At 67.1% G+C, this 461373-nt stretch carries 327 protein-coding genes, 2 tRNA genes, 3 rRNA genes and 9 pseudogenes (2 of these 341 only partly in view); 195 read left to right on the forward strand and 146 right to left on the reverse strand.

What is annotated here, in order from left to right; all coding sequences use genetic code 11:
- From GO999_RS17195 to GO999_RS17215, 6 genes and pseudogenes are all read left to right on the forward strand, one after another.
- On the forward strand, positions 1-377 hold the 3' portion of the coding sequence (locus GO999_RS17195; protein ID WP_205963262.1) for an SEL1-like repeat protein. 931 nt of this gene lie to the left of the window's left edge; only the last 377 of its 1308 coding nucleotides appear in the window; its start codon lies beyond the left edge, outside the window; its stop codon occupies positions 375-377.
- 14 nt (positions 378-391) lie between these two features.
- Positions 392-682, forward strand: coding sequence for a PAAR domain-containing protein (locus GO999_RS17200; protein WP_064478391.1), 291 nt, complete (start codon positions 392-394; stop codon positions 680-682).
- Positions 683-779: 97 nt separating this feature from the next.
- Positions 780-1430: a hypothetical protein gene (locus tag GO999_RS17205; protein WP_019719314.1), complete on the forward strand. Its 651-nt coding sequence runs from the start codon at positions 780-782 to the stop codon at positions 1428-1430.
- 510 nt (positions 1431-1940) lie between these two features.
- Entirely contained in the window at positions 1941-2939 is a 999-nt protein-coding gene (gene waaC, locus GO999_RS17210) for a lipopolysaccharide heptosyltransferase I (protein ID WP_011003932.1), read from the forward strand.
- 178 nt (positions 2940-3117) lie between these two features.
- A pseudogene (locus tag GO999_RS24815) lies at positions 3118-3219 on the forward strand (IS5/IS1182 family transposase); the annotation flags it as partial.
- 554 nt (positions 3220-3773) lie between these two features.
- The gene (locus tag GO999_RS17215; protein WP_211907017.1) at positions 3774-5009 is read left to right on the forward strand and encodes a glycosyltransferase family 4 protein; all 1236 of its coding nucleotides are present in this window, start codon (positions 3774-3776) and stop codon (positions 5007-5009) included.
- 1914 nt (positions 5010-6923) lie between these two features.
- Here the strand turns inward: GO999_RS17215 and GO999_RS17220 are convergent.
- Positions 6924-7782: pseudogene (locus tag GO999_RS17220) on the reverse strand (IS5 family transposase).
- Between the two features lie 177 nt (positions 7783-7959).
- Between GO999_RS17220 and GO999_RS17225 the strand changes: the two are divergent.
- The gene (locus GO999_RS17225) at positions 7960-12033 is read left to right on the forward strand and encodes a calcium-binding protein (RefSeq protein ID WP_211907018.1); all 4074 of its coding nucleotides are present in this window, start codon (positions 7960-7962) and stop codon (positions 12031-12033) included.
- A 216-nt stretch (positions 12034-12249) separates the two neighbouring features.
- Here the strand turns inward: GO999_RS17225 and GO999_RS17230 are convergent, their stop codons facing one another.
- The 6 genes from GO999_RS17230 to GO999_RS17255 all read right to left on the reverse strand — a co-directional run bounded on the left by GO999_RS17230 (position 12250) and on the right by GO999_RS17255 (position 19447).
- Positions 12250-13428, reverse strand: coding sequence for an acyltransferase family protein (locus GO999_RS17230; RefSeq protein WP_118872609.1), 1179 nt, complete (start codon positions 13426-13428; stop codon positions 12250-12252).
- A gap of 94 nt (positions 13429-13522) precedes the next feature.
- The gene (locus tag GO999_RS17235) at positions 13523-14797 is read right to left on the reverse strand and encodes an RNA polymerase sigma factor (protein ID WP_211907019.1); all 1275 of its coding nucleotides are present in this window, start codon (positions 14795-14797) and stop codon (positions 13523-13525) included.
- Positions 14798-14827: 30 nt separating this feature from the next.
- Positions 14828-15259, reverse strand: a complete 432-nt coding sequence (locus GO999_RS17240; RefSeq protein WP_011003935.1) for a YciI family protein — start codon at positions 15257-15259, stop codon at positions 14828-14830.
- Between the two features lie 363 nt (positions 15260-15622).
- Complete coding sequence (locus GO999_RS17245) at positions 15623-17290, reverse strand: cyclic peptide export ABC transporter (RefSeq protein WP_211907020.1); 1668 nt, start codon at positions 17288-17290, stop codon at positions 15623-15625.
- 109 nt (positions 17291-17399) lie between these two features.
- Positions 17400-19013, reverse strand: coding sequence for an MBL fold metallo-hydrolase (locus GO999_RS17250; protein ID WP_211907021.1), 1614 nt, complete (start codon positions 19011-19013; stop codon positions 17400-17402).
- Positions 19014-19240: 227 nt separating this feature from the next.
- Positions 19241-19447, reverse strand: a complete 207-nt coding sequence (locus GO999_RS17255) for an MbtH family protein (protein WP_011003938.1) — start codon at positions 19445-19447, stop codon at positions 19241-19243.
- A gap of 829 nt (positions 19448-20276) precedes the next feature.
- Here GO999_RS17255 and GO999_RS17260 point away from each other — a divergent pair.
- The 4 genes from GO999_RS17260 (at position 20277) to GO999_RS17275 (ending at position 65903) form a co-directional block, all read left to right on the forward strand.
- Positions 20277-47264 carry a non-ribosomal peptide synthase/polyketide synthase gene (locus tag GO999_RS17260; protein WP_211907022.1) on the forward strand — a complete coding sequence of 8996 codons (26988 nt, stop codon included), beginning with the start codon at positions 20277-20279 and terminating at the stop codon, positions 47262-47264.
- Positions 47265-47269: 5 nt separating this feature from the next.
- A complete protein-coding gene (locus GO999_RS17265) occupies positions 47270-65125 on the forward strand; it encodes a non-ribosomal peptide synthetase (RefSeq protein WP_249215104.1) in 17856 nt (5951 codons plus the stop codon).
- A 111-nt stretch (positions 65126-65236) separates the two neighbouring features.
- The gene (locus GO999_RS17270) at positions 65237-65710 is read left to right on the forward strand and encodes a DUF6566 family protein (RefSeq protein WP_248173421.1); all 474 of its coding nucleotides are present in this window, start codon (positions 65237-65239) and stop codon (positions 65708-65710) included.
- A gap of 34 nt (positions 65711-65744) precedes the next feature.
- Positions 65745-65903: a hypothetical protein gene (locus GO999_RS17275; protein WP_011003942.1), complete on the forward strand. Its 159-nt coding sequence runs from the start codon at positions 65745-65747 to the stop codon at positions 65901-65903.
- Between the two features lie 20 nt (positions 65904-65923).
- On the opposite strand, the gene GO999_RS17280 is transcribed toward GO999_RS17275, so the two are convergent.
- On the reverse strand, positions 65924-66448 hold the full coding sequence (locus GO999_RS17280) for an Lrp/AsnC family transcriptional regulator (protein ID WP_211907024.1): 525 nt from the start codon (positions 66446-66448) through the stop codon (positions 65924-65926).
- Positions 66449-66592: 144 nt separating this feature from the next.
- Between GO999_RS17280 and GO999_RS17285 the strand changes: the two genes are divergently transcribed.
- Positions 66593-67609: a 1-aminocyclopropane-1-carboxylate deaminase gene (locus tag GO999_RS17285; RefSeq protein WP_028854205.1), complete on the forward strand. Its 1017-nt coding sequence runs from the start codon at positions 66593-66595 to the stop codon at positions 67607-67609.
- Between the two features lie 91 nt (positions 67610-67700).
- Here the strand turns inward: GO999_RS17285 and GO999_RS17290 are convergent, their stop codons facing one another.
- The 7 genes from GO999_RS17290 to GO999_RS17320 form a co-directional block, all read right to left on the reverse strand.
- Positions 67701-68873, reverse strand: a complete 1173-nt coding sequence (locus tag GO999_RS17290; protein ID WP_211907025.1) for an enoyl-CoA hydratase/isomerase family protein — start codon at positions 68871-68873, stop codon at positions 67701-67703.
- Positions 68870-69670, reverse strand: a complete 801-nt coding sequence (locus GO999_RS17295; protein WP_211907026.1) for an enoyl-CoA hydratase — start codon at positions 69668-69670, stop codon at positions 68870-68872. Before GO999_RS17295 ends, GO999_RS17290 begins: the two co-directional genes overlap by 4 nt.
- Positions 69667-70563 (reverse strand): 3-hydroxyisobutyrate dehydrogenase, encoded by an 897-nt coding sequence (mmsB, locus tag GO999_RS17300; RefSeq protein WP_069079399.1) that lies wholly within the window; start codon positions 70561-70563, stop codon positions 69667-69669. Before mmsB ends, GO999_RS17295 begins: the two co-directional genes overlap by 4 nt.
- Before the next feature lie 21 nt (positions 70564-70584).
- On the reverse strand, positions 70585-72132 hold the full coding sequence (locus GO999_RS17305; RefSeq protein WP_211907027.1) for a CoA-acylating methylmalonate-semialdehyde dehydrogenase: 1548 nt from the start codon (positions 72130-72132) through the stop codon (positions 70585-70587).
- A gap of 119 nt (positions 72133-72251) precedes the next feature.
- Positions 72252-73955, reverse strand: coding sequence for an AMP-binding protein (locus tag GO999_RS17310; RefSeq protein WP_211907028.1), 1704 nt, complete (start codon positions 73953-73955; stop codon positions 72252-72254).
- A 61-nt stretch (positions 73956-74016) separates the two neighbouring features.
- The gene (locus GO999_RS17315) at positions 74017-75150 is read right to left on the reverse strand and encodes an acyl-CoA dehydrogenase (protein WP_211907029.1); all 1134 of its coding nucleotides are present in this window, start codon (positions 75148-75150) and stop codon (positions 74017-74019) included.
- A 48-nt stretch (positions 75151-75198) separates the two neighbouring features.
- Positions 75199-75447, reverse strand: a complete 249-nt coding sequence (locus GO999_RS17320) for a hypothetical protein (protein ID WP_020830247.1) — start codon at positions 75445-75447, stop codon at positions 75199-75201.
- On the opposite strand from GO999_RS17320, the gene GO999_RS17325 reads away from it, so the two are divergent.
- Positions 75416-76432, forward strand: coding sequence for an AraC family transcriptional regulator (locus tag GO999_RS17325; RefSeq protein ID WP_211907030.1), 1017 nt, complete (start codon positions 75416-75418; stop codon positions 76430-76432). The two genes, GO999_RS17320 and GO999_RS17325, sit on opposite strands and share 32 nt — an antisense overlap.
- A gap of 57 nt (positions 76433-76489) precedes the next feature.
- Here the strand turns inward: GO999_RS17325 and GO999_RS17330 are convergent, their stop codons facing one another.
- Together GO999_RS17330 and GO999_RS17335 are read right to left on the reverse strand one after the other, a co-directional pair.
- Positions 76490-77890 carry a heavy metal sensor histidine kinase gene (locus tag GO999_RS17330; RefSeq protein WP_011003952.1) on the reverse strand — a complete coding sequence of 467 codons (1401 nt, stop codon included), beginning with the start codon at positions 77888-77890 and terminating at the stop codon, positions 76490-76492.
- Positions 77887-78573: a heavy metal response regulator transcription factor gene (locus GO999_RS17335; RefSeq protein WP_016725227.1), complete on the reverse strand. Its 687-nt coding sequence runs from the start codon at positions 78571-78573 to the stop codon at positions 77887-77889. The genes GO999_RS17330 and GO999_RS17335 overlap by 4 nt, the downstream gene beginning before the upstream one ends.
- 196 nt (positions 78574-78769) lie before the next feature.
- Between GO999_RS17335 and GO999_RS17340 the strand changes: the two genes are divergently transcribed.
- Genes GO999_RS17340 through copD form a run of 4 tightly spaced genes read left to right on the forward strand, consistent with a single transcriptional unit; the run spans position 78770 to position 82991 of the window.
- Positions 78770-80596, forward strand: coding sequence for a copper resistance system multicopper oxidase (locus GO999_RS17340; protein ID WP_165591987.1), 1827 nt, complete (start codon positions 78770-78772; stop codon positions 80594-80596).
- 38 nt (positions 80597-80634) lie between these two features.
- Positions 80635-81633, forward strand: coding sequence for a copper resistance protein B (locus GO999_RS17345; protein ID WP_225891723.1), 999 nt, complete (start codon positions 80635-80637; stop codon positions 81631-81633).
- 37 nt (positions 81634-81670) lie between these two features.
- Positions 81671-82057, forward strand: coding sequence for a copper homeostasis periplasmic binding protein CopC (gene copC, locus GO999_RS17350; RefSeq protein WP_011003956.1), 387 nt, complete (start codon positions 81671-81673; stop codon positions 82055-82057).
- A 4-nt stretch (positions 82058-82061) separates the two neighbouring features.
- Positions 82062-82991, forward strand: a complete 930-nt coding sequence (copD, locus tag GO999_RS17355) for a copper homeostasis membrane protein CopD (protein ID WP_118872620.1) — start codon at positions 82062-82064, stop codon at positions 82989-82991.
- Positions 82992-83173: 182 nt separating this feature from the next.
- On the opposite strand, the gene GO999_RS17360 is transcribed toward copD, so the two are convergent.
- Together GO999_RS17360 and GO999_RS17365 are read right to left on the reverse strand one after the other, a co-directional pair.
- Positions 83174-84238, reverse strand: a complete 1065-nt coding sequence (locus GO999_RS17360) for a porin (RefSeq protein WP_211907032.1) — start codon at positions 84236-84238, stop codon at positions 83174-83176.
- Between the two features lie 380 nt (positions 84239-84618).
- A pseudogene (locus tag GO999_RS17365) lies at positions 84619-84998 on the reverse strand (transposase); the annotation flags it as partial.
- Positions 84999-85079: 81 nt separating this feature from the next.
- Between GO999_RS17365 and GO999_RS17370 the strand changes: the two are divergent.
- The 3 genes and pseudogenes from GO999_RS17370 to GO999_RS17380 all read left to right on the forward strand — a co-directional run bounded on the left by GO999_RS17370 (position 85080) and on the right by GO999_RS17380 (position 87219).
- Positions 85080-85535, forward strand: a complete 456-nt coding sequence (locus GO999_RS17370) for a MarR family winged helix-turn-helix transcriptional regulator (RefSeq protein ID WP_019719381.1) — start codon at positions 85080-85082, stop codon at positions 85533-85535.
- A 250-nt stretch (positions 85536-85785) separates the two neighbouring features.
- Positions 85786-86289: pseudogene (locus GO999_RS17375) on the forward strand (MFS transporter); the annotation flags it as partial.
- 105 nt (positions 86290-86394) lie between these two features.
- The gene (locus tag GO999_RS17380; protein WP_211907179.1) at positions 86395-87219 is read left to right on the forward strand and encodes an IS5 family transposase; all 825 of its coding nucleotides are present in this window, start codon (positions 86395-86397) and stop codon (positions 87217-87219) included.
- Positions 87220-87261: 42 nt separating this feature from the next.
- On the opposite strand, the gene GO999_RS17385 is transcribed toward GO999_RS17380, so the two are convergent.
- A complete protein-coding gene (locus GO999_RS17385) occupies positions 87262-87900 on the reverse strand; it encodes a hydrolase (RefSeq protein WP_019719384.1) in 639 nt (212 codons plus the stop codon).
- A 179-nt stretch (positions 87901-88079) separates the two neighbouring features.
- Here GO999_RS17385 and GO999_RS17390 point away from each other — a divergent pair, with 179 nt between their 5' ends.
- From GO999_RS17390 to GO999_RS17410, 5 genes are all read left to right on the forward strand, one after another.
- Positions 88080-88973 (forward strand): LysR substrate-binding domain-containing protein, encoded by an 894-nt coding sequence (locus GO999_RS17390; protein WP_071012073.1) that lies wholly within the window; start codon positions 88080-88082, stop codon positions 88971-88973.
- A 495-nt stretch (positions 88974-89468) separates the two neighbouring features.
- Entirely contained in the window at positions 89469-91061 is a 1593-nt protein-coding gene (locus GO999_RS17395; RefSeq protein WP_019719387.1) for an MFS transporter, read from the forward strand.
- A 171-nt stretch (positions 91062-91232) separates the two neighbouring features.
- The gene (locus tag GO999_RS17400; protein ID WP_011003962.1) at positions 91233-91709 is read left to right on the forward strand and encodes a MarR family winged helix-turn-helix transcriptional regulator; all 477 of its coding nucleotides are present in this window, start codon (positions 91233-91235) and stop codon (positions 91707-91709) included.
- 19 nt (positions 91710-91728) lie between these two features.
- Positions 91729-92700, forward strand: coding sequence for a magnesium and cobalt transport protein CorA (locus tag GO999_RS17405; RefSeq protein WP_058908012.1), 972 nt, complete (start codon positions 91729-91731; stop codon positions 92698-92700).
- Positions 92701-92709: 9 nt separating this feature from the next.
- Positions 92710-93282, forward strand: coding sequence for a DNA-3-methyladenine glycosylase I (locus tag GO999_RS17410; protein ID WP_019719390.1), 573 nt, complete (start codon positions 92710-92712; stop codon positions 93280-93282).
- A gap of 9 nt (positions 93283-93291) precedes the next feature.
- Here the strand turns inward: GO999_RS17410 and GO999_RS17415 are convergent, their stop codons facing one another.
- Both GO999_RS17415 and GO999_RS17420 read right to left on the reverse strand, forming a co-directional pair.
- Entirely contained in the window at positions 93292-94515 is a 1224-nt protein-coding gene (locus GO999_RS17415; RefSeq protein WP_211907033.1) for a CynX/NimT family MFS transporter, read from the reverse strand.
- A gap of 89 nt (positions 94516-94604) precedes the next feature.
- Positions 94605-95489: a Rossmann-like and DUF2520 domain-containing protein gene (locus tag GO999_RS17420; protein WP_118888181.1), complete on the reverse strand. Its 885-nt coding sequence runs from the start codon at positions 95487-95489 to the stop codon at positions 94605-94607.
- 516 nt (positions 95490-96005) lie between these two features.
- Here GO999_RS17420 and GO999_RS17425 point away from each other — a divergent pair.
- The 4 genes from GO999_RS17425 to GO999_RS17440 are packed head-to-tail and all read left to right on the forward strand — an operon-like array spanning position 96006 to position 102601.
- Positions 96006-97574 (forward strand): efflux transporter outer membrane subunit, encoded by a 1569-nt coding sequence (locus GO999_RS17425; RefSeq protein WP_211907034.1) that lies wholly within the window; start codon positions 96006-96008, stop codon positions 97572-97574.
- Positions 97571-98701 (forward strand): efflux RND transporter periplasmic adaptor subunit, encoded by a 1131-nt coding sequence (locus tag GO999_RS17430; protein ID WP_029240505.1) that lies wholly within the window; start codon positions 97571-97573, stop codon positions 98699-98701. Before GO999_RS17425 ends, GO999_RS17430 begins: the two co-directional genes overlap by 4 nt.
- Positions 98698-101787, forward strand: a complete 3090-nt coding sequence (locus tag GO999_RS17435) for an efflux RND transporter permease subunit (RefSeq protein ID WP_211907035.1) — start codon at positions 98698-98700, stop codon at positions 101785-101787. Before GO999_RS17430 ends, GO999_RS17435 begins: the two co-directional genes overlap by 4 nt.
- A 34-nt stretch (positions 101788-101821) precedes the next feature.
- A complete protein-coding gene (locus GO999_RS17440; RefSeq protein ID WP_211907036.1) occupies positions 101822-102601 on the forward strand; it encodes a crotonase/enoyl-CoA hydratase family protein in 780 nt (259 codons plus the stop codon).
- An 86-nt stretch (positions 102602-102687) separates the two neighbouring features.
- Here the strand turns inward: GO999_RS17440 and GO999_RS17445 are convergent, their stop codons facing one another.
- Entirely contained in the window at positions 102688-105795 is a 3108-nt protein-coding gene (locus GO999_RS17445; protein WP_211907037.1) for a leucine-rich repeat domain-containing protein, read from the reverse strand.
- Positions 105796-106530: 735 nt separating this feature from the next.
- Between GO999_RS17445 and GO999_RS17450 the strand changes: the two genes are divergently transcribed.
- Genes GO999_RS17450 through GO999_RS17460 form a run of 3 tightly spaced genes read left to right on the forward strand, consistent with a single transcriptional unit; the run spans position 106531 to position 108251 of the window.
- Complete coding sequence (locus GO999_RS17450) at positions 106531-107160, forward strand: CsgG/HfaB family protein (RefSeq protein ID WP_016723817.1); 630 nt, start codon at positions 106531-106533, stop codon at positions 107158-107160.
- Between the two features lie 51 nt (positions 107161-107211).
- Entirely contained in the window at positions 107212-107580 is a 369-nt protein-coding gene (locus tag GO999_RS17455; RefSeq protein WP_211907180.1) for a DUF4810 domain-containing protein, read from the forward strand.
- Positions 107580-108251 (forward strand): DUF799 domain-containing protein, encoded by a 672-nt coding sequence (locus tag GO999_RS17460; protein WP_011003973.1) that lies wholly within the window; start codon positions 107580-107582, stop codon positions 108249-108251. The genes GO999_RS17455 and GO999_RS17460 overlap by 1 nt, the downstream gene beginning before the upstream one ends.
- A 77-nt stretch (positions 108252-108328) precedes the next feature.
- Here GO999_RS17460 and metE read toward each other — a convergent pair whose 3' ends face one another.
- A complete protein-coding gene (metE, locus tag GO999_RS17465; RefSeq protein ID WP_211907038.1) occupies positions 108329-110659 on the reverse strand; it encodes a 5-methyltetrahydropteroyltriglutamate--homocysteine S-methyltransferase in 2331 nt (776 codons plus the stop codon).
- 115 nt (positions 110660-110774) lie between these two features.
- On the opposite strand from metE, the gene GO999_RS17470 reads away from it, so the two are divergent.
- Positions 110775-111689: a LysR family transcriptional regulator gene (locus GO999_RS17470; protein ID WP_011003975.1), complete on the forward strand. Its 915-nt coding sequence runs from the start codon at positions 110775-110777 to the stop codon at positions 111687-111689.
- A 94-nt stretch (positions 111690-111783) separates the two neighbouring features.
- Here GO999_RS17470 and pdxH read toward each other — a convergent pair whose 3' ends face one another.
- The 8 genes from pdxH to GO999_RS17510 form a co-directional block, all read right to left on the reverse strand.
- Positions 111784-112425 carry a pyridoxamine 5'-phosphate oxidase gene (pdxH, locus tag GO999_RS17475; RefSeq protein ID WP_019719396.1) on the reverse strand — a complete coding sequence of 214 codons (642 nt, stop codon included), beginning with the start codon at positions 112423-112425 and terminating at the stop codon, positions 111784-111786.
- Between the two features lie 21 nt (positions 112426-112446).
- Positions 112447-113733 carry a diaminopimelate decarboxylase family protein gene (locus GO999_RS17480; RefSeq protein ID WP_165591915.1) on the reverse strand — a complete coding sequence of 429 codons (1287 nt, stop codon included), beginning with the start codon at positions 113731-113733 and terminating at the stop codon, positions 112447-112449.
- Between the two features lie 153 nt (positions 113734-113886).
- Entirely contained in the window at positions 113887-114693 is an 807-nt protein-coding gene (gene trpC / locus GO999_RS17485; protein WP_211907039.1) for an indole-3-glycerol phosphate synthase TrpC, read from the reverse strand.
- A gap of 46 nt (positions 114694-114739) precedes the next feature.
- Positions 114740-115774, reverse strand: a complete 1035-nt coding sequence (gene trpD / locus GO999_RS17490) for an anthranilate phosphoribosyltransferase (RefSeq protein WP_019719398.1) — start codon at positions 115772-115774, stop codon at positions 114740-114742.
- On the reverse strand, positions 115767-117947 hold the full coding sequence (locus tag GO999_RS17495; RefSeq protein WP_162916072.1) for an oxidoreductase: 2181 nt from the start codon (positions 117945-117947) through the stop codon (positions 115767-115769). The genes trpD and GO999_RS17495 overlap by 8 nt, the downstream gene beginning before the upstream one ends.
- Before the next feature lie 14 nt (positions 117948-117961).
- Positions 117962-118642, reverse strand: a complete 681-nt coding sequence (locus GO999_RS17500; RefSeq protein WP_011003981.1) for a YggS family pyridoxal phosphate-dependent enzyme — start codon at positions 118640-118642, stop codon at positions 117962-117964.
- Between the two features lie 90 nt (positions 118643-118732).
- Positions 118733-119449 carry a B3/B4 domain-containing protein gene (locus GO999_RS17505; protein ID WP_249215105.1) on the reverse strand — a complete coding sequence of 239 codons (717 nt, stop codon included), beginning with the start codon at positions 119447-119449 and terminating at the stop codon, positions 118733-118735.
- Positions 119450-119495: 46 nt separating this feature from the next.
- Positions 119496-120398 carry a DMT family transporter gene (locus tag GO999_RS17510; RefSeq protein WP_011003983.1) on the reverse strand — a complete coding sequence of 301 codons (903 nt, stop codon included), beginning with the start codon at positions 120396-120398 and terminating at the stop codon, positions 119496-119498.
- Between the two features lie 237 nt (positions 120399-120635).
- Between GO999_RS17510 and GO999_RS17515 the strand changes: the two genes are divergently transcribed.
- The 4 genes from GO999_RS17515 to GO999_RS17530 all read left to right on the forward strand — a co-directional run bounded on the left by GO999_RS17515 (position 120636) and on the right by GO999_RS17530 (position 124144).
- Complete coding sequence (locus GO999_RS17515) at positions 120636-121460, forward strand: AraC family transcriptional regulator (protein WP_016724877.1); 825 nt, start codon at positions 120636-120638, stop codon at positions 121458-121460.
- A 181-nt stretch (positions 121461-121641) separates the two neighbouring features.
- Entirely contained in the window at positions 121642-122799 is a 1158-nt protein-coding gene (locus GO999_RS17520; RefSeq protein WP_019719401.1) for an acyl-CoA dehydrogenase family protein, read from the forward strand.
- A gap of 75 nt (positions 122800-122874) precedes the next feature.
- A complete protein-coding gene (locus GO999_RS17525; protein ID WP_058908022.1) occupies positions 122875-123372 on the forward strand; it encodes a DUF2165 family protein in 498 nt (165 codons plus the stop codon).
- 133 nt (positions 123373-123505) lie between these two features.
- Positions 123506-124144: an FMN-binding negative transcriptional regulator gene (locus GO999_RS17530; RefSeq protein WP_016724874.1), complete on the forward strand. Its 639-nt coding sequence runs from the start codon at positions 123506-123508 to the stop codon at positions 124142-124144.
- A gap of 37 nt (positions 124145-124181) precedes the next feature.
- Here the strand turns inward: GO999_RS17530 and fahA are convergent, their stop codons facing one another.
- A complete protein-coding gene (fahA, locus tag GO999_RS17535; RefSeq protein WP_211907040.1) occupies positions 124182-125453 on the reverse strand; it encodes a fumarylacetoacetase in 1272 nt (423 codons plus the stop codon).
- 46 nt (positions 125454-125499) lie between these two features.
- Positions 125500-126846 carry a homogentisate 1,2-dioxygenase gene (gene hmgA, locus GO999_RS17540; protein WP_011003989.1) on the reverse strand — a complete coding sequence of 449 codons (1347 nt, stop codon included), beginning with the start codon at positions 126844-126846 and terminating at the stop codon, positions 125500-125502.
- Between the two features lie 240 nt (positions 126847-127086).
- On the opposite strand from hmgA, the gene GO999_RS17545 reads away from it, so the two are divergent.
- The 7 genes from GO999_RS17545 to GO999_RS17575 all read left to right on the forward strand — a co-directional run bounded on the left by GO999_RS17545 (position 127087) and on the right by GO999_RS17575 (position 135004).
- Positions 127087-128016, forward strand: coding sequence for a LysR family transcriptional regulator (locus GO999_RS17545; protein ID WP_019719405.1), 930 nt, complete (start codon positions 127087-127089; stop codon positions 128014-128016).
- A gap of 536 nt (positions 128017-128552) precedes the next feature.
- Positions 128553-129095, forward strand: a complete 543-nt coding sequence (locus tag GO999_RS17550; RefSeq protein WP_058908025.1) for a VOC family protein — start codon at positions 128553-128555, stop codon at positions 129093-129095.
- Positions 129096-129114: 19 nt separating this feature from the next.
- Positions 129115-130224, forward strand: coding sequence for a tryptophan 2,3-dioxygenase family protein (locus GO999_RS17555; RefSeq protein WP_011003992.1), 1110 nt, complete (start codon positions 129115-129117; stop codon positions 130222-130224).
- A gap of 91 nt (positions 130225-130315) precedes the next feature.
- Positions 130316-131806, forward strand: a complete 1491-nt coding sequence (locus GO999_RS17560; RefSeq protein ID WP_211907041.1) for an FAD-dependent oxidoreductase — start codon at positions 130316-130318, stop codon at positions 131804-131806.
- Between the two features lie 13 nt (positions 131807-131819).
- On the forward strand, positions 131820-133079 hold the full coding sequence (locus GO999_RS17565) for an aminotransferase class V-fold PLP-dependent enzyme (RefSeq protein WP_081369079.1): 1260 nt from the start codon (positions 131820-131822) through the stop codon (positions 133077-133079).
- Positions 133076-133867, forward strand: coding sequence for an SDR family oxidoreductase (locus GO999_RS17570; RefSeq protein ID WP_016724869.1), 792 nt, complete (start codon positions 133076-133078; stop codon positions 133865-133867). The genes GO999_RS17565 and GO999_RS17570 overlap by 4 nt, the downstream gene beginning before the upstream one ends.
- A gap of 12 nt (positions 133868-133879) precedes the next feature.
- Entirely contained in the window at positions 133880-135004 is a 1125-nt protein-coding gene (locus GO999_RS17575) for an aminotransferase class I/II-fold pyridoxal phosphate-dependent enzyme (protein WP_011003996.1), read from the forward strand.
- Positions 135005-135060: 56 nt separating this feature from the next.
- Here GO999_RS17575 and prfH read toward each other — a convergent pair whose 3' ends face one another.
- From prfH to GO999_RS17600, 5 genes are all read right to left on the reverse strand, one after another.
- A complete protein-coding gene (prfH, locus tag GO999_RS17580; RefSeq protein ID WP_019719408.1) occupies positions 135061-135684 on the reverse strand; it encodes a peptide chain release factor H in 624 nt (207 codons plus the stop codon).
- Complete coding sequence (locus tag GO999_RS17585; RefSeq protein WP_016724866.1) at positions 135681-136820, reverse strand: RNA ligase RtcB family protein; 1140 nt, start codon at positions 136818-136820, stop codon at positions 135681-135683. The genes prfH and GO999_RS17585 overlap by 4 nt, the downstream gene beginning before the upstream one ends.
- A gap of 291 nt (positions 136821-137111) precedes the next feature.
- Positions 137112-137318 (reverse strand): DUF2783 domain-containing protein, encoded by a 207-nt coding sequence (locus GO999_RS17590; RefSeq protein WP_020830216.1) that lies wholly within the window; start codon positions 137316-137318, stop codon positions 137112-137114.
- Between the two features lie 11 nt (positions 137319-137329).
- Positions 137330-139021 carry an FAD-dependent oxidoreductase gene (locus tag GO999_RS17595; RefSeq protein ID WP_211907042.1) on the reverse strand — a complete coding sequence of 564 codons (1692 nt, stop codon included), beginning with the start codon at positions 139019-139021 and terminating at the stop codon, positions 137330-137332.
- Positions 139022-139071: 50 nt separating this feature from the next.
- Entirely contained in the window at positions 139072-140031 is a 960-nt protein-coding gene (locus GO999_RS17600; protein WP_011004001.1) for an MBL fold metallo-hydrolase, read from the reverse strand.
- Positions 140032-140312: 281 nt separating this feature from the next.
- Here GO999_RS17600 and GO999_RS17605 point away from each other — a divergent pair, with 281 nt between their 5' ends.
- The 4 genes from GO999_RS17605 (at position 140313) to GO999_RS17620 (ending at position 144989) form a co-directional block, all read left to right on the forward strand.
- Positions 140313-141188 (forward strand): IclR family transcriptional regulator, encoded by an 876-nt coding sequence (locus GO999_RS17605; protein WP_023470192.1) that lies wholly within the window; start codon positions 140313-140315, stop codon positions 141186-141188.
- A 162-nt stretch (positions 141189-141350) separates the two neighbouring features.
- On the forward strand, positions 141351-142403 hold the full coding sequence (locus tag GO999_RS17610) for a branched-chain amino acid ABC transporter permease (protein ID WP_019719411.1): 1053 nt from the start codon (positions 141351-141353) through the stop codon (positions 142401-142403).
- Positions 142404-142407: 4 nt separating this feature from the next.
- On the forward strand, positions 142408-144234 hold the full coding sequence (locus tag GO999_RS17615) for a branched-chain amino acid ABC transporter ATP-binding protein/permease (RefSeq protein WP_071012026.1): 1827 nt from the start codon (positions 142408-142410) through the stop codon (positions 144232-144234).
- 11 nt (positions 144235-144245) lie between these two features.
- Positions 144246-144989, forward strand: a complete 744-nt coding sequence (locus GO999_RS17620) for an ABC transporter ATP-binding protein (RefSeq protein WP_020830211.1) — start codon at positions 144246-144248, stop codon at positions 144987-144989.
- A 94-nt stretch (positions 144990-145083) separates the two neighbouring features.
- Here the strand turns inward: GO999_RS17620 and GO999_RS17625 are convergent, their stop codons facing one another.
- The gene (locus GO999_RS17625) at positions 145084-145404 is read right to left on the reverse strand and encodes a hypothetical protein (RefSeq protein WP_011004006.1); all 321 of its coding nucleotides are present in this window, start codon (positions 145402-145404) and stop codon (positions 145084-145086) included.
- Between the two features lie 443 nt (positions 145405-145847).
- Between GO999_RS17625 and GO999_RS17630 the strand changes: the two genes are divergently transcribed.
- Positions 145848-147044, forward strand: a complete 1197-nt coding sequence (locus GO999_RS17630) for a cytochrome P450 (RefSeq protein ID WP_071012021.1) — start codon at positions 145848-145850, stop codon at positions 147042-147044.
- 44 nt (positions 147045-147088) lie between these two features.
- Here the strand turns inward: GO999_RS17630 and GO999_RS17635 are convergent, their stop codons facing one another.
- The 4 genes from GO999_RS17635 to GO999_RS17650 form a co-directional block, all read right to left on the reverse strand.
- Positions 147089-148000, reverse strand: coding sequence for a DMT family transporter (locus GO999_RS17635; RefSeq protein ID WP_211907043.1), 912 nt, complete (start codon positions 147998-148000; stop codon positions 147089-147091).
- Positions 148001-148007: 7 nt separating this feature from the next.
- Positions 148008-148820 carry a DUF2182 domain-containing protein gene (locus GO999_RS17640; protein ID WP_211907044.1) on the reverse strand — a complete coding sequence of 271 codons (813 nt, stop codon included), beginning with the start codon at positions 148818-148820 and terminating at the stop codon, positions 148008-148010.
- Positions 148821-148873: 53 nt separating this feature from the next.
- On the reverse strand, positions 148874-149476 hold the full coding sequence (locus tag GO999_RS17645) for a DUF1326 domain-containing protein (protein ID WP_011004010.1): 603 nt from the start codon (positions 149474-149476) through the stop codon (positions 148874-148876).
- A 331-nt stretch (positions 149477-149807) separates the two neighbouring features.
- Positions 149808-150332, reverse strand: coding sequence for a GNAT family N-acetyltransferase (locus GO999_RS17650; RefSeq protein WP_211907045.1), 525 nt, complete (start codon positions 150330-150332; stop codon positions 149808-149810).
- Between the two features lie 162 nt (positions 150333-150494).
- On the opposite strand from GO999_RS17650, the gene GO999_RS17655 reads away from it, so the two are divergent.
- Both GO999_RS17655 and GO999_RS17660 read left to right on the forward strand, forming a co-directional pair.
- On the forward strand, positions 150495-151367 hold the full coding sequence (locus GO999_RS17655; protein ID WP_028854250.1) for a D-amino-acid transaminase: 873 nt from the start codon (positions 150495-150497) through the stop codon (positions 151365-151367).
- A gap of 63 nt (positions 151368-151430) precedes the next feature.
- Positions 151431-151958 carry a surface-adhesin E family protein gene (locus GO999_RS17660; RefSeq protein ID WP_211907046.1) on the forward strand — a complete coding sequence of 176 codons (528 nt, stop codon included), beginning with the start codon at positions 151431-151433 and terminating at the stop codon, positions 151956-151958.
- Positions 151959-151974: 16 nt separating this feature from the next.
- Here the strand turns inward: GO999_RS17660 and GO999_RS17665 are convergent, their stop codons facing one another.
- Positions 151975-152175 (reverse strand): hypothetical protein, encoded by a 201-nt coding sequence (locus GO999_RS17665; protein WP_011004014.1) that lies wholly within the window; start codon positions 152173-152175, stop codon positions 151975-151977.
- Positions 152176-152925: 750 nt separating this feature from the next.
- On the opposite strand from GO999_RS17665, the gene GO999_RS17670 reads away from it, so the two are divergent.
- The 6 genes from GO999_RS17670 (at position 152926) to GO999_RS17695 (ending at position 160159) form a co-directional block, all read left to right on the forward strand.
- On the forward strand, positions 152926-154293 hold the full coding sequence (locus tag GO999_RS17670) for a cytochrome-c peroxidase (RefSeq protein ID WP_172833530.1): 1368 nt from the start codon (positions 152926-152928) through the stop codon (positions 154291-154293).
- A gap of 25 nt (positions 154294-154318) precedes the next feature.
- Positions 154319-155686 (forward strand): putative porin, encoded by a 1368-nt coding sequence (locus GO999_RS17675; RefSeq protein ID WP_016726984.1) that lies wholly within the window; start codon positions 154319-154321, stop codon positions 155684-155686.
- A gap of 31 nt (positions 155687-155717) precedes the next feature.
- Positions 155718-156278, forward strand: coding sequence for an FMN-binding protein (locus GO999_RS17680; protein ID WP_016724853.1), 561 nt, complete (start codon positions 155718-155720; stop codon positions 156276-156278).
- Positions 156279-156495: 217 nt separating this feature from the next.
- Entirely contained in the window at positions 156496-157845 is a 1350-nt protein-coding gene (gene xopAP / locus GO999_RS17685; RefSeq protein WP_023470062.1) for a XopAP family type III secretion system effector, read from the forward strand.
- A gap of 112 nt (positions 157846-157957) precedes the next feature.
- Positions 157958-158437, forward strand: coding sequence for a hypothetical protein (locus GO999_RS17690; protein ID WP_016724851.1), 480 nt, complete (start codon positions 157958-157960; stop codon positions 158435-158437).
- Positions 158438-159352: 915 nt separating this feature from the next.
- Positions 159353-160159, forward strand: coding sequence for an aspartate dehydrogenase (locus GO999_RS17695; protein WP_058908042.1), 807 nt, complete (start codon positions 159353-159355; stop codon positions 160157-160159).
- Positions 160160-160689: 530 nt separating this feature from the next.
- On the opposite strand, the gene GO999_RS17700 is transcribed toward GO999_RS17695, so the two are convergent.
- The 3 genes from GO999_RS17700 to GO999_RS17710 all read right to left on the reverse strand — a co-directional run bounded on the left by GO999_RS17700 (position 160690) and on the right by GO999_RS17710 (position 162955).
- The gene (locus GO999_RS17700) at positions 160690-161208 is read right to left on the reverse strand and encodes a cupin domain-containing protein (protein WP_016724847.1); all 519 of its coding nucleotides are present in this window, start codon (positions 161206-161208) and stop codon (positions 160690-160692) included.
- Between the two features lie 7 nt (positions 161209-161215).
- Positions 161216-162448, reverse strand: coding sequence for a sterol desaturase family protein (locus GO999_RS17705; protein ID WP_023470060.1), 1233 nt, complete (start codon positions 162446-162448; stop codon positions 161216-161218).
- 246 nt (positions 162449-162694) lie between these two features.
- Positions 162695-162955 carry a hypothetical protein gene (locus tag GO999_RS17710; protein WP_139274267.1) on the reverse strand — a complete coding sequence of 87 codons (261 nt, stop codon included), beginning with the start codon at positions 162953-162955 and terminating at the stop codon, positions 162695-162697.
- A gap of 80 nt (positions 162956-163035) precedes the next feature.
- On the opposite strand from GO999_RS17710, the gene otsA reads away from it, so the two are divergent.
- Together otsA and GO999_RS17720 are read left to right on the forward strand one after the other, a co-directional pair.
- The gene (gene otsA / locus GO999_RS17715) at positions 163036-164709 is read left to right on the forward strand and encodes an alpha,alpha-trehalose-phosphate synthase (UDP-forming) (RefSeq protein WP_019719423.1); all 1674 of its coding nucleotides are present in this window, start codon (positions 163036-163038) and stop codon (positions 164707-164709) included.
- Positions 164710-165150: 441 nt separating this feature from the next.
- Complete coding sequence (locus GO999_RS17720; protein WP_071615267.1) at positions 165151-167643, forward strand: hypothetical protein; 2493 nt, start codon at positions 165151-165153, stop codon at positions 167641-167643.
- Positions 167644-167793: 150 nt separating this feature from the next.
- On the opposite strand, the gene GO999_RS17725 is transcribed toward GO999_RS17720, so the two are convergent.
- The 8 genes from GO999_RS17725 to tssJ form a co-directional block, all read right to left on the reverse strand.
- Positions 167794-168738: a hypothetical protein gene (locus GO999_RS17725; RefSeq protein WP_118872638.1), complete on the reverse strand. Its 945-nt coding sequence runs from the start codon at positions 168736-168738 to the stop codon at positions 167794-167796.
- Positions 168739-168756: 18 nt separating this feature from the next.
- Positions 168757-169644 (reverse strand): hypothetical protein, encoded by an 888-nt coding sequence (locus GO999_RS17730; protein ID WP_205570663.1) that lies wholly within the window; start codon positions 169642-169644, stop codon positions 168757-168759.
- A 73-nt stretch (positions 169645-169717) separates the two neighbouring features.
- Positions 169718-170776, reverse strand: a complete 1059-nt coding sequence (locus tag GO999_RS17735) for a hypothetical protein (RefSeq protein ID WP_211907047.1) — start codon at positions 170774-170776, stop codon at positions 169718-169720.
- Positions 170773-172347, reverse strand: a complete 1575-nt coding sequence (locus GO999_RS17740; protein ID WP_211907048.1) for a hypothetical protein — start codon at positions 172345-172347, stop codon at positions 170773-170775. The genes GO999_RS17735 and GO999_RS17740 overlap by 4 nt, the downstream gene beginning before the upstream one ends.
- Positions 172344-175136 carry a type VI secretion system Vgr family protein gene (tssI, locus tag GO999_RS17745; protein WP_211907049.1) on the reverse strand — a complete coding sequence of 931 codons (2793 nt, stop codon included), beginning with the start codon at positions 175134-175136 and terminating at the stop codon, positions 172344-172346. The genes GO999_RS17740 and tssI (GO999_RS17745) overlap by 4 nt, the downstream gene beginning before the upstream one ends.
- A gap of 58 nt (positions 175137-175194) precedes the next feature.
- Positions 175195-175986 carry a type IVB secretion system protein IcmH/DotU gene (icmH, locus tag GO999_RS17750; RefSeq protein ID WP_211907050.1) on the reverse strand — a complete coding sequence of 264 codons (792 nt, stop codon included), beginning with the start codon at positions 175984-175986 and terminating at the stop codon, positions 175195-175197.
- Positions 175983-177329, reverse strand: a complete 1347-nt coding sequence (gene tssK, locus GO999_RS17755; protein WP_019719429.1) for a type VI secretion system baseplate subunit TssK — start codon at positions 177327-177329, stop codon at positions 175983-175985. Before tssK ends, icmH begins: the two co-directional genes overlap by 4 nt.
- 43 nt (positions 177330-177372) lie before the next feature.
- Positions 177373-178047, reverse strand: coding sequence for a type VI secretion system lipoprotein TssJ (tssJ, locus tag GO999_RS17760; protein ID WP_071011993.1), 675 nt, complete (start codon positions 178045-178047; stop codon positions 177373-177375).
- Positions 178048-178321: 274 nt separating this feature from the next.
- On the opposite strand from tssJ, the gene GO999_RS17765 reads away from it, so the two are divergent.
- The 18 genes from GO999_RS17765 to tssA all read left to right on the forward strand — a co-directional run bounded on the left by GO999_RS17765 (position 178322) and on the right by tssA (position 204113).
- Positions 178322-178969, forward strand: coding sequence for an outer membrane protein assembly factor BamD (locus GO999_RS17765; protein WP_211907051.1), 648 nt, complete (start codon positions 178322-178324; stop codon positions 178967-178969).
- Between the two features lie 36 nt (positions 178970-179005).
- A complete protein-coding gene (tssB, locus tag GO999_RS17770) occupies positions 179006-179518 on the forward strand; it encodes a type VI secretion system contractile sheath small subunit (protein ID WP_011004041.1) in 513 nt (170 codons plus the stop codon).
- Entirely contained in the window at positions 179511-181001 is a 1491-nt protein-coding gene (gene tssC / locus GO999_RS17775; protein ID WP_011004042.1) for a type VI secretion system contractile sheath large subunit, read from the forward strand. The genes tssB and tssC overlap by 8 nt, the downstream gene beginning before the upstream one ends.
- 88 nt (positions 181002-181089) lie before the next feature.
- A complete protein-coding gene (gene tssD / locus GO999_RS17780; protein ID WP_011004043.1) occupies positions 181090-181593 on the forward strand; it encodes an Hcp family type VI secretion system effector in 504 nt (167 codons plus the stop codon).
- A gap of 60 nt (positions 181594-181653) precedes the next feature.
- Complete coding sequence (gene tssE / locus GO999_RS17785) at positions 181654-182127, forward strand: type VI secretion system baseplate subunit TssE (RefSeq protein ID WP_019719431.1); 474 nt, start codon at positions 181654-181656, stop codon at positions 182125-182127.
- A gap of 62 nt (positions 182128-182189) precedes the next feature.
- Complete coding sequence (gene tssF / locus GO999_RS17790; RefSeq protein ID WP_211907052.1) at positions 182190-184040, forward strand: type VI secretion system baseplate subunit TssF; 1851 nt, start codon at positions 182190-182192, stop codon at positions 184038-184040.
- Positions 184004-185095, forward strand: a complete 1092-nt coding sequence (tssG, locus tag GO999_RS17795; protein WP_211907053.1) for a type VI secretion system baseplate subunit TssG — start codon at positions 184004-184006, stop codon at positions 185093-185095. Before tssF ends, tssG begins: the two co-directional genes overlap by 37 nt.
- A gap of 32 nt (positions 185096-185127) precedes the next feature.
- Positions 185128-187845 (forward strand): type VI secretion system ATPase TssH, encoded by a 2718-nt coding sequence (gene tssH / locus GO999_RS17800; protein ID WP_071092689.1) that lies wholly within the window; start codon positions 185128-185130, stop codon positions 187843-187845.
- Positions 187846-187865: 20 nt separating this feature from the next.
- Positions 187866-190622, forward strand: a complete 2757-nt coding sequence (tssI, locus tag GO999_RS17805; protein WP_211907054.1) for a type VI secretion system Vgr family protein — start codon at positions 187866-187868, stop codon at positions 190620-190622.
- Positions 190623-190639: 17 nt separating this feature from the next.
- Complete coding sequence (locus GO999_RS17810; RefSeq protein WP_043898209.1) at positions 190640-191773, forward strand: DUF4123 domain-containing protein; 1134 nt, start codon at positions 190640-190642, stop codon at positions 191771-191773.
- On the forward strand, positions 191751-194528 hold the full coding sequence (locus GO999_RS17815; protein WP_211907055.1) for a T6SS effector BTH_I2691 family protein: 2778 nt from the start codon (positions 191751-191753) through the stop codon (positions 194526-194528). Before GO999_RS17810 ends, GO999_RS17815 begins: the two co-directional genes overlap by 23 nt.
- Positions 194529-194540: 12 nt before the next feature.
- On the forward strand, positions 194541-195647 hold the full coding sequence (locus tag GO999_RS17820) for an MFS transporter (RefSeq protein ID WP_211907056.1): 1107 nt from the start codon (positions 194541-194543) through the stop codon (positions 195645-195647).
- Between the two features lie 246 nt (positions 195648-195893).
- Positions 195894-196493 carry a DUF4123 domain-containing protein gene (locus GO999_RS17825; RefSeq protein ID WP_249215127.1) on the forward strand — a complete coding sequence of 200 codons (600 nt, stop codon included), beginning with the start codon at positions 195894-195896 and terminating at the stop codon, positions 196491-196493.
- Positions 196494-196523: 30 nt separating this feature from the next.
- The gene (locus tag GO999_RS17830; RefSeq protein ID WP_211907058.1) at positions 196524-199847 is read left to right on the forward strand and encodes a T6SS effector BTH_I2691 family protein; all 3324 of its coding nucleotides are present in this window, start codon (positions 196524-196526) and stop codon (positions 199845-199847) included.
- 2 nt (positions 199848-199849) lie between these two features.
- Positions 199850-200797 (forward strand): DUF6708 domain-containing protein, encoded by a 948-nt coding sequence (locus GO999_RS24820; RefSeq protein WP_249215106.1) that lies wholly within the window; start codon positions 199850-199852, stop codon positions 200795-200797.
- Between the two features lie 4 nt (positions 200798-200801).
- Positions 200802-201560 carry a T6SS effector BTH_I2691 family protein gene (locus tag GO999_RS17840; protein WP_211907059.1) on the forward strand — a complete coding sequence of 253 codons (759 nt, stop codon included), beginning with the start codon at positions 200802-200804 and terminating at the stop codon, positions 201558-201560.
- Positions 201557-202900, forward strand: coding sequence for a glycoside hydrolase family 10-like protein (locus GO999_RS17845; protein ID WP_019719444.1), 1344 nt, complete (start codon positions 201557-201559; stop codon positions 202898-202900). Before GO999_RS17840 ends, GO999_RS17845 begins: the two co-directional genes overlap by 4 nt.
- A 133-nt stretch (positions 202901-203033) precedes the next feature.
- On the forward strand, positions 203034-204113 hold the full coding sequence (tssA, locus tag GO999_RS17850) for a type VI secretion system protein TssA (protein WP_211907060.1): 1080 nt from the start codon (positions 203034-203036) through the stop codon (positions 204111-204113).
- Between the two features lie 72 nt (positions 204114-204185).
- Here tssA and GO999_RS17855 read toward each other — a convergent pair whose 3' ends face one another.
- The 7 genes from GO999_RS17855 to GO999_RS17885 form a co-directional block, all read right to left on the reverse strand.
- Positions 204186-205061 (reverse strand): hypothetical protein, encoded by an 876-nt coding sequence (locus GO999_RS17855; protein WP_249215107.1) that lies wholly within the window; start codon positions 205059-205061, stop codon positions 204186-204188.
- 190 nt (positions 205062-205251) lie between these two features.
- On the reverse strand, positions 205252-206085 hold the full coding sequence (locus GO999_RS17860) for an OmpA family protein (protein WP_211907061.1): 834 nt from the start codon (positions 206083-206085) through the stop codon (positions 205252-205254).
- A 2-nt stretch (positions 206086-206087) separates the two neighbouring features.
- A complete protein-coding gene (tagF, locus tag GO999_RS17865; protein WP_019719447.1) occupies positions 206088-207074 on the reverse strand; it encodes a type VI secretion system-associated protein TagF in 987 nt (328 codons plus the stop codon).
- Complete coding sequence (gene tssM, locus GO999_RS17870; protein WP_211907062.1) at positions 207071-211018, reverse strand: type VI secretion system membrane subunit TssM; 3948 nt, start codon at positions 211016-211018, stop codon at positions 207071-207073. Before tssM ends, tagF begins: the two co-directional genes overlap by 4 nt.
- Positions 211019-211055: 37 nt before the next feature.
- Entirely contained in the window at positions 211056-212543 is a 1488-nt protein-coding gene (locus GO999_RS17875) for a hypothetical protein (RefSeq protein WP_211907063.1), read from the reverse strand.
- A 10-nt stretch (positions 212544-212553) separates the two neighbouring features.
- The gene (locus GO999_RS17880; RefSeq protein WP_011004063.1) at positions 212554-212823 is read right to left on the reverse strand and encodes a PAAR domain-containing protein; all 270 of its coding nucleotides are present in this window, start codon (positions 212821-212823) and stop codon (positions 212554-212556) included.
- Between the two features lie 39 nt (positions 212824-212862).
- The gene (locus tag GO999_RS17885) at positions 212863-213711 is read right to left on the reverse strand and encodes a M15 family metallopeptidase (protein WP_021155949.1); all 849 of its coding nucleotides are present in this window, start codon (positions 213709-213711) and stop codon (positions 212863-212865) included.
- Positions 213712-213996: 285 nt separating this feature from the next.
- Here GO999_RS17885 and GO999_RS17890 point away from each other — a divergent pair, with 285 nt between their 5' ends.
- The 22 genes from GO999_RS17890 to GO999_RS17995 all read left to right on the forward strand — a co-directional run bounded on the left by GO999_RS17890 (position 213997) and on the right by GO999_RS17995 (position 242922).
- Positions 213997-214743, forward strand: coding sequence for a hypothetical protein (locus GO999_RS17890; protein WP_011004065.1), 747 nt, complete (start codon positions 213997-213999; stop codon positions 214741-214743).
- A gap of 137 nt (positions 214744-214880) precedes the next feature.
- Complete coding sequence (locus GO999_RS17895; protein WP_211907064.1) at positions 214881-217901, forward strand: type VI secretion system Vgr family protein; 3021 nt, start codon at positions 214881-214883, stop codon at positions 217899-217901.
- 15 nt (positions 217902-217916) lie between these two features.
- Positions 217917-219587 (forward strand): Tle4 family T6SS lipase effector, encoded by a 1671-nt coding sequence (locus GO999_RS17900; protein ID WP_211907065.1) that lies wholly within the window; start codon positions 217917-217919, stop codon positions 219585-219587.
- The gene (locus tag GO999_RS17905; protein WP_011004068.1) at positions 219584-220600 is read left to right on the forward strand and encodes a T6SS immunity protein Tli4 family protein; all 1017 of its coding nucleotides are present in this window, start codon (positions 219584-219586) and stop codon (positions 220598-220600) included. Before GO999_RS17900 ends, GO999_RS17905 begins: the two co-directional genes overlap by 4 nt.
- Positions 220601-220810: 210 nt before the next feature.
- Positions 220811-221755, forward strand: a complete 945-nt coding sequence (locus tag GO999_RS17910) for a T6SS immunity protein Tli4 family protein (protein WP_249215108.1) — start codon at positions 220811-220813, stop codon at positions 221753-221755.
- Between the two features lie 117 nt (positions 221756-221872).
- Positions 221873-222154, forward strand: a complete 282-nt coding sequence (locus GO999_RS17915; RefSeq protein WP_016723220.1) for a hypothetical protein — start codon at positions 221873-221875, stop codon at positions 222152-222154.
- A gap of 1765 nt (positions 222155-223919) precedes the next feature.
- Entirely contained in the window at positions 223920-224636 is a 717-nt protein-coding gene (gene rasR, locus GO999_RS17920; RefSeq protein WP_016723217.1) for a transcriptional activator protein RasR, read from the forward strand.
- Positions 224637-224847: 211 nt separating this feature from the next.
- Entirely contained in the window at positions 224848-225402 is a 555-nt protein-coding gene (rasI, locus tag GO999_RS17925) for an acyl-homoserine-lactone synthase RasI (protein WP_019719459.1), read from the forward strand.
- A gap of 159 nt (positions 225403-225561) precedes the next feature.
- Complete coding sequence (locus tag GO999_RS17930) at positions 225562-227553, forward strand: alpha/beta fold hydrolase (protein WP_021155956.1); 1992 nt, start codon at positions 225562-225564, stop codon at positions 227551-227553.
- 224 nt (positions 227554-227777) lie between these two features.
- Positions 227778-229319 carry a PLP-dependent transferase gene (locus tag GO999_RS17935; protein WP_211907067.1) on the forward strand — a complete coding sequence of 514 codons (1542 nt, stop codon included), beginning with the start codon at positions 227778-227780 and terminating at the stop codon, positions 229317-229319.
- Entirely contained in the window at positions 229306-231258 is a 1953-nt protein-coding gene (locus tag GO999_RS17940; RefSeq protein WP_211907068.1) for a class I tRNA ligase family protein, read from the forward strand. Before GO999_RS17935 ends, GO999_RS17940 begins: the two co-directional genes overlap by 14 nt.
- Positions 231255-231524 (forward strand): acyl carrier protein, encoded by a 270-nt coding sequence (locus tag GO999_RS17945; RefSeq protein WP_011004081.1) that lies wholly within the window; start codon positions 231255-231257, stop codon positions 231522-231524. The genes GO999_RS17940 and GO999_RS17945 overlap by 4 nt, the downstream gene beginning before the upstream one ends.
- Positions 231508-232485 (forward strand): fatty acid desaturase family protein, encoded by a 978-nt coding sequence (locus tag GO999_RS17950; RefSeq protein ID WP_019719463.1) that lies wholly within the window; start codon positions 231508-231510, stop codon positions 232483-232485. Before GO999_RS17945 ends, GO999_RS17950 begins: the two co-directional genes overlap by 17 nt.
- Positions 232482-233693 carry a hypothetical protein gene (locus GO999_RS17955; RefSeq protein ID WP_211907069.1) on the forward strand — a complete coding sequence of 404 codons (1212 nt, stop codon included), beginning with the start codon at positions 232482-232484 and terminating at the stop codon, positions 233691-233693. The genes GO999_RS17950 and GO999_RS17955 overlap by 4 nt, the downstream gene beginning before the upstream one ends.
- Before the next feature lie 30 nt (positions 233694-233723).
- Positions 233724-234650 carry a beta-ketoacyl-[acyl-carrier-protein] synthase family protein gene (locus tag GO999_RS17960; protein ID WP_029240516.1) on the forward strand — a complete coding sequence of 309 codons (927 nt, stop codon included), beginning with the start codon at positions 233724-233726 and terminating at the stop codon, positions 234648-234650.
- A gap of 81 nt (positions 234651-234731) precedes the next feature.
- Entirely contained in the window at positions 234732-236411 is a 1680-nt protein-coding gene (locus tag GO999_RS17965; RefSeq protein ID WP_211907070.1) for a fatty acyl-AMP ligase, read from the forward strand.
- A gap of 80 nt (positions 236412-236491) precedes the next feature.
- Complete coding sequence (locus GO999_RS17970) at positions 236492-238237, forward strand: carbamoyltransferase family protein (RefSeq protein WP_020830156.1); 1746 nt, start codon at positions 236492-236494, stop codon at positions 238235-238237.
- A gap of 21 nt (positions 238238-238258) precedes the next feature.
- A complete protein-coding gene (locus tag GO999_RS17975; RefSeq protein WP_211907071.1) occupies positions 238259-240355 on the forward strand; it encodes an iron-containing redox enzyme family protein in 2097 nt (698 codons plus the stop codon).
- A gap of 14 nt (positions 240356-240369) precedes the next feature.
- On the forward strand, positions 240370-241287 hold the full coding sequence (locus tag GO999_RS17980) for an alpha/beta fold hydrolase (RefSeq protein WP_019719469.1): 918 nt from the start codon (positions 240370-240372) through the stop codon (positions 241285-241287).
- Entirely contained in the window at positions 241284-241595 is a 312-nt protein-coding gene (locus GO999_RS17985) for an acyl carrier protein (RefSeq protein ID WP_011004089.1), read from the forward strand. Before GO999_RS17980 ends, GO999_RS17985 begins: the two co-directional genes overlap by 4 nt.
- Positions 241592-242497 carry an acyl-CoA desaturase gene (locus GO999_RS17990; protein ID WP_019719470.1) on the forward strand — a complete coding sequence of 302 codons (906 nt, stop codon included), beginning with the start codon at positions 241592-241594 and terminating at the stop codon, positions 242495-242497. Before GO999_RS17985 ends, GO999_RS17990 begins: the two co-directional genes overlap by 4 nt.
- Before the next feature lie 203 nt (positions 242498-242700).
- A complete protein-coding gene (locus GO999_RS17995; RefSeq protein ID WP_011004091.1) occupies positions 242701-242922 on the forward strand; it encodes a DUF7661 family protein in 222 nt (73 codons plus the stop codon).
- Positions 242923-243027: 105 nt separating this feature from the next.
- On the opposite strand, the gene GO999_RS18000 is transcribed toward GO999_RS17995, so the two are convergent.
- On the reverse strand, positions 243028-244215 hold the full coding sequence (locus GO999_RS18000; RefSeq protein WP_071507252.1) for a pyridoxal phosphate-dependent aminotransferase: 1188 nt from the start codon (positions 244213-244215) through the stop codon (positions 243028-243030).
- Between the two features lie 329 nt (positions 244216-244544).
- Positions 244545-245417 carry an alpha/beta hydrolase family protein gene (locus tag GO999_RS18005; RefSeq protein WP_019719472.1) on the reverse strand — a complete coding sequence of 291 codons (873 nt, stop codon included), beginning with the start codon at positions 245415-245417 and terminating at the stop codon, positions 244545-244547.
- Between the two features lie 77 nt (positions 245418-245494).
- Here GO999_RS18005 and GO999_RS18010 point away from each other — a divergent pair, with 77 nt between their 5' ends.
- The 7 genes from GO999_RS18010 to GO999_RS18040 all read left to right on the forward strand — a co-directional run bounded on the left by GO999_RS18010 (position 245495) and on the right by GO999_RS18040 (position 255776).
- Positions 245495-246070 (forward strand): TetR/AcrR family transcriptional regulator, encoded by a 576-nt coding sequence (locus tag GO999_RS18010; RefSeq protein ID WP_028861660.1) that lies wholly within the window; start codon positions 245495-245497, stop codon positions 246068-246070.
- A 209-nt stretch (positions 246071-246279) separates the two neighbouring features.
- Positions 246280-247536, forward strand: coding sequence for an MFS transporter (locus tag GO999_RS18015; protein ID WP_211907072.1), 1257 nt, complete (start codon positions 246280-246282; stop codon positions 247534-247536).
- Positions 247537-247698: 162 nt separating this feature from the next.
- Positions 247699-248634 (forward strand): translesion DNA synthesis-associated protein ImuA, encoded by a 936-nt coding sequence (gene imuA, locus GO999_RS18020; RefSeq protein ID WP_211907073.1) that lies wholly within the window; start codon positions 247699-247701, stop codon positions 248632-248634.
- Complete coding sequence (locus tag GO999_RS18025; protein ID WP_118872665.1) at positions 248567-250138, forward strand: Y-family DNA polymerase; 1572 nt, start codon at positions 248567-248569, stop codon at positions 250136-250138. The genes imuA and GO999_RS18025 overlap by 68 nt, the downstream gene beginning before the upstream one ends.
- Before the next feature lie 15 nt (positions 250139-250153).
- On the forward strand, positions 250154-253381 hold the full coding sequence (locus tag GO999_RS18030) for an error-prone DNA polymerase (protein ID WP_118872666.1): 3228 nt from the start codon (positions 250154-250156) through the stop codon (positions 253379-253381).
- Positions 253382-253906: 525 nt separating this feature from the next.
- On the forward strand, positions 253907-254449 hold the full coding sequence (relB, locus tag GO999_RS18035) for a type II toxin-antitoxin system RelB family anti-toxin (RefSeq protein WP_011004099.1): 543 nt from the start codon (positions 253907-253909) through the stop codon (positions 254447-254449).
- Between the two features lie 100 nt (positions 254450-254549).
- Positions 254550-255776 carry an anion transporter gene (locus tag GO999_RS18040; RefSeq protein ID WP_019719478.1) on the forward strand — a complete coding sequence of 409 codons (1227 nt, stop codon included), beginning with the start codon at positions 254550-254552 and terminating at the stop codon, positions 255774-255776.
- A gap of 233 nt (positions 255777-256009) precedes the next feature.
- On the opposite strand, the gene GO999_RS18045 is transcribed toward GO999_RS18040, so the two are convergent.
- From GO999_RS18045 to GO999_RS18055, 3 genes are all read right to left on the reverse strand, one after another.
- Positions 256010-258271, reverse strand: coding sequence for a beta strand repeat-containing protein (locus tag GO999_RS18045; protein ID WP_211907074.1), 2262 nt, complete (start codon positions 258269-258271; stop codon positions 256010-256012).
- A gap of 722 nt (positions 258272-258993) precedes the next feature.
- The gene (fusA, locus tag GO999_RS18050) at positions 258994-261096 is read right to left on the reverse strand and encodes an elongation factor G (protein WP_016723194.1); all 2103 of its coding nucleotides are present in this window, start codon (positions 261094-261096) and stop codon (positions 258994-258996) included.
- A gap of 123 nt (positions 261097-261219) precedes the next feature.
- Complete coding sequence (locus GO999_RS18055) at positions 261220-261939, reverse strand: Crp/Fnr family transcriptional regulator (protein WP_020830142.1); 720 nt, start codon at positions 261937-261939, stop codon at positions 261220-261222.
- Between the two features lie 169 nt (positions 261940-262108).
- On the opposite strand from GO999_RS18055, the gene GO999_RS18060 reads away from it, so the two are divergent.
- The gene (locus GO999_RS18060; protein ID WP_043876950.1) at positions 262109-262645 is read left to right on the forward strand and encodes an Mpo1 family 2-hydroxy fatty acid dioxygenase; all 537 of its coding nucleotides are present in this window, start codon (positions 262109-262111) and stop codon (positions 262643-262645) included.
- Between the two features lie 7 nt (positions 262646-262652).
- On the opposite strand, the gene fdxA is transcribed toward GO999_RS18060, so the two are convergent.
- Together fdxA and GO999_RS18070 are read right to left on the reverse strand one after the other, a co-directional pair.
- Positions 262653-262991: a ferredoxin FdxA gene (gene fdxA, locus GO999_RS18065; RefSeq protein ID WP_011004105.1), complete on the reverse strand. Its 339-nt coding sequence runs from the start codon at positions 262989-262991 to the stop codon at positions 262653-262655.
- A gap of 154 nt (positions 262992-263145) precedes the next feature.
- Complete coding sequence (locus tag GO999_RS18070; RefSeq protein WP_197368990.1) at positions 263146-264888, reverse strand: M30 family zinc metallopeptidase; 1743 nt, start codon at positions 264886-264888, stop codon at positions 263146-263148.
- 510 nt (positions 264889-265398) lie between these two features.
- Here GO999_RS18070 and GO999_RS18075 point away from each other — a divergent pair.
- From GO999_RS18075 to mqo, 6 genes are all read left to right on the forward strand, one after another.
- Positions 265399-265689 (forward strand): hypothetical protein, encoded by a 291-nt coding sequence (locus tag GO999_RS18075; protein WP_071011732.1) that lies wholly within the window; start codon positions 265399-265401, stop codon positions 265687-265689.
- 151 nt (positions 265690-265840) lie between these two features.
- Positions 265841-266260, forward strand: coding sequence for a F0F1 ATP synthase subunit epsilon (locus GO999_RS18080; protein WP_011004108.1), 420 nt, complete (start codon positions 265841-265843; stop codon positions 266258-266260).
- A gap of 319 nt (positions 266261-266579) precedes the next feature.
- On the forward strand, positions 266580-268538 hold the full coding sequence (locus GO999_RS18085; protein ID WP_016727811.1) for a TonB-dependent receptor plug domain-containing protein: 1959 nt from the start codon (positions 266580-266582) through the stop codon (positions 268536-268538).
- Positions 268535-269110 carry a YfiR family protein gene (locus GO999_RS18090; RefSeq protein WP_028854297.1) on the forward strand — a complete coding sequence of 192 codons (576 nt, stop codon included), beginning with the start codon at positions 268535-268537 and terminating at the stop codon, positions 269108-269110. The genes GO999_RS18085 and GO999_RS18090 overlap by 4 nt, the downstream gene beginning before the upstream one ends.
- Positions 269107-271098 (forward strand): putative bifunctional diguanylate cyclase/phosphodiesterase, encoded by a 1992-nt coding sequence (locus tag GO999_RS18095; RefSeq protein WP_071093439.1) that lies wholly within the window; start codon positions 269107-269109, stop codon positions 271096-271098. The genes GO999_RS18090 and GO999_RS18095 overlap by 4 nt, the downstream gene beginning before the upstream one ends.
- Positions 271099-271603: 505 nt before the next feature.
- Complete coding sequence (gene mqo / locus GO999_RS18100; RefSeq protein ID WP_011004112.1) at positions 271604-273265, forward strand: malate dehydrogenase (quinone); 1662 nt, start codon at positions 271604-271606, stop codon at positions 273263-273265.
- A gap of 235 nt (positions 273266-273500) precedes the next feature.
- On the opposite strand, the gene GO999_RS18105 is transcribed toward mqo, so the two are convergent.
- The 5 genes from GO999_RS18105 to GO999_RS18125 all read right to left on the reverse strand — a co-directional run bounded on the left by GO999_RS18105 (position 273501) and on the right by GO999_RS18125 (position 280860).
- Positions 273501-274124: a TetR/AcrR family transcriptional regulator gene (locus GO999_RS18105; protein ID WP_028854300.1), complete on the reverse strand. Its 624-nt coding sequence runs from the start codon at positions 274122-274124 to the stop codon at positions 273501-273503.
- 167 nt (positions 274125-274291) lie between these two features.
- Positions 274292-274951, reverse strand: coding sequence for a TetR family transcriptional regulator (locus GO999_RS18110; RefSeq protein ID WP_211907075.1), 660 nt, complete (start codon positions 274949-274951; stop codon positions 274292-274294).
- A 21-nt stretch (positions 274952-274972) separates the two neighbouring features.
- Positions 274973-276448, reverse strand: a complete 1476-nt coding sequence (gene adeC / locus GO999_RS18115; protein ID WP_071011727.1) for an AdeC/AdeK/OprM family multidrug efflux complex outer membrane factor — start codon at positions 276446-276448, stop codon at positions 274973-274975.
- Between the two features lie 11 nt (positions 276449-276459).
- Positions 276460-279615, reverse strand: coding sequence for an efflux RND transporter permease subunit (locus tag GO999_RS18120; protein ID WP_165591959.1), 3156 nt, complete (start codon positions 279613-279615; stop codon positions 276460-276462).
- 15 nt (positions 279616-279630) lie between these two features.
- Positions 279631-280860 (reverse strand): efflux RND transporter periplasmic adaptor subunit, encoded by a 1230-nt coding sequence (locus tag GO999_RS18125; RefSeq protein WP_071011720.1) that lies wholly within the window; start codon positions 280858-280860, stop codon positions 279631-279633.
- A 506-nt stretch (positions 280861-281366) separates the two neighbouring features.
- On the opposite strand from GO999_RS18125, the gene GO999_RS18130 reads away from it, so the two are divergent.
- Positions 281367-282707 (forward strand): lactonase family protein, encoded by a 1341-nt coding sequence (locus GO999_RS18130; RefSeq protein ID WP_211907076.1) that lies wholly within the window; start codon positions 281367-281369, stop codon positions 282705-282707.
- A 132-nt stretch (positions 282708-282839) separates the two neighbouring features.
- On the opposite strand, the gene GO999_RS18135 is transcribed toward GO999_RS18130, so the two are convergent.
- Positions 282840-283718: an EamA family transporter gene (locus GO999_RS18135; protein ID WP_011004119.1), complete on the reverse strand. Its 879-nt coding sequence runs from the start codon at positions 283716-283718 to the stop codon at positions 282840-282842.
- A gap of 322 nt (positions 283719-284040) precedes the next feature.
- Here GO999_RS18135 and ripAF1 point away from each other — a divergent pair, with 322 nt between their 5' ends.
- Positions 284041-285081 (forward strand): type III secretion system effector RipAF1, encoded by a 1041-nt coding sequence (ripAF1, locus tag GO999_RS18140; RefSeq protein WP_524539300.1) that lies wholly within the window; start codon positions 284041-284043, stop codon positions 285079-285081.
- A 31-nt stretch (positions 285082-285112) separates the two neighbouring features.
- On the opposite strand, the gene GO999_RS18145 is transcribed toward ripAF1, so the two are convergent.
- A complete protein-coding gene (locus tag GO999_RS18145; RefSeq protein WP_028854307.1) occupies positions 285113-286009 on the reverse strand; it encodes a LysR family transcriptional regulator in 897 nt (298 codons plus the stop codon).
- A gap of 109 nt (positions 286010-286118) precedes the next feature.
- Between GO999_RS18145 and GO999_RS18150 the strand changes: the two genes are divergently transcribed.
- Positions 286119-287180, forward strand: coding sequence for an SMP-30/gluconolactonase/LRE family protein (locus GO999_RS18150; RefSeq protein ID WP_021155569.1), 1062 nt, complete (start codon positions 286119-286121; stop codon positions 287178-287180).
- Between the two features lie 65 nt (positions 287181-287245).
- Here GO999_RS18150 and GO999_RS18155 read toward each other — a convergent pair whose 3' ends face one another.
- Entirely contained in the window at positions 287246-288106 is an 861-nt protein-coding gene (locus GO999_RS18155; protein WP_064478456.1) for a spermine/spermidine synthase domain-containing protein, read from the reverse strand.
- A 304-nt stretch (positions 288107-288410) separates the two neighbouring features.
- Between GO999_RS18155 and kdgD the strand changes: the two genes are divergently transcribed.
- The 12 genes from kdgD to GO999_RS18215 all read left to right on the forward strand — a co-directional run bounded on the left by kdgD (position 288411) and on the right by GO999_RS18215 (position 304011).
- Positions 288411-289346, forward strand: coding sequence for a 5-dehydro-4-deoxyglucarate dehydratase (gene kdgD / locus GO999_RS18160; protein WP_211907078.1), 936 nt, complete (start codon positions 288411-288413; stop codon positions 289344-289346).
- Positions 289347-289377: 31 nt separating this feature from the next.
- Entirely contained in the window at positions 289378-290964 is a 1587-nt protein-coding gene (locus GO999_RS18165) for an aldehyde dehydrogenase (NADP(+)) (protein WP_019719496.1), read from the forward strand.
- A gap of 91 nt (positions 290965-291055) precedes the next feature.
- Positions 291056-292408 (forward strand): MFS transporter, encoded by a 1353-nt coding sequence (locus GO999_RS18170; RefSeq protein ID WP_020830122.1) that lies wholly within the window; start codon positions 291056-291058, stop codon positions 292406-292408.
- An 18-nt stretch (positions 292409-292426) separates the two neighbouring features.
- Positions 292427-293836 (forward strand): enolase C-terminal domain-like protein, encoded by a 1410-nt coding sequence (locus tag GO999_RS18175; protein WP_211907079.1) that lies wholly within the window; start codon positions 292427-292429, stop codon positions 293834-293836.
- 77 nt (positions 293837-293913) lie between these two features.
- Entirely contained in the window at positions 293914-295515 is a 1602-nt protein-coding gene (gene garD, locus GO999_RS18180; protein WP_028854312.1) for a galactarate dehydratase, read from the forward strand.
- Between the two features lie 3 nt (positions 295516-295518).
- A complete protein-coding gene (locus tag GO999_RS18185; protein ID WP_019719500.1) occupies positions 295519-296367 on the forward strand; it encodes an NAD-dependent epimerase/dehydratase family protein in 849 nt (282 codons plus the stop codon).
- Positions 296368-296370: 3 nt separating this feature from the next.
- On the forward strand, positions 296371-297261 hold the full coding sequence (locus GO999_RS18190) for an SMP-30/gluconolactonase/LRE family protein (protein WP_165591962.1): 891 nt from the start codon (positions 296371-296373) through the stop codon (positions 297259-297261).
- Positions 297262-297280: 19 nt separating this feature from the next.
- Complete coding sequence (locus GO999_RS18195; protein ID WP_165591963.1) at positions 297281-299323, forward strand: glycoside hydrolase family 28 protein; 2043 nt, start codon at positions 297281-297283, stop codon at positions 299321-299323.
- A 66-nt stretch (positions 299324-299389) separates the two neighbouring features.
- On the forward strand, positions 299390-300697 hold the full coding sequence (locus tag GO999_RS18200) for an MFS transporter (RefSeq protein WP_211907080.1): 1308 nt from the start codon (positions 299390-299392) through the stop codon (positions 300695-300697).
- A 113-nt stretch (positions 300698-300810) separates the two neighbouring features.
- A complete protein-coding gene (locus tag GO999_RS18205) occupies positions 300811-301848 on the forward strand; it encodes a bifunctional nicotinamide-nucleotide adenylyltransferase/Nudix hydroxylase (protein WP_087452796.1) in 1038 nt (345 codons plus the stop codon).
- Positions 301849-301910: 62 nt separating this feature from the next.
- On the forward strand, positions 301911-303362 hold the full coding sequence (locus tag GO999_RS18210) for a nicotinate phosphoribosyltransferase (RefSeq protein WP_197343261.1): 1452 nt from the start codon (positions 301911-301913) through the stop codon (positions 303360-303362).
- Positions 303363-303462: 100 nt separating this feature from the next.
- Positions 303463-304011, forward strand: a complete 549-nt coding sequence (locus GO999_RS18215; RefSeq protein WP_019719505.1) for a hypothetical protein — start codon at positions 303463-303465, stop codon at positions 304009-304011.
- Between the two features lie 135 nt (positions 304012-304146).
- Here GO999_RS18215 and GO999_RS18220 read toward each other — a convergent pair whose 3' ends face one another.
- From GO999_RS18220 to GO999_RS18235, 4 genes are all read right to left on the reverse strand, one after another.
- Complete coding sequence (locus GO999_RS18220) at positions 304147-304926, reverse strand: hypothetical protein (RefSeq protein ID WP_249215110.1); 780 nt, start codon at positions 304924-304926, stop codon at positions 304147-304149.
- A 281-nt stretch (positions 304927-305207) separates the two neighbouring features.
- Positions 305208-305921, reverse strand: coding sequence for a hypothetical protein (locus GO999_RS24825; RefSeq protein ID WP_247579630.1), 714 nt, complete (start codon positions 305919-305921; stop codon positions 305208-305210).
- Positions 305922-306036: 115 nt separating this feature from the next.
- Positions 306037-307593, reverse strand: coding sequence for a methyl-accepting chemotaxis protein (locus GO999_RS18230; protein ID WP_211907081.1), 1557 nt, complete (start codon positions 307591-307593; stop codon positions 306037-306039).
- 92 nt (positions 307594-307685) lie between these two features.
- Positions 307686-308384 (reverse strand): lytic transglycosylase domain-containing protein, encoded by a 699-nt coding sequence (locus GO999_RS18235; RefSeq protein ID WP_011004139.1) that lies wholly within the window; start codon positions 308382-308384, stop codon positions 307686-307688.
- A 439-nt stretch (positions 308385-308823) separates the two neighbouring features.
- On the opposite strand from GO999_RS18235, the gene GO999_RS18240 reads away from it, so the two are divergent.
- Positions 308824-310770 carry a leucine-rich repeat domain-containing protein gene (locus tag GO999_RS18240; protein WP_028854321.1) on the forward strand — a complete coding sequence of 649 codons (1947 nt, stop codon included), beginning with the start codon at positions 308824-308826 and terminating at the stop codon, positions 310768-310770.
- Positions 310771-310920: 150 nt separating this feature from the next.
- Here the strand turns inward: GO999_RS18240 and GO999_RS18245 are convergent, their stop codons facing one another.
- Positions 310921-311334 carry a winged helix-turn-helix transcriptional regulator gene (locus GO999_RS18245; protein ID WP_020830107.1) on the reverse strand — a complete coding sequence of 138 codons (414 nt, stop codon included), beginning with the start codon at positions 311332-311334 and terminating at the stop codon, positions 310921-310923.
- Between the two features lie 130 nt (positions 311335-311464).
- Between GO999_RS18245 and GO999_RS18250 the strand changes: the two genes are divergently transcribed.
- On the forward strand, positions 311465-312331 hold the full coding sequence (locus tag GO999_RS18250; protein ID WP_020830106.1) for an SDR family oxidoreductase: 867 nt from the start codon (positions 311465-311467) through the stop codon (positions 312329-312331).
- Between the two features lie 64 nt (positions 312332-312395).
- On the opposite strand, the gene GO999_RS18255 is transcribed toward GO999_RS18250, so the two are convergent.
- The 4 genes from GO999_RS18255 to GO999_RS18270 all read right to left on the reverse strand — a co-directional run bounded on the left by GO999_RS18255 (position 312396) and on the right by GO999_RS18270 (position 325293).
- Positions 312396-316523: a type III effector protein gene (locus tag GO999_RS18255; protein WP_408004894.1), complete on the reverse strand. Its 4128-nt coding sequence runs from the start codon at positions 316521-316523 to the stop codon at positions 312396-312398.
- A 342-nt stretch (positions 316524-316865) separates the two neighbouring features.
- On the reverse strand, positions 316866-320435 hold the full coding sequence (locus GO999_RS18260) for a hypothetical protein (RefSeq protein ID WP_211907082.1): 3570 nt from the start codon (positions 320433-320435) through the stop codon (positions 316866-316868).
- Between the two features lie 319 nt (positions 320436-320754).
- Positions 320755-324753 carry a hypothetical protein gene (locus tag GO999_RS18265; protein ID WP_211907083.1) on the reverse strand — a complete coding sequence of 1333 codons (3999 nt, stop codon included), beginning with the start codon at positions 324751-324753 and terminating at the stop codon, positions 320755-320757.
- Positions 324754-324915: 162 nt separating this feature from the next.
- The gene (locus GO999_RS18270; protein ID WP_011004146.1) at positions 324916-325293 is read right to left on the reverse strand and encodes a type III secretion system chaperone family protein; all 378 of its coding nucleotides are present in this window, start codon (positions 325291-325293) and stop codon (positions 324916-324918) included.
- A gap of 320 nt (positions 325294-325613) precedes the next feature.
- Between GO999_RS18270 and GO999_RS18275 the strand changes: the two genes are divergently transcribed.
- From GO999_RS18275 to GO999_RS18285, 3 genes are all read left to right on the forward strand, one after another.
- Positions 325614-326123, forward strand: coding sequence for a sigma-70 family RNA polymerase sigma factor (locus GO999_RS18275; RefSeq protein WP_011004147.1), 510 nt, complete (start codon positions 325614-325616; stop codon positions 326121-326123).
- Positions 326120-327070, forward strand: a complete 951-nt coding sequence (locus tag GO999_RS18280) for a DUF4880 domain-containing protein (RefSeq protein WP_019719513.1) — start codon at positions 326120-326122, stop codon at positions 327068-327070. Before GO999_RS18275 ends, GO999_RS18280 begins: the two co-directional genes overlap by 4 nt.
- Positions 327071-327256: 186 nt before the next feature.
- Positions 327257-327781, forward strand: coding sequence for a response regulator transcription factor (locus GO999_RS18285; RefSeq protein ID WP_011004149.1), 525 nt, complete (start codon positions 327257-327259; stop codon positions 327779-327781).
- A gap of 125 nt (positions 327782-327906) precedes the next feature.
- Here the strand turns inward: GO999_RS18285 and GO999_RS18290 are convergent, their stop codons facing one another.
- The 13 genes from GO999_RS18290 to sctU all read right to left on the reverse strand — a co-directional run bounded on the left by GO999_RS18290 (position 327907) and on the right by sctU (position 338152).
- Positions 327907-328647 (reverse strand): response regulator transcription factor, encoded by a 741-nt coding sequence (locus GO999_RS18290; protein ID WP_019719514.1) that lies wholly within the window; start codon positions 328645-328647, stop codon positions 327907-327909.
- Between the two features lie 202 nt (positions 328648-328849).
- Positions 328850-329305: a CesT family type III secretion system chaperone gene (locus GO999_RS18295; RefSeq protein ID WP_011004151.1), complete on the reverse strand. Its 456-nt coding sequence runs from the start codon at positions 329303-329305 to the stop codon at positions 328850-328852.
- A gap of 40 nt (positions 329306-329345) precedes the next feature.
- Positions 329346-329573, reverse strand: a complete 228-nt coding sequence (locus GO999_RS18300; RefSeq protein WP_028854328.1) for a hypothetical protein — start codon at positions 329571-329573, stop codon at positions 329346-329348.
- A gap of 189 nt (positions 329574-329762) precedes the next feature.
- Positions 329763-330011 (reverse strand): hypothetical protein, encoded by a 249-nt coding sequence (locus GO999_RS18305; RefSeq protein ID WP_011004153.1) that lies wholly within the window; start codon positions 330009-330011, stop codon positions 329763-329765.
- Between the two features lie 124 nt (positions 330012-330135).
- A complete protein-coding gene (locus tag GO999_RS18310) occupies positions 330136-330381 on the reverse strand; it encodes a hypothetical protein (RefSeq protein WP_028854329.1) in 246 nt (81 codons plus the stop codon).
- 33 nt (positions 330382-330414) lie between these two features.
- A complete protein-coding gene (hrpD5, locus tag GO999_RS18315; protein WP_023470397.1) occupies positions 330415-331386 on the reverse strand; it encodes an HrpD5 family protein in 972 nt (323 codons plus the stop codon).
- A gap of 5 nt (positions 331387-331391) precedes the next feature.
- Positions 331392-332384 carry a hypothetical protein gene (locus GO999_RS18320; protein WP_019719516.1) on the reverse strand — a complete coding sequence of 331 codons (993 nt, stop codon included), beginning with the start codon at positions 332382-332384 and terminating at the stop codon, positions 331392-331394.
- A 9-nt stretch (positions 332385-332393) separates the two neighbouring features.
- Positions 332394-332654: a type III secretion system export apparatus subunit SctS gene (gene sctS, locus GO999_RS18325; RefSeq protein WP_003263753.1), complete on the reverse strand. Its 261-nt coding sequence runs from the start codon at positions 332652-332654 to the stop codon at positions 332394-332396.
- A 7-nt stretch (positions 332655-332661) separates the two neighbouring features.
- Positions 332662-333315: a type III secretion system export apparatus subunit SctR gene (sctR, locus tag GO999_RS18330; RefSeq protein WP_011004157.1), complete on the reverse strand. Its 654-nt coding sequence runs from the start codon at positions 333313-333315 to the stop codon at positions 332662-332664.
- Positions 333302-334366 carry a type III secretion system cytoplasmic ring protein SctQ gene (sctQ, locus tag GO999_RS18335; protein WP_173941763.1) on the reverse strand — a complete coding sequence of 355 codons (1065 nt, stop codon included), beginning with the start codon at positions 334364-334366 and terminating at the stop codon, positions 333302-333304. Before sctQ ends, sctR begins: the two co-directional genes overlap by 14 nt.
- Positions 334367-334383: 17 nt before the next feature.
- Entirely contained in the window at positions 334384-334977 is a 594-nt protein-coding gene (gene sctP / locus GO999_RS18340; protein WP_069079352.1) for a type III secretion system protein SctP, read from the reverse strand.
- A gap of 10 nt (positions 334978-334987) precedes the next feature.
- A complete protein-coding gene (sctV, locus tag GO999_RS18345) occupies positions 334988-337060 on the reverse strand; it encodes a type III secretion system export apparatus subunit SctV (RefSeq protein ID WP_011004160.1) in 2073 nt (690 codons plus the stop codon).
- An 18-nt stretch (positions 337061-337078) separates the two neighbouring features.
- Complete coding sequence (gene sctU, locus GO999_RS18350; RefSeq protein ID WP_016723146.1) at positions 337079-338152, reverse strand: type III secretion system export apparatus subunit SctU; 1074 nt, start codon at positions 338150-338152, stop codon at positions 337079-337081.
- A gap of 281 nt (positions 338153-338433) precedes the next feature.
- On the opposite strand from sctU, the gene GO999_RS18355 reads away from it, so the two are divergent.
- The 10 genes from GO999_RS18355 (at position 338434) to sctC (ending at position 347725) form a co-directional block, all read left to right on the forward strand.
- The gene (locus GO999_RS18355) at positions 338434-338910 is read left to right on the forward strand and encodes an HrpB1 family type III secretion system apparatus protein (RefSeq protein WP_211907084.1); all 477 of its coding nucleotides are present in this window, start codon (positions 338434-338436) and stop codon (positions 338908-338910) included.
- Between the two features lie 20 nt (positions 338911-338930).
- Complete coding sequence (locus GO999_RS18360; protein WP_011004163.1) at positions 338931-339317, forward strand: type III secretion protein HrpB2; 387 nt, start codon at positions 338931-338933, stop codon at positions 339315-339317.
- Between the two features lie 20 nt (positions 339318-339337).
- The gene (sctJ, locus tag GO999_RS18365; RefSeq protein ID WP_376783956.1) at positions 339338-340123 is read left to right on the forward strand and encodes a type III secretion system inner membrane ring lipoprotein SctJ; all 786 of its coding nucleotides are present in this window, start codon (positions 339338-339340) and stop codon (positions 340121-340123) included.
- Complete coding sequence (locus tag GO999_RS18370; RefSeq protein WP_028861692.1) at positions 340120-340749, forward strand: type III secretion protein HrpB4; 630 nt, start codon at positions 340120-340122, stop codon at positions 340747-340749. The genes sctJ and GO999_RS18370 overlap by 4 nt, the downstream gene beginning before the upstream one ends.
- Positions 340734-341633 carry a type III secretion system stator protein SctL gene (gene sctL, locus GO999_RS18375; RefSeq protein ID WP_211907085.1) on the forward strand — a complete coding sequence of 300 codons (900 nt, stop codon included), beginning with the start codon at positions 340734-340736 and terminating at the stop codon, positions 341631-341633. Before GO999_RS18370 ends, sctL begins: the two co-directional genes overlap by 16 nt.
- On the forward strand, positions 341630-342949 hold the full coding sequence (gene sctN / locus GO999_RS18380; protein WP_011004167.1) for a type III secretion system ATPase SctN: 1320 nt from the start codon (positions 341630-341632) through the stop codon (positions 342947-342949). Before sctL ends, sctN begins: the two co-directional genes overlap by 4 nt.
- Complete coding sequence (locus GO999_RS18385; protein WP_011004168.1) at positions 342946-343446, forward strand: type III secretion protein HrpB7; 501 nt, start codon at positions 342946-342948, stop codon at positions 343444-343446. The genes sctN and GO999_RS18385 overlap by 4 nt, the downstream gene beginning before the upstream one ends.
- 11 nt (positions 343447-343457) lie before the next feature.
- Positions 343458-344306: a type III secretion system export apparatus subunit SctT gene (sctT, locus tag GO999_RS18390; RefSeq protein ID WP_011004169.1), complete on the forward strand. Its 849-nt coding sequence runs from the start codon at positions 343458-343460 to the stop codon at positions 344304-344306.
- Positions 344307-344438: 132 nt separating this feature from the next.
- Positions 344439-345872, forward strand: coding sequence for a transcriptional regulator HrpB (gene hrpB, locus GO999_RS18395; protein ID WP_011004170.1), 1434 nt, complete (start codon positions 344439-344441; stop codon positions 345870-345872).
- A gap of 80 nt (positions 345873-345952) precedes the next feature.
- The gene (gene sctC, locus GO999_RS18400; RefSeq protein ID WP_223259702.1) at positions 345953-347725 is read left to right on the forward strand and encodes a type III secretion system outer membrane ring subunit SctC; all 1773 of its coding nucleotides are present in this window, start codon (positions 345953-345955) and stop codon (positions 347723-347725) included.
- Positions 347726-347835: 110 nt separating this feature from the next.
- On the opposite strand, the gene GO999_RS18405 is transcribed toward sctC, so the two are convergent.
- The 4 genes and pseudogenes from GO999_RS18405 to GO999_RS18420 form a co-directional block, all read right to left on the reverse strand.
- On the reverse strand, positions 347836-350094 hold the full coding sequence (locus tag GO999_RS18405; RefSeq protein ID WP_249215112.1) for a leucine-rich repeat domain-containing protein: 2259 nt from the start codon (positions 350092-350094) through the stop codon (positions 347836-347838).
- 518 nt (positions 350095-350612) lie between these two features.
- On the reverse strand, positions 350613-351137 hold the full coding sequence (locus tag GO999_RS18410; RefSeq protein ID WP_011004173.1) for a protein PopB: 525 nt from the start codon (positions 351135-351137) through the stop codon (positions 350613-350615).
- Between the two features lie 72 nt (positions 351138-351209).
- Positions 351210-352204 (reverse strand): annotated as a pseudogene (popA, locus tag GO999_RS18415) (hypersensitive response elicitor PopA1).
- Positions 352205-352625: 421 nt separating this feature from the next.
- Positions 352626-354881 (reverse strand): TonB-dependent siderophore receptor, encoded by a 2256-nt coding sequence (locus GO999_RS18420; RefSeq protein WP_249215113.1) that lies wholly within the window; start codon positions 354879-354881, stop codon positions 352626-352628.
- 375 nt (positions 354882-355256) lie between these two features.
- On the opposite strand from GO999_RS18420, the gene GO999_RS18425 reads away from it, so the two are divergent.
- Entirely contained in the window at positions 355257-356714 is a 1458-nt protein-coding gene (locus GO999_RS18425) for a type III effector protein (RefSeq protein WP_211907087.1), read from the forward strand.
- Between the two features lie 22 nt (positions 356715-356736).
- Here the strand turns inward: GO999_RS18425 and GO999_RS18430 are convergent, their stop codons facing one another.
- Together GO999_RS18430 and GO999_RS18435 are read right to left on the reverse strand one after the other, a co-directional pair.
- Positions 356737-358332 (reverse strand): glycoside hydrolase family 28 protein, encoded by a 1596-nt coding sequence (locus tag GO999_RS18430; protein WP_016723132.1) that lies wholly within the window; start codon positions 358330-358332, stop codon positions 356737-356739.
- 226 nt (positions 358333-358558) lie between these two features.
- Positions 358559-360862 (reverse strand): LamG-like jellyroll fold domain-containing protein, encoded by a 2304-nt coding sequence (locus GO999_RS18435; RefSeq protein ID WP_211907088.1) that lies wholly within the window; start codon positions 360860-360862, stop codon positions 358559-358561.
- A 293-nt stretch (positions 360863-361155) separates the two neighbouring features.
- Here GO999_RS18435 and GO999_RS18440 point away from each other — a divergent pair, with 293 nt between their 5' ends.
- The gene (locus GO999_RS18440) at positions 361156-362055 is read left to right on the forward strand and encodes an SET domain-containing protein (RefSeq protein ID WP_211907089.1); all 900 of its coding nucleotides are present in this window, start codon (positions 361156-361158) and stop codon (positions 362053-362055) included.
- 4 nt (positions 362056-362059) lie between these two features.
- On the opposite strand, the gene GO999_RS18445 is transcribed toward GO999_RS18440, so the two are convergent.
- Positions 362060-362359, reverse strand: a complete 300-nt coding sequence (locus tag GO999_RS18445) for a hypothetical protein (protein ID WP_011004180.1) — start codon at positions 362357-362359, stop codon at positions 362060-362062.
- Positions 362360-362730: 371 nt separating this feature from the next.
- Between GO999_RS18445 and GO999_RS18450 the strand changes: the two genes are divergently transcribed.
- Together GO999_RS18450 and GO999_RS18455 are read left to right on the forward strand one after the other, a co-directional pair.
- Positions 362731-365652 carry an FtsK/SpoIIIE family DNA translocase gene (locus GO999_RS18450; RefSeq protein ID WP_211907090.1) on the forward strand — a complete coding sequence of 974 codons (2922 nt, stop codon included), beginning with the start codon at positions 362731-362733 and terminating at the stop codon, positions 365650-365652.
- Positions 365653-365826: 174 nt separating this feature from the next.
- Positions 365827-367806: a type III effector protein gene (locus GO999_RS18455; RefSeq protein WP_249215114.1), complete on the forward strand. Its 1980-nt coding sequence runs from the start codon at positions 365827-365829 to the stop codon at positions 367804-367806.
- A 21-nt stretch (positions 367807-367827) separates the two neighbouring features.
- Here GO999_RS18455 and glnA read toward each other — a convergent pair whose 3' ends face one another.
- Both glnA and GO999_RS18465 read right to left on the reverse strand, forming a co-directional pair.
- Entirely contained in the window at positions 367828-369303 is a 1476-nt protein-coding gene (gene glnA, locus GO999_RS18460; RefSeq protein WP_016723128.1) for a type I glutamate--ammonia ligase, read from the reverse strand.
- A gap of 272 nt (positions 369304-369575) precedes the next feature.
- A complete protein-coding gene (locus tag GO999_RS18465) occupies positions 369576-370502 on the reverse strand; it encodes a LysR family transcriptional regulator (protein ID WP_211907092.1) in 927 nt (308 codons plus the stop codon).
- 90 nt (positions 370503-370592) lie between these two features.
- Here GO999_RS18465 and GO999_RS18470 point away from each other — a divergent pair, with 90 nt between their 5' ends.
- From GO999_RS18470 to GO999_RS18520, 11 genes are all read left to right on the forward strand, one after another.
- Positions 370593-371459, forward strand: a complete 867-nt coding sequence (locus GO999_RS18470) for a VOC family protein (protein ID WP_011004185.1) — start codon at positions 370593-370595, stop codon at positions 371457-371459.
- Entirely contained in the window at positions 371456-372124 is a 669-nt protein-coding gene (locus GO999_RS18475; RefSeq protein WP_011004186.1) for a class II aldolase/adducin family protein, read from the forward strand. Before GO999_RS18470 ends, GO999_RS18475 begins: the two co-directional genes overlap by 4 nt.
- A gap of 15 nt (positions 372125-372139) precedes the next feature.
- Complete coding sequence (locus tag GO999_RS18480) at positions 372140-373606, forward strand: 2-hydroxymuconic semialdehyde dehydrogenase (protein ID WP_011004187.1); 1467 nt, start codon at positions 372140-372142, stop codon at positions 373604-373606.
- Positions 373603-374400 (forward strand): 2-keto-4-pentenoate hydratase, encoded by a 798-nt coding sequence (locus GO999_RS18485; RefSeq protein ID WP_211907093.1) that lies wholly within the window; start codon positions 373603-373605, stop codon positions 374398-374400. The genes GO999_RS18480 and GO999_RS18485 overlap by 4 nt, the downstream gene beginning before the upstream one ends.
- Positions 374397-375188, forward strand: a complete 792-nt coding sequence (locus GO999_RS18490; RefSeq protein ID WP_011004189.1) for a 2-keto-4-pentenoate hydratase — start codon at positions 374397-374399, stop codon at positions 375186-375188. Before GO999_RS18485 ends, GO999_RS18490 begins: the two co-directional genes overlap by 4 nt.
- Positions 375179-375391 (forward strand): 4-oxalocrotonate tautomerase, encoded by a 213-nt coding sequence (locus GO999_RS18495; protein WP_011004190.1) that lies wholly within the window; start codon positions 375179-375181, stop codon positions 375389-375391. Before GO999_RS18490 ends, GO999_RS18495 begins: the two co-directional genes overlap by 10 nt.
- Positions 375392-375431: 40 nt before the next feature.
- The gene (locus tag GO999_RS18500) at positions 375432-376295 is read left to right on the forward strand and encodes an acetaldehyde dehydrogenase (acetylating) (protein WP_016723119.1); all 864 of its coding nucleotides are present in this window, start codon (positions 375432-375434) and stop codon (positions 376293-376295) included.
- Between the two features lie 10 nt (positions 376296-376305).
- The gene (dmpG, locus tag GO999_RS18505) at positions 376306-377322 is read left to right on the forward strand and encodes a 4-hydroxy-2-oxovalerate aldolase (protein WP_211907094.1); all 1017 of its coding nucleotides are present in this window, start codon (positions 376306-376308) and stop codon (positions 377320-377322) included.
- Between the two features lie 46 nt (positions 377323-377368).
- Positions 377369-378745 (forward strand): MFS transporter, encoded by a 1377-nt coding sequence (locus tag GO999_RS18510; protein ID WP_211907095.1) that lies wholly within the window; start codon positions 377369-377371, stop codon positions 378743-378745.
- A 229-nt stretch (positions 378746-378974) separates the two neighbouring features.
- The gene (locus GO999_RS18515; RefSeq protein WP_029240533.1) at positions 378975-379163 is read left to right on the forward strand and encodes a hypothetical protein; all 189 of its coding nucleotides are present in this window, start codon (positions 378975-378977) and stop codon (positions 379161-379163) included.
- Positions 379164-379327: 164 nt separating this feature from the next.
- Complete coding sequence (locus tag GO999_RS18520; protein WP_011004195.1) at positions 379328-380005, forward strand: thiol:disulfide interchange protein DsbA/DsbL; 678 nt, start codon at positions 379328-379330, stop codon at positions 380003-380005.
- Between the two features lie 93 nt (positions 380006-380098).
- Here the strand turns inward: GO999_RS18520 and GO999_RS18525 are convergent, their stop codons facing one another.
- A complete protein-coding gene (locus tag GO999_RS18525) occupies positions 380099-380953 on the reverse strand; it encodes a 2-keto-4-pentenoate hydratase (protein WP_211907096.1) in 855 nt (284 codons plus the stop codon).
- Between the two features lie 263 nt (positions 380954-381216).
- Between GO999_RS18525 and GO999_RS18530 the strand changes: the two genes are divergently transcribed.
- Positions 381217-383427 (forward strand): HrpF/NolX family T3SS translocon protein, encoded by a 2211-nt coding sequence (locus GO999_RS18530; RefSeq protein ID WP_211907097.1) that lies wholly within the window; start codon positions 381217-381219, stop codon positions 383425-383427.
- Positions 383428-383656: 229 nt separating this feature from the next.
- Here the strand turns inward: GO999_RS18530 and GO999_RS24990 are convergent, their stop codons facing one another.
- Positions 383657-383779, reverse strand: coding sequence for a hypothetical protein (locus GO999_RS24990; RefSeq protein WP_260505238.1), 123 nt, complete (start codon positions 383777-383779; stop codon positions 383657-383659).
- Positions 383780-383840: 61 nt separating this feature from the next.
- On the opposite strand from GO999_RS24990, the gene GO999_RS18540 reads away from it, so the two are divergent.
- A complete protein-coding gene (locus GO999_RS18540) occupies positions 383841-385541 on the forward strand; it encodes a site-specific integrase (RefSeq protein ID WP_211907099.1) in 1701 nt (566 codons plus the stop codon).
- 36 nt (positions 385542-385577) lie between these two features.
- Here GO999_RS18540 and GO999_RS18545 read toward each other — a convergent pair whose 3' ends face one another.
- The 4 genes from GO999_RS18545 to GO999_RS18560 all read right to left on the reverse strand — a co-directional run bounded on the left by GO999_RS18545 (position 385578) and on the right by GO999_RS18560 (position 388136).
- A complete protein-coding gene (locus GO999_RS18545) occupies positions 385578-386015 on the reverse strand; it encodes a hypothetical protein (RefSeq protein WP_211907100.1) in 438 nt (145 codons plus the stop codon).
- A complete protein-coding gene (locus GO999_RS18550; protein ID WP_011004204.1) occupies positions 385990-386373 on the reverse strand; it encodes a cupin domain-containing protein in 384 nt (127 codons plus the stop codon). The genes GO999_RS18545 and GO999_RS18550 overlap by 26 nt, the downstream gene beginning before the upstream one ends.
- Positions 386374-386476: 103 nt before the next feature.
- Positions 386477-387436, reverse strand: coding sequence for an LLM class oxidoreductase (locus GO999_RS18555; RefSeq protein WP_011004205.1), 960 nt, complete (start codon positions 387434-387436; stop codon positions 386477-386479).
- Positions 387437-387467: 31 nt separating this feature from the next.
- Positions 387468-388136, reverse strand: a complete 669-nt coding sequence (locus GO999_RS18560) for a DsbA family oxidoreductase (protein ID WP_011004206.1) — start codon at positions 388134-388136, stop codon at positions 387468-387470.
- A 102-nt stretch (positions 388137-388238) separates the two neighbouring features.
- On the opposite strand from GO999_RS18560, the gene GO999_RS18565 reads away from it, so the two are divergent.
- Together GO999_RS18565 and GO999_RS18570 are read left to right on the forward strand one after the other, a co-directional pair.
- Positions 388239-389168, forward strand: a complete 930-nt coding sequence (locus GO999_RS18565; RefSeq protein WP_016723109.1) for a LysR family transcriptional regulator — start codon at positions 388239-388241, stop codon at positions 389166-389168.
- A gap of 139 nt (positions 389169-389307) precedes the next feature.
- Positions 389308-390501, forward strand: a complete 1194-nt coding sequence (locus GO999_RS18570; RefSeq protein ID WP_011004208.1) for an FAD binding domain-containing protein — start codon at positions 389308-389310, stop codon at positions 390499-390501.
- An 81-nt stretch (positions 390502-390582) separates the two neighbouring features.
- Here GO999_RS18570 and gcvA read toward each other — a convergent pair.
- Positions 390583-391523, reverse strand: a pseudogene (gene gcvA, locus GO999_RS18575) (transcriptional regulator GcvA).
- A 297-nt stretch (positions 391524-391820) separates the two neighbouring features.
- Between gcvA and GO999_RS18580 the strand changes: the two are divergent.
- From GO999_RS18580 to GO999_RS18605, 7 genes and pseudogenes are all read left to right on the forward strand, one after another.
- On the forward strand, positions 391821-392927 hold the full coding sequence (locus tag GO999_RS18580) for a Gfo/Idh/MocA family protein (RefSeq protein ID WP_028854351.1): 1107 nt from the start codon (positions 391821-391823) through the stop codon (positions 392925-392927).
- Between the two features lie 53 nt (positions 392928-392980).
- The gene (locus tag GO999_RS18585; protein WP_249215115.1) at positions 392981-395125 is read left to right on the forward strand and encodes an F-box protein; all 2145 of its coding nucleotides are present in this window, start codon (positions 392981-392983) and stop codon (positions 395123-395125) included.
- Between the two features lie 56 nt (positions 395126-395181).
- Positions 395182-395438: pseudogene (locus GO999_RS24830) on the forward strand (recombinase family protein); the annotation flags it as partial.
- A gap of 80 nt (positions 395439-395518) precedes the next feature.
- Positions 395519-396088: a TetR/AcrR family transcriptional regulator gene (locus GO999_RS18590; protein ID WP_071015067.1), complete on the forward strand. Its 570-nt coding sequence runs from the start codon at positions 395519-395521 to the stop codon at positions 396086-396088.
- Positions 396089-396139: 51 nt separating this feature from the next.
- Entirely contained in the window at positions 396140-396802 is a 663-nt protein-coding gene (locus GO999_RS18595; protein WP_016723104.1) for a Rossmann-fold NAD(P)-binding domain-containing protein, read from the forward strand.
- A 41-nt stretch (positions 396803-396843) separates the two neighbouring features.
- On the forward strand, positions 396844-397713 hold the full coding sequence (locus GO999_RS18600; RefSeq protein WP_104072374.1) for an SDR family oxidoreductase: 870 nt from the start codon (positions 396844-396846) through the stop codon (positions 397711-397713).
- Between the two features lie 460 nt (positions 397714-398173).
- A complete protein-coding gene (locus GO999_RS18605) occupies positions 398174-398953 on the forward strand; it encodes a response regulator (RefSeq protein WP_249215128.1) in 780 nt (259 codons plus the stop codon).
- A 253-nt stretch (positions 398954-399206) separates the two neighbouring features.
- On the opposite strand, the gene GO999_RS18610 is transcribed toward GO999_RS18605, so the two are convergent.
- Positions 399207-400682 carry an ISNCY family transposase gene (locus GO999_RS18610; protein WP_023470149.1) on the reverse strand — a complete coding sequence of 492 codons (1476 nt, stop codon included), beginning with the start codon at positions 400680-400682 and terminating at the stop codon, positions 399207-399209.
- A 311-nt stretch (positions 400683-400993) separates the two neighbouring features.
- Between GO999_RS18610 and GO999_RS25110 the strand changes: the two genes are divergently transcribed.
- Both GO999_RS25110 and GO999_RS18615 read left to right on the forward strand, forming a co-directional pair.
- A complete protein-coding gene (locus tag GO999_RS25110; RefSeq protein ID WP_408004895.1) occupies positions 400994-401353 on the forward strand; it encodes a hypothetical protein in 360 nt (119 codons plus the stop codon).
- A 71-nt stretch (positions 401354-401424) separates the two neighbouring features.
- Positions 401425-402276, forward strand: coding sequence for a glycoside hydrolase family 18 protein (locus tag GO999_RS18615; RefSeq protein ID WP_064478493.1), 852 nt, complete (start codon positions 401425-401427; stop codon positions 402274-402276).
- 58 nt (positions 402277-402334) lie between these two features.
- Here GO999_RS18615 and GO999_RS18620 read toward each other — a convergent pair.
- Positions 402335-402427, reverse strand: a pseudogene (locus GO999_RS18620) (transposase); the annotation flags it as partial.
- Positions 402425-402620, reverse strand: a pseudogene (locus GO999_RS18625) (transposase); the annotation flags it as partial. The pseudogenes GO999_RS18625 and GO999_RS18620, both read right to left, overlap by 3 nt.
- Before the next feature lie 76 nt (positions 402621-402696).
- Here GO999_RS18625 and GO999_RS18630 point away from each other — a divergent pair.
- The 5 genes from GO999_RS18630 (at position 402697) to GO999_RS18650 (ending at position 409523) form a co-directional block, all read left to right on the forward strand.
- On the forward strand, positions 402697-403116 hold the full coding sequence (locus GO999_RS18630; RefSeq protein ID WP_028854356.1) for a hypothetical protein: 420 nt from the start codon (positions 402697-402699) through the stop codon (positions 403114-403116).
- 71 nt (positions 403117-403187) lie between these two features.
- Positions 403188-404492, forward strand: coding sequence for a TolC family protein (locus GO999_RS18635; protein WP_211907101.1), 1305 nt, complete (start codon positions 403188-403190; stop codon positions 404490-404492).
- On the forward strand, positions 404489-406030 hold the full coding sequence (locus GO999_RS18640) for an efflux RND transporter periplasmic adaptor subunit (protein WP_211907102.1): 1542 nt from the start codon (positions 404489-404491) through the stop codon (positions 406028-406030). Before GO999_RS18635 ends, GO999_RS18640 begins: the two co-directional genes overlap by 4 nt.
- On the forward strand, positions 406027-409170 hold the full coding sequence (locus GO999_RS18645) for an efflux RND transporter permease subunit (RefSeq protein ID WP_211907103.1): 3144 nt from the start codon (positions 406027-406029) through the stop codon (positions 409168-409170). The genes GO999_RS18640 and GO999_RS18645 overlap by 4 nt, the downstream gene beginning before the upstream one ends.
- 8 nt (positions 409171-409178) lie before the next feature.
- Entirely contained in the window at positions 409179-409523 is a 345-nt protein-coding gene (locus GO999_RS18650) for a copper-binding protein (protein WP_019719576.1), read from the forward strand.
- A 21-nt stretch (positions 409524-409544) separates the two neighbouring features.
- On the opposite strand, the gene xopAD is transcribed toward GO999_RS18650, so the two are convergent.
- From xopAD to nac, 13 genes are all read right to left on the reverse strand, one after another.
- The gene (gene xopAD / locus GO999_RS18655; protein WP_211907185.1) at positions 409545-416171 is read right to left on the reverse strand and encodes a XopAD/skwp family type III secretion system effector; all 6627 of its coding nucleotides are present in this window, start codon (positions 416169-416171) and stop codon (positions 409545-409547) included.
- Positions 416172-416816: 645 nt separating this feature from the next.
- On the reverse strand, positions 416817-417659 hold the full coding sequence (locus GO999_RS18660) for an ABC transporter substrate-binding protein (RefSeq protein ID WP_211907104.1): 843 nt from the start codon (positions 417657-417659) through the stop codon (positions 416817-416819).
- Positions 417660-417720: 61 nt separating this feature from the next.
- Positions 417721-418455: an amino acid ABC transporter ATP-binding protein gene (locus GO999_RS18665; RefSeq protein ID WP_011004225.1), complete on the reverse strand. Its 735-nt coding sequence runs from the start codon at positions 418453-418455 to the stop codon at positions 417721-417723.
- A 21-nt stretch (positions 418456-418476) separates the two neighbouring features.
- A complete protein-coding gene (locus tag GO999_RS18670) occupies positions 418477-419223 on the reverse strand; it encodes an amino acid ABC transporter permease (RefSeq protein WP_016723036.1) in 747 nt (248 codons plus the stop codon).
- A gap of 3 nt (positions 419224-419226) precedes the next feature.
- Positions 419227-419928, reverse strand: coding sequence for an amino acid ABC transporter permease (locus GO999_RS18675; RefSeq protein WP_019719574.1), 702 nt, complete (start codon positions 419926-419928; stop codon positions 419227-419229).
- A gap of 12 nt (positions 419929-419940) precedes the next feature.
- A complete protein-coding gene (locus GO999_RS18680; protein ID WP_021155922.1) occupies positions 419941-420693 on the reverse strand; it encodes an SDR family oxidoreductase in 753 nt (250 codons plus the stop codon).
- A 117-nt stretch (positions 420694-420810) separates the two neighbouring features.
- Entirely contained in the window at positions 420811-421593 is a 783-nt protein-coding gene (locus GO999_RS18685) for a LamB/YcsF family protein (protein ID WP_011004229.1), read from the reverse strand.
- A 12-nt stretch (positions 421594-421605) separates the two neighbouring features.
- Positions 421606-422037: a biotin/lipoyl attachment domain-containing protein gene (locus GO999_RS18690; RefSeq protein ID WP_071014616.1), complete on the reverse strand. Its 432-nt coding sequence runs from the start codon at positions 422035-422037 to the stop codon at positions 421606-421608.
- Position 422038: 1 nt separating this feature from the next.
- Positions 422039-423031, reverse strand: a complete 993-nt coding sequence (locus GO999_RS18695) for a 5-oxoprolinase subunit C family protein (RefSeq protein ID WP_016723031.1) — start codon at positions 423029-423031, stop codon at positions 422039-422041.
- Positions 423028-423687: a 5-oxoprolinase subunit PxpB gene (pxpB, locus tag GO999_RS18700; RefSeq protein WP_016723030.1), complete on the reverse strand. Its 660-nt coding sequence runs from the start codon at positions 423685-423687 to the stop codon at positions 423028-423030. Before pxpB ends, GO999_RS18695 begins: the two co-directional genes overlap by 4 nt.
- Positions 423688-423712: 25 nt before the next feature.
- Positions 423713-425080: an acetyl-CoA carboxylase biotin carboxylase subunit gene (gene accC, locus GO999_RS18705; RefSeq protein ID WP_211907105.1), complete on the reverse strand. Its 1368-nt coding sequence runs from the start codon at positions 425078-425080 to the stop codon at positions 423713-423715.
- Positions 425081-425096: 16 nt separating this feature from the next.
- The gene (locus GO999_RS18710) at positions 425097-425555 is read right to left on the reverse strand and encodes an acetyl-CoA carboxylase biotin carboxyl carrier protein (RefSeq protein WP_211907106.1); all 459 of its coding nucleotides are present in this window, start codon (positions 425553-425555) and stop codon (positions 425097-425099) included.
- Between the two features lie 88 nt (positions 425556-425643).
- Entirely contained in the window at positions 425644-426585 is a 942-nt protein-coding gene (nac, locus tag GO999_RS18715; RefSeq protein WP_011004235.1) for a nitrogen assimilation transcriptional regulator NAC, read from the reverse strand.
- A 180-nt stretch (positions 426586-426765) separates the two neighbouring features.
- Between nac and GO999_RS18720 the strand changes: the two genes are divergently transcribed.
- The 10 genes from GO999_RS18720 to GO999_RS18765 all read left to right on the forward strand — a co-directional run bounded on the left by GO999_RS18720 (position 426766) and on the right by GO999_RS18765 (position 436493).
- A complete protein-coding gene (locus GO999_RS18720; RefSeq protein ID WP_016723026.1) occupies positions 426766-427974 on the forward strand; it encodes an aspartate transaminase in 1209 nt (402 codons plus the stop codon).
- A 24-nt stretch (positions 427975-427998) separates the two neighbouring features.
- Positions 427999-428673, forward strand: coding sequence for an RraA family protein (locus GO999_RS18725; RefSeq protein WP_211907107.1), 675 nt, complete (start codon positions 427999-428001; stop codon positions 428671-428673).
- Between the two features lie 51 nt (positions 428674-428724).
- On the forward strand, positions 428725-429720 hold the full coding sequence (locus GO999_RS18730; protein WP_211907108.1) for a 2-hydroxyacid dehydrogenase: 996 nt from the start codon (positions 428725-428727) through the stop codon (positions 429718-429720).
- An 8-nt stretch (positions 429721-429728) separates the two neighbouring features.
- The gene (locus tag GO999_RS18735; RefSeq protein ID WP_011004239.1) at positions 429729-430199 is read left to right on the forward strand and encodes a gluconokinase; all 471 of its coding nucleotides are present in this window, start codon (positions 429729-429731) and stop codon (positions 430197-430199) included.
- A complete protein-coding gene (locus GO999_RS18740) occupies positions 430171-430947 on the forward strand; it encodes a glucose 1-dehydrogenase (protein ID WP_028861722.1) in 777 nt (258 codons plus the stop codon). The genes GO999_RS18735 and GO999_RS18740 overlap by 29 nt, the downstream gene beginning before the upstream one ends.
- 17 nt (positions 430948-430964) lie before the next feature.
- Entirely contained in the window at positions 430965-431999 is a 1035-nt protein-coding gene (locus tag GO999_RS18745) for an L-idonate 5-dehydrogenase (protein WP_011004241.1), read from the forward strand.
- 59 nt (positions 432000-432058) lie between these two features.
- Positions 432059-433189, forward strand: coding sequence for an NAD(P) transhydrogenase subunit alpha (locus GO999_RS18750; protein WP_058908640.1), 1131 nt, complete (start codon positions 432059-432061; stop codon positions 433187-433189).
- Positions 433190-433200: 11 nt separating this feature from the next.
- On the forward strand, positions 433201-433524 hold the full coding sequence (locus GO999_RS18755; RefSeq protein ID WP_019719566.1) for an NAD(P) transhydrogenase subunit alpha part 2: 324 nt from the start codon (positions 433201-433203) through the stop codon (positions 433522-433524).
- 11 nt (positions 433525-433535) lie between these two features.
- The gene (locus tag GO999_RS18760; protein ID WP_211907186.1) at positions 433536-434960 is read left to right on the forward strand and encodes an NAD(P)(+) transhydrogenase (Re/Si-specific) subunit beta; all 1425 of its coding nucleotides are present in this window, start codon (positions 433536-433538) and stop codon (positions 434958-434960) included.
- A gap of 426 nt (positions 434961-435386) precedes the next feature.
- Positions 435387-436493, forward strand: coding sequence for a porin (locus tag GO999_RS18765; RefSeq protein ID WP_011004247.1), 1107 nt, complete (start codon positions 435387-435389; stop codon positions 436491-436493).
- A gap of 450 nt (positions 436494-436943) precedes the next feature.
- On the opposite strand, the gene rrf is transcribed toward GO999_RS18765, so the two are convergent.
- The 6 genes from rrf to GO999_RS18795 all read right to left on the reverse strand — a co-directional run bounded on the left by rrf (position 436944) and on the right by GO999_RS18795 (position 444218).
- A 5S ribosomal RNA gene (gene rrf, locus GO999_RS18770) occupies positions 436944-437056 on the reverse strand.
- Positions 437057-437175: 119 nt separating this feature from the next.
- Positions 437176-440054, reverse strand: a 23S ribosomal RNA gene (locus GO999_RS18775).
- Between the two features lie 254 nt (positions 440055-440308).
- A tRNA-Ala gene (locus GO999_RS18780) sits at positions 440309-440384 on the reverse strand.
- A 36-nt stretch (positions 440385-440420) separates the two neighbouring features.
- Positions 440421-440497, reverse strand: a tRNA-Ile gene (locus tag GO999_RS18785).
- Positions 440498-440556: 59 nt separating this feature from the next.
- Positions 440557-442092: ribosomal RNA gene (locus GO999_RS18790) — 16S ribosomal RNA — on the reverse strand.
- Together the 16S, 23S and 5S rRNA genes with 2 tRNA genes alongside form the textbook arrangement of a ribosomal RNA operon.
- Positions 442093-443858: 1766 nt before the next feature.
- Positions 443859-444218 (reverse strand): hypothetical protein, encoded by a 360-nt coding sequence (locus GO999_RS18795; RefSeq protein ID WP_016723019.1) that lies wholly within the window; start codon positions 444216-444218, stop codon positions 443859-443861.
- A 441-nt stretch (positions 444219-444659) separates the two neighbouring features.
- On the opposite strand from GO999_RS18795, the gene GO999_RS18800 reads away from it, so the two are divergent.
- On the forward strand, positions 444660-445088 hold the full coding sequence (locus tag GO999_RS18800; protein ID WP_016723018.1) for a YfiM family protein: 429 nt from the start codon (positions 444660-444662) through the stop codon (positions 445086-445088).
- A gap of 155 nt (positions 445089-445243) precedes the next feature.
- Here the strand turns inward: GO999_RS18800 and ytfE are convergent, their stop codons facing one another.
- The gene (gene ytfE / locus GO999_RS18805; RefSeq protein WP_011004250.1) at positions 445244-445915 is read right to left on the reverse strand and encodes an iron-sulfur cluster repair protein YtfE; all 672 of its coding nucleotides are present in this window, start codon (positions 445913-445915) and stop codon (positions 445244-445246) included.
- A 165-nt stretch (positions 445916-446080) separates the two neighbouring features.
- On the opposite strand from ytfE, the gene norR reads away from it, so the two are divergent.
- Entirely contained in the window at positions 446081-447613 is a 1533-nt protein-coding gene (norR, locus tag GO999_RS18810; protein ID WP_019719651.1) for a nitric oxide reductase transcriptional regulator NorR, read from the forward strand.
- Between the two features lie 99 nt (positions 447614-447712).
- Here norR and GO999_RS18815 read toward each other — a convergent pair whose 3' ends face one another.
- Together GO999_RS18815 and kbl are read right to left on the reverse strand one after the other, a co-directional pair.
- On the reverse strand, positions 447713-448669 hold the full coding sequence (locus GO999_RS18815; protein WP_011004252.1) for an L-threonine 3-dehydrogenase, SDR-type: 957 nt from the start codon (positions 448667-448669) through the stop codon (positions 447713-447715).
- Positions 448669-449868: a glycine C-acetyltransferase gene (gene kbl, locus GO999_RS18820; protein ID WP_016723017.1), complete on the reverse strand. Its 1200-nt coding sequence runs from the start codon at positions 449866-449868 to the stop codon at positions 448669-448671. The genes GO999_RS18815 and kbl overlap by 1 nt, the downstream gene beginning before the upstream one ends.
- A 114-nt stretch (positions 449869-449982) precedes the next feature.
- Between kbl and relB (GO999_RS18825) the strand changes: the two genes are divergently transcribed.
- From relB (GO999_RS18825) to GO999_RS18845, 5 genes are all read left to right on the forward strand, one after another.
- Positions 449983-450588: a type II toxin-antitoxin system RelB family anti-toxin gene (gene relB / locus GO999_RS18825; RefSeq protein WP_038962251.1), complete on the forward strand. Its 606-nt coding sequence runs from the start codon at positions 449983-449985 to the stop codon at positions 450586-450588.
- A 390-nt stretch (positions 450589-450978) separates the two neighbouring features.
- Complete coding sequence (locus GO999_RS18830; protein WP_211907109.1) at positions 450979-453030, forward strand: ribonucleoside triphosphate reductase; 2052 nt, start codon at positions 450979-450981, stop codon at positions 453028-453030.
- On the forward strand, positions 453027-453203 hold the full coding sequence (gene nrdD / locus GO999_RS18835; RefSeq protein WP_011004256.1) for an anaerobic ribonucleoside-triphosphate reductase: 177 nt from the start codon (positions 453027-453029) through the stop codon (positions 453201-453203). Before GO999_RS18830 ends, nrdD begins: the two co-directional genes overlap by 4 nt.
- Positions 453166-453906, forward strand: a complete 741-nt coding sequence (locus GO999_RS18840) for an anaerobic ribonucleoside-triphosphate reductase activating protein (RefSeq protein WP_011004257.1) — start codon at positions 453166-453168, stop codon at positions 453904-453906. The genes nrdD and GO999_RS18840 overlap by 38 nt, the downstream gene beginning before the upstream one ends.
- Positions 453907-453910: 4 nt before the next feature.
- A complete protein-coding gene (locus tag GO999_RS18845; RefSeq protein WP_011004258.1) occupies positions 453911-454588 on the forward strand; it encodes a Crp/Fnr family transcriptional regulator in 678 nt (225 codons plus the stop codon).
- Positions 454589-454621: 33 nt separating this feature from the next.
- Here GO999_RS18845 and GO999_RS18850 read toward each other — a convergent pair whose 3' ends face one another.
- The 5 genes from GO999_RS18850 to GO999_RS18870 are packed head-to-tail and all read right to left on the reverse strand — an operon-like array spanning position 454622 to position 458726.
- Entirely contained in the window at positions 454622-455041 is a 420-nt protein-coding gene (locus GO999_RS18850) for a putative zinc-binding protein (protein ID WP_058908454.1), read from the reverse strand.
- Between the two features lie 14 nt (positions 455042-455055).
- Positions 455056-455487 (reverse strand): ubiquinone anaerobic biosynthesis accessory factor UbiT, encoded by a 432-nt coding sequence (gene ubiT, locus GO999_RS18855; RefSeq protein ID WP_011004260.1) that lies wholly within the window; start codon positions 455485-455487, stop codon positions 455056-455058.
- Entirely contained in the window at positions 455484-456368 is an 885-nt protein-coding gene (locus tag GO999_RS18860) for a U32 family peptidase (RefSeq protein WP_211907110.1), read from the reverse strand. The genes ubiT and GO999_RS18860 overlap by 4 nt, the downstream gene beginning before the upstream one ends.
- A gap of 19 nt (positions 456369-456387) precedes the next feature.
- Entirely contained in the window at positions 456388-457407 is a 1020-nt protein-coding gene (gene ubiU / locus GO999_RS18865; RefSeq protein WP_011004262.1) for a ubiquinone anaerobic biosynthesis protein UbiU, read from the reverse strand.
- A gap of 44 nt (positions 457408-457451) precedes the next feature.
- On the reverse strand, positions 457452-458726 hold the full coding sequence (locus GO999_RS18870) for a phosphatidylglycerol lysyltransferase domain-containing protein (protein ID WP_029240556.1): 1275 nt from the start codon (positions 458724-458726) through the stop codon (positions 457452-457454).
- Positions 458727-458980: 254 nt separating this feature from the next.
- Between GO999_RS18870 and GO999_RS18875 the strand changes: the two genes are divergently transcribed.
- Together GO999_RS18875 and GO999_RS18880 are read left to right on the forward strand one after the other, a co-directional pair.
- Entirely contained in the window at positions 458981-460294 is a 1314-nt protein-coding gene (locus tag GO999_RS18875) for an MFS transporter (protein ID WP_011004264.1), read from the forward strand.
- Between the two features lie 52 nt (positions 460295-460346).
- On the forward strand, positions 460347-461373 hold the 5' portion of the coding sequence (locus GO999_RS18880) for a NarK family nitrate/nitrite MFS transporter (protein ID WP_064478574.1). Its footprint extends 359 nt past the window's final position; the window shows 1027 of its 1386 coding nt (coding positions 1-1027); its start codon is at positions 460347-460349; the stop codon falls past the right edge of the window.

Here is a 461373-nt window from a genome sequence, read left to right on the forward strand (position 1 = left end):
TTCCTCAGAAACCATCCGACGAACTGATCGACCGCCTGAGCAAAGCCAAGCATCTCGACCCGGCCACCGGCCTGCCGCTCGCCAAGCCCGAGCAGGTCGCGCAGATGGAAACGGAAGCCGCGCCGCCGCCCGCGCGTCTGCCGCTGGGCACCATCGCCCGGACTGGCGATTCCTGCCCGCAGGATGGGGTGTGGTGCGTGAGCCTAGCAAAAGGCATGGTGGCCGATGCGGAGCAGAGCTTCCTCAAGGGGATGGAATTGCCCTCGCTCACGATCTACCAGCCGCGCCGGTTCGCGTGGATGGACAACTGGATGGGCGTGCGCCAGCAGACGGTGCCGGTGGCTTGGAAGCTGGTCGGCTACATCCATGAGGCGTAGGCGAGGACGAACCGATGAAACGCTATGTGATCCTGTCAGGCGACAAGACAACCGTCGGCGGTACGGTACAGGCGACGGTGACGACGCTGCAATTGAACAGCGTCCATGTCGCGCACGAAGACGACGCCGTTGCATGCCCGGCTTGCCACTCGACCGGAAAAATCCAATGCAGCGGCGGGCCACGCTTGCCGATGAATGGGCCGGACGGGCGCCGGATCGCATTGCACGACGACCTGTGCATCTGCGAATGCCAGCCACCGCCGCGGCTCGTGGCTTCCCAAACCGTCATGGGCACGGGCAAATAGATGATTGCCGGTGATCTGCCGAACGGCGACGCGCGCTGATCGCACAACAAGGCCGCTCGGCTCGCGGCCGCTTTTCGATTGAGAAAGGACCTATCCGGTGTTTGACGATCTTCCCCGTATTGACGTACAGCAGGGATTCCTGACGTCTCCGCTGACGTTCATTCATGGACGATTTGACCCGCACGAGCAATTCCTGCCGATCACGGAGGCGGATGGCGTAGTGCGGTGCCATCTTTCGCTGATCGACGCATTGATCGAAACCGTGCAGATACTGCGGATCGGCACGCCCTGTTACGTGGCGCCGACGGCGTTGCTGGCGTCCTCCCATTTCAAGCATGCGCATGGCACGGGATACCGTGCGGACATGCATCTCGGCTGGCCCGCCTGCAATGGCAAGCTGCTGCTCCGGTCCACGGGGCGCCTGGCGACCTATTCCCGGACGCTGGTGAGCAACCCGGCCGAGGAAGCGCCGCAGCCGTCAGCGTTGCAGGTCGATGCGGGCAGCCTTGCGGTCTTTGCGCGCCTGCGCGAATTCGCGGGGCTGTTCGCCTGGTCCGAAACGATCGCCCAACAACTCCGATGGCCCTCCAGGAAACAGATCGAAGCCGCCGAGCATGCGCTCGACTCGGTTGAACTCAGGCATGGGGAGGCGTCGGACGTCAACCAGATCGCCATGTTCGATCCGGAGTTCGGACAGTGGCACTTCGTGGCAATGCATCTGGCGGAATCGACCGATTCATGCCGATAGCGCTGCGTCGCGCGATGCCTCACGTCTGTCAGCCACGCTGACGAGGACGATCGGCTAGACCCCGAAGGGGCCCACGGCCACAGCGGCGAGGCGGAACCAACGGGAATGGATGGACATGTCGTGCTTACGGCAGGTGTCCGAGGCCGCCGCTGTCGAAGACGCCCGACTTGCGCGGAACGAATCAAAACCGGAAACGTCATGCGCCGCCGAAACGTCGAGCGGTTCCGATTGCGTGCAGGCCGGGGTGGGCGGGCTCAGCGCTTCTTAAGCATCCATAGCATGCCGGCCGAGGTCCGCGGCGCCCGGTTTGTTGCCGGATCGCGCAGATACTAGGGTGTTGAGGGTATGCCGGCCGATCGCACACGGGATTGGCGGTGCGGCGTTTTGCCACTGCGGCATGGGGGGCGTGCCATGCACTTTCGCCAACGGCCGGAAGTCGAAGACGTGGAAAGACGTAGACGCACTGGACGGCCTGGCAGCCGATGCCGCGTCCCTCAAGTCAGACCCTGCATGAAACGAATCCTGATTGTAAAAATGACATCGCTCGGCGACGTGATCCAGACGCTCCCCGTCGTCACGGACATCCGCCGGGCATTCCCGGGTGTGGAAGTGGACTGGGCCGTCGATGAATCCTGCGCGGATGTCGTGCGCATGAGCCCGGGCGTCAGCCGCGTGCTGTCCGCGCCGCTGCGCCGCTTCAAGAAAACGCGCAGCCTGGCCGACCTCAAGGCGATCCTGGCGCTGGCCGCCGCGTTGCGCCGGTATCGCTATGACGCCGTGCTCGATCTGCACGGCGTCTACAAGAGCGCCATCGTTTCGTTCGTCGCCCGCGCGCGCCGGCGTTTCGGCTACCGCGATCCGGACCTGGGCGAACGCGGCGCGATGTTCGCGTACAACCGGCGCTTCGGTCCGCGCCCCGCGTGCAACGCCTGGCACGGCATGCGCATCAGCGCAGGTGAAGCGCTGGGCTACATGCCGCAGGGCTTCGCGGATTACGGCATCGTGACCGGGCGGGGCGGCGAACGGGCACAGCCGGGCCACGCCGTCGGCGCGCCCTACGCCCTGTTTTTCCATGCGACCTCGAAAGACGACAAGAAATGGCCCCCTGGGCATTGGGCCGCGCTGGCCCGCGAGATGCTCGCGGGCGGGCTGCGCGTGCTGTTGCCCTGGCACGCCACCGCCGAGCTGCGCGAGGCGCTGCGGATCGCCGCCCTGGCGCCCGGCGCCGCGGTGATGCCGCGCATGTCGCTCGCGGAGCTCACGCACAAGATCGAGGGCGCCGCGGCGGTGGTCGGTGTCGACACGGGGCTCGTCCACATGGCACACGCGATGAAGAAGCCGACCGTGATGATCTTCCTCGCCACCTCGCGCGACCACTGCGGGATCGCGGCGCCGCGTTCGCTGTCGATCGGCGAGCAGGGCTGGGTGCCGGGCGTCGACGATGTGCTGAGCGGGCTGGCGCGCGTCTTTCCGGAGTTCGGCCCGTCGAAATCCTCGATCGCTGCGTGATGGGGCTTCGGGTCGGGGGGCGCACTGTCGGTGGTGCGGTGCCCGGCGGTGTTTCAGGGTTTCTGCGGCCCCGGGTTTGTCATCAATCGTCCGTCCGAGATTTGAAGAAGGGCCAGTCGTCTATAAATGCGAGCGCATGAAAAGCAGATAAGCGTACAGGGACGGCCGATGGGAACGGATCAAAGACCTGCCGCCAGGTCGAGCCGGGCATGTTGGGGTGACATCTCGGGACAGCCGGCTGTTCGTGGATGCTGTGTTGTACCGCTATCAGGGCGGGATCGCTAGCGACGGCAGTAAACTTTTTGCGCAGCGCGTGCTTCAATCAATCACCTTGAGCTGGTCAACTCGCGCATCCTCAGCGATTGAGTCAGCGGTTTGTGATGGGGGCAGGCAGCCTACCCGCAATGAATGTGCCGCAAGACGTGGCGAGGTAGGGCGTACCTGAAGCCAAGCGGGTTTGCGCTTCCGAGCCGCAGTCAGTTGCAGCTTTAGGGTTGCTGCTGCTGTCCGGAGGAGAGCGCCCCTCCACGATTACCCAAGTCCTCGCTGGGTGGGGCTGCTTCAGCATTTGCGAATACGCTGTCTGGATCTGTCACTCGTTTGGGGGGTGAAATTTTCATAATGTTTCTATAAGATTTCGACCCAGTTGGGGCGGCCGGTCACGAGATTTCTTATTAGGCCTGCTAGGCGTGTTATGGCGCGGCACGTCAACGTCTCCTAGGAAGCGGAATATTAATATAATTAAAAATAATTAATACGATTGATTTTAGGAATTGAGTTGAATTTTTCCAATCTTGGAGAGGTTGGGATAAAAATAAAAAAGGGGAAGCGGGCGTGCGGTTGCTTTTCATTCATCAAAATCTTCCCGGTCAATTTCGACACCTGCTTTCTTACTATATGAAGCGGAAGGATGTCGAAATATTTGGCATTGGGGAGCGGCGTTGGGTTAAAGAAAATCTTCCGAATATCCCAGCAGGTTGCAGGGTTCTTGTCTACGACCTCCCTGAGGTAAAACGCGAGAAGCCGAACCCGTATATGCTGTCCACCAGTTCCGCGGTGGAGCGGGGGCAAGCGGTGGTTCGGCTATTGCAAATGCTGAAAGCTCAGGGCTTTATACCGGATGTTGTCTATGCTCATCCGGGATGGGGAGAGTCGCTTTTTGTTAAAGACGTGTTTCCAGCATGCCGCCTTGTTCATTATTGCGAGTTTTTTTACCGCGCGATCGGCCAAGATGTTGGATTCGACCCTGAATATCCAAGTTCATTCGATGAAATATTAGGGCTGCGAGTGCGTAACGCAGCGCATCTATTGAGCTTGGACGCCATGGATGTTGGAATCACTCCGACGCATTGGCAATTGCGGTGCTTCCCTGAGCCTTATCAAAAGAAAATACATGTCATACATGACGGCATCGACACGAAGAAGGTGCGTCCTGACTCTTCGGCTGAAATTCAATTGCCGAATGGCAAGGTTTTGATGGGGGCAAACGAGGTTGTTACGTTCGTGAATCGCAACTTGGAGCCTAGCCGAGGGTTTCACACCTTCATGAGATCACTGCCAGAATTGCTGGCTGCCCGACCCAACGCGCAGGTTGTCATAATCGGAGGAGACGGCGTGTCTTATGGGAAACCATCCAGCTTTGGTTCCTACCGATTGCAAATGCTGAATGAACTCGGCAAGAGGTTGCCGTTGGATAGAATTCATTTCCTAGGCCGGATTCCGTACGATAAATATCTGAAGGTATTGCAGATATCCTCCGTACACGTCTACTTGACATACCCATTTGTTTTGTCGTGGTCTCTGCTGGAGGCAATGGCGGCTGGGTGCTTGGTGATTGGGTCAGATACATCCCCGGTTCGCGAAATTATCGAGGACGGAAAAAATGGCTTACTGGTAGATTTCTTTTCGCCGGATAAGATGACGGGATTAATTGGTGCGGCTTTGATGGGGGCGGGTGAATTGAAGAAACTTCGGCTGTCCGCGCGGGGAACGGTGGTTGAAAAATATGACTTAATGGAAAAGTGCTTGCCTCGCCAAATGGAGATCTTGGATTGTGGGTGGTCGTCTTAAATTGAATGTGCCATGCTGGTTGGAGATTTTTGTCTATTTTGTCGATTGTAAGGTGAATGAGCTTGTGGTGGCTTTGGGGAGGTAGTTCCCAAAAAATTCCTGTGCTTGAGGGGTATCCAAGTGCTTAGGTTCATCTTACAATCGTCTTATCAACTGGGGATTACGCTCAGCCATCGTTGCAGTCCAAGAAATTGGATGCCTCCAGGCAATGCGTTACTAGGATTCGGCAAGGGATGGGGAGCCCATGCGAGCGGAGTTCAGCCAGTAGAATGTATTTCCGCAGATGAGTTTGGGGGGGAGGCAGTAGCGAGAAGTTTGACTTGAGGCGCAACGCGTTGGCAGGAGCATTAAGCGCGAGTGTCCTGTTCATCCATCAGAATTTTCCTGGGCAGTTTCGACGCGTCGCAGCTGATCTGGCTCGGTCTCCCGGTTGGCGTGTGGTTGCCATCTGCCGGACATCGTCGTCGTGCACCCAGGGTGGAGTGAGTCGCTACACACCGCGATCTTCCTTATCTCGCCTAGGTTAAAGTTAAGCCGGATGTTTGCGGGGCTCGCGAAAATGAATAAAAGTATGGAGTAAAAAATAAAAAAAGGAAATGAGTGTGTGGCTGCTTTTAATTAATAAAAATCTTCCCGGTCAATCTCGATGCGCGATTTTTATTATATGAGGCTAAGGGGTGTCTAGGTATTTTGCACTTGGGGGCGACATTGGGTAAAAAGGAATCTTGCGAATATTCCTACGGGATTCATAATTTTTGTCTATGGCCTGAAAAAATAAAGCGCGAGAACGCGCACCCATATCTTCTATCCACCAATTCCGCTGTGGAGAGAGGGCAAGCAGCAATCCTATCAACTTAATCCCCTATCAACCCGGAGTCCCGTGTTTATAAGGCCTTCCGGGTGGGTGGGGGATTAAGTGGATAGGATTAGGTGATGAAGATCGAAGATCTTGAGTCTGTTAAATCATGAAGATGGAGCGTCCGTGAAACGAATTGCGGTATGGTTGCTTGCTGGAGCGATAGGTTTGGCGTTACTCGTCGACTGGGCAATACCATCGAACGATGACCGTGCGTTCGACGGTGCCTTCGTCAAGATGGTTGGCGCCATCCCCTTTGACTCACCCGCCGCTATGAAGCAGGTTTTTCCCGAGTGCGGGAAGCTTGACATTCCAGCGGCGTGGGATTTTCCGGGCCGCTTTCCCAGATACGAATGCGTTCTGCAGTCCGAAGTCGTACACACGATTTTTATCTCGCGCGATAGGAAGCTAGGTCAATCGAGTATGAGTTTATCTCCATCGCCCGAGAAGTGTGTTGGTGTGCGTTCTTTTAAGAATAGTGTGTCGAAACGTTGGCACGTTGAGTCGCCAGATATCAGGAGCTCCACACCGGGTCAATCGCAAGAAACTCAGCGCTGGTACATATGGGGCAACGAGGATGGCTCCTACGGTTATTCCGCGATCTTTCTTCCTGATGGAGTAAGACCGGTTCTGCTAGTAGTTGAGGCCTATCGCGGATGCATCATTCAGGCGACCCTTAGTCTCCGCTGAAATTTCCAAAAGCCGTACGCACCCCATTGATAAGCAAGACACTGTGGGGGTGATTCGCTCCTGCATTGATCTATATATTCATCGCCCTTTTGATTAAGGGCGGTTTGGCTCCGTGGCCGGGAGGGGCATGATGGCGAGTTCGTGACCGAGTTGACTATTCCCGCAAAGTCCGAGTTTGCAATTTATATCTTGTTGTGCCGTGAGCCCCGTTGACTACCCTTCAGGTATTAGTCGAATGTCCGCGTAGTGAGTATTTCTGATCTTAGTACTTGCGAATGATATTTTCGTTTTGTGCATCGCGGGAAGGAAGTGCCAATGGAGTACGAATTTCCCCCGTTTTAGGGTCTTTCCTGACGCGCTTTGCGCGCTCAGGGCGCAATGCTTCCAGGGCTGGTCAGCAACCGCTCGCTTGGCGAGCACCAGATTGGCTAGGCCAAACAAGCTGAACAATTGCGCCGTGTTCTTGGCCAAGCCCTTGTAACGAACCTTGCGATGACCAAACAGATTCTTGATGACATGGAACGGATGTTCGATCCGCGCCCGGATCTGAGCCTTGCGCCTCTCCACTGTGATCAGCAAGTCCTTGATAACACCTTCGCGCATCGCTGTCATCTTGCCGCGCTTGGCAGCGACATGTCAGTGCGTGCCCAAGCCCAGCATCTCATCGCGCTTCTCAACGCCGGTGTAGCCCGCGTCGCCAAACGTATCGGTCTCGTGACCATGCAGCAACGCGTGGGCCTGCGAGACATCGGACTCGTTCGCTGCCGTGCCAACCACGCTGTGCACCAAGCCCGACGAGGCATCCACCCCGATGTGTGCCCTCATGCCAAAGTGCCACGCATTGCCTGTCTTGATCTGGTGCATCTCCGGATCGCGGCTCTTCTCGGCGTTCATGATCGATGGCGGTGCCTCGATAATGGTGGCATCCACGATCGTGCCCTCCTTCATCATCAGCCCACGCTCGCGCAGCATGATGCCGATCTCGTCGAGCAGCTTGCGAGTCGGGTCATGCTCGATCGGCAGGCACCGAAACTTCTACAGCGTGGTCGCATCCGGCCCGTTCGGCGGCCGCCCTCGTTCTCCTTTCGGGTAGTGCGGCTCGACTGCTGCAACCAGCCGCGATCATGGAACGACCTTCTTTATATCAGTCAGGAAACGTTCGCGCTTGGTTATACGTCTCTTGGCCGCGTACTCCGCTTCCGAGAAGCTGGTTTGCCCCTTCAACATCGTGGATCCAGTCCGTGAACTTTCTTCTACAACGTTCTCGGCTACGTCAGCGACTACCGCCAAGCTTGATAGATCAGCATTTCCTTGGTGTTGGGCAGAATTTCGTTTGTGAGTTTGATTAAAGGTTTCCGCTTCCGGAAACCGAGTGTGAAAATTTAGATAACGGGGAGAGTTAAGATGGGTGAAAATATTTGCTTTCAGGTGCCGATTTATGGATTCAATGGGGGGTATAACCCAAAGAGCCCGCAAGACAATGTTGTGGGATATGTGTCGGCTACATATTTGACGAATCAATACGGGGATTGGGTTATGGACCCGAATGGAAATCCTTATATTGTTCCTGTCGGCTATGATCCCGAGAATACTATTTCTCGCGCTCAAGCCTCTGGTTTTAGTCTCGATATGTTCTCTAACTATCACACCGGAGGACCTTACGATTTGCAGCGAGGCTTTGATGGACAAAGTTTCGGCGGATTTGTTCCGGCTTTTACCCCGTTGGCGTCATACGATTTCGGTCTTGCCGTTACGGCGAGTGGTGGGAATTTTATAATTGGGGCGGAGATTGCGGGCGGGCTGCAAAATGCGTGGAATAGTCTTTTCAATGAAAAGGTTGATGCGAGCGGGGATTTTCTAAATAACCCGAAAAATGTGGCGAATGAAATTCGAGGGTTCCAAGACTACACCAATGGATCCTATGCGAATGGGGACTATTTGGGTAATTACGACAAAGAGATTCCTTATGCCAGTGTGGGTCAGGTACTTAACGCGCTCGAGCGCCTCGGGTACGAGGTGCATTTCGGGAAATTTGGTATAACTCGAGCGATTCTTAAGGGGCCTCGTGGAATTTCGGATTTGGTTAATCGAATATTTCGTGCTGTTCTATTTAATAGTGGGTCGGACCCGCTTGCCATTGATTTAACTGGAAATGGAATAAAAACTATTGGCGCCAGCCAATCAGGAGTGATGTTTGATACAACAGGATCGGGTAATTCCGTTTCTACCGGGTGGATTGCCGAAGGCACTGGATGGCTTGCCTATAACCCATCGGGGGCTACAACGCTCACAAGTGAGACTCAGCTGTTTGGTGCCGCCTCCCTCCTGCCAAATGGGAAGTACGCGACAGATGGATTTCAAGCGCTTTCACTTTTGGATAGTAACGGTGATGGCGTAATCGATACCCAAGATCCTGAATTTGCCAATTTGCGCGTGTGGGTCGGTGCTCCCTCAAGTGGAAGCTCCGATCCAAATATGCCTGCTGGCCAAATGCTTACCCTGCAGCAGTTGGGTATCGTAAGCATTTCTTTGAATGAGCAGCCCTCCTGGATCAATACTGGTGGTACCGGGGTCGAAGTCAACACCGAATCGTCGTATGCGACTGTAACATGGTCGGATGGTCGTCAGACCACGATTGGTGCGGTTAACCTAACCGGAAACCCTTTCTATCAAAACCTGGCAACCCCAGCCCAACTTCAAACCTCTGGCGACGACGCTGCAAATGCAATACCACTTATGCAAGGAAGCGGCGCTATGTACGACACCAGAACTGCCGCGCAGCTTTCGCCCTCTTTCAGTGGTTTGCTGCAGAAATACAGCACTTTGACCTCCCGTGCCGATCAAATTGCTATGCTGCCACAACTCTTGGCTGTGTGGGGGGGGACAAGTAACTTTCAGGCGCTGATGGAAAGAAATAGGTGGGGTTACTCAGATCCCTGCTATGTCTATAAATTTGACGGAATTCAGCAGTATGCGAACACTAATGTCCAATTAAATCCTGGTGATCAATCTAATTGGACGGATGCCTACCGTAATATGGTAGGCATAGTTGATATTCTGGAAAAATTCAACGGGCAGCTACTTTACGATCCGGCGAGTACTGGGGCGTTGTGGGGGCACAACCGTGCTTTTCTTTCATATAACCCGGGTGGCGAGGCGGGTGATGGAAAATCAGCGAGTATATTCGTTAGCCCAACGTATTCGATTGACGTTAGCGCGAGTCAAGTAAGCGCTTTGGTGCAGGGTTATCAGGCTCTGGAGCGAAGTGTTTATCAAGGGCTGGTCTTGCAAACTAGGCTGATGCCCTATTTGAATGCTATTGGGCTGAATGTCGATTCGAAGGGGGCGACAGGAATTAGAGTTGACTTCAGTAAGTTTAATAATTTGTTGGATGGGAAATTTTCTACTGATCCAGTTAACGCGATGGTTGACTTGGCGGAGTTGACGGCGTCGGGAAGTAGTCTTCTCAGTGCAGTCGGCTATGATCCAACGGCCCGACTTAAGCAATGGGCAATGCAGCTGCAGAGCAGTGGTCAATGGCAGAATTTCCTGGGTCAGTTCAGTGATGGCATAGAGGCTGACTATAGTAACGGTGTATTTAATATGCTCAGTTCTGCTGGAAACGGCATATTCCTGACCAGTGCTGACAGTTCGACTGTGCAGGACAACAATGGAAGCAGCATCCTTATTGCCACCACGGGTAACGATACTTTAATTAGCGGAAAGGGTAACGACACACTGGTTGCTGGTATTGGGTATACCTACATGGCCGGCCGGTCTGGCGCGGATACCTACGTTTTCGAGCGTGGCGACGGGATCGCCGAGATGGAGACCAGCGGCGGGCAGAACAACGTGCTGCAACTGACCAACTACAACCGCAGCGATCTGGTGCTGAGGCAGGACGGCAACACGATGGTGCTGGACTTCGGCAACGGTGACGTGGTGCGGTTGCACGACTACTTCCTGCGCCAGCAGGTGTGGGGCGGCGACGTGGGCATGCGGTCGGTGCAGTTTGCCGACGGCACGCAGATGTCGATCGCGGAGTTGGCGGCCAGCGCGAACACGATTCGCGGCAACGGCGATGGCACGTTCAGCGGCGGCTGGGGCAACAACATCCTGATCGGTGGCGCGGGCAACGAGACGCTGGTCGGCGGGAACGGTAACAGCACCCTGGTCGCCGGTGTCGGCAACGACCTGCTGCAGGCTGGCAGCGGGAACAACACCTATGTCTACGCTCAAGGTGACGGCGCGACCGCGGTCGATAGCAGCCGCGTGCAGAGCAGTTCGCAGAACGTGCTGCAGTTGACCGGCTACAACCAGAGCAACCTGCAGGCGCTGCGCCAGGATGGCAACAACCTGATCCTTGACTTCGGTGGCGGAGATACCGTCAAGCTGAGCGACTTCTTCCTGCACGCGCAGAACAACGCCGGCAGGTCCGACCTGAGCGCCGTCCTGTTTGCCGATGGCACCCAGGCCACGATGGCGAGCCTGATGAGTACCCTGGGCCTGCATCTGGCCAATGGCAACCAGACTTTCAGGCTGCCGCTCTCGACACCGGTCAAGATCTATGGCGGGACCGGCAATGAAACGATCCAGGGCGGCACCAACAACAGCGCCGATACCATCGTGGCCGGCGTCGGGTACAGCTATATCACCGGCTTTGCCGGAGCTGCCACCTACGTTTTCGGGCGTGGCGACGGGATCGCCGAGATGGAGACCAGCGGCGGGCAGAACAACGTGCTGCAGCTGACCAACTACAACCGCAGCGATCTGGTGCTGAGGCAGGACGGCAACACGATGGTGCTGGACTTCGGCAACGGAGACGTGGTGCGGTTGCACGACTACTTCCTGCGCCAGCAGGTGTGGGGCGGCGACGTGGGCATGCGGTCGGTGCAGTTTGCCGACGGCACGCAGATGTCGATCGCGGAGTTGGCCGCCAGCGCAAACACGGTCCACGGCAACGGCGATGGCACGTTCAGCGGCGGCTGGGGCAACAACATCCTGATCGGTGGCGCGGGCAACGAAACACTGGTCGGAGGGAACGGCAACAGCACGTTGGTGGCGGGGGGCGGCAATGACACGATGGTTGGTAGTACCAGCGGCAGCAATCTCTATGAGATCCAGGCTAGCGCAGCAAGTGACACCGTTGTGAACCGTACCGGCGGCACTGCGAACTCCAGTACGCTGCAGTTCGACGGCGCCAACAGCGATCAGCTGTGGTTCCAGCATGTCGGCAACGATCTGTTGGTGAGTGTGATCGGCACGTCCACCCAAGTATCCATCTCGGGCTGGTACACCGCGACGAGCAACCACGTACAACAGATCACTGCCGCAGATGGCAAAACCCTGGCAGATGGCCAGGTGGATGCTCTGGTGCAAGCAATGGCTTCGTTCCACCCGCCATCGGCGGGAACCATGACCCTGCCGCCTGATTACGAGGCGCAACTACAGCCCACGCTATCCGCGAACTGGCGTTAAACCAACAGCGGAATGCCTTGTTAGCACTTCGCTTCTGAGGATCCCCCCTTGAATTCCCCATTCAGGGGGGCTTAAGAAATCTCATGCTGACTGGCTACCCCGACGGGTAGCCGTTTTTTTTCCATTCCGCATAGAGGCTGATTTTTGCGATACGCGTTTACATTGCGTTCGTCTTCACACGCCTGTGACTTAAACCGTAAGTTTCCCATCTAGCTTTCATGCGTTCGCGTCGATAGACGACTGGCCGTCTCCCCCAGTCTTGGATGGACGACTGGTGACAGCCCCCAGCCGCGCACGCCACGCATGCCCCCAGCCCCGCAACCACGCGACGCTCCTGTGCCCGAGCGCAATGGACGGCAGCTCGACATAGCGGTGCAGCAGCGTCGCCGCCAGCAGTGTCAGCGTCAGGTTCGCGCCGAAGTGCAGCAGTTGCGCGCCGATCCACTCCGGCGCCAGTACGCCCACCAGCCGGTGCATGCCCTCGATCACGGACGGATGGACGAGGTATAGCGCATACGACAGCTCGCCGAGCCACACGGCCACGCGCGGCACGCGCAGCGCGCCGCAGTGCTCCATCGCCACCAGCCCCGCCAGCAGGGCGCCGGCCGGCAGCCCGCGCAGCAGCAGGTCGAACTTGGGCACGGGCCCGATCACCGAGACGACGAAGGCGGCCACGCCGGCCAGCAGCAGCAGGCGCGCGCGTGCGGGCGTGAGCCGATGCCGGTGCGCCGCATACAGCCAGGCGAGCCCCGCGCCGAGCAGGAATTCCAGCACCAGCGGGTTGGCTGCCATGGCCTGCAGCGGCGTGGCCCAGGCATAGAGGGCCTCCGGATCGCCGAGCACCACGCTGCCATGCCAGAACGGCACGATGACCGTGGTGGCGAACAGCCCCAGCGTCACCAGCCACAAGGCCCGGCGGCCGAACAACGCCAGCCCGAGCGCGCACAGCAGGTAGAAGAACGCCTCGTAGTTGAGCGACCAGCCCACGTAGAGCGCGGGATATCCGAAGTAGGGCGCATCCGCGTTGGCCTGCGGCAGGAAGGCCAGCGAGGTCAGCAGCACACCGCTAGACACCGGATTGAGCCAGGCCGAATGCAGGATCGACATCAGCCAGTACGGCGGCCCCAGGCGGAAGGCGCGCTTGATGAGGAACGCGCCGGGCGGCTCGGGGCCTTTCGGTCCGAGGATCGCCACCCAGGCAATGATGAAGCCGCTGATGACGAAGAAGACGTCCACGCCGACGTGCCCGCGCTTGACCACGTGCTCGGTCAGCCAGGCGAGCGCGGGCAGGTCGGCATGGGCCAGCGCCAGGCCGGAATGGAAGATCACCACGTACAGCGCGGCGAAGCCCCGCAGTGCCTGGATGCTCTGGAGAGAGGCGGAAGGACGGTTCACGCAGGATGAGCGGCCGGATGGAGCGGGAGCGCCATCGGCATGCAATGCAATCGGCAACCTGACCTAGCACAGCACGCAATCGGCGTGCCACGCGCTAGTCGTCGGGCCGGCACCGCGCTGCGCGTTCGAGCAGCAGCGTGCGTTCCTGCCGGTTGCGGGCCAGCGCTGCGGCGCGTTCGTATTCGGCGTGGGCCTCGTCCATGCGGTTGAGCCGGGCCAGGAGGTCCGCGCGCACGCTGGGCAACAGGTGATAGCCGCGCAGCGCAGGCTCGGCGAGCAGCCGGTCGGCGATCGCCAGGCCGGCCGCCGGGCCATACGCCATGGCCACGGCAACGGCGCGGTTCAGCTCCACCACCGGCGAGGGCGCGATCTGCGCCAGCGCGTCGTAGAGCGCGGCGATGCGCGGCCAGTCGGTCTGCGCCGCCGTGCGGGCGCCAGCGTGGCAGGCGGCAATGGCCGCTTGCAGCCCGTAGGGGCCGAGGCCGTGCCCGCAGGCTTCGGCGCGCGCGAGCGCCGCAAAGCCGCGCTGGATCAGCAGGCGATCCCAGCGCTGGCGATCCTGGTCGAGCAGCAGGATGGGCCGTCCGCCCGGCCCCACGCGCGCGCGCAGCCTCGAGGCCTGCAGCTCCATCAGCGCCACCAGGCCGTGCACTTCGGCTTCGCCCGGCATCAGTCCCGCCAGGATGCGGCCCAGGCGCAGCGCTTCGTCGCACAGCGCGGGGCGGGTCCAGTCCTCGCCGGAGGTGGCGGCATAGCCTTCGTTGAAGATTAGGTAGATCACCTGCAGCACGGCGCCGAGCCGCTCGGTGAGCTGCCCCGGCGCCGGCAGCTCGAACGGCACGCGCGCCGCCGACAGCGTCCGCTTGGCGCGCACGATGCGCTGCGCGATGGTCGGCTCGGGCACCAGGAAGGCGCGGGCGATCTCATCGGTGGTCAGGCCGCCCAGCAGGCGCAGCGTGAGCGCCACGCGCCCTTCGTGCGGCAGCACCGGATGGCAGGCGATGAAGACCAGGCGCAGCAGATCGTCGCCGATGGCCTCGTCGCGCGCGGCTTCGGCCTCGGCATGGGCCAGTTCCTGCTCGATCTCCTGCTCGATGCCGAGCTGCGCATGCTTGCGCTGCGCCAGCGCGTGGTGGCGCAGCCGGTCGATGGCGCGGTGCCTGGCGGTGGCCGTCAGCCACGCGGCGGGGTTGTCGGGGATGCCATCGGCGGGCCATTGCTCCAGCGCCGCGACCAGCGCATCCTGCGCGAGCTCTTCGGCCAGGCCCACGTCGCGCAGCCGCCGCGCCAGGCCAGCGATGATCCGGGCCGATTCGATGCGCCACACCGCTTCGATAGTGCGGTGGATGGCAAGGGGCGGATCGGCCATGGCGCGACGCGGCGTCGGGCGGGGCCGGCCTTACTGCTGGCGGGCGGCCAGTTCGGCGCGCAGGCGCGCTTCGCGCTCGCGCTCCTCGGGCGTGAAGGCTTCGCCGAAGTCTTCGGCCTCGAAGATGCGGCGGATCTCCAGCCGCACATTGCCGCCCCCATCCATCGCCGGCCAGCGCTTGCACCACTCGAGCGCTTCTTCCAGCGATTTCACCTGCAGGATGGTGTAGCCGGCGATCAGCTCCTTGGCTTCGGTGAACGGGCCGTCGATCACGCCCGGCTTGCCGCCGCGGAACTCAACGCGCGCGCCGGCCGCGCTCGGGTGCAGCCCCTCGCCGCCCAGCAGCACGCCGGCGTTCGCCAGGGACTCCATGTATTTGCCCATCTCGGCAAGCAGCGCTTCGGAGGGCATCACGCCCGCTTCGGTGTCCGGGTCGGCCAGTCGCAGAACCATGAATCGCATGGTCAATCTCCTTGAGTGAGTGGGAGCCGCAAGAGGTTCGCGTCTCTACGGATACGTCGAATGACGCCCTGGCCGGATCGACATCCCAGTCCGCCTAAGATGTAACAAGGTGTAACCGCACGGTGCCCGGGGCTGCCGGGATTCTGCGCCGCCGCACCGCAGCAAAGCAAGGCGGGCGGGGCTGTCGAGGGCGGTGGTGGGGCGCGAAGACGTCGCGCTGCGTTGGCATGGCGGCCGGTGTGCTGCGCTCCGGATGGCACGCAGGCCACGCGCCCCTTGCGTGCCGCGCTGTGTGGGGTGCCTGTCCGGTGCTGTCTTCGGCGGGTGCGCGCGCCGATTGCCCGGCGCCCTCGCAAGGCGACCCTACGTCGCCGCCAGCGTGACCGGCGCGGATGCTGCCGGCAGGACCGACGCCGGCGCGCGCTCGACGCAGCGCCCTTCCTCGAAGTGCAGCCAGCGGTCGGCGCAGCCGAAGTACGGCTCGTCATGGGTGACCGCGATCACGGTCTTGCCGAGCGCCTTCAGGCGTGGCAGCTCCGTGTGATAGAACCAGCGCCGGAACGCCGGGTCCTGGTCGGCCGCCCATTCGTCGAAGACGTAGATGGGCCGGTCTTCCAGCAGGGCCACCAGGTGCGCGAGGCGCTTGCGCTGGCCGGTGGAGAGCTTGAGCGGTGAGAACGAGCGTCCGTTCAGCGCGGTCAGGGCCTGCAGGGCCAGGCGCTGCAGATGCGCGTCGATCGCGCCCGGGGTCGGCGCGTCCAGGCCCCAGAGCGTCGGGAACAGGTGGTAGTCCGAGAAGATCGCGGAGAACAGGCCGCGATAGCGCTCGAGGCTGTCAGGATCGACGGGATTGCCGTTCCAGCGGATGCGGCCGGCATCGGGCGCCTGCAAGCCGGTCAGCAGTTTCAGAAAGGTCGACTTGCCCGAACCGTTGCTGCCGGTGATGAAGACGATCTCGCCGCGCCGGATCGACAGGTTGACGGGGCCCACCTCGAAGCCCTGGCCGTTGACGGGCAGATAGGCGTAGCGGACGGCTTCCAGTTCGATGCCGGCCAGTACCGGTGCGGGCTGCGGCTGTGCGGTCTGGCCGTCGGCGGCCGGCTCGTCCGTGAGCTGGTGCTCCAGCGCCTCGATATGCCGGGCGGCCGCATCGGCCTGCGTGTACATCGGCAGGATGCCGGCGAACTGGTTGAGCGCGCCGGCCAGGAACAGGATCACGGCCACGATTTTCACCAGCAGCAGCGGCTGCGTCGTGTCCAGCAGCGGCAGGATGAAGACCACCGAGCCGATCAGGCTGTACAGGATGATCTGGATCAGGATCAGGTGATCGCTGACGGTCACGTAGGCCGCGCGGTTGCGCTCGGCGCTGTGCCCGGAAGCGGCGGCCAGCTCGGCGTGGAGCTCGCGCTGCCGGCGGGCATGCAGCTTGAGTTCCTTGAAGCCGCCCACCAGGTGCCCGGTCAGGCCGAGCAGATCGGTCTCGGCATGGGTCGCGGCTTCCATCCTGGCGTGGATCACCCGCATCCGGATGGCATGCAGCAGCAGGCTCAGCACGACCACGACCATGCAGATGCCGAACGCCATGGGCGACAGATACGCCAGATAGGTGATGGAACAGAGGAACAGCATGCCGGCCTGGCTGGCGGCCAGGATGGCGGAGGAGGTGGCGGACACCACCTTCAGGTCTTTCTCGAGGCGGGTCAGCAGGTGGCCCTCGCTGATGCGCTCGAAGGTCTGCAGGGTCGCCGAGGCGAGCTTGCCCATGATGCGCAGGCGCACCGCATGAATCGCCTGTTCCACGCACGCGGTGGTGAGCCGCGACGTGATGCCCTGGGCCAGGACGAACAGCGTCAGCGCCGCCGCGGCCCACGGCAGGTAGCGCCACATCAGCGACCTGTCCGCTTCGCCGGCGGCATGGGTCAGGATCGCCAGCAGGCCGGCGCCGCCCAGGCCGGCCGCAGCCTGCGAGGCGGCCACCATGAGCATGGTGGACCCGTTGGAACGGCCAAGCAGCAGTTTCGTGATCCGCATATCGATTCCATTCGTCCAATCGTCCAATGCCGGTACGGCGACGCCATGGCCGGCTGCCGCAGCGGCCCGGGCGAGGCACCGCTCAGGGTTCCCGAGCCGGCCGGCGCCGTTACGCTTCGACCGGGGCCGCGTCTGCGTGGAAGGTTTCCTTCATGCAGTACAGGCGCTCGGCGACGATGCCCCGCTCGCGGCAATAGTCGAGCAAGCGGTTGGATTCCACGATGGGCAGCGACGTCTCGGTGTACTTCACCGCCATGATGTGGTTGAGCCAGGGCTCCTGGCCCATGGCGTAGACGTAGACCTGGCTGGGCCCGAACATCTCCACCAGTTCGCGGGCCCGCGCGAAATTGCTGCCCGACAGGGTGCGCGAGCGATCCTGCTCCCAGGTCAGCGGCTCGCTCAGCAGCGGGCCGTAGAGCCACGACAGCGGCGCGCCGTCGCACTCCATGCCCAGGTACAGCACATCGATGTCGCCGACGATCTCATGCGCATGCCGGTAGACCTGCGGGTCGATGATGCAGGCGTCGGCGGCAAACAGGGTCGACCATCCGCCGATCGCGACGTGATAGCAAAGCTTGGTGCGGATGCCCAGATCGGCGTGCTCGCCGAGAAACGGCAGGCCGGTCAGCTTGCCGCCCGGCAGCTCCAGGCTCTCCAGCTCGTCGAGCTCGACGACCCGCTTGAAGCCGAGGGCCTGCAGCGCCAGCTTGAGGCTCGGATCCTGCAGCTCGCCGTTGCCGCCGCGGGGCACGATGACCGTGCCGATCATGTGGCGCAGCTGCAGCAGGGTTTCCAGCAGGACATGGTCCTGGTGGTTGTGCGTGATCAGCACGTAGTCGATGAACGGCGGCAGATCTTCGTAGGTGTAGCGGGAGTTGGCGCCCCGGTAGGGAAAGCTCACGACCGGATCGGTGATGAGCGAGAACGCGCGGGTCTCGAGCAGCAGGCAGGCATGGCCGAAGAAGCGGATGCGCGCCTGCTCGCCCTGATAGCGCTGGCGCGCCGCGGGCGGCTCGCTGGTGAAGAAGGAACGGAACAGCGCCCGGCTTTCCTGCGCGATGCCCAGTTCTTCGGCCAGCCGGCTCACCGGGGTGGGCTCGTAGCGCGCCCGGAAGAACCGGTCGAGCACCGGGGATTCGAATGGCAGCTGGACGCAGACCGAAGTCGCATCCGGCAACCGAGGCGTGCTGAGCACGAACGGCCGATGATCGTTCTGGGTGACGTGCAGCTGCAGGCTTTGCGCGGTGCGGTCGTAGTACGCGCTGCGGTACAGCAGCGACTCGTAGAGGCGGAACGTGGGCTGGTGCCGCGCATCGTAGAACAGCTCGACATAGCCGCGCAGGCAATCCGGCACCTGGGTGTACAGATCGTCCAGGCCAGCGCCGGTGGCGGCACGTTTGAGCAACGCGTTCAACTGGTGGACGCCTTCCGCGAAGGCGATCAGCCGGGCCTGTTCGCTGCGCGTCTGCTCGATCAGGCCTTGTACCTCGGCCACCCGGGATTCCGCATAATCGATGAAGGGGCCGCCCAGCATCTTGGGATTCTTGACCGCGGCGACGTGTACCTTGGGCGCGTGCACGAACGACGCCATGATCTTGAGATGGCGCCCCACGACATTCATGGCCAGCGTGGCCGGCGAGATCAGGTGGGTCCAGGCATACCAGCCGGATACCAGGGGTTCGGCGACGATGTCACCGCGTAGATAAAGTTCATCAGCCGACATCAAGGTTCTCCTGAGAGGAATGGGCCGTCGGGTGGCGCGAGGCGACGGGCTCGCACCCGGCATCGCTCACCGGGTTCACGCAGCCCGGCCGCCCGGCGGGCGGTGCGGAGGCCGCCGGTGGCGGCCGTCAGGCCGGGCGGGTTGTCTTTCCCGGCTGCCGGCCATGTTCGGCGGGGCATTTCGATTGCCCGGTCCAGGCGCAGGGGCTCCGAAATGCGCCCAACCGTTCACTGGCGCTGACGGAGACTGGCCGGGCGCATGTCGGTCCAGACCTGGTCGACATAGTCGATGCACGCCTGCCGGTTTCCGGCCATGCCTGTTTCACGCCACCCGCCGGGGATCGGCAGATCCGAACGCCATAACGAATACTGGCCCTCGTCGTTAACAACAACGCAAAAATCCGATGGCGCTTCGCCTGTGCTGGTGCGGTTCATGTTTGCATTTATAAAGATTTGGAAACATTTCCGGGAATTACGAATGCGCGAATGCCGGTGAGTTTCTACGAAAAAATACTGCCCACCGTTTGGTGGCAGGATGGTGAAGTGGCGGTATCAATGTGCCGATCTCGAGCCGCGATCCGATATTGCCCTTCGGGAGGGTATTGCATCGGTTGACCTCTTGTCGTCCGAAAATCGATGGTTATGAAGGCTGGCACAGGCTAGGGCGGGTATGTCACATGTCTCATGCCAGGAATATGGCGCGGACACGCCCTGCTTGGTCAAAAAAATCCTTTCAGATCAGTCGGTTGGCCGGATTTCCATGATGCGGGCCAAGGGCTGCCTGGGCGCCGTGTCTTGCGTGGGGAAGGCGGCTGCGGCTTGCGGATGTTCAGCGTCGAGGGCGCTCCTGTCCACGCGGCCGCCCAATGCGGGCAGTATGTCTGTGGAGACTCGCATTATCGAATCGGGCGGAATTGGGCGCGTTTTACTTTTTGCGCAAAGTCCCGCTTGTCATCAGCGGTTTGCTAGGCGCGAGCGGCATGTTAATCTGCGCGGCATTCTTCATCAAGTCCCGGTGTCGCGGCTTCGTATAACCAAACTGACACCTGGACACGCGAAACTGATCCATTAAATGCGCACGCGAGCGTGAGTTTTCATGCGAGCGCGGTGCGCCGAAAGCACGCGTTTCCCCGATGAGAAGCACCTCCTGCGTTTTCGTTATCTGCCGGAAAAAGACCCGCTGGCGGACCGGGTGTCCGCTGCCGGTCGCCCGCGGCGACGGATCGCTCGAGCGCACGGAATCCCACTAAAACCAAGGCCGTCTATGTCCAAGAACGATCAAACCCTCCCCCGGGATCCGGACACGCTGGTAGCCCTGCTGGAATCGCTCGCGGCTACCCGGCCTGACGATACGGCCTACGTTTTCCTGCAGGATGGCGACGAAGGCGAGTCGCGGATGACCTACGCCGAACTGCGCGACGCGGCCAGGCGGGTGGCCGTCCATCTGCTGGGAAACGGGTGCGGCCAGGATGATCCGGTGCTGCTGATCTTCAATCCGGGGCTCGATTACATCTGCGCGTTTTTCGGCTGCCTGTATGCCGGCGCCATTCCTGTGCCGGCCTATCCGCCCGCGCATGCCCGCCGGCTGGAGCGATTGCAGGCGGTGGCCGTTGACGCGGGCGCGCGGTTCGCGCTGACCGTCAGCGAGGAGCTGTCGAGGATCGCGTCATTTGAAACGCAGCAGGGCAAACGATTGCCGGTCGAGCGCTGGCTGGCGATCGACCGGGCGGACAGCGATGCGGGCGACTGGACCGACCCCGGGCTGGACGGCTCGCGCATCGCGTTCCTGCAATACACGTCCGGTTCCACCGGCGCCCCGAAGGGCGTCATGGTGACCCACCGCAACCTGTTCGCCAATGTCGCGGCGATGACCGCCGAGGGGAAGATGGGGCGCGACGAGGTCATGGTCTACTGGCTGCCGCCGTATCACGACTTCGGCCTGATCGGCGGCATCCTGCAGCCGCTGGTGCTGGGCTGCACGGTGGTGCTGATGCGCCCGGCGGCGTTCCTGCTGAACCCCTATCGCTGGCTCAAGGCGATCACCGACTATCGCGCCACGGTGGCCGGCGCGCCCAACTTTGCCTTCGACCTGTGCGTGCGCTCGGTCACGCCGGCACAGCGGGCAACGCTGGACTTGAGCAGCCTGCGTGTGCTCGCCAGCGGCGCCGAGCCGGTGCGCCCGGGCACGCTGGAGAAATTCACCGCGGCCTTCGCGCCGCACGGCTTCAATCCGGCGGCCTGGTTCGCGGCCTACGGCATGGCCGAGGCCACCCTGCTGATTGCGTTCGGCTGGGCCATCCGGTTCCAGGGGCAGCCGAGGTGCCTGCCGTTTTCGCGCTCGGCCCTGCAGAAGGGCATGGCGGTCGCGGCCGATGACGAAGAGGACCGGATCGCCCTGGCCAGCCATGGCAGCGCCCTGACCGGGCACCGGCTCGCCATCGTCGATCCCGAGACGCTGCGGCGCTGCGAGCCCGGCCGCGTCGGCGAGATCTGGGTGAGCGGCCCCAGCGTTGCGCAGGGCTATTGGCGGCGCGACGAAGACAGCCGGCGGAGCTTTGCCGGCGAGATGGCGGAACCGGCCGACGGCGAGCGCTACCTGCGCACCGGCGATCTCGGTTTCCTGCACGCGGGCGAGCTGTACATCTGCGGTCGCCTGAAGGACCTGATCATCCTGAACGGCCTCAACATCTATCCGCAGGATGTGGAGCTGGCCGCGTTCGAGAGCCACGCCAGGCTGCGCGAGAACGGCACCATCGCCTTCGCCGTGGACCGGGACGACACGGAGCAGCTCGTTATCGTGCAGGAGCTGGCGTTTCGCCAGCCGGTGGAGCCCGGCATGTTCGAGTGCATGGCCTCGGCCGTGTCGATGAACGTCGGCGTGACGCCCGACGTCATCGTGCTGGTGAAGGCGGGGGCCATTCCGCGCACGTCCAGCGGCAAGATCCGCCGGCAGCAGTGCCGGGCGGATTTCCTGGCGGACCGCTTGCCGGCGATGGCCCGCTGGGATCGCCCGGTGCTGGCGGCCTCGCCGGTGCCGGTTACGCAGGGGGCGCCGGTTCCGGCGGCGGCCGCGCGCGAGCCCGTCGCGGTGTCGGCCGCGGTGGTCGAAGCCCGGCTGCGCGCCGAGCTGGCCGCGCGGCTGGGGCTGGATGCCGAGGCGATCGATCGTGAACAGCCGTTCGCGTTCTACGGTCTTGACTCGATGTCGGCGGTGCAGCTGGCCGAGGCGCTTTCGGTCTGGATGCGGGTGACGGTCGCGCCGGTGGTGTTCTGGGAGCATCCGAATATTGCGCGGCTGGCGGGCTTTCTGGCCGAGCTGTCCGCTGCCGGACAGGGCGATCGCCATCCGGCCGATGCGGCGCCGGACGCGCCGGTGCAGGCGGCCGACGCGCCGATCGCCATCATCGGCCTGGGCTGCCGCTTTCCCGGCGCGGACGACGCCGACGCATTCTGGGACGTGCTGGCCGGGCAGGTGGATGCGATCGGCGCGGTGCCGCAGGCGCGCCGTGCGGCGGGCACCTTCGATGAGCCGCGCGCCGAGGTTCCGTCGCAGGTGCGTCTGGGGGGCTTTCTCGATCGGGTCGATGCGTTCGACGCGGCCTTTTTCAGCATTTCGCCGCTCGAAGCCGCGCGCATGGATCCGCAGCAGCGGTTGGCGCTGGAAGTGGCCTGGCAGGCCCTGGAGGACGCGGGCATCGCGGCGTCCGGGCTGGCCGGCTCGACCACCGGCGTCTTCATCGGTATCTCCACCCACGACTACGAAAGCCTGCAGGACCGCGCGGGCAGCGAGCTGAGCGTGTATTCGGCCACGGGCAACGCGGGCAGCATCGTGGCCAACCGCTTGTCGTATTGCCTTGACCTGCGCGGGCCCAGCCTGGCCATCGACACGGCATGCTCGTCGTCGCTGGTGGCGGTGCATGCGGCTTGCCAGAGCCTGCGCGACGGCGAGTCGACGCTGGCGCTGGCCGGGGGCGTGAACCTGGTGCTGTCGACGCTGTCGAGTGAGCCGTTTGCCCGCGCCGGGATGCTCTCGCCGGATGGGCGCTGCAAGGCGTTCGACGCCAGCGCCAACGGCTATGTGCGCGGCGAGGGCTGCGGCGTCGTGGTGCTGAAGCGGCTGAGCGACGCGCTGCGTGACGGCGATCCGGTGCGCGCGGTCATCCTGGGCTCGGCGGTGATGCAGGATGGGCGCGGCAACGGCCTGATCGCCCCCAACGGCAGCGCGCAGGCCGCGGTGGTGCGCCAGGCGCTGGCCCGCGCGCGCCTGCGGCCGGAGCAGATCGGCTACATCGAGGCCCACGGCACCGGCACCGCGCTCGGCGACCCGATCGAGCTCAACGCGCTCAAGAGCGTGTTTGCGCATGCGCCCGAGGCGGGCCGCTGCGCGGTCGGCTCGGTCAAGACCAACATCGGCCACCTGGAGGCGGCGGCCGGCGTGGCCAGCCTGATCAAGGTGGTGCTGGCCCTCGAGCACGAGACCCTCCCCGCCAATCTGCATTACCGCGAGCCCAATCCGCATTGCGCGCTGGATGGCAGCGCGCTGTCCATCGTGTCCCGTTCGCAGCCCTGGCCGGGCAACGCGGGCCGCCGGCATGCCGGCATCAGCTCGTTCGGCTTCGGCGGCACCTTGGCCCACATGATCGTGGCGCAGGCGCCGCCCGCCGCCACCGCGCACGGGGCACAGTGGCCCTGGCATCTGCTGAGCTTGTCCGCCAAGACGGCCCCCGCGTTGGAGGCGATGACCGAGGCCGTGGCCGGGCAACTGCGGGACCTGCCGGACGCCGCCCTGGCCGATGCGGCCTATAGCCACCAGGCCGGCCGCAGCGCCTTTGCCTGGCGGCGCATGCTGGTGGCCCGCGATCGCGAAGACGCGGCCGAGGCGCTGCGCGCGCGCGATCCTCGGCGCGTGTTCACGGCGCAGGTGCGGCCGGCCGTGCCGGCACCGGTGGTGTTCATGTTTCCCGGGCAGGGCGCGCAGCAGGTCGGCATGGCGCGCGAGCTGTACCAGGAGATCGCCGCGTTCCGCGCTGTGGTGGATCGGTGCGCGCAGGTGCTGCGCGAGCGAGCGGGATTCGATCTGATCCAGTCGCTCTACGGCGACGGCGACCCCGAGGCGAGCCAGTTGGCGTTGACCCGGACCGAGGCGGCGCAGCCCGCGCTGTTCGTCATCGAGTACGCGCTCGCCCGGCTGTGGATGGACTGGGGCATGAAGCCGGCCGCGCTGATCGGCCACAGTGTGGGCGAATACGTGGCGGCCTGCCTGGCCGGCGTCTTTTCCCTCGACGACGCCCTGGTGCTGGTTGCCGAGCGTGGCCGCCTGATGCAGAGCCTGCCCGCCGGCGCGATGCTGAGCGTGGCGCTGGACGAAGCCAGCCTGCGCGCGCAGCTGGATGGGACGCTGGCCCTGGCCGCGGTCAACGGCCGCCAGCGCTGCGTGGTGGCCGGCGAGACAACGGCGGTCGCGGCGCTGGAGCGCCGGCTGGATGCCCAGGGCATCTCGCATCGGCGCCTGGCGACTTCGCACGCGTTCCATTCGCCCATGACGGAGCCGATCCTGCCGGCCTTTGCCGACAGCGTGGCCCGGCTCACCCTGCGGGCGCCGGCGATTCCCTTCGTGTCCAACCTGACCGGTGCCTGGATCGAGCCGGCCCAGGCCACCGACCCGGGCTACTGGGCGGCGCATCTGCGCGGCACGGTGCGCTTTGCCGATGGCCTGCAGACGCTGATGCAGGGCGGGCCGCACGCCTGGATCGAGGTGGGCCCGGGCCAGACGCTGAGCGCGCTGGCGCGCCTGTGCGCGGGCGACGCCCTCGTGCTGCCCTCGCTGGGCGGCGGCGAGGGCCCCAAGTCTGATCTCGCGGTGCTGCTGGGCAGTGCCGGGCAGCTCTGGCTGACGGGGCAGGCGCTCGACTGGCGCGCGCTCTATGCCGGCCAGCAGCGCCGCACGCTGCGCCTGGCTCCCTATCCTTTTCAACGCGAACGCCATTGGCTCGATGCGCCTGCCGCTCCCCAGCAGGATGCGCAGGCGTCTGTCGAGCCCTCCCGTGCCGTCACTTCCATGCCTGTTGCCGCCGCCATGTCCTCGTCCGTTTCCAATTCCGCCAGCCGTGCGCAAGCGATTCAGGGTGCCCTGCGAGGCATGGTCGCCAAGATGCTGCATGCCGACGTTGCGCGGGTCGATCCCGACTTGCCGCTGCTGGAGCTGGGCGCGGACTCGCTGATGATGGTGCAGGCCATCGGCAGCATCGAACAGACCTACGGTGTGACGGTCACCGTGCGCCAACTGTTCGAGGAACTGACGACCATCGCCGCCATCGCCGACTACGTGGATCGGCAGATGCCCCGCGAGGCACGCGTTGAGGCGGCAGCGCAGGCGCCGGCCACGGTGCCGGCGGCTGCCGTGATGCCGATGGCGACACCGATGCCCGCACCGGCACCCGCCGCGCCGGTGGCCGCGATCGCGGTCGATGCGCGGCCGGACGTCGTGCCACCGCTTGCCGCGATTCCCGCGCTCCCGCAGTCGTCGCTGGAGCGGCTGCTGAGCCAGCAGCTCGACGCGCTGTCGCAGCTGACGGCCCGGCAACTGGCCTTGCTCCAGGGCGGCCCGGTTGCTGCCACGGCCGGTGTGCCGGCAGCGGTGGACGGCGGGACATCGCCTGTTGTGCCCGCTACCGTGCCGGTTGTTGCACCGGCACCGGCGTCCACCGCCGCACCGGGCGGCGCGCACAAGCCTTACGTGCCCTACCAGCCCGTCAGGGTCACCGCCAAGGCCGATCCGTTCGCCGGCTTGAGCGCGAGGCAGCGCGCCTATCTGGACGGCTTCGTCGCGCGCTACACCGAGCGCACCCGCGGCTCCAAGGCGCTGGTGCAGCGCTACCGGCCGGTGCTGGCCGACAACCGGGTCTCGGCCGGCTTCCGGTTCTCCACCAAGGAGATGCTCTATCCGGTCGTCAGCGAGCGCTCCGAAGGCGCCTATCTCTGGGACCCGGACGGCAACGCCTACATTGACCTGACCATGGGCTTCGGCGTGAACCTGTTCGGCCATCGCCCGGCCTTTGTGCAGGAAGCGCTCGATGCCCAACTGAAGACCGGCCTGGAGCTGGGGCCCCAGACCCGCCTGGCCGGCGAGGTGGCGGAGCTGGTCACCCGGCTGACCGGCCTGGAGCGCGTGGCGTTCTGCAACTCCGGCACCGAGGCGATCATGCTGGCCCTGCGCCTGGCCAGGACGGTGACCCGGCGCGACAAGATCGTCGTGTTCGCCGGCTCGTATCACGGCTGGAGCGACGACACGCTGATGGTCGCCGACGGCGCCGGCACCGTGGCGATGGCGCCCGGCCTGCAGCCCGGCGCATCCGCCCACACCATCGTGCTCGACTACGGCGCGCCCGAATCGCTGGCACGCATCCGCGAGCACGCGCACGAGCTGGCCGCGGTGCTGGTGGAGCCGGTGCAGAGCCGTCGCCCCCACTGGCAGCCGCGCGAGTTCCTGCACGCGCTGCGCGAGCTGACGCGCGAGCACGACATCGCGCTGATCTTCGACGAAATCATCATGGGCTTCCGCCTGCATCCGGGCGGCGCGCAGGCCTGGTACGGCATCGAGGCCGATATGGCGACCTACGGCAAGGTCATCGGCGGAGGCATGCCGGCGGGGATGGTGGCCGGGTCGGCCGCCTATCTCGATGCGGTGGATGGCGGCCAGTGGCGCTACGGCGACGCCTCGTACCCGCAGGCGGACACGACCTTCTACGCGGGCACCTTCTGCAAGCATCCGCTGATGCTGGTGGCGGCCCGCGCGGTGCTGCAGCGGTTGGCGCAGGAGGGCCCCGCGCTGCAGGAGACCCTCAACGCGCGCACGGCCGAGCTGGTCCGCCGCCTCAACGGGGTCTTCGCCGATGCGCGGGTGCCGGTGCGCGCGGTGCACTGCGGCTCGTCGTTCCGCCTCCTGGAGGCTTCGCCGAGCATCGATCTGCTTTATTACCACCTGCTCGCCGGCGGCCTGTACATCTGGGAGGGGCGCGGCATGTTCCTGTCCACGGCGCACAGCGATGCGGATGTGGACCGGGTGGTCGAGATTTTCGCGGACAGCGTGCGGGCCATGCTCGACGGCGGTTTCTTCGAGGACGGTGCGCCGACGCCTCCGTCCGGCGGCGGGGGCCGTTCGCCGTTCGCGGCGGCGCGCGTCGGTGGGCCGGCGTCAACCGAGACACCTGTGGCGCCTGCGGTGGCCGAGGCCGCCGTTGCCCGGCTGTCGGCCGCGCCGGTGCCGCCCGCAACCGGGGGCGGCATCCGCTTCGGCATCTCGTTCTTCGGCCACTATGCGTCCGGCTACGATGCGCAGAAGTATCGGCTGCTCTTCGAGGCGGCCCGCTATGCCGACGCCGGCGGCTTTTCTTCGCTGTGGCTGCCGGAGCGGCATTTCCATGCGTTCGGCGGGCTCTCGCCCAATCCTTCGGTGCTGAGCGCCGCGCTGGCGCGCGAAACATCCCACATCCAGCTGCGCGCGGGCAGCGTCGTGCTGCCGCTGCACCATCCGGTGCGGGTCGCTGAAGAGTGGTCGATGGTGGACAATCTCTCGCAGGGCCGGGTGGGCATCGCCTGCGCGTCCGGCTGGCATCCGAACGACTTCGTGTTCGCGCCGGAGGCGTTCGGCAGCCATCGCGAGCTGATGTTCCAGCGCATCGAGCAGATCCAGGGGCTCTGGCGGGGCGAGCCCCTGCGGGTGCGGGACGGTTCGTCCAGGGAGATCGAGGTCAAGCTGTTCCCGATGCCCAGGCAGCCGGAGCTGCCGATCTGGATCACCATCGTGGGGAATCCGGATACCTACCGCCGTGCCGGCGAGATCGGCGCGGGCATCCTCACCAACCTGATGGGACAGACCGTCGAGGCGCTCGAGCGCAACCTCGCGCTGTACCGCCAGGCCTTGGTCGAGCACGGCCACGGCGTGGAGCGCAGCCGCGTCAGCGTGCTGCTGCACACCTTTGTCTGCGAGGATGCCGCCGAGGCGCGCGCCGTTGCCCGCGCGCCGTTCATCCACTACCTGCGGTCGTCGGTGGGCCTGTTCCAGAACATGGTCGACAGCCTGGGCCTGCAGGCGGACGTGAGCACGCTCAGCGAGGACGACCGCGACTACCTGCTGTCGGTGGCGTACGAGCGCTACGTGGAGCACAGCGCGCTGATCGGCAGCCCGGCCACGTGCCGGGCCCTCGTGGAGCGGCTGCAGGCGATCGGCGTGGATGAGATCGGCTGCTTTATCGATTTCGGCGTCGACCCCGACACGGTCCTGGGCCGGCTCGACCAGCTGGCGCTTCTGAAGCAATCCTTCGAGACGGCGGCGGCGGACGATGGTGCCGCCGAGCGCTATCCGCTGGTGCCGGCCCAGAAAGGCATCTGGTTTGAGTGCCAGATCAGCCACGAGGCGGCCCTCAGCTACAACACCACCACCGTGCTGGGTTTGCGCGGCGCGCTGGATCATGCGGCGCTGGCCCGCGCGCTGCAGCAGGTCGTCGACCGGCATGCCGCGCTGCGCAGCGTGGTCGAGGCCGACGGCGAGCATCAACGCGTGCTGCCGGCCGTGGAGGTCGGGCTGCCCCTGGTCGATTTCTCGCGGGAGGCCGACCGCGACGTGGCGATCGGGCAATGGTTCGTCGACAACAACCATCGGCCGATGGACCCCGGGCACGGCCCGCTGGTCCGCGCCTGCCTGCTGCGCAAGGGCGAGGCCGAGCACCTGCTGGCGATCACCTTCCACCACGTCATCATCGATGGCTATTCGCAGGAGATCGTGCTGCAGGAGCTGGCCGCATGCTACCGGGCGGCCTGCCGCGGCGGCGCGCCCGGGCTGCCTGCCGCGAGCCCTTTCCGCGAGCAGGTGGAGCGGCATCAAGCCTACCTGCGCAGCGATCGGTATCAGCAGGATCGCGCCTATTGGCGCGGGCAATTCGGCAGCCTGCCGCCGTCGCTGGAGCTGTCGGGCCGGCATGCCCGGCCGTCCGCGCCGAGCCATCGGGCCCGGCGCCACCATCTGACCATCGACGGCGAACGCTACGCGCGGCTGCAGCAGCTCAGCCGCAAGCTGGGCGGCACGTTGTTCATGACCATGCTGGCGGGCGTGGCCGTGCTGTTGCAGCGGCTGTCGGGGCAGGCGCAGATGGTGATCGGCGTGCCGATGGTGGTCGGCCGTGCCGAGGGCAGCGAGGCCAGCCTGGTCGGCTGCACGCTGAACCTGGTCCCGGTGCGCTGCGACGGCTCGGGCGACCCTTCGTTTGCCGAGTTCCTGGGGCGGATCAAGCGCTCGGTGCTGGAAGCCCATGCCCATGCCGACTATCCGTTCGGCCACCTGCTGCGCGATCTCGACCTGCGCGCCAGCCAGCGGCGTCCGCTGGCGCCGGTGCTGTTCAACCTCAATCGCTCGCTGGCGCTGCCGCAGTTCGACGCGCTGCAGGCATGGCTGGAGCAGAGCCCCATCAGCTTCAGCCCGGATGACCTGACGATCGACGTCATGCAGTTGCCTGACCGGTTGCAGGTCATGTTCCAGTATCAGGAGGTGCTGTTCGAGCACGAGGCGATCGAGCGGATGGCCGCGCAGTTCGTGCAATTGCTCGATGGAATCGTCGCCGATCCGGCCTGTTCGATCGGCAGGCTGGCGTTGCTGAGCGCGGAAGAGCGGCGGCAGATCGTCGACGTTTGGAACGCCGGAGAGCCTGTTCCGGAGCCATCCGAAACCTTGCATGCCGTGTTCGAGGCCCGGGTTCGCCGCACGCCGGAAGCGATTGCGGTGGAGCACGAAGGCTGGCGGGTGAGCTACGCGGAATTGAACGCACGGGCTAACCGTGTGGCGCACGTGCTGATCGGTTTGGGTGTGGGCCCGGATGCGCGAGTGGGGCTGTGCGCGGAGCGAAGTGTGGAGCTGGTGGTCGGGCTGCTGGGGATATTGAAGGCAGGCGGAGGATATGTCCCGCTGGACCCGTCGTATCCGCAGGGTCGTCTGGCCTACATGCTGGAGGACAGCGCTCCGGTGGCAGTGCTGGCGCAGTCGAACACACGCGAGCAGTTGGGGGCACTGTCGGTGCCGGTGTTGGATCTGGAGAACCCGCTGGAAGGCGAGGCCGAGCACGATCCGCAGGTGACGGGCCTGGAGCCGAACCACCTGGCCTACGTGATCTACACCTCCGGCTCGACGGGCCAGCCCAAGGGCGTGCTGGTCGAGCACCGCCAGGTCGCCCGGCTGTTCACGTCCACCCAGCCGTGGTTCGGGTTCGGTGCGGAGGACGTATGGACGCTGTTCCATTCGTTCGCCTTCGACTTCTCGGTGTGGGAGCTGTTCGGCGCGCTGTTGCATGGCGGCCGGCTGGTGGTGGTGCCGAAGCTGACGGCGCGCTCGCCGCAGGCGTTCTACGCGCTGCTATGCGAGGCCGGGGTGACGGTGCTGAACCAGACGCCGAGCGCGTTCCGTCAACTGATGGCGGCGCAGCAGGAGGCGCCGGCGGCGCGGCACCGGTTGCGCCAGGTGATCCTGGGCGGGGAAGCGCTGGATGTGGGCGCACTGCGTCCGTGGTACGAGTGCGCCGAGAACGCCGGGACGCAACTGGTGAACATGTACGGCATCACGGAGACCACGGTCCACGTGAGCTACCGGGCGCTGGATGTGGCCGATGCGCAGGGCACGGGCAGCCCGATCGGTCGGCGTATCCCGGACCTGCGGGTGTACGTGCTGGATGCGCACGGCGAGCCGGTGCCGGTGGGGGTGACAGGGGAGATGTACATCGGCGGCGCCGGTGTGGCACGCGGTTATCTGAACCGTCCGGAGCTGACGGCAGAGCGCTTCGTGGTGAACCCGTTCCACGGCGAAGGCCGTGAGCGGATGTACAGGACAGGGGACCTGGCACGCTGGTTGCCGGACGGTAGCCTGGAGTACCAGGGTCGGGCGGATGCCCAGGTCAAGCTGCGCGGCTTCCGGATCGAGCTGGGCGAGATCGAGGCAAGGCTGTCGCAGTGTACGGGCGTGCGGGAAGCCGTGGTGACGGTGCGCGAGGACGTGCCGGGCGAGCAGCGGCTGGTGGCGTACTACGTGAGTGGTGAGGCAATTGAAGCCCAGGCGCTGCGCGAGCAACTGCAGGGCAGCTTGCCGGCGTATATGGTGCCGGCTGCTTACGTGAGGCTGGCGCACTTGCCGCTGACGTCGAACGGCAAGTTGGACCGCAAGGGCTTGCCGGCCCCGGAAGGCCACGCGTATGCGAGCACGGCCTACGAAGCGCCGCAAGGCGAGGTGGAGCAGACGCTGGCGGGCATCTGGCAAACGCTGCTGGGCGTGGAGCGCGTAGGCCGTCACGACGATTTCTTCGCACTGGGTGGTCACTCGCTGCAGGCCGTACGGCTGGTGACGCAGGTACGCGTGCAACTGGGCGCGGAGCTTGGTCTGACGGCGCTGTTCGCACAGCCAAGTCTGAGCGCGGTGGCACAAGCGATCGTACGAGGACAGGGCAGCGCACTGCAGGCGATCACGGCGGCCGACCGCAGCGAGGCGCTGCCGCTGTCGTTCGCGCAGCAACGGCTGTGGCTGCTGGCGCAGATGGAAGGCGGCAGCGAGGCGTACCACATCCCGGTAGGCCTTCGGCTGAAGGGCGAACTGGACGAGGATGCACTAGGTCGCGCGCTGGACCGGATCGTGGCGCGGCATGAGGCGTTGCGCACGCGTTTCGAGGTGCGGGAAGGGCAAGCGATACAGCGCGTGGCATCGGCGGACGTCGGCTTTGCACTGGACCGGGTGGACCTGCAAGGACAGGCCGACAGGGAGCAGACATTGGCGGCGCTGTCGGAGCGGGAAGCCAATACCCCGTTCGACCTGGAGCAAGGCCCGCTGATCCGGGGCTGCCTGGTGACGCTGGGCGAGCAGGAACACGTGCTGCTGATCACGATGCACCACATCGTGTCGGACGGCTGGTCGCAGGGCGTGCTGGCAAGGGAGCTGGGCGCGCTGTACGAGGCCTATCGGTCGGGCGGCGAGGACCCGCTGCCGGCTTTGCCGATCCAGTACGCGGACTACGCAGTCTGGCAGCGCCGATGGCTGGAGGGCGGGGAGCTGCAAAGGCAGGGCGCGTATTGGGAACAAGCTTTGGCCGGTGCCCCGACGCTGCTGAGCCTGCCGACGGACCGGGCACGGCCGGCGCAGCAGGACTACGCGGGCGGCTCGGTGGAAGTGGTATTCGACGAGACGCTCAGCGCCGACCTGAAGCGGCTGAGCCAGCGACACGGAACAACGCTGTTCATGACGGTGCTGGCAGGTTGGTCAGCGCTGCTGAGCCGCCTGTCGGGTCAGGAGGAAGTGGTGGTGGGCTCGCCGGTGGCGAACCGCACACGCAGCGAGGTCGAGGGCCTGATCGGCTTCTTCGTGAACACGCTGGCACTGAGGGTGGACGTCGGCAGCGCGACGGTATCGGAGCTGCTGGACCGGGTGAAGGCAAAGGTGCTGGAGGCCCAGGCACATCAGGACCTGCCGTTCGAGCAGGTGGTGGAGCGGGTGAAGCCAGTGCGCAGCCTGTCGCACAGCCCGATCTTCCAGGCCGTGTTTTCCTGGCACAACACCGAGGCGGTCGACCTGTCGCTGCGCGCGCTGTCATTGGAGAGCCTCGCCCGCGAGAACGCTACGGCGAAGCTCGATATCCAGCTGGAGCTGGCGGAAGCGGACGGGCGGATCGTGGGCACGCTCAACTACGCCACCGCATTGTTCGAGCGGTCCACCGCGCAGCGCTATGCGGACTACCTGCGGCGCATGCTCCAAGCCATGGTGGCCGACGACGGCCAGCAGGTGGGGCGGATCGCGCTGCTCGGCGAGGCGGAGCGCGCGCAGGTGCTGCAGGCCTGGAACGCAACGGAGCGTGCGTGGCCCGCGGCGACGCTGCCGGCCTTGTTCGAGGCCCAGGTCATGCGCACCCCCGACGCCGTGGCGCTCAAGCACGCAGACCAGCAGGTGAGCTACCGTGAGCTGGATGCCCGGGCCAACCGCCTGGCCCATCATCTACGGGAGCTGGGCGTGGCGGCCGATGTGCTGGTGGGACTGTGCGTCGACCGTTCGATCGAGATGATCGTGGGGCTGCTGGGCATCCTCAAGGCCGGCGGCGCGTATGTGCCGCTGGACCCGGACTATCCGCAGGCGCGCCTGGCCTACATCTTCCAGGACGCGATGCTGTCCGTGCTGGTCAGCAAGCGGGCGCTGGCACAGCGGCTGCCGATCGCCTGGACGCAGGTCGTCGAGCTCGATGACGCGGAGCCGGCCTGGGCCGACTATCCCCCGACGCCGCCGCAGGTCCGGGGCGAGCCGGGGCAGTTGGCCTATGTGATCTACACATCCGGCTCGACCGGCCAGCCCAAGGGCGTCGCGGTCACCCATCAGGGCTTGGCGAGCCTGGTGTATTCGCAGTGCGAGCGCTTTGGCGTGAGCAGTCAGTCCAGGGTGCTGCAATTTGCCTCGATTAGTTTCGATGCGGCGGTCTCCGAGATCGGCATGGGGCTGCTCTGCGGCGCGTGCCTGGTGCTGGCGCCGGCGCAGGCGTTGATGCCCGGGGCCGCGTTGACGCACCTGCTTGATCGCGAGCGCATCACCCACGTCACCCTGCCCCCGGCGGTGCTGGCGCTGATGCCCGAACAGGCCCTGCCGGCGGACTGCCATCTGATCGTCGCGGGCGAGGCGTGCCCGGCGTCGCTGGTGCGCCGCTGGTCAGAGGGACGCACCATGATCAACGCTTACGGTCCGACCGAGGCAACGGTCTGCGCGACCATGAGCCGAGCGCTGACCGCTCAGGACGCACCGTCGATTGGCGGGCCGATCGGCAACGTTCGCGTCTATGTCCTGGATGCCTATCTACAGCCGGTGCCGGTGGGGGTGACCGGCGAGCTCTATATCGCGGGTTCGGGCCTGGCGCGCGGCTATTGGCAGCGCGCCGGCCTGACCGCCGAGCGGTTCATGGCCAATCCGTTTGCCTCGGGCGAGCGGATGTACAAGACGGGGGACCTTGGGCGCTGGTTGCCGGACGGCAGCCTGGAGTACCAGGGCCGGGCGGATGCCCAGGTCAAGCTGCGCGGCTTCCGGATCGAGCTGGGCGAGATCGAGGCGAGGCTGTCGCAGTGCACAGGGGTAAGCGAGGCCGTGGTGACGATGCGCGAGGACGTGCCGGGCGAGCAGCGGCTGGTGGCGTACTACGTAAGCGGCGAGGCAATCGAAGCGCAGACGCTGCGCGAGCAGCTACAGGCCAGCCTGCCGGAATACATGGTGCCGGCTGCCTATGTGAAGCTGGAGCACCTGCCGCTGACGCCGAACGGCAAGCTGGACCGCAAGGGGCTGCCGGCTCCAGAAGGCCAAGCGTATGCGAGCACGGCCTACGAAGCGCCGCAGGGCGAGGTGGAGCAGACGCTCGCGGGCATCTGGCAAACGCTGCTGGGCGTGGAGCGCGTGGGTCGCCACGACGACTTCTTCGCGCTGGGCGGTCACTCGCTGCAAGCCGTGCGGCTGGTGGCCCAGGTGCGCACGCAGCTGGGCGCGGAGCTTGGTCTGACGGAGTTGTTCGCGCAGCCAAGCCTGAGCGCGGTGGCGCAGGCGATCGTGCGAGGTCAAGGCAGCGCGCTGCCGGCGATCACGGTGGTGGATCGCGGCGAGGCGCTGCCGCTATCGTTCGCGCAGCAGCGGCTGTGGTTCCTGGCGCAGATGGAAGGGGGCAGCGAGGCGTACCACATCCCGGTAGGCCTTAGGCTGAAGGGTGAGCTGGATGAGGATGCATTGCGTCGCTCGCTAGACCGGATCGTGGCGCGGCACGAAGCGCTGCGCACGCGCTTCGTAACGGAGGAAGGGCAAGCGGTACAGCGCGTGGCATCGGCGGACGTTGGCTTTGCACTGGACCGTGTCGATCTGCAAGGACAGGCCGACAGGGAGCAGGCATTGGCGACGCTATCGGAGCGGGAGGCCAATACGCCATTCGACCTGGCGCACGGTCCACTGATCCGAGGCTGCCTGGTGAAACTGGGCGAGCAGGAGCACGTGCTGTTGATCACGATGCACCACATCGTGTCGGACGGCTGGTCACAGGGCGTGCTGGCGCGGGAGCTGGGCGCACTGTACGAAGCCTATCGATCGGGCGGTGAGGACCCGCTGCCGGCCTTGCCGATCCAATATGCGGACTACGCAGTCTGGCAGCGTCGATGGCTGGAGGGTGCGGAACTGCAAAGGCAGGGCGCGTATTGGGAACAAGCCTTGGCCGGTGCCCCGGCGCTGCTGAGCCTGCCGACTGATCGGGCACGGCCGGCGCAGCAGGACTACGCGGGCGGCTCGGTCGAAGTGATATTCGACGAGACACTCAGCGCAGGACTGAGGAAGCTGAGCCAGCGGCATGGAACAACGCTGTTCATGACGGTGCTGGCCGGTTGGTCGGCCCTGCTGAGCCGGCTATCGGGCCAGGAAGAGGTGGTGGTGGGCTCGCCGGTAGCCAACCGCACGCGCAGCGAAGTGGAGGGCCTGATCGGCTTCTTCGTGAACACGCTGGCACTGAGGGTGGAGGTCGGCGGCACGACGGTATCGGAACTGCTGGGCCGCGTGAAGGCAAAGGTGCTGGAAGCCCAGGCCCACCAGGACCTGCCATTCGAGCAGGTGGTGGAACGAGTCAGGCCGGTGCGCAGCCTGTCGCACAGCCCGGTGTTCCAGGCCGCACTGTCGTGGCTGAACACCGAAGCGGTAGGACTGAGCCTGGAACTGGCGGGTCTGACGATCGAGGGCGTGGACGCCGGTCAGGCCGCAGCCAAGTTCGACCTGACGCTGGAACTGAGGGAAACATCGGAAGGCCTCACCGGCTCGCTGGACTATGCGACGGCGCTGTTCGATCGGGAAACGGTCGAGCGTTACCTGGGCTACCTGCAGCGGTTGCTGGCGGCGATGGTGGAGAACGACAGCCAGCAGGTGAGCCGGATCGCGCTGCTGGACGAGGACGAGCGCGTACGGCTGCTGGAGTCGTGGAACGAGACGGCGGCGCCGTACCCGGAGGCCTCGACGATCCACGGCCTGTTCGAGGCCCAGGTTCGCCGCACGCCAGAGGCGATCGCGGTGGAGCACGAAGGCCAACAGGTGAGCTACGCGGAACTGAACGCACGGGCAAACCGGGTGGCGCACGCGCTGATCGGTTTGGGCGTAGGTCCGGATGCGCGGGTGGGTCTGTGCGCGGAGCGAAGCGTGGAACTGGTGGTCGGGCTGCTGGGGATATTGAAGGCAGGCGGAGGATACGTGCCGCTGGACCCGTCATATCCGCAGGATCGTCTGACCTACATGCTGGAGGACAGCGCCCCGGTGGCCGTGCTGGCGCAGTCGAACACACGCGAGCAGTTAGGGGCACTGTCGGTGCCAGTGCTGGACCTGGATGGACCGTTGGAGGAAGCCGAACACGATCCGCAGGTGACGGGCCTGGAACCACACCACCTGGCCTACGTGATCTACACCTCGGGCTCCACCGGCCGCCCCAAGGGCGTGATGAACGAGCACCGTGGCGTCGTCAACCGGTTGTGGTGGGCGCAGCAGACCTACCGTCTGGATGCCAGCGACCGGGTATTGCAGAAGACCCCTTTCGGCTTCGATGTGTCGGTCTGGGAACTGTTCTGGCCTCTGCTGGCAGGCGCCCGTCTGGTGATGGCTCGGCCGGAAGGCCATAAAGACCCGGCCTATCTGGCCGCGACGATCGAGCAGGCGGGGATCACCACGTTGCACTTCGTGCCATCGATGCTGCAACTGTTCCTGGACCAGGTGGAGGCCGGGCGCTGCCAGGGCCTGCACCGCATGCTGTGCAGCGGCGAGGCCTTGCCGCATGCCTTGCAGCAGCGCAGCCTGGCGCGCTTCCCGCACTCGGAACTGCATAACCTGTACGGCCCGACCGAGGCGGCCATCGATGTCACCGCCTGGCGATGCAACGCAGAGAGCCATCCGGGCGTCGTACCGATCGGCCGTCCGATCGCGAACACGCAGATTTACGTACTGGACGCGTATCGGCAACCGGTGCCGTTGGGCGTAACCGGTGAGATCTATATCGGCGGCGCCGGCGTCGCGCGCGGCTATCTGAACCGTCCGGAGCTGACGGCGGAGCGCTTTGTTGTGAACCCATTCCACGGCGAAGGCCGCGAACGGATGTACCGGACGGGAGACCTTGGGCGCTGGTTGCCGGACGGCAGCCTGGAGTATCAGGGCCGAGCGGACGCCCAGGTGAAGCTGCGCGGCTTCCGGATCGAACTGGGCGAGATCGAGGCGAGGCTGTTGCAGTGCGCCGGGGTAAGCGAGGCGGTGGTGGCGGTGCGCGAGGACGTGCCGGGCGAGCAGCGGCTGGTGGCGTACTACGTAAGCGGCGAGGCAATCGAAGCCCAGACGCTGCGCGAGCAACTACAGGCCAGCTTGCCGGAATACATGGTGCCGGCCGCCTACGTGAGGCTGGAGCGCTTGCCGCTGACGCCGAACGGCAAGCTGGATCGCAAGGGCTTGCCGGCCCCAGACGGCCAAGCGTATGCGAGCACGGCCTACGAAGCGCCGCAGGGTGAGGTGGAGCAGACGCTCGCAGGCATCTGGCAAACGCTGCTGGGCGTGGAGCGTGTGGGCCGTCACGACGACTTCTTCGCGCTGGGCGGCCACTCGCTGCAAGCCGTGCGGCTGGTGGCCCAGGTGCGCACGCAGCTGGGCGCGGAGCTGGGGCTGACGGAACTGTTCGCGCAACCAAGCCTGAGCGCGGTGGCGCAGGCGATCGTGCGAGGTCAAGGCAGCGCGCTGCCGGCGATCACGGTGGCGGATCGCGGCGAGCCGCTGCCGCTATCGTTCGCGCAGCAGCGGTTGTGGTTCCTGGCGCAGATGGAAGGGGGCAGCGAGGCGTATCACATCCCAGTGGGGCTGAGGCTGAAGGGCGAGCTGGACGAGGATGCATTGCGCCGCTCGCTAGACCGGATCGTGGCGCGGCACGAAGCGCTGCGCACGTGCTTCGAGGTGCAGGAAGGGCAAGCGGTACAGCGCGTGGCATCGGCAGACATGGGGTTGACGCTGGACTGGGCCGACCTGAGCGCGGAGGCAGCATCAGAGCACCAGCTCGGCTTGCTGGCCGAGGCGGAGGCGCGAGCTGCGTTCGATTTGGAGCAAGGCCCACTGATCCGAGGCCGCCTGGTAAAGCTGGGCGAGCAGGAACACGTGCTGCTGATCACGATGCACCACATCGTGTCGGACGGTTGGTCGCAGGGTGTGCTGGCGCGCGAATTGGGCATGCTGTACGAGGCCTATCGATCGGGCGGTGAGGACCCGCTGCCGGCCTTGCCGATCCAATACGCGGACTACGCGGTCTGGCAGCGCCGATGGCTGGAGGGCGGGGAACTGCAAAGGCAGGGCGCGTATTGGGAACAAGCCTTGGCCGGTGCCCCGACGCTGCTGAGCGTGCCGACCGACCGGGCGCGGCCACCACAGCAGGACTATGCCGGCGGCTCGGTCGAAGTGATATTCGACGAGGCGCTTAGCGCAGGGCTGAGGAAGCTGAGTCAGCGACACGGAACGACGCTGTTCATGACGGTACTGGCCGGTTGGTCGGCATTGCTGAGCCGCCTGTCTGGCCAGGAAGGGGTGGTGGTGGGCTCGCCGGTGGCGAATCGCACGCGCAGTGAGGTGGAGGGCCTGATCGGCTTCTTCGTGAACACGCTGGCACTGAGAGTGGAAGTCGGCAGCGCGACGGTATCGGAGTTGCTGGGCCGAGTGAAGTCACGGGTGCTGGAAGCCCAGGCCCATCAGGATCTGCCATTCGAGCAGGTCGTGGAGCGAGTCAGGCCAGTGCGCAGCCTGTCGCACAGCCCGGTGTTCCAGGCAGCGCTGTCGTGGCTGAACACGGAGGCAATGGTGCTGAAACTCGATGGGCTGACCATCGAACACCTGGCCGACGAGAGCTACACCGCAAAGTTCGATCTCTCCCTGGCCTTGCGCGAACATGACGGACGGATCGCGGGCTCGCTGGACTACGCGACGGCACTGTTCGACCGGGAAACGATCGAACGCTACCTGGGCTACCTGCAGCGGTTGCTCAAGGCGATGGCCGCCGACGATAGCCAGGAGGTGAACAGGATCGCGCTGCTGGACGAGGACGAGCGCGCGCAGCTGCTGGATTCGTGGAACGAGACGGCGGCGCCGTACCCGCAGGCCTCGACGATCCACGGCCTGTTCGAGGCCCAGGTTCGCCGCACGCCAGAGGCGATCGCGGTGGTGCACGAAGGCCAACAGGTGAGCTACGCGGAACTGAACGCACGGGCAAACCGTGTGGCACACGCGCTGATCGGCTTGGGTGTCGGCCCGGATGCGCGGGTGGGCCTGTGCGCGGAGCGAAGCGTGGAGCTGGTGGTCGGGCTGCTGGGAATCCTGAAGGCAGGCGGAGGCTACGTGCCGCTGGACCCGTCGTATCCGCAGGATCGTCTGACCTACATGCTGGAGGACAGCGCCCCGGTGGCCGTGCTGGCGCAGTCGAACACACGCGAGCAGTTGGGGGCACTGTCGGTGCCGGTGTTGGACCTGGAGAGCCCACTGGAAGGCGAGGCCGAACACGATCCACAGGTGACGGGCCTGGAACCACACCACCTGGCCTACGTGATCTACACCTCGGGCTCCACCGGCCGCCCCAAGGGCGTGATGGTCGAACACCGTGGCTTGAGCAACCTGCTGGACTGGTACCTGGAGGACTTGGGGCTGCGCAGCGACGACACCGTGCTGCTGGTCTCCTCATACAGCTTCGATCTCACCCAGAAGAACATCCTGGGGCCGCTGCTGGCGGGCGGGCGCCTGCACCTGGCCGGGCCGTTCGTGCCCGACGCGCTGGTCGCGCAGATCCGTCGCGAGGGCATCACCCATATCAACCTGTCGCCCAGTGCCTTCCATGCCTTGATCGACGCCGCCGGCGCCGAGGGGCTGGGCGGGTTGCGACGGGTGGTGCTGGGCGGGGAGCCGATCCAGCCGGCCAGGTTGCAGGGCTTGCCGGAGCCCAGGCCGCGCTTCATCAACAGCTATGGCCCCACCGAGTGCAGCGACGTGGTGGCGTGGCACGCGCTCGATGCCGAACTCGATCGCTACCGCGCCGCGAGCGTTCCGCTGGGCCGTTCCGTGCGCAACGTGAGGCTGTACGTGCTGGACGCGCATCGTCAGCCGGTCCCCACCGGCGTGGCCGGAGAAATCTACGTCGGCGGCGCGGGCGTGGGGCGCGGCTATCGAAACCTGCCGGAGCTGACCGGGGCCTGCTTCCTGGCCGATCCGTTCCACGGCGAAGGCCAGGCGCGGATGTACAAGACCGGCGATCTGGGCCGCTGGCTCGCGAACGGCAGCCTGGAGTACCTGGGCCGCAGCGACGACCAAGTGAAGCTGCGCGGCTTCCGCGTCGAGCTGGGTGAAATCGGCGCCAGCCTGGCGCGCTGCGACGGCGTGCGCGAAGCGGCCGTGCTGGCCCGGGAGGATGCTCCCGGCGAACCGCGCCTGGTCGCGTACTACGTCGCCGAGCCCGGTGCCGAGGTGGAGGCTTCGGCATTGCGCCGGCACATGCAGGCGCAGTTGCCGGAGCACATGGTGCCGGCTGCCTACGTGAGGCTGGAGCACCTGCCGCTTACGCCCAACGGCAAGCTGGACCGCAAGGGGCTGCCGGCTCCAGACGGCCAAGCGTATGCGAGCACGGCCTACGAAGCGCCGCAGGGCGAGGTGGAGCAGACGCTCGCAGGCATCTGGCAAACGCTGCTGGGCGTGGAGCGCGTGGGTCGTCACGACGACTTCTTTGCGCTAGGCGGTCACTCGCTACAGGCCGTGCGGCTGGTGGCGCAGGTGCGTACCCAACTGGGTGCGGAGCTCGGGCTGACGGAGCTGTTCGCCCACCCAAGCCTGAGCGCAGTGGCCCAAGCGATCGTGCGAGGACAGGGCAGCGCGCTGCCGGCAATCACGGTGGCGGATCGCAGTGGACCGCTGCCGCTGTCGTTCGCGCAGCAACGGTTGTGGTTCCTGGCGCAGATGGAAGGGGGCCGCGAGGCATACCACATCCCGGTGGGGCTGAGGCTGAAGGGCGAGCTGGACGAGGATGCATTGCGCCGCTCGCTGGACCGGATCGTGGTGCGGCACGAGGCGCTGCGCACGCGCTTCGAGGTGCAGGAGGGCGCGGCAGTGCAGCGCATGGCCCCGGCAGATGTTGGACTGACGCTGGACTGGGTCGACCTGAGCGCCGAGGCAGTGCCGGAGCACCAGCTCGGCTTGCAGGCTGAGGCGGAGGCGCGAGCCCCGTTCGACCTGGAGCAAGGCCCGTTGATCCGAGGCCGCCTGGTAAAGCTGGGCGAGCAGGAACACGTGCTGCTGATCACGATGCACCACATCGTGTCGGACGGCTGGTCGCAGGGCGTGCTGGCGCGGGAGTTGGGCTCGCTGTATGAGGCCTATCGATCGGGCGGCGAGGACCCGCTGCCGGCCTTGCCGATCCAATACGCGGACTACGCGGTCTGGCAGCGTCGGTGGCTGGATGGTGCGGAACTGCAAAGGCAGGGCGCATATTGGGAACAAGCCTTGGCCGGTGCCCCGACGCTGCTGAGCCTGCCGACGGACCGGGCACGGCCGGCGCAGCAGGACTACGCGGGCGGCTCGGTGGAAGTGGTATTCGACGAGACGCTCAGCGCCGACCTGAAGCGGCTGAGCCAGCGACACGGAACGACACTGTTCATGACGGTGCTGGCAGGTTGGTCGGCGCTGCTGAGCCGCCTGTCTGGCCAGGAAGAGGTGGTGGTGGGCTCGCCGGTAGCGAACCGCACGCGCAGCGAAGTGGAGGGCCTGATCGGGGTCTTCGTGAACACGCTGGCACTCAGGGTGGAGGTCGGGGGCGCGACGGTCTCGGAACTGCTGGGGAGCGTGAAGGCAAAGGTGCTGGAAGCCCAGACCCACCAGGATCTGCCATTCGAGCAGGTAGTGGAGCGGGTCAGACCGGTGCGCAGCCTGTCGCACAGCCCGGTGTTCCAGGCCGCACTGCTGTGGCAGAACACGGAAGCGCTGGTGCTGGAACTCGATGGGCTGACCATCGAACACCTGGCCGACGAGAGCTACACCGCAAAGTTCGATCTCTCCCTGGCCTTGCACGAGCACGGCGGCCGGATCGCAGGCTCGCTGGACTACGCGACGGCGCTGTTCGATCGGGCGACGGTCGAGCGCTACCTCGGCTATCTGCAGCACCTGTTGCAGGCGATGGCGGCGGACGATGCCGCCGAGATCGGAAAGGTCTCCCTGCTGCCCGAAGCGGAACGCCATCAGCAGATCGATGGATGGAACCGGACGCAGGCGGCGTACGCGAGCGCATCGACGCTGCCCGGCCTGGTGGAGGCCCAGGCGGCCCGCACGCCGGACGCGATCGCGGTGGAGCACGGCGCATCGACGCTGAGCTACCGGGAGCTGGACCGCCAGGCAAACCGCCTGGCACATCGGCTGATCGCGCAGGGCGTGGTCCCGGATGCGCGGGTGGGGCTGTGCGTGGAGCGCGGGCTGCCGATGGTGATCGGCGTGCTGGGGATCCTGAAGGCGGGCGGGAGCTACGTGCCGCTGGACCCGTCGTATCCGCGGGATCGTCTGGCGTACATGCTGGAGGACAGCGCACCGGTGGCGGTAGTGGCGCAGTCGGGCACGCGGGATCGTCTGGGCGATCGGCCGGTGGCGGTGGTCGACCTGGACGAGGCGAGCTGGCAGACCGAACCATCGCATCGGCCGGAGGTGGCGGGGCTGTCGTCGCATCACGCGGCGTACGTGATCTACACCTCGGGCTCGACGGGGCGGCCGAAGGGTGTGACGGTGGAACACCGGCAGGTGGTGAACCTGCTGGAGTCGATGCGAGGCCTGCTGGCGATGAGGGAGGCGGACCGCTGGCTGGCGGTGACGACGCTGGGCTTCGACATCGCGGGGCTGGAGCTGTATCTGCCACTGATCAGCGGCGCGGTGGTGATCGTGCTGGACCGGGAGGTGAGCCGGAACGCGCAGTCGCTGTCGGCGGCGCTGGAGGGCAGCGGCGCGACGGTGATGCAGGCGACGCCGTCGACGTGGCGGTTGCTGCTGGAGTCGGGCTGGTCAGGGCGGCCTGGGCTGAAGGCGCTGTGCGGAGGGGAGGCGCTGCCGGGTGAGTTGGCGGGCAGGCTGAGGGCGCGAGTGGGCCGGCTGTGGAACGTGTACGGACCGACGGAGACGACGATCTGGTCGTCGGCGAGGGAGGTGGATGCAACGGATGCAGGGCAGGGCGTCGTACCGATCGGCCGGCCGATCGCGAACACGCAGATGTACGTTCTGGATGGGCATCAGCAGCCGGTGCCGTTGGGGGTGACCGGTGAGATCTATATCGGCGGCGTCGGCGTCGCGCGAGGCTATCTGAACCGTCCGGAGCTGACGGCAGAGCGCTTCATGGAGAACCCATTCCACGGCGAAGGCCGCGAGAGGATGTACAGGACGGGAGACCTTGGGCGCTGGTTGCCGGACGGCAGTCTGGCGTACCAGGGCCGAGCGGATGCCCAGGTGAAGTTGCGAGGCTTCCGGATCGAGCTGGGCGAGATCGAGGCGAGGCTGTCGCAGTGCGCCGGGGTAAGCGAGGCGGTGGTGGCGGTGCGCGAGGACGTGCCGGGCGAGCAGTGGCTGGTGGCGTACTACGTAAGCGGCGAGGCAATCGAAGCGCAGGCGCTGCGTGAGCAGCTACAGGTCAGCTTGCCGGAATACATGGTGCCGGCCGCCTACGTGAGGCTGGAGCGCTTGCCGCTGACGCCGAACGGCAAGCTGGACCGCAAGGGCTTGCCGGCCCCGGAGGGCCAAGCCTACGCGAGCACGGCCTACGAAGCGCCGCAAGGCGAGGTGGAGCAGACGCTCGCAGGCATCTGGCAAACGCTGCTGGGCGTGGAGCGTGTGGGTCGTCACGACGACTTCTTTGCGCTGGGCGGCCACTCACTACAAGCCGTGCGGCTGGTGGCGCAGGTGCGCACGCAACTGGGCGCGGAGCTTGGGCTGACGGAACTGTTCGCCCAGCCAAGCCTGAGCGCGGTGGCACAAGCGATCGTGCGAGGACGGGGCCGCGCACTGCCGGCGATCACGGTGGCGGATCGCAGTGGACCGCTGCCGCTATCGTTCGCGCAGCAGCGGTTGTGGTTCCTGGCGCAGATGGAAGGGGGCAGCGAGGCGTACCACATCCCGGCAGGCCTTCGACTGAAGGGTGAGCTGGATGAGGATGCATTGCGCCGCTCGTTGGACCGGATCGTGGCGCGACATGAAGCGTTGCGCACGCGCTTCGTCGCTGAGGACGGACAGGCCGTGCAGCTCATCGTACCGGCAGACGTCGGGCTGACGCTGGAGTGGGTCGACCTGAGCACCGAGGCAGTGCCGGAGCACCAGCTCGGCTTGCTGGCCGAGGCGGAGGCGCGAGCCCCGTTCGACCTGGAGCAAGGCCCACTGATCCGAGGCCGCCTGGTGAAGCTGGGCGAGCAGGAACACGTGCTGCTGATCACGATGCACCACATCGTGTCGGATGGCTGGTCGCAGGGCGTGTTGGCAAGGGAGTTGGGCACGTTGTACGAGGCCTATCGATCGGGCGGTGAGGACCCGCTGCCGGCCTTGCCGATCCAATATGCGGACTACGCAGTCTGGCAGCGCCGCTGGCTGGAGGGCGGGGAACTGCAAAGGCAGGGCACGTACTGGGAACAAGCGCTGGCCGGCGCCCCAACGCTGCTGAGCCTGCCGACCGATCGGGCGCGGCCACCACAGCAGGACTATGCCGGCGGTTCGGTCGAAGTGGTATTCGATGCGGAACTGAGCACCGGGCTTAGGACGCTGAGCCAGCGGCATGGAACAACGCTGTTCATGACGGTGTTGGCAGGTTGGTCGGCCCTGCTGAGCCGCCTGTCGGGCCAGGGAGAGGTGGTGGTGGGCTCGCCGGTGGCGAATCGCACGCGCAGTGAGGTGGAGGGCCTGATCGGCTTCTTCGTGAACACGCTGGCACTGAGGGTGGAGGTCGGCGGCGCGACGGTATCGGAGCTGCTGGAGAGGGTGAAGGCAAAGGTGCTGGAAGCCCAGGCCCACCAGGACCTGCCATTCGAGCAGGTCGTGGAGCGGATCAGGCCAGTGCGCAGCCTGTCGCACAGCCCTGTGTTCCAGGCCGCGCTGTCGTGGCTGAACACGGAAGCGGTAGGACTGAGCCTGGAGCTTGAGGGACTGACGATCGAAGGTGTGGGCGCCGGTCAGGCCGCGGCGAAGTTCGACCTGACGCTGGAACTGAGGGAAACATCGGAAGGCCTCACCGGCTCGCTGGACTACGCGACGGCGCTGTTCGACCGGGCCACCATCGAACGCTACCTGGGCTACCTGCAGCGGTTGCTCAAGGCGATGGCCGCCGACGATAGCCAGGAGGTGAACCGGATCGCGCTGCTGGACGAGGGGGAGCGCACGCAACTGCTGGAGTCGTGGAACGAGACGGCGGCGGCGTACCCGCAGGCCTCGACGATCCACGGCCTGTTCGAGGCCCAGGTTCGCCGCACGCCAGAGGCGATCGCGGTGGTGCACGAAGGCCAACAGGTGAGCTACGCGGAACTGAACGCACGGGCAAACCGTGTGGCACATGCGCTGAGGCGTCTGGGCGTAGGCCCGGATGCCCGAGTGGGTCTGTGCGCGGAGCGAAGCGTGGAGCTGGTGATCGGGCTGCTGGGAATCCTGAAGGCAGGCGGAGGCTACGTGCCGCTGGACCCGTCATATCCGCAGGATCGTCTGGCCTACATGCTGGAGGACAGCGCCCCGGTGGCCGTGCTGGCGCAGTCGAACACACGCGAGCAGTTGGGGGCACTGTCGGTGCCAGTGCTGGACCTGGATGGACCGTTGGAGGAAGCCGAACACGATCCGCAGGTGACGGGCCTGGAACCACACCACCTGGCCTACGTGATCTACACCTCGGGCTCCACCGGCCGCCCCAAGGGCGTGATGGTCGAACACCGTGGCTTGAGCAACCTGCTGGACTGGTACCTGGAGGACTTGGGGCTGTGCAGCGACGACACCGTGCTGCTGGTCTCCTCATACAGCTTCGATCTCACCCAGAAGAACATCCTGGGGCCGCTGCTGGCGGGCGGGCGCCTGCACCTGGCCGGGCCGTTCGTGCCCGACGCGCTGGTCGCGCAGATCCGTCGCGAGGGCATCACCCATATCAACCTGTCGCCCAGTGCCTTCCATGCCTTGATCGACGCTGCCGGCGCCGAGGGGCTGGGCGGGTTGCGACGGGTGGTGCTGGGCGGGGAGCCGATCCAGCCGGCCAGGTTGCAGGCCTTGCCGGAGCCCAGGCCGCGCTTCATCAACAGCTATGGCCCCACCGAGTGCAGCGACGTGGTGGCGTGGCACGCGCTCGATGCCGAACTCGATCGCTACCGCGCCGCGAGCGTTCCGCTGGGCCGTTCCGTGCGCAACGTGAGGCTGTACGTGCTGGACGCGCATCGTCAGCCGGTCCCCACCGGCGTGGCCGGAGAAATCTACGTCGGCGGCGCGGGCGTGGGGCGCGGCTATCGAAACCTGCCGGAGCTGACCGCGGCCTGCTTCCTGGCCGATCCGTTCCACGGCGAAGGCCAGGCGCGGATGTACAAGACCGGCGATCTGGGCCGCTGGCTCGCGAACGGCAGCCTGGAGTACCTGGGCCGCAGCGACGACCAGGTGAAGCTGCGCGGCTTCCGCGTCGAGTTGGGTGAAATCGGCGCCAGCCTGGCGCGCTGCGATGGCGTGCGCGAAGCGGCCGTGCTGGCCCGGGAGGATGCTCCCGGTGAACCGCGCCTGGTCGCGTACTACATCGCCGAGCCCGGTGCCGAGGTGGAGGCGTCGGCATTGCGCCGGCACATGCAGGCGCAGTTGCCGGAGCACATGGTGCCGGCTGCCTACGTGAGGCTGGCGCACCTGCCGCTCACGCCCAACGGCAAGCTCGATCGCCGTGCCTTGCCCGCACCCGCCGCCGATGCCTACGCGCGCCGCCGCTACGTGGCGCCGCAAGGCGACGTGGAGACGATGCTGGCCGAACTCTGGCAAGACCTGCTCGGCGTGGAGCGCGTGGGCCGCCACGACGACTTTTTCGAACTGGGTGGCCATTCGCTGCTGGCGATGAGCCTGATGGCGCGGATGGACGAGCTTGGCCTATCCGCCGACGTGCGCGTGCTGTTTACCCAGCCGACCTTGGCGGGCCTGGCTGCGGAAGTGGAACCGATGGAGATTGTGCTGTGATGCCAATGGAACTGTTTGCTAGGCTGAAAAAAGAGGGTGTGCAGTTCTCGGTCAAGGACGGCAGCCTGGTCGTGCGCGGCAACCGGCAGTCGCTCAGCGATCCCGCCGTGGCGGCGTCGCTGCGCGAGCACAAGACGGCGCTGATCGAGCTGATCCAGAGCGGCGCCGGCATTGGCACGCAGGCGGACGAAGCGCTTGCGCCGCCGGGCATCGAGGCGGGCTGCGAACGGATCACGCCCGCCATGCTGCCGTTGGCGACGCTGAGCCAGGAAGCGATCGACCGCATCGTGTCGCAGGTGCCGGGCGGCGCCGCCAATATCGAGGACATCTATCCGCTGGCGCCGCTGCAGGAGGGGATTCTCTATCACCACCTGGCCGCGCAGCAGGGGGATCCCTATGTCCTGCACGCGATGTTCGGCATGGCGGACCGCGAGCGCGTCAACGCCTTCGCGCAGGCCCTGCAGGCGGTGATCGATCGGCACCCGATCCTGCGCACGGCCGTGGTGTGGCAGGGCTTGGACGAGCCGATGCAGGTGGTTTGGCGGCACGCCGGGCTGGTCGTGGAGGAGGTCGCGCTGGAGCCCGGTGCCGATCCGGCCGGACAGCTTCGGTCGATGTTCGACCCCCGCCGCCGCCCGCTGCTGGCGATCGGCCAGGCGCCGCTGGTGAAACTGGTCTATGCCGCGGACGCGGCGACGGGCCGCTGCGTGGCGATGCTGCTGTTCCACCACCTGGTGTTGGACCACCTGGCATTGGAGCGGGTGCGACAGGAAATGCAGGCCCACCTGTCGGGGCAGGCCGCGTGGCTGCCTGCCGTGGTGCCCTACCGCGACTACGTGGCCCAGGCGAAGCAGCGCGTCAGCCAGGCCGCGCACGAGGCCTTTTTCCGCGAGATGCTGGGCGATGTGGACGCGCCCACCTTGCCCTTCGGGCTGCAGGATGTGCAGGGCGACGGTGGCGCCATCGAGGAAGCCACCTTGCGTCTGGACGCCGCGCTGAGCGCGCGTCTGCGGCATCAGGCACGGCAAGCGGGCGTCAGCGCGGCGAGCCTGCACCACCTGGCCTGGGCCCGGGTCGTGGCGGTGCTGAGCGGCCGGGACGACGTGGTGTTCGGCACGGTGCTGCTGGGCCGGCTGCAGGGCGGGCGCAGTGCCGAACGCGCCCTGGGCCTGTTCATCAATACGCTGCCGCTGCGGGTGGCGGTGCACGGGCAAGACGTACTGGCCGGCACCAGGGCCGTGCACGCGCGACTGAGCGCGCTGCTGGGCCACGAACACGCGCCGCTGGCGCTGGCACAGCGCTGCAGTGGCGTGGCGGCGCCGCAGCCCCTGTTCAGCGCGTTGTTGAACTATCGCCATAGCGCGGCGCCCGCTGCGTCGGCAGCGACCGCGCCTACCTGGTCCGGCATCGACGTGCTGGAAATGAAGGAGCGCACCAACTATCCGCTGACGGTCTCGGTGGACGACCTGGGCGACGGCTTCGAGTTGAACGTGCAGAGCGCGGCGGGCATCGATCCGGAACGGATCGCCGGGTATCTGGAGATGGCATTGGTCAGCCTGACCGAAGCGCTGGAACGCGGCGGCCGGGAGCCGTTGCACAGCCTGACCGTCTTGCCGGTAGCCGAGCGTCAGCTGCTCCTGGCGCGATGGAACGAGACGGCGGCCGACTCTGCCCGGCAGGCATCGTTGTCGGGCCTGTTTGAGGCGCAGGTTGTCCGCGCGCCCGAGGCCATCGCCATCGAACAGGGCGAGCGGCAACTGAGCTACCGCGCATTGAATGCGCTCGCCAACCGGCTGGCCTGGCGCCTGCGCGAAGCGGGCGTGAAGCCCGGTGACCGGGTGGCGATCCTGCTCGAGCGCTCCATCGAACTGGTCGCGAGTGAACTGGCCATCCTCAAATGTGGTGCCGTCTATGTGCCGCTGGACTGCAATGCGCCTCAGGCGCGTCTGCGCTTCCTGCTGGAGGACGTCGAGGCCGCTCTGCTGCTGACCGCAAGCGGGCTGGATGTCCCCGTGCTGGCTGGCCTGCGTCGGCTCGATGTCGATGGCGCCGCAGGCAACAGTGCCGTCGATGCCGATCTGCCGCCGGTGCCGGGCGGCGAGGCGGCGGCCTACGTGCTGTATACCTCGGGCTCCACCGGTCTTCCCAAGGGTGTCGTGGTACCGCACAGGGCGATCAGCCGGCTGGTGCTGAACAACGGTTACGCGGCGTTCTGCGCGGACGATCGCATGGCGTTCGCCTCGAATCCTGCCTTCGACGCCAGCACGCTGGACGTATGGGTACCGCTGCTCAACGGCGGGCGCGTCGTGATCATCGATCAGCCGACGGTGCTGGCGCCCGAGCGCTTCGCCCAGGCGCTGCGTCGCGGTCAAGTCAGCGTCCTGTGGATGACCGCCGGTCAGTTCCACCAGTACGCACCGTCGCTGATCGGGGTGTTCCCGCAGTTGCGGTATCTGATGGTGGGCGGCGACGTGCTGGATCCCGCGACCATCGCGATGGTGCTTCGCGAAGGGGCACCGCAGCATCTGCTCAACGGCTACGGCCCCACGGAAACGACCACGTTTGCGACGACGCACCTGATCCAGTCCGTCGCCGCCGGCCGGGGCATCCCGATCGGCCGTCCGATTGCGAACACGCAGATCTATGTTCTGGACGCGTATCAACAGCCGGTGCCGCTGGGGGTCACCGGTGAGATTTATGTCGGCGGTGCCGGTGTGGGACTCGGCTATCTGAACCGTCCGGAGCTGACGGCGGAGCGCTTCGTGGTGAACCCGTTCCATGGCGAAGGCCGTGAGCGGATGTACAAGACGGGGGACCTTGGGCGCTGGTTGCCGGACGGCAGCCTGGAGTACCAGGGCCGGGCGGATGCCCAGGTCAAGCTGCGCGGCTTCCGGATCGAGCTGGGCGAGATCGAGGCGAGTCTGTCGCAGTGTGCGGGGGTCAGCGAGGCCGTGGTGATAGTGCGCGAGGACACGCCGGGCGAGCGGCGGCTGGTAGCGTACTACGTGAGCGGCGAGGCAAATGTAAGTGGCGAGGCAATCGAAGCGCAAGCGCTGCGCGAGCAGCTACAGGCCAGCCTGCCGGAATACATGGTGCCGGCCGCCTATGTGAAGCTGGAGCGCCTGCCGCTGACACCGAACGGCAAGCTGGACCGCAGGGGCTTGCCGGCCCCGGAGGGCCAAGCGTATGCGAGCAAGGCCTACGAGGCCCCGCAAGGCGAGGTGGAACAGACGCTCGTGGGGATCTGGCAAACGCTGCTGGGTGTGGAGCGCGTGGGTCGCCACGACGACTTCTTCGCGCTGGGCGGTCACTCGCTACAGGCCGTGCGGCTGGTGGCGCAGGTGCGCACGCAGCTGGGCGCGGAGCTGGGGCTGACGGAACTGTTCGCCCAGCCAAGCCTGAGCGCGGTGGCACAAGCGATCGTGCGAGGACGGGGCCGCGCACTGCCGGCGATCACGGTGGCCGATCGCAGTGGACCGCTGCCGCTGTCGTTCGCGCAGCAGCGATTGTGGTTCCTGGCGCAGATGGAGGGGGGCAGCGAGGCGTATCACATCCCGGTGGGGCTGAGGCTGAAGGGCGAGCTGGACGAGGAAGCATTGCGCCGCTCGTTGGACCGGATCGTGGCACGGCACGAAGCGTTGCGCACGCGCTTCGAAGTGCAGGAAGGACAGGCCGTGCAGCGCATCGTACCGGCAGACGTCGGGCTGACGCTGGAGTGGGTCGACCTGAGCACCGAGGAAGCATCAGAGCACCAGCTTGGCTTGCAGGCCGAGGCGGAGGCGCGAACTCCGTTCGATTTGGAGCAAGGCCCACTGATCCGAGGCCGCCTGGTAAAGCTGGGCGAGCAGGAACACGTGCTGCTGATCACGATGCACCACATCGTGTCGGATGGCTGGTCGCAGGGCGTGTTGGCAAGGGAGTTGGGCACGTTGTACGAGGCCTATCGATCGGGCGGTGAGGACCCGCTGCCGGCCTTGCCGATCCAGTACGCGGACTACGCAGTCTGGCAGCGCCGCTGGCTGGAGGGCGGGGAACTGCGAAGGCAGGGCACGTACTGGGAACAAGCACTGGCCGGCGCCCCAACGCTGCTGAGCCTGCCGACCGATCGGGCACGGCCGGCACAGCAGGACTACGCAGGCGGCTCGGTCGAAGTGATATTCGACGAGACACTCAGCGCAGGACTGAGAAAGCTGAGTCAGCGACACGGAACAACGCTGTTCATGACGGTACTGGCCGGTTGGTCGGCCCTGCTGAGCCGGCTATCGGGCCAGGAAGAGGTGGTGGTGGGCTCGCCGGTAGCCAACCGCACGCGCAGCGAAGTGGAGGGCCTGATCGGCTTCTTCGTGAACACGCTGGCACTGAGGGTGGAGGTCGGCGGCACGACGGTATCGGAACTGCTGGGCCGCGTGAAGGCAAAGGTGCTGGAAGCCCAGGCCCACCAAGACCTGCCATTCGAGCAGGTGGTGGAGCGAGTCAGGCCAGTACGTAGCCTGTCGCACAGCCCGGTGTTCCAGGCCGCACTGTCGTGGCTGAACACGGAAGCGGTCGGGCTGAGCCTGGAGCTTGAGGGACTGACGATCGAGGGCGTGGATGCCGGTCAGGCCGCAGCCAAGTTCGACCTGACGCTGGAACTGAGGGAAACATCGGAAGGCCTCGCGGGCTCGCTGGATTACGCGACGGCGCTGTTCGATCGGGAAACGATCGAACGCTACCTGGGCTACCTGCAGCGGTTGCTGGCGGCGATGGTGGAGAACGACAGCCAGCAGGTGAGCCGGATCGGTCTGCTGGACGAGGACGAGCGCGTACGGCTGCTCGAGTCGTGGAACGAGACGGCGGCGCCGTACCCGCAGGCCTCGACGATCCACGGCCTGTTCGAGGCCCAGGTTCGCCGCACGCCAGAGGCGATCGCGGTGGAGCACGAAGGCCAACAGGTGAGCTACGCGGAGTTGAACGCGCGGGCAAACCGCGTGGCACACGCGCTGATCGGCTTGGGCGTAGGCCAGGATGCGCGGGTGGGCCTGTGCGTGGAGCGAAGCGTAGAGCTGGTGGTCGGGCTGCTGGGGATCCTGAAGGCGGGCGGAGGATATGTCCCGCTGGACCCGTCATATCCGCAGGATCGTCTGACCTACATGCTGGAGGACAGCGCCCCGGTGGCAGTGCTGACGCAGGGGCTGGTGCGGGAGCAATTGGGCATGCTGTCGGTGCCAGTGCTGGACCTGGATGGACCGCAGGAGGAAGCCGAGCACGATCCGCAGGTCGAGGCATTGAAGCCACACCACCTGGCCTACGTGATCTACACCTCGGGCTCCACCGGCCGCCCCAAGGGCGTGATGAACGAGCACCGTGGCGTCGTCAACCGGTTGTGGTGGGCGCAGCAGACCTACCGTCTGGATGCCAGCGACCGGGTATTGCAGAAGACCCCTTTCGGCTTCGATGTGTCGGTCTGGGAACTGTTCTGGCCTCTGCTGGCAGGCGCCCGTCTGGTGATGGCTCGGCCGGAAGGCCATAAAGACCCGGCCTATCTGGCCGCGACGATCGAGCAGGCGGGGATCACCACGTTGCACTTCGTGCCATCGATGCTGCAACTGTTCCTGGACCAGGTGGAGGCCGGGCGCTGCCAAGGCTTGCGCCGCATGCTGTGCAGCGGCGAGGCCTTGCCGCATGCGTTGCAGCAGCGCAGCCTGGCGCGCTTCCCGCACTCGGAACTGCATAACCTGTACGGCCCGACCGAGGCGGCCATCGATGTCACCGCCTGGCGATGCAACGCAGAGATCCATCCGGGCATCGTACCGATCGGCCGGCCGATTGCGAACACGCGGATGTACGTTCTGGATGGGCATCAGCAGCCGGTGCCGTTGGGGGTGACCGGTGAGATCTATATCGGCGGCGCTGGTGTGGCACGCGGCTATCTGAACCGTCCGGAACTGACGGCGGAGCGCTTCGTGGTGAACCCGTTCCATGGCGAAGGCCGCGAGCGGATGTACAGGACGGGAGACCTTGGGCGCTGGTTGCCGGACGGCAGTCTGGAGTACCAGGGCCGAGCGGATGCACAGGTCAAGCTGCGCGGCTTCCGGATCGAGCTGGGCGAGATCGAGGCGAGGCTGTTGCAGTGTGCGGGGGTAAGCGAGGCGGTGGTGACGGTGCGCGAGGATGCACCGGGCGAGCAGCGGCTGGTGGCGTACTACGTAAGCGGCGAGGCAATCGAAGCCCAGACGCTGCGCGAGCAGCTACAGGCCAGCTTGCCGGAATACATGGTGCCGGCTGCCTACGTGAGGCTGGAGCACCTGCCGCTGACGCCGAACGGCAAGCTGGATCGCAAGGGCTTGCCGGCCCCAGACGGCCAAGCGTATGCGAGCACGGCCTACGAAGCGCCGCAGGGCGAGGTGGAGCAGATGCTCGCAGGCATCTGGCAAACGCTGCTGGGCGTGGAGCGTGTGGGGCGTCACGACGACTTCTTCGCGCTGGGCGGCCACTCGCTACAAGCCGTGCGCCTCATGTCCCTGGTCGAACAAGCCGGATGGCGCGCGGACGTCAGCCGTCTGTTTTTGCAGCCGACCTTGGCCGGCTTTTCCGCATCGATCACCGTCGCCGACGCAGTCGACATTCCTGCGAACCGCATCGCATCGGGCTGCGCCCGGATTACGCCGTCGATGCTGCCGCTGGCATCGCTGAGCCAGGCGGCGATCGACCGCATGGCGGCCCAGGTGCCCGGCGGCGCAGCCAACATCGAGGATATCTATCCGTTGGCACCGTTGCAGGAAGGCATCCTCTACCACCATCTGATGGCAAAGCAGCGCGATCCTTACCTGCTTTTCGCCATGTTCCGCATGGACAGCCGCGCGCGCCTGGAGGCGTTCGCGCAAGGTCTGCAAAGCCTGATCGTGAGGCACACCATCCTGCGAACGGCCGTGATCTGGGACGGCCTGGACGAGCCGATGCAAGTGGTCTGGCGACAAGCCGCGCTGGAACGCCAGCAGATGCGGCTCGATGCTGCCGACGGCGACATCGCAACGCAGCTGAAGCAGCGCTTCGACCAGGGACTCCACGGCCTCGACCTTCGGCAGGCGCCGCTGATGCGGCTGGTCTTCGCGGAAGACGCGGCCAGGGGGGGCTGGGTCGCCATGCTGGTGTTCCACCACATGATCGACGATGCCACCTCGATGAAATGGCTGCACACCGAGCTCGAAGCCTGTCTGGCGAACGAGGCTCGGCACTTGCCCCGCGCAATCCCCTTCCGAAACTACGTGGCGCGCACCCGGCAGGCCATCGCCGGCAACGCGCACGAAGCGTTTTTCCGCGAGATGCTGGCCGATGTGGTGGAGCCGACCCTCCCGTTCGGCCTGCAGGATGCTCGCGGAGATGACCTCGCCATCGGGCAGGCGACACGCCGGTTGAGCGGCCCCCTCAGCCGCCGGCTGCGGCAGCAGGCACGGCTGCTGAAGGTGAGTGCGGCCAGCCTGCATCACCTGGCCTGGGCCCGGGTCGTGAGCGCGACGAGCGGCCGCGACGACGTGGTGTTCGGTACGGTGCTGATGGGCCGTTCGCAAGGCGGTCGCGGTGCCGAGCACACGGTGGGCATGTTCATCAATACGCTGCCGCTGCGCGTGCTGCTGGACGACCGGATGGTGTCCGCCGGCGCCAGGGACACGCACGTCCGGCTGGCCGCGCTGATGGGCCACGAGTATGCGCCGCTGGCCGAGGCCCAGCGCTGTAGCGGCGTGGCGGCGCCGCAGCCCTTGTTCGGCGCGCTGCTGAACTATCGCCAGAACATGCCGCAGCCCGAACCCGCCGGCCAGGTGTCCGCGGCATGGACGGGCATCGATGTCCTGGGCATGGACGAGCGCACCAACTATCCGCTGACAGCCGTCGTGGACGATCTCGGAGAAGACTTCGGGCTCATCGTGCAAAGCGTGCCGGGCATGGATGCCGAGCGGATCGTCGGGTATCTGGAGACTGCGCTCGCCAGTCTGGTCGCGGCCCTTGAGCGCGGCGGGCGCGAATCGCTGCGCAGCTTGACTGTGCTGCCCGAAGCGGAACGCCATCAGCAGATCGATGGATGGAACCGGACGCAGGCGGCGTACGCGAGCGCATCGACGCTGCCCGGCCTGGTGGAGGCCCAGGCGGCCCGCACGCCGGACGCGATCGCGGTGGAGCACGGCGCATCGAAGCTGAGCTACCGGGAGCTGGACCGCCAGGCAAACCGCCTGGCGCATCGGCTGATCGCGCGGGGTGTGGTCCCGGATGCGCGGGTGGGGCTGTGCGTGGAGCGCGGGCTGCCGATGGTGATCGGCGTGCTGGGGATCCTGAAGGCGGGCGGGAGCTACGTGCCGCTGGACCCGTCGTATCCGCGGGATCGGCTGGCGTACATGCTGGAGGACAGCGCGCCGGTGGCGGTAGTGGCGCAGTCGGGCACGCGGGATCGTCTGGGCGATCGGCCGGTGGCGGTGGTCGACCTGGACGATGGAGGCTGGCAGGCCGAGTCATCGCATCGGCCGGAGGTGGCGGGGCTGTCGTCGCATCACGCGGCGTACGTGATCTACACCTCGGGCTCGACGGGGCGGCCGAAGGGTGTGACGGTGGAACACCGGCAGGTGGTGAACCTGCTGGAGTCGATGCGAGGCCTGCTGGCGATGACGGAGGCGGACCGCTGGCTGGCGGTGACGACGCTGGGCTTCGACATCGCGGGGCTGGAGCTGTATCTGCCACTGATCAGCGGCGCGGTGGTGGTCGTGCTGGACCGGGAGGCGAGCCGCAACGCGCAGTCGCTGTCGGCGGCGCTGGAGGGCAGCGGCGCGACGGTGATGCAGGCGACGCCGTCGACGTGGCGGTTGCTGCTGGAGTCGGGCTGGTCAGGCCGGCCTGGGCTGAAGGCGCTGTGCGGAGGCGAAGCGCTGCCGGGTGAGTTGGCGGGCCGGCTGAGGGCGCGAGTGGGCCGGCTGTGGAACGTGTACGGACCGACGGAGACGACGATCTGGTCGTCGGCGAGGGAGGTGGATGCAACGGATGCAGGGCAGGGCGTCGTACCGATCGGCCGGCCGATCGCGAACACGCAGATCTACGTTCTGGATGGGCATCAGCAGCCGGTGCCGTTGGGGGTGACCGGTGAGATCTATATCGGCGGCGTCGGCGTCGCACGCGGCTATCTGAACCGTCCGGAGCTGACGGCAGAGCGCTTCGTGGAGAACCCGTTCCACAGCGAAGGCCGCGAGCGGATGTACAGGACGGGGGACCTGGGCCGCTGGTTGCCGGACGGCAGCCTGGAGTACCAGGGCCGAGCGGATGCCCAGGTCAAGCTGCGCGGCTTCCGGATCGAGCTGGGCGAGATCGAGGCGAGGCTGTCGCAGTGTGCGGGGGTCAGCGAGGCGGTGGTGACGGTGCGCGAGGATGCACCGGGTGAGCAGCGGCTGGTGGCGTACTACGTAAGCGGCGAGGCAATCGAAGCGCAGACGCTGCGCGAGCAACTGCAGAGCCGCTTGCCGGAGTACATGGTGCCGGCCGCCTACGTGAGGCTGGAGCACCTGCCACTCACGCCCAACGGCAAGCTGGATCGCAAGGGGCTGCCGGCCCCGGAGGGCCAGGCCTACGCGAGCACAGCCTACGAGGCCCCGCAGGGCGAGGTGGAGCAGACGCTCGCGGGCATCTGGCAAACGCTGCTGGCCGTGGAGCGTGTGGGTCGCCACGACGACTTCTTCGCGCTGGGCGGCCACTCACTACAAGCCGTGCGGCTGGTGGCGCAGGTGCGCACGCAACTGGGCGCGGAGCTGGGGCTGACGGAGCTGTTCGCCCAGCCAAGCCTGAGCGCGGTGGCACAAGCGATCGTGCGAGGACGGGGCCGCGCACTGCCGGCGATCACGGTGGCGGATCGCGGCGAAGCGCTGCCGCTATCGTTCGCGCAGCAGCGGTTGTGGTTCCTGGCGCAGATGGAAGGGGGCAGCGAGGCGTATCACATCCCGGTAGGCCTTAGGCTGAAGGGTGAGCTGGATGAGGATGCATTGCGCCGCTCGTTGGACCGGATCGTGGCGCGACATGAAGCGTTGCGCACGCGCTTTGAAGTGCAGGAAGGACAGGCCGTGCAGTTCATCGTACCGGCAGACGCCGGACTGACGCTGGAGTGGGTCGACCTGAGCGCCGAGGAAGCCTCAGAGCACCAGCTCGGCTTGCTGGTCGAGGCGGAGGCGCGAGCCCCGTTCGACCTGGAGCAAGGCCCACTGATCCGAGGCCGCCTGGTGAAGCTGGGCGAGCAGGAACACGTGCTGCTGATCACGATGCACCACATCGTGTCGGACGGGTGGTCGCAGGGCGTGCTGGCAAGGGAGTTGGGCACGCTGTACGAGGCCTACCGTGCAGGCAACGCTGATCCGCTGCCGGCTTTGCCGATCCAATACGCGGACTACGCAGTCTGGCAGCGCCGATGGCTGGAGGGCGGGGAACTGCAAAGGCAGGGCACGTACTGGGAACAAGCACTGGCCGGCGCCCCGACGCTACTGAGCCTGCCGACCGACCGGGCGCGGCCAGCGCAGCAGGACTATGCCGGCGGCTCGGTCGAAGTGATATTCGACGACACACTCAGCGCAGGGCTGAGGAAGCTGAGTCAGAGGCACGGAACGACATTGTTCATGACGGTGCTGGCCGGGTGGTCGGCCCTGCTGAGCCGGCTATCGGGTCAGGAGGAGGTGGTAGTAGGCTCGCCGGTAGCGAACCGCACGCGCAGCGAGGTCGAGGGGCTGATCGGCTTCTTCGTGAACACGCTGGCACTGAGGGTGGAGGTCAGCGGCGCGACGGTATCGGAACTACTGGGCCGAGTGAAGGCGAAGGTGCTGGAAGCCCAGGCCCACCAGGACCTGCCATTCGAGCAGGTAGTGGAGCGGGTGAGGCCGGTGCGCAGCCTGTCGCACAGCCCGGTGTTCCAGGCCGCGCTGTCGTGGCTGAACACGGAAGCGGTCGGGCTGAGTCTGGAACTGGAGGGTCTGACGATCGAGGGCGTGGACGCCGGTCAGGCCGCAGCCAAGTTCGACCTGACGCTGGAACTGCGGGAAACATCGGAAGGCCTCACCGGCTCGCTGGACTATGCGACGGCGCTGTTCGATCGGGAAACGATCGAACGCTACCTGGGCTACCTGCAGCGGTTGCTCAAGGCGATGGCCGCCGACGATAGCCAGGAGGTGAGCCGGATCGCGCTGCTGGACGAGGACGAGCGCGTACGGCTGCTCGAGTCGTTGAACGAGACGGCGGCGCCGTACCCGCAGGCCTCGACGATCCACGGCCTGTTCGAGGCCCAGGTTCGCCGCACGCCAGAGGCGATCGCGGTGGTGCACGAAGGCCAACAGGTGAGCTACGCGGAACTGAACGCACGGGCAAACCGTGTGGCACATGCGCTGAGGCGTCTGGGCGTAGGCCCGGATGCCCGAGTGGGTCTGTGCGCGGAGCGAAGCGTAGAGCTGGTGATCGGGCTGCTGGGAATCTTGAAGGCAGGCGGAGGATACGTGCCGCTGGACCCGTCATATCCGCAGGATCGTCTGGCCTACATGCTGGAGGACAGCGCCCCGGTGGCCGTGCTGGCGCAGTCGAACACACGCGAGCAGTTGGGGGCACTGTCGGTGCCAGTGCTGGACCTGGATGGACCGTTGGAGGAAGCCGAACACGATCCGCAGGTGACGGGCCTGGAGCCACACCACCTGGCCTACGTGATCTACACCTCGGGCTCCACCGGCCGCCCCAAGGGTGTGGTGGTCGAGCACCGGAATACGGTGAATTTCCTGGCCTGGGCTGCACGTGCCTTCCCGCCTGCAAGTCTGGCCAGGACCTTGTTCTCGACTTCGTTGAACTTCGATCTCTCGGTGTTCGAATGCTTCGCGCCGCTGACCACGGGCGGACGCATCGACATCGTGGTCAATGTGCTGGCCTTGGGCGATGGAACGCATGACGTCAGACTGATCAATACGGTGCCTTCGGCGCTGAGCGCCCTGCTCGAGTCGAGCGGTCTGGACCCCGCCGTCGAAGTCGTGAACGTGGCCGGCGAAGCCTTGAAGCGCGAACTGGTGGAGCGGTTGTTTGCGCAGACACAGGCGCGGCGGCTGTACAACCTGTACGGTCCTTCGGAAACCACTACGTATTCGAGCTGGGTGTGCATGGATCGGCAGACAGGCTTCCAAGCCCATATCGGCCGGCCGATCGCAAACACGCAGATCTACGTTCTGGACGCGTATCGGCAGCCGGTGCCGTTGGGCGTAACCGGTGAGATCTATATCGGTGGCGCCGGCGTTGCGCGAGGCTATCTGAACCGTCCGGAACTGACGGCGGAGCGCTTCGTGGTGAACCCGTTCCATGGCGAAGGCCGCGAGCGGATGTACAGGACGGGAGACCTTGGGCGCTGGTTGCCGGACGGCAGTCTGGAGTACCAGGGCCGAGCGGATGCACAGGTCAAGCTGCGCGGCTTCCGGATCGAGCTGGGCGAGATCGAGGCGAGGCTGTCGCAGTGCGCAGGGGTAAGCGAGGCCGTGGTGACGATGCGCGAGGACGTGCCGGGCGAGCAGCGGCTGGTGGCGTACTACGTAAGCGGCGAGGCAATCGAAGCCCAGACGCTGCGCGAGCAGCTACAGGCCAGCTTGCCGGAGTACATGGTGCCGGCTGCCTACGTGAGGCTGGAGCGCTTGCCGCTGACACCGAACGGCAAGCTGGACCGCAAGGCGCTGCCGGCTCCAGAAGGCCAGGCGTATGCGAGCACAGCCTATGAAGCGCCGCAGGGGGAAGTGGAAGTCGCCCTGGCAGGCATCTGGCAAACGCTGTTGGGCGTGGAGCGCGTGGGTCGCCACGACGACTTCTTCGCGCTGGGCGGTCACTCGCTGCAAGCCGTGCGGCTGGTGGCCCAGGTGCGCACGCAACTGGGCGCGGAGCTCGGGCTGACGGAGCTGTTCGCCCAGCCAAGCCTGAGCGCGGTGGCACAAGCGATCGTGCGAGGACAGGGCACCGCACTGCCGGCGATCACGGTGGCGGATCGCGGCGAGCCGCTGCCGCTATCGTTCGCGCAGCAGCGGTTGTGGTTCCTGGCGCAGATGGAAGGGGGCAGCGAGGCGTATCACATCCCGGTAGGCCTTCGGCTGAAGGGCGAGCTGGACGAGGAAGCATTGCGCCGCGCACTGGACCGGATCGTGGCACGGCACGAAGCGTTGCGCACGCGCTTTGAAGTGCAGGAAGGACAGGCCGTGCAGTTCATCGTACCGGCAGACGCCGGACTGACGCTGGAGTGGGTCGACCTGAGCACCGAGGAAGCATCAGAGCACCAGCTCGGCTTGCTGGCCGAGGCGGAGGCGCGAGCTGCGTTCGATTTGGAGCAAGGCCCACTGATCCGAGGCCGCCTGGTAAAGCTGGGCGAGCAGGAACACGTGCTGCTGATCACGATGCACCACATCGTGTCGGACGGCTGGTCGCAGGGCGTGCTGGCGCGGGAGCTGGGCGCACTGTACGAAGCCTATCGATCGGGCGGTGAGGACCCGCTGCCGGCGTTGCCGATCCAATATGCGGACTACGCAGTCTGGCAGCGACGCTGGCTGGAGGGTGCGGAACTGCAAAGGCAGGGCACGTACTGGGAACAAGCACTGGCCGGCGCACCGACCCTGCTGAGCCTTCCAACCGATCGGGCACGGCCGGCGCAGCAGGACTACGCGGGCGGCTCGGTCGAAGTGATATTCGACGAGACACTCAGCGCAGGACTGAGAAAGCTGAGTCAGCGACACGGAACAACGCTGTTCATGACGGTACTGGCCGGTTGGTCGGCACTGCTGAGTCGCCTGTCTGGCCAGGAAGAGGTGGTGGTGGGCTCGCCGGTAGCGAACCGCACGCGCAGCGAAGTGGAGAACCTGATCGGCTTCTTCGTGAACACGCTGGCACTGAGAGTGGAAGTCGGCGGCGCGACGGTATCGGAGCTGCTGGGCCGAGTGAAGGCGAAGGTGCTGGAAGCCCAGGCCCACCAAGACCTGCCATTCGAGCAGGTGGTGGAGCGGGTGAGGCCAGTGCGCAGCCTGTCGCACAGCCCGGTGTTCCAGGCAGCGCTGTCGTGGCTGAACACGGAGGCGGTGGGGCTGAGCCTGGAGCTTGAGGGACTGACGATCGAGGGCGTGGACGCCGGTCAGGCAGCGGCGAAGTTCGACCTGACGCTGGAACTGAGGGAAACATCGGAAGGCCTCGCGGGCTCGCTGGATTACGCGACGGCGCTGTTCGATCGGGCCACCATCGAACGCTACCTGGGCTACCTGCAGCGGTTGCTGGCGGCGATGGTGGAGAACGACAGCCAGCAGGTGAGCCGGATTGGTCTGCTGGACAAGGACGAGCGCGCGCAGCTGCTGGATTCGTGGAACGAGACGGCGGCGCCGTACCCGCAGGCCTCGACGATCCAAGGCCTGTTCGAGGCCCAGGTTCGCCGCACGCCGGAAGCGATCGCGGTGGAGCACGAAGGCCGGCAGGTGAGCTACGCGGAACTGAACGCACGGGCAAACCGGGTGGCGCACGCGCTGATCGGCTTGGGCGTCGGCCCGGATGCGCGGGTGGGTCTGTGCGCGGAGCGAAGCGTGGAACTGGTGGTCGGGCTGCTGGGGATCCTGAAGGCAGGCGGAGGATATGTCCCGCTGGACCCGTCATATCCGCAGGATCGTCTGGCCTACATGCTGGAGGACAGCGCCCCGGTGGCCGTGCTAGCGCAGTCAAACACACGCGAGCAGTTAGGGGCACTGTCGGTGCCGGTGCTGGACCTGGCGAGTCCACTGGAAGGCGAGGCCGAACACGATCCGCAGGTCGAGGCATTGAAGCCACACCACCTGGCCTACGTGATCTACACCTCGGGCTCCACCGGCCAGCCCAAGGGCGTCGAGGCGACGATCGCCGGCCTGGCCAACCGCCTGCAGTGGTTCCTCCGCGACGTGCTGACGGAGGCGCCGGTCACCGCGCTCAAGACCAGCATCGGCTTTGTGGATGCCGTCACCGAGACCTTGGGCACGCTGCTCGCGGGCGGCTCCCTGGTTGTCTTCGACAACGCGGCCGTGAAGGATCTGTCCGTGTTCGCACGGCGGTTGCGCCAGACGGGCGTGTCCCATCTGGTGGTGGTGCCGTCGCTGCTGAAATACCTGCTGCAAAGCGGTGAACCCCGCCTCGATGGACTGCGCACGCTGGTCTGCAGCGGCGAGCGCCTGGCTCCCGAGCTGGCCCGGCAATGCCTCGCCGCGTATCCGCAGGTTCGGTTGCTGAATTTCTACGGCTCGTCGGAGGTCAACGGTGATGCCACGTTCTACCGCTATGCCGGGCCCGAGCATGTGCCGGCGCACTCCGTGATCGGCCGTCCGATCGCCAATACGCAGATCTACATTCTCGACGCGTACGGCGCGCCCGTGCCCATCGGCGTGCCGGGCGAAATTCATGTGGGAGGCGCCTGCGTGGCCCGCGGCTACCTGCATCGCCCCGGGCTGACCGCCGAGCGTTTCGTGGCCGATCCGTTTCATGGCGACGGCCGCGCGCGGATGTACAGGACCGGCGACCTGGGCTGCTGGCAGGCGGACGGCAACATCGTCTACCTGGGCCGCAACGATCATCAGGTGAAGCTGCGCGGCTTCCGCATCGAGCCCGGCGAGATCGAGGCACGGCTGGCCGGCTGCGAGGGCGTGCGCGAAGCGGTGGTGCTGATCCGCGACGACGGGGTCGGAGAGCCGCGGCTGGTCGCCTACTACAGCGGTCCGGCCGCGTTGCCTGCCCAGGCGCTGCGCGCCCAGCTGCAGGCGGCCTTGCCCGCCTACATGGTGCCCGCGGCCTATGTGTACCTGGAGCGGATGCCGTTGACTTCCAGCGGCAAGCTGAACCGCCATGCGCTGCCGCAGCCCACGGCCGGCGCCTATGCGCAGCACAGCTACGAAGCGCCGCGCAGCGGCATCGAAACCCGCCTGGCCTCGATCTGGCAGGCACTGCTCGGCGTCGAGACGATCGGCCGGCACGACGACTTCTTCGCGCTGGGCGGCAACTCGCTGCAGGCGGTTCGCCTGATCGGCCTGCTGGCGAAGGCGGATTGCCGGGTCACGCTCACTCAGCTGCTCCAGCATCCCAATATCGCATCGCTGGCGGCGGTGGCCGAGCGCGACGGCATGCGGACGCGGGACCAGGCGGTTCCGGTGCGGACCACGGGCAGCCAGCGGCCGCTGTTCCTGGTGCATGAAATCACCGGCCTGGACGGCTACTTCACGCAACTGGGTGCCTGGATCGACGCGGATATCCCGGTCTACGGCCTGCCCGCGGTGGGCTGGGGCGAGCCGCAGCTGCGCACCATCGAGGGGCTGGCCAAGCGCCTCAAAGCCGCCATGCGTGCCGTGCAGCCGCACGGGCCGTACCGGCTGGCGGGCTGGTCGTTCGGCGGCGTACTGGCCTACGAGATCGCCATCCAGCTGATCGGCGAAGATGAGGAGGTCGAATTCCTGGGCCTGCTCGACACCCGGCACCCGGCCCTGGTCAGCGGCGGCAAGCCGAAGTGGGCCGCGGAGAACCGGCCGCATCACGCGCAGTTGCTGGAGCTGTGCCTTGCGTATTGGCAGCAGCGCAGTCCGGGCGGCCCCGAATCGGCCAAGCTGGCCGGTTTGGCCGGCGTGGAGGATTTCAGCGCACTGCTGGAACGCTGTCGCGCGCAAGCATTGCTCGCCCCCGACCTGGCCGACGTCACGGAACCGGACCTCTGGCACGTCCTCGACCGCATCGTCGCGCACGGCGATGCCCAGGCCAACTACACCGTGTTTCCGATGCCGCTCAAGCTGCACCTCTTCGTGGCGGCGCACGAGCAGCGCGACGACGAACCGCCACCGCACAAGCGCTGGCTGGGCTGGAATGCGATCCTGCCGGACACCCAACTGCAGCGTATCGTCGTGCCCGGCACCCATCAGTCCATGGTGCTCGAACATGCCCAGGCACTGGGCGAGGCCCTGAGCGCAGCGCTGCACGCCGCAGCCGGGCAACCGCAGCCGGCCTTGCAGGAAGCGCACTATACGCCGCTGCTGACGATCGACGCCGGCTCGCACCGTCGGGAAAGCATCGTGTGCATACCGGGCGCCGGCGACGGCGTGGTCCGCTTCATGCACTTGGCGGAAGCCCTCGGCGGGGCCCGGCCGCTGTACGGCATGCAGCCGCGCGGCGTCGACGGGTGGCGGGTGCCGCATGGCACCGTGGAGGCCGCCGCGGCCGCCTACGTGCGCGCGCTCGATGCCGGGCAGGTGGCGCGCGGCATTCACCTGATCGGACACTCCTTCGGCGGCTGGGTCGCGCTGGAAATGGCCTTGCAGCTGCAGGCGGCGGGCCGCGCCGTGGCCTCGCTGACCCTGCTCGACTGCGAGGCGCCCGGCAGCGAGGCGGGCTGGCTGGGCCGGACCTATACAGCGACGCAGGTGCTGGCGAAATTTGTCGAGGCGGTCGAGCTGGCGTTGGGCAGATCACTGGGCATCGATCCCGCGCGGCTGCACGCGGCCGACGAAGCCGAGCAATGGCGGCTGATCCATGCCGGCATGGTCGGGGCGGGCCTGATCCCACGGCGCTCCCAGCCCGGCATGCTGCGCGGCCCCATCCGCACCTTTGGCGCTGCGCTGCGCACGCAGTATCGGCCCGGCCGCCTCTACACGGGGCCCGTGCGCCTGGTGCTTGCCGACGATCCCGCGCTGAGCCGCGAGGCCAATGAGCGCGAGCAGTGCCGGACCGTCTCCGAGCTGCGCGGCTGGGCGCCGGACCTGGTCGCCTGGCGTGGCCCGGGCAACCATTTTTCTCTCCTCACGCCGCCGTATGTGCAGCAGGTGGCGGCCTGGTGGGAAGGCCTGCGCGCCGAGGAGGTGGTCCAGCCGGTGACCTGACGTGGAGCGGCAGACGCATGGCGGCACGCGCATCGCGACGCCATGCGAGTGCGCGTGGGGCGGCTTGCATGGCGGATGGCGTGGCCGGGGTGCGGGTGGCGTGCGGAAAAGTTGACCATCGAAGTCGCGTCGCTATACTGTATGGATATACAGTATTCGATGGGTGGGAAACGCCCGGGGGCCGGCGCTGTCCGGTTCTCGTGCAGACCGGCCCGAACGTTGCGTTGGGAATACCGGGTCCGTGCACGTTTCCTCCGTCCGGGCCATATCGCCATGAAAACATCACCTTCTCCCAATCCTGCCGCTGCCGGCCCTGCCTCCGATCCCGAGGCGGCCGGCGATGGGCAGGTCGCTTTCGAGCAGCTGCACGAATACAGGAACCACACGATCACCATTCGGCCCCGGCGGATCGGCGGCGGGCTGTGGAGGGCGGCATTCGCCGTCAGCCTCGACTGTCGCGCGTTGGTCGACGTCGGCACGGAGGTCGGCCAGGCGTTCCGGACGCCGATCGGCGCGGCGCGGGACGCCGTCGATGCCGCCCGGAATTTCATCGATGCCCGGCTGAAGGCGTGCCGGCCCGCCTGAACACACATTTCATCGCAAGCCAGGGAGGAGTCTCATGGAACGCCAGCAACTGTTCGCCATTGCCATCGTGATCGCGGCCGTGAGCGCCGCCTATTCGCTCGCGCGCGACCTGAACGACGACGAGCGCGATTTCCCGCCGGGCCAGGCCGCGCTGGTTCACGGCCATGCCACCGCATCGGCCGCCGGGCGATGAAGGGCCGGCGCGGGGCGGCGTCAGGCGATCGGCAACTGCGTGGTCGACAGCACCTGCTTGAGCGTCATGAACGTCCGGATCTGGCGCACCCCCGGCAGGTACAGCAACTGCTCGGCATGCAGGCGGTTGTAGCTGTCGTTGTCCCGGGTGCGCACCAGCATGAAGTAGTCGAACTCGCCGGTCACCACATGGCACTCCAGGCAGCCGGGCACCTTCTGCACGGCTTTCTCGAAGTCGGCGAAGGACTCCGGCGTCGAGCGGTCCAGCACCACGCCGATCATCACCAGCGTGCCCAGGTCGAGCGCCTTCGGCTCGAGCAGCGCCACGACGCCCCGGATGCATCCCAGTTCCTTGAGCCGCTCGACGCGCCGCAGGCACGCGGGCGGGCTCAGGCTCACCTTGTCCGCCAGCGCCACGTTGGAGATCGAGGCATCGCGCTGCAGCCACTTCAGGATGGCGCGGTCCGTCCGGTCCAGTGCCGATAGCGCGGCGCCCTGGGGCGCCGCCGCGGCTGGGCTGCGAAATTTTGTTGCGACTTTCTTCATATCCACGAAATCAGGAAAAGTGGAGATCCGTTTCATGTGGTCCATATTCCGATTCGGCCGTGATATTCGCAAGCACATTTCGCGGGCGGATTCCTATGATGGAGCCCTCATCCCTTCTTCTTCCGACGCTCCGGAGCCGCCCGCATGAACCTGAACAAGCATCCCCGCCATCCGCTGACCTTCGGCCCCACGCCCATCCAGCCGCTCAAGCGGCTGTCGGCCCACCTCGGCGGCAAGGTCGAGCTTTACGCCAAGCGTGAGGACTGCAACAGCGGCCTGGCCTTCGGCGGCAACAAGACGCGCAAGCTCGAATACCTGGTGCCGGAGGTGCTGGCCGGGGGCTACGACACGCTGGTCTCGATCGGCGGCATCCAGTCGAACCAGACGCGCCAGGTCGCGGCGGTGGCCGCGCACCTGGGGCTGAAGTGCGTGCTGGTGCAGGAGAACTGGGTCAACTATGCCGATGCGGTCTACGACCGGGTGGGCAACATCGAGCTGTCGCGCATCCTGGGCGCGGACGTGCGGCTGGACGCGGCCGGGTTCGACATCGGCATCCGCCCGAGCTGGGAGCAGGCCATGGAGGACGTGCGCCGCGCGGGCGGCAAGCCGTTTCCGATCCCGGCCGGCTGCTCGGAGCATCCGCTCGGTGGCCTGGGCTTCGTCGGCTTTGCCGAGGAGGTGCGCCAGCAGGAGGCCGAGCTCGGTTTCCGCTTCGACTACATCGTGGTGTGCTCCGTCACGGGCAGCACACAGGCTGGCATGGTGGTGGGCTTCGCGGCGGACGGGCGCGCCGACCGGGTGATCGGCATCGACGCATCGGCCAAGCCGGAGCAGACGCGCGAGCAGATCCTGCGGATCGCCCGCGATACCGCCAAGCTGGTCGAACTCGGCCGCGACATCACGGAAGACGACGTGGTGCTCGACACGCGCTACGGCGGCCCCGAATACGGCTTGCCGAACGAAGGCACGCTGGAGGCGATCCGGCTGTGCGCGCGCCAGGAGGGCATGCTGACCGACCCGGTGTACGAGGGCAAGTCGATGCACGGCATGATCGACCGGGTGCGCGGCGGCGAGTTTCCCGAGGGCGCGCGCGTGCTGTACGCCCACCTGGGCGGCGTGCCGGCGCTCAATGCGTACAGCTTCCTCTTCCGCAACGGTTGAGCTTGCGGCGGATGCCGCGCGGCTCGGCGTGGCGCGATGTGGCGCGATGTGGCAGGCGGCACGCTGACCGGGCCCGGCCTGCCGCGGCGGATCATGCGGCCTGCGGCTGCGCCCCGAGACGCGCAAGCGGGTGCGCCGCGCCGCGCCACGGCGACGACAGGAAATGCCGCACCCGCTCCGGCCGCACCCCGGCCAGCGTGGCCGGTGCCCAGCCGGGGCGATGGTCCTTGTCGACCAGGTGCGCGCGCACGCCCTCGCAGAAGTCGCCTTCCTCGATCGCGCGCGCCACGATGCCGAGCTCCATGCGGAAGCACTCGGCCAGCGTCAGCTGGCGCCCGCGCAGCAGCGCCTCGCGCGTGACATGCAGCATCGTCGGCGAGTGCGTGGCCATGGCGTCGAGCGTGGCCTGCAGCCATTGCCTGGCCTCGCGCGCGGGATCGCGCTCCAGGCTCTCGCGCAGCGTGGCGACGATGCGGTCGATGGTGGAGCGGCGATCGAAATAGCGCACGATCCACGGTGTCGTCCGCGCGATGGCGGCATGCGGCACGATGTTGCACGGCGGCTCGAATACGCGGCGCAGCGCCTGCATCAGGTCGCCCGGGGCGCCCGCGTGGGACAGGCGCAGCAGCCGGTCTTCGAACGAGGCGAGCCACTCGGCGGGTACGCACACGTCGGCCAGCCCGCAATGCAGGGCGTCGGCGCCCGACAGCGTCGTGCCCGTCAGCCCGATGTACAGCGCCATCTCGGGCGGCATCGCGCCCAGGAAGTGCGTCGCGCCCACGTCGGGCAGAAAGCCGATGCGGGTTTCCGGCATGGCGATCCGGCTGCGCTCGGTGACGACCCGCAGGCGTGCCCCTTGCCCGAGCCCCATGCCGCCGCCCATCGCAATGCCGTCGAGCAGCGCGACCACGGGCTTGGGGAACCGGTGCAGCGCGTAGTCCAGCCGGTACTCGTCGACGAAGAATTGCAGCCAGCCGTCGGGGCCGTGCGCCTGGCCTTGCTGCGCCAGCCGGTAGGGCGCGCGCACGTCGCCGCCGGCGCAGAAGCCTTTCTCTCCCGCGCCGCGCAGCACGACCGCGGCAATGCGGGCATCGTCGCGGCACTGCGCCAGCAGCGCCGACAGCTGCCGCACCATGCCGTGCGACAGGGCGTTCAGGGCCGACGGACGGTTCAGCGTGAGGATCGCGACGCGGTTCACCACGTGGAACAGCACCTCGGGCTCCGCGGCGGCGGCCGGCTCGGCCGGCTTCGGCAAGGCGCTCATGGCAGGGCCTCCTCTGGCCTGGCGGCGGTGTGCCAGCGCGGCGGGCGTTTTTCCAGGAAGGCGTTGACGCCTTCGCGCTGGTCGGGATGGCCGAACAGGTCCACGAACCGTTCGCGCTCGACGGCGAGCGCAGCCGTGCGCGGCACGCCGTGGCGCGCCTGGTGGATCAGGGCCTTGCTGAAGGTGACCGCCCGCGGGCTCAGCGTCGTCACGCGCCGCGCCATCGCCAGCGCCGCCTCGCGCGCCGCGCCGGTGTCGACCACCTCCTCGACCAGGCCGATGCGCAGCGCGGTCTGCGCGTCGATGCGCTCGCCGGTGAGGATCATGCGCTTGGCCCAGCCTTCGCCGACCAGCCAGGGCAGGGTCTGCGTGCCGCAGCCGCAGCACAGCAGCCCGACCGCGGTTTCCGGCACGGCCAGCTGCGCGTGCCGCTCGGCGATGCGGATGTCGCAGGCGAGGGCGCATTCGAGCCCGCCGCCCATCGCGTAGCCGTTGATGGCGGCGATCACGACCGGACGCGCGTTCTGCAGCGCCTCGAACGCTGCGCCGAAGCGGGCGGCGGCCTCGCGCGCCACGTCGCGGTCGCCGCTGGCGAAGGTGTTCAGGTCCGCGCCCGCGCTGAAAAACTTCGGGCCGTCGCCGGTGATGACCAGCGCGCGCACGCGCGGATCGGCATCGAGCGTTTCGACGGTGGCCTGCAACTGCCGCAGCCCTTCCGGCGTGAATGCATTGGCGCTCGGGCGGCTGAGCGTCAGCAGGGCGACGGTGCCGTCGTGCAGCCAGTCGAGTGCGATCATCGTGCGGCTCCTTCCGGCCGGTACAGCCGGATCACCGCCGAGAAATCGAGCTTGGCGGCGCCCTGGCTGCTGCTGGCCTGGTAGAGCTGCTGCGCGAGCGCGCCCAGGTAGACGGGCTGGCGCACCGATTTGGCGGCATCGCCGGCCAGGCCGAGGTCCTTGAGCATCAGGTCGGTGCCGAACCCGCCGGTGTAGCCGCGCGACGACGGCGCCGTCTCGATCACGCCGGGGAAGGGATTGTAGGTGTCCGAGCTCCAGCAGCGGCCGGTGGAGGTGTTGATGATGCCGCCCAGCACCTTGGGGTCGATGCCCAGCGCCTCGCCCAGCGACATGGCCTCGGCCACGCCGGCCATGGTGATGCCGAGCACCAGGTTGTTGCAGATCTTCGCGCCCTGGCCGGCGCCCGCCTCGCCGCAGTGCACGAGGTTCTTGCCCATGGCCGACAGCACCGGGCGCACCTGCTCGAACACGGCCGCGCCGCCGCCCACCATGAAGGTCAGCGTGCCGGCCGCCGCGCCGCCGGTGCCGCCGGAGACCGGCGCGTCGACGAACGGGTTGCCGTGCGCGGTGGCCAGCGCGGCGAGGGCCTTGGCGCTGTCCGGGTCGATCGTGCTCGAATCGATGATCGGCACGCCTTTGGCGATGCCCGCCAGGATGCCGTCGTCCGCCGTCAGCACGCTGTGCACGTGCGCGGCGGCCGGCAGCATGGTGATCGCGCAGTCGGCGCCGGTCGCCGCGGCCTTGGGCGAGGGGGCGGCGCTGGCGCCCGCGTCCACCAGCGACTGCACGGCCCGCGCATCGAGGTCGAACACGCTGAGCGCGTGGCCCGCCTTCAGCAGGTTGCGCGCCATCGGGGCGCCCATGTTGCCAAGCCCGATAAAAGCGATCTTCATGAGAGGTCTCCGCATGGTGGCTCAGCGCAGGCTGATGGTGGTGTTGACGCCGCCGGCCTCGACCGCGTCGTCGAACCAGCGCGCGGTGACCGTCTTCGTCTGCGTGTAGAACTGCACGACCTGCTTGCCGTACGGCCCCAGATCGCCCAGCTTCGAGCCGCGCGAGCCGGTGAAGCTGAAGTAGGGCACCGGCACCGGGATCGGGATGTTGATGCCGACCTGGCCCACGTCGATCTCGCTCTGGAACCTGCGCGCCGCCGCGCCGCTCTGCGTGAACAGGCCCACGCCGTTGCCGAACGGATTGCGGTTGACCAGCGCGATGGCTTCGTCCAGCGTGGGCGCGGTCAGCACCAGCAGCACCGGCCCGAAGATCTCGTTGCGGTAGATGTCCATGTCGGTCTTCACGCCGGTGAAGACGGTCGGGCCGATGAAGTTGCCGTCTTCATAGCCCGCGACGCGAACGCCGCGGCCGTCGAGCGCAAGCGTTGCGCCTTGCCGCACGCCGGATTCGATCAGGTCAAGGATGCGCTGGCGGGCCGCGCGCGAGACCACCGGGCCGACATCGGTGCCGGGCTCGACGCCCGCGTTCACCTTCAGCGCCCGGGCCTTCTCCACCAGTTCGGGCACCCATTGCTGCGCCGCGCCCACCAGCACCGCCACCGAGGTCGCCATGCAGCGCTGGCCGGCCGCGCCGAACGCCGCACCCACCAGCGCGTTGAGCGTCTGCTCGCGGTTGGCGTCGGGCAGCACCACCGCGTGGTTCTTGGCGCCCATCATCGACTGCACGCGCTTGCCGTGCTCGCCGGCGAGCCGGTACACATGCGTGCCGACCGCCGTCGAGCCGACGAACGACACCGCTTTCACTAGTTCATGCGTGCACAGCGCATCCACCACTTCCTTGCCGCCATGCACGACGTTGAGCACCCCCGGCGGCACGCCCGCTTCGAGCGCCAGCTCGACCAGCAGCATGGTCGACAGCGGGTCCTGCTCCGACGGCTTGAGCACGAAGGTGTTGCCGCAGACGATCGCCATCGGGAACATCCACAGCGGGATCATCGCCGGGAAGTTGAACGGCGTGATGCCGGCGCAGACGCCCAGCGGCTGGCGCAGCGTGTAGGTGTCGACCGCGCCGGCCACGTTCTCCAGGAATTCGCCCTGCTGCAGCGAACCGACCGAGCACGCGTGCTCGACCACCTCGAGCCCGCGGAAGATGTCGCCCTCGGCGTCGGGCAGCGTCTTGCCCTGCTCGGCCGTCAGCGTGCGGGCGATGCGCGGCAGGTGCTCGCGGATCAGCGCCTGGTACTTGAGCATGATGCGCATGCGGGCGCCCACCGGGGTGTGCTTCCAGGTGGCGAACGCGGCGTGCGCCGAGCGGACGGCCGCATCCACCTCATCCCGCGTGGCGAACGGCACGCGCGCCAGCACCTCCTGCGTGGCCGGGTTCACCACCTCGCGCCACTCGGCCGAGCGGGATTCGACGAACTCGCCCCCGATCAGCAGCTTGACGGTCGGCTGCGTGCGGGGATGCCCGGCGGTTGAGACCGGGGAGAGGGATGCGACGGCGCTCATGGTATGTCTCCTGTGCAAGTCGGTGGCCGTGCGTGACAGTTGCCGTGCGGCGGCCCGTGATGTCGATTGGGTGGCGATGAGGGCGATGAGGGCGATGAGGGCGATGAGGGCGATGGGGTTCAGCGCGGATCGGCGAAGTCGTCTTCCCAGTACTCGCCCGGCAGGCGGGCGGGCTCGGGCAGGCGTTCCTGCTCGCGGCGGCGCAGCTCGACGCGCCGGATCTTTCCCGAGATGGTCTTGGGCAGCTCGCTGAACTGCAGGCGGCGGATGCGCTTGTAGGGCGCGAGCTTCTCGCGCGAGAAGCGGAACACGGCGCGCGCCAGTTCGGGCCCCGCCTCGTAGCCCTGGCGCAGCGTCACGAATGCCTTCGGCACCGACAGCCGCAGCGGGTCCGCGCTGGGCACCACGGCCGCCTCGGCGATGGCCTCGTGCTCGATCAGCACGCTTTCCAGCTCGAAGGGGCTGAGCCGGTAGTCCGACGACTTGAACACATCGTCGGTGCGGCCGACGTAGACGAAGTAGCCGTCGTCGCGCCGCATGGCGACGTCGGAGGTATGGTAGTAGCCGTTGCGCATGGCCTCGGCGGTGGCCTTGGCGTGGTTGGCGTAGCCCTGCATCAGGCCCAGCGGGCGGTGCGACAGCGGCAGCGCGATCTCGCCCTCGGCGGCGGGGCGGTCATCGGCGTCCAGCAGTTCGACCCGGTAGCCCGGCAGCGGGCGGCCCACCGAGCCCGGCACCACCGGTTGCCCGGGCGTGTTGCCGATCTGGCAGGTGGTCTCGGTCTGGCCGAAGCCGTCGCGCAGGGTCACGCCCCACGCCCGGCGCACGCGCTCGATGATCTCGGGGTTCAGCGGCTCGCCGGCGCCGACGATCTCGCGCAGCTTCACCGGGTACGACGCCAGCGGCTCCTGCACCAGCATCCGCCACACGGTGGGCGGCGCGCACAGCGTGGTCACGTTGCAGCGTACCAGCACCTCCAGCGTGTCCCGGGGCACGAAGCGCGCGTAGTTGTAGACGAACACGCACGCCTGCGCGTTCCACGGCGCGAAGACGCAGCTCCACGCATGCTTGGCCCAGCCGGGCGAGCTGATGTTCCAGTGCACGTCGCCGGGCTGCAGGCCGATCCAGTACAGGGTGGACAGGTGGCCCACCGGGTAGCTCTGGTGCGTGTGCTCGACCAGCTTGGGCTTGGACGTGGTGCCCGAGGTGAAATACAGCAGCAGCGGATCGGTCGCGCGCGTCGGTCCGTCCGGGACGAACGCGGCCGGGGCGCGGTACGCCTCGGCAAGGTCGATCCAACCGTCGCGCCGCGCACCCACGGCGATGCGCCTGACGCCGGCATCGACGGCCTCGAACTTGGCCAGCTCCGCCGCATCGGCCACCACGCAGGTCGCGCCGCCCAGCTGCACGCGGTCCAGCACGTCGTCGGCCGAGAGCTGCGTGGTGGCGGGCAGCACCACCGCGCCGAGCTTCATTGCCGCCAGCATCACGTCCCACAGCTCGACGCGGTTCGGCAGCATCAGCAGCAGCCGGTCGCCGCGCACGATGCCCAGGCCGCGCAGGAAGTTCGCCACCCGCGCCGAGCGCTCCGACATCTGCGCGTACGACAGCCGCAGCCCCTCGCCCCGCGGGTCGTCGACGATCCACAGCGCCGGCTGGTCGTTGCCGCGCGCGATCACGTCGAAGTAGTCCAGCGCCCAGTTGAAGGTGTCCAGCTCGGGCCAGCGGAACTCGCGATACGCGCGGTCGTAGTCGGTGCGATACCGCAACAGCAGATCGCGCGCCGCGAGAAAGTCCCGGGCTGCGGGTGTCACATCGTTCATCGTCGTCTCCTCATCGGCGCGGTGGGTGCGCTCTGTGTTTGCGGTGGCGCGTGCGGCGGCGCTAGACGTGCCGCGCGATCACCATCCGCTGGACTTCGCTGGTGCCTTCGTAGATCTGCGTGATGCGCGCGTCGCGGTAATGGCGCTCGACGGCGTAGTCGGCCAGATAGCCGTAGCCGCCGTGGATCTGGATCGCCTTCGAGCAGATCTCCTCGGCCAGTTCGGACGCGTAGAGCTTGGCCTGCGACGCCTCGGACAGGCAGGGCTTGTCCGCGCTGCGCAGCCGCGCCGCGTGGTGCACCAGCAGCCGCGCGGCGTTCAGGCGCGTGGCCATGTCGGCCAGCATGTTGGCGATGGTCTGGTGCTCGCGCAGCGCCTTGCCGAACTGGACGCGCTCGTTGGCGTAGCGGCGCGCCGCATCGAACGCGGCACGCGCAATGCCGACCGCCTGCGCGGCGATGCCGATGCGCCCGCCTTCCAGGTTGGACAGCGCGATCTTCAGGCCCTCGCCCGGTTCGCCCAGCAGGTTCGCTTGCGGCACGGCGCAGTCGTCGAGCGTGATGGGGCAGGTGTCCGAGGCGCGGATGCCGAGCTTGTGCTCCGGTCGCCCGACGTGGAAACCCGGCGTCTGCGTCGGGACGATGAAGGCGGAGATGCCGCGCTTGCCGGCGTCCGGATCGGTCACGGCGAACACGATGGCGAGCTGCGCGCGCGCGCCGTTGGTCACGAACTGCTTGCTGCCGTTGAGCACCCAGTGGCCGTCGCGCGGCACGGCGCGGGTGCGCAGGTTGTTGGCCTCGGACCCGGCGTGCGGCTCGGTCAGGCAGAACGCGCCGATCGCGCGGCCTGTAGCCAGGTCGGGCAGGTAGCGCGCCTTCTGCGCGTCGGTGCCGAATTTCAGGATCGGCCCGCAGCCCACCGAGTTGTGCACGCTCATCATCGTCGCGCAGGCGGCGCAGCCGGCGGCGATCTCTTCCAGCGCGAGCGCGTAGGCGACGTAGTCGGTGTACGAGCCGCCCCATTCGGGCGGCACCATCATGCCGAGCAGCCCCAGCTCGCCCATCTGCGCGACCACGTCGTCGGGCAGGCGGCTGTCGCGGTCCCACTGCGCCGCGTGGGGCGCGAGGCGCTCGGTGGCGAAGTCGCGGGCGGCGTCGAGGATCATCCGCTGTTCGTCGGTGTAGAAATCGTCCATCGCTTGGTCTCTGTTGCCCGGCCGCGTGGCGTCGCGCGTGCGTGCGCTTTACACTGTCGTGCCCTGCGCCGGGGTGGCGCGGTCATTCGATGGGGAGTCAGTGTAGGCAGGCGCCGGCACGGCTTCGATGCCCGTCACGATCAATCTGCGTGAGCGGATTTGCCATGCGGGGCCGGCCCCGGCGGTGCGAGGGGAGACCGCATCCGGCCCGCGGTCCATCTGCTTTCCGCCTTTTTCCTTTTGCTTTTTGCCTTCCGCGACGACGATGAAGCACCACGAAAAGGGCACCATTTCCATGAGCCTCGTCGCCGAGACCCTGGCGCTGGCCCGCTCGCGCGGGCTCGACGTGCAGCCGCTGGTTGCCGCGGCCGGGATCGCGCCGCAGATGCTGGCCTCGCCGCGCGGCCGTGTTTCGTCGGCGCAGTACGGCGCGCTGTGGAGCACCATCGCGCGCTCGCTCGACGACGAGTTCTTCGGCCAGGACTCGCACCCCATGCGCAGCGGCAGCTTCGTCGCCATGACACAGGCCGCGCTGACCGCGCGCACCGGCCGGCAGGCGCTGCAGCGCGCCACGGGGTTCATGCGGCTGGTGCTCGATGACCTCGCCGTGCGGGTCGATGCCGATGCGCAGCGCGTGCGCCTGACCTTCGCGCATCGGCCGGGCACGCCGGAGCCGGCCATGTTCGCGTATGCGACGTGGTTCATCATGGTGTACGGCCTGGTCTGCTGGCTGGTCGGCCGGCGCATCCCGCTGATCGCGGCGCGCTTCCGCTGCCCCGCGCCGCCCGCCGGGCAGGAATACCGATTGATGTTCTGCGACGACCTGGCGTTCGGCCAGCCGGTGTCCTGCGTCGACCTGTCGCCGGCCTTCCTGGACCTGCCCGTGATCCAGACCGCCGCGTCGATCAAGGCCTTCCTGCGCGACGCGCCGGGCAGCTTCGTCGTCAAGTACCGCAACCCGGATGCGTTCGCCGCGCGGGTGCGCAAGACGCTGCGCACGCTGCCGGCGGCGGCATGGCCGGCGTCCGGTGCGATGGCGCTCAGGCTCAACGTGGCCGAGGCCACCATGCGCCGCCGCCTCAAGCTGGAGGGCCACACCTACCAGTCGATCAAGGACGACCTGCGGCGCGACATCGCGATCAATGCGCTGCAGGACGCGCGCCGCACCATCGCCGACATCGCGGCCATGGTCGGCTTTGCCGAGCCGAGCGCCTTCCACCGCGCGTTCCGCAAGTGGACCGGCATGCGGCCGACGGATTACCGCAGCGCCGGCAAGGCTTGACGGACGACGGGCGGGCAGGCGCGTCGCGGGCCGCGCAGGCCCGTGCCGATCGGCCCGTCAGTGCGGGGCGGCGCCCGCCTCCGGCCGCCGCGCGAAATGGAGCGCGAACCGTGTGCGCCCGCCCACCCGCGAGACGGCGATGCTGCCCCCATGCGCCACGACAATCGCCTTGGTGATGGCCAGCCCCAGGCCGGTGCTGTCCGATTCGGGCCGCGCGCGCGATTTGTCTGCCCGGTAGAAGCGCTCGAAGATCCGCGACAGGACCTGCGGCGGAATCTCGTCGCCGTCGTTGTCCACCGAGACCGTCACGCCGTGGCCGGTGTCGGCGATCGAGACCAGCACGGCGCCGCGCGGCGGCGCATGGCGGATCGCGTTGGACAGCAGGTTGCTCAGCGCCCGCCGCAGCATCAGCCGGTCGCCGCTCACCCGGCCGTCGCCGCGCAGTTCCAGCCGCACCGCCTTGTCCTCGGCCAGCGCGTCGTAGAACTCGAAGAGGGCGCGCAGCTCGTCGGCGAGGTGGATGTCTTCGGCGCTGGGCAGCGTCAGGCTGTGCTCCATCTTGGCCAGGTAGAGCATGTCCGAGACCATGCGTGCCAGGCGCTGCAGCTCCTCGGCGTTGGAGGTCAGGACGTCGCGGTACTTGGCGCCCTCGCGCGGCTGCGACAGCACGACCTCGGTCTGCGTCAGCAGGTTGGTGATGGGCGTGCGGATCTCGTGCGCGATGTCGGTCGAGAAATCGGACAGCCGGCGGAAGTCGTGCTGCAGGCGCTCGAGCATGGCGTTCAGCGTGACGGCGAGGTCGGCGACCTCGGCCGGCACCGTGTCCACCGGCATGCGCTCGTCGAGCTTGTCGGCGGTCACCGTGCGGGCCCGCGAGGCCAGCGTGCGCAGCGGCGCCAGGCCGCGCCGCGCCGCCCACCAGCCGAAGACCCCGCTGGCCAGCGCCGCCAGGGCGATATAGAAGGCCAGGGTGCCGCGGAACGTATGCAGGAAGTGGGCGTGGATGTCGGTGTTCATCGCCACCAACATGTCGAGGCGGCCGGCCGTGCCGTCGCGCAGCGCGACGGTGGTGTGCATGGCGCGGTACTGCTGGCCGCCCTGCGCCCAGACCAGCCGGTCGCTGCCGGGCCGCGCGCGGGCCAGGGCCTCGTCCGCGGCCCGGAAGTCGAAGCCGTCGCTCGCGTACAGCGCGCGCCGGTCCGGGCCCAGGATCCGCGCGACGAAGCCGGTGCGGTGCTGCAGGGCATCGCGGATGCGCGCCTCGGCCTGCGGCGCTGGGCCGGACTCGACGATCTTCCCGATCACGCTGACGTGCTCGCCCAGCGCGGTGAAATCCTCCACCGCGAAGTGCTGCTCCATCGCCAGCGCGATGACCACGCCGAGCCCCAGCAGCACCGCCGCCGAGCACAGCGAGAAGAGGGCGGTCAGCCGCGCGGTGAGCGAGAGCCGCCGCCTCATGCCGCGTCCTCCGGGTCTTCGAGCACGTAGCCCATGCCGCGCACCGTCTGGATCAGCTTCGGCGTGAAGTCGTCGTCGATCTTGGCGCGCAGCCGGCGGATGGCGACGTCGATCACGTTGGTGTCGCTGTCGAAGTTCATGTCCCACACCTGGGAGGCGATCAGCGAGCGCGGCAGCACTTCGCCGCGGCGGCGGGCCAGCAGTTCGAGCAGGGCGAACTCCTTGCTGGTCAGCGCGATCCGCTGCCCCGAGCGCGAGGCCCGGCGGCGGGCCAGGTCGAGCACGAGGTCGGCGATCTGGATGCGGTCGAGCGCGACCGGCGTGCTGCCCCGGCGCAGCAGGGTGCGGACCCGCGCCAGCAGCTCCGCGAAGGCGAACGGCTTGACCAGGTAATCGTCGGCGCCCAGCTCGAGCCCCTTGACCCGGTCGCCCACGCTGTCGCGCGCGGTCAGGAACAGCACCGGCACCGCGCACGCGGCCGCGCGCAGCGATTGCACGACCTGCCAGCCGTCCAGGTCGGGCAGCATCACGTCGAGCACCAGCAGGTCGTAGTCGCCCGTCGTGGCGAGGTGCAGGCCGTCCACGCCGTTGCGGGCGAGGTCCACCACGAACCCGGCCTCGGTCAGGCCCTGCTGGAGGTATTCGCCGGTCTTGGTTTCGTCTTCGACGACTAGCAGCTTCATGTTCTCGTTGGATGTCGGGTCGGGATCACTGGAGGGGGCGGGATCGGCGGCGCGCGCGGGCCGTAGCGTACCCTGTGCGCGGCGAGATGACGCAGAGATGACCAAACTGTAATGTTCCAGTCAGGCGAGGGTAGCCTGCCGCTCATTAGCCTGCTTGCATTTTTCCACTCTGGGCACGACGCAAGGACATCCGATCATGCGCATGAATCATGCACCCGGCCTGCTGCTGCCGAACCTGCCCCGGCGGCGGTTCGTGCAAGGGCTGGCCGCCGGCGGGGTGATCGCCGGGCTGGGGCTGGGCGGCATCGCCCCATCGGCCGCCGCGGCCGGCGCCACCGCGCTCGGCACGGCCCCGGTGCTGCGGGGGACCGAATTCGACCTCGTGATCGACGAGACCCCGGTCAACTTCACCGGCAAGCCGGCCATGGCCACCACCGTCAACGGCATGCTGCCCGGGCCCACGCTGCGCTGGCGCGAGGGCGACACGGTCACCCTGCGCGTCACCAACCGCCTGCGCGAGCCCACCTCGATCCACTGGCACGGCATCCTGCTGCCGTTCCAGATGGACGGCGTGCCGGGCCTCAGCTTCCACGGCATCGCCCCCGGCGAGACCTTCACCTACCGCTTCCAGGTCCGGCAGAGCGGCAGCTACTGGTATCACTCGCACTCCGGCTTCCAGGAGATGACCGGCGTGTACGGCGGCCTCATCATCGACCCGGCCGGCAGCGACCCGATCCGCGCCGACCGCGACTACACCGTGCTGCTCGCCGACTGGACCGACGAGGACCCGATGCGGATCCTCGCCAAGCTCAAGACCCAGAGCGACTACTACAACTACCACCAGCCCACGGTGGCGGATTTCTTCCGCGATGTCGCCAGCGACGGCTGGCAGGCCGCGCTCGCCAAGCGCCGCATGTGGAACCAGATGCGGATGAGCCCGACCGACCTGGCCGACCTGTCCGGCGCCACGCTGACCCACCTCGCCAACGGCATCACGCCGGCGGGCAACTGGACCGGCCTGTTCGCGCCGGGGGAGACCGTGCGGCTGCGCTTCATCAACGGCGCCGGCAGCACGTTCTATGACGTCCGCATCCCCGGGCTCAAGCTCAAGGTGGTGCAGGTCGACGGGCAGGACATCGAGCCGGTCACGGTCGATGAGTTCCGCTTCGGCCCGGGCGAGACCTGCGACGTGCTGGTCTCGCCCAAGGACGACGCCCATACGATCTTCTGCCAGTCGATGGATCGCACCGGCTACGCGCGCGGCACGCTGGCCGTGCGCCCCGGCATGCAGGCCCCGGTGCCGGCCCTGGACACGCCCCAGTGGCTCACCATGACCGACATGATGGGAGACATGGGCGGTATGGGGGGTATGGCCGGCATGGACCACGGCGGCATGACCATGATGGACGCGGGCGACATCACGCCGATGGCGCCGGCGGACACCGACGGCATGGCCATGATGGACGGATCCGGCGGCCCGGACGACCTGCGGGTGCCGAGCCGGAAGGTCCGCCATGCCCGCACCGAATACGGCCCCGGCACCGACATGCGCGTCGACACGCCGCGCACCAATCTGGACGATCCCGGCATCGGTCTGCGCGGCAACGGGCGGCGCGTGCTGGTGCTGGCGGACCAGCACACCCTCGGCGGGCCGCTCGACCGGCGCGGGCCGCAGCGCGAGATCGAGATGCACCTGACCGGCAACATGGAGCGCTACACCTGGTCGATCGACGGCGTGGAGTACGGCCGCTCGGCGCCGATCCACTTCCGCCACGGCGAACGGCTGCGCGTGATCCTGCACAACGACACGATGATGACGCACCCGATGCACCTGCACGGCATGTGGAGCGAGCTCGAAGCGCCGGACGGGCGCTTCCAGGTGCGCCGGCACACCGTGCCGGTCCAGCCCGCGCAGCGCATCAGTTTCCTGGTCACGGCGGACGCCCTGGGCCGCTGGGCATGGCATTGCCACCTGATGCTGCACATGGACGCGGGCATGTTCCGCGAGGCGGTGGTCGCATGATGCCGGCCCCCGACACCCGTTCGCGTTCGCGTTCGATCATGATCCGACACGCAAGGACCGCACTGGCGGCAGCGCTGGCCGCCGCCGGTATCGGGATGGCTTGGGCGCAGGAGCGCCCGGGCCCGGACGCAGGGCAGCCCACCGCCGCGCAGGCCGCGCCGCAGGGCGGGCACGATGCGATGCCCGGCATGGACCACAGCGCCCACAGCGCCATGCCGGGGATGGACCACGGCGCCATGCCCATGGACCACGGCGCGATGCCGGGCATGGACCACGGCAGCATGAACATGCAGGGCGGCTCGGCGCCGCCCGACGCCCGGGACCCCGATGCGTACTCCAACGGCTACCGCCTCGGCGCCGGCCCCTACGCGCTGGGCGACACGCGCCACCTGATGATGGCCGACGAGCACCGGTTCGCTTCGGTACTGGTGGAGCGCCTGGAATGGGCGCACGGCAACGGCACGAACGCGACCGCGTACGACGCCCAGGCCTGGTTCGGCACGAGCTACGACAAGCTGGTCATCAAGGCAGAGGGCGACATTCACAAAGGCCGTGTCGAAGAGGCCCGCACCGAGCTGCTGTGGGGCCACGCGATCGCGCCGTTCTGGGACACCCAGCTCGGCCTGCGCAACGATGCGGGCACCGGCCGCCCGGGCCGCAGCTGGGCCGCGTTCGGGGTGCAGGGACTGGCGCCGTACTGGTTCCACCTCGAGGCGACGGCCTATGTCGGCGACAGCGGTCGCACCGCGCTGCGGCTCTCCAGCGAGTACGAACTGCTGCTGACACAGCGGCTCATCCTGCAGCCCCGGCTGGAGGCCAGCTTCTACGGCAAGCGCGACCCGGCCCTGGAGATCGGCAGCGGGCTCTCCAGCGGCACGCTCGGACTGCGCCTGCGCTACGAATTCAGCCGCCAGTTCGCGCCCTATGTCGGCGTCGAGCGCAGCCAGGCGTTCGGCGGCACCGCCAACCTGATCGAGGCGGCGGGCGGACGCCGCGGCGAGACACGGGTTGTCGCGGGCGTACGCTTCTGGTTCTAGACTTTCCATTTTTATAACCCACTTCATGAGCGCCCCTATGTTCACAATCTCCCGAGCCGCAAAGGCCACCGTCGCGGCCTGCGCCGCCCTGGCCGTTTCGTCGGCCTTCGCCCACCCCAAGCTCGTCTCGTCGACGCCCGCCGACAAGTCGGGGGGCGCCGCGCCCGCCAGGATCGAGCTGCACTTCTCCGAAGCCCTCGTCGCGCAGTTCTCCGGCGCCAATCTCGTCATGACCGCCATGCCCGGGATGGCGGACCACGGGGCCATGAAGGTCACCGCTAAAGTCTCGGGCGCCGATGAGGGCAAGACCATGGTCATCACCCCCGCGCAGCCGCTGGTGCCGGGCTCCTATCGCGTGGACTGGCGGGCCGTCGCCTCGGACACGCACGTGGTGAGCGGCAATGTCGCGTTCGACGTGAAGTAGCCCGATGGCGGACGATGGGCTGAATGTCGCGCTGCGCTTTGCGCTGTACCTTGACCTGATGCTTGTCTTCGGCGTGGCGCTGTTCGGCCTCGGGGCGCTGCGTCCGGAGGAGCGGGCGTCGGCGATCGCGCGGCGGTATGTGCGGGTCGTCGCGGTGTCGGTCGCCGTGGGGATCGTGCTGTCGCTGTGGAGCGCCGTGGTGATGGCCAAGGCCATGACGGGCGCGGCCGAGTATGCGGAACTGACCGGCCATGTGTTCGGCATGATCCTGGGCGCCACGGCGTTCGGGCTGGCGTGGGCGGTGCGCATGGCGGCCCTGGTGGCCTGCCTGCCCGCTGCCCTGGCGCTGCGTCGCTGTCCGACCGCGCGCTTCGCCGTGCTGGCGGCACTTGGCGCAACGGCCCTGGCCACCCTGACGTGGGCCGGCCATGGCGCGATGGACCAAGGCGCGCGGGGCATGCTGCATGCGGCGACGGACATCGCGCACCTGCTGGCGGCCGGTGCCTGGGTCGGCGCGCTGGCGGCCTTTGTCTTGCTGGCGTCTGCCGGGCAGATGCGCGCGCCGGGCGCGGCGGCCAGGCTCAGCCGTGTCTCCAGCGGCTTCGCCGGCCTCGGCACGCTGATCGTGGCCACGCTGGCGGTGACCGGCGCCGCGAACTATCTCTTGATCGTCGGCCCGACGGTGGAGGGGGTGTTCACGACGGCGTACGGTGGCTTGCTGCTGGCCAAGCTGGCGGTCTTTGCGCTGATGCTCGCGCTGGCTGCGGCCAACCGGTTCCGGCTGAGCCCGCGGCTAGAGGCGGCGGTGCGTTCGGGGGACCCGGCAGGGGCGGTGAGCGCCCTGCGCGCAAGCCTGATCGCCGAGGCCTGCCTGGGTGGGCTCATTCTCGGGCTGGTGGCGTGGCTCGGCGTGCTTTCCCCGCCCGGGGCGTGAGGCCGGCACGCGCGACTTGTCGGGGGAGGTGCTCACCACACCCACGTAACCCGTGACGTGCAAAAAAAACGGCCGGCGATTTCGCCGGCCGAACGTCCTTGGTCGCAGCAGGGCAAGTCAAGGTCGATATGAACTGTACGCAGCGGGTCTCTCGACGTGCCGGCGCCTTTTGAGGGCGAACATCAGAAGCGATGACGCATGCCAATCATGGCGCCGGTCTGGTTCTGGCCCGGCAATGTGTTGGCCGTGCCGGTGACACCGAACGTCGCGTTGCCCTTGTTGGTCACGTAGCCGACAAGGACGTAGGCGTCGGTCCGCTTGGACAAAGCATAGTTGCCGTTCAGCACAAACATCCACGAGCTGTTGCTGTCCGTACGCGCATTCGTGTAATACGCTGCGCCGTTCAGCGTGAAGGCCGGCGTGAGCTTGTACTGTGCGCCAAGCCAGTACAGATTGTCATGACGTGCGGTGCTGGTCGAGACTTCATCGCGTAGCCAGCGATAGCCGGCGAAGACCTTCGCCTCACCCAGCGTATACGACGCACCAATCGCGGCACGCTTGGCGGAAAGGCCCGAAGCTGCAAGGGTGCTTCCCTGGTACTGGTCGTAGGCGGCGCCCACCGAAAGCGGGCCATTCGCGTAAGCCAAGCCCCCGCCGAAGTTGGTGCCGACCTTGAAGCTGCCCGGCACCTCGCCGCCCAGCCCCACATTGGCATCGCGGCCGAAGCTATAGAAGCCGGTCGCGGTCAGGCCGCCGAACTTGCCCGTGTACTTCAGTGCGTTGTCTGCCCGCCCGTTGAACTGGTTGTCGACCGCGTTGAGCGAGTAGACGCCCGCAACGGACATCGGGTCGTAGGCACCAAACAGGTCAAACAATGCATTTTGCTGGCGTCCCATCGTGATGGCGCCGAAATCGCCCTGCAGGCCGACGTAGGCCTGGCGACCAAACAGGCGATTGCCTTGGGCGGACTTGCCGGTGTCGATATCGAAGCCGCTCTCCAGCACAAAGATACCTTTCAGGTTACCCCCGAGGTCTTCCACCCCACGGATGCCCCAGCGCGAGCCGGAAAGGCCTCCCGAGCTGAGCGCGGCGATCGATCCTTGGCGATTGGTGCCGCCGTTGACGTGGCTTTGATAGCTGACGCCTGCGTCTGCGACGCCATAGAGCGTCACGGTGGACGACTGGGCAAACGCCGCGCTGGACAAGGTGCATGCCGTGGCGGCTGCCGCGAAGAGAGTCTTCTTCATTTCAAGTTTGAGGATGCGGGTGGAATGAGTGGGTCTCCTGGTGGGGCAGAACCGGTCTCAGCGACCCTTCAATAACCACGCCCAGGCCTGACTGCCACCTTGCTCGTCGTTATCGCTGCGGCTGGGAGCATCACTCCTGAGGCCTGCCATCAAAGCGTCCTCACCCCATGTAGTTGAAAAATCAACTAACTGGGCGGAGTTTATAGTTGAAATTTCAAATAAACAAGCGGCAGGTGCCGCGTCTGCGCAACAGGCTCGGCGTTGACATGCGGAAGACACGGCAATGATGGTCTTTGTGCTCGGATTTGCCGACCGATGCCGGCTGTGAGGCGTCAAGAGGGGGCTGCCCGACACGGGAAGTCAGGGCATGGACGCCCGGCCGCCGGCGCCCCCTTGCTGTGAGCAACGTCCGCCGGTGTCAGGTTCATCATCGGCCGCCGTCCATCCGTGTCCGCCGCGAGATGCCGTTTGCGCTTGACGATCCTTTTGGCCAGTCGTGCCGTGTGCGGAACAGGAGTCGGCGCATGGGCTTGCGAAACCATCAATACACGGTTTGCCACGGCGGAACGTCGCGGGGCCGCATGCGTCAGCCGCAGCCCGGCTGCACCGGATAGCGCAGGGCGTTGACCGCCTCCCGCGAATCGCACGCCCGGCGCCGGCCCCGCTCGGCGGCGTGTGGCTGCAGCGGCTGCACAACGGCCCGTTCAACGTCCGTCATGCCGAGAGGTCGCGGCTTTCGGCATCCGGCGCCAACGCTTATGCATACCCATTTATATGAAAAATCAAATAATAGGCGTCAATATATAATTGCAATATCAAACGACAGAGACTGAGAGCCCGGATGGATACGAAATCGATTGAGGTCCGTCACGACCTGGATACAGCGGTGCCGTATCTCGTGGCGCGAGCAGGTGCTCGCATGGGGCAAGCCTTCGCCAAAGCGCTCAAGCCTTTTGATCTCAGTCTGAGTGAATGGCGCGTCTGCGCGTCGTTGGGAAACAAACCGTACCAGAGCCTTTCGGAACTGGTCACACACGCCGCGGTCGACACGTCGACGCTGTCCCGTATCGTTGATCGGCTCGTACAGCAAGGCCTTGTTTCTCGGCAGAGAAGCGATCTCGATGGCAGGGCAGTCCGCCTTTGCCTGACGCCAGAGGGCGCAACCCTGACGCGGAAGATTGCGCCTTTGGCCAAACGCTATGAGAAAGTGGCCCTGACCGGTTTCACCCCCCAAGAGGTCCAGATGCTCCGCGCATTGCTTGTCCGCCTGTACGACAACGCCGAGCCGCTGGCCTGAAGGCGCACCCGCCACCCACGTCCGGTGCAGGGTCGACATCGCTGTGGCCCCCCTCCAGAACATACTGCGCGGTGGCGGTATCAATGCCCTGATGGTCCATCAAAGTTCAAGATGGATGCATCAGAAAAAGGTATTTCATATCAACGACTTCCGGCATATACGATGGCTCGCAAGGGCCATCGCATGACATGCACGAGCGCGCCGTTCACGTCATCACATCGGTCCTGAGATAACAAACCAGGAGACAGTGATGTTGCGTGAAGACATCGGCGTGGTAGCCGATGGCGTGCCTGCTCGCCCAGCCGCCGCCCAAAGATCCCAGCGCGTTAAAGGAATCATCGGCGCATGCTCCGGCAATCTGGTGGAATGGTTCGACTTCTTCGTCTATGCCTACACCGCGATCTATTTCGCATCCGCGTTCTTTCCCAGTGGTGATCAACTCAGCCAGTTGCTTTCTACGGCAGGTGTATTTGCTGTCGGCTTCTTCATGCGGCCGCTGGGTGGATGGTTGTTCGGCCGGATCGCCGACACGCGTGGTCGCAAGGTGTCGATGATCATCTCCGTCTTCATGATGTGCGGCGGGTCTTTGATGATTGCGTTGCTGCCAACGTATCAGGCCATCGGTGTGTTCGCGCCGATCTTGCTGCTCGTAGCGCGCTTGCTGCAGGGCTTGTCAGTGGGGGCGGAGTACGGTACCGGCGCAACCTACCTGAGTGAGGCATCGGTGCGTGGCCGTCGAGGGTTCTTTGGCGCCTTCCAGTATTTCACGATCATCGCGGGTCAACTGCTGGCATTGCTGATTGTCGTCACGCTTCAGAGCCCGTTTGAAAATTCCCCGCCGTTGTGGTGTAAAGGCGGGATGTGGAAAAAAGAACATCGAGAATGTGAGGCGAAGCTGGGTCGCAAGACCAAGCGGTACCCAAGCGACCTGACGGATATCGAATGGGCCGCTGTGCAGCCGCTGCTGCCACGCGAGGCCGTGCGAGGCCGGCGCCGGGAGTGCGACCTGCGGGAGGTGGTCAACGCCCTGCGCTATCTGGTGCGGGCGGGTTGCGGCTGGCGCATGCTGCCCCACGACTTCCCGCCGTGGCAGACCGTGTATTGGTGGTTTCGTCGGCTCATGCGCCGCTTCCTGTTCCGCACGCTGCACGACGTGGCGCTGATGTTGGACCGGGAGTTGGCTGGGCGGCAGCCGTGCCCAAGTGCGGGCGTCATCGACAGCCAGACAGTCAAAGCGCCCTCGGCCGACAAGCGTGGCTACGATGCGGCCAAGAAAATCGTCGGGCGCAAGCGGCATATCGCGGTGGACACGGATGGACGGCTGCTGATGGTGAACCTGACGTCGGCGGATATTGCCGATAGCACGGGGGCGCTGGCGGTGCTGGAAGCGGTGAAGAAACGCTGGCCGGGTGTGAAACACCTGTTCGCAGACGGCGCCTACGACCGCACGGCGCTGATGGACAGGGCCGCGACCCTCGACTTCGTGGTTGAGGTGGTGCGCCGGCACGAGCAGCAAACGGGCTTTGCCGTTCTGCCGCGCCGCTGGGTGGTCGAGCGCACCTTTGGGTGGATGGTTCGCTGGCGCCGACTCGTACGCGACTACGAGCAGCGCGCGGACGTCTCGGAAGCCATGATTCATATCGCGATGAGCGGCTTGCTACTGCGCAGAATCGCTCATCCTTGAATTTCCAAGTAGTGCGGGCCGGCGTACCGGCCCGGCTGTAGATCAACTGCGATCGTACGAGAACTGGATACCTGCGGTGCCGCCGGTCTCGATGAAGAGGTCGATGAAAGCCGGGACGGTTTCGCTGCGGGACCAGTCACGCTGCAACTCACAGAACAGCTGTGCCACGCTGATCATCTTGCCGCCAGCCTGCTCGATGCGACGCAGCGCAGCCTCGTGCGCTGCCACGGAGGTGCCGCCTACGGCGTCGACCACGACGTAGACTTCATAGCCTTCCTTGAGGGCGTCTAGCGCTGGGAACGTCAGACATGCTTCCGTCCACAGGGCGGTCATGATCAGTTTCTTGCGCCCCGTTGCCTTGACTGCCTCGCGGAACTCCACGTCTTCCCACGAGTTGATGGAGGTGCGGTCGTAGGTGGGGAAGTCGCCCAACACCTTCCGCAGTTGCGGGATTGGCGGTTTGTTCAGACCCGTCTTCACATTGACTGTGGAGTGCACGATCGGAAGCTTGTATGCAACCGCGGCACGCGACGTGCCTACGATGTTATTGACCAGCAACTGACGATCCATGGAGGCGATGGAATTCACCTGGACCGGTTGGTAGTCGATGATCACGAAGGCCGCGTTTTGCGGAGTCAACAAGTGGTCGTTTGCGGGATCGCGAATGGGTTCGCTAGCCATGGTCATCTCCAGAGCAAGGGGTGGATTTCTGCTGCTCAGCGCTTCAGGACCGACGGCGCACCGTATATGCCGAGGAAGGATGTCCCGATCGCCGCCGAAGCTTGGAGGCATCATAGGTCCGAAAAAACGCCCCCAGTAGTGCCGTAACATGCCGTCTGTGTTCTACGGAAGGAACAATCGTGGACGACCTGAATGACCTCTATTACTTCGTCAAAGTGGTGGAGCACGGAGGGTTTACGCGAGCAGGCCTCGCGCTTGGCATGCCGAAGTCCAAACTCAGCCGGCGCATTGCGGCACTGGAAGCGCAGTACGGGGTGCGGCTGCTGCAGCGCTCAACGAGGCACTTCTCGGTCACCGAAATCGGGCGCGAATTCTACGAGCGCTGCCTGGGGGTTCTGGTGGAAGCGGATGCGGCGCGCGAGATCATGGAACGCGAGCGCTCCGAGCCGCAAGGCACCGTGCGCATGAGTTGCCCGACGGCATTGCTGGAGTACCGCATCGCCGGATTGGTGGCGCAGTTCATGGTCGAGTACCCGAGGGTCCAGGTGCATCTCGAAGCGACGAATCGCCGTGTCGACGTCATGGGAGAACGCCTGGACCTCGCGCTACGCGTGCGTTTCCCTCCCTTGGAAGACAGCGATTTGGTGATGCGGGTGCTTTCTGACAGCCTGCAGAGGCTGGTCGCCTGCCCCGCGTTCCTGGAGGGCCGCGCGTTGCCGAAGCATCCAGCGGATCTCGCCGGTATGCCGACCCTGGACTGGGGGCCGCCTCGTGACCACGTTTGGTACCTGGTCGGGCCGCAGGGGATGGAAGCGCAAGTGCGGCATCAACCACGGTACGTCACGGATGACATGACCGCGTTGCGGCGTGCGGCGCAGCAGGGCGTGGGTATCGTTCAATTGCCATGCATGGTCGTCGAAGCGGATCTGCGCAACGGAACGCTCGTCGACATCCTGCCCGGCTGGGCCCCGAAAGGGGGCATCATTCATGCGGTCTTTCCGTCTCGCAGAGGCTTGGTGCCGAAGGTGCGTCTGCTGATCGACTATCTCGCCACGCACATTCAGAAGGAGTAGTCCGCGTGTCATACGGAGAAAGCGCGCCGCCTCGTCCCCATCAGGCTCGCATGATTTGACCGTCCGTCTCAAGCTCGGCGAAGGCGGGGAACGCCATCCATCGACCGCGCATCTCGGGGAACTGCCGAAGGCTTCGCCCAATGGTTCACGCGTCACGCGATCTCGCTCGAGATGAGCGTTCGATGCTTGTGGCCTGTCCTGATCACTACGTGCTTCGCGGAATCCAGCCTAGTGAGCAGGAAGCGGTTGAAGTGACGGGCGGCGCCATCGAAGCAAGCCACTTTGTCATCGACTATCGCCACTTTTCAGGCGAAGCAGAGCGCTTCCGGTATCGGTCCGTTCCACGAAGGTGCTGATTGCTACACCTCGACAGACTTTACTTTTATCCGACACACTTTTTTTTTTTAACCGATCGCAGCTGCCAGCAAACCCAACGCACTTCCGCTACACTATCGATTGACTCATCAATGATTGATGAGTCTCCAATCGATCGCCATGGCCCTCCACACCGCGCTCCCGCATTCCCACACCCAGGTCCTGCCGTTCAAGGAATCGCTGCTGGCGATGCTCGGCATCTGCTTCGTCGTCGTGCTGGTGGCGCTGGACCAGACCGTGGTCGGCACCGCGCTGCCCACGGTGGTGGCGGAGCTCAAGGGGTTCGACCTGTACGCGTGGGTGGCGACGTCCTACCTGCTGACCTCGGTGGTGACGGTGCCGGTCTTCGGCCGGCTGGGAGATTTCTACGGCCGCAAGCCGTTCGTGGTCGCGTCCATCGTCGTCTTCACGCTGGCTTCGGTGATGTGCGGCATGGCGGGCAGCATGGCCTTCCTGGTGTGGGCGCGGGCGCTGCAGGGCATCGGCGGCGGCATGCTGGTCGGCACGGCCTATGCCTGCATTGCCGACCTGTTCCCCGATGCGCGGGTGCGCCTGCGCTGGCAGGTCTTGCTGAGCGCCTCGTTCGGGATCGCCAACGCCATCGGCCCGACGCTGGGCGGCTGGATGACGCAGGCGCTGGGCTGGCGCTCGGTGTTCTACGTGAACGTGCCGTTTGGCGTGCTGGGGCTATGGTTTGCGTGGCGCTTCCTGCCGCATCTGCGCCAGAGCCTGCATGCCGGCCGCATCCGGCCGGACTGGCAGGGGGCGCTGCTGATCACGGCGGCGCTGGGCGCGCTGCAGCTCAGCGTCGAATGGCTGCCGCGCCATGGCCTGTCGCTGCCGGTGCTGGGGTGGCTGGTGCTGTCGGCGGCGGCGTTTGCCGGCCTGTGGTGGTGGGAGCAGCGCGCCGAGCAGCCGCTGCTGCCGTTCGAGATGGTGCGCGACCCCGCGCTGGCGACGCTGTTCGTGCTGGCGGCGCTGTCCGGGTTCTCGATGTTCGCGCTGCTGTTCTATGCGCCGCTGCTGTTCCAGGGCGGGTTCGGCATGTCGCCGCAGCAGGCAGGGCTGGTCATCACGCCGCTGGTGGTGTGCATCACGCTGGGCAGCATCATCAACGGGCGCCTCGTCACCCGCATCCCGCGGCCCACTGTGATGCTCTATGCCGGATTCGCGCTGCTGGCGTTGGCGCTGGCGGGCATGGCGGCATCGTCGCGCGCCACGCCGCAGCTGGCGCTGACGCTGCTGATGCTGCTGGCGGGCCTGGGGCTCGGCTTCGTGCTGCCCAACCTGACGGTGTTCGCCCAGCAGTCGGCGGGGCGGGCGCACCTGGGCATCGCCACCGCCCTGCTGCAATCGTTGCGGATGGTCGGCGGCATGATCGGCACGGCGCTGGTCGGCACGCTGGTCAGCGAGCGCTACGCGGCCGGCGTGGGCGACGCGCTGCGGGCGGACGGCGCCACGCAATGGCTGCGCCGGCTTGCCGATCCCGAGATTCTCATCGATCATGAAGCGCAGACCGCGCTGCTCGCGCAGATGCAGTCCGCCGGCCACGACGGCGCCGCGCTGCTCGGGGCGGCGCGCCATGTGCTGGTGAGTGCCATCCACCTGGGGCTGATCGTGGCGGCGGTGGTGGCGGTGGTCGGCCTGTGGCGCGTGCGGCGGGTGCCGCCGGTCGCGCTGTATCACGTGGAGCCGGTGCAGACCGCGGAGTAAGCGGCGTTGCCGCCGCCTCCGATCGATCCGGCGGCCGGGGATCGGCAGCGGATGGGTATGCAACGGGTTGAGGCTGTCTGTGGAATGACTTTCTCAGAGATTCTCAACATGGCGCCAATGCCGCCAATCGCGGTTAGCATGCACGGTTTTTTGCTCTTCCAAGCCTGACCAATGACCTCTGAACGTGAACGCTTTGCCGTCATGCACCAGTTCGGCCGCACCTATCGTGCGTTCATGGCTGCCTTCGAGTCGTACGTCGGCCAGCCGATGCCGCGCTGGCGCATCATGCTCGCGCTGCACGACCACACCGGCGGCGGCCTCGCGCAGAAGCAGCTGGCCGAGCGCCTGCAGATGGATCCGGGGGCGCTTACGCGCCAGCTCAAGGTGCTCGAACAGTTGGGCTGGATCGAGCGCACCACCGACGCCCGCGACAACCGGCTGACCAACGTCTCCCTGTCCGACGCCGGACTGAGCGTGGTGCTCGAATGCATGCCGCGCCGCGTTGCCTTCCTCCATGCCACGCTCGATGGCCTGCCCGACGATCAGGTGCAGGCCCTGTCCGAGGCGCTGGCCGTGATCGAAACCCGCATCGCCGAGGCGCCGGTCCAGCTGGGCATGCTCATCGCCGAGCCGGCCGAAGCGCGCTGACACCTCCGGAGACGCTCGCATGCCCATGGTGATCAACAGCGCGTTGTATCGCAACGGCCGGCGCGAGCGCGACCTGTCGGTCGAGGCCATCAGCGATGTGCTGCACGCGCCGGGCAGCTTCGTCTGGCTGGGCCTGCACGAGCCGGACGACGCCATGCTCGCCCGCGTGCAGGAGGAATTCCACCTGCACGACCTCGCCATCGAAGACGCCCGCAAGGCTCACCAGCGCCCCAAGCTGGAGACCTACGGCGACACGCTCTTCATCGTGCTGAACACGGCGCAGATGGAGCAGGGCGAGGTGGTCTTCGGCGAAACGCACCTGTTCGTCGGGCGCGACTTCCTGGTCTCGGTGCGGCACGGGCCGTCGACGTCGTACTCGCCGGTGCGCGAGCGCTGCGAGCACGTGCCGCACCTGCTGGCCAAGGGCGCGCCGTTCGCGCTGTACGCGGTGATGGATTTCGTGGTCGACAATTACCAGCCGGTGCTCGAATCCATGGAGGCGGCGTTCGACGCGATCGAGGGCCAGCTCTTCGGCGATGCGTTCGACCGTGCCGCCATCGAGCGGCTGTACACGCTCAAGCGCCAGCTGCTGCGCCTGCGCAACGCCGCGCTGCCGGTGGAGGACATCGCCGGCCAGCTGGTGCGCCTGCACGAAGATGTCGTGCCCAAGGAGCTGCGCGCGTACTTCCGCGACGTGGCCGACCACGCCCACCGGCTGGTCGGCGCGCTGGACGTGATCCGCGAAATGCTGACCACGGCGATCTCGGTGAACGTGGCGCTGGTGTCGGTCACGCAGAACGACATCGTCAAGCGGCTGGCCGGGTGGGGCGCGATCCTGGCGATTCCGACCGTGGTGTTCAGCAACTACGGCATGAACTTCAAGGGCATGCCCGAGCTGGAGCATCCGGCGGGGTATCCCATCGTGCTGGCCTGCACCGCGGCGGCGTGCGTGTGGCTGTATCGCAAGCTGCGCAGGTCGGGCTGGATCTAGGAGCGCGCCATGTCCCGCTGCTGCTGGGTCGGCGAAGACCCGCTGATGATCGCGTACCACGACACCGAGTGGGGCACGCCCTCGCACGACGACCGCCACCTGTACGAGATGCTGGTGCTGGAGGGCGCGCAGGCCGGGCTGTCATGGCAGACCATCCTGCGCAAGCGGGCCCGCTACCAGGAAGTGTTCGACGGTTTCGACCCGGCCCGCGTGGCGCGCTTCACGCCGGCGCGCATCGAGACGCTGCTGGCCGATCCGGGCATCGTGCGCAATCGCGCCAAGGTGGAGGCGGCCGTCGTCAACGCGCGCAAGGTGCTGGAGGTGCAGGACGCGGTCGGCTCGCTGGACGGCTTCCTGTGGGCCTTCGTCGGCGGCCGGCCGGTCGTCAACCGCTGGAACAGCTACCGCGACGCGCCGGCCTCGACCGAGGCTTCCACGGCGATGAGCAAGGCGCTGGCCGCGCGCGGCTTCAAGTTCGTCGGCCCGACCATCTGCTACGCCTTCATGCAGGCCACGGGCATGGTGGACGATCATGAGGCCGGCTGCTTCCGGGCCGGCAAGGCCAAGGCCGGGACGAAGTAGGGGCGGCGCTCAGGCGCCGGCGTGCAGTGTCCGGTTGCGTCCTGCCAGCATGCCCAGGACGAGCGCGCCCAGTGCGATCGCGCTGAACAGCCAGCCCATCGCGGCCCAGCCGCCGGTCAGGTCGTGCAGCACGCCCATCAGGTACGGCCCGGCCGCCGCCAGGGTGTAGCCGCCGCCCTGCGTCATCGCCGACAGGCTGGCCGCCACCCGCGCATCCGCCGAGCGCAGCACGATCAGCGACAGCGCCACGCTGAAGTTGCCGCCCTGGCCCAGCCCCATCAGCACGGCCCACCACCACAGCGTGGAGACCGGCGCATACAGGCAGCCCATCAGCCCGGCCCACGTCATCAGCATCATGAGCAGCACGGTGGGCCGCTGGTCGCGGCTGAGCCGGGCGATGAACGGGCCGCCCAGCGCCGTGATCAGCTGGACCAGGACCGACACGGCCACCACCATCCCCGAGTGCACCGCAGAGAGGCCGCGATCCTGCAGGATCACCGGCATCCAGCCGAACACGCAATACGCCAGCGACGATTGCAGCCCCATGTACAGCATGACCTGCCACGCGATCGGCTGCCGACACAGGGCGACGCGCTCGATGCGCGCGGCCGCGCCGCCGGCATGCGGATGGCGCATGTGCGGCCACCAGCCGGCGAAGGCGAGCAGGGCGGGCAGCGCCCAGAACGCCAGCGCGGGCTGCCAGCCGCCCAGCAGCGCCGCCAGCGGCGCGCTGGCGCCGGCCGCCACGGCCGCCCCCAGGCACAGCGCCATGGTGTAGGCGCCGGTCATCAGGTCGGCCTGGCGGCCGAAGTCGCGCTTGATGATGCCCGGCAGCAGGATGCCCGTCACGCCGATGCAGGCACCGGCCGCCAGCGTGCCGGCAAACAGCGCCACGATGCCGCCCGCGCTGCGCAATGCGATGCCGAGCGCCAGCGCGATCAGCAACCCGCCCACCGTGCGCTCGGCGCCAAAGCGCCGGGCCAGCACGGCGGCGGCCGGCGCGAACACGCCCAGGCACACCACGGGCAGCGTGGTCAGCAGGCCGGCCGTCGCGCCGGACAGGCCCGTGCCCGCCGCCACCTGCTTGAGCACCTGCGACAGGCTGGAGAGCGCCGGCCGCAGGTTCACCCCCACCAGCACCAGCCCCGCCACCAGCATGGCCAGCGCGCCGGCAGAGCGCCGGCCGGCGGTATCGTGGAGCGGGGTGGCGGCGGGCTGCGGCGGGCGATGCATGGCGGTGGCAGACGTGGCGGAGCCGCCGATGTTAGCGCGGGCGCCGTTACGGCGCATGCGCCCGCGCAATCACAATGTCGACGGTATTGTTATTGCGCCCCGGGCAGGCGTGCGGCCAGGGCATCGAGGACGTCGGCGGGCGGATGGCCGCGCTCGGCCGCCAGGGCCAGCGCCCGGCGCGTCAGGGCCGCATACAGCGCGACATGATCGGCGCCCAGCGTGTCGAGCGCCTGCAGATGGCGCTCGATGACGCCGCCGTCGCCGCGCGAGACCGGCCCCGACAGCGCGCCGGCCAGCCCCCTGGACCTGGCCGCGGCGAGCGTGCCGTCGACCAGCGGCCACATGGCGGCCACCGCCTCCACGCGGTCGATGCCGGCCGCCTGCCACAGCGTGGCCGCCTCGTGCAGCGCGCACAGCAGGAAGCTGGCGGCGTAGTTGGCACCGGCGTGATACAGCGCGCGCTGGCCTGGCCGCACCTTCAGCGCAGGGCAGCCGAGCCGCCGCGCCAGGTCGGCGAGGGCCGCGTCGTGCGGTGCGTCGGCCTCGATGGCGATGGCGGCGCCGGCCAGCCGCTGCGCATCGTCAGGCAGGCCCGCGAACAGGAAGAGGGGATGGAAGCTGGCGGTGGCCGCGCCTGCCTGCCGCGCCGGGTCGAGCAGATCGCGCTCGCCGGCGCCGCTGCAATGGATGACCAGCTGGCCGGGCCGCCACCGCACGGCGGCGGCCACCTCGGCGATGGCGTCGTCCGGCACGGTGACGAAGACCCAATCGGCCCGGTCCGCCACGCCCTGGGCGTCGAGCGGCGGCGCGGTCAGCGCCTCGGCGAGCGATGCGGCATGCGCCGGCGTGCGGCTCGCGACGCCGGCGCAGCGCATGCCCGCATGCGACGCGCGCACCGCCAGCGCCCGCGCGAGGCGTCCCGCGCCAATCCATCCCACCGATACCGACGACACCTCCGCAGACACAGACACCATGGCAGTCACCTGAAAAGAAACGCCCGCATCATAGGCCGCTGTCGGTCTTGGATATGCAATTAACCGCCAAGCAATCCTCTTCGCCAACAAGCTTGGCTGTCAGCGAGTGGGGAGCGACGATGCGTGCCGGGTGGCGGATCGGTTGGCCACGCGGAGCGGGGCAGTGCGTAGAGCTACCGGGCATCGCTTCGCCGAGGCGGCACTGTTCCGACTGTCGTACGGCTGTCGCCGAGGCGCGGGGTGTGCCGCTGTCGATGCTTCATCGTCGAGTCGGGGCGATGGGTTGGTCGTCGCTCGCGGTTGCTCCGCACGGCAGGCCGCACGCAATGCGGCTGACAATCCTCTGAGGCTTACACCGATCGGGCGATCCCGAGGCGCGCGCAAGGTCGGGCGGCTGATGCATCATCGGGGCCGATGAAAACGGCTGCTCCACACCCCCTTCCAAATGCGCTCCGCGCAGGCGCGACTGGGCATAATCCCGGCTGCGCCGCGAGGCGCTTCTCCGAGGATGAGCCCATGACTCCAAGTCGACCCGCCGGCACCCCGTGGCCTGCCGGTCTTGCGTGCCGCGCGGTGCCGACGCTGCTGGCGCTTGCGCTGGCGGCCTGCGCGGTCGGTCCGGACTACCGCGCCCCCAGGCTCGCCGGCGTGGAAGCGCCCGCCGGCTGGCATGCCACGCTGCCGCACCACGGCAGCCGCATGATGCTGGCCCGCTGGTGGGAGCAGTTCCACGATCCGGCCCTCACGCAGCTGATCGAACAGGCCGATGCCGACAGCCCCACGCTGGCGCAGGCCGTGGGCCGCGTGCGCGAGGCCCGCGCGTCGGTGTCGAGCAGCCGGGCGGCGCTGTTCCCGCAACTGAAGGGCAGCGGCTCGGCCGTGCGGCAGGGCGGGTTCGGCGGCAGCCAGGTCCTCGGCGGGGCCGCAGGCACGGGCGTGTCGGCCACCGGCGTCAGCCCGACGCTGGGGCTCGGCACCTTCACCACGCTGGCGGCCACGTCCGATGTATCGTGGGAGCTCGACCTGTTCGGCGGCAAGCGGCGCAGCCTGGAGGGCGCCGATGCGCGCCTCGACGCCAGCCTTGCCGATTGGCACGATGCCCGCGTGACGCTGTCGGCCGAGGTTGCCGGCACGTATCTGCAGCAGCGCGAATGCGAGGCGCTGGTCGCCATCGGCGAGACCACGCTGGCCTCGCGCCAGGAGACCCTGCAGCTGACCGAGCGCAAGTTCGGCGCCGGGTTTGTCGCGCCCGCCGATCTGGCGCAGGCGCAAGCCACCGTGGCCGATGCGACCAACGCGCTGGAGAGCCAGCGGGCCCAGTGCGCCCAGGGCCTCGACCGGCTGGTGACGCTCATCGGCCTGGACCACGCGGCGCTCGCGGCCCTGCTGGCGTCCGGCACGGGGCGGATGCCCGCGCCGCCCGATGCCGCTGTGCCCGATGTGCCCGCGCAGGTCCTGTCGCAGCGGCCCGACGTGTCGTCGGCCGAGCGCGCGGTGGCGCTCGCCAGCGCGGACATCGGCGTGGCGGTGGCGAGCCGTCTGCCGTCGCTGACGCTGGCGGGGTCGATCGGCATCAATACGTTCCGCATCAGCGGGCAGTCGCTGACCAGCAAGTCGTGGTCGTTCGGGCCGTCGGTGTCGTTGCCCATCTTCGATGGCGGGAGCGGCGCCGCGCGGGTGGAGACCGCCCGCGCCCGCTACGACCAGGCGCTGGCCGGCTACCGCGCCAAGGTGCGCCAGGCCGCGCAGGAGGTCGAGGACGCGCTGGTCCGCCTCGATGCCGCCGGCCGCCGCCTCGATGCCGCCGCCGTCGCCGATGCGCAGTACGCCACGGTGCTGCAGGCGGCCAGCGCCCGCTACCGTCTCGGCGCCGGCAGCCTGCTGCAGCTCGAAGATGTGCGGCGGACCACGCTGTCGGCGTCGCAATCGCTGGCGGCGGTGCGGCTCGAGCGCGCGCAGGCGTGGGTCGCGCTGTACAAGGCCGTCGGCGGCGGATGGCGCGAAGACGCCGCGCCCGCCGATGCCGCTTCTTCTGTTCCCGCGCCGGCCGCAGAGCGCCGGGCGCCCATCGGAAACGCTTCATGATCGGACTTCGTGTGTGGATGGCCGGGCTCGTCCCGGTGATGGCCTGTGTGCTGGCCGCGTGCGGCCGGCATCCCGCCGACGCGCAGGCAGCCAATGCCAAGCCGGCGCTGACGGTCGACGTCGTGCGGCTGAGCCAGCGGGTGTGGCCGCGCGCGGTCACGGCCAGCGGCGCGGTGCAGGCCTGGCAGGAAGCCAGCATCGGCGCGGAGGTGAGCGGCCTGAAGCTGGCCGATGTGCTGGTCAACGTGGGCGACGTGGTCAGGCAGGGGCAACTGCTGGCGCGCCTGTCGGACGAAACCGTGCGCACCGACCTGGCCGCGCAGCGCGCCGCGCTGGCCGAAGCCGAGGCCGCCGCCGCGCAGGCCGCAGGCGAAGCGCACCGCGCGCACGAACTCGACAAGAGCGGCGCGATCAGCCAGCAGGAACTGATCCAGTACGACACCCAGGCCAAGACCGCGGCGGCCAAGCTGGCCTCGGCGCGCGCGCAGTTCGACAGCCAGCAGATCCGCCTGCGCTACACGCGCGTGCTGGCGCCGGACGACGGCGTGATCAGCGCGCGCTCGGCGACGGTGGGCGCGGTGGTCTCGGCCGGCACCGAGCTGTTCAAGCTGATCCGCAAGAACCGCCTCGAATGGCGCGCCGAAGTGCACGGCGACCTGCTGCCGGGCATCCGCCCCGGGCAGGCGGCGCGGCTGCGCCGCATGGACGGCGGCACCGTGGCCGGGCGCGTGCGCCAGATCGCGCCCACGGTGGACGCCAGCACGCGCAACGGCCTGGTCTACATCGATCTGCCGGCCGAGGCGGGCGGCCCGGGCGGGGTCAAGGCCGGCATGTACCTGTCCGGCGAGATTCTGCTGGGCGACGCGCCCGCCGCGACCTTGCCGGAGACGGCCGTCTTCTCGCGCGACGGCTATGACTACGCCATGGTGCTCGGCGCGCACGACCACGTGCGCCAGGTCAAGGTCGCGGTGGGCCGGCGCCAGGACGGCCAGGTCGAGGTGACGCAGGGCATCGGCCCGGCCGACGCCGTGGTCGCCATCGGCGCGGCCTTCCTGAACGACGGCGATGCGGTGCGCCTGGCGGGCCCCGGCGAGGCGGCGTCCGCGCCGGCGGGGGCGGCGCGATGAACTTCTCCGCCTGGGCCATCCGCAAGCCCATTCCGTCGATCCTGCTGTTCATCCTGATCACGGTGGCGGGGCTGGTGTCGTTCCGGATGCTGTCGATCCAGAATTTTCCGGACATCGATTTTCCGGCGGTGTCCGTCACCGCCACGCTGCCGGGCGCGACGCCGTCGCAGATGGAGACCGAGGTCACGCGCAAGATCGAGGACAGCATCGCCAGCATCGGTGCGATCAAGCACATCAGCTCCACCATCAACGACGGCAGTTCGACCACGATGGTCGAGTTCCAGCTGGAGAAGGACGTGCAGGAGGCCGTCAACGATGTGCGCGACGCGGTGAGCCGCATCCGCGCGCAGCTGCCGTCCGACGTGCAGGAGCCGGTGATCTCGCGCGTGACGTTCGCTTCCATGCCCGTGCTGACCTACGCGGTGCAAGCCACCGGCATGGACGCCGAAGACCTGTCCTGGTACGTCGACAACACCGTCAACAAGCGGCTGCTGTCGGTGCGCGGCGTGGCCAAGGTGACCCGCCAGGGCGGCGCGGACCGCGAGGTGCGCGTGCAGCTCGATCCGGTCCGGCTGCAGGCGCTGAACGTCACGGCGGCGGAGATCAGCGTGCAGCTGCGCGGCATGCAGCAGGAGGCGCCGGGCGGGCGCGGCAACATCGGTGGGCAGGAGCAGGCGGTACGCACGCTCGGCACCGTCAAGAGCGCGGCCGAGCTGGCGCGGATGGACATCCCGCTGTCCGACGGGCGGCGCATCCGCCTGTCGGACGTGGCCGACGTGCGCGACACCGCCGCCGAGCCGCGCCAGATGGCGCTGCTGGAAGGCAAGCCGGTGGTCAGCTTCCAGGTGTTCCGCTCGCGCGGCGCGAGCGAGATCTCGGTGGCGCAGGACGTGCGCGCTGCCATCGCCGGGCTGCAGGCCGAACGCCCCAACGTGCGCGTGACCGAGGTCTACAACCTGGTCAAGCCGGTCTCGGACGCCTATCGCGCATCGATGCACGCGCTGTACGAGGGCGCCATCCTCGCCGTGCTGGTGGTGTGGCTGTTCCTGCGCGACTGGCGCGCGACGTTCGTCTCGGCCGTGGCGCTGCCGCTGTCGATCATCCCCACCTTCGCGGCCATGCAGATGCTGGGCTTCACGCTCAACGGCGTCACGCTGCTGGCGCTCACGCTGGTGGTCGGCATCCTGGTCGACGATGCCATCGTGGAGGTCGAGAACATCGTGCGCCACCTGCGCAACGGCAAGCCGCCGTTCGAGGCGGCGATGGAGGCCGCCCAGGAGATCGGGCTGGCGGTGATCGCCACGTCGCTGACGCTGGTGGCGGTGTTCTTGCCCACGGCCTTCATGGGCGGCATCTCGGGCAAGTTCTTCCGGCAGTTCGGGTGGACGGCCTCGATTGCGGTGCTGGCCTCGCTGCTGGTGGCGCGCCTGCTGACGCCGATGATGGCGGCGTACCTGCTCAAGCCCCAGCGCGAGGGCAACCGCGACGGCTGGATCATGACGCGCTATCTGCGGGCCGCGCGCTGGTGCCTGGCGCATCCGTGGCGGACCAGCGGCATGGCGGCGGCATTCCTCGCGGCGTCGGTGGCCATCATCGGGCTGATCCCGGCGACCTTCCTGCCGCCGGAAGACTGGGCACAGCTGCAGATGACGGTGGAGATGCCGCCCGGCAGCACCATCGCCCAGACGCGCGAAGCGACCGAGCGCGTGCGCCAGGTGGTCCGGACGCACAAGGACGTGCGCCAGGTCTACACCGCCATCGGCTCAGGCGTCATGGTCGGCGTGCCGGGCTCCAGCGGCGGCGAGGTGCGCACCGGCACCCTGACGATCTCGCTCACCGGCCGGCACGAGCGGCACATCAGCCAGCAGCAGGTGCAGCGCGAACTGCGCGAGCGGCTGGAGAGCGTGCCCGGCGTGCGGATCGCCTTCGGCGCCGTGGGCTCGGGCGAGCAGCTGCAGATCGTGCTGACCGGCGATGATCCGGCCACGCTGCAGGCGGCCGCGCGCGACGTGATGCGCGACCTGCGCACCGTGCCCGGCCTGGGCGCGATCACCTCGTCGGCGAGCCTGCTGCGGCCCGAGGTCGTGATCCGCCCGGATTTTGCCCGCGCGGCGCAGCAGGGCGTGACGGCGGCGGCGATCGGGCAGGCCGTGCGCGTGGCCACGGCGGGCGACTACGACGTCAACCTGCCCAAGCTGAACCTGCCGGAGCGCCAGGTCTACATCCGCGTGGAGCTGGACCCGGCGGCGCGCCACCAGATCGACACGATCCGCCAGCTGCGCGTGCCCGGCCGCAACGGCGCGGTGCCGCTGGAGAACATCGCGGACATCGCCCTGTCCAGCGGCCCGGCGCAGATCGACCGCTTCGACCGCAGCCGCAACGTCACCATCAGCGTGGGGCTGGAGGGCGGCGCGCTGGGCGACGTCAACCAGGCGGTGGAGGCGCTGCCCTCCGTCCGGAAGCTGCCGCCCGGCGTGCACCGCATCGCCTCCGGCGACGTGGAGGGCATGCAGGAGCTGTTCGGCGGCTTCCTGCTGGCGATGTTCGCGGGCGTGCTGTGCGTCTATGCCGTGCTGGTGCTGCTGTTCCACGACTTCACGCAGCCGGTGACGATCCTGGCGGCGCTGCCGCTGTCGGTGGGCGGCGCATTCGGCCTGCTGGCGCTGTTCGGCTTCAGCCTGTCGCTGCCGGCGCTGATCGGCCTGCTGATGCTGATGGGTATCGTCACCAAGAACTCGATCCTGCTGGTGGAGTACGCCATCGTGGCGCGGCGCGACTTCGGCATGTCGCGCACCGAGGCCCTCATCGACGCGTGCCACAAGCGCGCCCGCCCGATCGTGATGACCACGGTGGCCATGACCGCCGGCATGGTGCCGATGGCGCTCGGCCTGGAAGGCGACGCGGGCTTCCGCGCGCCGATGGCGGTGGCGGTGATCGGCGGGCTGCTGACCTCGACGCTGCTGAGCCTGCTGGTGGTGCCGGTGGTGTTCGAGAAGGTCGACGACCTCAAGGTCTGGGTGCTGCGCAAGCTGCCTGGCGCGCACCATCGCCAGGCCGGGACGCAGGCTTCGCCGCCGCAGGTGTAGCATCGGGCGGATCACCGCGGCGAGGAGACCGCCCATGCCCAACGCATCTGTGCTGTTCCAGACCGATGGCCCGGTCTGCACGATCCTGCTCAACCGCCCGGCGTGCCGCAACGCCGTCGACGGGCCGACCGCCGCCGCGCTGCTCGATGCCTTCGAGCGCTTTGCCGCCGATGATGCGCTGCGCGTGGCGGTGCTGGGCGGCGCGGGCGGCCATTTCTGCGCCGGCGCCGATCTGGCCGCCATCGGCGATCCCGCGCGCCGCAACACGCTCATGCCCGACGGCAGCGCACCCGGCCCGATGGGGCCGACCCGGATGGCCCTGCCCAAACCGCTGATTGCCGCGGTCAGCGGATACGCCGTCGCCGGGGGCCTCGAACTGGCCCTGCTGGCCGACCTACGGGTGGTGGAGCACGATGCCGTGTTCGGCGTGTTCTGCCGCCGCTGGGGCGTGCCGCTGATCGACGGCGGCACCGTGCGCCTGCCGCGCATCGTCGGCATGGGGCGGGCGCTGGACATGATCCTCACCGGCCGCGCGGTCCACGCCGACGAGGCCCTGGCAATGGGGCTGGCCAGCCGCGTGGTCGGGCCCGGCGAGGCGCTGCCCGCCGCGCAGCAGCTCGCGCGCGAGATCGCCGCGCTGCCGCAGCGGTGCATGCTCGCGGACCGGGCATCGGTCTACGCGCAGTGGGCACTTCCGCTGGACGCCGCGCTGCGGCAGGAGGGGGCGCACGGCACGCCCATGGTCTTCGCCGAAGGCATGGCGGGCGCGGCGCGCTTTGCGGACGGCGCGGGGCGCCATGGGGCGCCGGGCTAGGCGCGGCGCATGGGGGCGTCCCGGTGTCAGCAGCCGAACCGAAAACGCTCGCTCCAGCGTCGCCGTTGCAGAACGGTCCCGCAGCGTTACTCCGGAACGTCTTGCGCCAGGAAGTGCGGATTCTGCGGCGTGCCCCGCATCCTGGTGTTGGCCTCCAGCAGCCGCGCGCCCGCCTCGCCGATGCGGTTCGCGCGCGCGTCGAGAAAGGTCAGCGAGGCGCTGTCGGCCAGTGCCTGCGCGCCTTCGGGGCCGATGTCGTTATGGCTGATATCGAGCGAAGCCAGCACGGGATTGTCCGCCAATGCCCGGGCTGCCCGGTGCGATAGCCGGTTCCAGCTGACGTCGAGCGAGGTCAGCGTGCGGCTTTCCGCCAGCGCGCACGCGACTGCGTCGTCGAGCCTGCAATCGCTCACGTTGAGCGAAGCCAGGGGCTCGGCGTTCGCCAGCGCCCTGGCGGCGGCGACGTCGATGGTGTTGCCGCGCAGGTCCAGTGAGACGAGCGTGCGGTTTGCCGCCAGCCTCCGCGCGCCTTCGCTGCTGATACGGTTGAACCCCAGTTTGAGCGAGGTCAGCGCGCGGTTTCCCGACAGCAGGAGCGCGCCCCGATCGCCGCACCCGATGCGGCTCACATCGAGCGACTTGAGCGTGCGGCTCAGCGCCAAGGGGTACAAGCCTTGCGGGGTGATCGGATTGCGGCTCAGGTTGAGCGATCGGAGCGAAGCGTTGCGCGCGATCGTCAGCACCCCCGCATCGCCAATTGAATTCGAGCCCACTTCGAGCGTGCGCAGGGAGCGGATGCGCGCGAGCTGCTGCGCCATGTCATTGGTCAGGCCGCAGCCGTTCGCCTTGAGCGAGGTTAGCGTTCGGTTTGCGGCAAGCGCAGCAGCAGATTGGTCGCTGAGGTCGTTGCCGCTGATGTCGAGCGATCTCAGCACGGTATTGGCGGCCAGCGCTTCGATGCCGCCATCCTCAATCCCGGTGTCGCGCAGTTCGAGCGAAGTCAGCGACCGGCTGCTCGCCAATGCCTGCGCGCCTGCATTGCGGATCGGATTGGCGCTGATGTCGAGCGCGGTCAGCACGGTATTGCGCCCCAGCGCCTCGGCACCCGCAGTGCCGATCCCGTTGCCGCTCAGATTCAGCGAGGTGAGCGACGCGCTGGCGGCCAGCGCTTGCGCGCCCCGATTGCCGATGCCGGTATCGCTCAGATCGAGCGATGCGAGCGGCAGCCGGGCAAGATAGGCCAGGCCCGCCTCCGAGACCGCGGAGCCGGTGCATCCGCTCAGGTCCAGGTGCCGCACCGACGGCGGTAGCGCGCGCAGGTCCGCGAGGCTGAGCGGGCCGTGAAAGCTCAGGCTTTCCAGCGCCGGGTAGTTTCGCAGGCGGCTGAATGCCGCCTTGTCCCAGACGGTCAGGTGCTTCGTGGCGGCCAGTGCGGCAGCCCGCAGCGGCTTGCTGACCGTCGACAGGGTCCGGCGCACGCGCGGGTCTGCCTGGGCGGCAATGGTCTGCCACACGTCAGCCGGCAGCGTCGGCTGTGTTGCCTCCGGCGCCGCGCTGTCGGGCTGCGCGGCTGGCGCCCGAACCGGCAGCCCATACACCTCCGCCATCCGGTCGAAATACGAGTCGATGAGCCCGAGGCCCTCCCGGATCGACGCCGCCATCCGGCTGCTTGCCAGGCCCTCGGCTGAAACGCCGTGCGCGCCGGCATTGCCGTGGTTCGCTTCCGAGGCGGATGGTCGGAGCCGCGTCCACGGCATCTCCTGCGGCGCCTGAATGTTCAGCCCAGACTCCCGCGCCACCCGGTTGAAGAACGGGTCGATCAGTGCGAAGCCCTCCAGGGTCGAAGCCGTCATCGCGCTGTTTGCCGGGGCCTCGGCTGAATCGTGGCGCGCCTGCGCGGCGGACGACCAGATCGCGCCGCCGGGCGCGGTTCGCGATGCCTGGCCGGGATCGCCCGCCAGCCCCGATAGCGGAGGCTCGCCAAGCGGCGCCCGAACCGGGTTGGCGTGGTCATGCCAGACGCTGATCCGCGCATTGGCCGCCAGCGCCAGGGCCCCGCGCGCGCTCATGCCGGTGTCGCGTGCGTCGAGCGAGGTGAGCGATCGGCTCCTGGCCAGTTCCATCGCCCCTGCGTCGTCCAGGCCGTAGTTCCAGCGCACGCTGAGCGAGGTGAGCACCGGGTTGTCGGCCAACGCCTTCGCACTCGCCGAGGTCATGTTGGTAAAGGCCACGTTCAGCGAAGTCAGCGTGCGGTTTCTTGCCAGCGCCCGGACGCCGTCGTCTCCGCACAAGTCGTTGCCCTGTACGCTGAGCGACTTCAGCGAACGGTTTTGCGCCAGGGCCCAGGCCCCTTGCGCGGTGATGTTGTTGGCGGTCTTGTCGTAACCGTCTTGCTCCACCTGGTTTCCCGTTTCGGTGACGAGGTTGCCCAGGTCGAGCGAGACCAGCGCAGGGTTGAGCGCCAGCGCCCGTGTGCCGAGGTCCGTCACGAGGCCATTGCGCACGGCGAGATGCCGCAGCGACCGGCTGCCCGCCAGCGCCTGCGCGCCCGCGTCGCCGATCGCGTTCTGGGTCAGGTCGAGCGACTCGAGTGTCGGGCTTTCGGCCAGCATCCGGGCACCGCTGGCACTGATCCCGCCGCTCGCCGCGTTGAGCGACTTGAGCGACGGGTTGGCCGCCAGCAATCGCGCGCCGCCGTCGCCAATCTCGGCGCCCGCCACATTGAGCGACTCCAGCGGCAAGCCGGCGAGATACGCGATCGCCCGGAACGATTTGGCGCTGCCGGTGCACTCGCTCAAGTCCAGGTGCCGCAGCGTCGTGGGAAGCGCCTTCAAGTCCGCCAGCGTGAAGTCGCCCTTGAGATGGACACTTTCCAGGTGGGGATGGTCGCGCAGTCCGCTGAGCGCCCTTCGGTCGTGAATTTGCAGGTGCGTTGCGCGCGGCAGGGCGGCGGCTCGCGGGTCATCGTGCGCGGCGGGCGGCAGGATGCGCGGCCCGGAAGACGGGCTCGTCGCGGCGGGCCCCAGCCGCAAGGAAGCCAGCCCGCCCAGGGGTGATGACGCGACCCCGGCCGACGAGCGTGTTGGCGTGTAGGCCAGTTCGCCCGACGGGTTCGGCCCGCGCGGGGTTCCAGTGTCGGCTGTTGCCGGGTTGGACGGCAAAGGCGCGTTGCGTGTGGAAACCGGGGCGGCCATCACTGATTCCGTTGACGGGCAAAGCGCAAGACTGCCGCAAACGCCGCTGCCATGCCGCCCGCCTTACGAAATCAGCTCACCGCCGGCGAACCGGGGATGCCCGCTCACGCGATGGGCCCGGCATCTGCCGCTGCGACGTGCCGCCCGTCCGAGGCGGGGGCCGCCAACCTGTTCATGGGGTGTGTGCCCGACTTCGACCGGGTCGAACCGGACGCGCTGCCGGCGAATGCGGACGGGCTTTGCCGGCGGCGGATTCCAGCAGATTGGCCGGCTGGCACGCACGCTTTTCAAAGTCAACCCGAAAACCGGGTGAGGCACTTCGGAGTCACTTTTGATTACCTGAAAGTCAGAGCTTAACGATACAATTCGCGGGTTCGCTTTTTGGCGAATTGGATGGCGTGAAAAATAAAACAGGTAGTCAGGGGTGAATCAAAGGGTGTGGCACGCGCCGCCGCCGGTGTCGTCCGGTGCGTGGCATGCCTCGCTGCGATGCCGGCGCGGGTCGGCACGCAATCCATTCGCCGTTCGTTGCGGGACGGCGCTCGCAGGTCCTTCCGATTTTCGTTTGTCTGCCATGCCCGGCCAGGACTGTGCCGATGGCAACGGGCGAGCCACGCCAATGCCTGAATCTCATATTTTGATGAGTTTTATTTGGGTTGCTTTGATAACGGGAGAAGTCGAGTGAAAACATTCTCGAAAGTGGCAGTTGCCGGTGCGGCCGTAGCGGCACTGGGCATGCTCGGCGGTTGCGCGACCGAAACGTCGCAGGCGTTGCCGGTGCAGAAAGTGGAAAGCGCGAGCCGCCCCTACGCGGGCGTGCGCACGCCGATCGCGGTGGGCAAGTTCGACAACCGCTCGGCCTACATGCGCGGCGTGTTCTCGGATGGCGTCGATCGTCTCGGCGGTCAGGCCAAGACCATCCTGATCACGCACCTGCAGCAGACCAATCGCTTCAACGTGCTCGATCGCGACAACATGGTCGAGATCAAGCGTGAAGCCACCCTCAAGAACACCGCGCAGAAGCTCAAGGGCGCCGACTACGTGATCACCGGCGACGTGACCGAGTTCGGCCGCAAGGAAGTCGGCGACCAGCAACTGTTCGGCATCCTCGGCCGCGGCAGGGAGCAGATCGCTTACGCCAAGGTCAGCCTGAACGTGGTCAACATCGCCACCTCGGAAGTGGTGTACTCGGCCGGCGGCGCGGGCGAATACAAGCTGTCGAACCGCGAGGTCGTCGGCTTCGGCGGCACCGCTAGCTATGACTCGACGCTCAACGGCAAGGTGCTGGATCTGGCCATGCGCGAGGCGGTGACCACCCTGGTCAACGCGATCGAAAGCGGCGCCTGGAAGCCGGACGCGCAATAAGGCAGCCAACAACCAATAACAACGGGAAATCAACGAGGGGTCATGATTGTCATGAGCAAGCTGTTTGCGCTGTCGCGCGTGGCGGCCGGTATGGCCGTGGGAAGTGCGCTGCTGGCCGGGTGTGCCGCCGGTCAGAAGTCGCTGTACCAGTGGGAAGGCTATCAGCCGCAGGTGTACGAGTACTTCAAGGGCGAGTCGAAGGAAGCGCAGGTCGCGGAACTCGAGCGCGGCCTGGAAAAGATCAAGTCGGCCAACGGCGCCGTGCCGCCGGGCTATCACGCCCAACTGGGCCTGCTGTATTCGAACCTGGGCAAGGATGACCAGATGGTCCAGGAATTCCAGACCGAGAAAGCCTTGTTTCCGGAGTCGGGCGCGTACATCGACTTCCTGATGAAGAACGTGAAGAAGGGGACCCACTGATGGCCAAGCGCTTCCTGAAACTGTTTGCCGCCATCGGCGTGGTTGCCCTGATGGCAGGCTGCGCGGCGCCGGCCAAGCACGTCGACTACGCAGCCTTCAAGGCCAGCAAGCCGCGCTCGATCGTGGTGCTGCCGCCGCTCAATCAGTCGCCGGACGTGAAGGCGACCTACGGCATGCTGTCGCAGGTGACCAAGCCGCTGGCCGAAGCGGGCTACTACGTGCTGCCGGTCGCGCTGGTCGACGAGACCTTCCGCCAGAACGGCCTGACCACCGCCGGCGACATCCACGGCGTGCCGGTGGCCAAGCTCAAGGACATCTTCGGTGCCGATGCCGCGCTGTACGTCACCATTACGCAGTACGGCACCAAGTACATGCTGATCGACAGCGTCACCGTGGTGGCGGCCGACGCCAAGCTGGTGGACCTCAAGAGCGGCGAGACGCTGTGGACGGGCCATGCCAGCGCGTCGAGCAAGGAAACCGGCAACAGCGTCGACGTCAACGCCGGCGGCATCATCGGCGTGCTGGTGTCGGCGGCGGTCAAGCAGATCGTCAACACCGCGATCGACTCGGGCTACTCGGTGGCGGGCGCGACCAGCGCGCGGCTGCTGTCGGCGGGCCCGCATGGTGGCCTGCTGTACGGTCCGCGTTCGCCGAAGTACGGCACGGACTGATCGGCGGATCGTTCATCGCTCAAAAAAAAACGCCAGCCGGAGCGATCCGGTTGGCGTTTTTTTATTGGCCGGGAAGGTCAGGCGAGCGCGCTTTCCGCGTGTTCCGCCCGCGTGGCCGGGGTGCCGGCATGCACCGCGCCGGCATGCCTGGCGCGCAGGCGCCGCGTCGCTTCCACCATGCCCCGCAGCGCGGCCTCGACTTCCGGCCAGCCGCGCGTCTTCAGGCCGCAGTCGGGGTTGACCCACAGGCGCTGCACCGGCACCACCTGCGCGGCCTTGTCCAGCAGGGCTTCCATTTCTTCCACGCGCGGCACGCGCGGCGAGTGGATGTCGTAGACCCCCGGGCCGATCTCGTTCGGGTAGGCGAATTCGCCAAAGGCGTCCAGCAGCTCCATGTTCGAGCGCGAGGTCTCGATGGTGATCACGTCGGCATCCATCGACGCGATGGCCGGCAGGATGTCGTTGAACTCCGAATAGCACATGTGCGTGTGGATCTGCGTGTCGTTGCGCACGCCCGAGGCCGACACGCGGAAGACGCGCGCGGCCCACTCCAGGTAGACGGCGACATCGCCCGCGCGCAGCGGCAGGCCCTCGCGGAAGGCCGGCTCATCGATCTGGATGGCGGCGATGCCGGCGGCTTCCAGGTCGCGCACTTCGTCGCGCAGCGCCAGGGCGATCTGCAGCGCGGTCTGCTCGCGCGGCTGGTCGTCGCGCACGAAGGACCATTGCAGCATCGTCACCGGGCCGGTCAGCATGCCTTTCATCGGCTTGGACGTCAGGCTTTGCGCGTACCTGGACCACTCCACCGTCATCGGCTCGGGGCGGTACACGTCGCCGTAGATGACCGGCGGCTTCACGCAGCGCGAACCGTAGCTCTGCACCCAGCCGTTGGCGGTGAAGGCGTAGCCCCACAGCAGCTCGCCGAAGTATTCGACCATGTCGTTGCGCTCGGCTTCGCCGTGCACGAGCATGTCCAGGCCCAGGGCTTCCTGGCGCTGCACCACGTCGGCGATCTCGGCGCGCATGCGTTCCAGGTAGGCCAGCGCCTGCAGCTCGCCGCGCTTGTATTGCGCGCGCGCCTGGCGGATTTCCGCCGTCTGCGGGAACGAGCCGATGGTGGTGGTCGGCAGCAACGGCAGGTTCAGGCGGGCCTGCTGCGCCGCGGCGCGCACCGGGTAGGGCGCGGCGCGCTCGGCGTCCTGCGCGCGGATGGCGACGGCGCGCTTCTTGACGCCGTCGTTGTGCACGCGGCGCGAGGCGGCGCGGGAGGCGATGGCGGCGGTGCTGCCGGCCAGGGCGGCGTGCGCAGCGTCGCGGCCATCGACCACGGCACGCTTGAGGACGGCGAGCTCGTCCAGCTTCTGGCGTGCGAAGGCCAGCCAGCCCTTGAGCTCATCGTCCAGCCGGGTCTCGGCGGCCAGGTCCACCGGAACGTGCAGCAGCGAGCAGCTCGGCGCCAGCCACAGGCGCTCGCCCAGGGTTTGCGCCAGCGGCGCCACGCGCGCCAGCGCTTGCTCCAGGTCTGTGCGCCAGATGTTGCGGCCGTCGACCACGCCGGCGGACAGGACCTTGTCGGCCGGCCACGGCGCGAACGCTTCGAGCTGCTGCGGCGCGCGCACCAGATCCAGGTGCACGCCGGCTACCGGCAGCGATCGGATCAGCGCCGCGTGGTGCGAGGCGGCTTCGAAATACGTGGCGAGCAGCAGCCTGGGGCCGCCGGCCGCCGCCAGCGTCGCGTAGGCCGGGCCGTACGCATCCGACCAGGCTTGCGGCAGATCCAGCACCAGTGCGGGCTCGTCGATCTGCACCCATTCGACGCCTTCGGCCGCCAGGCGCTTGAGCACCGCGGCGTAGGCCGGCAGCAGTTGCGGCAGCAGCGACAGCTTGTCGGCCAGCCCGCCGCGCGCCTTGGCCAGATGCAGGAACGTGACGGGGCCGAGCAGCGCCACCTTCACGCGGTGCCCGGCGGCCTGCGCTTCGCGCACCTCGTCGAACAGCCAGCCGGTGCCGGGGCCGAAGCGCAGGTCCGGCGTCAGTTCGGGCACGAGGTAGTGGTAGTTGGTGTCGAACCACTTGGTCATTTCCATGGCCGCGTGGTCGGCGTTGCCGCGGGCCAGCACGAAGGATTGCGCCAGCGTCAGCTGCGCCGGGTCGAAGCCGTAGCGCGTGGGCAGGGCGCCCAGCAGCGCGGCGGTCTGCAGCACCTGGTCGTACCAGGCGAAGTCGCCGACGGTGACGAAGTCGAGCCCGGCGTCGCGCTGGGCGTTCCAGTGGCGCTCGCGCAGCGCGCGGCCGGTGTCGCGCAGGTCGGCCTCGGTCGAGGCGCCTTTCCAGAAGGATTCCAGGGCGAATTTGAGTTCACGCTGCGCGCCGATGCGCGGATAGCCGAGGGTATGGATGGTCGTCATGATGCCGGTCGGTTTAGAGAGTGCTGCGATGATGGGCGACGGCCGGCCATGAATCAAATGATATTATTTGGAGAAATGTTGAATTGAATTCATATTCTGCCGGTCGCACCCTCCCATGCTCGAAATCCGCCATCTCCGGACCCTGATCGCCCTGGCCGAAAGCGGCTCCGTCTCGCGCGCGGCCGAGCGGCTGCACCTGACCCAGTCGGCGCTGTCGCACCAGCTGCGTGCGCTGGAGTCGCACTACGGGCTGGCCGTCGTGCGCCGCAAGGGCCAGACCGTGGCGCTGAGCGAGGCAGGCGAGCGCCTGCTGGAACTGGCGCACAAGGTGGTCGCCGACATCCAGACCGCCGAGCGCGACCTCGAACGCATCAAGGGCCGCGCCGCCGGCACGCTGCGCATCGCGCTGGAATGCCATACCTGCTTCGACTGGCTGATGCCCGTGATGGACGCCTTCCGCCAGCGCTGGCCCGAGGTCGAGCTGGATCTTGTCTCCGGCTTCCACGCCGATCCGCTCGCGCTGCTCAAGGAGGGCCGCGCCGACGTGGTGATCGGCTCCGAGCGCAAGCCGCGCCAGGGCGTGGTGTTCGCGCCGTTGTTCCGCTTCGAGATCCTCGCGGTGCTGCCGGTCGACCACCCGCTGCGCAGCCGCAAGTGGCTGGAGGCGAAGGACTTTGCCGACCAGACCCTCATCACCTACCCGGTGCCGGAAGAGCGCATCGACCTGATCCGCCAGGTGCTGGCGCCGGCCGGCATCGCGTTCACGCGCCGCACCACCGAGCTGACCATTGCCGTGCTCCAACTGGTGGCCAGCCGGCGCGGTCTGGCCGCACTGCCGAGCTGGGGCCTGCGCAGCTACGTCGATTACGAATACGTGGTTACCAAGCGCGTCGGCCGCGAGGGCGTCTGGAGCGATCTCTACGCCGCCATGGCGCGCGACTATGCGCAGGCGCCGTTCGCGCAGGATTTCATCGAGACCGCCAAGTCGATCTGCTTTGCGCGGCTGCCGGGACTGATGGCGCTGGAGTAGGGGAGGGGCGTCTCATCCGCCGGCAAAGGCGACTTTGCCGGCGCCGCTGACGGACCGTACCGCCGCGGCTGCGCGACGGCCGGTACGTCCGGTCTTACGGGTAGAGTTTCAGCGCTGACCAGGGCTCCCCGGAATGGGAGCGCTTGAATACCAGACGGTCATGCAGGCGGAACGGCTTGTCCATCCAGAACTCGATGCAGTTCGGTACGATTCGGAACCCCGTCCAGAACGCGGGGCGCGGTATGTCGCTGATCCCGAATCGCGCCGCTTCGGTCGCGACAGACTTGGCCAGGGCCTTGCGGTTTTCGAGCGGGCGTGATTGTTTGCTGGCCCAGGCGCCGATCCGGCTGGCCCTGGCGCGGGAGACAAAATACGCATCCGCCTCTTCCGCCGAGACGCGGTTGACCGTCCCCCGAAAGCGAACCTGGCGGCGCAGCGATTTCCAATGCAAGACCGCTGCCGCCTGCATGTTCTCCGCCAGTTCGACGCCCTTCTGGGATTCGGTATTGGTGTAAAAGACGAACCCCTCGCGGTCGAACCCCTTCAGCAGCACCATGCGCACATTGGGCAAGCCGTCCGGATCGGCGGTGGCCAGCGCCATGGCATTGGCGTCATTGATCTCCTTGCGGTGCGCCAATTCAAGCCATTCGCCGAACATCGCGAAGGGGTCTTCACCGGCGATGGTTTCGTGATCGTTGCGGAACGCCGCTTCCGTATCCATATCGGTCGCATTCATGGTCACACTCCGTTGCATGCTTCATGCCCCCGCGAGCCGTTGACGCTCGGGCAGGAGGTTGCGCCATTTGTCGAGATCATTGCCCGGCTTGGTCACCATGTAGATCGCTCCATCGGCTTCAACCAGAACCTCGCCTGCGGGCGGCACGTTGAGAAATTCCATGTGCTGGGTCGCGCAATAGGCACCGACGTCCAGTATCAGCATGTATTCGCCCGCCTTGACGGTTTCCGGCGCCACGACGTCGCCCGGCAGGATGTAGTCGTTGCGCAGGATGCTGCGCCCCCGGACCTTGGCAACGCAGCGCCTGGAATAGTCGACGACCTCGTTGAACGCCGCGTCCAGGAATACCGTGTGGTGGGCCCGGTTGCGCAACTGCGCCGAAGGCATCAGCATGCGCGACCCGTCCGTGACCACGATATTGCCCAGGGAATGCTGCACGATGTCCCGCTTGATCCCGGTGAGCAGGACACCGGCATCGGCCAGCACGTCTCTTCCCGGCTCGAACAGGAACCTGACCGTCTCGGGAATCTTCATTTCCGTCGCAAGATCGCGGATGGCCTGGAAATACGTTGTCCAGTCGAAGTGCTTCTCGGCCTCCGACCACTTCTCATAATCGAACCCATGGCCTCCCGCGAAGTTGATCGATCGCGCGGTCGGAAAATGGTCCAGGTACATCCGAAAAATCTGCCGCGCAATATCGATCATGCCCTGCAGGGAATTCCCGCTGCCGCAGTAGACTTCAAAGCATTCGAGCGTCCGGCCGTTTGCCGACAGCAGCTTCGCCAGGTCGCCCAGCTGATCGACCTTGATGCCGGGCTTGTCGGAGCCAAGACTGTCGATGCGCACGCTGATCGTGGGCGCATGTTCGCGAATGGCGTAGGCGATCTCGTCCAGGCTGGCAAGAAAGACCGGATAGTCCTTCTTGCTCCAGAAGGCGATCTCCTCATTGGAGACATGGCCGGGCGAGACGATGAAATCGGAGAACCCGTACTGGGTGATGAGCTTGTACTCGTTCGGCATCTGCAGCAGGATGCCGGCCCCTTCGTCGCGCAACGGTTTCAGGATGTGCGGATTCGCGTTGGGAAAGAACGGAACAAAGATCGACACGCGGCCATCGAGGCCCGCCGCGGAGATCGCCGATTTCACTCGCCGGATGTTCCTGACCAGTTGTGCTTCGCTGTAAATGAAGACCGGCGTGCCGGTCTGCGAGCAGATGCTCGGCAAATCCGCCCGGGCGATCCAGTGTTCCGCCAGGCGTGGTTGATCGTGAAGTCCGGCTGGGACCGTGATGGGCGTGTGCGACGGCATGGTGATGCTCCTTTGGGTGGTTGATTTCTGCCTGCGCTACTGGTCATGACATTACGTCAGAGGCAGCAGCGGGTGGCTTGACTCACATCAGGAAATTCAGCGTTGCATCGATCGTGGCGCCCGGTGCATGGTCCGGGGCGCCGGTCCCGGGCGCTACGGTGAGGCGTGGAGGCGGGCTTGCGCGATCTCGCGCGTCGCGCTTTCGATATGACGCGCCCGCAGGAGCTGCTCGCCGATGAGAAAGCCGTTGATGCCGGCTTCCATCAGGCGGATCACATCGCGGTGCCCGCCGATACCGCTTTCGCTGATGACGATGCGGTTGCGGTCCACCTTGGAGGCGAGTCTCTCGGATGTCGTCAGATCCGCGGCGAACGTGGCCAGGTCGCGATTGTTGATGCCGATCAGTCGCGACTGCATTGCCATCGCGCGCTCCAGCTCCGGCTCGTCATGGATTTCGATCAGCACGCCCATGCCCATGGCCTGGGCAGCAGCCTCCAGTTCGATCGCCTGGCCATGGTCGAGCATGGCCAGGATCAGGAGAATGGCGTCGGCCCCCATGGCGCGCGCTTCATGGACCTGGTAGGGATCGATCATGAAGTCCTTGCGCAAGACCGGCAGGCCCGATACCGCCTTGGCCAGCTCCAGGTCGGCCGGTTTGCCCTGGAAGAAGGTCTGGTCGGTCAAGACCGACAGGCACGCCGCGCCACCGTCCCGGTAGGCCTCGGCAATTGCGGCAACCTGGAAGTCGCTGCGAATGAGACCCTTGGATGGGCTGGCCTTTTTGATCTCCGCAATCAGCGCCACGGTTCCATTGCCTGCGCGCTCGGCGACCGCCCCCACGAATTCGCGGGGCGGCGGCCGTTGCTTGATTGCCTGTTCCAATCCGGACAGTTTCCGAACGGTTTTGGCATGCGCGACTTCTTTTTCTTTGCCAAGCTTGATGGCATCCAGAATGCCCATATCCCACCTTTCTCCGCAGCGCAAATCCGTTGACAGGGGAACGCGATCAGTACGGCTGGACGTGGCCTTCCGGTTGGGACGCCTCGACCAGCCGATTCAGTGTCGCCAGCGCCGCGCCGTCGTCGACCGACGCACGCGCGAGCGCCATGGCATCCGGCCAGTCCTCGACCACGCCGGCGGCAATCAAACCGCCTGCCGCGTTGAACAGCGCGATATCGCGATACGCGCCAGGCTGACCTTCCAGCACGCGCCGCAGCGCTACCGCATTCCATTTGCCGTCGGCGCCTTTGAGTTCCGCCGGGTTGGCGCGCACCAGGCCAACCATTTCCGGGGTGATCTCGAAACTGCGCACGCGTCCGCGCGCCAGTATCGAGACAAAGGTGGGACCGACCGTGGTGATCTCGTCCAGACCATCCGACCCATGGACGACAAGGGCCCGCTCCGAGCCCAGATCGCCCAGCGCATGGGCCAGCGGTTCGACCCAAGCGCGGGAATAGACGCCGATCAGGTGATGCCTGACGCCGGCCGGATTGAGCAGCGGCCCGAGAAGATTGAAGATCGTCCGCGTCGCGAGGTCGACGCGCACCGGCATCAACTGTTTCAGCGCGGGATGATGCGTCGGCGCGAACATGAAGCCGATGCCGGCTTCGGCGATGCACCGTTCGATATCCGCGGGGGTCTGATCCAGGTTGACCCCCAGCGCGGACAGCACATCGGCCGCACCGGATTTTGAGGACAGCGCCCGGTTTCCATGCTTCGCCACGGGCACGCCCGCACCCGCGACGATGAACGCCGCGCACGTCGAGATGTTGTATGTGCCCGCGTTGTCGCCGCCCGTGCCCACGATATCCACGGCGTCGGCGGGGGCCTTGACCGGCACCATCCGGGCACGCATGGCCAGGGCAGCGCCGACGATTTCCTCGACGGTTTCCCCCCGGACGCGCAGCGCCATCAGCAGGGCACCGAGCTGTGCGTGGCTGGCATGCCCGAACGCCATCTGCTCGAACAGCATCCAGGCGTCCTGGCGGCCGAGGGTCTGTCCTTGCGCAAGACGTCCGATGGTGGCCTTGAGATCAAACATCTTCCTTCACCACGGATGAGCATTGCGCGATGGTGTCGGGCACCCGGCTGGCATGCCTGGGGCCGGCGTGAGCGTGCGGGGTCCGGGGCGGCGGCGTGTCCAGTGCCTGGTTCCAGTCCATGGCAACGCTTTCGCGGCGGAATGGCGGCGCGTCGTAAAGGACGTTGTCGAGCGTTCTGGCCAGCAGGTGACCGGCGAAGACCGCGGCGGCAATGGTGCCCGGCGCGTGGCAGTCTCCGATCCGCAAGACACGCGGCACCGCATCGCGCGCGTCCCGGTTTCCGATGCGCTCGAGGATGTCGTGGTACAGGCGGTCGTGCGGCACCTGGGATGTCACCAGCACAATCGCATCGGCGGGGATGAAGTGCTCGCGTCCTGAAAAGACGCATGAGATGACCGCGCCATCGCCCGCGACATGGGTGAGTTTGTGCGACACATGCACGTTGCTGGCGCACTCGATCAGGCGCTTCTGGATGCGGGGCTGCTCAGCGGTATTGACCGTGAACGCGGAGACCAGGCTTTCCGGCGTCACGAATTCCACGGCGCAGCCGTGCGCGGCGAGCTTTTCGCTGATGACCCCACCCATGTAATAGTGATCGTCGTCGAAGAGCAGGACGCGGCCGGCGGGAATCCTGCCGGCCATGATGTCGTCCGGGGAGTACACCGGGAGCGCGTCCAGGCCCGGAATGGGCAAGGCATGCGTGCGACCCACGCCATCCCTGCGCCATTCGGCACCGGTCGCGACCACGATCAGGCTGCAGTCGGATTCCAGCGCGATCTCGGCTGTCACGTCGTTCTCGGGGAGCATCAGGACATGCCGGTCCTTGCGCAACTGGCCCAGGCGCCAATCTGCCACCCGGCGCCAGGCGTGCAGTCCAGGCAAATGGGATTCGGCCACTGCGCGACCGCCGAAGTGGCGCGCGCGGTCGGCCAGAATCGTCTCGTATCCGCGCCGCCCAAGCCAGACGGCCGCCTCGAGCCCGGCGGGCCCGGCACCGATCACCAGCACCCGATCGTCCGTATCCCTGGGCGGAATGACCTCCGGGTGCCAGTCACGGCGCCATTCTTCGCCCATGGTCGGATTCTGCGTGCAGCGCAGCGGAACGCTCAGCTTGTCCGACGCCACGCAGAGATTGCAGCCGATGCACTCGCGGATATCGTCGAACGCGCCGTTCCTGATCTTCTCCGGCAGGAACGGGTCGGCGATCGAAGGCCTGGCGGCGCCGATGAGGTCCAACGCGCCGGACGTGACCAGGGCGAGCATGTGGTCGGGCGATGTGAAGCGTCCCACGCCGACAACCGGTTTGCCGGTCACGCGCTTGACAAAGCGAATGTAGCGATCCTGAAACCCCTCGTCGCTGAAGCGCGAGGTCTGTCCGTCATTGCCGAACGGACTGAGGTTGACGTCCCATAGATCCGGCAAGTCCGCGAGCATTTCGACCACGTCACGCCCTTCGCCCTCCGAGGACAGGCCGCCCGAACCCATCAGCTCATCCACGCCGAAGCGCAAGGCGACGGCACAGCGGTCGCCCACGGCTTCCTTCGTATCCATGACAAGTTCGCGCAGCAGCCGCACGCGGTTTTCGAGGCTGCCCCCGTATTCGTCGGTGCGCCGGTTGTGGCGTCGCGATAGAAAGTGGGCGGGCAGCGTCATATCGTGGCTGGCATAGACATACACGATATCGAAGCCGGCCCGCTTGGCATTCAGCGCCGCGGTGCGATGCCAGCGGCGCACGTCCTGAATGTCCCGCTTGTCCATCTCGCGGGCGGTGACGGGCGCGATGCCGCGTGTCGGTGCCAGGGAGGGGGCGATCGGAATGGCGCGGGTTTCCAGATTGCTTACATGAAAGCCGTTATGCGCCAGTTCGATCCCGGCCAGTGCGCCATGGCGATGGATTTCCTCGCAGGCTTTGGCCAGGATCGGGATGTCCTGCGCATCCCAGAGCCTGAGTTCGCGCGGGTGGCAGCCGGAGTAGTGGATGTCGCATTGCTCGGTGCAGATGGCGCCCCATCCGCCTTCGGCCTTGATCCCGCGCATGCGCGCCATGGAGCTGGGGTGGACACGGTTCATGCCGTTGCAATGCGGCACCTGATAGAAGCGGTTCTTCGCGACCACCGGGCCCAGCTGCACCGGCTCAAACAGCGGATCGAACCGCGCCGGCCCGGATGCCATTCCATCCGGCGCCCTCATGGCTGAAGCGGCGCGCGTGCGCCGAACAGGGCGCTGCCGACCCGCACATGCGTGGCGCCTTGCGCGATCGCCTGGGGGTAGTCCGCGCTCATCCCCATCGACAGGACGTGGAGCCCGTGATCCGCTGCGATCGATCGCAGGCCGGCGAAATGACCGGAGGGATCGAGGCCGGCGGGCGGAATGCACATCAACCCTTGGACGTTCAGTTGATAGACATCACGGCATTCGCCGATCAAGGCCGAGGCCTCGGCGGGTAGAACGCCACCTTTCTGCGGCTCCTTGCCGACGTTCACCTGAATGTAGATGGCCGGAGCATGTCCTTGCCTTTCGGCTTCCTCCGCGATGGCCCTGGCCAGCCTGGACCGGTCCACCGATTCAATCACGTCAAAGAGGTCAACGGCCTGGCGGACTTTGTTCGACTGCAGCGGGCCAATCAGATGCAGCTCGATGCCGGGGTTGCGGCTGCGCAGTTCCGGCCACTTGCTCACGGCTTCCTGGACCCGGTTCTCGCCAAACACGGTCAGCCCCAAATCGATTGCCTTCTGAATGCGATGGGATTCGACCGTCTTTGATGCGGCAACGAGCGTCACCGCATCGGCGCGACGGCCGTTGTCGATGGCCGCATGCTGGATGGCTTTCCTGATCCGTCCGATGTTGTCTTCCAGATTGCAGCCCATACGTTTGCGCATTCCTGTAACGATCTGCCGGTCGGCGGCGTGGTGTCGAAAGGGGGGCTCACCCGGCTGAGGGTGGGGAGGCCCTTGTGCTCAGATGCCATGGGCGAACGTGAAGCGTTTGTGCGAACGCGTCAGCATTGCGTCGTCGGTGATGGCAATGCCCAAGGCGTTCATGCGCTGGCGAATCGATTCGCGCAGCGCCGACAGGTCTTCCGCGGCCCGGTCGTGCAGCGCTTCGGCAACGATCAGCACGGTGTCGGACGCCTTCGATACGATCGAGGTGGCACCCTGTCGAAACACCCACCTGCGCGAGTGCGCTTCGTCGGCTGCGTCCGCGAAGACGATTTCGTCCTCCGCCGGATGTTCGGTCTCGCCCTGGAAGGTGCGGTAGCGTTCGGTGCCGGTCGCGGGGCGGACCGTGATGCCGTCGACGATGTGGGCGCAGTCGAACGCGGCGATCGGTATCGCGGCGTGCATCGACTCCGCGTTGAGCGTGTCGATCAGCGGATGAAAGCGCGGCAGCTCGCGATCCTTGCGGAACCGGCGCAGCAGCGCTTCCGCCGCGCAGCGATACTGGGTCGGCTTCAACCCCATCGTCGAGTACGCCTGGCGCCAGGCCTGGATGGACGGCAGCTCGCCTTCGGCAGTCCGGTCCAGTTGGGCGGCAACCTGATCCAGCGTTGTATCGATATCCACTGCCGCGTCACTGGTGGCGCGAACGCCGCGCAGAACCATCGTCAGGGCCGAGAGCGTCGGAAATCGGTCCCACACGGCGTCGGAATGGTAGAAGTACATGTTCGGGTTCATAGGCCTTGGTCGGGCTGGGTAACGTGCTGACAGGTCCGATGGCGAGTCATCGCAGGTCGCTGTCAACGGGGCGGGAAAGGGGGCGGGGACGCACGGAAAGCGTGAGCGTCAGGATCGCGAGGATCACGGCAACCACCCCGAATGCCTGCGTGGCGCCGATCCGTTCGTTGAGGAACAGCGCCGCAAGCGCGACGGCGGTCAGCGGCGCCACCGCGGTGAAGGTGGCCGCTTCGCTGCCGCTGACGCGGGCGGCGCCTGCGTACCAGAGGAGGAATCCACCGACCGTGGGGACGAGCGCATACCAGACCACGGCCGCGATCGCCGCGGTCGAGGGTACTGTAGCGGGGAACTCGAGCACAGCGAACGGTAAGGACACCAGCAGCCCCAGGGCGGTCATCGCCGTGGCCTGAAGCAGGGGGGGCAACGGTACGGGCATCCGCTTGTTGAGCAAAATGAAGGCGCTTTCGCAAACGACCGCGCCGAGGATGAACAGCACGCCCGTGAGCGGCGCGGAGCCCGAGCCCGTCCAGGCGACCGCCATCACGCCGATCGTTGCCAGCAGCACGCTGACCATCAGCCGCAGTTTCGGCCGCTCGCCGAGGACGATGACCGAGAAGAGCGCCGATACCGCCGGCAGGGTCCCGATGACGACGCCGGCGTCGGCCGCGGGCAAATGGGCCAGACCCGAAATGAGCAGCGTCGTATAGCCGACGCTACCGGCGCCGGCTTGCAGAACCAGGAGCCCCCATGCCCTGCCGCTCAGGCGCGGCCAGCGCTGGCCGCGAAGCAGCACCAGAGCGAACAGAAAGGGCAGCGCGACGGCGAAACGGAGCGCGGTTGCCGGGAAGGGCGGCAGGTTGCCTGCGATGAGCTTTGAGGCGATCACGGTGGAGCCGACGGTCATCATGGCGAGTGAAAGGAGCAGATATCCGATCGTGCGATTCGACATGTGTCACCCTGTTTTGGAGAGGTTGCCGGTCGCATGAAACATCGACCGCGCATTGGCACCTAGTTTCATAACTTGACAGTCCTGATGTCTTGAACAAAATTGCTTTTTTGGGCGGCTTCCTGTCGTCCATTGCTGAGCAACTGATTTCACCCTGGGCCAGTCATCAGCGTTGACCGCTTCCCTCATGCCTTTTGGCCGAAGGCTGTTCGCCATGCTTTTCCAGTCGAGGAGAGTCGAGTGACCAAGCGCGCGAGTGCTGACAGATTCACGGCCGGTGTCTGCCGGCTGCCGGGTGTGCTGGCGGTGGAGGCGGCGTCTGCCCGGTCGTTCAGTCGGCACACGCACGATCAGTTCGGGATCGGCGTCGTGCTGCGCGGGGCGCAGGATTCCTCGAGCGGGCGAGGACAAGTCCGTGCGGTCTCGGGCGATCTCATCACGGTCAACCCCAACGAGGTGCATGACGGCAGGCCCGTCGGCGGGGAGTCTCGCGCGTGGCGCATGCTGTACTTCGATCCCGCACTGATTGCGCGGTTTTCCGCGGAGATGGGCCGCAGCCCCGGCGGCGAATTCGCCCATCCGGTGCTTGACCACAGACCCGCGACGCAAGTGTTCATGCGGCTGTACGCGGCGTTGACGGGGCCCGCGCAAGCGCCCTGGCAAGAGATCGCCGAGCAGGAGCTCTTCCAGATCCTGGTGCCTTTCTGGGGCGATACGCCGCCGGCCCCGGAGGGTTCGGGCTCGAGCGGGATTGCGCGCGCCAAGGCGCGTATCGACGCGTCGCCGGAAATTCCCGTCACGCTGGCGGAACTGGCGCTTGATGCGGGGCTCAGTCGATATCATTTCTTGCGCGCGTTCAAGGCCGCGACGGACCTGCCGCCCCACGCCTATCGCCTGCAGCGCCAGCTCCAGATGGCGCGCAGACTGATTTTTTCGGGGCACTCGCTCACGCAGGCCACCACGATGGCGGGTTTCGCCGATCAGAGCCACCTCACGCGCCATTTTGTCCGGACCTACGGGCTGACGCCGGGCTCGCTTGCCGCAGCCATCCGAGGGGCTGCCTGAGCGCATTGCGCGACGCCGAATGCCGGCGTCGATGATGCCGCGGACAGCTTGCGCGCGGCGAGGTCCATGCAGGCCGCCGGACAGGTGAGTCGAATGTGACGTTCTGCCGGTCCGTGCCGGGATGGCCCAAGCCGAAGCGTCCGCTAAGATGGGCCCGGACCATCCAACGGGAGCGCGCGACATGGCATTGGACGACGAATCCTTCGGCCTGCTGCAGCCAGCGGTGCAGCGATTCATCCGGGAGCGGCTGGTCCCGGCCGAGAACATCCTCGAAGAGGAAGACGAGGTGCCCGCCGGCATCGTCGCGGCCATGAAAGACATGGGGCTGTTCGGCCTGTCGATCCCCGAGGCGTACGGCGGCATCGGCCTGTCGATGGCGCAGGAGTGCGAGGTGGTGTACGACCTCGGCCATACGTCGTTCGCGTTCCGCTCGGTGTTCGGCACCAACGTCGGCATCGGGTCGCAGGGCATCCTGATGGACGGCACCGAGGCGCAGAAGGCCGCGTACCTGCCGCGCATCGCCAGCGGCGAGCTCATCATTTCGTTCGCGCTGACCGAGCCGAACGCGGGGTCGGACGCGGCCGCGCTGCAGACGCGCGCCACGCCCGACGGCGACCACTACGTCATCAACGGCACCAAGCGCTTCATCACCAACGCGCCGCGCGCGGGCGCCTTCACGCTGATGGCGCGCACCGGCGCGGAGGGCGCGGGCGGCATCTCGGCCTTCATCGTGCCGGCCGATACGCCCGGCATCACGCTCGGCAAGCCGGACAAGAAGATGGGCCAGCGCGGCACCAAGACCTGCGACGTGATGCTGGACAACGTGCGCGTGCCGGCCGCCAACATCATCGGCGGCGTGGCGGGGCAGGGCTTCAAGACGGCGATGAAGGTGCTGGACCGGGGGCGCCTGCATCTTTCGGCGCTGGCCTGCGGCATGGCGCACCGGCTGATCACCGATGCGGTGGCCTATGCCCGGGAGCGCCGGCAGTTCGGCCAGCCGATCGCCGATTTCCAGCTGATCCAGGCCATGCTGGCCGACAGCCAGACCGAGCTGTACGCGGGCCTGTCCATGGTGCGCGACTGCGCGCGCCGCTACGACGCCAAGCCGGCCGGCAAGCCGGATCACGAGGTCGGCATGCTGGCCTCCTGCGCCAAGCTGTTCTGCACCGAGATGGTCGGCCGCGTGGCGGACCGTGCCGTGCAGATCCACGGCGGCGCGGGCTATGTCGCCGAGTACAAGGTGGAGCGCTTCTACCGTGACGTGCGCCTGCTGCGGCTGTACGAGGGGACGACGCAGATCCAGCAGCTGATCATCGCGAAGCACCTGCTGCGGGATTGAGCCGGCGCCGCGGGCGTTTGAACTCCCATTGGCGGTGGCTTAGGCTGGAAGGGTTTTCCAATCGACGCCCTTCCCATGATCGATGCCCGTATCGCCAAGGCAGGCATGGTGCTGGCCTTGGCGGCCTTTGCGCTGATCGTTGCCTACAACAACGTGGTGGATTTCCGCACCAACTACGTCTTCGTCCAGCACGTGCTCAGCATGGACACGGTGTTCCCGGACAGTACGCTCAAGGGCCGGGCCATCGTCTCCGAGCCGGTGTGGCTGGCGGCCTATTGGCTGATCATCGTGTGCGAGGCGGTGATCGGGGCGCTGTTCCTGCTGGGGGGCGTTGCGATGTGGCGTGCGCGGCGTCTGCCGGCCGAGGCGTTCCGGCGCGCCAAGGCGCTGGTCTACGCGGGGGCCACGCTGAGCTTCCTGCTGTGGTTCTTCGGCTTCATGGTGGTGGGCGGCGAATGGTTCCTGATGTGGCAGTCGCGCACATGGAACGGCCTCCAGTCGGCGTTCCGCATTGACCTGTCGATCCTGGGCGTGCTGATCTTCGTCAATCAGCCGGATCCGGATGCGCCCTGAGACGCCGGCTGGCCCCAAGCCGTGGGCGTGGCGTGGCGCTACCGGTCCGGCCGGCGCCGGTACACAATGGGGTGCCTGTCCGCCGTCGAGGCGGGTGTGAGCAAGCCTGTCCCTTGTTGCTGCTGGAGTTGCGATGTACGTCCCTACCGACTTCGAAGAACCGCATACCGAGGTTCTCCATGCGCTGATGGCGCAGTACCCACTCGGTACCCTGGTCACCCACGGCAAGAGCGGGCTCGACGCCAACCACATCCCGTTCCTGCTGAACGCCGACGAAGGCCGGCTTGGGGTGCTCCATGCCCACGTCGCGCGCGCCAATCCGGTCTGGCAGGACGTGGCCGATGGCGACGAGGTGCTGGTCATCTTCCAGGCGGGCGATGCCTATATCTCGCCGAACTGGTATCCGAGCAAGGCTGAGCATCACCAGCATGTGCCGACGTGGAACTACCGCGTGGTGCATGCGCACGGGCGCATCGCTATCCGCGACGACGAGCGCTTCGTGCGCGGTGTGCTTGGCCGCCTGACGCGCGCGCATGAAGCATCCCAGCCCGTGCCCTGGAAGATGGCGGATGCGCCGGCGGATTACGTCAGCGCGTTGCTCAAGGAGATCGTGGGTATCGAGATCGAAATCACGCGCCTGGTCGGCAAGGCCAAGCTCGGCCAGAACCGGGAGGCCCGCGATGCCCGGGGTGCCGCAACGGCACTGAAGGCGTCGGGCAAGGACGTCATCGGCGACGCGATGCTGGCGTGCCTGGCCGAGAAGAGGGAATGAGGCGGCTGGCGGCATGGCCGCCACCGGCCACGCATGGTTACCTGGCGCTGCGGGCCGGGAGGATTTCGCCGCGCACCTCGCCGAAGCCGACGCGGTAGCCATCGCCCTGGCACCAGCCCGTCATGACGACCTCATCGCCGTCTTCGAGGAAGGCGCGCGCGGCGCCGTTGCCGAGCGGCAGCGGCTGCTTGCCGTTATGGGTCAGCTCCAGCAGGCTGCCGTACGAATCGGGCGTGGTGCCGCTGATGGTGCCGGAGCCCATCAGGTCGCCCACGCGCACGTTGCAGCCGGACACGGTGTGGTGGGCCAACTGCTGCGCCATGGTCCAGTACATGGCGCGGAAGTTGGTGCGCGCGATGGTGGTGCGCGCGCCGCCGTGCGGGCGCAGCGCGGTCTCCAGGGCGATGTCGTAGGCGTTGGGACGCGACTGGCGCAGGTAGTCCAGCGGCTCGGGCGATTGCGCCGGGTTGGCCACGCGGAACGGCTGCAGCGCTTCCATCGTCACGATCCACGGCGAGATCGAGGTGCCGAAGGTCTTGGCGTTGAAGGGCCCGAGCGGCACGTATTCCCATTGCTGGATGTCGCGCGCGCTCCAGTCGTTGAGCAGCACCATGCCGAACAGGTGGTCCGGTGCCGCATCGACGGAAATCGCTTCGCCCAGCGCGCTGGGCTTGCCGACGATGAACGCCATCTCCAGCTCGTAATCCAGCTTGCGGCATGCGCCGAAGACGGGGCGGGGCTGGTCCGGCAGCTTGATCTGGCCCAGCGGCCGGTGCAGCGGCGTGCCGCTGACCACCACCGAGCTGGCGCGGCCGTTGTAGCCGATGGGAATCTCCAGCCAGTTGGGCAGCAGCGCGTTGTCGGGGTCGCGGAACATGCGGCCGACATTGGTGGCGTGCTCCTTGGACGAATAGAAATCCGTGTAGCCGGGAATGTCGATGGGCAGGTGCATCACGGCCTGCGCCATCGGCACCAGCGCGCGGCTGCGCAGGGCGGCGTTGTTCTGCACGTGCGTGTCCGCGGCGCCGAACAGCGCCTGCAGGCGTGCGCGCGTCTCGTGCCACACCGGCCGGCCCAGCGCGATGAACGTATTGAGCGTGCCGGTGCGGAAGGCGCCGCGCGCGGAGGCCGGCAGCAGGCCGGCATCGTCCAGCGCCCCCAGGTCGATCACCTGATCGCCCAGCGCCACGCCCGCGCGCGGCGAAGGGTTGGGCTGCGTGGAGAAGATGCCGTAGGGCAGGTTCTCCAGCGGGAAATGCGTCTCGGGCGTGTTGGCGGCGGCGAGCCAGCTCGGTTGTCGTGCGGTCATGTCGGGTCGGGGGCGTGGGGTGGTTCGGATCGTCCTTGGGGGCGGCTCAGCGCTTGGCCGGGTCGAAATGCTTCTTCAGGCCCTGCCAGCACTCGAAGTACCTGGCCTGCAGCTGCGCCGATTCGGCCGCGAAACGTGTCGGGCGGATCACGCCGCGGGTCTCGAACATGAAGGCCATCGTCGCCTCCACCTTGTGCGGCTGGGTCGTGTCGGCATGACTGGCTTTCTCGAAGGTCTCGGCATCGGGGCCGTGGCCCGTCATGCAGTTGTGCAGGCTCGCGCCGCCCGGCACGAAGCCCTCGGCCTTGGCGTCGTACACGCCCTGGATCAGGCCCATGAACTCGCTGGCGATGTTGCGGTGGAACCAGGGCGGGCGGAACGAGTGCTCCATCGCCAGCCAGCGCGGCGGGAAGATGACGAAATCGATGGCGTCCACGCCCGGCGTGTCGGACACGCTCTGCAGCACCAGGAAGATCGACGGGTCCGGGTGGTCGTAGCTGATCGAGCCGATGGTGTTGAACAGGCGCAGGTCGTACTTGTACGGCGCGTAGTTGCCGTGCCAGGCCACCACGTCCAGCGGCGAGTGCCCGATCCGCGCGCGCCACAGGTTGCCGTGGAACTTGGCGACGAGCTCGAAATCGCCCTCGCGGTCTTCGTACCAGGCGTGCGGCGTGAGGAAGTCGCGCGGGTTGGCCAGGCCGTTCGAGCCGATCACGCCCAGGTCGGGCAGGCGGAAGATCGCGCCGAAGTTCTCGCAGAGGTAGCCGCGCGCCTCGCCGTCCGGCAGTTCCACGCGAAAGCGCACGCCGCGCGGGATCACGGCGATTTCCAGCGGTTCGACGTCGAGCACGCCCAGCTCGGTCAGCAGGCGCAGGCGGCCTTGCTGCGGCACGATCAGCAGTTCGCCGTCGGCGTTGTAGAAGAAGCGGCCGGTCATCGACGCGTTGGCGGCATAGAGATGGATGCCGCAGCCGGTCTGCGCATCCGGCCCGCCGTTGCCGGCAAAGGTGACGATGCCGTCGATGAAGTCCGTGCCGGCGGCCGGCGCGGGCAGCGGGTCCCAGCGCAGTTGGTTGGGCGACGCAGGCACGGCGTGGAAGTCGCTGTGGAAGCGGTCTTGCGCGATGGGCTCGAATGGCAGATGCACGGCGGCCGGGCGGATGCGGTACAGCCACGCGCGGCGATTGTGCGCGCGCGGCGCGGTGAACGCCGTGCCGGACAGTTGCTCGGCATACAGGCCATACGGCGCCTGCTGTGGCGAATTCTGGCCGTGCGGCAGTGCGCCCGGCAGCGCCTCGGTGGCGAACTCGTTGCCGAAGCCGCTCTGGTAGGCGGGCCGGTCCGGCGACGCGGGGGTGAAGGCGTTCTTGGCCGCGGGAGCAAGCATGTTCATGGTCAGGTCCTTGGAGGAACGGGCGTGGGAAGCCGATGGAGGGGACCTTGCCGCCGACAGCGGGCGCCGGGCGAGCAAAGCCGGCAGAGGTGGCGCGTGGCGCGCATGGTGGTCTCCTGTGGCGGTGCCGGCCGCCATGTGTATCGGGTCTTGTTGCGCCGTATTGTCCGCATTCTCAAATAAATTTGAAATATCAATGCGAGAATGAATGACATTGATATTGTGAATGTGGAGACGGGCATGCTGAACCTGCGCGATGTCGACCTGAACCTGCTGGTGGTCTTCCAGGAAATCCTGCGCGAGAAGCGCATCGCCGCCGTGGCGCAGCGGCTGGGCCTGTCGCAGCCGGCCGTGAGCAACGCGCTGGCCCGCCTGCGCCAGACCTTCGATGACGAACTGTTCGTGCGCACCCCGCGCGGCATGATGCCGACCGCACGCGCCGAGCAACTGGCCGAACCCGTGGCGATGGCGCTCGACATGCTGCAGCGCGCTTTCGGCCAACGCACGCATTTCGAGGCCGCCACCTCCACGCGCACCTTCACCATTGCCATGAGCGATGTCGGCGAGGTGTACTTCATGCCGGTGCTGGCACAGCTGTGTACCGAACAGGCGCCCGGCGTGCGCATCGACACCCTGCGCGCCGGGGCGTTCGACATGAAGGTCGGGATGGAGTCGGGGGCCATCGACCTCGCCATCGGCGCGTTCGACGATCTCTCGGGCGAGAGCGTGTTCCAGCGCCGCCTGTTCCAGCAGGACTACGTGACGATGTTCCGGCGCGGCCATCCGCTCGAGCCGGCCGCGCAGGCGGGCAGGCTGACGCTGGAGCGCTTCCGTGCCGCGTCGCACCTGGTGGTGGCGAGCTCGGCCAGCCCCTACAACGCCATCGGCCCGTTGCTGGACAAGGCCGGCATCTCGCAATCGGCGCGCTTCTCGGTGCCGCACTTCGTGGCCGTGCCCTACATCGTCAGCACCACCGACCTGGTGGTGACCGTGCCCCGCAAGCTGGCCGAGCGCGCGGCGCCGCCGTTCGGGCTGCAGTTCGTGCCGCCGCCGCTGAAGCTGCCGGCGCTGCAGACCAACGTGTTCTGGCACCGGCGCTTTCACCAGGACGCGGGCAACCAGTGGCTGCGCAATCTGGTGGCGCGGCACTTCGCGGAGGTGGCGGGGTAGCGGTCCGCCTTCGTTTGCGGATGCAGCGTTTCGAGTACTGCGACATGTTGTCAGGGCAGGCCCCAATACAGTGCGGGTATCCGACGCAGTTGTTGCGTCGGCAACCTTCGTGAGGAGCGTTCATGGCCGGTCTCGTCAATGTGAGCACACTGCCCGCGGTCAGTGGTGTGCCGGCTCCGTTCAAGGGGCAGTTGACGCCGTTTTCCACTCCGTCATCCCCATCGTCGCCGCTGGGTGCGCCGCGGTCCGGCTCCCCGGACGCCGCGCCGGGCTTGGGCGATGCAGCCGTCCTCGCCGGTCCCCGGCTCCCCGGGCGCAGACATCGGCCGACGCCGCCCGGAACCATCGGCTAGCCGTTTCCAGCCGGCCCGCACCGCGGGTTTCACAAGGCTAAGCGGCAAAACACTCAGAGCATCGCTTCATCGTCGGACCGGGGGTCACCCCCCGCCCGCATCGGGCAGGTATTGCCCAAACCTTTTGACCCATGGCGCGCGCAGCCGTTGTTGCCGGCCGTCCAATCGCTGAGGAGAACCAGCATGCTGAAGAAGCTCCACCACGTCGCGTACCGGTGTCGGGACGCCGCCGAGACCGTGGATTTCTACACCCGGGGTATCGGCCTGAAGTTCGCGGCCACGATGATCAACCACGTGCCGTCGACCGGCCTCAAGGCCGTCAACAACAACGTCTTCTTCGAGATGGAGGACGGCAGCTACATCTGCTTTTTCGAAATCCTCGGCAGCAAGGAGCCGGTGGTGCCCGTGGAGAACGACTGGGCACAGCACCTGGCGCTCGAGGTGCGTGACGAGGCGCGGGCGGAGGAGATCAGCGCGCGGTTGCGCGCCCTCGGCGTGGATGTGGCCGGCCCCGTGGTCCATGGGGAGCTGGCGCGCTCCTGGTATTTCAACGATCCGAGCGGCCACCGGATGGAGCTGATCGTGAAGCCCGAGGTGCCCGCGACCGCCATCTGGGACAACTTCAGCGCGTCGGCCTACGACGATCTCGCCAAGTGGGTGGAAATGAAGAAGGGCGCCGGCGCCCATGCGGATTGCCAGCCGGGTCCGATGTCGCAACAGCAATGAAACCGATGGAGGTCAAGCCATGAAGCCGATGAGCTATTGGGATTACATCAAAGTCGAGGAACTGCTCGCCCTGCAAGGCGGCGCCAACGGGGACGAGACGCAGGTCGGCAACGATGAGGCGCTCTTCATCGTCGTGCATCAGGTCTACGAACTGTGGTTCAAGCTCATCCTGCGCGAGCTAACGTTTGCGCGCGACCTGCTGCGCCAGGACACCGTTCCCGGCCACCAGATCGCCCTCGGGGTGCGGTCGCTGCGCCGGGCCATCGCGGTCTTCGAGCAGGCGAATCAGCATTTCCGCGTCATGGAAACGATGACGGCGCGCGACTTCCTGGATTTTCGCGAACGGCTGATGCCCGCGAGCGGCTTCCAGTCGGCGCAGCTGCGCGAGATCGAGATCCTGCTCGGCCTCGAGGACAACGAGCGGATCGCGGTCTGCCAGGGCGGCTCCTTCAAGGATGCGCTCAAACTCCCGAACGGGGCATTGTCCTCGGCCGCGTACCGCGTCGAGGCGCGCGAGGCGCACGGCCAGAGCCTCAAGCACTGCCTCTATGCATGGCTGTCGCGGATCCCCATCGACGGCTCGAATGAGCCGGCCGCGGTGAAGCGCTTCCTGCGCGACTACATCGGCTCGGTGCGCGCGGAGAGCCAGCGTCGCCTCCAGACCGCGATCGACAGGCAGCTCGCGCCCGCGGAGGTCGAGCGGCTGCGCGCGCGGTACCAGGCCGATGACGTCGGCGCCGAGACCTTCCTCCTCGCCGAGGAGGATCCGCAGGCCGATGCCATGACCCGCGAGAAGCGCCGCGCCGTCCGGGCCGCGATGCTCTTCGTCGAGAGCTACCGCGAGCTGCCCCAGCTCGCTTGGCCGCGCGAGCTGCTCGAAAGCATCCTGGAGCTGGAGCAGTCGATGCTGATCTGGCGGCAGCGGCATGCGCGCATGGTGGAGCGGATCATCGGACGGCGTGTCGGCACGGGTGGCTCCTCCGGCGTCGACTACCTGGATCAGACGGCGCTGCGCTACCGCGTGTTCACCGACCTGTGGACGGTTCGCTCGCTGCTGCTGCGCAAGTCGAGCGTCCCCCCGATCCGGCAGGGCGCCAGCTATGCGTTCGCGGAAGAGGCACTGGTGTGATGCCGCGCGCCGCATGCGATGAATCGCGCCTGTGCTCGGCGCTCCGGACGCCCGGTCCACGGCGATCCTTTTCCGCCGGGAGGGCGCATCGATGAACGGTGCACGCATTGCCGTCGTGGGCGGCAGCATGGCCGGCTTGATGAGCGCGCTCGCGTTCGCGCGCAGCGGTGCCGAAGTCGTGCTCCTGGATCGCGACCACATGGCCGCGCGCGCGCCGCTTGACGGCGGGATGGAGGCCCCGATCGACGTCGGGTGGCGCAAGGGCGTGCCGCAGGCAAGGCATACGCACGCCCTTGCGGCGCTCGGTCGCGAGGTGTTTCGAGCGCGCATGCCCGATGTCTGGGCGGCGCTTCTCGAGGCCGGCGCGATCGAGATGCCGTTCGGCGGCCGCCTCGATGAAACCGCCGTCGTGCCGCGATGCGGCGACGCCGATCTGTTCGGCCTGTCGGCGCGCCGCTCGCTGGTCGAGGATGTGCTCCGGCGCATCGTGCTCGCGGAGCGAAACATCACCGTCCGGGAGCACGTCGTCGCCACCGGCCTTCTCGCGGGCCCGGGCGCAGTCCCCGTCATCGAGGGCGTGCGCACCTCGCAGGGGGAGGTGCGGGCCGACCTGACGATCGACGCGCTCGGTCGGGCGTCCCCCGTCGGCAAGTGGCTCGGTGGACTCGGCGCGCGCACGCCGGAAGAAACGGTCGAGCCCTGCGGGCTGATCTACCTGACGCGGTGGTACCGCATCCGCCGCCGGCCGGCCGTGCCGCTCAACGCGGGCTTCTCCGCGGGCGGCTATGGGGCGTCGAGCGGGTGCATTGCCTGCCCCGCGGACAACGGCTACGTGTCGATCACGATGATGACGCCGCAGGGCGACACGGCGCTGTATCCGCTGGCCGAAGCGCCCGCGTTCACCGAGGCCGCGCGGCTTCATCCGGGCATGTCGGCCTGGCTCGCGCCCGGCGTCTGCGAGCCGGTGTCGGCCGTGCTGCGCTGGCCGGGTTGCGAGAACCGGTTCCGACGCTTCGTCGTGGCGGGCGAGCCCATCGCCCTCGGGCTGATCGGGGTCGGCGATTCGCTGTGCGCCACCAACCCGACGTACACGCGCGGGATATCGCTCGCGGCCCGGCATGCGTTTGGCGTCGCGGACATCGTCCGCGCCGAGGGCACCGGCGATCTGCGTCGGCTTGCCATCCGCGCGGACGACCTCGCCCAGCGCGCGCTCCGTCCGTGGTTCGAAGACAGCGCCGCACAGGATTGCGTGCGCAATGCCCTGTGGACCGGCGCGCCTCGCCCGCACACGCCGCACGGCGACATCACGCTGCAGCAGATCGCGCTCGCCTCGCGGCACGACGACGTGGTCTGGCACGCGCTGGCGCGGCGCGCGGGGATGCTGGAGGTACCCGATGCGATCTTCGCGCGCACGGACGTGCTCGACCGCGTCCGGAGCGTGCTCGCGCGGCATCCCGCGCCGCCGCCGTCGGGGCCGTCGCGGGACGACCTCCTGCAAGTCATTGAGGCGCGGCAGGGTTTGCAAGCGCAGGCCCGATCGCTGTCCGATTCGCTGTCCGATCTGCATTCCGATCCGTGTTGAGATGGAGTCCGCTATGCATTCCAAGTGGGAATTCAAAGACAGTCCCAAGACGTTCCGAAGCCGCTTCCTGCTCGATCCGAGCGTGACGTGCCTCAACCACGGCATGCTGGGCGCCTGTCCGGCCGAGGTGCTCGAACAGCAGAACGCGCTGCGCGCGCGCATCGAGCGCCAGCCCGCCGCGTTCATCCTGCGCGAGCTCACGGGCCTGCTCGACGAGGCGCGGCAGGCGCTGGCCGGGCTGATTGCGGCCGATCCGGCGGATCTGGCCCTGCTGCCCAACGTCACGACGGCGCTGAGCGCGGTGCTGCGTTCGCGTGCGTTCGCGCCGGGCGATGAAATCCTCACGACCAGCCACGCCTACCTTTCGTGCACGAACCTGCTCGATTTCGTGGCGCGCGAGACCGGCGCGCGGGTGGTGACGGCGATCGTGCCGACGCCCGTGACGCACGCAGACGCGGTCGTCGATGCCGTGCTCGAACGCGTCACGCCGCGCACGCGCCTGGCCGTGCTCGACCACGTCACCAGCCCCACCGGGATGGTCTTCCCGATCGCGGCGCTGGTCGAACGGCTCGCGGCCAGGGGCGTCGACACGCTCGTCGATGGGGCGCACGCGCCGGGGATGCTGCCGCTCGACGTGCAAGCCATCGGCGCCGCGTACTACGCGGGCAACTGCCACAAGTGGCTCTGCAGCCCGCGGGGCGCCGGCTTCCTCCATGTGCGGCGCGACCGCCACGACGGCCTGCACCCGACGGTCATCAGCCGCGGCTACGGCGCCACGGGCACGGGCCGGCCCCGCCTGCATCTCGAGTTCGACTGGCTCGGCACGGCCGATCCGACGCCGCTGCTCTGCATTGCGCATGCGATCCGCTTCCTGGACGGGCTGCTGCCCGGCGGCCTGCCGGAGCTCATGGCGCGCAACCATGCCCTCGCGATCGAAGGCGCGCAGCGCATGGCGGAGGGCTTGCCGCTCAAGCGGCTGGCGCCCGATTCGATGGTGGGCAGCATGGTGGCCTTCCAGCTTCCCGAGACACCGGAGCCGGCGTCGGGCGATGCCGCAGCATCGCTGCAGCGGTGGCTGTACGACGCGCATCGGATCGACGTCGCCGCCGCCGCGTGGCCGGCCGCGCACAGCCGCGTGCTCCGGGTATCGGCGCAGATCTACAACGCGATCGACGATTTCATTCGACTTGGCGACGTGCTTCGGCGCGCGCCCGAACACCTGCAAGACACGAACGCGGTGACGCGTTCCACCGCCTGGAGCAACGCAACATGAAAACGAGCCACACAGACCACAAACACATCCTGATCACCGGAGGCAGCGGCGGCATCGGCATCGAGCTGATCCGCGTCTTTGCGCAAGCGTCCGATCACGTGACCTTCACCTACCGGCCCGGCGAAGACAGCCGCCGGCGCGCGCTCGATCTCGTCGAGCGGTTCCGCGACTACCGCGTGGAGGCGCTTCCCCTGGACGTCGGCGATCCGCAGAGCCATGCGCAGCTCATGCAATCGCTGACCGAGCCGGTGGACGTCATGATCCACAACGCCGGCGTCGGCACGAAAACCGTGGAGCGCGCGGCCTCGACCTACAAGGGCCAGGATGAGGCGTTCTTCCGGGTCAACGCCATCGGCCCGCTCTGGCTGAGCGAGGATCTCCTGCCGCGCATGCAGGAAAAAGGGCGGGGCAAGATTCTCTTCGTCAGCTCCGTCGATGGCGGCATCACCCATTTCCCGCGTTTCCGCGCCGCGGACGGCATGAGCAAGGCCGCGGTCGCGTTTCTCGGCCGGCAGCTCGCGGCCACGCTCGCGTACACGGGGATCGACGTCTTCACCGTGTGCCCCGGCGCCACCGATACGCCGATGTTCCAGGCCAGCACGCTGCAGGGGCTGTCGCCGGAGCAGCGGCAGTCGCTCGAGACCTCGCTGCCCGGAGGCCGCCTGATCGAGCCGCGCGAAATCGCCGATCTCTGCTTTTATCTCTGTCGCGATGAAGCCCGCATTTTGCGGGGCGCCGTCATCGACGCTTCTCTCGGGCTGGGCGTTTGTCCGGCCGTCATGTCCTAAGGAGTCTTCCGCATGCCCGTACCATCCAACAGCTTCTGGGAGCAATGGCTCACCGCGCATCGTGCCAAGCCCGAGGCGTGCGTCACGTTCTCCCTCTCGCCGTCGCCGTTGCTGCAGGAATTCATCGCCGAGCTCGACCCCGCCATCCCGCTCGACTGGTCGAGCGAGGACTACCAGGGCGCGCTGGGGCTGCGTGAACTGGTTCTCGACCGCTACGGCTATCGCGGCGCGTGCGGCGTGGACGACGTGCTGATCACCGCCGGCGCGCAGGAGGCGAACTACCTGGCGCTCACCCAGCTCCTGGGCCCCGGCGATGAGTTCCTCATCGATGCCCCCGGGTGGCAGCAGCCGCTGGTCCTGGCCCGGCAGATCGGCGCGACCGCGAAGCTCGTGCCGCGCTCGGAGGCCTCGGGCTGGGCGCTCGACGTGGATCAGCTCGAAGCGCTCGTCACGCCCCGGACGAAGGCCATCTTCATCTGCAACCCGAACAATCCCACGGGGCGCGTGGAGGATGAGGCGACGCTGCGCCGGATCATCGCCGCCGCCGACCGCGTGGGGGCGTACGTTTTGTCCGACGAGGTCTATCGCGGACTCGAATGGACCGACGTGGAAACGCCGCGCGTCGCCACGATGTACGAGCGGGGCGTGAGCACGGGCAGCGTCTCGAAACTCCTGGGCCTGCAAGGGCTGCGCACCGGCTGGATGGTGACGCGCGATCGCAGGCTCATCGCCGATGCGATGGTCCTGCGGGAGAATACGAGCGAGATCATGAACGTGATGGGCGAGCGCATCTCGGAAGTCGCCCTCCAGCCCGCGCGATTCGCCGCCGCGGTCGAGCGCTCGCGCGCTACCGGCAGGGCACGCATCGATCGGCTCGACCGGTTCGTCGCCGGCCAGCCGGCCCTGCGCTGGCATCGGCCGGCCGCCGGCCTGCTCGGGCTTGCCCACCTCGATCTGCCGATGAGCGCCGACCGCTTCGCCGAGAAGCTCCTCGCGCCGCCGTACAACACGTTCGTGATGTCCGGCACCGCGTACGACTGCCCGCAGCACCTGCGCCTCGGCGCGGGCGGCGTGTCGCACACAGAGCTGGAGCTTGGGCTTGAGCGGATGGCGCAGCTGCTCGCGGCGTGTTCGTGAGCGGCGGGCGGCAAGCGGCGTGCCATGGCTGAGCCGCTGCCGCCCAAGGTCATCGGCTAATCGCCCCCGGCCGGCTCGAACCGCTCGCCCTTGAACACGCGCCGCGGGTTGCCCCGCGCCACCTGATGGTGGAGCGTGCGCCGGTGGGCGCGCTGCGCGGCGCTGGCCGCTGCGTCATGGCTCGCCAACTTGTGCGCCAGCAGCAGGACAGCCAGGCGCTTGTTGGCGTGCTGGCTGCGCTCGGTCTGCACCTTGACGCTGATGCCGGTGGCCACGTGGATGGCTCGTACTGCCGATTCTGTCTTGTTGACGTGCTGCCCGCCCGGGCCGGACGCGCGGGCCGTCTCGAACCGGATTTCGCTCGGCAGGGTGGCCGCGGGCGCGGCGCAGCGTGCCACGCCGAAGAACCAGTTCTTGCGTGCGTGGCGCGGGCGATAGGGGCTGGGGCAGGTCCACTGGATCGTGCCCTCCCACCGTTGCGCCACGGCCGCCTCGGCATCGCCCTCCAGGCTGACCAGGGCGGAGCGCAGCGTGCCGGGGTGTTCGCCGTCCTCCTGTTCGAGCACTTCGACCCGCATGCCGGCCAGCGCCGATTCGCGTTGCAGGCAAGCCAGCCCCTTGAGCACAGCCAGTTCGCATTCGGCCGGCCCTTGCGCGGAAGAGAATTGCAGCAGGATCATCGGCAGCACTCCCCGCGGGTCTTGTAGGTGAGCACCGGGCGCAGGCGCGCAAGCACCTTGACCAGGCCCGCCTGTTCCAGCGGCGCGATGACGCTATCGACCGGCTTGTAGGCCTCGGGGGCTTCTTCGTAGATCAGTTGCTTGTCTTCGCAGATCACATGGCTGCCCAGCCGGGTCCGGTTGAGCTGCGCCGGACTGAAGCGCCGCGCCAGGCGGTCCTTGCACTCGCTGCGCATCCATTTGCGGCCGGCGCCGTGCGCAAGCGAAAAGAGACTGTGCTCGCTCGGCTGCGGCACGACCACGTAGCTGAAGTCGCCGCGCGAGCCTGGGATGACCACCGGCCCGGCATCCGATGGCGTGGCGCCCTTGCGGTGCAGCCAGCCGGGTTCGCCTTCGATGGTCGCCGGCATCACCAGGTTGTGGTGCACGTCCAGCAGTGGCCGGCCCTGCGTGTGCAGGCGGTCCAGCATGCGTCGCGCGATCAGTTCGCGGTTGGCCTTGGCGAACCGCAGCGCCGTATCGTGCCGCGCCAGGTAGGCCGCGCATTCGGGGCTGCCTTGCGGCAGCCCGTCGTGTCCGTGCGTGCCCAGCTGTTCGTCCAGGATGGCCTGGCCAAGCCCGCGCGAGCCGCTGTGCACCAGCAGCAGGAGCTGCCGCGCGCGCAGCCCGAGCGCATCCGCCGCTGCATCGTCATAGACCGTGTCGATCTGCTGCAGCTCAGCGAAATGGTTGCCGCCGCCGATGGTGCCGAGCGCGGCATCGAAGCCCGTGCCGGCCGGTGCCAGCGCCGTGGCCAGTTCGCCCCAGGCATCGTCGAGCGGTCCGTCGAGATTGCCGAGCCGCTTTTCGAGCTTGTCGAGGCGGGCCTTGTTCGCATCGAGATCGGTGGCCCAGAGCGCCATGCCGCAGCCGATGTCGTTGCCGATCAGCGCGGGGTAAAGCCGGCCGACCGAGAAGAACGCGGCACCCACCGGATAGCCGCGTCCGGGGTGCAGGTCGGGCATGCCGGCCACATGGCGCATGCCGGGGAGTGTTGCCGTGGTTTGAAGTTGCTGGATCGCGTTGCCTTCGATCCAGGTGTTGTCCGAGGCGATCAGGGTGACGCCGTCGGCCAGGTGCAGGATGCAATTGCCCATGGAATGTCCATATCAGGTTCAGGAAAAACGTCTGATGTGGCAGGCCGAAGCCGGGGCAATGCGAAGGCGTTGTGTGCTACAGCGCCGGTGATTCGATCAACCCAGGCGAGGCCCGCAGAGGGGGGGAACGGTGTAACGCATGATGTCTGTCCTCCTATGCAAGTGCGGTTGATCGGTAAGCGGGGCGGATACTAGCATCGGCCGCCGTGCTGCTGCAATGATGAGGCGGTGGCGGGTGTTGGTTTGTTGAAACGCGGGGCGGGTGGTGCCGCGGTTTTGAGGGCGAGGGTGTCAGGCTGTGGCACCCGGCAACCCCACCCGCGCCGCAGCCAACGCCTCCTTCAACACCCCCATCTCGCCGATATGGTTGGCCAGCAGCAAAATCAGCTGCGCATTGAGCATGGCGCTCTGCTCGTCGGACAGGCCGCGGTGCGCATCGATCAGCGCCTCGTAGAAATCGTCGGGGCGCGGCAGGTTGGGTTGCGTGTTCAACGGCATGGCGGTCGGGGTCAGGCGGTGAGGGGCGCGCGAGTCGGCGGCGTGGCGGCAATGCGGCCGGTGGCGCGTTGCAGGGCGGCGGCCAGCTTGTCGGCATCGGCGCGGCGCCAGCGTGCGCAAACGTGCTGGTCGGGGCGGATCAGGTAGGTGGTGCCGGGGCGGGCGTCGTAGCGCTGCGCGGCCAGTCCATCGACGTCTTCCAGGGCGGTGACGCCCGGCGCGACCGGCCCGATGCCGCCGGACGGGAAGACCGCCAGCATCGGTAACGGCAATGGCAACGGCAGCGCGTCGACATGCTCGCCGGCGGCGCAGAAGCGCAGCACGACGAAGCGGTCACCCAGGCGGGACAGCAGCCAGCCGTCGCGACCTTCGCGGTCGTGCGCCGGCGCGTCGGGCGCGACCGCGCCGGGCACCAGCGGGCCGGCAAAGGGCGCGTCATCCGGCGTCAGCAGCGGGGAGCCCTCCAGCACGGTGGGCGTCGACAGCCGTCCGCTGTTGACCAGCGTGCGCGCAAAGGCGTAATGCTTGGCCAGCCGCAGCACCGCATCGCGGAAGAGGCGGCTGGCCGGGCTCTTGGGCGTGATGAAGTCGGTCGAGTGGGTGGAGTGGCGGATGTTCTCGTCGGCGGCCAGCTCGCGTTCGCTGGCGTAGGTGTCGAGCAGGGCGTCGGGCGCCTCGCCGTCGAGCACCATGCGCAGCTTCCAGGCCAGGTTCTCCGCGTCCTGCAGGCCGCTGTTGGCGCCGCGCGCGCCGAACGGCGAGACCCGGTGCGCCGCATCGCCCGCGAACAGCACGCGGCCATGACGGAAGCGGTCCATCCGCTCGCACGAGAAGGTATAGATACTGACCCATTCCAGCTCGAAGTCCACGTCGTCGCCGAGCAGCGCGCGCACGCGGGGCAGGACGCGCTCCGGCTGCTTCTCGGCCACCGGGTCGGCATCCCAGCCGAGCTGGAAGTCGATGCGCCAGACGTTGTCCGGCTGATGGTGCAACAGCACCGACTGGTTGGGATGGAAAGGCGGGTCGAACCAGAACCACCGCTCGTTGGGGAAGTCCGCCTTCATGCGCACATCGGCGATCAGGAAGCGGTCCTTGAAGGTCTGGCCGTGGGTTTCCAGGCCCATCATCCGGCGCACCGAGCTGCGCGAACCGTCGGCCGCGACCACGTAGCGGGCGCGCAGGGCATAGGCGCCGTCGGGCGTGTCGATGGTGAGCGTCACGCCATCGGCATCCTGCGCGAGTCCGGTCACCTGGTGCTTCCAGCGCAGTTCGAGGTTGGGCAGCGCCTGCGCGCGCTCGACCAGGAACCCTTCCACGTAATACTGCTGCAGGTTGATGAAGGCCGGGCGCCGATGGCCGGTTTCGGGCAGCAGGTCGAAGCGGTACAGCAGCGCGTCCTTCAGGAAGACCTTGCCGACGTTCCAGCTGACGCCCTTGCCGACCATGCGGTCGCCGCAGCCGAGGCGGTCGAAGATCTCGAGCGCGCGCTTGGAGAAGCAGATCGCGCGCGAGCCGGTGGACAGCGTGCAGTCGTCATCGACGAGGACGACCGGCACGCCCTGCTGCGCCAGATCGATGGCCGTCGCCAGGCCGACCGGCCCGGCACCGACCACCACGACCGGGCGGACGTCGGTGGCCGCGCCCGGCTGCTGCTCGGCGCACGGCGTGTAGGGAAAGACGCGGGTCTGGTAATCGGGGTTCATGTCTGGCTCGCACCGGTGCGGGGCGGGGAGGGCGGGCGCGTGGTGCCGGTTCAGCCTTGCAGCGCGGCCCACATGTCCTGGTCGCGCTGCGCGGTCCAGATGCGCGGGTGCTTGATGCCGCTGGCTTCGTCGTAGGCGCGCGTCACGTCGAAGGGCAGGCAGTGCTCGTAGATGAAGACGTGGCCGAACTTCGGGTCCATCGCCGCGCGGGTGTGGGCCATGGCGGCCTTCAGGTCCATTTTCTGCGCGACGGCTTCCTTGCCGCGCGCCAGCAGCGTCGAGACGAAGTCGCGCGTGTAGGCCAGGCCCTGGTCGACTTCCCGCGGATTGCGCAGCGCCGGGCCGCGGCCGGGCACGAGCTGCTCGGGGCCGAGCGCGCGCAGGGCATCCAGCGTGGCGGGCCATTCCTCGAGCTGGGCGTCGCCGCAATAGCAGGCGGCGTCGTACTCGACCAGATCGCCCGAGAACAGCACCTTCTGCGACGGAATCCACACCACCGTGTCGCCCTTGGTGTGCCCCGGGCCCAGGTGCAGGATCTTCACTTCCAGCTTGCCGAGGAACAGCGTCAGTTCGCGCTCGAACACCAGCGTTGGCCAGGTCAGGCCGGGCACGGTCTCGACGCCGGCGAACAGGCGCGGGAAGCGCTCGATCTCCGACTTCATGTCGGCCTCGCCGCGCTCGACGATCATCTCGTACGTGCCGCGGCTGGCGATGATGTTCTGCGCGCCCTCGGCAAAGTAGGCCGACGCGCCCAGCACCCGCACCGCGTGGTAGTGCGACAGCACGACGTGCTTGATCGGCTTGTCGGTGATGGCGCGGATGCGGGCGATCAGGTCCTGCGCCATCGCCGGCGTGGCGGTGGTGTCGACGATCAGCACCGAATCGTCGCCGATGATGACGCCCGAGTTCGGGTCGCCCTCGGCGGTGTAGGCATAGGCGTTGGGGGCGAGCTGGGTGAACGTGACTTGTTTGGCCTCGAGGTCGGCCTGCGAGGCGAAGGCTTTGGCCATGTCGTCAATCCTTGTGTAGTGGATTACGTTTGGGGGAATTTTCGGGTGGTCGTCAGGCTCGGGGAACGCGCGGTCGGGCAGACGCCATACCGGGCATCGGTGGACGCCGTCATCATAGTTCCGGTAAACCCCGGCTGCGCCTAGGGTATACGAGAGTTATGAATGGATTCATTGTTTATACAATGCGGAAAAACGAGAGGGATCAGTGGGCCGGGCCGGGCGTGCTACGCTCCCCGCACCTGCCGGCTCCCGCCATCCGCCAACCCGCGCCCCACGAGGTCATGGAGACATCCGAAGTCGAACACGACGCGCCGCCCCAGGGCGATGCCGAAGACGCCCCCGCCGGCCGCGATCGCGCCGGCATCCAGTCCATCGAGGTGGGCGCGCAGTTGCTGGTCGCGCTCACGCGGGCCTCGCACGCGATGGCGCTGGGTGACCTGGCGCGCGCGGCGGGCATGCATCCATCCAAGGCGCACCGCTATCTGGTCAGCCTGCAGCGTGTCGGCGCGGTCTCGCAAGACCCGCTGACGAGCCGCTACGAACTGGGCCCCTTCGCTCTGCGCCTGGGGCTGGCCGGCCTCAACCGCGTCGAGGCCGTCAGCCGCACCCGCCCGCTGCTCGCCAGCCTGCGCGACCGCACCGGCCACACCATCGGCCTCGCGGTCTGGAGCGAGCGCGGCCCGACCGTGGTCCATTGGGAAAAGGCCGGCGGCACGCCCGGCGTGAACCTGCGCATCGGCGATGTGGCGCCGATGCTCAATTCCGCCACGGGCCGCCTGTTCGGCGCCTATCTGCCGATCGAGCAGACGCTGCCGCTGGTGGAGCGCGAACTGCACGCGCGCACCAACGATGACTTGCCGGGCCTGCCGCGCTCCCTGACCGATTACTACCGGCTGTGCGAAGCGATTCGCGCCGAGGGCGCATCGTGGGTGTCGGGCAGCCTGCTGCCCGGCGTGAGCGCGCTGTCGCTGCCGGTGTTCGGCGCGCGCGGCGAGCTGGCGCTGGTGCTGATCGCGCTGAACCTGCAGCCGCTGTTCGATGCCGGGCGCGGCGGCGAGCTGGAGACGACGCTGCGCGCGTTCGTCGATCAGTTGTCCGCGATGCTGCGCTCGCCGGTGCCGGCAGCGGCCAGGGCCGGCGGCCGGCGCAGCCGCTGAGGGGCGTTCCCCGATGGCATCCGGCGCGCACGGGTGCCATGCGGGAACGGCCCCCCGGGGTTGCCACCCGGCCCACTCTGTCGTAAAAAGCTGACCCTCCCGTCATTCGCGGTGCCCGCTTGCGCATCCGGCGCAGCCCCCGCGACGAGGAAAAGGAGACCCATGGATTTGTCGATTGCCGCCATCCTGGCCCAGGACGGCGTGACGTCGGGCGCGATCTACGCGCTGCTGGCGCTGGCGCTCGTGCTGGTGTTTTCCGTCACGCGCGTGATCTTCATCCCGCAGGGCGAGTTCGTGGCCTACGGCGCGCTCACGCTGGCGGCCATCCAGACCAACCGGGCACCGCTGTCGGCCAGCCTGCTGCTGGCGCTGGGCGTGCTGACCTTCGTGGCGGAGCTGGGCCGCACGCTGCTGCAGCCCGAGCTGCGCCGGCATGCGCTACGCACCGGTGCCATCTACGCGGCCAAATACCTGCTGTTTCCGCTGGCGGTGTTTGCCGCAACCAGCGCGCTGGCCCCGATGACGCTGCCGCAGCCGGTGCAGGTGGCGCTGGCGCTGCTGATCGTCATCCCGATGGGGCCGATGATCTACCGCCTCGCCTACGAGCCGCTGGCCGAAGCGAGCACGCTGGTGCTGCTGATCGTCTCCGTCGGCGTGCACTTCGCCATGGTGGGGCTGGGCCTGGTGATGTTCGGCGCGGAGGGCTCGCGCACCGAAGCGTTTTCCGATGCGCGCTTCGACGTGGGCGCGCTCACGGTGTCAGGGCAGAGCCTGTGGGTGGTGATGGTGTCGGCGCTGATGATCGTCGCGCTGTATTTCTATTTTGGCCGCACGATCTCGGGCAAGGCGCTGCGCGCGACGGCGGTCAACCGGCTGGGCGCGCGGCTGGTCGGTATCGGCACCACGCAGGCGGGGCGGCTGGCCTTCACGCTGGCGGCGGCGCTGGGCGCGCTGTGCGGCGTCCTGATCGCGCCGCTCACCACGGTCTACTACGAGTCGGGCTTCCTGATCGGCCTGAAGGGGTTCGTCGGGGCCATCGTCGGCGGGCTGGTGAGCTACCCGGTGGCGGCGGCCGGCGCGCTGCTGGTGGGGCTGCTGGAGTCGTATGCCTCGTTCTGGGCATCGGCGTTCAAGGAGGTGATCGTGTTCACGCTGATCCTTCCGGTGCTGCTGTGGCGATCGCTCACCACCCGGCACGTCGAAGAGGAGGAATAAGCCGATGACCACGCTGACCAACGCCTCCGGGAACGCCGCACCGCGCGGCTGGCTGTCGCGCAACCGCCTGCTGACGGCGGCTTTCGTGATCGGGCTGGCGCTGCTGCCGGTGCTGCCCACGCCCGAGTTCTGGATCACGCTGCTCAACTACATCGGGCTGTATAGCCTGGTGGCGCTCGGCCTGGTGCTGCTGACCGGCGTGGGCGGGCTCACATCGTTCGGGCAGGCGGCGTTCGTCGGGCTGGGCGCCTACAGCACGGCGTACCTGAGCACGCAATACGGCCTGTCCCCGTGGATCGGCCTGCTGGCGGGGCTGGCGATCACGGCGGCGTCCGCCTACGTGATCGGCCTGATCACGATGCGCATGTCGGGCCACTACCTGCCGCTGGCGACGATCGCCTGGGGGCTGTCGCTGTTCTTCCTGTTCGGCAACCTGGCGTTCCTGGGCAAGTACGACGGGCTGAACGGCATCCCGGTGCTGAACCTGCTGGGCAAGCCGCTGCAGACCGGGCGCGAGATGTTCTACCTGATCTGGGCCGTGGTGGTGGTGGCCGTGCTGGCGGTGCAGAACCTGCTGAATTCGCGTCCGGGCCGCGCCATCCGCGCGCTCAAGGGCGGCGGCACCATGGCCGAGGCGATGGGCGTGAACACGGCGTGGATGAAGGTGGTGATCTTCGTGGCGGCCGCCATTCTGGCGTGCATTTCAGGCTTCCTGTACGCGCACCTGCAGCGCGCGGTGAACCCGACGCCGTTCGGCCTGAACTACGGCATCGAATACCTGTTCATGGCCGTGGTGGGCGGGGTGGGGCACGTGTGGGGCGCGGTGCTCGGCGCCGGCCTGCTGACCATCCTGAAGGATAGCCTGCAGAACCTGCTGCCCAAGCTGCTCGGCTCCACCGGCAACTTCGAGATCATCGTGTTCGGCGTGCTGCTGGTGCTGCTGCTGCAGTACGCGCGCGACGGCGTGTGGCCGTTTCTCCGCCGGCTGTTTCCGTCCGCGCCGGCCGCCCGCGCGCCGGCCGACGCGCCCGCGCTCAGGCAACGCGAGAAGCCGCGGGCCGGCGAACTCGTCCTCGACGTGCGCGCCGTGCGCAAGGAATTCGGCGGGCTGGTGGCCGTCAACGACGTCAGCTTCCAGGTCAGGGCCGGCGAGATCATCGGCCTGATCGGCCCCAACGGCGCGGGCAAGTCGACCACGTTCAACCTGGTCACCGGCGTGCTGCCGGTCACGCGCGGCGAGGTGCTGTATCGCGGCGAGCGCATCAGCGGCAAGCCTTCGCGCGAGATCGTCCGGCGCGGCATCGGCCGGACCTTCCAGCACGTGCAGCTGCTGCCGGGCATGACCGTGCTGGAGAACGTCGCGCTGGGCGCGCACCTGCGCGGCGATTTCGCGGCGCAGGGCGGCGTGCTGGCCAGCGTGGCGCGCATGAACCGGCACGAAGAGCAGAAGCTGCTGTTCGAGGCGCGCTGCCAGCTCGAGCGCGTGGGCCTGGCCGATTGCATGTACCAGGAGGCGGGCAGCCTGGCGCTGGGCCAGCAGCGCATCCTGGAGATCGCGCGCGCGCTGTGCTGCGATCCTGCGCTGCTGCTGCTCGACGAGCCCGCCGCCGGCCTGCGCTACAAGGAGAAGCAGGCGCTGGCCGCGCTGCTGGCCAGGCTCAGGGCCGAGGGCATGAGCGTGCTGCTGGTCGAGCACGACATGGATTTCGTCATGAACCTCACCGACCGGCTGGTGGTGATGGAGTTCGGCACCAGGATCGCCGAGGGCGTGCCGCAGGACGTGCAGCGGGATCCGGCGGTGCTGGAAGCGTACCTGGGCGGCGTGGAATAAGGAGAGTGGGCATGTCGATCATCCTCGAAGTCACGGACCTGCACGTCCGCTATGGCAAGGTGGAGGCGCTGCACGGCGCCAGCCTGAAGGTGGGCGCCGGCCAGATCGTCACCGTGATCGGGCCGAACGGCGCGGGCAAGTCGACCATGCTGGGCGCCATCATGGGCGCGCTGCCGATCTCGGGGTCGGCCAACGGCGTGGTGTCCTACCTCGGCCACAACCTGGCCGGCCTGCCGGTGGAAAAGCGCGTGGCGCGCGGCATGTGCCTGGTGCCCGAGAAGCGCGAACTGTTTGCCACCATGAGCGTGGAAGACAACCTCGTGCTCGGCGCCTACCGCCGCAAGCGCGCCGGCGAGCGCAACTACCTGGACCAGATGGACGTGGTCTACCCGCTCTTTCCGCGCCTGAAGGAACGGCGCCGGCAGGAGGCCGGCACGCTCTCCGGCGGCGAGCGCCAGATGCTGGCGGTGGGCCGCGCGCTGATGGCCAAGCCGCAGCTGCTGATGCTCGACGAGCCCAGCCTCGGCCTCGCGCCGCTGATCGTCAAGGAGATCTTCCACATCATCAGCAACCTGCGCAGCACCGGCGTGGCGACGCTGCTGATCGAGCAGAACGCGCGCGCGGCGCTGCAGGTGGCGGACTACGGCTACGTGCTGGAGACCGGCGACATGACGCTCGAAGGGCCGGCGCGCGAGCTGGCCGTCAACCCGCGCGTGATCGAGACTTACCTGGGGCTGGCAAAGAAGGCGGCGTAGGGCGGCCGCTCAGCGGCATCGCGCAGCCGCCGGCCGGGGATGGCTCGCCGGTGCCGTCGGCACGCGAGCCGGGACGACACGGCCGCGCGGCGGCTCACTCGTCATCGTCGTCGTCATCGTGGCGGCCGTGGCGGTGGTGCTTCCACCACTCGCGCTCGCGCCAGCGCTGTTCGCGCCATTGCTGCTCTCGCCAGGCGCGGGCCTGCCAGTCGTCGTAGTAATAGCCGGGGGCCGGCGCGACGATGACCGGCTGCGGCTCGACGATCACGGGCGGCGGCGCATACACAGGGGCGGGGGCCACATAGACCGGCCCCGGAAGACCGATGCCGATCCCCACGTCAACGCGGGCCAGGGCGGATTGAGACGGCAGCACGGCGGCGGCGGCCAGCGCGCACAGCGCAAATAGCTTCTGCATGATGAGACTCCTCGACTGCGATTGCACTCTAGCGGAGTGGTGCTGGCGCGGTCTTACAGAAGGTATACGGGCGTAACGAGATGTAACGGCGGGGCGTCGGTATCCGGCCGTTCCGTGGGCAGCATCGGCTTCATCGCGGTCCGTGTCTTGCGCTTGGATGACGCGCCGCGCCGCAGATGAGGTTTTTTGTACTCCGGGAGCGGGGGCATCGCCTATGCTCGTTGCCGGCTCCGGACCGAGGCGGAGCGGGCGCGTGATTGCCGTTCCGGCCCGGTTCGCCGGGCATCGGCTGCCGTTGCCGCCGCCGGTGGCCGCACCGCCGGCGCCGATTGCGAAGCAGGCTGATGGTTCCCGCATCTTGCTGAGTGCAGCATGGTAGCGATCGGATTCCGATTGCCTAGACTGCAAACCTCCGTTCACCCGTCCCCCCCAATCCTGGCTTTATGAAACTCGCCGATCTGTCCACCCCGTCGTTCCTCGAGAATCCCTATCCCCTGTACGAGACGCTTCGCTCGCAGGGCCCCTTCGTGCGCATCGGGCCGAATGCGCTGATGACGGGGCACTACAGCATCGTCGACGCCCTGCTGCACAACCGGCAGATGGGCAAGAGCTACATGGAGAGCATCCGCCTGCGATACGGCGACGAAGGCCCCAACATGCCGCTGTTCCAGGGGTTCAGCCGGATGTTCCTGATGCTCAATCCGCCCATGCACACGCGCCTGCGCGGCCTGATGATGCAGGTGTTCAACGCGCGGCAGATCGAATCGATGCGCGAGGTCGCCACGGCCACCGCGCATCAGTTGATCGACGACTTCGAGCAGAAGCCGTCGGCCGATCTCGTCGCGGAATTCGCCTTCCCCCTTCCCGTGCGGATCATCTGCCAGATGATGGACCTCGATATCGACGATGCCATGGCGCTGGGCGTGGGGGTGAGCAAGCTCGCCAAGGTGTTCGATCCGGCGCCGATGAGCGCCGATGCGCTGGTGGAGACGAGCGCCGCCTACGAAGACCTCGCGCAATACTTCACGAAGGTGATCGAGGCCCGCCGCGCGCAGCCCGGCACCGACCTGATTTCGATGCTGATGCGCGCCGAGGAAAACGGCGAGACGCTGACGCACGATGAAATCGTGTCCAACGTGATCCTGCTGTTCATCGCCGGCCACGAGACCACGTCCAACATGATCGGCAATGCGCTGATCGCGTTGCATCGCAATCCGCAGCAGCTCGACCTGCTCAAGCGCGAGCCGTCGCGGATGCCGAACGCGGTGCTGGAATGCCTGCGTTACGACGGGTCGGTGCAGGTCACGATCCGCGCGGCGATGGAGGACGTCGAAGTCGAAGGCGAGGTGCTGCCGCGCGGTACGACGGTGTTCCTGATGCTCGGTGCCGCCAATCGCGATCCGGCCCAGTTCACCGATCCGGACCAGCTCGATATCGGCCGGCAGCAGGGGCGTCTGCAGACGTTCGGCGCGGGCATCCATCATTGCCTCGGGTATCGGCTCGCGCTGATCGAGCTCGAATCCGCGCTGGGCGCGCTGTTCGAGCGCCTGCCGAATCTGCGCCTCACCAATCTCGACCAGCTGAGCTGGAACCAGCGGGGCAACCTGCGGGGCGTCAACGCGCTGATGGCGGCCTGGTAACGCCAGGGCTGCCGCTTTGCGGCGAGGCGATCCGGCCTTGGCGCCTAGGGCTTGGTCGTCTGGCCCGGATCGAGCGGTGCGGCTGCGCGCCGGCGCTGCGTGCGGCTTGCCAGCACCAGTGCGATGCCGCCCAGGATGGCGGCGGACGCGGTGGCCAGGCGCGGCGTCAGCAGCTCGCCCAGGAACAGCACCGCACCGAACGCGGCGACCGGCGGCACCGACAGCTGCACGGCCGCCGCACGGATCGCCGATAGCCCCTTGAGGGCCGCATACCAGATCACGTAGCCGATGCCCGAGGTGACCGCGCCCGAGGCGAGCGCCAGCGCGATGCCGGCCGGGCTGGCGTGGGCGCGGCTGTGCAGCAGCGCGCTCAAGGCCAGCGCCATGGGCGCCGCGCGCAGGAAATTGCCGGCAGTGGCTGCCAGCGGATTGGCCTGTCCGCGGCCGCGCAGCGAATACACGCCCCAGGCCACGCCGGCGACGGCCATCAGCGCCGCGCCCAGCGGCGTCGGCGCCGTGACGCCGGGCGAGACCAGATACACCAGCCCACCCAGCGCCAGCACAAAGCCCAGCCAGCCGAGCGGCTCGAACCGTTCGCCCGCGCGCAGGCCCGCGCCCAGCATGGTGAGCTGCACCGCGCCGAACAGGATCAGCGCACCCGTGCCCGCGCTGAGGGTGAGATACGCGAACGAGAAGAACGCGACATAGACGAACAGCATGGCCGCGGCGGGCCAGTCCGCCCGCGCCGGCGGCGTGCCGCCCGAGCCGGCCCGCGCGATAACGGCAAGCGTGACGGCGCCCGAGACCAGCCGGATGCTGGAAAAGCTCGCCGCATCGATGCTCGCGTGCTGCAGCGCCAGCCGGCACAGCAGCGAGTTGGAGGCGAACGCCACCATGGTGATGCTGGTGAGCAGCACCGTGCGCAGGGCGAGCCGTCCGTCGCTGGCCGAATCCATGCCGGCCTCACGCGATGGGGCCCACGCCCCAGACATGCGCCGCGGCCAGCAGCACCGCCCCGGCCAGCAGCGCCACGCCAAGCGGCGCGGACAGCCGCCGTCCCCATGACACGTTTTTCTCGATGGCCATCAGGGCGGCGAGCGCCAGCATCCAGCCGAGGCTGCCGGCGCCCACGACGAACATCAGCAGCATCAGGGCCCAGCAGCACCCGACGCAGAACAGCCCGTGGCGCAGGCCCAGCGCGAACGCCTGCCGCTCCCGGGCGCGGCCGCGCCAGTGGCTGATGACGAAGCTCAGCGGCGTGCGGCACTGGTCGAGGCAGCGATGCTTCAGCGTGCTGAACTGGAACGCGCCGGCCCCGGCGAGCGTGGCGGCCCCGATCAGCCAGCCGTGCCAGCTGAGCATCGGCACCCGCGCGACCCAGGCTAGAAGCAGCGCGTGCAGGCCGTGCGCGAGCAGGCCGAAGGCGCTCCATGCGGCCACGTAGCCGGCGCCCAGCAGGAGCAGCAGGCGCACGCGATCCGCTCGCCCCGCGACCACGCGGTCGAAGGCCTGGAACAGCGGCAGCGTGGTCGGCAGCATCATCGCCAGGGTCATCAGCGTCCATGCCAGCGCATAGAGCGCCGCCGGCACGACCAGCGAACCGCCCGGGACCGCACTGCACAGCCAGGCCGCCGGTCCCGATGCCGTCCAGTCGCCATGGTCGAGATAGCGTCCGTAGGGGCTGCGCGTCCACAGCCACAGCGTGGCCCAGGCGAGCGTCACCAGCCCGCCCAGCACGGGCAGGAAGACGCGCTGATGACGTGAGGCGGCGGGCATGATCGTCGCGGCGCCGGGCACGCTGGCGGCCGGGGCCGCGCGCGCTGTGGCGGTCAGGCTTCGAACCGGAAGGTGCTCTGCAGGGCGTTGTGGTTCTTGAGGTTGACGTCGATGCCGATCGTCGCGTTCTTCGAGCGGTAGACCGGCGCCTTGCCGACGAACACCGGCGCGCCGGGCACCGTCGAGAACACGGTGTCGGACAGCGTGGTCTGCGCGCCGCTCGGGCCGACGTAGGGTTCGAGTTCCGCGTGGTAGTCGGTGCCGATCTTGAGCGTGCCCTTCGCGCCGACGATGTCGAACGTGATCGGCGCGCGCTCGACCGACACGACCTTGCCGATCAGCTTCACCAGATCGGCGATCGGTCCGCCGGCCTCGCCGGTGTAGACCTTGAGCAGCGCTTTTTCCTGCGCGTCGGAGGCGGTGTCGTTGATGTAGATCGCGGCGGTCCAGTTGCCTTCCAGGATGTTGCCGGGGACGTGCGCGACGGCGGCGATCGTGGTGCCGGCCACATCGACATCGTCGATCGTGCCCTGGTCCATGTGCCAGGCGACGATCGTGTCGCAGGTGCCGAAATCGGGGTCTTCGCCGATCCAGCACGGACACAGGACACGGCAGTTGCAGACCTCGAGCAGCCGGCCTTCAAGTTGATAGCTCATTGTTTCCTCCACGGGCGCAGTTGACGAACGACGGGCGTTGCGCGCCATGCGGAGAGATGCCGGCCTGGAGCAAAGCAGTGGCCAGCATCGGGGCTTCGCCCGGATGGAGGTACGGAAGGAGCGGACAGCCGGCCGTATCGACGACAAGCGGACGTAGCAGCCCCGCAACCTGACAGCGGCGCGCCATGTCCCCATTCTAGGAAGCGGCTCCTGGTAAGCAAGGACACCGCGCCGGGCGCCGCATCCCTGTCGAGGCGGGCTTGGGCGGCATTGTTTCACGGGTGTTACGGCATCGTTGCGTGCGGTGTTCAATGCCGCGTTCAGGCGTGCATCAACTTCGCGCGAATGCTGTCCGCTCCATCAGTTGGGCATCGTCGCCATAGACGGCGTGCAACGCTTGCTGTTGCGCAGCATCGGCGCTTGCGGGCCGATAGCCGAGCCGGCGCCAGAATGCATCCGCGCCCTGCACCGCCACTAGGCGCGAGCGGCGCAGGCCCTGCGCCCGCGCCGCCGCGCCGGCCGCGGCATGGAGCCGCTCGCCGAGCCGCTGCCCGCGTCCGGCCGGCGCGATCGCCATGTCGTGCACGAACCAGACGCGGTCGGCGTGCGTGGCTTCGGCCGGCGGCAGCGGCACGTGCAGCTTCGGCGGCGCCCATGCGTGCCATGCATGTGAGAGCAGGTAACCGACCACCTGAGTGCCATGCAGGGCGACGAGGCACAGTGCCGGGCTGCGCGCCCAGCGGCTGGCGAGCGCTTCGGTCGGTTCCAGCAGCGCGTTGCCGTAGCAGGCCTGCTGCACGGCCAGCACACCGGGCAGGTCGGCATCGGTGACGGGGCGGATCGTGACGTCGGACATGGGGCGGGGGCGTCGGGAATGCCGCCGAGTCTACCCGAGGCACGCAGGCATCATGCCGTTTGCGCATAACGTGGGCGGGCCTGGCCACCGGCAACGGTACGCAAGTATCCTGTCGGCTCGTTGGCGGGGCGGTCCCGCCGAGTCCCGAATCCTTCTTCCAGCATGTCCCGAATCGTCTTCCTGAACGGCCAATACGTGCCGGCCGCCGAGGCCACCGTCTCCATCATGGACCGCGGCTTCACCTTTGCCGATGGCATCTACGAAGTGACCGCCGTGGCACGCGGCAAGCTGGTCGACAACGACGCCCACCTCGCGCGCCTGACGCGCTCGCTGTCCGAGATCGGCATCGACAACCCGTACACCGATGCCGAATGGACGCGCGTGTGCGAGGAGCTGATCGCGCGCAACGGCCTGGAAGAGGGCGTGGTGTACATGCAGGTCACGCGCGGCGCGGCCGAGCGCGACTTCGGCATCCCCGCGCAGATCGCGCCCACGGCGGTGGCGTTCACGCAGGTCAAGTCCATCGTCGACAGCCCGCTGGCGCGCAAGGGCGCGGCGGTGGTGACGGTGCCCGATCTGCGCTGGAAGCGCTGCGACATCAAGAGCGTCGGGCTGTTGCCGCAGGTCATGGCCAAGCAGGTGGCCGCCCGCGCCGGCGCCAGCGAAGCCTGGATGACCGACGGCGACCGCGTGACCGAGGGCGCCTCGTCCACCGCCTTCATCATCACCACCGACAAGCGCCTGATCACGCGTCCGCTGTCGAATGCGGTGCTGCCCGGCATCACGCGTGTCTCGGTGATGGCGCTGGCACGCGAGCACGGCCTGGTGCTGGAGGAGCGCACCTTCACCGTGCAGGAAGCGCAGCAGGCGGCCGAGGCGTTCTTCACCAGCGCTTCCACCTTCGTGATGCCCGTCATCTCCATCGATGGCGTACCGGTGGGCGACGGCCAGCCGGGCCCGCTCACGCGCGCACTGCGCACGCTGTACCTGCGCTTTGCCGGCGTGGAGACCGCCGAGCCCGCAGAGCAGCTCTGACGCCACGGCGTGCGTTCAGCCGGTAGAATCGCCGGGCTGATGGGTACAAGGCGAGTCCGTTCCATGAAGACAGGAGGCTGGCGCCGGCAAGGCGCCATCGCGGCGGCCGTGCTGGCGGCCGCGCAGTGGGTATCGGTGCCGGCGTTCGCCCAGGCGTCGTCGACACGTGAGGGGATGCAGGCGGCGGCGAGCGCACCCGCGCCCGAGCCGGGCGGCACGGATGTCCGCTGGCGCCGCTTCGTCGGTGTGAACGGCGTGGAGTCGTATCTCGATCGCCAGTCGGTCAAGCCGCCGGCCGGGGCGGACGCCGAGGCCCCCACCGTGTCGTTCCGGCTGCTGCGCAATGTGCTGCCGGATTTCACCATCAAGACCGCCGATGGCCAGCCGATCCGCTCGTCGGTCAAGCAGGTGGTGCTGGATTGCGCGCACCGCTCCTACACGGTGATCGCGCAGACGCTTTACCGTGCCCGCAACGCCACCGGCAAGCCCCTCTACCAGATCCATTACGGCAACGATGCGCAAAGCCGCGTCCTGCGCGAGGGCAGCGTGTTCGACTGGATCGCCGGCCGCTTCTGCGCGCCGCCCCGCTGACGGCGCCATGGCGCTGTCACGCCGGCGCTTCCGCCTCTTCGCGGCCGCGGGCGTAGGGCTGCCGCTCCTGTTCGAGATCGGGGTACTGGCGCGAGGCGAAGTCGGCCGCCGCCTCGTAAGACCCGAACTGACGCGATTCCGCGGCGACGCCGTTGTCGACCAGGATCGCATACCACTTGCCGTACAGCGGTCCGTAGACCACGATCTTGCTTTTCATCGTGCTGTCCCTGTGCGTTCTTTTTTTGGTTTGTGAGGACCGGGGCAGCGCGCGTGACGCCATCCGGCCCGATGCGTCCGGCCTGGGCCAGGTCATGGTGGCCGGCGGGTGATGATTGCAGCGGACCGCATGCACGTCAACGTTTGCGTAGGGTGCGGATTTCCTGCTTGGGCATTGGGGTTTCCGGCTGGATCGGCGGTTCGATGTAATCCTCGAGTCATATGGGAGCCGCCCGCCCGAGCGCGTCAGGCCGCGGTCCCGCGCAATACCGCAGGTCCAGGCGAAACCGGGGCATGACAGCCGGCCCGTCGCCGGACGCCACGGCATCGGCAAAACGGTGGATGCAGTTCGTTGCCCGCCTGGGCCGGTGCGGCGGTAGCCGGTGGCCGCCATCCCTTCGTGCCGCCATCCGCGCGGCGCTCACACATGCACTGTCCGCACAACGGCGAGGCTCGTGCGGCGCTCGCGCATCGGCGCGCCCACCAGCGGGCTGACCGGCCGCCGATTCGATGGCGGCGTCGGATGCGCCATGGTCTCCTGCCGTGGGTGCCGGCCTGCAACGGCCGGGTCGGGGTATACACGGCTCCTTCACAAATCCAAGGATTTTTCCTGACAGTTCCCTTAGAATGCGAACGAGAATTGTTCCTATTCCCATTAATTTGAGCGCTTACATGCGCTTCAGCCAGGGTTCGCTTCAGGGAAATGCCAGAAAAAGAACGAGGAGGAGACGGCGCCACCGCGCGCCGTGCGATGCGGGTCGCATGGCGCATCGCGGGAGGGCTCGCTTGCGCGGCCATGGTCAGCGCATGCGGCGGGGGCGGGGACAGCGGTGGTTCCGGCAGCACCGCGGCGGCGGCGGCGGCCCTGTCGCCGATGGCGCAGGTCGGCAAGGCGATCTTCTTCGACCCGGCGCTGTCGGCCTCGGGCAAGCAATCGTGCGCGTCGTGCCATGATCCGGCGCGCGCCTTCACCGACCCGAACAACCTGGCCGTGTCGATCGGCGGGCCGAATGCCGACCTGCCCGGGCTGCGCAACGCGCCGTCGCTGAACTACGCTTCGTTCACCCCGAACTTCCAGGTCGACGGCACCGGCACGGCCTCCGGCGGCTTCTTCCGCGACGGCCGCTCGCCGTCGTTGATGGACCAGGCGCAGCAGCCGTTCACCAACGCATTCGAGATGGCCAATGGCTCGGCGGACGACGTCCTCAAGTCGCTGCTGACGCGGCCGTACCTCGATCAGCTCACGGCCGTGTTCACCAAGGCGGGCATCCAGGACAGCGCAACGGCGATGCAGAGCATCGGTCGCGCACTGGCCGCCTACCAGGCCGAAGACCCGGGCTTCCACACCTTCGACAGCAAGTACGACACGTACCTGGCCGGCAAGGCCACGCTTACGGATTCGGAGATGCGCGGCCTGCTGCTGTTCAACAACCCGACCAAGGGCAACTGCAACGCGTGCCATGTCTCGTCGCGCACCGGCGGCACGCCCGCGCTGTTTACCGACTTCACGTACGACAACGTCGGCATTCCGCGCAACTGGAGCCTCGCCGCCAACCAAGAAGGCACCACGCTGCCCTACGTGCCGAAGAACGGCCTGGCGCTCGGCGCCCCCAACTACAGCTACTACGACCTCGGCCTCTGCGGCCCGCTGCGCACCGACTTCCGCGTGGGCGGCGCGACGTGCGGCCAGTTCAAGGTGCCGACGCTGCGCAACATCGCGCGCACGCCGCCGTATTTCCACAACGGCGTGTTCCAGACGCTGGACCAGGTGGTGGCCTGGTACGTCACGCGCGATACCGACCCGGGGCGCTGGTACGTCAAGGCCGACGGCACACCCGACGTGCCGTACAACGACCTGCCGGTCGCCTTCGACGCCAACGTGAACGTGCTGGAAGTGCCGTACAACCCGGCCGCCGCCCCGTCGATGACGAGCCAGGAGATCAGCGACGTGGTGCATTTCCTGTGCGCGCTGACCGACGGGTTCGACCCGGCCAATCCGTCCGCCTACAACGTGCCGGCGCAGTGCCAGTCGTCGACGGCCGACAGCGTGGCGGCCGCGCGCATCCAATCCGTCCCGGCGGCCGGAGCCACGGCCGCCAAGGCGAGCCCATCCAGATAATCCGATCACACCAGGGAGCCACACAATGAAGCGAACCGCCTTGTCGGCCGCGGCCGTCATCGCCCTCATGGGGGCCGGCGCGGCCGAGGCCGCCACCACCCAGCAGCTCGAGCAGAAGCTCGACGCGATGGCCGCGCAGATCGAAGCGCTCAGGGCCGAACTGAAGGACGTGCGCGCGCAGAACGCCGCCCTGGCCTCGCAGCAGCAGACGCAGGCCAAGACCCAGGCGCAGCAGGGCGCCGACCTGCAGAACGTGCAGCAGACCGCGCAGCTGGCGCAGGCCAGGCCCTCGCCGCTGGACAACCTCACGCTGTGGGGCTACGGCGAGGCCAACTACAGCCGCCCGACCCGTAACACCGACGACACCAAGATGGACCTGGCGCGCGCCGTGTTCGGCATCGGCTACCGATTCAACGACAAGACCCGCTTCAACTCCGAGTTCGAGATCGAGCATGCGATCGCCTCGTCGTCCGATGCGGGCGAGTTCGAGGTCGAGCAGTTCTACATCGAGCACAAGCTGACCGACAAGGTGGGCCTGAACGCGGGTCTGTTCCTGATTCCGGCGGGCTTCATCAACCGCAACCACGAGCCGACCAACTACTACGGCGTGCATCGCAACTTTGTCGAGACGCTGATCATTCCGAGCACCTGGCGCGAAGGCGGCCTGTCGCTGTACGGCGATACCGATTTCGGCCTGAACTGGAACGTGGGCCTGACCACCGGCCTGGATCTGGCCAAGTGGAACTTCAACCCGGAGAACCCGCTGTTCAGCTCTGCACTGGAAATGCAGAACAACGGCAGCGCCCCGATGCAGACGTCGCACCAGGAGCTGGGGCTGGCCAACGCCAGGAACCTGTCGCAGTACGTGGCGCTCAACTACACGGGCATCCCCGGCGTGACGCTGGGCGGCTCGGTCTTCACCGGCAAGAGCAGCCGCGCGAGCACCGAGGCGCCGCTGCCCGATCAGCGCGCCACCCTGTACGAAGCGCACGCCCGCTGGACGCCGGGCAAGTGGGATCTGTCCGCCCTGTATGCGTACGGCACGTTCAGCAATACCGCTACGGTCAACCTGCAGAACCCGGGCGCGGCCAACCCGATGCCGGCGGCGTTCTACGGCTGGTTCCTGCAGGCCGCCTACAACGTGTGGCAGAAGGGCGATTACCGCCTGGCGCCGTTCGTCCGCTATGAGCGCTACAACATGGGCTCGAAGTACGAGGGCCTGGCGCCGGGCTTCACGTCGCCCGCCGGCTGGCCGTCGCTGTCCGACACGGTCTACACCATCGGCGCAAACTTCTACCTGAATCCGAACGTGGTGTTCAAGATCGACTACCAGCGCTTCACGCAGAACCGCGATTTCTCGCGCGTCGATCTGGGCCTGGGTGTGTCGTTCTAATTCTCAGCCGAGTCGAGTGGAGGGAGGTGCCATGCGTTACCAGCCGGTTCCCGTCGTCCTGGTCTGCGCCGCTGCCGTCGGCGCGCCGGGCGTGGTCGTGACCCGGGCGTATGCGGCGGACTACATGACCGTTGCCGATGCCCAGAAGACGATCTTTCCTGATGCCGCAGCGTTCGAGCCGGTGGCGCTCGCGCTGTCCGCCGATCAGCTCAAGCAGCTGGCCGACCGCGCCGGCGGCCCGCCGCGTGCCGGCGCGTGGCGTGTCTGGCGGGCAGTGCAGGGCGGCAAGCCGCTGGGCTATGTCGTGACCGATGCGGTGATCGGCAAGTTCGAGCTGATCAACTACGCGGTCGGCCTGAGCCCGGCCGGCGAGATCGTCGACGTGGAAATCCTCGCGTACCGCGAGAGCCACGGCTACGAGGTGCGCAACAAGCCGTGGCGCGCGCAGTTCACCGGCAAATCGGCCCGGTCGGCGCTGCGTGTCGGCGAGGACATCAACAACATCAGCGGTGCCACGCTGTCGTGCACGCACTTGACGGATGGCATCCGGCGCATCGCCGTGCTGGCGCAGCTGGCGCTGGTGAAGGGCTAGTCCCCAGGGCGACCTGCCGCCGGGCCGCTCGCCGATTGGGCCGGCGCGGCGTCGGGCTGCCCGGTCATGCGGGTCTTCGCAGCCGTGGATGGCGCTTCGTCCTCGCGTGCCGGCGAGGCTGCGGGATGCACGTAGATTGCGTGCATCGTTCGCCTGCCGGTTCCGAAGAGCGCACCCGCGGGCCATGCCATGTTCCCGATGCTGCTTTGACCGCCCCATGCTTCGCTCCTTCTCCACCGGCACATTGTTTCGGCTGCCGGATGACGTCTCGCCTGCCCATCCTGTCGCGACCGCGCAGGTGCCGGCATCGGCATTTGACTCGCCGACACGGACGCCACCTCGGCGCGCCGCCTCATTGGATGATCTGCGCAGTTACGCCACGGCCAGGCCGGCATCGCGGCGTGCCGTGGTCATCCGCGCCAGTTCCGAGTGCATGGCCGCCGACCGGGTGAGGACGATTGATCCGGTGCGCGTCGATCTGGCCAGCGCGCTGCGCCAGGTGGACCTGACGCCGGGCCTGGCCCGTCCGCGCCCGGGCACCGGCAACCTGGATGCCAGGCGCCGCGAGGTGCTCGAATGCATGCGCGCATGCGCCGGCGAAGCCTACACGGCGGATCTCGGGAAGGTCTCCGATGTCGGCCAGTTGCGGTTTGCCGCGGAGATGTCCTCGCCCACCCTCAAATGCTGGGAGAGCGCGTCGCGTCATGACGTGCAGGCGGTCGTGGTGGCGTTCTCGGGAACCCGCATGGAAGAGGCGGACGATCTGCTGTGCGATCTCAAGAGCCAGATGGCGCACCCGCACATCAATCCGCTCGACCGCCGGCTGCCCCAACTGGGCCACGTGGGTGCGGGCTGGCAGGAGCGCTGGCAGGCCGAGGCGCTTGCGCGGCGCGGCGACGGCCAGCACATGGCGGAGATCCTGGCCGGCTACGCGGCCGCGGCACGGGAACGGCGGCAACCGCTGTCGGTGTCCGTGGTGGGCCACAGCCTGGGCGCGGTCGTGGCGACGCTGGCGAGCTTCGATATTGCCAATTTCCTCGGTACGAGCGGCGCGCACGGCAAGGTCAGCACCTACGCCTTCAACCCGCCGCGCCTGGGGCTCAAAGGTGTCGAAGACACCTACCGCCGCGCCCTGGCAAGCCTGGCCGGGCCCCAGGAAGGCGCACTGCGCTTCACGCTGCGCCAGTTCACGCGCAACATGGACCCGATCCAGTCTGTGCCGCTCTTCATGCAGCACCCGGACTGGGCCGACGGCACGCATCGCGGCCGGGGCGGCACCTATGCTGCCGAAGCGCGTGGCGGCGTCCGCATCGTTACGTACAACGACGAGGCGGCCAGCCGGGTCAATCTCTCGCTCAATCACGAGCTGTCGCTGTGGAAGACGGCCATTGCGTCCGGCATGAGCGATGCGGCGCTGCACAGCCTGTTCGACGGCCGCCCGAAACCCGGGCCGGGTGCCGAGGCGCTGCGCATGTCCCGTCGACGCTTCTTCCTGTCGCTGGTTGACGGTGCGCCGGGGCAGTGCGCGTCCGGGGCAGGCGGGCCGCCGAGGCGTTCCGGCGCGTGAGTCGCAGGTGGCAGGCCAACGGGTGCGATCCGGTTGCTTGGAGCTCCGGCCCGCGCAGAGCGACCGCGTATACTCGCCGGTTCAACCGCCCGACCCCTCTCCGCACCCCGCCATGTCCGCACCGTCCCGCTTCGCCCATCATCTGCGCGACAGCGCTTTTCGCCTGACGCGGCGGCGCCGCTGGACGGTCTACGGCGTGTTCGGCGTGCTGCTGCTGACGGGGCTGGCCTGGCTGGTCCAGCATTTCTTTACCGATGACGGCGGCGAGGGCGGGGCGGTGCTGGCCTGGAGCATGAAGCTGCATGGTGCCGCGGCCATGGCCAGCCTCTACCTGTTCGGGATGCTGTGGGGCCCGCATATCCGCAACGCCTGGGTGCGGCGGCGCAACCGCGCGGCGGGCGCGGTGTTCGGCGGGCTGACGGTGCTGCTGGTGGTGACGGGCTACGCGCTGTACTACGTCAATGGCGAGTTGCCGCGCCAGTGTGCGGAGGTGCTGCACTGGGTGGCGGGGCTGGCGGTGTGCATCGCCCTGTGGGTGCATATCGCGATCGGCCGCAGACGGCGCAAGGCTGCGTCGGCGTTCCAGATGTAGTGGCGGCGCGGTCGTCCTCAATCCCCAATCCGCCTCGCGCAGCAGCAAGTGGTGCGCGCGCGGCGAACGCGGCAGCGTTCGGCATCGTGCTGGCGGTGGGGTGGGGCCGGAGCGCTTCAGCCCGCGGCCGGTGACCGGCTGACGGCACGACCGGGCGGCGGACCAAGAAAAAAGCCCGCCAGGAGGCGGGCCGGAAGGGTTGACAGCAGGAAAGACCGATCGATTGAACTGCTGGGCCGGCAGTACGTGGTCCGGATTCCCCAATCGGACCACCCCGGCCCCCGGCTACGATCACGGCCGGAAGGCTTGCCTGGCACCCGACCATCCCCGTCTGTGTCGATGACTGCCGTGCACATGCGGAAAATAACAACGCCAAGCAATGGATGCACTGTATGGTCTGCATGCTTTCGTCTAACTTTCGAGCGGCAATGGCATGCATAGGTAATTACCCGCCCCCGGGTCACACCTGGGGCACCCCGCCGATGTAGGCGGTGCCTGCCACGACAGCGAGCGATCGCGCATGGGCAGGACGGCGCGTTCCCATGACCGTAGTCCAACGGGTGTCACGCACCCGGTCGCGTCCCGATTCGCTGCGCGCAGCCGAGGGGAACCCGTGCCGGGACGGCTGCAACGTCTTCTATGGCCGCGCGGGCGACACGGCGCTCCCGGACGTGTCACGCAGGTGACCTTGCAGCGCTGCCTCGACTCCCGCGAGCCCCCGCACGCGCCGGTGGCCGGGTGCGACGGTGAACGGTCCGGCATCGCGCATTTCCCCCTTCCATCGCAGCGCCGCCGGGCCTGGGCCGATCCCATCATCGTGCCGAGACCTGACAAAGGGTACGGTGTCATCAAGAATAGCCAGCAGGGGCTCGAGGCTTGAGCCGGACAACGGTGGTACAGCAAAAGGAGCTGAAGATGCTGCATGTATCGATGGTCGGTTGCGGGGCGATCGGGCAGGGCGTGCTGGAGCTGCTCAAGAGCGACCCCGATCTCTGCTTCGACACCGTGATCGTGCCCGAGCACGGCATGGACAGGGCGCGGGCCGCCATTGCGCCGTTCGCGCCGCGGACGCGGGTGATGACCCGCTTGCCTGCCCAGGCGGATCGCCCCGATCTGCTGGTCGAGTGCGCCGGCCATGACGCGCTGCGGGAGCATGTCGTGCCGGCCCTTGAGCAGGGCATCGACTGCCTGGTCGTGTCGGTGGGCGCGCTGTCCGAGCCCGGCCTGGCCGAACGGCTGGAGGCGGCGGCGCGTCGCGGCCATGCGCAGATGCAGCTGCTGTCGGGCGCCATCGGCGCCATCGATGCGCTGGCGGCGGCGCGCGTGGGCGGTCTGGATGCCGTGGTCTACACGGGCCGCAAGCCGCCCCGGGCATGGAAGGGCACGCCGGCCGAGCGGCAGTTCGAGCTCGATGCGCTGGACCGGACGACCGTGATCTTCGAGGGCAAGGCCAGCGATGCGGCGCTGCTGTTCCCCAAGAACGCCAACGTGGCGGCCACGCTGGCGCTGGCCGGACTCGGCATGGAGCGCACCCACGTCAGGCTGCTGGCCGACCCGACCATCGACGAGAACATCCACCACGTGGAAGCGCGCGGCGCGTTCGGCGGCTTCGAGCTGATCATGCGCGGCAAGCCGCTGGCGGCCAATCCCAAGACATCGGCGCTGACGGTGTTCAGCGTGGTGCGCGCGCTGGGCAACCGCGCGCATGCCGTTTCCATCTGAGCCGGGCGGCGTGCCATGCGTCTTGCGGATGGCGGCATCGCGGGTGCGTGAGGCTGGCGCCCGTGGTGTCCACTTCGGCCCGCTTCGTCAGTAGTCGTAGGCATGCTCCACGGTCCAGCCCTGCCGTGGAGCGGTCCGCAGCAAGGCCGACAGCCGCGCCGCCGGCATCAGCATCGCGACGCGCTGCTGGCCCGGTGGGGCGGTCATGGTCGGCGCCTGAGCGGCTTCCAGTCTCCCCGATCGCGCGGGAAGTGACGCCCAGAATTCCTCCAGGCATCAGCTCCGGGAATAGGGCCGGAGAACCATCACTGCTCGGGCAATGGTTTTGCGCCGCCTCTTCATAGACTGCAGATGTGCCGGTCAGACACGCATCGGCGCCACGGTAGAGCGGGAGGAAATCATGTCAGCCACAGCCACCTGGATCGTCATTCTGACCTGCGCCTATATGGAATACAGCACATGGCACGGGCGCCAAATCTATCGCCGCACGGTCGGCTACGAGAACGTCGTGTGGTGCTGAGCGCGGCCGGTCAGCGCCTGGACGATTCCGCTGCCAATCTCAGGATCAAATCGCCATGTGCAGAATGACTCTCCAGCAGTGCGCGGCTTTCCGCCAGCGCAAATTCGCTGAATTCGAACCCAGGCGCGACGGTGCAGCCCACGAGCGTGTAGCCGTGCGCACCGGCGACGCGTTCCGCCGCAAACCAGCGGCCCGCCGGCACCATCGCCTGGTACGTCGACCGCTCGTCCTCGACCGCGTGTCCAAGGCGGTGTGTCGTGACAGCCCCGCCGTCCTCGAGCACGTACACGTTGAGCGGGTCCCCAGCATGGAAATGCCACAGCTCATCCGACCGGATGCGGTGCCAGGCGGAATACGCATCCTCGGCGAGCAGGTAGTAGATGGCGGTGCAGGCCGTGCGCTCGACGGCCGGGACGCCCCGATGGATGCGTTCCTCGCTGCGATAGGTCTCGCGATAGAAGCCGCCTTCCGGGTGCGGCTCCAGGCCGAGGCGGTCGATCAGGCGCTGCGCGGCGGGCACGATGGGCATGGCGGGCTCAGGTCGGAGTGGCCGGATGGGTCGGAGTGCGACGGAACGGAAAACGCTGCTGATTGACGAAGCCGTCAGGCATGTAGTCGCCCACCACGCCGTACTTTTCAGGGAAAGCCTTTTTCGATTTCACCGCCGTGCCGAACAGGTAATCGATGAAGGCGAAATGCGCCGCGTAGTTCTTGTCGATGGCCTCGTCTTCCGACGAGTGATGCCAGTGGTGGAAGTCCGGCGTCACGAAGATGTACTTCAGCGGCCCCCACGGCAGGTGCACGTTGGCGTGATTGAACACCGCCTGGAAGCCCACGATGATGATGTAGGTGTCCACCACCGACTTGTCGAATCCCAGCACGAACAGCGGCCCCAGCACCGCCACCCGCGTCACGATCAGCTCCAGGATGTGCTGGCGCGAGCCGGCCAGCCAGTCCATCGTCTTGACGCTGTGGTGCACGGCATGGAAGCGCCACAGGAACGGCACCTCGTGATACGCGCGGTGCGTGACGTATTCCATCAGGTCCGCCACCAGCATGCACAGCAGCAGCTGCGGCACGAACCAGATCTGTTGCACCATCTGCTGGAACCCGGCGTTGACCATCCACCCGAACACGCGGTGGATCAGGAAGTTCACCACCAGCAGCACCAGCCCCACGATGAAGTGGTTGACCGCGAAGTGCACCATGTCGGTCTGCCATTCGGGGCGGAACACCGGCTGCTTCTTGTAGAGCGGGAACAGCTTCTCCAGCAGCACGAAGATCACGGTCGAGCCGAGCAGGTCGAGGATGAACCAGTCGAGCCCGATGTACGGCGTGTGATCCGGAAAATTGCCCACCTGCACGCGCGAGCCGCCCAGCGCCACGGCCGCCAGCACGAACGCGAAGGCCAGGGCGTTCAGCCGCCGGCGGTTGTCCAGCACGATATTGGCCAGCGCCAGGCCGCCTGACACCAGCAGCGAGAAGAACAGGATCTGCCGCATCACGTCCACCGAGTACGCATGGCGCAGCTCCGGCGTTGTCAGGTACTGCGGAAAGTGGAACGCCATCACCCCCAGCAGGCACAGGAAGCCCAGCACCAGCGCCAGGATGGTGGCGATCAGGCCGTTGCCGAACACCAGGTTGCCGCTGCTGTTGAGCAGCTGGTTGGCGTCGCGCACGGTGGCGTCGGCCACGCGGAGGAGGGCGGGTTGGTGCTCCTGTCCGGTCGGTTCAGGCGGTGTCGTGGAGGGTTGAGGTTGTTGAGTCATGGGGCGGCCCCGTTCCTGTTGTTTTTGATTTTGAAGATGGCCTGCTGCGCGGCCCGGGCGAGCCGGACGCCCGGCGCCTGCAGTCGCGGCTTCGTTGCATGGTCGCGAAAGGCAGCATGTTAGCCCCATCGCCGCCCTTCTTTGTGAACGGATGGAAATCTTTCCGGGGGCGCCGGCGTTTTTCTGGTGATCCTGCGCCAGCCGACCTCGCGGCGGGCCGGCCGCGACAGCCGGCCGCCCTGCCGTTCAACCGCCCGCTTCGCAAGGAAAAGCAATCTTTCGCACCGGATTTGAGGATTCGTTGAGGTTGGATATATCGTCTTCGCCGCTTTGTTGTTGATTATGTTGTTGATTATGTTTTGGGCGGGACTTTGATTTTATTGTGGGCGGGAAAATTATATTTTGTTTATCTGATAATGATTTTGAAATGAAAGCCCCCATGACGGTGTCCGTCCGATTCATCAAAAGAAAGGCAGGTGCTGACGCTGCAAGGATTCGAACATCCATCGGCAGCGCGTTGCCAGCCCGCACCCGGCCAGCCCCTGGGCCGGAATACCAACCACAACCAAAGGCAATACGAACACGCAATGCGCCCGATTATTTCCACGCCAGCCGGCACGTCTTCCCTGGCGATCCCCGACACGCCCGGTGCCGGCGAAGCCCAACGCGCCGATCCTTTCCAACCGGCCAGCCGGCCGCGCTCGCGCCACCCGCAATTCGAGCGATTGCCGTCGCCGCCCGTTCGCACGCGCTCACAGGAGTTGCGCGCCGCGCGCTTGCGGCGCTGCGCCTCCGACGTTTCGGCCACGCCCGAGGCGCGGCCGCGGCTGGTCGTGGTGTCCAACCGCCTGATCGATCCGCAGAGGCCCGCCGCCGGCGGGCTCGCCGTCGCGCTGGGCGACATGATGCGCGACACCGACGGACTATGGTTCGGCTGGAGCGGCAAGACGGTCGACGAACCCGACACGGCCTGCGTGCGGACCGAGCCGTTCGGGCGCACGACGCTGGCCCAGGTCGATCTCGGCCGGACCGATTACGAGGGCTACTACGCGGGGTTCTCGAATTCGGTGCTCTGGCCCATCTTCCACGAGCGGGTGAAATGGGCGGATTTGAATCCGGCGTACTTCAAGGCGTACGAGGCCGTGAACCGGATACTTGCGTCCCATCTGCGGCCCATGCTCAGGGACAGCGACATCCTGTGGGTCCACGACTACCATCTCATCCCGTTCGCGCAGGCGCTGCGCGCGCTCGGCTGCACGCAGCGCATGGGTTTCTTCAACCATATTCCGCTGCCTTCGCCCGACGTCATCCGGCGCATTCCGCAGCATCGGCAACTGATGCGGGCCCTGGCGTCGTACGACCTGGTCGGCATGCAGAGCCCCCGGGATGTGCTCAACCTCCAGCGGTACTGGGACGCGGAGAACATCGCCGCGCAGTCCGAGCGCCGCCATGACCGCGTCCACGCCTTCCCGATCGGCATCGATGTCGAAAGCCTGCGCGCGCTGGTGCCGAGCCCCGCGTCCCAGGCCGTCATCGATGAAGTCCGCGGTGCGGCCGGCAGGTGCGTGCTGATGATCGGCGTCGATCGGCTGGATTACAGCAAGGGCATCCCGACGCGCCTGAAAGCGTTTCGCCAATTGCTGCAGACGCATGCCCGCATGCGCAGCAAGGTCACGCTGGTCCAGATCGCCGCGCCGACGCGGCAAAGCATTCCCGCCTACGCCAGGCTGCGCGACAAGACCGAGCAGCTGGTGCGGGAGATCAACCGCCGGTTCGGCACCGGCGACTGGACGCCGGTGATGTATTTCAGCGAGTCGGTGGACCGCACCGCCTTGCCGCAGCTGTACCGGATGAGCCGGGTCGGCGTGGTCACGCCCGTTGCGGACGGCATGAACCTCGTCGCCAAGGAATACGTCGCCGCGCAGGCCGCCAGGGACCCCGGCGTCCTGGTGCTGTCCAGGGGCGCGGGCGCCGCTTCGCAACTGCGCGACGCGCTGCTGGTTCCCTCGAAAAACCGGGCCGCCACCGCCGATGCCTACGCGCAGGCCCTGTCCATGCCGCTCGAAGAGCGCAAGGCGCGGCATGCCGGCCTGATGCGCAATATCGAGACCGAAGACCTGCGGTGGTGGCGCGACAACTACCTGAAGGCGCTGGCCTGCGCGCCGTGGCCCGCTGGCCCCGAGGGCGCCGAAGACACTCGCCCGGACGCCGGGGGCGCATCCGTGTCCGGCGCGTCCGATGGGGGTCTCACGCAGGCGTAGCCGGCCGTGCCCGCGCGTCGCATCCGGCCGCGCGGCTGGCCGTGCCGGATCGTGATCGGAGGCTTGGCAAGCCATGGATTGACACGCCGTCTTTCCAACGAAACCGCCTGAATCCGCACGAAAGGTACGAATCTCTCCTGGAGACCGAAGAGGAACGTCTACGACCTCACATCAGCCGGCCGCGTAATACCCCAATGGGCACAGCAAAACCACGGCGCAACCCAAAACCGCTATCGATATGAGAAAACCGCATATCACAAATTTCCACTGCGCCGGCGGATGACGTTCGTTTATGCGAGCACATTTTCGGTACGGGCAGGAATCGTTGCATGCTGCAACCGCACACTACGTCCACCAACGAATGCAAAGCGCATGGCGCGAAGGCGAAGGCCTTCATTGTTTTCGCATCGGCAGTTCCGAATCCAGGACGTAGCGACCACCATGATCCCGAAAACACTCCCCACCCATACGGCCCCGATCTCCGCGCCGGATGGATCGCCGCCCGAGGCCGGCGAGCAGGCTTCGCCCCGCCGCAGCAGCGATGTGCAGGCGCCACGGACCGCCAGCCCCGACCTGCGGATCCTGGCCGATAAAGGCCACGGCGGCCGCGTCGGTCGCTCGCTGTCCGACATCGGTGCGCAAAGCATGCTCCGCCGCCATGCCACGTTGCCGCGCAGCGCTTCGCAGGGAGGCATGGCGCCCATGTCGGTGCCGGATGTACCGGATGTACCGGACGTGGCTGCGTCCGGCGTGTCCTTGTCCGGCGGCGTGGGCAGCGCGGACAGTACGGGCCGCGTGGCGCAGGGCCCGGCGCCCACCGGTAGCGCCCGGCGGTCGGAACTGCTGGGCGATTATCAGGCGGCCATCCACCGGCCGCTGGACCTTCAGCGCGCGCTCACGGCCATCCAGCTGCGTAGCGCGGCCGAGATCTATTGCGAGAAAAAAAACAACCTGGCGCGGTTCACGCCAAGGTTGCCGCGCCTGCCGGCCAGCGAGCGGCACTTTCAGGCTCTGCTCGACAAGCCGGTCGACGATCTGATCGTCGACGTGCAAGCGCACCCGCACCGCTACAGCCGCACTCAGTTGACCGACCTCGCGCAGCACCACTTGCTTGCCGCGCTGAATATCGACGTCAAGCAATACCGCGAGGGTATCCACAAGGCGGCCCTGTACGAGGGCCTGCACAGCGTGGCCGGCCGCGTCGTGAGCGCAGTCGCCAGCGGCATCAGCATCGGGGTGTCGGAGCTCCCCGGCGTGAAGCACGCGACGTCGGCCGTGGTGAAGGGGATCAAGAAGGGGGTCAAGATCCTGTCGCACGAACTGCCGCCGAACGTCATCAACCCCGCCCTGACCGGCAGCCTGCGCTCGATCACCGACGTCAAGGAGGCGTTCAAGCGCGTCGGCGGGCTGCCCGTGGTCGCGCCGCAGATCGACAGGAGCGACGACATGGGCCGCATCGTGCAATCGGCGAAGGAAAAGCGCGGGCAGCTCGATGAGGCCATCCGCCATTTCAGGCTCGCCCACCGCACCGACCCGCAGGCGCTGGGGCGCCTGGTGGACGCCTTCCTGGCGCTGCACAACGTCGCCGATCGCCAGTATCGCCGCCGCATCGGCCTGAACCGCACGCAGACCTACAGCAAGGGCTGGGGCATGGCGGTCAACGGCGTGGCGGCCACGGGCGCGGTCGTCACGGCAACGGTTCCGGTGGTCGGGCAGATCGCCGGGCCGGCGATCATCGGTGCCACCATCCCGCTGCAATGGGGGGCGGGCTACCTCGACGAGCGGCGCTCCAAGCACCGGTACAACCTGCGCGCCAACACCAAGTGGGGGGATTTCCTCAAGGAGGACGCGGCGCGCATCCATTTCATAGACCTGAAGCCGAAACATGTGTCCGAGCCCGCGCTGCGGCGTTCGTTCATGACGCAGCCCGAGGTACAGATCGCGGCCATCCGGGAGGTCTATGAGGATGGGCTCGGCGAACTGATGCGCCAGCACGCCGAGCTTGGGAACAAGATCGCTGAGCAGGAGAACAAGATCGACGCGCAGCGGCGTACGGGCAGGCCCGCGCGCGCACTCGTGCCGCAGCGCGAGCAACTGCGGGAGCTGGAGCAACGGCGGGGGGATCTGGAGCATCGGATCAACGAGGCGAAGCAGCATGCCGGCCATTTCGAGTCGTTCGACATCGAGCGCTGGCACAGCATCCCCGCAGACAGCCTGATCGGGCGGTGCCTGGACGACCTGAACCAGCTCGAAAAGGCCAACCGCCATGCACGCCTTCGCAAACCGGGCGAGGGCGCGCAGATCGTGCAGCGCTACGTCCAGGCATTCCACGGCGGCCTATCGACCGGGACGGCCTTGCCGATCGTCGACGCGATCACCTCCATCGATGCGTTCTACACGCACGATGCGCAGGGCAACACCGGCGCGTTGCAGCCGGCACCGGAGGTGGCCGCGGTAGGCGCCGGCGTGGTGGGCGGCACGGTCTTCACCGCGGCCACGGGCGAGGTCCGCATGAGCAAGGCCTACAACAAGAAGCTGATGTCGGAACTGCGGGTCAGCAGCGAAACCTATGCGGCGCACGAGGACCAATGGGTCTTCCGCGCCGACAACCGCAGCGTCGACCTGCGCACCACGGCTGGCTATCGCCAGCACGTCCATTCCAAGCGGGACGAACTGGCACTGGTCGGCCAGGCCCTGAAGCACGGCCTGACCAGTGGGCCGGTTGGCTTGAAGAACCTGCTCCTTGCCAAGGGGGAGCTGCGCCACGCCAGGGCGAGCCTGCGCTCCGCGCTCAATGCCCTGGTCGAGGCGCGCCTGCCGCGCACGGAGACGGCAGGCAAGCGTGCGCCCACGATCTCGGCTATGAAAGATGCGCTCTACGATTACCCGGCGGTGCGGCAGCATTTGGGCGTTGATGCTGAGGCGGTGGGGTGAGCGGTGTTCATGCTGTGCACTGGCGCGGGGAATAAGTGCTGCGCCCATGTGCCTGGGCATTTCATGGTTCAGTGCGCCGCGTTATCCGTGTCGGGCCAGTCGCTGATTTGTACATTCCGCTCGGAATCCGACCAGCGCGATAGGGCACGGCTACAGCTTCGGCTCGCCCTGATCGGCATCCCATTGCCAGATGGTGCTGCCGTAGTCGGAGGTGACGATTGGCATCACGTCGCCTTGCTGGAAGTGCCGGCGTGAATTGGCGGCAGCAGGCGTGAACCACCAGCCGCTGCGCGGGCAGGCATCGCCGCCAGGCGCGCGTCCGGACGGGCGATGGCGGCTTTGGGGAAGAAGGTCGGCGAGGCCATCGGCGACGGTGGCGCCCTCCACGCGGCGCACGCGGGTCCAGAGTGCGGGAGCCTTCGAGATGTACTGTTGGCCGTTGAAGCCAACTTTGGCCATTGGAGCTTCCAGGCCCGCAATCAGGAACTGGGCGGCGGAGTCGTCAAGGTTGGGGAGATAGATGCCAGATTCGGTGACCACTTCATCGGTGTGGATCTGAAGTTGCGGGTCGAGTTCGTAGCATGGCCAGGCGGCCGGCGCATCCAGTGGGCCTCGAGCGTCAGCGTTGTAGCCAGTGGACAAGCGCTTCGTCAACCACCCAGCCTCGGCGGTATTGTCGATATTGAACGCATACTGATTGGCTCGGTACAGCAACTCCTCATAGCGAAATGCAGCATCCGACTGCACTTCGTCGAGCCAGTCTGAGGAGAAATCTCTCTGACCTCTCACGCCGCCAGTCACGCCGACGGCCAGCAGTGCGCTGTAGTCGTGATGCGTCAACCGGATGAAGCAGTCGTCAAGGTGCAGGGCCGTCTGGCGGAAATTCGGCAGTACGCGCTGCCCCCAAGCTATGTCCGGCTGTAGGGGCAAGGGACGGCTGCGATAGTCGGCGGGCAGCTTTGCCATGAAGCGGGCCAAGCAGTCCTCCACGTGATCGACCATGGCTTGCCAAGCATCGCGCATCGCGCCGAAGTACTCGACAGAGGTGTAGCGTTCGAGCAGGTAGATTTCCTGCGGATAAAGCGGCGCGCTCATTGGGTGCCTCTCATCGCGTCATTGGGCGGCAGATTTTTTGGATTCACGTTGTTCGTCAGCTTGGGCAGCCGGCTGTGCTCCGGGTTTCTCCACAAAGAGCCAAGTGGTATCGACGGCCTCTGTGACTGGCGAGCCGGTGGCGATGGCCTCATATTCGGCGGCCATTTCTTCGTCGAACCCGGCGAAGGGATTGTTTAGCTCAAGGCCCTTGATCCGATACGCTGGCTGCATGGGCTGCCCTTCGACGCAAAATGCAAGGCTGAAGTCGTTCGCGCCGTCCAGCCATTGCTTGGGAACCCATACGCCAGTGCGTGGACAAGGGGCGCCAGGGTTCACCTTTTCCTCTGCATCAATAGGATGCAGCGGAAAGGGTACCGGCGGAGACATGATTCCGTACTCTTTCGCATATTGGATCGCCTCGGCAGAGTTACCTGCATGGCTGTCATCCCGATCGAGGTAGATGCGTTGCTCTCCATTCGATGGGCGATCCAGCCATAGTCTTCCTTTGGTCTGATTGTTGCGTAACGTAGTACTCCCCGTGCCACACGCGTAGCTCAGCCGCCGAAATGTTTGGTCCCACTGCTCGCGCTGTTCCTCGCTCATCCAACCCAACGGCTGCTCGACGAGGCCACGGAAATCCGTCGCTGGAGCGTTCAGGTAGTCGATCATCGGCATGTAATCGCCGCCGTTCTTGATGAGCCCGATGCCCCGGCGAATGTTTTCAGCGTGCGTCAGATAGCGGGATACCCAATAGTCGAGCCGTGCGGCGCAGTGCAGTGCGTGGCCGGTAATGAGTTGGTTGTACAACTCGGCGAACTCTTCGCAAAGGCGGGCGCACAGTTCGTAGTAGGGGATCGAGGTGGTCTGGTACCGGAACCACGCATCTTGATCCAGATTGCGTGGCACATCGTAGGGCTTCAGGTTGGGCTCCTGCGAGGCTTGTTGTTCGATACGGCATCGGGTTTGTTGTCCAATGCCTTCAAAGCTTTGGATCGGATTGATCGCTATCCCATTGCCATATTGTCGAGCCGTAGTCCGAGATAACCTCCGGCATTGGTGTTCCCTGTTGGAAGTAACGGCGGGAGCCTGATTTGGCAGGCGTTATCCAGTAGCCGCTCTTTGGGCACGCTTGCCCTGCTTCACAGCGCAGAGGTAAATGATCCGCAGGCGCCGCGTGAGCAGCAGGCTGTAATACGAAATACCACGTTGTATCTACAGCCGTTGTTTCGAGCGGAGTGATCAACCGCTCTTCCGCATCGTCATCGTCGGGCATCGGGAAGTCTGCCCAAATATCGTATGGCTTACCCCAATGCATTTGATATGCAGGTTGCATCGGCTGTCCTTGGACACAGAATGCAAGGCTGAAGTCATTCGCACCATCCAGCCATTGCTTGGGCACCCATACGCCAGTGCGTGGACAGACGGAACCGGGATGCGCTTTTTGCGCAGCATCAATAGGATGTTTCGGAAAGGTGATTGGTGGGGACAGCAGTCCATGTTCTTTCGCATGGCGGATTGCATCGGCAGTGTCCCCCGGATCGCTATCGTCTCGTTCGAGATAGACTCGATCTCCACCAATGGATGCCCGATTTAGCCAATGCCTGCCTTTCGTCAGGTTGTTGCGCAATACGGGGGTCCCTGTGCCACACGCATAGCTCAGTCGCTGGAAGGAGTGGTCCCACTGTTCGCGCTGTTCCTCGCTCATCCAACCCAACGGCTGCTCGACGAGGCCACGGAAATCCGTCGCTGGAGCGTTCAGGTAGTCGATCATCGGCATGTAGTCGCCGCCATGCTTGATGAACCCGATGCCGCGCCGGATGTTCTCAGCATGCGTCAGGTAGCGGGAGACCCAATAGTCGAGCCGTGCGGCGCCGTGCAGTCCATGGCCGGTAATGAATCGGTTGTACAACTCCGCGAACTCTTCGCACAGGCGGGCGCACAGTTCGTAGTAGGGAATCGAAGTGGTCTGGTACAGGAACCACGCATCTTGATCCAGATTGCGTGGCACATCGTAGGGCTTCAGGTTGGCCGTGCTCATTGAATGTCGTCGGGTAAAGAGAGGAGGATGTTCTTGGCTTCCTGTTGGTCCCAATCCGCAAAGCCCCAGCCGGTCTCGAATGGGCCTTTGACATGAGAATCCGCTGCTTTGTCACGCAGCACAGTTTGCACCTTACGGCCGGTTACATCCTCCCACTCGACACGAGTGTCGGGCTGCCCATTCCGCCCAGGTAGAGGTTGTCCAGTCTCAGCATTGATGCGGGGTTTAGTGGGGGCAAGCTTGTCTTGGGCGGGAAAAAATACAATCTGATCGGTGCCGCCCGTCAGGTGATAAGGCGTACCGTCCAGTGCTTGCGACGCCGCCGGACCTTTCCACGCAGCCAGAGTCTCACCAGCCGGGACCTCATAAACGACGTATTGCCCGTTCTGATTCCATTCGGGTTTGACAGCTAGTTTCTCTCGCCACTCCGCACGATTTTTCAGGCTGTGAAAGGTTTTCTCGTCAACCCAAAAAATGCCTCCAGCTGCGTTTGTGGGGTCCACTATTCGGTAAAGCTTGGTAGGGCCTTTGATTAACGCAGGTCCAAGTTTGTCACGCTCAAATGTTTGAATCACATCTAGGGAGAGCGAGGGCGGGGCTGGCTGGTTTGCATTACGCAATTTCGTGATTTTCACGTTGAGCTCCGCCTGGATAACCTCGGCCTGCCTTGGGGTTGGCGCTGGGTGGGGGAATTCCTTGCCCAACCGCACCCACTTGGGCGGATGCTTGTTCATCAACTGAGCAGCCCCTTGCTGACTCATCGGCGCAATCCACCCCTTATTGTGCGTCTGCGTGAACGCAATCCACGCGTGGTCGTCCAGCCGTTTGGCTGTCACGCGGAGAATCGTGCGGATCGGCGCCGTGAATTGTTCCAGCTTGGAGGCAATGGACTGTTTGTTCTTGCCGAGGAAGTCCAGGAAGTCATTGAGCTTCTCCCGCGTTGATGCGGGGACGATATGTTTCAGGCGTCCAAGAAGCGTTTCGATCTTGTCGGCAGCCTCCAGGAACTGAGCTTTCAGTCTTGAGCCGTTCACCGTGTCGGCAAGCTCGTTTAACTTCTTGGAGCAGAACTTGAAGATGTCGGGCACGCCTTCCTTTGTTGCCCACTTGACGACTTTCGAGTTGCTGAGGAACTCGGCAATCTTGGGCAGTGCGGCGTCGAGGGCCCGGTTTGTGGCCTGCCCGAGTTTGGTCGCATCCAGTAGATCTTCGGTGCGTTTGAGGTACTTCCGGATATAGACGAAAGCGATCTTGACCACGCCCTTGACCACGGAGCCGATTTCCGGGAAGAAGCCGACAACGGTCAGCGCGATGAAGAACAGCACCAGCTTGTTGTTCGGATCCTTGCGGTACGCACGGATGTTGGCGCACAGGTCGCGGATATCGCAGATCGTGTCAACGATCGGAATCAATGAAATCACCATGTCCGCAGCGATTTGCCCGGCGGATCGATCGTCATTGAAGTCACCCTGAATGGCTTCCCAGAGCCACAGCCCTACACCTTTGTCTTCCGGCTTGGCTTGGCCGTGAACGATGGCCCATGCTTCTTCGGTCTGCTGTTGGCTGCTCATACGGTGGTGATGTTCGTCTTGTCCGAACTCGGTTTTGCTTCTTCTTCGCGGATGAGGGGCTCGGTGGCGGCAAGGAGGTCATCCAGCGTAGGGCGAGCCACGTCCTTGGCTGCAGGATTGTTCTTGTATGTCAGCGTAGCCTCGCCCCATGGCACGGCTTCTTCGCGTTGTTCCGCTGAGCCGTTCAGCCGTCCTGTCCGCTTGGTTCCGTCGGCGAATGCAAGCTCGTATTGGATATTGCGCATTGGCTGCCCCTCGTAACCAAGCAGGCTCATGGCGATCCAATTCGGTTGATTGGCAGAGGAGGGCAACCCAGGCAACTCCGCCGGTTGTCCTCCCGGCCCGATGAGCGGATGCCCCGCCCCCTTCACACTCAGCTTGATCGTCTCGAACGTAATCGCGCTGCCCTCCATCCGGATCACCGAATCCCCGCCACGCAGCACGATGTTGCGCTGCGCCAGGATCTCGATCGACTCGGTGGAGGAAATCACGGTGACGGCCTGGTCCGCCAGCACCGCCAGCGCATCGGTATGCGCCTGGATCGAGACCGGCCCGCCCTCGGCGATGGCGCGCAGGCCGTTGCGTTGCGCGAACAGGCTCACGCCCCGGGCCGCGGCGGCTGCCACCACGTTGCCGGCGGCCAGGTGCCAGTCGCCCTGCGCCGTGCCGTGCAGGTGCCTACCCGCGTAGACCGTGGTGGTGGCCTGCGAGGCCAGGGCGATGCTGGCGGGCGATTCGGTCACCAGCAGCGGCTGGGCGAACTTGTCGACCGGTGCCCGGTTCGGCTGGACCGCGTCCTGGCCGTTGACGCTGCTCGGGTAGTGCCCGTCCTGGGCGGGGTCGATGGCCTGCGTGAGCGGGTCGAAGGCCGCGTTGGCCGACAGCGGCAGCGCCTGCTGGCTGGCCGCCGCGTCGGACAGGCGCTGAGCCGTGCGCTGTGCCGCCGTGAGTTGGCCGCGCGCCTCGTGCATATCGAGCAGCGTGCCGCCGGCCTGCGCTCGCGCGGTGGTCGAGAGCAGCAGGCCGCCGCCAGCGCGCACCACTGCCCACGCATCGGTGCGCAGTTCGGCGCCGGTGCCGCGCCAGTCGCCGCGCTCGCCGCCGGTCGGGCCGTGCGAGACCACGTAGCCGAGGTTGAGCTGGCTGCCGGCGGTGGAGCTGGCCAGCCGCATGCGCAGCTGCGCGGGGTGATCGTCGACCACCCACTGGTTGTAGCCGTCGCCGCCCAGGCTCGGCGAGTGCCAGCCCGACAGCGCCTGCCCGAGCGGCGCGTCGGCGGCGGGCCAGGGCAGCGCGTCCTGCTCGTTGTGCAGCTGCATGGTGACCAGCGGCCGGTCGATGTCGCCGTCGACGAAGGTCAGCAGCGCCTGGGTGCCGGCGCGCGGCAGGTGGTGCGCGCCCCAGTTCGGGCCGGCCGAGGCGGTGGCCACGCGCACCCAGGCGGTGACCTGCGAGCGGTCGCTGCCGGCCGGTTCGGCGAAGGCGTTGAGCGCCGGCGCGCGCAGCCACGGGAAGCGGATGCGCACGCGGTGGTCACGGTCGGTGGTGAGCGGGGCGCCGTCGTCGGCGATCACCGTGGCGGCCTGGCCTTCGGGGGCGGTGGGGCGGTGGCGGTACGGGGGCACGATCGGCGCCTCGGCCGGCACGGCGACGAAGCGGTTGCGGTAGCGGCCCGATTCGATGTCGGTGGTGCCGAGCAGCCGGGCGAGGTCGGCGCCGAGGTTGTTGGCCGCCTCGTGCTCGACCGACAGGGTGACGAATGGGCTGTGGCGGGTGTCGAAGTGTTGGGTGAGCGTGAAGCGCTGGCCGGGGCCGAGCTGGCGTACGCTGCCCTGGCCGAGGTAGCGCAGGTAGGCGCCCTCGTGGGCTTGCATGCGCAGGCGCGCGGCGCGGCCGGCGCCCTGGGCATCGGCAAAGCGATAGGGGCCGGCGGCCTCGAACGCTTCGAGCGCGGGCAGTTCGCCGCCGGGGTCGCTGGCGCTGGCCTGGGCGGCGGTGGCGGCCAGGGCCTTGTAGTTCCACGAGGAGACGGTCACGGCGTTGGTGCCGACCGTGCGCATCTGCGAGAAGCGCTCGATGGCGTCCTCGCGCTCGGTGGCGTCGACGCGGTGGAAGCGGATGTCGGGCTGCGCGCAGGCGGGGCGTTCGGCGTCGTTGTCGAAGATGACGACGCAGTGGCGCGATTGCGCGTTGCCGTCGCGCCGCGCGTCGCCCTGCTCGTGCTCGATGCGCAGCGACAGGCCTTCCTCGGCCAGCAGGCGCATCACGAAGTCGTAGTCGGTCTCGCGGTACTGGCAGCAGATCGAGCGCTTGGCGCACGGCTGGCTGACGGCAAGCTTGTAGTGGGCGACGGGGTAATCGGCGAAGAGGTCTTCGATGATCTCCAGCGCTGTCTTGTCCTGGTAGACGAAGCAGTCGCGGCGGGTGTGCAGGCGGTCGAGCCAGGGCCCGATGCGCAGGCGGTAGCGCGCCAGCCCGCCGTTGCCGCCGAGGGCCGCGCAGTCGGTCACGTAGCCGTGCCAGGCGCGGCGGCTGCCGTCGGCGAGCATCAGGCGCAGCGTGGCCTCCTGCGAAGCCAACTGGGCGGTATCCAGGTTGGCCAGGGGGCTCAGGCAATCGACCTGCAGCACGCACGATGCCGACACCGCCTCGCGCGCCGTGAAGCGTTCCACCACCAGGTTGTCGGAGGTCAGCGCCGTCTCCAGCGTGATCTGGCGGGTCTGCTGCCCGAGCAGCGCGCCCAGGACGGCTTGCGGCACGGCGGCCGGCAGGGGGAACGGTGACTTCATCGGAACGGCGTCGCGCAATCTTTGGGCGGTTCAGCGGGTGGTGCGATGGCCAGCGGCGTCAGGGCAGCGAGATGGTCAGGTGCGAGAAGCGCGGCCCGAGCTTGATGACCTGCGAATAGCCTTCCAGCGTTTCGTTCGTCTTCGCGCGCAGCGTGGACGACAGGCCGATGTACCCCAGCAGCGCGATCAGCGCGAAGACCGCGCCGAAGATCCACAGCGGCGTTTCGCGCTTGAGCCGGTGCGACACCTTGTCCGGCAGCAGCCAGTGCGGCGCGAAGGCCGCGCGCTTGCCCTTGATGGCGGAGATCTCGTCGCCCAGGCGGGCGGTCAGGTAGGCCAGCTTCTCCGGCCCTTCGAGGATGTACTTGCCGCGGAAGCCCAGCAGCAGGCACATGTGGAAGACCTCCAGGGCCTGCAGGCGCGGCGCGCCGTGGGCACGCAGCTCTTCCAGCTTGATGAAGAACGTTTCACCGGCGAGCTGCTCGCCGAACAGCTCCAGCTGCAGCGGACGGCGCTCCCAGGCGGTGCGGATGGAGAAGTTGGACGACAGGATGGTCTCGTCCACGGCGGCGCAGAACGCGTACTTGGCGTCGAACACGTCTTCGGCCGACACGTTCAGCCGCTTGGCGCCGCGGTCGAAATCTTCCAGGAAGGCGCGCACGCGGGTGAGGAAGTCTTCCGCGCTGGTCGGCTGCTGGCCGTTGCGCAGCTGGAAGAGCATGAAGAAGCCATCGTAGAGCAGGTCCAGCAGCGTGCGCACGTGCGTGTTGGATTCGCGCGCATCGGCCGCGGCATTGCCGGCGGGGGCGGCCGAGCCGCCGAACAGCGAAGGCGTGGTGGTAGCGTTCATGAAGTCACCGCGATGAGTTCAAGTTTGAGTTCCCGGATGCCGGCCGGGGCATAGATGGTGATGGTCTGGGCCTGCAGCATGCGTTCGTACAGCATGCCGCGCGCTTCGACCGCGAAGTAGCACGCGCCCGGCCGCACCGGAATGGCGGGCGGCACCTGCGGCGTGTAGGTGAGCGGCACGCCCGGCATGGACGACAGCACCAGCTTGTCCACGTCGTCCGGCGCGCCGACCTTGAAGCGCGCGGGAATCGCCTCCACCAGTTCCGCCGCCGGCATGTCGGCCGACACCGAGAGGTAGAAGCTGGTCTTGTCGTCGATCTTGCCGGAGTCGATCCGGCCGAGATGGAACGAGGGCCGCGTCTCCTCCAGCGCGATCGCGAAGTAGCGCGTGGAGATCACGGTATCGAGCAGCTCGCGCACGATGGTGTCCAGCCGCGAGAACACCGGGCCGGGTTTGTCGTGGTCGTAGGCGGGCAGGTCGGCCAGGGTGTAGCTCTTGGTGAACGTCATCAGTGCGCCGGCCAGGCGCAGCATCTCCTGGAACAGCCGCTCCGGATGCAGGTCCGGGTGGTGATAGAGGTGCGACAGCGCCGCAAAGGCGGCATTGGCGGTGTGCAGCAGCCAGAACGATGCAATATCGCCCGAGCGGAATTCGATGATGTTCTTGGTCGGCTCGCGGTGGAAGCCGTACAGCGCGTTGACCTTGGCCTGCAGCGCATCCAGCAGCCGGCGCAGGCGCACGTACAGCACGGCGGACGCATTGATCGACAGGCTCGGCGCGACGAAGCTGTCGTCCAGCTCGAAGCCGCCGGTGCCCGTCCGGCGCACCCGCACGATGGGCAGCGCGATGAACTGGTCGCGCGGCTCGGTGTCCGCCACCAGCTTCACCGACTTCTTGAGGTAGGTGATGGCCGCGGACTCGGCCTCGGTGAATAGGTCCGCCGTTTCTGCTTCGGTGGAGACGAAGCGCGACACGGTGGTGCCCTCGGGCTGCTCGCGGTAGTTGCCGCCGCTGTCCTGCAGCGGATAGAGCGCGAGGTGGAAGGTCAGCTCCGACACACCGGCCGGGATGGCGTCGAGCACGAGCGGCGGCGGCAGGGTATCGGCCTGCGGCGCGAAGTACAGCTCGCCGTCCGGAAAGAACAGCGACAGCTCGGTCGCGCGCAGCACGCCGCTGGCGAGGGCATCGGTGTCGAACTGCGCATGGCGGATGCCCCATCCGTACGGCTGGATCATCTGCGCGGTCGCATGCAGGCGGGACTCGTGGTACGCGTCCTGGCGCTGGAAGTGCTGGGGCCGCAGGAACAGCCCTTCGCCCCAGAGGATTTTGGCGGAATAGCTCACGTTGGCTCTTGTTGTGCTGGTGCAGGTGCTTGGGCTTGCCGGATCAGCCGCCGCAGCTTGCCGGCGAAAGCAGGTTCAGGTCGGACAGCGGCGCGCTGCCGGCGGGGGTGGTCGGCGAGCCCGTGGTCAGGGTCATCGCGCAAGCGTGCAATCCGATCATGATGCCGCTTTTCTCATTCTTTTCCGCATTAAAAGCGAATTTCCATCGTTGGGCGGCCGGACTGCGGAATAGTGCAACAACGCCCAGTGTACTGGCTTCACGCGAGACTTTTTCCGAGAATTCGTAGCGCTGGCCGGGAATCAGCGTCATTTCCCGGACCTGGACCAGATCGGCGCCGAGCGTTTGTTTTTCACGCGCCGGATCAATAAACGTGTCATACGGCGCCTGCAGGAAACTGGTCGGATCCTTGAGTGCGTATAACCGGACCACCAGCGCGACCGGGCGGCGGTCCGTCGCCGCGTTCAGGTTGGCGCCGGCGGTCAGCTTGAGCGGAACCTCGCGGGGCGGTTTCTGCGCGTCCGGCACGCTCGATGCCTTCAGCCCCACGGCCTCCAGCGCGCCACTGGCGGCGCCCGCCAGCACGCTGGCGCCGGTCGAGCAGGCGGTCAGGGCGATCACGGCCATCCCCGCGACTGCCCGCTGGAGCCCGGTCGCGATGCGGCGCGGGCTGCCGCAGCCCGGCAGCCTTGTCGTAGCCTTGAATTCAATATTCTTCATGCCAGATTTTTTGAATGTCTAATTCTCTTGGGTTGGCTTGAAGATGCGGTGCCAAGCCAAAAGATCGATTGAAATGTTTCGATTTCTTAATAATTGCCGCTGCCAACATAATCGGCAAAATGTTTCGATTTCTTAATAATTGATTAATGGTTGTCAATCGCAGCGAGCGGAGTGTACTATTTCGCGCCAGTCAAGACCAACATATAACGCGCCAATTCTCGCGCATTTTGATTGGCGTTCGATACACCGCTTTGAACTTCTGACGAGTCTCGCCGTGGCCAACTTCCTGCTTACTTCCCGCGTTATCCGTTCCCTGGCCGTGCTGGCCAGTTCCGCCGCCCTGATCACCGGCTGCGCGACCACCTCCGGGCCGCAGAGCGACGAGGCATTCGGCAAGAGCATGTCGGAGGCCGACGCTGCGGCCAAGGGCGGCCAGCAGGACAAGGCCATCGACCTCTACCAGCAGATCGCCAAGGCCAACCCGACGCGCGACGAGCCGTGGGTGCGCATCGCCCAGATCCAGTTCGGCTCGGAAAAGTATCCGCAGGCCATCCTGGCGGCGGAAGAGGCGCTGCAGCGCGACAACGGCGATCGCCAGGCCAAGAGCATCCTGGCCGTGAGCGGCCTGCGCGTTGCCCGCCGCTCGCTGCAGGAGCTGCGTGCCGACAGCGCGCTGGCCGGCGACGTCCGGACCGATGCCCAGGTGCTGGCCAAGATGCTGCGCGACACGCTCGGCGAACAGGCCCTGTTCCCGGCCGAGCAGGCCGCCAAGGCACAGCCGCGCCGCGCCCGCGTGGTCAAGCGCAGCGCGCCGGCAACGACTGAAGCCGCCAACCACGGTGGGGCTGCCCCGGCTGTGCCCGCCACGCCCGCTGCCGGCAACGGCGGCGGCGGCGCCGATCCGTTTGGCGCGCTGCGTTGATCGGTTTCCCCGGTTCCACATGAGCGGAGGAACGTGATGGCTAAGAAAGAAAGTGTGCAGAAGCGTCTGCAGAAGGTGCGCCCCCCGCGCGTGCAGCTGACGTACGACGTTGAAAAGGGCGATGCGATCGAGCAGAAGGAACTGCCGTTCGTGGTCGGCGTGGTGGCGGACCTGTCGGGCCAGTCGGAAGTGGCGCAGCCCAAGCTGCGCGACCGCAAGTTCGTCAACATCGACCGCGACAACTTCGACGACGTGATGTCGGCGGCCGAGCCGCGCGCTGCCTTTCAGGTGCAGAACACGCTGACGGAAGAGGGCGGCCGCTTCGGCGTCGACCTCAAGTTCCGCTCGCTGGAGGATTTCTCGCCGGAAGCCGTGGTGAACCAGATCGAGCCGCTGCGCCAGCTGCTGGAGGCACGCTCCAAGCTGGCCGACCTGCGCAACAAGCTGGCCGGCAACGACAAGCTGGAAGACCTGCTGTCCGAGGTGCTGAACAACACCGAGGCCCTGCAGAAGCTGGGTGTCAAGACGGATGGGGGTGAGGATGCTTGACAACCAATCCGCCGCGCTCGCGCAGAGCGCACCGGCAGCCGAGTCCGTCAACCTGCTCGACGAGATCGTCGAGCAGAGCCGCGTCGCCAAGTCGGACGCCGAGCACGCGCGCGCCAAGGACATCATCGGCGAGCTGGTCAACCAGGTGCTGCAGGGCACGGTGGTGGTGTCCGACAACCTGTCGGCCACGCTGGATGCCCGCGTGGCCGAGCTGGACCGCCTGATCTCGTCGCAGCTGAGCGCCGTCATGCACACGCCCGAGTTCCAGAAGCTGGAGGGCACGTGGCGCGGCCTGTCGTACCTGGTCAAGGAAACGCAGACCAGCACGATGCTCAAGATCAAGGTGCTCAACGCCACCAAGCGCGATCTCGTGCGCGACTTCAAGACGGCCATCGATTTCGACCAGAGCGCGCTGTTCAAGAAGGTGTACGAAGAAGAGTTCGGCACCTTCGGCGGCGCGCCGTTCGGCACGCTGATCGGCGATTTCGAAGTCACGCGCCAGCCGGAAGACGTGTACTTCATCGAGCAGATGTCGCACGTGGCGGCGGCCGCGCATGCGCCGTTCATCGCCTCGTCGTCGCCGGAGCTGTTCGGCCTGGAGTCGTTTGCCGACCTGGGCAAGCCGCGTGACCTGGCCAAGGTGTTCGATACGGTCGAATACGCCAAGTGGAAGTCGTTCCGCGAGTCGGAGGATTCGCGCTACGTGGGCCTGACGATGCCGCGCTTCCTGGGCCGGCTGCCGTACAACCCCAAGGACGGCACCACCGTCGAGGGCTTCAACTTCGTCGAAGACGTGGACGGCACCGACCACAGCAAATACCTGTGGTGCAACGCGGCCTGGGCGTTCGGCGCGCGGCTGACCGCCGCATTCGAAGACTTCGGCTGGTGCGCGGCGATCCGCGGCGTGGAAGGCGGCGGGCTGGTCGAAGACCTGCCGACGCATACCTTCAAGACCGACGACGGCGAAATCGCGCTCAAGTGCCCGACGGAAATCGCCATCACCGATCGCCGCGAGAAGGAGCTGAGCGACCTGGGCTTCATCCCGCTCGTGCACTGCAAGAACTCGGACTACGCCGCGTTCTTCGCCGCGCAGTCGGTGCAGCGGCCCAAGAAGTACGACACCGACAGCGCGAATGCCAACGCGGTGCTGTCGGCGCAGCTGCAGTACATCTTCTCGGTATCGCGCGTGGCGCACTACCTGAAGGCAATGATGCGCGACAAGATCGGCAGCTTTGCGTCGGCCAAGAATGTCGAGACCTTCCTCAACCGGTGGATTTCGCAGTATGTCCTGCTGGACGACAACGCGACCCAGGAGCAGAAGGCGCAGTTCCCGCTGCGCGAGGCTTCGATCCAGGTGTCCGAAGTGCCCGGCAAGCCCGGTACGTACCGCTCGGTGGCGTTCCTGCGGCCGCACTTCCAGCTCGATGAACTGTCGATCTCGCTGCGGCTGGTGGCGGACCTGCCGAAGCCAACCAATTCCTGACCGGACTCTCCCCGGGGGGGAATGTTCGGGCTTAACCGCTCGTCATGTATTGCAGTACCAACAACCTATCAGATAAGAGGGTCTCAGTATGAAGGATATCTACGTCAAGTTCGACAGCCCGGCCATCAAGGGGGAGTCCCAGGACAAGGATCACAAGGAGTGGATCGAAGTCAACAGCTGGTCCCAGTCGATCATCCAGCCGCGTTCGGCCACGGCCTCGACCGCGGGCGGCCATACCGCCGAGCGTTGCGAGCACCGCGACATGGTGTTCTCCAAGGACCTGGACGTGGTCAGCCCGCTGCTGTACCAGCACGCTTCGGGCGGCACGACCTTCGGTGAAGTGACGATCGAGTTCTTCCGCGCCGACGGTGAAGGCAACCGCGTGAAGTACCTCGAGGTCAAGCTGAAGAACGCGATCCTGAGCGAAGTGGATTCGCAGGTGGCTGCCGAGGGCATCCCGACCGATACGTTCAGCCTGCGCTACGCGGCCGTGCAGTGGAAGTACACCCAGCAGAAGAGCGCCGGTGGCCAGGGCGGCAACTCGCAGGGCGCCTGGAGCCTGACCAAGAACGACAAGACCTACTCGGTTTAACGTTTGCTGCCGTGACAAGACCAGCCGCAGCACCGCGCTGCGGCGTCTTGTTTTTTACGCATGAAAGGTTTCGAACCCAGCCTGCTCGACAAGCTCTTCGACGACGAGCCGCATGCGCCCATGCCGACGGCTCTGCGCCAGCTTTCGCTGGAAGAGCTCAAGAGCACGGTGGCGCGCGATATCGAGTCCTTGCTCAATACGCGCATCGTCTTTGAAGAGGACGACCTGCAGAGCCTGCCCGAATGCAAGCGGTCGCTGCTGACCTACGGGCTGAACGATTTCGCGGGCCTGAGCCTCGCCAGCTTCTACGACCGCAATTACATCTGCCAGTCGCTCACCAAGGCGATCGAGCGGCACGAGCCGCGGCTGCAGCACGTCAGTGTCTCGCTTGAAATCAACGAGCGGGCGACCAACGCGCTGTGCTTCGGCATCACTGCGGTCTTGCTGGTCGGGCCGGCGCGCGAGCCCGTGAGCTTTGATGCGATGCTGCAGCCGTCCACGCTGCGGTATTCCGTCTCGCGCGGGCGCGGCTGAGGCCGCCGCCGGCCTGGGCGTATCGGGTTGCCATCGGGACGGACACAGGACCGCCAGTCAACATGGAAGAGCTGCTGCCCTATTACGAACGAGAACTGGCCTTCCTGCGCCGGTACTCGCGCGATTTCGCCGAGCGTTATCCGAAGATCGCTGGCCGGCTCGCCATGTCGGGCGACGGCTGCGACGATCCGCACGTCGAGCGGATGATCGAGTCGTTCGCGCTGCTGAGCGCCCGCGTCAGCAAGAAGCTGGACGACGACTACCCCGAATTCACCGAGGCGCTGCTGGAGGTCCTGTACCCCCATTACCTGCGTCCGTTCCCATCGTGCTCCGTGGTGCATTTCGATGTGCGCGGCGCGGCGGCCCAACTCAGCGCGCCGGTGCAGATTCCGCGTGGCACCTTCCTGACCTCGCGCGTGGTGCGCAAGGTCGAGTGCAGTTTCCGCACCGCTTACGACGTCATCTTCGCGCCGGTGCGGATTGCCGCGGCCACTTACGCGCGCGCCGTGTCCGCGCCGTCGGCGGTCAGTCTGCCCAAGGGGGCGACCGGTGCGATCGCGCTGACCCTGGAATACGTTGGCGAGCGCGGCGGCTTCGAGTCCCTGCCGCTCGACCGGCTGCGCGTCTACATGGACGGCGAGCCGTCGTTCGTGGCCGCGCTGGGGGATGCGCTGTTCCTGCATACCGCGGGAGCCTACGTGGAGGGCGAGCGACCGGGCGTGTGGACCCGCTTGTCCGGTGTGCCCCTGCATGAGGTCGGCTTCGCGGAAGACGAGGCGCTGATCGACTGCCCGGCGCGCTCGCATCCGGCCTATCGGTTGCTGACCGAGCACTTCAGTTTTGCCGAGAAATTCAATTTCTTCGACATCGACCTGGCAGCCGTGCGGCGCGGGCTGACGCCCGGCGTGCCGGTTCGCCGCCTGGTGCTGCACCTGGTCCTGAAGGACGTGCGCAGCGACTCGCACGCTGCCCGCCTGCTCGAAGGCCTGCAGGCCGAACACCTGCGCCTGCATTGCACGCCGGTGGTCAACCTGTTCCAGCAGAATGCCGATCCGATTCGCATCGAGCACACCGCCAGCGCCTACCCGGTCGTGGCCGACAGCCGACGTGCGCACGGCTTCGACATCTACTCGATCGACAAGGTGCACCTGGTGCGCGAGACCGCCGCGCACGAAGAGGTGACCGAGTTCCGCCCGTTCTACTCGCTGCACCACGGCGAGGAGCCCGGGCAAGCGGGCCACTACTGGATCGCCCGGCGCAACGAGCTCGTGGCGCAGCGCAGCCCCGGCTTCGAGACCGAGATCTCCATCGTCGATACCCGGTTCGATCCGGCCAGCCCGCAGACCGACACGCTGAGCCTGACCGTCACCTGCACCAACCGCGATCTGCCGTCCACGCTGGCGTTTGGCCAGCCGGACGGCGACCTGTCGATGGAAGGCAATTCCGTCGCTCGCGCCATCACGTTGCTGCGCAAGCCGACGCCGTCGATGCGCCTGGGCGGCGGCCGCGCGGCGCAGTGGCGGCTGATTTCGATGCTCTCGCTCAACCACCTGTCGCTCGTGCAGAACGGGCTGCCGACGCTCAAGGAGATGCTGCGCCTGCATGATCTGCCGCATAGCGCCATTTCGGCGCGGCAGATCGAGGGCGTGGTCGGCCTCGACTACGCGCCGGCCACGCACTGGCTGGCCGGCAAGCCGTTCGCCACGTTTGTGCGGGGGCTGGAGATCCGGCTCACGCTGGACGAAGACGCTTTCGTCGGCACGGGCCTGCATCGCTTCATCCGCGTGCTGGACCACTTCTTCGGCCTGTACGTCCATATCAACAGCTTTGTGCAGCTGATTGCGGTATCGCGCCGCAGCGGCAAGGAACTGGTCAGATGCGCACCCCGCAGCGGCGAATCGATCCTGGTGTGATCCGCAGGCTGCTGCGGCAGCCGTACCGGTACGAGTTCTTCCAGGCCGTGCGGCTGCTGGAGCAGCTGTTCGCGCGCCGGGGCAACGCCGTGTCCGAGCATGCGCTGGCCACGCGCGTGAGTTTCCGCAACACGCTGTCGCTGTCGTTTCCGCCCAGCGAGCTGCAGGCCATCGAGGCCGCTCGCGTGACGCCCGACATGCTGGAAAGCGATGCGGCCTTCATCGCGGCGCTCGAGGACGGCGTGCTCGATACCGTGGCCATCACGCCGACCTTCTTCGGCATGCTGGGCGTTCAGGGGGCGCTGCCGCTGCGCTACACCGAGATCGTCGCCGAGCGTGAGGCCGTGTGGCGCGACCGTGCCGCGCGGGCCTTCTTCGACATCTTCTCGAACCGCGCGACGGCGCTGTTCTACCTGGCCTGGAAGAAGTACCGCCTGCCGTTCCAGTACGAGGTCGACGCCAACCGGCATTACCTGCCGCTGCTGCTGTCGCTGGCCGGCGCCGCAGACGGGACGCTGCGCCGCGATCTGTCCGACACGCCGGGGCCGGTCCATGACGAGGCGCTGGCCGGCTATGCCACGGCGATCCGGCATCGGCCCGTGTCGGCGGCGTACCTGCGGCGCGTGCTGGCGGACTACTTCCGGGCGCCGATGCGCGTCGAACAGTTCGTCGGCAACTGGTATCGCGTGCCGCCGTCGCAGTATTCGCGGTTGGGCGGCACCAACAACGTGCTGGGCGCCACCGCGCTGGCCGGTGCCCGCGTCTGGCAGCGCGACCTGCGGGTGCGCGTGTGGGTCGGCCCGCTGGCGCGCGCGCAGTACCGCAACTTCCTGCCGGGCGCGCCCGGCGCGCTGGCACTGCGCAAGATGCTGACGATCCTGTGCGGCGCCACGCTCGAATTCGAAATCAAGCTGATCCTGCGGCGTCAGGACGTGGCCGGCTGCACGCTGGGCGCGCAGGACAGCGGCCGGATCGGTTGGGACACCTTCCTGTGCTCGCATCCGGCGCAGCACGACCGCAGCGACGCGCAATACACCCTCGCACCGCTGCATTGACCCTTCACTGACTGATTGGAGCCCTTGCCGCCATGGCCACCCCACTCAAGACCTTGATCGCCAAGCTGAACGCGACCAGCCGGCAGGCCGCCGAGCGCGCGGCGTCGCTGTGCATGGCGCGCGGCAACTATGAAGTCGACCTGGAGCACTTGTTCCTGGCGCTGCTCGAAAACCGCCGCAGCGATTTCGCCGTCGCGGCGCGCGCCAGCGGCATCGATCCGGCCGCGCTGCAGCGCGACCTGGAGGCCGAGGTGGGGCGCTTCCAGACCGGTAACACGCGCACGCCGGCGTTCTCGCCGTATCTGCCCAAGCTGTTCGAGCATGCGTGGCTGATCGCCTCGCTGGATTCGCAGATCACGCGCATCCGCTCGGGCCACCTGCTGCTCGCGCTGCTGACCGAGCCCAGCCTGGCCGCGCTGGCCGAACGCGGCTCGCGGCTGTTCGGCCGCTTCGAGGTGGAGCGGCTCAAGCACGATTTCGAGCGCATGACCACCGGCTCCGACGAGCAGGAGCAGGCCGTCGATTTCGCCGACGGCACGGCCGTGCAGACGGACGACGGCCGCACCGCGCCCGCCGCCGCGCTGGGCGCGACACCGGCCCTCGACCAGTTCACCGTGGACCTGACGCAGGCCGCCCGCGAAGGCCGCATCGACCCGGTGATCGGGCGCGACGCCGAGATCCGCCAGGTGGTCGACATCCTGATGCGCCGGCGCCAGAACAACCCCATCCTGACCGGCGAGGCCGGTGTCGGCAAGACGGCGGTGGTGGAGGGGCTTGCGCTGCGCGTGGCCGCCAACGACGTGCCGCCGCCGCTGCGGGGCGTGACGCTGCGCACGCTCGACATGGGCCTGCTGCAGGCCGGCGCGAGCGTGAAGGGCGAGTTCGAGAACCGCCTGAAGAACGTGATCGACGAGGTCAAGAAGAGCCCGAAGCCGATCATTCTGTTCATCGACGAGGCGCACACCATCATCGGCGCGGGCGGGCAGGCCGGGCAGAACGATGCGGCCAATCTGCTCAAGCCGGCACTGGCGCGCGGTGAGCTGCGCACCATCGCCGCGACCACCTGGAGCGAGTACAAGAAGTATTTCGAAAAGGACGCCGCTCTCGCGCGCCGCTTCCAGGTCGTCAAGGTCGACGAGCCGAGCGAGCCGCTGGCCGCGGCCATGCTGCGCGGCATGGCGCCGCTGATGGAGCGCCACTTCGGCGTGCGCGTGCTGGACGAGGCTATCACCGAGGCCGTGCGCCTGTCGCATCGCTACATCAGCGGGCGGCAGCTGCCGGACAAGGCGGTCAGCGTGCTGGACACGGCGTGCGCCAAGGTGGCACTGGGCCAGAGCGCCACGCCGGGCGCCATCGAAGACGACCAGAAATTGCTGGAGCGTCTGCTGGGCGAGATCGCCGCGCTGCAGCGCGAGCAGAGCGCCGGCGCGGCGCACGATGCCCGCCTCGAAGCGCTGCAGGCCAAGCGCGCCGAGCTGGAGCAGCGCATCGCGCAGAATACCGAGCGCCTGGCCCGGGAGCGTGCGCTGGTCGCCCGCATCCAGGCGCTGCGCGAGGCGCGCGAAAGCGACGCGGCGCAGGCCGGCGCGCAGGACGCGGAGCCGGTGGCGGCCAACAGCGATGTGGTGGCGCTGTCGCCCAAGCGCGCCCGCGCTACCGACGCGCCGGACGAACTCGCCACGCTGCTGGCCGAGCTGCGCGCGCTGCAGGGCGAGGCGCCCATGGTGCCGCTGCAGGTGGACGGCCATGTCGTGTCGGAGATCGTCTCGGCCTGGACGGGCATTCCGCTGGGCCGCATGGTCAAGGACGAACTGCGCACCGTGCTGAACCTGAAGCCGCTGCTGGCCGCGCGCGTGATCGGCCAGGACCACGCGCTGGACGCCATCGCCCAGCGCGTGCGCACCGCCTCGGCCAACCTGGAAGACCCGAACAAGCCGCGCGGCGTGTTCCTGTTCGCGGGCCCGTCGGGCGTGGGCAAGACCGAGACGGCGCTGGCGCTGGCCGACATCCTCTACGGCGGCGAGCGCAAGCTCATCACCATCAACATGAGCGAGTACCAGGAGGCGCACAGCGTCTCGGGCCTGAAGGGCTCGCCGCCGGGTTACGTGGGCTACGGCGAGGGCGGTGTGCTGACCGAGGCGGTGCGCCGCAACCCGTACAGCGTGGTGCTGCTGGACGAAGTCGAGAAAGCCCACCCCGACGTGCTGGAGATGTTCTTCCAGGTGTTCGACAAGGGCGAGATGGACGACGCCGAGGGCCGCCCCATCGACTTCCGCAACACCATCATCATCCTGACCTCGAACGTGGGCTCGTCGGCCATCATGCAGGCCTGCCTGAACCAGCCCGCCGAGGCACTGCCCGACGCCGACACCCTGGCCGAGACGCTGCGGCCGGTGCTGTACAAGGCCTTCAAGCCGGCCTTCCTGGGTCGGACCAAGGTGGTGCCCTACTACCCGATCGCCGACGACGTGCTGGCCGAGATCATCACGCTCAAGCTCGGCCGCATCCGCGATCGCGTGGCCGCCAACCACAAGGCGACGTTCCAGTGGGACAACGCGCTGGTGGAATCCGTGCTGGCCCGCTGCACCGAAGTGGATGCGGGCGCGCGCGCGGTCGACCACATCCTCAATGGCACGCTGCTGCCCGAGATCGCCGAAGCGGTGCTCACGCGCATGGCCGAAGGCGGCAGCGTCGAGAAGATCAAGGTCAGTGTCGGCAAGACCGGCGAGTTCAAATACCGCATCAACTGAGCGTTGCGCTGGAGCACACCATGGTCTTACCGACCGAGCTGGCCAACCTGCTGCGGGCGGCCTTCACGCAGGCCAATCGGCTGCTGCGCCTGGACACGCCGCTCGGGCCGAACGCGCTGCTGCCCGAGCGGTTGGACGCCGCCGAGCATCTCGACGATGGCGGCTTCCGGCTGGAGCTGACCGCGCTGTCGGATGACGCCGATCTCGATCCGGCGCGCCTGCTGGGGCAGCCCGTCCGGCTCGACCTGCTGACCCAGCAGAGCCGCGGCGCGCTGCGGCCGTTCCATGGCCACGTCACGCGGTTCGAGCAGTTGGGCGCCAACGGCGGCCTGGTGCGCTACCGGCTGGTGATCGAACCCTGGCTGGCCTTCCTGCGCCACCGGCGCGACAGCTTCCTGTTCCAGGACCAGTCGGTGATCGAAGTGATCGACAGCCTGTTCGGCGACTACAACGGCCAGGGCCGCCTGGCGCCGGCGTGGCGCTGGTCGCTGCGCGATGCCTCGGTGTACACGCGCCGCAGCGTCATCACGCAATACGAAGAAAGCGATTTCGACTTCGTCACCCGCCTGCTGGCCGAGGAGGGGCTGTTCTACTTCTTCGAGCACGAGGCGGTCGAGGGCGATGCGCTGGGCGTGCACCGCATGGTGATTGCAGATGCCAACGATGTCTTCACCGACAACGCGCAGGCCGCGATCCGCTTCGGCCGCGCCGATGCCACCGCCAATGACGACGTGATCGACCGCTGGCAGGGCGTGCGGCGCTGGCAGACCAACGCCGTGTCGATCGCCAGTTGGGACTATCGCGCCAACACCCAGCGCAGCGCCCAGCTCGGCGCGCAGCAGCGGCGCGACGGCATCCCGCAACTGACGCTGCAGGACACCGACTACCCCGGCCAGTACTGGTTCGAAGACAGCGCCCAGGCCCAGCGCAGCGCGCGCCTGGTGATGGAAGCGCTGGAGCTGCGCGACAAGCAGTTCGACGGCGAAGGCAGCGTGCGCACGCTGGCGCTGGGCACGCGCTTCCAACTGGTTGATCATTATGAGCACGGCGACGACGGCGAGGCGCGCTTCGCCGTGCTGTCCGTCCTGCACCGGGCACGCAACAACTTCAACGAGCGCTTTGGCCAGGTGCTGACGCAGGCGCTGGGCGCGCTGTCCGGCGCCGACGCGCAAGACGCAGCGGGCAACGCGGGCACCGACGCCACGTTTTACCGTAACCACTTCACGGTCGTGCACGATACCGTGCCGTACCGCCCGCAGCAGCGCGATGCGCAGGGCCGTGCGCTGCATCCGCGTCCGACGGTCGAGGGCAGCCAGACCGCACTGGTGGTGGGCACCGGTGGCCCGGTGCATACGGACCGCGATCATCGCATCAAGGTCCAGTTCCATTGGCAGCGCGGCGCGCGCTCGGCCAGCCGGCAGCCGCATCCGGCCGGCGATGACAACGCCCGCGCGGAGGCCGGCCTGGGCTGCTGGGTGCGCGTGGCGGCGCCGGTGGCCGGGCCCAACTGGGGTGGCGTGGCGTTGCCGCGCGTGGGCCAGGAAGTGCTGGTGGAATTCGTGCAGGGCGATATCGACCGGCCGGTGGTGGTGGGCGCGGCCTATAACGGCAGCGGCCAGCGCGACGCGCAGTACAACCAGAACCAGGCCGGCGCGGCGGGCGCGACCGGCAACGCGCCGGCCTGGTTTGCCGGCGACAGCAAGAGCCAGGGGGCGTACGCGCACAACGCGGTGCTCTCCGGCATCAAGACGCAGGCGCTGGCCGGCAGCCAGACGGGCGCCTCGGGCTACAGCCAGCTCGTGTTCGACGATACCGAGGGCCAGGGCCGCACGCAGCTGAGCACCACCCAGGCCGCCACCGCGCTCACGCTGGGGCACCAGAAGGAACAGATCGACAGCGCCCGCCAGGCCGACCTTGGACACGGCGCGGCGCTGGCCACCAACGACAGCGGCAGCGTGCGCGCCGGCGCGGGCCTGCTGCTCACCGCGCACGCCGCCGACACCGGCGCCGCGCTGCTCGACAGCGAAGGCGCCGCCAGCCAGATCGAAGCCCTCAGCGAACTGGCCGAATCGCTGGCCGACGTGGCCCGGAAGCAGCAGGCCGGCCTGCCGGAAGAGCCTGCCGCGCAAGACCTGCCCGCGCTCAAGCAACTGCGGCACACCACCGAAGTGCTGCGCCACGCCGAAAGCGCAGGCAAAGGCGCCTCGGCCATCGCCTACAGCGAGCCGCATCTGCAAGTCAGCGCGCCGAAGGGGATTGCCGCGACCACGCCGGCCGACGCCGTGCTGGTGGCCGGCACCCAGATCGCATTGGCGGCCAAGCAGGACGCCAACCTCGCGGCGGGCGGCAACCTGGCAATGGCCGTGGCCGACGGCCTGACCCTGTTCGTGCACGGCAAGGCGGTGGGCCAGTCATCCGACGCGGCCCGGGGCATCGCGATGCATGCGGCGAGCGGCAAGGTGAGCTTGAGCGCCCTGAAGGGCGAGAGCCGGCTGGTGGCGGAGAAGGCCGTCACGGTGGCATCCACGCAGGGCAATGTCACGGCGGAGGGCAAGGCGCGCGTGCTGGTGAATGCGGCAGGCGCGCAGATCCGGGTGACCAACGGGACGATCGAGCTGCATGCGCCGGGAAAGACGATCTTCAAGGGGGCGGGGCATGTGTTTGTGGGGCCGGGTGGGGCAGCGGCGGATAACACGTTGGCTCAGGGCAACCTGAAGGGGTGCGGTATCCAGGAAGGCAACGCCGCTACCAGTGGAGCCGGGTCGGTTTCGCGTTGAACAACCAGAACAACGGCATGACGAATCGCATTTTGTCGGGCTTGGAGGAAGCATTGCTGAGCCCGGCCACCGAGGATGTTCCGGCACCGCATCCCGACTACATGACGCGCTGTCGGGAACTGGCCGCCGGCTATCACGCGCTGAAGCGGCGACAGGAACCTGATGAGCGCCCATTGCGCGCTTACCTGCTGCTTGATCCGTGGGATGGCAATCCTCTTGCAGCCGACCTGTCCGAGGCATGGCCCGAAGCCGCTGCGGTGCGCGCGGCCGTACCCGATGACTTCTACGCGGGCCGCGAAGGCGAGGCCCCTTGCGTGGTGCAGCTTCCCGACGACGTGCTGCCCGATGGCGATCCCGACAATTTGGCAGAGGTGCGCGCACAGGAAACCCTGGCCCGCTGGATGGAAGACGCAAGTCGGCAAGCTAGTCAACGGCTGGTGCGACAGCATTTCTGCGCTGTTCTCTTCAGCACCGACTCGGCAGCGTGGGTCGCCCGATATCTCGCCTCGCTGGGTTTCCAGTATCCGCCGGGAAGCAGCAGCGCGCGGCTGTTCCGCTACCAGGACCCGCGCGTGATGCAGCGGGTGTGGCCGGTGTTGTCTGCGGCGAAGCAGGGCATGTGGCTGGGTGCGGTAGAGGCATGGTGGTCACTGATGCAGCCGTGGGGCCCTTGGGCGATGCAGGACTTGGTTGCGTCGGAGGATGCTGCAGTGCTGGCGCCTGCGTGGTTCAAGGCAGAGCGGCCCATGGTGCCGGACGGTCAGGCCGAGACGTTGATGCTCAGCCGGTTGATGAACGCCGAGCAGTGGGGGCGAGCGCATTCGGCGCCGGTGGGCAATCGGGTGTGGATGCGTTTTGCAGAGAACGGCTGCGGCGCCGATGAGCAACCCGACGCAGATTTGATGCAGCAGCTGCTGGCAACTGGCGTGTCGTATGGGCTGGATGAGCGGAGCCTCGAAGATTTCATTTGGTGCAGCGTCCGCTACCGCGAAGCGCCGCCCGCGATCGACTGGCGAGTCCCCCATTGGTCACGCGCGTTGGAGCATACGCTGCAAGTGCTGCGCGCCGATTCCGACGCGCGTTTTATCAGCACCTTTGATGCCTACCTGAATTCCGGAGAAGACGCGCATGGCTTGCACCACCCCATGTGAGCAATGCAACCGCAAGGGGTTGCCGATCCTGTTCACGCGCTATTCCGCTGGCTATAGCTCACGGCCGGAAGGGTTGTCCATCCTCGAAAAATTCAGGCCGGCCGGGCGCTTGCAGGCGCAGCCGGGCGGCGTGCCGATCAAGACCGCGCGCTACGGTGTGCGGATGCTGCGCGCTGGCTATCTGTATCTGCGCATCGAGCGACGTGGCTTGCTGGAGTGGGAGGGGTATGCCGTGCATCCGCATGGCTATCTTCAGCAGTTTCCGGTGATGCTGCCGGCAAACGGCGAGGCACGGATCGCTTGCGAGCGCGATGCACGGCAGGCCAACAACAGCCTGATCTGGATCAAGGACGCTAAGAACGTCAAATCGCTGTGGTACGCGTTCCACCCCGACCCCATCGACCCGCAGCACCTCAAGCGCGAGATCGAGCCGAACCCGGCCAAGTACATGCAGCGTTTCGACGTGGCGGGCTGGCAGGCCGGCAGCACGAGCCAGGCCGATAGCCTGGAACCGGCGCAGCTGGACAAGCAGGTGCTCGAATTCGCGGCGCTGAGCGATGAACAGGTGCAGATGGTCGGCAACGAGCAGGGCTTTGGCCTGATGGGCATGACGCCGCAGGAGCGGGCCTGGGGGAACTATGAGACCGAGGAGAACGAGCAGCAATTCATCGCGGTGCCGGATGCGCCCCCCGTGGTCATCGACGATGTGCGCACCGTTCTCATTACGCAGCCGACGTATCAGAAGAAGCACGGCCAGCGCCTGGAGGGCATGCGCAAGTTTCTGCAGGACAACAAGGGCGCGGTGGTGGTTTGCGAGGACGCGCTCGGGATTGCCCAGGAATTGAGCCTGCATCACTTGACCGCAGCGATTCCATATGTGGCGTGGCTCAAGGAAACGGACAAGCAGGGCTACAGCAATGCCTGGAAGGACAGTGCCAGCCGTGGCATCCAGATCATTAAGGAGGCGATGGAAAAGAAGGCCATCACCGACTACGACGACGGGACTTCCCGCATGCGAGAAGTCCGGGAAAACATGGGCAGTTACTACCCGGGTTCGGATAGCGGACAACCGGTCAGGATTCGCCGGACGGACGGCAGCTACGAGACGATCAGCATCCAGGAGCTGAACCGGCGTCGGCAAGCTGATCTGCAGAAGCAAATCGATGAACGGACTGCCAAGCATGCGGACGCGGTCAAGGACCTCGGCGATGAGGCCAAGGAGAGCGTTGACGCGCACTGCAACGTGGATGCGATCAGCAAGTTCAACCAACAGCATCAGGCTCGCTTGAACGAGCGCGATGCCAAGATGAACCTGATTGCCGAAGACCTCGTTCACTGGCTTAAGGCGGACAGCCTGACGGACCGGGCGCTCGGCCTGTATGACGAAACCGCCTCGCCGGAGAAGGGGGACGGAGACCGTTGCGCGGGCCAACTGTGTACGATCCTGCTGCAACTGGACAGCAGCCCGCGAGGCAGGGCGTGGTACGGCGCGCTCGATACCTTCACACCGCAGAAGAAAAACCTAGTGTGGCGGATGCTGAGCCTGAACAACCGGGGGATCAGCCAGGAGATGGAGAGTGTGCTCAAGCAGTTGAGCTTGCCGCTGCCGCCCGACAATTCAGTGCCCACCGACACACGGGAAGCCGCACGCGACCAGAAAGCCTACGCCGATGCGCTGGCCGCAATCAAAGCGATGGGCAAGACAATCAAGAACGCCGATAAGATCAACAAGGAGACGGCCAAGATCATGGCGGCGATCGAAGAGTACAACACTGGCAAAGACAAGGCGGCAGCGGTCGCTAAGGGCAAGGACTCGCTTGCGGAAATCCGCAAGGCGGCACTGGAAAGCCGCTCGGCGGTTCTTCTGGCGGCCGTCATGGGCAAGTTCAGGGCGGCCCCGATTACGAAGCTAGAAGCGATGATTGCCAGGACGCAGGCGCTGATGCTGGTGCACGGGCTCGGCTCGAAGGCCGCAGCGCACATCGTGGAACTGCGGGAAGACAACCTCAGCAACCAGCAGCGCAAGGACGTGTTCCAGTATTTGGCGCACAAAATCCAGAAGACGTCCAGGAATCTGTTCAACCGTGGCGGGGCGGACAGCGCGGCGCAGGAAATGCGAGTGGGCTATGTCCTGTGCGGGGTGAATACATTGGCGATCATGCCCGCGCTTGCCCGAGCGTACTCGCGCCAAGACCCGCGTTCGCTGGCAGACTTGACTACAGCAGCATCGACGTTGGTCGGCTCGCTCAAGCAGGCGCGTGCAGATTTTTACGAGAAAGCGGTGTACAAGAAGGTGCCGGACGTATTGGGAAAAGCCCAAAAGACGGGGGCGACGGCAGCGGCAGAACGGGAATTGCTGGCGCTGAAGGCAGGTGCGGCGCGGTATGTGGCAGCGGGGGCAATTGTTGGGATTGTGGCGGATGTGGTGGACGCGGCGGTTGCAGGGAAAGAGGGGCGTAACCAGTTGGCCGAAGCGTATGTTGCTCGTGCGGTTACTGGAGGCCTTTCTGTATTTGGAACGATTCGGGCGGCCAGATACATTACTGCTCCGCAGTGGTTGCTTCGCCTAAATCTTTGGAGTGCTATTGCTACTGTTGCACTGACAGTTTTGATTGCAAAAATAAAAGGTAAGGCGTGGGAGAGTTGGCTGCAAGCACAGCCATTTCGTAAGTCGGAAAGTAAGAAAATTCCTTATAAAAGTGAAAGTGAAATGACGAGGGATCTGGCGGATGCATTGGTTGAAATAGGCGGATGATCTGGGAGGGATATGTTTGATTGTGAGGCGGCGTTTCTTCAGCACGGAAAGAAGCATGGAAAGAGGCGGGCTGTTGAATATATCGCTGATATAAATCGGTATACGATACTTCATCTTCCTTATGAGGCAGAAGGGACGGGATTAGTTAAGCCAAGTTTGCTTTGGGCGAGGAGTCTCTTTGATCGCAATGAGCATTTCATAGAGCTTTCCAATATGGGGGAAGAGGATAGGTCTTTGGAGTTTTTGATGGGATTATTCTTGGTGCTAGTTCCGTTCTTGCCAATTGTTGTTTTGTTTTTTATCGCGTCAAACTCAACCGACTGGCTGAATGACCTATTTATTTGCGGTGGCATGTCCGTAGTAACAATCGTTGTTGTGTCACTCTTTTGGCCATCGACGATCACACCAAATTTTGGGACGTACCTTCGCGCCCGCTACCGCTTCAACCGCACAACGCGCAAGGTGTATGTCCTACGTCCCAATCGGTATGGCGGCAATGTCATCCTCGACTGGGATCGCGTCAAGGCGCACGTGACATGGTGCGCCCCGCGAGAAATGACGCCTGACCAGATTGACGATAAATTCGCGCGTCAGCTTCGGCAGCAACGAGGAGGTGGTCCCTTCGGCATGCGAGGCTTGGTGCTGTACTGGCCACCGCTGGATCCGAATGATCCGGAACGCAAGGGTGAGGACGTGTTGTGGGTCGGTCCGAAGCTTGCCGGGGAGGGTCTCTGGCAATACATCCGCACCTTCATGGAAGAGGGCATGGACAAGGTGCCCGCACCAAATGAATACGAGTGGCTGCGCAAGGGTTTCCACACGCCAAGCCAGCATCTGGAGGAAACGGAATTGTCCGCTTCTCGTGTGCTGGACGATATCGGAGGTCGCGGCAAGAATTCCGCGCGAACGCAACTGACCTTCTTGATGACGTTTCTGTGGGCGCCGCTGCACTGCTTGGCTGAGCGCCTGTGCACATGGCCGACGTTCCCGGAAGAGTGGAACAGCGACTGCGGCCAGAAGCGCCGCGAGGATGGCATCGGGCCGGAAGAACCGTTGCGGTGGAAGCCCTCTTTAGAAACCATCGTCGCCGAGCAGGGAAAGTGTCGCGTGTCTGATTGAGACGGTGTCTTAATACCGATACTGTGCGCAGGGCGGTGCGCTGTGTCCGCGTCCGATGGTCGACGGCCGCTCCATCGATTTCGGGCGAGCCGGCCAACCGGCTGCTGCGCCTGGAGACGTCGCTCAGGCTGAACGTGCTGCTGCCCGAGCGGCTGGACGCCGCCGAGCAAACAGAGCAGCGCCGAACTCGAAGGCGAGGAGGGCTTTGTGATCGGCGGTTGGCTGCGGTCCTCGGCAGAGCCGCGTGTGCTGGTACGCCATCTGCAGAGCCTGATGCTGCCATCCGAACCCCGTGTCGGGCGCCGATATCTGCGGCTGGCGGATCGTCGCGTGTTTGAGTGGATTTGGCCCGTGCTGTCGCCACTGCAGCGTCAGCAATGGCTGGGGCCGATCAACCGATGGTGGGCGCTGAACCGGCGCAACGAGCTGGTCTTGCACGCAATGACGGAGGCCGTGCCGGAGGAGCCGCATCACGACCCTGAACTGCTCACCGCAGCACAGTGGACGCGCTTGCACGACTGCGAGCTTGCCCAGCAGATCCTTCGCGGCTGGAGCAGCTTCGCCGATCCACTGCCTGCCGACTACGTACCGCAGGCAGAGCACGCCCTGCGTTCAGTGCGGTCGCTGGGCGTGGCCGAGCCCGCCGACATCGTGCTGATGAGCGCGTATCAGCTGCAAATCCACCCCCGGCTCTGCGAGCACTCCCGCGTTGTCGAGCTGGTGCGCACGGCGCAAAACAGCGACGTGCCCTTGCAGGATGCGCTGGCCGGGATTCCCGATCCGGAAGGGTGGGATCGCATCCGGCACGAATTGACGACAGGCAGCCCGCCCAATCCGCTCGCCTGAATTCAGCTAGACACACACTGGAACCGAATCATGGCGGAAGGTCAGGCCATCAGCTACTCCCGTAATGCACAAGTCGCCGCCGCATCGGCCAAGCCGGCGTGTGGTGCCTCGGGGTGCCCGTCGTGCGTCAAGGCCGGCTTGCCGGTGCTACTGACCCGTCTCGGGTTGGCGGACAAGGGATACGCCGAGGCCAGAAAAGGGGTGTTGGCACCCATCGTCAAGAAGCTGGCCGCGCCTGATCTGGTGGCCTCGGGTTACGTCTTGCGGACCCTGCGCGCGGGCTATGTCTACGCCTACTACGAGAAGGCGCACACCCCGGAACTCGTCAAACAGCACGGATGGCAGGTGTTCCGCGTCGATCACGGCGGCTATCTGATGCCGATTCCGCTGGCGATGGCCGGCAAGGACGACGAGGCGTTCACCTGCAAGCGCAGCGAGAGCTATGCCACGGCCATGCTGTTTGTGATTCCGCAGCCCAAGCAGACCAAGCGGGTGTGGGTCGGGTTCAGTACGTCGCCGTGGAGTGCGCCGACGCTCAAGAAGTATGCGAGCCATGCGGATTTGCGTGCCAAGCGGATGGCGTGTATCGATGCGCCTGCCGGCAAGAGTGAGCAGGCGATTGGGCTAACCGTCGAGAAGGCCATCCAGTGCGTTCCTGACTACGACATCGGGCTAAAGCCTGAGGTGCTGCGCGGCAATCCGTTTCCTCGGCTGATTCCCGCCAAGGCGGGGCAGAGCAATGGGGCTGCGGCTATGGCGTCGCCGGATGCGCAGGATGAAAAGCAGGAGTCGCCGCTCTTTAAGAATCCCAAGCAAACGGTGCGTCCGGAAGATGCGCAACTGCTGTACAAGCAGGCGCACACGATGTTCGACAAGTTGCCGGGCAAGCCCTATACGGACGCCAACCTGATGATGGTGTGCGTGCCCGATGCCGAGGGGATTACGACCGAAGCCGCTCAACGCCGTATCACGCTGTGCAATTCGGCGGCGGAGTCTGTTGCCAGTAAGGATGAATTCCGCAAGTTTCAATCTGCGTTGCAGATCGAAGGCATGCTCAAGTTGATCGAGCAGAACGGACAGCAGCACAAGCAACGCAATGCCAGCTATGCCAAGCTGGACGGCACGCCGATCACGCGTACGCAGTTTGAGTCGATGCAGAAGGACGGCCGGCTTCCGCCAGACGCTGAACTGATCCCGGGTATCGTCAAGCGAGGGGTGAACCCGAATCACTGGTATCCGGACTACAACAATGGAACCGTTCGCATTCCCAATGCGCGTCAGATCGACCAGGACACCAAGGATGCACGTACGCGCTTGTTGGGCAAGCTGAGGGCGTTGCCCACGCCCAACGGCTCCACCTGCACGTACGCTCAATACCTGCAGCGCTATCGGGACAAGGCTGCAGCCGATCAGAAACGTTTGGCAGAAGTCGAGCGGGACTACAGGGTCTGGTTGCAGAGTGATGCCCGCAAGCTGGTGACGTCGCACGACTTTGACGACGCTACCCATATCGATGGGGTCTACTACGCCAAGTGCGTCGCCAACGTGACGCTGGGCGGGCCGATGTCAGACGAGGGAGCGAAGTGGTTCAAGCCATTCTTGACATCCAAGTTCGACGATAAGGAAGCGCTGCTCGCGCGCGCCTTGCTGGGCAACCAGAAGCAATTCCTCGATTGGGCCACGGACAAGGATCAGGTGTCCAAGGAATGGGATTCGGTCAAGGGCATCATGGACTTGGAGCCTGTCAAGGCAGCGGTGGCTGCCGGCAAAGGGGCGTTGCTCGACGATGTCCGGTCAACGACGCAAGCCCTGCTGGGCACCACCACGGCCGTTGTGACGAAGCTGGACCTGAAGGCAGGGCAACTCTCCGAAAAGCTGCGATATCAGCTGAAGCTGATCACCATGATGGTGATGACCCGCAGCGAGGCTGATCCGCTGCTCAAGCTCATGCGAGTGCAGATGCCACTGGCAGACGCCGTACGCATGTGGAACGTCATGCGAGGAGAAGTGGCCGAGGCCATCAAGCAAACCGTCAAGGATGGTCGGAACAAGGTCGAGAGTCTGCTGCTCAACTCGGCTGCCGCCATGGAAATGAATGGTGCGCCAAAGACGGCGATGGGGATGGTGGACGTGTACCTGATGGTGCGCGATCCTGGCGCGACGCTCAGTAAGGTCAAGCAGGGGGCGGCGAAAGGCGCCCGGTACTTGGTTGCGCCTGCGGAAATCTATGGCGCGAAGGCGGCTCGTTCGGTTGCCCAGTTCGTCGACTCGGTGACGGCGACGCAGTGGGCGAAGGGGCATATGAAGGTGGTCGCGAGCGCGAGCGGTGTATTGTCTGCGGGGTCTGGTCTATTGCAGGTGTTGTTGATCCATAAGGCGTGGGGTGATTATGCCAACGGCAATGATCAGGAGCGGATGGCTGCGAGCTTCGGTCTGCTGTCGGCTGGTTTGGGCTTGACGGCTGCGTTGTATGAGTTGCGTGCTCAATATCTGGAACATGTGGGTAAGACAGTGGTGTTTGACGGGGTGAAGCGGGTTGCGGGGTTCCTCGCGGCTGGGTCGACGGCTGTGGATGCAGTGCAGGCATTGGTCAACGCTGTAAGAGCAGCTGGTGATGGAGATGAGAAAGCGACAACTGGCTTTATTGTTCAGAGCATTGTCTTTGGACTGGCAGCTGGTGCTGCATTTGGAGCTGCTGCTGGGGGCTGGATGGGCATCGGCGCTGTAGCTCTGGGTATTGGTAGCTTAGTGCTGGTGGCCGTTGGGGTAATTGTTGGTTTCGTGATCTTGCTCGTTAAGGATAAACCTCCGGAAGTATGGGCTGCTAAAACGATTTGGGGAGTGGCAGACAAAGAAGGTAAGTGGCGTGATTTCGACGCAGAGGTGCGAGAGGCCAATAAGGTTTTGCTGTGTGCGCAGATCGACTTTTCGTTTCGATGGAACCTTATCGAGAACTTAGGCGCTTCAGCCATGGCGGCAGAAGGGGCTGGCCTGTTAGGTCAGGAACCGACCTACACCCGCGAAGCGTGGTTGCGTTTTATGTTGCCGGAAACGTTACGTAATCGGCTGGGCTGGGAAATGCGTGTCTATGCATCGGGAGGCGGGGGCGAAATGCTGGTGGGTACGGCTTCCTATACCGGCTCTGGATCGGTTGCGACGAACATTCCGGGAGTAAACGGTATAGCCCCGACGTTTACGGAAAAATCAGAGAGCGGTATTACCACACTGGTTCTGTCATCCACTGTCAAGATGACACGTTTCCACAATGCGCGTGGCACCGTGCAGGTTTTTACGTTTTCTGGCAGCGGGCATGCTATCGGCGAGCGCTCGCTGATTATTGATGAGGAGATTTGAGATTGACCATCGAATACGACGACGAGGCTAATGGACCACGCGGGAAAGCGGTGCTGGCGCCAGTCTGGAATCAGCCCGAACCGTATTTCCAGGTTTTGGACAGGCTGAAACCTATTCTTCCGCCGAGAAATAATCCTTGGCGTATAGCGCCTGATGATAAAGGCACTCGGACGCACGAACTGGCGAGAACGCGGAATTGTTTGGTGAGTGTGCACCCAGATGCCATCGCAATTGGTTCTCCGTATGGGCAAAGCAGGAGGCTTCTCGGATGGGGGGGCGTAGCATTTTCAATGCTATTGTCTCTGATTTTTCTTATTTTCTCGATTAGGCTAATTACTTACGACTATCCACGTACATGGTCTGCAGTCATAAGTTTGTTGGGGTCGATCTGTTTTTTCCTTATTTCAACGTTTTTTTTTAATTCCACGGTGAGAATGCCAGCGGACTGGCCCATCCTATTTAATCGAAAGGATCGGACGGTCACCTTCATTCGCCCGACACGACCAAAGTTCTTAAAATTCTGGGAATTCACGAGGTCCGGTGCCTTTACTTATTCTTGGGATGAGTTGAAGGTGCGTACCTACAAGCTCATCGTCTCCAACGCGGGCAAGTCGTTCCACGAATCGTACTGGATGGTTTTGCTTTGGGGCGGATTGGATGAACACGGTCAGAAGACCGTGAAGGACTGTGTGCCGATCGGCTACGAAGGCTACTTCGAGGATGAACGCCTGTTCCAAGTCTGGGAGCACGTTCGTCGATACATGGAGGAAGGCGGTCCTGCAATTCAACCCGGCGAGCGGTTGCGCAAGCCCGTCAACAATCGCAAGCCGATGGCGTTTCCGCCCGAAGTGATCGCGGCAGCAGGTGGTCCGGCGTTGAGCGTAGCGGATGTGGAGCTGCTGGCAGGGGTGGAGCCAGCGGTGCAAGGGGAGGTGAGCATCGTCGAATAGGCGGTTGCCGATCCTGTTCACACGCTATTCCGCTGGCTACAGCTCGCGGCCGGAAGGGGTGAGCACCCTCGACAAATTCAAGCCGAACGGGCGCTTGCAGGCACAGCCGGGCGGCGTGCCGATCAAGACCGCGCGCTACGGTGTGCGGATGCTGCGCGCTGGCTATCTGTATCTGCGCATCGAGCGACGTGGCTTGCTGGAGTGGGAAGGGTACGCAGTGCATCCGCATGGCTATCTGCGGCAGTTCTGGGTGATGAAGCCGGAAGCGGCCGAGGCCAAGATCGCCTGCGAGCGCGGCGCACGACAGGCCAACAACAACCTGATCTGGATCAAGGACGCCAAGAACGTCAAATCGCTGTGGTACGCGTTCCACCCCGACCCCATCGACCCGCAGCACCTCAAGCGCGAGATCGAGCCGAACCCGGCCAAGTACATGCAGCGTTTCGACGTGGCGGGCTGGCAGGTCGGCAGTACGAGCCAGGCCGATAGCCTGGAACCGGCGCAGCTGGACAAGCAGGTGCTCGGCTTCGCGGCGCTGAGCGATGAGCAGGTGCAGCGGGTCGGCAACGAGCAGTGCTTCGGCCCGATGGGCATGACGCCGCAGCAATGCGAGGATGCGATGACGCTACACGGCAGCCCTCAACGCCGCAAACGCCCATCGGCCATCGCCCACGCAATCGATCGCTTATCAAAGGAGAGCATGATGTCGAAAGCCATTCATTCGCAGCCCTGTTCCGGCCGATCGCACGGAGCCCAAGCATGAGCCGGCGCGACGATCGGATTCTGCCGCAGACCGAGGCTCAGGAACCCTCGCCGCTGACGGACGAGATGGCACAGGCGGGTATTCCGCGCCGGCGCTTTCTGACCTGGAGCGCATTGGCGGCCGGCGCGGGGATGCTGCACTTGCCGCTCGATGCCGGCGCGTCGAGCGCGCTCGGAGAGGTCCGGGCCACCTGGGTCGCCAGCGTGCTCAATCTGGATTGGCCAAGCCAGGCCTCCACGCAGATCGAGAACGTCCAGGAGCGCGTGCGGGTCCAGCAGGACGAACTATTGCGAATCCTCGACGAAGCGGTGCTCATGAACCTGAACACCTTGGTGTTCCAGGTCAAACCATGCGCGGATGCGCTCTATCGCTCCCGGCTCCTGCCCTGGTCGCCGTACCTGACCGGTGTGGTGGGCAAGGACCCGGGGTTCGATCCGCTGGCTTTCCTGCTCCAGCATGCGCATGCTCGTGGCATCAAGGTGCATGCATGGCTGAATCCGTATCGGGTCTCGATGAACACCCGCCAGGACACCCTCGATGCATTGACCCGCTCGTCGACGGATTCGCCGCCCAGCGTCTACGTTCAGCACCCGGAGTGGGTGCGCGTCGCGAACAACCGCTTCGTGCTCGACCCAGGTATTCCCGAGGTGCGCGCGTGGCTGGCAGGCGTCGTGGCAGAGATCGTCCGCAATTACCCCGTCGACGGCATCCAGTTCGACGACTATTTCTATTACGAAACCCGCGACTCGCTGCTGGACGATGCGGCCACCTACCAGCGCTACGGCGCGGGCTTCGCCGACAAGGGCGACTGGCGCCGCGACAACACCTATCGGCTGATCCGGGACATCGCCTGCACGATCAAGGCGATCAAGCCCTGGGTGGTGTTCGGCATCAGTCCGGCCGGCGTCTGGCGGAACAAGCAGGACGACCCGCTGGGCTCGGAGACCCAGGCCGGCGCGCCGAACTACGACGTCGCCTATGCCGATACCCGCCGCTGGGTGCTGGAGGGGCTTATCGACTACATCGCGCCACAGATCTATTGGCCGTTCGCGCGCCAGATCGCGCGCTACGACGTCATCGCCCGCTGGTGGGCCGACACCGTGCGGCAGACCCGGACCCGGCTCTATATCGGCATGGCGCTGTACAAGGTGGGCACGCCGAGCACCGCCGAACCGGACTGGACGGTGGAGGGCGGTGTGCCCGAAATCGCGCGACAACTGGATCTCAACGAGGCGTTGCCGGAGATCCACGGCAGCATGCTGTTCCGGCACGGGTTCCTGCGCGAACCGCAGACGCAGCAGGTGGTGGCCTACATCAGGCGGCGCTGGCAAGGGCGGTAGCCGGCCACGGGATGCGCCCGTCGGTCTGCCCGGAAAGCGGCTGCGCGCGAGGATGTTCCCGGCCCCGGCACTGTCGCTTTAAGGCATCTCACGCAGTAGACTTGCACCAACTTTGTCGACCGTTTTTCTACCCATGGCAACCCTCCAGTTCGACCAGCTTCTTGCTCCGCTCTCCGGCCCCACGCCTTGCGGCGAAGACATGCTCTTCTCCACCGAATTCGACACCATCCAGGAAGCGCGGCGCTTCGACGACCCCTCGCTCGATCAGGGCGACTGGGTGACCGAGATCAAGGAGGCGGACTGGCGCGCCGTCGTCTCGGAAAGCACGGCGTTGCTGCAGAAGCGCACCAAGGACCTGCGCCTGGCCGCGTGGCTGACCGAGGCGCTGTCCAAGGAGCGGGGCTTCGCCGGCCTGCGCGAGGGCTACGAGCTGATCGCGGGGCTGTGCGAGCAGTACTGGGAGCACCTCTTCCCGCTGCCCGAGCCGGATGATCCCGAGGCGCGCACCGGCAGCATGGCGTGGCTGGCGGGGCGCTCCAGCCAGTTGATCCGCGAGGTGCCGCTGGTGGAGGCGGGCAACGGCGGCTTCAACTATGTCGACTGGGAGGTCGCCACCAACCTGATCGAGGCGATCCGGCGCGATCCGGAGCAGGCGGATGAGCTGTCGCGCGGCAAGGTCACGCAGGATCAGTTCGAGGCGGCGCGCCGCGCGTCGTCTTCGGCGTTCTACACGGCGCTGTACAACGACGTGGTGGGTTGCGGCGCGGCGCTGCTGCGGCTGGAGTCTGTGCTGGACGGGCGCGCCGGGGATCATGCGCCGAGCTTCCGCGCCGCGCGCGAGGCCTTGCAGGCAGTCCGCGCTCTGGTCGAGCGTTTCGGCGGCAAGACGGAAACCAAGCCCAGCGCGGTCGAGCCCAAGACCACCACCGCGCCGCAGCAGACCGCCCAGCCCGTCGCCGAGGCCGTGCCCGATACCGGGGTCGGCCCGATCCGCACGCGCGCCCAGGCGCTGAACCAACTGCGCGAGGTGGCCGAGTTCTTCCGCCAGACCGAGCCGCACAGCCCGGTGGCCTACCTCGCCGCGCGCGCGGCCAAGTGGGGCGACATGCCGCTGCACGCCTGGCTGCGCGCGGTGGTCAAGGACGATGCGACGCTGTCGCAGATCGAAGAACTGCTGGGGTTGGGCGATCCGCCGGCGGATGACGCGAGTTGATGGCGGTTGTGTGGGCACGCGCGGCCGGCCGTCCTGGGCGGCAGGCGGTGCGTGCATGACTGCGTGGAGAAATCAGCCAGAATCCGGGCGCTCAGTGGCTGGACTGGCGGTGTGCCGCGTCGGTGCTTCCATCGCGAGCCGCACTGCCCTTTCGCAACGGGCAAAGTCGTAGCTTCGGAAACGGAGGTTTCCCTCGCCGCAGCGGCCGAGTGCCATCATTTCGGGAATGGGCAGCAGTGGTCCGGCCAGCATGCGCGTTGCCGCGACGCTGATGAGGCAGCAGGCCAGCGGCAGCAGCGTGAGCGAGAACGCCAGGACCGCCATGACGGGGCCGATGTTCTGCGCACCGGGTTCGCTCGCAAGCAGCACGAAGGCCATCGGCAGGATCATCGCAGCGGCGTACCCACTGCGCGTCCCCACGGCTTTCGCGAAGCCATGGGGACGGCGCGCCAGCAGTTCATCGAAGCGCCTGGGCAGGTCTCTCGGCGGCCGGACGGCATAGACGATCCGCGAACGGTGTCCTTCACGCAGGCGAAGCCCCCAGGCCGAGAACATGTCGCGTTCCCACCAGCCTACGGCACACACCCGTTCGCCTGCGGCGAGATCGGCAAAGTTGGGCGCGTTGCAGGGTAGCGGATGGTTCGTGACCTGATATTCGCAGAAGTGGATGACGCGGCCATCGTCCAGTTCGAGCACGACCGGTGTCACGCGGTAGTACATCTCGCTCGACGGATCGTTGGCGTCGTGCCACATGTTGAGCCGCGCCAGCGGGGCAACTTGCAGCCCCATGGCCTGATATACGTCGAACGCCGCATCGCCGGCCCGGACGGCGCGGATGACGCCCTCCATGACCGTGGCGGGCGCACCGCCGAGCCGCTCGGCCAGCCAGTGCTCGATGCATTGCCATGCCCAGACCAGGTGGCACCAGACCCACCAGATGCCTTTCACGATGGGAGAGGGAAGGCGGCGGCGAAGGACCGCGTGGGCGCGGTTCCGCTGTCGTGGTCATCCGGGCGGGTTGGGCCCGCTGCCTGTTGCATGCCGGCACGTGGCTTGCTGATTTCCGTCACCGGTTGCTGTGCGGCGTTGGCGGCCGCCGGGCGCTCCCGTGAGGGAGCGCGGCCGGATCCGTTTCCACTCACTGGCTAGCCCGGAACTCGATCCGCCGATTGCGCGACCGCCCCTCGTCGGTGGCGTTGGGTGCCACCGGCTGGTCCGGCCCGACGCCGATGGCGGTGAGCGTGCCGGGTTCGGCGCCCTTGCTGATCAGGTAGTTCTTCACCGTCTCGGCGCGGGCCTGGCTCAGGTTGAGGTTCATGGCGCGGCTGCCCGAGTTGTCGGTGTGGCCGACGATCTCGATCTTGCGGCCGTTCAGGCGCGGCAGCACGGCGGCCATTTCATCCAAGATGCCGCGGCCCTTGGGCGTGAGCGTGGCGCTGCCGGTCTCGAACTCGATGATGCGGTTGGCCAGGGTCTGGTCCAGCAGGCTCTGTTCCGAGACGGCGGCCACGCGCAGTCCGTTCTTGATCGTGTAGCTGGCGCCGAGCGTGGTGGCCATATCGCTGGCGAGCTGCTGGCGCTGTGCTTCGTTCTGCACGTCGCCGTGCACGGCCACCTGCGTGCCGTCGATGTTGAGCTGGCCGCGGCTGACCTGCTTGATCTGCGGTGACAGGATCTTCTGCACGTTGCCCGTCCAGTTGGGCGGCGACACCACGTTGCCGACCTCGATCTGGTCGACCACGTTGGCACTGCCGTAGAGCTCGCGCAGCCTGGCCAGCACGCTCGCCTTGGTGGCTTCGTCCGGGACCATGCCGCCGGCCACGACCTGCCCCGGCACGGGGCTGGTTGCGGACGCGGGGGCCGGGTCGCCCGGCGCGGCGTGAGCGGGCAGGGTGCCCAGGCAAGCCGCCGCGAGGGCCGCCGCCAGTACCGTTGCAGGCCGGAAGCCGTACCTGATTGCATCCAGACCCATGTTCATTCTCCGATGAAGACTTCGCGGAAGGTGTCGACCGCCACGCGCAGCGACAACTGCGGCTGGTCGAGGTAGCTGACGAATTTGCCCATGCCGTATTCCGTACTGACGTGCTGGTCGACCCATTCCGGATCGTCGATGTTGATGTTCTGCTCGGCGTACGCCAGCGGTGAAATGATGCTGTGCAGGGTGCGCGACGACGCCCCGTTGAAGCCGATGACCAGGCGCTCGGCACCGTTGATCCGGCCCAGGAACAGCGAGAGCTCGAAGTCGGCGCGCTGCAGGAAGCGCGAGACCAGCTCCAGCCAGAAGCTCGCCACCAGGCTGCGGTAGAGCGGATCGGCCGGCAGCGGCAGCGTGAGCCCCTTCTCCAGCCGCGACGAGCCGCTGGACATGACCGGCTGCAGCAGCGTGCCCAGCGCCAGCAGCGTGCGGCGCAGGCGGATGTCGTGGCCTTCGGCGCGCAGCATCTGTTCCAGCCCGGCAACGGTCTGGAAGTCGATGAAGTCCGAGAAGCTCGCGTCGTAGGTCTGCGTGCCGGCGCCGGTCTCCACGTCGTGCTGCGATTCGGCCAGCAGGCGCAGCCCCTCGGTGGCGTCGGCGGCGCGGGCGAGCGAGATCATCTGCTGGCCGGCGCGCGTCCACAGCCGCGCCAGCGCCAGCGGGCTGCGGGCGATGAAGTTGATCGGGCGCTCGACCTCCATCGCCGTCGCCGTCAGGAACGGAAAGCGGCGCGAAGACAGGTCGCTGCTGGCCATCAGCGTGCCGGCGATCGCCAGCCGGCTCTGCGAGCCCAGGAAGGCGAATTGCACCGGCTGCCAGGTGTCGTAGGTGGCCTTCCAGTCGGGCGCCTCGGCCAGCAGCTCCATGCCCTGGGCGAGCCAGCGGTCCAGCGTGTCGAGCAGCTGGACGTTGTTCGCGCTTTTGACGAAGTCGCCGCGTGAGGGCAGCTTGCCGAAGTACGAGAGCTGCAGCTGGGTCTGACTCATTGCGCCGTCCCCCCTTGCTCTTGTGTGACGAGGGTCCGGGCGGTGGCCTGGGTCGTCGCGGCGGCCGCGCTGGCCGGGCGGCTGCCTGCCGGCGCGGGCGGCGTGGCGGTGTTCTGCGAGGCGGTCGCGTCCGCGATCGAGGTCGGCAGGCGCAGGCCGCGCAGGCCCTGGCCTTGCGGCGAGTCGGAGCCCGAGGTGCCGGCCGTCTGCGGGCTGCTGATGATGCGCAGGCTGACCGACACGCTGATGTCGCCGCGCGCCCACGTCAGGTCGAACGCGCCATCGGGGCGACGCTTGCGGTTCGCGGTGGCGATCAGGCGCTCCAGGCCGAAGCGGCCCGGTTCGTTGAGCAGCTCCACGGTGCGGCCGTCGAAGGTCGTGGCCGTCACGCGCGCGCCCGGCGTGCCCTGCGGATTCGGCCAGACGAAGTTGGCCCATTGCGGCGGCGTGTTGCGGTAGCGCAGCTGCTGGCCGTCGATCTCGATGGTGTATTCGGTGGTGCCCTGCGACGGCACCGGCAGAATCTGGAACACCGTCTGCGGCGCCGCGGCCGCCGCGCCACCGGCACCGCCCGCCGCACCGCCCGTCAGCGGGGCGATCCAGCGCGTGAAGCCGGCGGTGAACTCGGGCACGAAGGCCAGGCCCAGGTCACCCCAGGTGCGGGCCGCCAGCATGTCGCCGCGGCGCACCGACAGCGGGCCAATGGTCGTGTTGGCGAACTTGGCGATGGCGCCCTCCGGCCCGAAGATCTGGCCGATCTCGGCCGCGCTGGCCTCGATCTTGGCGTTGGCGGCAAACGGATACTTCTCGGCCAGCGTCTGGCTGAACGGCTGGTAGACCTGCGCGTTCCACACCTTGTTGATCTCCACGCTGGCCGGCCGGATCACCACCGCATATGACTGCAGCAGCGGGCGCACCAGCAGCGGGCGCAGCGTCTGGCGTTCGCTGTCGGTCATGCCGGTCAGCATCTGCTCATCGACGTACTTGAGGGTGTCGGCCAGCTCGGAGCCGTTGCCGTCCAGCGTCTGCTGCATCAGCTGGCGCGCGCCGGGGCCGGGGTCGCCCTGGTTCTTGATGAGGTTGAAGCGGGTGCGGACCTTGGACAGCGCGTCCATGTAGCCGCGCAGCAGCGATTTGTCGTCGTGCATCACCGCCACGCGCGCCAGCCCGGCGAACTCCTTGCCCACCGGCCCCATCGGGATGCTGCCGGTCTCGGCGTTGCCGCCCACGTCCACGTTGACGTTGATCTGCGACGGTGTCTGCCGCGCGAAGAGCTGCTTGAACCAGCCCAGCACGCCCGACTTGGCCTGCTTGAGGCCGGCGTTGAGCATGGACGGGTTGTCCCACGAGGTCTGGTCGTAGGCGGTGTCGAGCACTTTGCGGATCGGTGAGTTGGTCGGATCGCCCAGCAGGTTCATGCCGGCCACGGCCTGCTCGAAGCTGGTGAAGTCCTGCACGGCCACGCCCTGCATGAAGCGTTGCCACTCGCGGGCGTACTCGGTCTTGTACATCGTGACCAGGGTCTTCTGGATCTGCTCGGGGCTGCCTTCGAGCGTCAGGTCGTCGCGGGCGGCCACGTTGAGCACCCAGTCCTTGGTCTGCAGCTCCTTGCTGGCGGCCTCGCGGATGGCGGGCTGCACGTAGCCCTGCCATGCCTCCTTGGTGAAGGTGCCGGGCACGGCGTAGCTGCCGGCGATCACGTTGCCGCCGGTCTCGCCGACGATGCGCGCGACCGTCATCGGCGCATAGCGGGTCGAGGCGCGGGCCTTGATCTCGGCGTAGGCGCGTTCGCGCGCCGGCATGCCGCGCACCACGCGGCGCAGGTTCTCGCGGGTCTGGTCGATCAGCGACAGGTTGCCTTCCAGCAGCGGCCAGTTGTCGTCATTCACGCGGGCGAGGAAGAACGACAGGTTGCGCTCGGCCGAGCGGATCATCTGCTCGCGCGGCATGTTGCCCCGGTTGTCTTCCAGCCAGCCGCGCCAGAAGCGCGTGATCTGGTCGGTCAGGTGCGCGACTTCCACGTGGCGCTTGTCCGACAGCATCAGGTAGGTCTTGAGCGCGTTGTAGCCGTCTTCCACGTTGGAGGGCGAGGCATCGGTGAAGCGCTTGCCGGCCGGCGCGGCGGCCGTGGCGGTGGCCGTGGGCGATGCCGATGCCGATGCCGGCGCACCGGCGGCGGCGCCCGAAGCCGCGATGGTGGCCGTCGCCGAGGTGACGGAGGTGGCGATCACCGCGCCGGTCTCGGGCGGACGCACCATCGGCGCGAGCTGCTCGGGGTGCGTGTTGACCTCGGCCAGGAAGGTCTCGAGCGCGCCGCCCACCGGCTTGAGCATCACCTGGCGCAGGCCGTTGTAGTACTCGTCGAGCAGCTTGTGCTGCAGCGCGTCGCCCTGGTATAGCCCCAGCGACAGCGCCAGCGGATGCTCGCCGCGGAAGCGCTCGAGCTGCTCGATGCGGTCCTGCAGGATGTCCAGCGCTTCCAGCCGGGCTTGCAGGTCGACGCGGTTCTGCTGCAGCTTGACGATCTTGTCGAGGTCGGCCTGCACGTTGGCGGTCAGCGTGCGGTTGCCCATGTACGACCACGTCCAGCCGCCCAGCAGCAGGCCCAGCGCCAGCACCAGCCCGAAGAAGGTGGCGATGCGCAGGCGCGTCTTGGCCGGGCTGGCGAATTGCCGCACGGTCTGGCGGTCGGAGAAGATGACCTTGGAGAACAGGTCGCGCAGGAAGAAGCCGTTCTTGGAGAACACCTCGCGGCTGCGCGCGGCGCCGTCCGTGCTGAGCCCGAAGCGGCGCGCGATGCGTTCGGCCGAGGCGCTGTTGGTGGCGCCTTCCTGCAGCGCGCTGGTGAAGTAGAAGCCGCGGAACACCGGCTTGTACTGGAAGGGGTTCTCGTCGAACAGCGTCACCAGGAAGGCGCGCAGTGCCGGCTTGATCGAGGCGAACTCCAGCGGAAAGCTCAGCAGCCCCGGCGACAGCTTGTTCTTCTGGTGCAGCGAGATCTGCGCCACGCTGATCTCCTTCAGCCCGTCGCACAGCTCATCGAAGCGCTGGTCGAACAGCGCCGCCACGTCGGGCTTGGCGTCCGGCTCGAAGGGCAGGGTGGCGCCCCACACGCGGTCGCGCTCCTGCTTCTCGCTATCGCCGAAGAATTCCGTGAAGCCGGTGATCAGGTCGGCCTTGGTGAACATCACGTAGACCGGGGCGAACACTTCCAGCCGCTCGGTCAACTCCTGCACGCGCTGGCGCAGGTTCTTGGCGAGGTTGATGGCGAACTCGGGACGGTTCTGCGTGAGCTCCGACACGCTCACCGTTACGACGATGCCGTTGATCGGCGCCTTGGGGCGGTAGCGCTTGAGCAGGTCGAGGAAGCCGAGCCATTCGCGGCGGTCTTCCTCGTGCACCGAGTAGCGGCCGGCCGTATCGAGCAGGATGCCTTCGGTGGTGAAGAACCAGTCGCAGTTGCGCGTGCCGCCGATGCCCTGGATCACCGCGCCGCCCTTGTCGGCGAACGGAAACTGCAGGCCCGAGTTCAGCACCGCCGTGCTCTTGCCGGCCGCCGGGTTGCCGATCACGATGTACCAGGGCAGCTCATAGAGGGCCGCATCGCCCGACAACTGCCCGAGCTTGGAGCGCTTGATGGTCTTGACTGCCTCGGCCAGGCGCACGCGCAGCGCCTCGACTTCCTCGCGCTTGTCCGGCGCGGCGCTCTTGTCGGCCGCCTGCTCCAGTACGCCTTCGAGCCTGGCGCTCGCCCGGCGCGCGCGCCAGCGTTTCCAGAGCGCGGTCGCCAGCCACAGCGCCAGCAGCACGCCGAGCGCGATGCCGGCCCAGACCAGGCCAATCTCGAAGGTCAGCGCGATCAGCAGCAGGATGATCGTCAGCGCGAGCACGCCCAGAACCGAGAGCGTGCGTGAGTGGGTCAGGAAGTTGAGGAAGCGTCGCATGTTGCCTTCGGCTCGGGAACGAATCGGAAATCGGGGGTCAGGTCAGGCTCGGCACGACTGCGATCGCGCCGCGCTGCTGGATGTCGTTGGCGGTCAGCGCCAGCACCGGGCGTCCGGTCTGCCGGCTCAACTGGTGGGCCAGGGCCACGGGCAGCAGCGCGCCGGCCGCGCCCAGGTAGCCGCACGGCTGGCCAAGCGAGAGCACGTCTTCGGCGGCGTCCAGCGCCGGAAAGCGCTCGGCGACCACGCGCGCGACCTCCGCCGTGCGCACCGGATGCACGCCGGTGTCCGCGACCACGGCTGCGATCGGGGGCGGCGACGCGGGTGCCGCATCGGCGGCGGGTTTGGCCTGGTTGCTGTCGTTGGCGCCGTCCGGCGCGGCGGCCAGCGTCTCCAGCACCTGGCGGACCGCGCTGGCCAGCGCATGGGTGTCGGGCTGGCCGCGATCGGCGGTCGGCGCACCCAGGCGCGCCACGCTGGCCCGGGTGAGGACGAGGGCCGCCGCCGGCGCTTCGTCATCCGCGGGCGTGTCCGCTTTCGCACGCTGGGCCAACGGGTCGGCCGGCGAGCACAGCAGCACGCCGGCCGCCGCTTCGCCGGGCAGGCGGCCGTGCTTGTTCTGGTCGGCGTCGTACAGCTGCGACTGCTGCGTCAGCTGTTCCACCGCGCGCATGCCGATCAGCGAATCGGCCACCACCACTATGCGCAGCGCGCGCTCCTCGTTCGGGCGGTTCAGCGCCTGGGTCGCGCGGTCGAGCAGGAGCAGTGCATCGGCGTCGCCCTTGGCGGCGATGGGCTCCAGCGTCACGCGCTCGGCCGGCCAGTGCGGGCGGATCTGCTGGCGCAGCCAGTCATCGGCGGCGCTTTGCTGCGGGGGCGTCCAGTCGCGCGGCAGCAGGGCGGTGACGACCAGCCGCACGGGCTCGCCGCCGGCCTGCGCGGGGAGGCTGGCGGCGGCCTGCGCGGCCAGTTCGTCGATCACGTCGCGGCACAGCGTCAGCGCGCGCAGGCTTTCGTCCGTCCACGCCAGCCCGGGATGGCGCTGCACCAGCTTGTCGCGCAGATCCTTGATGTCGAGCCCTTTCACCGGGGCCGCGAAGACCGGCGAGCCGACCCCCTGCACATCCGTCATGTCCGGCTGCGAGTAGGTCTGCGCGGCTTTGACCAGCGTGTCGATGTCGGCGCCGGCGGCCGTGCGGAAGGCGCTGCCGAGCAGCGTGGCGCGCCAGTGGCGGGTGGTGTCCTGCGGGTCGGTTGCCGCTGCGGCGCTGTCCGCGGCCACCGGCGCGGTGGTCGCCGCGAGTTCCCGTCCCGCCGCGACATTGGTGCGGATGCCGTCCAGCGCACGCCGGATGACCCGGTAGCCGATCACCATGCCCAGCGGCAGCAGGAACAGGCTGGTGACGATGTCGGCGGTGGTCGGCATGCGGTGGGTGGCCTGCCACCACGCGATGGTGGCCATCCACACCACGGCGAACACCGCCAGCAGCGTCAATCCGGAGCGGAACAGTCTTTTTGCGAGCATGGAGCGGCCGTCAGATGCTGCCGGTGGTGCCCTGGCTGGCCAGGAGGGTGGCGCCGCAGGCCGTCTTGTCGCCATGGCGCGCGGCCTGCCGGCCATCGATGACGACGTTCGGATCGCCCGTGACGATGACGGTCGTGCCGCCGTGACCCGATTGCGGGCACGTGACCTTGTCGCCGACGCAGGCGATGCCCTTGCCGCCGGTGGTCGTGTTGCCCGAGGCGGTGATCACCACGCCGCCGTGGTCGGTCTTGTCGCCCAGCAGGATGAAGGGACGTGTCATTGCGTTTGCTCCAATCGATGTATCGATGCCGCTGCGGCCTCAGCCCGGGCGCTTGCCAAGCACGCCGCGGCGGCGCAGCTCCACGTGGCCCAGGTCCATCATCTTCCAGCGGCCGCCCCAGACCAGGCCGACCGATTCCGCCGCCTGCCCGTACAGCGCGTAGCCGCGCATCGCCCACGGGTCTTTCTCGCTGATCACCAGCTTGCCGTCCCGGAAGAACGCGCTGTCGGCCGCCAGGCCGTATTGGTGGTAGCTCTGGAACGCCGTGGCCTGCGTGACGTTGCTGCCCATGGCAGCGAGCTTTTCCTGCCGCTCGGGGCTGCGGTAGCCCTCCAGCAGCGCCATTTCATAGCCGTGCTCGTCGCGCATGATCTTGTAGACCAGCAGCAGGCGCTGGCGGAAGTCGGCATCGAGCAGGTTCCAGTCGCGGCTGGCATCGCGGATGGCCGGCCGGATCAGTTCCACTTCGCGCGTGGTGAACACCTCGGGCGGCAGCGGCGGCGGGGGGATCAGCCGCTCGCCGTTGAGCAGCGCCGAAATGTGCGGATCCGGCTCGCGCACGGTGTCGTCGTCGAACTCGAACGATTGCCGCTCGCGCAGCGCCAGCGCCAGCATGGGCGGCACCGACAGCACTCCCAGCGCGCCCAGCAGCAGCGCGCGCCGGCGCACCACGAACTGCTTGAAGGCGGAGGCGTTCGATGCCGCGCTGTCCACCGATTCACGCAGGGTCCCGGCCGAGCGCGCTCCGACCATCGTCGCGCCCGCCGTCAGCCGGCGCCACTGCGCGCGCGCGGCCGCCACGCAGCGCTCCCGCACCGACGGCAGCAGCAGCACGGCGGCAATCGCCACCATGGCGAGGAAGTAGAGAGCGAGAGCGGCAAAAACCATGCAGACTGGCGAGCGCAGGCGTTGAAGTCAATTAAGTTTGACTTATATCTGTGTTTTTCGGGTGGAATATTAAGAAACGGTAATTTAATCCCGGGTTTGTGGCGCGATAAATATTAAGAAACGATAAAGAAAAACCGTGTTCATCCCAACAATTTGTCTTTCATGAGGCCCAGACTTAGAATCAGCAGCCATCACCGAAATCGGCGTGTTTGTTGTCTCTGATGCGCGAACGTCGTTTTTTCACGCATACGTTCGCCGCGCATTCTATTTCAATTCTGGACCCGTATGAGTAATAACGGCGATTTGAAACCGGAAGGGCCCCCGACGCTCTTCGAATCCCAGTCCGAGACCGACGAGAACGGACACACACGCATCCTGGCCAGCCTGGAAGGCCGGGTCGGTGCGTCGGGCAAGGCCCCGCAAAAGAAGGGGCGCCGCTATGGCATCGCGGCAGCCGTCGCCGTGCTGGTGGCGGGGATCGGAGCTTGGCTCGTGTTCAGCCCATCGCGCGAGCCGACACCCGGGCCGGTCGCGGAGCAGGCCGCCCCGGCTGTCCAGGCGGGCGCCCAGCCGGCCGCGCCGGTGGCGGAAGCGGCGTCCGTGCCCGTGGTTGCCGAGGCGGCCAGCGCGCCGCCGGCCGCCGCCACGATCGTCAATGTGGAAACCGACGAGCAGCGCGCACCCGACAAGTCCGCCAAGGAGGCGCCGCCTCCCGCCAAGGCCCTCGCCAAAGCGCCGGCCGGCGAGCCGCATCCCGCCGCATCGGCAGCGGCCGGCAATGCGGCGAAAACGGACGATACGGCTCAGGGCCGCGCGGAAACGGCCAAGCTTGTCGCCAAATCGACATTGCACGCCGATAAGGACGCGCCATCGGCCAAGGCCAAACCGCAATCGGCCGCAAAACCCGCGCGAAACCGTAAAGGCGCATTGACCGCAGATGATCCGGATGCCGATCTGCTGGCGGCATTGCTGGCGCCGCATCCTGCGAATACCGGCAAAGCGCCCAATCCGCCGAATCACGGGGGGCAGTAACCGGTCGTCGCATTCGCCACGTTGCGGGATTGCCGGGCGAAGGAGAGGCCATCGGCGCGGTATCGCGTCATTCAACCAACGCGTGCACGCCGGCTTCACGAAACCGCCCGTGATGCGCCCGCAGTTTCGGACAGCGAATGGACGTAACGACCCTTCTCCAGAACCTCTTCGCTCCCGCGCACCGCCTGTACGCGCTGGAAGGCGAAGGCCCGATCGCGGAACTGGCGGTGGAGGCGTGGCTCGGCCGCGAGGCGTTGTCCGAGCTGTTCGAGTGGCGGGTGGTGGCCGCCAGCGCCAACGCGCGCATCGCGCTCGAATCGTTCATCGGCCAGCGCGTGACGCTGGTCACCACGCTGGCCGACGGCACGCAGGCCCGGCGCACCGGCCTGATCCGGCAGGCCGAGCAGCTCGGCGCCGATGGCAGCCTGGCGCGCTATCGCCTGACCGTGGTGCCGTGGTTCTGGCTCGCCACCCAACAGCGGCACAGCCAGGTGTTCCAGAACCGGCCGCTGGCGGACATCCTCGAACAGATGCTGTCGCCGTACGAGCCCTATGCCGCATGGCGCTTCGCCGCTGGCGCGGAAGACCGCATGGCGGCGTTCGGCACGCGCACGCACATCGCCCAGTTCCGAGAGACCGATTACCGCTTCGTTACGCGCCTGCTGGCCGAGGCGGGTCTGGGCTTCACCACCGTCGAGGATGAGCAGGCGCCCAGTGGCCACGCGCTGCTGATCTTCGCCGACAGCCCCCGGCTGGCCGAGGACACGGCATCCGCTGCCGAGGGCGGCATCCGCTACCACCGCGCGCACAGCCAGGAAGAACGCGACGCCATCCAGGCGTTGATCTGCCATAGCCGCACGGCGGTGGGCGGGGTGGCGGTGGCGGCCTGGGATGCGCAGGCCAAGCGGGCCTTCCGCGCGCACGTTCCCTCTCGGTTTTGCGGTATCGCGGGCAGCCCGGATGCCTATCTGTCGATCAGCTCGTCGCTGGCGCCGGATACGGCCAACGCCCAGCGCATCGCCGAGCAGGTGATGGAGAGCGTCGAAGCGCGCGCTCGCCTGTTCATCGGACGCGGCTCGGTGCGCACGCTGCGCAGCGGCACGCGACTGAAGATCGTGGACTGCCCGCACCTGCCGAAGGACGTGGACGGCCCGTATCCGTTGCTGATCGACTTGGTCGAGCACTGCGGCATCAACAACCTGACCGCCGACACGCAGGCAACATTGGCCCGGAAGCTGGGCGGGCTCGACGCCGCACTGACCTTCGACACGCCGCCCAGCCCACCCGAATCCGGCCCCGGCCCGTTCGGCTTCATGGCGCCACACGAGGTCATCGAACGCTTCACGCCGACGGCGGACCTGCTTACCGCCGCGCGCGCCCACGGCTACGCCGGCCAATTCCGCGCGGGTGACGCACGCCGGCCGTGGCGACCGGTCGTGTCACACCCCGACACCGGCCGCCTGTACGCCGAGCCCACCGCCAGGGGCGTGCAGAGCGCCATCGTGGTCGGCCCGACCGGCGAGACCGAGGCCAGTGGCGATGCGGAGCACCACACCACTCCACGGGGCCAGGTCCGCGTCCGCTTCCCGTGGCAGCAGGGCGAGCGGCCGGACGACCGCAGCCGCCGCTGGCTGCCGGTCGCGCAGCGGCAGGCCGGGGCGGGCATGGGCTGGCAGTGGCTGCCGCGCATCGGCCAGGAAGTGTTGGTCAAGTTCCAGGAAGACGATATCGACCAGCCGGTGGTGATCGGCGCGCTCTATAACGGCCAGGGCGAAGCGGGTATCGCGCCGACCCCGGGCGGGCAGGTCGCCAAGGGCGTCAGGCAGGAGGCCGACCCGGAGACCCTCTACCGTTTGGGCAGCGACAGCGCCGCCAGCGCGCAGGGCAACCTCGCCGCCGGCCACAGCCCCGCATGGCACGGCCTGGGCACCGAGGCCGAAGGCCACCGCAACGCCGCCGCCCTCAGCGGCTTCAAGAGCGCCGAGCATGGCGGGCGCGGCGCCAACCTGCTCGTCTTCGACGACAGCGACGGGCAGTTGCGTACGCAGTTGGCCACCACGCAGGCCTACAGCCAACTGAACCTGGGCCACCTGATCCACCAGCAGGACAACCGGCGCGGCAGCTTCCGGGGCCAGGGCTTCGAGCTGCGCACCGATGGCTATGGCGCGGTGCGCGGCCAGGCCGGCGTGCTGCTGACCACCTACCGCGATGCCACGAACGGCAAGGCTGTGCCGACCGGCGACAACGCCGCCGGCATCGCGCTGATCCGGCAGGCCAAACAGCTCACCGCATCGTTGAGCCAGGGCGCCACCACGCACCAGACCGCAGCCCTGTCCACCGCCAAGGACGACAACGCGCCGCTCGCCAAGCAGGAGACGGCTGCCTCGGGCATGGTCGACGGCAAAGCGCTCGATGCGGCCCGGCAGGACGCGGCCGCAGGCAACACCACCACGCAAGGCAAGGTGCCGCACCAGAGCGATGCGACGGTGCAGCTGGCCGGCCGCGCGGGCCTGGTGGCGATCGCCGGGCAGGACCTGCAATTCGCCAACGGCGAGAGCATCGCACTGGCCAGCGGCCAGGACACCAACGTCGCGGTGGGCAAGCAGGCGCGCATCCATGCGGGGCAGGGCATCGGCGTGGCGGCGGGGCTGTCCAAGGCGGGGGACGACAACATCGGCCTGCAGCTGACGGCGGGGCAGGACAGCCTCGACGTGCGGGCCCAGCATGACGCGCTCGGGCTGCTGTCCAAGGATGACCTGAAGCTGGCGTCGGCGAATCTGCATGTGGACTTCGCGGCGGCCAAGCGGATCCGGCTGGCGACGGCAGCGGGGGCGTCGATCACGCTGGAGGGCGGGAACATCATCGTCGAGACGCCGGGGCGGATTACGTACAAGGCGGCGCAGCGCAGCTTTGCGGGGCCCACGCACGCGTCGCGCGATATGAACACGTGGTCGCACAGTGCGTTTGACGATCGATATGTTTTGCGCGACCAGGTCACGCACGAGCCGCTGCGGAATACGCAGGTCGAATTGCGGCGTGGTGACGGTGCGGTACTCAAGCTGGTCACCGATGGAGAGGGCCGCCTCCCTGTGCAGAAAGGTATTTCCATGGAGCGCGTGCAACTGCGCGTGCTGGGAAAGCTCTCCGGCAAAACTTAAGAGAACGACTCACCGATGAGTAGCGAGCCCAACCAGCCCAACGAAGACGTTGTCATCCTCAGGACACGTGACCTGGACGGAAAGCCGGTCTACGAGACGCACCTGACGCCAACCGACGACAGTCGCCCCAAGGTTATCGAAACCAAGCTGCCGGCGGTGATCCCTCTCGTGTTCATACCGGGCATCATGGGGACCAACCTCAAGAACAAGAAGACAGGGGAAGCGGTCTGGCGGCCACCCAATATGAGCCTGAACCTGGCGGATATTCTCGGAGTGGTTTCCGCGCTGGCGACATGGGGCTTCAAGGGGCCAAAGACACGGCAGCGGATCCTGAAAGCAGAAGACTTGACCGTGGACGACAGTGGTTCAATCGACACGGGCAAATCCGGCCTGCACAAAGAGACCGCTCGCAAGCGCGGGTGGGGCAGCGTATTGCGTACCTCGTACAACCCCGTGATGGCGCTGCTTGAAGCTCGCACCGACCACATTGTTGCCGGTCGCAAGCTGCAATCATGGTGGGCCGACGAAGCCCTGCGCCAGCCGGCCGAGTTTGGCGAGGAGACCGGGAAGCCGACCGCATTGACGGAAGAAGAGCTGACCAAGGCCGCCCGCTACGATTACGACGTCTGGTGTGCCGGCTATAACTGGCTGCAGCCAAATCGGCAATCTGCTGAAGACCTCAAGCAATACATCGAAAACACGGTGCTGCGCCACTACGGTGAACAAAAGCCCCCGGTGCCCGCCGAGAAGGTCATCCTGGTGACCCATTCCATGGGCGGGCTGGTTGCGCGCGCGCTGACGAAATTGGTCGGCTACGAAAATGTCCTGGGTGTGGTGCACGGCGTGCAGCCGGCTACCGGGGCGCCGGCTATCTACCATCACATGCGCTCAGGGTATGAAGGGCCTGAGCAGCTGATTCTCGGGGCCAATGCGGGCGAGGTGACGGCGGTTGTTGCGAATTCGGCAGGCGCTTTGGAGCTGTGTCCCACGTTTGACCATCGTGGCGGGAAGCCATGGCTGTTCCTGCAGGACGAGCAAGGCAATGTCGTCAACGATGCGGACGGCTTGGCATGCGCTTATCCGCGCGGCGGCAATCCCTATGAGGAAATTTATAAGAATCCGGCTTGGTTTGGGTTGGTGCCGGAGCAGAATGAGAAGTTTTTGGATTTGTCGGAAAGTGGGGACGGTCCAAAGACTGCTCGAAGAAGTAAATTCAATTACTTGATTGATACGGTAGAGGCATTTCACCGTGACTCTGGTTTTGTCGGTAAGTATCATGATGATACGTACGTTCACTATGGGGCAGATGGTGCCAAGAATATGCACAGCTGGCAGGATATAGTTTGGCGTGGATTCGCTGTGGATTTTAAAAACGCGGATGCTGTTTCCAAGAACGGCGGAAATGGAAGTTACCGCCGCCGAGATTTTCGAACTGCCCCAGAGTTAACGAAGGTTAGTGGGAGGGGGGATGGGACAGTGTCCGTGTTCTCCGGCGAAGCACCGCGTGATGCGGGTGTCAGAGCGAGCTTTCGACATGGCTCGGATGCCGAAGGCTCTGCCAATGAAGGTCATAAAGGTTACGAGCATCAAAGCAGCTACAACGATCCACGCGCACAATGGGCAGCGCTTTATGGAATTATCAGGATCGCTCAATCGGCTAACTGGCATCCCAACGATCAATCATGATTCGACGATATTTGATTGTTTTGTTATTTGTTTTTATTGCGCTGATGAAAAATGATGTGATTTTTGCGGAAAAGGCGCCTGGGGATATTTTGATGGATAAAAATGGTTGGTCTACTCATTGCTTTGGTCGCTACCTCGTAGATTTGCCGCCGCAGGCAAAAATTAATTCGTCTTATAAAATATGGGGTGATGATGTTGAGTATGTGCCGGGTAAGGGGCCTGGGAATCTCAGTGCGGAAGTAAGTAAGCGAGAGGTTGAGCTTAAGAATGAAAAGCATAAGAAAATTGACGGAAGTATGTTTGTCCGTCGTCAAGCTCATCACAATGATTCGTTCAGCATTGTTTCTTGGAAGGCGCCGTACAGCAAGGAGCTAATGTGGATGGATACGTACCTCGTGACCAGCGGTCCATGGCGTGTCTTTCGCTATTCCGGTGATGTCGCTCCCGAGAAACTGGACTCGGCTCTTAGCTTTGCTGACTCCCTTTCAACCAACATCCGCTCACGCGATGACCATGAAATCCCGATCGGTCCAGGATTTTGCATCGACCAGGGATTCATCGCCGGCAGCGACTATCGCTCGGAGGGATTCCAGGTCGGCATCACGTTGCCTCAGCATCCCAACGCTCTGATTACGATCGACGCGAGTACGGGAGCGGAGCAGGATCGGCTCCTGAAGCGTGTGGACAAGTTCTTTGCAACGGCTGTTGCCGGTCAGTTGAGCGGCTTGAAGATCCTCCGCAAGCGGCAGCGCAATGTTGGCCCTATCGAGGCAGAGGAGTACGCCACGGCCGCAAGCGGCAACGGGCAGCGCGTGTACGCATTCGCGTGGGAATCGCAAGGCAAGGATAAGTCTTTGTCCGAGCAGAATATTGTGGCCGCGTTGAAAGTGCTGGAGCAATCTGTGATCACGGAACACACCCCGTACCGACCGGCGTTCAAGTCGGATGAGGAGGCGCTGCAATTGTGGGACGCCATCATCGACTCGATCCGTCTTCGCCCAGGGGCCGTGTAGCCGATGCCTTGGAGTGACTTCCTTAAGTGGCAGGGTGCTCAGTTCCTGCCGCAAACAACCGCACCGTGCTGAGGCATCGGGGTTATCCAATTGGCAAACCATCGACGACCATTTGTGACGCCCCGCGTCCTTCTTACTCTGCTCGCTACCATTGGAGCCGTTTTGTCTTGGGGTTTCTGTCGCGCAGAGGTTACAACGATGAGAGAGCAGGTGAGCCACGCTGGTTGGAAGACATTTTGCTTCGGGCGTTATCTTGTAGATTTGCCACAGCAGGCGAAAGTGAGCGCGGTATACAAGATTCGAGGAAAGAACATTGAGTTTGTCCTCGGAGAAGAGCCTGCGAAATTGAAGTCGAGAATTGATAGGCGTGAAGCGGAGCTAAGAACGGCAAGGCACGAGACGTCGGGGGCGATGTTTGTTCGCAGGATTCCTTTGAACAACGGCTCGGAAATTCTATTCTCGTGGTCTTCGCCGTATAGCAAGGTGATGTTGCGAAGTGATGTCTATCTGGTCGCAGCAGGGGCGGCGCGGGTATTCCGGTATGGAGGCGACGTCTCCACCGACAGAGAAAATGCTGCGATTCAAAATGCTGCCGATCTTGCAGCCAACATTCAATCGTTAGCAGACAAAAAAATCCCTGTGGAGCCAGGTTTCTGTATCGACAAAGGATTCATCGCCGGCAGCGACTATCGCTCGGAGGGATTCCAGGTCGGCATCACGTTGCCTCAGCATCCCAATGCTCTGATTACGATCGACGCGAGTACGGGAGCGGAGCAGGATCGGCTCTTGGAGCGTGTTGACAAGTTCTTTGCAACGGCTGTTGCCGCGCAACTGAGCGGCTTGAAGATCCTGCGCAAGCGGCAGCGCGATGTTGGCCCCATCGAGGCAGAGGAGTACGCCACGGCCGCAAGCGGCAACGGCCAGCGCGTGTACGCATTCGCATGGGAATCGCAAGGCAAGGACAAGTCTTTGTCCGAGCAGAACATTGTGGCCGCGTTGAAAGTGCTGGAGCAATCTGTGGTCACGGAACACACCCCGTACCGACCGGCGTTCAAGTCGGACGAAGAGGCCCTGCAACTATGGGACACCATCATCGACTCGATCCGGCTCCGGCCGGGGGCCGTGCAGCCGATGCGTGCGTTAGCCAGTCCATGAAACCCCAAAGCCCCCTGGCCGCAGGGCGAGCTGCCCGAGCTTGAAATGACGATGCCTGGATCGCAGCATCAACGGCGTCGGGCCAAGTCAAACGTGTTATCTAACCAAGGAGAACCAGTGCAAAAGCAATCCCTCATCACCCTGTTTGCAGCCGTGTGGTCGTGCGCAGCCATCGGCGCGGCGCACGCCTCGACGCATCCGGCCTCGAGCAGCACGGGGCCCATCGCTGCCAAGAAGGGCACCGCTGCCAAGGCTGGCCACAAGGGCAAGCGCAGGGCCATCGCTCGTAACCGCAAGGGCAGCACTCAGGCCGATCTCGATCCGGATGCCGAAGTGCTGGCGCAGGTGCTGTCCTCGGACAACAAGAATCCGCTTTGGAGCGGTCGCCCGAATCAGTGACCAGTCGGGCAAGGGGGGGGATCGAAATGAGAAACACGTCCGTGGCATCGCGCCGGGGCTGACCTTTCGCATGCGGGGCACGCGCTTGCAGCGGTTCCGGATCAAGTCGAGCCGCAATATATAGGGTACTGGATCATGCGCATCAAGCCCCTGCGCATACACATCCCGCTATTGCATCTCTTGAGCTTTGTTGTCGTGGCTGCGTTTTGTGCGCTTGGTTTTGACAGCCACGTGAATCCCATTGTCTGTGTCGTGGGGGGCTGCGGCCATGCTGATTGGCTTGATATTCGCGATTGCCGAGCTATTTCGACGGAAAAAATGCGATCGCTCTTTCGCATTTCTTGGGGCTTTTTCTGCTGTTGCCAATGGCCTTGTTCGCCGAGTCTGTGATATTGAGTGCGATCGGCCTGTCTGCAATGAAGGGGCTACTCTACTAAAAGAAAAACCACCCGAAGTGGTTCTGTATTGTGGTGCCCAGTGAAATCTTGCTCATGTGCCAATAGCGGAATCGGCGGTGAGCACCATGCTGGAAGACGGCCATCTGGCGATGAACTGCCTGGTGCAGGGGCGCGCGGGTGCCGGATATCATCCAGGGCAGGACGACCGTGGCGGGAGCCACCGAGGGTTCAGGCCCCCATCGCCCAGCCGAAACCCTGCGGCACGCCAGCCGCGTGCCCACCGGCTTGGACCCGCTCCACTACGATTAACGGCCCCATCAAGCGCTGAAGATGACAGCCAGGCCGAGGCATTCGCTTCATCCGCTCAACCCATACAGGTTTTGCCGGGTGACTACCCCACGCGGGAAACATTCGCCCCCGGCTTGTTGCGCGGCGTGCCTCTGCCGAACGCACTGAAAATCAACCAATTTTTTGAATCATTGTCAGATCCGCTGTCGTGCTGTTTCGCGATCAGTAAGCTGACAAATTCATTACATCCCCCCTCGAAATCCGAAAAAAGTACTATGGCGATGCGGTGTCGCAGTCGATATTCTGCGGGGCTCGCGGGATCGGGCGATTCCATATTCGGTTTTGTTTCGGATTCTTAACAATAGCCGTGTTGTTATCGAGATGAACATTGAAGGGCGGGAGTCACGCGTGACGTGATTTTCTGAAGAAGCGGCCGGTGTCGGTATTCCATCAACGGCACCGGTCCGACAATACTAAAAGCGAGAGAGACAAGAAAATGGCTGCTGTCATGGTCGCCCCCGGTGGTGCTCGCCGGTGCGAGGCCGATCCCTGCGCGCGAAATGCGCACCTCGAGCGTCCGCGGACGCGGGCGTTCCGATCTGCGGGGCATCCGCTGCATCGTCCCAGTCGGCCGACCGTGTGTCATGGCGCAGGCGCGGCCAGCACGCGTACGTCCGAAAACGGGTATTCCCGGTGCGGCGGCCGGCGATGAAAAACGACTGCCGGGGCCCGCGGCGCGCTGGGGATGGTTCGCATGATTCGAGGTTGCGCGGCCCATTCTTCCTCCATTGAGCGATTGCATCGGGTGGCGATGCTCGCCATCTGATTCGAGCGGGTCATCCCGGGAATATTGCGAGCCGACCGGAGATCGGAGCGGTTTCCGGCGAGCCGGAGCACGTCCGTTTGCCGGAGCGGCTTGGGTCCGCCTTTTGCGCGCAGCGGCGCATGCCGTGTCATGGCCTTCCGAGCTCGACGCCTGAATCGTTGTTCTCCCGTGTGCTTTGTGTGTGAGCGTGCTGTACCGCTTGCGGGCGGACTGTGCATTTCTATTGAGCCCCACCATAGAAATCGAGATCGTCATGAAAAATTGGCAAGAAGATCTGCTGGATATTTTCTCCGACGCGCAGGCGAGCACGTCGGACGTGTTTGAGCACATCGAGGCGGCGGCGCTGGCGCTGGGGTTCGAGCATGTCGCCTATGGCTTCAAGGCACCGCTGCCCCTGAGCGAGCCCAAGGTGGTCTTGCTGAACAACTACCCGCAGGCCTGGCGCGCGCGCTATCTGGAGGCCGGCTACCTCCACGTCGACCCGAGCGTTGCGCAGGCGTGCCGATCGCAGGCGCCGATCGTCTGGTCCGACCGGTTGTTTCAGGACGTGCCCGCGCTATGGGATGAGGCGAAGGCGCACGGGCTGCGGGTCGGCTGGGCGCAATCGAGCCTGGACAGCCTGGGGGTGGGCGGCATGCTCAGCCTGTCCCGCTCGTGCGAGCCGCTATCGGCGCGGGAGCTCGCCGAGAACACGCGCCGGATGCAGTGGCTCGCGCATATGGCGCACGTGGCCCTGTCGCGGCTGCTGCGGGCGGACGTGGCCGGATATTCCGACGATAACCTGACCAACCGCGAGGTGGAGGTCATGAAGTGGACGGCCGACGGCAAGTCGGCGCAGGACATTGCGGACATCCTGGCCATCTCCAAGAACACGGTGGATTTTCACGTGAAGAACGCCGTCAAGAAGCTGCACGCGGTCAACAAGACCGCGGCGGTCGTGCGCGCCGCCATGCTGGGGTATCTGTTCTGACATGCGTGGCGCGAGCCATGTCTTGCGTCGCGTTTCTCCGGTCGTCTTGTGCTGGTGGCGCCGGTGCAGAAATTGTATTTCTCCAGGGTTATGCAATTGCGGTCGGGGTCATTTTTTCAAAAACATGAATCCATGCCCTACGAATAATCGTAGGTTACAAGGCGGATAAAGAAGATCAATATCCGCCCAGCATGTTTTGCAGGAGAGGGGCGTGAGGGTGCTTTTTGGCGATCGGGAGACACTGAAACCGGTCGCTGTTTCCAATCTTGGTCGCTATCGCTACAAGGTATTCGTCGAGCGCCTGAAGTGGCACTTGCCCTGCGAAGCGGGGCATGAATTCGACCAGTTCGATCGCAGCGACACGAAGCATTTGATCGCGCTGGGTCAGGGCGAGGACATCGTCGGTTGCGCACGGCTGCTGCCGACCACGCGCCCCTATTTGCTGGAAAGCGTCTTTCCGACCCTGCTGAATGGCCAGCCGCCGCCGAGCAGTCCCGAGGTGTGGGAGCTGTCGCGATTCGCGGCGGTCGATTTCAGTGAAGACACGCCCTCGCTGCTGAAGCAGTTTTCCGTGCGTGCCGCGGTGGAGTTGCTGCGCATCAGCATGGCGTGCGCGAAACACTGCGGCGCCAAGAAATTGGTCACGGTGTCTCCGATGGGGGTGGAGCGCTTGCTTGCCTGGGCCGGATTTTCCTGGGTGCGTGCCGGTCATCCCCTCAGGTTCGGAGATGACCTGGTCGTGGCCGGATATATCGATGTCGCCTGACTGAAACGAATGGCCAAGAACATGCCTGGACATGCCACCTACCAAAATCGGTAGTTACGCATTTTTCCATTCAGGTGTGAAATTTTCGATGTCCGAAAAATTGTCGAGCGTGCGGTGAGACCTGTTTTCAATCGATTGAACATGACGATGTCCGTTGCATTGGCCCTGGTCGCGATGACGGGGAATGCCAATGAGCATGCGCATGGCCATCGGTTTTCTCATGCATATGATGGGGCCAGCCTGCCGGACTATCCGGATGTCATTGGCGAATCGATCCAGATCCCGGGCGGCGGGTATGGCGCGGGCGCATCCGCCTTGCAGACGCCGGCCGATTTGAACAAGGCCACCTTCTTGCGCGTGCGTTCGGCGCTGGATGGTGAGCATCCCGGGAAAGCGCATGCCGTCATTCTGGCGATGCCGGGGTTTTCCAGCACGCCGGCAAACTGGCTGTATCTCAGCGCCCAATTGCTGCACAAGGCCAACCTGCGCAAAGGCGGGTGCCGGGATGGCTTGCGCGCGGCGGATTGCCGTGTGGAAGTGTGGATCGTCCAGCGCCGCGGCGCCCACCTGGCGGATACCGCCGGTGCCCGTGCCGCGATCTTGAGCGCAGACCCCGAGCGCGCGGTTGAATACTATTTCGGGCGCTTCATCATGGGGAGCGATGGCCGCTTCGCGCTGGATGGCCGGGGCAAGTTCCCCCTGGCGTCTCCACGGTCGCTGGTCGGGGGCGCCGGTGCGTCCTGGCGGCCGCTCGAGCAGGGCGATCTGCCTTTTATCGCGGATTGGGACTTTGAAACCTATGCCCGCGATATCGACCGGATGCTGGCCCTGGTGCAGCAGAAGGCCGGCAGCAAGAACGTATTCCTGGCCGGGCATTCGCAGGGCGGCAGTTTTGCCAGCCTCTATGCGGGTCGCTTGCGGCCCGACGGCACACGCGGCTTTCAGCATCTGGCCGGCATCGTGATGCTCGATGACGCGGGCGCTTACGGGGCGGATGGCTATCCGTCCGTGTCGCAGGCCGACGCCCATCGCCGGACGATCGATGCGCTGCGCAGCGGCCGCAGCCCGGTGTACACCGATGCAGCCGGCATCAATCTGGCGTCCGGGCCGGCCTCGGCGGCGCGCGAGATCGCCAGCGTTCGCTACTATGCCCAGGAAGATGCCTCGGCCGAGTCGCTCTTCGCGCCGCGCCAGGCGGGGATGATCGTTCCGTCCCAGCAGTTTCCGGGGACGACGGCCGACACGGCGAACGCCTTCCTCGGCCGGATCCGGCTGTCGCACCTGGCGCGCGCCGGCATGAATTTCGACGTCAGCCCGACCCGCTCCGACTCGCCGGCCCACGGCCCGCTCCAGGTCAATCTGCAGGAGCCGATGGTGATGGCGGTGGGGCAGAGCATGGGCTTGCTGGACTTCACTGCGCAGCAGGGCACCCGGCAGGAATGCGACGCCGGCTCGCTGCCCGGGCTGTGCGTGCCGTTGCTATCGCAGATCGCGCCCGATCGGGTGTATGGCTGGCAAGAGGCTGGCGGGCAATCGAGCCTTCCGCGCGAGGCCAGGATCGGGGTCAGCCGGGCGCTCCAGTTCATGAAGGCCTATGCCTGGACGACCAATCGCACCAACATCCGCCCGGTGAGCCACGTCTTTGCGCTCAGCGGCAGGCGGACCGTCGACGCGCGCGAAGTCGTCACCAGCAACTGGTATCCCTCCGAACGCTATGACGCGGACATCCGCTTCCTGAGCGGCGGGACGAAATTCACGTTCACCCACGACGGGGAACAGGTCGATATCGACAAGACGGCCATCGATATTCCGCTGTATTACGCCCACCGGGCGCCGCCGTCGGCGGCGATGCCCTCGGTCTTTCCCAAGGTACGCGACTACACCTATATCGGCCCGGCCGGCACGCTCCAGTCGCCGGTCGCGGCCGGCAGGTCGCGGGTCGCGGCGGGCATCAGCACCAAGTACTACCGGCACACCGATTACGTGTCGGCCGACGATACGCTGGGGGACACCCGCAATGCTCCGCCCCCCGGTGAACCGGGCAGCAGCCTGGTCGCCAACACGTTGCTCGACTGGGTCCTGGCACGCACCGGTTCGGATGCGGCGCGCGTGCCGGCGCCCTGGCAGCTTGGCGTAACGCGCAGCCGGTGACGGGCGCGGGCCCGCGTATCCGGATGGCGCCGGTGGAAGTCCGCGAAGACTGCGTCTGCCCTGTGGTTCGCGCGATGTTTCGGCAGGGCTCGCGAACCGCTGTCTGCGACGCGCCGCCTCGCGCTTGAGCGGCCTTGCCCCGAACGCTTTCCGGTACGTGGCGGCCCATCGCGTTTCGACGCTTTCGACTTTGCGGTCCGCATTTGCCCCCTTTAGGAAGAACCATGTACAGCGAAGAATTGACAACGGACGCCGCCCCGGTCGGCGCCAAGCCGGTGACGGTCGAAACGGCCACGATTGGTCTCGCACAGCTGCTGTCGGCGACGTCCGATGTGGTCGAGCTCAAGCGCCGCCTGCAAGAGTACGTCCTGTACTGCAAGGCGAATCACGTGCCGATCCAGCGGGCGCTGATCGACCAGCTGGAGTCGGCGATGTCTTCCGCCATCGAGGTGGCGCAAGCGCGGATCGCGTCCGAACGGGGCCTGCATGCCGACAGCGAGCTGGACCGCCAGACCGTCGAATGCGAGCAGTTCGCGCGCATGATGCTGCAGACCAAGAGCTACGTCATTCAATGCCTGGAATGGTGCGCGCCGTCCTACGAGCAGTCCGGCGCCAACCAGTTCTTTGACCTGCGCGCCCAGCGCAATGCGCGGGTGAATTACGAGCGCTACGAGTCGAAGGAGGTGGAGGTGGTCGAGCAGCAGCTTGCCGAAGTGCTCGGCTACGACCCCGAGCAGACGGCGGTGCTGCTGACCTCGTCCGGCATGGCGGCCTACGCCATCGTGGAGGCGTTTGCGGTGCGCGAGCTGCTGAACCCGAACGACACCGTCCTGGTCTCTCCCTACATCTACTTCGAGGCGTCCGGGCAGCTGACCACGCTGAAGTCATTCGACGTGGTCTTCGCCGACAGCTATGACGTGGGCCGGATACTCGCGATGGCCAAGGCGCATCAGCCCCGGGTGATCTTCCTGGATCCGCTGTCCAACACGCCCGAGCAGCGGCTGATCGATCTCGACCGGTTCTTCCGCGAGATCGGCGCCATGGTGGCCAGCCGCGTGAGCGTCGTGATCGACGGCACGATGTCGCCGGGGTGCTACCGGCGCGAGTGGGCGGCGGCCAGCGACAAGGTCGAGATCATCTATTACGAGAGCTGCTCGAAGTACCTCCAGCTCGGCTTCGACAACGTGATGGCCGGCTACGTGCTGGCCCCCGTCGCGCACCGGGAGAAGCTGGGCGTCATTCGCCGCAACACCGGGGCGATCCTGTCGCGGGACTGCGCCAACACGTTCCCGAAGTACACCGCTGAAACGCTATGGAAGCGCATGGACATCATCGCGAGGAATGCGATGACGGTCACGAACTACTTTGCGGACCTGGCCGCCGTGCAGTCCATCGTGGAAGTGCACTATCCGGGTCACCCGTCGCATCCGGATCATGAGATCGGCCAGCGCTACCGGACACTGGGGGGCTGCGTGTCGTTCAAGTTCCGGTCCGGCAACGATTACCCCAAGCTCAACCGCCTCATCAGCGAGCTGATCGAGGTCTGCGCTGCCCGGGGCGTCCGCCTGATCAAGGGCGTGTCGTTCGGCCACACGGTTCCGCGCGTGTCGGCCTCGTCGGCGATGGCCGGGTTCGACAAGCCCTATCTGCGCCTGTTTGTCGGCGCGCTGGGCACGGAATCCATCCTGGCGCTGTGCCGGGCCATCGAGGCGACCTTGCTGGAAGGCAGCTACCTGGAACGCGAGCTGACGCATGCGCTGGCCTGAGCCTCCGCACGCGAGCGGCGAACCGGCCGCGCCGCGCCCACCCGAGGCGCGGCCGGGCCGCTTCGTCCTGCTGCCGCCGCCCAACGTGACGGGCGACCTGCACCTGGGGCATGGCTTCAGCTTCACGCTGCTCGACACCTACGTGCGCTACTTCCGCAGCCGGGGCGAGGTGGTGCATTTCTTCCCGGGCACGGAGCACGCCGGCTCGCGTGCCGAGATCGCCTACAAGCGGCAGCACGGCGGCCAGTGGGACATGGCGGCATTCCAGCGCTGGCAGCAGGAGACGCGCCAATCCATCGTCCGGCAGATCGCCTGCATCGGCGTGGATGCCGACTGGCATGCCGAGTACAACTCGATGGATCTCGAGCGCGTGCGGTTCATGCGGCAGGCATTCGTCAAGCTGCACGGCGACGGCTACATCTACCCGTCGACGGAGATGGTGAACTGGTGCCCGTGTTGCCGCACCTCGATCTCCGAGATCGACGTGAAGTCCAGCGTCCAGCGTGTCCCCCGGCTGCTTGTGTCCCATGCCGATGCCGGGATGGCCGTCACCATCGCCACTTACGGCCTGGAGCGGCTGCTGGGCGCCACCGCGCTGCGGATCGTGCCGGCGCATCCCCGGTTCGACCAACTGGTCGGCCGCGAGGTCAGTCTGCTGGGATGCCGTCTGCGCATCGAGGCGGGCAGCGAACATCCGGACCTCGACAGCCGTTACCTGACGATCTGCAACCCGCAGGTCAATCCGGCCGACTTCAAGCCGCTGGGGACGGCCGCCCCAGTCAACACCTATGATTGCGACGGCAACGTCAGCGGCGACTACCCGGCGTTTCGCAAGGACACCCTGGCGGCCAGCCGCATCGCCGTCGAGCAGGCCCTGGCGCGGGACGGATGGACGATCGCACGCGAAGAGGCCGACCACCAGGTGGCCCATTGCGGCGTGTGCTCGACGGCACTGCATCCCCTGGTGTCCGAGCAGTGGTACTTCGATATCCGCAAGGGGCTGGCGCGGGCGGGGAAACCGCCGCAGTTTCATTCGGCCCTGTGGCAGAAGGGCTTCGAACTTTGGCTGGACAAGCTGCGCCGGCCCATCGCGAACCGGTATCACGAGACGCTGAACACCAGCGACTACGGCGGCTACGCCACCAATCGCGACTTCCAGGTATCGAGCCAGTCGCTGTGGGGGCAGGCGCTGCCGGTCTGGCGATGCCGGGGCTGCGGCGCGACCGTGGTGGCGGAGGATCACCCGGCGCAGTGCGGCCAGTGCGCCGGCGCCGGTTTCGAGGCCTCGCCCGAGGTGATCTCGATCTTCTTCAGCTGCTGCCTGATGGGGCCGTCGGCCAATCCGTCCGGCGAGCTGCGCAACGCGGTCGACTTCACCGTGTGCGGGCATGACATCTATCACTACTGGGGCTCGCTGAAGAACATCCTGGCCTGCGCGCTGGGGTACGAAGCCGGCTTCGGATCGCTGATGGTGCACGGGCTGCTGGTGGACCAGCACGGCGAGAAGATGACCAAGTCCAAGGGCAATGTGATCGACATCCGCGCCGTCGTCGAGCGGCATGGCGTCGAAGCCCTGCGGGCTGCTGTCTACGATGCCGCCCACAAGGACGCCAACAAGCCCCACATCCGCTTCGACATCGGGCAGCTCGACCGGCTCACGCCGCGCGTGGCCGAGCTGGGCCGCAAGCTGGCACAGCCCGTCACGGCCGACGGCGCGTCCGGCAGCCCGATGACGCAGGCCGAAGTCGCCGCCGCCGAGGCCGAGGTCGACCGCCTGATGCAGGCCTTCCGGGTCGGCGCCGCCTACCGTGCCGTCATGGCGCTGGCCGACCGGCCGGCGCTTGCCTTCGCCTCGACCTCCGTCCGGCAGGCGTTCTGCCGCCTGCTGTCTCCTTTCCATCCGAGCCTGGCGGCGAGCCCGCCGCCCAAGCATCCATGACCAACCTCATCACCGATCCGCCCCAACTGGCCGCCGAGGTCCGGGCCATTGCCGCCGGGGTCCTCGAAATCGGCGCCGACGCCGTGGACACCGGCAAAAGCCTGCGGGACCAGGGGCTGGATTCCCTGAAGCTGCTGTTCCTGATCGACGCGCTGGAGAGTCGCTTCGATGTCCGGCTGGTGGGCGAGAACCTGGGGCCGAACGACTTCAGGTCCGTCGATTCCATTTGCCGTCTTCTGGGGGGCGACCATGCCGACCACGCGTAACGCAGACCGCGAGGCATTCCTGAGCTACGCGCCGATCCGGCTGACGCAGGAGCAGAAGCGCGCGCTCACCAGGAAGCGGCCGGTGCGCTTCGTCATCCAGTTCACCGCGCTGGCGGCGCTGTATGCCGCGCTGGCCAGCGTCGGCATGCTGGTGGACCACCCGGCGCTGTGGGTCCCGATCTGGATCGTGCTGGGGGCCATGCTGGGGGGGCTCAATCTGGTCGGGCATGAATGCGTGCATTCCTCGTTCTCGGGGTCGCGCTGGCTGAACCGCCTGGCCGGCTCGCTCTTCATGGCGACCAACTTCCTCAACTTCACGCTGCATCGTGGCTACCATCTGAAGCACCACGCCCACACCATGCAGGAGGGCGACACCCAGGAAGAGATCGGCCTCTACGGCTACCGCAGCCGCGCCGAGTACCTCAAGGGTCTGCTGTCGTGGTCCACGATCTTCAACTCGTTCTTCTACAACGAGTGGAAGTACAGCGTGCTGGCGTTCTTCGGCCGGCGCACCGCGTTCTTCAACACCAAGACATCCGACCTGGCTGCCGTGAAGACGGACTTCATCGTGATGCTGCTGTGGTGCGCAGCCGTGGCCACGTTCACCTGGAATGCGCCGGAAATCGCGGTCAAGACCTTCCTGGTGCCGGTCTGCGTGTTCTTCCCGCTCATCCTCTACCTGATCAGCCTGCCCGAGCACTACAAGGTCGACGCGGGCGGCAATGCGCTGGAGAACACCCGCACGGTCCGGTCGAGCTGGCTGGTGCGCCAGATCTTCTGGAACATCAATTACCACACGGCCCACCATGCGTTTCCCTATGTGCCGTTCTACAACCTGCCCAAGGCGCACAAGCTCCTCGAGAAGCAGGTGAAGTACTGCGAGGCTTCCTACCTCGGCTTTCATCTCAAGACCTTCCGGGATCTGCGCGGCGCGCCGGCGGTCGAGCGGGAACGCGCATGAGCAAGGCGATCGATGCCTTCATGGCAGGGCTGCTGGATGCCGATGCGACTGTCCCCGAAGATTTCCAATTCGCCTCGCCGGAAGCGGTGAGGGCCGCTGCGCACGAGCACGCGGCCATCATCGCGCGCATCGTGGCCCAGTGCTACGGGCCCGACTATCCGGCGCCCACCCAGGACAGCCGCTACCTGGTCGCGGCCCTCGAACAGGGGGCGCAGACGAGCTGCGTCTGGTCCATGAACGAGGCCGGCAGGCAGGCCCACCAGTTCGGCACGCTCTCGCTGTATGACGCCGGTTTTCCCTTCGGGTCGGGCATCGGCGAGCTGGGAAAGAGCGGCTCGGCCAGCGACGGGAGCGCCAAGTACGGCTTTGCGCTGTTCTTGCAGCATTGGCGGGCGTCGGCGGTTGCCCGCTATCGCAGCTTCTTCTGCACGTCGCGCAACTGCAGCAGCCGGGCCGCCAGGCAGGGCCGGGTGCGCGGCGGCGGCGCGGTGCGCTACCTGGTCTCGAAGGTGATGAAGATGACCCAATGGGGCTATGCCCCCTGGTATCTGATGCCGGACGCGGGCGCGGGGTCCTATGAGCTGCTGGACTTCTTCGTGCGGCTGCCGGGCGCCTTGCACGATGCGCCGACCGTCGCGGGGCTGAGGGACATCCATGTGTTCAGCGACGGCACGGAAGCGTTCGTGCGGCAGGTCTTCATCGACAACTGGGGCGCCGCGCCCCGGCTGAGGCGGCCCGTGGGCGGCTGTGCCGAGGTTCCCGCCGGCTGGGCCGTGCTCGACGAAGACTATCAGCCGGAAAAGAACCCGGCAAAGCTGGTGGTGGGCCCGGGCGGGGAGGACTTCCACCGCGCGCTGCACCGGCTCGAGCAGCTGGAATGCTGCACGCTGACCGTCATCCTGCCGCTGACCGAGGCCTACCTGGGGGCCCAGCGCACGCTGGAGGCGGGCGGCTACAGCTTCTGCGCGGTGTACCCGCCGCTGGACGCGCAGGGAACGGCGCAAGGCATGTGGTGCCGCCTGAACACCGGACGCCCCCTCATTCTTCCGAAGTACCACGGCAAGCCGGACGGTGCCGGCAGCCCCTGGCTGGCGGGCCATGCCGAGGCCCTGGCCGCGGCACTGCTGGCTTGCAGCACCGCGGCCGCTTCCGGCCCGCGCGGCAGCGAACTTCCGGGCGCGGCTGGCGCCTGGATGCCGCACGCGTGACGCCCCTTTTCTCCCAACCGACTGAGCAGCATGCAAACGAGACACGTCTACTTCGGAGGCTTTCAGCATGAGCTGGGTGAGAAACACCCGGTGGAGGCGCTGCCCCAGCTGCGCGAGCAGCCGGAGCTGCGGGCCCACATCCTGAACGGCGGGTTCCGCCACTACCGGAAATCGGCGCACGGCCCGGCCGAGCTGGCGTACCGATGCGTGCGCAAGCTGCTGGACGCCCGCCCCGAGCTGCGGGACGACATCGACCTGGTCATCTACGCGACCCTTACGCTGAAGGACCCGGATTGCTATAACGGGCTGCTCGGCGAAGCGCTGGTGCGCCTGGGGCTGGAGAAGGTCAACGTGACCGGGGTCTTCTCGTCGGAGTGCGGCAACATGATGGCCGCGCTGCAACTGGCGCAAGGGATGATCGAATCCGGCAAGGCGCGCCAGGTGCTCGTGATCGCGACCGACACCTGCCTGGATGAGGGGCAGCGCGTCATCGACGGCAACGTGGTCGTGAGCGACGGCGCGGCCTGCTTCGTGGTGAACACCGATCCGGACAACGATTTCCGGCTGCTCGACAGCCTGCAGCGCTCCGACCAGCGGCTGCGGATGGAAGCTTCCGCGGCCTACTCGCCGAAGTTTCTCAAGCTTTCCACCGATGCGATGAAGGAATGCGTCGAGACGCTGCTGCGCTCCCGGGCGATCGCGCGCGAGAAGATCGATGTCTTCCTGACCGGCAACTTCGCGCGGTCGGCCCTGGCGATGTTCAGCTACGTGGCCGGCGTGAAGCGCGAGGTCCACTTCTGCCCGGATGTCGCGGACGTCGCCCACGCGTATGCCTGCGACATCTCGCTCAACCTCGAGCGCTTGCTGGCGGAGCAGCGGCTCATGCCCGGAAACCTGGTGCTGTGCCTGGCCACCGGCAAGAGCAACTGGTTCACCTCGGCGTTCGTGAAGACCTGAGGGCGCGGGCCCCGCCTCGGGCGGCGGCCCCGACGGTTCGCCTCGACACCCCTCCTGATCCCCTTGAAACCGGAAGCAACGATGACGGCAAGCCGAGCCGAAACGCTCACGCTGACACAACGCCTGCTGGACCGCGAAGCGGCCTGCGATGGCAGCGTGGCCTATCGCTTTGTCACCCACGACGACCGCCAGCGCCTGGAGTGGTCGTACGCCACCCTGGTCACCCATGCGAAGCGCCTGGCCGCCGCCCTGCAGCACCGGCGCTTGCAGCGGGAGCGGGTACTGATCCTCTGCGCGGTGGGTGAGGAATACACCTCCGTCTTCTTCGCATGCCTGCTGGCGGGCGCCGTCGCGGTGCCCTGCACGCCGCTCAGGGGCATGCGCCATCGCACGAAGATCGTCGAGATCATCCGCAGCTGTGCGCCGCGGCTGGTGGTGTGCGACGAAGCCTCGATGCAGCCGCTGGCGGCGCTCCTGCAGTCCGCCGGATTGCACGATGTCGAGCTGGTTGCCCCGGCCGGCCTGGCCGCCGAAAACCATGCGTGGCAGCCGCCGGACATCACCTCCAGCGATATCGCGCTGCTGCAGTACACCTCGGGCTCGACCAGCGATCCCAAGGGCGTGGTGGTCACGCATGCCGGCATCATGGCGAACCTGGCCGGCATCGAGCAGAAGTTCGGCCTCGGCCCGGCCTCGCGCGGCATGGTGTGGCTGCCGCCGTACCACGACATGGGCCTCATCGGGGGCGTGCTGAGCCCGGTCTACACCGGTTACCCGATCACCTTGCTGTCGCCGCTGCTGTTCATTCAGAAGCCGGTGCGCTGGCTGCGGCTCATTTCGCAGTACCGCATCACCACTAGCGGCGGCCCCAATTTCGGCTACCAGGCCTGCGTGGAGCGCGTGGACGACAGCGAATGCGCCGGGCTGGACCTGAGCTCGTGGGAACTCGCCTTCAACGGCGCCGAGCGGGTCAACGCGCAGACGCTGGAGCGCTTCACCCGCCGGTTCGCGCCTTATGGTTTTCGGGGCGCCGCGCATTACCCGACGTACGGCATGGCGGAATCGACGCTGATGATCTCGGGCGGGGCGCGGGGCGCGGGCTACAAGGTCCTGCCCGAGATTGCCGACAGCCGGCAGGGGGCGCAGTTCCGCGACGCGGTGTCTTGCGGCAGCGCTCTCGACGGGCATGCGCTGCTGGTCGTCGATCCGGAGTCGCGCCGGCCGGTGGCGGACGGGTCGATGGGCGAGGTGTGGGTCAGCGGCCCCAGCGTGGCCGCCGGCTACTGGGGCCACCCCAGCGAGGCTTTCCACGGCCGGGTGGAGGGCAGGGCGGGCCGCTTCCTGCAGACCGGCGACCTTGGCGTGCTGCGGGACGGCGAACTCTACATCCTCGGGCGGATGAAGGAAGTCATCATCATCCGTGGCGCCAACTTCTTCCCCAGCGACCTGGAGAACGCCATCCGCGGCGCGCACGAGGCCCTCAACCCGGAAGGCGTGGCCGTGTTTTCCCACGCGGGCGAGGGGGACGAGTCGATCGTCGTCATGGCCGAACTGCGGCGCGGCACCCGGGACACCCCGCCCGAGGACATCAAGGCCCGCATCAGCGCGGCGCTGGCGAGCGAGTTCGATCTGCGCCCGAGCGACGTGGTCCTGCTCCCGATCGGCGGGATCCTGCGCACCTCCAGCGGCAAGCCCATGCGCATGAAGATGAAGCAGCTGTATCTGCAGCAGCGTGCCCCGGAGCCCGAGCCGGTGGCCTAGTCCCCGGCCCATCCGGCGCCCATTTCGAACCCATCCCTCCGGCCTGTCTGAACCCGGTCGGGGTTGCCTGGAAATCTTCGATGAAATACTACATAGGACTCGCTTGCACCGGCCATGAAAACGCGTTGGCCATCGTCAATCCGGACGGTGAAATCGTGTTTGCCGAGGCGACCGAACGATTCCTGCAGAACAAGCGCGCGGTGAACACGCCGCCGGACGATCCGCTGCGCATCCCGCGGCTGCTGAAGCAGTATTGCAGCGACTGCGATGCCATCGTCGTCGCCAAGACCTGGAGCCGGGAGGCGCCGCAGAAGATGCGCACCGATGCCGCGCACATCCTCAAGGCGCTGGCCGGGACCGACGCCCGGACCGATCGCGACTGGGTCGCCCGCGTTGCCTTCCATGCCGGGCTGGGCGACAAGCTGATCGAGCCCAACTACCGGCTGGCCGGCAACGGCATCGAGCGCTACTGCAGCCTGCAGGGCCTGGAGCATTCGGTGCGCAGCTACGAGCACCACCTCACGCACGCGGCCTACGCCTGCCATACCTCGCCCTTCGACGACGCGGTCTGCGCGGTCTTCGACGGCTACGGCGAGGGCGTGCACAGCAGCTACTTCCATTACCGCAACGGCAAGGTCGAGCCGATCCGGCGCGCCCGGTCCGCCAAGGGGCAGTACGGGTCGCTGGCCAGCCTGGGCCTGTACTACGGCTACACGATCTGCGCGCTGCTGGGCCTCGACATCGTCAATGGCGAAGAATGGAAGGTCATGGGCCTGGCGCCGTATGGCCAGCTGAATCCGGCGTTCCTGGACGTGCTGCGCCGCCACATCTACGTCGATGGCCTCGATCTGGTGATGGACGGCAACGCGGCCGGCACCTACCGTGAACTGCAGGCCTTTGCGCGCCGCCCCGGCCAGAGCTACGAGTCGGTGGCCGACATCGCCTACACCGCGCAGCATTACTTCAGTGAACTGATGCTGGAGATGCTGGCCGGGCTGCGGCAACTGGGCCTCTCCGACCGGCTGGTGCTCACCGGCGGCTGCGCCCTGAATTCGACCTTCAACGGCGAGGTGATCCCCCGCAGCGGCTTCGCGCAGCTCTACGTGCCGCCGGCGCCGTCGGACGACGGCAATGCCGTCGGCGCCGCGCTGCTGGCCTATGCCGAAGATGGCGGCGCCATGCCGCGCCCGGCCTTCCATTCGCCCTACCTCGGCTCGGCGATCGACGACCGGGAGCTGGCGCCCTTCCTGAAGAACGGCGCGATGCTCGGACAGGTGCCGGTGACGCCGGGCGAGCTGTGCGACTACGTGGCCCAGGAACTGGCCGACGGCAAGGTGATCGGCTGGATCCAGGGGAGCGCCGAGTTCGGCCCCCGATCGCTCGGCAACCGTTCGATCCTGGCCGATCCGCGGCGCGCCTCGATGAAGGAGCGGATCAACGCCATCGTGAAGTTCCGCGAAGGCTTCCGGCCGTTCGCGCCCTCCATCCTGGACGAGTTTGGCGACCGCTACTTCGAAGACTATTCGGCCACGCCCTACATGGAGAAGACCCTGAAGATCCGGGAGGCCTACCGCGAGGCCATCCCCGCGGTGTGCCACGTCGACCATACCGGCCGCCTGCAGACCGTGCGCCGGGACTGGAACCCGCGCTTTCACGCGCTGCTGAGCGCCTTCCATGCGCGCACCGGCACCCCGGTCCTGCTCAACACCAGCCTGAACGTCATGGGCAAGCCCATCGTCCACAGCGCGGCGGATGCCTTCACCGTGTTCCTGTCGACCGGGCTCGACCTGCTGGTGATCAATGACCACGTCTTCTCCAAGCGCTAGCGCATCGGTGGCTCCAGGCAAATGACCAATCCGATCCTTCATGCCGCTGTCGGCGGCGAGCGCGAGGCCTACTCGGCCCGGGGGCACGCATGCATCGCGCAGGCAGCACTGCCGTCGCCGCGCGAGCTGTGCCGGCTGCTGTGCGACGACGCGCCCTCGGAATACCGGCTGTATCTGGCCAAGGCCAGTACCCGGTTCTTCGATGCCGAGCTGCCGCCGGCCGGAAGCGGTTCGCTGCGGCGCTCGGCCGTGTCTGGCGCGCGCACCATCGCCGCGCTGTGCCGGCGCGCCGAGGGGGCCGTGGGCGTGCTGCCGCAGCTGCGCTTTCTGGCCTGCGCCAGCGATCGCCTCCTGCTGCAGATCGCCGACGTCCGCAACTTCTCGCGGCCGCTGATGCACGTCCTCTTCCGGCTGCTGGACGACGGCGATCAGCCGGCGATCCTGGCCACGCTCGACGGCCATGCCCGCCACACGGGCGCCTGGCTCGGCCCGCAGCACGATCTGCGCGGCGATCTCGCCGAGGCGGGTTTCGATGACGAGGCCTTCCTCGCGGCAAGCATTCCCGCCGCGCTCGGCACCCTGGCCTGCGAGCGCCTGCCGGAGATCGCCGGTTTCGCCTGTGCCTTGTGGCGGGCCATGGCGCTGCTGACCCACGGCACCGCCCAGGGCCGGTTCTACCGGACGCGCAGCCGCGCGCTGTGGCAGGCGCTGGCCGGCCTGGAGCCCGACGGAATCGGATCGACGGCCGCCACCGCCGACGGGGTGCGCCATGGCGCGATGCTGTTCCGCGCCTGCCTCGGCCTGCTCGACGACGCCACCCGCGACAGCGCCGCCCGCGCCTGCCGGCGGGCCGCCGACATCATGGAGCACAAGGCCCGCTTTGCGCTGATCCATCACCCGAACGTGTCGCTTGCCGGCCGGCGCCTGGTGGAATGGTTCAACGACAGCGAGCACCCGGGGGCGGCCCTGCTGCAGGCGCTCTGGAACTCCCACTGGATCCGGCGCGCGTGCATCGATGACAGTCCCTTCTTCCGCAACCTGCTCGGCGAGGGCGGCAAGATGCAGGGCGTGTTCGCCCCGCCCGAGATCGAATCACTGAAGGCGCACTTCCGGATGCTGGCCGCCGGCGAGCAACCCGCGACGGAAGCCGGCCTGGCCGCGCGCTGGCAGGATTTCCTGGCGCGTGACCGGCAAGCGGCCCTGGACACCGCGCCGGCATGCGCCGATGGCCACGGCAGCTTCCGCACGGCCTACAGCGCCATCCTGAATGCCGAGTCGCGCCCGGCGTCGATCGAGGTGGCGCGGCAGGTGGTGGAGCGCATCGCCTCGGAGTTCGCGAAGCTGCGGCCGAGCATGGAGGCGCAGCCGCTGGCGCGGCCCTTCGCGTACTCGCGCGCCGAATTCGAGCGCCGCATCGAGAGCCTCTACTACTTCCAGGCCGAGCAGACGCAGAAACTCCAGCTCGACCTCTGCGACCCGGGCCTGCGGCAGTTGCACATCGCATTCGCGCCCTTCGCGCTGGTCGATGGCTGCTGGCTCCGGTACGCCGGCGCCGCCGAGCTGTCCCGCGGCGTCAAGGCCCGGCTGTTCAGCATCTTCGCGGACGAGGTGGGCAACGGGCGCTACGAGGCCAACCACGCCAACATCTACCGCCGCCTGCTCGCCGACATGGGCTTCGAGTTCGCTGAGGCGTGGCACGACGCCTTCGCCCAGGACCCGCGCATTCCGGAGCAGGCCTACAAGGTGCCGTCGTTCCTGCTGGCCGTGGGCGTTTGCGCGCAGCAGTACTACCCCGAGACCCTGGGCATCAACCTGGCGATCGAGATGTCGGGCCTCGACGGCTTCTACGAGGCGATGATCCGCAACCTGGAGCCGCGCGGCTTGCGGGCGGACTTCTGGCGCGTGCACGTGTCCATCGACAACTTCTCTTCAGGCCATGCCCGGCAGAGCGTCAACGCCATCGCCGAGCACATGGCGTCGGTGCTGGACCGGTACGGCACCGATGTGGCCGACCTGGTGTGGACCCGCATCTGGACCGGCTTCCTGACCATGATCTACCTGTTCCGCGTCGAGCTGGCCGTATTGATGTCCAGCGCGACATCGGCCGCCCGGCATTGACTTCCGAGCCCCCAATGCAAAGCCCTCATTGCCTCCAAACAACGCGGCAGTTTGCCTACCAGGACACGCCGGTCAGCTATGCCGTCGAGCAATGCGACGCGGCCGGCGACGAGGCCGCGCAGCTCCTCTGTGTGCACGGCATTACCCGCAACCGGCATGACTTCCATGTTCTGCTGCCGCAGCTGGCCGGGCGTTTCGGCGTCTGCGCGCCGGATCTCGTCGGCCACGGCGACAGCGCCTGGGTGGGCGAGCGGCTGATGTACCGGTCCGAGCTGTTCCTGGCGCAACTGCGCCATCTCATCGCCGCGCGGGCCGGCCAGGGCCGGGTCGGCTATGTCGGCAGCTCCTACGGCGGCCTGCTGGGCATCGTGCTCGCGGCCGAGCCCGCGTCGCAGGTCGGCTGCCTGGTCATCAACGACGCCGGCCCCGGCATCGACCCCGACCTGTACCAGCGCATCGCCAAGCTCATCGGCTACTACCCCAGCTTCCAGTCGAAGACGGCGGCCGAGCAGTGGGCGCGCGCCGCGCTGCGGCAGGGCGGCGCGCTGCCCGAGTCGGTGGCCGACCACGTGGTGCGCCATGCGATCCGATCCCTGGGCGATGGCCGCTACGCGCTGCGCTACGACCCGGCGCTGCCCAGGCTCTATACCGACGCGGGGGCGAAGCCGACCGACATCTGGCACCTCTGGGAGCAGGTGTCCTGCCCGGTGCTGCTGGTGCGGGGCGCGCGCTCGGAGGTCCTGACGCCCGAGATGGTCCGCCGCATGAAGGCCACGCATCCGGCGCTCGACGTCGTCGAGGTGGCGGATGCCGGCCACTGCCCCCACCTGATGACGGCAGACCAGACCGACGTCGTCGTCGCCTGGCTCGCGTCCCAAGCATCGCATCTTCAGCCCAATCCTTCATTCACCGTTGAGACGAGCGCATCATGAACCAACCCCCTTCCCAGGCGACTCCCCTGCAGGCCGATACCGTTTCCGAATGGCTGGTGGCCTACCTGGCCGGCAAGCTGAGCATTGATCCGCAGAAGATCGACACCCAGGCCACCTTTGCCGACCACGGTGTCGATTCGATGATCGCGATCGTCATGTCCGGCGACCTGTCGTCCTGGGCCCGCTGCGATCTGAACCCGACGGCGCTTTACGAGTACCCGTCGATCGCTGCGCTGGCGCAGCATGTCAGCGAGCTGACGGCCGGTCGGGTTCAGCAGGGCTGCGACCTGGCCGGGAGCGAGGCATGATCGAAGAGTCCGTCATGCTGCGGCAGCACAACTTGCGGCTGCGCAAGTACGACTATGTCCTGGGGCGCCTGTTCGTGGCCTTGCCGATCGGCGGGCTGGTGGTCGCCGTGCTGCTGTTGTTTGCGGATTGGCAGGTGGGCCGGTTCGAGCTGGCGATGTGCCTGGCAATGTATCTGTTCACGATGATGGGGATCGAGGTCGGGTTCCATCGCTGCTTCGCGCACCGCGCCTTCAAGGCCGGCACGGGCTTGCAATGGGTGCTCGCGGTGGCCGGCTCCATGGGCGGGCATGGCCCTCTGATCTGGTGGGTCACCACCCATCGGCGGCATCACCGGTTTGTCGATACCGACCAGGATCCGCATACGCCCAACAAGGATCTGCGCGGCCCGTGGCGCAACTTCAAGTCGTTCCTCTACGGCTACGTCGGCTGGACCATGGATACGGACGTGAAGCTGCAGGAAGGCTGGCAACGCTATGGCGTCGATCTCTACAAGAACAGCATCCTGTTCAAGGTGCACGCGCGCTTCGCCCTGATCGCGCTGCTGGGGCTGCTGCTGCCCACCGTGGCCGGGGCGCTGTTCCATCGCACGGCCGAGGGCGCGCTGCTGGGGCTGCTGTGGGGCGGCCTGGTGCCGATCTGCCTGACGCAGCATCTGTTCTGGATGATCAATGCGTTCGGGCACCGGATCGGCGCCAAGCCCTTCAGCGGCCGGATCGTCGGCGACAGCCGCAATTGCTGGTGGCTGGCGCTGCCGACCTTCGGCCAGGGCTGGCACAACAACCACCACGCCGATCCCGGATGCGCCACCACGCGCAAGACCTGGTGGCAGCTGGACCCCGGCGCCTGGCTGATCCGCCTGTTCGAGCGGCTGGGCTGGGCCAGCGCCGTCAAGTGGAAATAGCGCGACATGCCCGGGCCACGCCTTGCGCGCTGTCGCGGCCGGATGGCGGCGCGCGCCGGCGATCAGCGAGTCGATCCGGCGCGGCTCGATTGCCGTCGCGGCAACAGGCTGGCGGGCGATTCGCGTGCCATCATGAGGATGGCTGCGCCCGCTCGGCGCGCCGGTTTTAAACGCCGCGTGCGCAGCATTGGGAGACCGAATCGATGCAACACACCTTTAATGTGTTTGGGCGAGTGATGACGATCGTCCGAACGGGCGATGGCTGGACTTGCTACTGGCTCGGGCCCGAGGGGAAGCGCCGGCCCGCCGAGATCAGCATCCCGCCGGATGTGACGCACGCAGAGTTGGGCCAATATCTGTACGACATCTATCACGAGGACGCCACGCCGAGAAACGGCGACGTGCTCGAGATCGTCGCCAAATGAGCCGCGCCGCCTGATCCCGGCCATCCGAGGCGCGGCGCGGACCGCGTCATCGCCATGGCCGGCCGCGCGGATGGCCGGTGGCCGCGGCGCAAGCAGGGCCTGCACCTATACCCGCAGGAATTCCCGCAGCCGTTCCACGCCCGTAGCCAGCCGCGCCACGTCGCACGCGTAGCACCACCGCACGAATCCCTCTCCTTCGGGCCCGAACGCGCTGCCGGGCGCGAGCCCGAGCCGGGCGTCGCGCACCAGCTGCTTGCACAGCGCCAGGCTGTCCTGCGCCCCCGGGATGCGGAAGAACGCGTACATGGCGCCTTCCGGCACGCGCACATCCACCCCGGGCAGCGCCGAGAGCGCGGTGACCAGGTGATCGCGTGCCGCGCGCAGCCGCGCGGTTTCGCCGCGGATGAAGTCTTCGCCGTCGCGCACGGCCACCACGCCGGCTTCCTGCACGAAGGACGGCGCGCACGACGTGTTGTATTCGATCAGCTTGCCCAGGTCATCGGTGACGGCGGCGGGCAGCACCATCCAGCCGAGGCGCCAGCCCGTCATCAGCCAGGACTTGGAGAACGAGTTCACGCAGATGACGCGCTCGTCGCGCCCGGCGATGTCCAGGAACGAGGGGGCGGCGGGCCGGTCGCCGTAGTAGAGGCGTTCGTAGACTTCGTCGGCGAGGATCCAGATGCCGTGGCGGCGGCAGTGCGCGAGCACGGCCTGCTGCGCTTCGCGCGACATGACCCAGCCGGTCGGGTTGTTGGGCGAGTTGATGGCCAGCAGCCGGGTGTCGGGCGTGAGGGCGGCGAGCAGCCTGTCGACATCGAGCGTCCAGCCGTGCGCGCCGTAATCGAGCGGGACGGTTTCGACATGGGCGCCGAGGATCTTGGGAATCTCGACCACGTTCGGCCACAGCGGCGTCACGGTGACGACCCGGTCGCCGGGGCCGACCACGAGCTGCGCGGCCAGCATCAGCGCGTTCACGCCCGCGCTGGTGACGACTACGTGATCGATCGCGGTGCGGCCGTGCAGCCGGCTCACATAGTCGGCCAGGGCGCTGCGCAGCGGGGCGATGCCCAGGTTGTGCGTGTAGAACGTGTTGCCGCGCGCGAGGGCCTGCGCGGCGGTGTCGCGGATGAACTCGGGCGTGACGCGATCGGATTCGCCGAACCAGAACGGCAGCACGTCGGGCAGGCCGAGGCCGGCGTTGGCCACTTCGCGGATGCGCGAGGCGCGCAGGTCGCGGATGGCGTCGCGGGCGGCGACCGGATGGTTCAGTGCGGGCGGAAGGCTGGCGTTCATGCGGCTTGCTGTCCTGTGGGATCGGGGGGAGGGGACACACCATCGCGCGACGTATCGCTGGGAGGAGATGATACGGCAGGGGCGGCGGCGCGCGCAGGGCTTGTGGGCACGGCGCGGGTGCCGTGGCCTGTTGGCTTCGCGTTCCGCCAGGGCATGGTGCCGGCCGGTGCGTCGCAGCGGCACCCCTTGCGCGAGCACCACGGTCCGCCTGCCGCAGCAGGGCCTGCGGCACCGTTGCGCGGATGCGCGCCGCGTGCGCGTGATGGCGCGCTGGCCGGTGCGGGCGTCCTGCCCCGGGCGGACAGCGCGACGTCGGCGCTACGACGGGCTCATCGTGTCGCCGTCGTCCGCGGAAGGCTTGAGAACCATCCCAGCATGCGCTCCCACAGCGGCTCGCCGGCCTGCCGGAAGTAGCCCATGTGCCCGACCTTGCCGCCGATCTGCCTCGGATCCAGGTCTTTCCGCGTCAGCGGGGCGTTGCGGTAGCCCTGCATGAAGGCATCGCGGGATGCCGGCGGGGCCCAGAGATCGTCCAGCGCATTCACGGCCACGATCGGCGTCCGGACGTCCGCATAGGCCTGCTCGATCCCCCGCATGGCGGGATCGTCGAAGAGGTAGCGGGGGAAACGGCACCAGTGCCGCCATTGCCGGTAGACCCCCACGGGCAGGTCTTCGCCCAGGCCGAGCATCTTCCACGGGCAGTAGCCCTTCCACCACGTCAGCACCGGCAGCACCGCGTTCCACATGGCCAGCACGCGCAGCCGTTCGCCCAGCGGCATGTAGCCATGCCAGCCGGCGCCGGTGCCGAAGACGCAGAAGCCGGCCACCTTGCGGTGATTGGGCAGCAGCCCGAAGGCATGCCCGCCGTAGGAGTGGCCGACGACGTACAGCGGCACGGCGCCATCCGCCATGGTGTCGACCGCCGCGGCCAGGTCCAGCCGCGCCCAATCCAGGAAATCCGTGCGCAATCCATGGAGGGACGGCGGACGCGACTGCCCGATGCCCCGGTAATCGAACGTCAGGGTTTCGAAGCCACGGGTGCCGGCGAACTGGGCGAACCGCCGGTAGAACCCCTGCGGCACCGCTGTCGCTCCCGCAACGACCAGGCGCCCCTTCAACGCCGTGTCGGCCGGATAGCGGCAGCCGCCGAGGACATACCCGTCGGCGGCGGTGAGGCTCACAGGAATGACGTCAGTGGTCATGGGATCCCTTTCTATAACGACTGTCATAGAAAGCGTACGTTAAACTATGACGACTGTCTTAAAAAGGGCTAACTGCGATGCCTCCCCGTCAATCCGATGCCCGCCAGCGCGTGGTGATGGCCGCGGCCGAGATGCTGGCGCGGCACGGCCTCAATGCCACGAGCATCCGGGAGATGGCCAAGCGCGCCGAAGCGCCGCTGGGCTCGACCTACCATCACTTTCCCGGCGGCAAGCAGCAGGTTGTCGTCGAGGCCGTGAAGTTCGCCGGAGCGCGGGTCAGCGCGGGCTTGGACCATTACCTGAAGGCCGGCGTTGTCGCGGGCCTGCGCGGGTTCCTGTCGATGTGGCGGGACCTGCTCGTGCGATCGGACTTCCGCATCGGATGCCCGGTGATGGCGACGGCTGTCGATGAGCCCATCGACGACCTCGCGGAGGACGCCCTGGCGGCGGCGGCGGCGGTGTTTTCCGACTGGGAGCGCAAGCTCGTCGCCTCGCTGGAGGCCCAGGGGCGCGACCGCGCATCGGCGTCCGGGCTGGCCACGCTGATCATCGCAAGCGTGGAGGGGGCGATCGTGCTGTGCCGCGCGCAACGGAGCATCGCGCCGTTCGACAGCGTCGCGGAGCAGCTCGAAGGGCTGGTCTCGCGCGCATGACTGCAGCACCCCTGTGGTCTGCGGCGCCAGCCGGAAGCCACGGATGCCGTGCCGGCTGCACGTTCCCTCAGATAAAAAATGAGAGTGCACGGGAATTCGGGGTGCTATAAGACCCCGGATGCGGCAGCGGCAAGCCGCTGCCCCGCGACTGGAACCCTCACTCCCCCGAAACCGCCAGGCCCGGCCCTGGGCTCAAGAGAACCTGCTTTATGGACGCACACGTCAATACATCGGTGCCGGATATCGGCGCCCCGGTCGCCTGTCCGGCACGTACATCCGGCGATGCATGGAAGGCGCTGGCCGGGTCAGCGATCGGGTATGCGATGGACGGTTTCGACCTGCTGATCCTCGGGTTCATGCTGCCGGCCATCAGCGCGGCGCTGGCGCTCACCCCGGGCGAGTCGGGGGCCCTGGTGACCTGGACCCTGGTGGGGGCGGTCGCGGGCGGCATTCTGTTTGGCGCGTTGAGCGATGCTTATGGCCGCGTGCGCGTGCTGACCTGGACCATCGTGCTGTTCGCGGTGTTCACCGGCATGTGCGCATTCGCGCAGGGTTTCACGGACCTGCTGATCTATCGGACCATCGCCGGCATCGGCCTGGGCGGCGAGTTCGGCATCGGCATGGCGCTGGCGGCCGAAGCCTGGCCGGCGCACAAGCGGGCCCGGGTCTCGTCCTATGTGGCGCTCGGCTGGCAGTGCGGGGTGCTCCTGGCGGCGCTGCTGACACCGCTGCTGCTGCCGTTCATCGGCTGGCGCGGCATGTTCCTGCTGGGCGTTCTCCCGGCGGCGGTGGCCTGGTTCATCCGCAACAGGCTGCACGAGCCGGAACTGTTCGTGCGCCACGCCCATGCCCCGCGCGGGAAGACCAGCGCCTTCAGGCTGCTCGTGTCGGATGCGCGCACCCTGCGCACCAGCCTGGGCATCGTCATCCTCTGCGCGGTCCAGAACTTCGGCTACTACGGGATCATGATCTGGCTGCCCACGTATCTGGGCAAGACGCTGGGCTTCTCGCTCACGAAGTCCGCCCTGTGGACCTCGGTGACCATCCTGGGGATGATGCTCGGCATCGTCGCCTTCGGCCATCTGGCCGACCGTATCGGCCGCAAGCCGACGTTCCTGATCTTCCAGGCGGGCGCCGTGGCGATGGTGCTGACATACGCCCGCCTGACGGACCCGCTCGCGCTGCTATGGGCCGGCGCGGTGATGGGCATGTTCGTCAACGGGATGATCGGCGGATACGGTGCGCTCATTTCCGAAGCGTTGCCGACGGCCGCCCGCGCCACGGCGCAAAACGTGCTCTTCAACCTCGGCCGCGCGGTCGGCGGGTTCGGGCCGGTGGTGGTCGGCAGCCTGGCCGCGGCGTATTCCTTCCGGACGGCGATTGCGCTGCTGGCCGGCCTTTATGTGCTGGACATGCTGGCCACGATGGCGTTCGTGCCCGAGCGCAAGGGGGCCGAACTGGCGTGACGGCGGTCGGCCGTGCGCGTGCCGTCGGAGGGAGATGATCCAATCCCCGGGCCAGGCCTGACCGAGGCGATCCGTTCCTATTTGGGGCCACGGGCACCAAGGCTCAAAAAGTTGTGATACTGTATATCCATACAGTATTCGGCTCAGCCTTGCGGTGCCTTCATGTCTGCGCAGTCCCCGTCTCTTTTTTCCGCCAACGATGTCGCGGCACCTCCGGCCGTCGTTGATGCGGCCGCTGGTCCGGTAACCGCCGGGGTGCTTCCGCGTGTGCGGCCGGTGCCATCGCCGGAGCTGCTGCACCCGGCGCTGTGGCGGGCCGGCAGCCTGGCGCGGGGTGTCGGGCGGGTGCTGGCGACCGGCCATGACGCGCTGGATGCCGAACTGCCCGGCGGCGGCTGGCCACTGGGCGGGCTGACAGAACTGCTGTGCCCGCAGCCCGGTATCGGGGAATGCCGGCTGCTGCGGCCGGCGCTGTCCACGCTGTGCGCCGGCGCGGAGCGCATCGCCCTGGTCGGGCCGCCGTATCTGCCCAATGCGGTGCGGCTGGTCGGCTGGGATTTTTCGCCGGAGCAGATGGTCTGGGTGCGCGCGGCCAAGCCGTCGGACCTGCTGTGGGCGGCCGAGCAGATCCTGCGCAGCCAGGCGTTCGGCGGGGTGCTGCTCTGGCTGGACCAGGCGCGCCCCGGCGTGCTGCGCCGGCTGCAGGTGCTGGCGCAGGCCGGCGAAAGCGCGATCTGGGTGTTCCGTCCGGTGCAGGCGCTGCGGGAGTCGTCGCCGGCGGTGCTGCGGCTCGGGCTGGCGCCCATGGCGGGCGATACGCTGTCCATCGCCTTCCACAAGCGGCGCGGGCCGCTGCGCGACACGCCGCTGGCGTTGCCCCTGGCCGATCCGCTGCGGGCCGGTCGCGCTTCGGTGCGGCCGCTGCCGGCTGCGCCGGCCGAGCCGTTTGTCGTGGACCCGGCCACGGCGGCGCTGCTGGCGTCGCTGTCATCCTTTCCTGTGTCCGGCGAGGTGCCGGACGCCACCGATCATGCCGTTCTGGATCGCAGTGCATCTGCCTCGCCTGCCGCTCGACGCGCTGCGTTCCCGGTGGTCTGATCCGGCCGCGGGGCCGGCGGGGATGCCCCTGCCGGTCGTGGTGCTGGAGCAGGAGCGCGTGGTGGCGACCAACCGGGCGGCCGCGCGCGAGGGCGTGCAGCCGGGCCTGCGGCGGGCCGGCATGCAGGCGCTGGTGCCGCACGCGCTGCAGCTGGCGCGCGACCCGGCCGCCGAGGCGCGGCTGGTGCAGGCGCTCGCGCTGGCGCTGCTGGCCCTGACGCCGCATGTCTGCCTAGACCTGGCGGACGAGGCGACCGTGCTGCTGGAGGTGCAAGCCAGCCTGCGCCTGTTCGGCGGCCATCGCGCGCTCTGCCGGGCCGTGCGGCGCTACGCGCGCTGCCTGGGGCTGGTGCCGCAGATCGGCACGGGTACCACGGGGCGCGGCGCGGCATGGCTGGCCAGCGCGCATGCGATGCGCGGTCGCGGCGCGCAGCCGGTCCGCATCCGGCGTGCGGTGCGGCCCGCGCGCATGGCCGTGCTGCTCGACGGCCTGCCCATCGAGACCGTCGCCAGGTTGACGCGCCCGGATTGGCTGGAAGGGCTGGGCTGCCGCACGCTGGCCGACCTGCGCGGCCTGCCGCGGGGCGGCCTGCGCCGGCGCTGCGGGCCGCTGCTGGTCGACACGCTCGACGCGGGCTATGGCGAGGCGCATGAACGCTTCACCTGGTTTGCCGCGCCGATGCGCTTCGACGTGCCGCTCGAACTGCCCGGCCGCATCGACAGCGCCGAAGGCGTACTGGCCGCCGCCGAGCAACTGCTGCTGCAGCTGACCGGCTGGCTGGCCGCCCACCAACTGGGCGCCAAGGGCTACCGGCTGACGCTGGAGCACGAACGCCGGCGCGGACGCGATGCCCAGGATGCCGCGTCGTCCACGCCGGTCGACATCCTGCTGGCGCAGCCGGTCCGCACGCTGGCGCATCTGTCGCGCGTGCTGCGGGAGCGCGTCCATCGCCTCACGCTGATCGCCCCGGTGGTCGAATTGCGGCTCACGGTGACGGATGCCGTGCCGCTCGCGCCGCCCACCGGCGCGCTGTTCCCCGCGCCCGGTGCCCGCGCGGAAGATGCCGCCCGCCTGATCGACACCCTGATCGCCCGCCTGGGCGCCGCCAACGTGCTGCATCCGCAGCCCTGCGCCGACCATCGCCCCGAGCGCGCCAACCACTGGGCGGAGGTGAACGCCGCCACCACGGTGTCCGGCCGCGCCGCCGCCCGCCAGGCGCTGGCGCAATGGCATGCCCGGCAGCCGGAGCGGCCGCTGTGGCTGCTGGAGCAGCCGATCCCGCTGCTGACGCGCCGGCACTATCCGTACTATCGCGGGCCGCTGCGGCTGGTATCGCTGCCGGAGCGCATCGAATCGGGCTGGTGGGACGATGCGCTGATCAAGCGCGACTACTTCATCGCGGAAGGCGAGGGCGCCGTGCGCTACTGGATCTACCGCGAGCGCGTCTCGGCCACGGCGGGCGAGGACGAGGCGCGCTGGTACCTGCACGGCCTGTTCGGCTGATGGACGGTGCACACGATGAACGCCCCGACCCCGCTGCCCATCGGCCTGCCGGACTATGCCGAACTGCACTGCATCAGCAACTTCACGTTCCTGACCGGCGCGTCGCATCCGCACGAACTGGTGGCGCGCGCCCAGGCGTTCGGCTACCGGGCGCTGGCCTTGACGGACGAATGCTCCGTGGCCGGCACCGTGCGCGCCCACATGGCGGCCAAGGAAGCGGGCCTGAAGCTGATCATCGGCAGCCGTTTCACCGTGCGCGACGCGCAAGGCGAGCCGTGGCTGCGGCTGGTGCTGCTGGCGCAGGACATCGACGGCTACGGCAACCTGTGCGAATGCATCACGCAGGCGCGGCTGGCCGCCCCCAAGGGCAATTACCGCCTGCTCGCCGACGACCTCGCCGCGCCCGCAGGTGAGCTCGCCCACCTGCGCGGCATGCCGCATTGCCTGGCCATCCTGCTGCCCGACTACGATCCCGATCCGCGGCATCTGCTGGCCCAGGCCCAGTGGTGCCGGCAGGTGTTCGGCGACCGCCTGTCGATGGCGCTCGAGCTGCCGCTGCGCCACGCCGACGACCGCCATCGCGGCACGGTGGCGGCGGTCTCGGAGCAGACCGACGTGCCCATGGTCGCCACGGGCGATGTGGCCATGCATTCTCGGCAGCGCAAGCCGCTGCACGACGTGCTGACGGCCATCCGCCTGTCCAGGCCCATCGCCGAATGCGGGCTGGCGCTGGCGCCCAGCGCCGAGCAGGCGATGCGCACGCGCATGCAGCTCGCCTTCTTCTACCAGGGCGAGCGCGGTGCCCAGGTGCTGCGCCGCAGCGTGGAGCTCGCCTCGCTGTGCGACTTCTCGCTCGACGAGATCGCATACGAATACCCGCACGAGGTGGTGCCCGAGGGGCAGACGCCCGCCGGCTATCTGCTCGCCGAGGTGATGGCCGGTGCCGCGCGGCGATACGGCAAGGACATCCCGTCCAAGGTGCGGGCGCAGCTCGACGAGGAACTGGCGCTGATCGCCGAGCTGCGCTACGAGCCGTTCTTCCTGACCGTCTACGACGTGGTGCGGTTTGCCCGCAGCCAGAGCATTCTCTGCCAGGGGCGTGGCTCGGCGGCCAATTCGGCGGTGTGCTATTGCCTGGGCATCACCGAGGTGAATCCGGAGAGCGGCAACACGCTGTTTGCACGCTTCCTGTCCCGCGCGCGCAACGAGCCGCCCGATATCGACGTCGACTTCGAGCACCAGCGGCGCGAGGAGGTCATCCAGTACATCTACAAAAAATACGGCGTCACGCGCACCGCGCTGGCCGCGGCGCTGATCACCTACCGCACGCGCAGCGCCCTGCGCGATGTCGGCCGTGCGCTCGGCATCGATCTGGGCGTGATCGAGCAGGTGGCCAAGGCGCAGGCGTGGTGGGACGGCCGGCACGAGTTCGCGCAGCGCGCCGGCCAGCAGGGGCTGGACCCCGAGTCGCCGCTGGTGCAGCGCTGGGCGGGGCTGATCGAGCAGTTGCGCGGGTTTCCGCGCCATCTGTCGCAGCATGTCGGGGGCTTTGTCATCGCGCAGGGCAAGCTGTCGCGGCTGGTGCCGATCGAGAACGCGGCCATGTCGGAGCGCCGCGTCATCCAGTGGGACAAGGACGATCTCGAATCGCTGCGTCTGCTGAAGGTGGACGTGCTGGCGCTGGGCATGCTGACAGCCATCCGCCGCACGCTCGACATGCTCGATGCGCTGCCGGGCCGGCGCGCGCATTATGGGGCGCCGGACAAGCTCGCCATGCAGCACCTGCCCGACGAGGACACGGCCACCTACGAGATGATCTGCCGCGCCGAGACCATCGGCGTGTTCCAGATCGAATCGCGCGCGCAGCAGTCGATGCTGCCGAGGCTGCGGCCGCGCACGTACTACGACCTGGTGATCCAGGTCGCCATCGTGCGGCCCGGGCCGATCCAGGGCGGCATGGTGCACCCGTACCTGCAGCGGCGCGAGGCGGTGCGCAACGGCAACCCCGACTGCGTGACCTATCCCGGCCCGGAGGTGAAGGCGGTGCTGGAGCGCACGCTGGGCGTGCCGATCTTCCAGGAGCAGGTGATGGAGATCGCCATGAAGGCGGGCGGTTTCACCGCCGACGAGGCCGACCGCCTGCGCCGCGACATGGCGGCCTGGAAGCGCAAGGGCAATCTCACCCAGCACCAGGCGCGGCTGATGAAGGAGATGGTCGAAGTGCGGCACTACGACCCGGCTTTCGTCGAGGCGCTGTGCCGGCAGATGGAAGGGTTTGCCGAATACGGCTTCCCCGAGAGCCATGCGGCCGGCTTCGCCAGGCTGGCCTATGTCAGCAGCTTCCTGAAATGCCACGAGCCGGCGGCGTTCTTTGCCGCGCTGCTCAACAGCCAGCCGATGGGGTTCTATTCGCCGTCGCAACTGGTGCAGGAGGCACGGCGCAGCCGGGTGCGCGTGCTGCCGGCGGATGTGACGGCCAGCGCGTGGGACAGCACGCTGCACGCGCGTCCGGACGGGGCGGGCGGCCAGCCCGATATCCGGCTCGGCCTCAACCGTATCCGCGGCATGCGGCCGGCGGCCGGCGAGCGCATCGTGGCCGCCCGCGCCCAGGCGCCGTTTTCCAGCGTCGAGGACCTGGCGCACCGCGCCGCGCTCGATCGCCACGACCTGAGCGTGCTGGCCGCCGCCAATGCCTTGCTGTCGCTGGCCGGGCATCGCCGCCAGGCGCTGTGGCAGACCCTGGCGCTGCAGGAGCCCGGCCAGGACCATGCCCTGCTGCGCCAGGCCCGGCCAGTGGAGGCGCCGCTGGTCCTGCCCGCGCCGTCCCTCGGTGAAGAGGTCGTTGCCGATTACGGCAGCCTGGGCCTGTCGCTGCAAAGCCATCCGCTGAGCCTGCTGCGGCCCCGGCTGGAGCGGATGCGCTTTGTCACCGCCGCCGCGCTGGCCGGCTACCGCAACGGGCAGCTGGCGCGCGCGTGCGGCATCGTGACCGTCCGGCAGCGGCCGGGCACGGCCAAGGGCACCATCTTTGTCTCGATCGAGGACGAGACCGGCGCCGTCAACGTCGTGCTCTGGCCGCGCCTGATCGAGCGTCAGCGCCGGGAGGTGCTGCATGCCCGCCTGCTGGGCGTCTATGGGAAGTGGCAGTGCGAGCGCGAGACACGGCACCTGGTCGCGCAGCATCTGGTGGATCTGACGCCGCTTCTGGGGCGGCTGGCGTCCTCCAGCCGCGATTTCCACTGACTGCCTGCCTGACCGGCCGCCACGTCACGTTCCGGCACGCCATTTGCGTGACGTTAGCCGTGCGTCGTCCGCAAGCCGGAAGCAAAGTGCGGTTTGCTGCATGTTTGCTCGTGTGCGCCTCTGCTTGGTGGTTAGGGCAAGCGCGGATCGACGGATGGCGCAGAGGGTGTGACGATTTGCGATGTATGCATCACAGCACGATTGTGAACAAGCGCAGAAAACGGCATGTGGGGCGGGAACCGTCCCTGGCTGGGCTTGTCACCATACACAGGTACGGTGGGATGCGATTTCATCACGCGTCAACATTGGGTGCAGTCGAAATTACGTCTACTCTGTAAGAACCACATCAGGAGGCCACCACTCGCAAAATGTGCAGCAGTTGGCACATCAACACGCTGCTGCCGGATGCATGTTCTGCCGTGGACCTGGAGGCGTCTTGCTCCATCGTCCGTATGTTTTTTCAGCCGCATCGAGCGGGTCCCCCGGCCCTTCGATGCCCCCCATCTCAGGTGCAGGAGCAAACAGATGGAACAGCCCTTCAAGCAGTTACACAGTCTGCGCAAGTCGCGCAAGCTCAAACAGGAAGACGTCGCCAAGATGGCCGGCATCTCGCGCGAGGCGTATCTGCGTGCGGAATCCGGCCGTGCCGATCCGCGCCTGTCGACGCTGATGGCCGTGGCCGGGGCGCTGGGGCTGGAAGTCGTGCTTGCCCCGCGCGAAGCCGTGGCCGAAATCGAGCGCGTGATCGCCAGCCATCCGACCCAGCCGTCGCCGGGCGGATCGCCTGGGACCGAGGCGGGCCGCGAAGGCCCGTCCGGTGCCATGGGCGGGTCCAGCGGCCATGGCCTGGCGGGCCAGTATCGCGGTCCGGAACGCCAGCCGCAGTCGGCCTACCATCCGGGCGCCGCGCCCAGCCAGGCAGGGCAGCAGGGCGCGCCGCACGCCGGCAATGTCGGCAGCGGTTCCGACGATCGCTCGCGCGCGGGTTCGGGCGATCGGCCGGCGGCCGGCGGCACCGGCTCAACGGGTGGCTCCGACCGCCCGGGCTCGGGTTCGCGCGAATCCTGAGCGCGGCCACCGCGTGGTGGCCTGCCAGGGCAATCCCGCCCGGGCGCGTCTGCGGTCGCGCCCGGCGGAACTTGCCCGGCCGTAGTGTCGCGCGCATACAATGCGCGTCGATACCCTGTTTCCCCATCCTTGCTGCATGCCCGACGACTCTTCCCGCGCGCGTGCCGATGCCGCCCCGGCGCCGGCCGCTGTCTTCTCCACCGCACACGGTTCCCATCCACCGTTCTGGCAAAGCCTCAAGCAGGACACCTTCTTCTGGCTGCTGCTGATCGTCTGCGCGGGACTGACCACCCTGGCGCCCCAACGCATCGTCCAATATCCGCAGTTGGTGGATTGGCACACGATTGCCGCCCTGGCGGGGCTGCTGATCCTGACCAAGGCGGTGGAGTCCAGCGGGATGCTGCAGCTGCTCGGCCAGCGCCTGGTGGATGCGGTGCAGAGCGAACGCGTGCTCGCGCTGAGCCTCGTGGGTGCCTCGGCGGCGCTGTCGACGCTGCTGACCAATGACGTCGCGCTATTCGTGATCGTGCCGCTGACAGTCGGGCTGCGGCACGTCGCCAGGCTGCCGGTGACGCGGCTGATCGTGTTCGAGGCGCTGGCCGTCAATGCGGGCTCCGCGCTCACGCCGATCGGCAATCCGCAGAACCTCTTCCTGTGGCATCAGTCCGGTCTGTCGTTCGGCGGGTTTGTCTGGCAAATGGCGCCGATGGTGGCGCTGCTGATGCTGTTGCTGCTGGTGGGGACGTGGTTCGCGTTTCCCGCGCAGACCATCCACGTGCATTCGGACGTCGACGCACCCGAGCTGCACAAGCGCCTGCTGCTGCCCGCGCTGGCGCTCTATGTGCCGTTCCTGCTGCTGACCGACCGGGGGTATCCGCTGGCGGCGCTGGCGGGCCTGGTGGTGCTGTACCTGATCGGTGCGCGCTACGTGCTGGCCCGCGTCGATTGGGGCCTGCTGCTGGTGTTCGTGCTGATGTTCATCGATCTGCGGCTGGTGGCCCAGCTGGAGCCGGTCCGGCATGGGCTTGCCATGCTGGCGCTGAGCGAGCCGACGCATCTGTACTGGGCGGGCATCGGCCTGTCGCAGGTCATCAGCAACGTGCCGGCGGCGATTCTGCTGGCCGAGTCTTCCCATGACTGGCCGGTGATGGCCTTTGCCGTGAGCGTCGGCGGCTTCGGCTTCATGGTCGGCTCGCTGGCCAACCTGATCGCCCTGCGGATGGCGAGGGACAAGCGGGCATGGCTGGTGTTCCATGTCTATTCGATGCCGTTCCTGGTGGCGGCCGCGGGCATCGTGTTTCTGTGGATGGCGCTTTCCCCCCGTTGAGAAGCGGTCCGCCGCGTTGACGGGCTGTTCGTCGGTGGCCAGGGCGTTTCGCCTGGCGTTCACGCTCACGCATTCGATGGCTGTTCCGGCCGCCTCTCCGGGATGACGGCGCTGGAGGCTTGCCGTCGCCAGTCGATCAGCTAGGCACCTCAAAGAAAAAGCGGCATGACGCAGGCCGTCATGCCGCAATGCTGCAATGGTGGCGGGCTGTGCGTGCCCGCCGCCCGGCCGCCTCACCTCGGCAGCGCGCCCGTCAGGTTCGTGATCAGCGACGTCACCGGGGCGAGCGGCTGGATCGTCGTGGTGCCGTTTGAGCGCGTGGTCGAGACCGACACGCCCGGCACCGTGCCGATGACCGTCCCGGCGGCGTTGCCGACCGCGTTCACGACCGTGCCGACAGCGCCGGCGGTGTTGCTCACCGTGCTGTTCACCACATTGCTGACCGAGCCGAGCAGGCTGCCGCCTGCCGCCACTGCGCCCGAGACCGCGCCGCCGACCTGCCCGACGCCCACCGAACCGCCCCCGACCGGGCTGGTCAGCGAACCGACCACTTGCGACACCGGTGCCCCGATACTGCCGAGCGAGCCCGTCAGCGCACCAGCGGGATTGCTGCCGCCAAGCGCGCCAGTGACCGAGCCCACGACGCCGCTGAGTGCACCGGTCGGGTTGCTGCCGCCCAGCGTGCCCACGACCTGGTTCACAACCCCTTGAACCGGAGCCAGCGCGCCGGAGCCACTGCCGACACTGCCCAGCGCACCCGTCACCGTCCCGACCGCACCGGTCAGCGCACCGGCGGGATTGCCGCCGACCGGCAGGGCGTTCTGCAGCGTGCCGACGAGGCTCGTGATCGGGGTGATCGGACTGCCGCCGGCGCCCGACAGCGTGCTGACGACCTGGGTTACGGTTCCTTGGATCGGCGCCAGCAGATTGGATGCGCCGCCAGCATTGCCCAGCGCCCCGGTCACCGTGCCGACCACGCTATTCAGCGCGCCGGTCGGGCTGTTGCTGCCGAGCGTACCGGTGACCGTGTTGACGCCCCCGCTGAGCGCCCCGGTGGGATCGCTGCCGCCGGCATTGCCCAGCGCCCCGGTCACCGTGCCGACCACGCCATTCAGCGCGCCGGTCGGGCTGTTGCTGCCGAGCGTACCGGTGACGGTGTTGACGACCCCGCTGAGCGCGCCGGTGGGATCGCTGCCGCCGGCATTGCCCAGAGCGCCGGTCACCGTGCCGACCACGCCATTCAATGCGCCAGTCGGGCTGTTGCTGCCGAGCGTGCCGGTGACTGTGTTGACGACCCCGCTGAGTGCGCCGGTGGGATCGCTGCCGCCAGCATTGCCCAGCGCCCCGGTCACCGTGCCGACCACGCCATTCAGCGCGCCGGTCGGGCTGTTGCTGCCGAGCGTGCCGGTGACGGTGTTCACGACCCCGCTGAGTGCGCCGGTGGGATCGCTGCCGCCGGCATTGCCCAGAGCGCCGGTCACCGTGCCGACCACGCCATTCAGCGCGCCGGCCGGGCTGTTGCTGCCGAGCGTGCCGGTGACCGTGTTGACGACCCCGCTGAGCGCCCCGGTGGGATCGCTGCCGCCGGCATTGCCCAGAGCGCCGGTCACCGTGCCGACCACGCCATTCAGCGCGCCGGTCGGGCTGTTGCTGCCGAGCGTACCGGTGACGGTGTTCACGACCCCGCTGAGTGCGCCGGTGGGATCGCTGCCGCTGGCATTGCCCAGAGCGCCGGTCACCGTGCCGACCACGCCATTCAGTGCGCCAGTCGGGCTATTGCTGCCGAGGGTACCGGTGGCCGTGTTCACGACACCGTTGAGTGCCCCCGTGGGATCGCTGCCGCCGGCATTGCCCAGCGCCCCGGTCACCGTGCCGATCACGCCATTCAGCGCGCCGGTCGGGTTGTTGTTGCCGAGGGCACCGGTCACCGTCCCCACCACGCCATTCAATGCGCCGGTCGCATTGCCGCTGCCGCCCAGCGCGCCGGTCACGGTATTCAAGGCACCACTGAGCGCACCGGACGGATCGCTGCCACTGACCGTGCCCACCACCTGGCCCACCGTGCCTTGGACCGAAGCCAGGGCATTCGAACCACCGCCGATGCTGCCCAGTGCGCCGCCCGCCGTGCTGGCCACCGTGCCCACCGGGTTGACGCTGTTCACGGTGCCGATGACTTGAGATACCGCGGACGAAGCCGGGGTGTTGCCGGTGACCGATTGCACGGTCGCGACCAGGGTATCGGTGGGGGTGCCGAGGGCGCCGGGGAGCGTCGTCGTCACCTCGCCCGACGACGATGCGGTCGCGCCGATCGACGTCGTCGGTGTCAGGCCGTTCGCGATGACGCTGGCCGATACGCCGCCTGCAAGCGGGCTGCTGCCCACCGCCACGATCGGCAGCGGATCGAGCGCACTGGCTGCCGCGGACGCGGAGGTCAGTACGCTGAATGCGGTTGCGACCGCCAGTGCGGTACCCGTCAATTTGAAGCTGGTTTTCATTGTGACCTCGTCTTTGTTGGTGGTGCGTTGGGTGGTGCATGAGAGACGGGTGCACGAACTATGCCATCGAGAAAATCAGGTTGATTTACACGATTTGTGGCAATGCATTCCGGCTACATAACCGGATTCATTGCGAAAAACATGCGTTTTGTCATTTATTGATGCGAAGCGTGGTGGTGTGGGCGTACCGATGTAACGTAACGTTCCGGCGCATCAGGTAACGCGCCGTGGCGCGCGGAATGCAGGCGGAGAGCCGTTCTTGCGGGTGCCGGCCAATTCAATTGGATTGCGGAGGCCGATGATCGGAGAGGGGATTACTGCGCGAATTTCAGATATAAGAATGATTGAATTGTTGGAATATGTGTTCCGCTGCGTGGCGTCGTCGGATTGGATGTTGGCTGTTCAGGGCGGTGAGACTGAGTGAATTGATTTTAAATAATATTGAAATGACAAGAAAGCCATGCTTAAAGATTGAGGTGGAATGGATTGGGCGGCCGATATCCTGGCCGTCGCGCATGTGGGCGGTCGGTTTCTGCTTGGCGATGGCGATGCGGTGCCTGGCGTGTTCGGCGGGGTGGCGCCGACGGTTGCATATTGCATGGCATCCGGCGGTACGCTGCGGCGCGCAGGGTGGCGGCCGGTCCATCAAGCGCAGACGGCCACCCGAGGGTGGCCGCCGCGATGCCGGCGCAGTCCCGGCGGAACGAGGGCGGGTGCCGGGATCAGGCCCGTTTGGCGGAAATCACCGTTTCCGACACAGTGCGCGGGGCTTCGGCGTAATGCTTGAACTCCATCGTGTAGGTCGCCCGGCCCTGCGACAGCGAGCGCAGGTTGGTGGAGTAGCCGAACATCTCGGCGAGCGGCACCTCGGCGTGGACGACCTTGCCGCCGCCCCCGGGGATATCCTCCGTGCCCTGCACCATGCCCCGCCGCGACGAGAGGTCACCGATCACGTTGCCCATGTACTCCTCGGGCGTTTCCACTTCCACCGCCATCATCGGCTCGAGCAGGATCGGATCGGCGCGGCGCATCGCGTCCTTGAACGCCATCGAGCCGGCCATGCGGAACGCGTTTTCGTTCGAGTCCACGTCGTGGTACGAACCGAAGGTCAGCCGCACCTTCACGTCGACCACCGGATAGCCCGCCAGCACGCCCGCGTTCAGCGTGTCACGGATGCCCTTGTCCACCGCCGGGATGAACTCGCGCGGAATCACGCCGCCCTTGATCTCGTCGACGAACTCGTAGCCCTTGCCGGGGTTGGGCTGCAGCGTAATGACGGCATGGCCGTACTGGCCGCGGCCGCCCGACTGCTTGATGAACTTGCCTTCGACGTCATCGGCGATCTTGCGGATCGTCTCGCGGTAGGCCACCTGCGGCTTGCCGACGGTCGCTTCCACGCCGAACTCGCGCTTCATGCGGTCGACCAGGATTTCCAGGTGCAGCTCACCCATGCCCGAGATGATGGTCTGGCCGGATTCCTCGTCGGTCTTCACGCGGAACGACGGGTCCTCCTGCGCAAGGCGGTTGAGCGCCAGCCCCATCTTCTCCTGGTCGCCCTTGGTCTTGGGCTCCACGGCCTGCGAGATGACGGGCTCCGGGAACTCCATGCGTTCCAGGATGATGACGTTGTCCGGATCACACAGCGTGTCGCCGGTGGTGGCTTCCTTCAGGCCGACGGCCGCGGCGATGTCGCCGGCGTGCACATCCTTGATCTCGACACGCTGATTGGCATGCATCTGCAGGATGCGGCCCAGGCGTTCCTTTTTCTCCTTGACCGGGTTGTAGACCGTGTCGCCCGAATACACCGAGCCGGAATACACGCGGAAGAAGATCAACTGGCCGACGAACGGGTCGGTCATGATCTTGAAGGCGAGGGCGGAGAACGGTTCGTCGTCGTTGGCGTGGCGCTCCAGCGGTTCGTCCTTTTCGCCATGGCCCTGGATGGAGGGAATGTCGATGGGCGAGGGCAGGTAGTCGACCACGGCGTCCAGCATCGCCTGTACGCCCTTGTTCTTGAAGGCCGAGCCGCACAGCATCGGCACGATCTCGCCGGCGATGGTGCGCCGGCGCAGCGCGCCCTTGATCTCGGCTTCCGTGAGCGCTTCGCCGCCGAGGTATTTCTCGAGCAGCGCCTCGTCGGCCTCGGCGGCGGCCTCGACCATCTTGTCGTGCCATTCCTGGGCAGTGGCGCGCAGCTCTTCGGGGATGTCGATGTATTCGAACTTGACGCCTTGCGAGGCATCGTCCCACACGATGGCCTTCATCTTGACGAGGTCCACCACGCCGCGGAAATGGTCTTCCGCGCCGACGGGAATCTGCACCGGCACCGGGTTGCCCTTCAAGCGCTCGCGCATCTGGCGCTCGACGCGGAAGAAGTCCGCGCCCACGCGGTCCATCTTGTTGACGAAGGCGATGCGCGGCACCTTGTACTTGTTGGCCTGGCGCCAGACGGTTTCCGACTGCGGCTGCACGCCGCCCACCGAGTCGTAGACCATGCAGGCGCCGTCGAGCACGCGCATGGAGCGCTCCACCTCGATGGTGAAGTCCACGTGGCCCGGGGTGTCGATGATGTTGATGCGGTGCTCGGGGTAGTTGCCGCCCATGCCGCGCCACATGCAGTGCGTGGCCGCCGAGGTGATGGTGATGCCGCGCTCCTGCTCCTGCTCCATCCAGTCCATGGTGGCCGCGCCGTCATGCACCTCGCCAATTTTGTGATTGACCCCGGTGTAGAACAGGATGCGCTCGGTCGTGGTGGTCTTGCCGGCGTCGATGTGCGCCGAGATGCCGATGTTGCGATAGCGCTCGATGGGGGTCTGGCGGGGCATGATGGTTCTCGGGAAAGAGCTCGGCTGCGCCACCTCCGCACCATGCGAAGGGCGAATGTGCGAGCGGGAACACATTATAGGATCGGCGGAAACCTCCCGTATGTAGGGGCATTGCCAGGCGTTTCACCCCCGCGCCAGCGCGCGCAGGCCGGCGAAGTCGAGCAGCTCGATCTCCCCATAGGCCAGCCGCAGCAGGCCGCGGGCCTCGAAGTCCTTGAGCACTTGGTTGACGGTCTGGCGGGACAGCGCCAGCAGCAGGGCCAGCTGCTCTTGCGGCACGCACAGCACGCGCCGGGTGCCCAGGCGCAGGTCACCGTAGCCGTCGGCCATCAGCAGCAGGCGCCGGGCGACGCGTTCGGCGGTGGGCAGCAGGGCGGTTTCTTCCAGCACCGTGAAGGTCAGCCGCAGTTTGTGGGTGAGCAGCAGGGCGAAGGCGCGCAGGGATGCCGGCACACTGTCCAGCAGTGCCACCAGCGGGGCCTGGGGCATGTGCAGCAGCAGGGCGCCGTCGTCGGCGCGGGCGTCATGGGTGCGGGCCTGGCGGTCGAGCACGCCGATCTCGCCGAACCAGTTGACCGGCTCCAGCACCGCCAGCAGCGACTCGCGCCCCTCCGCGCTGGTGGCACCGATACGGATCGCGCCCTCCACCACGCAATACAGCCCGTCGGACGGATCGCCCCTGCGGAACAGCATGTCGCCGCCGCCGAGCCGACGCACGACCGCCATGCCGATCAGGGCGTCCTGCAAGGGCGTGCCGAGCGCGCCGAACCAGCTGCTGGCATGCAGGCGTTCGCGATAGGCCTGGGCACCAGGCAAGGCAGGCGGACTGGGGGCGAGATCCATGAAAAGAGGGCGCCGCGGCGGGCGATGGCTAGGGCTTACCCGGGGAGCGCGCGCGTTTGTCGGCCAAGCGACAGAACACTGCGTCCCCTGATGGCTAGGATGAAACGATGATAACGAGCGGCCGGCGCGGGCGTCCATGCTGCGCCCGCACAACCCTGCGGAGACCATCATGCGCCCCCTGTCCGACCACCTGTCCAGCTACGCGGCCTACCACCAGGACGGCCGCAACATCGCCACGCACTTCTTCGGCATCCCGGTCATCGTGGTGGCCGTGGCGGTGCTGTTCTCCCGCCCGGTGCTGGGCCTGCTGCCGGGTGGCGTGGCGGTCACGCCGGCGTTGCTGCTGCTGGTGGCGGTGACGGTGTTCTATCTGCGGCTGGACGTGGTGTTCGGGCTGGCGATGCTCGGGCTGATCGGCATGGCGGTGTGGGTGGGCCATCATGTCGCCGCGCATTCGACGGTGGCCTGGCTGTCGGTGGGGCTGGGCCTGTTCGTGATCGGCTGGATCGTGCAGTTCGTCGGCCACTATTACGAGGGGCGCAAGCCGGCGTTCGTCGATGACCTGGCGGGGCTGGTGATCGGCCCGCTGTTCCTGCTGGCGGAGACGGTGTTCGCGATGGGGCTGCGCGGGGCGCTGCGCGACGAGGTGGCCAGCCGCGCGCGGGCGATGCGCGCGGCCGCGCCGGGCAAGCATGCGGCGGCCTGAGCGGTTGCTATGCCGGTGTGACGATCAGGGCATCGCGCTTGTCTTTCACCTGTGCCCAGCGCGCATGGTCCGCCAGCGGAGGCTGCACCTGCGTCAGGCGCGGCCAATCGGCGCGGCGCGACAGCTGCGCGTTGAGCGCGATGAATTCCCGCTGGTCGGCCGGCACGTCAGCCTCGGCATGGATCGCGCCGACCGGGCATTCCGGCGCGCAGATCGAGCAGTCGATGCAGGTGTCCGGGTCGATCACCAGGAAGTTGGGGCCGGCGTGGAAGCAGTCCATCGGGCAGACCGCGACGCAGTCGGTGTATTTGCACTGGATGCAGGATTCGGTGACGACGTAGGGCATGGGGCCGGCGGCTGGCGAGGCAAAGCCGCGATGATTGCATGGCTGGAAAGGCAGGCGGGCGCGCCGCTTTGTCCATCTCATGCAAAACACTTGATGGACGCGCGGCGCGCCTGCATGGCGCCGGGTTCCGGCACGGGGCCGGCTCGCCTGAGCCTTACTGCACCACGATCGACACCGTCGAATAGGCCGGCACGGTGATCGTCTCGCTGTACGTGCCGATCTTGACGCCGCGTGCCACCGGGAAATGGCCGTACCCCTGCAGCGTGGCCGGCACCGAGCTCGGCATCGCGCGCTGGCCGCTGTAGTCGGGGCCGTTGACGGCCGGGATCGAGAAGCTGCCTTCGGTGCGCGCCGGATAGGCAAAGCCCGACGGACTGGAGGCGGCCGGCAGCAACGCGATGGCCGTGCCCCAGCGGGCGACGGCGTCACCCAGGCCGGCGCCGCCGCCTGCCTGGATGGCGCTGTTCAGCAGGGTGGCCGAATCGATCGACGAGAAGTTCTGCAGGAGGTTGCGGTAGTACGACAGGCCGTATTGGCGCAGCAGGAAGCCGCCCAGGCTGCCCGAGATCGGATACCCGGGGCAGGTCGACGACAGCGACGAGTTGAACGCGGTCAGCGAGCAGTCGTACGCGCTTTGCAGCCAGGCCGGGAAGCGGCTGTCACGCACAGTGTTGAAGCTCGCGTCGATCTGGCTGGACAGCGCATCTTCCATGGTCATTGCCGTCATTTCTTCCAGCCACGTGCCGTACATGTAGGACGAGCCGTGCAGCACGCCGCGCTGGTAGAAGTTGGCCATATGCGTGAACTCGTGGCCCAGGGTCGAGACGACGGTGCTCAGGCCGCTGGTGCCGCCCAGGTAGATCGTCTCCGAATCCACGTACAGCGACAGCGACTGGTTCGACAGCGGCTGGGCGCTGGTGGTGAAGTTGTTGCGCGCCCAGAAATAGCCCACGCGGCCGTAGGGCTGGCTGTCCGGCTCGATGTTCAGCACGACGATGTCGAGCGCCTGGTTCGGGTCGATCAGGCTGGCCGAGCTGGAGTACGCGCCCCACGGCTGGCCGACCAGCGACGTGGCCAGCGAGTAGACTGACTGGCTGCCCGAGCTGAACTTGGTGAGCAGCGTGTTGATGATGCTGTCGGAGATCTTGCTGCTGCCGTATTCGCTGTCTTCGACCCACAGGTTGACGATGCGGCCGTCGGTGGCGGTGGCCTGCTGGCGCAGCGTGGCGGTCACGGTCACGGCGGCGCCGTCCGGCTGCTGGTGGTTCCACGAGCGCTGCGCGCCGACGCCGGCGACCGATTGCGGACGCAGTACGGCAACGTTTGCGGCGCCCTGCGTCTTGAGTGGAGCGGGGCCGCTGGCGTAGCCGTCCAGGGCGTGGGCGTTGAAGTCGGAGAGCGTGCGGTCGAACGCCGCATTGGTGTCGCCCTGCGTGCCGGTGCTGGCCTGGGGCTTGGCGACCGACGTGCCGCCGGTGCCGGTCAGGCTGGCGGTGCTGAGCGAAACGGACGGCATCTGTTGGGCGGCCGCGCTCTGGTTGGTGTAGATCAGGGTGACGTTCTGGCCCGTGAGGCCTGCGATCGAGACCGGCACCGCGGCGGCCACGCCGCCCGTGTTGGTCGCCTGCCAGATGCCCACGCCGGAGCCGGCGTAGGTGGTGCCGAGCGCACCGCAATGGGTGCCGCTGCAAGCCGCCGCGACCGCCACGCTGGCCGGGGTGGCCTGTGTCGTGGAGGCGCTGCTGCTGGTGTCGGAACCGCCGCCACCGCCTCCGCCGCAGCCGGTCAGGGCCGCTGCTGCTACGACCGCCATCATGGTGGCGGTCCAAATCGTTTGTCTCGTGCCGGTCACGTCCTGCGGTTGCGCCACGCACGTCATCTTTTCACTGCCAAACATTACTGCCTCCAGAAAACCGAATCTGCGCGCAGCCGGACCGTGACCACACACGCGACGGATTTTCAAAGAGTTAATGTGGTGTTAATCCGATGAAAAGAAGGCTCTGCGCTAACCAATTCCATCAATTCACGCAAGAATGCCGCTTCCCGGGTACCTGAATATAAAAAATGTTTAGATCAGGTATTAGGTTGCTGGAAAAAAGATGAGGACGTTTCGCCACACTTTGGCCGGCGAGGCAGCCCCTGAAATGGGTGGCCTCCCCGCGGGCTTGCAGGACCGTGCGCTCGGAGCGTCACCCGTTCGTGCTGCGTCGCGCAGTTCAAGTCCTTCTTCTGATCGCCCGCCTGAGCTGCATCGCGCTGGCCGCCAGGCCGCTCGGCCCGTTCCAGCCGGCCGTGACCTCGCGGATCCGCGTGCTGGAAGCGGCATACGGCGGGAGCTGTTCTATCGGGGCGCGCCCCTGTCGGATGGCGCGGGTCGACCAACTGGTGCCGCAGGAAACCGAGATCGATGTCTTCCCGCGCCATTCGGGCGAGATGGGCGCGGGCGCACCTGCGCATTGGCGCGAAGGTGTCTTACCGGGGGCTGGATGGCCTCGACCGCTGTTGCCGCGTCTATTCCGGCATCGACGTGAGCATCGAGGCGGACAATTCGGTGCGGATGTTCGAGGTGCTGCAGGCGTACCGGGTGGACGCGGCTTCGTCGTCGCAGCGGGTGAAGGCGGTGCGTTTTCTGCGCATCGAGCTGGCGCGCGATCCGCTGGTTGGGTGGTGCATCGCGGTCACTCCCTGGCCGGGCTAGACTGGTCTGCGCCAGTCCTCCCGCCTGCCATCACGACCGAGCGCGGTACCGCGCTCGGGGCCGGTGCATGAGGGCAAGACAGGGTAGGACCACCGGCGCACGCCGTGCTACCGTGTCAGCCAATCGCGCACAAAACAGGAGACGAGACCCCATGCCGCTGCTGACCGTGGACGTCGTGACCGCAGAGGAGCGGCTGTACCAGGGCACCGCCAAATTCGTGGTGGTGCCGGGCACGGAGGGCGAGCTGGGCATCCTGCCCGGCCACGAGCCGCTGCTGACGCGGCTGCGCCCCGGCACCGTGCGCGTGACGCTGGAGAACGACGACGAGGTCATCCTCTTCGTCGCTGGTGGTTTTGCGCACATCCTGCCGCAGGAGGTGATCCTGCTGGCCGACACGGCGGTGCGCGCCCGCGATCTGGACGAGGCCAAGGCCCAGCAGGCGCGCAAGGCCGCCGAAGAACTGTTGCAGAACAGCCGCAGCAAGATCGACTACGCCCGCGCCCAGGCCGAGCTGGCCGAAGCCGTGGCGCAGCTGGCCGCCATCGAGCGCGCGCGCCGCCGGCGGAGATAGCGCGGCAGCCTATCCGCCCAGGGCGCCCTGGGGTATGATCCGGCCCGCTTTGTTGCACTAAAGAACCGCGCCTGTGCGTCCGTTTAATGCACTCAACTTGATGTGCACCGACGGCGCGCCACGCATGCATCACAAAAAAACAAAGGCGCGTTCGGTTCTGCTGCTGGTCCATTTGATGTCACCCACTGTTGTGATCGCTTGTGCGCACGCGTGCCATGTCGGAACGTGCGCGTGCGTTGTCGTGCACTCATCTGTGCACCCACCTTGGTCGTTCGGAAGCCTGTTTCACCGGTGGTGGCGCCGCAGACGGTGGGCGCAAATGTTTGCGTTGGGTGGCCTGCTGATTGCGCCGGGCCTGCATGCGGAAACCGACCTGACCGAGCTGCCTCTCGAGCAGCTGATGCAGGTGCAGGTGAGCAGCGCCTCCAAATACGCGCAGCCGGCCAGCGAAGCGCCGGCGAGCATGTCGGTCATCACGGCGGCGGACATCAAGGCCTACGGCTGGCGCACCCTGGCCGACATCCTGCGCAGCCTGCCGGGCCTCTACACCAACTATGACCGCAGCTACACCGAACTGGGCGCGCGCGGCTTCCTGCGCGCCGGCGACTACGACACCCGCTTCCTGCTGCTGATCGACGGCTACCGGACCAACGATTCCATCTTCGACGAAGCCGCCATCGGCACCGATTTCCCGATCGACGTCGACCTGATCGACCGCGTGGAATACGTGCCGGGCGCGGGTTCCGCGGTCTACGGCTCCAACGCGCTGTTCGGCGTCATCAATGTCATCACCCGGCGCGGGGGCGACATCGGCGGCGTGCAGGCCAGCGCCTCGACCGGCAGCCTGCAGGCCAGGGAAGGGCGCGTGACGTGGGGCGACCGCGCCCAAGGCGGCGCCGAATGGCTGCTCTCGGCCACCATCGGCGACGCGCCGGGACGCGACCTGTACTTCCCGGCGTTCGACCGGCCCGACACCAACCACGGCGTCGCCGTGGGCATGGATTTCGACCGCCGCAAGCAGGTCTTCGCCAAGGGCAGCGCGGGGGAGTTCGGCCTGACGTTCGCTCACGGCGAGCGCACCAAGGGCACGCCGACGGCGCCGTACGACCAGCTGTTCAATGCCTCGCAATCGCGCACGGTCGATGCGCGCGACAGCCTCAACGCGACCTGGCAGCACGCACTGGACGAGGCCAGCGATGTCTCGGCCCGGGTCTACTGGGGGCGCTACACCTCGCGCGGCGATTACGTCTATGACTATCCGCCCGTCACGCTCAACCGCGACCTGTTCGACTCGGCCTGGTATGGCACGGAGCTGAAGTTCGTCACGCGCCGGATCGAGCGCCATACGCTGGTGATCGGCACGGAACTGCAGCGCGACTATCGCGATGCCATGCGCAATTTCGACGTCTCGCCCTACCGGAGCTATCTGGAAGACCATCGCAACAACAGCCGAGTCGGCCTCTACGCGCAGGACCAGTTCGCGCTGCATCCCGGCTGGCTGCTGGACACGGCCGTGCGCTACGACCGCTCGACCTTCGTGCCCGGTATCTTCAGCCCGCGGGTGGGGCTGATCTGGCGTGCCGCCCCGGGCACGACGCTCAAGGCGCTGTACGGCATGGCCTACCGCGCGCCCAATGTCTACGAGCTGTACTACCAGACCTCGGCGCCCGGCGGGCAGGAGACGAATGCCGGGCTGTCGGCCGAGCGCATCCGCACCTACGAGACCGTGCTGGAGCAGCAGGTGGGGGCCGCGGGCCGGGCCACGCTGTCGGTGTACCAGAACAACGTCTCGGACCTCATCAGCCAGATGCTGGACCCGAACACCGGGCTGCTGGTGTTCCAGAACGTGGCGCGCACGCGCACGCGCGGCGCGGAGCTCGGCTATGAGCAGTCCTGGCCGGGCGGCACGCGGCTGCGCGGCAGCTACAGCCTGCAGCGCAGCACGGATCTCGACAGCGGCCAGACGCTGCTGAACTCGCCGCGCCACCTGGCCAAGCTCAACGTCACCACGCCGCTGTGGCGCGATGACGTGCGGCTGGGCCTGGAGGCCCAGTACGTCGGCAGCCGCCTTGCGCAGGCAGGGCGGGCCGGCGGTTTCTGGCTGGCCAACGCGACGCTGCTGGCGACCCGGCTGGCGCCCGGCCTGGAGATGTCGGCCAGCGTCTACAACCTGTTCGACCGCCGCTACGCGGACCCGGCCGGACCGGAGCTGGCGCAGGCGGTCATCCGGCAGGACGGCCGCGCCTTCCGGCTCAAGTTCACCCAGACCTTCCGATGAGGGGCGTGCGTTCCATCCTCCGGTTGTCCGGGCGTGTCAGCCCGCGGTGGCTCTGCGCCGCCCTGGGCGTGGCGTGCGCGGCCATCGCCTGGATGGGAGCCGCGCGCGCCCAGGTGCAGGCGAGCGAGGTCGAGGTCAAAGCCGCGTTCGTCTACAACTTCGCGCTGTTCACCTCCTGGCCCGCGGGCACGCTGCTCGCCAACGCCCCCATGGTGCTGTGCGTGGCGCCCGACCATGCGCTGCAGGCCGCGCTGGGCCGGCTGGCGGGGAAATCCGTGCACGGGCATCGGCTGGAAGTGCGCCGCATCAGCGACGGCGCCGTCGCGGGCTGCCATGTGGCGGTACTGGACGATCGCGCGCCCAGCCAGGCGGTCCGCCTGGACCCGGCCGCCCCGGTGCTGACCGTCGTCGACGGGGGCCGGGCGGCGCGGGCCGGCGGTGCGTCCGGCCCGATGATCGCGCTGTCGCTGCAGGACAGCCGGGTGGTGTTCGACATCGATGCGGCCGCGGCCCGCCAGGCCGGGCTGCAGCTCAGTTCCCAACTCTTGCGACTGGCCAGGAGCGTGCAATGATGATGGCTTTCAAGCCCTGGCGGTCCCAGCTCAGTCGCGCTGTCCTGCGGACCAACATGGCGGCCGCGGGCGCGGCGCTGGCCATCGCCGGCGTACTGCTGATCGCGTTCCAGTTCGTGGCGCTGCGTGCGGCGCTGGTGCGCGATGTCCACGTGCAGGCGCGCATCATCGGCGCCAACAGCGTGGCGGCGCTGCTGTTCAACGACCGGCGCGCGGCCGAAGAGACGCTCGGCGCGCTGGCCGGTTCGCCGTCGCTGCGCGCGGCCGGCGTGTTCACCGCGCAGCGCCTGCCGCTCGGGCTGTACCAGCGCGGCGAAGCGGCACCGGTGCGCTCGCCCGACGCGGCCCTGATGCGCGACCACGACGAGTCCACCGCGACGCGGCTGCTGGTGGTGGAGCCCATCTTCTCCGAGCGGCGCGTGATCGGCTACGTCGTCATCCGCTCGAGCCTCGACGATCTCTACCTGCAACTGCTGGGCTACGCCGCGCTGACGGTGACGGTCGGGATCGGCGCCATGGGGCTGGCCTACCTGGTGATCGCCCGCACGCGGCGGGCCGTGCTGCAGGCCGAGGCGCATCTCGACTACCTGGCCCATGTCGATTCCGTGACCGACCTGCCCAACCGGCACGCCTTCAACCAGCGGCTGCGGGAAGCGCTCGAATCGGCCGGGCAGGCCGGCGCGATCGGGTTGCTGCTGCTGGATCTGGACAACTTCAAGGTGGTCAACGACACGCTCGGCCACAACAACGGCGACCGGCTGCTACGCCAGGTGGCGCGCCGGCTCAACGATGTGATCGAGCAATCCAATGTGCGCGCCGTGCTGTGCCGCATCGGCGGAGACGAGTTCGCCGTGATCGCCGAGCTGTCGCGGCGCGCATCGATCACCAACCCGGAGGCCGCCGAGCTGTCCAGCGCGCTCGCCAATCGCATCCTGGCCGCGCTGGCGGCGCCGTTCGCGCTGGATCTGCACCAGATCTACGTCACGGCCAGCGTGGGCGTGAGCCTGTATCCGCATGATGCCGGCGACGTGCAGTCGCTCACCCGCAATGCCGATGCGGCGATGTACTCCGCCAAGAACCGCGGCAAGAACGCCGCGGCCTGCTTCACCGCCGAGATGGACCAGCAGGCGCGCCGCCGCCTGCGCGTGGAGTCGGACCTGCGCCGCGCGCTCGAACACGAAGAGCTGCTGCTGGTCTACCAGCCGCAGATCCGCCTGGACGCGCTTGCGCAGGCGGGCGCGCATGTCTGCTCGGCCCACGTGCATGGCGTGGAGGCCTTGGTGCGCTGGCGGCACCCGGAGATCGGCCTGATCGGTCCCGGCGAATTCATCGCCGTGGCCGAAGAGACCGGCCTGATCGTGCCGCTGGGCCTGTGGGTGCTGCGCACGGCCTGCCAGCAGGCGGCGCAGTGGCTGCATGCCGGGCGGGCGACGCTGCGCGTGGCGGTCAACCTGTCGCCGCGGCAGGCGCGCGATCCGGCCCTGGCGGAGAACGTGCTCGGCATCCTGCGCGAGACCGGCCTGCCGCCGCACCTGCTCGAGCTGGAGATCACCGAGAGCGTGCTGATGGAGGACATCGACGCCAACATCCGGCTGCTCGAAGCCCTGCACGCGGCGGGGGTCAACCTGTCGATCGACGATTTCGGCACCGGGTACTCGTCGCTGGCCTATCTGCAGCGCTTCCCGATCCACAAGCTGAAGATCGACCGCAGCTTCGTGCAGCGCATGCCCGGCGACGGCGAGGCGATCGCCAGCGCGGTCATCGCCATGGCGCACAGCCTGCGCATGCAGGTGGTGGCCGAAGGCGTGGAGCATGCCGGGCAGCTCGCCTGGCTGCGCGCGGCCGGCTGCGATCTCGGCCAGGGGTATCTGTTCTCGCGGCCGCTGCACGCCGAGCAACTGATGTCCTGGCTGCGACGTCAGGACAGTGCGGCGCCGCCCTTCGACGCAGAGATTATCCCGTCCACGGAACGCACGGACGCTTCATAAGCGGTGGATTAATCACACGGTTTGCAGCCCCGTTGAAACGGGCTGAAATGGCGCGCCGTAGTTCAGGACGCTAAAGACTGATTTGGGTTATATTACGCACCCGGTTGCTCCCCCAAAAGGCCAATGAGCAATCATCCCGCAGGTCGCCCGGTTGTTCCGGCAGGTCTGCGGCGATCTTGTCCGGCGTGCTGCATCGAGGTTCCTGCCATGGGGTGTCACCCGCCCCCGGATGCGCGCGCTTGTGGCGGTTTGCTTCCGTTTCCTCTCGCGTCCGGCTCCCGCGACGCGTTGTGTACCCGAGACCGTGCAGTTGTCGCCGTACGTGATGGAAAGTCGGCGGAGGTGCGTCGGGCGGGATTTTCTGTTTTTGCATCATTTTGGGGAATCGATCATTCGATTCTTCCGCTGGCGTCCGGTCGCGTGAAACGTGCAAACCTGGTTTGCGCGCGGCATTGCCCGAAAACGTTGGCGGAAAGGTTATGTCTGTCTGAGAAGGTGGGTTGTTGTGATCAAAGCAATACGGGTAGCTCTATCGGGGGCGGTGGTTTGTCTGGCGGCATTTTCCGCGCAGGCCGCCGAGACGAAGAAGGTGGATGTGCTGCTGGTGGGCGGCGGCATCATGAGTTCGACGCTCGGCGTCTGGCTGCATGAGCTCGAGCCCGACTGGTCGATGATGATGGTCGAGCGCCTGGACGGCGTCGCCCAGGAAAGCTCGAACGGCTGGAACAACGCCGGCACCGGGCACTCCGCGCTGGCCGAACTGAACTACACCCCCGAAAAATCGAACGGCAAGATCGACATCTCCAAGGCCGTCGAGATCAACGAAGGCTTCCAGGTAACGCGCCAGTTCTGGACGTACCAGGTCAAGACCGGCGTGCTCAAGAACCCGCGCTCGTTCATCAATTCGACCCCGCACATGAGCTTCGTGTGGGGCGAGGACAACGTCCGCTACCTGAAGAAGCGCTACGAGGCGCTGCAGGCCAGCCCGCTGTTCCGCGGCATGCAGTTCTCTGACGACTATGACCAGATCAGCAAGTGGGTGCCGCTGATGATGGAAGGTCGCGACCGCTCGCAGAAGGTCGCCGCCACCTGGATGCCGGTGGGCACCGACGTGAACTTCGGCGAGATCACGCGCCAGTTTGTCGGCTACCTGCAGAGCCAGCCCCAGTTCACGCTGTCGCTGTCGAGCGAAGTGCGCGACATCAAGCGCAATGACGACGGCACGTGGCGGGTGTCGTACGTCAACCTGAAGTCGGGCGACCGGCAGGATGTCGACACGAAGTTCCTCTTCATCGGCGCGGGCGGCGGCGCATTGCGCCTGCTGCAGGCTTCGGGCATTCCGGAAGCGCGCGACTTCGCCGCTTTCCCGGTCGGCGGCTCGTTCCTGGTCACCGAGAATCCGGAAGTCGTGAACCGCCACCTGGCGAAGGCGTACGGCAAGGCTTCGGTCGGCTCGCCGCCGATGTCGGTGCCGCACCTGGATACCCGCGTCATCGACGGCAAGCGGATCATCCTGTTCGGCCCGTTCGCGACGTTCTCGACGAAGTTCCTGAAGAACGGTTCGTACATGGACCTGTTCGGCAGCACCACCTCGCACAACGTCATGCCGATGCTGCACGTGGGCGTCGACGAGTTCCCGCTGGTCCAGTACCTTGCGGGCCAGCTGATGCTGTCCGACGAAGACCGCTTCAATGCGCTGAAGGAATACTTCCCGCTTGCGAAGAAGGAAGACTGGCGCCTGTGGCAGGCCGGCCAGCGCGTGCAGATCATCCAGCGCGACGAGGCCAAGGGCGGCATCCTCAAGCTCGGCACGCAGATCGTGAAGTCGAAGGACGGCACCATCGCCGGCCTGCTCGGCGCATCGCCGGGCGCATCGACCGCGGCCCCGATCATGCTGGGCGTGCTCGAGACGGTGTTCAAGGACAAGCTCGCCACGCCGGCCTGGCAGCAGAAGGTCCGCCAGATGATCCCGACCTACGGCATCAAGCTCAACGACAACCCGGCCAAGGTCTACGAGGAATGGGTTGCCACCGCGGAAGCGCTGCAGCTGTCGCCGCCGCCGCGGATCGATCTGCGCGTGACGCCCGCGGCGCCGGCAGCGAAGCCGGCGGCTGGGGCGGCCCAGCAGGCCAAGCCGGCCAAGGCCACGGCTGACATCGCGCTGTAAGCACGGCAAGAGAGGAGGCGCGGCCCGCCAGCGGAGCGCGTCCCGCAGCCCATGCGGAATCGGGGTCGACACGGATGGCGTGTCGGCCCCGATTGTCGTTTACGGGCGGATGGTTTTTGGCTTCGGGGGGCGGGCGGCCTTGCCCATGCGCGCCTTCAGGCTGCGCGTTCCGTGGCGGCCGGCGGCATGATGGGCAAGGTCACCATGGCGCCGCGCGGTGTCGCCCGATCGGGCGTCAGCGGGTCTGGCCTTCGGCCTGCGGCTCGCCGTACGCGGCCATGAAGACGTCGACCGCTCGCGCGACACCCTCGGCGATCCGGCCCGGGCTGATGTCGAGCGGCACGCCCAGCAGGCACAGTTCCACGCATTCCGCCTCGTAGAGGGCGTGAAGATGCGCCGCCGCGATATCGGTGTCGCGCTGCTTGAGCGCGCCGGCCTCCATGGCCTCGCGGAGAAACTCCGCCAGCATCGCCCAGCCGAGCTTGGGGCCGTGCTCGTAAAAGGCGCGCCCGAGGTTCGAGCGATCCCCTTCGCAGATTGCCAGGCGCCGGATCGCGAGCGTCGAGGGCCGCAGGATGGCGTTCAGGTAGTGCTCGCCGAAGACGACAAGCGTGTCGGCCACGGGCCCGGAAGATTTCAGCTGCGCGAATGCCTCGCGTATCTCGTCCGCGGCGGTGCCGCTCATGATCTCCGCGAACATCTCCTCTTTCGAGCTGAAGTAGTTGTACAGCGTGGCTTTGGAGGCGCCGGAGCGCGCGGCGATGTCAGACATCGAGGCCTGATCGAAACCTACTTCCCTGAACACGTGGAAAGCGGCATCGATGATGGACTGCCGCTTTTCTTCCGTCTTTTTCCGCATGCGTGACTTCCTGGCCGGCGCCGCATCAGCGCGGCGAAACGAGAGTGTATGTCATCGGGCTCGCGGCCCGGCGATCGGCGGCACGGGCCGGTTGGCGCGCCGATCGGCCCGCTCGGGCGGGCAGGCAAAGCCGTTCTCGAGGGGCGCGATGGCCCGGGCGGCGTGGGTCAAGCGGCCGGGCTGCGGCAAGCGAGCAGGTTCGACGATCCTGCCGCGGTGCGTTCGATGCCTTCGAAGAACAGCTGCAGGCATTGCCGGATTTCGATCTGCACGCCGCGGGCCAGCCGGCTCGCATGTTCCGACAGGATGCCGATCCCGAGCGCATGCAGGCAGCGCGCCGCCGCATCCGGTTCGATGTCAGGGCGCAGCTGATGCCGGTCGCGAGCCATGCCCATCACGCCGCCCAGGCTGGCCACGGCCTTGTCCCGCAGGCGCATGGCGTGGTCAGCCGCCGCCGCCGGGCACGCCAGGTAGCCGGACTCCCGAAGCACGAGCGTCACGACATGCCGTTGCGCCGGGGTTTGCAAGCACCGCGTCAACTGGGCGGACAGCTGGGCGTGCAACCGCCGCAGCGGCCGCGGATGCGCCCGATAGCCCGCGAGGTCGTCGCCGTTATCCAGGGGCCATAGCAGGCCGTCGATGATGGCGGCCACCAGCGCCGGCTTGCCCGGGAAATGTCCGTACACGGCCCCGCGCGTGACACCGGCGCGCGCGGCCACGTCCGCCAGCGTGGCCGCGCGGATGCCGCGCTCGGAGACCACTTCGATGGCGGCTTCGATCACGCGCGCGCGGGTCAGGGCGGCGCCGGCTCGAGTCTGTCTTGCCACGCGGGCTCCGTGGGCGGCGCCTCAGGCGCCCGGGGCGCTCCGGGCGGCCGCCACCGGCGCACCGCTCGTCTCGACCCAGCCGCCGCCCAGCGTCTTGTAGAAGGTCGCCAGGTTGGTCAAGCGCGACAGGCGCGTGTTGATCAGGTTCTGCTGCGCCGTGTACAGCGAGCGCTGCGAGTCGAGCACGTTCAGGTAGCTGTCCACGCCGCGCTTGAAGCGCGCGGTGGCGAGCTGATAGCTGTCCGAGGTGGCATCGACCAGCGACTGCTGCGCGTCGAGCTGGCGGCCCAGCGTGCCGCGCTGGGCCAGCGCATCGGAGACCTCGCGGAACGCGGTCTGGATGGCTTTCTCGTACTGCGCCACGGCGATGTCGCGGCTGGCGTTGGCGATGTCGAGATTCGCGCGGTTGGCGCCGCCGTCGAAGATCGGCAGCGAGATCTGGGGCCCGAAGCTCCACACCCCCGAGCCGCCCTTGAACAGGCCGGCCAGGCTGGCGCTGGACGTGCCGGCCGAGGCGGTCAGGCTGATGCTCGGGAAGAAGGCCGCGCGCGCGGCGCCGATGTTGGCGTTGGCGGCCTTCAGGTCGTGCTCGGCCTGGAGGATGTCCGGCCGGCGCTGGAGCAGGTCGGACGCGAGCCCCGGCGGGATGGTCGCCAGCACGCTGCCGCTCGCGGCCGACGGATCGGGCAGCGACCTGGGCAGCAACTCGGCCGGCACGTCGGCGCCCACCAGCAGCACCAGCGCGTTGCGGTCTTGCGCCACCTGGGCGGTGTAGCGCTCCACGTCGACGCGCGCGGCGTCGACGCTGGTCTGCGACTGGCGCAGCGTCAGCCTGGAGGCCGTGCCCAGCTCGTAGCTGCGCTGATTGAGGCGGTAGGTATCGCTCTGGCTGGACAGGGTGTCCTGCGCCAGCTTGAGCAGATCCTGGTCCGCGGCCAGGGTCAGGTAGGCGGTGGCGACCTCGGCGACCAGGCTGATCTGGCTGCTGCGGCGCGCTTCGACGGTGGCGAGGTACTGCTCCAGCGCCTGCGCGCTGAGGCTGCGCACGCGGCCGAACAGGTCCAGCTCGTAGGCGCTGAAGCCGAGCGTGGCGCTGTAGGTGTGCGACACCACCGGTTGCCCGGTGGCCGACAGGGCGGCCGGCGTGCGGCTGGCGCTCTCGCTGCCGCTGGCCTTGACCGTGGGGAACAGCGCCGCGTCCTGCACGCGGTACTGCGCGCGTGCCTTTTCGATGTTGAGGACGGCCACGCGCAGGTCGCGGTTGTTGGCCAGCGCCAGGTCGATCACGCGCTGCAGCGACGGGTCGGTGAACACGTCGCGCCAGCCGATCTCGGCCACGGGGGTGGCTGCCCGGGTGCCGTCGGTGTCGCCTCGATCGTCCGATGCGCCGGCGAAGGCAGCCGGCACCGGCGCGGCCGGCTGCTGGTAGGTTGGCATCAGCGTGCAGCCGGCGAGCGTGGCGGCCAGCGCGAGCGCGGTAGGAGAAAAACGGATCATGTCGGGTGTCCTTACGAAGCGGCGGCGTCGGCCGGTTGCGCGGTGGTGGCCGCGGCCATGGCCGGCCTGGCCCGGAACAGCCCGCGCACCAGCACGAAGAACAGCGGCACGAAGAAGATGGCGAGAACGGTGCCGGACAGCATGCCCCCGATGACCGCCGTGCCCAGCGCGTGCTGCGCGCCGGCGCCGGCACCGCTGCCCGTGACCATCGGCACGACGCCGAGGATGAAGGCCAGCGACGTCATCAGGATGGGGCGCAGGCGCATGCGTGCCGCCGTCATGGCCGCCTCGACCACGCGCATCCCCTGCGCATTGAGTTCCTTGGCGAATTCGACGATCAGGATGGCGTTCTTGGATGCCAGGCCGATGGTGGTCAGCAGGCCCACCTGGAAATACACGTCGTTCATCTTCCAGGTCAGGATGGCGCCGAGCAGCGCGCCCAGCACGCCGAGCGGCACCACCATGATGACCGAGAAGGGGATTGCCCAGCTCTCGTACAGCGCCGCCAGGCACAGGAACACGATCAGGATCGACAGCGTGTAGAGCAGGGTGGTCTGCCCGCTGGAGGCCTTCTCCTGCAGGGACAGCCCGGTCCACGCGTAGCCGATGCCGGCCGGCAGCTTGGCCACGGCCGCCTCGACGATGGCGAGCGCCTCGCCGCTGGAGGCGCTGCCGGGCTTGGCCATGCCCAGGATCTCCATCGAGGGCACGCCGTTGTAGCGCTCCAGCCGCGGCGAGCCCGAGGACCAGTCCACCCTGGCGAACGCGGTGAACGGAACCATGGTGCCGGCGCTGTTGCGCACATACCATTTGTCGATGTCCTCCGGGTTCATGCGGAAGGGCGCATCGGCTTGCAGCATGACCTTCTTGACGCGGCCCCGGTCGATGAAGTCGTTGACGTAGCTGCTGCCCCACGCGGTGGCGAGCGTGCTGTTGATGTCGGAGATCGACAGGCCCAGCGTTTCCGCCTTGTGCGCATCGATCTGCAGCTGGAACTCCGGCGTGTCTTCCTGGCCGTTGGGGCGGACGGCCACCAGGCGCGGGTCTTGCGAGAGCGTGCCCAGCAGCTGGTTGCGGGCCTGCATCAGCGCGGCGTGGCCGAGGTTGGCGCGGTCCTGCAGCATCAGGTCGAAGCCGGTGGCGTTGCCCAGCTCCGCCACGGCCGGCGGGGCGAAGGCGAAGACCCGGGCGTCGCGGATGGTGGCGAAGAACCCGAAGGCCCTGGCCACGACGCCGCTGACGCTGAGCGCCTCGCCCTTGCGCTCGTTCCACGGGCGCAGCTTGACGAAGGCAAAGCCCATGTTCTGGCCGCTGCCGGCAAAGCTGAAGCCCGCCACCGAGAACACGCCGCTCACGGCTTCTTTCTGGTCCACCAGGAAGTGGTGCTCGACCTGGCGCAGCACGTCTTCGGTGCGCGCATTGGTGGCGCCCGGCGGCAGCTGCGCCAGCACGAACAGCGTGCCCTGGTCTTCGTCGGGCAGGAAGCCGACCGGCAGCTTCATGAAGCCGACCACCACCATGGCGAACAGCACGCCGTACACGGTCATGTAGCGCCGTTGCTTGCCCAGCATGTGGCGCACGATGCCCTGGTAGCGATGGTTGCCGCGGTCGAAGGTGCGGTTGAACCAGCCGAAGAAGCCGGTCGTGGCCTGCGCGTGGCCTTTCCTGACGGGCTTGAGCAGCGTCGCGCACAGTGCCGGGGTCAGCACCATCGCCACCAGCACCGACAGCGTCATCGCCGAGACGATGGTGATCGAGAACTGCCGGTAGATCACGCCGGTGGAGCCCTTGAAGAAGGCCATCGGCACGAACACGGCGGCCAGCACCAGCGCCACGCCGATCAGCGCGCCGGTGATCTGGCCCATCGACTTGCGCGTGGCTTCCCTGGGCGGCAGGCCCTCTTCGCTCATCACCCGTTCCACGTTCTCCACCACCACGATGGCGTCGTCGACCAGCAGGCCGATGGCCAGCACCATGGCGAACATGGTCAGCGTGTTGATGGTGAAGCCGCACGCGGCCAGCACGCCGAAGGTGCCCAGCAGCACCACGGGCACGGCGATGGTCGGAATGAGCGTGGCGCGGAAGTTCTGCAGGAACAGGTACATCACCAGGAACACCAGCGCGATCGCCTCGACCAGCGTGCGCACCACCTCCTCGATCGAGATGCGCACGAAGGGCGTGGTGTCGTAGGGCTTCTGCACCTTCATGCCGGGCGGGAAGAAGGGCTCCAGCTCGGCCACGCGGGCATCGATGGCCTTGACGGTATCGAGCGCGTTGGCGCCGGTGGCCAGCTTGATGGCCAGGCCGGCGGCGGGCTTGCCGTTGTAGCGGCCCACGGTGCTGTAGCTCTCGCTGCCCAGCTCGATGCGGGCCACGTCGCGCAGGCGCACCTGGGCGCCGTCGGCCTGCGTGCGCAGCAGGATGTTGCCGAACGCCTCGGCGGTCTTCAGGCGCGTCTGCGAGGTGATGGTGGCGTTGATCTGCTGGTTGTCCGCCGCCGGCATGCCGCCGAGCTGGCCGGCCGAGACCTGGGCGTTCTGCGCCTGGATGGCGGTCTTCACGTCCAGCGGCGTCAGGCTGAAGTTGGACAGCTTGTGCGGGTCCAGCCAGATGCGCATGGCGTACTGCGAGCCGAACAGCGTGGTGTCGCCCACGCCTTCCACCCGGCTGAGGGCATCCTGCACGTTGGCGGCCACGTAGTCGGAGAGGTCGGAGCCGTTCATGCTGCCGTCTTCCGACGTGAACGCCAGCACGTTCAGGAAGTTGGTGGCGGACTTGGTGACCTGCACGCCTTGCTGCTGCACCTCCTGCGGCAGCAGCGGCGTGGCCAGCGCGAGCTTGTTCTGCACCTGCACCTGGGCGGTATCGGGATCGGTGCCGTTGTCGAAGGTCAGGGTGATGGTGACCGTGCCCGAGGACTCGCTGGTCGAGGCCATGTAGCTCAGGTGGTCCAGCCCCTTCATCTTCTGCTCGATGATCTGGGTGACGGTGTCTTCCAGCGTCTTGGCCGATGCGCCGGGGTAGGTGGCGGTGATGGCGACGGCCGGCGGCGCGATGCTCGGGTACTGCGCGATCGGCAGCGTGGCGATGGACAGCGCCCCGGCCAGCATCACGATGATGGCCAGGACCCACGCGAAGATGGGGCGGTCGATGAAATAGCGTGCCATGGCGGGGTTCCGGGGTCAGTTGGCGGCGACGGTGGTGCGCTGCCCGACGGCCGTCCGCACAGCGGGCGCCGCGGGGGCGGCCGGGTTCGACGTTGCCGTCTTGCCCGTCCACGGCGTGGTCTTGACCTCGGCGCCGGGCACGGCACGCGGCAGGCCTTCCACCACCAGCTGGTCGCCGATGCGCAGGCCGCTGCGCACCAGCCACTGGTCACCCACGGTGCGCTCCGTTTCCAGCGTGCGGCGCTGCAGCTTGCGGTCGTTGCCCACCACGTAGGCGAACGGCTTGCCGGTGCTGTCGCGCGCCACGGCCTGCTGCGGCACCAGCAGGGCCTCGTCCTTCACGCCTTCCGGCAGCACGGCGCGCACATACATGCCGGGCAGCAGGATGGCGCTCGGGTTGGGGAACACCGCGCGCAGCGTCACGGAGCCGGTGTTCTGGTCCACCGTCACGTCGGAGAACTCCAGCTTGCCTTCGAGCGGATACGCGCTGCCGTCTTCCAGCAGCAGCCGCACGGTGGCCGCGTTGGCGCCGCTCTTCTGGAGATCGCCGCGGGCCATCGCCTGCCGCAGGCGCAGCAGTGCGGCGCTGGGCTGGGTCACGTCCACGTAGATGGGGTCGAGCTGCTGGATCGTGGCCAGCGAGGTGGTCTGGTTGGCGGTGACGAGCGCGCCCGGCGTCACGCTGGATCTGCCGATCCGGCCGGAGATGGGGGCATCCACCCGGGCGTAGGCCAGGTTGATCCGGCTGGTCTCCACGTTGGCGCGGGCGGCGGCCACGTCGGCCTCGCCCTGGGCCAGCGCGGCGGCGGCGTCGTCGTAGTCCTGCCGGCTGACGGCCTGGATCGCCACCAGTTCCTTGTAGCGCTCGGCCTTCAGGCGCGTGGTCTTGAGGTTGGCCTGGGCCTTGGCCAGGGCCGCCACGTTGCTGTCGTAGGCCGCCTGGTAGGTGGCCGGATCGATCTGGTAGAGCGCCGCGCCCGCTTTCACGTCGCTGCCTTCGCGGAATGTGCGGGCCTTGATGATGCCGTTGACCTGGGGCCGGACATCGGCGACCAGGAAGGGGACCGTGCGCCCGGGCAGCTCGGTATCGAGCGTCACGCGCTGCGGCTGCACGGTCATCACGCCGACCACCGGCGTGCCCTCCGCCGGCGGCGGGCCACCCGGCGGCTTGCCGCAGGCGGCCAGCAGGCTGGCGGCGGCAAGCGCGGCAAGAAGAGGGGCGAGGGCGGGCGGAGTGGGGCGCATGGCGGGTTCCTGAGGAGAGGGGGCGCGACGACGTGACATTAAAACTAAACGGTTTGGTATGGTATTGGTGTGCCTTAGCCCCGTCAAGAAAAACTGAACCACGTGGTTCTGAAAAGGGCGGTCGGTGAAATCGTCGGAAATCGACGGTTGATTGCCATGCGTTGTTTCCCGCGTTTGCAAATGCATCGGTCAGGCGCCGGCCGATGGTCTGCCAAGCGTGGGTGCGGGCGGCTCTGCACGGCGCGCCATCCCTCCGCTTTGTGGCCAAGCCCTTTGTCCACCGATTGGCGTATGTCGGACCAGCGCGGTCGGCTCCTATCCTGCTCAAAAAACAGACAAGCAGAACGAGAACGGGGGGAGCCATGGGGAAGTGTGGCGTTGCGCGCTCGACGTGCGCGCGAAGGGGACGGTCGCGCCTGACGTTGCCGGAGAGGACGGTCTTTGCGCTGGGCCGGCTCTGCCGAGCGTCATGCGGCAGGGCGATAGCGAAGGCGGCGGAGCTGGCGTTGGCATTGGCGCTGACGCTCGCGGCATCCGCCTGTGGCGGTGGCGGCGATGCTTCTACCGCGGCACCGGCCGGCATGTCCGCCGGTGCGGCCACTTACAGCGTTGGCGGCAGCGTGTCGGGCCTGGGGCCGGGGTTGTCGCTCCAGTTGCTCAACAACGGCGGCGATGCTGTCACGGTTGGCGGCAATGGCGGCTTTCGCTTCCCGGGCAAGCTGTCGGCTGGCGCCACCTACGCGGCGACCGTCGGCACCCGGCCGTCGGGCCAGCAGTGCACGATCGACAAAGGCAGTGGCACGGTCGCCAACGCGGATGTTGCCGATATTGCAGTGACGTGCTCGGCACGCCCGCTCTTTGCCTACGTGGCGAATGCGGATGACAACACCGTGCAGGCGTTTGCGCTGGACCCCGCCACGGGGGCCGCCACCGGTGTGGGCCGTCCTGCGGCCGTGGGGCACGGTCCGGTCTCGCTGGTTGCTGACCCCGCGGGCACAACCCTCTATGTGGTCAACGCCTCCGACAATACGGTGACCACGCTGGCGATCCATCCGGATACCGGTGCCGTGTCGGTCAGCGCGCCAGCCGTCCGCACGGGAGCGTCTCCGCTGAGCATCGCGCGCACGCCCGCCGGACCGTTCGCCTATACCGCCAACGCCGGGGACAATACGCTGTCGATCTTCAAGATGAGCGCCAAGGCAGAGGCTCCGGCCCCGCGCGGTGTCGTGCAGGCGGGCTCCAACCCGTACACCGTTGCTGTCAACGGCACGGGCACGTTCGCCTATGTGGTGAACGCGGCCATGGTTTCCGGCGCGCCGTCGGTCATGGCCTTTGCCATCAACGGTGCAACCGGCGCCCTGGTGCCGGCAGGCAGCCCGGCGGCAACGGGCCATGCACCGTTTTTCATTGCACTCCATCCGGCGGGGAGGTTTGCCTATGTCGCCAATTTCGCCGACGACACGCTGAGCGTCTACGCCATCAACGGGGCCACCGGCGCGCTCGCCCCGGCGGGCAGCCCGGTTGCCACCGGCGGCAATCCGTTCGCGATCGCGATCCATCCGTCAGGCCGCTTCGCTTATGTCGTCAACGTGTTCTCAGGCACGATCAGCCTGTTCGCCATCGACGCACGCACCGGTGCGCTGACCCCCATCGGCACTGTGCAGGCAGGCGCCAGCCCGGTTGCCATGACGCTCAATCCGGCCGGCACTGTTGCCTACGTGTTGAATGCCGGCGACGACACCATGGCCATCTACCGGGTGGACGGCGGCACGGGCGTTCTGAGCGCGGTAGCCACGGTACAGACAGGCCTCACGCCGAGCGCGATGGCGATCGTGGCCGTGCCTTAGGGGCGGTTGGTCATCATGCGCCTGGGCGGGTTTGCCGTCCGCTGCCCTGTCGTGGTCGGGTGAGCATCGGCGTGGCAAAGAATGCACCGCCAGCCCCCGGAGACCAGGGAACCTGGGCCTGATGCGCCTCGACTACGCCGGTGCTGCCCGCCGCGCCGCGCGGGTCGCGCCGGCCGTCAGCACCACCACCGCCGACAGGATGATGGCCGTGGCGCCCAGCGTCTGCGGCGCGACCTGCTCGTCGGCCAGCCAGGCGCCCATCAGCAGGGCAATGGGCGGATTGACATAGACGTAGCTGGTGGCCATCACGGTCGAGACGCGCTGCACCAGCGCCATGTAGGCGGTGAAGGCGATGGCCGAGCCGAAGGTCACCTGGTAGCCCCACGCCAGCGCGGCATGCAGGCCGATCTGCCGCGGCCAGTGCTCGCCCGTGGCCAGGCTCAGCAGCGTCAGCGCCACGCCGCCGAAGGCCATCTCCAGCACGAACGCCGTCAGCCCCTTGGGCATGTCGAGGTGCTTGGACAACTGCGAGCCGAACGACCACGAGGCGATGGCCGTGGTCAGCGCCAGCACGCCGGCGGTGCTGGCCTGGAATTCCGCGCCGCGGAACAGCACCGCGATGCCGATGCTGCCCAGCGCGATGGCCGCGACTTCGTAGGCGCGCAGCCGGCCGCCGGCCAGCAGCATCCACAGGGTGGAGAACAGCGGCATGGACGCGATCATCACCGTGGTGGCGCCGGAGGAGATGGTCTGCTGGGCCACCGCCGTCATGCCCATGCCGCCCACCAGCAGGAAGGCGCCGACCAGCATGCAGTTGCGCAGCTGGCGCGGGCTGACCCGCTCGCGCTGGCGCAGCAGCACGATCGGGGTCAGCAGCAGGGCGGCAGCCAGGAAGCGCGAGCCCATCATCAGGAAGGGCGGCAGGTCGGTCAGCGCAAAGCGGATCGCGAGATACGTGGTGCCCCAGACCACGTAGGTGATCAGCAGGCACAGGGCGATGAAGGGCGTCATGGCGGAGCCTCGGCGGGGAATCCCCGATGCTACGCAAGCCGGACTCGCGTGCCAAACGAGTTTTCCTATCGCTCGTTGTGAATGGATTTGACAAGCGTGCCGCCACTCCGAGGGCACGGATGCCGGGCGTGCCGTATGCCATCCGGGGGATGGCGTTGCCCGGCGCCGCACGCAACGTGCACGGCCGAAGCTCATTGCCGCATTTCGCCGTCCGCCCGCCCGCTTCGCCTCGGCATCGTGCCGATCGCCCGGCCGGTGGGGACAATCTGCATGCGGCATGATCTCGTCGCAATGCGCGTCTTCCCAATCGAGCAGGTACAGCATGGGTTTGCCACGGATCCCCTCAATCTTCAGGCCTTCGTCTACCGCGTCGCCGGACGCCCGCCGAGCGGATCCCGAGCACACCCCGCCGCATGCGCCACCGCGTCGGCCGAAAAATCGCGGGCTCGGCGCGCTACTGGATTTACCGCGTCTCGTGCGCGGCAGAAGGGACGGGGCTTCCACGTCGATGGATGGGCCGGCCATCGGCGCGCCGCCAGCCTCGCCGCCCGCGGGCTTCAAGCTGCCCCGGCAGAACGCGCTCAATGCCGAGGGCATCCGCACGCTCGAGCGGCAGTTCCCGCACCCCTCGTCGGGCCCCTTATTGCGGCCATCGCCATCGGGACAGGCGTCCGCGTCGAGTCCGCTCCCGGTCCGCACGCTGGCGGAGCAGTTGCTGCGGCGCGAACAGATTCTCGCCAGCCAGCCGCCCGCGATATCCGTGGCGTCCTCGCCACCCTATATTCCGGTGGACGCCCTGCCGCCGCCACTGAGCAAGGCGTTCCTGGAGGCGTTCGATCCGATCCGGTCGTTGGGCCTGACGGACCAGTCCGTCTTCTACCGTGCGCTCGCTAGCCGCTACCTGCTGGCGGATGGGCACCAGATGAAGCTGGCCGGCAATCCGCGATCGGGGGCGTATGTCCGTCATCATCATCGGCTTCTGCCCAGCTCCGGTCTGGCGAGCCGGGAGACGTTCGAGAGTCTGCCGGCTACGGCGCGCGAGCGCATGCTCAATGATCCCATGCAGCAGTACGAATGGGTCCGGATGCGTGCCCGGGACTTGCCCGAGCCGTCGCTCAACGTGATGTTCGGGGTGCACGCCGAAGCAGGCGCGCGCAGCTATGCGAAGACCTCGGACCACGTCGTGGTCAGCATGACGTTCGGCGATCTGCGCAAGGCAGGCGGACAGGTCTTTCTCGACACGCGCGCCTCCGCGGGCAGCGACCACACCAAGGCCCTGATCGTCACGCTGCCCGAGGGCCGGACGGTTCCGGTCAAGATCATTCCGAACGGCAGGCAGGAGGCGTCCACGTCAACGCGATGAGGTGGACGCGGTTGCGGTGCCGGCCGGGTTGTCAGCGGCCCGCCGCCAGCGTGCCGCGCAGCACGTCTTTCAGGGCGTTGAATGCCGGGTTGTCGTTGTCCTTGCGGTAGGCGAACCACAGCTCGACCGGCTTGGCCGGCGTGGTGCGCACTGGCAGGTAGACCACGCCCTCGAAGTGCAGCATGGACGCCGCCGCCGGGATCAATGCCGCGCCGATCCCGGCCCGCACCAGCGCCAGCATCGAGTGGATCTGGCTGACGTATTCGACGATGTCCGGCAGCACGCCGGCGCGCTCGAACAGGCCGCTCACGAGCTGGTGGAAATAGCGCGCTTCGTAGGGGGAGTACATCAGCAGCGGCCGGCCCTCGCAGTCGCGCAGGGCGGGGCGCTGCGGCCAGTCGGCGGCGGTGGCCTCCGGCACCGCCAGCACCAGCGCTTCCTGCGCGCACGGCTCGGCGGCCAGCTCGCCGTGCTCGACCGGCGGGCGCAGCAGGCCCATATCGATCTGGCGGGCGTCCAGCGCCTCCAGCTGCGCGCCGCTGACCATCTCCTTGAGCGTCAGCCGCACCCCCGGCGAGGCCGCCCGCACCGCGCTCACCAGCGACGGCAGCAGCCCGTACCCGACCGATGCCGTGAACCCGATCGCCAGCGATCCCGCCGCGCCGGTCGCGACCCGCCGCGCCGTGGCCGCCGCCTCTTCGGCCAGCCGCAGCAGGCGCGCGGCATCGGGCAGGAAGCTGCGCCCGGCAGCGGTCAGCCTGACGGAGCGGCTGTTGCGCTCCAGCAGCTCGGTGCCGACCTGGTGCTCCAGCAGCCGCACCTGGCGCGAGAGCGGCGGCTGTGTCATGTGCAGCCGCTCGGCCGCGCGCCCGAAATGCAATTCTTCGGCCACGGCGACAAAGCAGCGGAGTTGGCTGAGTTCGAACATCGATTCAAAACGTATATCGATCAAGTCATCCGTTATCTTGAAGATGAATTGTTCCGGGTGCAAGAATCGGCTCGCCGCATCGGCCGACAACAACGACACGGAGACCCGCATGACCCCTCAAGGCACGGAGCATGACCGCCGGCAGTTCCTCAAGCGCATGGCAGGCGCAGGGCTGGCGGCGGCCAGCGGCATGGCGGCCGCGCAGCAAGTCGGTGCGTTCAGGCCCAACGCCCGCTATCCGGACGCGGCGGTCGAGGTGCTCGACCCGAGCTTCCTGAAGTACCGGCTTTACAGCAGCTCGGTCGAGCAACTGGCGACGGGCATGCGCTGGGCGGAGGGGCCGGTGTACTTTCCCGCCGGGCGCTATCTGCTGGTCAGCGATATTCCCAACAACCGCATCATGAAGTACGACGAGACCAGCGGCGCGTTCAGCGTGTTCCGCGCGCCGTCGAACTACGCCAACGGCAACACGCGCGATCGCCAGGGGCGCCTGGTGACCTGCGAGCATTCGGTCACGCGGCGGGTGACCCGCACGGAGCACGATGGCCGCATCACCGTGCTCGCCGACCGCTACCAGGGCAAGCGCCTGAACGCGCCCAACGACGTGGTGGTGAAGTCCGACGACAGCGTCTGGTTCACCGACCCGCTGTTCGGCATCAACGGCAACTGGGAGGGCGACAAGGCCCCGCCGGAGCAGGCCACCACCAACGTCTACCGCATCGATCCTGGCGGCGAGGTCCGGGCCGTCATCACCGACCTGGTCAATCCCAACGGCCTGGCGTTCTCGCCGGACGAAAAGGCACTCTACGTGGTGGAGTGGAAGGGCACGCCCTACCGCAGCATCTGGCGCTACGACATCGCGGCGGACGGCTCGGCCTCCAACAAGACCAGGCTGATCGACGCCGGCGGCCCCGGCGCGCTCGACGGCTTCCGCGTGGACAAGGACGGCAACCTCTGGTGCGGCTGGGGCTCGGACGGGCGCCCGGGCGTCAATCCGGCAGACTACGATGGGGTGAAGGTGTTCAACGCCCACGGCAAGCCGATCGGCTTCATCCACCTGCCGGAGCGCTGCCCGAACCTGACCTTCGGCGGCCCGAAGGGCAACCGGCTCTACATGGCCAGCTCCCATTCGCTCTACGCGCTTTACGTCGAGGCCGAGGGCGCGGTGTGATTCCGAGGTGGCGCGGCCCGCCCGCCGCGTGAGGGGATCGCGCGGCCGCGGGTCACCGGGCCGGCTCAGACCTCCAGGTTCGGCCCCGGCCTGAGGCTGGTCAGCTGCAGCCCGTGGGCCCAGGACAGCGCCGGCAGCTTCAGCACGGTCTGCAGCGCCTGCGCGCGTGCGCGCAGGGCATCCCAGCTGGCCTGCAGCGGCGGCCCGTTGAAGGCGAGGACGATGGTGTTGCCGCCGGTCACCTCCGGCAGGATGACCACGCGGTAGTCGAACGCCTTGCAGATGCGCTCGATGTTGAGCTGGAAGCTCTCGTCCGAGCCGAACAGGTTGACGGTCATCACGCCCGGATAGCGCAGCGTGTCGCGGCACGCCTGGTAGAACTCCAGCGTATCGAGCACCGGCCCCTGCTTGACGTGGTCGTAGCAGTCCACCTGCAGCACGTCGGCCGTGCCCTGGTGGCTCGGGTCCATCACCCAGTCATAGCCGTCCTGCTGCAGCACGCGCAGGCGGGCGTCGTCCGGCGGCAGGGCGAACTCGCTGCGTGCCATGGCGATGACATCGGGGTTGACCTCGACCGCCGTGATGCGCGCGGTCGGCAGGTGGCGATGGCAGAACCGCGTGGTCGACCCCGGCCCCATGCCCAGCTGCACTACGTGGAAATCGCTTTCCGCGGACGGCTCCAGGAACAGCAGCCAGGCCATCTGCTGGTGGATGTATTCGAGATCGAGGGCATCCGGATCGGACAGCCGCAGGGCGCCTTGCGTCACCCCTTCGCAGCCGACGAAGTGCATGAAGCGGTACCCCTCTTTCTCGATGATGGTGACCGGCGCCAGCGTGGGCATGGTGCGTGCGGCAGCCTCCGCCGGCATGGCGGCGGACGCGAAGTGCGTATCAGCCTCGGTCGGTGCGGTGCTCAGAAGTGTCATGGTGGTCGCTCGTGCGGAGTGAAGTCGCGGAGTGAAGTCGTCGGAGACGCCCCACGGCACTGGGCCGGTCGGGCGTCGGCATGGGCGCAGCTTGCCATCTGCCGGCCGGCACCCGTTTTCCCGGCTTCGGCTGCGCGTCCATGGGTTCGAGTCGGCTTGCGCGCGTGCGGGAACGCACCCGGAACCCCTGCCCAAATTGATTCAAAAAATGAATTGATTGAGTTATTTGTTGTCTTGGACGTGAATCGTTCCGGGTGCCAGAATCCGTTCACCACTTTCCCACGCTGCCCTTGCAGGAACGCCCATGTCACGCTATACGCCCACCGAATTCGCCCACCAGATCGGCACCGGCCTGCTGTCCTTCCCGGTCACGCATTTCAAGTCCGACCTGTCGTTCGATGAGGCGGCGTACCGCGCCAACCTGAGCTGGCTGTTCAGCCACGAAGCCGCCGGCCTGTTCGCCGCGGGCGGCACCGGCGAGTTCTTCTCGCTCACCCCGGCCGAGACCGACCGCGTGGTCCGCGCCGCCGTGGCCGAGACCGGCGGCCGCCTGCCGGTGATCGCCCCGGCCGGCTACGGCACCGCCATGGCCAAGGAATACTGCCAAGCCGCCGAGGCCGCCGGCGCCGACGGCATCCTGCTGCTGCCGCCGTACCTGACCGAAGCCTCCGCCGACGGCGTGGCCGCGCACGTCGAGCAGGTCTGCAAGTCGACCCGCCTGGGCGTGATCGTCTACAACCGCGCCAACCAGGTGCTCGACGAGAACCACCTGGAGCGCCTGGCCGAGCGCTGCCCGAACCTGGTCGGCTTTAAGGACGGCGTGGGCGACCTCGAGCTGATGACGCGCATCTATTCCCGCCTGGGCGAGCGCTTCACCTATATCGGCGGCCTGCCCACGGCCGAGACCTTCGCGATGCCGTACCTGACGATGGGCGTGACGACCTACTCGTCGGCCATCTTCAACTTCGTGCCGAAGTTCGCGCTGGATTTCTACGCCGCCGTGCGCGCCGCCGACCACGCCAAGGCGTATGCGATGCTCAATGACTTCGTGTTGCCGTACATTGCCCTGCGCAACCGCAAGCGCGGCTACGCGGTGTCGATCGTCAAGGCCGGCATGAAGGTGATCGGGCGCAGCGCCGGCCAGGTGCGCGCCCCGCTGACCGACCTGACCGAGGCCGAACTGGCCGAGCTGTCCGCGCTGGTCGCACGCATTGCCGACGTGCAGAAGCTCGCGGCCTGACCATGACCCACATTGCATCGGAGGTAGCAGCATGTATCTGAGCGGCGAACTGCTGCTGGGTGCCGCCCGCGTGGCGGGCGGCGCCGGAACCGTCCGCGCCATGAACCCGGCCACGGGCGAATGGCTCGACCCCCAATTCACCCTGGCCAGCCGGGCCGACGTTGCCCGCGCCTGCGAACTCGCCGGCGCGGCGTTCGACGTTTACCGCGAGACCGCGCCCGAAGCGCGCGCCGTGTTCCTGGAGGCCATCGCCAGCCAGATCGAGGCGCTGGGCGACGTGCTGATCGAGCGCGCCATGGCGGAATCCGCGCTGCCGCGCCCGCGCCTGGAAGGCGAGCGCGGCCGCACCTGCAACCAGCTGCGCCTGTTCGCCAAGGTGGTGCGCGCGGGCGATGCCGTCGGTGCGCGCATCGATCCGGCGTTGCCGGAACGCAAGCCGCTGCCGCGTTCGGACCTGCGCATGCGCCGCATTGCCGTGGGGCCGGTGGCCGTGTTCGGCGCCAGCAATTTCCCGCTGGCCTTCTCGGTGGCGGGCGGCGATACGGCGTCGGCGCTGGCAGCGGGCTGCCCGGTGGTGGTGAAGGCGCATCCGGCGCACCCGGGCACGTCCGAGCTGGTCGGCCGCGCCATCCAGGCCGCCGTGGCGCAGTGCGGGCTGCCGGAGGGCGTGTTCTCGCTGGTGCTGGCCGACAACGAGGCCGCCGGCGCGCTGGTGGCCGATCCGCGCATCCAGGCGGTCGGCTTCACCGGCTCGCGCGCGGGCGGGCAGGCGCTGCTGCGCATCGCGCAGGCGCGTGCTCAGCCGATTCCCGTGTACGGCGAGCTGAGCGCCATCAATCCGGTCTTCCTGCTGCCCGACGCGCTGGCCAGGCGCGCGGCGGCGCTGGGCCAGCAGTATGTCGGCTCGCTCACCATGGGCGCGGGACAGTTCTGCACCAACCCGGGCCTGCTGCTGGCCATCGACGGGCCGGACCTCGACGCCTTCGAGGCCGCCGCCGCCGAGGCCCTGCAGGCCAGCGCCGCGCAGACCATGCTGAGCTCCGGCATCCACGCCGCGTACAGCCGCGGCGTCGAACGCCTGGCCGGCGAGGCCAACGTGCGCTGCGTGGCGCGCGGGCAGGGCAGCGATGCGCCCAACCGCGGCCAGGCCGGCTTTTTCCGCACCGACGCCGAGAGCTTCCGGGCCCAGCCCGCGCTGCATGACGAGATCTTCGGCGCCACCGGCCTGGTCGTGCGCTGCCGCAATGCCGAGGAGCTGAAAGCGCTGGCCGAGTCGCTCGAAGGCCAGCTGACCGCCACGCTGCACCTGGATGCGGGCGATACGGCACTGGCCCGCGCGCTGCTGCCGATCCTGGAGCGCAAGGCCGGCCGCATCCTCGCCAACGGTTGGCCGACCGGCGTGGAGGTCTGCCATGCCATGGTGCACGGCGGCCCCTGGCCGGCCACGACGGACACCCGCACGACCTCGGTCGGCACGGCGGCCATCGAGCGCTTTCTGCGCCCGGTGTGCTACCAGGATCTGCCCGCCGAACTGCTGCCGGCGGCCCTGCGCGACGACAATCCGCAGCAGTTGCGGCGGCTGGTCGACGGCGCCTGGACCGCGCCGCGCGAGCGCTGATCGACACCACCCCCGATAAGCCGGGCCGCACAGGACCCGGCAATTCACTGCCTGTCAACGGACGCCAGATGCCGTTGCAGAGGAGGAGACGATGGAAATCAAGGCACCCACCGTGGGCGCGCAGAGCGTGCCGCGCACCGAACGCACCAGCCGCGTGCGCTTCATGATCCTCGCGATGCTGTTCATCGTGACGACCATCAACTATGCCGACCGCGCCACCATTTCCATGGCCGGCTCGGCCATGCAGAAAGACCTCGGCATCGATGCCGTGTCGCTCGGCTACATCTTCTCGGCCTTCGGCTGGGCGTACGTGATCGCGCAGATCCCGGGCGGCTGGCTGCTCGACCGCTTCGGCTCCAGGCGCGTGTACTCCTTCAGCATCCTGCTGTGGTCGCTGTTCACGCTGATGCAGGGCACGATCGGCTTCTTCACCGGCATGGCGGCCATCGTGCTGGTGTTCTGCCTGCGCTTCATGGTGGGCGTGGCGGAGGCGCCGTCCTTTCCGGCCAACAGCCGCATCGTCGCGGCGTGGTTCCCGGCCAATGAGCGGGGCACCGCCTCGGCCATTTTCAACTCGGCGCAGTATGCCGCCACCGTGATCTTCGCGCCGCTGATGGCGTGGCTGGTGCACGCCTTCGGCTGGCACTACGTGTTCATCGTGATGGGCGTGATCGGCATCGTCATGGCGCTCGCGTGGAAGCGCTTCGTGCACGATCCGAAGGACCACCCACGCATCACCCGCGCCGAGATCGAATACATCGAGGCGGGCGGCGGCCTGGTCAACATGGACCGCGCCGGCGTCGCCAAGACCGAGGGCCCGGACATGGGCTACATCAAGCAACTGCTGCGCAACCGCATGCTGATGGGCGTGTACATCGCCCAGTACTGCATCAACGCGCTCACGTATTTCTTCATCACGTGGTTCCCGGTGTACCTGGTGCAGGCGCGCGGCATGTCGATCCTCAAGGCCGGGTTTGTCGCCTCGATTCCGGCCGTGTGCGGCTTTCTCGGCGGCATCCTGGGCGGCCTCGTCTCGGATGCGCTGCTGCGCCGCGGCGCCTCGCTGTCGGTGGCGCGCAAGGTGCCGATCGTGCTGGGCATGCTGCTGTCGATGAGCATGGTGATCTGCAACTACGTGGATGCCCAGGCCATCGTGGTGGCGCTGATGGCGCTGTCGTTCTTCGGCAAGGGCCTGGGGGCGCTGGGCTGGGCGGTCAACTCGGACACCGCGCCCAAGCAGATCGCCGGCCTGTCGGGCGCGCTGATGAACACCTTCGGCAACCTGTCGAGCATCACCACGCCCATCGCCATCGGCTACATCGTCAACACCACCGGGTCGTTCAACGGGGCGCTGGTCTATGTGGGCATCCATGCGCTGGTGGCCTGCCTGTGCTATCTGGTGATGGTGGGCGAGATCAAGCGCGTGGAACTGAAGCCGCTGTAAAGCGCAGGAGCCGAGGACATGACACTGCAGCACATCGAGACCGGCGCCCGCGCGCAGACGCCGCGCGTGACGCGGATGCAGGTGATCCCGGTGGCGGGGCACGACAGCATGCTGCTCAACCTGTGCGGCGCGCATGCGCCGTTCTTCACGCGCAACCTGGTGATCCTCGCGGACAGCGCGGGCCGCACCGGCGTGGGCGAAGTGCCGGGCGGGGAGGGCATCCGCCGCGCGCTGGAGCGCATCCGGCCGCTGGTGGAGGGGCAGTCGATCGGGCGCGTCAACGGCGTGCTCAACGGCATCCGCCGCGCGCTGGCCGGCCACGGCGATGCCGCGCGCCAGGCGACCGTGCACGAGGTGACCTCCGCCTCGGAGGCCGCCGTGCTGCGCCAGCCGCACGAGATCAACCTGCGCATGGACAACGTCCTCACCGCGGTGGAGGCGGCGCTGCTCGACCTGCTGGGCCAGCACCTGGAGGTGCCGGTGGCCGAGCTGCTCGGCACCGGCCAGCAGCGCGACGCGGTGCCCATGCTGGCCTACCTGTTCTACGTGGGCGAGCGTCGCAAGACTGACTTGCCGTACCTCGACGGCGCCGGCGCCGCCGACGGCTGGCTGCGCCTGCGCCACGAGGCCGCCATGACGCCGGCGCAGATCGCCCGCCTGGCCGAGGCCGCCGCCGAGCGCTACGGCTTCGCCGATTTCAAGCTCAAGGGCGGCGTGATGCGCGGCGCCGACGAGATGGAGGCGACCGCCGCCATCAAGGCCCGCTTCCCGCACGCCCGCGTGACGCTCGACCCGAACGGCGCGTGGTCGCTGGACGAGGCGATCGCGCTGTGCCGGGGGCAGGGCCACCTGCTGGCCTACGCCGAAGACCCGTGCGGCCCCGAGGCCGGCTACTCGGGCCGCGAGATCATGGCCGAGTTCAAGCGCGCCACCGGCGTGCCGACCGCCACCAACATGATCGCCACCGACTGGCGCCAGCTGGGGCACGCGGTGCCGCTGCAGGCGGTCGATATCCCGCTGGCCGATCCGCACTTCTGGACGATGCAGGGCTCGGCGCGGGTGGCCCAGCTGTGCAACGACTGGGGCCTGACCTGGGGCTCGCATTCCAACAACCATTTCGATGTCTCGCTGGCGATGTTCACGCACGTGGCCGCCGCCGCGCCCGGCCGCATCACCGCCATCGATACGCACTGGATCTGGCAGGAAGGCCGGGAGCGCCTGACGCGCGAGCCGCTGCGCATCGAGGGCGGCCAGGTGCGCGTGCCGCAGCAGCCGGGCCTGGGCATCGAGCTCGACATGGACCGCGTGATGCAGGCCCATGCGCTCTACCAGACGCTGGGCACCGGCGCGCGCGACGATGCCATGGCCATGCAATACCTCGTGCCGGGCTGGACCTACGATCCGAAGCGCCCGAGCCTGGCACACTGATTGAACCGATTCACCCGATTGACCCGATTGACCCGATTGACCCGATTGACCCGATGCATCCGATCACGGAGTCTGTGATGTCCGAATCCACGCTGGCCCCCGAGGCCGGCACCGAAACCGAGAAAGCGCTGACCATCCGCGTGCACGACAGCGACAACGTCGCCATCGTCGTCAACGCGCGCGGCCTGCCCGCGGGCACCGCGCTGGCCGACGGCACCGTGCTGGCCGAGGGCGTGCCGCAGGGCCACAAGGTGGCGCTGGCCGACCTGGCCGAGGGCGACGCGGTGGTCCGCTACGGCGAGGTGATCGGCTACGCCGTCAAGGCGCTGCCGCGCGGCAGCTGGGTCAACGAGCACGCGGTGCGCCTGCCGTCCGCCCCGGCGCTGGACGACCTGCCGCTGGCCACGCGCCCCGATCCCGGGCTGCCGCCGCTGCAGGGCTACACCTTCGAGGGCTACCGCAATGCCGACGGCACGGTCGGCACCAAGAACGTGTTGGGCATCATGACCAGCGTGCAATGCGTGGCCGGCGTGACCGACCACGTGGTGGCCCGCATCAAGCGCGAGCTGCTGCCGCGCTATCCCAATGTCGACGACGTGGTCGCGCTCAACCACGCCTATGGCTGCGGCGTGGCCATCAACGCCCCGGCGGCCATCGTGCCGATCCGCACGCTGCAGAACCTGGCGCTCAACCCGAACTTCGGCGGCGAGGTGATGGTGATCGGCCTGGGCTGCGAGAAGCTCGTACCCGAGCGCCTGGTGCCCGAGACGCTCGCGCCGGGCGGGCGCATTCCCATCGAGGTGGCGGGCACCGCGGATTCGCCCGTGCTGCGCCTGCAGGACGAAGCCTTCGACGGCTTCACCGGCATGGTCGAGGCCATCCTGGAAATGGCCGAGCGCCGCCTGGCGCAGCTGAACACGCGCCGGCGCGAGACCTGCCCAGCCTCCGATCTGGTGGTCGGCGTGCAGTGCGGCGGCAGCGATGCCTTCTCCGGCGTGACCGCCAACCCGGCGGTGGGTTTTGCCGCCGACCTGATCGTGCGCGCTGGCGGCACGGTGATGTTCTCGGAGGTGACCGAGGTGCGCGACGCCATCCACCTGCTGACGCCGCGCGCCATCGATGCGGACGTCGGCCGCGCGCTGCTGCGCGAGATGGCCTGGTACGACAGCTACCTGAGCGGCGGCCAGACCGACCGCAGCGCCAATCCGTCGCCCGGCAACAAGAAGGGCGGGCTGTCCAACGTGGTGGAGAAGGCGCTGGGCTCCATCGTCAAGTCGGGCAGCAGCCCCATCGTCGATGTGCTCGGCCCGGGCGAGAAGGTGCGCCGCAAGGGCCTGATCTTCGCGGCCACGCCCGCCAGCGATTTCGTCTGCGGCACGCTGCAGCTCGCCTCCGGCATGAACCTGCAGGTGTTCACCACCGGGCGCGGCACGCCGTACGGCCTGTCGATGGCGCCGGTGATCAAGGTGTCGACGCGCAAGGCGCTGTCCGAGCGCTGGCACGACCTGATCGACCTCGACGCCGGCCGCATCGCCACCGGCGAGGCCTCCATTGCCGACATCGGCTGGGAGCTGTTCCGCCTGATCCTGGATGTGGCCAGCGGCCGCAAGCAGGTGTGCGCCGACAGGCTTGGCCTGCACAACGCGCTGACCCTGTTCAACCCCGCACCGGTGACCTGACCCATGACCACGATCCATACCCAGGCGCTTGCCGATCCGCTGGCCGGCATCGCCACGCGCTGCCACCGCCTGCTGCTGACGGGCGCGGGCGGCAACCTCGGCAAGGTGCTGCGCGAGCGGCTGACGCGCTATGCCGAGGTGCTGCGCGTGTCCGATATCACCGACCTGGGTGCCGCGCGCGCCGGCGAAGAAGTTGTGCCGTGCGACCTGGCCGATGCGCAGGCGGTCGATGCGCTGGTGAAGGGCGTGGACGCGATCGTCCACCTGGGCGGCATCTCCGTCGAGCGGCCGTTCGACGAGATCCTGCCGGCCAACATCCAGGGCACCTATCACCTGTACGAAGCCGCGCGCCGGCATGGCGTGAAGCGCATCGCCTTCGCCAGCTCGAACCACGCCATCGGCTTTTACCGGCAGGGCGAGGTCATCGACGCGCGCGTGCCGACGCGGCCCGACGGCTACTACGGGCTGAGCAAGGTCTTCGGCGAGCAGCTCGGCAGCTTCTATTTCGACCGCTACGGCATCGAGACCGTCGCCATCCGCATCGGCTCGTCGTTCCCCGAGGCGAAGGACCGCCGCATGCTGGTCACCTGGCTCGGCTACGACGATCTGGAGCAATTGATCCGCCGCGCGCTGTTCGTGCCAAACGTTGGCTTCACCATCGTCTACGGCATGTCGGGCAACCGCGAAGCCTGGTGGGACAACCGCCACGCCGCGCATCTCGGCTACGTGCCCGCGCAGAGCAGCGAAGCCTTCCGCGCCCAGGTCGAAGCGCAGCCGCCGCTGGCGGCCGACGACCCGGCGGCGCGGTTCCAGGGCGGCGCCTTCGTCAAGGCCGGCCCGTTCGGAGACTGACCCATGCATGCCGGCGTCGAACGGATCGGCACCATGCGCTGCGGCGTGGGCGAGAGCCCCGTCTGGCACCCGCGCGAGCAGGCGCTGTACTGGACCGACATCCCGGGGCGCACGCTGTGGCGCTGGAACCCGGCCACCGGCCACGCCGATGCCTGGCCGCTGCCCGAGATGGCGGGCTGCATCGCCATGCTGGACGACGGCTGGGCGCTGGCGATGGAAACGGGCGTCTTCCGCATCCCGCAGCTGGAGGCCGGCCTGCCGGTGCCCGCGCCCAGGCAACTGGCGCCCGTGCAGCACAGCCGCCCAGACATGCGCTTCAACGACGGCCGCTGCGATCGCCAGGGGCGCTTCTGGGCCGGCACCATGGTGCTGGACACCGCGCTGGGCGTGCCGGCCGGCAAGCTCTATCGGCTGGACGGCAAGGCCGGCCGCGTCGAGGCCGTGGCGGATGACCTGATCGTGCCCAACGGCCTGGCCTTCAGCCCCGACGGCCGCACGCTGTACCTGTCGGACTCCCACGTCTCGCGCCAGGCCGTGTGGGCGTTCGACTACGACATCGACACCGGCATCCCGCACAACCGCCGCCTGTTCATCGACATGCATGCCCACCCCGGCCGCCCCGACGGCGCCGCGGTGGATGCCGACGGCTGCTACTGGATCTGCGGCAACGATGCGGGCCTCGTCCACCGCTTCACGCCGCAGGGCCGGCTCGACCGCAGCCTGCCCGTGCCGGTGGCCAAGCCCGCGATGTGCGCGTTCGGCGGGCCCGGCCTGGACACGCTGTTCGTGACCTCGATCCGCGTGGACGGCGATTCGCTGTCGGGTGCGACTTTCGCCCTGCGTCCTGGCACACGGGGTCTCGATGAACCAACATTGCGCATGGATTCACCCTGAACCTTCACAGGAGAAAGACATGCCCAAACAGAAACACGCCAGCGCGCGCCATACCGGCCGACAGGCGCCGCACCGACCGCAGTCGCCCGCGCGGCGCGCATTCGTCATGTGGTCGGGCGCCTCGGCCGGGGCCGCGCTGCTCGGCACGCTGCCGGGCTGCGGCGGCGATGGCGGCAGCAGTGCCGCGGCCGCCACCGCCAGCCCCGCCGACGCAACCGCGACCGTGACCACGCAGGACGCGATCTGGGGCGAATCCGGCGCCGCCACGCGCATCATCGCCTCGCTGCAAGGCGTGGCCCAATCGATGTTTCCCCGCCGCGACTTCGTGGTGACGGACTACGGCGCCCAGCCTTGCGCCATCGTCGACGCGGTCAACCCTTACACCGACGCCAGCAAATCGCCGCTCAGCGCGGGCGCCGACAAGACGCCCGCGACCGGCGCCTTCGATGCGCGCGCGGCTTTCACCGCCGCCATCGCCGCCTGCAATGCGGCCGGGGGCGGCCGGGTGGTGGTGCCCGCCGGCAACTGGTACTGCGCCGGCCCGATCGTGCTGCTCAGCAACGTCAACTTCCACCTGAGCGCCAACTGCACGATCTACTTCAGCCCCAACCCGGACGACTACGCCAAGGACGGCCCGGTCGATTGCGGCGCCAACGGCAAGCTCTACTACAGCCGCTGGCAGTCAAACGATTGCCTGAACTACGGCGCCCCCGTCTATGCGCGCAACCAGCGCAACATCGCGCTGACCGGGGAGGGCGACAGCTCCACCCTCAACGGGCAGGCCATGACGCCGTTCGCGGGCAGCGGCAACACCAGCACCTGCTGGTGGACCTTCAAGGGCACCAAGGGCGAGTACGGCGCCGTCAACGCTTCCACGCCGTCGCAGGCGTACAGCAATCCGAACAACGTCGACCTGCGCACGGCGGCACCGGGCATCGCCGATGACCTCTACGCCAGGCTGACCGACCCGACCACGCCGTGGCAGCAGGACCAGAACTACCTGTCCGCGCTGTCCGAGGCCGGGGTGGCGGTGGCGCAGCGCATTTTCGGCAAGGGCCACTACCTGCGGCCGTGCATGGTCGAATTCATCGGCTGCACCAACGTGTTGATGGAGGCTTACCGCACCCACGCCACGCCGTGCTGGCAGCACCATCCGACCGACTGCGCCAACGTGGTCATCCGTGGCGTGACGGTCGACAGCATCGGCCCCAACAACGACGGCTTCGACCCCGATGCATGCAGCAACGTGCTGTGCGAGGACATGACCTTCAACACCGGCGATGACTGCATCGCCATCAAGTCCGGCAAGAACCTCGACACCGGTTACGGCCCGGCGCAGGACCACGTGATACGGAACTGCATCATGAACAGCGGCCACGGCGGCATCACGCTCGGCAGCGAGATGGGCGGCGGCGTGCAGCGGATCTACGCGCGCAACCTGACGATGCGCAATGCGTTCTATGCGACCGATCCGCTGAACATCGCCATCCGCATCAAGACCAACATGAACCGCGGCGGCTATGTCCGGGACTTCTACGTCGATGACGTGACGCTGCCCAACGGCGTCAGCCTCACCGGCGGCGGCTACGGTAGCGGCCTGCTGGCGGGCAGCCCCATCAACAGCAGCGTGCCGCTGGGCGTGGCGACGGCCGCCAGCGCCAATCCGTCGGCATCGCGGGGTGGCCTCATCACCTTCGACTGCGACTACCAGCCGTCCAAGGACGCCATCCGCACGCGGCCCGCGCAGGTGCAGAACATCCACATCTCGAACGTGCGCGCGTCCAACGCGACGGTGGGCGGGACGACGGGGTCGTGCTTCCAGGCCATCGTCGCGCAGGGGCCGGTCGCCTTCGACTACAACGGCCCGACGCCCGCGCCGACGGTCCCGCCCATCGCGGGCGTGACGATCACCGACTGCGATTTCGGCAGCCCGGTCGCCGCCGGCCCGGCCAGCGCGTCGACGCCGGGCCCGATCTACGCCTACAACGTCAGCGACATCACGCTCACCAACGTCCGGATCGGCGCGCAGATCTACAACACCACCGTGAGCGACACGCGCTGACCCGCCGGCGCCGCGGCCACCCAGGCAAAACAACCCGCCGACGAGCGGGATCAACAAGGAGACGACATGAACACGATCAAAGGCCTGCGCTGGTGGATGATCGGGCTGGTGCTGACCGGCCTGATCATGAACTACCTGGCGCGCAACGCACTGGCGGCCGCGGCGCCCGAAGTCAACAAGGTGCTCGGCATCACGACGCAGCAGTACGGCTACATCGTCGCCGCCTTCCAGGCCGCGTACATGGTGATGCAGCCGGTGGCCGGCTACGTGCTGGATGTGCTGGGCACCAAGCTGGGCTTCGCGCTGTTCGCCGGGGCCTGGTCGGTGGTCTGCATCCTGCACAGCACGGCGGGCAACTGGGTGTCGCTGGCGGTGTTCCGCGCCATGCTCGGGGTGACCGAGGCGGCCGGCTTCCCGTCCGCCTTGCGGGCGACGTCGGAATGGTTTCCCGCCAAGGAGCGCTCGATCGCCACGGGCTGGTTCAACATCGGCTCGTCGGTGGGCGCGCTGGTGGCGCCGCCGCTGGTGGTCTGGTGCATCCTGCACGGCAACTGGCGCTTCGCCTTCGCGGTGATCGGCGTGCTCGGGCTGGTGTGGAGCGCGCTGTGGTTCATGCTCTACCGGGTACCGGCCCGGCATCCGCGCCTGTCCGCCGAGGAGCACGCCTACATCCGCGCGGGGCAGGAGACGCCGGCGCCCGGCGCCGATGCCGTCAAGCCGTCGTGGCGCGAGATCGTGTCGGGCCGGCGCTTCTGGGGGATCGCCATCCCGCGCTTTCTCACCGAGCCGGCGTGGCAGACCTTCAACTTCTGGATCCCGCTCTACATGGCGACCGAGCGCCACATGAACCTCAAGGAAATCGCCATGTTCGCGTGGCTGCCGTTCCTGGCGGCGGACGTCGGCTGCGTGCTGGGCGGCTATCTGGCGCCGTGGTACCAGAAGCGCTTCTCCACGTCGCTGATCACCTCGCGCAAGGTGGTGATGGTGACGGGCGCGGTCTGCATGATCGGCCCGGCCTGCATCGGCCTGGCCACCAGCCCCTACACGGCGATCGCGCTGTTCTGCGTCGGCGGCTTCGCGCACCAGACGCTGTCGGGCGCGCTGTACACGCTGACCTCGGACGTGTTCGGCAAGCATGAGGTCGGCACCGCCGTGGGGTTGGCGGGCATGTCGGGCTTCCTGGGCGGCACGCTGTTCTCGCTGGCCGTCGGCACGCTGGCCTCGACCATCGGCTACAACCCGCTGTTCGCGGCGCTGGCCCTGTTCGACATCGCCGCCGCGATCGTCATGTGGAACGTGCTGCGCGAGCCGCGCCGCCCGATGGCATTGCCGGCGGGCGAGCTGGGCGCCGCGCCGCGCGCGGCCGGCAGCTGAGGCCATCGCGCTGCTTGATCGAATCTTGATTTGACGCGCCGCCCGCGGGCGGCGTACCATGCCGGCACGGCTGACGGACAGACCCGAAGCCGCCAATCTCTTGAGGGAGCCTCATGAGCACCACGACCAAGCGTTTCGACGCGCTGGTTTTCGTCGGCCGTTTCCAGCCACTGCATCGTGCACACGTTGAGGTGCTGCGCCGGGCCCTGAGCCTTGCCGATACCGTCTGCGTGCTGATCGGCTCGACCGACAAGCCGCGCACCATCAAAGACCCGTTTTCCTTCGACGAGCGCCGGCAGATGATCCTGTCCGTGCTGAGCGAGGCCGAGCGTGAGCGCGTGCGGATCGGCGCCGTCCAGGACTCCACCTACAACGACGTCGACTGGCTACGCTGGGTGCAGGATGCCGTCGCCGCCGAACTGGGCGGCACCGCCGACCGCAGGATCGGCCTGATCGGGCACGAGAAAGACGCCTCGTCGTACTACCTGCGCATGTTCCCGCAGTGGCCGCTGGTGGAGGTCGATGCCTCGGAAGATGTGTCGTCCACCGAGATCCGCGAGCAGTATTTCGCCGAGCGCAGCAACAGCTTCGTGTCCTGGGCCGTGCCGGCGCCGGTGTTCGCGTGGCTGGAAGCCTTCCGCAACCAGCCGGCGTTCGCCCAGTTGAAGACCGAGGCCGAGTTCATCGCCACGTACAGGAAGGCATGGGCGGCGGCGCCGTACCCGGTCACCTTTGTCACGGTGGATGCCGTGGTGGTGCATTCCGGCCACCTGCTGCTGGTGCGCCGCCGCAGCGAGCCGGGGCGTGGCCTGTGGGCGCTGCCCGGCGGCTTCGTCGGCCAGGACGAGCGGCTGGAGACAGCGTGCATCCGCGAGCTGCGCGAGGAGACCGGCCTCAAGCTGCCGGAGCCCGTGCTGCGCGGCTCGGTCAAGGACCGCCAGGTGTTCGACCACCCGCAGCGTTCCCTGCGCGGCCGCACCATCACGCATGCGTTCCTGTTCCACTTCCCGGTCGGCGAGCTGCCGCGCGTCAAGGGCGGGGATGATGCCGACAAGGCACGCTGGGTGCCGCTCAACGACTTCGCACGCATGCGCGACGTCATGTTCGAGGACCACTTCGACATCGCCTACCACTTTCTCGGGAAGCTCTGACCTTCCCAACCTCCGCGGGGACAGACCCCGCGGCCAGCCAACGGCATAGAGGAGCTCTAGCCATGCAAAACGATCTGCCCGGCCTGTCGGCCATCCTGTCCAATCCGATCCTCAATACGGATTCGTACAAGGCTTCCCACTACCTGCAGTATCCGGCCGGCACGTCGGCCATGTTTTCCTACGTCGAGTCGCGCGGCGGCCGCTATGACCGCACCGTGTTCTTCGGGCTACAGATGCTGGCGAAGGAATACCTGTGCCGCCCCATCACGCCGGCCATGATCGACGCGGCGCGCGGGTTCTTCGCCGCGCACGGCGAGCCGTTCAACGAAGCCGGCTGGCGCTACATCGTCGCACGCTACGACGGCTACCTGCCGGTGCGCATCCGCGCGGTGCCGGAGGGCAGCGTGGTGCCCAACCACAACGTGCTGATGACGGTCGAGTGCGACGACCCCGAGGTGTTCTGGCTCGCGTCGTATCTCGAGACGATGTTGCTGCGCGCGTGGTATCCGATCACGGTGGCGACGCAGAGCTGGCACCTGCGTCAGCTGGTGCGCCGCTACCTGGAGCAGACCAGCGACGACCCCGGCCAGCTGCCGTTCAAGGTGCACGACTTCGGCGCGCGCGGCGTGTCGAGCGCGGAGTCGTCGGCCATCGGCGGGGCGGCGCACCTGGTCAGCTTCATGGGGTCGGACACCGTGCTGGGCGTGGCGGCGGCCAATCTGTACTACAACGCGCAGATGGCCGCCTTCTCGGTGCCGGCCGCCGAGCACAGCACCATCACCGCGTGGGGCAGGGCGGGCGAGGCCGACGCCTACCGCAACATGCTGCGCCAGTTCGGCAAGCCGGGCGCGATCGTCTCGGTGGTGTCCGATTCGTACGACCTGTTCGCCGCGCTGCGCCTATGGGGCGGCGAGCTGCGGCAGGCGGTGATCGATTCCGGCGCCACGCTGGTGGTGCGCCCCGATTCGGGCGATCCGCGCAGCATCGTGCTGCAGACGGTGCGCGCGCTCGATGCGTCGTTCGGGGCCACCGTCAACGGCAAGGGCTACCGCGTGCTCAACCATGTGCGCGTGATCCAGGGCGACGGCATCAACGCCGCGTCGATCGAGGCGATCCTGGCCGCGCTGGAGGCCGCGGGTTATGCGGCGGACAACATCGTCTTCGGTATGGGGGGTGCCCTGCTGCAGCAGCTCAACCGCGATACCCAGCGCTTCGCCATGAAGTGCTCGGCGGTGCGGGTGGACGGCGCCTGGCGCGAGGTCTGCAAGGACCCGGTCACCGATGCCGGCAAGCGCTCGAAGAAGGGCCGCCTGACCTTGCTGCGCAACCGCGTGTCCGGCGAGTACGCGACGGCCACGCTGCCGCTCGCCTGGGACGACCGCCGGATCGAAGGGGAATGGGAGGACGCCCTGGTGACGGTGTTCGAAAACGGCCGCCTGTTGCAGGACGTGTCGCTGGACGCCGTGCGGGCACGCGCCCAGGCACACGAGCTGGCGCCGGCGCTCGTCGACTGAAACGGGCTGCGTCCGCCACGCGAGCGCCGGCGGGCAGCGAGGCAGCCTCGCCGCCGACCCGAAGCCGGGTCGGCCAGGCCGCTTCGCGGAGACTTCGCTGATGGCCTCCGCGCTTCCGGTCCGGCGCGGACCGCCGCGCGAGCGCCGGTCCATAGTCTTCGGCTTTGACAAGCAGGCCAGCCCGATGACAGCGAACGGACCCCCACAGAACCCACCGCATCAGCGGAATCAACCGCCGGCAAGTGTTGACGGCGCCGCGGCTTCGCAGCGGTTCGACACCGAGCGGTTCATCGTGATCCCGCTGTCGGGGCACGAGGCGCGGAATCTCGTCGGCATCCTGCTCCAGGACGAGGCACTGGCGTCGCGCATCGACTGGATGGAAGACAAGTCGCGGGACGGCGCATTGCGCGAGGCGTTCGGCATCGAGCTGCGATGCAATGCGGGGCAGGCCCGGGTCTGGAGCATCATCGAGCGGGCAAGGCGGCTGCAGATCGGCGCCATCCTGGCAAGCCATTCGCTCGAGGGCCTCGACGTCGAAGTGCTGGTCGCATCGCCGTTCTGGGATCAGGACGTCTCGGACGAAGCCGGGGCGCCGGTCATCGACTGGCTGCAGCGGCGGATCAGCGAAGCGAATCCGGCATTGGCGTAGGCGGTGCCGGGTGATGGCCCGTCGGGCAGCGCCCGGCCACGGTCACGCCGCAGCGGTTGCCCTCCGCGGCAAGTCCGATTGCCCGGCGATGCGCCGTTTCGTCACCGCCGTGCGCGGGCGCGGAATCGGCGCGAATCAGCGCGGCGCCACAAACGCAATCCCGCCATGCCCGGCCATTTCGAAGTAGGGGCTGCCGGGCGATAGCAGATCCAGGATGCGGAACGCGCCGCCCGGATTGAACACGATGGCGTGGGAGATCAGGCCGATCTCCACCGAGCCGTCGGCGTGGCGGATGGCGGCCTCGTCCGACAGCGCCGGGAGGGTCCAGCCGGCGAGATCCGCGCGGGCCATGGCGTTGCGAATGTCGGCCCAGGCCTGTTCTGGCGACGACGGTGCCGGGCTGATTTCACCGAGGGCCTTGCGCAGGCGATGCAGCCGCTGCCGCGTCTCAGGCTTGCGGCGCCGCTTCAGCACGTCCATCGCGGGCGGCTGGCGCGGGGTGCGCGGCGTGTTCAGCTCGGCCAGTTGCTGGCCGGCGGTCCGTGCCGTCGGCGCGGGCGGCGCGGCGGCCGGTTCGCCGTGGCGGTCCGTCGGTGTGTTGCCGGCCAGGGAGGGTAGGCTGTTCCCGCCGATCCGTTTGGGAATCATGGTGTGCGTTTGGAGGTGAGGGGCGACTGCTCGTCCGGGCCCGGGTTCTGCGCCGGGCGATCGGATCAGATTATTGGCTAGGCAGCCTTCCGTCGACATTTCTCCGCGATCTCTGTTCAAGGCAAGCGCAAGAAAACTAGAGCAGAACGGATTCGTCTGATTCCCGGGGCAAACGGTCTGCGCCGCGCGGGGCGGCAAGATCGGCTGTGCGGCCGTGTGGCGTTCGCGCGCGGGAAAAAAAAGACCCGCCAGGGCGGCGGGCTGCATGATCCAACAGTTGCACAGGGATGTGGCGCGGTAACGCCACAGAGACATCATAGGACCGTACAGCCGCGACACTTTCAACAATACTCAGATGCACGCTGTTGCATAGAGCGGCGGGGCCGGGGAGGGGCCCCCGGTCCTGCCTGACCTTGGCTTGGCAGCTGGGCTGGCTCCCGTACCAAAGCTGGCGCGAACTGTAGCAAGTGACCGGCGGCCGGTCCACGGCTGGCGGGCCTTTCTGAGCATTGATGAAGTTTGGCTGCGCGGCGGGACGACCCGTGCCTTTATTGGATCAGCTCCTTCGCCGCCTTGCTGCCGGCTTCCCGCAGCTTGGCCTCAGTCTGGGTCCAGTTGAGGTTGTTCTGTATTTGCGAGCTCATGAGCATCATCTCGCCCTGATGCCGCATCATTTCCTTCATGCCTGACATTTGGTCCTGCCCGCCGCCATTGCGCCGGGCCAACCGCTCGGCGAAGGCCACTTTGGCCGGGCGCTTCACGCTCACACCTTTTGCGTGCCTCGAGCCGGCCGCCGATTTGGGTTGATCGGGTTCCGGAGGGTCGGCGGCCGGGCCCTTCACGTTCGACGGTTCGCTCTTCCCGCCGCTATCACGCTGGGCCAATCGCTCGGCGAAGGCCAGTTTGACGGGGCGTTTCAGGCTGACGCCTTTTGCGTGGCCCGGGGCAGCCGTCGATGCGGGAGGATTGGGCGTCGGAAGATCGGCAGATGGGCCCGTCACGTTCGACGTTTCGGCCTTCCCGTCAGTGCCACGCCGGGCCAACCGCTCGACGAAGGCCAGCTTGACAGGGCGTTTCAGGCTCAGGCCGCTCACCGATGCGGAATGACCGCGCTTCGGAAGATCGGCGAACTGGCTCTGGCGCGCACGGCCGGCACGCTCGGTCGACGGCGTCGGTGTTGCGGTGCCGTGCGATGTGCCTCCCCCGCTTGACGGGACCGTGATCGGTCGGATGACGGGGCTGGTGATCTTCGGCGGGGGCATGATCGCGGCGGATGCGTGGACGATGGCTTCATCCTAGGTAATGCCGCGCGTGCGCCAGAGCGCCGCCCCGAAGGGCTGTCGCTCTGGGCGAAGTGTCAGCGATGAGGATGGCGCATCACCAGGCCGACGGCGCCTGCGCCAGCCGGAACACCGCCACGGAGGTCTTCAGCTGCGCGGCCTGCTCTTCCAGCGACTGCGCCGCGGCGGCGGCCTGCTCGACCAGCGCCGCGTTCTGCTGCGTGACCTCGTCCATCTGCTGGACGGCCTGGCCGACATGCTCGATGTTGCTGCGCTGCTCTTCCGATGCATCGGCGATGGTCACGACGATCTGCGCCACGCGGCCGATTTCGGTCTCGATGCGGTCGATGGTGGTGCCGACGGCCCGCGTGGCCTCCTTGCCTTCATGCATGCCGCTGACCGAGCGCTCGATCAGCTGCTTGATCTCCTTGGCCGCCGCCGAGGCGCGCTGCGCCAGGCTGCGGACCTCGCCGGCCACCACCGCGAAGCCGCGCCCCTGTTCGCCGGCGCGGGCCGCTTCCACGGCGGCATTGAGGGCGAGGATGTTGGTCTGGAAGGCAATGCCCTCGATCACGCCCGTGATGTCGGCGATCTTGCCGGAGTCTTCGTGCATGCGGTGCATGGTGTCGTTGAGGCGGCCGATGGCGGCCTGCCCGTCGGTGGCCACGCTGGCCGCTGCCGTGGCCAGCGTGCTGGCTTCCCGGGCGTTGTCCGCGTTGCGGCGGACGGTTTCGGTGAGCTCGGTCATGCTGGCGGCGGTCTCCTCCAGCGAGGCGGCCTGCTGCTCGGTCCGCGACGACAGGTCGGTGCTGCCGGCGGCCACCTGCCCGGAGGCGGTCGCGATGGTGTCCGTGCTCTCATGCACTTCCTGCACGATCGTGGCGAGGTTCGCGCGCATCGATTCGAGCGCGCGCACCAGCTGGCCGGTCTCGTCGGCGGCGCGCGAATCGATGCGGGTCGACAGGTCGCCCTGGGCCACGTTGTCCGCCAGGTGCAAGGCCTGGTCCAGCGGCCGGACGATCGAGCGGGTGATCCACACCCCCGCGAAGACCGCCAGCACGGCCGCCGCCGCCGCCATGACGAGCAGCAGGATGGCCGCGCGCTCGGACGCGGTGAGCGCGCGGCCCGTGGTGTCCACCATGAGTTGCGTCTGATACGCGACCAGGGCGTCGAGCGCATCGAAGTAGGTCGACTGCACGGCGGGCATCTCGGTCAGCAGGAGGTCTCGCGCCGCTTCCTTGTCGCCGGCGTTGATGGCGGCGATGACGCGGGCGCGCAGGGCGCCGTAGCGCTCCTGCGTGTCCTGCAGCCGCTTGAACAGGTCCTGGCCGGATTGGGTACGGATCCGCTTCTGCAGATCGTCACGCAGCTTCACGCTGACGTCACGCAGCTCCATCAGCTTCTGCAGCGGCACCTTGGCGGCCGCGGCATCCGGCGCGATCCAGGCGTCGCGCAGCAGCGAGGCCATGCTGGCGGCGTTGATCTTCATGGTGTTGATCAGGGCCGTCTTCGGATAGAGGCTGCTGGCGATCTGTTCGATGTCGCCGCTGGTGGCGTTGAGCCGTGCGACGGCCAGCGCCGCCGTCAGCAACCCCAGCAAGACCACAAAGCCGAATGCCACGCCAAGCCTGAGCCCGATCTTCAAGCGGGTCATGAGGTCACTCCCGAAAAATGTGATGCATTGTGGGTACGGGTGGGCGTGGCACTTCTTGAGCGGGTTTGAAGATAGTTGAAGATTCGCCGCCCCTATCGGGCGAAGCGTTCGCGCAGGCTGGCGCTGCGGTTGAGGCTGACCAGCATGCTGTCGAGCCAGCGGTCGTCTTCGGGGGTATCCGCGCCGGTGAGCTTGGCGGCGGACGGGGCGGATGCCGAAGGCGGCGCGCGCCGCGTCGTGATCGCATGCATCGGGCGGGCCGCGGCGCTGTTCGTCACCAGCACCGTGTTGCCGTCGGCAGGCGCGGGCAGCGCCGACGGCCGCGCCGAGCGGGCCAGCGGCTGCTTGCGGTTGAGGATGCCCTCGACGGCGCGGGCGTAGACGCCGTTGTGCTCGGGCGACTCCGAATGGTAGGCGCCGATGGCCCACCAGTTGTTGCCGTGCTGCCTGATCTTGCGCGACAGGTGCCACGCGGCGACATAAGCGCTGACGCACGGATCGAACAGCATCTGGCGGCCGATGCCGTAGCGGGAGAGTTCCGGCAGGTGGATCGAGTTGATCTGGAACATGCCGAGGTCTTCGCTGCCGTTGCGATTGAGGTTGCGCGCCTGCGGATTCAGGCGCGACTCCTGGTAGCCGATGGCGCGCAGGACCTGCGGATTGACGTCGTGGTAGGCGGCGGCATCGTCGATGCAATCGGCCTTGCCGTTGGGCGGCAGGCAGGCCAGCAGGGCAACGGCGAGCATCGCCCAGCGCCGCGCGGCGGCCCGGGCCGGATTACGCGCTGGCATGCTCGTGCGCTCCGACACACGGGCGAGCATCCACTTGGCGCTGCCGGATGCGCTGGTGCTGGCAGACGCGCTGGCTGGCGCGGCGCACAGCCGGCCGCGTGGCGTGGACGGAAGGACGGTGCTCGCGGGCCGCGGCTACGCGCGGGGATTGGGGCTGCGATTGGGGCTGCATGACGGACTCCGGGGAATGACCATGCCCGGATCGTAGGTGCGGGGCGGCCCGGCGGACCGGCCGGCAGCGAAGTTGCCGACCTCAAAGCGAAACGGCGCCGCGCGCATCCTGGCGCACGCGCTTCGGTTCGGGCACGACTGCTTCGCCAGGACGGACGGGCCGATTGGTGGCAACCAATAGGATGAGCGAACAGGCGGAAAGGGGGGAAAGGCCACCGAAGGGCCACAGCAATCCGCCGTGCTTCGTAACTTTATTCGGACAACAATCATGCAATCGCTCACCGGTATTGCCACCTCGCCTTCTGATCCGACCGCGCAAGAGCCGGCCCAGGCAGAACCGGCGGCTGCGCCGTCTTCGCTGGTCGCCCGCCTGTCACGCGCATTGAGGCGCGCGCTGCGGCGCGTGCGACCGGTGCCGGCAGGGCACGCGAACCCGGCACCCGTGGCGGCGCGGGCACACACGACGATCATGCCGCGGCACGAGCGCCGGCCGGCGGCCGAGCCGTCGCGCGCCCAGCACCAGATGCGTGCCGATGCCGCGCGCGCCGCGCAGCGCCTGCAGCAGCCGGCGGGCGGGCTCCACGCGCATCATGCGCGGGGCACCGTACCGTTCGCCGACGGCAACCGCTGGATGGCGGTCTGCGATGCCGTGGCCGGCTGGCAGCAGGAAATGGTGCGCCGGGTCAGCCGCTACAGCGGTCCGCTGCTGCCCGATGCCAATCGTCCGACAGAACAGGGACTCGCGCTGGCGGCCACGCGCATGCTGCTCGCCATGCAGCAGAAGAGCCGGCACCTGGTGCTGGACAGCATTCCCGTGATGCGCCTGCCGAGCGCGCTGTGCAATGCCGAGCAGGTCGAAGTGCTGACCGTGCACGACTGCGATGTCTTCGAGTGGCCGGCCTCGGGCGGATTGCCGCCCAACCTGTGCTCGCTGCATTTCTCGCGCAACCGGCGCCTGACCGCGATTCCGGGCAGGATGGGCCAGCTCCAGCAACTGCGCGAGCTCGTCATCCTCGATTCGCCGCTGCGCGCGTTGCCCACCGCGGTGTCGCAGTTGCCGCAGCTGGAGCGCCTCGTGCTGCAGGGCTCGGACCTGCGCATCGTGCCGGTGGAACTGGGCGCCCTGCAGCGGCTGCAGACCCTCACGCTGGCCAGCAGCCGGCTGCTGACGCAGCTGCCGACCAGCCTGGGCCAGCTGCAGCGGCTGCGCCAACTGAACCTGCGCGGCAATCCGGTGCTGCCCGCGCTGCCGGAGACCGTGGGCCAGCTGTCGGTGCTGGAGTCGCTGGACCTGCGCGAGAACACCGGCATGACCACGCTGCCGCGCTCGCTCGGTTCGCTGCGCCGGCTGCGCCACCTGGACTGTTCGGGCATGACGGCGCTGACCGCGCTGCCCGCCGACCTCGGCGCCTGCACATCGCTGCGCACGCTGCGCCTGCGCGATTGCGTCGCGCTGCGCACGCTGCCGGCCACGCTGGGCGGCCTGAAGCGGCTCACCCATCTCGATCTGCGCGGCTGCGTCGGCCTGACCGATCTGCCCGAGGCCCTGCGCAGCCTGCCCGCGACCTGCCGCATTGATGTGCCGCCGCATCTGGCGGAGCGCCTGGTCCAACGCCGGCGCACTGTCGCGCAGGCACCGTCCGTGCCGCTGCCGAACCCGGGCGAGGGCGCGGACTGGGGACGCCTGCTCCAGAACTGGCGCACGCGACTGGGTCTCTACGACACCGAATACGGCAGCGATGCCTTCCGCATCTGGGTGGAGCGCTCGGCCAATGCCGCCATGCCGGACGAGGTCCGTTCACGCCGCGATGCCCGCCGGCTCGGCTTCCTGGTCGATGGGCTGTGCAATTCCGCCACGCTGCGCTGCCTGGTCTTCCAGCGCGCCCACGAGCGTTACGCCCTGGGGCACCTGGACGACGAGGGGCTGGCGATCCCGGAGCTGATGGCCTTGCTGACGGAGGAGTGCGTGCGCAACGGCCCGTCGTTCGCCGATCGGGCGGCCACGCTGATGCGTCACGAAGCCTGGTCCTCGCTGCTGGAGGGCGCCACGGGCAACGACTTCATCGGCGAGGCCGTGGAGGTGCTGGCGGACACCCTGCCGCAGATCTACGCCGATCGCCACGGCATGCCCATCGACGGCGATACCGTGCTCCCCGTCCAGCGGCAGGCCGCGGCGGCGCAGGTATGGTTGCCGGCCACGCCGACGATCCACTGAGCGCGCCGCCAAGGGCCGGCGCCGGGTAGCCGGGGCCGGCCCGGTTCCGCCGTCCGGCAGCGGGCGCGGCCAGGGCGGTGGTGCGCGAGGCGCCGTGCCGGTCAGCGCGCCGGAAAACCGCCCCGGCCTCGCATGGCGTATCCGCCGCGCCTACTGCGCTGCCGTCAAGGACGCAAAGTGCGCCCGTGCCGCCGCGATGGCGGGGCGGTTCCGGACGGCCCAGTCACCGAGCGCGCGCAGCGGTTCGATCAGCGACAGGCCCAGTTCGGTGAGTTCGTATTCGACCTTCGGCGGAATCGTCGCGTAGGCCGTGCGCTTGACCAGCCCGTCCTGCTCGAGGCCGCGCAGGGTCAGCGTCAGCATCCGGTGGGAAATGCCGCTGATGGCGCGCAGGATCGCGTTGAAGCGCATCGGCCCGTCCGCCAGCGTGCCGATGACCATGACCGTCCACTTGTCGCCGATGCGGCTCAGGATCTCCAGCACCAGGCGGCACGACTCGGGCGGCGGTGTGCCGTGTTCCGGTCTCCGGGGCAATTCGACTGCCTGCGCTGTTGTGGCTTCCACGGCCGATCTCCCATGTCTGCACGATCAGATTTGATCGTGGCGTCCCAAATCGTGCGTTCTTGCGAGCGTATCCGATCCCGGTCATAGTTGTCGCGAACATTTTGTTCGTAACGATCAAAAGGATATCGGAATGGAAATCGGTGTCAGCGGTGCGAGCGGGCAGCTCGGCAAGGCAGTCCTGGCGGAACTGGCGGCGCGCGGAGCCGGCCATCGCGTGGTCGGAATCTCGCGCACGCCGGAGCGCGTTCCGGCGCCCGCGCAAGGGCGGCTCGGCGACTACGACCGCGCCGAGACGCTCCTGCAGGCCTACCGCGGCCTCGATCGCCTGCTGCTGATCCCGAGCGCCGATCTGGGCCCGGGCGTGCGCGGCCGGCAGTTCACGGCGGCGATCGACGCGGCGGTCCGGGCGGGCGTGAAGCACATTGTGATGGTGTCGACGGCGGGCACGCGCGAGCTGGCCGAGCCGGCGCTCGGCGCGGCCTACTGGGTGGGCGAGCAGCACCTGGTGAAGACGGCGCCGCGATGGACGATCCTGCGCATGAATTACTACGCCGAGTCGTTTGCCCAGCAAGCGCCGATGTTCCTCGGCTCGGGGATCCTGCCGGGGCTGGGCGAAAACCGCGTCGCCTTCGTTTCTCGGGACGACGTGGCGGCCGCGGCGGCGGGGATCCTGCTCGGCGAAGGGCATGCCGGCGCCATCTACAACGCGACCGGGCCGGTGGCGCTGAGCGGTGCGCAGCGGGCGGCCCTGGTGGCCGAACTGTCGGGCAAGCCGCTGCGCTTCGCCGTGTCCGATGAGGCGCCGCTGCGCCAGGGGCTGGCGCAGGCGGGCCTTCCCGGCGGCTTCGTCGACGCCGTGATCGACATCGAGAAGAGCTTCGTCGCCGGCGCGTTCGATGTCGTCACGGGCGATGTGGCGCGCCTGGCCGGACGCGAGCCGCGCGCGCTGCGGACGCTGCTGGCCGACAGCCTGCGCCCGGCCGTGGCGGATGCCTAGACGGGCGCGGCCACACCGCTGCATGGCCGGTCCGCACGGTCGCGGGACGGCCTGCCGGGGCGGGTCAGGCTTCCGGGGCGCCGCCGCCGCTGGGCGGCAGGGCAGCCCCCAGCCGCTGCTCGCGGCGCGCCAGTTCCCGTTGGGCCGCCTCCGCGATCTGCCGATTCTGCCGGCGTCCCGTTGCCTGGCCTGGTTGCGGATTCGGCTCGACCAGGGCGCGCAGTTCGGTCACGCTGGCCTCCTTGAGGTTGATTCTGTCCGGCTGCAGGCGGGCACGCACGCGGTTCAACACGCCGGTCGACTCCGGCTTGCCGTTCAGGGCGGCGTCGATGCGCTTGTTTTCGCGCGCCAGGGCACGCGGGTCGCGCAGCATCGACCGGAAGCCGATGTTCTGCGGGTTGCTGTGGAAGAAGGCAGCGGAGTTGATCGCGCGCATGTTGCCGACGATCTTGGTGAAGGCTTCCAGCAGTGGTCGGCCTTCCGCGCCGCACAGGTAATCCGCGCGGGCCTCGATCGTCTTCAGTCCCTGCAGGTGCTCACGCTTGCCTTGCAGGTCGTTCACGGTGTCGGCGGACACACGCTCGTCGAGCGGCGATCGGGCGATCTTGAACGGATCCCCGCCGTTGGTGGTGGAGCCGGGCGCGTGGCTGGCAACCTGGGCGGAGACGTTGGCCGCGCGGGCGAACGGTTCGGTGGCGTAATAGCGCAGGAATTCGTTCAGGATGCGGGGCGGGCGGTTTTCCGCGGCCGCCGCGGCCAGTTCCGCCATGGCATCGAAGTGCTCCTTGACCACGTCCGCCATCATGGTCGGGCTGGCGAGATAGCGATTGCGCAGCGCGGGGTCGGCGTCCAGGGCCTGCCGCAGTTCCCCGGCGATGGCGTTGGCGTTGCTGGGGTCCGCCGCGATCCTGGCGAAGAACGGATCCACGACCTTGGAGAAGGCCGGGTGCTGCATGATCAGGTAGCTCTTGTCCGTTCCGACGATTTCGCCCGCGAGGCTCTGGCCGCTGTCATTGTGCGAGATCGACGGCGTGAAGGCGCCGACGGGCGTCGGGATCGACAGTGACACGTTCGGCCCGCTGCTCTTGTTGCGCAGCACGCGCACGTATTGCAGCTGCATCGCGGCGTGCTCTACGTCGGGCGCCTGCCGCAGCTTGACGACGATGCTGGTGCCGTCGGTGATGTCGAACAGCAGGCCCTGGGCCTGGCGGATGATTTCGTGCGGGTCGAACTTCTCGTCTTCGAGCCGCATGTTGGGCATGAACTTCTCGATGGCGGTCTTGACCGCCAGGTTGATCAGCGCGCCGGTGATGGGCGCGCCGCCCTGGGCGGTGAAGGTGAGCTGCCAGAACTTGCCGGTGCGGCTGGGGTTGAGCTGGTGGTCCGCGTACAGCAGGCGCGCTTCGGCGGACAGCGAGACCTGGCCGGCGCTGTCGGAGACCGAGATGGTGCCGGTCAGGTCGCCCAGCGGCACCTGGGTCGACTTGGTGCGCAGCCGGCTCATGATGGTGTTGAACAGGCCGGCCTGCGCGCCACCGGAGGCCTGGGCCCGCAGGGCGGTATCCCAGCGCTGCCACAGCCCCGCCTCTTTCAGCGGGCTCTTGGTCCGGACGTCGTAGTTCTTGAGCGGCAGGTAGGTCTTGTCCATCATTTCGCGCACGGTCTTGTACGTCGAATCGGCCTCCCTGATGGCGGCTTGGTTGTCATCCACGGGATGAGCGCCTTCATTGCCCGCGTTCGGGGCAGGCTGAGGATGCGGGTCCTGCGCGTGGCGCTGCGCCATCTGCTGCTTGATCACGGACATATGCGTGCCGGCGCAGCCGAGCGCCAGGCTGAGCGCCGCGTGGCTTTTCGCGATGAAGGCTTCCGGGTGCGCCAGCGCGTCCTTGCGCGGGTAGCGCCCTTGCCAGATGCCGCGGTTGATCAGGTTGAAGGCGGCTTCACGCGAGTCGCTCAGCGTTTTACCCGCCCCGGCGGGCATGAACTTGTCTGTCTTCGAGAGCACGGCCGAGGCGCTCGCGACAAATTCCAGGTAGGTTTGCTTGAGCTGCTCCAGCTGTTCATTGACATGCAGGAGCTGTTCGCGGCTGGCGTGCGCGATGGCATTGCGGAACTGGGCCGGGACGCAGGTGTTGTCGCCATAGAGATGCTGCTCCGTTTTCGCGAAAGGAAACGCCGGTGTGCCCATGTCGATCTGCCCCAGCGCACGGCGCATCTTGTCATACAGATACAGCTGGGCCGGAGGCGTTCCGTTGCCGCAGGCGTCGTCGAGCAGCTGGTGCTGCTTGAAGACCGACCGGTAGTCCTTCTGGTGGCCCGGGTCGAGCTGCGCGTGGGGCGCGTCGCCGAATTCCATGAAGTACTGGGCCACGTTGCCGCGCAGGTTGAGCCCGAAGATGCCGCCGGCCTCCAGGTTGGTGCCGCCGTGCGTCTGGTTGCCGATGCTGGCGTCCACGCTGGCCGTTGCCTGGCGGTAGTACAGCGCGCCGTCGGCATAGCCGACCGAGTCGGGCACGTCATGCCGGGGCGGCAGCGGCAACGGTTGCTCGCCGCCCGAGTGGAGGCGCTGGGTCAGTACCTCGACCGTCGAGGGGTAGGCCTTGCTCACCAGGTTGCCGAAACGGTTGGCGCTGCCCATTTTTTCGAGTTTTTCGTCGATCGCCGCGGCCAGCAGCGTCATCTTGAACGTGTTGAAACCCTTGGCGATCTTGGCGTCGTTCAGGTACAGCGGCTTGCCCGCCGACTCCGTGTAGTTGCGGCCGACCGCCGTGGAGAGGGTGTTGACCAGCGTCTCCAGTGCCTGCCTGACCTTGCGCGCGTTGGGGCCGGCCGATCGCATCCACGAGCGGTTGGCGTCACGGTTGGCGACCAGCTTGACCATTTCGCCCAGGTCGTTGTGCTCGAACCAGGTGTCGCCGGCCAGCAGGTCCAGCCGGCCGGTCAGCCTGGCGGCCCACTTGCCGAGTTCGCCGCCCAGGGAGGCGCGGAGGTACGCCTGGCCGGAGGGCCAGTGGTCGATATCGCCGTCGTCGTCGGCGAAATAGATCCGGCCCTTGCCGCCGCCGGCGCCGACGGAGATGTCGGGGCCCGTGTAGCCGACCTTCGGCAGCAGGGAGTAGGTCAGGCCGCCCGTCGTGCTCGTCACGATGTTGGAGCCGCCCTTGCCCTGGCCGATGCCGGGCGCCTTGCGCTCCAGGTTGGCGGCTTCCTTGTTCGCGTAGTGGCTCATGACGTCGTGCGCGCTGGCGCTCAGGTGCGTGCGCTTGAACTCATTGAGCAGGGCGGCGATCCCTTGGTACACGTCGGCCAGATCGCCGCCGCCGACGTTGCGGGAGAGCTGGCTCGCGGCCTGTGCCGCCTTGGCGAAGGCATCGCGGACGGCGAGGCCGGCTTCGTGCGGCGGTTTGCGCGAGCCGTCGGCCGCAATCGTCGCGATGGCGTCGAGCTGGTCTTTCAGCGCCTGGCTCAGTTTCCTGGTCTGGGAGCCCTTTTGGGGCACCGCCGGCAGCGCGCGGGTCAGATCGTTCACCAGCTTGCGCAGGTTCGCCTTGTTCAGAGCGCCGGTGTCGGGATCGATCACGGGCCCGGCGGGCGCCGCGTGCGGGGCTTCGGTGTGCGGCTCGGGATGGACCGTGCTGCTTCGCATGCTGCTTGAGCGGCTGGGCGGGCGGTTGGTGTCCTGTGCCGGCTTGTTGTCCAGTGCCAACATTTGCGTGGGGGCCGGGGCCGATGTCTGTGCGTGGTCGGCATGCGCTGCGGTGGTCTCGGTGCCGTCGGGGTGGGGGGCGGCGGCGGGCGGCGGATTCCACTCCCCGTGATCCGCGCGCTTTTTCGCTTCCTGGTAGGCCGCCCGGGTCATGCGGTGGTTGATGCCGGGCGCCTGGCCCAGCAGTACCTGCTGCAGCCTGGCATCGTCCGCGAACCGGGTCGAGGCTTTTTCGTATTTCGCGGTGTGGTGGTCGAGCAGGTTGCGCAATGGGCCCGGCAGGTGCGAGGTTTTCGGGGCCTCCGGGAGGGGGGCCGAGGTCGGCGCGCGGGCGGCCTGCGTTGCCGCGGGCGGCGGATTCCACTGCCCGCTATCCATGCGCCTCTTCGCTTCCTGGTGGACCGCCCGGGTCATGCGGCCATTCATGCCGGGCCGCTGGCCCAGCAGCGCCTGCTGCAACTCGGTATCGTCCGACAGCTTGGCCATGGTTTTTTCGTATTTCGCCGTACGGCTGTCGAGCAGGCCGCGCAATGGGCCCGGCAGGTTCGAGGTCTTCCGGGCCCTGGGCAAGGCGGGCGGCTGTGCCGCCGGCTCCGGCGTGGCTTCTGTGTGCGGTGCCGTGGTACGCGACGTGGAGGTGGTGGTACTGGAGAAAAACCTGGGAAAAGAGCGGGGGCGCATTGGGAGTCTCCGGGTTGGGCTGCCGTACGCTCTATTCATTCGATGGCGTCGGCTTATCTCGGAAGCCTAGACTTCGCTAGCGCGTGCACGTCAGCTGCGACGAAGCGCCGCATCCAAAAGCGAAGGCGGAGTGCCCGTTCGCGGGAACTAACCGAATTTGAGACTATTCAATTCCCGTTGTCCGCTCGCCTCGGTGGTGCTCTGCATCTGCACGGTAAGCGACACGCCCCTGGATTCGCGCTTCGAGACGTTCTCGACGATCGCCAGCTTTTCCGGCAGCCATGAGGCTTCGGCGAACAGCACGGCATCGGCCTTGGCTTCGCACGCTTGCGCGTCGGCTTCGGCGGGCGGGCGGGCGGTGGCCTGCCGGTGCTCGGCTTCGCGCTGCAGCGCCCGGATCATCCGGCCCGGCTCGGGCTGACCGCTCGCGAGCCGCGCCCGGATCGCGTCGATGTCCATGCGCCGGGCCTCGGCCTGCTGGCTGCGTCCGGTGACCTTGTCGGACAGGTTCCGCAGCGGCCTGGGCATGTGCGATGTCTTGCGGGCCGGGGGCGTTGCCATGGCGCCGGCCTCCGGCATGGCCGGTGCGTCGGCTTGGCCGGAGGGCGTGCCGGTGGCGGTTGCGCGATGCAGGTTCGCCAGATCGAGGTGGCCCTCGACCTCGCGCGCCGCGGCGGGACGCAGGCGTTCGCGCAGGAGGTAGCGGATGTGCGGTCCGGTGTGCTGTTCGACCGTCGCGCAGTAGTCCTCGAACTCCTTGCGCGCCTTTTCCACCGTGCCGCCGGGCTTGCGCGACAGCATGTCGATCCACGTGTCCTGCGCACTGCGGATCAGCGCGAGGTATTCCTTGGCGCTCTTGTATTCCTTGTCGAAATAGCAGACGCGGTCGGCCAGCCGGCCGTCGAGGTGGACCGTCTTGAGCTTGGCGGTATGGCTGTGCTCGGCGAACTGCTTGGTGTAGGTCAAGGGCGTGCCGCCGTTGAAGCCCTGGGTAATGCTGCGGCGCCCGCCCGAGGGCACGGAGGCGGTCGGGCCGGCGGCGGCCGCGTCTTGCGCGGGCGAGGTATAGAAACGCTTGCCGACGGCGTAGTTCACGCCGGCCCGGACGGTCATGTGGCCGCCGTGGCCCTGGCTGTACTGTTCCGCCCGCATGATGCCGGTGGTTTCGCGCATGGCCGTGGTGTCGCGCGAGGTGATCTCGCCGGTCAGGCGCACGCCCACGCCGACGCGCACCGGCGCGGCCGGCGCCGTGACGCGCACGTTGACGCCACCGCCCACGCGCAGCTTGTGGCGCAGGCGGTGCTTGCGCTGGTCCACCCAGCCTACGGAGATGGCGTCGGCGCCGGCGCCGCTGCAGTGCTGCGCCAGCGCGTTCCAGACCGCGTCGGCACCCGGCGGCCGCTCCTGGTGTTCGGTCGCCTGCTGGAACAGCCAGTTCGACAGCGCGATCATGGCCTCGCGGGTGGCGGCGTCGTCGTACTTGACGGCGTCCCAGTCGGCATGGGGGCCGGCGGCCTGCGTGACCTGGCGCACCGCCCGGTACATGACGCCGACCCGCTCGCCCTTTTCCACGTCGATCGGCACGACCGAGGCCCCCACCATGGCGCGGATGCGGTTCTGCAGGACCTTGAAGTCGTAGCCGACGGACGCGCCGAACCCGGCGGCGGCAAGCACGGTCTTGTCGGTGCCGACGAACAGGTCGCGCCCGTGCGAGCCCCGCGCGATCTCGACCACTGCCTGGCGCTTGTGGCTTGCATGGAAATCCGCCTGGATCGCCACGGGAACCGCCAGCGCCTGGCGCGCATTCTGCAGGCCGGTGGAGATCGTGCCGGTGTTGACCCCCAACGAGGTGCCGCTGGCCAGCCGCAGCTTGCCGCCACCCTCGATGGTGGTGATCAGCGATTCGATCACGCCGCGGGCGGCGTCGATGGCCGCTTCCTGCAGCTTGAGGTCGTCCTGCTGCTCGATGCGCTCGGCGGTGTCCAGCGCTTTGCGCAGCGGCCCCGATGCGGCCCCCGCATCGACCTGTTCGCTCCATTTGCGCAGCACCGCGCCGCTCGGATACGCGTCGATGAACTGCGGGGGCGGCGCGACGGGCAGGTTGCTTGCGCCGAGATTCAGGTTGGCCTGCCTGCTGAGTTCGACCAGCGTTTTGAGCTTGTCGAGCATGCCGGGGTCCGGCGTATCGCCGGCTTCCGCGGAGTGCGCCAGGCTGATGGTGAGTTCTTCCCGCACGCGCAGCACAGTGTGCCGGAGCTGCTCCCCGATCGTCCGGAGGGTGTCATGCGTCAGCACGTAGGCGCTCAGCGGCGCGTCGGCCGGCAGCGATGCCCAGTGCTGCAGGATGGCGCCCTGCCACATCTGTTCGGCCTGCTTCCAGGGCAGGTCGGCGTGGGCCGGCGACAGGGCCAGCGCCTCGCGGTAGCGCGCGCCCAGCATCCCGAGCGCCGTGCGCAGCGATGCCGCGTAGGCGGTGTATTCCTTGTCCAGGCTGACGCGGTGCGCGGCCTGCATGCCGAGCCGGGCCGCGGACAGGGGCGACTTTTTTTTTCCGACCACCTGCCACAGCGTGCTGCGCCAGCCATGGTTCTCGACCCGGCGGATGGTGCGGTTGACGAACTTGGCCGTGCGCGCCTTGACCTTGGCGAGGTCGGAGCCCGGGCCTTCTGCGCGGAAACCTTGGCGCCAGGCGAAGAGGGCGCCGGTCTGCTCGGGCGAGAGCGCCTCGCCACGCAGTTGCGCCGCCGCCGCGTGCAGCGTCTTGATCGCCAGGCTGTCGTCCGGCGCGCCGCTGCCGGGCGGGCAGCGCTGGAGCAGCGCCCGCGGCGATGCCGCACCGCGCTGCAGGGCATCCGCGGCCTGCAGGAAGGCGTGCGCCGCGTGCCGGTGCGCCGGGGTCTGCGGCAGGCGCATCAGGTCGCACAGGGCCTCGAAGCCCGCGTGGTAGCGCGACAGCAGCTGCGCCGTGCGCCATGCCGCGCCGGCATCCTCCGGCTCGCCCGGTTCCTCCAGCACGCTCATCGCATCGAAGAAGGCCTCGGACGAGGCGGACGAGCGGGCCGACGGGGACTGCGGTGGCGGGCCGTCCGGCTCGTTGGGGGCCTCCTGCTCGCTGATGGCGTCGTGGAAGGTTGCGGACGAGACCGACGAGCGCGCCGGAGCATCCGGCGTGCCGAACGCCGCGGTGTCGAGCCGCGCTTCGTTTTCCAGGCTGGCGAGCACGCGCAGCGCCGCCGCCGCGTCGTGGCCGCAGGTGTGGGCCAGGGCTTCGGCCACCAGCGTGGGCCGGGCGTACCGGAGGTGCTCGCCGCCGGCGTCCGCCGGCGGCGCCAGTGCTTCCAGCCGGGCAGACAGGCGCGCCACCGCGCCGGTGTCGCGGGTGGAGGCAAACTGCTGGGCGAGCAATTGACGATACTGCCGAGCCGACTCCGGAACCGTCACGGGTTGGCGCGCGCCCGGTTCAGCGCTCGCCGCCGCGTGCGAGTTGTCGGTGCCGCGCATCCGTTGCAGCCCCTGCTGGGTCCGCTGCACCAGGGCCGCGGTGGCGGCCTGCGAACGGGCCGCGCGCGCCTGCTCGCGGGCCGTGGCGGGCTGGAGCGCGGAGGCCTCGGACAAGGCGGGCGGGGTGTAGGCCTTCAGCGCGTTGACCGGCTTGCCTGCGTATTTGCGCCCACCGAACATGGTGGAGAACTCCGTCTCGCTCGACTTGGGCAGCACGCGCGCCTTGAGCCCGCTCAGGGGACCGCGCTGGCGTGGGGCTCGGCCAACAAGCGCCGCTGTTCCCCCACCGCCCATGGGCTCGGGACTGGGCGGGGTGCTCTGCGGGGCGGGGGCGACGCGCCAAACGCGGGGGAGATTGGGCATGATCTGCAGCGGGAACCGAGGTTCCGATGGTGCTGGCCCAATGTGACGCGCATAAGTAGGGTCGGAAGCGAGTCCGAAGTGATGAGGCCGGAGCCGAAGCGTCGGCTGAATGTTTCCGGCCGCAGGGCATTCGGCGGGCAGGGGCACGCACCGTGCCGCTGCCCGCCGCGGTCTACCCGAACTTCAGGTTGTGCAGATCCCGCTGGCCGGAGGCCTCGCTGGTGCCGTACAGCTGCAGCGTGGTGGACAGGCCCTTGTTTTCCCGGCGGCTGATGTTCTCGACGATCGCCAGCCGCTCCGGCAGCCACGATGCCTCATCGAACAGCACGGCATCGGCCGCCATCTCGCAGGCCTGCGCATGGGTCTCGGCTTCGGCCAGTGCCGCGGCCTCGGACTCGCGCCGGGTCAGCCCGGTCGACTGCGCTCGCGCGAGGTGCGACGCCGAGGGCGGGCTGCCTGGCGCATGCGCTACGGCAGCGACAGCGACAGCGGCGGCAGCTTCGAGCGGCGATCCGGGCAGCGTGGCATAGCCGGCCGGCACGGCTGTCCGCGCGCGGCTGTTCGGGCTCCAGGTCCCCTCGCTGATGCGCTTGGCGACTTCGCGCTGCACGGCGCGGATCGACCGGCCCTTGGTCATCGCATTGCCTGTCAGCAGGGTGTGGAGCTGCGTGTCGTTCAGGCCCGCGGCCTGGGCTGTCTGGACTTTCGCCGTGTATTTGTCGAGGAGGTAGCGGGCTTTGTCCGGCAGGCGCGAGGTCTTGCGCATCGCCGGCCGCGTCAGCAAGGGGACGGACTCGGCCGCGGCGGGCGGCGGGCTGCCGGCCACACTGGGTGGCCCGCTGGCTTCGGCTTCGCCCCTCATGATGTCCGGCGCCGGGGCGGGGGCCGCGTGCTTTCCGGGCAGGCTCGGCTTCGCGGGCGACGCCGGCTGCGGCGGTGATGTCCCCTCCTCGGTGGAGGCGCGCTCCGAGTCAGCGGGCAGGCCGGCCAGCGCATCGATGTCGAGCGCGCGGTGCATGTCGGCCAGGTCCAATTGCCCTTCGATCTCGCGGGCGATGGCGGGCTTCAGGCGCTCGCGGTAGAGGTAGCTGACGTTCGGCCCGCTGTGCCTTTCGACCATGTCGCAGAAGACCTTGAACTCCTGCTCGGCCGCCTCGCGCGTCATGCCGGGCTTGCGCGAGAGCATGTCGATCCAGACCCGCTGCCGGGTGCGGATGAGCGCAAGGAACTCCGTGCCGCTCTTGTAACGCTTGTCGGAGTAGCTGACGCGATCGGCAAGCCGGCCGTTGAGGTGGATCGTCCTCACCTCCACCGTGTGCCCGAGCTCGGCGAACTGCTTGGACCAGGACAGCGGCGTGCCCCCGTTGAACCCTTGCGTGATGCGGTGGCGCCCGCCGGTCGCGTCGGAGCCGGTGGCGGCATCCGGCGCGGCCGAGGTGTAGAACATCTTGCCCGCGGAGTAGGTCAGGCCGGCGCGCAGGGTCAGGTGGCCGCCGTGGCCCTGGACGGACTGCTCGACCCGCATGATGCCGGCCGTCTCGCGTGTCGCGGTGGCGTCGCGCGAGGTGGCCTCGGCGGTCAGGCGCGCGCTCGGGCCGACGCGGATCGGTGCGCCCTTGCTGCTGATGCGCGCCTGGACGCCGCCGCTCAGGCGCAGCTTGTGGCGCAGGCGGCGTTTGCGCTGGTCGACCCAGCCCACCGAGATGGTGTTGCCGGTGCCGCAGTGCAGGGCCAGCGCGTTCCAGATCGCTTCGCGCTCGAGCGGCCGCTGCCGGTGCTCGGTGGCCTGCTCGAACAGCCAGTTGGACAGGCTGATCAGCGCCTGCCGGGTGGCGGTGTCGTCGTACTTGACGGCCTCCCAGTCGTGGTAGCCGCCGACCGTCTGCTGCGCCCGATCCAATTGCCGGACGGCACGGAACATGACACCCACGCGCTTGCCCCGTTCCACGTCGATGGGCACCACCGACATCCCCAGCGATGCGCGGATGCGGTTGGCGAGCACCTGGATGTCGTAGCCGATGGCGCCGCCGCAGCCGGCCGCGGCATGCACGGTCTTGTCCGTACCGATGAACAGGTCGCGGCCATGCGCGCCCCGCCCGAATTCGACCACCGCCTGGCGCTTGCGGCTCGCGTGGAAATCCGCCTGGACCGACAGCGGAATCGCCAGGGCATGCCCCGCGTTCTGCAGGCCGGTGGACAGCGTGCCCGTGTTGACGCCGAGCGCCGAGCCGCTGGCCAGGCGCAGTTTGCCGCCCGCATCGATGGTGGTCAGCAGCGATTCGATGAGCTCGCGGGCGGCCTCGATGGTCTTCTCGCGCAGTTGCAGGTCGTCCTGCTGCTCGATGCGCTCTGCCGACTTCAGCGCTTTTTCGAGTGGGCCCGCGGGCGCGGCGGGGCTCCAGCTGCGCAGCAGCGCCCCGCTGGGCGCCAGCCCGATGAGCCCGGGCGGCGGGTGGATCGGCGAATCGCGGGCGGGCGGGAGCCCTGCGCCCTGGCTCAGCCGGGTCAGGGTGGCCAGGCTGGCGCGCAGGTGCTCGCGCAATCCGTCGTCGTGCTCGGTGGCCTGCGCGATACCGGCGGCCAGCGCATCGAAGGCGCGCGTGACGGTGTCGCGGAGCTGCCGGCCGATCGCGGCGAGGATGTCGTCCGTGAGCACGCAGTCCTGCGGCGACGCTTGGGCAAGCGCGCTGGCCCAGTGCTTGAGGACGGCGCTGGACCACATCTCCTGCGGCGAGCGCCAGGGCAGCGCCCCGGGCGGGTCGAGCGGGGCTGCCTCGTCTTGCGCATACCGGGCGGCCAGCGTGGTGGCGGCGCTGCGCAGCGCATCCACATAGTCCTTGTACTCGCCGGCGAGGTTCTTGCGGTGCGCGGCCTGCAGGCCCAGCCTGGCCGACGACAGCGGCGACGCCTTCTTCCCGATCATCTGCCACAGCATGGTGCGCCAGCCGTGCTTCTCGACCCGGGGGATGACGCGGCGGACGAATCTGCCGATGCGCGCCTTGGTCTTGTCGAGGGCCGTGCCGGGCCCCTCTTCGCGGAAGCCCTGGCGCCAGGCGAACAGCGCGCCGGCCTGCTCGGGCGTGGGCGCCTCGCCGCGCAGCACCGCCGCGGCGCCGTGCAGCGTCTTGATCGCGAGGCTTTCCTCGGGGGTGCCGCAGCCGATGGGGTGCTTGTCCAGCAGCGCCTGCGGCGAGCCGGCCGGCTTGACGGAGCCATGCTGCAGGGCATCCGCGGCCTGCAGGAAGGCGTGCGCCGCCTGCCGCTGTTCCGGAACATCCGGGATCTGCATCAGGCTGCATAGCGCATCAAAGCCGGCGTGGTAGCGGGCCAGCAGCTGGGCCGTGCGCCATGCCGCGCCGGTCTCCGCCGCCGGCGCGGCGTCGTGGAAGTCGCTGAGTGCGTCGAAGAACGCGTCGGAAGCGGCGGACGCTTGCCGTATCAACGCGGGCTCGTGGGCATCGGGGCTGCCGTCGGGCGCGGCAAAGGTGGGGGCGCCGAGCCGCATGCCGCCGGTCAGCCGGTCCAGCACGCGCAGCGCCGCCGCCGCGTCCTGGCCGCAGGTGTGCTCCAGGACCTTGGCGAGCAGCATCGGGCGGGCGTAGCGGGTGCGCTCGCCCGCTTCTTCGGCCAGCGGTGGCGCGAGTGCCCTCAGGCGATCCGCCAGGCGGCCGACGGCGCCGGCATCCTGCGTCGCGGCAAAGCCCTGCGCCAGCAGTTGCCGATAGCGCGGCGCCGAATCGGGCACGGTGACGGGCAGGCGCGTGGACGATGCGTCCGGCTTCGGCGCGCGGGCGTGGCGGGTGCCCTGAAGCTTCTGCAGGCCACGCTGGGCGCGCTGCACGAGCCCGGCAGTGCGCGCGAGCGAACGGCTGGCCCGGTCGCGATCGGCCGTGGTGGGCAGGTCCGGGGGGGCGCTCACCGTGCGGGCCGGTGGGCTGTAGTCGGCCACGGTGTTCACCGGCCTGCCGGAATGCTTGCTGGCGCCAATGAGGGTGGACACCTCGGTTTCACTGGCCTTCGGCAGCAGGCGCGCCGGCAGGCTCAGCGTGCCGCGCTTGCGCGGCGCCTTGCCGGCCGGGGCGGGGGGCGGGTCGCCTGGGGCGGCGGCGGCCGAAGGTGAGGGGGATTGTGCGGGGGGCGCGCAGGGGGAGACACGGAACGGGTTCGTCATTTGGGGGCGGACGGGGGCGTTCGATCGATCGTGCCGGAATCGGTCTGTTGTCGGGGCACTGGATCGATACTGGTTTGCCGAACCGTGCCCAAACCTAGCGCCCCCGAACCGCGAACGCTTTGGACGAAACGCCCCCGTCCACCTCGGGAAACTACTGATCCGTCAATGCGCCTCCCACTCGGTGCCGTCGTCCAGCTCGACCGTGAGCAGCGAGATGGCCTCGATCAGGTCGCCGACGTCGTGCTCTTCGTCCATCGCATAGTGGAACCGGTAGATCAGCTGGCCCGATTGCGGGTGCCGCACGACCTGGCCCCGCGCGGCCCCGTCGACCTCCAGGCAGAGGCCGAGCAGCAGGTTCAGTGCGCGCACCACGTCCACCATGCCGGGGATGCCGAGCTCGAGGTAGACCGCCAGCGCATCCGGCTCGTTATAGCTGTCATAGGCGAACCAGATGCGATAGCTGCCGATGCGCAAGGCCTGTCCGTCAAGCGGCTCGTCGTCTTCGAGCGGAGTGGGGTGGCCGGTTTCGGCGGAGGGCATCGGAAAGCGTTGCGCGGACATGCAGGAAGGAGGAGTAGCGAGCGGGCCGCGCAACCAGTGCGACAGCCGTATGACAGTGCCTGGAAGATGCCAGCGTTGGCCCGGGAATGTCGTATTTCTACCGAATGTCCCGTGCGCGGGACGAAAAAAACCGGCCCATGAAAGCCTCTTGAATGCTTCCCCCCGTTCAGAATGGTTCAGATGAGGTTCACGCATTGTTACAATCTGACTTGCCGGCGCGTTTTCTCTCGGGAAGCCCTGGTGTTCGTAGCGGAGATTGCCCGAGAGACGACGAGTGCTGATTCTCGCGGAGGGGTACCGTGCAACAAGCCTGCCTGCCTGCCACCGAAGTGGCTTCCGACTGGTTTCGACAACATTACGCCTGGCTGGCCGGCCGCATGGGGCGTAAGACGGGCTGCCGTTTCGGGGCGGAAGACCTCGCATCGGAGGCGTTCGCGCAGCTGCTGCAGATGCCGGACTGGCAGGGCACCCGCGAGCCGCGCGCGCTGCTGACCACCATCGCGCAGCGGCTGCTGTACGACATCTGGCGCCGGCGCGACCTGGAGCTGGCCTACCAGGCGTGGGCCGCGGCGCAGCCCGAAGCCACGCTGCCGTCGCCCGAGGAGCGGGCGCTGGTGCTGGAGGCCCTGGCCACCATCGACCGGCTGCTTGATGGCCTGCCCGTCAAGGCGCGCACGGCATTCCTGTACAGCCAGCTCGACGGCCTGACCTACCCCGAGATCGCTGGGCGGCTGAACGTTTCGGTGCGCATGGTGCAGAAGTACATGACCCAGGCGATGCGCCTGTGCTACCTGGCAGGCGTGTCGTGAAGCAGCCGCTGAACGACCGGATCGCCGAGCAGGCCATCCAGTGGCTGGTCCTGCTGCGTTCGGGCATGGCCTCGGAGGCAGACCGCCAGCGCTTCGCAGCGTGGCGTGAAGCCAATCCGGCCCATGCCGAGGCGGTGCGGCGGCTGGAAGGCGGGCTGGGCGCGGTTGCGCTGCCGAGCGTGCCGATGCCGCACCGGCAGGCTGCCCGGCGCCTGCTGGACACCCCGCCTTCTTCGCCGATGCAGCACGCCCGGCGGGCGCTGCTCGTCGGCGGGCTCGGCGCCGGCGTGGCGGCTTTGGTCGATCTGCATATGCCGCTGTCGGACCTGGCGGCGGACATGCGGACCGCGACCTCCGAGCGCCGCGACTTCAGGCTCGCCGGCGGCCACGAACTGCGGCTCAATGCCCGCAGCGCCGTGGATGTGGTGCCGGTCGTGCACGGCTACGACGTCCGGCTGCGGCGCGGCAGCGTGCTGGCGATGGCCGGCGCCTGGGAGCGCCTGCGGGTCACGTCGCCGGTCGGCACCGCCGAATGCGCGCGCGGGATGCTGTGCGCTTCGCTGGATGCGCAGGGGCGGATGATCGTCGCGGTGCTGGATGGGAGCGCGGCCTTGTCGGCGCCCGAGGGCGCCGTCACGGTGGTCCACAGCGGCGGGGTGCACCGCTTCGGCCCGGCGGGAATCGAGCCGCTGCGCCGCTCGGCCCGCAGCGTGGCCGCATGGACGCAGGGCATGGTGGAGGTCGAGCACCGGCCGCTGGCGGACGTGATCGACGCGCTGCGCCCCTATCATGCCGGCATGATCGAGGTGCAGCCGAGTGCGGCCAGCATGCATGTCACGGGGCGTTTCCCGCTGGATCCGCGCCGGGCCTTGCAGATGCTGGTGGATACGCTGCCCCTCGACGTGCGGTATATCGCCGGCCTGTGGGTGCGCATCAGCCGGCTCTGACAGCGCCGGTCCGGACCGTCTCGCCCGGGCGTCCGGAGCGCACCGAAAATTTTTTTGCTGAACCGGTTCCTGTTTTTCGAACTCATTGCACAGAGAGAGTAAGAAGGGCGCGCAGCGTGCCGCCAGGCCGCCATGCAGCGCCCCGAATGTATCCAGTTGCAACGAGAAAGTAGAGCGAAGGACGACATGAACGCCCGGGTTCAGAACAACGTGCTGCGACAAGCAGCCGAAAACCAGTATCTCCATACGCTGTCCGACACATCGCCCCGCTGGCGCCCCCAGGCCGGCACGGCAGCGACCTCCGTCCTGTGGGGCGCCCTGACCGCATCGACCGGCGTGATCCTGGTCGATCTGGAGCAGTTGGCCGAGGCGGTGGGTGAGTTGCCCTCGGGGCAGCTGCAGCCGCTGACGCTCGAGCAGACCTACGCCATGCTGGGCCGTATCCTCGATGCCAGGCGGCACGGTCCCGAGCCCAGGCCCGATGGCGGCGCGCGCCTGTCCGCCCTGACGCCGCGCCAGCACGACATCCTGCGCGAGGCGGCACATGGCAAATCCAATGTGGAGATCGCGCAGACACTGCATATCAGCGTTGAAACCGTCAAATCGCACGTGCGTCAGATTCTGATGCGCCTTGACGCACGCAATCGGACGGAATTGGCGGCGATATATCAACAAAGTGTGACTGAAGTGCGTATACGCGGAATCAATTAAGTAAACATCAGCTTAAATCGCGGGATTTTCTCGCCAATAAAAAAATCGCCCGTTTTGGGCGATTTTTTTTGTTGGGGAATATGCAACCGCTTGAATATGCAATCGTTTGCTTAATTGACCGCTTTTTAAGCGGCCAGGGCGGCGGCGCCCGACGGCAATCCGATCGGTTCGTGAACAGGTTCATGAACCGCGAGCTGGTAGCCGCGCGCGTAGACCGTCTTGAGCTCGACGCCGTTTTCCTGACCGAAGTGCAGCTTCTTGCGCAGCTTGTAGATGTGCTGCTCGATCGAGCGCTCGACGATGCTGGCATCCGCGCCCCACACCGCCGAAGCGATCTGCTGGCGCGACAGGAAGGTGCCCGGTGACGAGAACAGCAGCCAGGCCGTGGCGAACTCGCGCGCGGTCAGGCGGATCGGCGCTTCGTTCACCGTGGCCGTGCGGGTCAGGCGGCAGAGCCGGTATGGGCCGACTACCACGTGCATGCCGGCGTTCTGGCGCGGCTGCTCGGAGCGCCGCAGCACGCGTTGTACGCGGGCACGCAGCTCCTCGGCGGTGAAGTGGCCGGTGAGCAGATCGTCGACGCCGGCCTCAAAGGCCTGCGCCATGTCTTCACGGTCTGCGAACTGGCCGAACACCAGCGTCGGCCAGCACATGTCGGCGTTGCACTCGCGCCAGGACAGCACCAGCTGTCCCGCGCTGCGGAACTGCTGGGCATCGATCATCAGCAGACTGAATGCCTCGGTACGCCGTGCACGCAACAGCGTCAGGGCATCGTCGAACCGGACACATTCCACGTTCTGCACGGCCAGGCATGCGGCCACATAAGCGAAGCTGGATGGATTGGAGGTCAATACGGCGAATTTCATGGCGTTCCCCGTTTCATGCTGTGCCATCAGATGCACGGATACGACGGATGGCGATTACGAAAACGTTGGGATCAGCATAACCTTCACCATTTCCATAAACATCCCTACAAAGAGTGAATTCTCGCGTAATTTTGATTGAATGTTTTTATCGCACCGATTAAGGGCAGTTTGATCATGCCTTCTGGTTATTTAGAACGCGCCATCATGCGCGAATCCATAGGTAAGTGCCGTTTGACAGACTTTCGAACATGTCGTCGGTGGTCTGCAGTATGTTGTCCCGCCAGTAGCGTCCGTGTTCTGCATAATGGCCCAGCAATTCGGCCAGTTGCTCGCCGTTCAGGTCGGGCGCGTAGGCGACGCGGACGATCAGGATGATCCCGCCCGTATCGCCGTCCAGGCCGAGCTGGGCGTGGTCCTGCGCGTAGATGGTGAGGTTGGCTTCCAGCATCAGCCGGAAGACGCGCAGGGTGCGGCCGCCGGTGACGATGCCGTAGTCGAAGTTCAGGTAGAACGCCGCGGGGTCGTCCTCGACGGCGTCGATGATGACGTCGAAGCCTTCCACGGTGAGCCGGCCGGCGGACAGGATGGCCTCCGCATCCGGGATTCCCAGATGGGCGCACATGTCGCGGACCAGTGCATCGCGTTGCTCAAGGCTCATGGGGCGGCGGAAGCGGGGTGTTGGCGCGGTTCGGCCGGCATCAGCTGAGCAGATCCTTGGCGGCCTTGGGGCCGGTTTCCATCAGTTTGGCAAGCACATTGGTGCGGTTGTCTTCGTTCTGCAGCTCGGCGGCGAACAGCATGTCGTCCGCGCCCGCGTGCGTGATCGCCTGCATCTGGACCTGGAAGCCGGTGCGCCCGGTTGCATCGGCGATGGCGCTCGGGTCTGCCGGATACTGGGGGAAACGGAGAGAGCCGCGGATCGTCATGGCGTCGGTCTTCGGGATCGGATGAGGAGGGGCCGCCTGGTGCTGCGAGCCTGGACAGCGCAGCGTGCGGAACAGCGAGGGACTGCCGCGCGTGGGGACTTCAGACTGCGTTGAGCCGTCCGGGAACGGCGCGGCCCCGTTCCCGAACGTTCACGGCGCGCGCGATGCACGCCGTTGTGGAACCGATCATTAGCTGATCAGGTCCTTGGCAGCCTTGGGGCCGGCTTCCATCAGCTTGGCGAGCATCTGGGTGCGGTTCAGGGCGTTCTGCATCTTGGCCGCGTCCAGCATGTCTTGCTGGCCTTGGGCGGTGATGGCTTGGTATTGCGCCTGGAAGCCCGTGCGGGATGCAGCGTCGTCGACGCCGTTGGCGAAAGACTGGAACGTCGAAGTCGTGCTCGTCGTGTTCGTCGTGTTGGGTTTCGGAACGCCTGCCATGATAGTTTCCTTTGATGGTAAGTGAGGTGGCCTCTCGCGAGACCGGTTTTTCAACAACTTCCCGGGAGGGGGGCGTCGTCGATTCGGCTCAGCGAACGTGCTGCTGTGTGTGTTCGCCGTGGTTTTATGATGGGATAAGTCCGTTGCACACATCGGCCGCTGCCCCGAAACCTTGTGCAAGCGTACGAAGCTGCTCGCGGTCGCCCGTATTCGCCGCGCGGAAGGCGCGCTGCTCGAATTCCATGGACGTCTCGCGCAGGGCGGCAACCGCCTTGCGCATCGGGTCGAAGTCCTTGGCGCCGTCCTGCTTGGAGAAGGCCTGGACGCCGTTGAAGGTCTCGATGATGTCGGGCGTGAATCGGTCGAACATGGTGATGCTCCTGATGGAAAGGGAGGGGCCGCGTCAGTGCTGCGCGGCCAGGAAACGCTTGGTGCCGTCGGGGCTTTCGACGTAGTGCAGCTCATCGACTGAGAGCACGGAGTTGGCATCGAGCTTGCCGTCCTGGTTGGCCCGCCGGACGTTGAGCGCGATGTCCTTGACGTTGACGCCGAGGTCGCCGCGCACGCGGTCGACGACGGCGCGCACGCGGTCCGGCTGCTGCGCGGCACCCGAGACCGAGAAGCGGTTGTCGCCCAGATAGCTGATGCTCAGTCCGGGCTCCTGCATCGATTCGCGCAGGTTCTCGACCACCTCGGGCGCGGCCGGCATGTCGACGCGCACCCTGGGCGAGACGTTGCGCAGATCGCGCTGCACGCTCAGCGATTCCATCGCGGTGGGGGCCATGCCGTGCACCGTGATCTCGCCATCGCGCTGCTCGATGTTCAGCCCGTCGATGTTGTGCTGGCTCAGCGCGGTGCGCACGCGCTCGATCAGCGGAATCGGCGCGACGGCCGGGGCCTGCGGCGCGTGCTGGGCTTCGCGCGTGGAGGCCAGCAGCAGCGCGCATGGCGTGAGCAGCGCGACGGCCGCGACGCCCATCCAGCCGGCATGGGCACGCGGCCGGTGGGCGGGCGGCGCCGTGGGTGGCGCATCGGCCGCCACGGTATCGGCGGCGGGCACGACCACGGGCGGCGGCGGCGCCAGCAGGCGCTGCAGCAGCTCGAGATCGGACGGCCACGGCTCGCCGGCCGGCCCGACGCAGAGCACGATCTCGCCGAAGCGGCGCGGCTCCAGGTCGGGCCAGGGCGCGGCGGCTTCGTCGTCGACGTGCAGGACGCCCGTTTCGATGCCGACCTGGAGCTGCAGCGGCGCGTCGGTCCAGTCGGAGATGCGCACGGCCGCAGTGTCCGCGCTGTCGACGGTCCAGTCGCCGGGGAGCAGGTCGAGGCTTGCGCCTGCGTGCCGGCCGGTTAAAACGCGAATGTGCTTGTTCATGAGAATCAGGCGGAGACGTTGATGGGACGGACGGTCATGCCGGCCACGCCGGCCTGGTGCGACCACACTTCGGCTTCCCAGCGGCGGGCGAGCGCACCGCTGCGCGCGTAGCCCTCGGACTTCATCGTCGAGGTGCGGGGCAGGCTTGCGCTGAGCAGCATCAAGGGCAGCAGCAGGTGGAAGGCCTCTTCACGCTCGCTCCTGGCCTTGTGTTCGGCGGGCGGGACGCTGGCCACGAGATCCTTCTTGACCGCGTGCAGCGTCTCCGGCGCGCCGGCCAGCGGCGACGCCTTGATGAAGGCGCGCGACAGATTGAGCGCCAGCCGCAGCGGCATGGAATGCCCGGCCCGCACCGCGTAGAGCAGCGCGCACAGCTCGGCCAGCAGCATCTTGTAGGTGGGGATCTCCGCCGTGCCGGTCAGCTGCGCGGCCAGTTCCTTGCGTTGCGCCGGCAGGACCGGCGCGGCGTTGCCGGCCTCCTTGCCTGGCGCCGACGAGGCTTGCGCGGACGCCTTTTCCTCGGCCTCGGCGGCTTCGGCTTCCAGCAGATAGCGGCGCAGCATGGCGTGCCGGCCGGCCAGATCGCTTTGCGGGTTGTTGCCGCGCCGGCCTTGCTGGCCATCGTGCGGGTTGCCCTGCTTGCTGGGGCCGACCAGGAGGGGCTTGCTCAGGCGCGCGTGCTCCTCCATGATCATCAGCAACTCTTCGAAGTCGCTGTCGGTGGTCGGCTCGTCCGCAGCGTTCGCTGCGTTGCGCCGCTTGAGGCCCGGCCGGCGGATGCGCTTGGCCAGCTTGGCCAGCTGCTTGCGGCGGCCGGTCAGCTGCTCCTGGTACTGGAGCTCGTGTTCCTGCTCGTGTTCGTGCTCGATCTCCCGCTCGTGCAGCTGCCGTGGCCGCCTGCGGTGCGTGTTCGGCGTGGCCGCGGCCGGCTGCGCCGGCGTGGTGGCCGGGTCCGGTAGCGTGTAGATGGCGGAGGATGGACCCGTGATGCGCGTCATGGCTGGCCCCTAAGTGAAGAGTGTCTGCATGATCGAGTTGGCGAACTGCAGGATGGCCGCGGCCCCCCACGGCGCGGCCACCACGATCACCAGCGATACGATGATCAGCTTCAGGCCGTGCGAGATGCTGCTGTCCTGCAGCGACGTGATGGCCTGCAGGAACGAGATCAGCAGGCCGGCGATGGCCGCCACGCCCACCGCCGGCAGCGAAACCAGCAGGCACAGCAGCAGTGCGGTCGAGGTCAGGCGGGTGATGTTGTCGTAGTCCATGGCGTGCTCAGCGATAGGTGTTGACCAGGCCGTGGATGAGCACCGACCAGCCGTCCATCACCACGAACAGCAGCAGCTTGAACGGGATGGCCACGTTCGACGGCGTCACCTGCGACAGCCCGAGCGCCATCAGCAGGTTGGCGATCACCAGGTCGATCACGATGAAGGCGAGGTAGAGCAGGAAGCCGATGCGGAAGGCCGAGGTCAGCTCGGTGAGCGTGAAGGCCGGCGCCAGCACGATCAGGTCGTCATCCTTGAGCTGCGCGGCCTTGGCCGGCGGCCACAGCTGCTGCGCGGAGCGCATGAAGAACGCTTTCTCGCGCGCATTGGTGTGCTTGTTCAGGAATTCACGGAACGGGTCGCGGGCCGCGTCCAGCAGCGGCATCACCTGAGTGATGTTGGTGCCGCCCTGCGCGTTGATCTGCACGTGCGCGCGCTGCATGGCTTCCATGCCGACCGGCGCCATGACGAAGCACGAGACGATCATCGCGATGCCGTTGAGGACCATGTTGGGCGGCACCTGCTGGACCCCGAGCGCATTGCGCAGCAGGCCGAGCACCACGACGATCTTGGTGTACGAGGTGACGACCATGGCGGCGAATGGCAGCAGCGCGATCGCCACCGCCATCACGATCAGGGAGGCGAACTCAACGTTCTGCATGGTGCTTGCCGATGGATGCAATCTGCAGGCCGAGCTGCTCGCCCACGGCCACCAGCTGGCCGTGCCCCAGGGTCTGCCCGTGGCAGACCAGCCGCACGCTGACGTCGCGGATCTTCACCGGCAGCGTCAGCACGTGCTGCGGCTGCAGCGCGGCGAGTTCGGCCAGCGGCATGCCCATCACGGCCAGCTCCAGGTGCACCGGCACCTCCAGCTGCTCGAGGGGAACGCCTTGGTCAGCGCTGCTGCCGGCCGGCGTGCGCGGGGCGGCGAAGTCGTGCGGGTACGCGTCGTCGTCGTCGGTGAGCGGATGCAGGTCGAGTGTGGTCACGATTCCGTCCTTGTAATGGGCAGTGGCGGTGAGGTGCGGCTGGCGGGCATCGCCCCAGGCGAGGCGGACCGTGCCTTCGTCGGCGGCGGGCCGGTAGGTGGCGTCGTTCCAGCCGAGCAGGATGTCGCCGGGCGCCAGCGTGTCGAGCAGGCTGCGCCGGCAGCGCCGGCTGGCCACGCGCAGCCGGCCTGGCAGGGCCAGCGCGCCGAACCGGTGCAGGATGGTGTCCGGGTCGGCGGCCGGCGGCGCGGGCGGCACGCCGTGCCAGTCCAGCGCGTGGATGTCGCAGCGGCATGCGTGGGCGGCGCTGGCGACCTGCAGCGGCAGCACGGGGCCCGAGGTGTGCATGGCGTCGGCTTTCAGGCGGCGCAGGTTGGTCAGCTGCGTCTCACCCAGGCCCGCGTCTTCCAGCGCATGCAGCACCGGCGCGAGCCACAGATTCCCGAGCGCGAGGCGCCGCGGGCGGTCGGTTTCGCGGGCGATGGCGTGCAGCGCGGGGTAGTGGGCGCCGTCGACGATCAGTTCAGCGCGGCACTGCGCCGACTGGATCGCCAGCGTGAGCGGCGCGCTCGCCGCCAACGGCGTCCGCGCGAGATGCAGTTGCCAGTCGTCCGAGTCGCCGCCGCGATGCACACCGTCCAGCAGGCGCGTGAGCGCGGCGTGTGCCGGCGTGAAGGCGCGCAGGTGGGGTTCCAGCGCAGAGAAAGAAGGCCCGGCGTTCATGTCGGAGGGTGGTGTGGTCACCAGAGTTCGAGTTCGACATCGACTTGCTGCCGCAGCAGCGCGTGGATGCGCTGACGCAGCGTGTCGCCATGTTCGGAGAGTAAGTGCCGGGAGCGAGGGTGTCCGGCCTCGAAGCGAAGCGATAGCGTGTGCGGCGAAAGCCGCAGCGTGAGGCGGGTTTCGGGCAGGATCTTGGGATCAAGATCGAGTGAGATTTCCCAGCATTCGCCGCCGGAGCGGATCGCCTGCGAGGCACAGAACTGGGAGAGCAGCCGGGCAAGGTGCTCGGTCATGGTCTCGCCCGCGCCGATCTCCGAGCAGGTCCGCACCAGGCGGCTGGCGATGGCCGCGGTGTGGAGCGAGGCATCGGGGTCGGTGGCGGGCTGCGGCGCTCTGGCGTCGGTGCGCGCCTCGGGGGGCGGATCGCTGGCCGGGGTGTCCTGCCGGGGCTCCGGGAAGTCGTCCTCGACGGGCTCCGGGGGCTCGGGGCGGGGCGGCGGCACATAGGGCAGCGCGTCATGCGGCCCCGGTGTCCGCAGCGGCGTGCGGCGCCGGGTGGGCGGGGCCGGGTCGACCGGCTGGGGGCGCCAGAGGCGGACGGCTTGCGTCATGGCCGCCGCGCTACAGCACCAGCTTGCCGACCGGGCGCAGGTCGACGTAGCCGCCAAGCTCCTGGAACGAATACACGTTCAGCGCCTGCAGGTGCGGCTCGATCATGCGCCGGACATAGCGGCGGATGTCCATCGAGGTCACGATGGCCAGCGCCGAGGGCGTCTCGACGGGGTTGCCCTGCATGATGCCGCGCAGGCGCATGATGATGGCCTCCACCTGCTGCGGATCGAGCGTCAGGAAGTTGCCCGCCGGCGTCGGCTTGATGGCCTGGCGCACGGTCTGCTCGACCGACAGGTCCAGCAGGATGGCCGGCATCTGGCGGGTGCCGCCGGTGGCCTGGTGCGCGATCTGCCGTCCCAGGTCGCCGCGCACGTATTCCACCAGCATCAGCGTGTCCTTCTCCTTCGGGCCCCAGACCACCAGGCTCTCGAGAATGGCGCGCATGTTGCGGATGGGCACCTGCTCTTCCAGCAGGCGCCGCAGCACGTCGGCGATCCGCTGGGCCGGCACGGCCTTCTGCGCTTCGGCCACCAGGCCGGGGTAGTCGGTGGTGACGCGCTCGAGCATCCACTGCGTTTCCTGCAGGCCGACGAACAGGTGCGCGCTCCGGCGCAGCACGTGCACGACGTGATCGGCGATCACGCGCTCCACGCGCTGGCCGGTGGCGCTCAGCGCCGCGTCCTGGGCCACGTGGGCCGGCGCGATCCAGTGCGGCGCCGGATGATTGGGCAGGCCCGCGGCCTCGACCGCCTGCGCGCGCAGCGCCTCCGGCAGATCCGGGATCAGCAGATGGCCATCCGGCACCGCGACCGGCTCGCCCGGGATATCGTGCACGCGCACCTCGTAGCTGTCGGGCTGCAGGGCGTCGGCCTTCCAGATCGCGATGCCGGGGAAGGGCAGGCCGAGCGCTTCGGCCAGCGCGTGGCGGCCCTGCTGGAAGGCGGTATCGAGGGCGGGCACGTCCAGGCCCTTGGCCAGCTCCGCGCCGAGCCGCACGCCCACCGGCACGGTAAACGACGGGGCCTGTTCGGCGATGGTCGGCGCCTTGCCCTTCGAGCCCTCGCGCAGCAGCGCGGGCAGGGCGTCGCCTTCGTCGCCGTCGCCCTCCTTGGCGCGGTTACGCAGCGTGTAGCCGAACACGAAGATCAGCGTCGCCAGCGCGACGAACAGGAACGACGGAAAGCCCGGCACCAGCGCGAAGCCCATCAGCAGGGCGCTGGCGGTGAACATGGCGCGCGCGCTGGTGGACAGCTGCCGCACGATCTCCATGCCCAGCGACGACTGCTTGTGGGCCTGCTCTTCGTCGGAGACGCGGGTGATCATCACGCCGGCCGCCACCGAGATCAGCAGCGACGGGATCTGCGAGACCATGGCGTCGCCGATCGACAGCACCGCGAAGCGGTTGGCCGCCTCGCCGGCGGTCATGTTGTGGTACGTGATGCCGATCACGATGCCGGCCAGGATGTTGACCAGCGTGATGACCAGGCCGGCGATGGCGTCGCCCTTGACGAACTTCATGGCGCCGTCCATGCCGCCGTGCAGCTGGCTCTCCATCGCCAGCAGCGCGCGGCGCTTGCGGGCCTCTTCGGGCGACAGGTGGCCGGCGCGCAGGTCGGCGTCGATGCTCATCTGCTTGCCGGGCATGGCGTCCAGCGTGAAGCGCGCGCCGACCTCGGCCACGCGCTCCGAGCCCTTGGCGATCACGATGAACTGCACCGTGGTGATGATCAGGAACACCACCAGGCCCACCACCAGGTTGCCGCCCACCACCAGCTTGCCGAAGCTCTCGATGATGTGGCCGGCGTCCGCGTGCAGCAGAATGGACTTGGTGGAGGCGATGTTCAGCGACAGCCGCAGCAGCGTCGTGAACAGCAGCAGCGACGGAAACGCCGACAGCGAGGTCGCCGACGGGATGTACATCGTCACCATCAGCAGCACGACCGAGAGCGTGATGTTCAGACCGAGCAGCGCGTCGATCAGCATGGTCGGCAGCGGCAGCACCATCAGCGCCACCACCGCCACCACTAGCGCGGCGATACCGATTTCGCCGCTGAAATCCTGGATTGCATTCTTTTTGGCCATGTCAGGGTCCGGTCAGGATCAGTGTTGGGGCTCGGCGCCCGGGGTGCCCGAGGCACCCATTTCGCCCACCCATGCCAGCACTTCGGCAACGGTCTCGAAGAGGGGCTCCGGTACGGGTCCGTAGAGGTCGACGCGATACAGTGAGCGCGCCAGCGGTGGGTTGCCGACGATGGGGATGCCCAGCGCGGCGGCTTCCTCGCGCAGCGCCAGCGCCTCGTCGTCCACGCCCTTGGCGATGATGCGGGGCAGGCCGTATTCCTCCGGCGCGTAGCGGATGGCCACGGCGTAGTGGGTCGGGTTGACGACCACGGCCTGCGCGCCGGCCACGCTCTGCTTGGGCTTGGCTTCATCGGCCAGCTCGCGCGCGAGCTTCTTGCGCTCGCCCTTGATGTGCGGGTCGCCTTCGCTGTTCTTGTGCTCGCGCTTGACTTCGTCCTTGCTCATGCGGTGGTCGCGGATGAACAGCCAGCGCTGGATGCCGAAGTCGGCGGCGCCCAGGATCAGGAACAGTCCGCCGCCCGCCGCCAGCAGCCGGACCAGCAGCGTCATGCCGATCTCGGCGATGTCCATGACGGACTGATAGGCGGCGCCGACGATGGACGGCATCAGGATCAGGATGAGCTTCCAGACCGCCGCCGCCACCGCCACGCCCTTGATGATCATCTTGACCAGGTCGATCATCGAGCGCACCGAGAAGATGCGCTTGAGGCCCGAGGCCGGGTTGATCGCGCTCATCTTCAGCTCGACCGGCTTGAACGACAGCACCACGCCGGTCTGCGCCCATGTCGCGATCCAGGCGACCAGCGCGAAGACGAAGCCCACCGGCAGCGTCATCAGCACGAGCTGCAGGGCGAAATGGCTGATCGTCTGCTTGAGCGTCATCACCGGGTGCCGGCTGCTGTCGACATCCAGCGCGAGGTCGAGCAGGGCCCGCCATCGCTCGCCGAAGACGGAGGCGGTCAGCGCCAGCAGCAGGCAGCCGGAGAGCAGCACCGCCGCGGCGGTCAGGTCTGCGCTCTTGGCGGTCTCGCCGTCCCGGTGCGCATCCTCGAGTTTCTTGTCTGTGGGCTGTTCGGTCTTTTCGTCCGACATGATCTGGCCCCTGCTATCGGCCGCGTGCGGCCACGGCGCGGATCGCCATGGCAATGCGGCCGATTGTGGCGGCGGCCGGCGCCGGGCTTTGGCCTGGGCGCGAAGCGGAGGGTGCCGACCCGAAGTGGCGTGCGCGTGGCCCGCCGGCTTCGGCCTGCGGCGGTCTTTTTCGCCCCCGGACGGCGGGCGCATGGGGGTCGGGGTCTATGGTTCCACTCAACGCGGGCCGGCATGCCGATATGCCGGCCGTTGATTTCCCTTGCAACAGGAGCCCACACCCTATGGAACCCATCCAGTGCAGCAATCGCCTGCTTGGCGGTCTGCTCGAAGTGCTGATGTATGCCACGCGAAGCGGCCAGTTCGAAAACGCCCAGGCGATGCTGGTAGCGCTGCGCGGGCTGCGTCCGAACTTCAAGGAGCTCGACCTGGTGGAGGGCTGGCTGCTGGTCGGCCGGCATCAGTACGCCGAGGCGGCGCGCATCCTGCGCGAGCTGCTCAGCAGCGACGGTGCCCCCAGTGTCATGCCGTTCGCCTCGGCCATGATGGCGCTGTGCCTGAATGCGCTGAACGATGCGGAGTGGCACGTGCATGCCAACGAAGTGCTGGCGCGCGATGCCGATCCGGATTCGGTCACGCTGGTGCGCACGCTGCTCGGCGCGCAGCAGGCGAACAGCGGCAACGCCGAAGCGGCCGCCGCCGTCGCCGAGACCATCGACATGAGCGCCTTTCACACCTCGCATTACTTCACGCGCGCTTGAAGCGCCACCAGGAGCGAATCATGATCCAGGGTCCGACTGCCGTTCCGCCCGTCCCCACCCATTCGGTGGACACCCCCGCGCTGCCCGCCGTCCAGCCTGAGCCGGTGCAGGAACTGGTCTCGCGCTTCGAGGCGCTGCTCGGCCAGGCCAAGGATGCCCAGCGGCACTCCAAGGGGCCGTCCGCCATCGGCGAGCTGGTGGCCAAGGAGGACGCCGCCGTGCGCGCCACGGCCGACCGCATCAACGCCACGCTGGAGACCGACAAGGTCAAGCCCATGGAGGAGATCCTGGTCGATGCCATGCGCATCCAGATGGAGGCCGCCGCCACCATGACCAAGATCCACATGGGCAGCATGGTGGCCCATTCCGGCAAGAACGCCGTGCAGACCTTGATGAAGAACCAATGATGACGCCCCGTTCCTTGCGCTTGCGCCGTGGCGCGCTGGTTGTCGCGCTCGCGCTGACCACGCTGCTGGCCGGCTGCAACAAGCAGCTCTTCGCCCAGCTGACCGAAGCCGATGCCAACGACATGCTGACCGTGCTGCTGCAGGCCGGCATCGACGCGCAGAAGACCTCGCCCGACGACGGCAAGACCTGGTCCGTGCTGGTCGACGACGACGCCTTCGCGCGCTCGATGGAGGTGCTGCACGCCCACGGCCTGCCGCGCGAGAAATACGCCAACCTCGGCGACATCTTCAAGAAGGACGGCCTGATCTCCACGCCGACCGAGGAACGGGTGCGCTTCATCTACGGGGTGTCGCAGCAGCTGTCGCAGACGCTGTCGCGCATCGATGGCGTGGCGGTCGCCAGCGTGCAGATCGTGCTGCCCAACAACGATCCGCTGGCCAGCGTGGTCAAGCCGTCCAGCGCTTCGGTGTTCATCAAGTACCGGCCGACGGCCAACGTGACCGCGCTGCTGCCGAGCATCAAGAACCTGGTGGTGCACAGCGTGGAAGGGCTGACGTATGAGAACGTCGCCGTGACGCTGGTGCCCGGGACGGCGGACGACCCCGCCATCGTGGCCGCCACCGCGCGGCGCGCGCCGGGCGGCGTGTCGTGGGTGATGCTGGGCAGCCTGGCCGGCGTGCTGGTCGGCCTGGTGGCGCTGTGGGGCGCGGTGACGCGCATGCCGGCCGTGCGCACGCGCCTGGATGCGCTGCGCGAGCGGATCGCCAGCCGCATGCCGGCCCGCCTGAAGAAGCGCGAGGCATGACCGCCGCCGCCATGATGCCGGATCAGGCAGACACCATGATCCTGCGCATCCTCCACGCCTACCAGACGCGGCTGCAGGGCCTGCCGCGCACGCTGGACAGCCGGGCGTGGTCGGAATGCGCGCATGGCCTGCCCGCCGATGCCGCGTCATGGCGCGACGCCTGCGACGTGCTGGGGCTGCGGTCGGTGGCGCTGCAGACCCTGCTGGAGCGCGCGCACCGGCTGGCGGTGCTCGAAGCGGGCGACCTGCGCCGCGTGCTGGCCGGTCGTGCGCTCTATGCGCGGCGCACGGCGCTGGCGCGCTGCATCGACGGCGCGTACCTGTCGCGGCTCAACGCGGCGGTGGGCACCGCGCTCGTGAGCGCCATGGCGGCGCGCGCCGACTGGCAGCCGGACGCCGGCGGCCCGCTGCCGCGCCCCGAGCTGCAGGCGCTGGCCCACGCCGGCCTGGTCGCGCTGGTGTCCGACGGCTGGCTGACCGATCCGTCGCTGATCCGCCTGATGCGGATGACCCTCGGCGCCGCGCCCACCGGACGGGTCGGGCCGCCCGCGCTGACGCCGCTGTCCGAGTCGTTCATCACGGCGGTTCCCTCGATCTATCCGGAGTTGTCATGGTTATTTGGCTGAGGCGCGAAGCCGCGCTGGGCGTGTCGTCCGACGTGATCCGGGCGGCCGACCGACACCGCGTCGTCGAGCTCGACGCGGCCGTGCAGGCGGTGTACGAAGAGCGCGACGCCGTGCTGGCCGCCGCCCGCGCAAAGGCCGAGGCCATCGTGGCGCAAGCGCGCGCGGTTGCCGACGACCTCATCAAGGACGCCAACGAACGCGCCGCGAACAGTGAGCAGCTGGGCTATGCCGAGGGGCAGCGCAAGGCCTTGGCCGAATTCCATGCGTCCATGGTCGCGCGCGCCTACAGCGAGGCCGAATCCACCCGGCGCGTGGAGGCCCGCCTGCAGACGGCCGTCATGCAGGCGGTGGAGCGCATCGTGCTGGAGTCGGACCGCCAGGCGCTGTTCGCGCGGGTGGCCTCGACCCTGGGCGGCGTGCTGCAGAGCCAGGCGCGCCTGACCCTGCGCGTCTGCCCGGCCGAGCTCGACGCGGCGCGCGCGGCCTTTGCCCGCGCCGTCGAGGGCGGCCTGCTCAATGCCACCGTCGAAGTGCTGGCCGATGACAGCACCAAGCCCGGCGATTGCCGCTGCGAATGGGATCATGGCGTGGCCGATGCCAGCCTGAGTGTCCAGCTGGCGGCGCTGCGCAAGGCCATCGCCCCGAACGCTTCGGTGCCGGCGGAGGCGGCCCAGCCGGCCGCCTCCGAGGATGAGGAGGAGGACGCCGACATCGATGCGCCGGACGAATACGAGTACGACTACGACGATTCCGAAGACGAAGAGGACGAAGACGCCGTATCGCACGAAGACGGCGAGGACGAGGAAGACGACGATAGCGACGACGACGACGAGGATGAAGACCTCTACGAAGAGGACGACGAAGACGAGGAGGACGACGAATGACCCATCTCGCGCTGCTCGACTCCCTGGAGAGCGCGGCACGGACCACGCCGCTCATCCGCCGCTTCGGCAAGGTGGTTGAAGTCACCGGCACGCTGCTGCGCGTGGGCGGCGTCGATGTCCGGCTGGGCGAGCTGTGCACCCTCACCGAAGCGGACGGCACCGTGATGCAGGAAGGCGAGGTGGTCGGCTTCAGCGAGCACTTCGCGCTGGTAGCGCCGTTCAGCGGCGTGACCGGCCTGTCGCGCTCCACGCGGGTGGTGCCCAGCGGCCGCGCGCTGTCGGTCGGCATCGGCCCGGGTCTGCTCGGGCGCGTGCTGGACGGGCTCGGCAGGCCGGCCGACGGCGGGCCGCCGCTGGACGTGGTGGAATACGTGCCTGTGTTCGCCAACGCGCCGGACCCGATGACGCGGCGGCTGGTGGAGCATCCGCTGGCCACCGGCGTGCGCGTGATCGACGGCCTGGCCACGCTGGCCGAAGGGCAGCGCATGGGCATCTTCGCCCCGGCCGGCGTGGGCAAGAGTACGCTGATGGGCATGTTCGCGCGCGGCACGGAGTGCGATGTCAACGTGATCGTGCTGATCGGCGAGCGCGGGCGCGAAGTGCGCGAGTTCATCGAGCAGATCCTGGGCGAGGAGGGCATGCGCCGCTCCGTGGTGGTGTGCGCGACCTCGGACCGCTCCGCCGTGGAGCGCGCCAAGGCCGCGTACGTCGGCACCGCCGTGGCTGAGTACTTCCGCGACCAGGGCCTGCGCGTGCTGCTGATGATGGACTCGCTCACGCGCTTCGCCCGCGCCCAGCGCGAGATCGGCCTGGCCGCCGGCGAGCCGCCCACGCGGCGCGGTTTCCCGCCCTCGGTGTTCGCGGAGCTGCCGCGCCTGCTGGAGCGCGCCGGCATGAGCGCGGCCGGCTCCATCACCGCGCTCTACACGGTGCTGGCCGAAGACGAATCGGGCAACGACCCGGTGGCCGAGGAAGTGCGAGGCATCCTCGATGGCCACCTGATCCTGTCGCGCGACATCGCCGCGCGCAACCGCTATCCGGCCATCGACATCCTGAACAGCCTGAGCCGGGTGATGACGCAGGTGATGCCGCGCGATCACTGCGACGCGGCCGGGCGCATGCGGCAGCTGCTGGCCAAGTACAACGAGGTCGAGACGCTGCTGCAGATGGGCGAGTACAAGGAAGGCAGCGACCCGGTGGCCGATGCCGCGGTGCAGTGGAACGATTGGATGGAATCCTTCCTGCGCCAGCGCACCGACGAGTGGTGCAGCCCCGACGAGACCCGACGGCTGCTTGACGAGATCGCACTGGCATGAAGCGCAAGCGCCGCTCGTCGGTCTGGCGCGCGCTGATCGAGGCGAAGACCCGCGAGCGGCGCCGCGTCGAGGCCGACATCGAAGCCGCGCAGGCGGCCCTGGCCGAAGCGCAGACCGCCGTCGAAGCGCGCCAGGATGCGCTGCGACAGGCCGAGCAGCGCCTGGATGATCATCTGCGCAGCATGGATGACCTGACCACCGGCCCCAGCCTCACGGCGCAGGCCTATCTGCAATACGACGCGTACCGGACCCAGCTCGAAGGCGGGGTCGGCCAGGCCGAGCAGGCGGTTGCCGCGGCGCAAGGTGTCGTGGCCGAACGCGAGGCCGCATTGCAGGCACAGCGCCGCAAGCTGGCGCGCCTGGACGCAATGCTCGAGCGCTGCCGCGAAACCGCCGACCGACTCGACCGCAAGGAAGACGCCGAGCGCGAGCTGGCCACCGAGGAAGAAGCCGTCGAAGCCATCCTGGCTCGCGCCCGTTACACCACGACACACTGAGTTGCAAGTTCATGGAATCGATCGATACCGTTGTGCATGCCTGGTTCGATACCAGCGAAAGCCTGGAGACGCTGCTCGTGCTGCTGGCACTGAGCTGCGTGCGCATCATGACGCTTTTCTCCATCCTGCCCGCCACCAACGACCAGATGCTGACCGGCATCGCGCGCAACGGCGTGGTCTATGCGCTGGCGATCCTGGTGGCGGCGGGGCAGCCGGTGGGCCTCGCCGCGCATCTCAGCGCGGGGCAACTGTTCATGCTGACTTGCAAGGAGATCTTCCTGGGTGCCTGCCTGGGCTTCGCGGCATCGACGGTGTTCTGGGTGGCGGAGACAGCCGGCACCCTCATCGACAACGTCTCCGGGTTCAATAACGTGCAGATGACGAACCCCTTGCGCGGCGATCAGAACACCCCGATCGGCAACACGCTGGTGAACCTGGCCGTGACGCTGTTCTACGCGGCCGGCGGCATGCTGTTCCTGCTCGGCGTCGTGTTCGAATCGTTCAAGTGGTGGCCGCTGGGCGCCGCGCTGCCCGATATGAACGCGGTTGCGCAGAGCTTCCTGCTGCAGCAGACCGACTCGATCTTCTCCACGGCCGTGAAGCTCGCCGCGCCCGTGATGATGACGATGCTGTTGATCGATGCCGGCATCGGCTTGCTGGCGCGCGCGGCGGACAAACTCGAGCCCACCTCGCTCGGCCAGCCGATCAAGGGCGCGGTGGCGCTGCTGATGGTGATGGCCTTGGTCACCGCGCTGTCCACCCAGGTCAAGGGTACGCTCACCTACAGCCAGTTGAAAGAGCAGGTGAAGCAAGGATTGGTGGGTGACGGCACGTCGCCAAAAGCGAAAACTCCACAGTGAGGATTGTTCAGGGCAAGGCGCAGCTTTGTTGAGATTATTTTTCCGGCATTTTTCTACGATGACTCCAGGCAGTTTGATTGATGCGGCCTGCATGTCGCGGGCTGGTTCGACTGACGCTTCAGGAGCATTGCCATGCTGGGAAACATCTACTTCGCCCTGGCCTCAGGCCTCGCCGCTCGCGAGCGCCTGCCCGAATACGCAAATGCGGTTTTCGCCGCTGATTTCGACCGTGCGTATCAGCTCGTCGACCACCACTCCTCCCAGCGAGGAAAGTCCGACGACTACGCGGGCGTGCTGGCGATGGCCGATGCCTCGCTGCTGCTCGAGTGCGATGAAGAAGCGGAAGAAGGCTTCCGCCTGGCGCAGCGCCTGATCCGCCATTCGGATGACCAGCTGCGCGTGGTGTCGTGCCGCAATACCGGCTGGCAGGCACTGCTGCGCGATCGCTACGCCGCGGCGGCGAGCTGCTTCTCGCGCATGGCCGAAGACGATGGCGCGACCTGGACCCAGCAGGTCGAGGGCCTGATCGGCCTGGCGCTGGTGCATCACCAGCTCGGCCAGCAGGATGCCTCCGACGACGCGCTGCGGGCGGCGCGCGAGGCCGCAGACGGCCGCAGCGATCGCGGCTGGCTGGCCACCATCGATCTGATCATCTACGAATTCGCCGTGCAGGCCGGCATCCGCTGCTCCAACCGCCTGCTCGAGCATGCGTTCTGGCAATCGGCCGAAATGGGCGCGACCCTGCTGGCCAACCACGGCGGCCGCAACGGTTGGACGCCGACCGTATCGCAGGGCGTACCGATGCCGGCGCTGATCCAGCGCCGCGCCGAATACCTCAGCCTGCTGCGCCGCATGGCCGACGGGGACCGCGCGGCAATCGACCCGCTGATGGCGACCCTCAACCACTCGCGCAAGCTCGGCAGCCGCCTGCTGATGCAGACCAAGGTGGAAGTCGTGCTGGCCGCGCTGAGCGGCGAGCAGTACGACGTCGCCGGCCGCGTCTTCGACCAGATCTGCAACCGCGAGACCACCTACGGCGCGCGCCGCTGGAATTTCGACTTCCTCTACTGCCGCGCCAAGATGGCCGCCCAGCGCGGCGACGCGGCCGGCGCGCTGAAGTTCTACACGACCTACATGCAGGACGCGCTGCGCTGCCTGCGCACCGAGACGGTCAACGTGCGCCGCGCCAGCGCCGCCGTGCCCGTCGCCTCGCGCGCCTCCGATGACGTCAGCGCGCGGCTGTCCGCCAAGTATCGCCGGGCCTATCGCTACATCATCGAGAACATCGAGCGCAGCGACCTGACCACGCGCGAGGTGGCCGCCCATATCAACGTGACCGAGCGCGCGCTGCAGCTGGCGTTCAAGAGCGCGGTGGGCATGTCGCCCAGCTCGGTCATCCGGCGCATGCGGCTCGAGGGCATCCGCTCCGACCTGCTCGACAGCGAGCGCAATCCGTCCAACATCATCGATACCGCGTCGCGCTGGGGCATCCGCAGCCGCTCGGCGCTGGTCAAGGGCTACCGCAAGCAGTTCAACGAAGCCCCCTCCGAAACCATCTGGCGCTGAGCCCTCCGGCGGACCGCCGCCGCGCCCGGTGCGGCGCAGGCAGCGGCGGTCCGCTCCCTTCCCATCTCCTGGACAACATCATGCATCTGACTCGAGCGACGGGCCGGAAGGCCGGCGTGCGGACTTTTCCCGGGCGGCTGAAAGGCATGGCCGCCGCGCTGCTGCTATGGACGGCAGGCACGGTCTGCGCCGCGCCCATCCCCTGGCAGTCGCAGAAATTCGAATACGTGGCCGACCGCAAGGACATCAAGGAAGTCCTGCGCGACCTGGGGGCCAGCCAGCATGTGATGACGTCGATCTCGACGCAGGTCGAGGGCAGCGTGACGGGCTCGTTCAACGAGACGCCGCAGAAGTTTCTCGACCGCATGGCCGGCACGTTCGGCTTTGCGTGGTACTACGACGGCGCGGTGCTGCGCGTGACCAGCGCCAACGAAGCGCAGAGCGCCACCATCGCGCTGACCCGCGCCTCGACCGCGCAGGTCAAGCGGGCGCTGACGCGCATGGGCATCGCCGATTCGCGCTTCCCGATCCAGTATGACGACGACTCCGGCAGCATCGTCGTCTCCGGCCCGCCGCGCCTGGTCGAGCTGGTGCGGGACATCGCCCAGGTGATCGATCGCGGCCGCGAGGACGCCAACCGCACCGTGGTGCGCGCCTTCCCGCTGCGCTACGCATGGGCGACCGACCACCGGGTCACGGTCAACGGGCAATCGGTCAACATCCGGGGCGTGGCGTCCATCCTGAACAGCATGTACGGCGGCGATGGCCCGTCGGACAGCGGCACCGCGCCGCGTGCGCAGGATCGCCGCCTGGACAGCGTCGCCCCGGGCGAAGCCAACGCCGGCCGCGCCGGCACGCGGGCACTGTCGAGCCTGGGCGGCGGCAAGTCGCCGCTGCCGCCCGGCGGCACCGGTCAATACGTCGGCAACAGCGGCCCGTACGCGCCGCCGCCTTCCGGCGAGAACCGCCTGCGCAGCGACGAGCTCGATGACCGCGGCAGCACGCCCATCATCCGCGCCGATCCGCGCAGCAACTCGGTGCTGGTACGCGACCGGGCCGACCGCATGGCGGCGCACCAGTCGCTGATCGAATCGCTGGACAGCCGTCCGGCCGTGCTGGAGATCAGCGCCAGCATCATCGACATCAGCGAGAACGCGCTCGAGCAGCTGGGCGTGGACTGGCGCCTGCACAACAGCCGCTTCGACCTGCAGACCGGCAACGGCACCAACACCATGCTCAACAACCCGGGCTCGCTCGATTCGGTGGCCACCACCGCCGGCGCCGCGGCCGCTATCGCCGCCACGCCGGCGGGCGGGGTGCTGAGCGCGGTGATCGGCGGCGGCTCGCGCTACCTGATGGCGCGCATCAGCGCCCTGCAGCAGACCGACCAGGCGCGCATCACCGCCAACCCGAAGGTGGCCACGCTGGACAACACCGAGGCCGTGATGGACAACCGGCAGAACTTCTACGTGCCGGTCGCCGGCTACCAGTCGGCCGATCTGTACGCCATTTCGGCCGGCGTGTCGCTGCGCGTGCTGCCGATGGTGGTGATGGACGGTGGCACCGTGCGCATCCGCATGAACGTCCACATCGAAGACGGCCAGATCACCAGCCAGCAGGTCGGCAACCTGCCCATCACCAGCCAGAGCGAGATCGACACGCAGGCGCTGATCAACGAAGGCGACAGCCTGCTGATCGCGGGCTACTCGGTGGAGCAGCAGAGCAAGTCGGTGGACGCGGTGCCGGGCCTGTCGAAGATCCCGCTGGTGGGCGCGCTGTTCCGGACCGACCAGACCACGGGGAAGAGGTTCCAGCGGATGTTCCTGGTGACGCCGCGGGTGATTACGCCGTAGCCGGTTGCAGGCCGCGCGCCTCCGGCAGGGGAAAAAGCCTCCGTGCATACGGAGGCTTTTTCTTTGCCCCGGTGCCCGGGCCTCGTCCACGGAAGGGATGAGGCTCGGCATCAGTGCTGGCCCGATGGCCCGACCATGGGCGCCTTGCCTTGTTTTTTCGCTTCCGCCAGCACGCCGTTCCAATGATCCTGAACGATCGCGGTCATGGTCATCGCGTGCCCGTCCTTCTGTGCCTGCGGCGAGATTCCGGAGAATTCGCGGTTCAGCAGCCGATGCGCCTCTTGGCTCCGCGGGTCCGATTCAATCCGCGCTGCCAGGGTCGGCATCAGGTCTTGCAGGATCTCATCGCGATGTTTCTTGCTATAGACCTCCTTGCTGATCTCGCTGACCAGTTTCCGTCCAGGCTCGACTGCAAGCAAACTGGTCAGCTGTTTGCGCAGGTCCGAGGGCATCGGCGCCAATGCGCGCGCGTTCTCCCAGAGCGGTTCGACAAGGGGCGTCAATTTCTCTGCGAGATGCGAGCGGCCGTGGCGCTGCCGCACCTCTCGAATCACCGGATCCGAGGCAATCTGATGCGCCAGCGTGATCAATTCCTTCTGCAGTGCTGCGTTTGCCCGCACGCCGTAGGCGGCTTCCCCGATCGACTGGACCAGCTGTTGCCCCTCCTGCGCAGTCATCAGATCGGCCAGTTCACGCTGCAGGATAGCGGGGAGGGAGCGTGCGGCGTTCTGTATCCGCTCGAATTCGCCGACATCCGTGGAGACGTTGAACAAATTGGCCAGCGCCTGCCGCATCAGCGGCGAGTCGCTTTCTCGGGCGCCTTTGCGTTCCGCCTTCTGCTGAACGAGAGGTTTGCGATCGTTTGCGTCCTTCAGATGATAGGCCAGCGAGATCACTTCGCCTTCATTGAGCTGTGGCCGCGAGTCGAATATCGCGTCGTCCATCAGCTCGCCTTTGCGTTCCAGGTCGCCGAGCAGCACTTGGGCACGCGGGTTCGCCTTCAAGCGCTCAGCCTGAACCTCCGCTTTGAGGTGATCCGGCAAGTGGATGCGCAGTCCGTCACGAGGAAACCGCACGGAATACGGCAGCGCCGCGAAGGTCAGGCGTGTACAGTTCCGCAGGTCAAGCTCTTGCAGGGTGGCCAGCTTGCCGATCGATTGCGGCAGCGATTCAAGCCGCTTGCAGCCGGACAGATCCAGTTTTTTCAGCCGTTTCATCTTCGTAAGCGAATCGGGCAATGTACTGAGCTTGGCGTTGTCATTCAGCTTGAGCTCCTGCAGATGCGACAGCTTGTCGATGCTGGACGGCAATGTGCGCAGCTGCGTGTTCGAGAGCGACAGATTCGTCAACATTTTGTGCTGAGCGCCGAAGTCTCTCGGCAGCGATGCCAGCGACGCATCGTCGATTTTGAGCTTCTTCAGCGCCGATACGCCGTCCATCGAAGGCAGGCTTTGGATGCGGTTACCGACCAGGCTCAACATCTCCAGGCCGGACAGCTTCCCGAACGATTGGGGCAGGGCCTCCAGCCTCTGGTTGCCCTGCAGGGAAAGCGTCTTCAGCCCTGACAGGCTCCCGAGATCGGCGGGCAGTTCGCGAAGTTTCGTATTCGACAGCGACAGATGGGCAAGCCTGCCGAGCGTGCCGCGGGTGCCGAAATCTGGCGGGAGCTTCGCAAGCGACGGCTCGTCCACCGTGAGCTCCTGCAGGGAATGCGCTTCGCGCATCGAAGGCAGTTCGCGGATGTGGTTACCTGCCAGTGTCAGGGATTCCAGGCCGGACAGGTTGCCCAGCGATTGGGGCAGCCCGCTCAGCTTTTTGTTGTCCCGCAGCGATAGGGTCTGCAGCGCCGACATGTTTCCGGCGCTGGCAGGCAACTCGCGCAGCTGCGTGCCGGACAGGGACAGATGGGCAAGCTTTTGCAGCGTGCCGAGATCGTCCGGCAGCGATGCGAGCGGTGTGTTGCTCACCGTGAGCTCCTTCAACGCAGAGGCCCCCCCCATGGGCGGCAGAGCTTGAATGCCTGTGTTGACCAGCCTCAACTCTTGCAGGCTGGGCAATTGCCCGACGGCGTGGGGCAGCGCGTTGAGTTTTCCGGCACCACTCAGAGACAAGGCTTCCAGTTGGCGCAGATTCTGGAGCGCCGGCGACAATTCGTGCAGATCGCAATGCTCCGTCCGGATCGCCTTCAGCTGGGTCATGTTGAAAACGGCATCTGGCAGCCTGGCGATGGGGAGCGATGTCAGTAGCAGCTCTTTACCCCCCTTCTGCTGCAGGTTTTTCATGTAGCCGGCCGCACGTTTGAGCTCGCTATGCACGCGCGCCTGCGTCGCAAGGTCGTCCAGGCCCCGTTGGCGAAAGTTGTTCATCATCTCGTCGCGCCAACCGTCCAGGCCGGTGCGGCCTTGGGCTTGAGGCGCGCGCGGCGGGGTAGCCAGGGGATGCAGCGGACTGGGACGCAGCGGGCTGTTCGGAACGGTGCGCGTGCCGCTTGTTGCCCGCGGGTGCTGCGGGGTGCTCGGAGCCGTTCTCGGCCCGGTTACTCCGATCAGTGGACGCGATGCACCTTCGGACGACCCGCCGGTTGGCGCGGTGGCGCGTGTGCCCCACGAAGGCAGCGCGCGGGCAAGGAAGCCCCTGGAGCGGGGCGCTCGCGTTTGCCCTTCGTTCAGCGGCGAGGCGTTCGGCGGTGTCCGGGCGTCGCGTTGCGTGTCGGCGGACGACGTGCGCGATGTTCGATGGAATAGGCGTGGAAGGATAGGCATGAGCGTCAGGCTGTGTCACGCAAGGTCATGTCGTGCCTCGCGCTTGTTGTTATCGGAGAAAAACCGGGGCCAAAAGGGCGAATGCCCCGGAACCGCTTGCGGCGTATCCCGGGGCATCCGGACGATCAGTCGTCGTCGTCCTTGATCTTCATCGCTTCCTGCATCTTCTGGCGTGTCTGCGTTTGACGCTGGATCGCGCGCTGCAGGGCGATGTTCATCAGCGCGTCTTCCGGAGACCCTGAGGATCCGGCCGAGCTGCCGGCGCCGCCGGCCTGGCTGGAATCGTTCTCATCGTCGCGCTTCTTTTTCTTCTTGCCGCCTTCGGTTTCCGCGTTCGGATCGGTTTCGTCGTCGCGCTTGCGTTTGCCGCCGGATGTCGAGTCCGGCTTCGTATCGCCGCCCGTGTCGGGCTTGTGGCTCGACGACGAGCGCGACTTGAGCGAGACCATTGTGCTGCCCGGGGTCCAGGTCTGCGAGTCCGAACCGAGGTTGCTCTTGTTCAGCGCGTTGCCGACGCCGCGGCCGAGCAGGTCGTTGACCTGCTGCGACTGCGGAGCCGGGGTGGCCGGGGCGGGCGTCTTCGCCGGCGTGAAATCGTTGCCGATCCCGCTGCTGCCGTGTCCGCCAGCCTTGATTTTGCTGTGGCTCATAGGGAGATCTCTTTGTCGTTCAAGAGAATCGATCGAAAGCGGACAGCCGTTGCCGGCTGTCCGCCATCGCCATTACATCGGCTGCGTCGAGGTGGACTGCTGGCTGCCGCCGTTCTGCGCCGCCAGCATCTGCTGCAGGATCTGGACGACCTCCTTCACCACATCCATGATCTGGGATTGCAGATTGTTCTGGCCGGACGATTGATCATCCGCCGAACCGGGCTGGTTCGCGCCCGGGTTCGCGCCGGAAGCCGGCGAGGCGTTGCCGGCGCCCTTCGAGCCGCCCTGCGCCTGGTTGCCGCCGCCGAGGCCGCCTTGCTGCATCATCTGCACCAGCGCGTTCAGGATCTTCATCAGCTTTTGCAGTACGCCGGTGAGGCCGCCCTGGTCTTCGCTGCCGTCATCCGCGCCGTTGGCACCGTTGACATCGCCTGCGTTCTGCGGGCCATTCGCCTGGTTGCCGTTCACGCCATTGCCGCCGTCGGCGCCGTTCGCACCGCCTGCGCCACCCGCACCGGAGCCGCCACCCGCGCCGCCGGCGCCAGCAGCGCCGCCGCCGAGCTGGGCGAGGATCTGCTCGATCTCCTGCAGTGCTTCGGCCAGGCCGCCCTGGCCGCCGGCACCCTTGGCGCCGTTGGCACCGCCCACGCCGTTGCCCTTGTCATTGCCGCCAGGCTGCTGCATGTGCAGGGCCGCCTTCAGCAGCTTCACCAGGTCTTCCAGCAGCTGCATCAGCGCTTGCATCGGATCCTGGTTGTTGGCGTCGTCGACGTTGCCGGTCTTGTTGGCCGACTGCGGACCCTGGCTCTTGCTCGGGTCGTTGGCGCCGCCCGCGTTGGCATTGCCGTCCTTCGCCGGCGCGTTGCCGGTGTTACCGGTGTTGCCGCCCGCCGACTGTGCGGCCTTCTGCACGAGGGCTGCGATGATGTTGAGGATGTCCTTCTCGACCTGCTTGATCAGGTCTTGCACGGACTGTGGCCCGATTGCTGGCTGTTGGTGTTGGTGTTGAGGTTCAGGTTCTGCAGACCCGGGAGGTTCGACGGGCTCTGGATGTTTCCGACTGACATAGTGAATAACCTTTGAGGGCAGGGGGTGGTGCATCGGATTCGCCCCACGGGCCGCCGTGCTGGGAGCCGCCGATGCGTAACGAGCGGGCACCTCGCGCAGCCGGCGCGCCCGGCCATCGTGATGGCAAGGCGAGCCGGAAAACGCGGATACCGCGCTCCCTGAATCGGTCGCCGGGCAGTACCTGCCCGTACGCCTGCCCGTGCCGGGCCGCGCAGCCCCGGGCGGTCTCATACCGGCCTGGCCTGCACTGGACAGGCCCACCGGACGACTTCGCTAGAACCTTAGAGAGTGTTGGGCGTGCGGGGCCCCTGCCATGCCGAAATCGTGGTCATGCACGCGAAGGCGGGGCGAGAAAACCGTGCGAGAGTGCGCGCGGCACGCCGCGGCTGGACGTTTCCGCGAGGCCGGGCGGCCGCGGACTCAGAAATTGCGGGCCAGCCGCAGCGTCAATGTCCGGCCCGGGAGGATGGGCACGAAGCTGCTCGATACGGTGTTGCCGTAGGCCCGCACGGTGAAGAGATTGCGTGCGATCAGGTCGATGCGCCACTGCTTGCTGCGCCAGAACAGGCTGCCGTCCAGCTGCACGAAGCCGGGTACGCGGAACGGGGCGGTGTCGTAGCACGGAATCCAGCGCTGGGCGGTGACACCGAGGCCCGCGCCCGCGCCGGCCAGCGTGCCGCTCTGCACCGTGTACGTCGTCCACATGGCGCCGCCCAGGCCGGGTGCCGTGAACGAGGGGTTGCCCGGCAGCCGGCGCTTGACGTGCGCCCCGCTGAGCCACAGCGAGGTCTCCCAGCCGCGCGCGATCGAGCCCTGCAGCGACAACTCGATCCCGTCGCTGCTCTGCTCCGTGATCTCGGTGTAGTAGCCGGGGTGCGCCGTATCGCCAACACCCACGTGGTTGGCATCGATGTGGTACAGCGCGAGCTGGGCCGTCAGCTTGCGTTGCCGGTCTTCCCAGCGCAGGCCGGTTTCCACCTGCTGGCTGCGTTCCGGCTGCATGGTCGCGCCGTTGTAGAAGTAGCCCGTGTTGATCTGGAAGCCGTGGGAATAGTCGGCGAACCAGGACGTGCGCGCGTCCAGCTTGTAGACCACGCCGAAGGCCGGCGTCCAGGCCAGCCCCTGCAGCCTGGCGTGGGGCAGTTTGGCGACGTAATCGTTTGCCCGGATCGATGCGGAAAGCTCCCAGCGCTCGCCGATGGCGATGCGGTCGCGCAGCCTGAACACCGATTGCCGCACCGTCTGCGACAGCGACAGGCCGGGGACGAACTCCGCCGACGGCAGGGGCGTCGGCACATAGGGATTCTGCTGGCCCAGCACGGTGGCGCCGGGGTAGTGGAAGTCGAGCCGGTCCTGGATCTCGTCCCAGCCCACCACCAGCGAGTGGGTCAGCAGCCCCTGCCGGATCGTGCCGGTCAGGTCGCTCGACAGGGCCCAGACCCGGTTGTCGCTGCGGTAGCCCATGCCCACGGTCGGCATGGGCGCGCTGCCGTCGGCGCTCGGCATCAGGTGCCACTGGGCGGATTGCAGCCGCAGGTTCTCGTACGACCCGCGCGAGTGCACGGCCCAGTCGTCCGTCAGGCTATGGGAGAGCGTGTAGTAGAACCGCTCGGCGCGGCCCTGCACATCGTCGTCGGCATTGCCGAGCGGGCTCAGCGAGGGCAGCCGGACCACGCCGCCGTTGAGCACGAACGTGGAGGGCTGCACCGGCTGGCGGCTGGCGAGCGTCTCCACGCCGATGATGGCCTCGGTGTTCGCGTCCGACCAGCCCAGCGCTCCATGCCCGTAGCTGGTGCGGCGGCCGGTGTGGCCGGCGTCGCTGTTGGCGGAGGCATCCTGCACGCCGACCACGCGGTAGATCAGGCCGTTCGTGCCGATGGCGCCGCCCAGGTCGGCGATCACCTTGCGCTCGGCGTGCGAGCCGGTTTCCACGGCGATGCTGCGCATGGGCGCGGCGCCCGGCGCCTTCAGGCTGGCGTTGATCGTGCCCCCGGCCATGGTGACGCCCGCCACGTCGGCGTTCGGCCCCTTGATGACAGCGATCTCGTCCAGCGCCTCCATCGGGCGCATCGAGGCCAGCCGGTCGGGCAGGCCGTCCACCGAGATGGTGTCGGTCATGAAGCCGCGGATGGCATATTGCGGCGGCGCCGCCTGGTCCACCAGGACCGGCACCACGCCGGCCTGGCTGACGGCCTCGGACAGGGTGGGCGATTGCCGGCTCGCCAGCAGGCCGCCCGACAACATGCTGACGGCATGCGGCACGTTCGACACGGCCATCTCGACCCGCGAGATGGCGCCGGTCGAAAACACCGCGAAACCGTCGGCGGCCTCGCCGTGCACCTCCGTGGCGGCCAGCGTGCCGACGTTGGGCGGCGCCTCCGCCTGATCGGATGCCACCACGGTCAGGGTGCCGTCCGGCAGGCTGGCGAGCGTCAGGCCGGAACCCTGCAGCGCGCGCCGGGCGGCCTCCTGCGCGGACATCTTGCCGTCGATGGGCCCCGCCCACCGCTCCTTGACCACGCCGGAGGCGAATGAGACGTGCAGCCCGCTCACGCGGGCGATCTCCAGCAGCACGTGTTCCAGCGGCGCGCGCTCGATATGGAACGCGCGCGGCGTCTCGTCGGCCAGGGCATGGGCCTGCCGCACGGCGGACACCGCGATCAGCAGGGCGAGCAAACGGGTACGGCGGGGGGCGGAGGATCGTGCAGATGTCGTGGAGGAAAGCGCAGGCATCGTGCGGCGGACTCCCGGGGTGGCAAGCAAGGTTGATATGCGCTGGCGAGGCCCGCATCTTAGCCTACCGACACCCTGGTCAACATCGGCACGCCGGAACATTTCCTGAGTGCGCGACGCTTCGCACGCCGCACGCCGCACGCCGCACGCCGCACGCCGCACGCTTCACATTGTGAGATGCCGGGTTCGGTCGCCGCGCGGGCATTTCGCTCTTGCCGGCGCCATGCCGGAGCCGGGTGGCTAGCATGGTGGCGTGTCGCCGTGTGGCCGCGAGGGAGCCGCCAGATGGCGGGTTCCCACTGCTCACCACGAAGATCCATGCCCGCCAACAACAGAATCGGCTCGCAACGCCTCGTCGCGCCTCAGTACCGCAGAACGGCCGACCAGGAGAACATTGCGCCGCGGAAGCCGCAGCGCTCCGACAGACAGCCCCGGACCCGGCAGGAGCCGTTCAAGGGCCTCGCCCCCATGGCCCGCGCACCGCTGCAGGCGAGAAACCTCAATATTGGCGCGTCCCAGCCCCAGCCTCGGCCCCAGCCGAAGGCCGCTCCGGCCAAACCGCATTTGATACGCACACCGGGGCACGGCGTGGCCGCCAGCACGGCGATCCAGAATCAACGCGAAATCGTGCGCCGCCAGATCGAAGCCTTGGGGCGCAGAGAAGGTGCGAGCGCAACCGGGCGGCCGCAGCAAGTGATGAAGCTGCTCAATGCGCGAACCCCGGATCTGCCGGATGCGAAGTCCATCGAGCTGCTGCGCCAGTTGCAAGTCATTCTCCGCCTCCCGAACCCGGCGTCGCGCAACAGCCATCTGGCGATGTTCGTGGCAAACAACCGGCTGGTCGCGGGCGCTGCCGTGGCGAAGCCGGCTACGGCTACGGCTGCGGCACCGGCTCCAGCGCCGGCGCGACAGGCATCAAGGCCTGCCCCCATGCGCCAGGCCGCCCGGCCGGCGCCACCGCCGGCCCGCGCGCCTCAAGCGGCCCGACCGGCTCCCGCGCCGCAGCCCCAGGCCCAGGCCCAGCCTGCCCAGCGCATCTTCAAGAGTTTTCAGGATCTGGCGACGCAGGGGCCATTCGCGCGCCCGGCAAAGCCGGCGCCCCAGCCCTCCAGGCCCTCCCGTCCCACTCAGCGCTTCGATGACTTCAAGCCTCGCAATGGAGCAGCGCCCGCGCGCAGCCGGCCGGCGGCAACGGCGGCCCCCCTGCGCACCGCCAGCGCGCCGCCGCAATACGGGCGCACCGCCAGCATCAGTACCGAGCCGACCCAGCAGCCCATCCTGACCATCGACGATTTCATCGGCCTCGCCAAGAATGACGCCGAGCAGGAGTCGCTGCGCCGATACAGCATGCCGGAAATCTATGCGGAGGCGCAGAAGAACTTCGACGCGTACCTCACGCGGCTCGAGGGCCGGACCGAACCTCAGCCGAGGCCGGCCCGCACGCAGTCCGCGCCGCCGCGCATGCAGACGGTTCCCGCCGCGCGCATGGATACCTCCTGGCATGGCAAGGTGGACCAGGAAACCGACGATCGGAACCGCTACCACAATGAAAGGGGCGGCCACCAGTCCGCCCGTGAAGACTATGCCGCACGGCAGCAGCCGGCGGCCTACAGCACTGCCCCGCGCCCGCGGCGCACCCAGTCGCTGCCCGAACTGACGGCGGCCCAGATCGACTCCATCCATCGGTTCGAAGACCAGCGCGCGGATCAGGAAAACGAATACCCCAATCACGACGAGGCCGTCCGCCGGTACAAACAGCAGAACGGGTACCGCTGAGCGGTACCCCCAGTCAGATCGCTCAGATCGGCGAGGTCGGTGCCACGGACTTCAGCGGCACGAAGGCATTGCTGCAATCCACCGCCGCCGCCGTGCCCGGCGTGCCGGTCACCGTCACATCGGTGGTCGTCGACGTGACGATGGCATTCGCGAAGCTCACCGGACCGTTACCGCCGAACGTGAAGTGCGTGCCATTGGGCGACGCGGGGCCACCGTTGTGCGCGACATCGAACGCCGGCTGCGTGCCGTCGAACACCACGTTGTCGAGCGTGAGCGTCAGCGGGTTGGTCCGCTTTTTCGCTTCATAGCCCAGGAACGTCATCGTGCGCGCGATGCCCTTGGCGCTGCCCAGGTCATGGAAGTTCTTGACGACGATGTTGGTGAAGTTCGGGTAGAGGGAGCCCTTCGCGGTGCTGTAGAACGGGTCGAACACCAGCGGCTCCTTGACGTTGCGCATGCAGATGCCGTTGTAGACGATGTTGTTGACCTTGCCGCCGCGCGAAATGTCGGACTTGATGCGCAGGCCGTTGCCGCCCGAGCTGTCGTTGCCGTCCATCGCCAGGTCGGTCACCTGCATGTTGCTCACACCCCCATCGGTCTCGCTGCCGATCGACAGGCCATGCCCATAGTAGAAGTGGTTGTGCGCGAAGAGCAGGTTGCGCGTCGCGCCGCCGCTGGCCTTGATGGCGACGTGGTCATCGCCGGTGCTGATGTACGAGTTGGCGAGCACCACATTGGTCGACTGGCCCGGATCGAAACCGTCGGTGTTCTTGACCGTCTCGGGCGTGAAGCAGGTCGCGGGCGTGACCTTGTCGGGCGTGGTGCCGGCCGCGCACTTGTAGCCCGGCACGGTGTAGGCCAGGCTCGGCGTCACGATCTTGATGCCCCATGCCGTCACGCCCGCCGTGCCGGTGGTGACGATGTGGAAGTTGGGCGAGTTCTGCACCGTCACGCGGTACAGCGTGAACGCGCTGCCGTTGTACAGCTGGACCAGGCGCGGGTTCTGCTGGTTCAGCCCCTTGGTCTTGTTCAGGTAGGCGATATCCCACCAGGTGAGCCGGTTCGCGTTCGGGCCGCTGGTGACCAGGCTGCCGCCGCGGCCGTCGATGATGCCGTCGCCGACGATGCCGCTGCCCACCGTGTCGCGCGCCACGATCAGCGCGTTGCACGACTTGGTGTTGCTGGTGGTGGCGGTGCCGCAGGTGCCCACGCCGTTGTCAAAGTCGGCCGGGTTGCGCGAGGCGAACAGGGTCACGCCGGTATCGATCCACAGCGTCACGCCCGACTTGAGCTTGAGCGAGCCGCTCAGGAAGCCGGACTCGCCGGCGCTGCCCTTCACCAGCCGGACGGCCTGGCCGGCCGGGCAGTTGTCGATGGCGGTCTGGATGCGGCTCGCGTCGGGCTGGGAGTTGCTGGGGTTGCCGTCCACCGTATCGATGGAGCCGCTGACCGGCGTGATCGTGGCCGCCAGCGTCTTGCAGACAGCCGAATCGGCCGGCAGGCTGGGTTCGGCCACGTTGCCCCAGGAGGCGGTGACGGAGGCGCCGGCGGCATGCGCGCCGGAGGACAGGATCGCGGCGGCAAGCGCTATGAGTGTGTAGCGGTGAGACAAGATCATTTCTCCGAAAAGAGATGTTTTTTGTGGGAAAGCAACGCGCCGGGATCAGCAAAGCGACAGCACGCCCGCCCGTGCGAAGGGCGTGCCGCGGTCCAACTGCGTGCCGCAGACCACTGAGCCGGTCAGCGTGCCGCCGTTGGTTGGAATCGGTTGGGGCGCGTTTGCGGAGTCGGGCGCCGTGCAGCGTTGGGGCCGCAGGCGCCGTCCCCGTGTGTTTCGCGGTCTGTCAGTTGCGCATCAGCTCGGCGATTTGCGTGGCCGAGAGCGCGCCGCGGTGAATGCGGAAATCGTCGATCAGACCGTTGAAGCCGGGGTCGGCGCTGTATTGCGACCGGCCCAGCCAGTTCTGCGCGGTGCTGCCGAGGCGGAAGGGCGCCAGGAACATCGCGGTATTCGTGCCGACAGCGGTGCCGTTCACGTACAGCGTGCCGGTCGAGCCTGACAGCGTGACCGCCACGTGCACCCATTGGCCAGCCGGCAGCGCGGCGGTCCCGTCGATGGACTGCTCGCCGAAGCGCCCGTTGACGGTGATGGCACAGCGCACCGCGCCGGCGCCGCTGCCGTGGCGCGGAGTCAGCATCAGGTAATGCCCGGTGCCGGAACCGAAGTCGAAGATGCGGGTGTTGGTCTGCGCGGCGGTCCAGAAAACCCAGGCCGAGAGGGTGCAGTCCGACACGTCGGCCAGCAGGTCGGCGGGCAGGGCCACGTAGGCACCCGCGCTAAGCGACACGGCGTGGCCGCTGCGCCCCGTGGCCCAGGCCGCGCCGCCCGCGAGCGTGCCGGCATGGCCGTTGCCGCTGCTGTCGGCGGCCACGGTGCCGCTGCCCTCGCTGAACGACAGCTCGGTGTGCAGCCGGATGGCCGTCACCACCTTGACCTCGTTCGATGCCGCGGACTCGCCCGAGGCCGTCTGCGCGGTCGCCACGTAGTAGTACGTGCCGGCGGCCGGCGGCGTGTCGGTCCAGCTCAGCAGGTCGGTGATGCCGCTGGCCACAGCGGTATAGGGGCCGCCCGCGATGGTGGCGCGCTTGACGGTGTAGCCGGTGGCATGGCTGCAGCCCCACCACGAGAGCACGACGCTGCCCGCCGTGGCACGGCCGGTCAGGCCGCTCGGCGCGGCGGCCGGCGTGCCGGCGTCGCGCGTGCAGGTGAGGGTGCCGTAGCCGAGCTGGTCGTAGCCGCCGCTGTTGGGGCCGTAGTTGCCGCCGCCGCCCTCGGGCTGGATCTGCGCCGCGAACTGTTTGGAATAGGGCGCGGCCAGCCCCTTGCGGTTGATGTAGTGGTTGGCAATCAGCGCCCAGCACGGCCGCACGGTGCCCTGCGCGGCCGTGGAGAACGCCGTCTGCGTCACGTCCACGTTCCGGTAGGTGACGTACGGCACGGTGTGGTACGTGCTGCCCGATTCGATCAGGTTGGCCTTGGCCACGTATTCGGCGCCGGCCAGGAAGCGGTTGTTGTCAAAGCCGTACAGGTCGACGCCCTGGTTCCACGCCATCTCGCAGATGGCGCCGCCCAGCGCGATGCCCAGCGTGTTGTGGCCCTGGTCGCGGCCGGTCTCCTGCCATTGGCCCAGGTAGCCCGGATGCACGTAATAGACCGCCTGCCCGATGCAGCCGTTGCCCGCGCCGCCCTTGAAGTAGGCGATGGCCTCGTCGAACAGGCTGGCGTCGTCGCACAGCACGCCGATGGCGAGCACCGAGGCCAGGTTGCACAAGTCCCAGTTGGCCCAGTAGTGCGTGACCTCAGTGTTGTTGTGGCGGGTCAGGAAGTCGTGGTTGATCGGGTAGAAGACGTTGCGCATCATCTTCTGGAACGCCGCCAGGCCCGAGGCCGTCCAGCCGGCGTAGCCGCGCATGATCTCGCCCGCATTGGCGAATTCGTAGCCGTAGATGCCGGCCGCCAGCGCCGCGTTGGTGTCGCCGCCGATCAGCGTCAGCTTGGATGACCAGGCGTCCAGGTACTGCACGGCCTTGTCGGCGTAGGCCGTGTCGCCCGAGACCTTCCAGCGCAGCGCGCAACCGTAGGCCGCCGCGATGTCGTTGTAGAGGGTCCCGTAGTTCTGCGCGTGCGCACCGTCGTTGCCGCGGTAGATGGCCGCCTGCGGATTCGGGCTGCGCGACAGGCTGGTGTGGCCGTTGGCGATCAGCACGTTCCAGCCGCCGATCCAGGGCGCGGCCTGGGCGGCCACCTTGGCGCGCATGCGGGCGAAGTCCGCCTCGGTATGCAGCAGGCCCGGGTGCGTGAAGTTCCGCGCTGCCGTGGCACTGCCCGAGGCCTCGGGCGACGCGCTGCCTGCCGTGGCGCCCGTTGCCGCGCGCGTGGCGCCGGCTCCGGTGGCGGGGATGCCGGTGCTGCTCGTGGTGGCAGTGGCAAGGGTCCCGTCGCTGCCGGCGTCCCCCTCGCCGCCGCAGCCGGACACCAGTACGGCGCCCAGGCCATACATGAATTGTCGCCGGGCGGCACTCTCAAGGCCGCCATCCGCCAGATCTGCCGTGCCCGGCACCCCCAATGCTTCGCTCGCCTGGTTCATCACACCCGATTCCCTGGTTGTTGTGGTCAAAGCGGGCTGGGTAGTGCAGGAACCATGCCATCCACCCCACCTTGGAGGGGTGACATTTTTTGCCAAAAGACTTGACACAATGCGTCGACCTTATTCAACGGCCGGGCAATTTCGTTGAGATTTGTTGAGGGTAGGGCGGGCGTGTTTGTGGTCGTCTTCGTCCCGCCGCCGCTCGTTTCGTGCTTCGCCGGACACGGGCGGTCCATGGCCCGCTACGCTGCCGGGAACATGCTGCCATTGCCACGACACCGTGGCCCGTTTCCATGTCCTCACCGGCTCCGCTTTCCGCAGACGCGCTCATCGACCGTATCCGCACCGACATCCGCAGCACCGGCGATGCGCCGGACGTGGCCGCGCGGCACGAGCATTTCTATCTGGTCATGCAGGCGCTGCGCTCCGACATCCTGGCGCTGTCGAACCGCGAGCCGGACGATGAGCGCGTCGTGCGCTGCATCCGCGTGTTCCACGAAGAAGTCGCGGCCTTCAAGGAGGCGCACGCGATCGCCCGGCTGCCGTACTCGCCCGCTGTCGACCGGCGCTACCCCTTCCGCGACGCGGCGGGGGAGCCGGTCTACGTGGCCACGCTCGCGCCGACCGGCCAGCCCGCGCAGGGCTCGCGCCGCTACGGCGCCGAGGCGGTCTGGCCCTATCTGGACGCCGAGGCAGCGCCCGAGGGGCTCGGCGCCCTGTACCTCGGCCGGCTGCATTGCCGCACGATGATGGCCGCCGACCTGCGTGATCCGCGCGAGAGCGCCCTGGTGGGCGAGCGCGGCGTCTTCGCTGCGCGCCGCATCGAGCGCGGCGAATGCCTGGGCATCTACGGCGGCCGCCTGATGACGCCCGCCACCTACTACACGTGCCTGGACGATGCCTTCGTGCTGTCGACCACCGCCGAGGGCATCGAGTCCGCGGTGGACGGCGAGAACATCCTGGCGATGGCCAATACGGTATTCGCGTACGAAGGAGAGCACGCGGTCGGCCAGGCTGCCGACGGCTACAACATGGAAGCGGCGGTGTTCCAGGCCACCACCCGCTGCGGACGGCGGTTCGCCATCCGAGCCTTCTTCGCCACCGAGGCCGTGCCGGCAGGCGACGAGCTGCGCTGGAACTACCGCTATGCGCCGGCGCTGATCCGGCAGCGGTTCGGCGGCCTGCCGGCCTGAGCGCTTACATCAGAGACTGCGAGCGCTGCCTGAGCGCCGCCAGCAGCTGGTTCATTTCCGAGAGCAGCGCATCCTCGTAGAGGCCGGACACCGGCTCATCGCAGGTCATCAACAGGGCGTCATTGATCTGGTCGCGGAAGGCGCGCTCGATCGCGGCGCATTCGCTGGCCGGCAGATAGGGAAACGCGACGGCCACAAAGCGGCTCAGCGCGACCACCCGGGCACCGAGCCTGGAGACGCGCCCGAGGTTTTCGCTGATCGAGGCGTTGAGCGCGTCGAGCGCGTGCATGTCGATCGTCATCATGTCTTGGATGGCCGGGCAGGCGAGAGGCGCGGCCGGAGGATTCAATGGCGATCGATTGTAGGGAGCGCGGCCGCACCCATGTCTCAAGAATGCTCATGCTCTTACCCCCCGCCGGCCGAGCCGGTGCGCCCGCCGTGCAGCGGCTGCGCGACCGGTCCTGCCCGCGCGCCAGAAAAGAACCCGCACCGGCGACGGGCACAAGACAACGCGTGCGCTGCCCTCGATGCCATCGCAGGCGATGCCGTGCTGGCCACCATCGGTGTTGCCGCCCCGATGCTCAACTTTTCTCGGTGCCCGCCGGGTCGGCAAAGCGGGGGGCCGGGCGCGCCCCGCTACAATCGCGTCCTTGATCGTGAAGACGGCATTTCGAAATGGGGCTTGGCTGGTTTGGCATTTCCTCCGTATGGCTGTTGCCAATGGTGTGGCGATACGTAGCGCGCGTGATGGCGGGTGAGCGCGGCCTGAAGGGGCCGGGCACCGTCAGGATCTGGCTCGCGACGCTGGCCGTGCTGTGCGCCAGCGCCTCGCTCGAAGCCCTGACCTCGGGCCGCGATCTGCACGGCAAGGCCGGCGGGGCGGTCGGACGCGGCCTGGCGTCGCTGTTCGGGCACATGCTGGGGTGGACGGGCGCCTTCCTGCTGATGCTGGGCGTGCTGCTCTGGGTGGCGCCGATGGTGTTCGGGCACTCGTGGCGCCAACTGCTCGCGCGCCTGCGCCAGGCCGGCGAGGCACCTCCGGTCCAGGCCGACGCCCGGCACGACGAAGCCGACGACGGCCTCAAGCCCACCGCGCTGGGGCTCGGCGGAGCCGAGCAGGCGATGGGCAGCGGCCATGCCGGCGCGAGCCGCCGTCACGGCATCGAAGCCGGCTCCGCATGGCGCCAGCCGGCATGGCAGCCGCCGCCGCGCACGCGGGAATCCCCGCCGCAGCCCGGCGAGATCTGGCCTCTGCTGAACGCCCAGGGCCGTCCCGAGATGCCGCTACCCGTCGCGGCCCAGCCGGCCCCGGTTCCTGTTCCTGCGCCCGCCGCGACGCCCAAGGCCGCAACGCAAGCGCCATCGTCGCGATCCGCGCTGCGCGCCACGATCGTCAGCAGCCCATTTCATCGCCCGCAGCCGTCCGACGGCGATCAGCCGCCGTCTTCGCCGGAGGCGGACGACGCCCCCAGCGCCCCGGTTGAAGACGCGGCGCCCGCAATCTCACCGGCCGCCGAGCCGGATGCCCCCGCCAGCGCGCCGCCCGAGCCCGCGGAACCGTCGCCCCCCACGGTCGATCTGGAAGCCGTGCGGCAGGAGGCGGAAGCCTTGCTGGCCGAACTGCGCGGCCTGATGACGCCGCTCGCTGCGGCCCCGGTCGCATCGCCAGAGCCAGAGCCAGAGCCAGAGCCAGAACCAGAAGCAGAACCAGAAGCAGAGGCAGAGGCAGAGGCAGAACCAGAACCAGTAGCAGAGGCAGAACCAGAAGCAGAGGCAGAACCAGAAGCAGAGGCAGAACCAGAAGCAGAAGCAGAGCCAGAAGCAGAAGCAGAGCCAGAAGCAGAAGCAGAAGCAGAGGCAGAGGCCCCCGCGCCCGAAAGCGTCGCGCCTGCGCTCCAGGAAGCCGAGGCAGCAACAGCAGCCGAAGCCCCGCTTCCGGCACCGGAACCCGCACCGGCGATCGAAGCCGACGATGCCGCGCCACCGCCGCCTGCCGTGCCCGCGCAAAAGCCGCGCATCGTGCTGCCGGCCGTGGTGGGGCAGGTGGTGTCGAATGCCATGCCCGCACCCGCGGCAGCGCCCGTCGCGGCTGCGCAGCCCGCGCCGCCGCGTGTCGTCGACTATCGGCTGCCCAACGTGGCACTGCTGACCGCCGCATCGCCCGACACGGTGGCGGTGCCGGCCGAGCACCTGGAGGAGACCAGCCACCTGATCGCCCAGCGCCTGGCCGAATTCAAGGTGCCGGTGACGGTGGCGGGCGCATCCGCCGGCCCGGTCATCACGCGTTTCGAGGTCGATCCGGCCATCGGCGTGCGCGGGGCGCAGGTGGTGGGCCTGATGAAGGACCTGGCGCGCGCGCTGGGCGTGACCTCCATCCGCGTGGTCGAGACCATTCCCGGCAAGACCTGCATGGGGCTGGAGCTGCCCAACGCGCGGCGCGCCATGATCCGCCTGTCGGAGGTGGTGAATGCGCCCGACTTCCAGTCGCACGCGTCGCACCTGGTCCTGGCCATGGGCAAGGACATCACGGGCAACCCGGTGGTGACCGACCTGGCGCGCGCGCCGCACCTGCTGGTCGCGGGCACCACGGGCTCGGGCAAATCGGTGGCCGTCAACGCGATGATCCTGTCGATGCTGTACAAGGCCACGCCGGAAGACGTGCGCCTGATCATGATCGACCCGAAGATGCTGGAGCTGTCCGTCTATGAAGGCATTCCGCACCTGCTGGCGCCGGTCGTCACCGACATGAAGCAGGCCGCGCACGCGCTCAGCTGGTGCGTGGGCGAGATGGAGAAGCGCTACCGGCTGATGTCGGCCCTGGGCGTGCGCAACCTGGCCGGCTACAACCAGAAGATCCGCGCCGCGCAGCAGGCCGGCCACAAGGTGCCGAACCCGTTCTCGCTGACGCCCGACGCGCCCGAGCCGCTGTCCACGCTGCCGATGATCGTGGTGGTGATCGATGAGCTGGCCGACCTGATGATGGTCGCCGGCAAGAAAATCGAAGAGCTGATCGCACGGCTGGCACAGAAGGCGCGCGCGGCCGGCATCCACCTGATCCTGGCGACGCAGCGGCCGTCGGTGGACGTCATCACGGGGCTCATTAAGGCAAACATCCCGACGCGCGTGGCGTTCCAGGTGTCGTCCAAGATCGACTCGCGCACCATCCTCGACCAGATGGGCGCCGAAACGCTGCTGGGGCAGGGCGACATGCTGTTCCTGCCGCCCGGCACGGGCTATCCCCAGCGCGTGCACGGCGCGTTCGTCGCCGACGAGGAAGTGCACCGCGTGGTGGAGCACTGGAAGCAGTTCGGCGAGCCCGAGTACGACGAGGCCATCCTTGCCGGCGACCCAGCCGAAGCCGCCGCCGGCGAGCTGTTCGGCGAGGGCGGCGACGCCGAGGCCGATCCGCTGTACGACGAGGCCGCCGCCTTCGTGCTCAACACGCGGCGCGCGTCCATCTCCGCCGTGCAGCGGCAGTTGCGCATCGGCTACAACCGCGCCGCGCGGCTGATCGAGCAGATGGAGGCGGCTGGGCTGGTGTCGCCGATGGGGCGCAATGGTTCACGCGAGGTCATCGCGCCGGGCGGCGGGGACTGAGCGAGCGGGTTTGTGCGCTGCCGCCCCGGTGCCCCGGAGCCGATGCGGACAGCAAAATGCAAGGCGTCGATTCGCCCGAACGGCAGCGCGTTCGCGGCGGCCGGCAGCCGGACGGCGGGCATGCGCGCATGCTGGAAGCGCAGTCCCACTCGACGGGACATGAGGTGCATCGCCATGCCCAAGCACGGTCTCCGCTTTCCTTCGATCCTGTTCCGCCACGCGGCACAACCCGCCAGGGACGCGACGGCGCAGGACAACGCCCCTCCGTCCACCGCACCGAGCCGCCAGCGGCAAGGCCTCTTTCGCGGGCTGCTGCCGATCGGCAAGCGGCGCGGTGCGGACAACCCGCCTGGCGCCGGCACGCAGACCGGCAGCCCACCCCGCGTCACCGCCGCAAGCCCCCGCCTGTCGCGGCAAGCGAGCCGGGCAGGGGAAACCGGCAGTGGACGAATCGACGCCGACGCACTCGCCGGCGGTCCAGACCAGAGCGATGCGGGCTGGGGGATCCGCATCCTGCGCAACGCGCGCCTCAACGCGGCACGGGAAGCCGGTGGGGATGCCACAACGGCAATCCAGCCGCACGCCGGGCCGACACCCGAGATCGAGGCGGTGCCGGTGCCGATACCGCCCACACCGGCCCCCGCCCCCGTGGACGCGGGAACCAAACCGGCGCGCGGCATCGCGGTGCTGCCGCTGAACCGACAGACGCCATCGCCGCCGAGCGTATCCCCCACCCGCGCCAAGGCCAGCATCAACCGGCTGCCGTCCGGGCCGAAGATGGACGGCATCTCCGAGCCGTCCACCTCGCTGCACCGTCTCAACGAAACGATCCTCTCCACGATCACGGAAGCGCTGGGCCTGGGGCCGCTGAAGGCGACCGCGCTGGCGCGGGAGGCCCAGATCAAGCAGGCCGGGCGGCGGCTGCTCGGCTCGGTGATCGAAAAACCCGAGTTGCCGTCAGCGGGCACGGTCAAGAACCTGCCCTTTTACGAGGGGCTGGTGCCCGGCCTGAGAGGACAGCTCGGCCTTGCGACCTCGCGCGCGGATTGCGTCATCAGCGAGCACACGCAGTTGAGCAAGCTCGGTGCGCCCAGGCATCTGCTGCGCGTACAGTTCCGGGCGTCGATCGATCGGGGCGAGTACCGGCTGGCAAGCCAGCGCGGCTCGCCCAACTACGAGGCCGTGGCGGAGGTCGCGCAGCGGCTTGCCGAGGCGATCGACCCGCAGTACCGCACGGACCAGCGGCAGTACGGGATCGAGTTCGTCGGTGCCCGCGGGCGCAAGGGCAACAGCGCCGAAGTGTTCATTGAACACTTCGCCAGGCATGCGCGTGTCAAGCCGCGCCAGATCCGGTCAACCCCATCCACGATCAACGACGCGAACATCCGGAACGCCGACGTCTTCCGCGCCCTGAGCCCGGAGCAGATGAACAAGCTCGCGCGGGCGGCGCACGTCTCGCATCTCAGCTTCAAGGAGGAGACCTCGACGACCCGCGACGGCACGGTCCGCCACGACCTGTACCTCTTCTTCGGCGGCAGTGAAAACCTCCGGCGCGACTACGGCCAGGCCGCCGCCAGCGCCGTGGGCAGGGTCGGCCACGTGTTCGGCGCCGCCAAGAAGGCCGCATGGATCGTCGCGCAGGCCGTTGAGCAGCGGCAGCGCGATGGCCACGAGGTGCGCTTCGAGTCCATCGGGGGAGTGTCGATGGGCGGCGCTTCGGCCCAGGTCTTTGCCGCCGCGCTGCAAGGCAGCGTCAAGCTTGTGGCACCCGCGGCACCACTGGTGCTGCTCGATCCGCAGTTGCTGAACGATGCGCAGGCGCGCCATGCGACCAAAGGCGGCGCGCACGATTACGATTTCGGCGGCTCGCGCGGCGTGGCCATCACGCTCGATTATCCGGCCGCGCCCCGCAAGAGCCTGATGGGGCGCATGAAAGGGCTGGGCTATCAGTCGCCCGGCCTGGTGCGGATCAAGCTGGCGCTGCAGGACGACGACAGCGTCAAGCAGCTCGACAACGGGGAGTGGGTCAACCGGCCGCCCAAGCCGTATGGCCCGCCCTTGACGGGCTATCACGGCGACCTCGCGCTCTACACGAAAGCACTCCTGCGCTTCACCGCGAGTCCTCTGCCGAAACCGGCGGATGCGGTTCCTTGACGCACGCCGCCGCCGGCCGTCTCAGATGTCGAAGTACAGATAGAACTCCCAAGGATGCGGCCGCAGCTTCAGCGTGTCGATCTCGCGCGTGCGCTTGTAGTCGATCCAGGTCCGGATCACGTCATCGGTGAAGACATCGCCCTTGCGCAGGAAATACGAATCGGCCTCCAGCGCCTCCAGCGATTCTTCGAGTGAGCCGGGGACTTGCCGGATCTTCTCGGCTTCTTCCGGCGGCAGTTCGTAGATGTTCCGGTCAAGCGGCTCGCCCGGGTCCGTCTGATGCGCAATGCCGTCCAGGCCGGCCATCAGCATCGCCGCGAACGCGAGGTAGGCATTGGCGGAGGGGTCCGGGCAACGGAATTCCACGCGCCTTGCGGCGGGCGCATCCGAATACATGGGGATGCGGGCGGCGGCCGAGCGGTTGCGTTGCGACATGGCCAGGTTGACCGGCGCCTCGTATCCCGGCACGAGGCGCTTGTAGGAGTTCGTGCTCGGCGCGCAGAAGGCCATCAGGGCCGGCGCGTGCTTGAGCAGGCCGCCGATGTACCAGCGGCACAGCTGGGACGTCAGCGCCCAGCCGCCGGCGTCGTAGAACAGGTTCTCGCCGTCCTTCCACAGGCTCTGGTGGCAATGCATGCCGCTCGCATTGTCGGCGAACAGCGGCTTGGGCATGAACGTCGCGACCTTGCCGTGCCGGCGCGCCACGTTCTTGCAGATGAACTTGTACATCATGACGTTGTCGGCCATGCGCGTCAGCGGCGCGAAGCGCATGTCGATTTCGTTCTGGCCCGCCGTGGCGACCTCGTGGTGATGCACCTCGACCCGGATGCCGGCCTGCATCAGCGCGAGCACGATCTCGGAGCGGATGTCCTGCAGCGTGTCGTGCGGCGGCACCGGAAAGTAGCCCTCCTTGTAGCGCTGCTTGTAGCCGAGGTTGCCGCCACCGTAGGCGCCTTCGTCGCGGCCGGAGGTCCATTCGCCCTCGGCGGACTCCACGTGGTAGTAGCCCGAGTGCTGGTCTTGCCCGAACCGGATGGAATCGAAGATGAAGAACTCCAGCTCGGGGCCGAAGTAGCAGGTCGTGGCGATGCCGCTGTGCTGCAGGTGGCGCTCGGCCTTTTTGGCGATGTGGCGCGGATCGCGCGAATACGGCTGACGCAGGACGGGGTCGATCACGTCGCAGATCAGGGCCAGCGTGGTCGTCTCGCAGAACGGATCGATGAACGCCGTGGCCGGGTCCGGCCTGACCAGCATGTCGGACTCGTGAATCTCCTGGAAACCTCGGATCGACGAGCCGTCGAACCCGATGCCGGCCTCGAACAGCTCATCGTTGACTTCTGGCAGCGTGATCGAAAAGTGCTGCCACAGGCCGGGCAGGTCCGTGAACCGGAGGTCCACCACCTGAACGGCGCGCTGCCGGATCAGATCGATCACCTCACCCGGATTCCTGGGCGGCTCGGCGCGATAGCTGCCCGGTTCCACTGAGACGGTGCCCATGGCTGCCTCCCTGGTCTGGCCGCACATAGTCCAACATTAGGTCACGTCGCCGGGGCGGGAAAGGAAAGTGCTTTGCGCGTGGCTTTGCGTCCGGGCCGTCGACCGCCCGCCTGGCGCGGCCACGTGGCAGCAGACAGCAACGACCGTCCGACCGTGCTATTTGTGACCCGGCCGCGACGCGGTGAGCGGGATGGCTGCCGCCATGGATCGGCGGTGATCCGGATCGCAGCGGCCGGGGCCGGGGGGACGGATGCTTCGAATGGCCTGCGGCGTCATTCACCTAACAGCTGCGAAAAAACGCCCCGCAGCCAGGCGCCCCCCGGGTCACCGTGGAACCGCCGATGCCACACCATCGACACTTCGAAGCTGGGAAAGCGCACCGGCGGCGCGATGAGCTGAAGCCCGACGTGCTCTGACACGAGCGCGGCGAGGTTGCTCGGGACCACGGCGACCAGATCGCTGTCGGCGACGATCGGCCCGATGCTCAGGAAGCTGCCGACCCGCATCGCCACGACCGCGCGCACGCGCGGCCCGGTCAGCACCTTTTCAACTGCCGCCGCATGCTGCGTACCGTGCGGACTGCCGACAACGTGCGGCAGCGCGCGCAGTTGGCTGGCCTGCAGCCGGCCATCGATGCCGGGATGGTCGCGGCGCGCGATGTAGACGAACTTCTCCTGGAACAGGCGCTTCTCGTGCACCTGCTTGCCCAGGCCTGGAAGAAACCCGACCGCCAGGTCGATCTCGCCGGACGCCAGCCCCGTCAACAGTTCCTCGCGCGAGGCCGACACCGTATCGATGCTGACCTGCGGCGCATGGTCGGCCAGCCACGCCGCCAGCCTGGGCAGGAAATAGCGCTCGCCGATGTCGCTCAGCGCCACGCGGAAGCGCCGGGCGTCTTCCGCGGCGGAGAAGGTGGGCTTCTCGATCGTTCTGCGCACGATCGCCAGCGCGGCCGATACCGGCTCGGCCAGGGTCTGGGCGAACGCCGTCGGCTCGACACCCCGCCGGTGGCGCACGAACAGCTCGTCGCCATAGGTTTCGCGCAGGCGGGCCAGGCCCCGGCTGACGGCCGGCTGCGACAGCCCGAGCCGCTCGCCGGTCGCGGTCAGGTTGCGGGTGCGCCAGATGCTCTCGAACAGCTCGAGCAGATTGAGGTCAAGGTGCGGCGCGGACTTGCCGCTGTCATCACGCATTCGCATATCACGATTCCAGTCTTCTCATTTCACGGATGCCACGCACTTGCCCACAATCGGCACTCCAGATCGACATTGTCTTCCAAAGGCTTCCAGGTGATCGACCTTCATGACATTCGTTACGTCAGGCTCGGGACGCGAGACCTCGCGCTCGCCGACCAATATGCGCGAACGATCCTCGGCCTCGAGTTCGCTCGGGCCGAAGCCGGCGCGCACTATTTCCGCAGCGACGATCGGGATCACACGCTCGTGTACTTCGAGGGCGATCCCCAGGACCACGTGGTGGGCTTCGAACTGCGAACCGCCGACGAGCTGGACCAGGCGGCCTCCCAGTTGAGCAACGCGGGCGTCGACGTGCGCGCCGGAAGCGCGGTGCAATGCGAGCAGCGCCATGTCCAGGCCTTCGTCAACTTCCGCGACCCGAGCGGCAACAGCATCGACCTGGTGCTGAGGCCGCACCACGGCGGCCGCCGCCACTTCCCGTCGCGCGATGCGGGCATCACCGGTTTCAGCCACGTCGGATTGTGCACCACGGATGCCGCGCGCGACGAGCGGTTCTGGACGGAGAAACTCGGCGCCCGCGTGAGCGACCGCATCGGCGAGGCGCCGCTGCTGCGCATCGACGAGGTCCACCACAAGGTGGCGCTGTTCCCGGCGGCGCGGCACGGCGTGCAGCACATCAATCACCAGGTGGCGAGCATCGATGACGTGATGCGCGCCTGGTACCTGCTGAAAGAGCGCGGCGTGCGCATCGTCTTCGGCCCGGGGCGGCACCCCACCTCCGGCGCGGTGTTCCTGTACTTCGAGGGGCCGGACGGCATGGTCTACGAATACTCCACCGGCGTGCGCCACATCACGGCCGCCGACGAGCCGTTCTACCAGCCGCGCCAGTTCCCGCGGGTCAGCAGCTCCTACTGCATGTGGGGCGCGGTGCCGGACATCGCCGAGTTCAAGACGCTATGACGGAGATGCAGAGCGAATTGCGCATGGCCGCGCGCGCGCTTGCCCGCCACGGGCTCGCGCATGCCTATGGACACGTCAGCCGGCGCCTGGACGCCGACACGTTCCTCGTCTGTGCCGCGCGGCCCATGGCGCTGATCGGCCCGGCGGACGCGGGCACGGTGGTCCCGGTGAAGGGCGCCCTTCCGGAAGGCGTGCTCGGCGAGGTGCGGATCCACCAGCAGATCTATGCGCGCCGGCCCGATGTGCAAGCCGTGGCGCGCACCATGCCCCCGGCGCTGATGGCCCTGGGCACGGCGCGCCGCACCCCGCGCGCGCGCCACGGTTTCGGGGCCTACTTCGGCCGCGGCGCGGCCTTGTGGGACGACCCGCAGCTGCTGCGCGACGATGCCGCCGCGAGCGCCCTCGCCGAAACCCTGGGTGACGGGACCGCCGTCGTCATGCGCGGCAACGGCACGGTCGTCGTGGCCGATTCGCTGGCCAAGGCGGTGGTCCTGACCTGGTACCTCGAGGACGCGGCGCGCCTGGAGCTCGCGGTGCTGGGCGCGGGCCTGGAGCCGGAGGCCGCCATGCTGAGCGAGACCGAATGCAGCCGCCGCGCCACGTCCGCCGGCCTGATCTTTGAACGCATGTGGGACCACCTGACGGCAGGCGATCCCGAACGCTAAAGGAAAGACGACACCATGATCCAGAACTTCATCAACGGCGCCTATCGCGAAGGCCGCGCGGGCAAGCGCTTCCGCGATCTCGACCCGTGTACGGGCCGCCTCGTCGCGGAGGTCAGCGAGGCCGGCAAGGAAGACGTCGACGACGCCGTGCAAGCCGCCCGCGCCGCGCTCAACGGCCCGTGGGGCAAGCTCACGCTGGCGCAGCGCTGCGATCTGCTCTATGCCGTGGCCGATGAGATCGATCGGCGCAAGGAAGACTTTCTCGCGGCGGAGGTGGCCGATACCGGCAAGCCCCGCGCCTTGGCTTCGCACCTGGATATCCCGCGCGGCGCGGCGAACTTCCGCGTCTTCGCCGATGCCGTCCGCAATGTTGCCACGGAGTGCTTCACAGGCACCGCGCCCGACGGCAAGCCGTCGCTGAACTACGCGCTGCGCCGCCCCAAGGGCGTGATCGCGGTGGTCTGCCCGTGGAACCTGCCGCTGCTGCTGATGACGTGGAAGGTCGGTCCCGCGCTCGCCTGCGGCAATACCGTCGTGGTCAAGCCTTCCGAGGAGACGCCCGCCACGGCGGCGCTGCTCGGCGAGGTGATGAACGCCGTGGGGGTGCCGGCGGGTGTCTACAACGTCGTGCACGGCTTTGGTCCGGATTCGGCAGGCGAATTCCTGACGCGCCATCCCGACGTGGACGCCATCACCTTCACGGGCGAGACGCGCACCGGCGCGGCCATCATCAAGGCCAGCGCGGACGGCATCAAGCCGGTCTCGATGGAGCTCGGCGGCAAGAACCCCGCCCTGGTGTTCGCCGACGCCGACCTGGATGCGGTGATCGCCGGCCTGAAGCGCTCGGTGTTCGAAAACACGGGGCAGGTGTGCCTCGGCACCGAGCGCGTGTACGTCGAGCGGCCCATGTTCGACAAGGTGGTGCGGGCGCTGGCCGAGATCGCGGGCACGCTGCGGCCGGGCCTGCCGGGCGATCCGCATGCCAACTTCGGCCCGCTCATCTCGGGCGAACACCAGCGCAAGGTGCTGGGCTACTACGCGCTCGCGCGCGATGAGGGGGCGACAGTCCACTACGGCGGGGGCGTGCCCGACATGCCGCCCGACCTGCGCGAAGGCGCATGGATCGAGCCCACGGTCTGGACCGGCCTGCCGCGCGACTCGCGGGTGCTGACCGAAGAGATTTTCGGCCCCTGCTGCCACGTCGAGCCCTTCGATAGCGAGGAGGAGGCGGTTCGCCTGGCCAACGGGACGCCCTATGGGCTGGCGACATCGCTCTATACCGGCGACGTCAACCGCGCCCATCGCGTGAGCGCGAAGCTCAAGGTCGGCGTCGTGTGGGTCAACACGTGGTTCCTGCGCGACCTGCGCACCGCATTCGGCGGGTCCGGCAAATCGGGCATCGGACGCGAAGGGGGCGTGCATTCGCTGGAGTTCTACACGGAGCTGTCCAACGTGTGCCTGAAGCTGGAGCCGCAAGCATGAACACGCAAGCCCATCAGGCCGCGGCCGACGCGCTGCTGCAAGCCGCGCGCAGCGGGCAGCCGATTCCGCCGCTGCGCGAGACCTACCCGCACTTCAATGGCGAAGACGCCTACGCGGTGCAAGAGATCAACACACGCCGGCAGCTCGACAACGGCGGGCGGCTGGTCGGCCGGAAGGTCGGGCTGACCGCCCGCAGCGTGCAGCAGCAGCTTGGCGTCGACCAGCCCGACTTCGGCATGCTCTTCGCGCACATGGCGTTCCAGGACGGCGAGCCGATCGGCTGGTCTCGCCTGATGCAGCCGAAAGTCGAGGCCGAGGTCGCCCTGGTGCTGGAGCGAGATCTGCCCGAACCCGGCGTGACGGCCGCGGCGATGCTGCGGGCCACCGCGTTTGCGCTGCCGGCCATCGAAATTGTCGGCAGCCGCATTGCCGATTGGAACATCCGCTTCGTCGACACGGTCGCCGACAACGCGTCCAGCTCCGCCTTCGTGCTCGGCAGCACACCGGTGTCGTTGTCCGGCCTGGATCTGCGGCTGGCCGGCATGGTCATGGAGCGCGGCGCGGACCAGGTGTCGCTGGGCGCAGGCGCGGCTTGCCTCGGGCATCCGCTGAACGCGGCCGTGTGGCTCGCCAACACCATGGCGGCGCGCGGTCGCGGACTGGTCGCCGGGGACATCGTGCTGACCGGGGCCCTCGGCCCCATGGTCACGGCGCGTCCGGGCGATGTGTTTGAGGCGCGCATCGAGGGCCTGGGCTCCGTGCGCGCGGTGTTCGCAGACAAGGACAAAACATGAACGATCGCTTCGAAACGCTCGCGCAACGGGTCGACGGCGCAGCACACGGTGCGCGCGCCATCGCACAGTTCGGCGAGGCCGAACAGCTGACGGTGCCTGACGCCTACGCGATCCAGGCGGCCTCCATCGCGCGCCGGCTGGCTCGCGGCGAGCGCCGCACCGGCGTCAAGATGGGCTTCACCAGCCGGGCCAAGATGGTCCAGATGGGCGTCCATGACGTGATCTGGGGCCGCCTGACCGACGCCATGGCCCTGGAGGAGGGCGTGGCCGTTCCGCTCTCGCGCTACGTGCATCCGCGCGTCGAGCCCGAGCTGGCGTTCCTGCTGGCCAAGCCGCTGCCGCCGCGCGCCAGCCTGGCCGAGGCGTTGGCGTCGGTCGCCGCCGTGGCGCCGGCGCTCGAGGTGATTGATTCGCGCTACGAGCACTTCAAGTTCTCGCTGACGGACGTGATTGCCGACAACGCGTCGTCGTCCGGCTACGTGATCGGGCCCTGGGCAGACCCGCGGCGCGATTTCTCGAACCTGGGCCTGGTCCTGAGCATCGACGGCCAGCCCCGGCAGATCGGGAGCACGGCCGGGATCCTGGGCCATCCGCTGCGATCGCTGGTCGCGGCCGCGCGGCTGGCCGCGGATGCCGGCGAGCCGCTGCAGGCCGGCTGGATCGTGATGGCCGGCGGCGCCACCGCCGCCGAAGCGCTCGCGCCGGGCATGCACGTGCGCTGCGAGATGCAGGGCCTCGGCGCGGTCGAGTTCACCACCATCCAATCAGGAGACGACGCATGCCATTGATCCAGGTCACGCTGATCGAAGGACGCACGATGGAAGCCAAGGCCGCGCTGATCGGCAGCCTGACGCAGGCCGCGGTGGCCACGCTGGGCGCGCCGCGCGAGTCGGTGCGCGTGATCATCCAGGAAGTGCCGGCCGCGCACTGGGGCGTGGCCGGCGTACCGAAATCAGCCGCGAAGGAGCCGCCGCGTGACTCGAAAGCTTAAGGTTGCAATCATCGGATCGGGCAACATCGGCACCGATCTCATGATCAAGGTGCTGCGCCACGGCGGGCCCATCGAAATGGGCGCGATGGTAGGGATCGATCCCGGCTCCGACGGGCTGGCGCGCGCCGCGCGGCTGGGCGTGCCCACCACGGCCGAAGGCCTGGAGGGCCTGCTGCGCCTGCCGGGCTTCAAGGACATCGGCCTGGTCTTCGATGCCACATCGGCGGGGGCGCATCACCGGCACGCGGCCCGGCTGGCCGAGCTCGGCGTGCCGATGATCGATCTCACGCCCGCGGCCATCGGCCCGTACGTGGTGCCGGTGGTCAATGGCGAAGCGCACCGGGGCGCCCGGAACATCAACATGGTGACCTGCGGCGGACAGGCGACGATCCCCATCGTGGCGGCCGTATCGCAGGTTGCCCGCGTGCACTACGCCGAGATCGTCGCGTCGATCGCCAGCCGGTCCGCCGGCCCCGGCACGCGCGCCAACATCGACGAGTTCACCGAGACCACGTCGCGGGCGATCGAGGCGGTCGGGGGCGCCGAGCGCGGCAAGGCCATCATCATCCTCAATCCGGCCGAGCCGCCGCTGATGATGCGCGACACCGTGTTCACCTTCAGCGCCCCCGCGAGCGAAAGCGAGGTGGAGGCCAGCATCGAAGCGATGGTCGCCAAGGTGCAGGCCTACGTGTCCGGCTACCGGCTCAAGCAGCGGGTGCAGTTCGAGCACACCGAGGTCGCGCTGCCCGGCGCCGGCCGCGTGCGCGGGCTCAAGACCACCGTCCTGCTGGAGGTTCGCGGGGCGGCACACTACCTGCCGGAATACGCCGGCAACCTCGACATCATGACGTCGGCGGCCCTGGCGTGTGCGCAAGCGCAGGCGGCGGCCCTCATTGCCGCGTGAAGGAACGGATATGGACAAGACGCTGTATATCTCCGACGTCACGCTGCGCGACGGCAGCCATGCCGTGCGGCACCAGTACACCGTGGCGCAAACCGTGCAGATCGCGAAGGCGCTGGATGCGGCGCGCGTCGATTCGATCGAGGTCGCCCACGGCGACGGCTTGGCCGGCTCGAGCTTCAACTACGGCTTCGGCGCCCACACCGACCTGGAGTGGATCGCGGCAGTGGCCGAGGCCGTGCACCATGCGCGCGTGGCCACGCTGCTGCTGCCGGGCATCGGCACCGTGCATGACCTGCGCAACGCGCACGCGGCGGGGGCGCGGATCGTCCGCGTCGCCACGCACTGCACCGAGGCGGACGTGTCGCGCCAGCACATCGAGACCGCGCGCGCGCTCGGCATGGACACCGTCGGCTTCCTGATGATGAGCCACATGACGACGCCCGATCGGCTGGCGCAGGAGGCGCTCAAGATGGAGTCGTACGGCGCCACCTGCATCTACGTGGTGGACTCGGGCGGCGCGCTCGGCATGAACGACGTGCGCGAACGCTTCCGGGCGCTGAAGCAGGTGCTCAAGCCCGAAACGCAGACGGGCATCCACGCCCACCACAACCTGAGCCTGGGCGTCGCCAACTCGATCGTCGCGGTGGAGGAGGGGTGCGACCGCATCGACGCCTCGCTCGCGGGGATGGGCGCCGGCGCCGGCAATGCGCCCCTGGAAGTCTTCATCGCCGCGGCGCAGCGTCTGGGCTGGCGCCACGGCTGCGACCTGATGGCGCTGATGGATGCGGCCGACGACATCGTGCGCCCCTTGCAGGACCGTCCTGTGCGGGTGGATCGCGAGACCCTCGCGCTGGGCTATGCCGGCGTGTATTCGAGCTTCCTGCGGCATGCCGAAGCCGCCGCGCAACGCTATGGCCTGAAGGCCGTCGACATCCTGATCGAACTCGGCCACCGCCGGATGGTGGGCGGGCAGGAAGACATGATCGTCGACGTCGCGCTGGACCTCCTCCAGACGCGCACCCCCTGAACGGCCGCCGCAGAGCCGCACACCATAAAAACATTTGGAGACAACCATGAACGCATTGCCGGCCCGGGCGGACGTGCCCGTCCGCGAGGTCATTGACGGCAGCCGCCTGTCGGCTTACCAGGGATTGGTGCTGGCGCTATGCTTCGCCGCCGCCATGCTCGACGGCTTCGACACGGCGGCGATCGGCTACATCGCCCCCGCGCTGCGCGAGGCGTGGCACCTGACCCCGCCACAGCTGGCGCCGGCCTTCGGCGCCGGGCTCTTCGGGCTCATGCTCGGAAGCATGGGGCTGGGCCCGGTCGCCGACCGGTTCGGGCGCAAGCCGGTGCTGCTGATGTCGGTGCTCGTGTTCGGGGTCGCCACCTTGGCATGCGCCGCATCGGACTCGCTCAACACGCTCGTGATGCTGCGCTTTCTCACCGGCCTCGGACTCGGCGGCGCCATGCCCATCTGCATCACGCTGAGCGCGGAGTATTCCCCGCAGCGCCATCGGATGCTCCTGGTCACGCTCAGTTGGAGCGGCTTCACGAGCGGCCTGGCACTCGGCGGACTGGTCGCGGCAGAGATCCTGCCGGTGTACGGCTGGCGCGGGGTGCTGGTGGCGGGAGGCGTGACGCCCCTGGTTCTCCTGCCGGTGCTCGCGCTGTGGATGCCCGAGTCGGTGCAGTTCCTGGCCCAGCGGCCGCAATGCGCGGACGCGTTGCGCCAGATCGTCACCCGCATCGCCGGTCACGATCATGGCGATGGCGTGACCTTCGTCGGAGACCGTCCGGCACAGGAGGGCGCGCCCTTTCCGGGCAGGAACCTGTTCAGCGACGGCATGGCGCAGCGCACCGTGCTGCTCTGGGCGGCCTTCTTCTGCTCGCTCTTCGTGTTCTATCTGCTCACGAGCTGGCTGCCGGTGGTGATGCGGGACCAAGGCCTCACGCTGACCGAGGCCGCGCGCGTCGGCGCGATGGTTCCCCTTGGCGGCACCATCGGCGCGATCGCGCTGGCGCTGCTCATGGACCGGACCGGTTCCCCGCGCGCGCTCATTGCCGCCTACTTCTGCGGGGCAATCGCCGTGGCCGCGATCGGCCTCGCCATCGGCAACGTGGCCGCGCTGACCGCCGTAGTGTTCGTGGTGGGCTTCGGCATCGCGGGGGCGCAGAACGGGATCAACCTGCTGGCAGCGCAGATGTACCCGACCGAGGCGCGCGCCACCGGCGTGAGCTGGGCGCTGGGCGTCGGACGCGGGGGCTCGATTACCGGCTCCCTTGTCGGCGGCACCCTGATGACAACGGTCGGCAGCGTACAGACCTTGTTCGGGATCATCGCGCTTCCGGCGCTGGTTGCCAGCCTGGCGCTGTTCGCTCTGCTGTTGCGGCCGGCCGCTGACCAAACCGGCGCGGGACGCCCGGGAAACGGTGCATCGCTTATCTGACAGCGGCACGACTTTCATATCGATGCGGTCAACCGCGAACCCGTCGAGGCATGGTGTTATCCGGCATCCAGTATCCATTGGAGAAATGATCCGTCGATCTCTCCATCAATTTCTTTGAAGTTGAAGAACAAATACAGCTTCCTTTTTAAGAAACGATGTTGAATACACTGGCCATGCGCAACAACTTCATCCATCTGCGCATTTCACCTTCATTGCAAAGGAGCGTTCAATGAAAACCCAAAAGCGTATTGCCGCCTTGGCGGCGCTGATCCTGCTGGCAACGGCGTCGGTTTCGGCATTTGCCAACAGCACCCAGAAGGCCGATCCGTTCACCGATGGAGGCCTGGCAGGCAAGTCTGCGCCGTACGGCGAACAGGGCAAACTCGGTCAGCCGGATCCGTTCACCGACGGCGCTTGATTGCAGTAACAACATTAGCTTTTCGCGTTCGAAGCCGATGGCCTTTTGGAGCCCGCATCGCTGCGGGTTCCGTCTGAAGACAGCGCCAGGCTGATACCATCAGCTTCACGACAATCGCATTAAAATCGATTCGCCATCCAGATGGATTCCCGTTTTTATTTTTTATGAAAAGCATCGCCGCCTTCATATTGGCGCTCGCGGCCAATATCGGCTGCCTGACGGTTGCGTTCGCCCAGCCCGCGCCGATTGCCGGCAAGGACTACACCCTGCTGCAGACACCGCAGCCCGTCCCGTCGGGCCAGATCGAGGTGATCGAGTTCTTCGGCTATTGGTGCCCCCATTGCAACCGCTTCCAGAACACGTGGGAATCTTGGAAGGCGAAGCAGGGCAAGGATGTCGTGATCCGGCAGATTCCCGTCGACTTCACTGACGCCAGGCTGGCACCGTACTCACGCATCTACTACGCACTCGAAGCCATCGGCAAGCTGGAGGCCAGGAGCCGCAAGGGAACACCGATGCACGCGCGCATGTTCGACGCCATCCACGGCGCGGATCGCCTGTCGCTGCCGCGCGATCCGGCCCAGCAGGAGCGGGTCATCGCGGACTTCATGGCAGGGGAGGGCATCGACCGGAAGGCGTTCCTCGACGCCTACAACGCGTTCGGCGTAAACGCGAATGCCAAGCGCGCCAACCAGCTGACCAAGCAGTATCGTGTCGAAGGCGTCCCTGCGGTGGTGGTGCAGGGCAAGTACGTGGTCTCGCCGGATGAAGGCGGCGGCTATGTCAGTACGCTGCGAACCCTGGATGACCTGGTCCGGCAGGTGCGTGCCGGAAAGATGTGAGCGTCAGCGTCAACCTGACCTGATCGTCGCCGGCCGGCTTCGCGTCCCGGGCACCCAGGCCCTTGGGCGGAAGCCTGCGCAGCCCGCGTTGCGCTACTCGAAGTGGGCCGTCACCGATGGATCGTTGGGCAGTCCCAGGAACTTGACGGTGATGGTCGTGTTCGGCTGCGGCGGCACCGGCGCATTGAAACTGCCCAGGCTCAGCAAATCCCCTCGCTTCAGGGTCACGCCAGATGCCCGAAGTGCCTTGGCGAGCCAAAGCGCGGCGGCAGCGGGATTGCCCAGCAGCGCGTCGCCCTTGGCTCGGGCGAGCTCCTTGCCGGTCTGGTCTTCGGTCGTCACGACGGTCATGCTGGCCAGCGAATCCAGGAACGCTTGCCTGGGCTGCACGGCGATGCGCGGGCCAAGTACGCCGCCGCGGAAGGTGATATTGGTCGCGACCAGCGCCGGCCCCACCGCACCGGTCGAGCGCATGGCATCCGGCAGCTCAATGAAGGGCACGAAGTACGAGATGTGCTGGAGCGCCTCGAGGGGCGATTCGGCGGTCGCCAATCCGGCATCCTTGACGACCGCGACCATGTCCGGCTCATAGAGCAGCTTCGCGCCGATCTTCGGCGATACCGTCGCGCCCGAGTTGAACATGTACTTCCCGAACATGTATCCCCATTCGGGCTCCGTCACCTTGAAGCGCTCCCAGATCGCGGGATTGGTGAAGGCGGCCTTGTAGCCGACCGGGCGGCCTACGGCCAAAGGCAGCAGCCGGGCCAGCTTGTCGCGCGAGCAGCGGGCCTCTTCGAGGGTCAGGTCGTCACCCAGCCCCTTGCTCTCGCGGGGCGCCTTGTAGTCCTCGAAATACGCGGCAACAGCGGCATCGCTCGGACATGCCGCGTGCGCCAGCTGCGCAGCCGCGCCAAGAATCGTCAGCGCCAGGATTGGCACAGTCTTCATGAATTTCCCCCGTTTTCAGCTTAATTCGGCATGCCGCAAGAAATGGCGGAGACACTGTAAGGGCGCGTGCAGCGTTCCAGAAATGACTTAATCGGATATGTGATATGTGCCAATTGCATGTCTCAATAGGGCATGCCCCGTTTCGCTGATGCTGCTTCCGCTTCGCGGTGCCTTGCCCGATGCGCATGCCCCGCAACTTAGCCTCGGAGATGCCTGCCCAAGGCCGGGCAGGCATCTCCCATCCCACTTCGTAAGAGGTCAGCATGAGTACAAACATTTCCGGAGCGGCAAGCCCGACCTTGCCGTCAGCCGGGGCGGGCGCCAACGGGCCGGTCGCGAACCCTCCCGACCTTCCGTCCTCCCTGTTATTCCAGTTCGATCACCCCACCGGGCCGAGCCGTCCGGACCTGCCGCCCGAGCTGTTCTTCAAGCTCGACGAGTCGATCGCGCGCGCGATGCAGGGCGCGGCGCAGCAGTCGCCCGATCCGTCGGCGGGTCCGGAAAGCCAGGGCAACCAGCCAGCCCCCGTTGACGCCGCGCCACCGCAGGAGACCCGGCCCGCCGATCCCCCGCTGGGCAGCGACGTGACCGAAACCGGCGGGACGCCGTCGCCTCTGCAGTTGCAGATTCTCGGCACCCTGAGTCTGTACCTCAACGCCCGGGGCCTGCCGTTCGGCGAGCGCGTGATGACCCGGCAGTCGCTTGAAAGGGCGGCCAACAATGCCGATGCGCCGGCCGACCTGCGTGCGGCCGCGCAGGCGATGCTGAGCGATCCCGCCCTGTATCAGGCCATCGGCGGCAACGACGGGAAGTTCGCGCGCAAGGACATCGACAAGTTCGCCAAGTCCCACCCGCAGGTCCTGACCCGGAACAGCGGCACGCTCACTGACAGCCAGCTGGAAATCATGTCCATCCTGGCCCGCCACAAGGACCAGCTGCCGGTCGGCTGGCAGTCGATCCAGGACAAGATCAACGATCCCAGCACGCCGCCTGACCTGAAGGCTGCGCTGCAGGTGCTGGCCAACGATCCGGCGCTGTTCTCCGCCCTGGGCTCGCCGGGCAAGGGCCACAAGCACAAGGCATCCGGGGACTACCGGATCACGGCCGGCGATGTGAGCCGCTTCATCGACAACCACCCGCAGGTGGAGGAGTACAACCGCAAGAAGGCCGAAGGCTATGTGAAGAACTACATTCCGTCCGACGCGAAGCCGGGCGACAAGCCTTCGGCCATGACGCAGAACGACGCGCTGCGCGAGCTGTACCGCTACTCCGACTACCTGCCGAAGAAGCTGGACATGGAAGCCTTCCAGCGCATCGTCGACGGCGACTCGAACGTCAAGAAGGCGCCGCCGCAGGTGATCGCCGCGGCCGAGTATTTCCTGCAGAACCGCAACGAGTGGGCGAGCCTGAACAAGATGGACGACCCCGACAAGCGGGTGGGCAAGTCGGACTTCCTGCAGCGCGCCGCCTCGGCCGTGCACCTGAGCAAGGAAGATCTGCAGACCGTGTCGACCATCAACAGCAATCTCGACGTGTTCTTCAAGGACGGCCAGAAGATCACCCGCGACCGGCTGGCGGCGATGTCGCAGGACGAGAGCCTGTCTCCGGCCGTGCGCAACGCGGCCAAGCAGCTGCTGCAGGATCCGCTGCTGTACGGGCTGATCAACAACGCGAACTCGGGCTACAAGACGAAGAACGGCTTCTTCAGCTTCGGCGGCCCGACGGTGGATTCCGGCGTGATCGGCAAGAAGGACTTCGAGAAGTTCATGTCGAGCATGACGGACGCCAACAAGACGGTCCAGGCGCGCAAGACGCATCCGGCGAACTCGGAGGCCAGCAAGAGCGCCGTTGCCGACATGGGCATGGGCATGGAAGACCAGCCCGACATCAAGGCGGTCAAGAAGAGCGGCGGCGCGCTGAAGAAGGCCATGGACAAGATCCTCACCATCTACTCGAAGGTGATGGACATCGCGTCGCAGGTCGTTGGTGCGCTGGGCATGATTCCGGGGCTGGGTGAAATCGCGGATGCGCTGTCGATGGGGATGGCCGCCGGGGCCTCGGCGGCCAAGGTGCTGTCGACCCTGCTGAACGGGGGCAGCCTCAAGAAGGCGCTGGCGGAGGCGGGCATCAACCTGGCCTCCGCCGCGCTGGGGGCCGTCGCCGGACCGGAGGCGCGGGTGGCGCTCAAGAACGGCCTGACCAAGATGCTCGTGGAGAAGGTGGCCAACACCGGCATCGATCTGGCGGTCGACAAGGCGAAGTCGTTCGTGGATGGTTACCTGCAGGACCTGAAGGGCCGTCTGCACGCCACCGCGGCCAACGCCGTCAACACGGTCAACACCGGCGTCAACTGGGTGTCGGACAAGACGAAGGACTTCCTGGAGAACCCGGTGCAGAACCTGACGCCCCGTGTGAATATCCCCGGTATCACCCCGTATCAGCCGGGCTATCCGGTGGTGGCGCCGGCGGCCTGACGATCGTTCCCGCTGCCATCTGTACCTCTACGGCTGGCGGACGGTGCTTTGCGCGAGCGGGCACCGTCCGTGTCGGTCGCTCCAAAACCTGGTTTTCGTGCCGGCCGCCGCAATCAGGCACGCCGCGATCGCAAGCCGACTTGAGAAAAAAAGCCCGGCAATGCCGGGCGAACATTGGCGGTCAGGATCTGCCATGGAAGATTGGATTCACATTCCCCGCAGGAACCGTTCAGAACGATGTCCGCAAGCCGCCGGTCACGGCCCACGGCTTGAAGCCGCGCTGCACGGTGGCATAGGCTGCCGCGAGCAGGCCGAACCCCTGGGTCGACTGGCCATTGCTCTGGATCCCCACGAGTCGATTGCGATAACTCTTCTTATCGCAATAGCCACGTGAAAGCGCTAAACTTGCGCCCATGAAAACGCGTCTGCTTCCCGTCGCTCCCTCTGCAGGGACACTTCCAGGCCTCCCCGATGCCGCCGAACTCGCCGTACTGCGCGCCTGGCATGCGGGCCTGTCCGCACGCGAGGCCGTCGAGCGTTACCTCGGCGAGCGGCGAGCGCCCGGGCATTCCTCGCGCGGCATCCTCGGCCGCATTCGGCGCCAGCTCGCGGCGTTCGCGCGTCGGCGCCAACGCGAGGACCTGGCCCTGCTGTTTGAGATCGCGGCAACCGAGCGCGCAAGGCAGGGCAGGGTGGCCGACCAGGCCGTCGAACTGCTGCGGACACTGCCGTTGCCGGAACCCGCCATCAGCGACGATGTGGCACTGTGGCTGGATGCGCGAGCGGTGACGGTGCTGCGGGCGGCCGGCATCGACACCTTGGCGGACCTGACCGTCCGCGTGCCGCGTCGGCGTCGCTGGTGGGCGGCGATTCCCGGGCTCGGTCAGGCCGGCGCTCGACGCATCGAGGCATTCTTTGCCGAACACCCACGGCTCACCGAGCGCGCCAAGGCACTCATCGCCGAGCAGCCGCGCGGCGTGGTGGTCCCGTGGGAGCAGTTGCGCCTGCCGCACGAGGTGGATGGTTCCGAAGGCCAATTCCGCGCGCCGCGCGAGACCTCCGTCCTCACCGCCGACAACGACTATGAGGCGGTGCAGGCGTGGCTCTCGCTGCACGAATCGCCGGCCACCCAGCGCGCGTATCGCAAGGAAGCGGAACGCCTGATCTTATGGGCAATCATCGAGCGCGGCCGGCCGCTGTCTTCGCTGACCACCGAGGATGCCATTGCCTATCGGGGCTTCCTGCGCCGTCCGTCGCCGCATGAACGTTGGGTCGGCCCGGCCCGGCCGCGTGCATCGGCGGACTGGCGCCCCTTCACGGACGGGCTGTCGGCGCGCTCGATCGCGTATTCGCTTTCGGTGCTGGGGGCCATGTTCCGCTGGCTGATCCAGCAACGCTACGTGCTGGCCAATCCGTTTGCCGGCATCAAGGTCAGGGGAGGGGGGCGGACCGCGGCGCTGGATGCCTCGCACGCCTTTTCCGAAGGCGAATGGGCCCTGGTCCGGACCCTCGCCGACGGGCTGGAGTGGTCCTACGGCTGGGAGGCTTCGGCAGCCCAGCGCTTGCGCTTCGTGCTGGATTTTGCCTACGCGACGGGGCTGCGCGCGAGCGAACTGATTACCGCCAGGCTGGGCGGGATCGAAACGGATCGGCAGGGCGATCACTGGCTCAGCCTGATCGGCAAGGGCGGTCGCGCAGGGAAGGTCGCGCTGCCACCACTGGCGCGCACCGCGCTCGATCGCTACCTGGTGGAGCGCGGCTTGCCCGTCACGCAGGCGCGCTGGAATCCCCAAACCCCGCTGATCGGCGCCCTGGGGCTCGATCCCGGCGGCGGCATTACCGGCAGCCGGCTGTGGAGCGTGATGCGGCGCTTCTTCCGGGTGGCGGCCGACCTCATCGAGCACGATCACACCGCGCTGGCCGAGAAACTGCGCAAAGCCAGCCCGCACTGGATGCGCCATACCCATGCCAGCCACGCGCTGGCCCGCGGCGCCGAGCTGACCACGGTGCGGGACAACCTGAGGCACGCATCCATCTCGACCACATCGATCTATCTGCACGGCGACGACGTGAAGCGGGCACGCCAGATCGAGGCGGCGTTTGCGGCGAAATGACGGCGGCCTGGCGCGCGTCGCTGTTCCGGCGGCTGATCAGGAAAGCCGCCCCGGCAGCCCAGCCGACAGCGGCGATCCCTCCATCGCCTGCGGCCCCCTGCAATCGCCCTGCTTGAACAGGACGATGCCATCGCAAAACTGATGGCAGAACCATGCTCCAATACGACCTAATCCTCCGATTACGCTCATTTGGGTACAGCCAATTGCAGGCGCCATTCGTGCAGTCGGAATGCTCGGGTAGCGCGCATTACGAAATTGTTCCTGCCCTACGGCGGAGAATTTAGCCATTGAGAGAAAGAAGGAAGAGAAAATAACGAAGCCATTAACCAGCAGTGAGGTGAATAGCAGCAGGACAATCGTTTGCTCAATTGAATGCCCATGCATGCCGTCCGGCCGCATGGCGGCATAAAGGCGACTGTGCCCCGGGGGCTTGCCTTCAACGCGTCCATTACTGCCCGGGGGCATCACCTTCAAGGTGCGTGTAGTGGATATCGAACGGCTTGTTGGTGATGAACAGGAACGTCACGTCGTTGTCGGCCTGCGCCCCGTGCGACATCGTCGTGCCTTCCGGGAACCACACGAAGCTGCCCGGCCCGAAGGAACCGGCGCTGGTGACCAGAATCCCATCCAGCACGTACATACCGTGGGCACAGTTGTGCCAATGGGAGACATTGGTGAAGCCCGCCTGGTAGCGGATCTTGATCACCGCCATGCCGGTGTCGCCGTCAACGACGCAGATCTTCTGCGGGATCACAGCGTTCAGCTCCGGGACGTCGAGCCTTTCCCAGGGAATCCGGTTGGTATCGACGACCGTCACGTCAGGTTTGCGCATTTCCGACTCCTATCGGGGATGGTGCAGGCACGCTATTGAGAGATCGATACGCGCGCGGGCCGGGGCCACGCCAGCCGCGCTCGACCCCGGGGTTCGCTTCGAATCAGGCACTGGGAAACAGGGGCAGTACGCATTCGGCCAATTCCTGCAGCACGTCGCGCGCTGGCCGCACGCTGTGCCGCAGATTGAATCCCACGTGGTTGGCCCCGAGCCGGGCCAGTGCCTGGAGCTCTTCGATCAACCGGTTGCGGCCGAGCCGATAGCCCAGAAAGATCGGGGAGGGCGCGGTGTCGGGGTCGTCCGCCAGGTCGATGAACATCGATTGGGCGAACGGCAGGAAGGCACCGCCCGCCTGCGTCTCGACCACGCTGCGCCAGAGGTCGAGCCTCGGTCGCTGTGTTTCGACGGGGCGAAAGTAGGTGACCCAGCCATCGAGGTTGCGGGCGATCCACTGCAGGCTCTGCTGCGCGCTGCCGATCGCCAGGATGGGCAGGTGCCGTCCGGTCGGCTTCGGCAGCAGGTCGAGATCGCGCAGGGTGCCGAACGTCCCGGACAGCGCGGGGTAATCTTCCGCCGTGCTGCGCCGGATCACGTCGATGTATTCCCGGTAGACCGCGCCGCGCGCCTCGTGCGAGCGGTTGAAGGCCGGGTATTCCGACGGCCGGTCGCCCGAGGCGGCGCCGAGCAGGAACCGTCCTGCGCTGACGATGTCGACCGATGCGGCGGCCTTTGCCGTGTGCAGCGGATGCCGCAGCGGCAGCACGATTCCGGCCGTGCTGAGCGCGATGGTGCGCGTCACGGTCGCCAGTTGACCCAGCCAGACCCATGGATCGTAGATCTGGCCGGCGTCGTTGAACTGCGGATCGAACAGCGGCACGTCCCGGGTCCACAGCGCTGCGAAGCCGTAGCGGTCGGCGTCCGCGGCAAGGTCAAGCTGTCCGGTCATGTCCGGAATGCCGTGGTCGAGCGGGGCCGTCGGCAGCATCAGGCCCAGGGTCAGCCGGCCCGGCTGGAACATCCGTGCAAAGCCGGGATGCTGCCCGGATCGCGATGAAGTCTGCATGGCGGTGCGTTTTCCGAAAGAGCGGGTGCAATCAGGACACCGGGCAGGCCCCGGTGCCGCAGGCGTGCGTGCGCGCAATGGCGCGGCGCAGTGCCGCTTCGAACGCCGCCACGGATTGCGCGCCGCTCACGGTCTCGCCGTCGATGTCGAACAGGGGAACGCTGCGCACGCCGCCTGCCTGGACGGCCCGTTCGGCTTCGCGAACGTCCCGGGTGCCCTCGTCGCCCGCCAGGAACGCGCTGACCTCGTCGCGCCCCAGTCCGTTTTCGGCGGCGATGTCGGCCAGCACCGCCGCGTCGCCAATATCGCGGCCGTGCTCGAAATAAGCGGAGAACACGGCGTTCGCGATCGGGGTGGCGAGGCCCCGGCGTGCGGCAAACCAGTTGAGGCGGTGGGCGAGGAAGGTGTTGGGCGTCTTGGCGATCGCGGCGTAATCGAACGCGATGCCATCGTCCCTGGCCGCCTCCACGGTGTGTGCGTCAAGCATCCGGCTACGCTCCCAGCTGCCGAACTTGAGCGACCGGTAGGTCTGGCGATCCATGCCCTCCGGACGCATCGCCGGGTTGAGTTCAAAAGGGCGCCACTTCAGCTCGACCGCGACGTCGCCGGGCAGGGCGCCGATCGCTTTCGCCAGCCGGCGCTCTCCAATCAGGCACCAGGGGCAGATGAAATCCGAAGTGATCGTAACGGTGAGCGTCATGGCGGGTCTCCGAAGGCTACGGTGCCATCTTGCTCTCGGCGCGTGAGCGTGATAATCAGGTGCGATTGCAGATGTGCTTTGCATGGAACGCAAAGGTGAACCATGGACAGATTCGGTGCGCTGAGTGCATTCGTTGCCGTTGTCGAGCATGGAGGCTTCGCCCCGGCGGCCCGCCGGCTGGGCCTGGCGCCGTCCTCGCTGACCCGGCAGCTGAACGCGCTCGAGGCAAGCCTGGGCACGCGGCTCATGAACCGCTCGACGCGCAGCGTGACGCTGACCGAGGCCGGCGCGCAGTACTACGACGATGCGCGCCGGATCCTCGAAGAGCTCGACAGCGCCGATCGCACGGTGAGCGAGCTGGCGGGCCCGCCAAGCGGCCTGCTCCGGGTGACCATGCCGGTCGCCTTCGGCAGGCTGCATGTCGCCCCCGCGATCCCGGCGTTCCTGCGCCGGTTTCCCGGGATGCGGCTGGACATCCGGCTCACCGATGCGATGGTGAACCTGGTCGAAGACCGGATCGACGTTGCCATCCGGCTGGGGGCGCTGACCGCGCCGAACCTGGTCGCCCGCAAGCTGGCGCCGCACCGGCGGGTGATCTGCGCCAGTCCGGACTATCTCGGTGAGCATGGGACGCCCGCGCAGCCGCGCGACCTGGCCCATCACAATTGCCTGCTGTTCGACTATCTGACCGGCGACAGCACCTGGACATTGACGCGCGATGGCAAGCGCGAAAAGGTGCCGGTCTCTGGAAACCTGCGGGCCAACGGTTCCGAGCTGCTGCGGGAAGCCGCGATGGGCGGCGCAGGCATGCTCCTGATGCCGACCTGGCTGGTCGGAGACGACATCGCCGCGGGCCGGCTGGTGCCGGTGCTGGAGCCATGGACACCGACGCCGGGCGCGGACGAGGGCGAGGGCGCCATCTGGGCGGTCTATCTCCCGAATCGGCGCGGCTCGAAAAAACTGGCCGGCTTCCTCGATTTCCTCGCGCAGCATTTCGGCGCGCCGCCCTACTGGGAGCGATATCGGTCCTGACCGGAGGGGCGGCGCGGTTGCCCGGGCTGACGCTGCGCACACCCGCCTTTGCGCGCAATGCAAAAGACAAAGCCGGGTGGGCGGGATTATCGAAATCGCGTGAGGGGTACACAGTTGAGGCATTGATGAGGAGAGGCTCATGTGCACTCAGCTCGCGACGCATCCGCATCCGGTCAATCCGGCCCCCCGTGCGCTGGTGATCGGCGGATCGCTCGGCGGCCTTTTCGCCGGCAACCTGCTGCGCCGGATCGGCTGGCACGTCGATCTCTACGAACGCTCCGCGCACGATCTCGATAGCCGGGGCGGGGGGATCGTGCTGCAGCCGGATGTGGTCGAGGTCTTCCGGCGCACCGGCGTCGACCTCGGCGCCATGGACCTCGGCGTCGGGTCCGTCCATCGCACCGTCCTCAGGCCGGACGGCTCGATCCGTTCCAGGCACTTCGCGCCCCAGACCCAGACCTCGTGGTCGCTGATCTACACCACACTGAGAGCGGCCTTCGGCGATGCCCACTACCATCAGGCAAAGACGCTGGCACGGATCGAGCAGAATCCGCCGGCGGGCACCGTGACCGCCCATTTCACCGACGGCTCCAGCGAAACCGCCGACCTGCTGATCGGCGCCGACGGCGGCAATTCGGCGGTGCGCCGGCAATTGTGGCCGGACAAAGTGCCGACCTATGCCGGGTATCTCGCTTGGCGCGGACTCGTCCCCGAAGAGGCGATGCCGCCGACCGCCCGCGAGATGCTGCATGGCGATTTCGGCTTCGCCAACAACCGGGGCTCGCATATCCTCGGCTACCTGGTGCCCGGCGAGCACAATGACGTGCGCCCGGGCCATCGGCTGTACAACTGGGTCTGGTACCGGGTTGCCGACACGCGCCTGCTGGGCGAGATCATGACCGACCGCGAAGGCCGGCCCCGCGGTCACTCCATTCCCGAAGGCATGCTCGACGCGCGGTGGGTGGCCCATCTGCGCGACGACGCCCGCGCGCTGCTGCCCCCGGCTTTCCGCGAGATCGTCGAAGCGACTGCGCAGCCGTTCGCCCAGGCCATCCGCGATCTGGCATCCGACCACATGGTGTCGGGGCGGGTCGTCATCCTGGGCGACGCCGCGTCGATCCCTCGCCCGCACACGGCGGCCAGCACGTCCAAGGCGGCCGCGAATGCGCTGGCGCTGGCCGACGCCCTGCAAGCCTTGCCGGACGATGTACCGGCCGCCCTGTCGCGCTGGGAGCCTGAACAGATCGCATTGGGCAAGGCGCTTCGGCGGCAAGGCATGGAGGCGGGCAACTATCTGCTCTTCCAGCGTCCGCCCGAGGGGCAGGTGGCGTGAGCCGCGGGTTTGCGCGGTCGGCGCGCGCCATGGGCATTGCCCTTGCGCTGCCGGACCTGCCAGGTCCCGCGTGGACTTGCGCTATGCCGCGCGGCCGGCCATCGTGACGGCAGTGGGGCTGCGTTCATACAGCGCCCGGAATTGCGCAACTTCCTCGTGCAGCCACTCGCGCAGGGCACGCACCCTGAAGGTGTCCAGCAAGGGCTGCGGGCAGATGAACCATACGTCCACGGACTCGGCGCGTCGATGTCGAACAGGCGGACGAGCCGTCCGTTGATGATCTCCTGCATGGCGAGCGAACGCCGCACCAGCCCGACGCCCTGTCCCTCCATCGATGCCTGCATCAGCTGCGACGCATCCTGGTACAGCACGCCGCGCCGCGGCTCGGCCCATCCTTCCAGGCCCGCAGCCATGAACCAGGCGCGCCACATTTCGTAGTCGCTGCGCAGCAACGTCACGTCGGCCAGGTCGGCGGGCGTTTTCGGCAAGCGGCCACCGTTGAACGTCGGTGCGCAGGCGGGGAAGAACACTTCATCCAGCAGCGGCTCGACAAACAGGTCCGGGTCGTTGCCGTCGCTGAGGCGCAGTACGACATCGACGTCGTCGCGGTTGAAGTCGGTGATCACGTGCGTGGACTGCAGCTCGACGTCGATTTCCGGGTACCGCTCGATGAAGCGCCCGATGCGGGGCGTCAGCCACCGCGCGGCGAATGAGGGCAGCAGGCTGATGACGAGGCGCCGTTCGCGATCGCCGGTGCGCATCGACTCGGTCGCCGCGGCGATCTCGAACAGCGCGGACCGGATCCGCTCGGCGTAGCGCCGGCCCGGGTCGGTCAAGGTGATGCGCCGGCCGTCGCGCTTGAACAGCACCATGCCCAGCTCGGCCTCCAGCGCCCGGATCTGATGGCTGACCGCACTGTGGGTGACACACAGCGCCTCCGCGGCCCGGGAGAAGCTCTCCAGGCGGGCAGCGGCTTCGAACATCTTGAGGGCGCCGAGATTGGGCAGTTTTCGCAAGTCCATGAGGGGGGTTTCGGGTGCGCATCGCCGGCCGGCTGGCAGCCATGCGGATGGTCAAATATTACTCACAAGACGGCAAAAAAACGTCGTTTTGCACAAGTGGGGGATCGGGCTAGGATGCAAGCATCTTAAGGGAAAACACCATACGGGGATCGGCTTGCCGAACCGGTATTGGAAAATCCTGCTCAACCATCCCTGTTCGGGTTTCAAGCGGATGCAGCGGTGCCGGCGCCGGTCGATCGGGGCCTCGCGACCCCGGTGGACGTCGAACGGCTCATGTCAATGGAAGAACCCCGACCGATGGGAACCGCTGAACCGTCTTGCCGCTGGGGCATCCTTGGCACCGCGGGCATCGCAAGGAAGAACTGGCACGCCATCCTCCATTCCGGCAACGGCCGGATCGTGGCGGTCGGGAGCCGCTCGGCGCAGACCGCGCAGCGCTTCATCGCCGAATGCCAGGCGTCGGCGCCGGCTCCCTACGCCGTCGAGGCCGTCGAAGGGTACGACGCGCTGATCCGGCGGCCGGATATCGACGCGCTTTACATTCCGCTGCCGACGGCGCTGCGCGCGGAGTGGGCCATCAAGGCGGCCCGGGCAGGCAAGCACATCGTCATCGAGAAGCCTTGCGGCGTCACCTCGGCCGACCTGCTGCGCATCATCGATGCCGCCAACGCCGCCGGCGTGCAGTTCATGGACGGCGTGATGTTCATGCATTCGTCGCGGCTGCAGGCGATGCGGTCTGTTCTGGACGACGGCGCGAGCGTCGGCGACATCCGGCGCATCACCAGCCATTTCAGCTTCGATGCGGATGCGGCCTGGGTTGAGCGCAACAGTGCGGTCGAGCCGGCGGGGTGCCTGGGCGACGTGGGCTGGTACAGCATCCGGCTGGCCCTGTTCGCGATGCAATACAGCATGCCCGTCGAAGTGCGTGGCCGCATCTTGCGCAGCGTGAAGCGGCCCGACGGCGCGGGCGTCGTGCCGACTGAGTTCGTGGGCGAATTGCTTTTCGACAATGGCGTCACCGCGGCCCTCTACAGCGCCTTCACCACGAGCCGCCAGCAGTGGGCCGACATCAGCGGATCGAAGGGCTATCTGCACTTGAAAGACTTTGTCCTGCCGCACTACGGAAACGAGGTCGCATTCACCGTGGGCAATGACCGCTTCGGCGGCGACGGCTGCTTCTTCAACCTGGAGCGGCACGAGAAAACGGTGTCGCTGCCCGAATACAGCAACAACCATCGCACCGCGCAGGAAACCGGCCTGTACCGGACCTTCGGCGGCCTTGTCCTGTCCGGCAAGCGGGAGCCGTTCTGGCCGGAAGTCGCGCTGAAGACGCAGCGCGTCATGGATGCCTTGCTGCTATCCGCCAACGCCGGCGGGGGCCCGGTCGCGCCGATCCCGGCCTGAACCCAAGCCCGGCGATGCGGAGGTAGAAGCCTGCATCGCTGCCATATGGGGCCGTGCATGTTCCGGCGCTCTGTTCCGAAACACGCCCATCCGCCAAGGTCTTGCAACGACACCGGTCACGCAGGACGCATTGCGCCGAAAGGCCCTGCCACAGGCGGGTCTGCGCCCTGACGCCGCCATTTTTCCTGAACAGAAAGGACGATCGCACTGCCATGGGAAACCAGTTCTCGATCAACCGGAACCGTCCGGCCAACGCCGGCGAAGCGCATGCCTCGTCGACCGAAGCGAAGCCCGCGCCGGATGCCGCCAGCCCATCGCGTCAGGTGAGGGTCGCCACTGCCCCGTCAATACTGGAGGGCCTGAGAAAGCTGCGATTGCCTTTCAACTTCGGGGCGAGGGTGCCGCCGCTCCCGGAGGAAACATGGGCCGAGATCGCTCGCCGTGTCGATACCAAGACCTTGCACAGGATGCGCGCCGTCAGCAAGACCCTGAAGGCGGCGGCAGACACCGAGATCCGGCAACTGACCGTCAACACCGTGGAGGCCCTCCAGGCGGCGAAGCGTTACGCTTGCCTGGAAACACTGAAGATGGACGGCTATTTCGGCGACGCAGACCTGGAAGGGTTGCCCGCGTCCCTGAGGGAGCTGGATCTGTTCTCGACCCGCTACGTCTCGGCCAAAGGGCTCGCCCATCTGAGCAAGCTGCCGCTTGCGCGCCTGAAAGTCAGGGCCAACGGAATCCATGCGGAGGCAGCGCGGGCACTGGCTGCCAGCACGACGCTCACCGCCCTCGACATCCGCGGCAACGGGATCGGTGACGCAGGTGCGCAGGCGCTGGCCGCCAATACCTCGATCACGTCGCTCGACGCCAGCTTCAACGACATCGGCGTGGCGGGCGCCCGGGCGTTGGCCGCCAACACGACGCTCACCTCGCTCGATCTCGGCTTCAACGCCATCGGCGATGAGGGGCTGCAAGCACTGGCCACCAACACCACGCTCACCTCGCTGACCGTCGGGTCATGCGAGATCGGCGATGCGGGAGCGGCCGCGCTGGCCAACAACACGGCGCTGACTTCGGTCGACCTCACGTGCAACCACATCGGCGAGGAGGGGGCGGAAGGGCTGGCTGCCAACACTGTGCTGACTTCGCTCGACCTCACGCGCAACAGCATCAGCGACAGGGGGGCGGCAGCGCTGGCCGGCAACACGACGCTGACTTCACTGTGCGTCAACTTCAACGACATCTATGGAAGGGGGGCGCGTTGGCTGGCCGAGAACACCACGCTCACCACGCTGGATATCAGCTACAACCCGATCGGTGATTGGGGCGCACTCGGCCTGGCCGACAATACGACACTCCGTTCGCTCAGCGTCGTCGCCGGTCGGATCGGCGTTGAAGGCGCGCAAGCGCTGGCCGGCAACACGACATTGACCGCGCTGGATATCAGCGTGAATGCGATCGGCAATGAAGGCGCGCAGGCGCTTGCCGCTAACGCCACACTCACCACACTGAGCCTCCGGAGCGGCGAGCTCCGGGCCGCCGCCGCGGAAGCATTCAAGGCGAACACCACGCTGGCCTCGCTCGACATCGGCGAGAATCGCATCGAGGCTGCGGGCGCGCAAGCACTGGCCGACAACACTGCGCTCACCACGCTCCGCGTCACCGGCAATCAGATCGGTATGGCGGGCGCGCAAGCACTGGCTGCCAATCGCAGCCTGACCAAGCTCAATATCAGCCAGAATGACATCCGGTCCGCGGGCGCGCAGGCACTGGCTGCCAACACCTCGCTCACCTCACTGGATGTCAGCAGCGCCTCGATCGGCGCGGCGGGTGCGCAAGCGCTGGCCGCCAACACCTCGATCACCTGGCTCAACATCAACGACAATCACATCGGCGATGCGGGCGCGCAGGCGCTGGCCGCCCACCCGGCACTCACCTCGCTCTACGCCTGCGACAATTTCATCGGTACCGCGGGCGTGCAAGCGCTGGCCGCCAATACCAGGCTGACCTCGCTCAGCATCTGGGGCAATCGGATCGGCGATGCGGGCGTGAAAGCGCTGGCCGCCAACACCACGCTCACCAAGCTCACCATCGGCAAGCGGGTCGACAAGCAGCTCGGCGAACAGATCGGAGACCTGGCATGGCAAGAGTTGATGGCATCGGTTGACCGGAGCGGCATGACGTTCCATTCCCTGTAGGATCGCCCCGCGCCGGGCAGGACGGACCACGGCGGGAACGCAGCGGCCCCGGAACTGAGTTTGAGCGGGAGTTGATCGCCGAACGCACCGTGACTGGTCTGGCCTCGGCGCTGGCGCAAAGGCGGAAGACTCTTCAAGATTCAAGATGACAGCCGCCAAGCTGCGCCTAGCAATGGCAGCAATGGGACAACCCGAAACCAAGGTCGGCGATCTGTGCAAAGAGCTTGGCATCACGCGCCAGACGTTATGCCGGCACGTCGCACCAAGGGGTGAACTACGTCCTGACAGCGTGAAGCTGCTAGCGCTGGCCTGAGATTTGACCCGAGGTCTTGATCATTCTTAGCACCTTCTCTATAATTGAGTGCGCACTCAATCATCTAAGGTTTTTCTCGTATGGCACGCCCTCGTAGTGAAGACAAACGCCAAACCATACTTCGGGCAGCGACGCAGCTGTTCGCCGAGGAAGGACTGAACGCGCCCACGGCCCGGATTGCGAAGGCAGCAGGCGTGGCCGAAGGAACAATCTTTACCTACTTCGCCAACAAGGATGTGCTGATGAATCAGCTCTACTTGGAGCTGAAAAGCCAGCTTCGCTTAGCTTTGGTTCCACCTCCGGAATCGGCTGCGCTGCGAGAGCAGGTCTGGCTGGCCTGGCGGACCTATGTGAATTGGGGTGTTGCGCATCCCGAAGAGCATCAGGTCCTAGCAAAGCTAGCGCTGTCACCCAAGATCACCGAAACAACCCAGGCCGAGGGCAGCCGGGCTTTTTGTGATGTCTCGTGCTTGCTCGAACGCGCTATGGCCGAGGGAGCCTTGCGAAACCAATCCCCGGAGTTTGTCGGGGCCATGATGGGGGCAATGGGCGATGTCACGATGGTGTTTATCCGAAACAATCCCACCTCGCTAGAAGCCACATGCCAAGACGGCTTCACTGCGTTCTGGAACGCAATCACTGGGGTGTGATTTTTTTTGGTTTTAATTGATTAAGTAGGCACTCATAATGATGGTGAAATCATGAGAATCATCCTTTTCGGTGCATCCGGCATGGTGGGTGCCAGTGCCTTGCGTGAAGCGCTCAAGGCGCCAGAGGTGGAGTCCGTGCTGTGCATCGGACGACGTTCGTGTGGCATCGAACACCACAAACTGCGGGAGCTTCGGCTACCTGATCTGTTTGACTTCGCTGCTGTGGAGGACCAACTCACCGGTTTCGATGCCTGCATCTGGGCTATCGGGATCAGTTCCGTCGGGCTTGATGAGATCGCGTATGCGAAGGTGACAGAAGAGCTGACGCTCGCCTGGGCGGACGTCTTGCTGCGCCTGAATCCTGAATTTTCTTTCTGTTACTGCTCGGCCGGTGGTGCAGGCGGACGCTCGATGTGGGCGCGGGTACGCCAGCGTGTCGAGAGGGCGCTTCAGGCCATGCCGTTCAGGCATGCCGGTGCGGTGCGTCCCGGATTCATCCGCCCCGGGCCGGGCATCCGCAGTCGCACACCAGCCTATCAGGCCGGAATCGTGTTGCTGACACCCATCTTCCCGCTCTTTCCGTTCTTCGTGCGCGTTTTCCCCTTCCTGTTCACCACGTCCGAGATTCTCGGACGCGCAATGCTGCGCGTAGTGGAGGGGCGCGCGGACCGCTTCATTCTTGAATCCACCGACATCAACCGACTTGGCGCCTGAGCTGACCGGAAAAACGCGCCGCTCATCCTTAGGAGAACCCCATGCAAGACCTGAAGAACAAAGTATTTCTGGTGACGGGCGCCACTGACGGCATTGGTAAAGCCGCAGCGACCGAATTTGCCAAGCGGGGTGCAACGGTGACCCTGGTCGGCCGCAATAAGGCAAAGACCGAGGGCGTCGTGGCCGAACTGAAAGCCGCAACCGGGAACGAAAATCTCGACTATCTGCTGTGCGATCTCTCGCGCATTGCCGAGGTCAAGCGCATGGCTGAAGCCTTCAAGGCCAGCCACGACCGCCTAGATGTCCTGATCAACAATGCCGGTGCCACCTTCAAAGCCCCTGTGCTGGGTCCGGATGGCTATGAGCTGACTTTTGCGCTGAATCACCTTGCCTACTTTCAGCTCACTACCTCGCTGCTCGATCTGATTCGCAACACCCCGGGTGCGCGTGTTGTGTCGACTTCGAGTTCGATGCAGGCGCGCGGCAAGATCCAACTTCCGGACATCGCTACCTCGCTTGAAGGTTCAGGGCCGAATGCCTATGCGGCATCCAAGCTCGCCAACATTCTTTTCACGAAGGAACTTCAGCGCAGACTGGCTGGCACTACGGCTGTGGCCAACTGTTTCGAGCCAGGCATGGTGCGCACGCAGTTTGGCGGATTCGGCTCCGATCAGGGCTTCCTGCTGAACATCGTGTATGCGCTGGCCAAGCCCTTCACAAGCACACCGGAGCAAGGCGCCGATTCGCTGGTCTGGCTGGCGACGTCGCCGGAGGCAGCATCGTTGCAAGGGCAGTACGTTTCCAAGCGACGTCCTGTGACACCTCAGAAGCAAGCGCTGGACGCGAAGCTCGCGGAAGACCTTTGGGTGCTGAGCGAGAAACTTTGCACAAGGGCAAGCGGACGTGATTGATGTTGCTGCCGTGCGCGCCAAAGCAGGCCGCTATTCGTAGTGCATCTGACGCTGCCAATTCGTGCAGCCGTCTTCTGATTCACCATCAGCTTCAACGCGAAGGGCTTGCCTACCAGCTCAAGTCCATCGAGCAGGTGCAGCAGATCACCGAGGAGCGGCTGCGCGAATACAACGAGCAGTGCACTCGTGGCACCCCGGGGGGCTCTGGCTGTTCCTTGGGGGTGGATCAATTGATCCCCTTGTCTCATAACATCAGGCCAGATGCTGACGGGTCAACGAGGCAAGCGCGGCTCGAATGAGGCCGATGCGCTTGGCCTCGTAGGAATTGCTGTAGGTACGCAGCAATTGCCGGGAAGTTGTGCGCAATTGTGCGCGAGTGTGCGCAAGTTTCGCGCGGCCATCCGCCCGCGGGCCCGCCGACATACACTGCGCGTCATTGCAAGAAAACGGGGTGTGGGCGATGGCCGAGGCGCCGCTCAAGACCAGGGTGCTGCTGATCGAGGACGACGATCGCCTGGCGCAGCTGGTCAGCGAATATCTGGGCAACTACGAATTCACGGTCGAGGTGGTCCGGCGCGGCGACATCGCGGTCGCGGCCGTGCGCGAGCATCGGCCGGCGCTGGTGATCCTCGACCTGATGCTGCCGCACATGGACGGCATGGAGGTGTGCCGGCGCATCCGCGCGTTCTCGCGCGTGCCGGTGCTGATCCTGACGGCACGTGTCGATACCTACGACCAGGTCGCGGGCCTGGAGATCGGCGCCGACGACTATGTGCTCAAGCCGGTCGAGCCGCGCCTGCTGGTGGCGCGCGCCCGTGCCTTGCTGCGCCGCGTGGCGTCCGCCATGCCGGCCGCCGAGCCCGCCACCCCGCGCGACGATACGCTGGTGTTCGGCGAGCTTGCCATCTCGCCGCCCAACCGCACCGTCACCTGGCGCGGTCAGCCGGTCGAGCTGAAGACGGCCGAGTTCAACCTGCTGTTGATCCTGGCGCGCGCGGCCGGCACCGTGCTCAGCCGCGACGACATCCTCAAGCAGCTGCGCGGCATCGAATTCGACGGGCTGGACCGTACCGTCGACTCCGGCATCTCGCGCCTGCGCCGCCGCTTCGGCGACGCCTCGCCCGAGCCGCACAAGATCAAAACTGACGGTGACCCGGGGTACCTTCGCGGCGGTTCTGCAAGCCCGACGCGCCTTCGCCCTGATACCGACGCAGCAGGCGCAGCGTCTACCGCGTACTGAGTCCCAGCCGAGCCGCCGCGATACCAGTCTTCAGGTGTCCGTCCGACAGGGCTTGCAGAACCTTGAGTCGATCCAACTGGCGCATCGTCATGGTGATCGTGTCCGGTCGCATGGCGGCTCCCTGGCTGGCTCAAGGCTGTACAGGTTACCCGGATCAACTCGGACATTTGAATCTGGCCATATGCGGACATTAGGATCTGGCTGCGACAACTCATGTCCAGGGCGTTCTGAAATGTCACCCTACCAGCCAAATTCAAATGTCGGCACGGGCGTGCGCTTTGTGCTGTGTTTGATTCTTTTTGGGTTGTCTCCGTAGGGCGGTGGTGCGGGTGGCCGGCGAGCTCGGCAGCGGTGGCGGACCAACTTGGTGGATGGCCCGCTCCAAGTCCAATCGATTGATCTGCCGCTGCCGCTTGGTCTGCGGGGCGGGGTGCGTGGGGCGCGGCGGCTCGCCCGCCAGCGTGCGCGACGGCCCGACCTGCCGTCGATCATCCCGCTGTGCTTGTAATTCGGCTGCAATCGCCAGCGTGTGCCCCAATCGTTTGTTGTCGACGATCGCGCCCTGGTCGATTTCCGAGAGGCGGTCATAGGTGGTGTAGGGCAGGGCAGTACCATCGGCCCACAGCTCGATCTTGCCGTCCGGATATTCCGCGACCTCAACATACCGATGGATCCACCGCCGGGACTCAGGCCGGTCCTCCAGCAGGTACATCACCTTGGCGTACTGCAAGGTCAGGTTCTGCGACACCTTGCGCCATTCGCGCCAGCAGAAGATACGCGCCAGGTCCTCATCGCCACGCAACGGCCGGTGCGCATCGAAGTCGCTGCGCGGCACCTTGGCAAAACGCGCATTGAAGTCCGCGATAAACGTCGTCGCGTAGGCGTTGGCCGCGTCCATCGAGCCAATCCCGCGCAGCCGCAACTCCTTGACCAGGCGGTCCTGCAGCACGCCGTTCATGCGCTCCACACGGCCTTTGGCCTGACTGGTGTTGGCACACAGGATGTCGATGTTCAGCTCGAACAGCGCGCGCCCAAACTGCGTGTAGCCGCGCCCCTCGGCGTTCTCTCGGGCGTTGACCCGGAACACGCCAGCCTTATCCGAATAGAACGCCTGCGGCTTGCCATGACGCTCCACGTAGGCCTGCGTGGCCGCAAAATACGCCTGCGTCGATTCGGTCGGCACGAACAACAGCTGCATCAGCCGGCCGGTCGCGTCGTCGACGTAGACCAGCAGCGTACAGGCCGGCGCCCGATCCTCGAACCAGGCGTGGTCGCTGCCGTCGATCTGCACCAGTTCGCCCAGGCATGCGCGCCGGTTCCTCGGCTGGTGCACCTTGGGGGGGCGCAGCTTGCGCGGCACCCAAAAGCCCGCGTCGATCATGATCCGGCGCACCGTCTCCTTGGCCAGATCGATGCCATGGCGCTCCCGCAGCTTCTCGCAAGCCAGCGTCGGGCCAAAGTCCGCATAGCTGTCGCGGATCAGCCCGCGAATGCGGGATTCCAGCCCGGGCGGCAGTTGGCGGTTGCTGCTATGGCCACGCTTGCGCGAACCCAGACCGCTCGGACCATCCTCACGATAGCGCAGCACCAGCCGTTCGACGTGCCGCCTGGACAAGCCGAGCCGCTCAGCGGCGCGCCAAACCGCCAAGCCATGGTCAACCACTGCTTGAATCACCTTGAGTCGGTCCAGTTCGCGCATCGTCATGGTGACGGCCTCGGGCTTCGGCATCGCAGCCTCCAGTCTCGAACAGACGGGAAACCGCCAGCATGCCTGGGTTAGCCTAGGGGTACGACATTTCTATTTGGCTCAGATGCGGACATTAGGATCTGGCTGCGACAACTCAAAATCGCATAATTATTGTTATGTTAAATAGAAGACGCCACCGAATTCATGAATGGCGCGGACAACCACCCCTTCATCTCATCCATTCCCGCAGGCATCTACCGCGGCCTGCTTCGCTACGACAAGGCCGATCACTGGCGAATTCAACTTGACTGGGTTCCCACAACCGTCCCGACATCCAGATCCACGGCGGCAACGTGCCTGACGATTCGCAAGGCTGCGTTCTCGTCGGCATGGCGCTTCAGAATGGAGAAAGGTGCCATGTTCTCGATTCGGTCAAGGCCTACGCTCTTCTGAGGAATGCGTTCGATGGAACGTCCACACCGGTTTCGACACCGGACAAGACGATCACCGTCGAGTTCGTGGACCAAAAGCGCCGGCAAGATTTGGAGACGGCCCCAATCCTAGTGATTCAATCATCGTTCCTGGCATATCAGTACTTTCCGAGACCAGCCGCCAGACAAACGCGGCAACGATCCGCCGCACGCTTTTTTTGCACCAGGGCAACGCTTGGTAGATGCTCGTTACCAGCAGCATCGGCTTGTCGCACCGGCTGAGCCGGACGTTTGGCATTGCCGCGCAACGCTCAAGACGTTGCACCATTCCTCACCATTACAGGAGTTCCGCCATGAGCTTCGAGATTGCCACTTGGTACGACACATGGAATAGCACGGGCCTGGATAACCTGGCGCAAAGGAAGGTCCCGCTCGGCTACGCCAGCCGGTACAACCTGGCGTTCGGCGAATTCGTGCCGTGCGCAAATGGATACACGGTAGACCTCAATGCGCAGTTCGCGAGCCAAGTCCTGACGCAAATTCGGACGCAGGCACCTGGGGTCCTGATCTACGCGGGCGTGGGAGACACAGGGCTCTCCGCGACGGTGCTGGACAATCGCCGGAACAACAACAGGTCGACAGCGAACATCGTCGCCTACCTGCAGCAGCAAGGCCTGAACGGAATCGCGATCGACTCGGAACAAGACGGCATGACCTACGTGCCGGAATTGGTGTCCCAGCTCGGCCCGGCGTTCAAACAGGCCGGCCTCGGGATCGCTGTCTCGGTCCCCTGGCCGGGCAACGGCCCGGTCGGCCTCTATGGCGACAATGCCGTGGCGGCATTCAACCAACACGTCGACGCCGTCGAGCTCCAGGATTACTCGTCCGAAGGGACCCCCGCGGATATCCAGGTCTGGATCCATGCCGGGGTCCGGCGCGCCATTCTGATGGGCGGTGTCTGCACCGAAAACGGCAATGTGCAGACGTCGCTCGAGGACACCGCCGCCTGGACCACGTTTGCACTGCAAAGCCAAGTGCGGGGCATGTTCAGCTGGCGGCTGGACAACGACCATGGCCAGCATGGCACGCAGGAGGATGTCGATCCGACTTTCACGGGTGCGCAAACGATCTACGAAACGGTCCAGAATTACGGCAGCGGCGCCGATCGGAGCAGCGGCGTGCTTGACGTAGCGGGCTCCACCTAGCCGCGCGGGCGCGCCGCTGAAGCAGATTCCAGCCGGTGGAAGCATCCTCGGACGCCTCGTGGATGATGGCGAGGCGTTCGAAGCGAACACGCAGGCGCTTGAAGTTGTGCAGCCAGGCGATGGTGTGCTCGACGACCCATCGGGTCTCGCCCGCTGCCTGCCGGTCGCGCAGTCTGCGCCAGCAACTCATGCCCTGAGCCGCAGCCCATTTCCTGCGGCAGCATCTCCCAAGGAATGCCGGACTGCAGCACGAACAGGATGCCGGTCAGCACGGCACGATCGCGTCCTGACGGCGGCGTGCGGCCGGGGACCTTGCCAGCAGCCGGCGAAGCCCAGTTGGCCACGGCGCCCGACCGCCATGGCCGGCTGCCATTTCCCGCAGGATGCTGCTACCATTTCGCCAACATCGAGACCCTCCACGTGCGCCGCTCACCGCGCTGGCTCTGGTTTGCTGGCTTCCTCATCCTGACCTTCCTGACCGTGCAACTAGCGGCAGCGGCCTACGCTTGCGCCGACGGCCGGGTTGCGGTCCGCCCGGTGATGGCCATGGACGAGATGGCGGACATGGCTGACATGACCGAGTCATGCCCAGAGATGGCAAAGCGCACGCCGCAGGACGACAGCCCGCACGACGGCCTCTGCCTGGAGCACTGTCAGGCGGGCACCAAGTCAGCCGACCACGTCTCACCGCAGATTCCGGCTTTCCTGCCCATCCTGCTCGGGCAGATCGAGCCGACGCCGATCGCCGCCCTGGTGCCGCTGTCCCTCGCACAAGGCGACGCCATTGCGCGCGCACCGCCGCCGCCGATCGCTATCCTCCACTGCTGTTTCCGAACATAGCCTCCGAAGCAACGCGTCCTTCCTGCCCTGCCGCCTACACAGCTGGGTGATCGTTGCTTTCCGGAGGTTTTATGCATTTGCGTTTCCCCCCGCGCGGTGGGCGTTTGTTTGCGCTTGCCGCCGCGCTGATCGCCGTGAGCCGACTGGCGTACGCCGAGGCTACCGGCGCGCTCTCGCTGCAAGAAGCGGTCGGCTTGGCGTCGGCCCGCTCCGCCGACGCAGAGACATCGCGAGCCGCCATCCAGTCGGCCAACGAGATGGCTGTCGCAGCCGGCCAGTTGCCCGACCCGGTGCTCAAGTTCGGCCTGGACAACGTCCCGCTCAACAAGTCCGACCAGTTCTCGCTCAGCCGGGACTTCATGACCCAGCGCTCCATCAGCGTGGTGCAGGAGTTCACGCGCGCGGACAAGCGCCGCGCCAAGGCTGATCGCTATGCCGCCGAAGCCGAAGCGGCGGAAGCGCGCCGCACTGTCGGGCTGGCCGACGTGCAGCGCAACGCCGTCGCCGCCTGGCTGGACCGCTGGTATGCGGAGCAGACCGGTGTGCTGCTCGGCCACCACGGGCACCCGCTCGAGCTGGCGCGCCAGGCGGCGATGGCCGCCTATCGGAGCGGACGCGGCACGCGCGCCGACGTGCTGGCCGCAGACCTGGAGGTCCAGAAGCTGCACGACCGCCAGGACGAGAACCGCGCGTCAATCGACATGGCGATGGTGAGCCTGGAGCGTTGGATCGGGCCGGCTGCTCGCCGTCCGCTGGGCGATCGTCCGACGCTGGAGGTGCCGTCATCAGTGCAGCGTCTCGAGACCGATGCGTTCGACGCCGTGCCTGAAGTCGCGGTCGCCCGGCGCGATGTGGCGCTGGCTGAAACGGAAATCCGCGCGGCAGCCGAGGCCAAGAAGCCCGATGTCACGGTCGAACTGATGTACAGTCAGCGCGGCTCGGCGTACTCGAACATGGGCTCGCTCAACATCAGTTTTCCCGTGCCGTGGGACCAGGGCCATCGGCAAGACCGCGAGGTGGCCGCCAAGTTGGCCCAAGCGCAGGAGGCACGCGCCAAGTCGGAAATCCAGCGGCGCAACACCCAGGCCATGGTCACAACCCGGCTGACCGAGTTGCGACGCAACCTGGACCGCCTCAAGCGCTATGACGAGACAACGCTGCCGCTGACCAACGCGCAGGCGAACGCCGCCCTGACGGCATACCGCACCAATACAGGCTCGCTCTCGGCGGTGGCCGAGGCCAACCACCGCGCCGTCGACACCGCACAGGAGCGCCTGGCGCTGGAAGCCCGGACGGCCAAGCTGTGGGCCGACCTGGCCTTCCTGGTACCGCTGCCCACCGCCCAAACTGAACCCGCTACGGGGAGCCCCCAATGACCAAAACCCTCATCGCCACGGTGGCGGGCGCGTTGCTGATCAGCGCGGCGGCCTACGGCGGCTACCGCATCGGCCTGTCGCGGGGCACGCAGCCCACCCTGGCCAACGCTTCCATGTCGAGCCCCGCCGGTCCGAACGGCCTCAAGGCCGGTGACGTCGACCCGCAAACCGGCAAGCGGGTGCTGTACTGGCACGACCCGATGGTGCCGGGCCAGCGCTTCGACAAGCCGGGCAAGTCGCCCTTCATGGACATGCAGCTCGTGCCCGTCTACGCGGATGGCGATGCCGGCGGCAGCGGCGTTGCCATCGACAGCCGCGTCGCGCAGAACCTCGGCGTCCGCACCGCCGAGGCCCGGTTGGGCAACCTCGGAGCCGTGCTGCAGGCGCCGGGCAGCGTGGCCGTGGATGAACGTAGCGTGCAGGTCATCCAGGCACGCACCAGCGCGTTCGTGCAGCAGGTGGCGGTGCGCGCGACGCTGGACCCGGTGCGGCGCGGGCAAACGCTGGTGTCGCTGTACTCGCCTGACTGGGGGGCGGCGCAGGAGGAGTATTTAGCGGTGTCGCGCCAAGCCGCGCATGGTCAGTCCGATCTGGTGGGGGCCGCCAAGGCGCGCATGCTGCAGGCCGGCATGACGCCGGGACAGATCAGCGCCGTCACCGCGTCGGGCAAGCTGCAGCCGGGCCTGGCGATCACCAGCCCGATCGATGGTTTCGTCATGGAAGTCGCCGTGCGCGACGGCATGACGGTCACGCCCGGCATGACGCTGTTCCGGCTGGCCAATCTGAGCCGCGTCTGGATCATTGCTGAAGTGCCGGAAGCGCAGGGACGTACAGTGGCGCCCGGCGCGCAGGTCAAGGTATCCGTCGCTGGCTTGGCAGAACCGGAAACGGCCAAGGTGGACGCCATCCTGCCGGACGTGAATGCCGCCACGCGCACGATCAAGGTGCGCATCGTGTTGCCGAATCAGGATAAGCGCCTCGTGCCGGGCATGTTCGCCACCGTGCGGTTTGACGGCGGCCAGGACAAGGAAGCGTTGCTGATCCCGTCCGAGGCAGTGATCCGCACCGGCCAGCACAGCATCGTGATGGTGGATGGCGGCCAGGCCGGCTTCGTGCCCACCGAGATCCAGACCGGGCGCGAAGCCGATGGCCGGGTCGAAGTACTGCAGGGCTTGCAGGCCGGGCAGAAGGTCGTCACCTCCGGCCAGTTCCTGATCGATTCCGAGGCCAGCCTGCGCGGCACCACCGCGCGAATGATGGCGCCGTCGGCCGCTTCCTCGCCCGCCGCAGCCACCACCGAGCACGAAGGCACGGGCCGCATCGAGGCGGTGAGCGGCGAAGGGCTGACCATCTCGCATGGACCGATTCCTTCGCTGCAGTGGGGCGCCATGACGATGGACTTTGCCGCGCCGCCGGCCGGCCTGCCGAAGGGTCTGAAGCCGGGCGAGCGCGTGCGCTTGCGCTTCCATCTGGATAAGGACGGCATGGCAGTCCTGTCGTCGGTGGAGCCGGCCGGTGACACAGGAGGCAAGCCATGATTGCGCGCCTCATCTTCGCCTCCATCCGCAACCGCTTCCTGGTGCTGCTGACTACGGCCTTGCTGACGGCGTGGGGGCTGTGGGCGGCACGCAGCACGCCGCTCGATGCGCTGCCCGATCTGTCGGACGTGCAGGTCATCATCCGCACCCCCTTCCCGGGCCAGGCCCCGCAGATCGTCGAGAACCAGGTCACCTATCCGCTCACCACCACGATGCTGTCGGTGCCGGGGGCCAAGACGGTGCGCGGCTATTCGTTCTTTGGGGATTCGTTCGTCTACGTGCTGTTCGAAGACGGGACGGATCTGTACTGGGCGCGCTCGCGTGTGCTGGAGTACTTGAATCAGGTGCAGTCCCGCCTGCCGGTGGCGGCCAAGCCGGCATTGGGGCCGGATGCGACCGGCGTCGGCTGGGTCTACGAATACGCGCTGGTCGACAAAACCGGCCGCCACGACCTGGCCCAACTGCGCGCGCTGCAGGACTGGTTCCTGCGCTTCGAGCTGAAGGCATTGCCGAACGTGGCGGAAGTGGCATCCGTGGGCGGCATGGTCAAGCAGTTCCAGGTGGTGCTGCAGCCGGACAAGCTGCGCGCGTACAACCTGTCGCAGGCCAAGGTGCTGGCGGCGCTCAAGGGCGCCAACCAGGAGACCGGCGGGTCCGTGCTGGAGTTGGGCGAAGCCGAGTACATGGTGCGCGCCAGCGGCTACCTGAAGACGCTCGACGACTTTCGCCAGATTCCGCTGGCAACGAGCGATGCCGGTATCGCCGTGCGGCTGGGCGACGTCGCCACCGTCCAGCTCGGACCCGAGATGCGGCGCGGCATCGCCGAGCTGGACGGTCAGGGCGAAGTCGCTGGCGGTGTCATCGTGATGCGCTCCGGCAAGAACGCGCTGGAGACGATCGAGGCCGTCAAGGCCAAGCTCGCCGCGCTGCGGAAGAGTCTGCCGGTGGGCGTGGAGATTGTGCCGGTCTACGACCGCTCTGCGCTCATCCACCGCGCGGTGGACAACCTCACGCACAAGCTGATCGAGGAGTTCATCGTGGTGGCGCTGGTGTGCGTGGTGTTCCTGTTTCACCTGAGATCGGCCTTGGTAGCGATCGTCTCGCTGCCGCTGGGCGTGCTGGCGGCGTTCCTGGTGATGCGCTACCAGGGCGTGAACGCCAACATCATGTCGCTGGGCGGTATCGCCATCGCGGTGGGCGCCATGGTGGATGCGGCCGTGGTGATGATCGAGAACGCGCACAAGCACCTGGAGCGCTGGCACGAGGCACATCCGGGGCACGCGCTGGCCGGGCACGAGCGCTGGGGTGTCATCGGCGAAGCGGCTGCGGAGGTGGGGCCGGCGCTGTTCTTCTCGCTGCTGATCATCACGCTGTCGTTCATCCCGGTGTTCACGCTGGAGGCGCAGGAGGGGCGGCTGTTCTCGCCGCTGGCCTTCACCAAGACGTATTCGATGGCGGCGGCGGCTGGGCTGTCGGTCACGCTGGTGCCGGTGCTGATGGGCTACCTGATCCGCGGGCCGATCCCGAGCGAGCAGTCGAACCCGCTCAGCCGCTGGCTGATCCGCCTGTACCAGCCGGTACTGGCCCGTGTGCTGGCGTACCCGCGGGCGACGGTGGCCATCGCCCTTGTGCTGCTGGCGGCCACGGCCTGGCCGATCCTGCGTACGGGCGGCGAGTTCATGCCGCCGCTGGACGAAGGCGACCTGCTGTACATGCCGTCGGCGCTGCCGGGGTTGTCGGCCGGCAAGGCGGCACAGTTGCTGCAGCAGACCGACCGGCTCATCAGGACCGTGCCCGAGGTGGCCACGGTGTTCGGCAAAGCGGGCCGCGCCGACACCGCCACCGATCCGGCGCCGATGGAGATGTTCGAGACCACCATCCGGTTCAAGCCGCGCGACCAGTGGCGGCCGGGCATGACGACCGACAAGCTGGTCGACGAACTGGACCGCGTGGTCAAGGTGCCGGGCCTGTCCAACATCTGGGTGCCGCCCATCCGCAACCGCATCGACATGCTGGCCACCGGCATCAAGAGCCCGGTCGGCATCAAGGTGGCGGGCACCGACCTGCAGCAGATCGACCGGCTCACCACGCAGATCGAGGCCGCGGTCAAGACCGTGCCCGGCGTCACCTCGGCACTGGCCGAGCGGCTCTCGGGCGGACGCTACATCGACGTCGACATCCACCGCATGGCCGCCGGCCGCTACGGCCTGAACATCGAGGACGTGCAGAGCATCGTGGCCTCCGCCATCGGCGGCGACAACGTCGGTGAAGTCGTGGACGGGCTGGCGCGCTTTCCGATCAACCTGCGCTATCCGCGCGACTACCGGGATTCGGTCGAGCAATTGCGCAGCCTGCCGATCGTGACGGACCGGGGCCAGCAGATCGTGTTGTCCGACGTGGCGGACATCCGCGTCGTGTCAGGCCCGCCGATGCTGCGCAGCGAGAACGCGCGCCTGTCCGGCTGGGTGTACGTGGACATCCGCGGGCGCGACCTGCGCTCGGCGGTGCGCGACATGCAGGCGGCGGTGGCCAAGGCGGTGCCGATGCCGGCCGGCTATGCACTGAGCTGGTCCGGCCAGTTCGAATATCTGGAGCGCGCCAGTGCCAAGCTCAAGGTGGTGGTGCCGCTCACGCTGCTCATCATCTTCGTGCTGCTGTACCTGGTATTCGGCCGCATCGACGAGGCACTGTTGATCATGGGCACGCTGCCGCTGGCGTTGATCGGCGGGTTCTGGCTGCTGTACGGGCTGGGCTACAACTTGTCAGTAGCGGGCGTGGTCGGCTTCATTGCGCTGGCGGGTGTGGCGGCGGAGTTCGGCGTCATCATGCTGCTCTACCTCAAGCAGGCCTGGACCGAGCGCCAGGAGCGCGGCCAAACCACGACTGACGCATTGCTTGACGCCATCCAGGAAGGCGCCGTACTGCGCGTACGCCCCAAGGCCATGACGGTGGCCGTCGTCCTGGCCGGCCTGATCCCGATCATGTGGTCACACGGCACGGGCTCCGAAGTCATGCAGCGCATCGCCGCGCCGATGGTCGGCGGCATGGTGACCGCGCCCTTGCTTTCTCTGTTTGTTGTTCCTGCTGTCTACCTGCTGTTGCGCAGGCGCAGCGTGTCATCCTTTTCCCAACCCCGCTAGGTTTCACGATGAAGCACACATTCGCTCTGGCTTTCACCCTGGCGCTGGCCGCGTCACCCGTGGCATTCGCCGCCACCCCGATGGACGGCATGGACATGAAGCCGGCCGCCCAGGCTGGCCAGTCCAACCCGGCGCCCAAACCCGTCGCGGCCGAGATCCGCAAGATCGACCCCGACACCGGCAAGGTCACGCTCAAGCACGGCGCCATCGACAACCTCGGCATGGGTGCCATGACGATGACGTTTGCCGTCCAGGACAAGGCTTCGCTCAAGGCCTTCAAGGAGGGTGACAAGGTGTCGGCGGTCTTCGATAGGGTCAATGGTCAGCCGACCGTGGTCCAGATGCGCCCCTAAGATTTTGCACGGAAAGTAGGATTACCCCTCATAGCGATCGATCGACCCAATGGTCTCGATTCCCTCCGGGCGGCGCACCGTCGCGGCGGCCGAGCGGAGGCCATGCTCGAGGCTTTCGCGCTCGGATACGGGTGGGTTCTGCCCGTTGTGCGGCGGCATCGCTTCAGGGCGAGCAATGCGCCTGAGCTTTTCATACAGCCTGTGTGTCTTCTGCTTGATGCGAAGACTGTCGGGTGTATGGAACTGGATTTCGAAGTGATGCGCCCCGCTGCGCAGGTTCATGTTCAGTCCGGCGTAGGTGGTATCGGCCATGGCGAAGGTGTTGTTGATGCGCATGACCTCCAGCCCTTCGGACTGCAATTGCCGCGAGACCCACTGTACCGATGCGACGAAGCCCTCGTGCTGCAGCACGACCTCGTAGCGCAGCGCGTCGCGCACCCGCGCCGCCGCCTGTTCGGGCGGCAAAGCGTGCTGATGCCGCAGCAGCTCGATCTTGCGGTGCGTCGAGGCCGGCTTCTTGAACACGTGCCGATGCAGCTCGGGGCCGTCGCCATGCAGATGCCCCTGCACGTGCTGCAGGAGCGCGCGCAATACGGGTGTGATCTTCGGCTCCATCGCCTTGGCGGCCTGGTGCAGGCGATTGACGAGCTCGGCGTACAAGGGCTCCGGCACAAGCTGGGCGCGTACCGCAGGCAAGGCCACGCTGGTCTGTTCGGCTTCCCAGTCGATGATGTCTTCGCACCCCAGGGGCATCGGAACGGCGCGGAAGGCGTCGCGGGCCGGGCGGGTCAGTTCTTGAAGCCGTGCGGCCGGGACGCCTTGCAGCCGCAGATGGTGCGATCGCTTGTACAGGTCGTGGTAGTGCTCCTTGAGGTCGAAGGTTTGCGGCGTGTGGAACTGGATCTCCCACAGATGCCCCTCGGGATCGCGCAACGTCACGTTGATCGCGCTGAACGGCTCATATCGCTTGACGAAGTGGTTGACCAGCTTCACCCGCGCGTGCCCTTGCTCGTCCAGCGCAGCCTGGATGCGGCGGCATCCGGCTGCGAAATCCTGGGACGGCAGCACGACGCTGTAGCGCAGCGCGTCGTTGACCTGCGGTACGGCGTCTTCCAGCGTCATGTGCTTGTGCGCCACCATTTGCTTGAGCTTTTCCTTCAGCGAGCCCGAAGACTTCAGCCGATGGCGCAGACCGGCCAGTTGCGCGCCGACCGCCTGCGCGATGTTGCGCAGCGTCGGCGTGATCGCCGCATCCATGCGGCTGGCGCGATCGGCAAGCAACCGGATCGCCTGGCTGACATCCAGTGCCGGCGTGTTCGCAAAGCGTGCCTGTGGCGTCGGCGCCGGAGCCAGCAGGCCCCATTGCTGCAAGGCCTCCACCGAGTGAATCATGACGCCGGCAGCCATGGTCGGGTTATGCCGCAACTCCGCTTTCGCCTGCTCGGGATCGAAGCGCCCGTCATGCATGGCATAGGCCGTTTCCTTGCCGTAAGGCACGCTGCCGATGCGCTCGCGGAACGTGCGTTCGCTGCGCAGGCAGGTCTCGATCACCTTGGAGAACAGTTCGGTCCCCGTGTCGGATTTCAGCGCGTCCGTCCCGACCTTGATGGCGATGGTGCACAGGTTGCGCAGGGTGAGCTCCGGCGAGCCTCGCACCAGGCCCGGCTGGCCCTCCGGAAACTGCTCGCACGACAACCGGCATACCGGATAGTTTTCCAGGATGGCCTGGACGCGCGCGCGGGTGTCGCCGGCCTGCTCGTACGCCTGCGCCAGCAATGGGAACCGGTCAGCCAGCCCGGCAGGCGTCCCGGCAGCCTTGGCCGCGGGGGCGGACTGGAGCCGGAAGACCTCATCATGCAGCAGTTGGGCGGCCTCCTCGGCTTCGGGCAAATGGGCGTTGGCGATCGCTTCGAACGCATGGTTGCGCAGCACATCCAGTGCTTGCAGGTCCGCCTGCTCCGCCTCGAACTGCTCGAGCAAGCCGTTTCGCAGCGGGCGCTCGATGCCGTCATAGACACCGAACATCATGTCGCGCGCCATCGCTTCGCGCATGTCGTCGGACTGCGCCAGAAAACGCTTGGCGAAGACGCTGGCGGTGCCCCGGAGACGGCGTCCGCGCTGCTCGGCCAGAATCTCGGCCGCCCGGCCGGGTTGGTATTGCCCGTCCTTGGGATCCTGCGCCGGTGCCGCGGTTTTCCGCGGCTTGAAGGAGCGCTGCTGGCCGCGGCGCTTTTTGCGGTCGTCCATCACGCGGGAAATGTGCGCGGCCAACTTGGGATAGCCCGCATACACGAAGGCATCATCGCCGTCGGTGTCCATGTCCCGCTTGCGCAGCTCGGTGATCGGCAGGGCCCCCAGCCTCCCGGGGACCACCACCTCCTTGACGCGCAGGCTGCCGGTGCTGCGCATCTCGGGCGGCAACGTGGCGCGGTTGCGGCCGGTGATCCAGCGTGACAAGGTCTTCAAGTCCTCCCGGGAGCAGGCCATGTCCATGCCCGCATGATCAGGCGACCAGTACTGCGGCGGCGGCACGATGAGCATGCCTTTGCTGTGCAGCATTTCAGCGCCCTCGCCCGCGTCGTCATTGAAGCCCGTGAAGCTGTACTGGATGGCAAAGCACCTGGACAGAAAGCTGGCTGTCGCGTCGCCCCGCTCCACCGTGCCGACTTGCTCGTCGGGAAACGGCAGCAAGTTCTCCTTGTCGTATGGCGCCTTGCCGATCAGCAGCGCGCCGCCATGCAAATCGAAGGCCCCGCTGCGCTGGGCCGGCAGATGCACGTTGTCGTCAGCCGAGGGGACCGCGCGAATCTGCTCGCCCTCATAGCCGCCGCTGACAGTGAGGTGATACAGCGTCAGCGGGTCGACGCGCGGGGGCGCCTGGCCGCTCGCCGGCTTCGGCGCCAGTTGCGCCAGCCTGCGCTCGATGGCCTGCCGGGCTTCCTCCAGCGCGGCCTCGTCGCGCGGAAAGTGCTGCAGCGCCTGCGGCGCGATGCGCTTGCGGTCGTTGCTGGTCTCCAGCAGTTTCTGCTGGGCCGGCGTGGCGCGACCGGCGCGCATGGCATTCCAGGCCATGACGTGGTCACGAAACACCGGAATGCACATAGCCACCTCGAACTTGAGGAACCCGCAGCCATCATTCGGGCACAGCTGAATGCGCTGGCCATCGGGGCTCTGCAGCTTGAACGGGTGCTCCGGGCCGTCCACATCGTCGAAGAAGCCCAGTCGCAGCGTGCCCTCGACCACGTGGTCGCTCGGCACCATTTCCAACAAGGCACGCTGCATGCGCGCCCAGTCTTCGCGCAACGGCGCCAGCTTGGCGGCCAGCTGCATCAGGCTGCTGCCGGGGGCCGTGTCGGCGTAACGCACCGCCGGAAGCATTGCAGCCGGGGCCGCGTGATTGGACAGGATATCGTGCGGCCGCAGCCCCCCTCCCCGGCTCAGCCGGCTGCCGCCGAACAGATCGAACCGCCACGGCTCGCCCTGGTACCGGAACGTACGCGCGAGCATGAACGCCGACAGCTCACCGGGCAGCTTGACCTCCACCAGGGGCAGACCGGTCAACCGCGCATAGAGCGAGTACGGCTTGCTCGGTTCGTCACGGTTGTGCTTCAGCTCCTTGCCCGCCATATCCACCGCGACATAGTGGGTGTCGCCTGCGCCACGGGCCGGCGGCACGGGGGCGCCGGGCTTCAACGTGCGCATGCGCCGATGCACGGCCCCCAGATCGAAACGGCTTGGCGGATGGTTGTGCGTGATCAGCGCGGTCTGGTGCTGTATGCGCAGATCCAATGCGTTCAGCACGTCCGCGTCGGCCTCGATCCGGGCGATGATGTTCCAGCTGTCTTCCCCCAGATCGGCTTCGATCGCCTCGCGCGAGCGCTCCAGCGTCTGCTTCACCCAGGCGGCGAGCCGATCCCGCTGGTCGCGCACCGACCGGCGCGAACCTTCGATATAGCGCGTCTTCCACATATCGCTCACCACGGAATACGTTTTGAGCACTTGGTAGAAGGTCAGCGCCGCACGCCGCGTGGCGTGCGACTCTTCGCGCATCGCCGTGTCCGTGGCAGGCTCCTTTTCCGCGGCGCCCAGCCGTGGCTGGACAAAGCGCTCGATCTTGCGCGCCACGATCGGCTGAAGCGTGCCGAGCACGCAGAGCGCGCGCCGGCGGTGAGCAATCAGCACCGGGCTGCGTGCCAGGGGCAACAGCCCCAGGCACAGGTTGCCCATGGTTTCAAGGTTTTCATTGCGCAGTCCGGTTGTGCGGCACAACGCGGCCAGCCGCTCCAGGGCGGGCCTGGCCAGAGGACGCATGTCATGCTGCAATTGCACCGAAGCCATGGCCTTCAAGACGATCGCGATTTCGCGGGCGCTGCACGTTTCGAAGCGTTCGCGGTACAGATCGAGGTGGGCTGCCAGCGCCTGGAGCTTGATGCGCGCCGGCGCCTGGAATTCGGCGTCGTCCGGTGCACTGAGAAACAGGCGCGCAAAGGCATTGGCGGCCTGTGACAGCGCCGACATTTCCGCATTGCGCCAAGGCAGATCGGCCTCGCCCATCCGGGCCGCCAGCAGCAGCAGGGATCGGCGGCAATGCGGCTGCTCCAGCCACCGGCTCAGCCCGTTGATCGCATTGGCGACTTCCTGCGCATTCATGGCTTGCCGAAGCTCCGCATCATCGACCAGCCGCATCGCCAGTTGCTCGGCAAGCGCCCGGCAGTGATCCTCCCCGGACCACTTGCTCAGTGCATTGAGCACATTGGCGACAGCCTGTGCATCCATGCCCTGCCGCAAATCGGCATCGGACGAGAGCCGCGCGATCAGTCGTTCGGCGGCCGTCCGGCAGGCCGCGGACTCCGGCCACTTGCTCAAGCCGTTGAGCGCAGCCGCGATGCCCTGCGCATCCATGGACAGCAGAAGCGCCACCTCGTCCGTCAACCTGGCTGTCAAGCACGCTGCCGCCGTCAGGCAGGCCGCCGACTCCGGCCATTTGCCCAGCGCATTGAACACATTGCCGATATGCTGCCCGTTCAAACCGTCTCGCAGCGCCGCGTCGCGACCGAGGCGGATCGCCAGGCGCTCGGCAGCGGCACGGCAAACGTCTGCATCGGGCCACTTGCCCAATGCATTGAGCGTGTTGGCGAGCTGTTGCGCGTCGAGGGCTTCGCGAAGGTCCGCCTCGCTGCGGATGCGAGCAGCCAGGCCCAGGGCCGCCTCTCGGCAAGCCGTCGTCCGCGGCCACTTGCACAGGGCGTTGAGCGTGCTGGCCACCTCTTGCGCATTCATGCTCGCCCGAAGCCGGGAGTCGTCCGCGAGCCGAACCGCCAGGCATTCGGCGGCGGCGCGGCAAGCCGCGCTGTCCGGCCACTTGCTCAGCGCATTGAAGGCATTGGCGATCTCTTGTGCGCTCATTGCCTGCCGCAGCCCGGGCGCTTTCACGAGTTGCTCGGCCACGCATTCGACGGCCGCCCCGCAGATCTCCGCTTTCGGCCATTTGCTCAGCCCGTTGAGCGAAGCGGCAACCGCCGTCGCCGTCATGCGCTCCAACAGCGCCGCTTCATGCACCAGCCGGGCAGCGAGATGCTCGGCAACGTTGCGGCACACGGCGGTCTCCGGCCACTTGCTCAGGCCGTTGATCGCGGTCGCAACCGCCTGCGCGTCCATGGCCTGTCGCAATCCTGGCGATCGCTCCAGCCGCGCGGCAAGGTATTCGGCCGCCGCCCGGCAATCGGTGTCGCCAGGCCATTTGCTGAAGGCGTTGAGCAGCAGCCCGATTTGCCGCGCCTCGAAGGTCTGCTCACCCCCGTCGTGCAGCAGGTGGCGCCCAATGCGCGCCGTTGCCTGTTCACATCGCCCGCTATCGCCATTCTTGGAGAAGGCATTGGCCAGCAGCGTCAATTCCTTGGCGCCGAGTCGAGGCAACGGCCCGGGCTTCAGCGCCTGGCCGGCAATCCAAGCGATGGCCGCCATGGATGCGGGCTGCCTCGGATATTTGCTCAGCAGATTGCCCAGTTCCGCCAGTTTCTCCAGCGGGGCATCCATGAACCAACGGGTCTTGAACAGATAGCACGCGGCCATCTCCACGCACTGTTCCAGCCCCCGTACCTGCCGATGCGGCTCGGCGTGCGTGGGGGCGGATGCGGCGCCCAAGGCAAAAAAGTAGCCGTCCAGACGTCGGGCGTTTTCTTCGGGCGGCACGGAGCCGTCCAGAAACATCAGGGCAAGACCGTAGCCGTTGCGCTGCGCCAAGGTGTTGTCTTTCGCCACATGAAGGCAGAAATCCGGATCGACCTTCCCCCGCCTGGCGCTCGCCACCAGCTTCCACAGGCGCGCGCACTGCTGCTCACGCAGGGCGGCGAGCCTGCCGAACTCGGTGCGCCCCAGCCATCGGCCATAGTCGGTGAGCTGCTCCGCGGTCGGTTCGCGCCTGGATTCGGCGCGTGGCGTGGTCGGCGGCGAGGCCGGCGCCTCCGCATCGCATGCGGCCGCGTGAAAGGCGGCGATTTCGCCCCGGCGCGGCAAGGATGTCGGGCGCACGTCAGTGTCATCACCGGCTTCGCGCTTGCGCTTGAGCGGGATGCGCGAGGCCTGTCGACTGTGCGACACACGCTCGAGCGGATCGGCCCCATCCTCTCGCGGACCGGCGCACGCCATCCCCGATCCGCTCCCCTGCGTGGACGACCTGTCTGTGTCGGCGGCCTCCACCGCAAGGGCGCGCGCCGACGCGTGGGCGCGATGGCCCGGCGAACGCGCCAGAGGCTCCAGATGCCCAGAGGCCCGGGCTCGCCGCTTCAGCGAGGGTGTCTGCTGATTCGAATGCGAATGTTGTGACGGGTCGTTACCGCTTTCCGGAGAAACAGCGTGCCAACGATGAGAGCCCGAAGGCAGTCGTGCAAGGCCCATAGATATGCGAGCGTTCCCGCCAGCAGAAACGTCCTGCGATGTCGGAGCGTTGGTGCGGGAAAGCGTCCAGGAAGGTCAGTTGCTCGGTGACGCGGCGTCGACCCGACAGGTGCGGGATCGAGCTTGCCGCCGATGCCAGATGTGGGATGAGGCCCGAGACGATACCCTGCGGCATGCGTCCATGCGTGCTTCACGATGCGAACAAATGGATCTGTTTGCGCAATGTCCGCGAATGGATTCACCCGGGATCAGGAAATACCAAGATGCGGCAAACGTTCTTTTCGCGCAAAGCCCGGCGATTGAACACAACGACGCGGCAGCGAAAAAAAGCCCCTTGGTCTCCCAACCAAGGGGCTAACGTCGATATGCGGTTTGCCTACACGTGTCCCTGCGATATCAGGGGATGGGCGTAAACTTCAGCTCGCTCAAGGGCACGACCTTGTCTTCACGCACCATCTTGTATTCCGTATTGGGGCCGAGCCACTTGTTCCACAACTGGTTGATCTCCCCCGCCTTGTCCATGGCCAGCAGGGCTTCATTGACCTTGGCCAGCAGCGCCGGTTCGCCCTTCTTCATCCCCACGCCGATCGGCTGATAGATCATCGGCTCGGCGATCATCTTCAGTTCGATGCCGCCGGTCTTGGACTGATTCACCAGCTTGGTGATCGTCATCGTGTTCGAGACGATACCCAGCGCCTTGCCTTGCTGCACGGCCATATAGGCGGAGCCCGTGTCCTGGAACGTCACCGGCTCGGACCCGTTCATCTTGATCGACAGCTCCGACGTCGAGCCCTTCGCCGCCGCCAGGCGCTTGCCCTTGTAGTCCGCCTTGCTCTTGCCCGGGTCGCTCGCCCGCACGGCCAGCATTTCCTTGGCGAGGTAGTACGGATCGCTGAACTGGATCTGCTCGGCGCGGCCGAGCGTGTAGGCGAGGTTCGCCACCGTCATGTCGACGCGGCCCATCTTGACTTCGGGCACACGCGCCTCGACCGACAGCGGGGTGATCCTGGCGGCGACACCCAGGTGCCTGGCCAGCGCCTGGCACAGGTCGACATCGAAGCCGACCATTTCGCGGGTCTTCGGATCCGGCGCAGCGAACGGCGGCACATCGGCAAACGTGCCACAACGCAGCGCCTTGTTCTTTTGGATCTCCGCCCATTGATCGGCCAGAACGGGAAAGGACGCAGCGCACAGACAGGCCAGGACAGTCAGGCGCGCAACGGTGGAATGGACCGTCATTTCAGACTCCTAAAGGTGGTGTGGCACGGAAACGGAGAACGGGCGGAACGGGCGCAAGGGGTCAATGCGAGCGCAGATCCGACAGGAAGCGTTTGGCACGCGGATGCTGCGGCTCGCGGAAGAACACATTGGGCTCGGCCACTTCCAGGATCGAGCCGCTGTCCATGAACCACACCCGGTCGGCAACCTCGCGCGCGAAGTTCATTTCGTGGGTCACGCACATCATGGTCATGCCCTCGTTGGCCAGGCTGCGCATCACGGCCAGCACCTCGCCGACCATCTCGGGGTCCAGCGCACTGGTAGGCTCGTCGAAGAGCATGGCGGGCGGTTCCATGGCCAGGGCGCGTGCAATCGCCACGCGCTGCTGCTGCCCGCCGGAGAGCTGCGCGGGATAGGCGTCGGCCTTGTTTGCCAGCCCCACCCGATCGAGCAGTCGCATGGCCTTCTCCCGCGCCTCGGCACGGCGAACCCCGCGCACCCGCATCGGCGACAGCACGATGTTCTCCAGCACCGACAGATGCGGAAACAGGTTGAAGCTCTGGAACACAAAACCAATGCGGCTGCGCACTTTGTTGAGCGTATCGCTGCGCATCGGTGCGTGTACCTCGTCGCCGTCGAACAGGATCTGTCCGGACTTGATCTCTTCCAGCCGGTTGACCGTGCGGATCAGCGTGGACTTGCCCGAGCCCGACGGCCCGCAGACAACGACGACCTCGCCCTTCTTGACCTCTGCGTTGATGTTGTTCAACGCACAGTAATCGCCGTACCACTTGCAGACATTGGAGAACTTGATCATGTCGATGCCTCAGTAATGCATTCAGGGTTCAACCGGCAGCGGCTCGGGTACCTCCGGCGCGGGCACGCGGCGCTTGCCCGCCCGCTTGGCGGCGATGCGGTGCTCCAGCGCGCGCGCCGCGCGTGTCAGGCTCCAGCACACGGCAAAGTAGATGACCGCCAGCAGGAAGAAGATCTGGAACGGCTTGCTCAGCAGCGCGTTGTTGATCTGGTTGGCTGCGAATGTCAGCTCGGGCACGTTGATGACGTAACCGAGCGTGGTTTCCTTGATGGTGGACACGAACTGGGCCAGCATGCTCGGCAGCATGTTGTAGAGGGCCTGCGGCAGGATCACCACGCGCATGGCACCGAGGTAGCTGTGCCCCAGCGCGCGTGCGGCCTCCATCTGGCCCTTCGGCAGGGCCTCGATACCGGCACGCACGACCTCGCTCAGGTAGACGCCTTCATAGATCACGAGCGTGCACAGCATCGTGGTGAAGCCCGAGACATCCCGCCCGATGAACAGGGGCACCAGGAAGTACACCCAGAGGATCAACATCAGCAGCGGCACACCGCGCACCCCATACACCAGCGCGGTGACCACCGAGCGTAGCGCCGGCCAGGGCGACAACCGCGCCAGTGCCAGCAGCACGCTCAGCGGAAACGCGAGCACGATGCCGAGCACGGACAGAATCAGTGTGCACGCAATGCCGCCCAGCGGGCCGTTCGGGTACTGCCCGACCAGCAGCAGCAGCCAGTTGTCGCTAACGATATCGACCAGATCCATCATGGCTTACCTCCCCGTCACGACGCGGAAGCGGCGGGCCAGACAGGCGCCGACCGCCATGATGACGAGCGAGAAGCCCAGGTACATGAGCGTCGCCAGCAAATACGATTCGAAGGCCCGGAAGCTGGCGTTCTCGATCTCCTTGACGGCATGGGTCATCTCCGCCACGCCGATCGCCATCGCGAGGCTGCTGTTCTTGAACAGCGAAACGCTATGGTTGATCAGCGCCGGCAGCGCATTGCGCACGGCCTGCGGCAGGAGCACGTAGCGCAGGGTGCCGATGAAGGTGTTGCCCAGTGCGCGGGCCGCTTCCTCCTGGCCCGGCGGAATCGCACGCAAGCCCGAGCGCAGGTCTTCGCTGAAGTACGCGGCCTGGCACAGGCCCAGCGCCACGATCGCAAAGACGACTTCGGAGTGATGCTCGCCCAGCCAATCCAGCGCGGGAAGCGGCAGCAAGGTGGAGATACCGAAGTACCAGAACATCAGCTGCACCAGCGTCGGCACGTTGCAGTGATACGAGACATACGCCCCGACAAAGCGCTCGGCCAGCGGGTTGGGCACCATCCGCAGCGCCAGCAGCACGAAGGCCAGCGCCATGCCCAGCACCCATGAGCACCCGGCGATCACCAGCGTCATCCAGACACCCTCGATCAGCATCCTGCTGAACTCGGGGTTCTTCAGGATCGCCATCAGATCAAAGCCTTGCATGATCGGCTCCGCTCAGTCTTGCGATGGTTCCGGGCGCATCGTGGAGAGGCCGCCGGGCACCTGCAGCGTCGGAGTGATCTCCATGTGCCCGATATTGACGGCGATGGGCGCGGCAATGGCAAAGGCGATGGCTTCGGCGATGTCGGCGGCCTGGGGCAGCTCGAAGCCCTTGACGAAGCGCTCATAGGTCTCGGCGCTGTCGCCGTGCACGTGGGCAAAGATGTCGGTGGCCACGCGCCCGGGGCAGATCTCGGTCACGCGCACGCGCTTGCCGTAGGCATCGATGCGCAACTGCCGCGACAGCATGTGGATCGCCGCCTTGGTGGCGTGGTACGTGGAGTTCCCGCCAAAGTTGTACGCACCGGCAATCGAACTGATGTTGACCACGTGCCCCCGGTCGCGCGCCACCATGCCCGGCAGCACGAGCCGGCAAAGATGCAGCACCGCGCGCAGGTTGACGTCCACGAGCAGGTCGATGCCCTGCGCATCGGCGTTGAGCAGCGAGCCTGGACGATCCACACCGGCGTTGTTGACGAGGATGTCGAACGCGTGCTCGCTCGTGAGTGCGGTGATGCCGTCCAGGTCGGTCACGTCGATGGCGTGCGCAATGCAGCCGGTACGCTCGGCCAGCTCGGCCAGCGCCTGCGCGCTTCGTGCCAAGGCATGGACCTGCACGCCCTCACGGCACAAGCGTTCGACAACGGCGGCACCGATTCCGGAAGACGCGCCAGTGACCAGAGCGGTTTTGTAGTCTGCGAATGACATGGTAGTCCTGTGCGATAACTTGCTTCAATGTATCGATCACCGGCGTTACGCGCCAAGATGGAATGTCTTTGGCGTAATAGGCCCGGCTTATGTCGGGGTAACCCTGATCCCGGGGGCCTACGGCACGGTGGAGAACCCAAGCTGCTGCGAAATCGGCACGATGCGCCCGCCGAGTGATTCAATCTCCGCGCGCAGGCGCTGCGTCAGCGCCACCGCACCGGGGGTATCTCCATGGACGAGGATCGAGCGCGGCTGCATCGGCAGGACATTGCCGGCGTGCGTCACGATCGTGCCTTCCGTCAGCAGGCGCCGCACGCGGGCCAGTACCTGTGCTTCATCGTGAATCACCGCACCGGGCAGGCCGCGGCTGACGAGCAGGCCCTGGTCGTCATAAGCCCGATCGGCCAGAAAGCTGACGCCAACCGGCAGCCCGAACGCCGCGGCCGCCCCTTCGATCGCCTGGCTGCTGGACGTGCTGATGATGAGGTTCGGATCGAACGCCGCGATCGCCTTCAGCAGCGGCGTCGCCCAGGCAGGGTCCGCCGCGGCCCGGTTGCCGAGCGCGCCGTGAAAACTCATGTGCGTCACGCGGCGGCCGTGCGCACGGGCAATCCCTGCCAAGGCACCGAGCTGGTAAGTCACCATCGCCGTGAGATCGGGGATGTCGACCTGCATGAACCGCCGCCCGAAGCCCTGCCGGTCCGGAAAGCCGACATGCGCGCCCACATCCACACCGCCCTCGATCGCCAGGCGAACGGTGCGGTCCATGATCAGCGGGTCTCCGGCGTGAAACCCGCAGGCGATGTTGGCCGATGAGATCAGCGACATCATCGCCTCGTCGTCCCCCATGCGCCACGGGCCATAGCCCTCGCCCAGATCTGCGTTGAGATCGATTTCCATGTCGCTCCCTGATCAACGTGTACAGCCACCGAGCACGACGAGCGACGTACCCCAGCCCACCACCGTGCCGTCGGGCACCGGCATGTCCTGCACCATCGCATCGCACGGCGCCGTCACCGGCAACAGCAACGGGCCGATCTGCAACAGGCCCAGCGGCTGCGATGCCCGCACGCTCGCGCCCACGGCGGCGAGCGGCGCCGTCTGCTGGGGATGCTGGTGGCGGAACACGCCGACCGAGCCCGCGCGCACGACTTCCGTCGACGCGGCACCGACGGGTGCGGCGGGTGCGGCAGACGCGGGGGGCGTGGGCTGTGCGCTGATCCGCGGCGCCACTGCACGCGCGTTGCGCAGCGAAAGATGGATGCCTGGCCCTTGCAGGTCGAACTCCGTGATATCGGTGGCCGCCAGCCAGGTGCAGATCTGGCGAATCTGTTCGACCTTCATCTCAACGTCCTCCTGCTGCGGCGTGCAGGCCGATCAGCCGTCGCACCTCGGCCAGCCATGCCTCGACTTCGGCCAGCGCGGCAACGGCTTCGTCCCACGTGGTTTCGATAAACCGCACCTGGCTGCCGATTGGCGCCTGGCCAAGCCGCCACAAGTCCGCTTCAATGACGGTCCCGATCTTCGGGTAGCCGCCCGACGGTTGGGCTTCGCGCATCTGCACGATGGGCTGCCCGCTGGGCGGCACCTGGATCACGCCGGGCACGATGCCATGCGAGCGCATCTCGAACGGTTCGCGCGGCGCCAACGTGGGGCCGGCCAGGCGGAATCCGTAGCGGTCGCTCTGCGGGGTGACTTTCCACGGTTCTGACCAGAAGCGCTGCTGCGATGCATCGGTGTAGCACCCGTACTCCGCGGCGGGCAGCACCCGCATGGCCGGCAGCCCATCCACCACCAGTGGCAAGCCCAGGGCCGGCGGCACCAGCCCGATGCCGGCGCCGCCAGCGCTGTTGCCAAGGCCCGGCGAACCGGCACGCAGCACATCGCCGCGCCGCAACGCCCGCCCATCGAGACCACCAAACGCTCCACGCAACTGCGTACTGCGCGAGCCAAGGGCCAGCGGTACGTCAACGCCGCCAGCCAGGCACAGATAGGCGCGGCAGGCGGGCACGGGGCCGCGCTGCGGCACCGTCAGGCGCAGCGTCTGTCCCGCTCGCGCCTCATGCACCCACCAGGGAAGCAGCGGGTGATCGTCGAGCTGCGCGCCGCAGTCCGCACCGGTCAGGGCAAAGCGGCAATCCTGCGTGAAACGCACCTGGAACGGGAACACCTGCACCTCAACGCCGGCGGCGCCTTCGTCGTTGCCCAGCAGAAGGTTGCCGGCTGCCAGCGCGAGCGGGTCCATGGCCCCCGACGTGCCAACGCCCCAACGCAGCGCGCCCAGGCGCCCCAGATCCTGCACCGTGGCCAGCGCACTGGAAGACAGGACCTCGATCATCGGATCACCTTCTCGACACGGAAGCGCAAGACGTCCCCCGGCTGCAGCAAGGCAGGCGGGTTCTTGTCGGGGTCGAAGAAACACATCTCGGAACTGCCGATCGTGTTCCACCCGCTCGGGCCATCGGAGGCGGACACCCCCGTCTGGGCCCCGCCGATCGACACGGCACCGCCGGGAATGCTCAGCACCGGCACCTTGCGCCGCGGCGTGGCAATGCGCGGGTCCATCCCGCCGAGATAGCAGTAGCCGGGGTGACTGCCCAGCGCGAAGACGTGATAGTCCGGCGCGCTGTGGCGCTCGACGATCTCGTCCACCGACAAGCCGGTATGGTTGACGACGTCGGCCATGTGCGGGCCGAGTGCGCCGCCATAGACGACCGGCAACTCGACGAGCCGCCCCTCGCGCGACAGCGGCGTGGCGGCACGCCAAGCCTCGCGCAGGCGCGTCTCGATCTGCGCCAGCGCCGATGGCGCTCGCGTAAAGGTCAGCATCAGGTTGTTCATGCCGGGCACGGCCTCGCGCACCTCCGGCCACGCCTCGGCCTCCAGCGCCAGCGACCACAGCCGCTGCTGGGTGAGCAGATTCATCTCGCCCGGCACATCGAACAGCAAGGCCGTTGTGCCCAGCAGGCTGATACTTTCCGTCTCGGTGATCATGCTTGCCATTCTTCGACGTGTCTCGTTATGCCACTTGGCTACGCAGCTCGGCGCGTGCGCGCAGCCAGCGTTCCAGGTGATGGATATCGACCCCACCGGTTTCAAACTCCGCGTCGCGGACGATCTCGCGATGCAGCGGCAGGTTGGTGGCAATGCCGTCCACCCGCAGTTCGTCCAGCGCCAGGCGCATGCGCTGCAGCGCATCCTCCCGGCTTGCGCCATGCACGATGAGCTTGGCGATCATCGAGTCGTAGTGCGACGGCACGCGATAGCCGGCTCCGGCATGGGTGTCCACGCGCACGCCATAGCCGCCCGGCAACTGCCAACCGGTAATGACGCCGGGCGAGGGCATGAACGTGTCCGGGTGCTCGGCATTGATGCGGCACTCCAGCGCATGGCCCCGGCAAGCGATATCGCCCTGCCGCAGCGTGAGCGGCTCGCCGCGTGCCACACGAATCTGCTGCTGGACGATATCGATGCCCGAGGTCATCTCGGTCACCGGGTGCTCGACCTGCAGGCGGGTGTTCATCTCGATGAAGTAGAACGCCCCGTTCTCGTACAGAAACTCGAAGGTGCCCACGCCGCAGTAGCCGATCTGCCGGCATGCCGCAGCGCAGCGCTCTCCGACCTCGGCGATCAGCGAGGCATCGATGCCTGGCGCCGGCGCCTCTTCGATGACCTTCTGGTGCCGACGCTGCAGCGAGCAATCACGGCTGCCCAGCCACACGGCATGGCCGTAGCGGTCGGCCAGGACCTGGATTTCCACGTGGCGCGGGTGGGTCAGGAATTTCTCGATATAGACCTCCGGGTTGCCGAACGCGCGGCGCGCCTCTTCGCGCGTCAGTGCCAGCGCATCCGCCAGTGCCGAGGCTTCGTGCACCACGCGCATGCCGCGCCCCCCTCCCCCGCCCGCCGCCTTGACGATCACGGGAAAGCCGATCCCGTGCGCAATCGCCAGCACCTCGGCCGGGTCCTCGGGCAGCGACGTATCCGGCCCCGGCACGCACGGCACACCGGCTTCACGCATGGCGCGCTTGGCACTGACCTTGTCGCCCATCGTGCGGATGCAGTCGGCGCTGGGGCCGATGAACGTGAGCCCGGCATCGGTCACGCGCGCCACAAAGCCGGCGTTCTCCGACAGGAATCCATAGCCGGGGTGAATGGCCTGCGCACCGCTGACACGCGCCGCCGCAAGCAGCGCCGCCTGGTTCAGGTAACTGCTGGTGGGCGATGCCGGACCAATGCAGAGCGCCTGGTCGGCCTGACGCACATAGACGGCATCGCGATCGGCCTCCGAATAGACGGCCACCGTGCGCAAGCAGAGCCCGCGGCAGGCGCGCTGGATTCTCAGGGCGATCTCGCCGCGATTGGCAATGAGCACTGTATCGAACATGACGAAACCTCTTGGCTCATGCAAATTGGATCAACGGCTGTCCGGCCTCGACTTCCGCCCCGGACTCGACCAGCACGGCCGCCACGGTGCCGTCGCTTTCAGCAACGACCGCGTTGAAGACCTTCATCGCCTCGATCACGCACACGGTCTGGCCGGCCTGGACGGCCTGGCCCGGCTGCACGAAGACCGCCTCGCCCGGTGCCGGCTGCAGGTGCACGACCCCGAACAGCGGGGCCAGCAGTTCGCGCCGCTGCGGCGCAGCGGAAACCGGCCGTGCCGGCGGCGCAGGCTGCTCATGCGCAAGCGTTGGCATCGGCGGCACACGCTCCGGCAAGCGCGCCGCGTCGTCGCCACGCTGCCCGGCCGACGGATGCCGCACGAGTCTCAGGACCCACCCCTGATGGCTGAAGCTCATCTCGGCAAGGTCCGAGGACGTCATGGCATCGATGAGCTGCTTGATCTGCGAGAGGTCCATGTTTGTCCACAAGATGCTGTTGTGGACACAGTATCGACCTCGGCCGCCGAGTACCAAGACGGTTTGTCTTTGCCCCGATAGGCGCGTCTTATGACACCTCGTGGTGCTCCGGCACGTCGCACGGCAGAAGATTTCCCGACAGCCCGGCCACCAGCTCGAGCAGGATTTCCTTGATGGCCTGGGCCGGTTCGGACAACGGCTGATGCCCGGACTGGCACAACGCCAGAGGTGCCTCGATCACCGGATCGACGATGCGGCACTGCCAGGCGTCGCAGGACATCGCCACTTCCTTTGCCATCGATGCGGGCAGGATGGTCGCGCCCAGGCCGTCGGCCACGATGGCCTTGAGCGTGCCGGCCGATTCGATCTCCGCCGACACCTTCGGCGCCATGCCGATGGCACCGAACGCGTCGTCGACGAGCCGGCGCACCACGTTGTATGGGCGCGCGAGGTACAGGTCGATCTCGCCCAGCATGGCCAGCGGCACCTCGTCCGGTGGCGCCGGCATGCTGCTCGGGCCGACCACATAGAGCGGCTCGCGCAGCAGCGGCAGGAACGAAAGCCCATGCACGACCGTCTTGCCGCCGTAGAGCACGGCCATGTCCATGCGCCCGTTCATGATCAGTTCCGATAGCGTGCTGCCGTAGGTCTCGTTCAGATACAGCACGATCCCCGGGTGCCGCGCACGCACCGCGCGCAGCAACGGCAACGCCAGCGCCGATGCGGCAGTGCCCGGCGCCAGCCCGACCGACACCGCGCCCGACAGGCCCTGCCCGGCCGCCTTCATCTCGAGCTTTGCCTGATCAACCTGGCGCAGGATCGCCTGGGCATGCCGGTACAGCACCTTGCCCGCTTCGGTCGGCACCACGCCCTGCTTGGTGCGCAGCAGCAATTGCTGCCGCACCTCGCCTTCGAGCGTGGCCATCTGCTGGCTCAGCGATGGCTGCGCAACGTGCAGCAGATCGGCCGCCTGCGTCACGCTGCCGACATCGACAATCTTTACGAAGTACCGCAATCGCCTGAAGTTCAAGTGCGCTCCTCTGCGCCGAGCGTGGTCGCCCGGTCTCCTCATGCAAAAGCTTATGCCGAGAGCAAGTTCCATACCTATAGGTGTTTCCTATCTAGACATATTCGAGTCGTCTTGGTCTTCATTCGTGGCCCCGTCTAATGTTGCGCATACCTTCCATCCACTTACGCAGCAAGGACCCTCGTGACCACGTCCCGCATTGCCGCCCGCGTCAGGCGCATCAAACCTTCGCCCAGCACGTCCGCCGCGGACCGCGCGAACGAACTGCGCCGTCAAGGCAAGTCCATCGTGAACCTCGTGGTCGGCGAACCCGACTTCGACACGCCGCAGCACATCCGCCAGGCCGCCGTGCAGGCCATCGAGCGCGGCGCGACGCGCTACACGCTGATGGCGGGCACGGTGGAACTGCGCCAGGCCATCGTCGACAAGATGGCGCGCGAGAACGACCTGCAATATGCGATGAACGAGATCATCGCCACCAACGGCGCCAAGAGCGCGATCTACAGCGCGCTGGCGATCACGCTCGAAGCCGCAGACGAGGTGCTGATCCCGGCGCCGTACTGGGTCTCCTACCCCGACATGGTGCTGGCATGCGACGGCACCCCCATCACGCTGCCCTGCCCCGAACACGACGGATTCAAGCTGACACCGGCCCGCCTGGAAGCGGCCATCACCGCGCGCACGCGGTGGCTCATTCTCAACTCGCCGAGCAACCCGACCGGCGCGAGCTATACGCTTGATGAGTACCGTGCGCTGGCCGATGTCCTGGCCCGGCACCCCCAAGTGCTGGTGATGACGGACGACATCTACGAGCACATCCGCTTCGATACGGTGCGCACGCCGCACCTTCTCAATGCGGCCCCTGAACTGCGCGACCGCACGCTGGTCATCAATGGCGTTTCCAAGACCTACGCCATGACAGGCTGGCGCCTGGGCTGGGTGGCCGGCCCGCGCGATCTGATCCAGGCGCTCGATACGTTCCTCTCGCAATCGGCGGGCAACTGCTGCTCGATCAGCCAGGCCGCCGCGGCCGCCGCGCTCAACGGTGACCAGCGCTTCGTGGCCGAGAGCGTCGCCGTCTACAAGCAACGCCGCGATACCACGCTGGCCCGCCTCAACGCGATCCCCGGACTCACCTGCCGCTCGCCGGACGGGGCGTTCTACCTCTACGTGAACTGCGCCGGCCTGATCGGCAAGAAGACGCCTGAAGGCAAGACGCTCGATACCGACACCGACGTCGTCATGTACCTGCTCGAGCGCGAAGGCGTGGCGATCGTCGCCGGCACGGCCTATGGCCTGTCGCCCTACTTCCGCATGTCGATCGCCACCGCGCTGGAAACGCTTGAAGAAGGCTGCCGACGCATCGAGCGCGCAGTCCTCGCCCTGGCCTGAGACCCCGAGACACACGAGACATCGATGAGCACCTACAAAGCCATCCGCAAAGTGGCCTCCGCCCCTCAGGTGGACGCCGCCCTGCTTGCCGCCCTGCGAGCACTTCCGGTTGCCGCCATCAGCGACAACATGCACCGCAACATGGGCACAGGCAGCCTGCAGCCCTTCCACAAACCGGTCGCGACCACCATGGCCGGCACGGCCGTGACGGCGCGTTCGCGCGGCGGCGACAACCTGACCTACCTGCGCGCGCTCGAGTTCTGCCGGCCCGGCGATGTGCTCGTGATCGATGCGGGCGGCGACCTGCAGAACGCCGTGGTCGGCGGCATCCTCACCTACTATGCCGCCCGCATCGGCGTGGTGGGTGTGGTGATCGACGGTGCCGTGCGCGATGTGGCCGAGTTGCGGGAGCGCGAGTTCCCGGTCTACGCGCGCGGCGTGACGCATCGCGGTCCGTACAAGGACGGCCCCGGCGAGATCAACGTACCGGTCTCGGTCGGCGGCATGATCGTGCACCCCGGCGACGTCGTGGTGGGCGACCAGGATGGCCTGCTTGCCATCCCGCCCGCGGATGTGCCGCTGCTGATCGACAAGGCGCGAGCCGTGCTCGCCGCCGAAGCCGAAACGATGCGCGCCATGCAGGAAGACCGCTGGGATCGCAGCTTCATCGATGCGCTGGAAGCCCGGTGCAATAACTGATCGCCCGCCCCTTCCACCGACTCGCCGCCATACCACCACCAGGAGACCCGCATGCGCCCTTCCGTCCTCGTCACCCGGGCGACGTTTCCCGACATTGCCAACCGCCTGCGCGAGCACTTTGACGTGACGGACAACCCGTCCGACGCGATCCTGAGCCCGTCGGAGCTGATCGCACGGCTGCAAGGCAAGCAGGGCGTGATGAGCACCGGCAGCGAGCGCATCGACGCGGCCCTGCTCGATGCATGCCCCCAACTCAAGGCCGTGTGCAATGTGGGCGTGGGCTACAACAACATCGACGTGGCCGCCTGCACGGCCCGCGGCGTGATCGTGAGCAACACGCCCGACGTGCTCACCCAGACCACCGCCGACTTCGGCTTTGCGCTGATGCTCGCCACCGCGCGGCGCATCACCGAATCCGAACGCTTCGTCCGGCGCGGCGAATGGCAGAAGACGGGGATCCACGACCAGATGCTCGGCAGCGACATCTACGGCGCCACGCTGGGCATCCTCGGCATGGGGCGGATCGGCCAAGCCATCGCCCGGCGTGCCGCGTTGGGGTTCGAGATGCAGGTCATCTACCACAACCGCTCGCCGCTCGAGGCCGAAACCGAAGCCAGGGCGCATGCCCGCTATGTCGACAAGGACACCCTGCTGCGGGAATCCGACCACCTCATCCTGGTGCTGCCCTATTCCCCCGAGGCCCATCACACGATCGGCGCCGCCGAACTGGCCAGGATGAAACCGACCGCCACGCTGACCAACATCGCTCGCGGCGGCATCGTCGACGACGCAGCGTTGGCACAGGCACTGCGCCAGGGCACGATCGCGGCGGCCGGGCTCGACGTCTTCGAGGGCGAACCGCGCATTCACCCCGACCTGCTGGCCCTCGACAATATCGTGCTGACGCCGCACATCGGCAGCGCGTCGGTCAACACGCGCCGCGCCATGGCCGCACTGACCGTCGACAACCTGATCGCCGCGCTCGGCTACGGGCCGCGGGCCGGCCAACCGCCGACGCCCGTGAATCCGCAGGTGCTGCAGCAATAGGCCGCGCCATGCAGATCCACAAGGTCATGGTGATGGGCGTTGCCGGCTGCGGAAAATCCACGCTGGCCGCACGCCTGGCCACCGCGCTGGATGCGGAATGGATTGAAGCCGACGACCACACGATCGATGCCGGCACCGCGCTGGCCGCAGCACCAGGCAACGCCGTACTCGCCTGCCCCGCCCTGAAGCGCAGCGACCGCGAGCAGTTGCGCACCGCCGTGCCGCAGCTTCGCATCGTGTACGTGGACATCACGCTCTCCGATGCGATCGCGCGGGGTTCCGCACGCGGGCGGCACCTGTTTGCACCGAGCCGGGTGCTGAGCCAGTTCGCCATTTTGGAAACGCCGGCCGGCGAGCCTGGCGTCCTTCAGATTCCGGCCGACCAGCCGGTCGACACACAGGTCCGGCAGGTGCTGCGCTGGATCACCGAAGACACCACGAGGCAGGACAATGACGCCACCCAATCTGAACCTGTTTGACCTGAGCGGCCGCACGGCCCTGATCACCGGTGCCAGCAGCGGCATCGGGTTCGCACTGGCCGGAGGGTTGGCCCGTGCCGGCGCCCGTGTGGTCCTGAACGCCCGAGGGCCGGAAAAACTCGCGCAGGCCGCCGACAGCCTGCGCGCGCAGGGCGCCGACGTCCACACGGCCGCGTTCGATGTGACCCAAAGCACGGCGGTCGCTGAAGGCATCGCCCGGGTGGAAGCCGAGCTCGGCCCCATCGACATCCTGGTCAACAACGCCGGCATGCAGCGTCGCGCGCCGCTGGAGCAGTTCGCGACGGATCAATGGCACGAGCTGATGAAGACCAACGTCGACAGCGTCTTCCTGGTCGGACAGGCCGTGGCCCGCTACATGATCCCGCGTGGGCGCGGCAAGATCATCAACATCTGCTCGGTGCAGAGTGAACTCGGGCGCCCCGGGATCGCGCCTTACACGGCCAGCAAGGGCGCCGTGAAGATGCTCACGAAAGGCATGGCGATCGACTGGGGCCCGCACGGCCTCCAGGTCAACGGTCTGGGCCCGGGCTACTTCAAGACAGAGTTGACGCAGGCGCTGGTCGCCAACGCCGAGTTCACTGCGTGGCTCGTGGGCCGCACGCCGTCGCGCCGCTGGGGCGATGTCGAAGACCTCACCGGTGCGGCCATCTTCCTGGCAAGCAAGGCCTCCGACTTCGTCAACGGCCACATTCTCTATGTTGACGGCGGCGTGACCGCCACCCTGTAACCCAAGGAACGCTCATCATGGACGCTCTCGTCATTCACGCCGCCAACGACCTGCGCATCGAGGACATCGACACCCCCGAGGTGCAGCCCGATCAACTGCGCGTGCAGGTGCGCTTTGGCGGCATCTGCGGCTCCGACCTGCACTATTACAACCACGGCGGCTTCGGCACCGTGCGCGTCAAGGAACCGATGGTGCTGGGCCACGAGGTGGCGGGCCGCGTGGAAGAAATCGGGCCCGGCGTGCACCGGCATGCCAAGGGCGATCGGGTCGCCATCAGCCCGAGCCGGCCCTGCGGCCAGTGCCACTATTGCCAGCAAGGCCTGCAGAACCATTGCCTGGACATGCGCTACTACGGCAGTGCCATGCGCACGCCCCACGTGCAAGGCGCGTTCCGCCGAGAGATCGTCATCGACGAAAGCCAGGCGCATCGGCTTGCCGACACCCTCAGCGACCAGGAAGGGGCAATGGCTGAGCCGTTGTCCGTGGCGCTGCATGCCGTGCGCCGCGCCGGCCCGCTGCTGGGCAAGCGCGTGCTGGTGACCGGCTGCGGCCCCATCGGCGCATTGATCGTGGTGGCGGCGCGGCGCGCGGGGGCCGCCGAGATCATCGTCACGGACATGGGTGCCTATCCGCTGAAGGCCGCCGTCGCGGTGGGCGCCGACGTCACGATCAACGTCGCGGAACAGCCCGACGGGCTCAAGCCGTACACCACCGACAAGGGACAGATCGACGTGTTGTTCGAGGCCAGCGGCAACGAGCGCGCACTGCGCGGCGCCATCGATGCGCTGCGCCCGCGCGGCATCATCGTGCAGGTGGGGCTGGGCGGCGAGATGACGCTGCCCCTCAACGCCATCGTCGCCAAGGAACTCGAGCTGCGTGGCGCCTTCCGCTTTCACGAAGAGTTCGCCATGGCGGTCGAGCTGCTGAACAAGGGCCTGGTCGACGTCAAGCCGCTGATTTCCGCTACCGTGCCCTACCGCAATGCGGCCCATGCGTTTGCGCTTGCTGGCGACCGCACACAGGCGATGAAAGTCCTGCTGGATTTTCAATGAGATTGCGACGGATGCGCCGGCAACGGCGCTGACCCTGCGTTCCTTCCCTGGAGACTTGGATGTTCATTGGCATTCCGCTGCAAACCGCGGAGGGCGAGACGCGTGTCGCCCTCACGCCGGAGACGGCAAAGAAACTGAAGGCGCAAGGCCACGTGCTGCGCGTGCAGACCGGTGCGGGCAGGCGCGCATCGATTCCCGATCCGGCGTATGAAGCCGTCGGCTGTGAAATGACTGACGCGGCCGGTGCGCTCGGCGCCGATCTGGTGCTGACCGTGCGCCCGCCCGCGCCGGAAGCCCTCGCGCTGATGAAGCCCGATGCCGTACTGGTGGGCATGCTGGACCCGCATGACAAGGAAAGCCTCTCACGTCTGGCGGCGGCGCGCCTGACCGGCTTCGCACTTGAAGCCGCACCGCGCACCACGCGGGCACAGAGCATGGACGTGCTCTCTTCACAGGCGAACATCGCCGGCTACAAGGCCGTCATGATGGCCGCGGATCGTTATCAGCGGTTCTTCCCGATGCTGATGACGGCGGCGGGCACGGTCAAGGCCGCGCGCGTGGTGATCCTCGGCGTGGGGGTGGCCGGCCTGCAGTCGATCGCCACCGCCAAGCGCCTGGGCGCGGTTGTCGAAGCGTCGGACGTCCGCCCATCGGTCAAGGAACAGGTCGAGTCGTTGGGCGCGAAGTTCATCGACGTTCCCTACGAGAGTGCCGAAGAGAAAGACGCCGCCGAAGGCGTGGGCGGTTATGCGCGCCCCATGCCGGTGTCATGGCTGGAGCGCCAGAAGGCGGAAGTCGCCAAGCGCGTGGCCCAGGCCGACGTGGTGATCTCGACCGCGCTGATACCTGGCCGCGCCGCGCCCGTGCTCATTACCAACGACATGGTCCAGGCCATGAAGCCCGGCTCGCTGATCATCGACATCGCCGCAGGCAAAGGCGCGGATGGCGTGAGCGGCAACTGCGCGCTGACCGAAGCCGGAAAAACCGTCGTCAAGCATGGCGTGAACATCGTGGGCGAAACCAACCTGCCCGGTCTGGTGGCCGCCGACGCATCAGCCCTGTACGCGCGCAACGTGCTGGAGTTCCTGAAGCTGATCGTGAACAAGGACGGCGCGCTCGCCATCGATGAAAACGACGACATCGTCGCTGCCTGCCTCGTGACCCGGGGCGGCGCGGTACTGAGGACATGAGGAGAAACATGATGGAAGTGGTCTCGCACACCATTGTCAGTCTCACCACGTTCGTGCTGGCCGTGTATGTCGGCTACCACGTCGTCTGGAACGTCACGCCGGCCTTGCATACGCCGCTGATGGCGGTCACCAACGCGATCTCGGCCATCGTGATCGTCGGCGCGATGCTGGCCGCCGCGCTGACCGAGACAGTGCCGGGGAAAGTCATCGGCGTGCTGGCGGTGGCGCTCGCGGCCGTCAACGTCTTCGGGGGCTTCCTGGTCACGCGCCGGATGCTGGAGATGTTCAGGAAGAAGGACAAGAAGCCTGCGGCTGCGAACGGGGGTGCCAAGTGAATCTGCATTTCATCAGCCTGGACGTGGTGACCCTGCTGTACCTGGTGGCCAGCGTGTTCTTCATCCAGGCCCTCAAGGGCCTGAGCCATCCGACGACGTCGATTCGCGGCAACCGGTTCGGCATGGCCGGCATGACCATTGCCGTACTCACCACCGCCGCATTGATCCTCAAGCTCTCCGCAGGCAACGCACTCGGCCTCGGCTATGTGCTGCTCGGACTGGTGATCGGCGGCGGCATCGGTGCCTTCATGGCCCGGCGCATCGAGATGACCAAGATGCCCGAGCTGGTGGCCTTCATGCATAGCATGATCGGGCTTGCCGCCGTGTTCATTGCCATGGCTGCGGTGGGCGAACCCTACGCCTTCGGCATTGCCGCCAAGGGCGCACCGATTCCGACCGGCAATCGACTCGAACTCTTTCTCGGGGCGGCGATTGGCGCGATCACGTTCTCGGGATCGGTCATCGCCTTCGGCAAGCTCTCCGGCCGGTACAAGTTCCGCCTGTTCCAAGGCGCGCCGGTGCGGTTCGCGGGCCAGCACCTGCTCAACCTCGTCCTGGGCCTGGCGACCATCGGTCTGGGCATCGCCTTCATGGCCACCGAAAACTGGCCCGCCTTTGGCGCGATGCTCGCGCTGGCCTTCCTGATGGGCGTGCTGATCATCATTCCGATCGGCGGCGCCGACATGCCGGTCGTCGTGTCGATGCTCAACAGCTATTCGGGCTGGGCGGCCGCGGGCATCGGCTTCAGCCTGAACAACAGCATGCTGATCATCGCGGGTTCGCTGGTGGGCAGTTCGGGCGCGATCCTGAGCTACATCATGTGCCGCGCGATGAATCGCTCGTTCTTCAACGTGATCCTGGGCGGCTTTGGTGGCGCGGCAAGCGATGCGCAAACCGGCGCGGTCCAGCAACGCAGCGTCAAGAGCGGCAGCGCCGACGATGCAGCGTTCATCCTCGGCAATGCCGAGACGGTCGTGATCGTGCCGGGCTATGGCCTGGCGGTTGCCCGCGCCCAACACGCCGTCAAGGAACTGGCCGAGAAGCTCACGCACAAGGGGATCACCGTGAAGTACGCCATCCACCCTGTAGCGGGCCGCATGCCAGGGCATATGAACGTGCTGCTGGCGGAAGCCGAAGTGCCCTACGACCAGGTCTTCGAGATGGAAGACATCAACAGTGAATTCGGCCAGGCCGACGTGGCGATTGTCCTCGGCGCCAATGATGTGGTGAACCCCGCGGCCCAGCAGAAAGGCAGCCCGATCTACGGCATGCCGATCCTGGAAGCGTACAAGGCGAAGACCATCATCGTGAACAAGCGCTCGATGGCCTCCGGTTACGCGGGCTTGGATAACGAGCTGTTCTATCTGGACAAGACCATGATGGTGTTCGGCGACGCCAAGACGATCGTCGAAGACATGGGCAAGGCGATGGAATGAGCATGGGGCATGGTCACCGCGCGCAGACATAAGCCGGATGCTATCGCCCCATAGGCAAGTCGTCTTGGTTGAAAAAGCGTGCAAGCGTCTAATCTCAATCAAGCCCGCTGTTGGATCGTTCCGCAAGGAGAAGAGGCGATGGCCCATACGACTCGAGCCCGATGATCACTGTCACGGTAGTCGTAGCCGGCGTCGGTTGTCCCATCCTTGCGGATTTCAGTCCCCCGCCAACACCGTCGCTGCGCTGACACCCCGCGTCCTGGATTGAGCCGATCCGGACGCGCACATCGGCACCAGCATCCACCCGATCGGCCAGACCAACACGCATCGCAGCCGCGCTTCGAGCAAGGCGGCTGAGAGCGGACTCGTGCGTCCGGCGACCGAGCATCAACACGAAGTCAACCTGCACACTGAAAGGGAGTCGCAATGAAAAGATCGCTTATGACGGTCGCCGTTCTGGGAACCATCTCTGCCGCGGCACACGCGCAAAGCAGTGTCACGCTGTACGGCCTCATCGATGTCGGCATTCGCTACAACACACATCAGAATGCCGCGGGCGACAGCAAGATCGGCATGGGCAACGGCGGCCTGCTATCCGGTAGCCGTTGGGGTCTGATGGGCAACGAAGACCTGGGCGGCGGCAACAAGGCGTTCTTCCAGCTGGAGTCCGGCTTCACCCCCGGCACAGGCAGCACGCAGCAATCCACGCCGTCCGGCAACGCCCGCCTGTTCGGCCGAACCGCAGCCGTGGGGCTTTCGTCGCAGACCTATGGCGAGATCGCGCTGGGCCGCCAGTACACGCTGGTCCACGAGATGGCGTACACGCACGACATCTACGCGCTGTCGAACTATGTGGGCACCGTGGGCTTCCAGGGTGCAGGCCTGACCGGCGGCGGCCGACTCGACAACACCGTGCGCTATACCTCGCCGAGCTTCGGTGGCTTCACATTCAAGGGGGCCTACACCTTCGGCGAAACGGCGGGCGACACCAAGCACAACGCGTCTCCGGCGGTGGCGGCCTCTTATGACAATGGCCCGCTCAGCGTCGGCGCAGCGTTCCAGATCATCAACAACATCGGTGGCCTGACGCCGGCAACAACGGCCTACGGCAGCACGTATTTCGGCATCACGATTCCGGACAGCACGCAGAAGGTGTTCACCGTGGGTGCCACATACAAGCTTGGCGCGAGCAAGCTGTATGCGTCCTACATCTACAGCAACGTCTACCCGGCGGGCTATCGGAACGACTCGTTCTCCGTCGCGGTGAGCTATCCGCTCACGCCAGCCCTTGAGCTAAAGCTGCCCGTCTATGTGGACCGGCTCAAGCATGCCGGACAGAGCGGCACCCGCATTACCGGCGGCCCGCTGCTCGACTACAGCCTGAGCAAGCGCACGGACGTCTATGCGGGCGTCGACTACACGAGGCTCAACGGCGCGTGGCAAACGCTAGCCGGTACGTCGGGGTTCACGCTGCCCGTCAGCGGGCGCAATTCCGTGTTTGAGGCCACGGTTGGCCTCCGGCACAAGTTCTGACTGGCTCAAGGCATGGCGCTCCACTGCTCCGCCATGCCATTCCCAGCAGTTGCTTTGCGTTCAGTCCGCCCCTCGAACGACTGCTGTCGCGCAGACGGGATGTCGTACCGGCAAAACGCTGTGATCGCCTGATCATGCAATCAGTCGTACAAGCCAACCTCGACCTTCCCTCGATCATTCTCCGGGACCGGATGACCGCGCGCCGACTTCGCGCCTATGTCGCATAGCCGATCACCCACTTCGAACGCACACCATCGGTTCTATTGGCTATGTTGGGCTGACAGGGCATCTGCATGCCCGCGATCTATCTGGCGCATAAGGGGAGCGTAGCAACGCCAGAAGCCCGCGAGAGGAGGCTCTTTGTTGTGGGCAGAGGTCGAGAGATTGCGAGGTTTGGCCGCCCAAAGTAAAACGCCCCAACCGGTAAGGGTTGGGGCGTTTTGATGGAGAGCCTGGCGATGACCTACTTTCACACGGGAATCCGCACTATCATCGGCGCGGAGTCGTTTCACGGTCCTGTTCGGGATGGGAAGGGGTGGTACCGACTCGCTATGGTCACCAGGCTATGACTTGTCGCGTCGCTGACTTCAGGGTCAACGCCGCCAATATGGAATGTAGTTTGGGGTTGTGCTTTTGTGTGTATCAGGCACAAGGCAGACCCAGCCGGAAACATACCGGTTATAGGATCAAGCCGCACGGGCAATTAGTACTGGTTAGCTGAACGCATTACTGCGCTTCCACACCCAGCCTATCAACGTCCTGGTCTCGAACGACCCTTCAGGGAGATCAAGTCTCCAGGGAATCCTCATCTTCAGGCGAGTTTCCCGCTTAGATGCTTTCAGCGGTTATCTCTTCCGTACATAGCTACCCTGCGATGCCTCTGGCGAGACAACAGGTACACCAGCGGTACGTCCACTCCGGTCCTCTCGTACTAGGAGCAGCCCCCGTCAAGATTCCAACGCCCACGGCAGATAGGGACCAAACTGTCTCACGACGTTTTAAACCCAGCTCACGTACCTCTTTAAATGGCGAACAGCCATACCCTTGGGACCGGCTACAGCCCCAGGATGAGATGAGCCGACATCGAGGTGCCAAACACCGCCGTCGATATGAACTCTTGGGCGGTATCAGCCTGTTATCCCCAGAGTACCTTTTATCCGTTGAGCGATGGCCCTTCCATACAGAACCACCGGATCACTATGTCCTGCTTTCGCACCTGCTCGACTTGTCGGTCTCGCAGTTAAGCACGCTTTTGCCATTGCACTTTAGGTACGATGTCCGACCGTACCAAGCGTACCTTCGAACTCCTCCGTTACACTTTGGGAGGAGACCGCCCCAGTCAAACTGCCTACCATGCACTGTCCCCGACCCGGATTCACGGGCCAAGGTTAGAACCTCAAACAAACCAGGGTGGTATTTCAAGGTCGGCTCCACCGAAACTAGCGTCCCGGTTTCAAAGCCTCCCACCTATCCTACACAGATCGGTTCAAAGTCCAATGCAAAGCTACAGTAAAGGTTCATGGGGTCTTTCCGTCTAGCCGCGGGGAGATTGCATCATCACAAACACTTCAACTTCGCTGAGTCTCGGGAGGAGACAGTGTGGCCATCGTTACGCCATTCGTGCAGGTCGGAACTTACCCGACAAGGAATTTCGCTACCTTAGGACCGTTATAGTTACGGCCGCCGTTTACCGGGACTTCAATCAAGAGCTTGCACCCCATCATTTAATCTTCCGGCACCGGGCAGGCGTCACACCCTATACGTCCACTTTCGTGTTTGCAGAGTGCTGTGTTTTTATTAAACAGTCGCAGCCACCATTTTATTGCAACCCCTTCATCCTTCTGGCGCGAGCCAGTCAAACTACAAGGGCGTACCTTATCCCGAAGTTACGGTACCAATTTGCCGAGTTCCTTCTCCCGAGTTCTCTCAAGCGCCTTAGAATACTCATCTCGCCCACCTGTGTCGGTTTGCGGTACGGTCTCGTATGACTGAAGCTTAGAGGCTTTTCTTGGAACCACTTCCAATTGCTTCGCGACCTAACGTCGCTCGCCCCACACCCTTGAATCACGCACCCGGATTTGCCTAAGTGCCATCTCCAATGTAGGGACCGGGACTTCCAACACCCGGACAACCTTCCGCGATCCGTCCCCCCATCGCATCATACGACGGTGCAGGAATATTAACCTGCTTCCCATCAGCTACGCATCTCTGCCTCGCCTTAGGGGCCGACTCACCCTACGCCGATGAACGTTGCGTAGGAAACCTTGGGCTTACGGCGAGGGGGCCTTTCACCCCCTTTATCGCTACTCATGTCAGCATTCGCACTTCTGATACCTCCAGCATCCTTTACAAGACACCTTCACAGGCTTACAGAACGCTCTCCTACCATGCACTTACGTGCATCCGCAGCTTCGGTGACTGGCTTAGCCCCGTTACATCTTCCGCGCAGGACGACTCGATCAGTGAGCTATTACGCTTTCTTTAAAGGGTGGCTGCTTCTAAGCCAACCTCCTGACTGTTTTAGCCTTCCCACTTCGTTTCCCACTTAGCCAATCTTAGGGACCTTAGCTGGCGGTCTGGGTTGTTTCCCTCTTGACACCGGACGTTAGCACCCGATGTCTGTCTCCCGTGATTGCACTCTTCGGTATTCGGAGTTTGCTATGGCGGGGTAATCAGCAATAGACCCCCCAACCATGACAGTGCTCTACCCCCGAAGGTGAGACACGAGGCACTACCTAAATAGTTTTCGGAGAGAACCAGCTATTTCCAAGTTTGTTTAGCCTTTCACCCCTATCCACAGCTCATCCCCTAACTTTTCAACGTTAGTGGGTTCGGTCCTCCAGTACGTGTTACCGCACCTTCAACCTGGCCATGGATAGATCACTTGGTTTCGGGTCTACACCCAGCGACTGAACGCCCTATTCGGACTCGCTTTCGCTACGCCTTCCCTAATCGGTTAAGCTTGCCACTGAATGTAAGTCGCTGACCCATTATACAAAAGGTACGCCGTCACCCGTTTCCAGGCTCCGACTGTTTGTATGCATGCGGTTTCAGGATCTATTTCACTCCCCTCCCGGGGTTCTTTTCGCCTTTCCCTCACGGTACTGGTTCACTATCGGTCGATCACGAGTATTTAGCCTTGGAGGATGGTCCCCCCATCTTCAGACAGGATTTCACGTGTCCCGCCCTACTTGTCGTACACCTAGTTCCACAATACTGTTTTCGCGTACGGGGCTATCACCCACTATGGCCGGACTTTCCATTCCGTTCCGCTAACAATACTGCTAAAGAGTACAAGGCTGTTCCCATTTCGCTCGCCACTACTCTGGGAATCTCGGTTGATTTCTTTTCCTGCAGCTACTTAGATGTTTCAGTTCACTGCGTTCGCCTCCCTTGCCTATGTATTCAGCAAGGGATGACCCATACGGGCCGGGTTTCCCCATTCGGACATCTGCGGATCAAAGCTCGTTTGCCAGCTCCCCGCAGCTTTTCGCAAGCTACTACGTCCTTCATCGCCTGTGATCGCCAAGGCATCCACCACATGCACTTATTCGCTTGACCCTATAACGAGTATGTCTCGCTATAGGCTGAGTTCTCGCGTTGTGCCGTATTCAAAGCGGTCTTTCGATCACTCGTAATACTGGTTGATACAATCACAACCCAGTGTCGCGTTTAAATTGCGCGCCTCATCAACGCGCCGCGACACCTTTACTACATTCCATATTGTTAAAGAACAGCCGAGTTACTACTCGTCTTGGCAATGCCAAACGCAAACACCGATCTCTCGATGCTTGCGTTTGGCTACCACAAGGTGTTGGTGGAGGATGACGGGATCGAACCGACGACCCCCTGCTTGCAAAGCAGGTGCTCTCCCAGCTGAGCTAATCCCCCAGTTCACGGCAAGATCGCTCTCCGCCGCCCGTAACTTGGTGGGTCTGGTAGGACTTGAACCTACGACCCCCGCCTTATCAAGACGGTGCTCTAACCACCTGAGCTACAGACCCTTGGCTGTAACATCAAACAAACCGATAAGTGTGGACGCCTAACTAGGATGCACGCTCTTAAAGGAGGTGATCCAGCCGCACCTTCCGATACGGCTACCTTGTTACGACTTCACCCCAGTCATGAACCCTACCGTGGTAATCGCCCTCCTTGCGGTTAGGCTAACTACTTCTGGTAAAGCCCACTCCCATGGTGTGACGGGCGGTGTGTACAAGACCCGGGAACGTATTCACCGCGGCATGCTGATCCGCGATTACTAGCGATTCCAGCTTCACGTAGTCGAGTTGCAGACTACGATCCGGACTACGATGCATTTTCTGGGATTAGCTCCACCTCGCGGCTTGGCAACCCTCTGTATGCACCATTGTATGACGTGTGAAGCCCTACCCATAAGGGCCATGAGGACTTGACGTCATCCCCACCTTCCTCCGGTTTGTCACCGGCAGTCTCTCTAGAGTGCCCTTTCGTAGCAACTAGAGACAAGGGTTGCGCTCGTTGCGGGACTTAACCCAACATCTCACGACACGAGCTGACGACAGCCATGCAGCACCTGTGTCCACTTTCTCTTTCGAGCACCTAATGCATCTCTGCTTCGTTAGTGGCATGTCAAGGGTAGGTAAGGTTTTTCGCGTTGCATCGAATTAATCCACATCATCCACCGCTTGTGCGGGTCCCCGTCAATTCCTTTGAGTTTTAATCTTGCGACCGTACTCCCCAGGCGGTCAACTTCACGCGTTAGCTACGTTACTAAGGAAATGAATCCCCAACAACTAGTTGACATCGTTTAGGGCGTGGACTACCAGGGTATCTAATCCTGTTTGCTCCCCACGCTTTCGTGCATGAGCGTCAGTGTTATCCCAGGAGGCTGCCTTCGCCATCGGTATTCCTCCACATCTCTACGCATTTCACTGCTACACGTGGAATTCTACCTCCCTCTGACACACTCTAGCCGTGCAGTCACCAATGCAATTCCCAGGTTAAGCCCGGGGATTTCACATCGGTCTTGCACAACCGCCTGCGCACGCTTTACGCCCAGTAATTCCGATTAACGCTTGGACCCTACGTATTACCGCGGCTGCTGGCACGTAGTTAGCCGGTCCTTATTCTTCCGGTACCGTCATCCACACCAGGTATTAACCAGTGCGATTTCTTTCCGGACAAAAGTGCTTTACAACCCGAAGGCCTTCTTCACACACGCGGCATTGCTGGATCAGGGTTGCCCCCATTGTCCAAAATTCCCCACTGCTGCCTCCCGTAGGAGTCTGGGCCGTGTCTCAGTCCCAGTGTGGCTGATCGTCCTCTCAGACCAGCTACTGATCGTCGCCTTGGTGGGCCTTTACCCCACCAACTAGCTAATCAGACATCGGCCGCTCCTATAGCATGAGGCCTTGCGGTCCCCCACTTTCACCCTCAGGTCGTATGCGGTATTAGCTAGTCTTTCGACTAGTTATCCCCCACTACAGGGCACGTTCCGATGTATTACTCACCCGTTCGCCACTCGCCGGCAGGTAGCAAGCTACCCCCGCTGCCGTTCGACTTGCATGTGTAAGGCATGCCGCCAGCGTTCAATCTGAGCCAGGATCAAACTCTTCAGTTCAATCTGCTGTTTTCGCTCTTTACGAGCGGTCGCTCACTCTCAGAATCTGACTTGAACTCTCGTTCAAACCTTACTTCTGTGCGAGCACTTCATAACTTGTAAGCTAGCGAACTCGCGTCCGCCGCATCCGTCATCAAGCGCCCACACTTATCGGCTGTTTGTTTGTTAAAGAACTGCGCGATCAACTTTGTTCATCGCGTCGCTGCGTTGTCCGCAGCAGAGAAACGAGATTCTAAAGAACTTTCTTCGATTAATCAAACTTTTCGAGAAATTTCTTTTCTTCGGCAGGCACTGCTCATCCAAGCCAGTCCCTACGATCATTTCCACCCCCGCCTTGCAGCACAGCTTCGTGCAGCGGGGAGCGAATATTAATGCGTCGATGCGGGGCTGGCAAGCTTTTTCCGGAGGAACCCACAAAAACCTCATTGATCACTTGCCTACTACGAGAGGAGGAGACGCAGCGTTACGGCTGGGGGGCGAAAGGCCAGCTCTTGCATGATCAGCCCTTCAGTCGCTCCAGCGCGAAGATCGCCAGACTGCTTTCCGAACGGCACCGGCCACTGTCGTGGTCAGGCCCCGGATGTCGGCACATTCGAGCGCTCGATCGTAGCCAGATGAGTACCGCAGTCCAGTCGGCGGCACTCACGATGCCTATGCAACATGATGCGCCTGCCCTGCACAGACAGCCCGACCACGGTCCCACATGGACGACCACACGCCGTCGACAGTGCGATACGCTGGCGGCGGCCGTGCCTCCCGCGTTGCGCCAACCGCAGCAACAGCACTTGGTGGTGAAATCAGGATGGTTGCGCCTCCATTCCCTAGCGAGCCTCTGTCTTCCGGACTCTCCAGATAACGCGGCACAGCCCCCACTCTCCGCCGATACGACTGACTGCCGCCAACGCCGACACCAAAGAGCGGTCCGCCAACTTGCAATAAACGATATTCGGCGCAACTGCCTCAGCTTGCAGCCCCAGCACGTCTGGACAGCCAACTTGCGAGCTCGGGACTGACGAGCACGTGCGCCCTTGTGTTCCATTTCGTTAGGGCAGCGCCTTGCAGGCATGGCTTTGGCCGACGCGTTTCCGACCGACTCGACCGGTAGCGGTTGCCGAGGTGGCGCCTGTCCGAACAGCAGCGTTGGGGGCGGCTTCTGCCGATCGCCGTCGGATCTCGGTTCACCGGGCACGGTCGGGCGCTTCCTGGCCCAAAGCCGCCGCTCACGTATAGGCCTCATTTGCGTCCAGAGGCGATGGGTAGCCCCAGTTACGTTCTACTCTCCCGAGTCTTTCGTGCGCCGCGTTGCGCCAATGCTGCCTCAGGAAATCCGCCGCGCCTCCTGCTGCCCGCCGAGAAACACATCGATCGCCACACCAATGCCCAGCCTGATCGCGGCCGACAACCTTGCGGGACTCCATAGCATTGGTGGTCAGCGGCAGTCACGGCCGCTCACCATTTTTCGCTTGCGAGCCAATCGGACTTCAAGGCTCCGGGAGCTACGCGAGACTAGCCACGGGCAGGTGTTGCCCCGGTTCTCTATTTTTCGCTGATCGTTACCGGCGCCCCGAGCGCGCTTTGATTTTGTGCACCTCTTGCCTACGCGACACAGCGACGGCAGCTCCCGCTTAGCCAGAAAAGACCAGGGCATTTGAGCCTTGGGGACTCTGCAGCGGCATTTAGGGAGGTCATTTGCACACACGACTGGCTCCGCGCACGCCAGCGCTGGCAGCCACGGATTGAGCGCGCTGCCGCACCGCCCATCGACGCTATGCCGCGGAAAGCGCTCCCGGATTGGGCAAGCTGCCAAGCTGGTCGCCGACACGCGGCTGCAAATGCGCCCAGACCCGGCGCACGATCTCCGTCGCATCCGAAGGGCCATAGGCTTCGGCCAGGTCTTTCTGCATCTGGAAATGCAGGAACAGCAGCCCCCGCAAACTGGCAAAAGCAGTTTGATTGCCATGAATGCAATCGCGTGCATCGTTGTCGAGCACACGCTGGATCACCCCCGGTTCCAGCAGTTTCACTTGGCAGATAATCGCGAAGCGGACAATCTCCAGATCGAGTGCTTCAAGATCATCCCGCCACTCATTCGGCATCAGGCGCTCTGCACCCAGTTTCTCACTCATACGACTCCTTTCCTGATCTCCGATGAACGGGGAGGACGCTTATGCCGATCCGCCCGATTTCTCTGGACGATCGTTCCTTTCGCACGAATTTCGGCAGTTTTGCTCAAAAAAATCCCGCGAATCGTTGTGTAGCAACGCCGCCGGCTGCTCGAGGAACGAGGTACCGCGCGCAATTCCGTCACATAGCTGCTGCCTTATGAAACGGCATGATAATCCAAAAATTCTAATCAATCACTTCGCATCGGGATGCATTGAATCATTCACTTTCACACATTCAAAACAACCCAACCCAGAGAAATATAATAATTCCAATAGACCCCCGATTAATCTCTTCCTATCATTTTATATGGCAAATAAATTGCTGTTATCAGTTTTTCTATTTTTTAAAATCAGTATCTCAATTGAAATTTCTACCGCCTCGGCTTTTCTTTTCAGCACTTCATGCGCCAGATTCGAGTTCGCCTCGACTGGATTCTGCAACTCATTTCAATTGGAACAATGCCCAGTTTTCGACTTCCCGCGCTCTTGGCCGCTTTTGCAATTGCACCGTCTGCATACGCAGAGGTGGAGCATGACAAATATCTCCACGCTGGCATCAGCGCCGTCATTGCCTCCGGCGTGACCACCCTGGCTGTGGATAGCCCTAATCGCTTCTGGTATGGCCTCGGGGCCGGCATGGCGGTCGGCCTCACCAAGGAGATCGTGGACAGACGGAAGACGAACGGCCGGTTCGATTCGAAGGATTTGCTGGCGGACCTGGCGGGCGCCCTGATCGGTGCGTATGCGGCCGATAGCCTGCTTCGCCCTGCCGTTTTCAAGCAGCCCACCGGATATGCGTACGGCGTGCAGTTGAACGTTGCGTTCGATTAGCGGCAGCCACGATCGCGTGGTCACCGGCGGCTCGCTGAACCCCGCTCAGAAGACGGCAGGACAATAGATGGTTTGCGAAAAGACGGCCGGCCATCGCCGTCCCGCACGGCCCATCCGGGTCAAAGCGGGCTGACTCGCCCGCCCCCGCCACGCACTCAATCGGCCGCGACAGCCCCCTCGAACAGAATGTTGTTCTCCAGATGGATATGCTCCATCAGGTCTTCACGGAACACGCTCAAGCCGAGATAGAGCGCCCGCCACGTCGTGCACGCTGCGCGCGGCGGCGTGATGTCGTTGGTCAGCGTCATCAGCCGCTGTAGCGCTTCGCCGTGCTGGTCATGCTCCATGCGCATTACGGCGATCGGGCCACCGGCGCGCAGGCCATGGCCGCGCGCCAGCATCGGAAACAGGATCTGCTCCTCTTTCTGCATATGGCTTTCGAGTTCCTGCCACATGGCCTCGAGCAGCTCGCTCAAGCCAACCGGGCACTCCGGGCGATCGCCGTGGACGTGTTCCACCCGACGGGCCAGGCGGATCAGTTCGGGCAGTTGCTCGCGGTGGCGCTCGTGAAAGCGCTCGAGAATGTGGTCGATCAGCATGCTGGGCGACACCGCGGACCAGTCGACCGCCCCATCCGGCGTGGCCTCGGCCTGCAGCGCCTGCAAGCGCGCTGCGATCGGCGCGGCATCGATTCCCTTGGCCTGCGCGGCGTCGCGCAGGCTGTGCTGGCCACCGCAGCAGAAATCGAGCTGATATTCGTGAAAGATCCCCGTTGCGCCCGGGATGTTGCGGGCCAGGTGCCCCAGCGGCTGGTCCAGTAACGGCATTGCATGCTCCTTTGTGAAGTCGGTACGTCTTGAAGTGGATGCACCATCACAGCGAATTGCATGCCAACTCTTTTCCTTTAATCAATCAATGGGTTGCCGCTGCCTGGGTAAAATCGACCGCATGCAAGCCAAGGTTCTTTTCACCCTCTTCAGGTAATTCCAACCATGATTGACCGTCTGCTCCTGGCCGATTTGGTCGCCGATCTGCCGCCGGCGGTGCGCATGCAGCGGCTGGTCGGCAGCCTGCGCTCGCATTTTCGCTGCGGAGCGGTGGCGCTGCTGCGACTGGAAGAAGACCACCTGCGGCCGATTGCCGTGGATGGGCTGGTGCGCGATGCGCTGGGCCGGCGCTTCGTGGTCGGGCAGCATCCGCGCCTGGCGGCCATCCTCGCGCGGCGCGGCGTGACATGCTTCCACCATGACAGCACCCTGCCCGATCCGTACGACGGGCTGATCGACGAACAGGCCGGCGCGCCGCTGCCGGTGCACGACTGCATGGGCGTCAGCCTGCATGTCGAAGGGCAACTGTGGGGCGCGCTCACGCTCGACACGCTCAAGATCGGCACCTTCGACGCCGATGCGCAGGCCGAGCTGCGCCAGCTGGCCGTCGTGATCGAAGCCGCCGCGCGCACCACGCGGCTCGAGGCCGAGATCCGCGCGCTGCGCGCGACCCGCGGCGACCTGCCGCCCGGCGATCCCGCCGCGGACGACTGGGAGATCATCGGCCAGAGCCCGGCCATCCACCAATTGCTGCATGAGCTGGAGGTCGTGGCCGACTCCGAGTTGCCGGTCTTGCTGCTTGGCGAAACCGGCGTGGGCAAGGAGCTGTTCGCGCACCGGTTGCATCGCCTGTCGCGCCGGCGCGATCGCCCGCTGGTGCATGTCAACTGCGCGGCGCTGCCGGAATCGCTGGCCGAAAGCGAGCTGTTCGGCCACGTCAAGGGCGCGTTCTCCGGCGCGGTGGGCGAGCGCCCGGGCCGCTTCGAGGCCGCCGACGGCGGCACGCTGTTTCTCGACGAGGTGGGCGAGCTGCCCCTCCCGGTGCAGGCCAAGCTGCTGCGCGCGCTGCAGAACGGCGAAATCCAGCGGCTTGGCGCCGACCACCCACGCCATGTCGACGCGCGGGTGATCGCCGCCACCAACCGCAACCTGCGCGAGCGCGTGCGCGACGGCGCATTCCGGGCCGATCTGTATCACCGGCTGTCGGTCTATCCGGTGCCGATTCCCCCACTGCGAGAACGCGGCAATGACGTCTTGCTGCTGGCGGGCCGCTTCCTGGAAAGCAACCGTGCGCGCCTGGGCCTGCGCAGCCTGAGGCTCAGCCCCGGCGCGGAAGAAGCCTTGCGCTGCTACCCCTGGCCCGGGAACGTGCGCGAACTGGAGCACGTCGTCAGCCGCGCCGCGCTCAAGATGCTGAGCCGGGGCGCCAGCCGCGACGACATCGTGACGCTGGAAACCGGGCTGCTCGACCTGGACGCCCAGGCCGTCGCCCCGCCCTCGCCCGCCGGACTGCCGCCGGAGGCATCCCCGGACATCGCCCCGGGCATCACCTTGCGCGACGCCGTGGCCGATTGCCAGCGGCGGCACATCCAGGCCGCGCTGGCGATCCACCAGGACAACTGGGCACAGACCGCACGCACGCTCGGGCTGGATGCCAGCAACCTGCACAAGCTGGCGCGACGGCTGGGGCTCAAGTAGCCGGACGGGCAGGCATGATGGACCGTGCCCCTGCGCGCGTTCTGGGGGAAGCGTCCGTTGCCGGCGGCGGCCGAGCCCTCGATGCACCCGCAGCCCCCCTCAGGCGGCCAGCGTAGTCCTCAGGTTGACCAGCATATCGGCCACCATCGACTCAAGCCCATACTCGGCTTGCCATCCCCAGTCCGCGCGCGCGACCGAATCGTCGATCGAATCGGGCCACCCCTGGGCGATCGCCTGCCGGTAGTCCGGCTCGTACCGGATCTGGAATCCGGGCACATGCTCGCGGATGGCCGCCGCGATCTGCGCGGGCGTGAACGTCATCCCCGCGATGTTGTAGCTGCCGCGCTCGGTGAGCCGCTCCGCCGGCGCTTCCATCAGCTCGATGGTGGCGCGGATGGCGTCGGGCATGTACATCATCGGCAGCGCCTCGTCCGGGTCGAGGAAGCAGGTATAGGGCTCGCCCTTCACCGCGGCGTGGAAGATATCGACCGCGTAATCGGTCGTGCCGCCGCCGGGCAGCGTCTTGTACGAGATCAGGCCCGGATAGCGCATGCTGCGCACGTCCACGCCATGGTTGGCGTGGTACCAGCGGCACCAGCCTTCGCCCGCCTGCTTCGAGATGCCGTAGACGGTGGTGGGCTCCATCACGGTCTTCTGGGGGGTGCCATCGCGCGGCGTGGTCGGCCCGAACACGGCAATCGAGCTGGGCCAGAATACGCGCTCGACGCCCATCTGCCGCGCCTTTTCCAGGACATTGAGCAGGCTCCTCATGTTGAGGTCCCAGGCCCACTGCGGTGCCTTTTCGCCGGTGGCGGACAGCGCCGCCGCCAGCAGGTAGATCTGCGTGATGCCATGGCGCTCGACCACGGCGGCCAGTTCGCCGCGATCGGTGGCATTGAGCATCTCGTGCGTCAGGTGCGGATGGCGGCCGGCGGGGACCAGGTCGGACGTGATCACCTGCGCGTGTCCGTAGCGTTCGGCCAGGGCGAGCGCCAGTTCGGAGCCGATCTGGCCGTTGGCGCCGACGACCAGGATTTTCGGCACGCGCGCGCCCATCAGATCAGCCCCAGTTCGCGGCCAGCCTGGCCGAACGCGCCGAGCGCGGCCTGCAGGGCGGCTTCGTCATGCACCGCGCTCATCTGCACCCGGATGCGGGCCTGCCCCTTGGGCACCACCGGGTAGAAGAAGCCCACCACGTACACGCCCAGCTCGAGCAGCCGTTGCGCGAGCTGCTGTGCCTTGTCGGCGTCGTACACCATGATCGGGATGATGGGGTGCTCGCCCGGCTTGACGTCGAAGCCCAGTGCCTCGAGCCCCGCGCGGAAAAACCGCGTGTTGCGCTCCAGCCGGTCGCGCAGTTCCGTGCTCCCCTCCAGGATATCGAGCACCGCGATCGACGCCCCGATGATCGCGGGCGCCACCGTATTGGAGAACAGGTACGGCCGCGAACGCTGGCGCAGCAGCGCCACCACTTCCTTGCGGGCGCTGGTGAAGCCCCCCGACGCACCGCCCAGCGCCTTGCCCAGGGTACCCGTGATGATGTCCACCTTGCCGAATACGCCGCGCAGTTCGTGCGTGCCCCGGCCCCGTGGGCCCAGGAAACCGGTGGCGTGGCATTCGTCGATGCCGAGCAGCGCGCCATGCGCGTCGCAGATCGAGCGCATTTCGTCCAGCCGGGCAATGGTGCCGTCCATCGAGAAAACGCCATCGGTGAACACCAGCAAATGGCGCGCACCGTCCGCGCGCGCCTGTGTCAGCTGCGCGCGCAGGTCATCCAGGTCGTTGTGCTGGTAACGGTAGCGGCGCGCCTTGCACAGGCGGATGCCGTCGATGATCGACGCGTGGTTCAGCGCATCGCTGATGACCGCGTCTTCGGCACCCAGCAGCGTCTCGAACAGGCCGCCGTTGGCATCGAACGCGGAGCCGTAGAGGATCGTGTCCTCGGTACCGAGAAAGGCGGAAAGGCGCGCTTCCAGCGTCTTGTGCAAGTCTTGCGTGCCGCAGATGAAGCGGACCGAACTGAGCCCGAAGCCATGCGTACGCAGCGCTTCATGCGCGGCGTCGATCACCCGCGGATGCGACGACAGGCCCAGGTAGTTGTTTGCGCACAGGTTGATGACCTCCCGGCCGTCGATGGTGCGCACGCGGGCGCCCTGCGGCGAGGCGATCACGCGCTCCTGCTTGAACAGCCCGGCCTCGCGGATTGCGTCGAGTTCGGTGCGGATGAATGCATAGAATGCTTCGGCGTTCGGCATGGTCGGGCTCCAGGAGGGGGTGGGCAGGACGGCGGACGGGTGCTACGATCTGATCGATAAATCGAACAAGTTCGATATATAGAACGTTATATTCAATATATAGAACGCGCATCCATGACGCAACCCCTTGTCCAGACGCCCCCGTCCTCACCGCCTGAAGGCCCGCCCGCCGTGGGCATCGCCTTGCAGGGGCTGCGCCAGCGTCAGCGGCTGTCGCTCGACGAACTCTCGCGCCGCGCGGGGGTGTCCAAATCCATGCTGTCGCAGATCGAGCGCAACCTGACCAACCCCACCGTCGCAGTGCTGTGGCGACTGGCCAATGCGCTGGGCGTCAGCCTGACGGACTTCCTCGCGCAGAGCGCCGGCGAGCCGGCAGGCAACGGCATCACCGTGGTGCCGCCGCATGCCATCCCTGCGCTGAAAAGTCCGGATACGCGATGCGACCTGCGTATCCTGGGGCCGATCGATCTGGCCGGGCGCTTCGAGTGGTACGAGCTGACGATCCAGGCGGGCGGCGTGCTGTCTTCCGAGCCGCACGAGGCCGGCACGCATGAGCACCTGTCGGTGCTGAGCGGATCGATGACGGTGCGCACCGACGCCGACGAGAAGAAGCTGCGGCACGGCGAGACCGCGCGCTACCGCGCCGATGTCGCGCACGTGATCGCCAATGGCGGCAAGACCACGGCCACGGCGCTGCTGGTGGTCGTGCATCCCGCCTGAGGGGCGCATGTCTTGCCGCGCTCCGGCCGCGGGCCATCCCTTCCGGCAACGCCGTTCGGCGGTGGGCCGATCGGCATGAATCGGATTGGCGGACGACGCGCCGGGACCACCCGGCCGCCAGTTGAACGCGCCGAGCGGAAGGGATCGTGCACGCGTTACCCATCTCGCCGATAAGGCCAACGAGACAAGACGCCACCGGTATTCGATGCCGGCGTTGGCCACCGTCTCGACAAGCGCGCGGGCGGGGCCACTCTTGAGCGCCACCCTCGCCTGCGCCCCCCGGGCGCGCAATTGATGGCCGTCAATTGAATCAAAAATCCCGGCCCAAGAATACCTCGAACCACAACATCTAGTGCTAGCCTGACTCCATACCACTATATGGAGTACCCCATGACGTGCACGCAGGTCACCAAGCGCGACGGATCGCTGGCGCCGTTCGACGGACAGAAGATCCGGCAGGCCATCGCGGCAGCCGGCCGGGCGACGAACGAATTCGATACGCAGGAAGCGCAGCGCCTGAGCGCGCACGTGATCGGCCAGTTGGCCGGGCTGGCCTGCCCGGGCATCGAGACCATCCAGAACCATGTCGAGGAAGCCCTGGTGGTGGCCGGCTACTGGCGCACGGCGCGCGCCTATATCGTCTACCGTGAGCAGCACGCCCGCCTGCGCGCGCTCAAGCACACGCTGGTCGACGTCGAGAGCACGATGGACGAGTATCTCGAGCAGCGCGACTGGCGCGTCAACGCCAACGCCAACCAGGGCTACAGCCTGGGCGGCCTGATCCTGAACGTGGCCGGCAAGGTCACCGCCAACTACTGGCTCTCGCACGTCTACAGCCCCGAGGCCGGGCACGCGCATCGCGAGGGCGACCTGCACATCCACGATCTCGACATGCTGTCGGGCTACTGCGCGGGATGGTCCCTGCGCCAGCTGCTGACCGAGGGCTTCAACGGCGTGCCGGGCAAGGTGGAGGCCACGCCGCCGCGCCATATGTCGGCGGCCATCGGCCAGATCGTCAACTTCCTCGGCACGCTGCAGAACGAGTGGGCCGGCGCGCAGGCGTTCAGCTCGTTCGACACCTACATGGCCCCGTTCGTGCGGCGCGACGCCATGTCGTACGCGGCGGTCAAGCAGGCCATGCAGGAGCTGATCTACAACCTGAACGTGCCCAGCCGCTGGGGCACGCAGACGCCCTTCACCAACCTGACATTCGACTGGACCTGCCCGGCCGACCTGCGCGAGCAGATCCCCTACCTTGGCGGCGAGGAGATGCCGTTCACCTACGGCGACCTCCAGCCCGAGATGGACATGATCAACCGCGCCTACATCGAGGTCATGATGGCCGGCGATGCCAAGGGCCGCGCCTTCACCTTCCCCATCCCGACGTACAACATCACGCCCGATTTCGACTGGGACCACCCCAACACCAAGCGGCTGTTCGAGATGACGGCCAGGTACGGGCTGCCGTACTTCCAGAACTTCCTGAACTCCGACCTGGAGCCGCACATGGTGCGCTCGATGTGCTGCCGCCTACAGCTCGACCTGCGCGAGCTGCTCAAGCGCGGCAACGGCCTGTTCGGCTCGGCGGAGCAGACCGGGTCGATCGGCGTGGTCACCGTCAACTGCGCGCGGCTGGGCCATCTGCATGCAGGCGACGAGGCGGCGCTCATGGCGCGCCTGGACACCCTGCTCGCGCTCGGCCGCGACGTGCTGGAAGTCAAGCGCAAGTTCGTGCAGCGGCTGATCGACCAGGGGCTGTATCCCTACACGCGCCGCTACCTGGGCACGCTGCGCAACCACTTCAGCACGCTGGGCGTGAACGGCGTCAACGAGATGATCCGCAACTTCAGCGGCGACGCCGACGACATCACCACCCCCGCCGGCCACGCGATGGCGGTGCGGCTGCTCGACCATGTGCGCCTGCGCATGGCCGAGTTCCAGGAGGCGACCGGCCATCTCTACAACCTGGAGGCCACGCCGGCCGAAGGCACGACCTACCGCTTTGCCCGCGAAGACCGCAAGCGCTGGCCCGATATCCTCCAGGCCGGCACGCCCGAGCAGCCGTACTACACCAATTCCACCCAGTTGCCGGTCGGCTACACCGACGACCCGTTCGAGGCGCTGGCCCGGCAGGAAGCGCTGCAGGGCAAGTACACCGGCGGCACGGTGCTGCACCTGTACATGAACGAGGCGATCTCGTCGCCGCAGGCCTGCAAGCAGCTGGTGCGCCGGGCGCTGTCGAACTTCCGCCTGCCCTACATCACCATCACGCCGACGTTCTCGATCTGCCCGAAGCACGGCTACCTGCCCGGCCACCACGCGTTCTGCCCCAAGTGCGACGCGGAGCTGCTGGCCCAGCAGGCACACGCCGGCTGCGGCTGCGCGGCGGCGCCGGCCACCGGTTCTTCCACCCGTTCCAACCAAGAAGGAGCACCCGCATGAACATGCCCGTCCATCAACCCTCGTCCAACACCCGGCTCGACGACAGCCAGCGCACGCGCTGCGAAGTCTGGACCCGCGTGATGGGCTATCACCGGCCGGTCAGCTCGTTCAACATCGGCAAGCAAGGAGAATTCCGTGAGCGCCGCTTCTTTGTCGAAGAGCGCACCCGCTGAGCCGCAGCCGGGCCCGCCGCAGCCCGCGGCGGGCCCGCAGGCGCTGCCCGCCATCGGCGGCCTGACGCCGTTTTCGAGCGTCGACTGGCCGGGGCAACTGGCCGCCGTCGTCTTCATCGCCGGCTGCCCCTGGCGCTGCCACTACTGCCACAATCCGCACCTGCAGGAACGCGCGCGCGGGCTGGACTGGCGCGAGGTGCTCGATTTCCTCGGGCGCCGGCGGAACCTTCTCGACGCCGTGGTGTTCTCGGGCGGCGAGCCGCTCAGCGAGCCGCGCCTGCCGCAGCTGATCGATGCGGCCCGCGCGCTCGGCTTGCGCATCGGGCTGCACACCGGCGGCATCTACCCTGCCCGCTTTGCCGAGGTGCTGCCGCGGCTGGACTGGGTCGGCCTCGACATCAAGACCACCGCGCCGCGCTACGACGCCCTCACGGGCCGCCGAGGCAGTGCCGCGCCGGTCGACGCCTGCCTCGATCTGTTGCTGCGCAGCCACTGCGCATTCGAGTGCCGCACCACCTGGCACCCGGACTGGCTGCCCGAACCCCAACTGCTTGCGCTCGCGCAAAGCCTGTGCAGCCGCGGGGTGAAACACTACGCCATACAAGCCTATCGAAGTGCTCCCGGAACCCTGGCCACCGCATTGCCCAGCGAGGCGACGCAACACGCGCTGGCCGCCTGCTTCTCCTCTTTTTCCTGCCGTTGATACCATGCATGAGACCCGCGATATTGGCGATCTGCTCAAGCACTCCCCGCTGTTCGAAGGCCTCGACGCCGAAGACCTGGCCACGCTCGCCCGCGACAGCCATCAGATACGCCTCGCACGGCACGACTTCGTGTTCCACCGAGGCGACTGCGCTGACGGGTTCTACGTGGTGGCGGTCGGCACGATCAAGCTCGTGCTGCCCGGCGCCCACGGACACAACAAGGTGATCGAATTCTTCGGGCCGGGCGAATATTTCGGCGAGCCCTTCATGTTTCTGAACCAGCCCCATGCGGCCGACGCGCAGGCGCTGGAAGACAGCCTGCTGATCCGGATCGGCAAGCCGACCATCGACGCGGCGCTCGACATCCATCCCACGCTGGCGCGCCGGATGCTCACGGGCCTGTCGTCCCGACTCCACACGCTGATGTGCGACATCGAGACCGTCAACCTGCAAAGCGCCAGCCAGCGCCTGATCGGCTACCTGCTGATGCTGCCGCGCAAGCTCGATCGCGCCCGCTTTCCGTGCAGCAAGACCCTGGTCGCCTCCAAGCTCGGGCTGGCGCCAGCCACCCTGTCGCGCGTGCTGCAGCAGTTGATCCGCGATGGGCTGATCCTGGTCGAGGGGCGCGATGTGGTCATCCACAGCGCGGCCGCCTTGCAGCGCCAGTTGCGGGCGGGGTGAATGGCATGCCCCGCCTTGGGGGCATGCCGCGACTCAATCGTCCAATGTCAGAGCCGATGCGGACACACACCCGGCGGCATCGATCCTGCCTTGCAGCGTCGTGACGGCTTCGTCCACCAGCGCCGCTGAGGCGGTCATCTCATCATCGGTGCAGTCGGCGTGATAGCGCTTTCTGGCGCCCAACTGGTTGAGCACCAGGTGGATGTCCGCCGTGACGCCGGCCGTCGCCAGGCACGCCTTGACGCAAGCCAGGGCGCAGCCGTCGAGCGCGAGGATGGGCCGCCCGCTGCGCGCGGTCTTGACCAGCGCGCGTACGCCGCCGCCCACACCGCTGATGCAGGACATCTCGGCCTTGCCCGCACGATCGAGCCCCACGGCGAGACGATTCGCCGCCTGCGCCACGCTTGAACACCCCGAGCAGGCATAGACCAGCGGAAGGTTGTGTAACGCCATGATTCCTTCCTCAACTAGACCTGCCGCGATTGCCACCGCGCGAGCCAGGCCGGCCGCTCGGCTGCGTCGAGCCAGTTCTTGACGATCAATCCCAGCTCGGTGTCGCCGGAAATCTTGAGGCGACGCTGGAAGAACAGCGTGTCGGCATCGGCCGCGCCGCGTATCAGCGCCACGAAATCCGCCACGCCCGCGGTCAGCTCCAGCTCGGGCTGACCGTCCGACAGCAGATGAAACGCCCCGCCACGGCAGCAGAAGCACGCGCGCAGGCCCAGGTCTTCCACGGTCAGGGCAAAGCGCCGCCCCTCCAGCTCGGGCGGCGGCGTCAGCCAGGCGAGCCGTCGCGCAACATCGAGCCCGAGCACGAACGGAAACGACGTCAGCGGTACCGGCAGGCGCCGGGCGAGGCGCACCAGCGCGGCGGGCGGGCGTGGGCGGAACGGTTTCATCGCGATGTCTCCAGCCATTCGATGCCGGACTGCCCGTGCCAATAGCCGTTGCAGCGGCCGATGCCCTCCGGCGGATGCACCTCCACCGCGGGCTGGCCACGCCGCAAGGCGTCGAGCGCGGCAACCGCCTCCAGCGTGCCCGTCGATTGCGGGCTCACGCGCAGCACCTTCACGCCCAGCGCAGACAGCGCCGGGGCCTGGTCGAGAATGTCCAGGCACTGCCCCGATTGCGTCTGGATGCCGTTGATGGCGAGAAACTCCTGCCCCTCGCGCGTGCGCACCGCCAGGCCATCGGGGTGTTCGATGCAGCGGAAGCCGCAGTCGTCCTTGTTCAGCCGGAAGTGCCGCGCGGTGAAGCAGCGTGCGGAAAACGCCAGCGGCAGGCGCCCCCAGACCATCGCCTCGATCTCCAGCGCATCGGGCTTCTCGCGCATCAGTTCGGCCAGGGTGGCCTGGCTCATCTCCAGCGGCATGACGGCGCGCATGGCGCCGAGGCCGGCCAGCCATGCCAGCGTGCCGCCGTGGTAAGCGTTGCAATGGGGGCCCGCCACGAAAGGCCGGCCGCGCAGCAGCCGCACGGCGCCCAGCTCGCCGGCCTCGACCGGCCAATCGTCCTGCTGGCACTGCCGCCGCAGCGCTTGCGCCTCGGCGCTGGTTTCGATCAGCGTGCGGGTCGACAGGACGACCGATTTGCCGGCATCGCGCAACATGGCGGCCAGCGCGAGCCAGTCATCGGTACGCAGTTCGTGGCGGCGGCTGCAGACGGTCTCGCCCACGTAGACGATATCGACCGGGCTGTCCGCCACCTTGGCGTAGAAATCAAGGGTGTGCTGGCGCGGCCAGTAGTACAGCAGCGGCCCCAGGGAGATGTGATAGGACATGATGAGCGTGCGGTGAAGCCTATTTCCAGGGCCGGTCGAACGCGCCCTGCGTCACGTGCGCGCCCTCGGCATGGCAGACCAGCGCGGCCTGCCATTCGGGCCGCGCGGAAAAGCGGGCCGGGTCTGCCTGCGCGGCGTCCAGTGCCGCGCGCAGCGTGGCGACCACCTGCGCGACGTACGCCGGGCTGCGCTGGCGCCCTTCGATCTTGATCGCGGCCACCCCCATGCCGATCAGCTTGGGCAGCAGGCTCAGCGCGTTGAGGCTGGTCGGTTCTTCCAGCGCGTGATCGACCTCGCCGTCGACCACGAAGCGCCCCTTGCACAGCGTCGGATAGCCGGCGGCTTCGCCCGGCGCGTAGCGGTCGATCAGGATGGTGTTCAGGCGCGCGTCGAGCTGGCCGTCCTGCTCGTGCCAGCGCACCGCGTGCGCGGGCGAACACACGCCCTTGTTGTTGGGCGAATCCCCCGTGGCGAAGGACGACAGCAGGCAGCGGCCCTCGGCCATCACGCACAGGCTGCCGAACCCGAACACCTCGATCTGCACCGAGGTCTGCGGGATCACGCGCCCGATCTCGGCCAGCGTGAGCACACGCGGCAGCACCGCGCGGTGGATGCCGAACTGCTCGCGCATCAGCTCGATGGCATCGGCGTGCGTGGCGGAGCCCTGCACGGACAGATGCAGCCGCAGGTCGGGATAGCGATCGCGCGCGTAGGCCATCAGCCCCGGATCGGCCAGGATCACGGCGTCGGCGCCCAGCATGTAGGCGGCATCGATGGCCATGCGCCACTCGATGCCCCGGCCGGCCTGCGGAAACGTGTTGATCGCGAACAGGACCTGCCGGCCCATGCTGTGCGCCAGATCGACGCCCGTGCGGATATCCGCCTCGGTGAAATTGAGGCCGGCGAAGTTGCGCGCGTTGGTCGCGTTCTTCAGGCCAAGGTAGACGGTGTCGGCCCCGGCGTTGAGGGCGGCCTTGAGCGCCGCCAGGCTGCCTGCGGGGGCCACCAATTCAATAGTGGGGGGAGTGATCGGTGCCATGGCGGCAGTCTGCGACGTGTCTGGCAGTGTGGTTTTGCGTTCGGTCAACCGCGTGCGAATGCCCGCGAGACCCGCCTGAAGATCAGCAACGCCCGACACAGCTGCACGCCCAGCCAGACTTGCGACAACGTGAACAACGCGCCGGCCAGCGGCGCCATCGCGCGCGGCTGCAGCGGCACCAGCAGCACCATCGCCAATGCCAGCAGCAGCAGACGGGCATGCCAGCGCTGCTGCCGCTCGCCAATCAGGGTCTGCATGGCCGGCAGCCGCACATGCTTCGGTACGCGCCGGCGCAAGTGCATCCAGACCATGAACGGAACGATCTTGCCCAGCATCGCATTGACCGGCAGCACGCCGCCGCCCACCAGCGCCAGCGCGCCCATCCACCACGCCACCGGCCAGTCCGGCGGCAACCAATGCGCGGCGAGTCCCAGCACGGCAACCGCCAGCCAGGCGCTGGTGGCGGCCAACCACAGCGGCCAGGCCGGATCGTGCCGGCGCCTTGCGCCGCCCACCGCCAGCACGCCTGCCGCCGACAATGCGCCCAGCGCCAGCCAGCCCCAGCCCTGCCACCACAGCGCATGCCCCCGCCAGCCGATCACGCTGCCTAGCAGCAGCGGCGCCCACAGCCACGCCGGCACCCACCGCTGCCACCGCGCGGGCCAACGGCGCGTCTGCCAGAACATCGGTAGCACCGTCGAGGCCACGCCTGCCACCAGCGTCGCCAGCCAGCCGCCCAGCCCCCAGCCGACGTGCAGATCCAGCAGGGTGGCCGACGGCGCGAACATCCCCAGACCGAGCACCGTGGCCAGCGTGGCGCCGCTGGCCAGCGTGAACAGCAGCGCCGAGCCGATCCACCGCAGCGTGCGCGTGGTGGCGTGCGTCCCGGTAACCCGCCGCCCCGCCAGCACCAGCAAAACGGCGGGGATTGCCAGCAGCGGCGCGCCAAACCACGCCGCCAGCGCAAACGCGGCACGCCCCACTCCGAGAAAGCCCGCGCCCAGCGCGGCTGCAGTCGCCACGCAGGTCGCGGCCACGCAGGGCGACACCCAGCGCGCGGCCGACACCGGCACGCCCGCCACCACGGGAAACAGCTGGAACAGCGCTCCCAGCATCGCCGGCAACAGCATGCCGACGGCAAGTGCATGGGCAAGCGCCAGCGTGAGCGGCGCAAAGCGATCCGGCAAACCGTCGACCGGGCCCAGCGCCAACAGCAAGCCCACCGCCGCGCCCGCCCACGGAACGGGCAGCAGGCAGCCGAACACGACACCCGGGGCAGGCATGCGTTCATAGAAGAGAGGGGGGGCGGTTTTGGTCATGGGCGGCCGGCGTGCTGAGTCACCCACGCTAGCCGATGCGGGGCCCGGCCCATTTGACGTGAATTAAGGCTCCGGCGGCATGCCGGCGTCGCAGGCGCCATCGGCGCCGTTGCGGCGTGCCGTGGGCCGCCCCCGTCGAACGAACTAGCCCGACCGACAATCCCTGGCGCAGGCCGTCCTCCTCCAGTGACGAATGGACGCACCTGCGTGGCGCAGCCGACACTGGGCAAGCCTATTCGCGCCCAGTGTCAGCCATGTCCTCCACTCCCATCGTTTCGCAAGATGCCATCGCGCAAGCGGCCGTTGTACCGCGTGCCTATTCGGTACTGGCCTCATCCACCTTCGCCTTCACCATCTGCTTCGCGGTGTGGACGATGTTCGCCATTCTCGGGATTCCGCTGCAGAAGCAGCTCGGCCTGTCGGAAACCGAATTCGGCCTGATTGCCGCAACGCCCATCCTGACGGGCTCGCTGGCGCGCGTGCCGCTGGGCATGTGGACGGACCGCTTCGGCGGGCGCATCGTGTTTTTCCTGCTGATGCTGGCCACGGTCGTCCCGATCTGGTTTGTGGCCGAGGCGACGCGGCTGTGGCAGTTCCTGCTGCTCGGGATGCTGGTCGGGCTGGTCGGCGGCTCATTCTCGGTGGGCACGCCATACGTGGCGCGCTGGTTCCCCAAGAGCCGGCAGGGCTTTGCCATGGGCATCTTCGGCGCCGGCAACGCGGGCGCTGCGCTCAACAAGTTCGTCGCGCCGCTGCTGGTGGTCGCCGCGGGCACGTGGACGGTGGTGCCGCGCGTGTACGCCGTCGCCATGCTGGTCACCGCGCTGCTGTTCTGGTTCGGCTCGGCCACCAATCCGGCCCATGCCGCTGGCAAATCGGTCTCGCTGCGCGCGCAGCTGCGGGTGATGAAGGATCCGCGCGTGTGGCGCTACTCGCAGTATTACTCGGTGGTGTTCGGCGGCTATGTCGGGCTGTCGCTGTGGCTCACGCGGTACTACGTGTCGGAGTACGGCTTCTCGATCAAGACCGCGGCCTTCCTGGCGGCGTGCTTCTCGCTGCCGGGCGGCGTGCTGCGCGCGGTGGGCGGCTGGCTGTCGGACCGCTACGGCGCCTCCCGCACCACCTGGGCGGTGATGTGGGTGTGCTGGGTCGCGTTCTTCCTGCTGAGCTATCCGCAGACGCAGTTCACGGTGACCAGCACGCGCGGCCCGCTGGACTTCCACATCGGCCTGTCGCCGCTGGCCTTCACCGCGCTGATCGGCGTGGTGGGCGTGGCCATGGCCATCGGCAAGGCCTCGGTCTTCAAGTTCATCTCGAACGATTTCACCGACAACATCGGCGCGGTCTCGGGCGCGGTGGGCCTGGCCGGCGGGCTGGCGGGCTTCGTCCTGCCGATCCTGTTCGGCGTGCTGGTCGATCTCACCGGCATCCGCTCGACCTGCTTCATGTTGCTGTACGGCGCCGTGTGCGTGAGCCTGGTGTGGATGCACTTCAGCTTCCGCGCCGGGCGCGGCGGCATGCCGTCCGAACCGCCGCGCCCGGCTGCCCTCGCGCAGCGCGCCGCCTGATCCCTTTCTCATCTGCCGTGCCCGCCGGGGCGCGGCTTTGCTGGAGTTCATCATGTCGTCAAACGTCCTCACGCACTGGGAGCCGGAGAACCCTTCGTTCTGGCGCGCCACCGGCCAGTCGGTGGCCTATCGCAACCTGTGGATCTCGATTCCCGCCCTGATGATCGCGTTCGCGGTCTGGTCGTTGTGGAGCGTGGTCGTGGTCAACCTCGACAAAGCGGGGTTTGCGCTCACCAAGAACCAGATGTTCTGGCTCACCGCCTTGCCGGCGCTGTCGGGCGCCACGCTGCGCATCTTCTATTCGTTCCTGGTGCCGATTTTCGGCGGGCGGCGCTGGACGGCGCTGTCCACGGCCAGCCTGCTGATCCCCGCGCTGGGCATGGGCATGGCGCTGCGCGATCCGCAGACGGGCTTTCCGACCCTGCTGGTGCTGGCGCTGCTGTGCGGCCTGGGCGGCGGCAATTTCAGCTCGTCGATGGCCAACATCAGCTTCTTCTTCCCCAAGCAGAAGAAGGGGCTGGCCACGGGGCTGAACGCCGGCATCGGCAACCTGGGTGTGTCGGCGGTGCAGTTCATCACGCCGCTGGTGATTTCGGTCGGCGTGTTCGGCGCGCTGGGCGGCGACCCGCAGACCTACACGGCCGGCGGCGTGGGGCGCAGCCTGTGGCTCCAGAATGCGGGCTTCCTGTGGGTGCCGTTCATTCTTGCGGCTACGCTGGCCGCGTGGTTCGGCATGCATGACATTGCCGATGCCCGCGCCTCCTTCGCCGACCAGGCCGTGATCTTCAAGCGCACCCACAACTGGCTGATGTGCCTGCTGTACGTCGGCACCTTCGGCTCGTTCATCGGCTTCTCGGCCGGACTGGCACTGCTGACCAAGTCGCAGTTTCCCGATGTCGACCCGACCGCCTACGTGTTCCTCGGGCCGCTGGCCGGCGCGCTCACGCGGCCGGTGGGGGGCTGGATTTCGGACAAGCTCGGCGGGGCGCGCGTCACGCTGTTCACCTTCGCCGGCATGATCGCGGCGGTGGTGGGCGTGCTGATGTTCCTGCCCGCCGAGGGCAATGCCGGCAGCTTCG

Origin of the sequence: Ralstonia nicotianae, assembly GCF_018243235.1 — a bacterium.
In the GTDB taxonomy this organism is placed as follows: domain Bacteria; phylum Pseudomonadota; class Gammaproteobacteria; order Burkholderiales; family Burkholderiaceae; genus Ralstonia; species Ralstonia nicotianae.

What these genes read in the sequence shown, in the direction of transcription:
- metE (WP_211907038.1), bottom strand. Translation starts at nt 110,659, where the DNA reads ATGACGACCATCCATACCCTCGGCTATCCGCGCATCGGCGCGCAGCGT.
- GO999_RS18670 (WP_016723036.1), bottom strand. Translation starts at nt 419,223, where the DNA reads ATGATGGATCTGGTCGATATCGTTAGCGACAACTGGCTGCTGCTGCTG.
- GO999_RS18295 (WP_011004151.1), bottom strand. Translation starts at nt 329,305, where the DNA reads ATGAGCCTTGAGCAACGCGATGCACTGGTCCGCGACATGTGCGCCCAT.
- GO999_RS17405 (WP_058908012.1), top strand. Translation starts at nt 91,729, where the DNA reads ATGCCCATGGTGATCAACAGCGCGTTGTATCGCAACGGCCGGCGCGAG.
- GO999_RS17700 (WP_016724847.1), bottom strand. Translation starts at nt 161,208, where the DNA reads ATGCCCATCGTGCCCGCCGCGCAGCGCCTGATCGACCGCCTCGGCCTG.
- GO999_RS18830 (WP_211907109.1), top strand. Translation starts at nt 450,979, where the DNA reads ATGACGTGCACGCAGGTCACCAAGCGCGACGGATCGCTGGCGCCGTTC.
- GO999_RS17655 (WP_028854250.1), top strand. Translation starts at nt 150,495, where the DNA reads ATGTCCCGAATCGTCTTCCTGAACGGCCAATACGTGCCGGCCGCCGAG.
- GO999_RS17550 (WP_058908025.1), top strand. Translation starts at nt 128,553, where the DNA reads ATGCTGAAGAAGCTCCACCACGTCGCGTACCGGTGTCGGGACGCCGCC.
- GO999_RS17640 (WP_211907044.1), bottom strand. Translation starts at nt 148,820, where the DNA reads ATGCCCGCCGCCTCACGTCATCAGCGCGTCTTCCTGCCCGTGCTGGGC.
- copC (WP_011003956.1), top strand. Translation starts at nt 81,671, where the DNA reads ATGTTCACAATCTCCCGAGCCGCAAAGGCCACCGTCGCGGCCTGCGCC.
- GO999_RS17530 (WP_016724874.1), top strand. Translation starts at nt 123,506, where the DNA reads ATGTACGTCCCTACCGACTTCGAAGAACCGCATACCGAGGTTCTCCAT.
- GO999_RS17555 (WP_011003992.1), top strand. Translation starts at nt 129,115, where the DNA reads ATGAAGCCGATGAGCTATTGGGATTACATCAAAGTCGAGGAACTGCTC.
- GO999_RS17420 (WP_118888181.1), bottom strand. Translation starts at nt 95,489, where the DNA reads ATGGTGTCTGTGTCTGCGGAGGTGTCGTCGGTATCGGTGGGATGGATT.
- GO999_RS18515 (WP_029240533.1), top strand. Translation starts at nt 378,975, where the DNA reads ATGAAAACCCAAAAGCGTATTGCCGCCTTGGCGGCGCTGATCCTGCTG.
- GO999_RS17705 (WP_023470060.1), bottom strand. Translation starts at nt 162,448, where the DNA reads ATGACTCAACAACCTCAACCCTCCACGACACCGCCTGAACCGACCGGA.
- GO999_RS18355 (WP_211907084.1), top strand. Translation starts at nt 338,434, where the DNA reads ATGGAACCCATCCAGTGCAGCAATCGCCTGCTTGGCGGTCTGCTCGAA.
- mmsB (WP_069079399.1), bottom strand. Translation starts at nt 70,563, where the DNA reads ATGAAGATCGCTTTTATCGGGCTTGGCAACATGGGCGCCCCGATGGCG.
- GO999_RS17635 (WP_211907043.1), bottom strand. Translation starts at nt 148,000, where the DNA reads ATGGATTCGGCCAGCGACGGACGGCTCGCCCTGCGCACGGTGCTGCTC.
- GO999_RS18010 (WP_028861660.1), top strand. Translation starts at nt 245,495, where the DNA reads ATGCCTCCCCGTCAATCCGATGCCCGCCAGCGCGTGGTGATGGCCGCG.
- GO999_RS17885 (WP_021155949.1), bottom strand. Translation starts at nt 213,711, where the DNA reads ATGGTTTTTGCCGCTCTCGCTCTCTACTTCCTCGCCATGGTGGCGATT.
- GO999_RS17830 (WP_211907058.1), top strand. Translation starts at nt 196,524, where the DNA reads ATGGCGGAAGGTCAGGCCATCAGCTACTCCCGTAATGCACAAGTCGCC.
- GO999_RS18750 (WP_058908640.1), top strand. Translation starts at nt 432,059, where the DNA reads ATGTTCATTGGCATTCCGCTGCAAACCGCGGAGGGCGAGACGCGTGTC.
- GO999_RS17815 (WP_211907055.1), top strand. Translation starts at nt 191,751, where the DNA reads ATGGCTTGCACCACCCCATGTGAGCAATGCAACCGCAAGGGGTTGCCG.
- tssJ (WP_071011993.1), bottom strand. Translation starts at nt 178,047, where the DNA reads ATGAAGAATATTGAATTCAAGGCTACGACAAGGCTGCCGGGCTGCGGC.
- GO999_RS18650 (WP_019719576.1), top strand. Translation starts at nt 409,179, where the DNA reads ATGAAGCACACATTCGCTCTGGCTTTCACCCTGGCGCTGGCCGCGTCA.
- GO999_RS18580 (WP_028854351.1), top strand. Translation starts at nt 391,821, where the DNA reads ATGGGAACCGCTGAACCGTCTTGCCGCTGGGGCATCCTTGGCACCGCG.
- hrpB (WP_011004170.1), top strand. Translation starts at nt 344,439, where the DNA reads ATGCTGGGAAACATCTACTTCGCCCTGGCCTCAGGCCTCGCCGCTCGC.
- GO999_RS17605 (WP_023470192.1), top strand. Translation starts at nt 140,313, where the DNA reads ATGGAGACATCCGAAGTCGAACACGACGCGCCGCCCCAGGGCGATGCC.
- GO999_RS17440 (WP_211907036.1), top strand. Translation starts at nt 101,822, where the DNA reads ATGCCCAACGCATCTGTGCTGTTCCAGACCGATGGCCCGGTCTGCACG.
- GO999_RS18195 (WP_165591963.1), top strand. Translation starts at nt 297,281, where the DNA reads ATGCCCAAACAGAAACACGCCAGCGCGCGCCATACCGGCCGACAGGCG.
- GO999_RS17435 (WP_211907035.1), top strand. Translation starts at nt 98,698, where the DNA reads ATGAACTTCTCCGCCTGGGCCATCCGCAAGCCCATTCCGTCGATCCTG.
- GO999_RS17960 (WP_029240516.1), top strand. Translation starts at nt 233,724, where the DNA reads ATGCAAACGAGACACGTCTACTTCGGAGGCTTTCAGCATGAGCTGGGT.
- GO999_RS18270 (WP_011004146.1), bottom strand. Translation starts at nt 325,293, where the DNA reads ATGCCCTCCGCCGAAACCGGCCACCCCACTCCGCTCGAAGACGACGAG.
- fahA (WP_211907040.1), bottom strand. Translation starts at nt 125,453, where the DNA reads ATGACCGCACGACAACCGAGCTGGCTCGCCGCCGCCAACACGCCCGAG.
- GO999_RS18300 (WP_028854328.1), bottom strand. Translation starts at nt 329,573, where the DNA reads ATGACGATCCGCGGCTCTCTCCGTTTCCCCCAGTATCCGGCAGACCCG.
- GO999_RS18800 (WP_016723018.1), top strand. Translation starts at nt 444,660, where the DNA reads ATGCGCCAGATTCGAGTTCGCCTCGACTGGATTCTGCAACTCATTTCA.
- GO999_RS18565 (WP_016723109.1), top strand. Translation starts at nt 388,239, where the DNA reads ATGGACAGATTCGGTGCGCTGAGTGCATTCGTTGCCGTTGTCGAGCAT.
- GO999_RS17525 (WP_058908022.1), top strand. Translation starts at nt 122,875, where the DNA reads ATGATCGATGCCCGTATCGCCAAGGCAGGCATGGTGCTGGCCTTGGCG.
- kbl (WP_016723017.1), bottom strand. Translation starts at nt 449,868, where the DNA reads ATGCCGAACGCCGAAGCATTCTATGCATTCATCCGCACCGAACTCGAC.
- GO999_RS17990 (WP_019719470.1), top strand. Translation starts at nt 241,592, where the DNA reads ATGATCGAAGAGTCCGTCATGCTGCGGCAGCACAACTTGCGGCTGCGC.
- GO999_RS18040 (WP_019719478.1), top strand. Translation starts at nt 254,550, where the DNA reads ATGCGCGTCGATACCCTGTTTCCCCATCCTTGCTGCATGCCCGACGAC.
- GO999_RS17495 (WP_162916072.1), bottom strand. Translation starts at nt 117,947, where the DNA reads ATGGCATCCGGGCCGGCGCGGTTCGATCCGCTGTTTGAGCCGGTGCAG.
- sctT (WP_011004169.1), top strand. Translation starts at nt 343,458, where the DNA reads ATGGAATCGATCGATACCGTTGTGCATGCCTGGTTCGATACCAGCGAA.
- GO999_RS18265 (WP_211907083.1), bottom strand. Translation starts at nt 324,753, where the DNA reads ATGACGAACCCGTTCCGTGTCTCCCCCTGCGCGCCCCCCGCACAATCC.
- GO999_RS17410 (WP_019719390.1), top strand. Translation starts at nt 92,710, where the DNA reads ATGTCCCGCTGCTGCTGGGTCGGCGAAGACCCGCTGATGATCGCGTAC.
- GO999_RS18605 (WP_249215128.1), top strand. Translation starts at nt 398,174, where the DNA reads ATGGCCGAGGCGCCGCTCAAGACCAGGGTGCTGCTGATCGAGGACGAC.
- icmH (WP_211907050.1), bottom strand. Translation starts at nt 175,986, where the DNA reads ATGAACGCTACCACCACGCCTTCGCTGTTCGGCGGCTCGGCCGCCCCC.
- GO999_RS17810 (WP_043898209.1), top strand. Translation starts at nt 190,640, where the DNA reads ATGACGAATCGCATTTTGTCGGGCTTGGAGGAAGCATTGCTGAGCCCG.
- GO999_RS18520 (WP_011004195.1), top strand. Translation starts at nt 379,328, where the DNA reads ATGAAAAGCATCGCCGCCTTCATATTGGCGCTCGCGGCCAATATCGGC.
- GO999_RS17690 (WP_016724851.1), top strand. Translation starts at nt 157,958, where the DNA reads ATGTCCGCACCGTCCCGCTTCGCCCATCATCTGCGCGACAGCGCTTTT.
- accC (WP_211907105.1), bottom strand. Translation starts at nt 425,080, where the DNA reads ATGTTCGATACAGTGCTCATTGCCAATCGCGGCGAGATCGCCCTGAGA.
- xopAD (WP_211907185.1), bottom strand. Translation starts at nt 416,171, where the DNA reads ATGGCGTGCGCCGGTCCGCGAGAGGATGGGGCCGATCCGCTCGAGCGT.
- GO999_RS17670 (WP_172833530.1), top strand. Translation starts at nt 152,926, where the DNA reads ATGCGGGTCGCATGGCGCATCGCGGGAGGGCTCGCTTGCGCGGCCATG.
- GO999_RS17820 (WP_211907056.1), top strand. Translation starts at nt 194,541, where the DNA reads ATGTTTGATTGTGAGGCGGCGTTTCTTCAGCACGGAAAGAAGCATGGA.
- GO999_RS17225 (WP_211907018.1), top strand. Translation starts at nt 7,960, where the DNA reads ATGGGTGAAAATATTTGCTTTCAGGTGCCGATTTATGGATTCAATGGG.
- GO999_RS17935 (WP_211907067.1), top strand. Translation starts at nt 227,778, where the DNA reads ATGTACAGCGAAGAATTGACAACGGACGCCGCCCCGGTCGGCGCCAAG.
- GO999_RS18285 (WP_011004149.1), top strand. Translation starts at nt 327,257, where the DNA reads ATGAACGCCCGGGTTCAGAACAACGTGCTGCGACAAGCAGCCGAAAAC.
- GO999_RS18230 (WP_211907081.1), bottom strand. Translation starts at nt 307,593, where the DNA reads ATGACCCGCTTGAAGATCGGGCTCAGGCTTGGCGTGGCATTCGGCTTT.
- GO999_RS17720 (WP_071615267.1), top strand. Translation starts at nt 165,151, where the DNA reads ATGATCCCGAAAACACTCCCCACCCATACGGCCCCGATCTCCGCGCCG.
- pxpB (WP_016723030.1), bottom strand. Translation starts at nt 423,687, where the DNA reads ATGATCACCGAGACGGAAAGTATCAGCCTGCTGGGCACAACGGCCTTG.
- ripAF1 (WP_524539300.1), top strand. Translation starts at nt 284,041, where the DNA reads ATGGGTTTGCCACGGATCCCCTCAATCTTCAGGCCTTCGTCTACCGCG.
- GO999_RS17380 (WP_211907179.1), top strand. Translation starts at nt 86,395, where the DNA reads ATGTGGAAAAAAGAACATCGAGAATGTGAGGCGAAGCTGGGTCGCAAG.
- fusA (WP_016723194.1), bottom strand. Translation starts at nt 261,096, where the DNA reads ATGCCCCGCCAGACCCCCATCGAGCGCTATCGCAACATCGGCATCTCG.
- GO999_RS18220 (WP_249215110.1), bottom strand. Translation starts at nt 304,926, where the DNA reads ATGCAGCCCGCCGCCCTGGCGGGTCTTTTTTTTCCCGCGCGCGAACGC.
- GO999_RS18190 (WP_165591962.1), top strand. Translation starts at nt 296,371, where the DNA reads ATGCATGCCGGCGTCGAACGGATCGGCACCATGCGCTGCGGCGTGGGC.
- GO999_RS17620 (WP_020830211.1), top strand. Translation starts at nt 144,246, where the DNA reads ATGTCGATCATCCTCGAAGTCACGGACCTGCACGTCCGCTATGGCAAG.
- GO999_RS17610 (WP_019719411.1), top strand. Translation starts at nt 141,351, where the DNA reads ATGGATTTGTCGATTGCCGCCATCCTGGCCCAGGACGGCGTGACGTCG.
- GO999_RS18815 (WP_011004252.1), bottom strand. Translation starts at nt 448,669, where the DNA reads ATGGGCGCGCGCGTGCCGAAAATCCTGGTCGTCGGCGCCAACGGCCAG.
- GO999_RS18120 (WP_165591959.1), bottom strand. Translation starts at nt 279,615, where the DNA reads ATGGCACGCTATTTCATCGACCGCCCCATCTTCGCGTGGGTCCTGGCC.
- tssI (WP_211907054.1), top strand. Translation starts at nt 187,866, where the DNA reads ATGGTCTTACCGACCGAGCTGGCCAACCTGCTGCGGGCGGCCTTCACG.
- GO999_RS17280 (WP_211907024.1), bottom strand. Translation starts at nt 66,448, where the DNA reads ATGAAGAAAGTCGCAACAAAATTTCGCAGCCCAGCCGCGGCGGCGCCC.
- pdxH (WP_019719396.1), bottom strand. Translation starts at nt 112,425, where the DNA reads ATGAATGCGACCGATATGGATACGGAAGCGGCGTTCCGCAACGATCAC.
- GO999_RS18755 (WP_019719566.1), top strand. Translation starts at nt 433,201, where the DNA reads ATGGAAGTGGTCTCGCACACCATTGTCAGTCTCACCACGTTCGTGCTG.
- GO999_RS17945 (WP_011004081.1), top strand. Translation starts at nt 231,255, where the DNA reads ATGACCAACCTCATCACCGATCCGCCCCAACTGGCCGCCGAGGTCCGG.
- GO999_RS17335 (WP_016725227.1), bottom strand. Translation starts at nt 78,573, where the DNA reads ATGAAGCTGCTAGTCGTCGAAGACGAAACCAAGACCGGCGAATACCTC.
- GO999_RS18200 (WP_211907080.1), top strand. Translation starts at nt 299,390, where the DNA reads ATGAACACGATCAAAGGCCTGCGCTGGTGGATGATCGGGCTGGTGCTG.
- GO999_RS18735 (WP_011004239.1), top strand. Translation starts at nt 429,729, where the DNA reads ATGCAGATCCACAAGGTCATGGTGATGGGCGTTGCCGGCTGCGGAAAA.
- GO999_RS18860 (WP_211907110.1), bottom strand. Translation starts at nt 456,368, where the DNA reads ATGTCCTATCACATCTCCCTGGGGCCGCTGCTGTACTACTGGCCGCGC.
- GO999_RS18695 (WP_016723031.1), bottom strand. Translation starts at nt 423,031, where the DNA reads ATGATCGAGGTCCTGTCTTCCAGTGCGCTGGCCACGGTGCAGGATCTG.
- GO999_RS17710 (WP_139274267.1), bottom strand. Translation starts at nt 162,955, where the DNA reads ATGGATGTTCGAATCCTTGCAGCGTCAGCACCTGCCTTTCTTTTGATG.
- GO999_RS18090 (WP_028854297.1), top strand. Translation starts at nt 268,535, where the DNA reads ATGAGGGGCGTGCGTTCCATCCTCCGGTTGTCCGGGCGTGTCAGCCCG.
- GO999_RS17510 (WP_011003983.1), bottom strand. Translation starts at nt 120,398, where the DNA reads ATGTCGAATCGCACGATCGGATATCTGCTCCTTTCACTCGCCATGATG.
- GO999_RS18845 (WP_011004258.1), top strand. Translation starts at nt 453,911, where the DNA reads ATGCATGAGACCCGCGATATTGGCGATCTGCTCAAGCACTCCCCGCTG.
- GO999_RS17665 (WP_011004014.1), bottom strand. Translation starts at nt 152,175, where the DNA reads ATGAAAAGCAAGATCGTGGTCTACGGACCGCTGTACGGCAAGTGGTAT.
- GO999_RS18240 (WP_028854321.1), top strand. Translation starts at nt 308,824, where the DNA reads ATGCAATCGCTCACCGGTATTGCCACCTCGCCTTCTGATCCGACCGCG.
- GO999_RS17455 (WP_211907180.1), top strand. Translation starts at nt 107,212, where the DNA reads ATGAGCAAGCTGTTTGCGCTGTCGCGCGTGGCGGCCGGTATGGCCGTG.
- GO999_RS18175 (WP_211907079.1), top strand. Translation starts at nt 292,427, where the DNA reads ATGACACTGCAGCACATCGAGACCGGCGCCCGCGCGCAGACGCCGCGC.
- rasR (WP_016723217.1), top strand. Translation starts at nt 223,920, where the DNA reads ATGAAAAATTGGCAAGAAGATCTGCTGGATATTTTCTCCGACGCGCAG.
- GO999_RS18525 (WP_211907096.1), bottom strand. Translation starts at nt 380,953, where the DNA reads ATGAAGACTGTGCCAATCCTGGCGCTGACGATTCTTGGCGCGGCTGCG.
- GO999_RS18490 (WP_011004189.1), top strand. Translation starts at nt 374,397, where the DNA reads ATGAACGATCGCTTCGAAACGCTCGCGCAACGGGTCGACGGCGCAGCA.
- imuA (WP_211907073.1), top strand. Translation starts at nt 247,699, where the DNA reads ATGTCTGCGCAGTCCCCGTCTCTTTTTTCCGCCAACGATGTCGCGGCA.
- GO999_RS18205 (WP_087452796.1), top strand. Translation starts at nt 300,811, where the DNA reads ATGAGCACCACGACCAAGCGTTTCGACGCGCTGGTTTTCGTCGGCCGT.
- GO999_RS18105 (WP_028854300.1), bottom strand. Translation starts at nt 274,124, where the DNA reads ATGCGGAAAAAGACGGAAGAAAAGCGGCAGTCCATCATCGATGCCGCT.
- GO999_RS18870 (WP_029240556.1), bottom strand. Translation starts at nt 458,726, where the DNA reads ATGACCAAAACCGCCCCCCCTCTCTTCTATGAACGCATGCCTGCCCCG.
- GO999_RS18475 (WP_011004186.1), top strand. Translation starts at nt 371,456, where the DNA reads ATGACGGAGATGCAGAGCGAATTGCGCATGGCCGCGCGCGCGCTTGCC.
- GO999_RS18740 (WP_028861722.1), top strand. Translation starts at nt 430,171, where the DNA reads ATGACGCCACCCAATCTGAACCTGTTTGACCTGAGCGGCCGCACGGCC.
- glnA (WP_016723128.1), bottom strand. Translation starts at nt 369,303, where the DNA reads ATGGGCACCGTCTCAGTGGAACCGGGCAGCTATCGCGCCGAGCCGCCC.
- GO999_RS18480 (WP_011004187.1), top strand. Translation starts at nt 372,140, where the DNA reads ATGATCCAGAACTTCATCAACGGCGCCTATCGCGAAGGCCGCGCGGGC.
- GO999_RS18675 (WP_019719574.1), bottom strand. Translation starts at nt 419,928, where the DNA reads ATGCAAGGCTTTGATCTGATGGCGATCCTGAAGAACCCCGAGTTCAGC.
- trpC (WP_211907039.1), bottom strand. Translation starts at nt 114,693, where the DNA reads ATGGGCATTCTGGATGCCATCAAGCTTGGCAAAGAAAAAGAAGTCGCG.
- GO999_RS17880 (WP_011004063.1), bottom strand. Translation starts at nt 212,823, where the DNA reads ATGACACGTCCCTTCATCCTGCTGGGCGACAAGACCGACCACGGCGGC.
- GO999_RS17680 (WP_016724853.1), top strand. Translation starts at nt 155,718, where the DNA reads ATGCGTTACCAGCCGGTTCCCGTCGTCCTGGTCTGCGCCGCTGCCGTC.
- GO999_RS17295 (WP_211907026.1), bottom strand. Translation starts at nt 69,670, where the DNA reads ATGATCGCACTCGACTGGCTGCACGACGGCACCGTCGCCCTGCTGACG.
- sctR (WP_011004157.1), bottom strand. Translation starts at nt 333,315, where the DNA reads ATGCAGAACGTTGAGTTCGCCTCCCTGATCGTGATGGCGGTGGCGATC.
- GO999_RS17235 (WP_211907019.1), bottom strand. Translation starts at nt 14,797, where the DNA reads ATGGCCGATCCGCCCCTTGCCATCCACCGCACTATCGAAGCGGTGTGG.
- GO999_RS17500 (WP_011003981.1), bottom strand. Translation starts at nt 118,642, where the DNA reads ATGGGCTGCAATCTGGAAGACAACATCGGACGGATCAGGAAAGCCATC.
- GO999_RS17260 (WP_211907022.1), top strand. Translation starts at nt 20,277, where the DNA reads ATGTCCAAGAACGATCAAACCCTCCCCCGGGATCCGGACACGCTGGTA.
- trpD (WP_019719398.1), bottom strand. Translation starts at nt 115,774, where the DNA reads ATGTTTGATCTCAAGGCCACCATCGGACGTCTTGCGCAAGGACAGACC.
- GO999_RS17450 (WP_016723817.1), top strand. Translation starts at nt 106,531, where the DNA reads ATGCTCGGCGGTTGCGCGACCGAAACGTCGCAGGCGTTGCCGGTGCAG.
- GO999_RS17265 (WP_249215104.1), top strand. Translation starts at nt 47,270, where the DNA reads ATGGAACTGTTTGCTAGGCTGAAAAAAGAGGGTGTGCAGTTCTCGGTC.
- GO999_RS17740 (WP_211907048.1), bottom strand. Translation starts at nt 172,347, where the DNA reads ATGAGCAGCCAACAGCAGACCGAAGAAGCATGGGCCATCGTTCACGGC.
- GO999_RS17250 (WP_211907021.1), bottom strand. Translation starts at nt 19,013, where the DNA reads ATGTCGGCTGATGAACTTTATCTACGCGGTGACATCGTCGCCGAACCC.
- GO999_RS17895 (WP_211907064.1), top strand. Translation starts at nt 214,881, where the DNA reads ATGGACGTAACGACCCTTCTCCAGAACCTCTTCGCTCCCGCGCACCGC.
- GO999_RS18185 (WP_019719500.1), top strand. Translation starts at nt 295,519, where the DNA reads ATGACCACGATCCATACCCAGGCGCTTGCCGATCCGCTGGCCGGCATC.
- sctU (WP_016723146.1), bottom strand. Translation starts at nt 338,152, where the DNA reads ATGTCGGACGAAAAGACCGAACAGCCCACAGACAAGAAACTCGAGGAT.
- tssH (WP_071092689.1), top strand. Translation starts at nt 185,128, where the DNA reads ATGGCCACCCCACTCAAGACCTTGATCGCCAAGCTGAACGCGACCAGC.
- GO999_RS17520 (WP_019719401.1), top strand. Translation starts at nt 121,642, where the DNA reads ATGGCATTGGACGACGAATCCTTCGGCCTGCTGCAGCCAGCGGTGCAG.
- GO999_RS17570 (WP_016724869.1), top strand. Translation starts at nt 133,076, where the DNA reads ATGAAAACGAGCCACACAGACCACAAACACATCCTGATCACCGGAGGC.
- GO999_RS17965 (WP_211907070.1), top strand. Translation starts at nt 234,732, where the DNA reads ATGACGGCAAGCCGAGCCGAAACGCTCACGCTGACACAACGCCTGCTG.
- GO999_RS17975 (WP_211907071.1), top strand. Translation starts at nt 238,259, where the DNA reads ATGACCAATCCGATCCTTCATGCCGCTGTCGGCGGCGAGCGCGAGGCC.
- GO999_RS18005 (WP_019719472.1), bottom strand. Translation starts at nt 245,417, where the DNA reads ATGACCACTGACGTCATTCCTGTGAGCCTCACCGCCGCCGACGGGTAT.
- GO999_RS17735 (WP_211907047.1), bottom strand. Translation starts at nt 170,776, where the DNA reads ATGAGCACGGCCAACCTGAAGCCCTACGATGTGCCACGCAATCTGGAT.
- GO999_RS17940 (WP_211907068.1), top strand. Translation starts at nt 229,306, where the DNA reads ATGCGCTGGCCTGAGCCTCCGCACGCGAGCGGCGAACCGGCCGCGCCG.
- GO999_RS18165 (WP_019719496.1), top strand. Translation starts at nt 289,378, where the DNA reads ATGTATCTGAGCGGCGAACTGCTGCTGGGTGCCGCCCGCGTGGCGGGC.
- GO999_RS18600 (WP_104072374.1), top strand. Translation starts at nt 396,844, where the DNA reads ATGCAAGACCTGAAGAACAAAGTATTTCTGGTGACGGGCGCCACTGAC.
- GO999_RS18385 (WP_011004168.1), top strand. Translation starts at nt 342,946, where the DNA reads ATGAAGCGCAAGCGCCGCTCGTCGGTCTGGCGCGCGCTGATCGAGGCG.
- GO999_RS18410 (WP_011004173.1), bottom strand. Translation starts at nt 351,137, where the DNA reads ATGAGCCACAGCAAAATCAAGGCTGGCGGACACGGCAGCAGCGGGATC.
- ubiT (WP_011004260.1), bottom strand. Translation starts at nt 455,487, where the DNA reads ATGAAACCGTTCCGCCCACGCCCGCCCGCCGCGCTGGTGCGCCTCGCC.
- GO999_RS18665 (WP_011004225.1), bottom strand. Translation starts at nt 418,455, where the DNA reads ATGATCAAGTTCTCCAATGTCTGCAAGTGGTACGGCGATTACTGTGCG.
- GO999_RS17590 (WP_020830216.1), bottom strand. Translation starts at nt 137,318, where the DNA reads ATGCCGTTGAACACGCAACCCAACCTGCCGCGCCCCGACGATTTCTAC.
- GO999_RS17695 (WP_058908042.1), top strand. Translation starts at nt 159,353, where the DNA reads ATGCTGCATGTATCGATGGTCGGTTGCGGGGCGATCGGGCAGGGCGTG.
- relB (WP_011004099.1), top strand. Translation starts at nt 253,907, where the DNA reads ATGGAACAGCCCTTCAAGCAGTTACACAGTCTGCGCAAGTCGCGCAAG.
- ubiU (WP_011004262.1), bottom strand. Translation starts at nt 457,407, where the DNA reads ATGGCACCGATCACTCCCCCCACTATTGAATTGGTGGCCCCCGCAGGC.
- GO999_RS18150 (WP_021155569.1), top strand. Translation starts at nt 286,119, where the DNA reads ATGACCCCTCAAGGCACGGAGCATGACCGCCGGCAGTTCCTCAAGCGC.
- GO999_RS18570 (WP_011004208.1), top strand. Translation starts at nt 389,308, where the DNA reads ATGTGCACTCAGCTCGCGACGCATCCGCATCCGGTCAATCCGGCCCCC.
- tssI (WP_211907049.1), bottom strand. Translation starts at nt 175,136, where the DNA reads ATGAAGTCACCGTTCCCCCTGCCGGCCGCCGTGCCGCAAGCCGTCCTG.
- GO999_RS18745 (WP_011004241.1), top strand. Translation starts at nt 430,965, where the DNA reads ATGGACGCTCTCGTCATTCACGCCGCCAACGACCTGCGCATCGAGGAC.
- GO999_RS18370 (WP_028861692.1), top strand. Translation starts at nt 340,120, where the DNA reads ATGACCGCCGCCGCCATGATGCCGGATCAGGCAGACACCATGATCCTG.
- sctQ (WP_173941763.1), bottom strand. Translation starts at nt 334,366, where the DNA reads ATGAACGCCGGGCCTTCTTTCTCTGCGCTGGAACCCCACCTGCGCGCC.
- GO999_RS18645 (WP_211907103.1), top strand. Translation starts at nt 406,027, where the DNA reads ATGATTGCGCGCCTCATCTTCGCCTCCATCCGCAACCGCTTCCTGGTG.
- GO999_RS18405 (WP_249215112.1), bottom strand. Translation starts at nt 350,094, where the DNA reads ATGATGAACAACTTTCGCCAACGGGGCCTGGACGACCTTGCGACGCAG.
- GO999_RS17985 (WP_011004089.1), top strand. Translation starts at nt 241,284, where the DNA reads ATGAACCAACCCCCTTCCCAGGCGACTCCCCTGCAGGCCGATACCGTT.
- GO999_RS18435 (WP_211907088.1), bottom strand. Translation starts at nt 360,862, where the DNA reads ATGAACCAGGCGAGCGAAGCATTGGGGGTGCCGGGCACGGCAGATCTG.
- GO999_RS18360 (WP_011004163.1), top strand. Translation starts at nt 338,931, where the DNA reads ATGATCCAGGGTCCGACTGCCGTTCCGCCCGTCCCCACCCATTCGGTG.
- GO999_RS17360 (WP_211907032.1), bottom strand. Translation starts at nt 84,238, where the DNA reads ATGAAGAAGACTCTCTTCGCGGCAGCCGCCACGGCATGCACCTTGTCC.
- GO999_RS18685 (WP_011004229.1), bottom strand. Translation starts at nt 421,593, where the DNA reads ATGGAAATCGATCTCAACGCAGATCTGGGCGAGGGCTATGGCCCGTGG.
- GO999_RS18025 (WP_118872665.1), top strand. Translation starts at nt 248,567, where the DNA reads ATGCCGTTCTGGATCGCAGTGCATCTGCCTCGCCTGCCGCTCGACGCG.
- GO999_RS18850 (WP_058908454.1), bottom strand. Translation starts at nt 455,041, where the DNA reads ATGGCGTTACACAACCTTCCGCTGGTCTATGCCTGCTCGGGGTGTTCA.
- xopAP (WP_023470062.1), top strand. Translation starts at nt 156,496, where the DNA reads ATGCTTCGCTCCTTCTCCACCGGCACATTGTTTCGGCTGCCGGATGAC.
- GO999_RS17275 (WP_011003942.1), top strand. Translation starts at nt 65,745, where the DNA reads ATGGAACGCCAGCAACTGTTCGCCATTGCCATCGTGATCGCGGCCGTG.
- GO999_RS18765 (WP_011004247.1), top strand. Translation starts at nt 435,387, where the DNA reads ATGAAAAGATCGCTTATGACGGTCGCCGTTCTGGGAACCATCTCTGCC.
- GO999_RS17585 (WP_016724866.1), bottom strand. Translation starts at nt 136,820, where the DNA reads ATGGGCAATTGCATCCTGCACCTGGCCGACGGCGTCACCCTGATCGCC.
- GO999_RS17565 (WP_081369079.1), top strand. Translation starts at nt 131,820, where the DNA reads ATGCATTCCAAGTGGGAATTCAAAGACAGTCCCAAGACGTTCCGAAGC.
- GO999_RS18425 (WP_211907087.1), top strand. Translation starts at nt 355,257, where the DNA reads ATGCCCGCCAACAACAGAATCGGCTCGCAACGCCTCGTCGCGCCTCAG.
- GO999_RS17600 (WP_011004001.1), bottom strand. Translation starts at nt 140,031, where the DNA reads ATGGCCAAAGCCTTCGCCTCGCAGGCCGACCTCGAGGCCAAACAAGTC.
- GO999_RS18560 (WP_011004206.1), bottom strand. Translation starts at nt 388,136, where the DNA reads ATGACGCTCACCGTTACGATCACTTCGGATTTCATCTGCCCCTGGTGC.
- GO999_RS17395 (WP_019719387.1), top strand. Translation starts at nt 89,469, where the DNA reads ATGGCCCTCCACACCGCGCTCCCGCATTCCCACACCCAGGTCCTGCCG.
- GO999_RS18615 (WP_064478493.1), top strand. Translation starts at nt 401,425, where the DNA reads ATGAGCTTCGAGATTGCCACTTGGTACGACACATGGAATAGCACGGGC.
- GO999_RS18635 (WP_211907101.1), top strand. Translation starts at nt 403,188, where the DNA reads ATGCATTTGCGTTTCCCCCCGCGCGGTGGGCGTTTGTTTGCGCTTGCC.
- GO999_RS18170 (WP_020830122.1), top strand. Translation starts at nt 291,056, where the DNA reads ATGGAAATCAAGGCACCCACCGTGGGCGCGCAGAGCGTGCCGCGCACC.
- GO999_RS18215 (WP_019719505.1), top strand. Translation starts at nt 303,463, where the DNA reads ATGGCCTCCGCGCTTCCGGTCCGGCGCGGACCGCCGCGCGAGCGCCGG.
- GO999_RS17950 (WP_019719463.1), top strand. Translation starts at nt 231,508, where the DNA reads ATGCCGACCACGCGTAACGCAGACCGCGAGGCATTCCTGAGCTACGCG.
- GO999_RS17575 (WP_011003996.1), top strand. Translation starts at nt 133,880, where the DNA reads ATGCCCGTACCATCCAACAGCTTCTGGGAGCAATGGCTCACCGCGCAT.
- GO999_RS18070 (WP_197368990.1), bottom strand. Translation starts at nt 264,888, where the DNA reads ATGTTTGGCAGTGAAAAGATGACGTGCGTGGCGCAACCGCAGGACGTG.
- sctP (WP_069079352.1), bottom strand. Translation starts at nt 334,977, where the DNA reads ATGACGCAAGCCGTCCGCCTCTGGCGCCCCCAGCCGGTCGACCCGGCC.
- GO999_RS17480 (WP_165591915.1), bottom strand. Translation starts at nt 113,733, where the DNA reads ATGCCGTCGCACACGCCCATCACGGTCCCAGCCGGACTTCACGATCAA.
- tssE (WP_019719431.1), top strand. Translation starts at nt 181,654, where the DNA reads ATGAAAGGTTTCGAACCCAGCCTGCTCGACAAGCTCTTCGACGACGAG.
- GO999_RS18155 (WP_064478456.1), bottom strand. Translation starts at nt 288,106, where the DNA reads ATGACACTTCTGAGCACCGCACCGACCGAGGCTGATACGCACTTCGCG.
- GO999_RS18640 (WP_211907102.1), top strand. Translation starts at nt 404,489, where the DNA reads ATGACCAAAACCCTCATCGCCACGGTGGCGGGCGCGTTGCTGATCAGC.
- sctN (WP_011004167.1), top strand. Translation starts at nt 341,630, where the DNA reads ATGACCCATCTCGCGCTGCTCGACTCCCTGGAGAGCGCGGCACGGACC.
- GO999_RS18430 (WP_016723132.1), bottom strand. Translation starts at nt 358,332, where the DNA reads ATGATCTTGTCTCACCGCTACACACTCATAGCGCTTGCCGCCGCGATC.
- GO999_RS17445 (WP_211907037.1), bottom strand. Translation starts at nt 105,795, where the DNA reads ATGGCCGCCCCGGTTTCCACACGCAACGCGCCTTTGCCGTCCAACCCG.
- GO999_RS17545 (WP_019719405.1), top strand. Translation starts at nt 127,087, where the DNA reads ATGCTGAACCTGCGCGATGTCGACCTGAACCTGCTGGTGGTCTTCCAG.
- GO999_RS18465 (WP_211907092.1), bottom strand. Translation starts at nt 370,502, where the DNA reads ATGCGAATGCGTGATGACAGCGGCAAGTCCGCGCCGCACCTTGACCTC.
- GO999_RS18660 (WP_211907104.1), bottom strand. Translation starts at nt 417,659, where the DNA reads ATGACGGTCCATTCCACCGTTGCGCGCCTGACTGTCCTGGCCTGTCTG.
- GO999_RS17200 (WP_064478391.1), top strand. Translation starts at nt 392, where the DNA reads ATGAAACGCTATGTGATCCTGTCAGGCGACAAGACAACCGTCGGCGGT.
- GO999_RS18725 (WP_211907107.1), top strand. Translation starts at nt 427,999, where the DNA reads ATGAGCACCTACAAAGCCATCCGCAAAGTGGCCTCCGCCCCTCAGGTG.
- sctL (WP_211907085.1), top strand. Translation starts at nt 340,734, where the DNA reads ATGGTTATTTGGCTGAGGCGCGAAGCCGCGCTGGGCGTGTCGTCCGAC.
- tssM (WP_211907062.1), bottom strand. Translation starts at nt 211,018, where the DNA reads ATGCGACGCTTCCTCAACTTCCTGACCCACTCACGCACGCTCTCGGTT.
- GO999_RS18795 (WP_016723019.1), bottom strand. Translation starts at nt 444,218, where the DNA reads ATGAGTGAGAAACTGGGTGCAGAGCGCCTGATGCCGAATGAGTGGCGG.
- GO999_RS17285 (WP_028854205.1), top strand. Translation starts at nt 66,593, where the DNA reads ATGAACCTGAACAAGCATCCCCGCCATCCGCTGACCTTCGGCCCCACG.
- GO999_RS17425 (WP_211907034.1), top strand. Translation starts at nt 96,006, where the DNA reads ATGACTCCAAGTCGACCCGCCGGCACCCCGTGGCCTGCCGGTCTTGCG.
- tssC (WP_011004042.1), top strand. Translation starts at nt 179,511, where the DNA reads ATGCTTGACAACCAATCCGCCGCGCTCGCGCAGAGCGCACCGGCAGCC.
- relB (WP_038962251.1), top strand. Translation starts at nt 449,983, where the DNA reads ATGACGCAACCCCTTGTCCAGACGCCCCCGTCCTCACCGCCTGAAGGC.
- GO999_RS17560 (WP_211907041.1), top strand. Translation starts at nt 130,316, where the DNA reads ATGAACGGTGCACGCATTGCCGTCGTGGGCGGCAGCATGGCCGGCTTG.
- GO999_RS17650 (WP_211907045.1), bottom strand. Translation starts at nt 150,332, where the DNA reads ATGTCCGACGTCACGATCCGCCCCGTCACCGATGCCGACCTGCCCGGT.
- GO999_RS18485 (WP_211907093.1), top strand. Translation starts at nt 373,603, where the DNA reads ATGAACACGCAAGCCCATCAGGCCGCGGCCGACGCGCTGCTGCAAGCC.
- GO999_RS18450 (WP_211907090.1), top strand. Translation starts at nt 362,731, where the DNA reads ATGGGGCTTGGCTGGTTTGGCATTTCCTCCGTATGGCTGTTGCCAATG.
- otsA (WP_019719423.1), top strand. Translation starts at nt 163,036, where the DNA reads ATGCGCCCGATTATTTCCACGCCAGCCGGCACGTCTTCCCTGGCGATC.
- GO999_RS17310 (WP_211907028.1), bottom strand. Translation starts at nt 73,955, where the DNA reads ATGAACGATGTGACACCCGCAGCCCGGGACTTTCTCGCGGCGCGCGAT.
- sctC (WP_223259702.1), top strand. Translation starts at nt 345,953, where the DNA reads ATGCATCTGACTCGAGCGACGGGCCGGAAGGCCGGCGTGCGGACTTTT.
- GO999_RS18250 (WP_020830106.1), top strand. Translation starts at nt 311,465, where the DNA reads ATGGAAATCGGTGTCAGCGGTGCGAGCGGGCAGCTCGGCAAGGCAGTC.
- GO999_RS17675 (WP_016726984.1), top strand. Translation starts at nt 154,319, where the DNA reads ATGAAGCGAACCGCCTTGTCGGCCGCGGCCGTCATCGCCCTCATGGGG.
- GO999_RS17995 (WP_011004091.1), top strand. Translation starts at nt 242,701, where the DNA reads ATGCAACACACCTTTAATGTGTTTGGGCGAGTGATGACGATCGTCCGA.
- GO999_RS18310 (WP_028854329.1), bottom strand. Translation starts at nt 330,381, where the DNA reads ATGTTCGACCGATTCACGCCCGACATCATCGAGACCTTCAACGGCGTC.
- GO999_RS17430 (WP_029240505.1), top strand. Translation starts at nt 97,571, where the DNA reads ATGATCGGACTTCGTGTGTGGATGGCCGGGCTCGTCCCGGTGATGGCC.
- garD (WP_028854312.1), top strand. Translation starts at nt 293,914, where the DNA reads ATGTCCGAATCCACGCTGGCCCCCGAGGCCGGCACCGAAACCGAGAAA.
- GO999_RS17245 (WP_211907020.1), bottom strand. Translation starts at nt 17,290, where the DNA reads ATGCGGATCACGAAACTGCTGCTTGGCCGTTCCAACGGGTCCACCATG.
- GO999_RS18540 (WP_211907099.1), top strand. Translation starts at nt 383,841, where the DNA reads ATGAAAACGCGTCTGCTTCCCGTCGCTCCCTCTGCAGGGACACTTCCA.
- GO999_RS17240 (WP_011003935.1), bottom strand. Translation starts at nt 15,259, where the DNA reads ATGCGATTCATGGTTCTGCGACTGGCCGACCCGGACACCGAAGCGGGC.
- waaC (WP_011003932.1), top strand. Translation starts at nt 1,941, where the DNA reads ATGAAACGAATCCTGATTGTAAAAATGACATCGCTCGGCGACGTGATC.
- copD (WP_118872620.1), top strand. Translation starts at nt 82,062, where the DNA reads ATGGCGGACGATGGGCTGAATGTCGCGCTGCGCTTTGCGCTGTACCTT.
- GO999_RS18680 (WP_021155922.1), bottom strand. Translation starts at nt 420,693, where the DNA reads ATGTCATTCGCAGACTACAAAACCGCTCTGGTCACTGGCGCGTCTTCC.
- GO999_RS18210 (WP_197343261.1), top strand. Translation starts at nt 301,911, where the DNA reads ATGCAAAACGATCTGCCCGGCCTGTCGGCCATCCTGTCCAATCCGATC.
- GO999_RS18045 (WP_211907074.1), bottom strand. Translation starts at nt 258,271, where the DNA reads ATGAAAACCAGCTTCAAATTGACGGGTACCGCACTGGCGGTCGCAACC.
- sctV (WP_011004160.1), bottom strand. Translation starts at nt 337,060, where the DNA reads ATGGCCAAAAAGAATGCAATCCAGGATTTCAGCGGCGAAATCGGTATC.
- ytfE (WP_011004250.1), bottom strand. Translation starts at nt 445,915, where the DNA reads ATGCCGTTACTGGACCAGCCGCTGGGGCACCTGGCCCGCAACATCCCG.
- GO999_RS18320 (WP_019719516.1), bottom strand. Translation starts at nt 332,384, where the DNA reads ATGACGCGCATCACGGGTCCATCCTCCGCCATCTACACGCTACCGGAC.
- fdxA (WP_011004105.1), bottom strand. Translation starts at nt 262,991, where the DNA reads ATGCCCTACGTCGTCACCGAATCCTGCATCCAGTGCAAATACACCGAC.
- dmpG (WP_211907094.1), top strand. Translation starts at nt 376,306, where the DNA reads ATGGACAAGACGCTGTATATCTCCGACGTCACGCTGCGCGACGGCAGC.
- GO999_RS17325 (WP_211907030.1), top strand. Translation starts at nt 75,416, where the DNA reads ATGAAGCACCACGAAAAGGGCACCATTTCCATGAGCCTCGTCGCCGAG.
- GO999_RS18495 (WP_011004190.1), top strand. Translation starts at nt 375,179, where the DNA reads ATGCCATTGATCCAGGTCACGCTGATCGAAGGACGCACGATGGAAGCC.
- GO999_RS18710 (WP_211907106.1), bottom strand. Translation starts at nt 425,555, where the DNA reads ATGGACCTCTCGCAGATCAAGCAGCTCATCGATGCCATGACGTCCTCG.
- GO999_RS18235 (WP_011004139.1), bottom strand. Translation starts at nt 308,384, where the DNA reads ATGCCAGCGCGTAATCCGGCCCGGGCCGCCGCGCGGCGCTGGGCGATG.
- GO999_RS18015 (WP_211907072.1), top strand. Translation starts at nt 246,280, where the DNA reads ATGGACGCACACGTCAATACATCGGTGCCGGATATCGGCGCCCCGGTC.
- hmgA (WP_011003989.1), bottom strand. Translation starts at nt 126,846, where the DNA reads ATGAACATGCTTGCTCCCGCGGCCAAGAACGCCTTCACCCCCGCGTCG.
- GO999_RS18555 (WP_011004205.1), bottom strand. Translation starts at nt 387,436, where the DNA reads ATGCAGACTTCATCGCGATCCGGGCAGCATCCCGGCTTTGCACGGATG.
- GO999_RS17460 (WP_011003973.1), top strand. Translation starts at nt 107,580, where the DNA reads ATGGCCAAGCGCTTCCTGAAACTGTTTGCCGCCATCGGCGTGGTTGCC.
- GO999_RS17385 (WP_019719384.1), bottom strand. Translation starts at nt 87,900, where the DNA reads ATGGCTAGCGAACCCATTCGCGATCCCGCAAACGACCACTTGTTGACT.
- GO999_RS17980 (WP_019719469.1), top strand. Translation starts at nt 240,370, where the DNA reads ATGCAAAGCCCTCATTGCCTCCAAACAACGCGGCAGTTTGCCTACCAG.
- GO999_RS18080 (WP_011004108.1), top strand. Translation starts at nt 265,841, where the DNA reads ATGCCGCTGCTGACCGTGGACGTCGTGACCGCAGAGGAGCGGCTGTAC.
- sctS (WP_003263753.1), bottom strand. Translation starts at nt 332,654, where the DNA reads ATGGACTACGACAACATCACCCGCCTGACCTCGACCGCACTGCTGCTG.
- tssF (WP_211907052.1), top strand. Translation starts at nt 182,190, where the DNA reads ATGGAAGAGCTGCTGCCCTATTACGAACGAGAACTGGCCTTCCTGCGC.
- tagF (WP_019719447.1), bottom strand. Translation starts at nt 207,074, where the DNA reads ATGAGTCAGACCCAGCTGCAGCTCTCGTACTTCGGCAAGCTGCCCTCA.
- GO999_RS18095 (WP_071093439.1), top strand. Translation starts at nt 269,107, where the DNA reads ATGATGATGGCTTTCAAGCCCTGGCGGTCCCAGCTCAGTCGCGCTGTC.
- GO999_RS18000 (WP_071507252.1), bottom strand. Translation starts at nt 244,215, where the DNA reads ATGAACGCCAGCCTTCCGCCCGCACTGAACCATCCGGTCGCCGCCCGC.
- kdgD (WP_211907078.1), top strand. Translation starts at nt 288,411, where the DNA reads ATGTCACGCTATACGCCCACCGAATTCGCCCACCAGATCGGCACCGGC.
- tssD (WP_011004043.1), top strand. Translation starts at nt 181,090, where the DNA reads ATGAAGGATATCTACGTCAAGTTCGACAGCCCGGCCATCAAGGGGGAG.
- GO999_RS18030 (WP_118872666.1), top strand. Translation starts at nt 250,154, where the DNA reads ATGAACGCCCCGACCCCGCTGCCCATCGGCCTGCCGGACTATGCCGAA.
- adeC (WP_071011727.1), bottom strand. Translation starts at nt 276,448, where the DNA reads ATGATCCGTTTTTCTCCTACCGCGCTCGCGCTGGCCGCCACGCTCGCC.
- GO999_RS18730 (WP_211907108.1), top strand. Translation starts at nt 428,725, where the DNA reads ATGCGCCCTTCCGTCCTCGTCACCCGGGCGACGTTTCCCGACATTGCC.
- GO999_RS17875 (WP_211907063.1), bottom strand. Translation starts at nt 212,543, where the DNA reads ATGCTCGCAAAAAGACTGTTCCGCTCCGGATTGACGCTGCTGGCGGTG.
- GO999_RS17340 (WP_165591987.1), top strand. Translation starts at nt 78,770, where the DNA reads ATGCGCATGAATCATGCACCCGGCCTGCTGCTGCCGAACCTGCCCCGG.
- GO999_RS24825 (WP_247579630.1), bottom strand. Translation starts at nt 305,921, where the DNA reads ATGCCCCCGCCGAAGATCACCAGCCCCGTCATCCGACCGATCACGGTC.
- GO999_RS18445 (WP_011004180.1), bottom strand. Translation starts at nt 362,359, where the DNA reads ATGATGACGATCGACATGCACGCGCTCGACGCGCTCAACGCCTCGATC.
- tssA (WP_211907060.1), top strand. Translation starts at nt 203,034, where the DNA reads ATGGCAACCCTCCAGTTCGACCAGCTTCTTGCTCCGCTCTCCGGCCCC.
- GO999_RS17860 (WP_211907061.1), bottom strand. Translation starts at nt 206,085, where the DNA reads ATGGGTCTGGATGCAATCAGGTACGGCTTCCGGCCTGCAACGGTACTG.
- GO999_RS17890 (WP_011004065.1), top strand. Translation starts at nt 213,997, where the DNA reads ATGAGTAATAACGGCGATTTGAAACCGGAAGGGCCCCCGACGCTCTTC.
- GO999_RS18595 (WP_016723104.1), top strand. Translation starts at nt 396,140, where the DNA reads ATGAGAATCATCCTTTTCGGTGCATCCGGCATGGTGGGTGCCAGTGCC.
- GO999_RS17505 (WP_249215105.1), bottom strand. Translation starts at nt 119,449, where the DNA reads ATGAACCCGAACATGTACTTCTACCATTCCGACGCCGTGTGGGACCGA.
- GO999_RS17330 (WP_011003952.1), bottom strand. Translation starts at nt 77,890, where the DNA reads ATGAGGCGGCGGCTCTCGCTCACCGCGCGGCTGACCGCCCTCTTCTCG.
- GO999_RS18055 (WP_020830142.1), bottom strand. Translation starts at nt 261,939, where the DNA reads ATGGATCTCGCCCCCAGTCCGCCTGCCTTGCCTGGTGCCCAGGCCTAT.
- GO999_RS17315 (WP_211907029.1), bottom strand. Translation starts at nt 75,150, where the DNA reads ATGGACGATTTCTACACCGACGAACAGCGGATGATCCTCGACGCCGCC.
- GO999_RS18255 (WP_408004894.1), bottom strand. Translation starts at nt 316,523, where the DNA reads ATGGCCAAGCTGTCGGACGATACCGAGTTGCAGCAGGCGCTGCTGGGC.
- nrdD (WP_011004256.1), top strand. Translation starts at nt 453,027, where the DNA reads ATGAACATGCCCGTCCATCAACCCTCGTCCAACACCCGGCTCGACGAC.
- GO999_RS17970 (WP_020830156.1), top strand. Translation starts at nt 236,492, where the DNA reads ATGAAATACTACATAGGACTCGCTTGCACCGGCCATGAAAACGCGTTG.
- GO999_RS17625 (WP_011004006.1), bottom strand. Translation starts at nt 145,404, where the DNA reads ATGCAGAAGCTATTTGCGCTGTGCGCGCTGGCCGCCGCCGCCGTGCTG.
- GO999_RS18125 (WP_071011720.1), bottom strand. Translation starts at nt 280,860, where the DNA reads ATGCGCCCCACTCCGCCCGCCCTCGCCCCTCTTCTTGCCGCGCTTGCC.
- GO999_RS17660 (WP_211907046.1), top strand. Translation starts at nt 151,431, where the DNA reads ATGAAGACAGGAGGCTGGCGCCGGCAAGGCGCCATCGCGGCGGCCGTG.
- GO999_RS18875 (WP_011004264.1), top strand. Translation starts at nt 458,981, where the DNA reads ATGTCCTCCACTCCCATCGTTTCGCAAGATGCCATCGCGCAAGCGGCC.
- GO999_RS17415 (WP_211907033.1), bottom strand. Translation starts at nt 94,515, where the DNA reads ATGCATCGCCCGCCGCAGCCCGCCGCCACCCCGCTCCACGATACCGCC.
- prfH (WP_019719408.1), bottom strand. Translation starts at nt 135,684, where the DNA reads ATGATCCTGCTGCAATTCTCTTCCGCGCAAGGGCCGGCCGAATGCGAA.
- GO999_RS18440 (WP_211907089.1), top strand. Translation starts at nt 361,156, where the DNA reads ATGTCCTCACCGGCTCCGCTTTCCGCAGACGCGCTCATCGACCGTATC.
- GO999_RS18550 (WP_011004204.1), bottom strand. Translation starts at nt 386,373, where the DNA reads ATGCGCAAACCTGACGTGACGGTCGTCGATACCAACCGGATTCCCTGG.
- tssG (WP_211907053.1), top strand. Translation starts at nt 184,004, where the DNA reads ATGCGCACCCCGCAGCGGCGAATCGATCCTGGTGTGATCCGCAGGCTG.
- GO999_RS18075 (WP_071011732.1), top strand. Translation starts at nt 265,399, where the DNA reads ATGTCTTCCCGCGCCATTCGGGCGAGATGGGCGCGGGCGCACCTGCGC.
- GO999_RS17305 (WP_211907027.1), bottom strand. Translation starts at nt 72,132, where the DNA reads ATGAGCGCCGTCGCATCCCTCTCCCCGGTCTCAACCGCCGGGCATCCC.
- GO999_RS17345 (WP_225891723.1), top strand. Translation starts at nt 80,635, where the DNA reads ATGATCCGACACGCAAGGACCGCACTGGCGGCAGCGCTGGCCGCCGCC.
- GO999_RS18290 (WP_019719514.1), bottom strand. Translation starts at nt 328,647, where the DNA reads ATGAAATTCGCCGTATTGACCTCCAATCCATCCAGCTTCGCTTATGTG.
- GO999_RS17845 (WP_019719444.1), top strand. Translation starts at nt 201,557, where the DNA reads ATGAGCCGGCGCGACGATCGGATTCTGCCGCAGACCGAGGCTCAGGAA.
- hrpD5 (WP_023470397.1), bottom strand. Translation starts at nt 331,386, where the DNA reads ATGAACAAGCACATTCGCGTTTTAACCGGCCGGCACGCAGGCGCAAGC.
- GO999_RS17370 (WP_019719381.1), top strand. Translation starts at nt 85,080, where the DNA reads ATGGATACGAAATCGATTGAGGTCCGTCACGACCTGGATACAGCGGTG.
- GO999_RS17320 (WP_020830247.1), bottom strand. Translation starts at nt 75,447, where the DNA reads ATGGAAATGGTGCCCTTTTCGTGGTGCTTCATCGTCGTCGCGGAAGGC.
- GO999_RS17645 (WP_011004010.1), bottom strand. Translation starts at nt 149,476, where the DNA reads ATGAGCTATCAACTTGAAGGCCGGCTGCTCGAGGTCTGCAACTGCCGT.
- GO999_RS17595 (WP_211907042.1), bottom strand. Translation starts at nt 139,021, where the DNA reads ATGAACCCCGATTACCAGACCCGCGTCTTTCCCTACACGCCGTGCGCC.
- GO999_RS18305 (WP_011004153.1), bottom strand. Translation starts at nt 330,011, where the DNA reads ATGGCAGGCGTTCCGAAACCCAACACGACGAACACGACGAGCACGACT.
- GO999_RS18530 (WP_211907097.1), top strand. Translation starts at nt 381,217, where the DNA reads ATGAGTACAAACATTTCCGGAGCGGCAAGCCCGACCTTGCCGTCAGCC.
- GO999_RS18590 (WP_071015067.1), top strand. Translation starts at nt 395,519, where the DNA reads ATGGCACGCCCTCGTAGTGAAGACAAACGCCAAACCATACTTCGGGCA.
- GO999_RS17470 (WP_011003975.1), top strand. Translation starts at nt 110,775, where the DNA reads ATGCTCGAAATCCGCCATCTCCGGACCCTGATCGCCCTGGCCGAAAGC.
- tssB (WP_011004041.1), top strand. Translation starts at nt 179,006, where the DNA reads ATGGCTAAGAAAGAAAGTGTGCAGAAGCGTCTGCAGAAGGTGCGCCCC.
- GO999_RS18690 (WP_071014616.1), bottom strand. Translation starts at nt 422,037, where the DNA reads ATGAAGGTCGAACAGATTCGCCAGATCTGCACCTGGCTGGCGGCCACC.
- GO999_RS18085 (WP_016727811.1), top strand. Translation starts at nt 266,580, where the DNA reads ATGTTTGCGTTGGGTGGCCTGCTGATTGCGCCGGGCCTGCATGCGGAA.
- GO999_RS17900 (WP_211907065.1), top strand. Translation starts at nt 217,917, where the DNA reads ATGAGTAGCGAGCCCAACCAGCCCAACGAAGACGTTGTCATCCTCAGG.
- GO999_RS17290 (WP_211907025.1), bottom strand. Translation starts at nt 68,873, where the DNA reads ATGAGCGCCTTGCCGAAGCCGGCCGAGCCGGCCGCCGCCGCGGAGCCC.
- GO999_RS18510 (WP_211907095.1), top strand. Translation starts at nt 377,369, where the DNA reads ATGAACGCATTGCCGGCCCGGGCGGACGTGCCCGTCCGCGAGGTCATT.
- GO999_RS18500 (WP_016723119.1), top strand. Translation starts at nt 375,432, where the DNA reads ATGATCAAGGTGCTGCGCCACGGCGGGCCCATCGAAATGGGCGCGATG.
- GO999_RS17905 (WP_011004068.1), top strand. Translation starts at nt 219,584, where the DNA reads ATGATTCGACGATATTTGATTGTTTTGTTATTTGTTTTTATTGCGCTG.
- GO999_RS18060 (WP_043876950.1), top strand. Translation starts at nt 262,109, where the DNA reads ATGCGCCCCCTGTCCGACCACCTGTCCAGCTACGCGGCCTACCACCAG.
- GO999_RS17400 (WP_011003962.1), top strand. Translation starts at nt 91,233, where the DNA reads ATGACCTCTGAACGTGAACGCTTTGCCGTCATGCACCAGTTCGGCCGC.
- GO999_RS17255 (WP_011003938.1), bottom strand. Translation starts at nt 19,447, where the DNA reads ATGAACCGCACCAGCACAGGCGAAGCGCCATCGGATTTTTGCGTTGTT.
- GO999_RS17615 (WP_071012026.1), top strand. Translation starts at nt 142,408, where the DNA reads ATGACCACGCTGACCAACGCCTCCGGGAACGCCGCACCGCGCGGCTGG.
- GO999_RS17630 (WP_071012021.1), top strand. Translation starts at nt 145,848, where the DNA reads ATGAAACTCGCCGATCTGTCCACCCCGTCGTTCCTCGAGAATCCCTAT.
- GO999_RS18455 (WP_249215114.1), top strand. Translation starts at nt 365,827, where the DNA reads ATGCCCAAGCACGGTCTCCGCTTTCCTTCGATCCTGTTCCGCCACGCG.
- GO999_RS17955 (WP_211907069.1), top strand. Translation starts at nt 232,482, where the DNA reads ATGAGCAAGGCGATCGATGCCTTCATGGCAGGGCTGCTGGATGCCGAT.
- GO999_RS18145 (WP_028854307.1), bottom strand. Translation starts at nt 286,009, where the DNA reads ATGTTCGAACTCAGCCAACTCCGCTGCTTTGTCGCCGTGGCCGAAGAA.
- GO999_RS18610 (WP_023470149.1), bottom strand. Translation starts at nt 400,682, where the DNA reads ATGCCGAAGCCCGAGGCCGTCACCATGACGATGCGCGAACTGGACCGA.
- GO999_RS17725 (WP_118872638.1), bottom strand. Translation starts at nt 168,738, where the DNA reads ATGAGCGCGCCGCTTTATCCGCAGGAAATCTACCTGCTCGAACGCTAC.
- GO999_RS18135 (WP_011004119.1), bottom strand. Translation starts at nt 283,718, where the DNA reads ATGACGCCCTTCATCGCCCTGTGCCTGCTGATCACCTACGTGGTCTGG.
- norR (WP_019719651.1), top strand. Translation starts at nt 446,081, where the DNA reads ATGATTGACCGTCTGCTCCTGGCCGATTTGGTCGCCGATCTGCCGCCG.